This window comes from Vibrio mediterranei (genome assembly GCF_900088415.1).
Classification (GTDB): Bacteria; Pseudomonadota; Gammaproteobacteria; order Enterobacterales; family Vibrionaceae; genus Vibrio; species Vibrio mediterranei.
In genome coordinates this window covers 346,029-807,401 of sequence record NZ_FLLQ01000001.1, presented here as the reverse complement: position 1 = coordinate 807,401, position 461,373 = coordinate 346,029, and the positions used below count along the sequence as shown (strand labels likewise).

The following is a 461,373-nucleotide window of genomic DNA, read 5'->3' as shown; positions in this document are numbered from 1 at the left end:
TTGAAGACTCGGCTTTTGATTTACTCTTAGGAAGGTGACGCAGAGGTTTAACAGACTCAACTTGATAATAAAACTGGTCTGTTTTACGGATACGATCAAGTGTCAGTGAGCCAATAACAGACTCAATAGGATCACCCGGTTTAAGCTGATTAGCTAGTACACTGGAGGCAATAGCATTTTGAGCCAGCACTTGCCCATTTTTATCGGTGACAACGATTCCTTGCCAACCACTATTAAGAACAGAACTATCATGACCAAGGCGTATTTTTAATGCTGCATCGGGAATAAAGTTGAGTAGTTCGCTCTCTATGTTTTGGACCATGTTCTGAATAAGTACCCTAGTGGCATCGTTATGGGTTTGATATTCACTGGTCACGTCCAATATAGCAATGAGTTCTCCGGCGGGTGAAAAGATCGGGCTGGCAGTACAACTAATGAAATGATGATGCCTAATAAAGTGTTCTCCACCTATGATGGAGACTGGACGTTTTTCTACCAAGGCTGTTCCTATCGCGTTTGTACCTTTCAGTCCCTCATCCCAAAGCACTCCTTGATCGAGTGCTATTTCCGTGAGTTTCTCGCGAAATCGCTTTTGTCCCCACGTCTTTACTATTGCACCGTTGGTATCCGCTAAGATAAGTCGGCTATCTGTACGAGAAAATATCTGACAAAAAAGTGGGTATGCATGTTTTTCAATGACATTTATTAACGTTTGATGCTTATCGATTCGTTCAGTAACTTCGACGTTACTAAGTCGATGATCTTCGGGCAGATGGCGGCTACTCAAACCAGCTTGAATACTGCGTTTCCAAGAGTCCTTGATCCACGCCTTTTCGTTAGTTGTATGGCTAATTAACATGAGTGTTCCATTTTGTAGCAGTTCACTGTGACATCATGCTACATAACGGAACAACGGCCATTTGAGCATCAACAATAGAAGGACAAATACAAATTACGTTTAAATTATATTAATCATAAATTTACAAAATTATAACATCTCTTTTGTTAGATTGGCGTAATTGTTGCGTTTATCACGATGTCGTATGACACATAAGGCATGACTTTTTTGCATACGACGCTGCTAACATTCGATTAAATAACAAAAGGATAAGCTATGATTTACGCTCAGCCAGGAACGGAAAACGCAGTAGTTAACTACAAGCAACGATATGAAAACTATATTGGTGGAGAGTGGGTAGCACCAGTAAACGGTAAGTATTTCGAAAATACATCTCCAGTTAATGGCAAAGCGTTTTGCGAAGTCCCTCGCTCAGATGCCGATGATATTAGTTTGGCCCTCGATGCTGCCCATGCTGCACGCGAAGCTTGGGGCAAAACTAGTGTGACTGAGCGAGCAAACGTCCTGCTCAAAATCGCTGACACGATAGAGCAACACCTTGAGGAACTGGCTGTCGCAGAGACGTGGGAAAATGGCAAACCTGTGCGTGAAACATTAGCAGCAGACCTTCCTTTAGCCGTGGATCACTTCCGTTATTTCGCTGGTTGTATTCGTGCGCAGGAGGGATCTGCGGCGGATATTGATGCCAACACAGCAAGCTATCATTTCCCAGAACCTGTGGGTGTTGTTGGTCAAATCATTCCATGGAACTTTCCAATGCTGATGGCAGCATGGAAACTGGCGCCAGCATTAGCAGCAGGGTGCTGTGTGGTACTCAAGCCTGCGGAGCAAACGCCAGCATCTATCTTAATGCTTATGGAAAAAATCGGTCACTTGATTCCTGCTGGAGTGGTCAATATTGTCAACGGCTATGGGGCAGAGGCCGGTCAAGCGTTAGCAACTAGCGAGCGTATTAATAAACTAGCGTTTACTGGTTCGACGGAAATTGGCCACCATATATTGAAATGCGCAGCGGAAAGTTTAATACCTTCGACGGTTGAACTTGGAGGTAAGTCTCCGAATGTGTATTTCGAAGATATCTTTGATAAGGATGATGACTTCTTAGATAAGTGCATTGAGGGGACACTATTAGCTTTCTTTAACCAAGGTGAAGTATGTACTTGCCCATCCCGAGTATTGGTTCAAGAGTCTATTTATGACAAATTTATCGCCAAGCTTGAGGAGCGCTCAGCAACCATAAAGCAAGGAAATCCACTGGATGTGACCACGCAAGTCGGTGCTCAAGCGTCACAAGAGCAGTTTGATAAGATCATGAGCTATCTGGAAATAGGCCGTCAAGAAGGTGCAAAAGTGATCATTGGCGGCGACATGAACAAGCAAGAAGGTGACTTACAAGACGGCTATTACATTCAGCCAACCATGCTTGCAGGTAACAACAAAATGCGTGTATTCCAAGAAGAGATTTTTGGCCCTGTTATCGCGATTACCACCTTTAAAGACGAAGCCGATGCCCTGCGAATTGCTAACGATACTGAGTATGGTCTAGGCGCAGGGGTTTGGACTCGTAATGGCAACTTAGCGTATCGCATGGGACGTGAAATTCAAGCAGGACGAGTGTGGGTTAACTGCTACCATGCATATCCAGCACACGCTGCATTTGGTGGTTACAAGAAGTCGGGCATTGGACGAGAAACTCATAAACTGGCTCTCGACCATTATCAAAACACCAAGAATTTGTTGGTGAGTTATTCGACTAGTCCGTTAGGTTTCTTCTAAGGTCTCTAGTTTTTGCTAAGCCGGAGTTTTTTGCTCCGGCTTTTTTCGTCATATCTCTGTAAATTTACCAGAATACACGTCTGGTTAACGGTTATTTACTGCGTTTTTTGTCAGTATCTTTCGAAACAACGAAAACCAACAAAAAAATGATCACGAAACAGAGATTAATTAGCGATTTTCAAGATATCGGCATCAATCCAAATGGAACGTTGCTCGTACATTCCTCCATGAAAGCCATAGGAGACGTTGAGGGTGGGGCTGACACAGTACTGGATGCTTTGAGTGAGTTTATGTCGGAAGGGCTGTTATTGCTACCCACGCACAGTTGGGATAAGCACAATCTTGCTAATGGTATTTACGACCCTAAAACAGAACCCTCTTGCGTCGGTATCCTTGGTGAGATGTTTAGGCAAAGAGAGGGCGTGCTTCGTTCGCTCCATCCTACTCACTCTATGGCCGCGTTGGGGAAAAATGCCGAGCAGTTTATTGCTGGCGAAGAAACATTGACGTCTCCATGCCCTCGACATGGCGCTTGGGGAAAACTCTATGACGTTGATGCGCAGATTCTCTTTCTAGGGTGTCCTTTAACTCGTAACACATACATACATGGTGTGGAGGAGTGGAGTGCGACTCCTAACCGTATCGATTCTGAGTCAGAAGCCATCACGATCATTAAAGGTGATGAGGCTATTGAGACGATTCTGCGTCGCCATAAAAGTCCGTTTGGTAGCATTCATGAAAACTATGACAAGCTTGAGCGTCCATTTGTTAAACAAGGTATCGGCCATTGGGGGACTATTGGCGAGGCAAGATCGTTTTTAGCCAGCGCGAAAGGAATGGCAGATATAGTGCAAGCGTTCTTAAAGCGAAACCAAGATGTCTTTTTGTACGATGACCCGATCCCAGAGTCGTGGTATGAATAAAGTAAAAAGAGCCTACATCTAGGCTCTTATATATTGCTTATCCGTGACTTTCACCGACGATAACGACTTCCCCGGTTTCTTCATCGAGATACGCACCAATCGGTTGAATATCCACAATGTCGAACTCATAACAGGTTCTAGAATCCCAAACGCCAGAACGGTTTAGTTCGTCGCCAGCGAGCTTTCCCGGCTTATTTTTGCTTAGCCATTCATTGGCCACTTCTCGTAACTCCCCAGAATCGGAGGCACTGAAGATACCGCTTTGGTTATAACAAACCAGCATTTTGTTCCTGCTTTCATTATGAGGCACAGGAATACTGTATTGGCTACCATTATCAGAATTATAAATGGCGCTATTTCTTAAGATTAGGTCGTAGTCCGCTTGCAGTTGTCCTGCTTCCACCGCGTTGTAGACGGAACAGCCTGATAATAGTGAAGCGCCAATGACTAGCATTGTTAATTTCAGTGTTTTCATATGTCTTGTTTCGAATGATGACATTACTGTGAGCTTCTAGTTACAAGGTTTTAGAAACGGTATCCGACTAAGAAGCTGATGTTGGCTTTATCCTCGATAGACAGTTCGCCTGCACTGCCAACATCTAGTTTGTCATTTTTGCCGATAGTACCGTGCAGGTTAAGATTGAGGCCGTTTTTGAATTCATATCCAGCACCTAAAAATGGCAGCACTTTACGGTTGCTAAAAGAACCGATCTCACTTGCAACATGGTCGAACTTAAGACTATTAAAGGTGACACCTGCTTTAAGGCTAAGCCCCATGTCAAAGCGATAACCTGAATAGAATGAGAAATTATTGCGTTCTACGGTGCCTAGAGCTATTGCGTTTTTTGATGTTAAATCGGCTACGTTTGAGTTTTGCTCAGCGTGTAGCTGAGTACCCAGTAGAATGTTTGCATAATCAACTTCAAACGCTACCGTAGGTGCATTGCGGTCGTAACCTGCCAAAATGTTAAAATTAACGTCGTCCATACCTGCTGCGATAGTAGAGGAAGAAGCCACGATTAGTGCAGATGCGAGTAGTTTTTTCATTGTCTTTACGATTCCAAAAATGTCAAAAATACAGCTAGAAAATACCAACTGACGAAATCGCATCCCTGCGTGGAAATCCATAAGATTGGATGACTGACTCTCCTGATTTAGAGCCTCGGAGAGACAGCCTATGTCACGGTGAGTGACAGGAGATATCGTAAAGATGATGAGTTTAGTAGCCTAATGTAGCAGTGTTAGAAAAGCGTTGGAAAAGAGAGGTGGGTAGTTATGTTTGCAGATACAAAAAAGGCTTCGATTACTCGAAGCCTTTTAGAAATTCTTTAACTGTCGTTATTATTGAGGAATAACGTTAACAGCTTGAGGACCTTTTTGGCCTTGCTCAACACCAAAAGAAACCGCTTGGCCTTCTTTTAGAGTTTTGAAACCTTCGCCAGAGATAGCGCGGAAGTGAACGAATACGTCTGGACCGTTCTCTTGAGCGATGAAGCCGTAGCCTTTCTCTTCGTTAAACCATTTTACTGTGCCAGTATTTGTGTTAGACATGTTATGTCCCTTACTTTTAAGATTAAAATTTGCCTTTCGGCGATCTCGCTTTGTGTTTCCGTTTATTTAATCAAGCCGTAAATGGGAAAAACGAATGACAAATACCCGCAAGGGAAATTATCTGACAATACTTCTCGTACTCTTTTACTCTTACTTTAAATAACTCTGAACACCAGAGCGCAAGCAGTGTAACACACCTAGCAAAGGATTAAATGAATTTCTTATGAATTAGTTACAAAAAGAGCAAGCCATTCGTGACTTGCTCTTTTGAGATGATGATTAGCGTTTAAACGTAACGTTTTCAGAGGACTCGAGGTGGATTTGAGTCTCGGCTGGCTTCGTTTGAGCGATAATAGAACCGTTACGAATAGAGTAGCTGACGGGTACTTGGCGACGGACAGCGTCAAAGCCATTTTCCGCTGGCAGCAATAGCAAGCTACCTGCTTTGCCCACTTCCAAACCGTGCTTGTTTTGGATATTCAGTGCTTTAGCTGAATTAGTACTGATCAAGTCAAGTGACTGATTGATTTGATCGTAGCCCATCACCTGACATACATGTAGCCCCATGTGCAAGACTTGAAGCATGTTGGCAGTACCCAATGGGTACCAAGGATCAAAAACATCATCATGCCCAAAACAGACGTTGATGTTTGCAGCCAACATTTCTTTTACTCGTGTTACACCGCGACGCTTAGGGTAATCGTCGAAACGACCTTGTAAATGAATGTTAACCAGTGGGTTTGCGACAAAGCTAATGCCTGACATCTTCAGCAGACGGAACAAGCGAGATGCGTACGCGCCGTTATAAGAACCCATTGCGGTGGTGTGACTTGCTGTCACTTTGTCGCCCATTTCATATTTATGAGCGAGCGCCGCAAGAGTTTCCACAAAGCGAGATTGTTCATCATCAATTTCATCGCAGTGAACGTCAATCAAGCGGTCGTATTTACGCGCCAATTCAAAGACGTAATGAAGTGATTCAACGCCGTACTCGCGAGTAAATTCGAAATGTGGAATCGCACCGATAACATCCGCACCAAGCTGTACCGCTTCTTCAAGGAGCTCTTTGCCATTCGGGTAAGACAAAATACCTTCCTGCGGAAAAGCAACGATCTGGATATCAACCCACTGCTTCATTTCTTCACGAACTTCCACCATCGCTTTAAGCGCGGTTAGTGTTGGGTCAGACACATCAACGTGAGTACGAACGTGCTGAATACCGTTGGCAATCTGCCACTTTAAAGTTTGTTTGGCACGCTGCTTAACGTCTTCAATAGACAGGAGTGCTTTGCGTTCTGCCCAACGTTCAATCCCTTCAAACAAGGTTCCCGAGATGTTCCAACTAGGCTCTCCGGCAGTTTGAGTCGTATCTAAATGAATGTGAGGTTCACAAAATGGCGCTGTCGCCAGATGACCGGTCGCGTCAATGTGTTTGTCCGCAGTCAGCGTTTTTGAGCCAGCAGGTTCAATCGCCTTGAAAACGCCGTCTTCAATCAAAAGGTCATAAAGACCTTCTTTCATATTGATTGAAGCATTTTGAATGAGCAAAGATGACATAACACAAAATTCCTAATTATTAAGCGTCTGCTTGTTTAAGTTGCGCCGCTTTCTTGTTGATAAGGCGGTCTAATATGACGTAGCTGATGGCACCGCCAAGTACAGCATTAACTGGTACTACACCTGGTAGAAAATTACCTGCTGCTACGCCAAGACCTACTGCAATGATACCTGCCCAGTTCACAGTTTGGAATTTCGCAGTTTCAAAATTTGCGTAACGTTTTCTGTTTGTAATGAAATCCGCGATGATTACGCCGCCGATAGGTGGGATAGCAAGCGATAGGAAGGTTAACCAACCAACAAAATTGTTATAGAGCCAAAGGGCACATAGTGTGCCAACCAGACCATTCGCCATAGACAGATACTTACTTGGCAAGCCTGTCACGTTCGAGAAGCCAAGACCTGATGCGTAAAGTGCGTTGTCATTAGTCGTCCAAATGTTCAGACCTAGTACGATGATGGCTGGAAGCAATAGACCTTGAGCAATCATCACTTCAGAGATATCGGATTGTCCCGTCACCGATGCGCCTGCTGCACCAAAGATGAACATCAGTGAGTTACCGATAAAGAAAGCCACCATTGTAATGAATACAGCACCTTTTGGATTACGACCGAAACGAACAAAGTCCGCCGTTAGTGTACCAGCGCTTACGAATGAGCCAACGACCATTGCTAGTGCAATTGAGAAATCAAGAGGTTCTGCAGGTTGAATCTTTTGAAGTTCACCAATACCGCCCACGCTGTCGACCGCAGTCAAAACAGAATAACCACCAAGGAGGGCAATAGCAGGAACGGCGATAGCAGACAGTACCATTAACGCAGAAATACCGAAGTAGACCGTTGCCGTCATCAACAAGCCGCTAACAATGATTAGCGTATTGGTATCGATACCTGTCGCTTTCTGTACGGGGATGGCAAACATAGCCACACCGACTCCAAACCAACCTACTTGAGTGCCGCCAAGAAGGACAGAAGGAAGCCAAGAGCCTTTAGAGCCAAAAGAGAAACGAGCTAGGAGGTGAGTAGAGAGGCCAGTGGAAGAGCCGATGTAACCAAGAAAAGAAGTGTAAATACCGAGGATGAGGTTACCAATGAGAACAGCGAGGAAGAAATCATTAAAGGAGAGACCAGTACCGAGTGAACCACCTGTCCACATACTTGCGGAGAAGAAAGTCAGTCCTAACATCACCATGGTTAATGAAGCGACTCCCTTTCTAGCCGATTGTGGAACCGGACCTAGACTGTAGTTGTTATCCGCAGACATCTCTTACCTCACAATTATCTAAATTTAAATACACCATTTACCAGATTTTAGGCAAACGGCGCGTATTATGGTGATGTAAATGTGAGAGTCAAGAGGCGAATTGTCGTATTTTTACAGCTAGCCAAGTGATATTGATATTTAGCATAATAAAATCATTTAGTTAGGTGTTTTGTTATGACGGTGATTATTTTGTAGTTATTTTGTATTGGCAGGTGGCAACCGTTTGCTGAGGCTCTTTAGTGTGCGTTTTTATAAACTTTGTTATCAAATTGGTTCATAACGTCGATAAGTGCAACTTTATGGCTATTGCCCAATGTTCTCAGAAACGCCAAGGTTTTAGAAATGGCGCTAGGCAACGTTTTGCTACTCGCATCAGATTCTCAATTAAGTATATAATGCCCGCGCTTTCATCTGGGGTATGACTATGATTTCCAAAAACCAATTAAAACTTCTTCGTGCATTAAGTCAAAAGAAACAGCGTAAAGCACATGGCTTATTTCTCGTAGAAGGTGAGAAGAACGTGTTAGAGCTATTGGAGACATCCATGGTGATAAAACATGTCTTTGCCACCAGTGAATTTTTAGCAAGCAATCGAGAAGCGTTGCAACGTGTTGAATGTATCGAAGCATCACTTGAGGAACTGACTAAAGCCAGTTCTCTTGTGAGTAACAATGCGGCAGTGGCCGTCGTAGTGATCCCTCAAATGGAAATACCAGCGGCTAAGGGGATGATGATCGCCCTAGATGGGGTCTCTGATCCGGGTAATTTGGGCACCATTATTCGAATCGCCGATTGGTATGGTATCAAACATATCGTGGCCAGTACCGATTGTGCAGATCCGTATAATCCTAAGACCATCCGAGCTACGATGGGTAGCTTTGGGCGTGTTCAAGTAACGCTTTTGGATCTTCCTAGCTACCTAGAGCAAGCGTCACTACCGGTATATGGCGCGTTCTTAGAAGGCGAAAATGTGCATAAGATGACCTTTTCTCCAGAGGGTATCTTGCTAATGGGTAGTGAGTCTCACGGTGTCCGCCCTGACGCTGCACAGTATGTGACAGATAAAATTACCATTCCAGCATTTGGTGGTGCCGAATCACTGAATGTAGCTATGGCAACGGGGATTATTCTCGATAACTTTCGTCGTCAACATAGTGAAGTTTAACTGCCTTTGCAGAATACGACTAGAACTAAAAAGGGCGCAATATCTTATTGATATTGCGCCCTTTTGGGGTGTTTATGGTGCTATTTTTCAAGCATACCTAACTTGTTTGGCACGCCATTCCATTTCTCTGCTTCATCCATAGCAGGTTTGACTTCGGTGATATTGGGCCAGACTTCTGCTAATTCAGCGTTCAACTCAATAAATACTTGCTGGTCTTCCGTCAGCTCGTCTTCTTGGAAAATCGCTTGAGCGTCACACTCAGGCACACAAAGTCCACAGTCAATGCAGTCGATAGGGCTAATGACCATAAAGTTTGGGCCTTCGTAGAATGCGTCAGCAGGGCACACCGCGACACAATCGGTATATTTGCATTGGATACAGTTATCAGTGACGACAAAAGCCATGGTTATCAACTCTTAATTTGCCAAATTTGTGGAGGGGCGATAATACTCATTCGCCAACAAAATTCAATATTAGAAGCAGGTTATTCGTGTATCTAACTCCTGCCTAAAGTGAATTAAGTATGACAGACAAAACAAGTTAACGTAAAATGCGCGCCATTGTGAGCTTATCGGTCCCCAAGTTGACCGATTAGGCTAAGACACCGACTAGGCGAGACCCCTCCATGATACGTTTAACTGAAATTAAACTTCCTCTTGACCACGAAGAAGGCGCAATCTCTGCTGCCATTCTTAAAAAACTCGGCATTTCTGCTGAGCAGATGATGTCATTCAATGTGTTCAAGCGTGGCTATGATGCGCGTAAGAAGACCAAGATTCTCCTTATCTACACTCTAGATGTAGAAGTGCAGAATGAAGCATTACTGCTAGAGAAATTTACCGATGATCCGCACGTCAAAGTCACTCCGGATATGGAGTACAAATTCGTTGCTAAAGCTCCAGCTGATAACACTGAGCGTCCTGTCGTTATTGGATTTGGCCCTTGCGGTCTATTTGCTGGCCTTGTGTTGGCACAAATGGGCTTTAATCCGATCATCGTTGAACGTGGTAAGGAAGTTCGTGAACGTACCAAGGATACTTTTGGTTTTTGGCGTAAGCGTACACTGAACCCAGAGTCGAATGTACAGTTTGGTGAAGGTGGTGCGGGGACGTTCTCAGATGGCAAACTCTATAGCCAAGTCAAAGATCCAAAGCACTATGGTCGTAAAGTCATCGAAGAGTTTGTAGCTGCTGGTGCACCAGAAGAAATTCTTTACGTGAGTAAGCCACATATTGGTACGTTTAAACTTGTGACCATGATTGAGAAAATGCGTGCGAAAATCATCGAACTAGGTGGTGAAATTCGTTTTAGTACTCGCGTTGATGATATTCACATGGAAGACGGGCAAATCACTGGCTTGACACTGTCAAATGGCGAAGAAATCAAATCACGCCACGTGGTACTAGCGGTAGGTCACAGTGCTCGTGATACGTTTGAAATGCTGCATGAACGTGGTGTATATATGGAAGCTAAACCTTTCTCTGTGGGTTTCCGTGTTGAACACAGACAATCAGTGATTGATGAAGCGCGTTTTGGTCCTAATGCTGGTAACCCAATCCTTGGCGCGGCTGATTATAAACTGGTGCATCACTGCAAAAATGGTCGCACAGTATATAGTTTCTGTATGTGCCCAGGCGGAACCGTTGTTGCGGCGACTTCTGAAGAAGGTCGCGTAGTGACTAACGGAATGAGCCAATACTCTCGTGCTGAGCGCAACGCTAACAGTGCAATTGTAGTCGGTATTTCACCTGATCAAGACTACCCAGGTGATCCATTAGCAGGTATTCGATTCCAACGTGAATTAGAGAGTAATGCTTATCTGCTAGGTGGTGAGAATTACGATGCACCAGCTCAGAAAATTGGTGACTTCTTAAAAGGTAATGACCCAAGTGCTTTAGGTGAGGTAGAACCGTCATTCACACCGGGCATCAAGCTAACCGATCTCTCTAAAGCACTACCTGATTTTGCTATTGAAGCAATCAGAGAAGCGATTCCTGCGTTTGATAAAAAGATCAAAGGCTTCGCTGGTGCAGATGGCCTGTTAACTGGTGTTGAAACTCGTACTTCATCGCCTGTTTGCATCAAACGCGGTAAAGACTATCAAAGTGTTAATCTTAAAGGCTTCTTCCCCGCAGGTGAAGGTGCAGGTTACGCTGGTGGTATTCTGTCGGCAGGTATAGATGGTATCAAAGTGGCAGAAGCGCTTGCTCTGTCTATGGTTGGTGAACAGCAAAACTAAATGCTGGACCGATGAATTATAAAGCCCATTAACTAGAGGTTAATGGGTTTTTTTATTGGCCACTCAAAAGAGTGAAAACAAGAAAGGCAACACCCATAGGGGAAGGTGCTACCTTAGAGGTAAGATTAATTCAGTTTGTTCCAAGCCGATGTCCAGTGGCTACCGACGCCAGGTTCAAACTGGGTTGCTGTTGGTGACCATTGAACACAGTAACCGGAGTTCGGGAATGGTTTGCACTGATAAATGTGACCATCTTTAGCGAGGACTTTAGTGCCTTCTGTGTACTGTGACAGACCATCAGGGAAAACGAAGTCATAGTCGCCGGGGACGGTTTGTTCTACCAACATAAAGTCCTGCGTCGTTTGGTCGACAAGATTGCCTTTATCGTCTCTTACGCGTGTCACTAACATATGGTGGCCAGCTTCAGATTTAGAGAGCGTTAGGGTTACATTCTGGTTTTCACCATCCGCTAAGCTAAGTTCCTGACTCGCTAGAGATTCTTGTGCGTGGTTGTAAACATTCATGCTTACGTCCACGCTACCTGTAGCTGCGACGTTCAGTGCAAGTTCAATTGGTGTTTCACCGATTTGATACTCTGGATCCAGTCCCGTTACGTCTGCACCGATTGAAGGTGGAGGTGTCACAATATCATAGCCAATTTCAACGCGATCTAAGCCGCTATTATCTGCCACATACACGGTGTTGCTACCATAAACTGGTGAGATATTGCCGTTACTATCTTGCTGTCCAGCTTTGATATCAGTGTGTTCATGATTGATTTGTGTCGCGAGAGCGTGAGACCACTGATTTGCCTGTCCTTGTTGCTCTGAAGTAATGGTAATACTGGTAGAAAGGTTTGGTAGCTCACCGTTAGAATCAAAGACGCGAGTGAAAACGGAGTCGCCAACCTTCAAATCCATCGTTGGATTGATTGTACCTGCTTGAGACCAGCCTGGGATGCCAGGATTATCACCATTAAACTGTACGTCAATAACATTATAGAAAGCAGCGGCAGTATCACCCACATCCCACACCGCTAGTACGATTTGATAGCCTTCCCGTTCAGGGACATTACACTGGTGGCTCATTAATTTTGGTGGCTTCTGCATATTGCCTTCTACCACACAAAATGGATTCAGATCGAACGAATCTCTCGTTAAGGCTTGGTTCGGATTCCAGGTCGGCTTGGTAATGTAATACTTCCAATCTTTAGTGACGTGATTGGCTGTAAATGTCCACTCAAAAGTCTGCATACCTGATTGAATAGGGCGCTTTACCCAACGGTCAGACGTCTGCTCGTTAAGAGGAGAAAACTGCGTTAGGCCTGCACTTGCGATTTGGCCGTCAGGAGGACCAGCTTGAGGAAAGCCCTCAGGACCTTCAACACTTTGGGGTTCCCACTGGACGGAGCCACAATTTACGTTCTTTTCTCCAGTGTCGGCTGGATACTTACATAACGTTGCACGAGCTTCTGCAACACCGCTTTCAACCGCTGAAACGTATCCGTGGCTGTATGCTAACGGGCTAGCAACTAAACCAAGTGCCGCCATTGAAAGCAAGACTCTTGTCTGTTTCATACCAATACCTTCTCTTAATCAGTTTCTAATGCGTATTAACACGCAAGTGGAAGTCTTTATTCTTATGGTCACTCGCATCCGGCAAGTGATAGAAAGTAATTTAGAGTGGAAAAATAAGTGTGGCGAATGGTTTGCCTTATTTATGGAATCAAACTCAATAAATCGGCGAGGTTGGCATTAAAATGACATATTCTAGATGATTATTCTAAAATACTGGTCTAGCGTTGGTTTTAATGTTGATTTTATCAATGAGTGAGAATGTTAATTCTGCCTGATTAGAGACTCAATCAGGCAGAACTCGTTATGGTATGTTGTGGTCTTTTACGGCCTACAGCAGCGATTCAATACCGAAGTCTTGCCCATAATGCTCAACAACAAAATCGATATCTTTGTCGCCTCTACCAGATAGGTTGAGAAGAATAGACCCCTTTTCCCCCTCTTTTGCCAATTTCAGTGCGTACGCAACGGCGTGGGCCGATTCAATGGCTGGAATAATGCCTTCCAAACGGGATAGCTCAAAAAAAGCATCAATGGCTTCTTTGTCATTAATATAGCCGTAACTCACGCGACCAGTATCTTTGAGGTAGGCGTGTTGAGGCCCCACCGATGGATAGTCGAGACCACTTGCTACTGAGTATACTTCTTGAGGCTCGCCTTCTCCGTCTTTTAGCATGTATGATTTGAACCCGTGCATAACGCCAGGCTCACCAAGTGTTAGCGTCGCAGCATGTTCACCTTCGGTATGCAAATCGCGCCCTGATGGTTCGACCCCGTGGATTTTAACCTCTTCATCATTCAAAAACGCGCTAAACAGACCCATTGCATTAGAGCCTCCACCAACACATGCTACGAGATTATTGGGCAGTTCACCTGTCATTTCTTGGAACTGAACGCGGGCTTCGTTACCGATAATCGATTGGAAGTCTCGTACCATTGCAGGGAATGGATGGGGACCGACAACCGAGCCAATGGCGTATAACTGAGTATGCGGGTCCGCTAAGTAGGCTTCAAATGCAGCATCTACCGCTTCCTTCAACGTTTTTCTACCGTGAGTTGCAGGAATAACATTAGCACCTAGAATTCGCATTCTCACCACATTTGGGTGCTCTTTTGCGATATCGACTTCGCCCATATAGATATCACACTCTAGACCCACTAAAGCCGCCGCTGTGGCAAGGGCGACGCCGTGCTGTCCAGCCCCAGTTTCCGCGATGAGCTTTTTCTTACCAAGCTTTTTTGCAAGCAGTGCTTCGCCCAAACAGTGATTAATTTTGTGTGCACCAGTGTGGTTTAAATCTTCCCGTTTGAGATAAATAGGTGCGCCGTATTTTTCAGAAAGATTTTGAGCGTGGAAGATTGGACTAGGGCGACCTACAAAGTGTTTATATAGGCGTGCAAGCTCGGCTCTGAAATCTGGATCTTGGCGGCATGAGTCGTAAGCTGCGCTGATTTCATCCATGATTTCTTGTAGCTGAGGAGGGATAAAACTACCGCCGTATTCGCCAAAATAGCCCTCATCGTTGGGCATAGGGTGGTTAAACGTATTTTCCATGTCTTTTGTGCCTCGTTGTTCTTTTATTAAGCACATTTGTTATAACGCAATTTGATGCATGTACACATAGGCTCATTTTAAACTTGTGACTGCCAACATGTCGTCCGGTTATTTTATTGGTAAATATTTGCGTCCAACAAAAAAGAGCCAGCAGTATGCTGGCTCTTTTTTAAATCCATAAAATCAGAGGCTTGGAAGTATATTCTCAGGCATCAGTGCGTTATGAAGTGCGAGCTTGATAATCTCATTTGCCTTAGCGATATCCGGGGCGAAGTAGCGGTCCTTATCGTAGAACGGCACCGCCTCACGCAAGATTTGTTTACCTTGCTCTACTCGTGGTGAGGACTTCAGTGGTGCCCTGAAGTCCAACCCTTGTGCCGCCGCTAAGTATTCCACTGCCAAGATACCACGCGTATTTTCTGACATATCTTTTAAGCGACGAGCTGCAAAGGTTGCCATAGAAACGTGGTCTTCTTGGTTAGCCGAAGTTGGCAAGCTATCAACTGAGGCTGGGTGAGCAAGGGTTTTATTTTCACTTGCTAATGCTGCTGAAGTTACTTGCGCAATCATAAAGCCTGAGTTGACGCCGCCGTTGTCGACGAGGAAAGGAGGTAACTTACTCAGGGCACTATCAATGAGCAATGCCATTCGGCGCTCTGAAAGACTGCCAATTTCTGCGATCGCTAGCGCTAAGCCATCTGCCGCCATTGCGACAGGTTCAGCATGGAAGTTACCACCGGAAATAATATCGCCGTCATCAGCAAACACTAATGGGTTGTCAGAAACAGAGTTGGCTTCCACTTGAAGTGATTCTGCGGCGTTACGAATTTGTTGTAGACATGCCCCCATCACCTGAGGCTGACAACGCAGCGAATACGGATCTTGTACCTTCTCGCATGCTTGGTGAGAATCACCCACTTCACTACTGCCTTCCAATAGGTGGCGATAGGCTAGAGCTGCATCCATTTGTGCACGATGTCCCCTTACTCGATGGATGCGCGGGTCAAATGGACGACGACTACCCAGTGCGGCTTCTACTGACATTGCGCCGCATAGTGTTGCTGATGCGAACAGGTCTTCCGCTAAGAACAGACCTTCTAAAGCAAACGCCGTCGAGGCTTGCGTGCCGTTTAGTAGTGCTAGCCCTTCTTTTGGTGCTAGCGTGATTGGTTCAAGCCCAGCAATTTGCAAAGCCTCTAGACCACTAATGATTTTCCCGTTATGTCTCGCTTCACCTTCACCGAGTAAGATTGTGCTCATGTGAGCGAGTGGGGCTAAGTCACCTGATGCACCAACAGAACCTTTTTGAGGAACGCATGGGTAAACTTGCGAATTAACCAGTTCAATCAAGGCTTGAATCACTTTAAGTCGAATGCCTGAATAGCCGCGTGCAAGACTGTTGATCTTTAGCACCATCATCAGACGAACAGTTTCGTCACTCATTAGCTCACCAATACCGGCGGAGTGTGACAACACGATACTCTTTTGCAGGATCTCGAGATCTTCTGGCTCGATGCGTGTATTGGCTAACAATCCAAAGCCAGTATTGATGCCATAGACCGTACGATCTTCGGCGATAACTTGCTCTACAATTCGAGTGCTGGCATCAATGTCTTCAACCGCTGAAGGATGCAAAGATAAGCTCACAGGAGAACGGCTGAGTTGGCGTAGTTGCCCTAACGTTAGCTGACCTGGCTCAAGAACTAATTTCAACATGGTGTACTCCTTAAGCTCGGTTATCATCATTTTGATTCAGCATTGGCAGATCTAGGCCCTGTTCTTTGGCACATTGTTTAGCGATGTCGTACCCAGCATCGGCATGGCGCATTACGCCAGTTGCAGGGTCATTGTGTAAAACGCGTGCAATACGTCGAGCAGCATCATCGCTACCATCACAGCAAATGACCATTCCACTGTGTTGTGAGAAGCCCATTCCTACACCGCCGCCGTGGTGCAGAGAGACCCAAGTAGCACCACCTGAGGTGTTGAGTAAGGCGTTCAATAATGGCCAATCGGACACCGCATCTGAGCCGTCCATCATACCTTCGGTTTCGCGGTTCGGGCTGGCTACTGAACCTGAATCAAGATGATCACGACCAATAACCACAGGTGCTTTTAGTTCGCCATTCTTAACCATTTCATTGAAAGCCTGACCCAAACGCTCACGATCTTTCAGGCCTACCCAGCAGATACGAGCAGGTAAACCTTGGAACTGAATACGCTCACGCGCCATATCGAGCCAGTTATGCAGATGTGGATTATCAGGAATCAGCTCTTTGACTTTTTGGTCTGTTTTATAGATGTCTTCCGGATCACCAGAGAGTGCAGCCCACCGGAAAGGTCCGATACCTTCACAGAAAAGTGGACGGATATACGCAGGAACAAAACCTGGGAAATCAAACGCGTTTTCTACCCCTTCTTCCAACGCCATTTGACGAATGTTATTCCCGTAGTCAGTTGCTACCGAGCCGCGTTGTTGCATAGTTAGAATGGCTTCAACTTGCACTGCCATCGAGGCTTTGGCCGCTTTCACCACGCCCGTTGGATCGCTTTCACGTTGCTGTTTAGCATGTTCCATGGTCCAGCCTTGCGGTAAGTAACCGTTAAGAGGATCGTGTGCTGAGGTTTGATCGGTGACAACATCTGGCGTGATGTTTTTCTCTACCAATTCTGCATAGATATCAGCGGCATTTCCTAGTAGACCCACTGAGATTGGTTTGTCGCTATTCTTAATAATGGACAATGCTTCATCGAGGCTATGCGCTTTGGTATCGACATAACGAGTATTTAGGCGATAATCGATACGAGATTCGTCACACTCTACAGCAATCATTGAAAAGCCAGCCATAGTCGCCGCGAGAGGTTGAGCGCCGCCCATACCGCCAAGGCCACCTGTTAGAATCCACTTGCCATTGGCATCGCCATTAAAATGTTGCTTGGCAATCGCCACAAAGGTTTCATACGTGCCTTGAACGATGCCTTGAGAACCAATGTAAATCCACGAACCTGCCGTCATTTGGCCGTACATCATTAGGCCCTGCTTATCCAGCTCGTTGAAGTGCTCCCAATTGGCCCAATGTGGGACTAAGTTGGAATTGGCAATTAATACGCGTGGAGCGTCTTTATGTGTCGGGAAAACGCCGACGGGTTTGCCTGATTGGACTAAAAGTGTTTGGTCGTCATCAAGACGTTTCAGGACTTCGACGATCTTGTCATAACACTCCCAATTGCGCGCCGCTCGGCCGATACCGCCGTAAACCACTAATGATTGAGGATGCTCAGCAACTTCGTCATCAAGATTGTTCATCAGCATGCGCAGTGGTGCTTCTGTCAGCCATGATTTGGCATTTAGCTCAGTACCATGTGGTGCCTTGATTTTGCGAGTTGCATCTAGACGAGCATTATTACTATCAGTCATCTTGTTTTCCTTTTGAATGGTGGACGCCAAGTTGGTTCGTTATGCGGCGTCGCACTGTGTTTCACGTAATTGGTTGTTAATTGTTATCTATTGTCTATTTTTGCTGCTTGGACATTGCCGTCAGCATTTGCCAACAGAGCCTAGCGGCGAGTTTGGCGGTGCGATTGTCAATGTCATAAGTCGGGTTATATTCAGCGATATCCGCCATCAGCAACTTATTGTTGTGCTGTAATATCGTGTCAAAAAATGGATAGAAGTGTTCAATGGATAAACCAATCGCAGCGGGAGCACTGACTCCCGGAGCAAGCGCTGCATTGAACACATCTAGATCGATTGTGAGATAGAGGTAGTCGACGCTGGCAATAAACTGTTCAAGTTCCTCAAGCATTGGTGTGTGAGGGGTAAGCAGTAGCTCTGTGTCTTCGATATAGCGAACATTCAAGCGCTGCGCTTTATCAAATAAGGCTTGTGTATTGGAAGTTGAACTGATGCCGATACAAAGGTACTCGAAAGCGAGTTGCTCTGATTGGCAGTGGTCAGCAATTTGCGAGAATGGTGTTCCAGAGCTCGGCTTTAAGGGCATGGTTTCAGATTGATACTCTCGAAGATCGAAATGAGCGTCGAAATTGATGATACCGATTCTGGGATTGGGTTCGCTTTGGCGTAGGTAGTTTGATAGCCCTAAGAAAGATGGCCAAGCGATTTCATGTCCACCGCCGAGCACGACTACAGGTCCATGCGAGAGGGCATTGGTAATGATTTCGGCTGTTGTACTTTGATTTTGTTCCAACGATGTGTTGTGTGAGCCGGAATTGCCTAGGTCTAAAATCTTAGCTTCAGAGTGCCAAGCCAAATTACTTAAGGCACCTCGGATCGCATCAGGTGCCGTTTTAGCGCCAACTCTGCCTTTGTTTCTGGACACGCCCTCATCGGTTTCAAAACCTAGAAGTTGAGCACCACAAGTGTCTGACATTAGCTCATGAATCTGTGTAATGACGTGATGAACTCTGAGACGCGTCTCGCCATCTTCTAAGTCGTCACGGCCAGACCAAGTAAAACTGTGCTGAGTATTGATTGCTTTAGGCGACATGTTCGATACTCCCAGCAAACATACGTTGTTTAAGTCCTTTCAATCCATACTGATAGCTAAGCTCGCTCGGATGGTCGATATCCCAAATGGCTAAATTGGCTTTAAATCCTTTGCGGATTTGTCCTATGGTGTCTTTCTGACCAATTGCTGCCGCAGCATGGCATGTCACACCACGAAGCGCTTCTTCTGGCGTTAGACGGAATAAGGTACAAGCCATATTCATCATTAACTGTAAGTCTGCAAATGGAGAGGTTCCGGGGTTAATGTCGCTACCGATTGCCATTGGCACGTTAAACTCACGCAGCCATTCAATGGGTGGCAGCTGTGTTTCTCTTAAGAAGTAAAATGCCCCGGGCAAAAGTGTTGCTACGGTCCCTGAAGCGGCAAGAGCTTTTACGCCCGCTTGGTCCAGATACTCGATATGATCGACCGACTGTGCTTTGTATTGAGCGGCAAGTACACTGCCGCCAAGATTACTGAGCTGCTCGGTGTGCCCTTTGACAGCAAGACCATGCGCTTTAGCTGCGTCAAAAACACGTTCAGTTTGCTCTAGAGTAAATCCTATGGATTCACAAAACACGTCTACAGAATCTGCCAAGTTGTGTTTTGCGACGTGAGGGATGATGTCGTTTACCACGTAGTTTATGTAGTCGTCCGCTCTATCCTGATATTCAGGGGGGACAGTATGTGCTGCGAGTAACGTCGTGGTAATACTGACGCGTCTATGGTTTTCTAACGACTTGGCGGCCACCAACATCTTCGCTTCATCTTCTAGCGTCAATCCGTAACCTGATTTCACTTCGATAGTTGTACAGCCACTTTTAATCAAACTGTCCAATCTTGGTAGGGCAAGTTCAATTAGCTCGTCCACAGAGGCGGCACGAGTCGATGCAACCGTACTGTTAATACCGCCACCGCGCTGAGCGATAGCTTGGTACGATTCGCCGTTTAAACGTGCTTCGAATTCTTGTGCTCGACTCCCGGCAAAAACCAAGTGTGTATGGGGGTCAATCAATCCGGGCGTCACAATACTGCCAGCGCAATCGAGTACTGGACAATCTGACCACTCTTTTGGCGTATTGCCATAGAGTGTGGTTAGGTCTTCACCTATAGCGACGATTAACCCACTACGAATAAGCAGGTAACAAGGCTCCGTAGGAGTGTATCCAGTTGAGCCTTCTTCCATAGTAACAAGTCGGGCATTTTTAAGAATTAAGTGCATGTTTAATCCAGAGCTTTATTGTATATACAAATATTTAGTCGAATATATACAATTGATCAATAGTGCATCGTACAAAATGTGATCTAAGCGTCTAAGATTTGAGGTTTTAGTAGATGATTAAATAGAGGGATCAGGTTAGGTGATTTTAGATCTTAACAGCGGTAACTCTGTGGCTTAACTGACTGATATACATGATCTTAAACAGAAGTAGGCCACTATACGGTGACCTACTGACGTGAGTACAATTTGCCAGATATAGGTAAGATTAGAAGTTAAACTTAACTCCAAGGTTGGCAGACTTGGTATTGTAGATGGCGATGTTGTGAATTTCGTAGCTAGCTTGAATCGCAAAGTGTTCCGTGATGTCGTAGCCAAGACCGAGTCCGTATACGGATGCAGTGTCGGAGACTGATGAACCGTTGACCGAAACGTTAGTTTCAACTTCTGAATTAATTTTGTGGAAACCTAGCTTTGCTAGCGCGTAAAAACGATGGCCCATATAAATTTTTGGGATAACATTGATTCCGTATGAGGTCATCGACAAGGTGTAATAATCGTTGAGGAAAGACTCTTTGGTTGAACCAAGATTCTTATATTCTAGCTCTGTACCAAGTACAAAAAAGCTACCCAAAGCAAAATCATAGCCGCTATTCGCTGAGTAGCCATTTGTCACTTCGTTACTGCTTACAAACGCCGCGTCGTAGCTCATTTTTGAATAAGAAGCACCAACGTAGAAGCCTTCGTTGGCCAAAGATGGCGTAGAAAAAGTGGCGATGGCTAAAGAAAGTGCTAGGACTGTTTTTTTCATTCTGATTTCTCACTGGTTTATGTGGTTATTATGCGAGAAATCCTAGCATTGAAGCTTAGGTCTTGGGGTAAGCCAACGTAAGCTAACTCGTTGTATTATCGTTAGTTAGCTTACAAATTAATGGGTTGTTTAGTTTGTTTAAATAGAGAGTATTACACGTGACTAAAGGGTGACTTTCGAGCTCAGCTGATAGCGGCTTCCGGGATGGTAGAGCAAGGCTGTACTGATAAGGCGGTCGTCACTCCATGTTCTTCTGTGGAGCAATAAACATGGCTCTTTTGTCGTCATTTCGAGCCTCTGACCAATTTCATCATTACAAATAATGGCTTCGACGGTATGTTCAACGGCAGTCATTGGGCAGTTTAGCGTTAAGTACTCGTTTGGAGTGACTTTCGAGAAATCTTGTTTGTAATAGTCAGGTGCAAACTTTGCGTTCACCCAACGACACTCCAACTGAATAGGAAGATCGTTTTCTTTGTGTAAGATCTCACTGTAGTAGACCGAGCTCCCCAACATAACGCCTAGCTTGGTGGCGATATTCTGATCGGCTTTGGTTGCCAGGTGTTTAATGACATCGCACGAATAAGTTTTACCTCGAGAAGCGACTTCTTTGGCGATGTTTCGTGTATCAAGTAGAGGACTTTCAGCCTTTTCATTCTGCTTTTTTACGAACGTGCCAAGCCTTGGCCGTCGCTCTAATTTTCCTTCACCCACCAGATCCCTAATGGCTTTATTAACGGTCATTCGACTGACAGAAAACTGTTCGGTGAGCTCCATTTCGGTTGAGATACGCTGTCCAACAGGCCAGTGCCCTTGGTCTATCTTCTGTTCGATGTATTGTTTGATTTGAATATACAGGGGCTCAGCGGACATTAACGACTCGTCACTTGATAAATTGAATATACAAATGGTTGTCGAAATTGAATTAAAATGCAAGGAGTGAGATGAAATCCTATCAAATCTGTGGGCTGGGTGCGCAACTGTGATAACAACTCAAATCTCGATCCTTGCCTCAACTTTGAAAAATACTCTTCTAAATCATAAGTCTGTCACTATAAATCCGCTAAAATGCACAGTTCTTAGTGTTGAATTTACCTGTCAGTCAAGGAAGGGCAATGAAAGCGGTATTTGTTGGAGATGATTCTTTTTTCCCATCGAAGATCTTGTGCGTAGGCCGTAACTACGTCGAACACATCAATGAATTAGGGAATGAGATTCCTGAAGATATGGTGGTGTTCAATAAACCAAACGCTAGTATCGCATCAGAGCTCTATTCTTACCTTGATGAGCCTCTCCATTACGAGGCCGAAATTTGCTTCCTTATCCGCAACCAACAACTCTACGCAGTGGGTTTTGGATTAGATCTTACCAAACGAAGTCTACAGTCTAAGTTAAAGCAGAAGGGGCTGCCTTGGGAAAGAGCTAAAGCGTTTGATAACTCAGCCAAATTTAGCCGCTTCATTCCATTATCAGATATGGATGTCTGTGAGCTTGAGGTGGAGTTGTTTATCAATAGTATGCGAATGCAATTAGGTGGCACCAAACAGATGTTGTATAAACCAGACGTGATTTTGCAAGAACTGGCTTCTTACACCGAATTGCAGGATGGAGATATTGTGATGACGGGGACGCCCCAAGGGGTTGGTGAGATAGTCGCTGGAGATAGGTTTCTCGGTCGTATTAAATACGCGGGAAAAGCCATTGTTGAAGTTGAATGGTTGGCGATATAACCCTTAATAAAAAAGAGCCTTCAACGCTGAAATGCGGTGAAGGCTTTATCTTTTAAAGTCGTTGAACCACTATAAATCTATGGTCACTGTTTCACCATCTACAACAAGTGTTAGTTCATTATCGCGGACGCTATGCGACACCTGAACTTGTTCCCCGCTATTCTTGTTAGGGACAAGTAACGTAAGAATGTCGTGTTGTTTTGATGCAGAAAATTCTACTTCTACATGACGGTGGCTCTCAAGATCTTGGAACTCGTAAGGGTCCACATCGCCAAAGCCTTCGACGTTGGTCACTGACGTAATTTGGTCCGCGCTTTGATTGATAAAGCTCACATCTAGATGTGCTTTGTCACCGTGGATAGCAAATGACTTTTGAGCTGTCTCGGTATTAAACGTGGTATGCATTAGCCAAGTGAGATCTTTCTCTTCGCCAAAGCTCGCTTTGTCTTGGATGACAAAGAGCTTGCCTTTCACGAACCAAATCTTACGTTTGTAGGATTCGATATCTGGTGTAAAGAACTTGTAGGATTCGGTTGCATCGCCCTCTACAAATTTGACGTCAGAGTCTGTGTCATAGTCTGTGATTTGACCGCCTGCTTCGATACAGAAGCGGTCTTGGTGACCTTCAAATTTAGTGTTTTTGTTCTCTCCGTACTGCCCTTTGCCATTAAACAGGGGCAAGTTCTTAGAAAAAGTATGACGACGCCACTTCGTATGCATATCGACGCCAAAGCCACCATAGTAGCCGGTGATAGACGCTAATGTTTCACCAAAGGCATGCAGAGTAAACGCATTTTGGTCGCCGTGTGAATGGCTGATTGAACCAAATGGTGAACATTTAAAGACCATATGGATATGGTTATCACGCTCTGTCATCTTGTTGTGGAAAGCTGCCCAGCCTGTGATAGGGAACACTTTCAACAACGGATCGTTTGACGGCGCTTTTTCTTCAGGCGCATCCCAAAGAATATTAAAACGGAGATCGTCATAGCCAAAGTCCCACCAACCAAAGTTATAGAACTTGGTATGTGCTTCAGTATCACGGCCTTTCAGCTGGTTGTAATACCAAACGTATTCAGGCTTTTGATTTACTCCAGCATAATGCTTGATGTTATAGGCAAGTTTTAACCCAGGGAAGTCACCGATAGAAGATTGGTCGCAGAAGCTGGCTCGTTTCGAGTGAACTGGCATGCAATAAAGTGGGAAGTCTCCTGTGTTTTCGTAGAATGTTTTATTGAACATATCTACACCACAGTATGCTTTTAACAGATCGAAGGCTTCACCTAGGAAGGCTGTTTGAGTATTCCAATAATCTGGACCTTCTGCCCAGCCACCATCTTCACCACCCCATGGCGGATAATGGACGGCATAGTATTCCAACGCATACGCAATATATTCACCAGCTTTAGGATGGTCGTGATAGAGAGCAATACACGTCGGGATAATAGCGGAAGAAATAGATCGAACGCCGTGACTGTTCAATGGGTTATTTAATAGGTCAACGGTGACCTTTAAGTGATGCATAATTTCGTCTAAACGAGTCACTAATGCCTCACGCACTATTGTACGTTCTTCTTCAGTAAAGTGACCATGTAACCAGTCATAGCCCCAAGCCATTGCTGCGATGACGCGGAAGGCTGCTTCGTCGTTGTAGCCGCGAGATGTTACACCGTCTGGATCATAGGACGCGAGTTGAAGCGTCCAAGCTTTAGCTTTGCCAATAAGCTCTTTATCGTCTTTGACAATGCCTGCGATCGCAAGATTACGTGTCGCATTAAGCGCCATCTGGCAATCAACGTACATTTGACGCCAATAAGGTCGCCAGAGAGAGGCTTTGCCAACTGTTTCTTCTGGGTAAGGCTGAGGTTCTGGATAAGGTTCAGTATTGAAAAATTTGGCCGTCGAGTTATTCATGAAGTCATCGAACATGCAGTGAGATTCATCTTTTTTAACTCTTGATTTAAATTCGGCTAGTTCATTGGCTTGGATGAGTAGGCGAGGACGAGCCTCAGCAAGGTTATCTAGGAAGGACAGGTCAAAGTCTCGCTTCTGAACTTCAATAGGTAGTAGGTCAACCAAGTTACCAGCAGAAGTGTCGTTTTCAAGCTTCATGGCCTTGATTGCATCGAATGATTTGTCGTTACTCATACCAACTCTCTTGTATATACGAAGTATGTCTAAAGGGAATAGAAATAATATGCCATATTGTCATACAATAATAAAATACTTCTACGAGTGATTCATGGTTTTTTACGTATTTTGTGACCAATGACAGAATCCACGTCTTCCGTTGTTCTAGAGATATCAGTTTTCCAGTTTGTCAAAATTTAAACGGTAATCGATAAGCCACCATCACAAAAAGTGACCTTTTATTTTTATCCTTGCGAATCTCTAATTCTCTAACTAGCATTTAGTTAACAAAAATATAACAAATTGTTTTGTGTTGTATTTTATTGATACCGGACTCAATAAGTAAGTGGTTATCTTGTGTATGACTGTTTACTTGTGCAGTTTGGCTTTATTTTTGAAACTCATTTTCGAGTTGATAAAACCTAGTTGGTCTTCGTTAGACGTCGTCGAATCACAGTTAGTTGGGTTTTGATTGCGGGCTTTACCATCCTGAATTGTTTGATCACTCTTCAGACGTGCTTGGTATAAGTCATAGGGGAACCACGTTAGGACAAACGTGGCTAGGCAAAGGAGAAATCTTTTGAAGAGATTGCTGACCATTCGCTTATGGATTGGTGTGGCTGCTGCGCTAATCAGCCAACCTCTCATCGCCGAGTCGAGCGGCTATAACTTGACTAAAGGCGTTACTAATATCAGTAACCAAGTTTATGACTTGCATATGCTGATTTTCTACATCTGTTGTGCCATTGCGTTTGTTGTATTCGGAGTGATGTTCTACTCCATTTTCAAACACAGAAAATCTCGCGGCGCCGTTGCCGCTAACTTCCACGAAAGCACTAAAGTCGAAATTGTTTGGACGGTTATTCCGATTATCATATTGATTGCGATGGCGATTCCCGCAACCAAAACTTTGGTGGCAATGGAAGATACATCTCAATCGGATATCACTATCAAAATTACGGGCTCGCAGTGGAAATGGCACTACGAGTACTTTGGTGAAGATGTTAATTTCTTCTCCTTGTTGGCTACATCGCAAAAGCAAATAGACGGTATTGAAGAAAAAGGTGCTCATTACTTGCTTGAAGTAGACAATCCACTCGTTGTACCTATCAATCAAAAAATCCGCTTCTTAATGACATCCGATGACGTAATTCATTCTTGGTGGGTGCCGGATTTTGCCGTCAAGAAAGACACAATCCCAGGGTTTATTAATGAGGCATGGACAAGGATTGACGAGCCAGGTGTTTATCGAGGTCAATGTGCCGAGCTGTGTGGCAAAGCTCATGGTTTTATGCCGATCGTTGTTCAAGCCATGGAACAGAGTGATTACGATGCATGGTTAGCAAGGAAGAAACAAGAAATGGCCTTGGCAGCTGCGGAAGCAGCAAAGTCTCTTGACGCGACACTTCCACTTGATGAACTGATGACAATTGGTGAAGAAGTGTATGCGGGCCGTTGTGCTGTCTGCCATCAAGCAAACGGTGAAGGTATCACGGGGGCTTTTCCTGCCATTGCGGGGAGTGCAGTTGCGACGACCGGAGAGGTGTCGACTCACATCAGCAAAATTGTTGATGGGGTAAATGGAACAGCCATGCAGTCGTTTGCTAACCAATTGACAGACAAAGAAATAGCAGCAGTAGTGACGTACCAGCGAAACGCTTGGGGTAATGATACGGGAGATGCAGTACAAGCCTCTGATATCAATGCGTTCAAAACGCAAGATGGGGAGCAAACCAGCTCCAAGGAGTTATGATGAAAACGGATCCTATGGAAACAGTTAAATCGTCAACGGCGACGGATGCAGAGATGAGTCGTGCAGAAAGCACGGCCATCATTGAAGACGATCATCATCATGATCACGCCCCTTCTGGCTGGGCAAGATGGGTATATTCCACTAACCATAAAGATATCGGGACACTATATCTGTGGTTTAGTTTTGCTATGTTTCTTACTGGCGGTGCGATGGCGATGGTCATTCGTGCAGAGCTATTCCAACCGGGCTTACAGCTTGTAGAGCCAAATTTCTTTAACCAGATGACCACAGTTCACGGCTTAGTGATGGTATTTGGTGCAGTAATGCCCGCATTTACTGGGTTAGCTAACTGGATGATCCCCATGATGATCGGCGCGCCAGATATGGCATTACCGCGCATGAATAACTTAAGCTTTTGGATTCTGCCGTTTGCCTTCTTGATTCTATTGTCATCCCTCTTCATGCCCGGTGGCGGACCTGATTTTGGTTGGACATTCTATGCACCACTTTCTACAACCTATGGTCCCGATAGTACGGCATTGTTTGTTTTCTCGGTACATATCATGGGGATTAGCTCCATCATGGGGGCAATAAATGTCATTGTTACCATTTTCAATATGCGCGCCCCTGGGATGACGTTGATGAAAATGCCACTCTTTGTTTGGACTTGGTTGATTACAGCCTTCCTGCTTATTGCGGTGATGCCAGTGTTAGCGGGTGCTGTGACAATGGTGTTAACAGACAAGTATTTTGGAACCAGTTTCTTTGATGCAGCGGGTGGCGGCGACCCTGTGATGTTCCAACATATCTTCTGGTTCTTTGGCCACCCAGAAGTGTACATCATGATTTTGCCTTCTTTCGGCATCGTCTCTGCAATCGTACCAGCGTTTAGTGGTAAGAAGCTGTTTGGCTACCATTCTATGGTTTATGCGACGTGCAGTATCGCACTGTTGTCTTTCTTGGTTTGGGCGCACCATATGTTTACCACAGGGATGCCAGTGTTCGCAGAGCTGTTCTTCATGTACTGCACTATGCTGATTGCTGTGCCAACGGGTGTGAAAGTATTTAATTGGGTAGCAACTATGTGGCGCGGTGCGTTAACGTTCGAAACGCCCATGCTGTTTGCCATCGCCTTCATTGTCTTGTTTACCATCGGTGGTTTTTCTGGGTTGATGTTAGCTATCGTGCCGGCGGACTTCCAGTATCACGATACCTATTTTGTCGTGGCTCACTTCCACTATGTATTGGTCTCCGGTGCTGTGTTCTCAATTATGGCAGCCGCTTATTACTGGCTGCCCAAGTGGACAGGACATATGTACGACCACAAACTTAGCCTGTGGCATTTTTGGTGCTCGGTTATTTCGGTCAATGTGCTGTTTTTCCCGATGCACTTCTTAGGGTTAGCGGGTATGCCAAGGCGTATTCCTGACTATGCAATTCAATTTGCGGATGTAAACCAGATTGTCTCAATCGGCGGTTTTGCCTTTGGACTGTCGCAGTTGATTTTCTTATGGCTAGTAATCAAGTGTATTAAAGGTGGAGAAAAGGCCGAAGCCAAACCTTGGGACAGAGCGGAAGGGCTAGAATGGACAGTCCCAAGTCCAGCACCGCATCACACCTTTAGTACTCCACCCAAAGTGGATTAGAGAGGTGACTTATGAGCGAGCAAAACCGTAAGTCAAATAAAAAGTTAGTAACGTGGCTTAGTGTTGCTGTTATCGGCATGTTTGGGTTCGGTTTTGCTTTGGTTCCGTTGTACGACATTATGTGTGAAGCATTGGGTATCAATGGTAAAACCAATACGGTGTCCGCGGTGCAACCCGTCGGAATGAGGGCGGACATCTCGCGTACGATTCGTGTTGAGTTTATGGCACACATCAATCCTGATATGCCGTGGACCTTTAAGCCTGAAACCATCTACCTTGATGTTCATCCCGGTGAGGTGATTCAAACCGCTTATTTGGCAAAGAACAATGCGTCGCAATCTATAGTCGGGCAAGCAGTGCCATCTGTATCTCCGGGTACTGGCGCTGCTTATTTTAATAAAATTGAGTGCTTTTGCTTCAACCATCAACCTCTTGATGCTAATGGCGAAGCGGAGATGCCTCTAATTTTCTATATCGAACCTGATATCCCCGAATCAATTCACACACTGACTTTGTCGTACACACTCTACAACATCACAAGCAATGCAAGCGTGCAGGATGCCGTTGAACGCAGTAAGGGTAGCAAAAGCGCACTTAACAGGGAGTTAAGCTATGAGTAAACCTCAATCTTATTACGTTCCAGCTCAGAGTAGTTGGCCAATCGTGGGGGCAATCGCGCTGTTTTTAGTGGCGGTTGGGGCTGGGCTCACGGTTCAACATTTAGAAACAGGTGGAGCGGGTAGTGTCATTGGTAACGTTACTCTAGCGCTTGGCTTTGCCGTGTTGTTGTACATGCTGTCAGGTTGGTTTAGCAATGTTGTCAGTGAGTCATTGGCAGGCTTGTATTCAGATCAGATTACGCGTTCATTTCGTCAAGGGATGAGCTGGTTCATTTTTTCTGAAGTGATGTTCTTCGGTGCTTTTTTTGGGGCGTTGTTTTACGCACGAATGATCTCTGTCCCTTGGCTTGGCGGGGCAGATAACAATGTGATGACTCACGAAGTACTGTGGCCTGGATTTGAAGCGATGTGGCCTTTGACGACAACGCCAGCAGGTGACACGACTCAGGCGATGCCATGGCAAGGGTTACCGTTGAAGAACACGATCATATTGCTGCTCTCTTCGATTACGCTACATATGGCACATGTCAGTTTAGAGAAAAACAAACGAACAGCACTCATCGTCTGGCTTGAGATTACTATCGTATTAGCGGTGTTTTTCCTTTATTACCAAGCGGTCGAATATGCGCATGCATACCAAGATATGGGGTTGACCTTACAATCTGGGATATACGGCAATACCTTCTTCATGTTGACTGGATTCCATGGCCTACATGTGTGTTTAGGGACGATCTTCTTGATTGTACTCTTGTTTCGAATCGCTAAAGACCATTTTACTCCCAAAGACCATTTCGCATTTCAGGCAGGCAGTTGGTACTGGCACTTTGTTGATGTGGTTTGGCTGTGCCTCTTTGTTTTTGTTTATGTACTTTAACTCAGATTTTAGAAAACTGACTTAATAAGGACGAGGGTTAGGAGCAAGTAATCCGCTTTGAAGGGCGATGATCAAAAGAATAATAACGATCGCAGAAAACAAGACACGGCGACCCAGATAGTGACTCATTGGTTTATCAGAATCAGGGTCGTCTCGCACCATTCGAATTAGGGCAAGCGCTAAGTTAAAGATGATGAAAAGTAACAGCAGTACTAAAACAATCTTAAACAATAGTGTCGGTGACATTGAAGTTCCTCACGTGGCCTGGTTCAAATCAGTGAAATTCTGGGTCGGCTTTGTATTAACTGTGGTTGTGTTTTCTACTTTGGTCAAATTAGGTTTGTGGCAGCTACAGCGAGGTAACGACAAATCGCATATGGAGTCGATGTTGGCTCAGCGAAGTAAGCAGTCTCCGATCTCGTTGAGCGCTGTCCATTTTTCAAACACGTCCCAGTCAAACAGTGATTATCTTGATTGGATAGGCGTCCCCGTGTTTGCTGAGGTCACACCTATTCCAGAGCTTTTCTATTTGGATAACCAGACCTTTGAAGGCCAAGTTGGCTATTTGGTGTATCAGCTTATTATCGATGGCCAATCACGTTTTTTACTTCTTGAACTAGGATTCGTTAAAGGAATGGAGCAAAGACAGTCATTGCCAGTTGTTGAGCAGTTAACCCACCCTCTGATGATAACCGGGCGTTTATATCAAAAGATGGACAGCCCTTTAGGTAATGAACTCTATCCTGAAGATTTTACCTCTTCGACTTCTACCAGATTTCGAATTCAGAACTTAAATATAGGTTCATTGGCAGAGCTTACTGGTAAGCCCCTGCAAGCATGGGCGTTGCAACCTATCGATTCAACAACGCCTTATGCTCACCCATGGAAACCATTGTCTATGAACTCGAGCAAACACTATGGATACGCTTTTCAGTGGTTCTCCATGGCGTTGGTATTTGCTTTCGTAGTAGGTATTGCCGTGTATCGATGGGGCAGAAAAACTCATTCAGCAAGACATTAGGAGCGTTTATGAGCACAGGGATGACGACACATTCGCTAAAGCCCAAAGCCGTGTTAAGAGGACGACTTACGCTACTGGCGTTGATTCTGTTTTTTGCGTTGCCGTTTATCGTCGCGAAGGCAATTCTGAGTAACCATTGGTATCAATCTGGCGTAACCAATCATGGTCAGCTGTTGGAGCCTCGTGTGACGTTTGAGTCACTAGGAATGGTGAACCCTCTTCAAGGAGAGAGTTGGCAGCTTGGTTTTATGCTTCCTGCTACATGTGATGATGCATGCTTAAATCGCTTATACGTCATGGGGCAAACGTACTTAGCGCTAGGAAAGTATAAAGAGCGCGTGACACCTGTTGTTTATGTACAGACCGGACAAGTAGTGCCTGAACTACCGACTTCGGTGACAGTGTTGACCGTTAACGATGCTTTCTCTGCTTTAGTGCCATCACAAGGGTATGTCATTACCGACACGTTAGGTCAAGTCGTGATGTTTTTTGAACCCACAACCAAGGAGCAACAAATCGCCCATAGCAAGGGGTTGTTATCCGACCTAAGAAAGTTACTTAAGTTATCTCGAGTAGGGTAGACGCGAAAGGTTAAGTACACCAGTGTTGAAGGCATAAGGAGTTGCAATGAGACTGATAGATTTGGTGAAAGGGGCGTTAATACTGACCGTTATTGTTATCGCAATGGGGGCTTATACACGCCTTGCTGATGCGGGTTTAGGTTGTCCGGACTGGCCAGGTTGTTATGGTCATCTTACGGTTCCGAGCAATAACGTTGATGTTGTGGTTGCTAATACTCTTTTTCCCGAACGAGCGGTGGAGCCTCACAAAGCTTGGCTCGAAATGATACACCGCTACTTGGCGGGAACTCTGGGTCTGGTGGTGTTCGCCATAACCTATCTTGCGTTAAGAAATGAGCGTGCACGACTAGGGGTGACTTTGTCGGTGTCGTTATCTTTAGTGATCGTGTTTCAAGCTGCGCTGGGGATGTGGACGGTAACGCTTAAGCTGATGCCCATTGTAGTCATGGGCCACCTGATAGGTGGTTTTACAATGTTTTGTTTACTGTTTTTCACATATTTAAGATTACGTCCGAATGCGATAGCGACGCGACAGGATAATAAAGCGAAATCTAAATCTGAGGTAAGTGTGACCTTTCAGCCAACAGTGGTTGAGGCTAATACCGTGACTAGTGAGCCAAAGATAATTGGTCGTCGACTCAAAATATTGGCTGGCTTGGCTCTTGTCGCAACCATCTTACAAATAATACTCGGCGGTTGGGTATCTTCAAATTATGCCGCTGTGGTGTGTACCGCTTTGCCTATTTGTGAAGGCGAATGGGTGCGCTATCTCGACTTCAAAACCGCTTTCACTCCGGTTCATTTTGGCTTTGACAATTACGAGTTTGGCGTGCTTGATTATGCTGCAAGAATGACCATCCATGTGAGTCATCGTTTTGGTGCTATTGCGGTGACTTTACTCGTTGGGATATTAGGGCTGTGCTTGTTACAACATAAGCAGCGCGTGGTACGCAACGTCGCAGTACTTTTATTGGGACTGCTAGCGATTCAACTTGCACTAGGCGTCAGTAATGTGGTGTTCCATTTACCTTTACCAATAGCTGTTATGCATAATCTGGGCGCTGCGCTACTTCTATTAAGCCTAATTCAAGCTAACTATATTATGTGGAATATACGGTACGCTCAATCAGAAAAGCCGACACTGAAAGTCATTGAGTCGGAGAATAAAGTTGAGAGACTGAAAGCATCTGGAGACAAGGAGAGTTCTCTATGAATAAACTGACAATGGCGGCAACAAGTCGTGTGGATTCCGTCGTTAAACCAAGACTCAACTGGCGTGTCTATTTAACCTTGACCAAACCAAAAGTGGTCGCATTAATGATCTTAACAGCTTTGGTTGGGATGTGTTTGGCGATACCGGGCGCTTTGCCTGTTCAGGCGACCGTGCTGGCTTTATTGGGTATTGCGTTAATGGCGGGCTCTGCAGCAGCTTTCAACCATCTAATTGACCGTCGAATTGATGCTGTCATGGCAAGGACCCATAAACGTCCGTTGCCATCAGGAGACTTGAGTGTTGGTAAAGTCTTTACTTTTGCACTGAGTATTGGCGTACTAGGTTTTGCAATATTAGCTGTGGGGGTTAACTGGTTAACCGCTTGGCTTACATTTGCTAGTTTGCTTGGCTACGCTGTTGTGTACACCTTATATTTGAAGCGAGCGACGCCACAGAATATTGTTATCGCGGGTATTGCTGGTGCGATGCCGCCGTTGTTAGGTTGGACCGCGGTAACAGGGGAACTGCACGCTAATGCTTGGTTACTGGTAATGATTATCTTCATATGGACACCACCTCATTTTTGGGCATTGGCGATTCATAGAAAAGACGACTATGCGAAAGCCGATATTCCTATGCTTCCGGTGACTCACGGGGTGGAATACACCAAGACTTCTATTTTGCTTTATACCATTTTATTGGCACTGGTGTGCTTATTACCCGCTTTAGTTGGAATGACAGGATTGGTGTATTTGGCCGGTTCCACCTTCTTGAGTGCGGGTTTTATCTATTACGCTTGGAAGTTAAAGTATGCGGCAACAGAAAAGACAGCAATGGATACTTTTAAATTCTCCATTATGCATTTGATGATTTTATTTGTAGTGTTGCTGGTGGATCACTACCTACCAATTTAAATCTTCAATAATAAAAAACAGCCATCACAATGTGATGGCTGATAGGGCGTTTGGATTTAAACTAGCTGCCAGGAAAGATCTTCGGTCATGTTAATCCATCCCATCTAACAAAAGTGCAGTTTAGAATTAGAACGTGACGATAGCGCCAACACGTCCTGCCGTATCTTTGTCGCCTTTAAGGTCTTTTGAGATACCTGCGTAAGTCGTGAAGTAATTAGTAAATTTGTAGTGTACGCTTGCCGCGATGTTTTGGTCTGTTTCGTCAGCGATATCAAACTTAACTTGTTGGAATGCAGCTGCAAGACGAATACGGTCTGTTAGGTCGTATTTAGATGCTACTTCAAAACCTTTATAGTCTTGGTCTAGCAATTTCCCTTGGGTATATAAACCACCAAGATATAGGTCATTTAGCTGATAACCCGCACCAACTAGAACGTTTTGGCTTGTTGCATCTGGTGAAATTTTTAAATTACCAGTTTTCACTTTGACGTTTTCGTCTTTTTGGTAAGCGTAACCTGCACCAAAGCTCAAATCTCCTAACTGGTACTGTGCCGCGATACCATAACCTTGGTCTACTGTACCTGATAGTTCATTGCCGTATTTCTTGAATGAATCAGCGGCGCCGCCGCCATTAGCGTTAGCTTTAACTTTTAGGTCACCGAATGTACCGATATACAACAGTTGGTTGGTTGTACGGTCAGCAGTTGCTGTTTTGTTACCCGCTTCGCCACCGAATGCGTCAAGAATATCAGTGTAGTCAGTAATAATGCCTAAAGAACCATCCGTTTTACCGTATTGGAGTTCATTGTTTTCACCTGCAATACCAACATATAGATAACGGTTATCATATCCAGCACCGTTATTGTCGCCAGAACGGTTGATTTCTTCTTCAAAGAAACCTTTAGCATTAACGCCGTCAGCAATTTCAGTAGTAGCAAGGACGTTTACACGAGCACGACTATTGTCTGCAACGGTTCTATCATTACTGCTCTTGTCAAAATCAGCACGCGCTTCAGCTCGACCGCCCACTGCTAGGTTCAGATTATCACCTTTATATACGTCAGCTGCATTTGCTGCCGTAGCTGATAAACCTGCAATAATAGCCGCTGTTAAAAGAGAAACTTTCTTCATGTTAAATCCCTATTTAGTCTCTAATAAGTTTTATTATTAATACGCTCTTGGCTCGTCGTATCTATAAATAGGCTAAATGATTATTAACAAAGCTATAAGTGCAGACAAATGGAATTATAGTTTCAGGAAATAGCTAATAGAATATATTTTCCGTGATGATCTTTACGGATAAATTAAATTATATTCAAAAATACGCTCTAAGTTACGTTCTATCGGTACTTGCGAGAGTATTATGTAATCTTGGGTAATATTATGTATTAAATGTAATATTATGTCGTACTATAAAGGTACGATGTTTATATAAAACTGAATGGTTAGATAATAACGTTTATACTTAAAAGTATGACGTAGTTAAAATAATTGGCAGTTACTAACAATATAGGACTGGATAAGAAATGACCATAACATACTATTACGGCCATAATTTGAATGTTCTGTCAGAAAGTAGTGCTTAGGTTTGCGCAGTGTTAGCGCTGGGTTACTTCTAGCTTTCTAAACAATAGCGATAGTGAAAAGCAGAGTAAAAAGTAGCATAGGCCCACGATTAGCCAGATCTCAAATATCAATCCAGACGAATTAGCGATTTCAGTGCCAACAAATGTCATCTCTTGTATCGAAATCAGTGAAACAATCGAGGTGTCTTTGACTAAGGATATGGCTTGACCGGCTAAAGCGGGGCTTATAGCAGTAAGCACTTGAGGGGCTATAACGTCACGATATTGATGCCATGTAGACAAACCTAATGACTGGCCAGCTTCCCACTGACCTTTTGGTATAGCGTTAAGCCCTGCTCTGACAATTTCAGCAACATAGGCTGAGGAAAGCAGCCCTATGCATATTACGCCGGATAGTAAGTTCTCCCACAGTGATTGAGGGCCGAATAAGAAGGATTGCCAGCCACTAATTTCACTACTACTACCACGAAGTAATTCAGATAACCCCAGTAATGGAATTAGCTGATTGGAAATGAAGAAATAAAAAATAAATATGAATACGAGTGGTGGAATATTCCTCACCAGCTGAATAAAGATATTTGCCGGAACCCGCAAAAACACCATATTTGAGTGCTTCGCTAGTCCAAGTAGGGTGCCTAGGGAAAGCGCCAACAGCATACCCCAAATACTAAGGCGTAATGTCGAGATGGCGCCTTGAACGAAGTAAGGCAGTCCACCATTGCTTGTGGGAGTAAACACCAACTCAAAAGCCTGAGACCATCGCCAATGGTAATTAATACCGATGGAAGAGCGATAGCCGAGCCACGCTAGTAGTACAACCAGCACGGTAATAAGTACAAGATCTAAAGTGGATAAGCGCCACTTCTTTTTCATTGCACCATTGGGATATTTACGGCCTGTTGAGTCGGTGTTCATCATAATATTTACTGTCCGCCGGCGATTTGATCTTGCCAATCAAGAGTAGAGAACCAGTACTCATAGCGATCTTTTAGCCAACCATCATCGGTACGAGCCTGAATCCACTGATCAAAGAATGCTTTTTTGTCCTCTTCACCCAAGCGCACTGCGAATGCCTCGTTACCTTTTGATAAACGCTCACTAAACGGAATAAACAGGGCATTGGCGTGTTTAATTGCTTCATGCTCTGGCTTAGGGCTAGATGCGATCACTGCATGCGCATTACCGTTGAGTACTTCTTGAAACGCTTGGGCATCATCGTCAAATTGTAAGACTTTAGCTTTAGGGAAGGTTTCACGAGCAACTTGAACCGTATAGGCGCCTCGTCTTGCCGCGATCTTAACTCGACGAGAATCGAAGTCTTCAATGGTCGAGAAGCCTTCCGCAAGTTTCTTACTGGCGGCAATTTGAACTCCTGAATGAGAGTAAGGTGTAGTAAAGAGAACACTCTTAGAACGCTCTGGTGTGATCGACATACCCCCGATGATTACATCAAATTTTTGCGCCAATAGAGCTGGAATAATGCCGTCCCACGCAGTTGGAACAAATTCTACTTTCCAGCCTGAGTCCTCTGCGAGGCGTTTAGCAACATCGATTTCAAAACCAATTAAATCACCTTGTTTGTCACGCATAGCCCATGGAACAAAGGTGGACATACCAACGCGTAGCGTGCCTCGTTCATTGATCTTGTCGAGGTTTGGAGTGTCACTGGCAGTGACACCTAGAGACACAGCCATACCAATAGCTGCGGTAGTGATGGCTCTAATTATATTTTTGAGTTTTCCTTGCATAGTCTGACTCCTTGATTGCGATTTAAGTTAAATCGATTGCGATTGGTTTAAGCGATGCTCCAACCAAGCGGATAAAGCTGATAACGTAAGTGTTAGTACTAAATAAATAGCGGCCACGGTAAACCAAATTTCAAAAGGCATGGCCGTTTCTGAAACGATGTTGCGACCCTCTGTGGTTAAATCGAAAATAGCCATAACGCTGACGATGGATGAGTTTTTTATTAGCGATACGATTTCATTGGTGAGTGGAGGGACAGTGCGTCTCACGACTTGAGGCAGTATCACATCGTAATAGGTGTAGAATCGCGACAAACCTACTGAGCGGCAGGCTTCAAACTGCCCTTTAGGGATACTGTTTAAGCCTGCTCGCAATATCTCAGCTGTATAAGCACCTTGAAATAAAGCCAGCGCGAACACGGCAGTAGAAAAACGATCAAGACCTATAATTGGACCAAACACAAAGTAAAGCAGGTAGATTTGAACAAGTAGTGGTGTATTTCGAATCCCTTCGACATAACAATGAGCTATGCCACGACCAACGACTGAGTTTGATGTTTTAAGTAAGGCAGTAATGAGTCCAAACAACAAGGTGAAAACGAGCGCTAGTCCACTGACTTTGAGTGTTACGACAAGTCCTTCAAGCAGCTCAGCGGGCCACCACTGTCCATCTTCATAAAAGGCGAGGTAATCGGGTACGCGTTCCCATTGCCAGCGATAGCCCATCGCTTCAGCTCCGCTATCGAGCAGCCAAACAAGCGCAACAGTGACTAATGCGATCTGTAACAATGCCGATAGAACTGGCTTAATAATCTTTAATATCATCAGTGATTTAAGATCTTATCTAAGAAGGCTTTTGTTCTAGGGTGTTGCGGATTATCAAAAATCTGGCTCGGCGGAGCAGATTCTAGAATTTGTCCTTCATCCATAAAGATTACCCGGTCTGCCACACGTTTGGCGAAACCCATTTCATGAGTAACACAGAGCATGGTCATCCCTTCTTCTGCCAGTTCAACCATCACATTGAGCACTTCACTGATCATTTCAGGATCGAGCGCAGAAGTCGGTTCATCGAACAGCAATATGTCAGGCTTCATACAAAGAGAGCGCGCTATTGCCACCCTTTGCTGCTGACCACCGGATAGTTGAGAAGGGTACTTGTTCGCTTGCTCGGCGATTTTCACGCGCTCAAGCATTTCGAGTGCACGAGATGTGGCCTCTTTTTTAGATAGCTTGAGTGTGCGAATAGGCGACAGAGTGAGGTTTTCTAACACAGTAAGGTGTGGAAATAAATTGAAGTGCTGGAATACCATACCAACTTGTCCGGGCTTTATTCCAGTAGAGTTGATAGCTTGCCCCAATACTTGTATGTCACCATTATTGTATTGCTCTAATCCGTTAATGCAGCGGATTAATGTGGACTTTCCTGAGCCTGAAGGGCCGCAGATTACGACAATTTCACCTTGGAGGACTTCGAGGTTAATTGCTGAGAGAGCTTGGAATTCTCCAAACCATTTATCGACGTTGTTAAAGCTGACAGCGTTCACTTGGAACCCATTGTTTTTGTTATATGCGTCTACATTAGCAATATCGTTAAGCTATAACAAGCGCTTGAGAAGTTAGTTGAATAATAAGTGTGTCAGAAGTGATTTCACACTTCTGACACCAGAAGATTTAATGGTCTACTTGTCGAGGGAGCTCAGATAAAAACGCTTGAAAGCTGCTTTCTCGTACTTTTTCCAGAACAAAGCGAAGCTCTTCGATAAGGTCCGCCTTTGCCCAATCTATGCGGATGTCGATCGGTGCGAGATGCGCAAATTCAATACGCAATGAAGCAGAAACTGTACCTCGTTTGTCTCCACCCGCTGATAAGGCCGCTTCTAAAGCGTTAATAAGCGCATCGGGCAAAGTTGCTTCATAGTCTGGTTTATATTGAGGGGCCTCAATGTGCTCCAATACCGCTTGGGAATTTATAGCCGTTTGTTCAATAAATACTCGACTGAATTGCTCTAAGACTTGATGTCCCTCTAACATATTGCCAGCCACGGCAATAGTTGGATAGTTAAGGTGACCAATGTAGGCAATATTGTCGCTGCCATCTAACGCAGCGGATGCTCCGTTTTGGTCCATAACAAGACATTGTCGCTGACTATGTCCTGAGTCTAACGCAGTCAGTTCGTTGATAATATCTCTGGCGGAAGTACCTTGCTGTAATTTGTTTTTGGCAAAGTCTGCATACCAAGGATTGGTAAATAACCCTTGGGTAGCACATGCACCAACGGAGCGCCAAGAATGATTGACATATCCGCCAACGCAAGGACCACCGGTCGCAGTAATGGACGCGGAGGTTCCGGTTAATGGATTAAAATGTAATAGAGATATTGTCATAGTCTTCTGGAAAATGGGAGGCGCAGTGCCTCCACTTATAATTGAAGTTAGTAGCCGATTAATTGGCCAATGAATAGTGCGACCCAGCTTAGTCCGTATACCATAAGCATGAATGGCATAATGGCTTTAAGCCATTGTTCGTAAGAAACTCGTCCCAATGCCAGCATAGCTAAAGTACCGCCCGACGTTGGAACAATTAGGTTGGTTAAACCATCGCCAACTTGGAAGGCAGTAATCATCAACTGACGACTCATTCCTACCAAATCAGCAACAGGAATTAGAATTGGCATAGTTACCATTGCTTGTCCTGAACCTGATGGTACAAACAAGTTGATAATACCTTGCACGACACTGGCTACGATCGCAGAGATGGCAATAGGCATATCTTGGATTAGAGAGCTCAGCGCATTAACGATGGTATCGATGATCTGTGCTTGATCTAGAATCACTTGAATGGATGCCGCGACACCGATTACCAAAGCACCTGCGGTTACACCTGATGCACCAACCATCATTTCTTTGACGATTTGGTTAGCATTCATTTTGTTGATGATACCGATAACGATCGCCATGAGCAGGAATAAACCTGCAATCTCATTGATGTACCAACCATTGGCGAAAACGCCGTAAAGCATCACGCCAAGGCCCGCAACAAAAGCAGCAAGCGTGAGCTTGTTCTCTCGATTCATCGAATATTCGCTAAGATCTTTCTTAAGACCGGTAGAGTCATCTTGCTCTACAAAGTCCATTTTGGTGACTTTCTTGCAGATAAAGAGTGAAAGAAGAGCCAGCGAGGCGATAACGAGAGCGGTACGCAGACCAGCGCCAGAGAAAGTAGGGAGCTCTGCAATACCTTGAGCAACACCTACGGTATATGGGTTAATAGGTGACAAAGCAAAACCGACACCGATACCACCTACTGCCATTACGGTGCCTACTAGACTTGAATAGCCGACTGCTGCGGAAATCAAAACAGCGACCGGGACCAACGCAATATTGTTTTCAAAACCAACCGCCACGCCGAAGAAACCATAAATAAACGTACCAATAGTGATTATTAGGTTACGGTTTTCTACTCCTACGCGATTTACTGCGACACCAATTGCATTTTCTAATGCACCGGAACGTTGCAGAATATGGAACAACCCACCAGCGATAAACACAATGAACAGGTAAGGTGCTGCACTAATCAAGCCTTTCGGAATGGCAACGAAAATATCGAAGAAATGTACCGATGGTGCATCTTGAAGGTACGTGAACGATTCCGGAACTACCGTTGTTCTTCCATCAACAACGGCTCTTTCAAATACGCCTGCTGGAACGATGAACGTGAGCAAGTAAGTTGCCACTAAAATGCCAAAAATTAAGACCATAGGGTCTGGCATTGACTTGTACCAGGGGCGTTTTGATGTTGTGTCAATCTGATTGGTCATTTCCATGTCCAATATTCTCCATAGTTTGATTCTAGGTTGATTCTTTACGTTTTTATATCGCTAGGCAGAATTCTTTTAGTACTTGTAAAGATGCTTGTAAGTCTTCCTGAGTAATCGCTTCGTCAGGATGATGACTTACGCCATCAGTGCATCGCATGAACAGCATTGCGATGTCGGTTAGAGAGCTGACCGCGAGGCCATCGTGACCAGCTCCACTGAATAAGGTTTTCGGTTTAATACCACAAGTTTCGATAGCTTGAGTTAGCTTATCTGACAGGGCCTTTGAACATTGAACGGCTTGTTGCTCATAGGTCTGCGTATGGTCGTAACTGAGATTGAGTGCGTTAAGTTGTTGCTGAATTGACGCTAAAAATGTCGCTCTTGCGTTACGGCGCTTCTCATCAATAGGAGAGCGAAGTTCAACGGTAATATGCGTTTTCTGTGGGATGACGTTCACGCCGTTAGGGTAGTTTTCTATTTTTCCTATCACGCCAACGAGATCTCTATCACTTTTACACAGGGCGTCAAAAGTGCTGATTACACTTGCAGCGCCGACAAGAGAGTCTTGGCGGTTGTGCATTGGAACAGTACCAGCATGTCCCGCTTTGCCATGAATGGTTATGGTATGTCTTTCTATCCCAGTGATAGCGGATACAACACCGACTGGCAGTTGTTCGGCTTCAAGCTGTGGACCTTGTTCTATGTGCAGCTCAACAAAACCAATGACTTCTTCTGCGTCGTAGGCATCATTCTCTATTTGCTGTGTCTCACAACCAAAGTCGTGAAGTGCGTCTTGCAGCGATACCCCTTGTGGATCCTTAGCGTCGAGCATTGCAGGGTCGAAAATACCGGAAATGGCTTTCGAGCCGAGTAGTGTTGATTGAAAGCGAGTGCCTTCTTCATCACTAAAGGCGATGACATCAATGTTGTACGGAAGTTGAATATCTTGCTGGTTCAGGTGGTGAACGAGAGCGAGTGGGGCAACGACTCCCAAAATTCCATCGTACTTACCACCATTAGGAACGGTGTCTTGATGTGAACCAAAGATGAGAGTCTTTGCGTTTGATTCCGCGCTGGCGTATCGGCCAATTAGGTTGGCGGCATTGTCCATTCTCACTGACATGCCTGACTCCATCATGTATTGCTTCAGTAGATTGATGGCCTCTTTATGTTCTTTTGTGGCACAAAGGCGGGTTACGCCTTCTACATCAGGGTTGGTTGTCTCAGAACATTTTGCTAGTTGCTCAAGCCAATCCCAAGCTAGTGATGAAGTGAATGCAATGGTCATATTTATTCTCGTTTTTGATGCTGCGTTTACTTATTTATCATGATAAATTGGCAAAATACACTATTTATCATGATAAATGCAATCGATGTCGTCGCTTTTGTGAGTATGATTTGTAACGATATTGAGAGCTAATAACCTTGTGTTTTAAGGTAACTGCTTCACCCGACAGGGCGTTTCAGTTACCGTAGACATTGAAATCGAGTAAAAATAGAGGTGTCTTTTGACCGTCAAAAAACGACGAACCGAAAACGTAGCGTCAGCGATTAAAAAATGGATTGTGGAACAGAAGCTTCAGCCAGGAGATAGACTTCCTAATGAAGTGGAAGTGATGGAAATGTTTGACGCCTCAAAAAGCACAGTGCGCGAATCGATGCGACTATTAGACGCTCAGGGGCTATTGCAGACAAAAACGGGCCCCAAAGGTGGTGTCTTCGTTTCCGAAGTCTCTGAAGAAAAAGCGCAAATGTTGCTGAGTAATTATCTATTCTTCAAGGAGACTTCAATTGAAGATTTGTATCAGCTACGTCTCGCATTAGAGCCCCAACTTGCCGCCAGTTTAGCGGGTAAACTAACGTCGAATCAGCTCAAAGAGCTAAAGGACCAAACCAAATTGTATGCTGAGCCTCCTCGTGATATTTATGAAGAGCGAGAGCATCACTTAGCGTCGATTGAATTCCATCGTATTTTGGCAAGTTTTTCCTCCAATGAGTTACTAAAACTGGTTATCCGCTTTACTGCTCAAATGTTGTCAGATATGACAATCTACAAGAAGCTATATGAGCCAGAAAATTACGATCTCTGGCGCACAGGTATAGATAGCCAACTTTCATTAATTGAGGCATTGAGAGTTGGTGATTCTGAAATGGCGTATAAAGTCATGCAGAAACATATGAAAACCGCGTTGAAACTAATGAAACTTCAAGAAGTTGAAATGGAGAATCGTTTTCTTGATGTAATTTAGGTCATAATGACTCAGATGTGTTTTAATGTTGTGATTGTGGTCTAGGTCTAAATGACTGTTTTAATTGTGATTTTTGTGTTAAAAGTCTTTAATTACAATAAGATAAAAATTGGCACACGTTATGCTATAGAGACTTCAGGAATAATCAGCTTTGGCAAAGTACCAAGGCACGAATTAAAATACTGGAGTCCTCATTATGTTCTGTATTCAATGCGAACAAACTATTCAAACCCCTGTTGCTAAAGGGTGTTCTTATACTCAAGGTATGTGTGGCAAAACGTCTGAAGTTTCTGACCTACAAGACGTATTAGTGTATACCCTTCAAGGGGTTTCATTCTGGGCCGATCAGGGTCGTAAATTCGGTATCGTAGACCAAGAAATCGACCAATGGGCGCCTAGAGCATTCTTTTCTACACTAACTAACGTTAACTTCGACCCTGAACGCATCATCGAGCTTGCCAATCTGGCTGCAACATATAAAGCGCGTCTTCAAGAACAAGTTCAAGCTGCCTCTCTAGTACAAGGTATCGCGATTGATGAACTTTCTTCTGCTGCTCAGTTTGACTTACCAACTACAAAACAAGCGCTATTAGAATTTGCTCCGACTGCAGCGGTAAACCGTGGTCACGATAGTCTACATGAAGACGTGATTGGCCTTCGTTTACTCTGTCTCTATGGTCTTAAAGGTGCAGCCGCCTACCTTGAGCATGCTCGTGTGCTCTCTCAAAAAGACGAAGCGGTCTATGGTGAGTATCACCAAATTATGGCTTGGTTAGGTACTGACCCTGTCGATTTAGAGCCATTACTGAATACCTCGATGCAAATTGGTCTTATGAATTACAAGATCATGGAAATGCTAGATAAAGGTGAAACGGAAACCTTCGGTCACCCTGAGCCGACTCAAGTTAACGTTAAAACGGTAAAAGGCCACTGTATTCTAGTGTCTGGCCATGACCTTCATGACTTAGAGAAAATCCTTCAGCAAACAGAAGGAAAAGGCATTAACGTCTACACCAATGGTGAGATGCTCCCAGCTCACGCTTACCCAGAGCTTAAGAAGTACCCTCATTTAGTTGGTAACTATGGCAGCGCATGGCAGAACCAGCAAAAAGAGTTTGCCAACTTCCCTGGTGCGATTGTCATGACGTCGAACTGCTTGCTTAACCCTAATGTCGGTCAATACGCGGACCGTCTGTTCACGCGCAGCATTGTAGGTTGGCCAGGTGTGGCGCACATTGAAGGGGACGATTTCAGTCAAGTGATTGAATGTGCACTTGCGCAAGACGGCTTCCAGCACGACGAAATTGAACACATGATCACGGTTGGGTTTGGTCGCAATGCGCTAATGCAAGCAGCACCAGCAGTTGTCGAACAAGTGAAAGCGGGTGCAATCAAGCATTTCTTCTTGGTTGGTGGTTGTGATGGAGACAAGGCAGAGCGTAGTTACTACAGCGATTTTACAGCTCAAGCTCCGGAGGATAGTGTTATTCTGACGCTGGCGTGTGGCAAGTTCCGCTTCAACAAAAACCAGTTTGGTGACATCAATGGTATTCCTCGCCTATTGGATGTGGGTCAGTGCAATGATGCTTACTCTGCTATCCAATTGGCGTTAGCGCTTGCTGATGAGTTTGATTGTGGCATTAACGAATTGCCACTGACTCTCGTCCTATCTTGGTTTGAGCAAAAAGCGATTGTCATCTTGTTGACACTCTTCGCTTTAGGCGTTAAAGGCATTTATACCGGTCCAACGGCTCCTGCATTCCTTACAGATAACCTGCTTAGCATCTTACAAGAGAAGTTTGATATGCGTGGTATTTCTACCGTAGAAAACGACTTAAAGACGATTTTGGCAGCGTAAAAAAAGGTACTAGAAATGGCGTTTAAGGCGCCATTTCTTATTCAGAGGAATGATGTAATGGCATGGTCCCAATCAGATACGATAGAACTGACATGTACTAAAAAGTGGTTTGAAACACCAGATTCGGTATCGTTTGAACTTGCTTCAAAGTCCGGCGAGACTGAATTTCAATTCAAACCGGGTCAATTCTCATCGCTTGGCTTTGATATTGACGGCAGTAAAGCGTATCGAGCTTATTCAATTAGTTCAGTACCGGGAAGTAAAACGCTCAAATTCACAGTGAAGCGCGTCGCAGGCGGTTTGGTGTCAAACCATATTGTTGAGCAGCTTGAAGTTGGTGCTCAGGTAGAAGCGTTAGCACCACTTGGTCATTTCAATAATATTGACTGTCAGCCCAAAAACAAAGTCCTAATGATCAGCGCGGGATGTGGTATCACACCTGTCATGTCCATGGTCGATCAGTGGCTAGTGGACGGTGCAGATGTCAATATCGAATTTCTCCATCTTGCGAAGAGCAAACAAGATGCAATTTACTTTGATAGGTTGGTTGAGCTTAACCAAACGGTCGATAACTTCGCACTAAAAATGTTGCTTGAAGACAATTCTGGCACAGATTTTCCGCAAGGTTTGATAAATCTTGAATGGCTAACGTCGTTAATTCCTGACTTTCATGAACGCACCGTTTATTTGTGTGGTCCAACGGGCTTTATGGAGGTAGTCAAATCTTCCCTAGAGCAAGCCAACTTTGATATGTCGGAGTTCCATCAAGAAAGTTTTACGCCGACTGATGTTACGGTAGACATGGAAGAGGGCGTTGTAAAAGTAGCGGTGCCTGACTTTGGTGTTGAGCTTGATGCTGATAAGGGAACCTTGTTAATTGATGCCTTGGAGAAGGGAGGCGTGCCGGTTATTGCAGCTTGCCGCAGTGGTATTTGTGGTTCATGCAAATGTAAGGTGAAAGTTGGCCAAGTAGGCTCTACCAGCTACGAAACGTTGACTGAAGAAGAGAAAGCTAATGGATTTGTGCTGGCTTGTTCCAGTACCATTAAATCGGATGTAGAAGTGAGCTTGTACTGACGGATTGTTGATAATTTGCACTGTTTTGGGAGGGCGTATCGACTAGTTCGAGCGCCCATTTTTTTAACGGGTTTTTATATCAACTCTAGGTATGACTTTTTGAGCAAGATGAACAAGACTGTGCTTGCTTGATCAACTGCTGGAAGTGAGCATCATCAAATGACTTTGAAGTGGGCTCCAAGTGAGATTGGGGACAAGGGTTGGTCACATAATGACTGGGACTCAATAAGGCATAGGCAGCGAGTAAGGCGATAGCAAGAGCGAAAAGACGTTTCATGGTAAATCAATATGAAATAAGTGATGAGTTACCATAACGAATGGCTTTTAGAAGGTCGTTTCTAAGAGTATTAATAATGATTAACTTAATCCTTAGTGTTACTCCATCATGTGCGGAAAGAAAACACGGGTTAGAATAACTATCACAGTGACTATCAGATACATAATATAGAGCGAATGCAGTCGGTTACTCGGATATCTGTGAACGTAAATCAGTCGAATATAGAAAATACAAACGGCTGCAATGAGCAGCAAGATAACCTCTATCAAGTTTCCTAAGCTTTGTGCACCTACGCCAAACACTGCCAGTACAGACCAAGCAGCGAAGACCATTAGAGGCAAAAACGCATCTCCCCAACTCAACGCCCCTTTGCGGTAGGCGTGAACACCCCCCGGAAAGGCGACTAAGTAGTACGCGCTTAGACAAAAGCAGAAAAAAACGACCAACACGGCTCCTCCAATTCATTGATAAATAAATTATTGCACAGGCGTATAGTTATATCTGTGGAGAAGTGTCATAGGTTTGTATGGAAGCAAGGAAAAGAATGCGAGAAACAAAAGTGGTGAGTACAATTCGCGTTATATTTGCTCTATTGACTCACCAAGAACAGTTAGACTAATGCGCTCAGAGATTCTAGTGCAGATGCACGGTTTTCTGCGGCAGGTTCATCACCCATGTTTAGCGCTTCGGCGTAAATGAATTCCACATCCGTCATACCAAGGAAGCCTAAAATCGTAGCAAGATAATCATTCATACTGTTGCGAGGTGTATCTTTGTGAATGCCACCACGAGTGGTTAATACCACTACTTCTTTCTCTTGGATAAGACCAACAGGGCCTGTTTCAGTGTAGGTGAACGTTACTCCAGCACGAGCGATAAGATCAAAATAGTTCTTAAGCTGGGTTGGAATCATGAAGTTGTACATCGGTGCTGCAATAATCACTTTATTTGCGCTTTTGAGTTCCTCAATGAGGTCGTCTGAAAGTTTGACAATCTCTTGTAGCTCTGGCGCTAAGTCTTCGCTATTGCCGCGAAGGGCTGTCGCCACTTCCATGTTCAATACTGGCACTGGATTAGTGGCTAGGTCACGAATGATCACATCGGATTTACCCTCAATAGCCTGATCAATGATCTGATTTGATTGAGAGTAATCACCTAGAATGCTCGACTTTAGAACAAGAGTTTTAGACATATCGTTATCCTTTTATGGGGAAGTCACTTTCGCTTCCTAAACAATGCGTCCAGTCTAATCAGACGGAGCGTGACTGAAAAGTCACTAAATTTGAGTGAGAAGTTCGAAATAACTGAACAAGAAAATGCCCGCAATAAAAGTGGAACTACTTATGCAAGACAATTAGGAGCAATTGAATTTTTCATTACTTATTGGAGTTTAATTATGCCTAAATGGATAACATTTCTGATGGTGTTCGGGTTTATTGCCTTGGTTTTCTTGAGCATTATTGCTTATTTCTTGGGGATGCAACTCATTGTTTATACGGCCTCTGAATGGAAAAACAGTTGGTTAGTTATTACTGGTCAGCTCGTTTGGTTCTTCTTCTGTTTGTCTTTGGCCATCAGCGTACTAGATAAAACCTTGAAAAAGTCAAAGATGCACTTTACTAGTGCATCCTGAGCCAAATTGGATCTGGCGTTCTTTTTATTGATAGAAAGTAGGGTAGTGCTGGCGATTTTTTCATTGCTTTACCCTTCTTCGTTCGACTGAGCCAAACGCATTTTGATATAGTCCAAAAATAGTTTGGTTCTCGTATGCTCATAATCCAGTTTAGGATAATAGGCGTAGACGGTAGAGTCCAAAGCTTGAATCTCGGGAAGGACTCTAACTAAAGCGCCAGACTTGACGTCTTCTTTGATCATAATGTCGTTACTGATTAATACCCCCATCCCATTTTTGGCGGCATAAAATAATGCTTCTGGGTTAGTGGTCGCAAAATTTCCGGACAACATGACGCGTTGTGTTTTCGAGATCTTGTATTCTCGTTGTGGACGCTCACCCCAAATAAGAATGTTATGTTGTTTGAGCTCGTCAATAGATTGGGGAGCACCAAACTCTCTAATGTAGGAAGGCGCAGCATAAAAGCCGATTCGTTGCTCAAATAACGAAGTTTGTCTCATGCTAAGACTGTTGAGAGTTTCTAGCTCACGACTAATAAATACATCTAGGTTGGTATCTGGAAGCTGACCAGGAATTGTGGTGGTCAGCTGAATTCGAATGTCAGGATATTGCGTTAGAAAGTCGTTTAGATACTGAACCAAAAATTTGGAGCCGACGGCGATGGTTGCGCCGATTTTTAACAATCCTGCCGGAGTTTCATTGACCGAGCGAGTCTCGTCAATGATGGACTGAAACCTATCAAGAGAATCTTTTGAGCGTTGATAGAAAAGCGCACCTGCTTCTGTTTGGGTGACAGAGCGAGTGGTTCTTTTTAGAAGTTGGACACCGATACGTTCTTCAAGCCAGTGGACGCGTTTGCTGATGGCTGAACTGGTAGTATTCAGTCTTCTGGCTGCACCATTGAAACTGCCTTCTTCGACGACACGAATGTAAGTATTGATACACGATATCCAATCCATGTGCACTCCTAGATTGTTTCCTATTAGGACGTATTCTGTTTCCTTTATAGTGTATTATCAATGATTCATACGCAATATAGAATGTGTGTATGAATAGAAAACACAATAAATCTTTTAATAAAACACCTATGTTGCTCGCGATGATGATCATCGCAACGGGTCAAGTGGGCGTGAGCATTTACTTACCTTCACTTCCACTTATTAGCGAAGCCCTATCAATTGGACATGCGGATGTTCAGATGCTCGTAACACTGTTTCTGGTTGGTTTCGGACTTTCTCAACTCTTTTATGGTCCTTTGTCCGATGCTATTGGCCGACGTCCGGTGTTTATCCTAGGTCAAGGAGTTTACCTAGTCGGAACACTGCTGTGTATTGCTTTGAATGAACACTTTACCGCGTTAGAAGTAGGTCGATTGCTTCAGGGACTCGGAGCTGGAAGTGCTTCCGTGTTGGGGCGAAGTGTACTTCGTGATAGCTATGACGGAAAACAGCTTACCAAGGCGCTGTCTTATATTTCGGTGACGGCTTCGGTTATGCCTATTATTGCCCCTGTCTTTGGTGGCTGGATTGCGTTTCACTTAAGCTGGGAAGCAGTGTTTGTTTTCGTCTTGGTATATTTGGTCGCTATCTTCACGCTTGGCTGGTTCATTTTGCCGGAAACCTTGCCTTATAAGCCTCGTAAATTCAAAGTGACAGAAGTGATCCATGGCTATTCAAAGTTAATTGTTAACCCTCAAGTGATTGGTAGCGCAAGTTATAACTGGATCAGTTACCTAGGTGCAGTTGTCTCTTTAAGTTTATTCCCATTCTTAATGCAGCATCAGCTTGGTTTAACTGCGGCAGAATATGGAACGATAATGATTATCCCATCAGCAGGTCTTATGATGGGAAGCGTATCGCTCAATATCCTCAACCGGTATTTTTCTAACAACTGGATTTTGTTCCTCGCCATTACCATTATGTCGTTATCGGGTTTGTGGTTGTTAATGACTGAGATGACGGTATTTAACCTTGTGTTCGCTTTTACTTGGCTCACTGTTGCTCAAGGGTTGTCGTTTCCGATTTCCATCGCTTTGTTACTTGGTCCTCATAAAGAAAACGCGGGCGCGGTGTCGGCGTTATCCGGCTCAATTCAAATGGTGATAGCTGGTGTATTTGGTGGGTATTTGGTTGAACGCTGGGTAACAAGCCAAATGACGCTAGGAAGTTTCTATATTGCATCAGCCTTGTTGATGGCAGCCGTTCTTCTAATGAGCCAGATCAGACGCTATGCTGGTGGAACGAAACAAATGGACACTATTGATAGTTAATTGAATTATATCCTAGGTTATTCATCTGACTTACTACCCAGAGTGTCCGCTTGTTAACGTAATCTGACATCGGTGTCGGCTTAATTCGATAAGGGTTAGGCAGCACTACTGCGAGTTGAGCTGCTTGGACTTTACTTAATCTGTTGGCACTGATGCCAAAGTAATATTGACTGGCTGCTTCTACACCATAAATACCGGGGCCAAACTCGATAACGTTCAAATAAACTTCCATAATGCGCTCTTTACCCCAAATGACTTCGAGCAGTAAGGCAATATAAAGTTCATAAGCTTTTCGAATGTAAGTTTGGCTTGGAAATAAGAACACGTTTTTTGCGGTTTGTTGAGTAATGGTACTCGCTCCGCGAGACGGGCTGCCACTCTCTGCCAAAACACCAAAAAGGGCTCCAAAATCCACACCAATATGATGAGGGAAATTCTGATCTTCTGACGCTATTACTGCGAGCGGCATGTTGGGGTTTATCTGAGATAGAGGAACCCATGTCTGGCGGGTTTGCGTTGGATACCCTTCCGGTGGAAATAGGGTACGAGCCACTTTCCATCCCCAAATTGGCGGATTCAGAAACTTAAGGAATACGACTAACAGAATCGGAACGCCGACTAATACCAAAATTAGATTGATGAGCAGCTTCTTTATCATAGGATTCATTAAGTTATTACTCGATTCGATATGGCAACAGTGTAGATTCTATTTGCTTTAGGTGCAAAACATGCTGTGAAGGAATTGATCTATTGATGAGTGCGTTATAGGGTGAACTAATGATGAAATCTGTCGTCAAAACACAAAATCTTACTCGAGAAAGGAAAGAGTATGTTAGTTAGAATTAGGCCTTATCTACTGGCTGCGTGTATTACCATCATCCCTCAAGCTTATGCTTCAGAAGTACCTCAGAAAGATAGTCAAAGTGTTGAAGAAGGAACTGAGGTAGCTAAAGAAAATGACCAAGCAGTTTCTGCTAACGAGAATAGTAGTAAATATGAAGCTACGTTAAACAAATTCAAGCAAGCCGACGCAACGCATCCATTTTTCAAAGATGCGTATGGTTATGCGGTATTTCCAACCGTTGGTAAGGGTGGTTTTGGAATTGGAGGGTCCTACGGTGAAGGGCAAGTGTATCGCCAAGGCATTCACGTTGGTGATTCAACGTTAGCGCAGCTCAGCATTGGACTTCAATTAGGCGCACAGGCCTATAGCGAAATCATTTTCTTCGAAAGCAAAGCCGACTATTACTCTTTTACAAGCGGCAGTTTTGAATTTGGTGCTCAGGCATCTGCTGTTGCTTTAACGGTGGGCGCAAGTGCACAAGCTGGGTCAACAGGTGTTGGGGCACAGGCTGGAGACAACCAAACTAAAGCGAATTACATTAACGGCATGGCAGTATTTACCATGACTAAGGGCGGATTAATGTATGAAGCCTCGATCGGTGGTCAAGGTTTCTCATTTGCACCAAACAATAACTACGACGGTAACTAAGTCCATTATCCCTTTCAGCTTAACTACTGGTTGAAGGGGAACCTCAATTCGCGGTTAGATTCTCCGCCCCTCTCAACATAGCTTCAATCAATTCACCTGCATTGAACTTAACTAGTGCTTCGTGGGCGCCAACTTGATGAGCGCGTTCCGTGCACATTTCGCTTGAAAGCGAGGTGTGTAAGATGCGGTAGGCGTGACTGAGCATTTGGTCATTTTGAACTTCGAAAGCCAGTTCATAACCATCGAGCCCCGGCATTTCAATGTCACTGACTAATATGTCGATGGCATCATTTTGCTTTGCTTTATTGCGCATAAACTCAAGGGCGCTATTGCCGTCTCGACAGATATCGAAAGGAATATTGATATTGTTAAGCGCATCACCTAGCTGTTTGCGTGCGATGGAAGAGTCGTCAACCAGTAGAATGTTAAGTGACTTGATTCTTTCGCGTTGGACGTCGGTTAACATTGGGATCTTGGTATCGGCATACTGTGGGTAGATTTTGGATAGTAGCAGCTCTACGTCTAACAGCTGAACTATATGATCTTCAAATCGAGTGACGCCAGTAACAAATACATTTCTACCTGCACTATCGGGAGCTGGCTCAATGGACTTCCAGTCGCACTCGATGATTTTATCAATATCTCGAACCATAAACGCCACAACGGTTCTCAGGCAATCAGTAACCACTAAATAGGTGTTGTTGTATTCCTCTGGTGCGATAGGTCTAAAACCAATTGCAGCTGCCATATCAATAACGGGGACGGTCAGGCCTCGAATGCTGACAGTGCCAACGACATGTTGATGAGAGTAGGGAATTTGCGTAGTGGGTAAGAAAGGAACGATTTCTCGCACTTTTAGCGTGCCAATGGCAAAACGTTGCTTTTGCAAGTTGAGGGTAAACAGTAACATGCCCTGTGATTGGTTCGCTTTACTGATGCTAGTATTCATTTGAGTTCTTACTCTATAAGCCAATAGATTGATTTTATAAACTTTATTATCAAAAGTTAGTGCGGCCGGGAAAGAAAAAAGTTTAGTCGCTTGAAAAGTAAACGTGATTTGTATCTCATTTTCTATTACACTCTGCGCATTCCATCATCCCATAGACGCTAAAAAGGGTAGACAACTAATGGCAAGAACTGCGGCAGCACTTCACATTTTAGTGAAACATAAAGAACAAGCTGAAGATATCATCAAACAGCTGAAAAAAGGCGCTAAGTTTCAGACTCTTGCTAAAAAGTACTCCACTTGCCCTTCAGGTAAAAAAGGCGGCGACTTAGGTGAATTTCGTAAGGGACAGATGGTGCCTCAATTTGACAAAGTTTGTTTTAGTGGTGAAACGCTTGTTCCCCATTTAGTGAAGACTAAGTTTGGTTGGCATGTCGTCAAGGTTTTGTACCGCACTTAGTTCGCAACACCGCTATTCACTAATAATTAACAGGAAACGTTCCGGCCATGAGCATGAAACAAGAACTACAAAAACTGAATAACCGCCTCGATAAGTGTAATCATAAATTGGCTGGTGCCAAATCGCGTGGCGACAACGAACTGATTTCTCGCTTTACTGATGAAATCGACAAACTGACAAAGAAGATTGCTCAGCTTAAGCACAAGCAGAGCTACGATATGAACAAAGAGCGCAAAAGCTTGCTTGATATGCCGTTTTCTCGTGAGATCACCAAAGCAGAACAGGCGGATATGGGTAAACTGAAAAAGTCGGTAAAAGGCTTGGTCGTAGTGCATCCAATGACGAAGATTGGTAAAGAGCTAAAGCTGAAAGTGATGACAGGTTTTGCTCCAAAAAAATTCTAAGTCTCGATCTAGAATTAACTAACACTAATGGAAAGCGCATCTTTTGATGCGCTTTTTTTTGGATTCTATTCAATGAACTTAATCGATTAAGAAGTTGGTCACACAAAAACTCGAATATCGAAAATTAACTTATTCTATAATTGGTTAAGTTCAGACTTAATCGATTAAGGTGAGGTAATGCAAGGAATCACGACAAGCCAGAGAGCACTTAAGCAGGTAATGGACTCCATCACCTTACCTAAATTGACTAAAAAAGATGAGAAAGAGCTTTATGGAAGATTAGAGCAGCACTTTCCGGCCTTATTTGAGCACTACTACGCTTTGTATGGCACTCGTTATGATTTTTTCCTTTATCTACAGAAACTGGTAGAAATGCTCTGCGCAGGATTCGCATCGCGTTCTCGTAAGCTAAAAAACAAAGATGCGATTCGACTTAAAACACCTAATTGGTTTCGAGATGAAAACGTCCTAGGTATGGCAGTTTATGTCGATTTGTTTGCGGGTGATTTTAAAAAGCTGAAAGAGAAGGTCCCGTATTTTGAGCAACTTGGCATTAATTATGTTCACTTGATGCCTTTGTATTTAGCTCCAGAGGGGAATAGCGACGGTGGTTATGCTGTATCGGATTACCGTAAAGTGGATCCTAAGCTAGGTACAGAGAAGGATCTGAAGTCCCTAGCCAATGCCTTTAACGAAGCTGGAATTGCCCTGGTTTTAGACTTTGTCTTTAACCACACCTCAGATGAACATGCATGGGCGAAGCATGCTCGGTCTGGTGATGAGCAATATCAAGAGTTTTACTATTTTTTCGACGACAAACGGGACGTTGATGAATACAACGCTACGTGTCGAGAGATCTTCCCTTCAGTTAGGCGCGGCAGTTTTACTTGGTTGGAAGATGTAGAAAAATGGGTATGGACGACCTTTAATAGCTTTCAATGGGATTTAAACTACAGTAACCCAGCAGTATTTAACGCAATCACTGATGAAATGCTATTTTTGGCCAACTTAGGTTGTGATGGCCTACGTCTCGATGCATTAGCGTTTATCTGGAAGGAGAAGGGGACTCAATGTGAAAGTTTGCCAAAAGCGCATACTTTGATTCAAGCATTCAACCTCTGCTTACAGATCACAGCTCCATCAGTTTTATTTAAGAGTGAAGCCATCGTTCATCCAGATGAAGTCGCTCAATACATAGATAAAAATGAATGCCAATTGTCCTATAACCCATTGATGATGGCTTTGATGTGGGAAAGTTTGGCAACTAGAGAAACCAAGTTACTCACAGCGTCTTTAAAGAAAAGTTTTGCTATCTCGCCGGACTGCAGTTGGGTGAACTATATACGTTGTCATGACGACATTGGCTGGACTTTCGATGATGCTGTAGCAGATCAGGTAGGTATCAAGGGGCATGACCATCGTCAGTTCCTTAATCAGTTCTATACAGGCAAGTTTGAGGGGGCGTTTGCCAATGGTGTCCCATTCCAAGAAAACCCAGAGACAGGGGATTGTCGAGTTTGTGGATCTTTAGCATCGCTATGCGGTTTGGAGGCAGCGATGCAATCTGGACATCAGCAAGAAATTGAGCTTGCTGTGAAACGAGTTAGATTGCTAAATAGCGTCAATTTGAGCATTGGCGGTGTGCCGTTGATTTATCAAGGTGATGAACTCGGGATGTTCAATGACTATCAATACCTTAACGACCCACACAAAGTTGACGATACTCGTTGGGTTAATCGTCCAGCTATTTCGGAAAAAGACATTGCAATCGCTCAAGACCAATGTGATCCGCGAGGTCGTATTCATCAACAGCTAATAGATATGATTCAGCTTCGTCAATCTCTGCCAGTGTTAGGTGTAGCGGAAACGGAAATTCTAGAGACGTATCGGCCTCATCTTTTTGCTTATATCAGAAAAGCAGCCAATGGTGACCGATTATTGGCTATATGTAACTTCAGTGAACATCGGCAAACCATTCCAACATCCATATGTGATGTTTTGGGTTCAAGAGAGGTGCAAGACGTGCTTAACCAAGAGCGAAAGCCCTATCATCAAAATATCATTTTTGATGCGTATGATATTAAATGGTTGAAAGTATTAGAAAACTAACTCGTACGGTGCTCATTAATCAAAATGACTACAAGCTGTGAGCAAGCTCACGGCTTTATAGTTGGCTTATACACACGCTATCATTTTGTTACAAATACCGACTCTAGCTTCTAAGAATGCGGACAAGTGAACCATTACGATTTTTATATTATAATTTTCAGTCAGTTATATGTTTTCTTTGTCGTGTGAGAGTATCGGCTTTTCCCAAGATTCCGTTGCCTTTTTTAGCTACGCCCAACCTCTCAACCAATAGAAAGTGCCTTGAGGATGAGTTGCTAACTGGTATGAACCTTATAATTTCGTTCATTAGTAGTGAACCCGGTTAAAGGGGATGGACCAATGTCAAAGACAACGAACAACCAAAGCAATGTGATTTTACATGCGTTTGATTGGCCTTATGCGCTGGTGGCTCAGCGAGCAAAAGAAATAAAGGAACTTGGGTATCAGACCGTATTAGTTTCACCGCCAATGAAGTCATTTCGTGACAGTAATGAAGTGAAGTGGTGGCAACTTTATCAACCTCAGGATTATCGAGTTATCGATAACAAGCTTGGAAATACCGAAGACTTCAAAGCAATGATGTTGGAATTGAATGATGTGGGTGTATGGGTCTATATCGATGTGGTTTTCAACCATATGGCCAACGAATCGGCGGCTAGACTGGACTTACAGTATCCAAGCAATAATGACATGCAAAGTTATACCGAGCATCGTGCCTATTTCGAACAGCAAAAGCTATTTGGCGATTTGGATGAAGCACTGTTTGATGAGCATGATTTTGTTGAGGCGTTTGGGATAGAGAATTGGAAAGACCGTTGGGAAGTGCAAAATGGTCGACTGACAGGAGGCCCTCAAGATCCCGGTTTACCTACTCTGCGAACCAGTTCTCATGTTATCAAGCAGCAACAGGCTTATCTTTTAGCAATGAAAAATCTCGGGGTTCGTGGCTTTCGTATAGATGCGGCTAAGCATTTGACCATCGAGCATATAAAGCAGGTATTTACTAAGGAGATAACTCAAGACATGCACGTCTTTGGTGAGATAATTACCGATGGCGGAGCGACGGAAGAAGAGTATGAACTTTTCTTGCAACCTTATTTGAAAGAAACTCGCTTAGCTGCTTATGATTTCCCTTTGTTCAAAACGGTGTATGAGGCGCTCGAATCTAAAAGCGGAAGTTTGACGGCATTAATTGACCCATACTGTTTCGGGCAAGCGCTCACTAACGAGCGCTCAATAACCTTTGCTGTGACACACGACATTCCTAACAATGAAGTATTTAGCAACCTTGTCATGAGTGAAACTAACGAATGGCTTGCGACAGTATACATCTTGACTCGTGATGGTGGGGTACCTCTTATCTATTCTGATCTCGACCCTAGTGGTATCAAAAATACCAACAAGGAGCCGAGATGGGTTGAAGGCTGGAGGGATCAGAAGTTGTCTCATGTGATACGTTTTTGCCACGCAGTTCATGGTGAACCGTTTGAGTTGCTGGAAGCGAATGACGATCTATTAGCGTTTAAGCGCGGTAGAAAGGGGATCGTGCTAATCAACAAATCGACGCGCGCGAAATCAATCAACGTCGACCTTGATGGACAGTATAACTCGATTCTAACTCGACAAGCGGTTGATGGAATAACAGGAAAAATCCACGTAGCGGCTGGATCGGCAGAGTTATTGATAAGCGGTGAATAAAACAAAGCCCTCTGTGCAGAGGGCTTTGGGGTGACTGTTTTATTTGGTGTATCGAGTCAGCAATTCGATGGCGTATTGCATTCTCTCTTGATCAATTTCTTGTTTAGGAAGTAGTCTATTTCTGCCATCTTTCACTTCGTAAAGACCATTACCTTTTAGTGAGAAGATCTTATCTTCGGAGACCACGGCATAGTCACCATAGTCTGCGATAATTGTGTATGGTCGATCAACAAACTGACCATAAAGATCTTCGCCCACAGTGTAATCTTCAAGATCATTGGTGACACCTAGGTAGTTCTTCATTAGCGTTGGAACAAGGTCGAAATGCGTAGTCAGTTTGCCCTTTGGCCACTGATTTGCTGCTTTGTCTACTCCGGCACCTAACATGATGAATGGTACTTTTACCTGAGCTTCAGTGAAGTTACCGTTGTGTCCCCAAAAGTTCTGGCCATTGTCGTTCAGCTCTTCACCGTGATCACCTGTAACGATAATTAGTGTGTCTTCATATGTGCCAGCTTGTTTGAGTTTTTCGACCACTTCTTTGATTTTGCTATCTACAAAGTGTGTGCTGGTTCTGTAGCGGTTAAAAATCGGTTCCGGATCAGAGTCGTTACTGCGAACAAACGGATTGTTTGGTCCCGACATTGGCTCAAATTTTGGCTCATAATCGTCAGGGAAAATGAAACCATGCGGCGCATCAAAGAACAGGAATGAGAAAGTTGGTTTATTACTGTTAACGTCATACCACTTCATCCAATCGTCGACCAGTTCGATGTCACGATCTGCCGCGGTACCTTTACTCTTGCCCCTAATTCGCAAATTTGGAATATGAGCAAATATGGTTCTGTTGAATTCTGGCGATTCAATGTGTGCCGAAGTAAACACACCAATCTCATAGTTGAGCTCTTGCAGTCGGTCCATCAGCACCGTTGGTCGTTGGTTGGCAAGCATCGGATGCCAATAAGGACCAGGCAAACCGTAAAACAGTCCAAACGTACCCATACGCGTCGCATTACCAGAAGAGTAGTGCTTGTCGAATGAAAGTCCCTCTTGAGACATACCATAGACAGTAGGCATATATTTCGGAGTAACAGTATCTGGACGCCAAGAATCAATCAGAATTAGCATGATGTTCTTTGGCTTTTCAGGTCTATCACCAGTGATTGAATGAAGAGGATAGTTTAATCCGCCTTGCATTTTGGGAGCCTTTGCTTGCTTCTTAGCAAGCTCTTCTCGATCAATATAACCATGCTTAATCAAAAATGAGTTGGCGATGGTTGGATAGAAAAGTGGCAAATATTGATTAACGAAAGAAACCGGCTGGTATGCAGTGGCTGCCGCCCAAATGTGAATGCCATGGCTCGCTAATGTGGTTACAAAAAACAGAGGAAGAAATAGCTTACGAAGCTTCTTTGTAAGGCTGAATTGACCAACTTCCATTTTGCCTAATGCCCACCATTGGAAGCAAAATAAAGCGGCAATTCCTGCAACAAGCATTGCCCACGCAGATAGTGGGAATTCAACTATTTGCCCCGACATGACTAATGACAGGACAGGGTAGTTCAAATGGAATCGATAAAACCCAAATACCATGGTGTCTACAAACAAAAATACCAAGGCAATGGTTGCAATAAGCGCTAGTAACGGGCGTTTAGCTTTTAACGGCAGGAAGCATAAAACGAGGCCAACCAGCCAAAACACAAGGGCGAGTAGGCTCATATGGCTGAACAAGCTTGTTACAGCGAATGAGAATTGAACCCCATCAAAAGGGACATCAGGAAAGTACAGGAAGTAGCGAGCGCCTATAAGGGTTGCCAGCAGTGCATTAAGAATCCAAAACTCATAGTAAGGACTTAACTTAGCTTTTAAGTAAGTAAACATGTTCAATAAACCAATAAAATCGATGGCATTTAAAATCGTGATAACGCTAATAAGTGCGTTGTCAAAGAAGCGCGTATTGTATTCGAGTGACTACAAATTTGAAATGAAAACGACATAATGATTGCACATCGTTACAAAGCCCCACGTATTTTGATGGGTGAGGCCCTGTTTGAGGTCGTTTAAGCTAGAGAAATCAGCTTATTAACCAGTTTTTCTATACCACTGTTGGCTTCTGAAATGGTTGTCGCCAGCATATAGGCTGGTGTAGAAATCACGTTGTGTTGTGCGTCGTAAATAATCTCATCTACAGCGCAGTCAACGTGTTGACCTCCTAGGGCTGCAAATCCAGCGGCAGCGTCGGAGTCGTTACCTATTGTTCCTTTGACAGCATTTGGATAAATCAATGGAATAATAGTTGGGGCAATACACAAATAACCTGCTGGCTTCCCAGCTTCGGCAAAGGCACGGCATGCACTTGCTACGTGTGTGTTAATGGAGCATTCTGCGCCCTTAATGGCAAAGTCAGTAAGATTTTTGGCAGCGCCAAAGCCCCCCGGAAGCAGCAGCGCATCAAAATCATTCACATTCAACTTTTCGACATCTTCAATGTTTCCTCTCGCAATACGGGCAGATTCAACAAGTACATTGCGACTCTCTTCCGTCACTTCCCCGGTTAGATGGTTAATGACGTGCAGTTGCTCAACGTTGGGGGCAAAACAGTGCCATGTTGCGTTCGCTTTCTCTATTGCGTGCAGGGCAAGCACAGACTCATGAATCTCGGCGCCATCAAATACGCCTGAGCCACTAAGAATGACGGCTATTTTTTTCATGCTGATCATTTCTCCTTATTATTAAGACACTATGACTTTAGGACAAAGTCAGGCTCTTTGTCTGCTTGCCGTGCCACAGAATGCTAGTTGCTTCAAACACAAAAAAGCCACCCGTTAAGGGTGGCAAAGGGAACCGATAACTAAAATTTGTTATCGTAAGTGGACCTGTTTAAATTGAGTAGAAGAAGTAGAGCTGTGACTTCATTCTCAATATGATGCCTCGAATGACGTCTAAGAAAGCAAGAAAACCTATTGGTTTTTCTCCGCTCACCCAAGCTAGTCCAACGGCACCGACCGGAATGTCATAACCTTCAGTCTCTTGGATTTTCAAGCGCACAAAGTGATGCTTGTTATTAAGATTCTTACCAGTAGTGGTACGTACTGACTGATCAATGGCAAGTAATGTACCTTGCGATTCACCCGTCGCTTCGACAATGCCTTCCACCTCTGCGGCGAAAACATGTCCCGGGTAAACGGATGTAGAGAATTCAGCGGGTTGTCCAGCTTTAATGTTTCGAATAGCTTGGTGATTAACGCGCATCAGTACGTACTTTTCGTTGGTGTACATTTGCAATCGTGGCACTCTCGATAATAATTGTCCTTCACGAAGAATGAAGTTGGTAACAAAGCCATCAGTCGGTGCATAAACTTTGGTGCTGTCGAGGTCCCACTGTGCGCGTTCGACAGATTCCGTAGCGTTTCGTAAATCATTCCTTCTGCTGTCTACAGCAAATTCATATTTACTGATAGAAAGTAGAGCCTTGTTTGCATCTACACGGCGTTTATCAAGTTGTGCCTCGGTAGTCTTTACTTTGTGTTTTGCCACTTCAACAATGCTAATCTGCTTATCTATATCACTTTCAGTGATTGTGTTACTAACCACGGCATTCTGCTCTTGGAAGCGTTTCAGCATTTTTCGTTGTAACGTGTAATCGACCTGAGCAGAACGAAGCTGACTTGCAGTTGTTTCAACACTCTTTTGTGCAGAAAGATAACTAGATTTCGATATTTCGACATCTTGAATTGCGCTATCTAACGCTACTTGTGCTGCATCGTGTTGTATTACCGCTTGGTCTAGTGCGATCTGATAAGGTTTCGGGTCAATCTCATAGATGAGTTGACCTTTCTCAATCTGTTGGTTGGGCTTGATGTGCAACTTAACGACTTTCCCCGTTACATTAGAGGAATCTGGACGAAGCTGAATATGCGGAGCCTGAACTAGAGAGCCACCGGAGAGATCCATCGGGGTATAGTTAATCAACCCCACCCAAACGAACATTAGCCAGCCAACGCCACCAATATACGCGAAGCCTTTAGAAAACTTGTTCCATGGCATACCTATTAACCGCAGTAGGTATATAAACAGAGCCCAAACTGCTAAACCCTCTAACATGTTGTGTTCTCCGTATTATCTTCTTTTCCGTGCCAAATATCTCTAAGTCGAACAATCGCTTTTTCCATGTCTACAAATGCAATGATGACGGCCAATACCCAAACCCAATGCCAGATAAAGCCTATCCATGTGAGAGCGGTGATTAGTCCTAGCTGATGGTGATCTTTGCTGTGTGCTTTATTAATAGGAAGCTCGTGAATACGCCAAAACCCATATACCGCGGCAACGACACTTGCGACTAATACGATTCCTGATACGACGTGTAATGCGGTGTCTGCGCTCGTTCCGACAAATGGGACACTCAGTAGGCTCATTGATTTACCTTATAAGATTTAGAAGAAACGAGAGTCTATTCAACATAGAAATAATCATTTACAAAATGATAGATTTCATCAAGAATCAACATGTTTTGAGGCAATTAGTATCATCTGGTGACGATATGTTTGAGAATGTACACTTTGTAAGAGCTATGGGTATTGCGGGGCTGGTCGGAAACCTGCACAAAACCTATGGTGTAAGACCAGAAGAGTTGGGGATCCCAGCTAAAGCCCTCGAGTTTCCAATGACACTGATCCCAGTTTCAGTTCTCAATCAGTTCTACGAGAACATTGAGTTGATAACAGGAGATCAGGATGCCGTACTTAATCTTGTCAGCCAAATGTCGATTGATAGACTAGGTTCTATGAGTCGCTGGTTTTTCTCGGGTCATGATCTTGCCTCGACCATTCGTCGAATTAATTTTGGTATTACTTGTATTCAATCTGGGGCTTTTCTCAGTGGCGAAGTAGTGGGTCCAATTGTTAAGTGGACGTATTACAACAGCTCAATTTCTGCAGCCGCGAAAGCCGATGATGGTGTCAGAGTTGCAAACTTCATGTGTAATGTATTGAAGCGCTATCTGGGGGAAGAGTTTGTTCCTGATCGTGTTTGTATATCAGGTACCAAGGCAAATCGGATTAAATACGAGGCCTATTTTGGTTGTCCAATCGAATGGGGGCATAATCAAACAGAGGTTTGGTTACCTAACAAGCTGCGATTACAAGGTAACAAGATACCGTCATTAGCCGCAGAAAAGCTTTCTATGAGTTTTGCAGATCTCGATAACTATTTGAACATGCCAGACTCTCAAGATCATATGAAAGTGTTGTATGAGGTGGTGAATTATTCGCGACATTTTGGGATTCCAACATTAGCAAAGGTGTCGGAATTGTTGGGCCTGTCGGAGCAGCAGTTACAAAGACGGTTACAAGCGTCGGGGTTAAACTTTACCTCAGTGGTCGGATTCGTTCTATCCGGGGAGGCGGTGAAGCAAATTGTGCTAGGCACACCTATGGAACAAATTGCTGAGAGCCTAGGTTATACCAACATGACCAGTTTTAGCCGTATGTTTAAGAAATACCGAGGTATTACTCCAAAACAGTACCTAAACAACTATCTTTCTGCTTACTAATCTGAGTTTTTAAGTTTCATCTAGTGAATACTCAGGCGAAAACGACTTTATTGCGTCCTTCAGATTTGGCTTGATAAAGGTGCTTATCAGCAATATCGAGCTTGTTACGCCAGTGCCTTTGGTAGTTTGCAGGACTTAACAAGGTTGCGCCAATAGATGCCGTCACCGTCAATCGACCTTCGTCAAAATATAGGTTGGTCGTTTCAACGGTGGTTCGAAGCCTAGTTAGACGCTCTTGCAGTTGAGCAAGAGTATCTGCACGGACAATGATAAGAAACTCTTCACCACCCCAACGTGCTAATAGGTCGTCATTTAACAAGACGCTGTTGAGCGTTTGAGCAACTTCTTGTAGGACAATATCCCCAGCCGCGTGGCCTAATTTGTCGTTGATATCTTTAAAATGGTCTATGTCAATTAAACCGATAGCAATATGCCCTTTGCCAGGTAGAGCTCTATCACCACTAAGATAATGCTCGGCAAACCGGCGGTTTGGTATGCGCGTTAGTGAGTCCAGCATGCTTTGCTCGCGCAACGAATGATTGGTCGACAACAAGGAAATGTTTTGTTGTTGAAGTGTATTCTTGCTTTTAAACAGCAGCAAAAAGCCAAACATACCTGCCACAAAAATGGCCGCCCACATTTTTTCCTTAGACTCTTGGTAATCGATGCGAGTTTGCTTGAGTTTGTTCTCCGTATGAAGTTGGGTGATTTTATGCTGCTGTTCGGAATCAGCATGCACTTGCTCTAGTTCAAATAGTGCTTTTTGCCGTCTATCGAAAAGTAGGGTCTCATTTTCTTCTTGATAAAGCCGAGCATACTTATACGCGGCATCAAAGTGCTGCTGACTAGCATAAAAGTTAGCAAGCTGGTTGTATGCTTTCACCGTATTAAGGGGATCTTTGAGAGCTATAAATTGATCTTTGGCACTAAGCAATAGCGACTCCGCTTTGCTACTGCTCCCAAGGAAACTCAGTGCCCGTCCAAGGTGTGTAATACAATGAGGAATTTGGGTTTTTATCTGATACTTTTCAGCTAGAGATAAGCACTCTTGAGCGAACCATTCAGCTTGTCGGTAGTGCCCTTTTTCAAGTGAGTTATATGCCTTATTGCTTTTAACATTGGCGATCAGCCTAACATCACCGAGCTGATCTGCCTTTAGTTCTGCTAAGTCAAGATACTCTGACCGTTCACTCAGGCTACCAATATTACCAGCGATGATAGATCGATTGAGGGCGAGTATCGCCTCTTGTTCTAATTGCGGTTGATGACTCTTCTGCAGCCAAAAATAGCCCTCTTGATTGTATTCAAGTGCTTTATCCCATTCTTCTAAGTCGGCATAGATTAAAGAGATGTTGGAAATAACTTTAACGACATACGCGGCGTCACCAATACTACGGAAAATCTCCAATGCTGCTGTATAGCTTTTTTTGGCTTGTAACTGTCTATTTTGACTGGAGTGGATGACAGCGATGAGATTGTGTGTCCTTGCTTCAAGGTGCAAGTAATGCAGCTTTTTGGCGGCCAGCAGTGCGCGGTTTGCTCGTTGTAAAGCGACATCATAGCGACCATCGGTAATATCAAAGGTCGCTAACCACATATCACTCTCTGCCACTATCCAAGGCACATTTCTTTCGATGCCGACTTGTTGCATGGCATCTAATGCTTTACGTGCTTCCAAGGGACGTTTGTGTGCCCGATGATGTTTGAATTTGCCAAGGTAATAGTAATAGCTTGCAATCGGATCGTGTCCAATCTTCGCGCTTCGTTGAAGCTGCGCTAAGAGCTCGACTCCATGACTAAAACTTGAGTAACGTACTGCATTCAAGGCAAGTACCGTTTCTTTGTAGGGTTTGTCTTCTATGAGCGCGAGGGGGGAAAATTGGGCATAAACGGCCCTAGAGCTTAACGCAAACAGAATAATGGTGAACAAGAAACACAGTCGGGTAGCTATTAGCACTGATAGGTTAACAAGAAATAATTGGTATGTCGTATTGTAAATGTTTAAATTATCATCGTCAAATTATCATTTTTGGAACTGATATCAACAAAAATGTCTATTCTGGAGAGCTATGTGATTATAAAAGAAACAGTTGATTTGTAGCTAGGAGTCAGGTTTCATTACTAAATCAATAGATTTCACAAGCTCTTGGAAATGAGGGTTGAAGGTTAACCGTGCATGGATTTTGTTTGGTTCTTGATAACCATAAGCGGAATACCATACCTGATGGCCTGACTGGCAGTTTGCATAGTCAATGTCACGTTGACCGTTATCACAAATGGTGATCGTACCACTCTGCCCATAATAAGGATTGTTAGGGCTGAATAGCATACCCATATGAGAGCCGTTGGAAACGCGATATTCAGGCAAAACCATCGTTTGACTCACAATTCTCTGACCGTGAGGAGAGTGTTCTCCTTGCCAAATAAGTCTGCTTTCAGCATGGATAAACTGGTTTTGGAATGCTTGGGAGGCCGCGGTGGTATCGACAACACTATCGGCTTCACTCAACACCATTAACGTTGGCTTGACGAAAGAATGAGTCGCGAGGTTATCTTGTACGACTTTTGCCGTTTGGTAGTAGACGGCTGCGCCATTCATAGGCAGCGAATTGTAGCGTAGTACATTGTTCTCTGGGTCTTGGTCAGCCCAGTCTATGAAGTAACTTGCAAAGCGCGCGTATTTGACTGCTTCCGATTTGGGTTGGAATGCTGGAGAGAAGAGCAACAGCCCAGAGACACGATCATCATTCAGTGCATAGGAAGTCACAAGATTAGCGCCGGTAGAGTATCCGCCTAGCCAAACGTTAGCGTATTCTTTAAGCAGTAGCTGAGTATGGTGCGAAACGATATTTTCCCAGTCAGAGTAGCTAGGCAGCAGCAAATCACCGGCCTTACTGCCATGCCCGGGAAGTAAAATTGCTCTAACTAAATAGCCTTGCTTAACTAAATGTTCCGCAATGTCGTGAAATGAGTAGGGTGAGTCACCAAGTCCGTGTACTAACAATATGGCTTGACCATTAGGGAAGTCAGGCACTAGCTCAAAGGGACTATTGAGCACGATCTCTTGTTGATGATCGTCAGATTTGAATGCACGGTTTTCAGCAAGCCATCGTTGAGTATCTTGGATGTATTGCTCAAACGAAGCTTGCTGATAGGCAGGGAGTGCCTTTGCTTTTTGGTATTCAGGGTTAGTGTTCTTGGCAGAACAACCAAATACACCTGCTGTGATGAATACAGAAATATAGAAGACAAGCGCGACCAGTTTTCTTTTATGTCGCGAACGTATTTCGCGAATAGCAGAACTACTTGGACGAGACTTCTTCATATTCACCTTCTATTGTATTGCCTTGCATATTTTGGCGCTGTTGAGCTAACTCTTTGTCGAGCTCTTTCTTAATACGATTACCTGTGACATATGCAGCAATGGTAAGTGGAATTGCCATGATCAAACTGAACATCATCGCAACAAAGCCAATAAATACGGCGCTAACGGTTAGGAGTGCTTTTTTCATAATGACCTCTCTTGATAAACAGCGTCGGAAAATGGATGAGTCTTTATGTGCATCGCTCCTTGATGGTTAGATAATAGAGCAATCAATATGAACCAAACATGAACGCTAGTTCACAATTGCGTTCATGTTTGAATACTTTTAATCACCTAAAGGTTGGCGATCACTGCCTGTGCGGTGAGTATCTAGAGCGAGTTTGAGGCGACGTAAGCGGTCACGAGAGCGACGCTTGTGATTGACGGCAAGCTCCATCGACAATACGTCAACCAGAGCTAACATAGCGTAGCGAGACGCCGACGGTTTGTAGATGAAGTCGGTTTCTTTGTGAATAATGGGAAGAACAATATCACTGAGCTTTGCTAAAGGTGAGTCAGCAGGGGTTATGGCTATCACTCTAATCCCGTATTGCTGAGCAATTTCTGCGGTTTCGACGATAACAGGGGTATGCCCCGTTGCGGAGATGACCACCATGACATCGTTAGCGTCTGCAGTAGCAGCTACCATTCTAGTAAGCAGACCATCGTTGTATGAGACTACAGGGTAACCTAGTCTAAATAAACGATGTTGAAGCTCTTGCGAGGTAATTGTCGAACCGCCACCCACACCCACTGCGATAATTTGTCTAGCTGAGTGTAGCATGGTAACAGCTTGGCTAATATCGGCTTCATTGATTAGGGCACGGTTGATATCCAACGCCTGTTTGATCGATTCGTAAATGCCTTGGTGGCTTGTTTGGTCGGGCGGTTCAATGATAAAGCGCTGCCCAACGGCGAGTGATTGCGCCAGTTTGATCTTAAGATCTCTAACATTAAGACAACCTACAGCCTTAGCAAATCGCGTAATAGTCGCTTCACTAACGCTTGCTTGCTGTGCAAGTTCAGTAATACTCGCGTTGGCGGCAGAATGTATGTCGTCGGTAATTAAATCTGCCACTTTCTTTTCAGCATCACGAAGCGCGCTGTAGCGCTCCGTGATCTGAGATATGATGTCTACTTCTACGGTCAAAACTTTCCCTCTAAAAAGCCGTTTCTACCCATTGCTCAATGTTATGTTCATCGTCGCTGATCGCGAGAAGACGCCATTTATCAAACGTAAGACATGGGTGTGACGTTGAGAACGCAATCATATCACCAACTTGAAGTGACGACTCCGGTGGAATGGCCAAAAATGTGTGTTGGTCCATAACATCAGTAGCGATGATCTTGCTTTCTTTGATTTGAGCACCTGCACGGTAGATACGTTCTGGGATCGGCAGTCCCGCATCGAAGGCGACGTCCCTCTTACCGAGTCCTACGATCGCTTTGGTCGGTTCTGGTCTAGAAATTACATATGCCCATACTTCGAGCGAAGAGGTTAGGTCACCACCCAACTCACAAGCATAACCGCCATTTTTAACGGCTCTGGCCATGACTTTATCTTGGGCGTCAAGATAGATCCCTGTGTCATGAATAACATAGCAACCTGGTCGAATAACAGCCTGAAAGTCATTCAAATGAGCGAAGGTTTCTGCCACAACGTCATACCATGCGGATCCGGCTCCGGTGATAATAGGCTTGTTAGGCAGTAACTCCTGACTGATGAGGTCGCGTCCAAGTTCAATAGTGTCTGTTAAGAAAGCCCTAACGAGAGACTCTTCATCTCCACCATGAATGACCCCCTCGTAGACCTCGATTCCGACCAAAGAGACATGAGGCAAAGTACTAATATGTTTAGCAAGTTCGACTACCTCTCGTCTTGTTCTGCAACCGCAGCGACCTCCAGCAACACCGTATTCAATTAACACTTCAATGTTTGCATCCATGCTTGAAAAGAAATGCTCCAATTGGTCAGCATTAATGGCTGAATCTACGCATACGATGACTCTAGCTTGAGTCTCTTTCTTAATACGAGCCACCATTGCCATATTGGCTTTACCAACCAGTTGGTTAGCTATCATGATATTTTTTAACCCTGCGCTAGCCGCTGTTTCTGCTTGTGGTGCTGTCGCTACTGTTATCCCCCATGCACCTTTTTGCTTTTGCATGGCGAAAAAGTCTGGTGTCATGGTGGTTTTTCCATGGGGACAAAGCAAAACACCATGGTAGTTAGCAAAAGCTTGCATCCAGTCCATGTTATTCAGCAATGCTTGTTTGTTAATAACTGCTACGGGTAGGCTAATTTCTTCATCAATAAGGCTGTATTTTGCCTTAAGTTCAGCCGTCACTGGTACTCCTTTCATTCCTCTGCCAAATGGTACCGTGGCATTTTTTTGTTTGTTTCTATCATTTTCTTTTAAATCTATCATTGATAAATCTCTTTCTAACATGACTTAAGTTATTGATATTTAATGTTTGATAATAACTATGATAATTAACATGTTAGAAACTATCAAACTTTATGAGTGAAAATGTGTAATTAGTCACTGTGTTTGTGTGGGTAAATATCTATGATTGTTTGTGTGAAATGCACGAACTGAGAGAGAAGGTCATGTTGTTCGACATAATTATTAGAAATGCAGAAATCGTCGATGGTACCAATACTCCAGCGTACAAAGCGGATGTGGGCTTAGTAAAAGATCGAATAGTTAAAATTGGTGAATTAACAAACGAGAAAGCGACATCTGTTATTGATGCTGAAGGCTTGATCGTCAGTCCTGGTTTTATTGATGTACATACTCATGACGACACCAATGTTATTCGCTATCCCGATTGCTTACCAAAAATCAGTCAGGGTGTTACCACGGTGATCGTCGGTAACTGTGGTATCAGTGCATCGCCTGCTGTATTGGAGTGCGCGCCGCCGGATCCAATGAACTTGTTAGGCAAACAGGAAGATTTTAAGTACCCGACGTTTGCTCAATACGCAGAGGCGGTGTCTTCAGCAGAACCAGCCGTGAACGTCGCTGCTCTAGTTGGCCACACCACGTTACGTAATAACGTGATGAATGATCTTTTCAGAGAGGCCAGCGAGCAAGAGTTAGCTTCGATGAGGACAACGCTTGATTTAGCGATGCAACAAGGTGCGTTAGGTCTAAGTTCAGGCTTGGCCTATGCCAGTGCGAAACAGGCGACAGCCAGTGAAGTTATGCGGTTAGCTGAGGTTCTTGCTGAGCATGATGGTATCTATACCACACACATGCGTACTGAGTTTGAAGAAATATTGCATGCGATGGAAGAGGCTTTTGAGACTGGAAAGCACGCAAAGGTGCCTGTTGTCATCTCACATCTAAAATGTGCAGGTGCTGGTAATTGGGGCCGTACAGTTGAAGTTCTTGATTTGATGGAGAAGACATCAGCTCATCAAGATGTCTCCTGCGACTGCTACCCATATTCTGCTAGCTCGTCGACATTAGATTTAAAACAAGTAACCGAAGATTTTGATATTTTCATTACATGGTCTGAAACCAAACCAGAGTGCGCAGGACAAATGCTCGCGGACATCGCAAAGCAGATGGAATTGCCTCTTATTGAAGCGGCAAAAGCCTTGCAACCTGCCGGCGCTGTTTATCACTGCATGGATGAAGCAGACGTTGAAAGAGTCTTGAAATATCGTTTGACGATGGTGGGTTCAGATGGTTTACCCAATGATCCTCATCCTCATCCACGTCTATGGGGAACATTCCCCAAAGTGTTGAGCCATTACTGTCAAGATCGCGAATTATTTCCTTTGGAAGAAGCAGTACACAAGATGACGGGTATGTCTGCGACACGATACAACCTATCGAATCGAGGTGTCATTAGCGAAGGTGCGTTCGCTGATATCGTGATATTCGACAAACAGAAAATAAAAGATACCGCAACATTTGAAAATCCCATTTCAGTCGCTGATGGAATTGAGTGTGTATTGGTTAACGGAAATATTAGTTACTCAAATAAAACCGTTGCTGAAAATAGATTTGGGCGATTTATATATCGTCAAGAGAAGTAATATTTAAATGAGCATTATTTGCTCTCAGAAATATAAAATTAGTTAAAAAATAGATAATTGGAGAATTAAAATGACGATTAAGCGCTATGGTGTTGAAGGTGGTGTAGGTACAGGTGGTCAACATTTACCGTTCGCTCGCGCAACTGAAGCGGGAGGCTTTCTTTACGTTTCAGGTCAAACGCCAATGACTGACGGCGAAGTCGTTGAAGGAGGGATTGTTGATCAATCTCGTCTTGCAATCCAGAACTGTGTAGACATTATGGAGGAAGCAGGTTACGGCCTTGAAGATGTAGTACATGTCAAAGTCGTTCTGACAGACTCACGCTACTTCCAGTCATTTAATAAAGTATTTAAAGAGTTTTTTGGTGCAAACCCACCTGCTCGTATTTGTATGGTATGCGATCTTGTTGTCGACGTAAAAGTTGAAGTTGATGTAACGTGCTATCGCGAAGACCGTCGTTAATTAAATACTTGTCATATATTACTTAAATTAATATTAAGGGCATTCTACTGAATGCTCTTCACAAAAATATAATTATTTACAATCTAAATGGACTTAATTCAGAAGTGCCTCTTACTTCTGAGTTTAAAATAACGTAAAACGGTAAGTGGCTTAAATGAGTCACTTATATCTCTGGAGGTGTTCAATGAACAGTACACTATTTTTATCCGGCTTCGGAATATATGTGTGTTTTCTTATTTGGCTAGGATGGTTTGTGTCACGAAACCAAAAGTCTGGTGAAGACTTTTTGTTAGGTGGACGTGGTTTACCTCTGTTTCTTGTGCTGGGTACGACAGTCGCAACCATGGTTGGTACTGGATCAAGTATGGGAGCGGTTGGCTTTGGCTACGCCAATGGATGGGCTGGAGCACTTTATGGTATCGGCGGTGCGCTAGGTATTCTGCTATTAGCCCTTTGGTTTGCACCAGTTCGAAAGCTTAATTTCATGACAATGAGTGAAGAACTCGCGTATTACGTCGGTGCCAACCGTGTCGTTAAAAATGTCGTTGGTGTGCTTATCTTTATTGCCTCTATTGGTTGGCTTGGTGCTCATATTCTTGGTGGCGGTATGTATTTGGCGTGGATTGCCGATATTGACCTCAACGTAGCAAAAGTCATCATCGCAGCAGCATTCACAATATATGTTGTCATTGGCGGATACACAGCGGTTGTTTGGACCGACACTATCCAAGCAATTATCCTATTTGTCGGCTTTATTTTGATGGCGGTTTTATCTGTGCAACACATCGGTGGTATGGACAATCTTTACGAAGCAATGGACCCGGCGGCAACAAGCTTCCTTGCGATTGAAAAACTTGGTCTTATTCCTGCTGTCTCTCTAGCCGTGGTCATTGGTGTTGGTGTGTTGGCGACGCCATCTTTCCGTCAAAGAATCTACTCCGGTAAGAATGTCTCAACTATTCGCCGTTCATTTGTATTGTCTGGTGTTTTGTATCTGTTCTTCTCGATTATCCCAGCAATTATCGGTATGGCTGCTCACGCCATTGAACCAGGCCTAGACAATGCTAATTTCGCATTCCCTTATATTGCAGCGACTGTGCTACCGGTAGGGGTTGGTATGATCGTTCTTATCGCGGGCTTGTCGGCAACAATGTCTAGTGCAAGCTCAGATGCTATAGCGGGCGTTTCAATTCTTCTTCGCGATGTGTATGTAATGTTCACAGGCCGAGTGCCAAATAAAGAGTCAATGCTGAACTACTCTCGTCTAGCATTGGTTGTTGTTATCGGCTTTGCACTGCTGTTCGCACTAACTTCGAATGACATCATTGGCTATATCACGAAGATGATCTCAACGGTCATGTCAGGCATGTTTGTATGCGGTATGTTGGGTCGTTTTTGGAAACGTTACACTTGGCAGGGGGCAATTGCGACACTTGTTGGTGCATCGGCAGCGTCATTCACAGTAATGTTCAGCGCAGACCTAACAGCTTTTTGGGGCAATCCAGTTATCCCATCAGTGACGGTAGCAACAATTGCAGGTGTTGTGGTTAGCCTAGTGACACCTGAAAATAAGGTCTCTCCTGAGCAAGCTCAAGCGATTCTTGATGCTGAACGCGCTCAAATGGAGTTGGGCTCAGCTCCTCAAGAAACTTCAGCAAAACCGACACCAGTTACTGAGTAATTATGGTCTTATCTAGGAGTGCGCGCGGCACTCCTTCTTCTAATTCTAATATTTTAAGAGGCTCTGATGAAAGTAGCTTTCTTCGGTGAATGTATGGTGGAACTGAGTGGGGAGCCACTTCGAAGAACATTCGGTGGCGACACTCTTAACACTGCGCTTTATCTAGCAAGGCTTGGACGCAATAGAGATATTGATGTTTTCTACGCGACGGGACTGGGTGAAGACAAACTGTCGGTTGAGATGAAGCGAGCTTGGAACGATGAATATATCGACACGAGCCTGGTTGAAACCGTGTCAGACAAACAGCCTGGTTTGTATTTAGTCGAAACTGATGCAAATGGAGAGCGAACCTTTCTGTATTGGCGCAATGACAGTGCCGCAAAATACTACTTTGACAATGTGGTCAGTAAACTAGAAGTCGCATTAGCCGCTAACCAACATGATGCGCTTTATCTCAGCGGAATCAGCTTAGCCATACTGAACAATAGTGCTAGGGAACGAATGCTGACCATGGCTAAACACCACCATGATAGTGGTAAAAAAGTCATATTTGATAATAACTTCCGTCCTCAGCTTTGGAGTAGCTCCGACGCTCGACAGTGGTATGAAAAGCTGTTGCCTTATGTGGATATAGCGTTACTCACAGAAGATGATGAGAAAGAAATATGGGGGACGCAAGAGTCTATTGAATCACGTTGTGAGCGATTTGAAATTCCAGAAGTGGTGATTAAGCGTGGTAGCGAGCCATGTAAGGTGATAACTCGAGAAAACGATAAGATTAATACCCACTTTGTCACAGCATCGAAGGTTGCGAATGTGATTGATACCTGTGCTGCCGGTGACTCCTTTGCTGCGGGATATTTGTCTGCGAGATTGAGTGGTCAGTCGTGCGAGTTATCTGCCGAGTTTGCTCATTCTGTTGCTGCTATCGTTATTCAACATCCTGGCGCTATTGTTCCGCTTGGCGCTATGGATCATTTATTGTGAGGAGGTCAACATGTCGTTAATTAATAAATTAAAACAATTCAAAGTTATTCCTGTCATTCAAATTAATAATGTGGACCATGCGATTCCTTTAGCTAAGGCTTTAGTCGAGAATGGCCTTCCAGTCGCTGAAGTCACATTCAGAACAGAGGCGGCAGCAGTTTCTATCAAGGCTATGAGAGATGCCTACCCTGAGTTGTGTATTGGTGCGGGTACCATTTTGAACTCACAACAGGTAGATCTTGCTATTGAAGCAGGGGCTGAGTTTATTGTTGCTCCTGGCCTTAATCCCAACACGGTTAAATACTGTCAAGAAAACAATATAACCATTGTCCCTGGAGTGAATAACCCAAGCCAAGTTGAGCAAGCCCTAGAATTAGGATTGTCTTTCCTTAAGTTTTTTCCTGCAGAAGCATCTGGCGGTGTAAACATGGTTAAGTCGCTATTGGCGCCTTACGGTGATGTTGCATTTATGCCGACAGGAGGTATCAGCAAAGTGAATGTCAATGACTACCTATCTCTCGACAGAGTTCACTGCTGCGGTGGTACGTGGATGGTTGCAACATCGTTGATCGAAAACGAGCAGTGGGAACACATTGGTGAGCTAGTACGAGAAGCTGTAGCTGCGACACGATAACTAGTTTTATGTTGTTATTCGGCCAGTAATTAAGCTGGTCGCTTTTCAGTCCAGTTATTTTCGTTTTCATGCCCATTGATTTGGGTAGCCCTTTGACAACTCTAAAATAGATAATTATTAATGAAAAAAATCATATCAATAAGTTTTTTAGCGCTGGTTTCATCCTGAATTTATCGCGCGTGAGCATACCGTTAGATTTCTCTGCAAGCACTCAGATTTTATGAGGCCATACGCAGAAATTGTCGATGCAGACAAAAACATTTATATCCCAGGACCAAATAAAGGCGAAACTGAGTGACGCTATCGTATTGGTCTGAACTTTGTATTCTAAGGAAGTAATAATGAAAAAAAGTATCTTATCGTTATTGATAGCCGGTTCACTAACAACAACGGCAGCATGGGCTATGGCACCAAATACTGATCTAAATTTAATGCCTTATCCACAATCGGTGGAATTAGGTCAAGGAAGCGTAACGTTAGATAAAGATTTTAGTATTTATATCAAAGGATTTAATTCCGACCGAGTCGAATATACGGCTAAGCGATTTGTAGAACGCTTAGAACGTCAAACAGGTCTACCGACGCTTAACTGGCGAGCTGATTCAGAGGATAAAGCTACGCTTATTATCGACATTCAGTCCCCAGCTAAGAGTGAGGTGCAAGATATTGATGCTGATGAGTCGTACAAGCTAACGAGCAATGACGGCAAAATTGTTTTAGAGTCGAGTCGCCCATATGGCGCTATTCGTGGTATTGAAACCATTCTTCAACTGGTCCAGACCGATGCTAATGGTTACTCTGTTCCGGCAATCAGTATTGTCGATGAACCGCGTTTTAGATGGCGTGGTGTTTCTTATGATACATCTCGTCACTTCATTGAAATGGAGGTGATTTTGCGCCAACTTGATGCGATGGCATCGGCGAAAATGAACGTGTTCCATTGGCATATTTGGGATGACCAAGGAATCCGAATTCAATTAGATAACTACACTAAGCTGTGGGAGAAAACCACGGACGGTGACTATTACACCAAAGATCAAATTCGTTATGTCGTAGAGTATGCACGTAAACTAGGTATTCGTGTGGTTCCTGAAATTTCGTTACCGGGCCATGCGTCAGCCGTTGCTCATGCTTATCCAGAACTGATGTCTGGGTTAGGGGAACAAAGTTATCCGCAGCAGAGAGAATGGGGGGTATTTGAGCCTCTGATGGACCCGACGAACCCTGAATTGTATGTCATGTTAGAAAGTGTATTCGACGAAGTGGTTGAATTGTTCCCGGATGAATACTTCCATATCGGTGGTGATGAGCCTAACTACAAACAATGGCAAGAAAATCCAGAAATTCAAGCTTTTATCAAAGATAAGGAGCTTGATGGTGAACGAGGTCTTCAGTCGTACCTCAACGCGAAAGTGGAAAAAATGCTTGAGGAGCGTGGTAAGAAGATGAGCGGCTGGGACGAAATCTGGCACAAAGATCTTCCCAAATCGATCGTGATTCAGAGCTGGCGAGGTCATGACAGTATTGGCCGTGCGGCACAAGAGGGTTACCAAGGGTTGCTATCAACAGGCTACTACTTAGACCAACCACAGCCTACAAGTTATCACTATAGAAATGATCCGATGCCGAGTGGCATCACCGTTGACGATAAGCTTCACGAAGGGGAACGCTTTGTTAGCTACCTGTGGGAAAAACCGCGTACTAAAGGTGGCCCACGCAAAGGCTTACTCACTATTATTCAAGCAAAAGACGGTAAAGTTCGTGCATTTACGGATTATAACGGTAAATCTCGAGCTGAAGTTGAGATCTTAGAATATGAACCTGGCAAGATATTCCGCGGCCACTTTGATAACTTCATGTCATATACAGAGTTCAACCTCAAGCTAGCGGGAGAGCAATTTGCCGAAGGGAGCTATCAGCTTATTGGCAATGTAAGGTGGCCAACGACGGGGAAACTGGTTGCCTCTTCAGCACAAGAGGGAGCGTCAATTCCTGAGCCAACTGGTGGTTATCCCGCTGAATTGAACGAACAAGAACAAAAACTGATATTGGGTGGAGAAATCACCGTTTGGGGTGAAAATATCAATTCGATGACGATGGAAAACAGAATTTGGCCTCGCAGTTATGCAATTGCGGAGCGATTCTGGTCAAGTGAAAACCTGACCGATGAAGCAAGCATGTATAAGCGTATGCGTGCTATCGATAATTGGTCGGAAATTTCTTTGGGTATGCGCCACCATGCTGACGCAAGAGTCATGATGCAAAGGTTAGCGAATGGCAGTGATATAACACCTTTATTGGTGCTGGCGAAGTACACTGAACCTGCACAATACTATGCGCGTAACTGGGAAAAATGGATTCAGACTGAGAATCCAGGAGATTTATACAATCAACACGAACGCCTGAATCGTTTCGCTGATGCGCTTCCGGTAGAGAGCTACACAGTGTACGAAATGCGTGATTTGGTGACACAATACGTTAATGGGGATAAGTCTGCTTTAACGTCGCTTAAAAATCACTACGAGCAATTACTCAATGCTTCTTCTGAGGCGGCTACAGTCTTTGCTAACAACGTAGCGTCAGTAGAGACGGTACCGTTAGCTAAGGCATCACAGAACATCGCTCAGTTAGGTTTGACACTGGTAACAAAAGCCGAAGCTGGCAAGAAAGTGTCTTCAGCCGACGCAAGGGAATATCAGTCTATGATTAATGACTCAGCTAAGATCATTGATGAAAGCATTGTCGCCACTGTGAAGCCGACGGAAATGTTGCTTTGGTCACTATCAAAGTAATCTTGCCAATCCACTCGGCATGGCATAACAATAAACGCCCCAATTAAACTGGGGCTTTTTATGTGATATTGACTGATAACCACTGCTTATCAGCTTAATAACAACAAGTGAATTCAGTAATAGGGCTCAAGGCGTTAGTCTATCCATAAGCAAACACATAACGTCGAGAGCATCCTATGACATTTTCGAAATCTCAACTTAAATCACTTTTCGCTATTTCTACCCTCGCGCTGCTAGCAGGATGCTCTTCGCCCGCGTTTGATTCAGAAAACGAAAACTCTGCGAGAAACCGCGGAGCTGCTGGAGGGGCGTTATTAGGCGCTACCATGGGGGTTTTAACTGGTGAGCCTGAACTCGCGGTTAAAGGTGCGGTCGCTGGTGGTGTTGCTGGTGGTGTTGCTGGTTCAATGAAAGACCTTGAGGATTCACGCGAAACTAATCGTACTGAAATTTTGGCCGATGGGATAAAACAGGATAATCGTAGTGAAGCGGAGATGCGTGCTGATGAGCTTGAAGCTCAAATTCGCATTAAAGAGCTAGAGCAGAAATTGGCAGAGATGGAAGCTCAGCAAGACGATCAAGTAATTGATGCTAGCTAGTTAAAAGCTGGACATTACTCCAGTTTTAAAACATCAGATAAAGAAAAGGCCGATTGATCACTCAATCGGCCGAAAACAGTGTGAACAAATCGGTTCACTAACAACGTCAGTTGGCTAGGTGACCTCAAATTTTGAAGTCATTTTCTATAATGCATTTCGCGTGCCAATATTTCTTTTGGTTAATGTTAAGGTTTAAGGCAATATCAATGCATAGTTAACGCGGAATTTCTCATTATGCAATTGCAATATGCATTAACTTTGCAATATGCAATTAACTGCTCTATCACTAATTCCTCTAGGTTCATATCATTTTGTACCGATTTAGTTACATAGATATGGCAGAACTCGCGTATTTTGTCTAATTTTATAGCTATCGATAGAGAATGGTTCAGAGACATATGCAACCAGCACCGATACCTAGAAATGACGATTACCGACTTAGTGTTCTTCAAACTTTGAAGCTATTGGCTACGCCTGAAGAGAGGTTCGATCGGGTGACACGTCTAGCTAAGCGTATGTTTAGCGTAGACATTTCTATGGTGAGCATTGTTGAACGAGATCGGCAATGGTTCAAATCGTGTGTAGGTCTTGATGCAACTGAAACGGCAAGGGATATCTCATTTTGTGGGCATGCCATTCTTGGTGATGAGCCGTTTATTATCTCGGACGCTCTGTCTGACGAACGCTTTAGTGACAACCCACTTGTTGTATCTAAACCTAATATTCGATTTTACGCAGGTGTGCCAATTAAGCTAGCTGACAATGTTAAGGTGGGGACGTTGTGTATCATTGATAGCAAACCTCGACATTTTAGTGACCAAGAAGTCCAAGACCTTATTGATTTGGCAAAACTCGCAGAAGATGAGTTAATAGCGTGCCTTGATAGCACGATTGATGAATTGACTCAAATTTCAAACCGCCGAGGCTTTAACATATTGGCTGACAAGGTCATCAACCGATGCCGTTTTGCTATGGAGCCATACACTATGGCTTCATTCGATCTCAACCAGTTTAAGCTGATCAACGATACATACGGGCATGGTCAGGGAGATGCAGCGTTAGTGGCCTTTGCTCGATTGCTCGTTGAGAACTTTAGAGATTCCGATGTGATAGCGAGAATTGGGGGGGATGAGTTTGTTGTACTCATGTCTGGAACCACAGGAGTGGATGCCAAATTTCCATTGATGCGTTTCAAAGATCAAATAGCGATGTTCAATGGTTCGAGTGACAGCGAATTTGAGTTGTCTTATAGCGTAGGTGTGGTTTGTTTCTCACCTTTAGAAGATCTCTCACACAATGATTTATTGGCTAAAGCTGATCTAGCGATGTATGCAAGTAAGCAGGCCAAATAACCAATATTCTATTTATAAGGTTTTCACTAAATAGTGGTGTAACTCACCAAGGGAAGCGAAAGTATATGTTGCTTCCGTCATGTTAGGTGGCGTCACGTTACCATTAGAAATAAAGCAGCTTAAGCAGCCTGCATTCTCTGCGGTTTTTATGTCGTATTCGTGGTCACCGACGTAAATAACTTGTTCCGATGCCAGTTGCCATTTTTCTATTAAAAAGAGTAACGAAGCAGGGTTGGGTTTGGCAGGAAAATCTTCTCGAGTAATAAGCTCATGAACCTTAATTTTGTTGGATTTTAGCTTCGTCTCTGCAGCCTGACGACAATTGCGAGTAATGACGCCTGAATAGAGGTGCTTTTCTTCCATCCACTTTAGCAACTCATGTGCTCCCTTCATAAGTGTACTTGATCGAGCATCTTCGATTTCATGGCGAAGAATAATGTCGTTTAGTGCCCTGCGTTTAGCGTCCTCGCTCGAGCTAGCAACATGTTCTAGCAGATCTTTGTCATCAGGACAGGCTAGTTCTTTACGAAGAAGCTTAAAGTCGAGGTTGCAAGATACCAACGTATTATCCAAATCAAACACTACCGCTTTGAGCATTAAATTCCATCTCTTTTTTCACAACATCCGGTAATGATAATGTATCCTGAACTTGTGTTAGTATCGATAGTTAATTTGGTGAAATTGTTGATATTGGCGGCCGCATCCCTTGCTGATGATCAAGTATGCGAATCGCTTCATGGATATTGACTTCGACTAGGTTAACCAGTGATTGCATCGCTTCAATATTCGGGACTGTATCGTTATCTAACTCACTTAGTAACACGTCTATTTTGTTGATAAGTCTATTCAACTCGGACTCTTGTGCTACCTTCCTCAGCGTTATAATGACGTTTTTGAGCCCGATAACGTCTTGTGAAGAATAGACTTTGACGAGTGTATTGAGCGTCTCTTCGCCGATGGATTTAAATTGCTCTATATTGTCTAACCGCACTTGTTTCGATTCGCTAGTTGAATCCAACAGCGTGAGTTCCGCTTCAGTATTGGTGCAGTCGAGTTGCATGATGTCGTGGCGCACTAACTGGATAACATTACTGTTTTCAGGTGGCGTTGGGTTCACCAATAGGTGTTGGTACCTTTGGAGAGCATCGATAAAACTCTCTTTTTGCAGGGGCTTAGTCAGAATATGGTTTGCACCAGCGTCAACAAAATTATCATGAGCTTCTTTAAATACATCAGCGGTACAGCCAAATATGACGGTTTTTGACCCTAGCTCTTGTCTAATGATACGAGTTGCTTCTATGCCATCCATTACGGGCATATGATTGTCCATAATGATAAGGTCGTACTGTTTTTTACCGACTTTCTCTATCGCTATTTTCCCATTTTCCGCTACTTCTACATTGTGACCTTGTTTCATACAAAATGTCTTCGCGACGAGAGCATTAACTTTGTTATCTTCGACGAGAAGGATAGCAAGAGACTGAGCAATTGCCTGTTCATCGAGTGAGACCTTGTCTTTAAGCTGAATTTCTTTGTTCTCAATTGGCGTTAGGTTGGCGGTGACAGTGAATTTACTTCCTTTGCCTAGTTCGCTGGACACATAAGCGTCACCTCCCATGAGGTTGGACAATTTTTTTACAATTGCCAGTCCAAGCCCAGTTCCCCCAAATTGTCTTGTTGTAGATGCTTCTGCTTGAGTAAAAGGATCGAAGATTGTAGCTAGTCTGTCACTTGGGATGCCAACACCAGTATCAATGACATCAATATTCAATTGCTCTTTACTTTTCGACATTGAACTCTGAGAATTCGAAAAAACTAGCTCAACAGATCCACGCTCTGTAAATTTGACGGCATTTCCGAGCAAATTAAAGATTAATTGTCTGATTCGCGATTTATCTCCTCGGAACGATTTTCCGGATGGTAATTGATTGTTCAGTTTGAACTGAATACCTTTTTCATTGCAAATGGCTGAATACGTACTGATTATTGGAGAACAAAGTTCGTCTATCGCAAAGTCGATATCTTCAAGTTCGAGTTTTCCTTCTTCTATTTTTGATATATCGAGGATGTCGTTTAACAAAGACAACAAGTGGTTTCCAGACTCAAGCAAAACACTGAGTTGCTCTTTATGTTGCGCCTGTGTTACTGAGGACTCGAGAATTTGAGCCATGCCCAAAATGCCATTTAGTGGCGTCCTCAGTTCATGGCTCATGGTAGCAAGAAATGTTGATTTAGCTCGGTTGGAGGCATCTGCTACTTGGACCGCTTGTTGGAGATTCTGCTCCAACTGCTTTCTATCACTGCTGTCTCGTTCTACTGCGATAAACTGTTCGATTTGATTATGAATATTCCTAATCGGTGTTATAACAATGTCGATCCAATATGGGCGCCCATCTTTGTGATAGTTCAAAAGCTCTGATTGAACAGTATGCCCTTGACCGAGTTCATCTGAAATTCGCTTTATTTCCTCCTTGGAAGTGTCAATTCCTTGTAGAAGGTCACCTGGCTTCTTGCCGATGGTCTCTGCAAGTTGGTAGCCTGAGAGTTTCTCGAATGCACTGTTAACCCATGTTGTTAGGCCATCTCTATTTGTAATCACAATGGCGTCGCTAGCGTGTTCTACTACCATTGCTAGCTGAGAGCGCTCTTTTTCGTTGTCGAGCAACTCCTTGTTCAATTTGGCTTCTACATGTTGCTGTAGCCATTGACGCCAGTATAGATATGCGCCTAAACACAAAAAAAGCGTTACTGATGACAAAGCGATTTGAACCTTGGTGTCTGAAGAGCGTTGTAACCAGAAATCGTTGGTTTGATTTAGTAAACGATGAACTTCACTGTCAATTAGGGCTTTCTTTTCATTGCTAATATCTTGCATCACACGCTTGTTTAGTCGGATATAGTTGTCTAGGGTTACGACGCTAGTATTGTCGCGGAGTGTGCTTGATAAATCGCTTAAGTTGCTTTTAGCATCAAGGTACCGATAGATGGAAAGCTTGTCAGCTTCATTTAGGGAGTCTCTCCAGAGCTTGTCTTTTAAAGCTTGGATTGTTTTACTGGAATATTCTAGAGATACTTTTGCGCTGAGTAGTCGTTCTAATCTTTGCGTAAATGACAACATTGCGTCTCGAACGGTTTTTGCGGAGGTGACTGCTGCTTCAGGTACCGGGTTCAGAATTGGAAAGTAGGCATTATGGTTTTGTCGAATATTCTCATACAGTTTGTCAGATAACAGTTCTATAGATACCAATTCATTTGAAAACTGGTCATAGGTACTGTTGTCACTATATTCAAAGACGTATATCTCTTCGAGGTTGTGAGTGACATTCTGAGATAGTGATAGGTACGCTTTCTGATAAGCTTCACTGACATAGCTATTTACGGCGCTTATCACAAGCCAACAGGCGGCTATCAAAGTACCAAGCATGTAGAGCAATTCTATCCGTGAACGGTTAAACAATCTCCTTTTCATTGCGCTAACTCCGTCAAGAGTGGGGGAGGCGGAGCCGACAGTGCATTTAGAAAGGCGCTAATTTCAAGAGTTGTAGTGGCATCTAACTCTCTTCCTAGCTGTACTTTAGCCATGGTAACAATCGCCTCTTCCAATGTCGCAGCACGACCATCATGAAAATAAGGTGCAGTCTTTGCGACATTTCTTAGGCTAGGGACACGAAACACTCCTTTATCAGAATTAATTCCAGTGACGTTGTAACGACCTAGGTCTCTTTCTTGACTAGTCGTAGTACTAACATTGCCAAATCTCTGAAAAAGGTTGCCCCCAATGTTGGTTCCTTGATGACATACTACGCAACCCAAAGATTGGAACTTCTCCCACCCCATTTGTGCAATTGGCTCCATTGCATCGGTTTGCCCTTTAAGAAATAAGTCGAAAGGCGAATCTGGTGTATTAAGGGCGGTCATAAACATGACTAAGGCATTTTTGACCGTTTCTTCTGTGATGACTCCGCCAAAGTACTCGTTGAATTGCACGCGGTAGTCTTGCACCGATTGCACGTATTCAACGATGTCTCTCCAATTAGTATTCATTTCGAGAGGGTTGTGGACGGGACCGTCCATTTGTTTCTCTAGGCTTGAAGCACGCCCATCCCAGAAGAAACGAGTGTTATAGGCTATGTTGAATACTGTCGGAGAATTCCTAACACCTGATCCATTTACGCCTCTTGAGACACGGACATTTTCCGCACCATTATCGAAAATATGATGGCAAGATTCACAGCTCACTTGCTGATTGGATGACAGCCTAGGGTCAAGAAAAAGTTGTAGTCCTAACTGCGCCTTATTTTTGTCGTTGCCCTCTAGGCTGGTGTGTTCAATTGGAGCAACAAGGTGAACAACACCATATTGCTGTTTGTGGGCGAGGGAGTGGTGCTCTTCGTGCTTAAGTTGTTGGAGTGTCAGGGGCGAGTCAAAATTCAGAAGCAGGTAGGCACCAAGTATCAAAATAGCGAATAGTGAGGATAGCCACCTAATGAGAATTTTGTTCATACAATGTACACATAATATTGATCATATGTATCAGTATGGGATACTTATTTGTCGTTTCAATTAAAGCTAAAAAAACCAAAAAAAGAATGAACTCGTAGTTAATTTAAGGTCTTAGATATTGCCCCGTCTAGGCTTAGCTAGTTGAGGTAACTAATAGGATTTTTCAAAGGTTGGGTTTTTGTTTGTGGTTTGTTGCTTTTTGCTACGCTTAATGTAACGTGTACCAATAACGTGTAATTGATTTCTTAGACCTATTATTGTCTTGGTTTTTATAAATTTTTTTGTTGGGTGGTTGTTATGAAAACTCATTTACGTGCGCTAACTTTAGCAACGGTAATCGGTGTTGCTCTATCAGGATGCAGTCCTGAACCAGAACAAAAGGCAGAAGCGCCAGTTGTTCGTCCTGTTAAAACTATGGTCATTGGTTTAGAGAACCAAAGTATGATTCGTGAATTCCCAGCGCGTGTTCTCGCGTCGAATCGTGCTGATATGGCTTTCCGTGTCTCGGGTAAGGTCAACAGCATCCCAGTAAAAGAGGGTGATAACGTTAAGAAAGGCACGGTACTTGCGACATTAGATGACACTAATTTTAAACTCGCTGTGCGTGATACACGTGCGACTTTGCAGCGAACTCAAGCTGACTTTAAACGCGCTCAAGAACTGATCAAAGATAATTTTATCTCCAAAAAAGATTTCGAGCAGTTGCGCGCTAATTTGACACGTGCAAAAGCAGCATACGATAAAGCAAATACAGAACTTGGCTATACCAAACTTTTAGCGCCTTTTGATGGTTTTGTGGCACAGCGAGACATTCAAAATTTCGAAAATGTTGAAGCTAAACAGGTGGTGTTTACTTTCCAAAACCTAAATACCCTTGAATTGAAATTTAACGTTCCTGAAAAATTGGTAAGGCAAATTCGTGATGAGCAAGCTGAAGATCCTGTAGAGATTCCGGTCTTCGCTTATTTTGATGCAGCTCGAGAGAAACCATACCCAGTCACGGTGACGGAAGTGTCCTCTAAAGCTGATGCTGATACACAAACCTTTGAGGTGACGGTGACACTTGAGGCACCATCGGATCAAAATATCCTTCCAGGCATGACGGGCTATGTCACTGCAGATTTTTCTAAACTCCAAGAAACGAAAGGCTCAATCCAAGTGCCTGCAACTGCGGTAATTAGCGACAATGCACACAATGCCACAGTGTGGGTTGTTGGAGACGACAACACGGTTTCTCCAAAGCAGATCGAAGTCTCCACGATGTCTGGTGACAGAATCACGGTACTCTCTGGACTTGAAATGGGTGAACGCATTGTCACTGTAGGTGTTCCATTTTTGATTAAAGGTATGGAAGTGAGCCTAATGCCTGAAATCGATCAGGCGCAATAACTGTAACTCAGCAAGAAGAGATGTTTTATGAATTTAGGTGAGTATTCAGTAAAGAATAAGGTTAATAGCTGGCTTTTAGTCCTGCTAATGACCATTGGCGGTGTTTTGGCTTACTTTGAAATGGGTAAACTTGAGGACCCAGCATTCACAATCAAAGAAGCAAAAATCATTACTGCTTATCCAGGAGCTTCTCCTCAGGAAGTCTACGACGAGGTTACGTATCACATCGAAGATGCGGTTCGTCTTCTTGGGCAAGTTAAACGGATCAAACGCTCAGTAACTCGTGAAGGTTTGTCGGATATTACGATTGAGTTTAAAGATGAATATACCTCAGCTGAAATGCCAGGTATATACGATGAACTTCGCCGTAAAATTGCTGACAATAAGCATAAATTGCCTCCTGGTGCAGGAGAGCCACAAATTATCGACGATTTTGCCGATGTTTATGGTGGGTTCCTAGCGCTTAATGGCGAAGGTTATACCTATCGTGAGTTAAAAGATGTTGCTGACAACCTTAAGAAGCAACTAGTACTTGTCCCCGGCGTACGTAAAGTTGCAATTGATGGTGACCAAAAAGAAGTCGTTTATGTTCAGATGTCTAGAGCCAAAATGGCGGAACTTGGCATTGATATGGCTACGATAGAGAACCTGTTAAGTTCTCAAAACTTGGTTTCCGATTCTGGTCGTTTCCGTGTTGGACCTGAGTTTATTCGAATTGAGCCGACAGGTAGCTTTAAACATGTAAGTGAAATTGAAGATCTACTTATCTCAAGTGACACCAAGAAGCTAATTCGTTTAGGCGATATTGCTGAAGTAACACGTGAATATGTCGAAGAGCCGTCGAAGCTCATCTACTTCAATGGAAAACCTTCGTTAACAGTTGGTATTTCAATGCTTCCTGGTAAAAACGTTGTGGAAGTAGGCGGATTAATCGCAGATAAGATCGAAAGTCTAGAGAACCAAATCCCGCTTGGGATGAACATAGATATCATCTACGATCAGCCATCTGAGGTTGATCAGTCAGTAGCTGGGTTTGTGACCAATACTGTCGAAGCGTTGATTATAGTAGTTGTTGTTCTGCTTGCCTTTATGGGGTTACGTGTCGGACTTATTATCGGCGCAGTATTGATGATCACAGTGGCAGGTACCTTGGCACTAATGCACATGTATGGTATCGAGCTACAACGTATCTCTCTAGGTGCGTTGATCATTGCTCTCGGGATGTTGGTAGATAATGCCATCGTTGTCGCCGAAGGAATGATGATACGGATCAAGCGCGGTGTTCCAGCGATGAAGGCCGCTGGAGAAGTTGTTGGCGCGAATGGCTGGGCGCTACTCGGTGGTACCGCTGTAGGTATTCTAGCGTTTGCAGCAATTGGTATGTCTCAGAGTAACACTGGTGAATTTACCCGTTCTCTGTTCTACGTAATCCTAATTTCTCTGTCTTTAAGCTGGGTTACGGCCGTATCGACTACACCACTGCTTTGTGCATTGTTGCTCAAAAAAGACGACAAGAAAGAAGGGGAAGAAGAGAAAGACCCATACGCAGGTGCTGGCTTTGTAATTTATAAGAGCGTTCTTCAGTTTGCGCTTAAGCAACGAGCACTGACCATTAGTGTGATTTTGGCAATGTTTGTTGCTTCGGTATGGGGGTTTGGATTCGTTAAGAATGCGTTCTTCCCAAATGCAAACACGCCAATGTTCTTCGTGGATGTTTGGGAAGTTGAGGGTACCGATATTCGTCAAACTCGCGATGATACCCTGAAAATTGCCGACTTTATTCGTGAACAAGAAGGGGTTGAATGGACAGCGAGCTTCATTGGTGGCGGTGCATCACGTTTCTCGTTGGTATATACACCACAAGACTCTACCAAAGCTTACGGTCAGATCATTGTTCGTACTGAAACACGTGAACAGATCGCACCGTTACAAAAGAAAATCGATACTTTCATGACAGAAAATATCGACAATATCGAGCCTAAGATCAAAGGGCTACGTATCGGCCCTGGACGTGACTCGAAAATCGAAGCTCGATTTGCTGGTCCGGATCCAGAAGTTTTGCGTGATTTAGCTTCTCAAGCTGAAGCGATCATGCATGCTGACCCTGAGACGAAGGAAGTTCGTAACGACTGGCGTCAACCGGTTAAGTTGATTAAACCAATCTTTAATGAACAGGTGGCTCGACAACTCGGGATCACTCGTACTGAGCTTACTGCTTCGTTAAAAGCAGCGAGTGAAGGTTCTCAAGTCGGTATTTATCGAGATGGCGTGAGGCTATTACCGATTTACTTCCGTTCCGATGCGAGCGAGCGACAAAACGTTGCTCAATTGATGGATGCGCAAGTATACAGCCCTGTTCTGCAAAGAACAGTGCCAATTGCACAAGTTGTCGTTGGCTTTGAAACGGTATGGGAAGATGCAATGATTCGTGGACGCGATCGTTTGACGACCATTATTGCTTCTGCGAACCCTACGGGTGAATTGGCTGCACCACTGTTTGAACGCCTAAAACCACAGATAGAGGCTATCGAACTACCACCAGGTTATTCGATGGACTGGGGTGGTGAGTACGAAGATTCAGCAGAAGCGCAAGGAGCCTTGTTTAGTGCTATTCCGGTTTCATTCATCATGATGATTATCGTGGTTGTGTTGCTGTTTGGTAAGGTACGTCAGCCACTGATTATCTGGATTACTGTACCGCTGGCAATCATTGGTATTACAGCTGGTCTTCTGCTGCTTGATGGTGCCTTTGACTTTATGGCGTTGCTGGGTGCATTGAGTTTAATCGGTCTATTGATTAAGAATGCGATAGTGTTATTGGAAGAAATCGATATGCAAGCGGAAGAAAAACCGCTTTATGATGCGATTATTGATTCTTCGATCTCTCGTATGCGACCAGTAATGCTTGCGGCATGTACAACGATATTAGGTATGATCCCACTGCTGGGAGACGTATTCTTCGTTAACATGTCTATTACGGTCATGTTCGGATTAGGATTTGCGACCATTTTAACCTTGGTCTTCATCCCAGTAATGTACGCGATTTTGTTCAAAGCTAAGAATCCAGCTTAAATCACATTGAAATGATCAAAAAGGTCAGACATATCGTCTGACCTTTTTTGTTTTCCGTTTATCTAATCTAAGCCAAACAGATGGTTTACTTACCTGTCTTAGCGACTAAAAACTCAGAGAAGGCTTTCCAAGACTTTTTGTCGGCGTCTTCACGGTAGTTTTTAGAACCAAACACAGTAAAGGCATGTGGTGCACCACTGTAGGTGATCATCTCGTGCTCTACACCGTTCTTTTCTAATTCCACCGCAAGTTGTGCAAATTGAGACATGGGTATTGCAGTATCAGCAGTGCCGTGAAGCACTAGTATCGGTGCTTTAGTTTGTGCGTAGTTTTGTCCATCGGGCGTTGTTAGGCCACCATGGAAGCTTACGAAGCCTCGCGCATTCATACCTGCTCGCGCGGATTCTAATACAGCAGCACCACCGAAGCAGTATCCCATGACCACTGTATCATCTAAGTTTCCACCAAGCTTGCCAGCTTCTTGTAATCCAGCATTCATCAGAGCTTGAAGCTTGGCTCTGTCTTTATAGAGCTCACCTGTGTGCTGCTTCTTGTCTTCAACTTTTGTTGGACGAACGTCTTGCCCGAATAAGTCCACTGCGAATACGTTATAGCCCATTTCATTGAGCATTTCTGCTCGGTCTTCTTCGTATTCAGTGAGACCGTCCCAGTCATGAACTAACAACACTAGTGGCGCTGTATTATTCACTTTGGCCCAGTAGCCTTCATAAGGCTGCCCATCTACCTCATAGATAACATGTTCACCCGCTACAGAGTAACTACTGACTAACGCTGTACCAAGAAGCATTCCAATGAGTCTCTTATTCATTATTGTTTCCTCTTTACTGGCTTTATTGTCCTCGCACTACAAAGCTTAGTACGTACATTCCAGATAGAGGTGTAACCAATTGAATTTTTTATTGCGTGAAAGGCGAGGTTTTGATTTGAACGTAAAAAAGGGAAGCAGTTGCTTCCCTTGGATATTCGATTATTGGACTATGCACTCATCGGTACTAATACCATGGTGCCTATGATTACGGTAATCAGGCCAGCAAGCACAGGAACCGAGGTACGCTTCACAACCTCAAATGGAGAAATATTACCCATACCCGATGTGGCGACGATAACACCAGAAACTGGTGAAATTGTACGACCTAGGTTTGAGGCTTGTAGCATTGGGATGATTAGGAATGCTGGATTTAATCCCATTTTTGCCGCTAGAGAAGGTGCCAGCTCAACGAATGCATAGAATGGCGCATTACCTGAACCTGTTGCAATCGCCGCGGCTACAGTCAGACCTGTGAGGATTAACATTAGTGCGACACCGCCCGCACCCGCTTTGTCTGCAAGGTGAAGAAGATTGTCGATAGCGCCAATCGACATTAAGCCTTGTGCAAATACACCAGCAGCAACCAAGAGCATAACAACGCCTTTGAAGGCATCGGCCATACCTTGATAACAAGATTCTAAGTCTTCCAATGTTTTTTGGCCGTTAAAGCGCTTAGTAATAAAGTCGATGACGGCACCTAGGAAGATAGAGCCTACAACGATAGTGTAGATATCAAGTGTAAGACCTGGAATCGTACGGCCATTGAAAAGGAAAACACCGATGATCGGTAAGAAAGGCAAAATGCAATAGAATGCCGGAGCGTCTACTTTCATTTCTGACACATCAACACGCTCCATTGGTGTATTTTCTTTCTTATCTAGATATTTATTCCAAAAAAACGCGGCAGCAGCCATAACAATAATGGCACAGATTGAAACGGGTAAGACGGTTTGTACCGCGAATACATCAAGCGCAAGACCAGACTTTTCTGCGGCAATCACAACATCACCGGAAGTTGGAGACAGAATGATGGCTGCTGGTGAGGCACACACTGCTACCGCAGCTGGGCGAGAGATACCCATGGCCGTCATCATAGGGAACAAGGTTGCCATTAGTAGCACACCAAGTCCCGTTGCCGAACTAACCGCTAGAGACATTAAACAAGCCACAATATAAGCAGCAACAAGTAGAATGTAAGGAGACTTAATGAAAGAGAGAGGTTTTGAAAATTGTTTTACTACTACGTTGTTTGCGCCAATGTGAGTCATGTAAGAGGCAAAACCACAAAGTAGCATGATTTGCATACCCAGACCGCCACCTCGATATTGTAGCATGTACTTCACGTATTCGAGTGAATCAGTAACGATGTTACCCGTAGAAGTGATTTTCGCCGGTAGTACGGTATGGCCTAAAATCCCTGTTAATAGCAGTAGTGCAATACCTGCGGTCAGTAGTACGCCAGCCGGTCGGTAGCCTTTGACAATGAAGTAGCCGACGGCGATCGTCACGACTAGACCAATTAATAGTTCTAACATAATTCTCCCTTGAAACTGTTAAATATCTAAAGTATCTATTTCAAAATATGTCAGAAACTGTACAAAATATTACACTGTGGCACGACAACTACATGCTGATGTAATGATCTAAGACAAACAATTAATTCAATTGAAAATAGTGGGTAATTTATCTGTATTTTATTTGTTTTCTAGCTGTTAATTTCAGATTAAATCGCTACCACAAAAGTATTACTTGGCTCACAGTGAAGAATAGCTATCCAATTGGGAAAGGAATTTGTTGTCTGAATGATTTTGCTAAACACATTAGGTGTTGTTGGTGTATCTCATAGTTTATAGTCAAATTGATATGACTAAGAATTGCTACTGCCAGTACTTAATGATGAGAGATTAATTCTTAGTTTCTATTGCATTTCTAGCCATGCAGGACAGAATAATGTCATCACTTGCTTGAGAACTTCATCATGTATCATTCATCTATTAATCTTCTTGATGTTCGCGCTTTTGTGCTGGTCGCTAACTTAGGTAACTTTACAAAGGCTGCTGAAGCACTCAACGTGTCGAGGTCCCATGTTTCGAGGCAGATTCAATCGCTAGAAAAGCAAATGGGAGTGAGTCTACTTATTCGAACCACTCGAACAATGAAGTTAACGGAAGCAGGTAAAGCATTTTTAAGCTCTTGTGATGGTGCATTGCAGTCGATTGATCAAGCGGTACATGCTGCAATTGACGATGTGGAAGAGGTCCGTGGAAGTATTAAGATCAATTGTGTAGGTGGTTATATAGGTGAGGAGCTTGTTGCAAACTACTTATCTCAGTTTCTATTGAAATATCCAGAGGTCAATATAGAGCTTGATTTCTCGAGCCATCGAGTTGACTTACTCGAAGAAGAGTTTGATTTAGCCATACGTATGGGGGTATTACCCGATTCTAATTATATCGCTAGACATCTCACAAACATTGAAATGCAAACGCTAGCCAGTCCTGACTACCTTGCTAGATACCCTAAACTAACTCACCCCAAAGAGCTAAAGCAGCATAAATGCATTACAGGCTCAGTAACCAAGTGGCGCTTTGTAAATAACATCAATCAAGAAGTCTTCGAAACTTCCATTAACGGCGACTTGAAATGCAAAAACGGGCGTGTGCTAATTAATGCGGCAAAGTCTGGGTTAGGGCTAATTCGAGTCCCAACTCTTTATTGCGAAGACGAATTGGCGGCAGGGGCTCTAAAACCTGTATTTGATGATTGGGGTATTGAGTTGGTACCACTTTCGCTAATTTATCATAGGGATAGGTATCAACCTCGAAAGATTAAGGAGTGTGTACGTCATTTAATGGCGTGCTTCAGTTCTTAATGTTTGTAATCTGGTTTTAGTCTCGTTATCTTGTTCAATAGAGTGCATAGTCTTATGGGCGTAGTTGGAGAAAAGGACTAATTGTGCAGTTAGTTGATAAAATAAACGCAACTTTGATCAGAGATATAGGATCAAACGATGAGTTTGACTTTGAAGACCTCAGTGGCAAACTTGCTGAGGTAACTGAAGTTATTGGCTTTGAACATTATCTCTTTGCTGTTTCGGTGCCGGTGACAGTAATGAGAGCTGAAAATGTCGTGTTGACTAACCAACCTTTAGCTTGGCGGCAATTCTATGAAGATAATGAAGTCATGTACTTCGATCAAGTCGTACTTCATTGTCGGAATAGCATGCTTCCTCTCCAATGGCGATCTCTTCTCGCCAATGATATTCCAGATGATAAAAATGTGATCAAATTGGCGTCTGACTTTGGTTTGGGAGATGGTATTACGATCCCGCTTCGCGCCAACCATGGGTGCTTGGGGCTTATCAGTTTTTCTAATCGGAAAGGAACTCGGAAGATAGACCACGAATCAACGATCCTATCAACTTACGTGGGGAGTCTGGTTGCTGATTACATTAACGATATCAGAAACCATGTATGTGAAAAGCAGTTCGGACAAGTTAAATCGAGCCTCACACTTAGAGAGCAAATATGTTTAGCTTGGGTAGCGGAAGGAAAAAGTTCGTGGGAAGTGGCCCAGATTATTGGTTGCTCTGAGCGCACTGTAAATTTTCATATTCAGAATGCGAGTGAAAAGCTCAATGCATTCTCTCGCACTCAAGCGGTCTCTAAGGCCTTGCTAACCGGCTCTATCGAGCCTATGTTGGTTTATGGAAGCGTTGGTAAACCAATTTCGTAACGCTTCATTAATAGGGACACGTAAAGCGACACTTTTCGTATGCTCTAACATTCTAATCTTTCCATCACCTATGCGTTGATTCGGGATACCGACGTGGCGCATTATCCTTTCTATTCCTGTGGTTGTTGGCGTAATAAATGTAGTGAAGCCCTGCTCAAAACCATATTGCACAACCAAATAGAAAAGTAGTTCAGTAAAGTTAATGTGAGATGCTTGTTTGGATACCTCGCGATCGACTGCAAACCTTGAAAGCTCGATAACATTATGGTCGTCAAATGATTCTCCCTGAAGTAGTTCTGGAAAAGTGTGCTTCAACATGTAAGGTGTATCGGCATGTATAAGCCTCCAACACGCGACGACCTTGTCCTGGTATTCAATAACAATGAATTTGGCATCCGGTCGATCATATTCATCAATGTCTAGTTGATTTTCAGTATTCAAAGACCAACGAAGTCTACGCACAAAAACATCATATCTTAGCGTGTGCATTTCGTATTTCTGCTTCTCGGTCAATTCATCATATTTTCGGATATAGACAATAGGTTCCATGGGGTTTCCTCCTATACAGTTTCATGCATAGGTTAGCGCCACGCTTTGGAGAGGATAACTGACAGTTTAGTCAGCTTGAATAATTGCAATTATGGAAAAGTCAACCTGTCAGTTTCTGCAGTATCTTATTTTCGATACAAGCGTATAACAGTCTTAAGACCCTGTGAACCTGACTAACAACGTCCGAACGATAGATTCAGAACAGAATATAGAATTACACCATGGCTAGGTGACTTTTGGGTTTACAGGGTCTTTCTTTTCTCGTCAGTATTCCCCCACGTCTATCTCTCAATTTGTCTTTGCTTTCCACGACTTGATCTATTTGTATTGATAATGCTTACTGCATCACTGATAATTGCATGCCATTCATATTCTAACGATGTGTTGCGAAATCTAGATGCAAAAGCTGACGAAGAAATACACTTTACTCTTGTTTAAATCAGCGCTTGTATCTTCTTTGATTTACGGCTTCGCTGTGTTCCAATCCCTTGATAAGTTGGTAAAAAACGAAGTAGCGCAGTTTCATTTAGTCACTAAATCCATTCAAGATTACAAATCCACCTTGTATATACTGGGTGTTCTTTTTGAGGCACAAATTGCGGCCAATAAAGATGAAGAAGTTGGCTACCCACTTTTCGACAAAGGGCGAGTCTACTTGCTCAATCCAGGTGAGCCACTAACTCATAATGAACGGGTTGTTAGCATGACGGCACAACGTATGTTTAATAGCATGCCCGAATTAGCATTAGGGCAAGAATACCTTTTGTATTATCGTTCCTATGAAGGGATGAAAATACTAGCTAGTCATGCTTTTGGTCTTACCAACACGAACGTGAACGAAGTCTTTTCTAAAAAAATATGTTTGGAGTCGTTTAAGTGTTCAAAGTATGCGTCTCAAGAAGATTTGGATAACCGAATTGTAGTTTCCGATATCTATAGAGATAACGTAACAAACAAAACCGTTATCACCATCTCAAGCCCTGTTTATGACGAATTTGGAATGGTTGGAGATGTTAACGCTGATGTTTATCTCGATAAGTTTCCATTTCTCTATAACAAACAGTATTTTAGTACGAGAAGTGAAATAGGGCGGGAAATCATTATTGAAGACACTCGTTACCCTTTCCATCAATCAGCGCACGCGGAACGAACTCAAGTCGACGATAGGCTTAGCATTGTCTATAAAATACCCTATAGCAAAATTGTCGTAGATTCTCTTTGGATCTACTTTTCTATGGTGGCACTGTTTTTCTATGTCGTCATTCGACTGGATGAGCTCAAGGTCAAAAGAGAAAAGTTAAAACTGGCAGAACTGGCAATAAAGTTAGATGAACTGACAGGGCTTTATAACCGTGCAATTCTTAGAGACAGTGGCATTAAGTATGCGATTGAAAAGAAGGGTTTGGCTGTCATTGTCATAGATGGCGATAAGTTAAAGCTAATTAACGATAACTACGGGCACCATGTTGGGGATGAGGCTATTGTGTATATTGCACAATGCATGCGTCAGTGTTTTCGTGAGAGTGACTATCTTATACGTAGTGGCGGTGATGAGTTTCTAGTCTTATTACCTGGGTGTGGACTGCAAACTGCCGAGCGTTTGGCCAATACATTGAGTCGAACTATACGCTCGAAAACGTTTGGGGCAAATAATTTGACGCTTGATATCAGTTTTGGTGTCACGGTGTTACAAGAAAAAGAGTCTCTCTCGTCAGCCATTAAGCGAGCAGATGCTTTACTGTATCAGGTCAAGCGAAACAAAGCTTAACCCTACATTACAAATAAATTAGGCAGAAGAATGCATAAAGAGCATGACTACAACTTATTGAAAGTATTAGTTTTAATATATCAATATCGCAGTTTGACCACTGTGGCTGCTGTGTTAGGTAAAACGGAAAGTGCGATCAGTAAGCATCTGTCTAAATTGAGAGAACAATTGGGTGATCCGCTGTTTGTAAGGTCGTCCAATGGGCTAGAACCTACACATTATTTAGAAAGAATAATCCCTGGTATCGAAACAGGTTTACGTTCGGTCGAACAGGCTTTGAAGCGAGGGGAAGCGTTTGACGAGAAAAACTATGAAAAACCAATCGTTGTTGCGTTAGACAATTTATCGATCGAGTGCTTTGGAACAGAGTTGCTCGTTGCACTTAAGTCTGTATTTTGTCGTTCGAGGGTTGAACTCAGAACTTGGCGTTCAGATACTTACCAATCTATTGTTGACGGGAAAACAGACATAGGTATTCAGTTCTTTAATGAAGATTGCTCCAAAGCCATCTATCAAGCCAGTCTAATTAATGTCGAAATAGGGGCAGTTGTAGCGAGTAATAGTCACGTAGAAAGTTGGGAGCAGGTATTCGAAAATCCCTGTGTTTTCTTTGAAATTCGCGGATGGAACGAAACCAACCACAGGTTGATCAAACAGATGGCAAAATACGACTTATCGTTTGATTATCAGGTTAAATTGGATAATCTGAGTGTCGCCCTATCCATGATTCAGAGAGACAATTATTCGGTGGTGTTATCCAAGCATTTGATGCCGAGTAACGGTTTTAGATTTGTGCCATTTCCGGATTACATGCAGACATTTACGCCAGTTGTGACGTGTATGAAGCAAAGTAATCGACAAAATCCATTGCACCGAAAACTGCATGACATTATTAAAAGTATCGTAAATAAGAAAGGAGAGGAGTAGACCTCTCCTGCTCAAAATTAGCTAACTTGCTAGGGCGGGTTTCTTACTCTCAAGAACATCGTGTGAGTTGATCAATTCCACGATTGAGTTCGCTTCATACTTATCTAGAATACGAGACTTATACGTACTGATTGTTTTCGCACTTAAGGACAAAAATTCTGAGATTTGTTTGTTGGTATAGCCTTTCTTAAGGTAGTTAAATACTACTGTTTCTCTTTGAGATAGCACAATGTTACGGCTTCGCTCCTTATAGTCAGTCTTAAAGAGGTTGTAACCACGCATCACACCACTAATCGCATCACGGATAAGCGGGCTGTCTTCTGATTTACTAATGTAACCGTTGACGCCCAGTTTATACGCAGTTTCTGAGTATACTGGGTAACCGTAACTGGATACGAAGATTGCTTTACCATTGTATCCACAAGCGTAGGCTCTGCGCATGAACTCAAAACCATCAGCTTCTGCGAGATTTACATCTAGGATGATAAGTTCGATATTACTGTTTTTTACTAGGTTTAGAGCCGTCTGAATATTACCGGTTTGGTGGACTAGATCTAAATCATCGATGCTAGACACGATCTGAGCTAGTGCTTCCCTAACTAGCGGGTAGTTATCAATGATGAGGCAGTCTTTCGTGTTTGGATAGAGCATTCACTTTACCTTGCTATACAAATGATTGGCGAAACAGGATTGGGAAAAGAGTGCGATCACTTGTCGGTTACGTCTAAAATCTTAAGAATTATTTTTAGTGTCGAATTAACGATGCTCGAAAGTATAGAAAACAATGCACTGAAAGTGTGGAATGATGGAAATTCCATATAGGAATAATGTCAGAATATTGGAGTTATTTATTTAAAACAGTTAGTTACGAATGATGGATAAATAGAATTTATCGTTACGGCGTATAATTTGAGTTGACCTTGACTGCTTATATCGAAGAGATAAGTTGTGAGAGAAGTATAGTAATTAGAAGGATTCCATATTTTATACCTATTTATCATAATGTTAGCTATCTCTCATTATGCGACATGACTGATGGTAATTTAATTACAATTAAATGTGATTTGCATCTTGTTTTTGCTTTGGCTAGGTATATAATTACGTCGAAAAGTAATTAAATTACAAAATGCCTATTGGAGAACGAACATGGGTTATGAACTAGGTGCTGCTTACATCGGTCAAATCGCTGCAAAGAAAATGATTGACGAGATGCTATATGGCAAGCCACAACCTAAAAAAGTATCTTTCATCAAGCGAATGATGAAAAAGCTAGCTAAGTAACGGAATTCTTGCAAAAAGCCCGCGATTTAATCGCGGGCTTTTTGTTATTTCACAGCTCTAATTTTTGGTCAAGATACGTTTTTCTCACCAAACTCTAGAACGTTATCAGGTTTGCTATCGAGATTACGCTTGCTAAGCCAACTTTCCAGATTGTCTGCACCGCCAATATATTCATCTTCTAGCCAGATTTGTGGCACAGTAACTGGTGTTTTTAATCCTATGTGTGCCTTTACTTCGGGGATCATTCTATAAAGGGCGGCACTATCTTTAACGACATCAGAATATGTGTAAGGAATGCCAGCATCATCAAGCATTTGCTTAGCTTTGACGCAATAAGGGCAGGTTGCTTTACCATAGACAATGTTACCAGAAAGCGTATCGCGCTTTGTCCACTCTTGAATAACAGATTGAACCAATACACCTCTGTTTAGGGCTTCACCTTGACTGATGACCTTGCCTTCAACCATTAAAATAGGGGCGTGCCAAGCTCCAGATTTTAAAGGCTCCCACCAGTGAGATAACCAATCTTTCACTTCTAACTCAATAGGGATACCGTCCAATTCGTTATTGAAAGTGTCATTGAGAATATCTTTAGTCAATGTGCATTCACCGCATGGAATGTTGACTTTAAATGGTCCCCAACTACCTGCCCAACGATAAAGAGTGATTTTGATTGGTTCCGCCATAGTGTTAGCCTCTTAAATGATCCGTTTAATAATTAGAACTGCTAACTCGGGGTTTTATTTCACAGTCGCTGCACTTTTTCGCTTTCTAGTTTCCCACTGAGTAATAAATGCCACCGACGCTATAATTATAGCCGCTCCTAACCATAGCCGGCCTGGGGGAGCCCAACCAAAAACAATCCAACCTGCAAGCACATTCATCGGTAGCTTTGCGTGGTCAAAAGGTTGGACAAATGACGCATCTGCCACCGAATACGCTTTCACAATAGCCCACTGTGCAAGCGCTGTTAGCGATCCTGCTACGATAAGGAAGCCCCATACGATACCGGAAGAAGGGAATGACCAATCTGGTAAAGCGAGGAAAAGGTTAAATGGCGTTATCAGTAGCAGCAGGTATACGACCATAGTTGATGGCGAGTCATCGGAAGAGAGCTTTTTCACCATAAGTGAATAACATGCCCAAAAAAACGCTGCGCCAACAGGAAGCAAGGATGCCCAACTGAAGTTATCGGACCAGGGTTCTAGGATTATCATGGCACCAACAAAACCACACAACGTCGCAAACCAACGCGCAGGACCGACATTTTCCTTTAATATTAAACCTGAACCTAAAGTGGCAAAAAGAGGCGACGTCATCAACAGTGCAATGCCTTGCCATATTGGGACAGGATAAGCCAGTGCCCACATCCATAGTTGTATACCTATAACAGAGAGAAAGACACGAAATAGGTGTGCTGGAAAATGTGAGGTTTGCAGCGACTGTCGAAAACCCAGTGTTCGCAGATAAGGGATGATAACTACAAAAGCGATGGCATATTGAATCAAAGCCACCATAGTAGAGGACATACCGTGGTTAATACTGACGATTTGGGCAATGTTGTTGACGAGAGCAAAGGAAGCGCCAGCTGCTAGCATCCATGCTGCGCCCTGAATAGGGTGGTGTTGTAAGCTCATAATTGACTTCTTTATTTTTTTTCAATGTTACTACGGATCTTATCAAGCACCAAATAGGTTAACGGCTGATTTATTTCTGCTACAGATCAATTATCTGTTCGAATGTTCAAATGTTATTCGATGCTATATTGATTTTTTATGCCGATTAATAGATATTTATGCCAAATTTTATGCTTGGCTAATACATAATTATGAACACTCATACTAAAGAGCATGCGCATGTTGCTGATGGCACAAAAACATGGCAGATGCCGGATACTCTTATCTTAATTTTCATTGTCGGCATTCTTGCGACAATTTTGACTTACTTTATCCCTGCGGGACACTTCGACAGTCAGCAAGTTACCTATATGGTAGATGGTGCAGAGAAGTCACGTACCGTTATTGATCCTCATTCATTCCAATATGCGACTGATGAAAATGGTGAATTAGTCTATCAGTCAGTCGGATTATTCGCATCGGGTGGCGGCATTGGATTAATGAATTTCGCGTTTGAAGGACTAGTTTCTGGTTCTAAGTGGGGTTCTGCGATCGGTGTAATCATGTTTATGCTCGTGATCGGGGGCGCATTTGGAATTGTGATGCGTACCGGTACGATCGATAACGGTATTCTACGTTTGATTGATAAAACCAAAGGAAGTGAAGCTCTTTTTATCCCTGTTCTTTTTGCTTTGTTCTCTTTAGGTGGCGCGGTATTCGGAATGGGAGAAGAAGCCGTTGCTTTCGCCATTATTATTGCTCCGCTTATGGTACGTCTTGGCTATGATGGTATTACTACTGTAATGGTGACGTACGTAGCTACGCAGATTGGTTTTGCTACCTCATGGATGAACCCGTTTTCAGTGGCCGTTGCTCAAGGTATTGCCGGAATTCCAGTTCTCTCTGGAATGTCGATGAGAATTGCTATGTGGGTTGCATTTACCCTCATAGGTATTGTGTTCACTATGGTGTACGCATCTCGAATCAAAGCAAACCCAGAATTATCATATAGTCACCGTACCGACATCTTCTTTAGAAAACAGACAGACACAGTGCAAGAATCACGCTGGAATCTTGGTGATACTCTCGTTCTGACCACTGTTGTAGCAACGACCATCTGGGTTGTCTGGGGGGTGGTAGCACATGCATGGTATATCCCAGAAATTGCTTCTCAGTTCTTCACCATGGGTTTTGTTGCAGGACTGATTGGTGTGGTATTCCGCTTGAATGGTATGACTCTTAACGATATGGCGGACGCTTTTAAAGAAGGCGCTAGTATTATGTTAGCACCTGCTTTGCTAGTAGGCTGTGCCAAGGGCGTTCTACTAATTCTTGGCGGCGGTACTACGGACGAATCTAGTGTATTGAATTCGATCCTTAATGGCGCTGGTGGAATGATTAGCGGCCTGCCTGATGTGGCTGCTGCTTGGTTAATGTATGTATTCCAATCCATCTTTAACTTCTTTGTGACCTCTGGTTCGGGTCAGGCAGCGTTGACTATGCCACTGTTAGCACCGTTGGCTGATATTGCAGGTGTCACTCGTCAAGTTGCCGTACTTGCTTTCCAATTGGGTGATGGTTTTACCAATGTTATTGTTCCTACCTCTGCATCTTTGATGGCAACCTTAGGGGTCTGCCGTATTGATTGGGGTGATTGGGCAAGGTTCTGCTGGCGCTTTATTTTGCTGCTATTTGTTTTAGCAAGCTTTGTGGTCGTTGGAGCACACTTAATGGGATTTGCTTAGGCTTAAGCATTGATTTAGTGTAGTGATTAAGCGGGCATTAGCCCGCTTTTTATTATCAGAAAGAGAAACGAAACACGTGATTGAGTCAGAAAATTTTCCTGCCATCAGCTCATTAGATGTTGAAACCCTATCCGCCGGCCTTCATCACTTTTGGTTTAAAGCTTCAACCAACGCCATGGGGATTGCGGTTCAACTCCCTGTGGTTGTTGCTAAAGCAGAGAAACCTGGGCCTAAAGTTGTTATCACTGCTGGTGTGCATGGTGATGAGTTAAACGGTGTTTTGACCGCTCAAGAACTTATTAGGCGTCTACCAGAAGTACTAAACGCTGGCTCGGTAACAATTGTCCCATCAATCAATCTATCAGGCATTTTAAACCACAGTCGAGATTTTCACTCATCTGACCCTGATTCATCTCCGGCCAATCTTAATCGTTTTTTTCCCGGTAATCCGAATGGTGATACAGCCAATCGCTATCTTGATACAATTTGGACACAGTTATTAAAACCAAATGGTGAAATCGCTATCGATTTGCATACGCAAACGCGTGGTGCTACGTATCCACTGTATGTGTTTGCAGATTTTAGGTTAGAGCAAGCATTGGAGATGGCTCGACTCATGGAGCCAGATGTTATTCTCAACGATCCAGGTGATCACGGTGTGTTGGAAACCGTCTGGAATAATTCGGGTGTTCCTTGCATAACAGTAGAAGTTGGAATGGGTAAAGTGACTCAACCTGAACTCATCGAGAGAGCGGTGTGCGGCATCAAGCAAATACTTGTTAGCCAAGGAGTGATTGAAGGAGAATCACCAAACGTTACCCCGTGTGACATCGAAGGGAAAGAAATCATCAGCGTTCGTGCTAATAAGGGTGGTTTTGTTTTACCACAAGTGACCCTTTTGGAAAGAGTGGAAAAGGGACAACTTCTGGCGGTGCAATATGATAGTTTTGGTCGTATGACCGACAGTTACTACGCACCTAATGATGGTACCGTCATTAGCTACAACGTTGATAGTTTGAGAGAGGCGGGGGCTCTTGTTGTTCGCTTAATCCGATAAAGTAAAAAAAAGCCTCCCTCTATTAGGGAGGCAAAAATAGTGACCACTTGTTCAGTCTCTTCTGCCTAGATAGCATAGCTAAGAATCACCTTCTCCCTCTTAGAAAAACAACTCCGCTATGCTGAGACTGACAAGTGCAAATGCTGCTAACATTTGTCTCTACTACCAAAGCAGTAGTTGTGCCAATTCTCCTAAATTTCTAATTGTTTGTTTTACTTATGGATTATATTTCTTGATGAAAGGAGGGTGTGGACATGATGGCAGGATATGGTGCAGTTGCACGAAAATAGGGAAGGCTAAGTCAAGATGACCTAGCCCTCTTATCTATTCTATACGCTATGCTAGAATTTAGAAGTCATAACGTAGGCCTAGACGTAGTGAATCATCCGCATCTTTCGATAGCGTGCTGCTATCCGCTTTCAGCATATTAAACTTGTAACTCAGATATGAGTGTATTGAGTTATTGAAATAGTACTTACCTGTTAACTCGACATAATCGTTTTTGTTTGTGGTTGTGCCGCTATTTTTTACTTCTTGCTTCGCATAAACTGCTTGAGCTAAAAAGCCTTGTTGGAATTTATATTGGCCAGCTATTTCCCAACCTTTAAAATCTGCATCTAGATTATCATTTATATCACCTTGAGTATAAGTACCAGCCACGTATAAAGGCCCTGTCGCAAAACTCAGACCACCAGTGAACTGATTGCTTTTTCCCTCACTGCCAGAAACACAATTGTCGCTGTCGGCCGGTACTCTTGTTCCACACACATCACCGCCAGCGTAACCCAAACCTATACCTAAGCCCATTGGCAGCGTATAGATACCTGAAATGCCGTAACTGTTATCTTGCTCTTTTGAGCTAGCTACCACGTTTGCTTTCAAAGAAAGTGCATCGTCAGCAAACATACCTGCGTATAAGATGTTGTTATTGATTTGCTCATTACCCGCGTTAATAAATTCTTTCTGCGCACCGGTGTAAGTTGCAATGTCAGACATCTGAGATAGCTGGACTAAAGCTGTATCTTGGCGACCAAATGACACAGCCCCAAAATTAGTAGAAAGACCAGCATACATATAACGTTGTTTAAATGATGTGTTAGAGTCGTTGCTACCTGATGAATTTACGGTTTGCTCAGCTTCATAAAAACCGAAACCAGATAGGTCATTGGTGATTTGAGTGTTACCACCTACGTTGACACGAAAACGAGAGTTATTATCCATAGAGCCTTTGAGTTCTTCGCCTGATGATTTACCAATAAAATCACCACGGAACTCCGCACGTCCACCAATATTCAGTGAAGTGCCGTCTGAACTGTAAACCTCTGCTGCAAGTGCTGAACCAGAGACGAGTGCTGTTGTAATCGCCGTAGCGATGGCTGCCATTTTCATAATTCTATCCTTTGATTATTATTAACCACTGCAATGTTTCCACTGCTAGACCATTTGATGCCTTATGACATAAGTGGCCTAATGGAAGGATAGAACGCCTTTTCTAGCTTTCCTTTCTAAACTCCAATTAGTTCCCCTCTATTTGTTATTTTGTGATCTATCGCTCATTAATGGCGTGCTTCATTGGCAGTTTTGTAACTCACAACAAAGTAATTCGGCTGACGTTACTCAAAAAATGGGAGATTGTTGACAAAAATGATGTGTTTTAAAGACTTAAATCGACTAATTAAACTGAAATAACGAAATGTAACTTGTTGAATTTTACGTGCTTCTCTGTCTGATAAATGAGCGGAAAGTGTTTAAAAATGTGAATTCAATCACTCAAAAATAACAAAAAAACTCAATCACTCTCATCTAAATAGAGGCTTTAGATCGTTTTATGTTTTTATTGTTTGTCTTAAATTGTTGTTTTTAAAGGTTAAACCAAAATAGAAAACACTGTTTTTAATCTTTTACGTCTTTTTATGAAGCCTTTGGGAACTTTAGGGTTAGAGTGGCTCTCGTCATGTTAATCCAGCGTTACATCAAGTCGGGTTACATGCATGGGTGTTATGTCTGTGTACGTAACAGCTTTATGTGCGTTATGTCATTCATTGAAATGACACATAAAACTTGAAATATGGAAATCCCAATGAACAAAAAAATTATTGCATTAGCAGTTTCTGCTGCAGCTTTCGGTACTACTGCTCAAGCAGTTGAGCTATACAACCAAGACGGTTCTACTTTCTCTGTAGGTGGTCACGTTTCTGTTGGCGTTCAAGATTCTGAGAAAGGCGCTGCTGGTGTAAACTCTGTATCTCCACGTATTAACTTTGAAGCAACTCAAGATCTAGGTAACGGCTTTACTGCTGATGCTAAAGGTGAGTGGGCTCTAAACATGCTTGACGGCGGTGACAACTCTTTCACTACTCGTCTAGGTTACATCGGTGTTAGCCACGCTGAACTAGGTCGTGTAGCAGTTGGTACTCAGTGGGCTCCATACTACACTGCGGGCGGCGTAGCTGACCTTCCAATCGCTTTCGCGAATGACTTCCTATACGACAACCACGGTGCTCTGGGTACTGGTCGTGCAGACGCTATGCTTGCTTACACTAACGCATTTGACTTCGGTAATGCTGGTGCATTCAACTTCGGTCTAGGTTGGCAGGGTGCTAACGACATCGATAACACAGTTAACGGTTCTGGTTCGACGTACAACTTGGGTCAACGTGCACAAGTTCAACTTGGTTACGATGTAGCTGGCTTCGGCATCAACTACGCTTACACTGGTGGTGATATCACTTCAGCAACTGGCGCTAGCTACCTAGATGATAAAGCAACATCTAACCTAGTATCTGCTAAATATGGTACTTACGGCAAAGGTCTATATGTAGCTGGTGTTTATGCAATGAATGATTACATGAACAGCGCTAAAGGCGTCCAATTAGATGACACTAAAGCATACGAAGCGATTCTTGCTTACGGTCTATCTAACAGCCTAAACCTATCTGTTAACTACGAATCAGTTAAGTATGATGGCGATAAAGCTCTATCTTCTGGCTACCAAGGCGAAACTATCTACGCAACTACAGCAATCCAAGCTGAGTACGACGTAACTTCTCGCATGCGTGCATACGCTGGTTATGAATTCGACCTACAAGGTACTGGCGAATTCAAAGAAGACCGCGACAACATGTGGATGGCTGGTGTTCGTTTCTTCCTATAATGGAAAGCTAGCTACCTAATTCTAAAAACCCGCTCCTAGAGCGGGTTTTTTTGTTAAATATAGACTCAGTTAATCTGAGTTTTGTTTGTTATTTAGTGCAAAAATGCTTTTTTGGTAAAAATATCTTACAAAATCTATTTGATTCTCTAAAGTCCTAACATATTTTTAGTTAATTCATTGTTTTTAAATAATAAATTGAGCAATTACTTTGTGCTCTAAAACTTCACTTCATTTCACATCACTTCTGGGAACTCTCTCTTTAAAGTATCTCCATATTACAAGTTTCAAGTTTTTAACGAATTGTTCATCAGTGTTACGCACAGCACCTATGAGCAATACGGCATTAACACCCAAGTACTTACGTTCTGTAACGCGAATAAAAGTACCTAACTGTCATATATGGAAATCATAATGAACAAAACACTACTTGCTCTTGCAGTGACCGCAGCAGCTATTGGCACTCAAGCTAACGCACTAGAAATCTACAACAAAGAAGGCACGCAAATGTCTATCGGTGGTCATGCGACTATCGGTTTAACTGGTGCATATAAAGGCCAAGATGCGCGCGTTGAGCAGAAGTCTCCTCGTATTAACCTAGAAGTTATTCAAGACATCGGCCACGGCTTTAAAGCAGACTTTAAAGCAGAATGGGCCATGAACATGCTTGAAGGTGGTAAGAACACGTTTACAACTCGTCTAGGTTATATTGGTCTTGGTCACGAGACTTATGGTCGTATTGCTGCGGGTACTCAGTGGTCTCCTTACTATATGGCTGCAGGTGTTGTTGATACACCAATCGGTTGGTCTAACGACTTCCTTTATGATAACCACGGCTTCTTCGGTACGGCGCGTGCTGATAAGCTAGCGGCATACTCTAATACTGTAGATTTTGGTGATGCTGGTGCGCTGACTTTCGGTGGTGGTTGGCAGGGTGCTAACACGGTTGAAGATAAAAACAGCACAGGGACTTGGTTAAGCTCTCAAAATCGTGCTCAGGTTGCGGCTGGTTATAACATTGCGGGCTTCAATGCGAACTACGCATTTAACTCTGGTAACTTAACAGAGCGTGGTGTTGCGCGTACTGCTGAATCTCATCTAGTTTCTGGTAAGTATGGTAACTTTGGTGCTGGTCTATACGTTGCTGCTACATATGCAAGTAATGAGTACATGAACTCGTACGACAATAAACTACTGAAAGATACGAAAGCGTTCGACTCGATTCTTGCGTATGGTCTAGATTTTGGACTAAACCTAATCCTTAAGCACGAAGAGATGAAAGATGACGAACTAGGTCTGCGCGTTAAGTCTGGCACTTCTGTACAAGCTGAATACACGATTTCACCTCGCTTACGTGCTTACACAGGTTATAACTTTGATAACCAGGGTGAGGGCAAATATAAGAAAGCGAAAGACAACCAATTCATCATCGGTACTCGTTTCTACCTTTAATGTTTTGAGAGCTTAATGAAGAAAGCGCCCCTTTTAAGTAAGGAGCGCTTTTTTAGACCTATTAGGCACCACACATTACAGTTGAGCGAGTGCTGCCCCGGCTTTGGACTCTTTAGCCTTCGCTTTCTCAATCAATTTCAATGCAGTCTTATCATCCCATATGACGTCTTTGTCGCTGCCAATTATCGCACTGTTCATCTTGGTTATTTCGTTCCTCAAAAGTACATCATCTTCTTCTGACAATGAGTTTGTTCCTTTCCATGACCGATATGCTGTTTGTGTTGCTATTGGATCTCGGTTTTTAATCGCAGCGATTAAGTTTTCTTTAATCGATGCATTGTTTATTGAACTCATTGGTGAGTTGTCACTAAGGTGGTTCTGATTGGCTTTACTAGTGCGGTACCACATGGCACTAGATAAAACCCAGAGTGCCGCGAATAATCCGGCGATATAAGGCCAACTACCTGAGTCTTTAACGATTGTTGTTGTGCCAGGTAAGCTTGATGTTGGACTTGAGACTGGCGATACAGCGTTAATCATTTCGTTCGCTGTCACTGAAACGTTTAACCCTTCCAGTTCAGTTTGGGCTGGCTTTTTATTCACTGAATCCCACCAATTAATCTTTACAGCAGGAAGAGTAAAGTTGCCGCCATGTTGAGCGATCAGAACCTGTTTAGTGATCATAGTGATGCTGCCATCATCATTACTTTTGAACGATGGTTTTTCTGAATAGACCCGAAACGCCTCGGGATTGCTGACCGATATATTAGGTAACTGAGCTGATGTGAGTCCTGCTGCCGTAAGAGTGATGGTTCGTGTTAGGGAATCGCCGCTAGCAATTGAAACTGACTTCGACGCTACGTTTTTGCCATCATCTAACTTCCAGGTTTGAGACAGAGAAAGTTTTGAAGTCGGTAACCAACTACCGTTATAGCCTTCCGGTATAGGGTCAACTTTTAAGTCAACCGTAGGTGAGCTGGTATCCAAAGTGAGGATTTTCGTAGTTCCGCTTCTATTGTTCCCGTAGAGAACACCACCCGTGAGTGTTGGTGCTTTAATGGCGAAATTGCCACTCTCGATAGCGGTGACTCTGTATGACTGATCAATAATCATAACTTCCATACCATCAAGCACAGCTTGATACTGTTTAGGCTCGCCCATTGCCTCAATATCTAACCCTGTCGCTTGTGGTGAGGTTAAGTTAGGGTTTTGCAGTAAACGGGGATCGACCTTAACAATGATTCTTGTATCTAGTAATGCACTTTCCTTGGGATAAAGTTCTGACTTACTTAATTGAGTACGAACTTCAACCATGTCTTTGGTCGTAGGTGTTTGCTCATCGATGGTAACGTTCAATGTAATAGGGGAGGTGGCAACACCATTAACATCAAAACTAGGGATGGTCAGTTTGCCAATTCTTTGGGGGGCGATCGCCACCGTCCAAATACTGCTGTCTGTGCGCGTGCCATTCAAGATATTGACTGAAGAGCTGAAATTCGGTCGGCCAAGATAGAAGTCTTTTGAAAGCGAACTAAAGTCCACCTTATTTCCGTCTAGTTTTTGGTCTGCGACGATTTTTAACTGAATAACCTCATCTTTGCTGACTTTGGTCTTGTTTACGCTTGCTGTTACGTTCAATGCCCACGATGAAAAGCTGACAGCAGAACTAATAATAGCGAGTAGCACTAAGGTGATAGATTTTATGTTCTTCATTGTGATTACCAATCTTTCCCTGTTGAGGTAGGGACTTCTTTATTCTTCGATTGCAACAACATTTGTGCACGCAGCAAATAACTTGGGTCGCGCACGCTTTCAATTTGCTCAAGTTTTCTAAGATCGGGGTCGACGTTTTGTTGTGTTGTCTCTTTGGCTAGCTGAGGTTGCTGTTGCTCTTCAGGATCTTGTGACTGTTGATCACGGGAATTCGCGCTAGCAGTTTTCTCGGTTGATGCCGGAGTTGTATTGTCTTTCTCTTGAGGCTGCTTTGCCTGCTGATTCCGAGATTCTTTATTATTATCGGAATACTCTGGTTGCGCTTTATTCTTTGTGCGCTCTGAGTCTGGTTTTGCGTTTTCACCAGATGAGTTCTCTTTATCGTTTGAATTAGCGTTAGACTGCGATTGTTGTTGACTTGTATTTGCCCCGTTGTCACCATTTTGTTGCTGTTGCTGTTGCTGTTGCTGTTGCTGTTGCTGTTGCTGTTGCTGTTGCTGTTGCTGTTGCTGTTGCTGTTGCTGTTGCTGTTGCTGTTGCTGTTGCTGTTGCTGTTGCTGTTGCTGTTGCTGTTGCTGTTGCTGTTGCTGTTGCTTCATAGTCTCTTTAACTAGATTAAGATTAAACTTTGCATCAGCATGGTCTGGCTGTTGATTGAGCACTTGTTGATACATGTCAGCTGCTTTTTCCAATTCTCCATGCTGGGCATAGGCGTTACCAAGGTTATATAAAGCGCTGATATCGCTCTCTCCCTGTAAGTTGTCGATAGCTTGTTGGTAATCGCCATTTTTATATTGCGCTGCTGCCAACCATTGCTTGTTGCTGAACAAGTTCTTGGCGGACTCGTAATCTTTATCTTGAAAGGCTTGGTAACCAAGTTGGTTCTGATTATTGAATGCGCTATCAATAATGGACGCCTCTGCGTTGTTACTATTAAAACCAAAAAGAATAGCGAGCAAAGGAGAGCAAAACACCACGCCTTTCCTAAATAATGGCAGCAAGAGTACTAATACAAGAGGAAGTAGCCAGTAGCCGTTATTTACCCTAATATCGACGCTTTGCTCTCCTTCTTTCTTAAGGTTTGCAGTTACATCTGAGGTTTGGATCAGGCTCGAAATGTCCTGATTGTCACTTCGATACGTTGTATAGTGCCCTTGCCCCACTTTTGCTGCTTGTTCTAAGTTTGCAAAGTGAGTCTTGGCAACGACGGTGTTTCCCGACTTGTCAGTCAGAAGAGAACCATCAGGCAGCGCAATAGGTGCGCCTCCAGCGGTTCCGAACGCTAAGACTGAAAGTTTCCAACTATGACCACTGAGCATCGTTTCAATTGCTTTCAGTTCACTTTGGCCCAGATCATCAGAAAACAAAATGATTTCACCGCTAGACAAGCCCGCTTGCTTCATCATATCAATAGCTTGCTTTACGGCTAAGTCTGCTCTTGCACCTTGGAATGGCATAATCTCAGGCGAAAGGTTTGTGATTAGGTTTTCCAGTGTGGCGGAATCCGTCGTTAGAGGGCTTAAAGTGTAAGCATCCCCTGCGTAGGCTACTAATCCGGTCTGTCCATCGGTAATCAATGGAAGTAGATCCTGTGCTTTGTACTTTATTTGAGCGAGGCGGCTAGGTTTGATGTCATTGGCATAGACCGAACGAGACATGTCTAGCACTAACACTTTGGCATTGGATGATTGAAATGCAGGCCGTGTTTGGGTTTCAAAGCTCGGTCCTGCAATCGCTGTTACCAGGACAAGACAAAGTAACGTTAACCAAAACCGATCTGACTTTTTGGAATCAGATTGCAACTTCAACGCTTTTTCTAAGTGAGAGGCGATAAGTGATGAGCTAGATTGACGGTAGTTCTTCACTACAAAAACTAGAGCAACAGGCAAAAGTAGCCAAAATGCTTGCGGATAGAGAAATTCAAAATTCATCTTTTTCTCTCCTTAGTATCACTAAGAGCATAATCAGCAACAGGCTGACCGTCGCGGGTAGTGCAAACCACTCGGTTTGAGGTCTCCAAGATTGAGTGGCTTGCTGAACAGGTTGTAGTGCATTGATGGTATCGTAAATGGTCGCTAGTTCATCGGCATTACGAGCTCTGAAATATTGTCCGCCAGTCATGTTAGCGATTTTTATCAATGTCTTTTCGTCCAAATCTTCTGCGGTGTTTACCGTGCGGGTCATAAAGAAATCTTTAACCTGCATCTCACCTGCGCCGACACCTATGGTGTAAATAGTGGTGCCGTACTTTTTGGAGATTTCTGCGGCTTGAACAGGGTCAAGAACACCGGCGTTATTGCTGCCATCACTGAGTAATATCATGACTCGTTGCGGAGCGTCACTATCGACAAAGGTTTTTGTCGCAAGTCCAATACCGTCTCCTATAGCGGTCTGAGTGCCAATCAGCTTTAAGACGGTTTGATTAAGCTGTGTTTTAACTGTCTCTCTGTCGAAGGTCAGTGGGGTCTGTAAATAAGCGTGGTCAGCAAAATAAACTAATCCAACTCGATCTCCCTTGCGACGGTCAACAAAATCTGACGCCACATGTTTGACGGCAGTGAGCCTATCAATGTAACCATCTTGATATGCCATATCTTGTTGGCTCATTGAATAGGAGAGGTCGATGACAAGCATCATGTCACGGTGCTTTGGCTGAATCTCAATAGGCTCGCCATACCAAACTGGTCGAGCAGCAGCACATACTAGGCTTACCCATGCCATTATTGCGATGGTTCGGACGAGTAGTATTTTCTTTCGGCTAGCTGCTGGCATGCCTGAAATGTGGGGTAAAACTATAGATGCGCTTGGTTGTTTAGGTTGAAAGAACTTATAGCCGAGGTATGGCAGGGGTAGCAAGGCGAATAGCCCCCACCATTCAAATGTTAATTCACTCATGATGCAGCATTCCAGTTTCGATATTTTCTTTTTGGAGGCAGCGCATTCTGTACCCAGTATTTACAATCGGAGATTAAGTCTGCACCCTCATCTTTTGAATCATAGGCGCTGGTGTATAGAGCGGAGTGCCACGAAGACTCATTAGCTAGGAACCTCGGCGAGGCAAGCTGTGAATCCAAAAAACTCAACCAGGATTGCCCAGTCAAATTAGCCACCTCTTTTCTAGGGAAGTAGCTAAGCGCCGCTTGGCGTAATATTTCATTGGCTTCAGCAGGTGACAATGTGGACACATCGCTTGTAAGCATTTTTAAAGCGGCTTTTTTTGCGCGCTCCTGCTTACGTTTTCTACGTATCAATAGAACAGTTAAAATGATAGAAAGCACAATGAGACCCAGTAAAGCCCAGTATCCCCAAGGTAGGGGCCAAACGCTAGGCTCGGTTGGTAGGTGCAATGGCTTTAAAGGTAAAGTTTGAGGCTGACTTAGCTGGCTCATGATTCACTACTTAAAATTGGACATTAATAACTGTTGTAAAAGCGGCTTTCCACTTGATACTTGAGATAAGGCAATACCATATCGATTTAGCTTGGAAGTAAGCTTGCTTTGTTGCTGCGTATATATGGATTCAACGGTTTCCCTTGTTCTATCATTAGAAAAGTCTATTGATAACCGTTCATTTTTACCCATTACGTTTTGTATCCCCTTAGCTTTAGTAATACCAAGCTCGATAGGGTCAAACACCTGAATAGCTCGTACACGGTTGTGTTTAGATAGCTTCGAAATAGCGCTTATATCCTTCTCAGAGGTCGCGGAGAAATCACTGATCACAATGACCTCACTTCCTTTATTGCAGAGATTGGCTAGTACTCGATAAGGGTCTTTGTCACTTTCCTTATCGTTAGAACTAGGAACACTCTTCGATTCCGTTACTACGTTATGAAAACCCTCATTATGAGCGTCGACGAGTTGCTGTAGTAATTGGTATAGCGAGGCTTTTGAGCTTGAAGGACGAAGTTCGAACAAGCGTCTATTGGTTCGAATAACCGCGCCGACGCGATCTTTATTGCCAATGGCAATCCAACTTAACAAACTAGCTAAGTGACAAAGCTGCACTGACTTTAACAGTAGTTGTGTTCCCGTATACATACTTGGTGTCAGGTCTAAGAATAGAACGACAGGGCGTTCTCGCTCTTCAGTAAAAAGTTTAGTGTGCACTTTGCCAGTGCGAGCGGTAACGCGCCAATCTATCTGTCTAACATCATCACCAGCTTGATACTGGCGAACTTCAGAAAACGTCATTCCACGTCCCTTACGAGGGCTGGCATGCTGTCCGTTAAGCTGTGACCAGAGACTTTTAGCTGGTGGCTGCCAACGTTTACCGTGTGTTTGATAGAAGCAGAGCTCCTGCAGAGAAATTGAGGCTCCATTACACTGTATAGGCAAGTCCCCGCGCACGATAGCAGTCTCGAGTATATGACCGCTATTGGTGTCTTTTCGAAAACCTCTAGCAAGGTTAAATTTTGCGAACATAAGGTAGTTTACCTACGCCGATGCAACGGTTTTTAACAACTCGTCAATGATTCTATTGCCATCAATTCCTTCGGCCTGCGCTTGATAAGTCAGTAACAGTCGATGGCGTAGAACTGGGTAAATGATTTCATGTATATCTTCTGGGCTTACAAAGTCGCGACCAGATAGCCAAGCGTGAGCTCGAGCTGCTCTATCTAACGCGATAGTTGCACGTGGACTCACTCCCATCTCAATCCAGTTGGTTAAATCGTTGCTATAAATATCTGGAGTTCGCGTTGCCATAACCAATCGAACGATATATTTTTCAATCGATTCTGCCATATGAATGGATAAAACTTGGCGTCGCGCCTCAAAAATCTCTTGTTGGGAAATAAGATTCTCAAAGTGGTGACTTTCTCCTAAAGCTTCACCGCGATTGAGCCTCAAGATCGCTAGTTCACTCTCTGCATCTGGGTAATTGACCTCTAAGTGAAGCAAAAAGCGGTCTAACTGAGCTTCTGGTAATGGATAGGTTCCTTCTTGCTCTATGGGGTTTTGTGTGGCCATAACGAGGAAAAGCTCTGGAAGAGGATAGGTGGTTTGACCAACACTGATTTGTTTCTCCGCCATTGCTTCTAGCATCGCCGCTTGTACTTTGGCTGGTGCGCGGTTTACTTCATCCGCCAATATAAGGGAATGAAATATCGGACCAGACTTAAATTGGAATTCACCCGTTTCCGGACGATAGATATCGGTACCTGTTAAATCAGATGGAAGAAGATCCGGTGTAAACTGAACACGGTGGAAGCTACCTTCAATGCAATCGGCTAAGGACTTTACCGCCCGTGTTTTTGCTAGACCTGGAGGACCTTCTACCAGTATATGTCCATCAGCAAGCAACGCTACGAGCAGCTGTTTCACCAAGTTATCCTGACCAATAACTTGGGATTCGAGATAGCGTTGAAGTTGTTGGAAAGACTGCGCTGGCATGATGATGTTTCCTTATGGCGAGCGATTGAGATAAATAGGTAGATGAAAAACTACCGCGAAAGTTCCCTTAGTTATGTCATTGTTTTGTAATTACAATCAGGGATGTTGCCACTTGACGCATCATAACTTGGTAATACGTGTTCAATGTTGAAGGTAGCAGATACGCTTATAAGTAGGCTAATTGTAGTTGGGATATGGCATGAGCAGGGCAAAACAAGTAAACTAACACCAGTTTAAGTGATTAAGTAAGGTAGTTTGTTATGAGTGATTTTGAGAAAGAATTGGAGTTGATGTCTTCTCAAGCAGAGTCCGAGCCAGAGGTAGCTCTTCCTTCAATTGAAGAGCAGCGTGAAATTGCTGCAGAGTTAAAGAAGCTTGAGGCTGAAGGTAAATTGACTCCAGAAGTGCTAGAAAAGTACTTTGGCAAATTTAATCAAAAGAGCCAGACGCCAATTCACTAAGTCATCTATCTAAGCCCCTGTTAAGAGCTACTTTAACTAGGGGCTTTTAAATAAGAGTACTACCACCTAATTAACCTCCCTCAATGTTTCACACTGAACTTTTGATTTAGTGTTTGAGACCTATATCTCATATCTATATTTAACTCTCACTGCTCAGTTACAACTGATATTTTTCTCAAAAATGAGACTGCATATGCAAGCCGTTGTTTTGAAGGCAAGTTAGCTGAATGCAATCGATTTCATCGCACTTCTAGGCTATTGACGGATGAGAATGCATCGAATTCAATATTAACTTTGGAACTACTTTTCAAAACAAAAATAATCACATGGAGTGAACTATGGCTACCTTGGTAGAGGGAAACCAACGTGCGGTTCTGTTGGCAGAGAATAATTTGCAATCGAGTCTGTTAAAAGAGTCGATTGAACAGCAACTTAATATGGAAATTCGGCTAATTTCACCTGAACGTATTGGTCAACTCAGGCGCAGCACCAAAGATTACAATGTCGATCTAATTATTATTGACTACCCGACGATGGACCATGCGGCGGTAAGACAATACCATGAAGTTAGGGATGTTTTCTCGCTAGAAGCTCAAGAAGTTTTGATAAATACCTCTCCAGGTATCCGTCATTCGGAGATGTTACGTTGGCAACGTTTAGTAGGTGTATTCTATGCGACCGATAACCTAGAGCGGCTTATTACAGGTTTTAAGTGCATACTAAACGGTGAGATGTGGATGAGCCGAAAGTTGGTTTACGAATACATTAAACTTTACCGAGGAAAACATTGCCATACGACAAACCCTTACTACACTAAATTGACTAGAAGAGAACAAGAAATTATTAAACTTTTGGGTAATGGGGCTTCTAACACGCAAATAGCAGAGACTCTTTTTGTGAGTGAAAATACAGTAAAAGCACACTTGCATAATACTTTTAAAAAAATAAAGGTGAATAATCGTCTGCAAGCCCTCATTTGGGCCAAAGATAACATAGCTCCCCATGAACTTGCGTAGTCTTCGCTATTCATATTAAATGCTAACCCGTCTTTTTTGGCGGGTTTTCTATATGAGTTAAATGAAAGTGAATATTTAGCTTGCTTGTTGTGGATGATGTTCTAATATTGTTTTTGATCATGATCACAAAACCAATTCCGAGGTCCATTATAGAGATCTAATGTGATAATTTTTCTAAAAGGCTGTTTGTTATGATGTTATTTATTTTTATCATACGATAGTTTAAGTTTCATAAATGTTTCGATTAGCTAATCTGCGTCATTCCTACTCTTTCTTGTTAACTATTCTCATCTACTTGCTACCAAATTAATAACCCTAGTTAGTTTATTGGTGTTCTGATGGATAAACTTTAAGCTTGATTCAAGGTTTAGGTTTATATGCAACGTCAGATTGCTGAGGCTAGGAAAGGGTATTCCCATGAAAATGGAACAATGGCTTACCGTTCTATTTAAAACTCAAGGTTTGTGTAAATGCAGCTCTTTATTTAGCTGGGCACTTATTTCCCTTTTTCTTTCTGAAAGCGCGGTTATTGCTGGTGAAGTGAACAGTTCTAAAGTAATTGTACATACTCTCCCATTTGAATCTGGGGAGTTTTTAACTGGTATTACTGACGCCACTCTATCGAGATATGGGTTTGAAGAAGCCAATAATTCAGATTTGAGCACTGAGTCGGATCTTGATAATTATTCAGATATCAATATAGCGAATGCTACATCGGCACAGGTAGTTATCTTGCAAAAAAGCTATGGGTCTGATGGGAAAAATAGAGCAAAAGTCAGTGTTTCAGGGGCAGGGAATCGTGTGTTGGCAGTGCAACTTGGAAGCAGGAATGAAGCCTATATAGCGCAAGAGGGCAATAATAATACAGCTGTTGTAGGTCAAGTCGGCTGGGATTTAAGTTCAGAAAGTGTCGCCGTTATTATCCAAGAGGGTGATGATAACGAAGCCTACATTGGTCAAAAGCGATACAGAAGTGCATCAAGTAATGTCAGTGTTAATCAAGTTGGTAATGGGAATATTGCAGCGGTAGTCGCCGGTTCAGGTGCAGACCTTGGAATTTCTCAAGTAGGAAATGGAAGTGAGTTAGTCATTAATGCTTCCGGTTCAATGGGAATTTACGTCAATCAAACTAATTAGCGGCGCGGTATGTTGGTGGGTTGATATAAATACGTGCTTCTTAAGAAGTATATGTCGACAAGGAATTATAAAGGATTAAGGTTGTTATTATGAATAAATTAGCATTAGCTGTAAGTATCTCTGTTATATCAGGTTCGGCGATGGCTACTGTAACTCAGACAGAAGTAGATTTTAATGGATATGATGTTGAAACGTTCGCTAGACCGGATAACCAATCAGTTATTCTACAATCTAATAACACTACAAGCTCTGTTGTGATTCAGCAAGGTTCTAAAGGCGATTATGACGCTAATATATCTGTTGTAGATATGAGGCTTCAAGGGTGGGGAAAACGAAATAAAGTCTATGTTAATCAGGAAGGAGGGAATGGTTTTTTCCCTAGCGCACAGGACTCATTGGTCAGAATAGCTGGGACTAGCGGAGGCGCCAAAATTACAGTTGATCAAAATGGGAAGTACAATGATTCACAAGTAGTGTTGTCCGGTGATGCTGATAATAATACGATTGATGTAACACAAACTAACGGTGATTTTTTTGAAGGAAACTGGTCCGATGTTGCAATCTCTGGTAGTAGTGACTTCAATAAGGTTGATATAGATCAGAATGGTAGTGGGAATATATCAGAAGTTAGTATTTCTGGTGGAAGTAGCGGTTCATCATCTGGCACGCAGAAAGTTAAAGTAAACCAAAAAGGAAGCGACAGCAAATCATATGTGAATTTGTATAACGCTAGTGTTGATAATGACGTAAATGTTGACCAAGATAATGATGGTCATTATTCTAATGTCAGTGTTAATGGTAGCTTGAACGATATTGACGTTAAGCAATCAGGTTCGGCGAGTGATACTTCAGACATTTATCTATATGGTGAAAGTGATAACAACATAGTTAACGTTACTCAGTCTGGCGACAACTTTAGTAACCGTTCTGAAATTACACTTTATGCTTCCTCTGGGAATGGTGTGGGGGCAGCTAACCATGTTAATTCCGTTGAAGGTATTCGAGTGATTCAAACTGGTGGTGATACCTCTACTATTGTTATGAATAACTCTACGAACAGCGCTATTTACGTCAATCAACAATAAGACTGATGGTTGATTTTGTTACTAATAGAGCCATAAATGTACTTTGTACAATTATGGCTCTAAACTCATTTCACGTGTTGTCTTCCTTGGTAAGCACAGACATCCAATGCCAACGTAACCATAATAGCAACCAAGTTACTATCACACAGCACACTGAAAGTGAAAGAATTACGTTAAGAACTCAGTCAGGCTCGTCTATATTTATTTCTCAGAATGGAGGTATTTCAGTATATGAACTACCGACTTCTCAATTTCCTCTGCTTTTAGAAAGCGTATCCAACGTACGCTGGGAAGTTCGTAGCGACTGCATGATAACTGAAGTAGGCGCATCTCAAGATCTCACTGAGTAACAGGCTTGTTGAAGATACGTTGTCAGGCATATATCTAAACTTTCTCACTACTGAGAATCTAACCCTAACTTACTGTAATTCCACAAATAAGACTTATTCTTCGGGCTTAGCGCCAGATCCGCTCAATAAATGCTCTGTTATACTTCACACAATACGGCATTCTAAGCATAGTTACAGGGAGTTGGATATGTCTGTTGAAAAGGATGGCAACAACGTACACGCACTATTGTTAGCAGAGAACAGTCTGCAATCCGGTTTGCTTAAAGATTCAATTGAGCAGAAGGTTCCGATTACCATCAAGTTAATGTCTGCAGAAAAACTTTACCGCTCACGAGATGATGTGGTTGAGGGGGATGTGCGCTTTATTATCATTGATTATGCTGCCATCGGTCATGGTACGGCCACTCACTATCATGAAATTATTGAGAGTATGGACAACAGCATCAAAGAGGTTTTATTAAATGCGCCTAGTGACCTAGAACACGCTGAAATGCTCAAATGGCAAAATCTTGTAGGTGTCTTTTATGCCTCAGACACTATTGAAACTTTGGTGTCGGGCTTTGAACGTATTTTGGCGGGGGAGTTGTGGATGAGCAGAAAGCTGGTCTACGAGTATGTGAACTTCTATCGTCGTCGTCAATGCTCAAAAACCAGTCCGTATTATACCAAGCTAACGAAACGAGAGCAGCAAATTATTAAGCTGCTTGGTGATGGTGCATCCAATACAGAGATCGCCGATGCGTTATTTGTTAGTGAGAATACAGTGAAAGCTCACCTTCATAATGCATTCAAGAAAATTAAGGTTAAAAATCGTTTGCAAGCTTTGTTGTGGGTGAAGAACAACATCGCATCTAGTGAATTCGTTCAGTAGAGTTGACTACCAACTAAGCCGAGTAAGACCTTCTTATAACAATACTAATGCAACCCTTCTCTAACAGTATCTGATTTCACTAGAAATAGATGCTGTTATATCGTGTGCGCATTTCCATATTTTGAGTGTGGCACGTGATGAAAAAATCTCTCCTATTTTGGGCGTTTAGCTTGTTGTCGGCCGTTGCATTTGCCGGTCAGTTTGAAAAGGGTAAGCACTATGTAACCTTGCCTCAACCTCAAACTATTGAATCTCAGGTCATGTTATTCCATTCACCTTATTGTGGTCCTTGCGCCATGGTTCACGGGCCATTGGTGGATATTGTTCAAAAACATGACTTAACCTTTAACGAAATTGTTGTAGGCATGGGGCCTGTCGGTCGCGACGTTCAAGAAGCCTTTCTGGTTGCGAAAGGGCAGGGCACAGAGCAAGCTTTTATTGAAGAGTTGATTCATAGAATCCACTTTCGAAGAGGTCAAACGCCAAAATTCCGTAGTGACATCGCCGATGTTCTAGAAATGTGCGGTGTTAACTCTCAACCTTTTGAGGATCGCTGTGAGCAAATACAAGATGAAGTCGATGACTTTAACAGTTTGATAAAGGAGTATAGAGTTCGAGCGACACCGACAATAATTGTAAATGGTAATCAACAAGTCATATTGCATCAATTGAGTAGCTTAGAAGAATTAGAACGTCTTATCGTGGAGTTAACAAGCTAGTGGTTCAACAAGATGCTCATATTGCTTTGCTAAGTGTCGTCATACTGATAGCACCCATGCTGCTTAGTTGGAACCGTTCAAACCGAATGATGGTTATTGGCTTCAATATGTTGGGTGTTATCTGTATTGCTGCGGCATACCACTATTGTTATCACCCCTTAGTGTATCTTCCATTCTTTATGTCAGGGCTCACTTGTTGGATGTTTGCAGTCGGATGTGCGGTTAACAATCGATAAAAAAAACAGGGCTACGGGTAAGTTCCATTTTCCGCATAGCCCTGTTTGCTGCTTACTCGGTTAGCTATAAAATTTCCGTTTTAGCTTGAGAGTATTTGGCGATAATCGGGTTAGACATTGCATCTGGGTCACCAGATGACCACATTCCTCTTTCCATCCCTTTGACAATTAGATGTATAACAGCGGCGTCAATAGCCGACATAATCGCGATATTGACGGGCTCATTGTTGCTGTAACCCAACTCAATTTCGAGTAGCTCTTTATAGTCAATGAATCGGAATGCGCCCAAACCAATTTCATGAGAAGAGATGGTTTTTGAAGTAGTTATACTTAGCAAGACTTGTCCACTACGCACGTCGACTGCTCTAAGGTTGACGGTAACTTGGTCAGTTCGATATTGACCTGAAGCACCTATGCCTAAGTATTTCGCACCTGCGCCACCAGTTCGTATATTGGAGTCATACGCGACAATACCTCCTTCAATCACCACATTAGCGGAGTTAAGTGACGATAGATCCGAACCATGATTTGAGATCACCTTGTCTTTTTTCTGAGCTGCTCGAATAATCTTACGCTCAGTTAATAGGTTTTGAAGGCCTTCTCGCTCAAGTGGAACAAACCATTGAGAGTCTAGTAGTGATGTTGTCAGCAATGACGTACCACCTTGGGGTACTGCAGTAGAGAAGTTACTATTAGGCTGAGGCTTATATTGGCCTGTCTGGTCGCGGAAATCATAGACAGAAACTAAGATTTTACCTGCTGGTTTAGGTAGCGCGATCAAGTCGGTGTAAGTAGCGCCTCGTGGCATTAATTTAGGCTCTGCAGAGGTATCCGGTATATCCAAAGAATGTGCGCAGCCACCAAGCATTAATGCTAGGCTCAAGTAAATTAGACCTTTCATAATACGTTCCTTGTAAATTAGAGGTCGGGATTAAGTCCAGAAACACTGATTTCAGTGGATTCTCCAGTAGCTTTGTCGACGATCTGAACCAATAAAGTGCCTGAATCATCAACGACATTGAGGAAGAAGTCGTCAGTTTCCAATTGGCCAGTATTACCATTACCGATATCGGCCAATAATTGGCTGATGAGTCGGGACTCTAAGCTTGAAGCAAGCCTATCTAGTGCTGATTCTTCTTCAAAATCAAACGAACTCGCGTTTGGATCTTGGTAGTCGTTAATTGCGTTCGCATGATTGATCAAAATCGTACTGTTTAATGGGTTTCCCCCGAAGGTAGGGTTAACCGGGGTGTAGACGAGTTCGCTCGCCAGTGTTAATGGAGATCCCAATACTCCAATTAACGCGAGTTTAGTTGATAAATTTGCCATCCTTGCCGCCTTAAAATTCATCGTGTTCCAAATCAAATGTATCCATGTAAAGACGCTCAGCCTGCCAACGGATAATGTAATTACCCACGACTTGCAAGGCATCGCTTGCCCGGTCTTTAGCTTGTCTTCGACCTGGTGACAACGCTGTTCTGTAGATAGCTTTTCGAGAATGGTATACCTCAATAATACTTCCGGAAAGCGCTGTCGGGATTTCTTTGATAGTGAGATTTTCTTTAAGGTCAGGGTATCTATCATTAAGTTGTTGAGAGAAGAAAAAGTAAAAGTCTTCCCCTAAACGAGTGATAGTTCTATCGACGATAACACCACTAACTTCGCTAAAGTCGTTAAAAGGAACCTTAAGTTTGTCTCCTTGCCCTTCTATCTTTTTACCGTTTTCCAAGGGAGCCCCATTTTCAATACCATTGCTGTTCCCCGCCCCAAAAGCAGAAGAGGCAAAAAAACAGACAATACTTGTAAGCAGCAATAACTTCATGTTGGCTCCCATTCAAAAATCCGTTTAAAAAATGAGAAGAGCGAGTTCAAATGAACTTAGTTAAATATTAACTCAAAGTGTTTTTTCACTGCATAAACTTTAGCACTAGTTATTATGACTTTTTTTTCATACTTCGGTTCTTTTAATTACCTAAAAGCTACGTCAAATATCCAAGGTTTATTATTTACAAATCAATTTAAGTTTAGTGTGAATAAAAGTAGTTGTATTTAGAATTTTAAAAGTCAACGGTTCTATTTTTTTTGGCGGAAAGACATTACTGTATTGAACGCACCATAACAACTCTTTAAGAACCTTGGCGTTTAAATATGAAATTTGTGCTCAGGTAACTCTGAAGCAGGGTGAAAGTCGATACATTTAGCAATTCAGGGAAGGTCGCAATGAATGCTTCGATAAAAACGAAACTTCAATCGGTGTTAAGCGCAGCGTGTTTAGTCGCTAGTGCTAGTGCTGCGGGTTCAACTCTGGTTTTTGCTCCCAATGGAGGAGTCGATTCTCAAGGTGTTTTCTTGCACGGAGTGAACGATGATATCCAAAGTGATTTCAATGATTTACTCAATACTGTAGATGACATCGATAATTATTCAGAGGTCCAAATAACTAACGCTACTGATGCGCTTGCGGTTGTAGTTCAGGAAAGTCCGGGAAACTCAGCAGCTAACAAGGCGAAAATAGTACAAAGTGGTAGTAGCAATACTGCCCTAATCGGACAGAAAGGGGCAGCGAATACCGCCTATATCAATCAACAGGGTGATAACAACGCAGCAGCTATTGGTCAGATTGGAAGAAATGGTCAAGCTCTTGTTGCCCAAAAAGGAGACAATAACCTAGCGGTAATAGGTCAAGCAAATATATTTCATCCTTCGAGCAAACTCAGTATTAATCAAGAAAACGATAACAATATTGCGTTTGTCGCTGGGGCAGGTGGTGCTAATTTAGGTGTTTCTCAGAATGGTGGGGATAACATATTAATTAATGCATCAAGTGCAATGAGAATTTACATAGACCAATCTAACTAGCGCGCGGTACTAACGTTATTTTGGTTTAGTAAATGACTTCTTTTTATAGAAGTTATAGTCGACATGGAAACTTAAAAGGAAATAAGGGTTTTATTATGAAAATGTTAGCATTAGCTTTAGGTGTTGCAGTTGCTTCTTCGACAGCGATGGCCGCAGGCCCCGGTACAGGGAAAGAAATATCATTCAATAATTATGCAGCATATCAGAGCATGGATGTTCAGGGTGATAAAGACAACAAAAGTGTGGTCTTGCAATCAAACGATGTAGGTACTAGCGTAACAGTGATGCAAGGGGAGTTGGGCGTGTTTGATGGTAACCGTTCGGTTGTTGATATCAGATTGAATAGCCCAGGTAATAATAATGATGTGATGATTGACCAATCTGGTGGTTACAGTTTCAATGACTCCAAAGTTAAAATCAGTGGAACCACAGGCGGAGCAGATATCGACGTAACTCAAGATGGCCATGCGAATGACTCTGTCGTCAATTTCAGACATGATGAAGATAACTCGACAGCAACGGTTGCGCAAACTGGTGTAGATAACTGGTCGCGAGTTCGCTCTAGAGGTGCGAGTAAATCGAACACAATTGCAGTAACTCAGAATGGGGAAAACCAAGACTCGGAAATTCGTTTATCTGATAGCTCTTCGAACAACATGATTACTGTTATGCAAGGTAAAAATACTAGTAAGAAAAACAATGTGTCTATTGTTGAGCTGAGTGCATCTAGTTCAAATAATGACTTGATGATTAACCAGAAAGGCAATAATAACCTCTCAGAAGCGTATCTAGTGGCCTCTAGTGGCGGTGATATTGATGTTATCCAAAGTGCAGCAGACAGTTCATATGTTTCACAAATGAACTCTTTGAATAGCACAGTCTACGTACATCAAAACTAAAATGCGTTTATTTGATATAGAAAAGACGGTGTTTAACACCGTCTTTTTTTGGGTCATAGCTTTTGATGGGTCTTCTTCGTTATTGAAAGAGCAAGTTAAGTGTGAACTCAAGCATCAGCAGATAGAGATAATATTAGAGGTTGATAAAGGTAATCCAATCATCGATGTAACGACATCTATGGACGACCGCTTCCGTTGGCAGGCCTCTGGTGGTACAGCTCTTTTTAGCTTAAATAAAGAGGTTTTCCCTATAGTAGTCGAAGATAGCAAAAGCACGAGTAAATTAATTATCGATAAGCGTTGCTTGATTGAAGACATAAAAAAGTCCTCACACTCTCATAAAGAGAAGGAGGACTTTTCAGTAAGTCTCAACGCGTGAAGCGATTAACTAGAAAAGATTATACACCTGCCTCTTTATACAAACGACGACACGCCTTACCATCACTATGGAACAAGTGGCAACGATGTGCTGGGATACCAATCTTAATACGGTCACCAACTTCTACCTCAAGAGTGTCTGGTTGACGGTAAATAACATCAGCATCAGCGCTTTCTAGGTTTAGATAGACTTGAGTTTCGTTGCCTAGTTTCTCGACGATCATAACTTCGCCTTCAACCTTAGCATCACCTTCTTCTTCGGAAACAAGGTGCTCTGGACGCACACCTAGAGACATACGGTCGCCTTTGTTGACGGTTGTTCCGTCTACTGGAATCCAGAATGAGTCGCCGTCAGAAAGCTGAACTTTTACGCGCTCTGCTTCTACTTCGTCGATGAATACACTCATGAAATTCATTTTTGGAGAGCCAATAAAACCAGCTACAAAGCGATTGTCAGGATAATGATAAAGCTCTAGTGGTTTACCGACCTGTGCCACGTAGCCAGCATCTAGGACAACAATTTTGTCTGCCATAGTCATCGCTTCTACCTGATCATGCGTTACATAGATCATTGTGCAGCCAAGTTGACGTTGCAGCTTAGTGATTTGCGAACGCATGTTGACACGCAGCGCTGCATCAAGGTTAGACAGGGGTTCATCTAGCAAAAATACATTAGGCTGAGATACCAAAGTACGACCAATCGCTACACGCTGGCGTTGACCACCAGAAAGTGCTTTAGGCTGACGCTCTAATAGATGGCCTAATTGTAGAATTTCAGCAGCATGTTCAACACGGCGGTCGATTTCTGCTTTATCTGCTTTAGCGAGTTTAAGGCCAAACGACATATTGTCGTAAAGATTAAGGTGAGGGTAGAGTGCATAAGATTGGAATACCATACCTACGCCGCGCTTTGATGGTTCTACATCATTCATGCGCTCATCACCAATATACAAATCACCGGACGTGATGTCTTCTAAACCTGCGATACAACGTAGTAGAGTTGATTTACCACAACCTGATGGACCGACAAAGACAACAAACTCGCCTTCGTTGATTTCTAGGTCGACATTCTTGGAGATCAGTACGTCGCCGTACGCTTTACTAACATTTTTTAACGTGACACTCGCCATGTAGCTCGTCCTCGATTCATTTTTATATCTTTCTGTCGGTCATTATAGAGATAAGTCGACAGGTAATAATAGTAGGAAATTGGTAAGTGATTAGGGTATTGCTCGATTTTGTTAAAAGGCCTTGTCCTTTGATTGTCTATCTAGCCCCTGATGGAAAGAAAAAAGGGCGGCGCTGTACGATATGGCGCCACCCTCAAAGCCAAGACTTCGCTAGTATCCCCCGACATAAATTGAAGTTCTCCCCCGTAAAATAAATTACCACTAGTACTTCAATTTATGACTACTTGGCGAGTCCGGCGATGCAAACCCAGCATGTGTTTCGTATGAAACTCAAGGAGCACATGGCTCTTACTGGTAAAGGGTTCTTACCATCCACTCTTGGATGACTGCAGTTTCCTTGATTCGTGTAAGTCGTACATCCTCCTGATAAAAATAATTGTGGGGGGAGTAGGAAAGGAGGAGGGGTTAGGGGAGTAGAAAAGCCATATGAGATCCAGTTCAAATAATTACTCCTCATAATGGTGAAACATGTCACAACAGAAGATTGTTTTGTGATGTTGATCTATAGTTCTTGCCGACAGAGATCACGGAAATCATTGCTACTCCAAAGGGCGTAGAGAGTAGGAGGATGAGACCTTGCTGTATTTTTTAGATGATACTCATCGAAATTTAGGAAAATCCTCTGGATGACCCTGCGATCAAAACTATAAAAAGGATATGAACATGAAAAAAGCCCTAAGCACTGTAGCTCTAGGTACACTAGTTGCTCTTGGTTCTTTTGGTGCAAATGCTGCTATCGAAGAAGGACAACTCACTATTTGGATCAATGGTGATAAAGGTTATAACGGTCTTGCAGAAGTAGGTAAGAAGTTCGAAGAAGACACAGGTATTAAAGTGACAGTTGCTCACCCTGATGGTCTAGAGAGCCGCTTCCCTCAAGTTGCAGCGACTGGTGACGGTCCTGATATCGTGTTTTGGGCTCATGACCGTTTCGGTGAGTATGCTCAAGCAGGTTTGCTAGCTGAAATCAAACCTTCTAAAGAAGTTAAAGAAGGCATCATTGATTTTGCATGGGATGCAGTTAAGTACGATGGCAAGATTATCGGTTACCCAGTAGCGGTTGAATCCCTATCTCTAATTTACAACAAAGACTTGGTTTCTAACCCACCGAAGACTTGGGAAGAAGTAGAAGCATTGAATGCGAAACTTGCAAAAGATGGCAAGTCGGCAATTATGTGGAACCTAAAAGAACCGTACTTCACGTGGCCATTAATGGCGGCTGATGGCGGTTATGCATTCAAATACAATGGTGGTACTTATGACGTTAAAGACGCAGGTATTGCTAAAGAAGGCGTGAAAGACGCACTTTCATTTGTGAAAGGTCTTGTCGACAAAGGTGTTATCTCGGCAGATATGGATTACTCAGTATCTGAGTCTGCGTTTAACCAAGGTAAGACTGCGATGACGATCAACGGTCCATGGTCTTGGGCGAATATCGAAAAGTCTGGCATCAACTATGGTGTTGCTACTCTTCCTAAGTTCAACGGTCAAGCATCTAAGCCTTTCGTTGGCGTACTAACTGCCGGTATCAGCACTGCATCACCTAACCGTGACCTAGCGGTTGAATTCCTAGAGAACTATCTACTGACTAATGATGGCCTACGTCAAGTCAACAACGACAAGCCACTAGGCGCTGTTGCACTAACGTCTTTCCAAGAAGAACTAGGTGCTGATGAGCGTATCGCGGCGACAATGGACAACGCGATGAACGGTGAAATCATGCCAAACGTTCCACAAATGAGCGCGTTCTGGGCATCGGCTAAAAACGCTATCGTAAACGTAGTTGATGGACGTCAGACTGTTGATGCTGCTGTAGCAGATGCAGAAAAGCAAATGACTAAGTAACAATTGATATTAGAACTACCCTTTTAAGGAGGGGGCAACCCCTCCTTCTTTTCTATTTTTGTATTATCGCTAGCAGGTCCTTTTATGCAGTCAGTTCAAGGTACAGATGCCATGTCAGCAACAACCGCTACAGTTCCGAGCAGCAAGAAAGTATTCATTAAGTGGGGACTTCTTGGCTCAGTTGGTCTAGTTAACGGTTACGCGACCATTCTTATGTATTCACGCGGTGAGCTTGCTTTTGCAATGCTCACTGTGATCTTAACCGCTCTGGCACTCTATATTTTCGGCAGTAAGAAAACTTACGCTCACCGCTATATCTATCCAGGTATTGCGGGCATGATTCTCTTTATTCTTTTCCCATTAGCGTATACCGTCGGACTCGCTTTCACTAACTACAGTGCGAAAAACCAACTCTCTTTGGATAGGGCACAAAGTGTCTTAATGCAGCGCACATTCCAAAGCGGTGAAAGCTTCTCTTTTGATTTGTATAAAACGGATAATGGCCATCGTATTTACGTTAAAGACGGTGACCAACTGCTTGTCACGCCTGAGTTTGATATCTCAAGTCCTAAAGCAGAATATGACCTTTCTGAAGCTCAGTCTCAGTCGGGTGAAAAAGAGAAAATTAAGGCGATCATTCAAAATCGTTCTACGCTAAATACTATCGATCTTCACATGCCAGATGGCGCTGATATTCGAATGAGTGGCCTACGTAAGTTCGCGTCGGTACAACCGTTATTTAGCAAAATTGAGGGTACTGACGATCTTCTGAACAACAAGACGGGTGAGACATTCCGTCCGAATATGGAAGTTGGTTTCTATCAGCCTATTGATACAAATGGAGAGTTTACTGGTAATACGGTTTCTCCGGGTTTCATCGTTGATATCGGTACGCACAACTTTGAGCGTGTTTGGAAAGACGATGGTATTAAAGAGCCGTTTATTAGCATCTTTATCTGGACGGTTGTGTTCTCAGTATTGACTGTGATCTTTACTCTGGTCATCGGTATGGTGTTGGCTAGTGTGGTTCAGTGGGAGGAACTGAAAGGACGTGCGGTGTATCGCGTACTGCTTATTCTTCCATATGCGGTCCCAGCGTTTATCTCAATCCTTATCTTTAAAGGTCTATTCAACCAAAGCTTTGGTGAAATCAATATGGTGTTACAGAGCCTATTTGGTATCAGTCCAAGCTGGTTCTCTGACCCAATTCTAGCGAAAACCATGGTGTTAATTGTTAACACTTGGCTTGGTTTCCCTTACATGATGATCCTATGTATGGGTCTACTAAAAGCGATTCCAGATGATTTGTATGAAGCATCGGCGATTGATGGAGCAAACTTCATCCATAACTTTACACGCGTTACTTTGCCATTGATGATCAAACCATTAACGCCGCTTTTGATTGCAAGTTTTGCTTTCAACTTCAACAACTTTGTAATGATTCAGCTATTGACTCAAGGTGGTCCAAACATGATTGGCACCTCTGAGCCAGCGGGTTATACCGACCTACTAGTAAGCTATACCTACCGTATCGCGTTTGAAGGTTCGGGTGGTCAAGACTTCGGTCTAGCAAGTGCGATTGCAACGCTTATCTTCCTATTGGTTGGCGCGTTAGCTCTACTCAACTTACGTTTCACTAAACTTGAGCAAGATTAAGGAATATCACGATGCCAATGGTACAAGGTAAATCATTAAAATACCGAGTGTGGGCAACCCATATTGCACTTTGGGTGTTCCTATCACTTATTATCTTCCCACTGTTGATGGTAATCGCAATCTCTTTCCGCGAAGGTAACTTTGCGACAGGTAGTCTGATTCCGGATAACCCATCGCTAGAGCACTGGAAACTGGCGCTAGGGTTCTCTGTGACCAATGCAGATGGTTCGGTAACACCGCCGCCATTCCCAGTATTAACTTGGCTGTGGAACTCGGTGAAAGTAGCAGGCATCTCATCGATTTTGATTGTGGCTCTGTCAACAACGTCAGCTTATGCTTTTGCACGTATGCGTTTCCCAGGAAAGAGCACGATTCTTAAAGCGATGATGATCTTCCAAATGTTCCCGGCAGTACTAGCGTTGGTTGCGTTATATGCACTATTCGACAAGCTCGGTCAGTACATTCCTTTCTTAGGATTGAACACGCATGGTGGTCTTATCTTCTCCTACTTAGGCGGTATTGCACTGCACGTATGGACGATTAAAGGCTACTTTGAAACGATTGATAACTCGTTAGAAGAAGCCGCAGCACTAGATGGTGCGACTCCTTGGCAGGCGTTCCGCTTAGTACTATTGCCACTGTCTGTGCCAATTCTAGCGGTAGTCTTTATCCTGTCGTTTATTGGGGTTGTGGGTGAAGTACCAGTAGCATCATTACTGCTTTCTGATGTAAACTCATACACATTAGCGGTTGGTATGCAGCAATATCTGTACCCTCAGAACTATTTATGGGGCGACTTCGCGGCAGCGGCGGTATTGTCAGCATTACCTATCACAATCGTATTCTTACTTGCGCAGCGCTGGTTAGTGGGTGGCCTCACAGCTGGTGGTGTTAAAGGATAATAACGATAAGGGTGATCGCAAGGTCACCCGTTTTTTTGTCTTGTTTGACACTCAATTGGTTTGGCCGCCGACAAGTCAGATAAGATCACTGGTGTTACGTATAGCTGGCTGTTACCAGGATTCCTTACTATCACGAATAACAGTTTCTTGTAACCGATGCCTGAGCTTAGTCTCGGGCGTTTTCTTTTCTAGCCATCAATTCTTTTCGTCCATTAAATTGTGACCTAATAGGAATAGCCGTACGTCCGTTCATTACCTATTGTTATTATTGACAATTAATGCTGTTAAAAGCAGCAGTTGGCTTGTGTTGTCGTAGGCAGTCTGTGCTTGGTGTGTTATAAGTTTTAACAGACCTGAAATAGGTAGCCAGTTTGTCTGAAAAAGGGAGAATCAGATGACAAGAATCACGGAATCGAAAGCCTTAATTTATTCAGCCGTTGGGGCAGGCCTGTTAGCGCTGTGGGGCGGTTTAATGGCAATGATTTCTGGCTCAAGCGCCATCTTGCTTGACGCCTCGTTTAACCTATTATCAGCGGTGGTGTCTTTCGCCTCTCTGCGCATTGCAAAGTTAACTGAATCTGGTACATCACGAAACTACCCGATGGGTTTCTTTGCCTTTGAGCCACTTATTGTTGTCATCAAAGGCATTACTATATTAATACTTATTGCGTTCGCAGTCGGTAGTAATATTCCGGTTATTCTTGCAGGAGGCCGTGAGCCGGCACTGAGTTTAATGGCAATTTACGTCTTTCCTGCCGTGGCGTTGTGTGCTTTTCTCTATTGGATTTGTCACCTAGGACACAAACAGTCAAACTCCGACATTCTTAAGGCAGAAAAGAACGCTTGGTTTATCAATGGAATCATTTCGGGAGCTATTGGGGTAGCACTGATCTTGGTGATGTTGATTCAAGGAACATCGTTCGGATGGGTAGCACGCTATATCGACCAAATTCTTGTTGTGCTATTTAGTTTGGCCTTCATTAGTGACCCAATCAAACTTATCAAAAATGGTATGCGTGAACTCACCTTAGCCATGCCTCCGATAGAGCACACTAAGCCGATTTATCGCGGTCTGAAAGGTTTAGCTCAGGAGTATGAGATTGAGATTGTCGATATCTTTATTGCTAAACTTGGTCGAAAAACTTGGGTGTCTGTGTATGTGGATCCTAAGCGTGAATCGATGACATTCAAGAGCTATGAACGATTTGTTGATGATTTGAGGGCTAAAGTAGATAAGCCTTACACCATGACCGAGGTAGACGTCATCCTTAAACGCTCACCAACAGCAGCAAGTGAGACTAACTTAGTTCACGACTAGAGGGTGCGCATCCCACGTACTGGAGCAGAACGTAAAGACTTTCTTGCTCCAGTGCGACTCGCTGTAACAAATCAGCAAAGACATCGTCGCCACCAAAGCACGCTTTGATGTAGTGATTGATCTCGTCTCTTTGATAACCTTCCACATACATCGTTCTGATCCATTGGTACTCGACAGATTTTAAGTTAGTAAGTGTTGTTTCACTTAACGTGATGTCGTTGAGGGTCAAGCCGAGCTCCTATCTCTTTTGGCATTAAAGTTTGGCGATTACATCAAACTTTAATGAAAGAAAAATGACAGTTGCGTGACTTGACAGTGAATTGACAAACTAGACTATTGATTCAACATTCTGTTTCAAAAGGTAAATTAGCTCGTTCACGCTGTTTTTATGTTCACCAAGCTTGGTATAAATCCCGATATTACCTACTTTTTGCCTATCAATATGGCAGGCTTTCAAACCTAAGCTCGCTAACCACTGTTCCGCTCTGTGACTGTATGGCATAACTGCTTGAGTCATATGAAGCATGTCTATACTGGCTAATACAGAGTCTACATCGTAGACAACACGTTTTTCTAGAGAGCCATCATGAGGTAGGCCATTAGACAGCACGGATTGGTGTCGGGGGTGGTTCGGTGTCACTCGAAGCAATGGAAACTGATCTATCTCGTTTGGCTCTGCATTCGATTTCGCTAACGGGTGTTGTTGTGATACGTAGGTTGCTTCGTAATCTTGGAAAAGAGGTTGGAAGGCTACACGGCAGTCGTCAGAGAGTTCCAATACCTCATGACCTATAAATAAATCTATATCACCTCTTGTGAGGTGGCTCAGTAGGGAGAGGTTATTACCAAACTCGAGATGAAACGAATTTGCTGGGTTTAATGACTGATAATCCTTTACCGATTGACGTACAAATCGTTCCCACCATACTTCTCCAGTACCGATTTTAATCTTGCCGAACTGGCGTTGTTGCATGTCATTAAACTGATGTTTGAGAGAGAAGTATTGTTCCTGCTGTTCCTGCGCAAACGCCCGAAATTTCTGGCCATATGGTGTGAGTTCAACACCTTTCGATAATCGATTAAATAGAGGTGCGCCCATTTCGGATTCCAATTTTTTTATCGCGGATGTCAAAGACGGTTGGCTGATAAACAGTTCATCAGAGGCTCGTTTGATGTTGCCATGCTTTGCGACTGCTAAGAAGTACTTTAGCGATTTGTTGATAGCCATGTTGCGCACCAAGGTGTTATATAAAAATTCTATATGATTATACGTATATTCTATTTTCTTTCCTACTGAGCAATGCGTAGAGTGATGGAATAAATTAAGCCTATTAAAGGAATTGAACATGGAAAAAAGATGGTGGCATAACTCCGTTGTCTATCAGATTTACCCGCGCAGCTTCTGTGACTCCAACGGTGATGGAATTGGAGATCTAAACGGTATTCGTTCCAAACTAGACTATTTAACTGAACTAGGTGTGGATGTGATTTGGTTATCGCCTGTCTATCAATCTCCAATGGACGATAATGGTTATGATATTTCAGACTATCAAGCAATCGCACCCGAGTTCGGCACAATGGAAGATATGGATGCCTTGCTAGCGGAAGCCAAAGAAAGGGGCATCAAAATCGTCATGGATTTGGTAGTCAATCATACCTCTGACGAGCACGAATGGTTTAAACGCGCTTGCGAGTCGAAAACCTCGCCTTATCGAGACTATTATGTTTGGCGAGATGCGAAGCCGGACGGCAGTGCACCGAGTGATATGGGCTCAATCTTTGGCGGGAGTGCTTGGGAGTGGCACGAGCCCACACAGCAGTATTACTTACATTTGTTCTCGAAAAAACAGCCGGATTTAAACTGGGAAAACCCTAAAGTACATGATGAAGTTCATAAAATGATGAACTGGTGGATCGATAGGGGGATTGGTGGTTTCCGATTAGATGTCATTGATTTGATTGGCAAAGAAATTGATAACGGTATTACGGGTAACGGACCACGCCTACACCCTCTACTTAAGCAGATGAACAATGCCACATTTGGCGACAAAGATCTGCTAACAGTAGGAGAAACTTGGGACGCAACGCCTGAAATCGCCAAGCTTTACAGCGCGGAAGACCGCGAAGAGCTATCGATGGTGTTCCAGTTTGAACATATTACCTTGACCTGGACGAATGGTGACAAGTGGAAGCCTGCGCCGTTAGATCTAAAGGCATTCAAACAGGTTCTGACTAAGTGGCAATTGGAGCTTAAAGAGACCGGCTGGAATTCGCTGTTTTGGAATAATCATGATTTACCACGAGCGGTGTCTAAGTATGGAAACGACGGCCAGTATCGAGTGAAATCGGCCAAAATGTTAGCGACAGTATTACATTGCTTAAAGGGCACGCCTTACATCTATCAAGGCGAAGAGATTGGTATGACGAATGTGAAGTTCGACAATCTTGAGCAATATAAAGATATTGAAACGCTCAACTTTTACAAGGTAAGAACCGAAGCAGGTGTGAGTCATGAAGAGATGATGGCGGCGTTGGCTGAAAACAGTCGTGACAATGCTCGTACACCAATGCAATGGTCAAATGAAGCCAATGCAGGATTCTCTACTGCCGAACCTTGGATCGAGGTCAATCCGAACTACACAGCCGTGAATGCTGAGCTTGATAGAGCCTCGAACGAATCAATCTATGAGTATTACAAAGCACTTATTGGTCTTCGTCGTGAGTTTGAGGCGGTGATTTACGGCGACTTTATTCCTTTACTCGAAGAACATGACAAGGTATTCGCTTACCTACGTCAACATGGAGAGCAAACCTTACTTGTGGTTGCAAACTTTAGTGATGAGAGTGTTGATGTCGATTTAGGCATTGAGGCTCCAACGCAATGTACAGAGTTATTGTCAAACGCAAGCATTGATTTCTCAGATTTTAGTTGCCTTAATTTAGAACCTTATGATGCAGCAGTACTGCGTCTATAGAGCCGGGGTTTAAAATGGAACCAAAAAGGCGAGAACTCAAGTTCTCGCCTTTTTTGGTTTTCAATTGGCTAATCCATATAGTAAGGCTGATTGTTTTCGCTGTCGCGCTCTCTATCCACGTCTAATTCGTAAGAGTATGGGTCATAGGCGCAATCGCCGATATCATTCCTAGGACACACATGTTCTGTGTTTCTCTCTACCATTGGGGTGTTACACATAGGGCAAGTACGATCCATTTTCTATCTCCTATATTCACCTGACGTGAGGTTGTGAAGCCTATACCGTTGCCCAAAAAAGACAAACGGCTTCCATTTTTACGTCGAGTGATCTGGAAAGATCTTTTCTCGACCTCTAATGATATAGACAGCTATCTAGATGAATTCAATGGCACTTTTATGAATGACCTGGAGAGTGTGATCCTGCGTTAACAATTACAAAAACGTACAGAGCTCTGTTACATCGATATTAGTTTGAATTTAAGAGGCTTTTTCCCAAATTGCGATGAAAAAGCCCGAATCAGTCGAAAATCAGTTGAAATATTTGCTAACAGTAATCTACTGGCAGAGCGGAGTTACTCATCTGGTTGATTGGTTTTGTCGTCCACGTAAGGCCAATAATGATGACCGACCCTGATAAGTATTGTCGCCGCTGCCAAAACAAACGCAGCAAGAGACAGCCAAACGATAGGGACAGCGTCCAACTCTTTCATTCCCAGCGTGATATAACGAGCGATGGCCATCATAGCAATGTAGATGGGGTAACGTACTGGGATTTTACCGTTCATCACAAATTGTTGGACCATCGCTAATACTTCCAAATAGATGAACATCAGCAGAATATCAGTCAGCAGAACGCGACGTTCGGTGAAGACGTGCATGAATTCTTCAATCATCGCAAACAGCGTAGCGAGCGTGATTGCAACCAACAAGACAGCTTCAAGAATATGGAAGACCTTTAAGAAAGGTTTACTGAATGATTTTGGTAAATGGGAAGGCATGAAATTTCTTCGATAATAACTGGTTAACCTCTACCTTAGCATAGATGCGGTAAACTCGCGTAGTTCTATAAACGGTAACAGTCAGATATAAAAGCGATTATTGTACAACCTACTGAGTTGGCGAGCACTGAAATATATCAGTGGGAAAGGCAAGGCGATCAAAAAAGCCCGCTTTTTTACGACGGGCTTGACCTACGATCAAAACAGTTATAACTATCTTAAAATTTGCTTCTCTGCGGTTGTGAGCGCATCTTCAACCGTTTGGCGTCCGTTAAGTGCATTCTCAATAGCAGCACCCTCTGAAATCCAATATGTCATCATTTGAGGGATGGCTGGCATAATCTCACCGTTTTCGGCATTGAGCATTGTGGACTTAATGCGAGCATCGGATTCTAGAGAATTCTGGAATGTCTTAAGTGTCACAGCACCAAGCGGTTTGTCGTTGTTTATCGTTTTAAGAGCCTCGTCGGTAAACAGGTAATTTTCGATAAACTCAACCGCTAAATCCTCATTTGGACTAGCTGAGCTGATACCGGCACTCAAAATGCCAACAAATGGATTGGATTTATTACCATCTAGGGTAGGGAATGTCGCCACACCGTAATTTAAGCCTGCTTTATCTAAGTTGCCCCATGACCACGGTCCATTGATGGTCATTGCCACATCGCCTTTCGCGAATGCAGATTCGGCATTCGCATAGTCCATACCAGGGTCGACAATGCCTTTCTTTTTCATATCAAGCAGGAAGGTTAGGTTTTTGCGAGCTTGTTCGCTGTTAATACCAACGTCTGCTGCGTCGTGACCATTTTCAGTTTTCTTAAATGAGTAGCTTCCTGCAGAGACGATAGGCCAAGTGAAATACGCATTTTTTACATCCCACATGATGGTTTGTTTTCCTTGCGCCTTCATGTTCGCTTGGATAGCTGGGAGCTCTTCCCATGTTTTTGGCGGTTCTGGTAACAAGTCTTTGTTATAAATAAGAGATATCGCTTCGATGGCAAGAGGGTAGCCAATTAACTTACCGTTGTAATTAACGGCATCCCAACTGAAATCGACCAGTTTTTCTTGAAATTCTTTGCTTGGTTTTACTTCACGTAGTAAGCCTGCTTCTGCATAGCCGCCAAAGCGGTCGTGAGCCCAGAAAATAATGTCAGGACCATCGCCAGTTGCCGCAACTTGTTGAAAGCGAGACTCTAAAGACTCTGGAAATTGAACGCTAACTTTAACGCCAGTGTCTTCTTCGAACTGACGACCAACTTCTGCTAAGCCTTCATAGCCTTTGTCACTGTTGATCCAAATTAGTAATTCACCCTCAGTTACTGCGAATGCTGGTGCTGCCATTAACGTCGCTAGTGCGATAGCGGACAAGGATGTTTTTAGATTTTTCATTGTTACGATCCTGACTATTTGTAATGGCATTAGAATAAACCTAATTTCGTTAGCACAAAAATAGGCTTTTTAATGTATGGTATAGTTTTTATCTATTTCATGGCGGCTAAGTGTGATTTGAGTGGTTGCCAATAAAAAAGCTCCAACGCGAAGGTTGGAGCTTATACACTTTTGTGTTTGGGGCTCAAAATTACCTAATGTCTGCGAGCTGCAAAATATGTGATGTGAGTGGTTTTAATGGTTGTGAGATATGTCCTTCACCATTTTTAATTTCAACCTCAAACTGAACATTGGAGTTTAATAAATCCTGATAGACATAATGTCCATCAGCCAGCGTCAATGTAGTAACGACCTCAGTAGGTAGCGTGATTGGCTGTGTAGTGCTGTGCGTTGAATCGAAGTTTAATAGGATAAGAGCATGTTCTTTTTGAGTGTATCGAGCATAACCGTAAAGTTTGCTAGCTAAACTGCCGTGCGTTTTATCCTCATCTATTTTTAATGGTTGCATGGCCCCCGTTAAGGCTGGGCAGGTCAGCGCAATGTTCATTAGTTTTTGATAAAACTGACGCAACGCCAATTCATCCGAAGATGATTGCCCTCCATCAAATTCGCCGCCATTCATCCAACGCTGATGGGTTGGAACACCGATATAGTCGAAGATAGAGGTTCGAGTTGGTTGTCCAAAACCGGCATACTCTGCACCAGCTTCTCCAACTTCTTGACCAAAATAGATCATTGTTGGAGCATTGCTAATCGTCGCGGAGAGCACCATGGCAGGCAGAGCAGCCTGGGCATTGGAAGCAAACTCGCTGCAAGGTATACGCTGCTCGTCGTGATTGTCTAAGAAGTGAAGCATGTGGGGTTCTATATCGTTCAGTTCTTCTTGAATTCGAGTGATATTTTGAGTATTGCCACGCCCCTGAATGATATCTTTCAAAGCGTCGTAAAGGTCCACTTTGTCGTAGAGGGCATCCATCTTGCCCAGCTGAATATAATCTCGATATAAATGCGGTTGATACACTTCTGCAACTAAAAAGGCTTCTGGATTAACCTTTTTGATTGATGAATTCATATAGCTCCAGAATTCTACGGGCACCATTTCGGCCATATCATATCTAAATCCATCGATACCCTGTGATAGCCAGTAAAGTGCGATGTCACGGAACTTTATCCATGAGTTTGGTACGCGCTTATCTTGCCAAAACTCAAAATGTGCTTGGCATGACTTGTGGCGATAAGTTTGTGGTAGTTCTGGAAAGTCTTTGCTGCCATCGGGACGAACACCATAGTTTACTTTTATGGTTTCGTACCAATCGTCTGCATTTGGTTTGGCGAGTCGAGAGCCATTTCCGGTCCACTTAGCAGGAAGCTCTTGATATGGCTCACTTAGCAAACGATGTTCTTCACCACCAAGTGGTTGCAGGTGTTGTGGAATATCGGGAAGTTGGAAGGCTTTACCAGGAATATAGTAGAAGTTGTTATCTACCGCGTATTCTACGCTCACATCATCGTCAGCACCAAAATCACGGATTCCAACTGGGTTATTTAAACCTTGGTAGTGTCTCGCCACGTGATTGGGCACAATATCGATAATAACCTTCAAGCCTGCCTCATGTGTCCTTTGGATCAAAGACTGAAACTCTTGATTACGTTTGCTAGGGTCATCGGCTAGATCAGGATTAACCGAGTAATAGTCCTTTACTGCGTAGGGAGAGCCAGCTCTACCTTTTACAACAGCAGGGTGATCGTTTGAGATGCCAAACTCAGTGTAGTCTGCGACCAATGCATGATGAGGTATGCCTGTATACCAAACATGGGTCATGCCGAGATCTCGAATTGAGTTTAGCGCGATTGGGGTGATATCGCTGAATTTACCCACGCCGTTTTCTTCGATAGTACCCCAAGGTTTGTTGTTTGAGTTTCTATTGCCATAGAGTCTTGTGAAAATTTGATAAAGATGGATTTTAGTTTTGTGGTTCATACTCATCTCACAGTCAAAGTAGAGGTCTGGATATAGAAAAAATCTATTATATGATGAGAGTGTAGAGTAAGGCTGAGATAAAAAACTCATCCTTTTAGGTTTAAAATAGGGGCGTAGATGTGAGTTGTGTGACAAAAGCAGATAATGGTTAACACATTATCTGCATCCGTTGGGGCGATGTGTTGGGCTGTCGGCTTTTATAAACGCTATTTAAGGTACTTAACGTGCGCTTCCATCTCCTCGCCAATCTCTTTGCGCATATTCATCAGTCTGATTGCTGACTCACGTAGTTTGATGTCTTCGTCGGTTTCAGGAATCCATTCAGGAACTGAAGTTGGTTTTCCATCTTCATCGACGGCGACCATGATGACGATGCAGTGTGTGGTGAGACGATTTTTAAGTTCTTTGGGATCGCTTGCTTGCACATCAATGGCGATGTGCATTGAAGAGCGTCCTGTGTAAATGACTTTAGCGCTGACTTCCACAAGGTTACCGACGTGAATCGGTTGAACAAATCGAATTCCGCCAGCATAAGCGGTAATACAGTATTTACCACTCCAAGCTGCCGAACAGGCATAAGCGGCCAAGTCGATCCATTTCATTACCGCACCACCGTGCACTTTCCCGCCAAAGTTTACATCACCAGGTTCAGCAAGAAAACGAAGGGTGATATCTCTTTTGCCACGACTCATTTGAACATGTCCTTATTGTTATTTGGGCTTCGCTGAGTATGACAAAATTGTTAACTGTAGGCTACAGAGATTGTGCACCCGCTGGAGTTTATTGCTTATCTATGGTCAGGTTTTGCTCCACGGTATCAGTTGCGGATTTACGACGTCTCACTTTCACTTGAGATAGAATTACCCCAGATATCACCATTAACCCACCAATGACGTGGAATTGAGTGATAGTTTCGCCTAATAGGGCTGCAGCGAGTGCAACCGCAATGACAGGTAGCAAATTCATAAACATTGCGCTGTTGTCTGCTCCAATTAAGTCAATCGCTTTAACCCAGCATAGTGGTGCAATCAGCGAGGCCAATAAACCTGCGTAGGCGATTAGTGGCAGAGATGCTGACGTTGGCATAATTGTCTCGCTAGTAAGCAAGAGAGGAAATAGCATTATGACGGCAAACACACCTTGTGTATAAATTAACATCCAGCTAGACAACTGCATTTTCCATCGTTTCAACAGTACGCAGTATGTAGCGTAAACAAAAGCGGCGAGAACCATCAACAAGTCGCCCTGAGCTACGGTTTGATGCATGAAGAAAGCGACGTCGCCTTGACCTAACATGAAGGCAAGCCCTGCTAAAGAAATCACGCCGCCAGCAATACTGAGCATGGAGATTTTTTTACCAAGTAAAGGGACTGACATGAACACACTGATAAGCGGCACTAAAGAGGTGATAAGCGCCATGTTGGAAGCAGAGGTTGTCAACGCTGCGTAGTAGCCTAACGATTGGTTAAGCACCATTCCAAGTAGCGCAAGAAAAGCAAGCTTGCCACTGTTGCGACGAATTTCAGGCCAATAGCGTTTTAACTTTGGTAAGCAAAACGGTGTCATGACTAACATAGCGAGAGCCCAGCGATAAAAACTCATTGCGCTTGGTTCGATAGTCGATGCGGCGATCTTATTAACAATGGCATTCCCACCCCAGATGAGTACGGTTAGGAAAGGTAGTAAGTAAACCATTGTGAGCCTCGTCGCGTTTTGTGAATTGATGTATAGTGTGACAGGTCGTTATAATTATAAATATCTCCATTCAGACATTAGGCGCGATAGGAAGACAAGTTGAAAAAAAAGTCACGTAACCTCCATCCCTCTCTTTCTATTGATAAAATGCCGTCGGACGTTTTCATGAACTTCGACGCGTTTCTTTCCAATACTGAGACGAGAGTACATTGCCACCCTTGGGGGCAGATTCAGTTGATTAGCGGTGGCATATTGGAAATGGAAGCGCAAGATACGCGCTTTCTCGCGCCGCCCCATCTTGCCATTTGGGTACCAGCGGGAGTGATGCATTGCAGTTACAACCGCAAACCATTGGAGTACTGCTCTCTCAATATTGCTCATGAGCTGACGTCGACCTTCCCGGAAAAGACCAGCTTAATTAAAGTGACGCCAATTGTTTCGTCTATTATTGAGGATTTTCGCCATCGAAGTATAAATGTGGCTGAGTCCGAAAAAGACAAACGATTAGTACAGGTGCTTTTAGATCAGCTAAGTGACCAACAAGAACAACATCACTTTTTGCCCTCTAGTAATAACAAATATTTAGCACCGATATTGGCGGCGATTGAGGAAGAGCCTACTAACGATATTAGCTTGAATGAATGGGCGAGTAGGGTACATACAACTGAGAGAACGCTCGCTCGTTATTGTCAAAGCGAACTCGGAATGAGTTTTACAGAATGGCGTTTGCGAGTTCGTTATTTGTATTCAATGGATTTACTACGAGGCGGGCACTCTGTTAAGGAGGTGGCTTTCACACTCGGTTACAACCAAGCAAGCCCTTTTATTGCGATGTTCAAGAAATACTCAGGTCAAACACCAGAACAATACAAAAACAAGTTATTGCAAAGTTGATTGAACATTGTGGTGAAGTAGAACTAAAAAAGGAGTATGTAACACACTCCTTTTTCTAAATTACTTGTACTAGCTGCGATTAGTGACGGAATCTCGCGTGACAAGGCGGCCAGTGATAAGCGGTTTTGGATTCATTGGTTTGTCTTCTAAAATGGCGTCCAATTGCTCCATGGCAAAATCAACGATCTGCTGTGATGGGTAGCTAATGCAGGTCAGAGGCGGATTTAGTTGACTCGCCAGTTGAGAATCTTCTAACGAGACGATGGATACCTCTTGAGGCGTTGCCAAGTTAAAATCTCTAAAGAGGTTCATTGCTACCGCAGCTTGGCTATCGCGCATTACAACCAATGCAGTAAATGGATGATAGCTATTAAGTAATGACATGATAGCTTGCTCGCTGTTGCCATTAGCGGTCACAATCAGTTGACGATTAACTGGCATTGCAGAGTTTTGCAATGACGTCTTATAGCCCTCTATGACCTGATTTGAAGCGTAACTTTCATCGTCTACGACAATGGCGATGCTTGAATGGCCTTTACTAGATAGGAAACGACAAGCGCTTTCTGAAGCAAATTTATAATCATAGCCAATAGAGTGAGACGGATCAGCCAAACTGTCTATGGCAATAATGTTGTCGTTCTTTAACTCTTCGACCGTTCCCCCCAGAGAGATAATTGCATCACAATGCCTTTGGTTTAGATCTTCGACGATACGCACTTGTTCAGCAGGCGTTTCGGCAAACTGTACAAGCATGTGTTTACCTTTGGCTTTCAGCGATTTCGCCAATAACGGGAGGTAGGTAGACACTTGGCCAGCATCCGTTGAAGAAAGAATAACACCGATGTAATCAGAGCGCTGATTGGCCAGTGTTTGCGCCGCAGCATTTGGGCGGTAGTTCAGCTCTTCTGCGGCACGCAGAACGGCTTCACGACTCTCGGGCTTAACACCGCGACTACCACTCATCACGCGCGAAACCGTGGCTTTCGACACGTTTGCTAGCAAAGATACGTCTGTGATAGTAGCCATGAAAACAACCTTATTTCATTTGCAGGGTTTCTGAAGTTGGGAAACCGTTTCCCAAAATTTCCAATATTGTACTCTTTTACTGGTACGTAGCTCAAGCTTGATGAAGGTAGAAGTGTATTATAAAACCGAGGAAAACAAGTAAAAGCAGTAAGTTGTTGAAAAAAGCAGCTCCCAAAAGGGTAGGAGCACATGAGAGCTGCTTCGACCAATTTTAAAAGATGCTCCTATACAACACCTTCCCTCTGACTCGTTCCCTGCATGGTCGACAACTATGAAAAAAGTAAAATGGGTTTACTTGCTTATTTCGCGGTGCGCTTGTGTAGTTCGATCATTTCAGCGACGAGTTCTTTTGCTAGCATAGATGTCATTAAGTGGTCTTGTGCATGAACCATCACCAAAGTCATCTTCATTTTTCCCGTACCTTCATCCGCTTCGATAAGCTGTGTTTGAACAAGGTGCGCTTGGTTGGCAAATTCTTGAGCTTCTTTCATCAGGCCTTCTGCTTCTTCAAACTCGCCGTTTTTAGCATGACGAAGTGCTTCGTAACATAGGCTGCGCGATTGACCAGCGTTGATGATGATGCCCATTACTTGTTCTTCTAAATCCATTGGTTCCATTTTGTACCTCTTAATTCTTAATGGTTCTATCTCAAAGATAGGTGTCGCCCCATACTTATCCCCAACTAAGACTAAGGGGCGACATTTAATTTATGTAATTTGGGGTTTAAGCCGTTACAGGTTGACCTGCAGCTTCTTGTTGTTTCTTCTCTTCCGCAGCTTCTTGCTCAAGAAGTTGCTTTTCGTATGCTTTCAGGAATGGCAGGTACATCATTGCTGACATAGCCATACAGATGAAGCACATGATGACAGGACTGAATGCCCAGTTAGCTGCCCATGAAGCACCGATAGGACCTGGAGTTGTCCAAGGTGTTAGAGAAACAACGCGCTCAACTAATCCCCAATCAAGAGCGAACCAACCTAATGTTGCGTTAACCATAGGAACCAAAATGAATGGTAGGAAGAACACTGGGTTCATGATGATCGGTGCACCGAATAGGATAGGTTCGTTAATGTTGAACATACCTGGAACTGCACCCATTTTACCGATAGTACGAAGGTGAACGGCTTTACTACGTAGTAGTAGGAAAGCAAGTGGAAGGGTAGAGCCTACACCGCCAATTAGTAGGTAGTGATCCCAGAAACCTTGAACAAAGATATGTGGGATAGCTTCACCAGCTGCCATTGCTGCTTGGTTTACTGAAAGGTTAGCCATCCAGAATGGGTTCATAATACCAGTAACGATTAGCGCGCCGTGGATGCCTGCAAACCAAAGGATTTGACACACTAGTACTGCAAGAAGTACGGCTGGTAGCGTATCTGAAGCTGATACTAGAGGCTGTACTAATGCCATGATTGCTTCAGGAATGATCATGCCGGTTTGTGCTTCAATGAAAAGATTCAATGGGTGCAGGGTCATGATGATTGCTAACACTGGGATTAGGATTTCGAATGAACGAGCAACACCTGTAGGTACTTCTGGTGGAAGTTTAATAGTGATGTTGTTGCGTTTTAGGTAAGCATATACTTCCGTTGAGTACAGTGCTGTGATAATCGCGGTAAAGATACCTTGGCCTGAGAAGTACTGCATAGAAAGCATGCCGTCTTGCACTGGCGCAGCCACTAAAAGGAAGCTCATCAATGAAAGTAGGCCCGTTGTAACAGGATCTAAATCGTGATGACGTGCCAAGCTTGAAGCGATGCCCACAGATATGAATATCGTCATGATGCCCATACTTAGGTTGAATGGCAGCATGAGTTGTTCACGGTAAGTATCAGAAAAATCTAGCCATGCCCGTGCGAATCCCCAAGTTGTTTCCGCTGAAAACGGAGGGAATATAAACACCAACATGAATGAACCAACAATCATAAAAGGTAGTGCCGCGATAAAACCGTCGCGGATAGAAGTGATGTATTTTTGTTGGCCAATTTTACCAGCAATAGGAGTCACCTTTTGCTCGATAACGTTGACCATTTTGTCGTACATAGCGCCCATGTCGTAGATCTCGTTTGGATATTAAAGAATAAGAAAGCTCGGTGTCGAAATGTGACTACAGGGGGGACACCGAGCCAGAAAACTAGCCGATTAGTTCTAGAGCAAAATCAAGAACTTTGTCGCCTTTCTGCATGCCGTAATCCATCATGTTGATTGGCTCAACTTTGATGCCGTGCGCATCCGCTTTCTTTTGGAAATCTGCTTGCATGTATTTAACTTGAGGGCCAAGTAGAACTACTTCGTAGTTGCCAACTTGCACATCAAATTCACTTGCGCCGAACGCCTTAATTTCAGCAGCGATACCACGTTCTTGAGCTGAGGCTTCCATCTTTTTAACTAGAAGAGAAGTAGACATACCGGCAGAGCAGCAAAGCATAATTTTTTTCATTTTTCGTTCTCCAGAATCTTGAATTCCTTTTTACTATGCCGTTCTGGAAATCATTTGGAAACCGGTTTCCAAATGATTTCCAGTTAAGTGTGAAAACGATCACTAGAAAATCTCTGTAAGGTGGATTTTTCGTGACTCAGTTAACGAACTGTCGGTGGTCTGGAAACAACATGTGAAACAAAACTATGCTGACCTTAAAACGTTATGAACATCTGAAGTAGCGGGGAGGGTTAGAGCTGGTTTTCAATGTATTTACGGCGACCACGAGTCGAAAAGTGTGCTGAAGTCATCAGATTTGGATGCGAAGTTTCCGCACTATTGAGTATTAGGTTATTCTTGCCCGGATCTCGACACTCGGTAACTAAGATGAACCACTCTGTAATGAGACTGTTTGCCAATCAGGTAGAGCAGTTCATGAACCCCATTGCTAAATTGCTTATGCGTAGTCAGCATTTGATGGCAATGCGTGATGGTTTCCAGTTGGCGATGCCGTTTATTTTTGTCGGATGCATGTTTGTCCCGATTATTTTCCCTCCGTTTGCCAACCCAGAGTCATGGATGTCAGTCGCTTGGCTGAACATGTCTTACACCTTAAGACCTATTCTATTGCCTACCTATCAATTAACTCTTGGAGTTGTTGGGCTCATTGTGTCGTTTGGTGTCTCAGCAAGTTTGGCAAAAAGTTATCAACTACCTGAACGACTCTCGGGATTGACGGGTTGTATGGCCTTTCTGATGTTGGCTGGTTTCTATCTGAATGGACAGGAGGACGTCAGATATCTCGGCGGGTCTGGATTATTTACTGCGCTAATCGCCAGTATTTACTCTATTGAAGTGGTTAGGTTGTTTATTCGAAAAGGGTGGTATATCAAGATGCCTGAAGATGTGCCTATCCTTACGATTCAAAGCTTCAAACTGATGATCCCAATATTCGTGGTGCTCAGTACCATTTCAACCTTTAACGTTGCGTTGGAAGCTCAGTTTGGTGTGCATTTTCCTCAGTTGATTGAAGAGCTTTTTAGGCCCTTGGTGCTTGCATCAGACAGTTTAGTTGCTGTACTGGTATCAATTTTAATTTGTCAGTTGCTGTGGTTTATGGGTATCCATGGAGCATTAATCATAACCGGGATTATGAATCCATTTTGGATGTCGAACCTCCTCGAAAACCAAACGGCATTAGAAGCTGGTGAGGCGGTGCTACCGCATATCTATCTGCCTGCTTTTTGGGACTTTTTCTTGTTGGTGGGCGGCGTTGGTTCAACGTTGCCATTGGTTTATTTGGCGATTAAGAGTCGGTCAAATCAATTGAAGTCGGTTGGTAAGGTGGGCGCTATTCCAGCGATATTTAATATCAACGAACCGATTCTTTTTGGCTTCCCAATCATTATGAATCCCTTGTTCCTAGTGCCGTTTGTAATGGTGCCTATGATCAATGCCACCTTGGCGTGGTTTCTCACCTCAGCAGAGATATTGGACCGAGTGGTATTGATGATTCCTTGGTCAGTACCAGCGCCAATAGGAGCAGCGTGGGCAGCAAATGGTAGCGTGGTGAATGCTCTTATGGTCGGCTTCGCTATGCTTAACTCGTATTTTATCTATCTACCATTTTTCAAGGCACATGAAAAAATCTTGGTAGAGCAAGAAGCGGAGCGCGCTGAAAGAATGCAGCGCCGCAGAGAAGTACAATAGTTCTAATGTTAAGTTCTTTCAGCGACTAGATTGACCCGTTTACTGGTATAGGGTTTAGGCTTCGTGCTCTTATTAGTAAGAGGGCGCTCATGTCTATAAATCTTCCCACTCAATCATGCTGGCACAATGTTACAACTCAATGGTCTCCGACGACGAAGGGCATCACATTAGCGTTGGTGTCTACGGCACTTTTTACCGCTGTTGGCGTTATCGTTCGTCTACTCAGTGACTCGATAGGTGTGTTTCAAATTCTATTGTTTCGCCAGTTAGTGTTTTTGGTATTGCTCATGCCAGCTATTGTTATTAACTTTGCCAGTTTAAGGCAACCAACCCATTTGAAACTGCATACGTTTCGAATTCTAGGAGCATTTACTGCTCTCTCTATTGGCTTTGTCGTGGTGAGCGCAATCCCGCTAGCGAATGCGACCGCACTTGGTTTCACACAAGTATTGTTTGTTGCCTTACTCGCGAGGCTATTTCTACGTGAAACGCTTTCTATGAGCCGCATATTGACGCTGATATTAGGATTTGCCGGAGTCATGTTGATCGTACAACCTAGTTTTGATGATACGTCGCTGGGTTATATAGTTTTAGGTATAGTGGCGTCGATGGGAGCGGCGATTGCTGCGATATGTGTCCGACGGATTGCGCAACTTGAATCTAAACTCGCTCTTTTGGCATACCAAGCGTTGTTCGTGGGTCTTTTGGCGTTGGTTCCGTCCACGTTAGATTGGGTATGGCCAAGTTGGAATGAGTTACTGCTTTTGGTTAGTGTCGGTGTTATTTCATCAATCGCTCAATGGTTTGGCGTGAGCGCTTATAAATATAGCGCGGCGAATGTGGTTTCCAATGTCGAATACGTGAAAATTATTTACGCTATGGGTATTGGTTATCTACTATTTGCAGAAACACCAAACCAACTAGCAATGATCGGTGTGGTTCTGCTCTTTCTGAGCATATGTGTTCCAAAATTGTTCACGAATAGGAATAAGTAAAAATGTTAACCGTTACTCAGCTAGCGCGAGAATGTAACATATCTAGAACTACTATCCTCTACTACGAACGCGCAGGTCTTTTATTTCCTGCTTATCGTTCAGGCAATGGGTACCGCTGGTATGGAGAGAAACAGGTCTCAAGGCTTAAGAGTATCCTCGCATATCGCTCTTTCGGGCTACCAATTCAAGAAATAAGTTCTTTGCTCGATAGGCAAGGAGATCAAATACAAGAGCAGACCTTGAGAGACCAGTTCAATGCACTAGAAAGAGAAATAGAGGCATTGCGAAGCCAACAGAAAGCGATTCTCACTGCGCTAGAAGAGCCTAATTTGTTGGAGACCAATTCCATGAATAAAGCACAGTGGGTTGAGATTATGAAACACTCCGGTTTTAACGAAGAAGATATGGCGAATTGGCATCGACAGTTTGAAAGAATGCAGCCAGATGCGCACCAAGAATTTCTCGAATCTTTGAATATTAGTTGTGATGAGATAGCAGAAATTCGCATAAATTCTCGGTAGCTGAGAAACCTGAAGACACAATATTGAGTTGAGATAAAGAAACTGACATTTAGCGGGTGTTATGATTTCTTGTCTTAATATACTCCCTGTTGATACTTATGGTAACCAGACGGACTTGGCAAAACCTTTCTCTGATTTTTCTTTACACCTTGCTCATCGGTTGCGTCTATCAAATGATGACCTTTCGAGAGGAGCTGAGTTGTGATGCTGAACAAGTTGTTGGTCGAATCGACGAACATCTATCGAAGATAGAGTCTGAGTTACGTGCTATCCCCATTGCTGAAACTTGTACTTCTGACGTTCAAACTGCGTTGGCTCACCACGTATTTAATAGTACCGGGATACGGGGAGTTGTGATTGCTAATACAGTAAACGATGATCCTAATTACTGCAGTAATTTTGGTGCCCACGAACGGCTTATTGATGAAGCATTTTGGGATGCAAGACAAGAAGGGGACGTGATCTTTGCTCGTCTTCATGTGACAGAGTTTCGCCGTGATCTTTCGTTCGCTCTGGCCGTTTATCGTGGTGAGCAAATTGTGATTGGCACCATTAACCCCAGGGTTATCCTAGGATGGTGGATTGAACCGTACAATAATGACGCACGCATTACTATGTCTTTCCCTGAGTCATCCAATGTCTTGTTAGACCGCAACCAAAGTGCTTTTTCCGGAAAAGAGTTGTCTACCTCACTAGCTTCTGAACGTTACCCGTTTATAATCAAAGTGACTAAGACGATGGGGTTGTTGACTAACAGAATTAAAACTTTCTTTATACGTTTATCAGTACTCGGCTTTATCGTCTTTGGTGCTGTTTTTGCCGTTGATATCTATTCAAGACTACGTAGTGATCAAGATGCCTATGAACACCTATAACTTCCCATGGGCAAAGACAGTTTCCGTGTTGGTTCTTGCCTTATTTCTAAGTGGTGGTTTAGCTTATTTACATATCTCAAATGAGATAAAAGCAAGCGCTCAGACCTCGGTACTCAGTGTCGATAAACGTATCGATGAAGTCGTCTCGGTCATCAGACAAGTACCCTACGATGAATCATGTCCAGACTCACTGATGCACGACTATGCCAACCTAGCTTACGAAAATGAACGAATTCGAGCAGTAGGGTATATCCGTGAGTCTGACGATGGTGCTTTTGTATGCAGTATGTTTGGCAAGACTTCGTTGCATCAAAAGTATTGGCGTGGCAAGTCAAATACCGATGTATTTATTGGTTGGTCGTTGTTAACCAGTTATTTTCCGGAAACATCGTTGGTTGTTGATATTGATGATGGTGATAAACGGTTCTTCGCTTACGTGAATCCACGACGCCTAGTGGGGTATTGGTTGGAACCAACACTGCCTTACGCTAACTACGCCTTTAAGTTGGATGGCGACCTTAACTCCACTTACTCTAGGAACCCGGTTGAGCCAGATGTCAATGAGATGGAGTCTGAGGTTAGTTCTTCACGTTATCCATATTCAATAACCGTTTATTCGGCTTATCATACCTTGATAAAACGTATGTTGATCTATTGGTTACGTTCAATTATCGCAGTCGCCATTCTATGGTCTTCGGTTTGGTTGCTAAACCAGTCGTTTCGGGATAACCGAAGCCAAGCCTAGCAACCTTAATTCTAGCGAGAGCGTAAGAAAGGCAATCGCAGATTTTTCCCAAAGACATTGATTAGCGCACCTAAAACAATGAGTGCACCGCCTAAGTAAGTCCATATCGATGGCAGCTCATTAAACAGAACAAGACCTAGCAATATCGAGAACACTATTTGAATGTAGGAATAAGCGGATGCTTTACCTGCTGCTTGTGTCTGCATTGCCTTAGTCAACCCAAGTTGTCCTATTTGGGTGAAGATCCCTACGAGTATGAGCATCACCGTAAGGTGCATATCGGGTATCACAAAGTTGTCACCGATCAGTAATAGCGATAAAGGGAGTGCAACGAGAGGGAAGTAGAAAATAATAACTGAACTATCTTCAGTTTGGCTTAATTTTCTCACAATAACATAAGCGATAGAGCTCCCTAATGCACCAAGTAAGGCAACACCAACACTGAACAAGGGTAAATGCTCGGTACTGTTAGTGGCCAATGTAGGGCTGACCATGGTGTATAGACCTAACAAACTCAGCAAAATACATATAAAGGTCGAAAATTGCACACGCTCTTTCAAGAATAAGAAGGCAAGTAGCGCAGTAAAAACAGGGTGAATGTACTGTAATATTGTTGCTTCAGCTAATGGAAGGGTCGTCACGGCATAGTAGACACAAATTAAGGCAAGCGACCCCATGACACCTCGAGCAAACAACAGCTTTTTATTGTTGCCCCAGATCGAGATACCTTTCCTTTTCACATCAACATAGCTGAGTATCAATGAGACAAGGGCACGAGCTGCCACAATCTCAAAGACAGGTATTCCATAAGTACTGACGTATTTTACTGACGCCGACATCAAGGCAAAGCCAAGTGCGGAGAGCACCATATAACGAACACCAACGGGTACTAATTGGTCAAAACTTGAATTCATTTGAGACTCTGGCTAAGAAAAATGACACTAACGTTATACATAACATAGTGAGGAGCATTTCACACTACGATTTGATTTTTATATAGAAAATGACCTATGTCTAAACAATTACACTGCTTGTTTTGTTAAGAACTGAGCTATCGATGCTTTCGGTTGTTTGGACAGTCTTTGCATTAAAGCAAAACTAGGATCATTGATCTTGAATCTCTCAGTCAATGAATCAACGAGGAGCAACCATAGTGATGCTGTCACTTCTGCATCGGCTAAAGCACGGTGAAAGACGCCATCATTCGCAATATTATGATAAGCCACTAAGTCGCCAAGTTTGTGGGAGTGAGCTTCCTGATTTAAACGTCTTGAGACTAGAAGAGAACAGGCAAATTCTCCAGTGTAACTTTCGTTGATAAGCTCTAACTCTGCATCCAGAAATCGCTTATCGAACGAAGCATTGTGAGCAACGAGATTACTGTTTTGTATGAAAGTTGAAAACTCACCCATCACGTCTTTACAGCTTGGCGCGTTAGCCAGCATTGCATTACTGATGCCAGTGTAATTTTCGATAAATCCACTGACACGAAATCCCGGATTCATGAGGGATTGAAACCTATCGACTACGGTGCCGTTTTCTAGCTTAACTGCACCAATCTCAATAGCTCTGTCGCCTTGATTTGGTGAAAGACCGGTAGTCTCAAAGTCAAGTACTACGACAGATTTGGCAGATGAAAGCATCATTATAATCTCGTTATTTGGGTAGGGCGCAAAGTCTAACGTGAAGTGGCAGGAAGGGGAACATCAAACAAGGAGAGTTAAACAAAAAAAGAGGAATCCTAGGATTCCTCTTTTTCAATAAGGTTTAAGTCTTACAGTTTCTTCGAAAGAATACCTGTCAGAGCAATGATACCGATACCCATCAACATGATTGGACCTTTACCACTGTCGAAGCCGCTTGAGATTCCCGCAAACGCAACGATTGCTACTGCTACAGGAATTACGAACTTAACTAGGTTGTACCAAAGACCGAATAGTGGGAATTTCACTTCACCGTCGTTAGTGATTTCTTTCTCAAGTTCTTCGCGGCTTAGTCTCCAACCTGCGAAGATACACACCAACATACCGCCAACAGCTAGGAAGATCTTATCTGTCATTAGGTCGAAGATGTCGAATGCACCAGTGTCAAACAATGTTGGACCAACGCCACCTAGAGATAGAGAAGCAAAGATACATAGTACCGCCATTACTGCAGCTGCAGAGAGTACCGCTGTAGTACGCTTGAAGCCTTTCTCATCGATTAGGTAAGACACAACTACTTCTAGTAGAGATACCGAAGACGTTAGTGCTGCGACAGTTAGACCTACGAAGAATAGTAGTGCGAAGATTAGACCAACACCGCCCATTTCTGCGAATAGCTGAGGTACAACAACGAATACTAGACCAGGACCAGCTGCTGGCTCCATACCTAGAGCGAACATTGCAGGGAACATTGCGATACCCGCTAGGATTGCAACACCAGTGTCCATTGCCGTAACCATACCTGTAGTTTGAACAAGGTTCTCTTTCTTCTTCAGGTAGCTACCGTATGTAATCATACAGCCCATACCTAAACTTAGAGAGAAGAATGCTTGGCCAAGTGCTGCAAGTACAACACCACTGTCTACTTTAGAGAAGTCAGGGCTAAACAGGAACTCAATACCCGCCATTGCACCTGGTAGAGACAAACCTTTCACTGAAACAATGATGAGAATCAGGAATAGGATTGGCATTAGGATCTTACCTGCTTTTTCGATACCGCCAGAAATACCGCGGCTAACGATGATTACGTTCATTAGCAAGTAGATACCCATCCACATCAATGGTTGAATTGGGTTAGTGATGAAACCACCGAAACTATCGCCGATAGCTTCAGGGTTACTTAGAAGACCAGTAGATACTTTTTGAACGTACGCTAGAGCCCAACCACCTACAACAGGGTAGAAACCCATAATAAGTAGACCACTTAGTACGCCGATGACACCTACGAAAGTCCAACGACCGTCTGTCGACTTAAACGCACCTACTGCACTACGACCAGTCTTACGACCAACCGCGAACTCAGTTAACATTACGCTAAAGCCAATGAAAATTACGAATGCAAGGTAGATAACGATGAATGCACCACCGCCATTTTCACCTGCTGTGTAAGGGAATTTCCAAATATTACCAAGACCAACTGCAGAACCTGCAGCAGCCATTACGAAGCCTAGCTTCGAACCCCAATTGTCGCGGGGTGCTGTGTTTGTATTACTCGTTGCCACGATAACTCCGATAATCTGTTGTGTTTGTCCGTAACTTTGGCGCCGAAAAGTTTGTGTATTTATTTTTATACACTTTCTAAAATTTGTTGAGGCGCTTTATCAGTGACAAGTAAACCAGTTTATGATTGGAGTTGGAAGTCTAAAAAGTGTTTTTTTCTAACTTTTGTCATCAAATTGTTGTCAATTGCTGATTTTTTAAACGTTCGTCATTTTATTTTCTAATTTTTCTTGACTCGATAGCGCTATTTATTGAATTAGAATAATCACTCCATTGCATAAAGTAGGGATTTGTTCTGACGCTAACCATATTTCTAGCACCACTTTAGTAGATCGTAGGATATTATATTGCAGAATGACCTATTAACAATTCGGCAAAAAATCAGGTTGTTTTGACTAAAAATGCAAAACAAGTGGCTTACATAACGCATAATTAAGCAAAGTTTTCATGTGGAAATCGTCTTGTCAATAGCAGGGCTTTATAAAAGTTATTGTGGTTAATGTAAATTATAGTTTGCAGTTAATTTGTTGTTTGAACTGGCTAAGTGGAAATTTTATAGATAATTATTTTTAGTTTAGTTTAAAAAATAGGTTATTGCTTCGATTGATGTTGCTGGGCGGTATATAACTAAGTACTCATTAGGGCGTTGTGGTTGCTGTTGAGCTAATTTTCATCAGGGATAAAAAAGCTCCGCCAAATTGGCAGAGCTTGGTTGACGTCAAAAGACGTTATACTTTGAATCGATTGAGTATGTTCTCTTGTTGGTGAACATTACTAAACTGCTCGGTCATTGCTGTGTTCGCATTGTTAGCCGAATCGGAAACCTGTTCACTAAGATCTTTAATCTTGATGGTGTTGGCATTGATCTCCTCTGCAACTAAGCTTTGCTCTTCAGCTGCCGCAGCAATTTGCATATTCATGTCAGAAATCTGCGCGATAGATTGGCGGATACGTTCCAACGCATCATTTGCGCTTTGTGCTCTTTCAACTGCAAGGCTAGCGCTCTCTTTACTCTGAGTCATAGCGCTAGAGACAGAATGCGCCCCACTTTGTAGTTGCTCTATCATACTGCGAATCTCTGTGGTTGATTCTTGAGTACGTTGTGCAAGCGTGCGAACTTCATCGGCGACAACAGCAAATCCACGACCAGATTCACCAGCACGAGCAGCTTCAATAGCCGCATTGAGTGCTAGTAGATTAGTCTGGTCGGCAATGTCGTTGATAACTTTAAGTATGGTTTCAATGTTATCTGTTGCCCTCTCAAGGCCTTGGACTTCAACTACCGCATCTTCAATACTGTGTGAAAGGTTGGTGATCGCCGATGTTGTGTCTAATACAACAGCCGAGCCTTCCTGTGTTGCATTGTCTGCTGCTTGAGCGGCACTGGCTGCTCCTTGAGCATTGTTTGCAACTTCAGCGGAGGTACTTGCCATTTCATTCATCGCCGTAGCAAGTTGTTCCAATTCTTGCAACTGGGTATTCATTGCTATTGCCGAGTGCTTTGAGCCTTCAGTTGTTTGTTGAGTCAGGGCAAGAATCTTGGTGGAGATCTCTTTAGATTGAATGATCTGTTGCTGAAGATTTGCAGTAAAGGTGTTAAATCCCCTTGCTAGTTCGGCAAACTCCTCATCGGTATCTGTATCCAAACGATGGGTTAAATCGCCGTCTCCGTTCGCCACATCTTGAATCGCTGTATTGAGGTCGTTCAATGGGCGCATAAGGAAACGAATGAGTAATGTTAGTGCAATGACACTAACAATTAGACCCGTCAAAATGAAGAAAATTGACTGATTTCGTAGTTCGCCAATTGCAGAGAAAGCGATGTCTTTATCGATAATCGCACCAACATACCAGTGCTCCTCCGGTACTTGAACCAGATTAACCTGATAGTCTTTGCCATCAAGCTTTAATTCCTGAACACCCTCGGAGAGTGTAATACCTGGCAAAAACTTGCTAATTGGCTCTCCGTTTAAACTACTGTTTGGGTGCGCGATAGTCATGCCTTTATTTGTCACTACGAATAAATAGCCAGCGTTGAATAAATTGGTTTGGTTTACCAGATCTGCGAGTGTTGTTAGGGTTACATCGAATACTACGCTACCAATGAAACGCCCAGTTTTATCATTAAGCGGTGAACCCAGAGAAATAATGACGTTCTTTGTCGAGGAGTCTACGTAAGGATCGGTAATGATAGTGTTTCCCGACGACTTAGCTTCTTGATACCAAGGACGTGACCTTGAATCATAAGAAGCATCTGGCACCCATCCATCATTACTTACTAGGGAACCGTCGTTTTCGTAGCCAACACCAACTGCTTGGAAACTGGATTTAAGTGTCGGTGTTGTTATGACGTTGTTGACATAGTCATTCTCAGTGGGCGCAATTTCTAGTGATTCAGTGACGGCACTCGCTAAATCGCGCTTGGAGTTTAGATCATAATTAATGGTGTTTTTAACACCGGTAATAAGCTCATGAATACTGCCGTCAATATGACTTTGCAACTCAGAGCGAACAGTAACAAGTTGGGTAATTCCGAGAGTGGAAACGGTCACGAGCAGCAAGGCTGCTGAGGCCGAAACGATTTTGTGACTAAATTTCATACTACGTCCTAGATTGGCTTAAACCTATAGCCGATTGGCTAGCCAGTACTGCTTTGATAATTATCATTATTTTTAGGGTTAATAAGAACAGTGTCTTGTATAACTCTAAATGTTATCGGTGGCAAGCAGCATTACTTTAGGAGTTATGTCATTAAAAATGACTGGTCGGTGTTCTGATATAGAGAGGCTTAGTAGATTGTTCTGTAATGGCTTGGGACAGTTATGATACAACATAGACACAGTAGTGAGAGAACGACGAGTTCTTAGCAGATTTGATAGAAAGTGTCGTATTAATAGGATGGTAATATGAAAACAATAGGTTTGTTAGGCGGAATGAGTTGGGAGTCTACGGCTAACTACTACAAGGCCATCAATGAAGGTGTTAAGCGAGAGCTAGGTGGCTTCCACTCTGCTAAAGTTGCACTATATAGTGTCGATTTTGCGGAAATAGAGAGCTTACAACGTCAGGGGGATTGGGACGCTGCCGCCAGTTGTTTAAGTGAATCTGCCAAGTGTATCGAAGCGGCAGGTGCCGACTGTTTATTGATATGCACCAACACCATGCATAAAGTTTCGTCAGAAATTGAAAGTATCATATCAATTCCTTTACTGCATATTGCTGATGCTACCGCAGAGCGTCTGAAGTATGACGGGGTTACTAAAGTTGGCCTATTGGGTACCGCGTTCACAATGGAACAGAGCTTTTACAAAGGGCGTCTTGAGCAGAAGTACGATATTGAAGTCGTCGTGCCTAACCCAGAGCAACGAGCACTCGTCCATGAAGTTATCTATAGTGAGCTAGTAAAAGGAAAGGTGAGTGATACCTCGCGTCAAAGCTACTTAACGATCATTGAGAGTCTAAGAAATAGCGGTGCACAAGCGATTATTCTAGGGTGTACCGAAATAGCGATGCTAATAGAGCAAAAACACACAAATGTTCCTTTATACGACACAACTCAGATTCACAGTGAAGCCGCTGTTGAGTTTGCATTAAACCAGTAGGCAGAAAATATCTAGAGCACGACAGGAGCTAATAAAAGTGAAAGGCGTTCCACATTTATTATGAGATTTTGATCGTGCTTTATAATATTTGAGAGGAAAGTCACGAATTTTGCGACTATAAATAACATTCTTGTTGGCTGTTTATCATAGAGGCAATGGTGTTCTTTCCCAAAGTAGTGTTTGTTCTGATTGCGTTGATACTGTTTACGAACAGCACTTTGGCCATTGAGCGTAGCCCCGATACTCTTATAATCTCGAATTCGAAAGCATGGAAACCATACTCGTATCTTGATGAAAACAATCAACCAGCAGGTATCCTCATCGATTACTGGCGCGCTTACGGGGTTGCAAACGATGTTGAAGTTCAGTTTAAGTTGGTTGATTGGCAATCGTCGCTAGACTTAGTCAAAAACAATCAAGCCGATGTTCATGCGGGGTTATTGTGGTCTAAAACGCGTGCTAATTATCTTGAGTTTGGTAGTGAAATATTCGAAATCGATACCCAACTTTATTTTCATAGTGGTTTGCAGTCTTTTAATGTTAATTCGTTCTTGATGGGAGGACATAACTATAAGGTAGGCGTAGTTTCTGGAAGCTATGAAGTTGAGTTTCTACAGACGAACTACCCGAATGTTGAATTAACCTTGTACGATAATAATTCGAAGTTATTGCAAGCGGCTTTTTCCCACCAGATTCGTGCTTTTGTAGCGGATCTTCAGGTTGCGAATTACTATTTATATACGTCGTCGAACACAAGTGAATTTATTGGTGTAAAACATCTTTATTCCGGTGCATTGTATTTTGCTGTGGCCAAGAGCAAAGCGGCAACGCTTGATGTTTTGATCCCTAACTTCCGTAAAATCAGTGCTGATGAACGCCAGCGTATACTCAGTCGATGGATGCACATTGAGACCGTGTATCCTGAACATCTATTACCGATCATTGGCATTATGATCATGCTCGGTGTGTTCGTTTATATACTTTTACTGCGCTATACGGTAAACACTAGAACCAATGAACTAGCTAACGCAAATAGAGAATTAAAGGTCCTGTCTGAAACCGATGCATTAACAGGGTTAAGTAATCGCCGCTATTTTTTAGAAAAACTAGAGAAGTATCGACATACTGATGGTTATCTTGCGATTATCGTTATCGATATTGATGATTTTAAGACAATCAACGATACATTTGGTCATGTTCAAGGCGACAAAGTGATCAAGTCTGTTGCGAGCTCTATTCGGTCGTTACTCAGAAGTAATTGTGTCATCGCGCGTATTGGTGGCGAGGAATTTGCACTGGTCTATGTGTATCAAGGATTTGAATATTCTTATCAACTGTCACAAAATATCTGCCGCTCTATCAGAGAGTTAGAAGTTAAGGACATCGGCTCACAATCAGTTACAGTGAGTGTCGGTTGTGCGGTGTACGAAGATGCGTCGGAGTGTGAGACACTATATGAAGCCGATAGACTTATGTATGTTGCTAAAAAGCAGGGGAAAAACCGTGCTGTGGTAGAGCTAATATCCTCACAGGCTAAGAGAATGTCCACGATAGACAAGTGATGACACCTCTTTTACGAATAGATGTCGAAGTAGATGAATCAAAAAACAAACCTCAATCTTCTCTATACCCTAGAAGTGCTGTTAGCTGAGAAGCACGTGAGTCGCGCGGCTGAAAGGCTGAACTTAACTCAATCCGCGGTAAGCCGGCAGCTTAGTCAATTGCGTGATATCTATCATGATCCTTTGCTGGTAAGAAACGGCAACCATTACGTTTTGACTCCGCGTGCTGAGAGATTAGGAGCGGAGCTTGAAGGTTTGTTCCAAAACATTACCAAGGTGTTAGGTCAAGCGGACTTTGATCCACTGCTGTTCGATCAAACGTTCACCTTTTCTTCTTCTGACTATGTGGCTCAATATATACTTCCGGAGCTCGTTGAACAGCTATCGTCTTTGGCTCCGGCGATGCAATTTGCCTACCGGCTATGGGAACCGGACAACCTAGCTAAACTTAGTGAAATCGATGTCCAGTTAGCATCCACTATGTTGCCAGAAGCGCCTCAAGGTTTGAGTTCTCAGCAAATAGGGGAGGATATCCCTGTCATTGTGACTCGCAAGAATCACCCCCTATCTGGATCTAAAACAATTGCAGAGCGGGAATTGGGCGAATATCCGCACATTCGAATCTCTGGTGGTGGAGATAAGGACAGTTTCCTTGATAGAGAAATGAAGGCGCGGAGCTTAAAGCGAAGAATTCTAGTTTCTACGCCTTTTTTCTCTTCAGCCTTTGCGTTGTTGCAGCAAACCGACGCATTGTTGACTGTTCCACTACATATCGCGGTGAATCTCCAAAAGACCCAAAAATTACATGTTATCGATATCCCGTTTACTGTACCTATTCATAAGTATTGGCTGTTATGGCACCCTAAGTATGACCATGAACCCGCGCACAGTTGGACTCGTGAACATGTGTTGTCCATCATGCGTAGTTCAATGTATTCGGTTCGGTAACCTAGTAGTAGGAGAGAACTGACGTGGTGGTTATGACTCAATTTCATCACGATGATGATAAATGGTGATTTCAAATCATAATGTTGCGGTGATAAAGTGGCTCCAGTTATTTGAGGAGCTGTTATGACTTTTACTGTTTGGTTATCTTTAGTTGCAATCTGTCTTCTTGGGGCAATGTCCCCAGGTCCTAGTCTCGCTATTGTCGCAAAACACAGTTTAGCTGGGGGAAGGAATCATGGACTGGCAACAGCATGGGCACATGCATGCGGAATTGGAGTTTATGCACTGGTAACGGTTCTTGGTTTGTCGGTGTTGCTACATCAATTCCCGATTGTTTTTAAAACAATATCATTGCTAGGTGCACTCTATCTTGCGTGGCTAGGATTCAATGCTATTCGTTCAAAAGGTGGAATTGTCGAGCGCCTTGAGTCGGGCAAACAGGTATCGGTAGCATCAGCGGCAAAGGAAGGGCTGTTTATCTCACTTCTGAGTCCGAAAATCGCGTTATTCTTTACCGCACTATTTAGCCAATTTGTTGCGATAGGAAGTGAAGTCTCAGATAAAGCCATTATTGTCGCGACACCTCTGATTATCGATGGGCTGTGGTACACACTCATTACCTTTATGCTGTCATCGCCAAGATTGTTAGATTCATTGAAGTCGAAAGCGAAAATTATTGACCAGTTGTCGGGTGTTGTCTTAATACTCCTAGCTGTTCGTGTCGTTTATACTTTGTGATTCTATTACTAGAGCAATACTAAGATAGTTGAATCAATAGCTTGAGAGATGCCATTTAACTTCTTACACTTAGGAAATAACGGACTATCTTGAGACTGTAATTTGAAATTGAAAAAGCCATTGATTCTCTGCTCTTTAGTGATTGGCCTTACTGGTTGTCTTCATAGTGCTTCAGAGGAACCTAGACCAAGTGTGTTTACATTGGAGAATGTTGACCGCTTAGTGAATGAAGACATTCTTCAGCCAGAGCAACTCGATCCTGATGAGAAAGACTATAAATACGTAGCTGGAGCTACTGATCTAAATAACGATGGCAATGATGAATTGCTTGTTCTTATGCAGGATCCTTATTTTTGTGGTTCTGGGGGCTGTACTGCCTACCTATTCTCCTCATCGGGTGACGTAATTACCAGAATGACGGTGACACGAAAGCCTATCCTTGTTTCAGATCGAACAACGAATGGTTGGAAAGACTTTTACGTTTGGAGTAATGGTTCTCTGAGAACGATGAGCTTTGATGGAAAAGCCTATCCGACAAATCCATCTGTCGCACCTGAGTATAGTCGAGAGCGTGAAAAACAAACTGCAGAACAAACTCTAGAGGTTCAAGAGATTGTGGTTCAAGACGGCTATGGTATCGCCATGGTTGAAGAGCTTCCCATTTTCTATCCTGCTCATAGTTACCAATTTACTTTTAGACACTATGGTGACCCGGAAAACTTATACCTGTTTAAAATCAACATGGTGACGGGTGAATCTGAGCTAGAAACTCTACCAATCCCAAAAGAGAAAGATAGTGCTCAAAAGTAACCATTCTCAGTAATGAGATAGGGTTTGCATCGCAATCGTCGACACTATGTCCTAGTCTGATTATGTTAGTAAAAGCTAAAGGACTAGCAGATGCAACGACAAGTTCTACCAAAAGTGGTCGTGATTAAACAAGTAGTACTTTCTGCTCTTGTTATGATTGCGCCTGCTTTTGCGGGACATAGCAGTGATACTGTCCACCTTTACAACTGGGAAGCCTACCTCTCTCCAACGGTCAAAAATGACCTTAAATCAAAACATAATATTGCCATTGAAGAGTTCTTCTTTTCTGACGAAACGGTGCGTGATGAACTGCTCCTTAGTGAAAGAGGCCGCACCATTGATTTGGTCGTCGTAGAAAGTGTGCGATTACAGATGTTAGCGAAACAGGGAGCTATACAAAATATAAGCTCTATTCAAAATCGAATAGTCGATAGATTTGAAAAACGCTGGTTGGAGGCGTGTGGCGAGTATGGCATCCCATACTCATGGGGAACCAGTGGTATTTTGTACCGTAGTGACAAGATACAAAAACCAGTGACATCTTGGGCATCATTGCTGAAGCCTGACAAAGTTCTTCAAAATAAGATCTCTATGTACTATCACCCAATCGATCTTATTAGTGCGGCGATGTTGTTTCTAAAGTATGACCCTTTTTCAGATGACGAAGAAAAACTTCACGATGCCTACCAACTGCTGGCGGAGCAGCGACCTTTTTTAAATTCCACACAGTATATTTTGGAGGCAATCCAAGAGCCGAAAAAACTTGATAATGTTTATATGGCATTTGGCTTTTCTGGCGATGACTATGTGTTAAACCAATTGAGTGATTCTGACGAAGTTCAATGGAAATATGTGGCTCCTGAAGAAGGTACTGTGGTATGGCTTGAATGCCTTGCTGTGCCTACGGGTAAACCTGTTAGCAAAGCAACGAGCAAAGCTATCGATTTCTTATCTTCTCCTGAGGTCGCAGCCTTGAATGCCGAAGAATCTTGGTTTTCGTCGCCTAACCTCAACGTAACTCCCTACCTGAGTCAAGAGTACCTAAACGACCCTATCATCAATCCAGCACCTGATTTAATCGAGCGTAGTTATATCTATCGGCCAGTCAGCGATACTGGTCTGCGGTTAAGACAGCGGATAGTAGAAGATTTGAGGTGACGATGAAGTTATTGCAGAGGTTGCACCTGGCATTGATACCAACAATTGGCGTGATTACTCTCGGCGCTGGAGCTTTACTCTATCAGTGGCAACTCGATGAATATAAGAAACTTGAACGTTCCAAGTGGATTGCAAATGTAGAAGCGGCTCTAAAAGCGACCAGATTTGAAATAAAAGGTATCGAGGCGTTAGGTTATGAGATATCAGGCAGTACGCAATTTTTGCGTCACATTCAAGACACAGGCGAGCTCAGTAGCCGAAACTTCCTTGAGTCACACATCAATTATGTACTAAGTCGAGATCATAGTCGGCAAGAGAGCAACACTGCAATCTATGTACTAGATGAAATGTTTACCATGACAGCCGCCTCTTCTAAGTCGAATCCATTTAGTGCTCGTTCTTTGCCTGACGACCTTTACCAGCATGTCTTTGACTCTCACGTTAAAGTTTCTCTTGGGGAACCTTTTGATCAGTCGGGAAATATCTATCAATCTTTAACAGGAGAGGTCAGGTACAGCTCTACAGGAGCTTATGACCCTACATTACCTCCTGATGACAAATATGTGGTAACTAGATCAGATCGTAGTTTATTAATTGTTGATGGCAGTCTTTTAGAAATTAACGCTTTGTTTAGCGAAGCATCTCAGTATCCTTACATTAGCTTGGAGTTTAGCAAGGGTGCCATAGAAGACAATAGTAGTTCCAACATTGTGGTTACAGAGTTGGGTAGTGAATTTATCGATGGCAACGTTATACGTATTGCTGGGTCTGCGTTAGTCGTCGATTTGAATATCCTTGACTCTCATTACGCGTCGATCAAAACGGAACTTGTAATAGAAGTATTCGGGTATTTGGTTCTGGTAATGCTCGTACTATTAGTTGTAATTCATTTCAATATACGCCGTCGAATACTCTATCCAATTGATGCTTTGCTGTCAGAAATTCATAAAGGTGGCTTGGAACTGAGGTATTTCAAAAGAGCTAAAGGAACCGATGAAGTATCAGTGTTAAAAAACGCTTATATAGATAGTTTGAGTAAGGTGAAATTTGAAGCGGAGTTTGATGGTCTTACTCGTCTTGCTAATCGTAGGTCATTTATTCACTTTGTAGAGCAGCGTATCGCTAGTTATTCGACTAGAACGACTTATATTGTTGCATGGGACATCATAGACTTCAGGCGAATCAATGATCTTCATGGGGCAAAAATAGCAGACCAAGTGTTGAAGAATCTTGCAAGAGAAATAGAGGTGTTTGTTGGACATTGTCAAGAAGATAGGGGAACAGCGACCAGTGATTATTCAGTTTGCCGCTATGGTAGTAACACATTCTGTGTACTTATAGATGCAAATGATGAAAACGAGGTGAAGTCACAAATTGTTAATAGTGAGAAGACGCTCAAGCGGGCGGGACTACTTGATGCTCTACCCATTAATTTAGACCTCGCAATGGCTATTTTCCCGTTGTGTCGTAAAGACCAAGCAAACTTATGGCAAAAAGGGCTAGAAGTGGCCTTGAATAAAGCTAAGCAAATCAAAAACCAACGCTCTCTAGTACTATTTGACGACCAACTTTTGGAGGATTTATCCCGTATTGATGATATAGAAAGAGTACTGCTGAAATGCACCCAAACGCATGGTTTTGAGCTACGTTACATGCCTCTTATAGACTCAAAAACAATGGAGATCGCCAGTCTTGAAGTGTTAGTCCGATGTCCAGTGCTACAAGCAAAAGGTATTGGACCAGATGAGTTTATCCCTGTGGCAGAAAAGGCGAATATCATAGGCCTTATTGATAGTTGGGTCATTGAAAACTCGCTGAAAGATTTACAGAAAATGGAAACGGATTGCGGCTATACCGGAAGTCTCTCGATTAACATTTCCGCATTGGAGCTCTACAATAATGAGTTTATTGAGCATATATGTAGCCTCTGTAGTCGTTACGGTGTCAAGCATCATAAAGTTACTCTAGAAGTAACAGAGACCAGTTATGTCCGAAGTACACAGGATACGGTCGCTATTATTTCAGGACTTAGAGAGTTAGGCTTTAAAGTGTCACTGGATGACTTTGGAACAGGGTATGCTTCAATCAACCAATTGCTGCATTACCCTGTTGATGAACTGAAAATTGATAAGAGCTTCGTTGACCGAATTAGTGGCGAAGTGAATCAGGAGCGCATGCTTAACTCAATTATAGCGCTAGGTCACAACTGTCACGCTAAAGTAGTTGGGGAAGGCGTCGAAAATGCCAATCAATACCGCTATCTGACTGAAATTGGCTGTGATTACTTACAAGGCTACTTCTTTAGTAAACCGCTTGGTTATTCCAAGTTCTGTGAATTCTATAAGATCGGCCGACATGAAACGCTTTCTACCAAGGTGACCAGCATCAAAGTAGCTGACCACAAATTTTAAACGTTAAGTGGATAGCGCTTTGCGTGATAGCTGCGTCAGTGTCTCGGTTAGGCTGCTTCGTTTAAGGTTAACCTCTTGCGATAGGGAAACATCGAGTACCAACTCCATATCACTCAATTCGATAGTTTTTGACAGCTCTTCTTTAATTCTCTGAACTAGCTTATCGGAAATTAATGAACCTTCTGCCTTGCCGAGAATAATGAATTGGGCACCACTATAGCGATAAAGCAGTAAATCATCGGTTAGAAAAGCAGTCACCCTTTGCGCCGCGGTTTTGATGATGACATCGCCGTAGTCGATGCCGTATTTTTGATTCACTTCAGCAACGTTTTGCACTCTGATTGATAGCAAATTGTAGTGAGGTGCAGTGAGGTTTGCTTTAATGTCAGTTGTAAGAGCAACTCGATTCAACAAGCGTGTGAGTGGATCTCTTCGTTGAATGGTCTGCCGCATTTTGGTTTCAATCCAGAAAATCACCGAAATAACGATGAATAATACGATTAACGCCACTGTACTTACCTTCTGAAGTACTAATAAGCGTTCTATTAAAGTGCGACTTTTCTCGCTCAGAGGGCTCTCTATTTGGAATTTATTATTAATAAAATGAATGACTTCATTAAAGTTAAGTTTAATGCGTTGGTTGAGTGCAGTTTGAAGTTCCGGCTTTTCCTGTAACAGTTTTAAGGATCGCTCAAGAGCTTTGAATTTGTCGAATTGAGCGATGAAGAAGTCATGATAGTTAGCCTGCTTGATGAAGTTAGCGGATTCTTTGCTGTTCAAGATAATGTCAAAACGACTCCAAGTGAGGTCATAAGAGAGCCAAATCTTCTCTGTATCGAGTGGTGTAATATGGGTTTGAGTGATGAAGTTTGAATATTCTTTGACGAGTTGCAGTATGAACCAGGTTGCCTCATTTTTGCGTTCAGATAGGTCCTCGTTAATATGGTTAATACGATCGATGGTAATCACGTTCACTGCCAAAACGCAGGAAGTGATAATGATCAGAATGAGCTTCGCCAGATTGATAGGAAACTGACGAATAGCGCGAGTATTTAACATCTCAGTAGCTGACTTCTTTTAATTGCCAAATCATCATAGCGTGATAGTCGGTTGTATTAATCTCTGGAAATTGAGAAATAGGAAATATCACCCAAAAAGGCCCTTTATCTCTGACAGACATTTTTCCCCCATTTTTACGATTGGCAACAATAGGGTTGTATGCTTGAATATCTTTGAGACTAATCGTGACTTTATAATCATTCAGTGCGACAAAGGTAACCATGTCAGGCACTTGCGCGTTTGCTTGCGAAAAAAGCTCAATAAGCGAAACACCGGTAAAATGATTTTCTCCTTCTAACCAAGGTAATTCAGTCTTGATACTGGTTTGTGGCATATTCGCCAAATCTTCGTCTGTGTATGTCTTGAAAGTGACACCTTCGCTCTTGATGGTTAGATCAGAGGCGAAAGTTAGGGAAGAGAAGAGCGCACATAATACAATCGTACTCTTGAGCATAATGAAGTTCCTTTTCGTTGCCACATTCATAGTTTAGGAAGCGTGTTTGCGTAATCAACGTAGGAGGTGTTTCATATATGAGACAGGGACAAAATGAAATCGAGGAACTATTTGATAATAAAGCGAACCATTCTTGAAGCGTTTTGTTGAAAGTAGATAGATAACTAGAACAAAAAAGCCGAGCATTTATGCTCGGCTTAGTCGTCTAGGTTTTGGAACTGAGTTTTAAGCGAGAAGATCGTTAGCAGTAGTTACGACATTCTCAGTCGTAAAGCCAAACATCTTAAATAGCTCGCCTGCAGGTGCAGATTCACCGAATGTTGTCATACCGATGATCTTGCCACCAAAACCAACATACTTGTACCAGAAGTCAGCAATACCCGCTTCAATAGCGATTCTTGCTGTCACATCTGAAGGAAGTACAGACTCGCGATACGCTTCGTCTTGTTTATCAAATACGTCTGTTGCTGGCATTGAAACAACACGTACTTGCTTTCCTGCTTCAGTCAATTGTTGAGCGGCACTGACGGCTAACTCAACTTCAGACCCTGTTGCAATCATGATTAACTCAGGCTTGCCTTCGCAATCTTTGAGCACGTAAGCTCCTTTTGCGATATCAGCAACTTGCTGAGTGCTACGTTCTTGTTGAGCTAGGTTTTGACGAGAGAAAATTAGTGACGTTGGACCGTCTTTACGCTCGATGGCGAATTTCCAAGCAACCGCTGACTCAACTTGGTCACATGGACGCCACGTACTCATGTTTGGTGTTAAGCGTAATGATGCCATCTGTTCAACTGGTTGGTGTGTTGGGCCATCTTCACCCAGACCAATAGAATCGTGAGTATAAACTTGGATGTTTTGCACTTTCATCAGTGCCGCCATACGCATTGCGTTACGAGCGTATTCCATGAACATCAAGAACGTTGCCCCGTAAGGAACAAAGCCGCCATGTAGTGCGATACCGTTCATGATCGCAGTCATACCAAACTCACGCACACCATAGTGGATGTAATTCCCAGAGGCGTCATCAGCTGTTAGCGACTTAGAACCTGACCACATAGTTAGGTTTGACGGTGCTAGGTCAGCAGAACCACCTAGGAATTCTGGTAGCATTGCACCAAAAGCTTCAAGTGCATTTTGAGATGCTTTACGTGATGCAATATTTGCTGGATTAGCTTGAAGATCGGCGATGATTTGACTTGCTTTTTCCTCCCATTGAGCAGGAAGTTCACCGTTTACACGACGTTTGAATTCTGCGGCTAACTCAGGGTAAGCTGCTTCATACGCTGCAAGTTTTTCGTTCCACGCTGCTTCCTTAGCCGCGCCCGCTTCCTTCGCATCCCACTCTGCGTAAACTTCTGTCGGAATTTCAAAAGGACCGTACTCCCAGCCTAGTTGCTTACGTGTTGCCGCGATCTCTTCTGCGCCTAGTGGTGCACCGTGGCAGTCATGAGAGCCAGATTTGTTTGGAGAGCCAAAACCGATGATGGTCTTAGTACAAATAAGAGTAGGGCGAGGGTCTGCTTTCGCTGCGATAATTGCCGCGTTGATCGCATCTGAATCGTGACCGTCTACTGCAGGGATAACGTGCCAGCCATACGCTTCAAAACGTTTTGGAGTATCGTCAGAGAACCAACCTTCCACTTCACCATCAATAGAGATGCCGTTGTCATCCCAGAAAGCGATTAGCTTACCAAGGCCTAGTGTACCCGCGAGAGAACACGCTTCATGAGAAATGCCTTCCATCAAGCAGCCATCACCCATAAACGCATAGGTAAAGTGGTCAACGATGTCATGACCTTCTTTGTTGAATTGTGCTGCAAGTGTCTTTTCAGCTAGCGCCATGCCCACAGCGTTAGTGATACCTTGGCCTAGAGGACCAGTGGTTGTCTCAATGCCTGGTGCATAGCCATACTCTGGATGCCCTGGTGTTTTTGAGTGCAGTTGACGGAAGTTTTTAAGGTCGTCAATAGAAAGCTCGTAACCTGCGAGGTGAAGTAGAGAGTAAATCAGCATTGAACCGTGACCGTTAGACAGTACGAAACGGTCGCGGTCCGCCCACTCAGGGTTTGACGGGTTGTGGTTTAAGTGAGAGCGCCAAAGAACTTCAGCGATGTCAGCCATGCCCATAGGAGCACCTGGGTGGCCAGAGTTAGCTTGTTGAACGCCGTCCATGCTTAATGCACGGATAGCGTTTGCTAGGTTTTTACGATCCATAATAAACACCGAATAAATTTGATATTGGAGAGGGGAAATTAAAAGGGGAACGCAAACGTTCCCCTTTTATTAATCGTGTGGATTAAAGCTTAGCTTCAATCATTGCTTCTAGTTTGCCTTGGTCTACGGCGAAGTTGCGAATGCCTTCAGCCAGTTTCTCTACTGCCATTGGGTCTTGGTTATGATCCCATAGGAACTCGGCATGAGTCATCGCTGCTGGGCGTTCTTTAGAACCTTTTGAGTCAACAAGCTTCTCTACCACTTCACCTTCAGCTGCCTCTAGTTCAGCCAGAAGTTGTGGAGCGATAGTCAGACGATCACAGCCTGCTAGCTCAAGAATCTCACCGATATTACGGAAGCTTGCACCCATGACAACGGTGTTGTAACCGTGGTCTTTGTAGTAGTTGTAGATGCTTGATACTGAGATAACGCCTGGGTCTTCTGATGCTTCGAAGTCACGGCCTTCTTTCGCCTTGTACCAGTCCATAATACGACCTACGAAAGGTGAAATTAGATAAACACCAGCTTCCGCACATGCGCGAGCTTGAGCGAATGAGAATAGTAGCGTTAGGTTACAGTTGATGCCTTCTTTTTCTAGAATCTCAGCCGCACGAATACCTTCCCATGTAGAAGCCAGTTTGATTAGGATACGGTCATTGGCGATGCCTGCATCATTGTACATTTTGATAAGTTGACGCGCTTTAGCAACACTACCTTCAGTATCGTAAGAAAGACGAGCGTCTACTTCAGTAGAGATGCGACCTGGGATAGTTTTAAGAATTTCTTTACCGATGTTAACCGCTAGCATGTCACAAGTGTCTTGAACTTGTTGTGCTTTATCGTCGCTTTGAGTTTTAGCGTATTCAATCGCTTGGTCGATAAGCGGCGCGTAATCAGCGATTTGTGCTGCTTTCAAAATCAGAGATGGGTTAGTTGTTGCGTCTTCTGGTTGGTACTTACGAATTGCTTCGATATCACCAGTGTCCGCTACTACAGTAGTCAATTTGCGAAGTTGCTCTAATTTGTTGCTCATCGGTACGTTCCTATTCTTGAGGGCATAAATTTGTGAGGAATGGCCTCATACTACAAATGCTATGTTACGAGCCAAAGTTTCAACTTTACGTTGGATTAGCTCATAAACCTTTTCCGTGTTAGTGAACAAATATGCGTGAACATATGTATCACTTCTGAGTAAATGTTGAACCCATATTTACCCTATGCAGAAATAATGTCAATGAAATACTGGTCTGAAAAGTAGTATTCATAAGGTTATTTTTGTTTTTTGATAACGCAAGCGTACTTCAATGTCGATTCTATGTTTTATAAGGTCTGTGGGCTGCTTTTTCTGCTGAAATCTTGACCTGAGAAAATGTAATGGTATTGAGCGAATGCTTAGTTCTGTTTATCATTGAGCATATGTATAAGGTGTGAACCAATGAGCGCCACTATTTCCCTATTAGGTGAGTGATAATGAAAAATGAAATTAGCGAAACGGGCAATGACTTGCTGACAGAAATTGCCGTTGCCTATTACCAAGATGGTGCAACACAAGAGGAGATCTCTAAGAAGTTTGGTGTGTCACGAGCCAAAATTGGTCGCCTTCTAAAGCAAGCAAGAGATGAAGGTATTGTCGAGATCACGGTTAAATACCACCCGGTATATAGTGCTAAGATCGAACAGCGTCTGATTGAACGTTTTGGTGTTAAGCGAGCGCTCATTGCGTTGGACCAAGCTGATGAAGAAGCACAGCGTATGCAAGTAGGAGGGCTAGTTTCAAACTATCTAGCGCAGACACTAAAAGGCGGAACTGTGGTGACAGTAGGGCAAGGCAGAAATGTTTCAGCTGTAGCTCACCATATGGGGGTGATTACTCCTAGAGATTGCAAGTTTGTTTGTGGGATTGGAGGAATTCATCCGCGTGGGGGGCGCTTTAATGCCGACCATATTTGTCGTCAATTGGCGAAAAAATACGGTGGTAGCTCTGAAACCTTATATGCACCGGCATACGCTGAAAATAAAGATCAAAAGTTAGCGTTTATGCAAAATGCTACGGTCAAGCAGACTCTAGATTTAGCGCGTAAAGCAGATATGGCTATCGTAGGTGTCGGTGATATGAGTGAGAACAGTTACATGGTTGATTTAGGATGGTTTACCGCTGATGAAGTTGTTCAATCGAGATTGAATCAGGGAGTAGTTGGTGATTTTGCTGGTTATGATTTCTTCGATATCCAGGGGCAAGCCGCCAATACGGTGATGAGTGATCGAGTGATTGGCTTGGGGCTGGAAGAGTTTCGTATGATATCAGAGGTGATTGCGATCGCTTCTGAAAATAGCAAACCAATGGCGCTGCTCGGAGCGTTGCGTACCGGCGTAATCGATGTGGTGGCAACCAGTGTAAGTAATGCTTTAACAGTGTTGAACCTTGATGAGCAAATGAAGAATTTACCGAACTAAACACCGCAGATTATGCAAACTCTGTGGCTTTGATTAATTCCAACAAAAATGAGTACCGAGCGGCAAGTTGCTTTCGTTTTTTCTTTACAAAATAAAGTGGTTCACTGACCAAATGTTCAGTGGGCCAAACATTAACTTTATCTTTATAGCCTGAATACTCTATCGCAACTTTAGGTAATACAGTGACACCAATGCCCATAGAGACAGGCTGTAATATCTGACTATGCTGGTTAATGTAGGTGACTTTATTAAAATCTTTCCACTCTGCCTGCTTGAGCTCTTCGAGTCGGCTGTCTTCGATGTATTTCTGTAAGTAATATTGCGCATCAGGATGATCGACTACGCCAAGCTGATTAATCGCTTCTGATGCCGAAAATTTAGCTACTGCATCTCTACTACCAATCAGACATAGCTCTAGTTGTCCTATGTACTCTGCTGACAGTTCAGGGTTCTGAATCGAAGCCGTGACCATGCCAGAATCAATAGTGCCATTACTAATACTCTCTATGATCCGACGGTTTGGCGCTGCTTCAACATTGACCTTCAAACTCGGATATCGTTGCTGCAGATCCAGCAAACTTGGGTAGAGTGCGGTAATGATAGCGCCCGACGCTGAAAAGCTAAGGTTACCTGATTCAGGGTCATCGTATCGTAGACGTTCAAGTAACATGTTCTCCCTATTGGCTAGTTCAAGGGCATATTCATACACTAAACGCCCTTGCTCCGTGAGCTCAAAACTCTTTCCTTCTCGAGTAAGCAACTCAACATTAAGGCTAGCCTCGAGCTTTTTAATATGTTGGCTGACGCCGGGTTGTGTCATGAAGAGCTTTTCTGCGGTTTGGGTAAAGTGCCCGATCTCTACTAGAGTTTTAAAAGTATTTAGCCAAGTCGTATTTGTCATGACAGTTTCGTAGATAACAATTGATTATAGTTTTTAGGTTATATGATAACTATTGGCTAATCCACAACGAAATACTCAAGTTTTATCACCTAAAGGACATCTACTAATGACTTCAGCCAATACAAACCATACCTACCCACGTTGTTTTAGCCACATTGGAATATCTGTGCCTGATCTGGAAGCGGCCGTTAAGTTTTATACCGAGGTATTAGGTTGGTATCTCATCATGCCGCCGACCGATGTAACTGAAGACGACTCCGCTATTGGTGTTATGTGCACAGACGTTTTTGGGGAAGGCTGGGACCACTTTCGAATTGCTCATCTGTCCACCGGTGACAGGATTGGCGTAGAGCTATTTCAGTTCAAAGATCAGCAAAACCCAGAAGATAACTTTGAATATTGGAAGACCGGCATTTTTCATTTTTGCGTACAAGACCCAGATGTTGAAGGATTAGCTGACAAAATCGTCGCGGCAGGTGGTAAACGACGAATGAAAGAGCCACGTTACTATTACCCGGGAGAGAAACCGTACAGAATGATCTATATGGAAGACCCGTTTGGTAATATTCTAGAGATCTATTCACATAGCTATGAGCTTCATTACTCAAGTGGTGCTTATAACGGGTAGCGAAAGGAAGCAGGTCCCATAGACCTGCTTGTCTTCTTTTACTTTTCTACAGGTAGGTCAATACGTTGACCCCATTCAGTCCATGAGCCGTCATAGACAGATAAATTATGATAACCGCAGACATAAGCGCCAAGAGCAAGAATACAAGCCGTTACGCCGGAACCACAGCTGAACACCATATGCTCACGTTTACTTGCTGAGATAGCAGAATACAAAGGAGCAAGATCTTCTAACGGTTTGAGGATACCGTTGTTGATGAGTTCAGCAAAAGGCAGGCAAACAGAATTTGGAATATGACCGCTTCTGACACCTTCTCTTGGTTCTTTCACTTCGCCTTTAAAGCGTGCTAAAGAGCGAGCATCGACAATATGAGCGTTTTGCTTTTCGGAATACGTAAGAACTTGTTCTGCTGATAGGAAGTAATGCTGATCTAGTGACAGAGAAGGGGAGGTGGGCGCTCCAATCGAATAATCTTCATCGCAATCGTAACCAGCTGTTTTCCAAGCAGGTAAGCCTCCGGAGAGCACATAAACCTCACTTAATCCCATTGCTTTAAGCATCCACCACGCACGAGGTGAAGCATAAGTACCGGAATTATCATAAACAACTATCGTACTGTTTTCAGTAAGGCTCAGTTTCGAAGCTAGTTCATTGAAGCGTGCTTCAGTTGGCATCATATGAGGAAGAGAACTGTCTGGGTCGCAAAAGACGTTGTCATAATCAAAGCGCTGAGCGCCAGGAATTACTCCACTTTTGTCCTTTTCAGGCTCTAGCGGAATTTGAAATTCGATACTGGCATCAAGAACAATAATGTCGTTGTTAGCATCTAGCTGTTGCTTTAGCCATTGAGGAGAAACAATAGGTTGTGTCATCAATGATTTCCTTATCTGTTGAGGCAATGCTGAAGGCGATAGGTCTTGGTATTAGAAACTGAGCTCTGTTGTGAGCTTAGTGTGACTTCTGAACCTACGGGGCATAATGTTGCTTTATCTGTAGCGACACGGCTGTTACTACCGTCTCTATGTTCCACGATGAGGTAGTAACGATTGCCGTCTAAAGATTGTGTGAGAACATGGCTTATTACTTTGGCTTGTTCTGTTTTTTCTGTATTTGAATCTGAAGATAGGAGAAGCAACAAGAATCCAACACCCACAGCGAGAATAGCAAATGCGATGGTTAGTTGTTTCATTAGTACTTCTCCATAGACTACTCTCTATACACCACAAACTTTGCAGGCCTTGGATTTAGGCAACCCCATGTCTCGCCAGCTTAATGATAAACCATCAAATATTAATAGCTTACCTATTTTAGGCTGCCCATAGTTAGCGAGGACTTTTATCGCCTCTAGTGCCTGCGTAGCACCAATGATGCCAACGACAGGTGACATGACGCCAGCTTCAACACAGCTTAGCGTTGTATCTCCAAACAGTGCGCTTAAACAAGCATAGCAAGGTAGGTTATCGTCTTGATATGTAAAGACTGATACTTGCCCTTCCATCCTAATCGCAGCCCCACAGACTAGAGGCTTTTTGTGTTTAAAGCAAAGGCGATTGAGTTGGTTACGAGTATCTACATTATCAGTGGCATCAAGAACAAGGTCGTGTTCTTTAATTTGTGCTTCGAGAGCAGCATCGTCCAAGCGATGATTAATGGTTTTAATCATCACATTAGGGTTTATCTTGCTTAACGCAGTTCGGGCTGACTCAACTTTATCTACACCAATAGAGTCATCGTTGTGTAATACCTGTCGTTGCAGGTTTGATAGCTCCACCTTATCGTCATCGACTAAGGTGAGCGAACCAATACCCGCCGCGGCAAGATACTGACTAGAGGCACAACCTAAACCACCGGCTCCAATAATCAAAATTGAAGATTGTTTGAGTGCTTCTTGTCCATCAAAATCGAAGTTCTTCAATATAATTTGACGGTTATAGCGAAGCATCTCTTCATCAGACAGTATGTCCACAATAGCCTCGTTAGAATAAAGTTGGATTAAACAACTGGATTTGAACCGTTTCTCCCACATCAATTGACGTACGGTCGCGCTCTAGCACAACAAAGCAGTTTGCTAAGCTCATCGATCTAAAGGCTCCTGAGCTTTGGTTTCCGGTCGTTTCGACTACAAACTGGCCATCTTCAATTGCATAGATACCGCGTTGATAATCGGTTCTTCCAGGAGCTTTTTTGAAAGCGCTGCGTGTGATGGCAGGAATAGACTCCGGCTCTTTCCATTCTGAGTGACCGGAAAGCTTAGCGATGAGAGGTTGTACTAGGACATACATAGTTAATACTGCAGAAACAGGGTTTCCTGGTAATCCGCAGAACCAAGCGTTGTCCAGCTCACCAAAAGCGAAAGGCTTACCGGGCTTGATAGCAAGTTTCCAGAAGCCAATTTGACCTAATTCTTCAAGAATATCTTTAGTATAGTCAGCTTCACCAACGCTTACGCCACCCGAGGTAATAACAACGTCGGCTTGTTGTTGCGCTTGCTCGAATGTGGCCTTCAGTGTTTCTGGGCAATCAGGAATGATACCTAAATCAATAGCCTCACAACCGAAGTTCTCAATAAGCGGTTTGATTCCGTAACGGTTGCTATCGTAAATCTGTCCATCTTCTAGCTCAGTACCAAGCGGGCGCAATTCATCTCCTGTAGAAAAGAAAGCAACAACTGGTTTACGGAAGACGCTGATGTGGCTAATTCCTAACGTAGCGATCATAGGAATATCGCGTGCGGTCAAACGAGCCCCTTTTTTTAATACGACGTCATTTACTCGAATATCATCACCGGTAGGACGAATGTTCATGTTCGTTTTCGGAGAACATTGGTTGAACGTAATGTTATCACCGTCTACCGTGGTGTTTTCTTGCATAATGACGGCATCACAACCCTCTGGAATTTTCGCACCGGTCATGATTCTGACCGTTGTCATTGAAGGCCAATCACCCTCATAAGGTGCGCCGGCAAATGACTTACCAACCATTGATAGGGTAGTACTTTGCTCTAAGTCACGGAGGCGAATGGCGTAGCCATCCATTGCGGAGTTATCAAAGGGAGGCACGTTAATAGGGGAAAGAATGTCTTCTGCTAACACATACCCAAGCGCGTCAGGTAACGGCAGTGTGAGAGTGTCAGTAACAGGGGTAATTGGTGTGAGCATTTTATCCAATGCTTCTTCTATAGGCATTAAGCCTGGTGCGTCGCAGCAACCCATAAGATAAGCCGTCCTAATTGATTCAGTGGAACTATTTAATTCAATAAAGTCTCCGGAATGTAACACATTTTGTCTGAAGAGACGCTTACTCCTATGGATAAAATAGCCAAAAACATGCTTCAAATCATAATGCATACAAAGCAATACAGAATTTGTGGGTGTAATTGATGAAAATTCCGAGTATCCTTGTGCCCCCTTACGGGTGTTAGTGCGAGGAAGTAAGATGTCAGGATTAAGTGAATCAGCAAAATTGGTGAAAGCCGCGTTATCAGAGCGAGGGCTAGAAACACCGATGCTGCCAAATGAAGTCAGTCGTGAAGAAAAGAAAGAGCGTATTGAACATCATATGCGCGAAATTCTTACATTGTTGCAGCTTGATCTACAAGACGATAGTTTGATGGAGACGCCGCATCGCATTGCTAAGATGTATGTGGACGAAATTTTCTCAGGCCTAGACTACGAGAACTTCCCTAAAATCACCGTCATCGAGAACAAGATGGACGTTAGTGAGATGGTTCGTGTTAAAGACATCACGGTAACGAGCACTTGTGAACACCACCTTGTTACCATTGACGGTAAAGCGGCAGTCGCCTATATCCCTCGCGGTAAAATCATCGGTTTGTCTAAAATTAACCGTATCGTCAGGTTCTTCGCACAGCGTCCACAAGTTCAAGAACGCATGACGCAACAAATTCTGGTTGCTCTGCAAGCATTGCTTGAAACCGACGATGTCGCAGTAACAATTGATGCAGTACATTACTGTGTGAAGTCTCGCGGTGTCATGGATGCTACCAGCGAAACGACGACTACAGCATTGGGTGGCATCTTTAAATCCAAACCAGCGACTCGACATGAGTTTTTGCATGGACTGCGATAGTTCTTTCTGGAAGACGCATCACATATTCGTTTGCAACGCCCTCTGATTACGAGGGCGTTGTTGTTTTACAAAGCTTTCTTACCGATCAAGCCAATGTTATGCTTAACCAATAGTAATAAGTTTTAAATCTGGATTGATTGCACAGATGGAAAGGATAAAGAGAACCTACGAGTATGCTGCGCCAAATATTACACTTGTCGCATGGATGGGGATTTTGGGCTTTCCACTCTATTACGTTATTTGGAAATATGTATTTCCGCAGCCTTATGAAAGTGAGCTTTTAAGAACCATTGGTTCAATCATGCTAATAGGGTTTATCTTACTGCGCACATTTTCAGAGAAAACTAAACGAATCCTTCCGTACTATTATTTAGTAGTAATTGGCTTTACTTTGCCTTTTTTCTTTTGTTACATGATGCTGATGAATAACTGGACTACCGTCTGGGTTATGTCGTTTATGTCATCCATATTTTTTCATATATTGCTTATTTATGATACAAGAATCATGGTTGCTCAGGCTGTAATATCTGTTCTATCCGCTGTTTTACTCGCTTACATTATGGGTGGACAAGGAATCTACATGGAGCAGAGTCTTACGTATTTACCTATATTCGCGTTTACTTATATTTTTGGTAGTTTATTCTTCTTCCGTAACCAAAATGAGCATGAATCCAAATTTGCAATCGCTAAGTCGTTTGGTGCTGGTATTGCTCATGAAATGAGAAATCCTCTCAGTGCTATGTATTCTTCATTAGAGGTAATGCGAGCAATTATTCCGAATAAGAGCGCTATTTTTCGTAACTCACACCAATTGAATACCGAAGAGCTTCAACGCTTGAACGAAATCATAGACGATTCGATGAAAACGATCATGAACGGCAATGAGACAATTGACTTGTTGCTGACGTCTATCGATCAAAGCCGAGTATCTACATCGACCTTCTGCCGTAATAATGGCAAAGAAGTAATTGAAAATGCAATAAGAACATTTGCATATAAAACAGCGCTAGACACTAAAGCTGTCTCAGTTAACATTCCAAACAGTTTTGACTACTTTGGCAGTGATACTTTATTGAAGTATGTCTTGTTTAACTTACTGAAAAACTCATTTCGCCATAGGGGAGCAGGAAAGTTCACCATAACGATTGACTCTCAAAACCAAGACGATTGCAATATCATTACTTTTAGAGATACCGGCAAGGGGATAGAAGAGCAACTACTCCCTTATATTTTTGAGGATTTTTATACCACCGGTAAATCTGGATCATATGGTTTAGGCTTGGCATTCTGTAAAAAGGTCATGAGGTCGTTTGGCGGTAAGATTGTATGCCAATCCGAGTTTGGTGCATGGACAGAGTTTAAATTGATATTTCCTAAGTATGAGTCGACTGAAGTGGCACAGATTAAGAGTGAACTGATTAAAGATAGGTCAGTGTTGTTTATTGGTGAGTCATCTAGCATGTTGGACTTGGTTAAGAGTGCTCAATATCACCGAGAATTCAAGCTGACAGTTGAAGATATAAAAGCGGCAAGTTACCGCGAAGAATATAGTTTCGAGTATAGCCTTATCATTATCGATGGTAATCTATCGAGAGAAGGGTGGATCTACCTTTCGAGTCTAGAGGCTAAACTTGAGTTTACTGAGGCAAGAATTGTTCTCGTTCACTCCGCAAATGACCAGAGAAACCTATACTTCAAGCGTTATCTTAATGTCGAGCTAATGGATTATGACGAGTTTACCTCTGATATTAGAGATACATTAGATAAATTGTTTTTTAGAGAAGTGGAAGAGCTTGCGACGGTTCGTCCTTACAACACCATATCTTCTACAAAAACAGTTCTCTTAGTCGATGACAATCACTCATTGCGAACAATTACTAGCATAATGTTGGAAAAAGAGGGTTTGGTCGTGCTCCAGGCTAGCAATGGTGCTGACGCACTAGTCATGCTTGATGAAGAAAACGTTGATTTAGTTATTATGGATATAGAGATGCCGATTCTAGATGGCATTTCTACTGCGGATAAGATAAGAAAATCTACTGCAAAGTATAATACAGTGCCTATCATTGCCTTTACTGGTGATGCGAATCCAACAACTCGTGAAAAAATCAAGCAATCTGGTATGGATGACTTACTCATTAAGCCGACACCGAAAGACGAGCTAGTTGATAAAGTGGCGTCTTGGATATAGATGAGGGAGCTCAGATCTAAAGGTTGAGCTCCACATCCGACTTACTACCTATAAGAAATAGAATTCTTTGTTTTCCGTTGCTTCTTTACATGCTTGTACTACTCGATCTAAATCCTCGAGAGTATGCTCTGAAGTGACTGAAAATCTGATGATATTTTTTCCTTTTGGCGTTGCCGGAGTACAAAATATAGAACCATAAACGCCTTTGCTCTCTAAGAAATCCCGAACAATTTCAGTGTTTTCAGCGTCACCTGTCTCTAAAGCGATGATCTGAGATTCACTACGAATAGATAGTCCCAAGTTTCTTAGTTGATTTCTTAAATAGTCACTATTTGAGAACAGCGAGCGTCTTGCACTGTCGGCGCTCTTGATAACGTCGACAGTGGCACTTAACCGTTCAGTTTCATACGGTAGTAGCATGGAACTGAATATTGCAGGGAATGCCACAAATGGAAGACAATGTGCGGTCTTTTTGTTGGATAAAATTGCGCCTGCACGATATGCAAATGTTTTTGCTAAGCTCACAGTAATATAATCGACATGCTCAGTTAAACCCAATTCAGCAACCAAACCAGCACCTTTAGGACCGTGAGTTCCAAGTGAATGAGATTCATCCACGACCAAAGCGCAGTCATACTCATAAGCCATTGATACCAGGTCTACAAGCGGTGCTATAGTTCCCAACGTACTATAGATAGAATCAACTAGAATTATGCCTGGGCCATTCTTTTGAATCTGTCGCTTTAAGTGCCTGATATTGTTGTGCATAAATGGATGAACCATAGCGCCAGCAATTCTTGCACCCTCCCATAATGAAGCATGAGCGAAGAAATCAACATACACGTTAGTGTCTTTCGTGCAGATAGCCTGTAGTAAGCTCAGGTTTGCGGTATAACCTGATTGTGATACCACACACTCTTCAAATCCTGTTAGTTTAGCGAGTTTTTTTTCAAAAGCAGAACTGTCTTCCGCCTCAGCAGTATAAACACCAGACATCAACATACTTTCCGTATTGGCTCGTATCGCGTCTATGTGCTTCTCCTTAATATAGGCGTTGTTATTCAGACATAGATAGTCATTTGTTTGGTAACTAGTATCACTTGCCGTAGGTCTTTTCCCAGAGACTAGATGCTTTTTACTTTTGGTTGAATGGATATTTTCAGCGATATAAATATCGTGTTGCTGTTCAATAAATTTAGGCAACGTTTTTGTTATTTTCTCTAAGTGCATAGCTAGGTTCTCTCGACATTTAAAATGGGTTGTCGGCCGACAGAACGAAATATTGCCCAATATGCAAAAATAGTCACTAGTGACTATTTTATTTTTTGGAGTTACTAGCAATCTTCACTATACTACATAGCGATATATTCATCTTGCTTATACCCATTGGGGATCTGTGCGAGGTTTTTTATACTCTTTTTAGTTGTTATTGATATATGTATCACATTTTTCATTGTCGTGACATTAACTCTGGCCAATACATTTTGATAAAACCAAAACTCACCCAGATAACCGCCAAAGTTGCTACAGATAACTCCAAAAAACCGAAGTTGTGAAGCCAATGCCAATGCGGGTACTCGCCCTCGAAGAAATCCGTTAACCTGTACATCGCTATCGAACTGATGACTGAAGGAAAGGTAATCGCAGCGATAGATGGTTGAAATTTCAGTCTTAATAATCTGAAGTAACACAAGTAGATAAGTAACGTCATCGTGATGGCGATACCAGCTAGCGCACCCGTCAGTATAGGATCAGGTTCAGGGAAATTGACTAAGTATGCTGATAATGTGAGGTTGATCGGCGCTGCCATGATAGCGATAGTAGGCCTGGCTCTCTTGCGAAGCATACCTTCAAACACCAATCGATATAGAACCAGTGGTAGCATAAAGAAATATATTGCTATACATACACTAGCAATGGTTTCAGAATATACCGTATGGCCAAATTGAGTTCCTGCTAATGAACTACTAATAAGTCCAACAGGATAAAGAAACCAACTTGGAACTATATTGGCAATTTTAAAATTCTTAATTTGATAGAAAAAGAATAATATCGCCATGAGTATATGCAACATCAACGCGGCAAACCAAAGAGGGTAGGCGATGAGTGGCCTTATAACGGCTAAGTAATCACACAGGATTAATAACGCCATACTCATTGGAGCCATTAAGCTGCCTGTTAATGGGTGCTTTATATCAGCAGAAAATATATGGCGATTGAGCAGATATTTTAACAGTACGGGAATTAACAGTAAGGCGCCGATAGTGGCTAAGACTGGTTGAATAGTCTTACCAAGTTCTGGTACATACATCGCCCAAGCGTGGCCGAGGCCGATCATTCCTAAAGCCAACGAGGCTTGAGAGGTGGGGACACTGTGAAACTGTGTCAGTCGTTTTAGGGCAGCAAGACTTGTTGTCACGAGGAGAGCTCTCTTTAATATCCTTATTATTATCTGCTAGCTCTTCGGGGAGAACTAGCAGTCTAGCCGTCTAATTATACACGGTTTGGATAGAAAGTGCGCTCAGTTTTCCTTGCGTGGTAGATCTTCTTGTCGCAGTTTTTCGTTTTTGATGGTTCGGTGTAGTAGTTGACTATAGATAGGTTGACCACCCATTGCTTGAGCAATCACTGTCGCACCTAACGCTGTGATGATAAGGGGTAAGATCAAGTGGTAGTTATTAGTCATTTCAATGACTAATAAAATCCCAGTAATCGGTGCTCGTACCGTTGCAGAGAAGAGTGCGCCCATCCCTGCGATTGCAAAGACCCCCGGTTCTATTGGCAATTCAGGAAATAGCGCTTTTGCTGTTAATCCAAAGGCATAGCCGAAGGACGTTCCCAATGCCAACATAGGTGCAAAAATACCGCCTGGTGCACCAGAACCAAAACAAATAAGGGTAGTAAGCACTCTACCGATAAACAGCAATACCAAGACGGAAGCGCTAAAACTGCCATTTGTAATATCCGGAATAATACCGATACCGCCGCCAGTTAATTCCGGTACATAAAGGAGGAGCAGTCCGAAACATCCGCCAATAATAGAACCCGTAAACAGGAAGCGTTTAAGGTCGTTTTTATGAATGCGTACAAACAGGTCCTGAAACACGGTAACTAGCTTATTGAACGCAACACCAAATACACCGAAAAGTGCACCCAAAACCAGAAACAACCACAACACATTAAGTTCTGGTGAACCATATTGTGGAATGGAGATAACGGCGCTTTGGCCATTAATATAGCGAAAAACCAACGTCGCGGTTACTGCTGAGATCAGTACGGCTTTAATAGAAATAAGAGAGTAGCGAAAATGCGGACGCATCTCTTCGACAACAAACATGATACCGGCAAGAGGGGCGTTAAACGCAGCCGCGAGGCCGCCTGCAGCACCGGACGCAAGTAAGGTATGGCGACTGTCATCGTTTTTTACTCGGAAGAGATCTGTCACCATCCGAGCTAAGTTGCCGCCCATTTGTACCGTTGGGCCTTCTCGACCTAGTACCATACCTGAACCGAGAGCTCCTAAGCCACCAAAGAACTTAACGGGTAACACGCGCCACCAACGAACTGGTCGCATATTATCCATCGCACCCTCAATTTCAGGAATACCTGATCCAGCGGCCTCTGGTGCAAATTTATGGACCAAAAAATATCCAATGAAGGCGAGTAATGCACTAATTAGAAAAGCTGATAACCACAGAGGAAGGACTGAACCGATTTCGTCGCGAAGCCACTCTGTGCGGGTCTCAGTTACGAAGTGAACACCAAGCTCAAACAATGTGCCTACTAAACCTGCAAGTACACCCACAACACAAGACAGCAGAAGCACTGAGATAGGGGTCGTGTCTCTCGAGAGAAATTGATTAATCGTTCCGCGTGGCACATGGGCAAGTAACGACTGTTTGATTCTTTCTCTCTTTGTCATTGTATTTAAAGACCTTGGTTCTTCGGATTGGCGGGAATGTATAAGTAAAATTATACGACTTAGAACAATTGGCAACAGTGGTAAAGATGAAAAGTAGTATTCCAAATTTAATGTTGCCTAGTGTTGCAGCATTTTGTGATTCACCTCAATATTCTCTACTTGCAATAATCCAGATATGTACCATATTTAAAGCGTAGGGATTGTATTCGACGAGCATGGAGGATTTGAAAACCCTACGTACAATTTGGATGTGCAACAAACACATACTACTGCCCCGTAAATTATCTCAGCCGCGTTAACAAGGTTCAGAGATTCGCAAACTCACGATTGAGTAACGGGGGATCAAGGCGCGCGCAAAGTGCGCCTTTTGTCTTTTGGTCTTTTTTACTCATTCCTAAACCTATTCAATATAGAACCTACGAGTCACTTAGGTATATACTCATACCAAAGCAGCATTCAGAGAGTTCATCATGTCAAATCAAGTACCTACCAATATCATCACTGGTTTTCTTGGTGTGGGTAAAACCACCACAATACTTAATCTACTTAAATCAAAACCCGAGAATGAAAACTGGGCGGTACTCGTTAATGAGTTTGGCGAAGTCGGTATTGACGGCGCAATGATGGCTGAAGGTGGTGCACTCATAAAAGAAGTCCCGGGTGGCTGTATGTGCTGCACTGCAGGTGTTCCGATGTCGGTAGGCATCAACGTTCTGTTAAGACAAAAGCCAGATCGTTTGATAATCGAACCAACGGGGCTGGGGCATCCCAAACAGGTCATTAAGACGTTAACATCAGAGCAGTACATTGATTATATTGATTTAAAAGCGACGATTGCGTTGGTGGACCCGCGTAATTTATCCGATGATAGGCATTTATCTAATGCCAACTTTAATGACCAACTTAGTGTCGCAGAGGTTGTGATCGGTAATAAAGTGGATCAATGCACCGCTGAAGATGTCGATGTATTCAATGATTGGGTTACGGATCAAACGCCTGCCAAGATTTTCCACAAACTGGTAAAAAACGGCGTGCTTCCGATAGAGGTATTGGATATAGAGCGACGAGTTCAAGAAACGGAATCTTCTGCTCACTCTCACGACTTTCACGACCATAGCGATCTTGAACCGGTGTTCGAGTTATCTCCTGAAAAACCATTTATCCGCCGCGAGAATCAGGGACAAGGTTACTTTAGTTGTGGTTGGATTGTTGGTGCGGAACATACATTCGATTTTGACCAGTTGTTCTCAATGTTCAGTGATTTGAATGCAGAGCGCATTAAGGCAGTAGTAAACACAGATAAAGGATGTTATGCCTTTAACGTCGCTAATCGTGTTGTTTCCGTCAATCAAATGTCGTTAAAAGGCTATGAATCGCGAATTGAAGTCATCGATAGTGAGCTCCTGCCATGGGAGCAATTGGAGACAGTACTCCTTCGCTTATGTGGCTTACGTTAAGGTATGGACTCAAATGAACTTCTAAAGACGGCTTCTACCAGACAGATCATTGATGTGCAGTGGCTTCGGTCTCTTGACGAGGCCGCTAAGCGCTACGGTCTCGATATTGCAACGTATCGCGGCGGCATTAAGGATTGGCACGAACAAATGGAGAGGCCAAAAGTCTCCCTCGATTCGCTGGAAGAAGCGATCGCGCTGGTGGAAGCGCACCCTGCCGCGTTTGATATTGTGATAGATGCTGGTACCAGTATTACGGCAAATCATCTTGGTGTACTTGGTGCATTTTTATATAGCGCTCCCAGTGTTGATGTGATGTTGAAGTTCTTTGAAGCATTTTCATTAGTGTTTTGTCCAGCTGTAAAGTTGGTGTTTATTCATCGCCTTAATGAGAAGTCTGAACTTTGGATGCTCAGACACGATAACGACAAAGGTATGCCGACCTTTTCCAACCTAGGCTTCAGTTATTACTGTATTGCCTTAATTACTTTTATTCGGTCGACACAAAAGGAAGCGTGCACTGTAGAGTTTTTCTTTGAACGAGATCCTCTAGATGACGACGTCATAGAGTCATTAGAACAGAGATTTAATTGCCGGATTTTTTATGGGCATAAAATCCGACGCATTACCTTACCAAGCTGGTTTGTCAACAAGCCATGCACCTACGCAAACTCTGAGCTTAACTCGACATTAGTGGCACCGATGCATTACAGTGCCGAAAGCACCATGGATTCGAGTTTAGCTGAGCAGGTGTTTGCCGTTTTTAAGCAGTATGAGGTCACAGATATAACGATTGACTCTGTGTCTCGGCATTTTCATATGAGTAGTAGAACACTAACGCGAAAACTCAGTGCGCAGTCTTTGTCGTTTCGAACTTTGCTAGACCGTTACAAATTAGAACGAGCGATTTCGTTGTCCGCCAACCCAAGCACAAACCTCACTCAAATTGCCTTAGAAGTTGGTTTTAAAGATCTCAGCTCCTTCTCCAGAGCTTTCAAACGTTGGACTGGGGAATCACCGAAATCGCTGTTCAATAGTCGATAAATCACCTCTTTACTAACTCGCTCAACCAATTGGCTTTTATCTTTTAAGAACACCTTGCACCTATGACTGGGTAGTCTATTGTTATTATTGAAATAACAATAACTTGCACGTGTTAGAAGGGAAGCTAAATGGGTGTGATGGTAAGAGTTTTATTAGCACTAGTTAGTGTCGGTTTCACATCGTCGTCAGTTAGCTCTGAACTTGAAGGGGCTTCCTTTGTTGGCAGTGATGCTTGTATTGAATGTCATGCTAAGGAAGTCGAGTCATGGACAGGCTCTGACCATGAGCGAGCCATGGATCACGCGACGTCGGAGAGTGTTCTAGCCGATTTCAATAATGTTCAGTTCAAGTATCAAGGGAACACGAATCGCTTCTATAAGAAAGACGACGAATTCTGGGTCAATATTCAGGGACCTGACGGTGACTTCCACGACTATCAAATTCTTTACACTTTCGGTCATTATCCACTTCAACAATATATGGTCCAGTTTGATGACGGTCGTGTACAACTGATACCTTTTACATGGGATTCGAGAGCCAAGGAGTCTGGCGGGCAAAGGTGGTACCACCTCTACCCTGATACGACGCCAAACGATGAGTTTTATTGGACCAACTCTGGTCAAAATTGGAACTTCATGTGTGCAGATTGCCACTCTACAAATTTACACAAAGGCTACGATAAAGCCACCAATCAATATGAAACCACTTGGTCTGAGATTAATGTCGGTTGTGAAGGCTGTCATGGCCCTGCTAGCGTTCATATAGAGCTTGCAAAGCGAGGCAGCGAGGGTGGCTTTAAGACTGTTGACCACTACGGTTTCAATCGTGATTTATCTCAAGCGGTGACAAGCTGGGTATTCAAACAAGGGAAATCGACGTTACAACCTAGTGATATTAAATCGACCCAACAGGTAAAGGTATGTGCTCAGTGTCATAGTCGACGTGTTCAGCTCACTGAAGACTACGATCATGTACAAGGCGAGATTTTGGATCGTTACTTGGTTTCAAACCTTACTCAAGAACTTTATCACGCTGATGGTCAAATCTACGATGAAGTGTATGTGCTTGGTTCATTTGAACAATCGAAAATGGCTCAAATGGGCGTCACGTGTACCAATTGTCATGATCCACATACGGCTAAGCTTAAAATCCCGGAAGAAAGTGTTTGCTTACAATGTCACATCGCGTCTGAATATAGCTCGGAAAATCATACATTCCATCAAAAAGGTAGTGAAGCAGACAAGTGTACGACTTGTCACATGCCAGAAACTACTTATATGGAAGTCGACCCTAGAAGAGACCACAGTTGGCACGTTCCTCGTCCAGACCTCACACAACATATCAAAACGCCCAATGTCTGTACGACTTGCCATGAAAGTGAGTCACCTGAGTGGGCTAGTAAAACGCTTGCGGTATGGTTCCCTGAATCTGAATACCAAAACAGCCAGCATTATGGAATTGCTTTCTATGCAAGTGCCATAGGGCACCGCGCTGCCGCGGATGCCTTATCGTACATTGGGCAAGATAACTCTGAAGCTTCAATCGTAAGAGCATCAGCGTTGCAACGTCTAGCCGATTATCCTGGCCAAAATAGTTTGATAGCGCTCGGGCGTGCTGTAAAAAACAGCGATGCAATGGTTCGGGTAGGGGCTATCCAAGGCAGTGAGCCTTATCCTTCACACCAACGCTGGCAAATTACCTCGCCGTTATTGACTGATCCAGTACTAGCTGTTCGAACTGAAGCCGCTGGCGCGTTAGCGCGTTATTGGCAGGAGCTAAATCCTCTTCAAAAAGATCAACTAAAGCCTGCGTTAAAAGAATATATAGCAGTACAAGAATTTAACTCTGACAGAGGTTTTGGTCGCACCAATCTAGGTAACGTTTATGCCGCTCAAGGTAAGACAAAGCTGGCCATTGCAGAGTACGAAGGTGCCATTTTGGTTGAGCCATACTTTGCCAATAGTTATATCAATCTAGCGGACCTTTATCGTGCTCAGGGTCAAGAGGCATTAACCGAGCAGACTCTACAGATAGGCATCAAAAATCAGCCAAACTCAGCGGCAATTCGTTACAGCGCCGCGCTTTCCAAGCTAAGACAGGGTGAAAAACTGGCAGCATCTGACTTATTAAAACAAGCGGTAGACCTAGAAAAAGACAATGCTCAGTACTGGTACGTTTATGGTTTGTCTATGGAGTCTATTAATCTAGAAAAGGCGATTTCTGCTCTAAACCAAGCGTTCAAGATCAGTCGAAATCCAGAACAGTTATACGCGCAATGTGACATGTTGTTGAAATACCAAAAGCCTGAAGCGAAGGCGTGCTTGCAGCAGTTGTCGCAATTCGCACCTAAGGAAGTGATAGAGCAACTACAATCACGTTATTAAAGTGGATGAGCATTATTAATATAACTAAAAGTTATGACTACTAAAGATAGTATGAAGGGTATGTGTTATCGCCTAAATTAAGTGTAGCTGGAAGGGTAAACGAATGAATCAAGCACAAACAGATCTTAATCGCCTAATATCTGACGTTGGTGAGTCAGTGATCGGACAACAGCATGTGGTCACTGCACTGGTGGTTGGGCTTATTACTAATGGTCATATTCTTCTAGAAGGTTTACCTGGTACAGCCAAAACGCGCTCTATTAAAGCGTTAGCGGATCGTCTACACACAAGTTTTGGTCGTATTCAGTTTACCCCGGATTTGTTGCCTTCCGACGTGACAGGTACCGAAATCTATCAAGATGTGGATGGGAAACCTCAACTACATTTCCAATCCGGACCTATCTTCAACAGCATCGTGTTGGCGGATGAGATCAATCGAGCTCCTGCTAAGGTTCAGGCCGCCCTATTGGAAGCAATGGCAGAAGGCACGGTCACCGTGGGTGGCGAAAGTCACTCTCTCCCTGAGCTCTTTATGGTGCTAGCGACACAAAACCCTATTGAGCAAGAAGGGACTTATCCATTGCCTGAAGCGCAAATGGATCGCTTTATCATGAAAGTGACGGTGGATTATCCAGAAGACGAAGCCGAGAAAGACATCATTCGCTTAGTTCGTGATGAAGAGCTGGGAGCGCGTTCGAACTCAACAAACAGCAATAGCTCTGAATCGTCCATCTCGCCGGAGTCGGTGTTTGTTGCTCGTGAAGAAATGGCAAAGATAGAAGTCTCTGACATCGTTGAAAACTACATAGTCGGATTAGTGATGGCGACGAGGCAGCCGCACCGTTACCCAGATTCCTCATTACAAGATTGGATTTTAGTGGGCGCTTCGCCTCGAGCGTCTATCGCTCTGGATAAATGCAGTCGAGCCTACGCGTGGTTACAAGGCCGCTCTCACGTAGAGCCAGATGATGTGCGCGCCGTGGCTCATATGGTTCTGGGTCATCGGGTAGCCCTGTCATACAACGCGCTCGCAGAGCAAATCACTCAGAAGGATGTCGTCGACCGTCTATTGGATGTTGTGGCTATCGGTTAACCGCAGAGGTAGATAATATGGCTCACAATACCGATGCGTCGCTCGATACTCGCATTTATACTCCATACTCTCGATTGGTGAAGCTGCAATCGCAAGTTCAAGCGTTCTCACTATTGCCACACTTGATGGCGCAGTCGGCAATGTCTGGCAGACACAGTTCTCCGTTTCGCGGTCGTGGTCTTAACTTCGAAGAATTGCGCCATTACCAGCTTGGTGATGACATTCGTAATCTCGATTGGAAGGTCACGATGCGTACTGGTAAACCGCATGTCAGAACCTATACCGAAGAGAAAGATCGTAACTTTATTCTGTGTATTGACCAGCGAAGCGGGATGTATTTTTCGTCAGTCGATACGATGAAATCAGTCGTTGCAGCTGAAGTTGGCGCACTGGCTGCTTGGCGAATCATAAAAGACAACGACCGTGTAGGTTTTATCATTAATCATAGTGACCACATCGAGTACATAAAACCACAGCGCTCGCAAAATCATCTGCTACACGGACTTAAGCGCTTGTGTCACGCAAATCAATCCCTTGGCTTATACAGTGAAGACAGTGACAACGTGGGCTTTGCAGCGACCATATCTATGCTTGGTAATCTTGGGTTAAAAAGCGCTACCGTAGTTTTCATATCGGATTGGTCAGATGCTACAGAGCATGATATTGACCGACTGAAATACCTGCAACAGCACAATGACATCCTCAGCGTAATCATCTCGGACCCACTAGAACGTCGACTACCTGACGAGATTCTTGATGCGTCAACGTTAGTATTTGGCGATGGTAAGTATCAGCTAAGTGTGACAGAGAAACATAAACTCAATGCCGCCAATGCTGGTTTGGCAGCGCAATCTCAAAGCAAACTGGAAAGCTTACGCCAGCTTATGTCGATAAAAAAATTACCTGTGATTGAACTGACGACTGATGGTGACCACATTGCCAGGTTTAAACGAGCTGTAGGAGGGTTTAGCTCATGACTCAACCCGCACCTAGCTCTTACATTTTGCGTAATATGCTCGAAGTGCCTAATCCTGATCCTGTTAGTTGGTTGCCACAAACCATTGGATGGCAACTTATCGGATTACTCATTGTTCTATTCATTGGCGTTAAACTTTTTCGCGGCTATTGTCGCCATTCTATGCTTCGTTACCGAAGAGAAGCACTCGACATACTGCAAAGCAACAAAACATCAAAACAGCGCGACCAGATGTGTTACGACGTACTAAAAAGTGTCACGCAGTACCTTAAAATCTCTCAATCTCAGCAATATGGAACAGCATGGATAGAGCAGTTGAACCGCTATGTCAGTCCTGATGCTCAATTTAATGTTGAGTTGGGTGGAAAATGGTTACGCACTTTACTGAGTTCAAAAGTGACACTAGACGCTTCGGAATCAGAACATATTTATCAACAAGTACATAGGTGGATTGAACATCACCCCGTACCTAGTTGGCTTAAACAGTATTGGCAGGCAAAACAAGTGATTGCTCGCAGTCTCAGTAGAATTGGTATTCAAGGAGGTCAGCGATGAGTTGGTCTACCTTAACATTGACGTATCCGCTGTGGCTTTTGCTTCTGCCGCTGCCAGTGGTTGTCTATCGATTTGTACCTGCATACAAGACCAAACAAAGTGCCATCAAAGTCCCCTTCTTTAATAAGTTGCTGGATATTTTGGGTGAGCAGCCAGAACTTGGTGCCAGCCAATTGCAACCGTCTTGGTGGCAACGTGGAATACTGATCGTTTCATGGTGCTTATTGGTTATTGCAATGACTAAACCTACGGTATTGGGCGAGCCACAAACGAGAGAGAAGCTTGGTCGAGATGTGATGGTCGCGGTTGATTTATCGGGCTCTATGTCTGAGATGGACTTCTCTTCTTCAGATGGTCGGGCGGTCTCAAGGCTTGATGCTGTCAAAAGTGTCCTGCATGAGTTCGTTGCAACGCGAGAAGGTGATCGACTTGGTCTGATACTGTTTGGTGATGCGGCTTATCTTCAAACGCCTTTCACCGCGGATCACGATGTCTGGCTTGCGTTACTTGATCAGACTGAAGTGGCGATGGCAGGGCAGAGCACGCATCTAGGGGATGCGATAGGTCTGGCGATTAAGGTATTTGAACAATCTGAATCGTCAAAAGACAAAGAGAAAGTAGTCGTGGTACTGACCGATGGTAATGACACTGGCAGTTTTGTAGAACCTAAAGATGCAGCTATTGTCGCGGCGGCAAAAGGTGTGCGTATTCACGTGATTGCGATGGGCGATCCCGCCACCATCGGTGAACAGGCTCTGGATATGGCAACGATCGATAATATTGCTAGCCAATCAGGTGGTCAGGCATTTCAGGCACTAGACCAAGAAGCACTTCAACAAGCGTACCAAACGATTGGTGAGTTAGAGCCGAAGTTGTACGAAAGTACTCAATATCGACCTAAACAAACCGTGCACCAGTATTTATTGATGGTAGTAGTCATCTTGTATTTGATTGCCTTTTCAACCGCAACGCTACGCCGTCGGTATGGTCAACCTCGCGAACTTAACGAGACCAATCAAACAGGGAGAAACATCTAATGAACTCCCTAGTCGTCGAGCAAATTATTTCTCAGTTCCATTTTATGCGTCCTTATTGGTTGCTTGCTTTTGTGCCATTAGCCTTGCTGTTGCTACTTCGTTGGCGCAGAGAATCATCGACTGCTTGGAAAACCATCATTCCTGAGCATCTGCAAAAGGCATTGGTTATTGGCGAGCAAGGGTGGAAAAGCCAGCTGCCACTTAAACTCCTTAGTGCGATTCTTGGCTTAGCTATTATTGTTTGTGCAGGGCCGACTTGGCAGCGTGAGGCCTCACCATTTGGTGAGGATCAAGGCGAGTTAGTGATAGTACTCGATACCAGCCAATCGATGATGCAAAGTGATTTACCGCCTTCTCGACTCGAGCGTGCCAAGTACAAAATTCGTGACTTACTGCAAGCTCGTCAAGGTGGAAAAACATCGCTTATTGTCTTTGCTGGCAGCGCTCACACCGCGATGCCAATGACAGAAGATAATCAGGTGTTCTTGCCGTTCTTAAACGCTATTTCACCAGAAGTGATTCCTGTTCAGGGTAAGAGTGCCCAAGCCGCTATCCCTCAAATACAGTCGCAGCTTAAAGGCAGTTCATCGGGTTCAGTGCTCATTATCTCAGATGGCGTAGCATCAGAGGCGATTGACCAGTATAAGACGGCGTTTGAAGACTCAAACGTGCTCGTCATGGTGATGGCGGTAGGCAGTGAACGCAACCAATCAAGCGCAGCAACAGACTGGGAAAGCCTGAAGCAGCTTGCCAATGACACTGGTGGAAGGTACTACGCGTTGAGTATCGACAACACTGATGTTGAACAAATTGCTACTGATGTTGAAAGGCACATGCAAATCTCGGGAGAGTCAGCTATGCCTTGGCGTGATATGGGCTACTATCTGGTCTTTCCGATTATGCTGCTGGCCTTGCTTTGGTTCAGAAAGGGTTGGTTGGTGCAATGGATGTTCATCGCAACCTTATTAAGTCCAAATATTTTGGTTTCAGAAGCACAAGCGGAAACGGTGTCGTCGGTAGCGAAAACCGAGACGACCGCACAACCAGTCTCACAACTGGGTCAACTCTGGGTAACAACGAAACAAGCGTGGATGAATCTTTGGCTGACACCAGAGCAACAAGGTCAGTGGTATTTTGAGCGTGGAGAGTTTCTAAAAGCGGCAGAGCACTATCAAGAGCCTTTGAACAAAGGTATCGCTTATTACTACGGCCGCGATTTTAAGTCAGCACAAGCGCAGTTTTTGCAAGTTCAAAATAACGATCTCGGTACCCTTTACTTGGGCAATGCATTAGCACGACAACGAGAATATTTGGCAGCAAGAAATCTCTATCGTGCACTCGCCAAAGACGCACAATCTGCTGATACTGCAGAAAAGGCGACGCATAACTATCAGGTGATGCAATCGCTTGTTGACGAAATAAACCGTTTCAGTGAAAGCCAGCAAGGGACCACAGATGGGCCTGAAGAATCTACAGAGCTGGGTGATAATCCTCAAACGGCAGATGGCGCTGATGAAACGACGACATCGGAAATGATGCTAAAAGAGACGCTCAATGCACGGGAAATCCTAGGAAGTGAAGAACTGGCTGATAAATGGCTAAGCCGAGTGGAAGCCGACCCTAACAACTTCTTACGCAATAAATTCCAGATTCAACTGCGTGACACTCAGAGAGGTCAAACTCAATGATTTTTCGACTTTGCTATGTAAAACGATTGAGCTTATTGCTTGTTAGCATTTTCTTGCTGACGTTCTCTGTACAATCGAATGCAGCTATGACCATCAACGAACTTGAACGTGTAGGAGGCGTAGAAATCAAATCTTGGCTCAGTAAAGGAGCTACCGCGTCTGAACCGGCTGCCATTAGAGAACAGGTGATATTGTACATTGAGGTATCGACACCTCGTTGGTTTACAGGTGGTACTCGCATTTCGGCTTTTGGTATGCCCGATCTTATTGTCAAACAGCGAAATCAGCTCGCGACCAATTATACTGAGAGAAAAAACGGCCAAACATGGTCACGTCAGCGTTGGGAGATTACGCTTTACCCCCAGCAAAGTGGTGAATATCGTTTACCTAAAGTTCCCGTTAGAGTTCAAGTGTCAGCACCTGATGGAACTAACGTGCAAGGTACACTCTATACCAAGCCGATGTCGCTTTTTACTCAACTTCCAGATGCGTCCTTTACTCCAAATAAGCCTTGGTTTGTTGCCAGTAACGTCAAGGTTTCGGAATATTGGCAGCAGTCATCTGAGAAATTGGAAGCAGGAGATAGCCTGACAAGAAAAGTAACCATTACGGCTGATGACACGTTATCAATACTATTGCCTCCACTAGATAGTGAACAATCCATCGTGGGCACTAAGTCTTACCCTAAACCAAGTGTGCTGACTGATAGTCAGACTCGTGGAAACTATCAATCGACCCGAACCGATGAGACCGTTTATATACTGACAACAGGCGGTGAGGTCACGTTTCCTAAGCAGACGATTCGTTGGTGGGATAGCGAGTCACAGTCTGTCAAAGAAGTCACACTAGCGGCTAAAAAAATAACCGTTGCTCACACTTGGCGATCTTTATTGAATACCTATTGGTCGCAGATAGCTATACTGATAAGTGCCTCTATTGTATTGATAGGATTGATGATCTTTGTAAATCGCTATTATAAGTTTCACCCTAAACCGCCTTGGTGGCTGTTCCAACAAGCTGTAAGACGACAAGACTGGGCTAAGGTAAGAACGTTACTTTATCTAAAAGGTCGAAAGCGTACTGGCAATCTAGAGCTAAAGCGAATGCATGATGATAATAAGTGGCGAGAGGCAAGTGAGCATGTTCAGAGGCAGACGCCAACCAAAGAAAACAGCTATTGGCTTTGGCGTCATTTGAAAAGTAGCAAACAACAACAGCGCGTAAGTGACTTAAAAGGCCTTGATAAATGGCGCTGAGCACCGTGCGTTAAGTTAAGGTAATAATGAAAAATACTGAGCTAAACCTAATTCCTGTATTCGTTGCAATCTACGAAGAGCAAAGCCTTTCTAGTGCCGCTTCAAGGTTGGGAATTAGTCAGCCTGCCGTCAGCAAGGCGTTAAAGCGACTAAGAGAAATCTATGATGACTCGCTATTTCATCGCAACGCTAGCGGCGTAGAGCCAACTACGTTTGCCAATGATATCTATCCGGCGTTAGCCACCTCTTTAAAGAACTTTACTTCGACGCTAGAAGCTTCTAGAGACTTTAACCCAAAGACATCGACCAAGACATTCTCGATAGCCTCTGTGTCCGCTGCCAATTATGCGATATTGCCAGAGCTGTTGGTTCGTATCTCCAAAATTGCACCCAAAGTATCTCTAGAAGTTCATCCTTTGTTTACTGAGGACCATGAGTCTGATTTGCGCCTGCAGCGATACGATTTGGTCATTGATAGAACTCGAAGTGAAACTCCAACGTTGAAAGTTAGAGAGATTTTCCGGGAAAAGCTGTACGTGGTAGTCGCCAATAATCACCCACGTATAACCGGAGACACGATTACTACCGAGCAATATTTAGCAGAGCAGCATGTGGTGATGTCTCAATGGCAGACACGTAAAAGCTTCTTTAATGAAAAGGACTTCCCCGAATTCGGTAAACGTAAAATTATGTACCGAGCGGCGGGTGAGGTAGATATGTTGCCAGCGATTAGCCAAACTGACGCAATAGGTATTATTACCCACTCAACATTCAACAAGTTTGCTGTTGGTCTAGATGTTAAGGCATTGATGATGCCATTTGGCGCATCAGATTATGGACTAAGCATGGTTTGGCATCCGAGTCGCAACTCGGATGCGGCGCATCAATGGTTAAGGCAACAGATTATTAAGATTGCCTCTCAAGTTAATTAATCTAAGGTCATTGTTTGTACATATGCTGATAGTCAGGAATATGGGCTTCCCAGCGAGCTGGCTCTCCAATGTAGCTCTTCAACTGATTAATGAACTCGGAAACCAGTAAGGTTTGTTTGCGATGTGGATAAATAGCGTAAATACCTGTGTCCTGAGTAGATAGGGTATAGTCGGTGAGTAATGGTACTAACCCTAATTCATCAATGGGTTTTTCCAAATTAAATAGGTCAATAACGCAGTAACCAATTCCATTCTGCGTTGCAGACATCATGGTTCGAACGTCATTGACCTTATAGTTCCCCTGCATTTTATAGCTAGTCATTTCTTGGCAACTCGGTGTTCTACTCATTTTAAAACTATCAAGACATACATCGCCGTTATTATAGATGACGGCGGGCAGGGTAATGAGCTCTTCCGGTGTTTGTGGTGTCCCATGTTGCTTAAGGAACTCTTTAGAGGCAACGATGGCAAAGTTAGTCTTAGCCAGCTTTTTAGCAATTAAATTCGAGTCCGTTAGCTTGCCCATTCGAATAGCTAGATCAAAGTGATCGGCGATGATATCGGTTTTTCTGTCGTCTAAATGCAACGTTACTTGAACGTTTGGATACTTTCTCATAAAGCAGCTAATAACGGGTTGAACATATTGCTGTCCCAAGAACACTGCAGAGACAATCCGTATTATACCTTTCGGCTCAGAATGGTAAGAATCAGCAATTCCCTTTATGTTATCCAACGATTCTAACAGCACATGAGTTTCAGCAAGAATGTCCTCCCCAGCCGAGGTAAGAAAAAACGAACGAGTAGATCGGTTGAGCAACTGCACGCCCAATGTCTCCTCGAGCTTTTTTATCTGCTTTGAGAGCGAGGAGTTATCCATATTATTGAGCGCCGCAGCTTTGGCGAATGAACCTTGCTGGACGACATCCACGAAGAGCCGAAGCTGATGAGTAATAGACATTTTGACCAAATTATTTTCGGGGAAACGTCTTCATACTAGTGGACTAGCTTCCTGATTGGAAGGTGTGTCATAAGGTTTGATGTCAAGGTCATCACTCCAAAACTGAAAGTACGCAGTTTCGACCTTGCTCTTTGGCTTTGTATAGCTGTTGGTCTGCTCGCTCCATAAAGTACATAAAATCTTCGTGTTCTTCGGGGATGTGTGTGAATACCCCGATGGATGTTGTGATAGTGCTGGAATTTGACGTATCAATCAGACATTGTTGTTCGAGCGTACTTCTCACTTGTTCCGCTATTTCAATGACCTGTTGATGTTCAGCGCAGCACACAACTACCAGGAATTCATCGCCGCCCATCCTAAAGATAAAGTCGTTTTTACGGCAGAAATTTGATGCTAATACGTGACTAAAGTGAGTGATGGCTTCGTCCCCTCGAGCATGCCCGAGTGTGTCGTTTAGATGCTTGAAATTGTCGAGATCGAGAGATATAAAGCTTAAGTAACTATTCTCTACTTTCGCTCTTAACAAGGCTTCTTGTGCCATCATCATAAAGTATCGGCGATTGAATAAACCAGATAACTCGTCGGTGACTGCCAGTTGTTGGAGCTTGTCATTGAGCGCTTTTAGTTCTTTCTCCGCAACGATGCGACGATTCTTCTCTCTAATAAGCTCAATCGCATGAGAGGAGAGCTCAAAGTACATATTTAAAATGGTGTCGGTCAGTGTTCCATGTTCACCAACGAGGGCGGTTTCGGCTTCGATTTTTGCTTGGTTTAAGTCAAGAGCACCTTTTGAAAGAGCGTTTATCACCAAGCCCATTTTTTTGTCTTCATTGAGAATGTGCAGTAGCAGCCAGCGAATAAGAAAATGCAAAATTTGCTCGGTCGCTTCATGCCAGCCTACGCTCTTCGTTCGATGTTGTAGTCTAATAATCTCTGGCACAAAGGATTCGTGGTTGCCTTTATGAAGTTCACTCCAAGAATCTTGCTCAAAGTATTGTTGCCAAACGAGCTCTTCTTCCGTGAAATGGTAGCGAGCATAGTTAGCCAGTTCATCAAAAATGGTAGAAACTTGAAGCTGGTTATCGTACACCAAGGCATTAGCGAGTTTGTTGATTAACGAAAATAGGTTTTTGTGTTGCTCGTCAATACTGGCTATTCCAGTTTCGAAATTGGAGTTCCAAGGAAAAAGCTCGATTTGGTTGCTAGACATCAATGGGCTATCTGTGATGACAAGTGATGCACGATGGTATCGAAAATGCTGAAGCCAAAAAAGCCGAAGAGCGCACTTATGGGGTAATTGGTCTTAAAATCAATTGGTTAGAGCTGGATTGCTGAATGGGGTGACGGTGTTTTGTACACTAAACATGGCAAAAACTTCATGTTTTCCTACACGATTTTTAGTGTGCTCAAGGAGAAAATTATGATCAAGAGAGCGTAACGCTCTCTTGGAGGTTAGGATAAGTTAATCTTGAAATACTTCTTCTAACATCACGCCTGTAGCGCCACTTGGAGCACTAACGTCTAAATATCCAGATAGTGTAGGGGCGATGTCATAAGGTGTGACAGGGCGCGTAACCGTTTGGGGCTTGAGGTTGTGACCAGCAAAGATGACGGGAACGTGCGTATCGTAGCGCCATGGTGAACCATGCGTTGATGCAATAGTGAGTCCATCCATATCATTAATATAGGTACGAGGACCAAATACCATATAGACGTCGCCGGAGCGAAGAGGGTGATAGTTGTTGCGAATCAGCTCATTAACTCGTGAATCTGGGACTCGATTGCTTGCGATATCCTCACTCGTTACTGCAGTAGCCACCCCTTTTACTTTCATTACTTCTTCAGCAATAACTTTTTGCACATCGCTGAGTGATACATTTTTAGCAGCAATAAGTTCGTGATCGAGGTAAATATACGGCTGTGCGTAGAGCTTAATCACGTCTTTTTCCAGACCAAATTCGTTTTTAAGTCGTGTCATAAGAGCGTCAGTCAGCAACGCATCCTTATTGAAGTAAAATGGTTGTCTAAAACCAAGCGTATTGACAGTTGGAGATGCTTCAGGGACTCCGTGGTCCGCAGAGAGCACGATAAGGGTATTCTCTAGGCCAATCGAGTCGTCAACATATTTGAATAAATCACCGAGTGTTTTGTCCAATCGGATGAGGTTATCTTCGGTTTCTAAGCTCGATGCGCCATAAAGGTGAACGACGTAATCATTGGAAGAAAAGCTGATAGCCAGATAATCCGTTGCGTTTCCGCTTCCTAACTTTTCTTGTGCCAGCAGTGTCTTGGCAAAGTCAGCCGTGATTTCATCGCCAGCTGGACTTACTGTCAACATCGTCGAGTAGTACTTATAAGATGCAGGCCCGTAAGGGTGAGGGAAGGTACGTGCAAATCCGCCTAAATCCACTTTATGCTCTTTGTTGTTTTCTTGCAGAGAGTACTGATCTTTGGGTAGTGAAAGCTCCCATCGCTTTCCTGAGTATTTGGCAGGAATGGCTTTCTCATTCCATCGATCAACCCAAAATGGGTTGGTGTCGTAATAATAATCACTGGTGACAAACTGAGACTGTGCTTTTGAGAACCAAAAGGCTTTACCACCATGTCCAGCCAGGGAAATTGCACCTCTATCTTTCACTGAAACAGAGAAAACGCGTGATTGTCCATTATTGCTGATAACGAGCTCGTCACTAAATGTGGTCGAAAGAATAGGTTCAGGTGAACGACCATCGCCTGCCGCTGCTTTCTGTGTTGGGTCTATTTCAGTGGATTTATCAACACCTGCACCAGATGTTAACATTGAATAGTTGGGATCTTCGACGTTGTAGACAAGCCTATCTAATCCTCGGTCAAACCAAACGTTACCGACCATGCCATGTACGGCTGGTGGTGCACCGGTTGCTAGGGAAACATGGCCTACGATGGTTTCGGTATTAGCATGTTCATAATTGGCGTTTTTATAATAAACGCCTTGGTCCATAAGGTATTTAAAACCATTGTCTGAGAAATTGTGTTTGTAACGCTCAATCAGATCTGCACGTAACCCATCAACGGTTATCTGCAGCACGAGATTGGGTTTAGACTCTGTTGCTAGCGCCGCGCTAGCGTTGAAACACAAAGTCACCAAAAGTGATGCTGTCACTATTGGTTTTATGAGTTTATTCTTATGCATAGTCTGTCCTTGCCGTGACGATGAAAGCTTATTTGTCTTTCGCGAGTCTAAGGCCCATATCCGACATGATGATTGATTGACTCGCAAAGTCGCGTCGGAAGTTTTCAGATTCGTTCGCGTCGTAAGAGAAACTGCCACCTCTTACGGATTTATGTGAAAGCCCTGAGTCTGAATGTTTGGCGTTATTTGGGTTGTTAACAGGAGAAAAACGGTAGAAGCCGTCATCGAAAGCATCTTGAACAAACTCACCTACGTTTCCTGTCATATCATACAAACCTAGCTCATTAGGTTGTTTCATTCCAACTGGGTGAGCGCGATTATTGGCGTTTTCTGAGTACCAGGCGACGTCATCAATGTTGTTGGAACCGGCGTAGATATATCCTTTAGAGTGGATACCGCCTTTCGCTGCAAACTCCCACTCGGCTTCTGTCGGTAAACGATAGTTTTCGCCGGTCATTTCATTAAGTTTCTCAACGAAGTAGTTGGCTTGTTGCCAACTTAAATTGTTCACGGGTACATCAGGCGCTGCGAAGTAACTCATCGATGAACCCATAACGGACTCGAACAGCTCTTGGGTGACTTCAAATTTGGATAGGTAAAAACTATCGACTCGAACAGAGTGGGCTGGACGCTCTGACTTTGCTGCGGTGTCGGAGTCGGAGCCCATAGTAAACTCACCACCTTCAACGAGAACCATATCTTGGTTGATACTCATAGCGATAGGATGGTTGGACGTACTCGCGCAGCCAGAAAGTAGTATAGGTAGCGCAATGATGGCTAAAACAACAAGTAGTTTTGTTGTATTCCATGCCCTTTTTTCCTCTGAGTAATCAGTCATAGTTTGGCTCTGTAGTGTTAAGAAACATCTCCTCAATTTTAACGACTGCCCACTTTCTTTTTGGTTATAAGCACTATAACGCCCGCGTGTTTCGCCCTGATATAAAATGCGATGAGTCTCAACATAAAAGGTGCATGAGTTATGGTATTAAGTGTGAATTCAGCTCAGTCGATAGGCGATTCCCGAAAGACAGAGTCCTCACAGTCAATCCACTTATCGCAAGGTCCCCAGTTCCAAGGGAAAGCTTCCAAAAGAATGCATGTGATGGCGAAGCCCATTGGCGCTGTGTGCAACATTGATTGCAATTATTGCTATTACCTAAGTAAACAAGACCTGTTGGAATACAAAAAAGGCTGTTCTCCAGAGATGGACGAAGCGCTTCTAGAGCAGTACATCAAAAACTACATTGAAGGGCAGAATACGCCGGAAATCATCTTCTCGTGGCAGGGTGGGGAGCCAACTATGCTTGGCCTCAGTTATTTCGAAAAAGTGGTTGAACTACAAAAGAAATATCAGCCTGTAGGTATTAAGATTTCAAATGACCTGCAAACGAACGGTACACTGCTTGATGATAAATGGTGTGAGTTTCTTGCTAAGAACCAATTCCTTGTTGGACTGAGTATTGATGGCCCACAGATGCTACACGATGCTTACCGAACCAACCGAGCAGGGCGTGGTACACATAAGCAAGTCATGAAGGCAGTTGAACTGCTGCACAAACACAAGGTGAGCTTTGCCACTTTGACCTGCGTTAATAACCTCACGAGCAAGAATCCTTTAGAAGTGTATCGTTTTTTGCGTGATGAAGTGCGTTCACCACAAATGCAGTTTATTCCAATTGTTGAGCAGAAGTCGTTCCGAACCACTGCACCGCAAACATGGAAATCAAATGAGCAGCTCAAGCAAGGAGACAAAAGACTAATTCCCGGTAACGCCAACTCGATTATGGAATCATGGTGCGTTTCTGATGAGGCTTGGGGTAATTTCCTTATTGCTATCTTCGATGAGTGGATTCAACGAGATATCGGCCGTGTGTTTGTTCAGTACTTTGAAGCGAGTGTGGAAACTTGGATGGGACGAAAAAATCCGTTATGTACGCTTGGTCAATTGTGTGGCAAAGGCTTAGCAATGGAGCCTAATGGCGATGTTTATAGTTGTGACCATTATGTATACCCCGAGTACAAAATTGGCAATATTAACGAAACTAAATTGGAAACAATGGCTTATAGCCAAGCACAACAAAATTTCGGATTCGCTAAATCTAAGACGCTAACGGCGCAGTGTCAGCAGTGTGACTATCAGTTTGCATGCTATGGCGAATGTCCCAAAAACCGATTTATTAAGACCCGTACAGGTGAGCCTGGGCTCAACTACCTTTGTGCAGGGTGGAAAAAGTTTTTCTCGCACGCAGATAAAGCGATTGCCTATATCTTACGTGCCACCGGCAATCCGGTAGCTCATGGAAAGTACAGCGACCAAGCGATTCGCAATGTTGGATTTGCAACCAAGTTCTAGGAGCCTACCAATGAAAAATAGACATCTGATCGCTTTAGGTGCGATGGCAACGATCTTTAGTCTTTCGGCAGTCAGTGCCGAACCACAGAAAGATCAAGTTACCAAAACCAAACCACAAAGCGTCGCTGCTTCAGCTCAAGAAAGTACGGCGCAACAAATTCAGCGCCTGTCTTATACGGCGCAGAATCAGTCAGAGAACGTACAACGTCGCGTTGATGCTTTGCATCAGCTTAGTCAGTTTCCAAACCAGAATGCACTGGTTGCAGTTTCAAGAGCTCTTAAAGACTCAAACTCTGATATTCGACAAGCAGCCATCGTAGGTGCCAAACCTTATCAGTTTGAATATCGATGGAAGTTGGTTGCTCCATTATTAAACGATGAAAGCAGTGACGTGCAGTTGGCAGCTTTGGTAAATTTGATCCCTGATTACACCAATATGCATGAGCAGCAGCAACAAGAGCTTGATAAGATTTATCCAAGCGCTATTAAGCAGTTGAAGCAGCATTCTGGCAGTGAAAAGCAGTTACTTCTAGCGGATGTTTACCGTTGGCATCAAGACTTCAGCAGCGCTGAATTAATCTACCAACAGTTGATAACGAACCCTGCAATGGCGACGCAGGTCTCTCTGAGTCTATCGGATAATTATCGAGCGCAACAACAAGATGAGAATGCGCTAGAAGTGTTAAATCGTGCCATAGAAAACGACAGCACTTCAGCTCAATTATACTATTCAAAAGCGTTAACGTTAGTCAGGATAGGCAACAAGAACGAAGCGGCTAATGCTATCGAACAGGCGACGAAGTACTCGCCTGACAACAGTTATTATTGGTACTTGAACGGTGTACTTCAAGAACCGATTGATGTAGCGAAAGCGACGGATTCGTTTGAAAAAGCGTACTTGATTTCTGGTGCGCCAGAACAACTCTACGCAGTTTGCGACATTTATGTGCGAACTGGGCACGAGAAAGCTGACGCCTGTCTGACGGAGCTAGAAAAAGTCGCACCGCCTTACGTCATTGAAGAACTGAAGAATAAAGGTAAGTAAGGGTACGGAAAGAACAAGTAAGTATTGGTTATCAAGGTTAAAATCTTTTTAAAAAGAGTTGGATAGCGCGCAAAATAAAGGCATTCTATTCTGTATCGTTTTCTAACAGGATGTGGAATACATGATTATTGAAGATGGCGCTGTCCATATTGATTCTTTTTTTGCGGTTACTCTGGGTATTATTGTTCTCTTTGTTGGTCGTAGACTGAATCAGGTTGTTGGGTTCCTAAAAGAATTCAGCATTCCTGAACCGGTCTCTGGAGGAATCGTCTTCTCGGTTCTTTTTGCTCTGTTCTATATGGCGACATCAATTGAGGTCAGTTTCGATCTGATGGCGCGCGATGTATTGCTTGTTTACTTCTTCACTACCATTGGCATTAACGCTAGCTTGAGTGACCTCAAAAAAGGTGGAAAACCACTCGTCATATTGTTGGCAGTGACAATAGCCTACATGATAGTCCAGAATTTAACTGGTATTACCGTTGCTACGGCCTTTGGTTTGGAACCAGTAGCAGGGCTACTTAGTGGCACTGTTTCTCTTATTGGTGGACATGGCACTGCCATCGCTTGGGCTCCAAAAATCCAGGAGCAGTTTGGGTTAAATTCAGCAATGGAACTGGGAATTGCAAGTGCAACCTTTGGTCTTATTCTTGCGAGTATCATGGGGGGACCAATTGCTAAGTTCCTTATCAAGCGATACGACCTTAAACCACAAGAGCAACAGTCGTTAGATGTAGGTGTCTCCGAAAATCAGCCGGAGCCTAAAATTACCTCCTATGATTTTCTTGATGCCATGTTGGCCATTCATACTTGTATCATTGTTGGTGTTTTCTTAAATGAAGGTATTGAGCATTTAGGGTTACAGCTTCCTCTTTTTGTTACCTGCTTATTTGCTGGCATCATTCTTTCTAATCTCGTACCGCATAATTATCCGCGAATTACCGGAACCTCATGGCCTGCGAACAAACCTGCTGTTGCTCTGATTGCGGATATGTCTTTAGGAGCTTTCCTTGCGATGTCACTAATGAGTATGCAGCTATGGACATTAGTGGATCTAGCCGGACCAATTTTCGCGATTTTAGCAGCGCAATTTATTGTGGCGATATTAGTTAATCTTTTCGTTATTTTTCCAGCAATGGGTAAAAACTATGATGCAGCGGTTATTTGTTCAGGCTTTGGTGGGATTTCGTTAGGCTCTACGCCAACGGCAATGGCAAACATGTCCGCGGTTGCGCAAAAGTATGGCAATTCTCATCAAGCATTTATCGTTGTGCCGTTGGTCTGCGCATTTTTCATTGACCTTGCCAACGCATTTATCATCCCGTATTTCATGGGTGTTCTTATGTAAGTTTTATTGAACGTTATCTGATTAGAACTTAAATCTTACACTGTATACCCTAGGTGCTATGACCTAGGGGAACAGCCATGATGAACAGACAACTAAACACTCACCATCATCCACTCGACAGTACTTTAGCACAGCAGCTTGCAGACAAACTCTATCAAGGTTCGAACAAGCATCAGCTTTGTAAAGAGCACGACATTTCACTGCAACAACTCAAGTCAGCGGTAAACCAAATACGCTTAAATGAATATCAAGAAATGCCTTGTAGAGATACTCACTATCTTGAAGCCCTTTATAAAAGCTCACTTAGGACACAATGACATTCAGCTAATCAAGGTTAGACGTTATTTGATTGCACCAATTAACATTTTGGTTGCGATATCAATGTTGTTGTAACGTTTTGCTTTTCCTAATACTCGGATACCTTGCATATGGCAGATAATGAACTGCGTAAGCGTACTTACATCGGTGTCCGATTCCAGTTCCTGGCGCTGTTTAGCGTTATTGAGTACATCTGCGATTGCCTTTTCTAATGTGTCAAATAAGGAATCACTGCGTTTGAGTACCATGGAGTTTGTAGCGGCATGTTCAACAACAGCATTTTGTATAAAGCAGCCACAGGTGTTTTCTTTTTGTTTATCGGCAAAAAGGATTAAGAAGTCACGGAGCGCCTCCAACCCGGAATCGGGTTCTCGAAGTGTAGCAAGCTTGGGAAACGAAATTTGTTCTAGGTAATTGTCGAGCGCGAGATAATAAAGCGATTCTTTGTCACCAAACGTGTTGTACAGGCTAAACCGATTGATTCCGAGAGTCTCGATAAGATCATTGATAGAGGTATTCGCATACCCTTTGCTCCAGAACAACGTCATTGCCTGCTGCAGTTTCTCTTGTTTACAGAAGTTTGCCTTTCTCGCCATTTCAATACTCTTAAACACGGTTCTAATCGTTCAATATTACAGAAAATTATTCTTGACCGATCGTTTAGTTATTTCGTAGATTATATCTGAACGATCGGTTAGATAAAAGGGATAGTAATGAAACTGTACGAACAAGCGGCAACAGTAAGCTGTAAGCGACTCAATTTATTTTTACGTGAAATTGATGCAACAGGGTTTGAGCGAGTTGAAATCAACGTTCGAGAAGGGGACAACTTAAGCGACGCCTATAAGGCAAAAAGTGCCAATGGTAAGGTGCCATTGCTAGAGCTTGATGATGGTAGTTTCTTAAGTGAAACCGTTGCTATTAGTCGGTATTTTGATGAATTGCAACCGAACGACTTGGATTTGTTTGGAGATAGCGTAGCGGCTCGTGCCAAGGTTGAAATGTGGAATCGCATCGTTGAAATCGATGGAATTCAAAATGCATTTCAAGCGTTTCGAAATACGACTGGGCTGTACAAAGACCGAGAGAATTGTATAGAGGCTTGGGGTGTAGAAGCGAAGCATCGGGTGGAGATTTTTTTACCGAAACTTGATAAGCAGCTCTCTCAATCCGATTATGTAGCGACAGAGCTCTATACTATCGCTGATATTAGTGCATATATATTTGTTGTTGTGGCTATCAATGCACTGAAAATTGAAGTGTTAGAGCCTTACCCAAATATCAAGCGTTGGTTTGAGGTTGTGTCATCTCGTCCTGCCGTGCAAGGCTAACGTAAGTGCGAGGTTAAGGTTGTTTAGGTTGGTTTCCATCACTCTAGGCTGGATGCCAACCTTTAGTCATCTCGTGTTTGGATTTGAAAATTCTCATAAACTCACTAGGTTTAAAAGAAAGCTCTAGTAGGAGAACTCTTAGTGAGTCAAAAGAAAATACTAATGGTCATCACATCCCATGACCGTCTTGGCGATGTAAATGAGAAGACGGGCTTTTGGCTTGAAGAATTCGCATCTCCTTACTATGTCTTTAAGGCCGCTGGCTTACATATTACTCTTTGTTCTCCTAAGGGGGGACAGCCTCCAATTGACCCCAAGAGCACACTTCCAGAGTTTCAAACTGAGTCCACCACCAAATTCGAGCAAGATCCAGTCGCGCAAACCCACCTAGCTCAAACTCTAAGACTAGTAGAAGTTCAAGCCTCAGATTATGATGCTGTTTTTTATCCTGGTGGGCATGGTCCCCTCTGGGATCTAACCTGTGACCCAGATTCTGTTTCTCTTATCGATGATTTTTTCAGTCAAGGCAAGCCCGTAGCGACTGTCTGTCATGCCTCCGGCGTCCTTATCAATGTTGTTGGAGATGACGAAGAGCCGATAGTAAAGGGCAAAAGAGTGACTGGTTTTAGTAATAGTGAAGAACAAGCCGTTGGTTTGAGTGAAGTTGTGCCATACCTTGTGGAAGAAGAACTCACCAATTGCGGAGGGCTCTATTTTAAGGGTGATGACTGGAGTTGTTACGTTGAAATAGACGGGCAATTAATCACGGGTCAAAACCCCGCAAGCTCTGCAGCTACCGCAGAAGCTGTCGTGGATCATCTTAATTCAGGACGTTAGATATGAAACACAATTTAGTTACTTTTACTGTTGAAAGGCTCACTACAAAGTGTGATGACAGCGAAATTGTTTGCTTTCGTTGATCTATATCTGACGTTTTGTTGACATAGTAAATAGTGTATTAGATTCAATTAGAGCAATATATTTTAGTTAATTACTCTACTGGTTCTAGCAATGACTATAAAAACTGAACGTGAAAAGATGTTAGCGGGTGAAGCTTATCAAGCTTGGGATGAAGAGCTGCTTCAAGCGCGTGTAAACTGCCGAAAAATTCTAAAAAAACTCAATGATAGTATCCCTAACACAGAGGAATGGAAACAAGCTCAAGAGGCGTTAATTCCTAATCGCTCTGGTAATCTATATCTGGAGCCACCATTTCGATGTGATTATGGTGAAAATATTCATGTTGGAAAAAACTTTTACGCTAACTTCAATTGCGTCATCTTAGACGTCAATGTGGTTGAGATAGGTGACAATGTTCTTTTTGCACCTAATGTGCAAATATATACCGCAGGCCATCCATTGGATGTTAAAGGTCGAGTTGAGGATGAAGTGGAGTTTGGTCTACCTATTAAAATTGGGCACAATGTTTGGTTAGGTGGCGGCGTTATTGTTTGTCCAGGCGTTACTATTGGTGACAATGCTGTTATTGGTGCAGGAAGCGTGGTAACAAAGGACATTCCGGCTAATAGTTTGGCGGTAGGCAATCCTTGTAAGGTTATTAAGGAAATCGATAATGGCCAACGGTCCAGTCAATAAATGCCTATTTTGCGTCTTAACGCAAGAATAAAATAAAGCAAAAACAGTAATTTAACTTTGCGTCAAAAAATTGTTGATTGGATAACGATTTTTTGACGTTTTGTTTGATGTCCATTCCATAAAAATTTATCATAACGACGTTAGTTCTATAAGTTTCTATTTGTAGTGGATTTGGCGTTGCAGTATTCGGATTTTGAATTGTCATTAGGTTTGATGGAAAAAGCGTTGGAAAGTGCTTCTGCTGCTGTCCTAATTACTGACGTCAACGCACATATCAAATACGCTAATAAACAATTCTATAATCTTACTGGATACTGTGAGCAAGAAGTGATCGGGAAAAATCCTAATTTTCTTCGCTCTGGAAAAACAACCGAAAAAACCTACCGTGATATGTGGTCGAAACTTCTTTCCGGCAAGGATTGGTACGGTGAGCTGATAAATAGAAAGAAGAATGGTACGTTGTTTGTTGAAAAAGCGCACATTAGCCCATTCGAGTATCAAGGCCAAAAATTCTATATTGCGGTCAAACGAGATGTAACCTCCGAAAAAAACTTAACTGAAAAACTAAGTGACTTAGCGTATTTTGACGCACTCACTCGTTTGCCTAATAGAACATCTTTTTTCGATCATCTTCAGAATTTCTTAGTAGAGCACCAAGACTCAACTGAACCATATTCGTTGCTGTTAATTGATTTAAATGAATTTAAATCAATTAACGACAGTAAAGGACATGATTATGGTGATCTCTTTCTACAAAATGTCGCCAGACGTTTTAAGAATGTGGTGGGGGAAGGTGGAGTTGTTGCCCGTCTAGGGGGCGATGAGTTCGTCGTGTTATTGCCCAAGTCTGGTGTAGACGTTGCAGAGCGCGTCGCCCAAAATCTACTAGATGCCATAGCTTACATCGAAATCGGTAATAAATCCGAGCGCGGCTCGGCTGCGGTTGGTATTACAACGAACGAAAGTAAACGCATTCCAACAAGTTTGCTTCTTAAGCAGGCTGACCTTGCCATGTATCGTGCCAAACAGTGCCAAACGATGTGGGTAAGTTATAACGAAGAGATGGGAACCCAGTGGGGACGTAAAAAAGCCCTAGCTCAGAGGCTTGCTGAAGCGATAGAACTTCATAAGCTAGAAGTAAGCTTTATGCCAGTCATCGATCTTCATAAGAATGAGGTGGTTGCTTATAAGAGCCGCTTAGAGTGGGTGGATAAAGTTCTTGGTAACGTCGATCGCTTTGAGTTTATTCCTATTGCGGAAGAATCGCAGTTGGTTCGCAAACTTAATCTATTTACTATCGAGCAGGCTTGTAAATACGCAACCGTAGGTGAGCTAAAAACGGTTGCCGTTAAAGTGTCTTCGAAGAACTTTGGTCACGGTTTGTTTGTTCAAGAAGTTATTGAAATTCTTGAGCGCTTTAAATTACCTCCTCAGTGTCTAGTATTAGAAGTGTTTGAAGATATGCTTTCTAAAAAGCGCTGCGTTGATGAGCTATACCAATTAGTTGATTTCGGCTGTCAAATTACCGTCGCAGATTTTGGTATGGGTCATATCTCCATCTCCGAATTGCGTGCTTTGCCTATCCAAAAACTAAAAGTAGGTGCTCAACTGACAGAAGAAATTGCGCAAGATACGTCAGTAGAGCAGGTGGCTAAGGCGATTGTTGGGTTGGCTAACGTGCTTAATATCGAAACTATTGCGGAAGGGGTTACGACTGAACAGCAACTGCAGTCGTTAAAAACGATTGGCTGCCATTTTGCCTCAGGTCCTTACATTTCATTTCGTATGCAACAAGGTAGCTAAGCTGCCTATTTCCTTCTTTTAATTCCAATTGTCACAATTTGAAACCATTCACGGAAAACTCATCGAAACGTTTCGATAGTCCGATCTGGCTCACACTTGCCCATTCCCTCTCTCGATCTTTTGATTAACTACGCTAGGATTATCATCGAAACGTTTCGATGACAGAATTATCAAAAAATATTTATCCAGAATACAGTCTCGATAAAGCCGCATGAAGCAGGTATAAGACATGAAAAAAAGTGCTCTAATTAACTCTGAACTTTCCTATTTAGTGTCCACATTAGGTCACACAGATGAAGTGACTATTTGTGATGCAGGGTTACCTATAGCAGACCACGTGCAGCGCATCGATCTTGCGTTAACTCACGGAGTTCCCGCCTTCCTGGATACGGTTAAAGTTTATCTTGGAGAAGCGCAAATCGAAGGTGTGATAATTGCAGAGGAATTTAAACAAGTAAGCCCTGAACTCCATGACGCACTGATTACGACGATAGAAGAAGAGAAGCAAGCAACGGGTAAAGCGATTTCAGTTGCATATGTTTCACATGAAGAGTTCAAAGTAAGAACACACGATTCAAAAGCGGTAGTGAGAACAGGTGAATGTACACCTTATGCTAACGTGATTTTTCAAGCGGGCGTCGTCTTTTAGTCCGGCAAGCACAGACAGTACAGGACAACTAACATGCTGCAACCAATATTACAATTAAGCGATATTGAAAAAGCTTTCCCAGGGGTCAAAGCCTTGGATAAAGCCAGTTTGAATGTGTATCCGGGCAAAGTCATGGCTTTGCTAGGTGAAAATGGCGCTGGTAAATCGACGTTAATGAAAGTGTTGACAGGTATTTATTCTAAAGACTCTGGAGATCTGCGCTATCAAGGTACTGAAGCTGCATTCCAAGGTCCAAGAGACTCTCAGCAAGCTGGCATCAGTATTATCCACCAAGAGTTAAATCTAATTCCCGAGCTTACTATTGCGGAAAACATCTTTCTAGGTCGAGAAAAAACGAACGCGTTTGGTCGCATTCTGTGGACTGAGATGTATGCCGAAGCCGATCGTTTGTTGGCTCGTTTGAATGTAAAGCACAGCTCCAAAACACCATTGGGTGAGTTGAGTCTGGGTGAGCAACAGATGGTGGAAATTGCCAAGGCACTATCGTTCGAATCAAAAGTCATCATTATGGATGAACCAACCGACGCATTAACTGACACCGAGACTGAGTCGCTATTTAGCGTCATTAATGAGCTGCGCGATCAGGGTTGCGGCATAGTTTACATTTCACACCGTTTGAAAGAAATCTTTGAGATTTGTGACGACATCACGGTATTGCGTGATGGCAAGTTCATCGGTCAACGCACTGTAGCGGAAACCGATGAAGACCTACTTATTGAAATGATGGTTGGTCGTAAGTTAGACGAACAATATCCTCGCATTGATGCGGTTCACGGTAAAACAAGCTTAGAAGTGCAAAACCTGTCAGGTCCAGGCGTGAATGATGTCAGCTTCACCTTAGACCAAGGAGAAATTCTGGGAATCTCCGGGCTTATGGGGGCAGGGCGCACCGAGCTTATGAAGATTATTTATGGTGCTCGCAAGCGAGAGTCTGGCTCTGTGATACTCAACGGTAAAACCATTAACCCAAGCAGCCCTCAGGATGGCTTGGCAAATGGTATCGCTTATATCTCCGAAGACCGTAAGGGTGACGGTTTGGTACTCGGTTTATCCGTTAAAGAGAACATGTCGCTTTGTGCCCTCGAACAGTTGTCTAAAGGTGCCCAGATTCAACATGGTGAGGAAGTGATTGCAGTAGAGGACTTCATTAAGCTCTTTAACATCAAAACACCGTCTCGTGATCAGATCATCGGTAACTTATCGGGTGGTAACCAGCAAAAGGTAGCTATTGCCAAAGGGTTGATGACCAAACCAAAAGTTCTGATTCTGGACGAACCCACTCGTGGCGTTGATGTCGGTGCGAAAAAAGAAATCTATCAGCTTATCAACAAATTTAAAGCAGATGGTATGAGCATCATTCTCGTATCATCAGAAATGCCTGAAGTATTGGGTATGAGTGATCGCATTTTGGTTATGCATGAAGGGCATATAAGCGGAGAGTTTATGGCACACGAAGCAGACCAAGAAAAACTATTAGCATGCGCTGTCGGCAAAAATGTAAGTGAGGAAGCAGCATGAGCAACAAAACAATGAGCGTTGACACGGAAAAAAAGAAGCCTCTTTTTAACAAAGAGTGGTTAATTGAGCAGAAGTCGCTGATCGCTTTGATCTTCTTGATTGTCGTAGTGTCATTCCTTAACCCTAACTTTTTCACCGTAGACAATATTCTGAATATTCTACGCCAAACCTCTGTTAACGCTATTATCGCGGTGGGTATGACCTTGGTCATTTTGACGGCGGGTATCGACTTGAGTGTTGGCTCGGTATTAGCTCTTTGCGGTGCGTTTGCAGCAAGTTTGATTGCCATGGAAGTGCCAGTATTAATTGCCGTTCCTACTGCTTTACTTGCAGGTGCTGCATTGGGTGCGATCAGTGGCATCATTATCGCGAAAGGTAAGGTGCAAGCCTTTATAGCAACATTGGTAACGATGACCTTGTTACGCGGTGTCACTATGGTTTACACCGATGGTCGTCCGATTTCAACTGGCTTCACTGATACCGCTGATGCGTTCGCATGGTTTGGTACAGGCTACGCTATGGGCATTCCGGTACCAGTCTGGATTATGGTGATTGTTTTTGCTGCAGCATGGTACCTACTTAACCATACACGATTTGGTCGTTATGTTTACGCACTAGGCGGCAATGAATCAGCGACACGTTTGTCTGGTATTAACGTCGACAAAGTAAAAATCGGTGTGTACGCCATCTGTGGTTTGTTAGCAGCACTAGCAGGCATCATAGTCACTTCCCGTTTATCATCAGCACAACCTACGGCAGGTATGGGCTATGAGTTAGATGCTATCGCTGCCGTTGTTCTTGGTGGTACTAGCTTGATGGGCGGTAAAGGACGAATCATGGGAACCTTAATCGGTGCTCTTATTATTGGCTTCCTAAACAATGCTCTGAACCTATTAGATGTTTCCTCTTACTACCAAATGATTGCTAAAGCAGTGGTAATTCTGCTGGCAGTACTGGTAGACAACAAAAACAAGTAATAACTCGTAAACACAATTTAACAATAACTGGCTCGACATTAAGTTGAGCCGCCCCCTACACAAAGGACTAAAACGATGAAAAAACTAGCAACTCTTATCTCTGCTGCGGTACTTTCTGCTTCGATGTCTGCAACGGCATCGGCACAGGACACGATGGCAATTGTTGTATCTACTCTTAACAACCCATTCTTCGTAACCATGAAAGAAGGCGCAGAGGCAAAAGCAAAAGATTTGGGTTATAACCTGATCGTTTTGGACTCTCAGAATGACCCAAGCAAAGAGCTGTCAAACATTGAAGATTTAACCGTTCGTGGCGTCAAAGCGATTCTGATCAACCCAACAGATTCTGACGCAGTGTCTAACGCAATTCGTATGGCTAACCGTTCTAATATCCCAGTACTCACTCTTGACCGTGGTGCAAGCCGTGGCGACGTAGTTAGTCATATCGCGTCTGATAACGTAGTCGGTGGTGAAATGGCTGGTCACTACATTATGGAAAAAGTAGGTGAGAAAGCGAAAGTTATCCAACTTGAAGGTATTGCTGGCACGTCGGCAGCTCGCGAACGTGGTGAAGGCTTCATGAACGCAGTAAAAGGTTCTCAAATGGAGCTCCTTGCTAGCCAACCTGCAGACTTTGATCGTACTAAAGGTTTGAACGTAATGGAAAACCTTCTAGCAGCTAACCCTGATGTTCAAGCGGTATTCGCACAGAACGATGAAATGGCACTGGGCGCACTTCGTGCGGTTGAAGCAGCTGGTAAAGACGTGATGATTGTTGGCTTTGATGGCACTGAAGACGGTATGGCAGCGGTTAAACGTGGCAAACTTGCTGCAACTATCGCTCAGCAACCTGACATGATCGGTGCATTAGGTGTTGAAACAGCAGATAAAGTACTGAAAGGCGAAAAAGTCGAAGAGTACATTCCTGTACCACTTAAAGTAGTGACTGAATAATCACCAGACTCCCTCTCTTGAGGATAGTAAAGCTCTCCTTTAACAAAAGGAGAGCTTTGAATGAAGCAAGCCTGTCTCGTCCAAGTTAATTTCGGCCTGTCATATCAAGGCAACCCCAAGTTAATTTATTTGAGTAAAAAGGAACAATGTATGAATAAACTCATCGTATTGGGTAGTGTGAATGCAGATCATGTGCTGCAAGTTCCTTCTTTCCCTAGACCGGGTGAAACCTTGCACGGTACGAATTACCAAGTGATTCCAGGTGGTAAAGGTGCAAACCAAGCTGTAGCCGCGGCGCGCCTTGGTGGAGATACTGGTTTTATTGCCTGTGTAGGCGATGATGCGTTTGGCATTAACATTCGCGAAGCATTCAAAGCTGATGGTATCAATATCGCGGGTGTGCAATTGGAGCCAGGAACCCCAACAGGTATCGCGATGATACAAGTGGCAGAAAGCGGTGAGAATAGTATTTGTATTTCTGCAGAAGCGAACGCAAAGTTAACTACTGCTCGCGTTGAACCACATAGGGCGATGATTGAAAACGCAAAATATTTGCTGACACAGCTTGAGACTCCTATTGAAGGTATAGAGTATGCGGCAAAACTGGCAAAACAATCGAAAACTAACGTAGTCCTAAATCCCGCACCAGCGATGGCGTTACCAGACTCTCTGCTTGAGTGTGTTGATGTGATCACGCCAAACGAAACAGAAGCGGAAGTACTTACTGGTATTACAGTCACTGACGATGAGTCAGCACAAGAAGCAGCGAATGAACTTCACCGTAAAGGCATTGAAATTGTCATGATTACGCTAGGTTCAAAAGGTGTATGGTTAAGTCAAAATGGTCGTGGAGAACGTATCCCTGGCTTTAAAGTAGATGCTACGGACACCACGGCTGCGGGTGATACATTTAATGGCGCGTTGGTTACTGGTTTAATTGAAGGAAAATCGATTGAAGAGGCGATCGTTTTTGCTCATGCTGCTGCCGCTATTTCGGTGACTCGATTTGGTGCTCAGACTTCCATTCCTTCGCTAGATGAAGTAAAAGAGTTTTTAGAGCAAAAAGCTTAAAATAAGGCGCTGATATTAGGCGACTACAATGGATAAGCAGTAGCGGAGAGCATTGCCCAATGGCAACGATGAAGGACATAGCAAGACTGGCTGGCGTATCCACATCGACAGTGAGTCATGTCATCAATAAAACTCGGTTTGTGAGTGAAGAGATTTCGGAGCGTGTGAATAGCGCAGCGAAAGAGCTGAACTATGCCCCCTCAGCACTAGCTCGTAGCTTAAAAATGAACCGTACACGAACAATTGGAATGTTAGTGACAACCTCAACCAACCCGTTTTTTGGTGAGGTGGTAAAAGGGGTAGAACGTAGCTGTTATCATCAAAACTACAACCTTATTCTGTGCAATACAGAAGGGGATACTGAGCGCATGAGAGCATCTATCGATACGCTTCTGCAAAAGCGTGTTGATGGGCTGATTCTTATGTGTTCGACACTAGAAGGTGAGAAACTGGATATCTTCGACCAGTATCCAACGATACCGGTGGTAGTGATGGATTGGGGGCCTATCCATTTTGAAAGTGACAAAATTCAAGATAACTCTTATCTAGGAGGTTATCTAGCGACTAAGCACTTGATCGAATGTGGGCATAGGGAAATCGGTTGTATCACTGGACCATTGAATCGCCATCAGGCTTTGATGCGTTACGAGGGCTACAAAAAAGCCCTAAAAGAACATTTGCTGCTACTAAATCCCGACTGGATTATTGAGTCAGATTTTGAATGTGATGGTGGAGCTAAGTCTCTAGAGATATTAATGTCTCGTGGTGCATTACCGAGTTCGATATTTGTGTGCAATGACATGATGGCGATGGGCGCCATAAATATCGCTCATGACAAAGGCGTAAAGGTGCCCGAAGAGCTGTCTATAATCGGCTATGATGATATTCACATAGCAAAATACATGACGCCTGCTTTAACAACGATTCACCAGCCTAAATATCGGTTGGGTAAAGCTGCAGTTGAAACCTTGTTAGCCAAAATAGATAAAACGACAGAGGTTCCTGACGTAGTACAGTTAGAGCCAACCCTAGTGGTGAGAAACAGTGTAAAGTCAGTATTGTAGGCTGTTCACGACAAAATAAAAAAAGCACCTCGCATTTGGCAGGTGCTTTTTTGATCTTATTGGTATGTGTTTCAATTACAGCGTTCTACTGAGAATTTACAGCGCGTTAGTGAGAATTTCTCGGCTGACGTCTAGGGTAATTGCTTGATTCTCACCTAACTTAACATAGCCATTTTGCTCAAGCTTCGCTAAGACTGCCTCTACTGCATCAGACTTGTCACCGCTTACTTCGGATAGTTGAGCATCAACATTTAGGCTGGCATAGAAAGCTTCAATTGCACTGATGGTGCGCTCCGCTAGATCATCGCTATCTTCTAATTGGAAGACGTTGCGTCCCATCTGCTCAATCTTTCCACGCTTGAAAGTCATCTGACTGCGTAGCAGTGATGGTTGAATAATCGCCAGTGAGCGAGCGTGGTCGACATTCCAAAGAGCGGTCAGTTCGTGGCCGATCATATGAGTAGCCCAGTCTTGAGGCATCCCTGTACCAATTAACCCGTTGAGTGCTTGGTTAGCTGTCCACATTAAGTTTTCACGCCACGAATCGTCACGTTGCTCAAACTTAGCCCCAAGTTGAAGCAGGTTACGTAGCAGCACTTCGGCATACCCTTCTTGAACCATATTGCCTGTCTGAGTAGTGATGTATTGCTCACAAACGTGAACCCATGCATCAACAAGCCCATTAATAAGTTGACGCTCTGGCAGTGTCTTCATTGCATCCGGATCAAGTACTGCGAACTGAGGACGAACTAGTGGTGTCATGAAGCCCAGCTTTTCATGAGTCGACTTCTTGGTGACAACCGCCCCCATGTTTGACTCGGAACCTGTTGCTGGTAACGTCAGTATTACTCCGATAGGCACAGCAGTTTCGGGTTTATATTGGCCTGTAATTAAGTCCCAGCTGTCGCCATCGTGTAATGACGCTGCGGCGATGTACTTAGTTCCATCAATAACAGAACCACCACCCACTGCGAGCAAATAATCAACGCCTTCAGATTTAACCAGTTCGATAGCCTTGTCTAAGGTCTCTTTAGTAGGGTTGGCTTCTACGCCTGAGAACTCTAACCATGTGTGATTTTGCAAAGCTTCAACGACTTGATCGTAAACTCCGTTGCTTTTAATGGAGCCGCCGCCATAGACAACGAGTACTTTGGAGGACGTTGGTATGCTAGAAGAGATCTGTGCAATTTGGCCTTGGCCGAAATGAATTACTGTAGGATTTACGTAGCTAAATTTCATGGTATTGCCTCACATTCCAATGTAGTAAATGCACCTTAATTATGGAGAGGGTGCATTGCATTTATGCTACTTATGTTTGGGGCAAATAGATCAGGCTTCAAGTGTTAAACCTGATCTATCTGTAATGATGGACGAATTAATGCGCAGTTAAGAGCAATTAGGAGATAGGCCAGCAATCTCTCGTTCTTGCTGTAGTTCTTTATGGAATGCTTCTAACTGGGTTTGTGCGACGGCAGGATCGTTGATGGATGAACTCATCTTAACGAATTTGCTCACCGCTCGATCAACGCCCTCAGTGTTATCACGGTCAAAGTCGATCAGAGCCTGCATAGCGACTCCTGCTTCCTTATAAGATTCTTGAGATGCATTCTCGGCAGCAAGTGCTGAGCGGTATGCCTTATCGTGTTGACAGGAAATTAATGCGTTCACCGAAGCATCGATATCGGGACCAAAATCTAACGAGGGCTTAGCGGGTGCAGGTGCTTTCTGCTGTTGTGCTTCTTGTTGTTGGTCTTTAGCATATCCATCTACGGCTCCGGCAGTACCGCCAGCTAGAGCCCCTGCCGTAACATTTCGACTCAATCGGTAGGTGTCTACTTCGCCATCAACGATTAGATCGGTAAGTGCCCCCAACATACCAGCAGAGACCGCACCAACTGCCGCGCCTTCTGCAGCCCCTTGTGTAGTATTGGCGCCACAGCCCAATAGTAAGACAGAAGAAATGGCGACAGCTAATAACGAACGTACTTTCATGATCAATTCCTTGTCATTGATAGTTATTGAGCCAGTATAGGATGGATCTGCAAATTTTTCTCCATTTAATTAGTATGTTAGCGAAGTATTTAACATATTAAACTGACGCAAGATCGATTCATTATTTAATTAACTTCGGTGGTATTGGGAAGAAATATAAAACTCTGTTATTTAACCTATCGAATCATTATTAATCTGTATTCTTGACGCAAAATAAGTGTCCCGTCATTTCAGTGTAACAGCAATTAATTGCGAGACATTTCTTAAAAACCATCAATAGAATTCTCAATAACGGCTCAAAAGTTACACTTTATTTTTGTCGTATCTAAAGTGTGTTTCTGAGATGTAATTGAATTGTAAATTCACAAAAAAGTCGTAGTCCTTATGATTCATTGCATCATTGTGAAATTTTCTACTAGTTAAGAAAGGATTCGTAATGGAACATACTAGAAAGCTCACACCTACATTGAAGGTAGGTTCTCTAAGCTTATTAGCACTGGTTTGTGCTGCTTCACTATATGGTAATAATGCCCAAGCGAACACATCACAAACGGACTGTCGTCCAGATGGCTTATATCAGACACCAGGCATAACGGTACCTTATTGCACTATTTATGATGCAGAGGGGAGAGAGTTGATGGGGGCAGACCACCCACGTCGAGTAATTGGTTACTTTACGAGTTGGCGTTCAGGGAGTGATCCTCAGGCTGCCTACTTAGTTAAAGATATTCCTTGGGACCAATTAACTCATATCAACTACGCGTTCGTCAGTATAGGCTCAGATGGCAAAGTTAATATTGGCGACGTTAATGATCCGAATAATGTAGCTGTAGGTCAGGAATGGCCTGGTGTGGAAGTTGACCCTGCGCTTGGCTTTAAAGGCCATTTTGGGGCGTTAGCGACAGCGAAAAAGAAACATGGTGTAAAAACCCTGATCTCTATAGGAGGTTGGGCTGAGACCGGTGGTCATTTCGCTACCGACGGTACACGAGTTGCTGACGGTGGTTTCTATACTATGACTACTAATGCTGATGGCTCGATTAATCATCAAGGAATTGAAACCTTTGCTACTTCAGCCGTTGAAATGATGAGAACGTATCAGTTTGATGGTTTGGATATTGACTATGAATATCCTACCTCAATGGCAGGCGCGGGTAACCCAGATGACAAAGCGTTTGCAGAAAGCCGAAGAGCGCATCTTTGGAAGTCTTATGAAGTGTTGATGAAAGTACTGCGTGAGAAACTGGACGCGGTCAGTGCTCAAGATGGTGTGCATTATATGTTGACGATTGCGGCACCTTCCTCAGGCTACTTACTGCGTGGTATGGAAACCATGTCAGTGACCCAATATCTTGATTATGTGAATATTATGTCCTACGACCTCCACGGAGCCTGGAATGACCATGTAGGCCATAACGCAGCCCTTTATGACACAGGTGAAGACTCTGAACTGGCACAATGGAATGTCTATGGAACAGCAGCTTATGGTGGCATCGGGTACTTAAACACTGATTGGGCTTATCATTATTTCCGTGGTTCCATGCCTGCTGGTCGAATCAACATTGGTGTTCCGTACTATACCCGAGGATGGCAAAACGTTTCTGGTGGCAACAACGGCCTATGGGGACGTGCACCACTTCCGAATCAATCTGAATGCCCAGCGGGAACGGGAGAAGGAGAGAAAAACAACTGTGGATACGGTGCTTTAGGTATCGACAATATGTGGCATGATAAGGACGTTAACGGCAATGAAATGGGCGCAGGTTCTAACCCTATGTGGCATGCGAAGAACTTAGAAAAGGGTATCTGGGGCTCCTATGCACAAGCCTATGGTTTAGATCCTGTAAACGACCCAAGCGATAAGTTTGTAGGAACCTACACTCGTAACTATGACAGCGTTGCCGTCGCACCTTGGTTGTGGAATGCAGAAAAGAACGTTTTCCTTTCTACTGAAGATGTAGAATCTATTGATGTAAAAGCGCAATACGTTATTGATAAAGAAATTGGTGGCATCATGTTTTGGGAACTTGCGGGTGACTACAACTGTTATGTACTAGACGCTAATGGTAATCGTGGAGCGGTTGATCTTACGGAACAAGCATGTGCAACTGGTAATGGTGAATATCATATGGGTAATAGCATGACCAAAGCCATGTACGACAAATTCTTGAGTGCTAGCCCGTATGGCAATAAAGTTGCTACGGGAGCGATACCAACTGAGGCTGTTGATATTGCTGTTTCTATCGATGGTTTCAAAGTAGGTGACCAAAATTACCCAATCAATCCTAAAATCACTTTCACCAACAATACAGGCACCGACATTCCAGGTGGCACTGAGTTTCAATTTGATATTCCAGTATCGGCACCGGACAACGCTAAAGACCAGTCTGGCGGTGGACTAAAAGTTATCGCTTCTGGTCATACTAGAGCGAATAATATCGGTGGTCTAGACGGACCAATGCATCGCGTCGCCTTTACGCTACCAAGCTGGAAGAGTTTAGCTGCTGGGGCGATCTATGAACTGGATATGGTGTACTACCTACCTATCTCAGGTCCTGCTAATTATGCGGTCAATGTTAATGGTGTCGACTATGCATTTAAGTTCGAACAGCCTGATCTTCCTCTTGCTGACTTGAACGCTGGTGGTGGGAATAATGGCGGTGGCGATGGAGATGGAGATGGTAACTCTGGAACGTGTAATACCACCGGAGTAAATACTTATCCAAATTTCCCTCAAACGGACTGGAAAGGTGACCCTAGCCACGCGAGTGGTGGTGATAAAATGAGTCACAACGGAGTGGTTTACAAAGCGAAATGGTGGACGAACTCGGTGCCAGGAAGTGACGGTAGTTGGGAACAAGTCTGCGTTATCTAATAGATAGCAACTAAACAACAAAGCCGCCAAGTTATATTGGCGGCTTTTGTAATTTCTGTCATAGAGTTTTAGTCTACAAATACATAGCCTTCCGGTACAACAACAATACCTTTCTCTGAGATATGAAAACGCTCCGCGTCTTGTGATGGGTTTAGGCCAATCACTGTACCGGCAGGAATGACAACGTGCTTGTCGACAATACAGTTTGCTAATTGACAGTTTTCACCGACGGTAACCTCTCCAAACAAAATACTGTCAGCAATGGTCGCACCATCATTGATTCTTACGTTGGATGACAGAATGGAGTGGTGGACTGAACCACCAGAATTGACCACACCGTTGGCGATAATCGAGTTAATAAATATGCCTTCGTTCCCAGTCGCAGAAGGGACAGTGCGTGCTGGAGGCAACTGAGGTTCATATGTCCGTATTCCCCAGTTTTCTTGATATAAATTCATTGGTGGAACAGGCTCTAGTAAGTCCATATTCGCCTCATAGAACGAATCAATAGTGCCGACATCTCGCCAGTAGCAATCTCGTGCCACGCGGCCTTTATCTTGGCCGAAGTTGTAAGCATAAACACCTTGTGAGTCTATCAACTTAGGAATGATATCCTTTCCGAAATCGTGACTTGAACTATCCAGTTCAGCGTCATCTTCTAGAGCTTGCTGAAGTGTTTCCATATCAAATACATAGATGCCCATAGAGACAAGGGAACGACGAGGGTCTGTCGGCATGGCCGCTGGATCTGCTGGCTTTTCAGCAAATGCTGTTACTTGCAACTCAGCATTGGTCGCCATTACTCCAAACGCACTGGCTTCATCTCGCGGAACGTCCATACAAGCAACCGTAAGTTTAGCGCCAGTTTGTTTGTGCTCTTCAACCATAGCAGCGTAATCCATACGATAGATATGGTCGCCTGACAACACAACTACGTGCTTAGCGTCACTTCGTGAGAGGAGCCACATGTTGTGATAAATAGCATCGGCAGTGCCTTCATTCCATTTGCCGCCTTTTCTCATTTGCGGTGGTACGACGGTAATAAATTCTTTTAGTTCAGGATTGAAGATCGACCAACCGTCTCGGATATGTTTATGTAAGGAGTGAGACTTGTATTGGGTGAGAACCAGAATTTGCCGTAGTCCAGAATGCAAACAGTTGGTTAGCGTAAAGTCGATAATTCGGTATTTGCCACCGAAGGGTACGGCAGGTTTAGCGCGGTCATCGGTTAGAGGGCTTAACCGTGACCCCATGCCTCCTGCGAGAACAATCGTAAGGACATCTTGCATCGTCTTCTCCCTGAATGTGTGCAATTTTTATGGGGGTCTATTAATCCTTACAAGATCTACGCCATACCGTAACTTACTGATTATTCAAAGCTATGGAGTTCCTTAAATAGAGTTTTGCACCATTTTAGTGATGTCTATTCGAAAATTGCACCCGAATAGCAGCAGTGATATCGCATTGACTCAATATGGTGCAAATTGCAGAATATTAACTTCGATAGTTATGGAAATGTCATGTGTCACAAATATATATTTAAAGAATTGATATAGTCTTCCAAACCGATAAGAACAGGTGTTCTCAATGAGATTTATATTGCGCGCTATTGCTGCCTTACTACTACTGTTTTCCCTACCGAGCCTGGCATTAAGCCCATCGGATGTCGTCATCAAATCTGACCAATCTATGAGAGGCGACTCAAGCTATACCGAACTGACCATGCGTATTATCAGGCCTGATTGGACGAGAACAATGAGTATGAAGAGTTGGACCAAAGGGCAAGATCTTTCCCTTGTTTTGGTTACAGCACCTGCAAAAGATAAAGGCTCTGCCTCGCTAAAACGTCAACGGGAAATGTGGAACTGGTTACCGAATATTGAGAGGGTGGTAAAGATTGCGCCATCTATGTTGGGACAGTCATGGATGGGATCGGACTTTACCAATGATGACCTCATAAACCAGTCTTCTATTGTGGTTGATTACACACATGAGTTAGTGAAAGAAGAGAGTTTCGATGGTGAGCAAACTTGGGTCATTGACGCGTATGCTAAGCCGGATGCGCCAGTAGTTTGGAGTAAGGTAAGACTGTGGATTTCAAAAGAGACCTTCTTACAACGTAAAGCGGAGTTCTATGATGAGTTTGATGAGAAGGTAAATACAATGCAAACCTTTGACATCAAGGAATTAGGTGGACGTAAAGTGGCAACACGTATGGAGATGATTCCAGCTGATAAACCCGGACAGAAGACAGAAATGATCACTCATCAAGCACAGTTTAATTTTGCTATTGAAGACAGCTTCTTCTCTCAAAGCCAAATGAAAGCGTTACGCGACTAGCGCCTACATGAAAACAAGGAGTGAGCGTTCATCATGTTATTAAAACTGGCTTGGCGAAATCTGTGGCGACAAAAACGCCGAACCTTGCTAACTGCATCGGCACTGGCATTAGCCCTTTTTTTGTCTCTGTTAACTCGTAGCTTTCAAGAAGGAAGCTACAACGCCAACATAGATAACGCGGCACGCTTTTATACCGGTCTCATTCAATTACAGCACCCAGAATATGCCGAAAGCAATAGTATCGATGATGTGATATCGGGTGACCTGGAGCAGTTTCCTTATCTAAAGAACATGAACAGTGTTAGCTATATTTTGCCGAGACTTGAGTCTGTAGCATTGGCTGCGGCCGATGACCGCTCTAAGGGTGTGTTGGTTTTGGGCGTGGATCCAGAAGCAGAAGATCGCTATTCACATATTAGTAGTAAAGTCAGTTCTGGGAATTTTATCGATTCTGACAGTAACGGTGTTTTATTGGGTGAAGGACTAGCCTCGTACTTAAAACTGAACGTAGGTGATGAAATAATACTCTACGGGCAAGGTTACAGAGGACACACTGCTGCGGGGCTTTACACTGTAAATGGATTGCTTCATTTCCCAGTGAAAGCACTGGATAACCAAATGGTTTATATGCCGATCAAGCTTACACAAGAGCTATACAGTACTGGTGATCAAGTCACTTCTTGGGTATTGCACACCGACTCCCTTGATGACGTTGCAACTGTCGAAACAAAGCTTAAAGATCATTATCAGGATCAATTGAAAGTTAGGGATTGGCAAGACCTATCCCCTGAAATGGCGCAACAAATTGCCTTGGATCGTGCAGGTGGAATTTTCTTAATTTACATCTTATATGGCATTGTTGGTTTTGGTTTGTTTGCGACTGTCATGATGATGACATTGGAACGGCAGCGAGAGTTTGGCGTCATGCTTGCAACGGGTATGGTGCGACGTCAACTACTGGGATTGTTATTCATTGAATCGGCGTTCATTTGTCTTTTAGGTATTGTTATCGGTACGCTATTGACCATGCCAGTTCTGGGTTATTTCTTCTTAAATCCTATCGAGATAACAGGTGATGCCGCTCAAATGATGCTTGAAGCCGGCTTTGAGCCGATTCTTCCGGTTCACCTCGATCCTTCGTTATTTATGACCCAAGCCGTGGCTGTCACGTTCATCTTATTATTGTGTCTAGTCTACCCAAGTTGGCGTCTCTATCGTCTCAATCTGGTTTCTGCGCTAAAAGGGGGATCACATGCTCATTAAATTGGCGTGGCGTAATCTATGGCGCAACAAAATTCGCACCGGGATCATGGCGGGCGCTATGGTATTCGGACTGGTGGGGGTGGTTGCCATGATGGGATTCATGAATGGTATGACTGACAACATGGTCCATAATGCTATTGCTTGGCAAACCAGTCATTTACAGATCCATAATCAAAGGTTCGATGAGAATCCTGATATTAAAGACACAGTAATTGGTGATAAGCAAATTGAAGCTGCACTTGAGGCAAACTCGAATATCAATCAGTGGGTATCTAGGTTCGTTGTGGATGGCATGATGGCATCAGCTCGCAGCACCCGTGGTGTAACGGTATTGGGCATAGACTCGGCCAATGAACTTGACTTTGCACCAATTGCGGAACGTCTCGTTGATGGGGAGTGGCTTGATGAAAAAGGTCGCAATCCGATATTAGTGTCGGCCAAAAATGCGCAGCGTCTAAAGCTTCGCGTGGGCTCTAAGGTGGTGATTACGTTTACCGACCCTGAAGGAGAGGTAACGGGAGCCGCATTCCGAGTTCGCGGTATCTTTAAAACGCCATCATCTGCTTACGATGATGGTCACGTCTTAGTCCGAAAGTCTGACATCCAATCTCTGGCAAAACTTAATGGAGTTCATGAGTATGCCGTCCAAGTAACCGCAAAGGCCAACGCTAACAGTGAGGAGCAAGTACGACATGTTGTCTCAGACCTGCAGTCGCTTATTCCAAGTGGTAACGTGGTACAAGGTTGGTATCAATTGCAACCGCTATTGGCAACCATGATTAATACGATGAAAATCAGTAATCAAGTGATGTTGACGGTTTTTGTTGTGGCGATGGCGTTTGGTATCGTCAATATCATGTTGATGTCGGTTTTTGAACGTACTCAAGAATTTGGCGTTTTAATGGCCGTGGGAATGCAAAAGCACAAAATTTTTATGTTGGTGATGCTAGAAACTGTGTTACTAGGTAGCTTAGGTGCCATTCTAGGTATTGTATTTAGCAAAGCACTTATTGCTATTTTAGGTCACACGGGGTTGTCACTTGGCTCTATGGCGCAAGGGTTAGGTGCTTATGGTGTAGATACGTTACTGTTCCCAACGGTCTCCAATGAACAATACCTGATGGTATTTGTTACCGTGTTTATCGCCTCTATAGTGGCTGCGCTCTATCCTGCACGACAAATCCTTAAACAGAAGCCCGTTGAAGCCATGTCTGATAAGAAATAATCAAAAGGTAAGTGAATTGAGATGACCATAGAGATTAAGCAGCTTAATAAAATCTATAACCCAAAAAGTGAATTTCCGGTGCATGCGGTTCAAGACTTATCTTTGACGATTGAGCAGGGAGAGTTTGTTGCCATTATGGGACCTTCGGGATCAGGAAAAACTACTATCCTCAATATGTTAGGGGGCATTGATACCCCTACATCTGGAGAAGTATGGATTGAGGAAAGCAACATTTGTGAGCTATCTGAGAAACAACTCATTGCATTTCGCCGTGACAACATCGGGTTTATCTTCCAGGACTATAGTTTATTACCTGTCTTGACTGCTCAAGAGAATGTCGAGTTTGTCATGCAACTACAAGGCGTAGCAGAGAAGCAGTGCCAGCAGCGTGCGAGTGAGTTATTGGTCCAAGTGGGGCTTGAAAATCAGAAAGATAAACGGCCACCAAAAATGTCTGGGGGACAACAGCAACGTGTAGCCGTCGCACGTGCTCTAGCGCCAAGACCACGATTTGTGATGGCGGACGAACCGACAGCAAACCTAGACGCCAAAAGTACCGCAGAACTTTTAGATATAATGCAACATCTGAACGAAGTGGAAGGAACGACATTTATATTTTCCACCCATGATCCTCGAGTGATAAAAAGGGCAAAGCGCGTCATTGTGTTTGAAGATGGCAAACTGGCGTCCGACAAATTGCATACTGAGCTTACCACGGAGCTCGAACACTAGTTATGTGGAAAAAGTTAGTCACCACCATTTTTATCGTTGGCGCAGCTGTCTATATGGTAGAAGTGAAAGCGGAGATACCGGGGTTACAGCCAGAGAAGAACTGGGACCTAACTGGTTATGTGAAATACATGGCGACAGGAGGCATTCCAGATCACGGAGAGAATACTTTAGATCACCTTATACATCAGCGATTTAACTACGAGTATCGCTTCTCTTCCTCATTTCGTTTTAATGCAGGCATGCGCAATAGAGTACTCGCTGGCGATAGCTTGAATGCGCCGTTCTATTCAGAGATTATTGCGGCGGACAACGGATATTTTGACCTATCAAGAAACCTGGTCGATAACGACAACATGATCATCAACAGTCAGTTTGACCGTTTGTATTTTGATTGGAAAGGGGATGACTGGAGCTCAAGAATAGGACGTTATCGAGTCAATTGGGCGATGAACACCATTTGGAATCCTAACGATCTGTATAACTCGTACTCGATATACGACTTTGACTATGAAGAAAGACCAGGAACCGATGCGATATCGCTCAGCCGCAAACTTGGATTTGCGAGCAGTATAGACTTTGTCTACAGTCCCAACAAAGACAGCAATTTACAGAGATATTCTGCTCGCTATCTATTTAATCACAACGGTTGGGACATGCAGGTTCTAGCTGGACGATCAGGTTTGGATTACGTTCTAGGTGGTGGTTTTGCCGGTGATATTAGTGGTGCTGGGTTTCGAGGGGAGTTGACATGGTTTGACCCATGGAAATCCGAGTATCAAGGTCAATCTTATGAAAAGACCATCGTATCAAGTATTGAGACTGACTATAGTTTTGGTGGAAGACGCAATTGGATAGGGCGAGCATCGGTACTTTATATTAGTGAACCACAACAAGCGATTGATGCGGCGGTATATTTAACTTTACCTCTCACCGCGAGAACTCTGAGCTTTACTAAATTCACGGGCTACGCCGATTTAGGTTTCGACATTACACCATTGTCGCGAATTACCATGTCTGGTAGTTACTATCAAGATGGTTCTTTTTTCGTTGGTTTGTCGAACAGCTACTCATTATCTGATGACTGGCAATTACTTACCGTATTACAGCGTTTTGATGGCAGTTCTGGAAGTTTGTTTGGAGCAACACCCTCAACACTGCTGTTTGCCAACATCAAATGGTCGTTCTAATTACTTAGATGATGAGTCGTTTTTTCTAGAACTAACCGAAACCATGCACTGAAGGTTGCTGGCTCCGCCTTCATCGCTTGCTCGATATCAGACTGCGGCCACCATTCACACTGTTCTGCTTCGTCTGCATTAAGGTTGAACTCGACCTTGTTCGATTCAGCAATAACCACGTGATCAAGTTCATTCTCAGTTAAACCATTGCTGAATTTAGCACAATAACTAACGGTACCAATATCGATGAGTTCGAGTGGGGTCGTTATGCCAAGCTCTTCGACAAGACGACGTTGTGAAGCCGAGATAATCTCTTCATCTGGACGTGGATGTGAACAGCAGGTATTACTCCATAATCCACCACTGTGATATTTATTGATCGCGCGTTTCTGAAGTAAGAACTCAAGTTGGCCAGCGTTATAACGATAAATAAGCACTGAAAAAGCCAGATGTTTAAGGCCTAAACGGTGGGCTTCCAGCTTCTCTTCGGTACCGATTGGTTTCCCAAATTTATCGACGACGACAACCAGTTCACAACTCATATTCTATCTCACGCTTGCTTAATGACCGCTTTGAACACTGCGGTTTTTCTTTTATTTCACTGCGCCAACCAGCGAGGGCGCGCATCATAGCACAAAAGATCCAGTGATGGAGAGTGAAGGGGAAGATTAATTCACAACATTGATACTAAAGATGAAGAGAGATGGATCATTGATGTATTGATTGGACTCATTCTTTCAGATGTGGATGAGAGTAGCGTTGGTACTTCGGTAACTGATTTCTTAGATTATTGAACGTCGCTCTAGCACTTTGGGTTGAGAGTTTATTCATCAACCAGTCGGGTAAAATTCCGCCAGGGTCAGCATAGGCTTTGTATTCGATAAGTGTCGTACCATTAGTCAATTTTTGTAGATTCCAACTCGCATCGACAGAGGTAATTCGAATATAACCTTCTTGTATCGGTAATGAAGATTCAGGAGCATCGTTAATTTCGATAGTGAAACCATAATCGTCGACCCAATACTTCGAGTAGGTAACCATATCGCGGTCTCTCGCTGGCCACGGTGCTTTAAACTGGGTATAAACAATGTTTTCGTTGATTGATATTTGCCTTAACACTCGGCTATGGCTGGCGTTATCTATCCAGTTGGGGACGTTTTCACTATCTTCTAATAAGGTTAAGAAGGCGCTATAAGTTGTTGGTGTAAACATTTGCGCTCGGATTTCGACTAAGCCATCGGTGTGTTCTCGAGTGTAGATAGTGATTCCGTCATTATCACTGTCAAATTGCCAATAGCTATTTTCTTCAGCACTTAATGAGCCTGTCAGCAGTATTGTCGAGAACAGTATAATGATGCGTAAAACGTCCATGTTTCACCTGTTGGATGTCGATTTCTTGCATTAAGCATATACAATTTTATTCGAAAAATCAGGGTAGTAGACATTTGAAGTAAAAGAATGGAAGTAGAAGTAGATAGCTAGAAGTAGGGAAAGGCTTCCCAAAAAGTAAGAGCCAACAGGGCTAGGCGCACTTGTTGGCTCTTTAGGTTGTTATGAATATTAGCTTTCGTTACGCTTTCGGCTTACCAAGTGATTTGACGCCGCCGCTGCTAATAACGCACCGCCAATCACCAAGGTTTGATAATAAGCAGGCACGAGAGTGAGCATCCCAACCGTTAAGGTCATGATAATCAGCGCACCAACAAATGAACGCAATACTTTACCTTCACCGCCACTAAACGCCGTACCACCAATTAACACCACAAGAATCGCGGTCAACTCCATACCGTCACCCGACAGTGGGTCACCAAGCGACATAAAGCTTGAGCGCGCAATGCCTGCGAGCGCAGCTGTTGCACCGACAATAGCGTAGAGCGTGAAGACGACTAGCCCAGTCTTAATTCCCGATAATTTAGCCGCGGTAGGGTTACCACCCGTCGCTGCGGCGTACTTACCTAGTAAAGAGCGGTTCTGTAGGATGATGAGCAGAGCCGTAACCCCCACCGCTACCCAAAACGCCATTGGCAAACCAAGTAAAACCGCATCGCGACCATAGTCGTTAAACCATGCTGGCATTTTTAGATCGCCCATGGACTTGATGGCTGACACGCCATCTTCTACTAGAAGCAGTGCGATGCCTTTATATAAACTCAGGGTAATCAAGGTGGCAATAACGGGCGTAATATTAAACTTCACCACTAACAAGCCGTTGAAAGCGCCCAGCAATACACCACAAAACACGGTAATGGAGAAAGCCGCCCACATTGGAACACCATTGATGGCGAGGAGGGCATATATGACCGCCGTGAGTCCCATGGTGCTCCCAACGGATAAGTCGATGTAGCCAGAAACCATTAGCAAGGTAAAGGCGCCGGCTAGCACCAACAGTGGGGCGGAGACTCGTAAAATGTTGATGACGTTTTTCTTATACAGAAAGTTTCCGCGCTCAAACAGTGCGTATTGATCTAAGTTAACGCTACTTAGAAAAATAACAATCGCTGCTAATACAAAGTAGATGTAATAGTTACGGAAAAACTCGGCCACTTGTCCGCCTAATGCTGGGGCTGGTGATGAATTAAGTGATTTGGTTGAATCGGACATAACGTTTCCCCTCCTTATTTGTTTCTAAGGGACAGTGCCCAAGTTTGAGCAGTAATTGCTAAGAAAACGGCGACCGCTTTGAGTATGAATTGCCAATCTGGTGAGAGGGTTAACCCAGTTGCAGCCGAGGTTACCACCGCCAAGATAATGGCACCAAAGAACATGCCAATGACAGAACCGAAGCCGCCAGCAATAGCAATACCGCCAAGTAGCGCAATAACCAATGCGTCAAACTCCATCAGTAAACCACGATTAGAAAAGCCTGACTTAAACTCTGAGGAGAGCAGGATGCCAACAATGCCGGCTACTAGTGCACTAAATAGATAGAGGTAAGTAATGTGTTTTGAATTGTCGATACCTGACAGCTTGGCGGCTTCAGGGTTGGCGCCAATCCAATAGGTGATGCGGCCAAACACGGTTTTACGCTCAATAAAAATGGCGACAAAAAATAGAATGAGCATAAACAGCACGGGGAATTGCATTGAGGTGCCAAACACCTTCAAATTGCCTAGCAAGCCAAACTCCTCCGGCAAATTGGTGTTGCGTTGCGAACCTTGAGTAATCACCTGAGCGATACCTCTCGCCACCATCATAGTACCCAGCGTGACGATGATTGATGGGATGCGAAACTTCACGACGAACAGAGCGTTTAGACCACCGATAGCCAGTGCACCCATTAAAGCGCCGACCACGGCTAACCAATAAGGTAATCCTAAACCTGTGGACAGAGCAGAACCGCCACCTATGGCTTGAGCAAACCAAACCGATAGCACGCCTGAAAGCGCAACAATACCGCCAACGGATAGGTCAAAGTTGCCTGAAATCAACAAGAAAGAGACGCCAACACCGAGAGAAATTACTGCCCAGTTATTGGTAATCAGGTTAAGCATGTTTTGAACTTGGAAAAAGTTCGGGACAAACGCTGACGCAACAAGAAAGAGTCCGATAGCGACAAATGCCACTAACAAGGTGATGTACATTTGGTCGCTCACCCTTCGATACTCGACTGGCGAGTGATTAGGCTTTACTGACGTGTTCATTATACTGCCTCCTCAAGGCCACCCGTAGCGGCATTTAAAATAAAGTTAGTGTCGACGTTCGGTCCATTCTTGATTTCAGACACCAGTGAACCGTCATAAAGTAAGAAGATTCGGTCACAAACACCCAAGATCTCTTCGAGTTCTGTAGAAAACACCGCGACTGAGTTGCCTTCGTTGGCGAGGCTTTTCACCAAGTCATATATCTCTTTTTTCGCTCCCACATCGACGCCGCGAGTGGGTTCATCGAGTAGAAGAAGTTTTGCCTGTGAGAACAGACATTTAGCGATAACCACTTTTTGCTGATTACCACCGGAGAGTTTCTCTGTGTGCTTTTCTATTGAGCTGGTGGCAATAGAGAGCTTATCGACGTAATCGATCGCCGCATTCAGCTCATCATTTTCTCTGAATACCCCGAAGTCAGACATTCTTGGTAGATTCATCACTGGGATATTTTCTCGAATGGTTAAATTGGTAAATAAGCCTTGAGTACGACGCTCTTCAGGGACGAGGGCAATACCTGCTGCAATGGCTTCACGTGGCGAATTACCCACATCTTTGCCATTGAGGCGAATTGTGCCAGAGACTTTGTCGGCGCCGAATATCGCTCGTGCGATTTCTGTTTTTCCCGCGCCAACCAAACCATAAAACCCAACGATTTCGCCTTTTTTGATATCAAACGAGACATCTTTGAGGCGGTGGTTATTAAGGCGCTGCGCCGCCAGGAACACTTCATCGGTAATGGCGTCGCGCGGGGAATAATCGTGCATGATGCTGCGACCAATCATCATATCGATAAGCTCTGCGCGGCCATCGACTTCAGACATGGGTTTAGTTGCGATGTGTTTGCCATCGCGCATGACGGTGACGCGGTCGCCTAGGGTTAAAATCTCATCCAGTTTGTGAGAGATATAAATAACCGTCACGCTTTGTTCTTGTAGCCTACGAATAACGGTAAAAAGTCTTTCGACTTCTCTTTCCGACAACGCAGCTGTTGGCTCATCCATAATGATGACGTTCGCGCCAGATGATGCGGCACGGGCAATTTCAATAATCTGCTTTTGAGCGACACCTAAGGTCGAGACGCGAGCATATGGGTCGATAGACGGCTCGATGGTCGCTAAGGTCTCGATTACGCGATCCTCTAGATCTGATTTAATTAAAAAGCCAAATCGGCTCTGTTCCATACCCAGCGTTAAGTTTTCAAGTACAGTCAATTCATCAACGACGTGTAGCTCTTGGAATAAAGTGGCGATGCCCGATTCACGTGCTGACTGAGTGCCAGTAGGTCGGTAATCCTTACCGTTCACTTTCATAGCGCCTTGAGTAGGCTGAATAGCACCGGTGATCATTTTTACCAATGTGGATTTTCCTGCGCCGTTCTCGCCAATCAAGCAGTGAACGGTACTTCGTTCAATTGCAAAGCTCACATCGTTAACTGCCCGAACACCGGGGTAGTCTTTAATCAGCCCTTCAATTGATAATACAGGTGTTGAATTGTGACTATTCAAGATGATCTCTCCTTCAGTGGTTGCACCTTCGATACTGCTAGGTCACAGATGACATGACAGATGAAGCGAGTTTTTCCTTAACACTGAGATTTTGAATAAATGAGTAACATATAAGGTCGGCGGTCTAGCCGCCGACCTTAAGCCTAGGTTAGTTGCTGAACTGAGCGTCTAGCCATTGCTCTGCATCAGGTTTCGGCATTGACCAGTAAGAGATGGTGTAAGCCTTGTAGAAGAACTCTTCTGCTTGATCTTTTGTCGGTGCGACTTTCTTATTGATCACGTCCATAACCAAGTCGATACGACCACGTGCGGTTTCAATTGGTGGAAGACCCATAGAGACTTTTAGGCTTGATTCAGGGTCATAAATTTGACCAAATTCGACCGAGTCAAAGTCAACACTGGCGACGATCTCTGTCACCGGTTTGCCATCTTTGAACTTGCCGCGACCTAGCTGGTTAAGACCTGCCATTGTGCCGACGGTTAAGTTAGAGGCTTCGGAATAAATTAAGTTAACTTCTGGTTGCTGAGTAAGAAGGTCAACGATGATCTGTTTCGCGGCTTCTTGACCGCCGCTAGCATCAAGAGCGCCTAGGTTTTTCGCTGTTGGATCAACCGAAAGCACACCTTCTGCAAATGGGTTAGTTCGACCAGAACTTACCTCGGTATGGTTTGGCCAACCGAGTTGAACCATGACGATTGGCTTGTCAGGATTCGCTTCTTTCCATGCTTTTGCCATTTGTGCGCCCATATCGAAAGAAACTGTCGCTTCATCACTTCGAGCCGTTGGAATGCCGGTATCAGTGATTGGGCTAAAGAAAGACGTCATAGCGATGTTCTCTTCTAATGCTTCTTCAACACCCGGTGTCGCCGCTTCGCCATCCCAAATATGAAGTGAAGCACCATCAAATGCACCTGCTGCTACTTGGTCAACGTTTTGCGTCATTACCGCTGAATCGGCTTTACCATCGAAGATAACCACTTCAGCACCGTACTTCTCTTTTGCGTAGCGCTTTGCTTCCGTCGCTTGAGATTGGTGGAATACATTAGACAAATCAGAAACGAAAAACGCGATTCGTTCGTTTGCATGTGTTGTGGCAGCTAGGCTTGAAGCGACAATAATACTCGTAGCGATAAGTCCTTTATTAAATATCTTTTTCAAAGTCACTGACTTCATAATTTTCTCCATTTGTATTTGCTATTCACTCGTCGTCTTTGGAGCAACATCTGCTTCGTCTCTATAAACCAGCTTGGTTCTTATTAAGCCAAAAGCAGCACAACACGTTGTTCTAGATGATGTGAATTATCTTTCAGACAGGTGAAATATATTTCACGTGTTAAAAGGTAGTGAACAAAATGTAGCCGGTCAATGCTATATCGATACAATACGTATCACTTTGGTCATTATTTGTGATCTAACGCACTTAAATGGTCAAAACGATACGATTGGTATCATTTTAACTTGTAAAAGTCTTTTTCTATGATTACTTTTTACTCAGATGAAATAAATTTCACACCTTGTTAACCAAGATTGCCAAGATAAAAAGCTATTAAGTGTTAACGAAATGTGAAGCCTATATAAAGGCAGAAAGCAGTAATAAAGGTAGAGATATGACGATGAACGAACGTGACGACATATTGAGACAGACAGCAAAGATCTTAACGTTGCGATACATGGAAAATCGCAGCCAGTCGGATATTGCTAAGCAACTTGGGTTGTCCACAGCGAAAGTGAATCGTGTCATTAAGCAAGCGCATGATGATGGTCTAGTTGAGATTACCTTAAAGCTTCCACAAGAAAGAACGCATACATTAGAACAACGCTTGTTGGAAAAATTTGGCTTGAAAACTGCGGTGATTCAGCCAAGTCTCAGCCAGGATTACGAAGTCGTTACTCGCCAAGTGGCACAGGCAGCAGGTGAACTACTTATAGAAACCATCAAGCCAGACAGCATTATTTGCATCAGTGCGGGCAAAACCATGGCGCAGATTGTTGAGCAGCTAAAACCCATGCACTTTCCGAATGTGAGAGTGGTTCCGGCTACAGGGGGTATCCAGGGGCACCACTTCACAGACGTGAACTACCTAGCAAGCAAATTGGCAGAAAAGCTGGGTGGAACAAGTACCCAACTCCACGCACCGCTTTTTGTAGATACCGACGAACAGCGCAACATCTTGATGGAGATGCGTAGCATTAAAGACGTTCTCGACTTGGCTCGAAACGCAGATATTGCCTTGGTGGGTATTGGTTCCGTCGCCAGTGAAAGTGACAGCTACTATGACCTGCGCTCGTTAAGTGGCCATGAAACTGAAACGCTGATCAGCGCCCAATGTAAAGGGGAAGTACTGGCCCATCTTTATGATGCACAAGGCGATAAATGCGCAGAACACATCAACCAAAAACTTATCGGCCTCAATCTTCAAGAACTCGATAGCATCGAACACAGTTTCGGTGTAGCCGCAACTCGCTCTAAAGTGTCTGCCATGTTAGCGGCATTGAGAGGCGGATTGATCAACGGGTTAGTCTCGGACGAAGACACCGTCGCCAGCGTATTAGAACAAGCAGAATAGGGAATCAACATGCAAACTAGAGAAATTGGAAATTCAGGAATTGAAGCATCAGTCATCGGCCTTGGCACGTGGGCAATGGGTGGTTGGATGTGGGGTGGAACAGATGAGAAAGCCTCCATTGATGCCATTCATGCTTCTTTAGATCACGGCGTGTCTTTAATTGATACCGCTCCAGCGTATGGACTTGGTGTGTCTGAAGAAATAGTGGGTAAGGCAATCAAAGGACGCCGCGACAAGGTAGTACTGGCAACCAAATGTGGTTTGGTTTGGCATACGAATAAAGGTAATCACTTTTTTGATGAGAATGGCAAGCCAGTGCATCGTTACCTTGGTGCTGATGCTATCCAACATGAAGTGGATCAAAGCCTAAAACGTCTGCAAACGGATTATCTCGATCTCTACATTACCCACTGGCAAGACCCAACTACGCCGATTGCTGAAACCATGGAAGCATTATTAGCGCTAAAGAAAGCCGGTAAGATCCGCGCAATCGGGATCAGCAACGCTAATCAAGCGGAGTTGGAACAGTATCAACAAACAGGCGTTGTGGACGCGGTGCAAGAGAAATATAACCTCATCGAGCGTCAGTTAGAGCAAACTTTGTTGCCATCAACCATCAAAACTAATGTCGCGTGTCTTAGTTACTCATCACTTGCCATGGGGCTGCTGAGTGGAAAAATCACCCCTGAACGTATTTTCACTGGCGATGACCAGCGCATCACGGATCCTATGTTTACTATCGAAAACCGCCGTTGGGTACAAAAGTTTTGTCAGTCCATTGAGCCAATTGCGCGCCAAAAAAACGTGAGTGTTGCGCAGCTTGTGATTGCAGCGACACTGCAGCAACCCGGTATCACGTATGCCCTCTGTGGTGCACGCAATTCCGCGCAAGCAATTGAGAACGCCGCAGCAGGAACTGTGGTGCTAACTCAGGAAGAGGTGAAGTTTATTGATGCAAAATCCCATGAGTTTTTTGGCGAGTTGGAATTGGCGTAACGACGCATCGTAAGGAAAGCGGAAAACAGTGGCAGGGAGCAACAATGAATAACAACTCAACCGCCTTTAGGCGATTAAAAGAGAATAGTAACTTTGACGTCGTGGTCATTGGCGGAGGAATCAATGGTATTAGCGTTTTTCGAGAACTGGCATTGCAAGGTGTGAAGGTCTTGTTAGTCGAGAAAGATGACTTTTGTTCTAAGGCCAGTGCTGCGCCATCTCGCATGATACATGGCGGACTTCGCTATCTAGAAAATGGTGAGTTTCAATTGGTGAAAGAAGCACTCTATGAGCGAAATCGCCTACTTGATAACGCGCCTCATTTTGTTGCTCCTTTAGAAACCACCATTCCTATTTTCTCTACTTGGTCGGGTATGTTTGACGGCCTGTTTAAGTTCTTAGGATTGAAAGACAAGCCTTCACAGCGTGGCTCTGTGGTCATCAAAATTGGGCTGAGTCTTTACGATTGGTTCACCAAGCGTGATCAATTGATGCCAAATCACCAGATGCACTCATCTCGCTCAACACAAAAACGCTGGCCGATGATGGGGGGGGACGTAAAGAGCAGTGCCACATACTTTGATGCGTGGATTAGCTCACCCGAGCGCCTCGCCTTGGAATTGATTCAAGAAGGGGTAGAAGCGGGTGGCGTTGCACTCAATTACACTATGGTCTCTGGGTTAGAGCAGGGGCAGTTGACGATTTCTAATCACGACGCTGCGGAGTCTATTCAAGTTAAAACGCACCATGTGGTCAACGCGACAGGTGCTTGGGTCGATACGACCAATGGATTACTGACTGCACCTAGCCAGTATATGCAGGGGACAAAAGGGTCACATATCATCGTCGATAACGCAGATCTGCTGGCTGAGCTGGATGGCAATATGCTGTTTTATGAAAACAGCGAAGGACGAGTTTGTATCTTGTTCCCGTATTTCGGAAAAGTACTGATTGGCTCGACGGATATCCCCGTGAGTGACCCTGAATCGGTGCGTTGTACTGACGAAGAAATTGATTACATTATCGAATCACTTAGAGGCGTGCTACCAAAGCTGGCTATCAGTCGTGAGCAGATCGTCTATCAGTTCTGTGGCGTGAGACCACTTCCGTCAGTCAATACCTCGACCACAGGGCAAATCCCCCGCAGTCATTCATTGAAACAAGACAAGATTGGCGACACTCTTATCTATTCGCTTATCGGAGGCAAGTGGACAACGTTCCGTGCCTTTGGTGAGGAAGTGGCAGATGAACTTTTAGCATCGTTAGGTAAAACGCGAGTTTGCGATACCAAACAAAGAGCAATAGGTGGTGGTAATAGTTACCCTGTCACTGATTCGTCAAAAGCGACTTACTTAGCCTCATTAAGTGAGCGTCATCCGCAATATTCACAACGCCAAATGGAAACTTGGTTTCAGCGCTACGGCACGGCCTGTGAATCACTGCTTGGTGCACTTCAAGGAACACAAGATAAAGCGCTGTCGTCACTCGATGACTACACCCAAGGCGAGCTCAAGTTCATTCTGGAACGTGAGTATGTATCGACAACGTTGGATGTGCTGCTTCGCCGTACCTCGATAGCGATTGAAGGCAAGTTAACTGAGGAAAGCTTCGAGGAGATTTCCAATTTGGTCGCTGACCACTTTTCTTGGAGTCAAAGCGAGCGCGATAAAGATAGAGCTCAATCAAAGCAAGTGTTGCTGGATTTCCATGGCGTTGAATTGGACGCCTTACCAAAAGTTTCAAAACCCACATTACAACCTACCGTTACGGAAAATGAACAACTATTAGATGGAGAAGAGTATGTATTTAACCAGTAAAGTCAGGATGAATCGCCTATTTAAGCAAGGGCGTTGTTTGGATGTGGCTATCGACCACGGCGTGTGCAACGAGCCTTCATTTTTAGATGGGCTAGAAAACATGTCTTCAGTGGTAAAACAACTAGTGGATGCCAAGCCAGATGCGATTCAGATGAATGCGGGTCAAGCTGACTTACTGCAAACTGTCGATGGCAAAGACAAACCTGCACTGGTCATGCGAATCGATTTGGGTAACCCATATAACGCAGAGCGTCACCGCCACATGTGGGCATTACTACAAAATGCGGAGCAGCCTCTTATTCAAGCCCTTCAAATGGATGCGGCATGCGTCGTGGTGAACCTATTCATGTTGCCTGATGAACCTGACTTGTTTAAGCAATGTGTTGCTAACATCAGTAAGGTCAAAGCTGAGTGTGAGAAATACGGTATGCCACTGATGATCGAACCGTTGGTGATGCAGCCTAACAGCCAAGGACAGGCTTATATGGTCGACGGTGACTGCGAAAAGATTGTCACCTTGGTGCGTATGGCACGTGAGCTAGGCGCTGACATTATCAAGGCCGATCCAACCAGCCAAGCGGAAGACTTCCATAAAGTCGTTGAGGCGGCAAGGTGCCCGGTACTGGTTCGCGGCGGTGGACGTGAAGACATTGAATCTGTGTTTAGCAAAGCACGAGCACTGCTCGATCAGGGTGCGCTTGGCATGGTGTATGGACGCAATATTTATCAACACCCAAATCCAAGCCGCGTTGTCGATGCTTTGATGGCTATGATTCACAATGGTGCGTCTACCTCAGAAGCAATGAACATCTACATTGGCGATAAATAGCAGATACAGAACTAAAGCAAGGAGGGGATATGAAGTCATATGCGATAGGAATTGATTGTGGTAACACGGCGATAAAAGCGGCATTGTTCGATGAGCATGGCTGCGAGATAGGTGCTGTAGCCAATAATTATCCGACTCATATCCCTCAACCAGACCACACCGAAGCGGACTTAAACCAATGTTGGTCGCTATGCGCAGAGGTGATCGCTAAGTTGATTGAGCAAACCGGTGTGGACAGCAGTCAAATTATCGCGCTAGGAACCAGCGGTCATGGGAATGGGTTATATCTGCTTGATACTGAACTAAAGCCATTACTTGGTGTTAAGTCTCTGGATAATCGCGCTGCCAGCGAAGTCACCTTGCTACAGGCATCTAAGGGATTCACAGACCTCAAAAAGCGCAATCGGCAAGGCGTGTGGCCATCTCAAACAGCAGTGTTACTTACATGGCTACAGAAGCACCAACCAAAAACGTTTCAAAAAATCGGTCAGGTGCTGTTTTGCAAAGACTATGTGAACTACTGCCTTACAGGGCAGTGCGCGACAGAATGGGGAGATATCACTGCATCGGGTTTGTTCGATTTTGAAACTGACTCAGTGTCTCTTGCGCTTCTAAATCACTACCAGTTGGCAGACATTAGCACCAAGTTGCCGCCGATTTATGAAAGTAATCAAGTGATAGGAACAGTCACTGAAGACGCTGCACGTATAACAAAGCTTAAAGCGGGGACGCCTGTCATTGCGGGTCTGTTCGATGTAGTGGCATGCGCCTATGGTTCACAAGCCAGTGCGTTAGCTGATACCTCGGTCGTCGCTGGCACATGGAATATCAATCAGGTAGTGACTGATGAGCTGCCGCCTGAAGAGGTATTTATGGCGTGCAAATTTGCTGAGAATCGATACTTAGCCATAGAGTCCAGCACCTGCTCAGCATCCAATCTAGAGTGGCTGGTGGAGCGATTCTTCTCTGAGCGAAGAGAGCGTGAAGCAAGCGTTGGCAATAATATTTTCGAACAGTTTAATCGTCAATTGGAAGATGTCGAATTAATGCCAACGTTACCCATGTTCCATCCGTACCTCTACGGACCGACCGGGCAAGATAGCCAATCGGCCAATCTGTTTGGTTTGAAGGGTTGGCATCAGGACATTCACGTGGTCTACGCCTTTTATGAGGGTATTGTATTTGCCCACCTTGAGCATATCCAAAGACTGCGATCGGCAGGGTATGACGTGGATCGAATTGCCATTAGCGGTGGCGCTTCTCGAAGTGAATATTGGTGTCAGTTGTTTGCAGATATATTGGGCGTCACGGTGACGTCGACAAATTGTAACGAGGTCGGGGCAAAAGGCGTGGCGCAACTGGCGATGAGTTCCGTTACTGAAAGTCAGACTGAGCGACTAAGCCCTCAGCCGCAGCCCGATAAGCGTTATGTGCCTAATACTAAGCGCTCGGAGTTCTTTGCGACTCGATATAGTAAGTACTGTCTTCTGAGAGATGCATTACGTTCATTGGGTTGATTGAACCTTGATTATCTCAAGCGACAGGTCTAGCTAGTTAGCGACTAACAAGGATTTGCCACAGCAAAGTTGTGGGGGCTTGTTACGTCCTGAATAAATTAATTTAAATAATGATACGAATTGTATCGATATAAATTGTGGGGTGAATTATGAGTCAATCTATTGTTTTGCCAAAGCTTTTAGAGGTAGGCGAAGGCGCAACAGCGCGAGCGGGAGAGATAGCTATCCAACTGGGTTGTCGCCGAGTCATGATTGTATCTGACCCAGTGATGAAAACCTTAGGCCAGGTCGACCAGCTAAAGTCCTTCGTGAATCAAGCTGGTGTTGAGGCGGATGTTTTCACGGATACCGTTCCAGAACCAACAGAGGCGTCGATACTTCCAGCGGTCAATAAGGTGATTGATGGGCATTATGATGGCGTCATCGCGCTAGGCGGTGGCAGTGTGATTGATAGTGCTAAAGCGATTGCTTTGCTTGCGGAGCACCAAGGTCGAATTCGAGATTACAGTGTACCTAATATCGTGACTTCGCCAATTATGCCGTTGATTGCGATTCCAACGACGGCGGGAACGGGCTCGGAGGTCACCAAAGTGACCATTATTACCGACGAAACCAACGACGAAAAGCTGCTTTGTATGGGACCAGGTCTTATTCCATCAGCCGCCATCATTGATTTTACTTTAACAATGACGGCTCCGGAGCGCATCACAGCGGATACCGGAATTGATGCGTTAACTCACGCCATTGAAGCCTATGTCAGTGGAAAGTCGGGTCTATTTACTGATCAGCAAGCGCTATTGGCGATGAAACTTATCGCGCCAAATCTGCGTGAAGCCGTCAATAATCCCGACAATAAAGATGCCAAAGAGCAAATGATGCTCGGCGCGACGCTCGCAGGCATTGCGTTTTCTAACGCATCTGTTGCCTTGGTACATGGCATGAGCCGCCCAATTGGCGCGCACTTTCATGTGCCTCACGGTATGAGCAACGCCATGTTATTGCCGACGGTAACGGAATATTCGATTCCAGCGGCTAAAACTCGTTATGCCGAGTGTGCAAGAGCAATGGGAGTGGTTGATGTGAGTACTAATGACGACGATGCAGTCGCTGCACTACTGCTGGAACTTAAGCAGATCAATCAGGATTTAAGCGTGCCTTCCATGAGCGATTTTGGCATTGATAAACAGGCGTTTTGGTCAAATCTCGACATCATGTCTGAGCAAGCTCTGGCTTCTGGATCGCCTAACAACAATCCTCGAATTCCGAACAAAGAAGAAGTGATCGAGCTGTATAAAGCCGCTTGGTAGCGCCTGAATTTCCTCAATTAAGCCTCAGAATACTAAACAAGGATGAAAACATGATAAGTAGTTTTATTAATAATCAATATGTTGAAAGTCAGTCGGAACGACATTTGCCTGTCTATGACCCTGCTACAGGTGAAGTGCAGAACCAAGTTGGACTGTGCTCAAAACAGGAAGTAGAGCAGGCAATTACCATTGCACAGGCAGCGTTTGACTCTTGGGCTAAAACCACACCGCTTAATCGCGCCAGAGTGATGTTCAAGTTCAAAACTCTGTTAGAACAGAATCGTGATGAACTGGCGAATATCATCAGCCGTGAACATGGCAAGGTGTTTAGTGATGCATTAGGTGAGATAACTCGAGGGCTAGAGGTGGTCGAGTTTGCCTGCGGCATCCCACACCTGCAAAAAGGAGAGCATAGTCTAAATGTTGGGACTGGTGTCGATTCGCACTCGCAAATGATGCCACTTGGTGTGGTGGCCGGGATTTCACCATTTAACTTCCCAGTGATGGTTCCTATGTGGATGTTTCCCATTGCCATCGCAACGGGCAACACCTTTATCTTAAAACCGTCAGAGAAAAATCCCTCTGCGCCTCTGTTTATTGCTGACCTTCTGAAACAAGCGGGATTACCAGATGGTGTGTTTAATGTGGTTCAAGGGGATAAAGAAGCGGTAGATACGTTACTGCAAGACCCAAGAATTCAAGCTGTTAGCTTTGTCGGTTCAACGCCGATTGCGGAATACATCTATTCTGAGGGCGCAAAATACGGCAAGCGCGTTCAAGCCCTTGGTGGTGCGAAAAACCATATGGTGGTCATGCCGGATGCCGATATTGACGGTGCAGTGAATGCGCTGATGGGGGCAGCTTATGGTGCAGCTGGAGAGCGCTGCATGGCGATTTCGGTTGCCGTCGCTGTGGGTGATGAGACGGGCGATGCATTGGCTCGTCACCTTCAAGATAAGTTAGCCACGTTAAAAGTAGGACCCGGTTACGGTCAAGCGATTGAAAACGATATGGGACCTTTGATTACCAAAGAGCATAAGCAAAAAGTTTGCGGATACATTCAAAAGGGTCAGGAAGAGGGCGCGGCTTTACTTGTTGATGGTCGAGATCTAGAACTGGCTAAGTCCTGCGATGGCTTTTTCGTTGGTGGTACCTTGTTCGACCATGTGACCACCGACATGACTGTGTATCAAGAAGAAATATTCGGTCCAGTGCTTTGCATTGTTCGAGTCAAAACCTATCAAGAAGCCCTGCAAATCATAAACGACCATGAATATGGCAACGGCACGGCTATCTTTACTGCAGACGGTGATACTGCAAGAGATTTCTCTGCCAATGTTCAGATCGGTATGGTCGGAGTAAATGTGCCTATTCCAGTACCAATGGCATTCCACAGTTTTGGCGGTTGGAAGCGTTCACTGTTTGGCCCTTTGCATATGCACGGTCCTGACGGCGTTCGATTCTTTACTCGAATGAAAACCATCACCACACGTTGGCCCGAATCGGATGTGAAAGTCGGTTCAAAGGACAGCACACAGACTCAAGCCGAATTCGTCATGCCAACTATGAAATAACGCATTGACGTGAGGAGGTGTGCGGTAGGTTTGCTTAAATTTGGGCAGCGAGTCAACAAGATAAACTGTCTATTTTTTGGATTGATTGGGTAGGCGAGCCTGTCCTCTTCATGTTTTTTAAGTGCTCACTTTTCTATGAGAAGTGAGCTTTGTTTAGTGACCATAAAAAACAAGGAGAAGGCGATGAAAGCCAATCGCTTGATAAAGTCTCTTGAGACTTGGCGTCGCCCTGTTGTGAGCAGTGTATTAGCGGGACTATGCAGTACCTCGTTTATTGCCGCAGCAAATGCTGCACAAGGCCCTGGATTGGGTAACCTTACCTACGGATCATCAGAGGCGTATACTCATGTATCGAGTCCACTCGTTGACGATACCACTAATTTTCTTCCCCCCGACTATCCCGGCAGAAAACACTATGGCGTAAACGTCATGACCATGCTCAACGGCTATATGGTTGGCGTCTTTGCCCCTGATAGTGGCGGTGGGCCGGGAGGTTGGATCGCACTGGATGTCTCTAACCCCAAAGCCATGCAACTCGTTAAAACAGTATATGAACCGGATCTTGCCAATCTAAACCGTACTGGTGATGGGTTAAGAACAGCGGAGTTCAGAGAGCCGCACTCGTTTGGCTTGGGGGAGAATAACACCATTGCCATCCAAACGGGAAAGGGGATAGAAATCTGGGATTGGTCGGATGTGACTAATCCTGTGCGCTTGTCGAAATTGGCGATCTCTGGCGTGAACTTCGGTGATTACAACAACGTCTCTTGGCAGCTTTTTTGGCAAGCTCCTTATCTTTATATTGCTCGTGGCAATGCAGGGTTAACCATTGTTGATACCAGTGACATGAGTAACCCAACACTAGTGAAAACGGTGCCGAACTCGGAACTGGGCGGATTCAACATAGGACCACTCTTTGCGCTGGGTAACCGAATGTTCATTTCCAGCATGGAAGGGACGGCAGGTTTTTCCATGCTCAACATAGATGATCCGGTTAACCCAACTTTAGTTAAGACGGTTAATCGCCTACCAGAGAAGTACTATGCTTCATGTTGGGATGGCAAATATGCGTATTTCGGAGCGCGAAGCACCAATGACTATTTGCGTGTCTATGACACGACTACTAACCCGATGACGTTAGTTAATGAAAAACTGACTGGATTCGAAAATCTTTATTGTAACGTTCAAGACAACAAGTTGTTTCTGGGCAACCAAGACGATATTGCGGTATTAGATGTCAGTGATATCAACAATATACGTGAACTTGGGCGCAGCTCATTGAATGCCACAAGCAGCAACACTGACCATGGTCAGGTGTTCCCATTTGGTAACCTAGTTTGGGTTGGAAACGACCATGGTTCTGGCAGTGGTTTGATTGCACATCAAAGTATGCCGGACAATGTTCCTCCTTATATATCCGCCGCTAACCCAGCGATCGACGCGACACTGCAACCTTTATCGACCCGTATTGGTGTGGCGTTATCAGATAGCGTGTTGATGGAATCGGTCAATAGTAGCTCGTTTACTGTCACCAAAATCGGTAGTTCAACCCCGCTTCAAGGGGAGTACAGCACCAACCTCGGATTCATCCACTTTACTCCTTCCCAAGCACTAGAAGCGGACAGTATTTACGAAGTCGTACTGGAAGGAATTGAGGACTTTGCTGGTAACCCGATGGCTCGTACTGAATATCGCTTTGCGACGGGATCGCAAGTCGGCCACGATGTGAGCTTGTCAGCCAATGATAAAGTGACACTAGGTAGTAGTGTTAATGTGTCTGCTTCTACGACACCTTTGTTAGGGGGCAGTCTCGAGTATTCTTGGAACTTTGGCGATGGTAGTGGTTCGACACCGTTTTCGACCAGCGGAAACGCGAGTTATACCTACAATCAGCCTAACCATTGGTCTGCGGTGGTGACGATTAAAGAAACCACGGCTGATGGCGTATTTGAGAGTAGTAAGTCGGTACCCATCACAGTATATCGTCAACCAACAACGGTCTCGCCAACGGCGTCATCAACCATAGTGGAAGCCAATGGCCAGGTTGTTGTGGTTAACGAAGACAACGATACCGTCAGTGCTATCGAAAACACAGCTCCGTACGGCAAATTATGGGAAGCTGCGGTGGGTGAACAGCCGAGAACTCTAGCGGTAGCGCCTAATGGCAATTTATGGGTAGTTAATCAGGCAGATGCTAGTATCACTGTGCTGACAAATACTGGCCAGTTTGTGGATACGATTGTGCTGCCAAGAGCGTCTCAGCCATACGGCATCTCTTTCTCCCCAGATAGCACTAACGCTTTTGTGTCGCTGCAGGCAAGTGGTAAGTTGCTCAAGATCGACCCAAGCACCAAAGCTATCGTGGCAACAGTGGATGTTGGTCATAGCGCAAGAGGCATTGCGGTTGACAGTTCATCATCACAGGTTCTGGTGACACGCTTTGTTTCGCCTCAAACTAATGCGGAAGTTGTCGCGGTTGATGCATCCAGTATGACCATCGACCAGAGTTATCTTATCGCTAAAGATACGACAACAATAGATGGCCCAGATAGAAGCCGAGGCATTGCTAACTACCTTGGTTCCGTCGCAATTTCGCCGGATGGATATAGTGCTTGGCTGCCATCTAATAAAGCAAACGTTGATCGTGGTCCCTATTTAGAAGGTGATGAAACCAAAACGCTGACGTTTGAAACGACGATTCGAGCTGTGGTTAACCGACTCGATCTCAATTCGAAAACAGTGATGGATAATGCCTTAGATATTGATGATCGTGCACAGCCCAAAGCGGCCGTATTCAGCGATATAGGCGACCTAATTTTTATTGCGGTAGAAGGTCAAAATAGCATTGAGATTCGCAATACCTACAACTTAAACAGAGCTGGGGAGATTTTTGATACTGGCCTAGCACCAAGAGGGCTCGTACTATCAGGGTCGACATTATTTGTTCACAACTTTATGTCAAGAACGGTGTCTGTGCATGACGTCAATGCGTTTTTGACCGATCGAGGTGACATTCCAACCTTGGCACAAGTCTCTGTGGTGGCGAATGAAACACTGCATCCACGAGTGCTACGCGGCAAACAGATCTTCTACAACGCAGCCGATGCGAGAATGACCCAAGATGGCTACATATCTTGTGCCAGCTGCCACGCAGATGGCGATAGCGACCATAGGGTGTGGGACTTTACCGACCGTGGTGAAGGGTTAAGAAACACAATCTCGTTATTGGGTAAGACAGGCACAGGCAATGGTCGAGTGCATTGGACCGCGAATTTTGACGAGATACAGGATTTCGAAAACGATATTCGCTACGCGTTCGGTGGTCGTGGGTTTATGGTAGACGCCTTATTTAGCCTGTCAGAAAACCCATTAGGAACATCGAAATCAGGTAAAAGTGAAGACTTAGATAACCTCGCGTTTTACGTCAGTAGCTTAAATCAATTCCCTAAAAGTCCACACCGAGATTCTTCTGGCGCGTTAACAGCTGAAGCCTTAACGGGGCAGGCGCTGTTCACCTCGAAAGGGTGTGACACTTGTCATGCGGGAGTGTATTACACCGACATGCAAAGACACGATGTCGGTACCATTGATGCCTCTTCAGGGCAAGGCATCGGAGCTCCATTAGTAGGTACGGGTTTTGATACACCGAGTTTGATTGGTCTTTGGGGTAGCGCGCCATATTTCCATAACGGTCAAGCGGCAACGTTGGATGATGTGTTACAAATTGGCTCGCAGCATAGCGTGGCGGATAACTCAGAACGCGCTGCATTGGTGGCTTATCTAGAACAGATTGAATACGAAGGCCCCGATATAGTGGTGCCCGAGCCACCGCAAGCAACATCCTATACCTACCTAAGTGATCTTTCGGAAACCAGCGCAACCAATGGGTGGGGACCGATTGAAAAAGACACCAGTGTCGGTGAAAACGCTGCGGGTGATGGTCAAACGATATCCATTGGTGGCAGTGAATTTACCAAAGGACTCGGTGTTCATGCTCATTCAGAGGTGACGTACAGCCTGACGGGTGGCACTTACGATCAGTTTACTGCTTTCATCGGTGTTGATGATGAGACGGGCAGTTCAGGTTCCGTCGTGTTCGAGGTTTGGTTGGATGGCGTGATGGCTTATCAAAGTAGCGTATTACGAGGAAGTGATGTTGCCGAGTACGTGCAAGTGAACATTCCAAGTAGCGCGCAGGAGCTCAAGCTAGTAGTGAGTGATGCGGGCGACGGAGTCGGTAGTGACCATGGTTCTTGGGGAGACGCTAAGCTTCGCACACCAAGCGAAGGGGGCGGTGCCGCTGTTCCTGGGCTGTTTTATGGCACCGTTTCGGGCAATATTAATGAAACCGATGCTAACCCGAAAACATCCATAACAACCTCATTAAGCGAAACGGAAGATGCGATTGCTGGTAATACGACCGAGGTGTTTACCGGTTATATCTACGATGCCGACGGTCAGATTTCTTTCAGTGAAAACAATGATGACAAAACGCGTCTATGGATTGATGGACAGTTGGTGCTAAGTAGTGACCTCTGGAGTGATCGGGTCTCGACTGGCAACTTAAACTTATCTCCTGGTTGGCATCAGTTTGAGTTGAGGCTAAGTAATGGCAATGGTGGCAGCGGACCTCATACTGGATTGGCTTTTGCCTATGACCCAGACGGTGGCAGCAATTGGATTCATCCAGCCGATAACGGTTCGGGTAATCTATTTATGACTGAGGATCCAGGAAGCTCGTCCACACCGCCAGCGAGCGTTTATCTTAGTGACTTACAGGAAGACAGCTCGACCAATGGCTGGGGCCCTATCGAAAAAGATATGAGTAATGGCGAGCGAGAAGCGCAAGATGGCACCACCATTTCAATAGGCGGGCAAACCTTCGCCAAAGGATTGGGGGTACATGCGAACTCAACCATCACTTATACCATCTCTGCAGGTCAATACAGTCGCTTTACTGCGAGTGTTGGTGTTGATGACGAAGTGGGTAACTCTGGCTCGGTAGTATTCCAAGTAGAACTAGATGGCGTGTTGTACTATCAAAGTGCGACGTTGACCGGTTCAGATAACGCAGAATCCGTTTCTGTTGATATTCCAGTAGACGCTACGACCATCACACTTAAGGCGAATGATGCCGGAAATGGCAATGGTTATGACCACGCGAGTTGGGGGGATGCGAAACTATTGCAAAACTAGCTTGAACAGGGCTTGCTTCGGCAAGCCCTTTTAATATCTGTCACTTAGGCTTTGTACACGGTTGCACTTAATCAGTAAAAGCAATAGGCTATTCAAAGCATATCGAATACCGTATCAAGGATGAATGTAGCTCTATGACAAGCTCTAGTTCGGCAAATACTACTAAAGGTTCAACCCTAGACCGAGTACTACAAGTGCTCGCCATCGTGGCTCACAGCCGTGGCCAACTCAATAGAGAGTCTATTGCCGAACAACTGTCTATGCCAATTGCGTCTGCGAACAAACTGATCAACCAGCTTATCGTTTTAGGCCATCTCCAAGAAAATATCATTGGTCGCGTTATTGCGGGGCCGAACCTGCAGTCTTTATCTCATGATATTTTGAAGAACCAACGCTTTTCTGAACAAAGAACATCGGTGTTGCAACGCCTTGCTGACACGATTGGTGAAACGTGCGGAATTTCAGTGCCTAATGGTATTGAAATGATTTACTTTGAGCGTGTGAACTGCAACTGGCCACTGCAAATCAATTTGGCAGAGGGGAGTCCGGTCCCTATTGCAGCTTCCGCATCGGGTAAGCTTTATCTCGCTTCATTGGACACTTCAATTCGTGAAAACGTCGTACAACACATGGGGTTAACCGAATACACACCAAAGACCATAACTAATGATGGTCTGTTTCTTGAAGAGCTGAGCCGGATTGCTGAACAAGGATTTGGTGAAGACAATGAAGAATTTGTCGACGGTATGGTGGCGATATCGGTGCCTATTGGCTCCGATGCATTAAGTTTTGGCTATCTATTTTGCCATGCACCGAGCTTTCGTACCTCGTTGGATAAGCTGAAAACACATCTCCCAGAATTACGCTCAGCTGCGCAAGAAATTTTAGAGTTTACACTTGGCGAGCTAAAGACCGAGTAGTTTGATCTTTGCCAAAAATTACCGTACGGCATTAATCGTTAGTGAGAATTTGTGATTGGTTGAGATATTAATTTTCATCCGTCTCGAGTATGTTAATACTTCCAATCCAAGGGAGCATTAGGCTTTGAAAACCAGCAACGCAATGTACCAACCTCATATTCAGCAGCATTTAAAAGACACCACAAAGTTCATTAATGGGTATCTAAAATCAGGCAAAGGAGACTTGACAGCATCCTTGGATAGTCAGAACCAAATCAAGATTCGCAACTCTGAGGGAGCGGTCGTCAAAACCTATGACGGTGAGAAAATTGCGGAGAAAAAAGCGGGCGTTGATACCTACGTATAAGGAATAGGTCTAGCTTGAAAGCTAGACCTATTTGAGTGCTCTTGAAGTTCGAAGGCCTACTTTATACCTGTTCGCTTGGGTGTCCCCACATGCGCGGCTCAGCGTAAGGGCCTGTTATCGATGATGTGGACTCCCCAATACCTTGCAAAGCGTTCGGTGTCAGTTCACGTGCAAACCAGCATTCCAATGGCGCCTGTGTTCTCACCGGCGGTAGAACATTATGCGGTGTATTGTAGCGATTACCATAATGGAAGGGTTCTCCCATAACAAAGATAACGTCTGCATCCAATTCACTTTCGGCTTGTTCCATCAATCGTGTCGCATAGCCTTTCCCTTGATATTCCGGCAGTACAGCTAATGGTGCGAGCACATAACATTTGAGATGTGGTGCAGCATCAATGGTAATTGGCGTATAACATGCGTGAGCGACACCCTGATAAACGATAGAGTAACTTCCATCGAGAATTAAGTTATCGGCAAACTCAGCATAGAGCTTGGCATGTCTTTCATCATATAGTCCTCCTGCAGCAGCGAAGGCTTCATATTGAATTTGGTACGGCGTTTTCATTCGATTTACCTTATAAATTTCATGGTTGTCAGAGCACAAACCCAAGCGTTCACGGTTCACCTCATTGCTTGTCTGACGAGTTCTTTTCTACTTAAAGACGTTTTGATCAATTTGCTCATATCTTTGTCATATCGACGTTCTACATTCGAGTTTTTGTCATTTTTTCGTCTTTCTAAGAAAGCATGTTCCTGTTTTAAATTTAGGTAACTGTCATAACGTTCAGGGGTTATGTTACCTGCTTCAAGCTCTTTCTGAACTGCACAACCAGGTTCCCCCTCATGCTGGCAGTTTCTATATTTGCAATCTTGGGCAACAAGAGATATTTCCTCGAAAACTGAGTCTATATCGTTACCGTTTGCCCACGCTTGTACTTCCTTGAGACCAGATGTATCGACAATGAAACCGCCATTTTCTAACTCAAATAGGTAAGAGCTTGACGTGGTATGCCTGCCTCGCATGTCTTGCAAGCGAAGTCCATTAGTCTTCTGCGCTTGATATTGCAATAACGTATTGGTTAAGGTCGACTTACCCACACCAGATGGTCCAATGAAGACACCGACTTTACCGTTAGCTAGATATGTCATAACGTCGTTAATACCTGTGCCGTCTAGAGCACTGCAGGTAATTATGTCGATACCTAGCGCGATCGTTTCGGCTTGCATTTGCACTAGTTCAGCGTCTTCATTTAAATCCGACTTATTAAGTATGACTACAGGCGTTGCACCACTGTTCCAAGCAACGGTCAGAAGTCTTTCTAATAGACGGTCTGAGTAGTTTCGACCACCATCTAAGCCCATCACGATGAATGTGTAATCTACGTTTGCAGCGATAGTTTGTTGGACTGTCGCTTCACCTGAGGCTTTTCTGCTTACCAAACTTTTCCGTTTCTTGATGCTTTCGATCAATATAATATTGTTGTCATCTCTGGCTTCTATCCAATCGCCAACACAAGGATAGCCTTGCTTGTCTTGTATTAAATGGATAAAGCTACCCTTCAATTGGGCGGTTCTAATGCCGTCAGGGGTTTGTACTTTGTATCTATTGGCGTTTCTTTCAATTACTCGGTATGTCTGTAGGTTATTCGAGTACATATTCACTACCTTTGTTTATGCTCATTTGTTTCAGTTCAGACAAAATAGTTTTTGATGGGAATGGTAGAGACATCATCGGTTCTGCTGCCATTGTTACTAACAAAAATTCATTGTCGTCTGCTGCGATTCGGTTTGTTCTAATCGTGCTGCACTTACTACATTTGTGGACCAGAGACCATTCTCGATTCTTTTGAACATAAATACTGATCGGTTCCATAATGCCACGACAACTCGAACGTCTATCTCCCGCTTTAATATCCATGTGCACGCTGCTTAGGCAGTGAGGGCAGTGGTTACGATGTTGTCCACCGTATTGAATAGGTGTCACGCCTAAACCACATGATGCACAAAGGAATGATTCGTTAGGGTTAGCTCTTAAAGTTTTCGTTCTAGTCATAATGAATACCTCACACTAGTTAGTTTATTGGTGATACTGCTCCTTAAAAAGGAACTGACTGACCGTGCAGTCGGTTGTTGTGTTTAAAAAAATCACGCCATTAACTGTGCGTGATATTGAGTGAATCTATTAACAATATTTGTTGATGAATTCTTGTTTGATTTCTTCTATAGGGAAGTCAACATTCAACAAATAGTTCATTGCGATGCCGTCGATTTCAGCGATAAACATTCTTGTCACAACCGATGGATTTGGGTGCGACAGGGAACGAAACACCTCTTCGGTTGATGCCTGCAGACCTTGATATCTTTCTTCAATTAGATCTAAGACGATCTTACGCGTGGTCGGATGTACCATAACACTGAAGTTTAATTGATACATCTTTCGGTGCTGTTCGATCATCATTCCTTCAAATATCGAATCAATCATCGCCTCAAGTCTCCCTTCTGATGAAGCTAAATGCTCATCTTGTTGGTCAACTCCGTTGATGATGTCAGTCATATGGGTGAACACTGCTCTTAGTAGTTCGTTCTTATTTTTAAAGTGATGGAAAACTAAGCCTTTTGAGATTTCTGCATGCTCACAGATAGTTGAAATAGGCGTTTTTTCAAACCCATGCTCCGCAAATAGCTGCATGGCAACTTCAATGATCTTGTCTTTCTTGTCCATCACATTACTCACTTTGTTAACTGACCAGTCAGTCAGTCAGTGGGTGCGAATGTTAATTTCACTTTGAGTATGTGTCAAATATTATTTGGGATAATTTTTAGGTAGTAGATGGTAAGTTGGTATAGAAATATCTTAGCAACTCTACGTAAGCCTACTTAAAACAATGAGATACGGTAGGAGTTATGGAAGGAGGGGCTCCCTTGCAAGTGAGATTAAGTTTGCAAGGGAGCATCAGGACTTATCGAAAAGGCAGTTTCCTTATAAGTCTTGATTCTTTTTGTTTAGAAGTTGTACTGAAGACGTACACGAGCGCCGTATTCAGAGACATCGCCGCTTACTTTGTCAGCCTTTGCGGAGGTGTAATAAGCACCTGTAGACGCCGTCAATGAGTCAACTAAAAAGTCTTTGTGCTCATAACCAGCGTAGGTAGTGAATAGATTCACATCGCCAACGCTGCCATTTTTTACTTCGTTGTTGGCTGTTGTATAGAAAGCACCTAAGCCGAAACCATACGCTGCAATGTTAGTACCGAACGTGTGTAGTTTTGTGTCTACACGGGTACTGGTACCTTTCAAGAGAGGTTTAGATGTCTTGTATGCGTAACTCAGGTTTAAGCTTGCTAGGCCAAATTTAACATTAGCAGTTGTAGCTAAACCAAGTTCATCTTTGTCTTTAGACGCGTCGTCAAAACCTTTCTCAAGACCTGCTGAGATTGAGAACGATTTGCTTGGAGTCACTGTTAATACTGGACGTAACGCAACATTGCTGTTTTTATCTTTTTGATCAACGAAAACAACGTTGGTTTCAAATTTAATTAAATCATTACCAGCGTAAAGTAACGCTGCGCCATCAAAACGTCCGCGGTATTTGTTACCACGATAGTGACCTGCGAATAGTTCACCATCGACTAGACTGGCTGTATCAGCATCATCTACGAAAATATCAATTTGAAGAGGGGAGAGATCCAGAGCTTCGAAACGACCTAACTGAGCGCCCAGATAAGTGTTGCCAGTTTTCTTAAGGTCTAAGTAAGCGTCATCCATAGTGACGGTGCCGTCCGTTTTCAGTAACGGATTAACACGAGCTTTCATTTTATACCCGTTTTGCTCAACAATATAATCGGCAGTAAATGATAGACGCCCATTTGTATTAAGCGTTGTTTTGTCCGATTTTAGTTTTGTTGTCGAAGTCTTTAAGTCAACAGACTGTTTCGTAGCGTTCATATCAATACGCATATTGCCGCCAAGAGTTAATGTACCAGGGCCGGCTTTAATGTCTGCTGCCATTGTTCCAAATGACATAGTCGCACATGCAATACTCACTGCTAATATATTGAATTTCATAATTTACCTTTTTGTCCTTTCTTGTGTTTTTATTCAACGATGATTATTTTTATGTGAGAGATGTTTATTGACAAGTTGATAGTATTAATATTTAGACTTGAACAGTTAAATAGGGTTTTTAAGTTGGGAGGTTGTATTTGAATATAACTTCTTTGTCAGATGGGTTATTTGTAATGTCATTTTCTATGTTGATAATGTATTGGAATGTAATAAAAAATAGATAATATGATTAACGAGGGTGCTATATCGCGAGATGGTGAGAATCGAGGTATTTAATGAAAAGAGGTTGAGAATCTTATTAATAGAGATTTAATAATGAATTGACGACAATACTAAGCGTGATAGGAAACGATAGTAAGGCGATCATCTAAAAGGTGATCACCTTAAGCGTTAAAGCAAAACACAGGTTATTTGTTTTCTTGCCGATTTTCCAATACTTCGCTCAATGTGGCTTCAATCGACAAGCCGTCCTGTTTAACTTGCCATGCTTCATATTTTGCTTGTGCCTCAAGTATGCTGTCTATGTCCAGTGCGAAGAAGCAGCACAGTCTCATAGCTAGTTTAGGAGAGAGTCTCGTATTTCCGCATAAGACCATTGCAAGTCCACCATGACTTACACCGATGGACCGAGCCAACTCTCTTGTACTGAGGTTATGTTTTTCCTTTAATAAAGCAAAAACATCGACAGCAGATTTTGGTGGAAAGCTCATAAAGTAACCTTGGATTTATCTATATTTACTTGTTGGTTTAGCATTAAATAAACCAACATTGTTTCATTCTTTCTGATAGGTTTTAATGTAAAGCAATATTGGCTTACTTAGTTGTTTACCGCAGGTGTTGTATTTCAATTGACATTTTTATATGCAAGTACAAACCTAGGATAACAGTTATTGCATAGTGAAGAACCCAATCTTTTAGTACGCAGTATCGACTTTTGTTGCATATTAATTGGTCTGTCTTCAAGTTTCTATTGATTGCCTCATTTGTCAATGTTCTCTAATGAAAGAGTGCATTTATTTTTTGTGATATATAGCATATCAAGATGATAAATATATTATTTAGACTTGAACGCCACTTTTGATATTCATTGTGACAAGGTTGGTAAGATAATTGTGGGTTTAGTCTATCTAAGTAACTTGTATGTAATTTCTTGTTCACCTAATGTATGTGATTGTAATTGCGTTGGTATTATTATCTAATTCATAATGTCTGAGAGCATCGTCTACTCGTCAGTTGAGAATTAATGACGAGTCGGAGAGCTAATATATTCTACGAGTGTCAACGGATTGGTCTGCAAAACGTATTGTACTGACTGACCGTAGCGTATTATTACCATCTCGTCCTAAAAGAGAGTCTCTAACAATCACAGCATCATCCTGATAGTTGATGTTGTAATCATTCTTTTCTCCTGAGAACGTAACGGTGGTATTGGAATTATTGCCTGTAATGTTATTGTCAAGTTTATTGACGATTACTTCGACGGGATGGCCTCCTGTCAAAGTTATGTCTTTGAGGTAGCGAGAGTGGTTGGTATAAAGCAAGTCTTCACGATATTGGAGACTAAACGTTCCTTTAAAATTAGGGTCTAGATGGGCGTTATAGGTTAAGTAGGGATGGAAGAATTCTGTCATTAACTGATAGCCCTTTGGATCACGAAGTTCAACTTCGTGTCTAGTTCCAGCAATGTAAAATCCCCACATTCCCCATCCGCCGGTAAACTTGTCCATCATCCTAAAAGATTGCTTCGGATAAGCACCCCACAAGCCGTAATATGAGTCTAGAACAGATGCTAGATACTCTTGAGTTAGACTGTTCTCTGCCGTTAGCTCGTCGATCCAATCTTGTACTTCTGGAGTCATAGCCCAAATTTGTTTGGCATAAGCATTGATTTGAGCATTGCGTATTTCAGTCTGGTACTCAGGGAGAACCCCTATGAATTTGTCGTACCCATCTACGCCGATTCCATAATCATGAACGAGGTGCAATATTTCTTCAAAAGTCGCGTCTCGGTGCTGGTAGTTTTGCGCCATGTACCAAGGTCCGCCCTCAACTTGAATTTCCTCTTCATATAAAGGCTGCCCCTCAAGTTCGGCAGCGTTATTAGTGCCATCATCTCGTCCGTTTAAAAGGAGTAAAGTAGCACCATTCTCAGCCATTCTATTCGCAACAGCACCCTTATTGCTTCCATACTTGGATCCGGAAAAGTCGGTAAGATAATGAACAAGCACCGATTTGGCTCGAATTATCTGTCCGTCAGATAGCTGGTCTTGAGCAATAATGTGAATCGACTTTCCATTGGGTGCAACAACCGAAGTGTAACGATTAAAGCGTAACTCTGACGAAAACTGTTTTTTCAGTTGTAATGGAACTTCAGTAATACCGAGTGCTTCTTGTTGTGTTGAAATAGAAAAATCAACACTGGATGAACCCGCGTTGACTACGTTGATATTGAGACAAGCTACGGTCATTGCTACAGGAAGGGCTTTGGGATATTGCAAAGTCATAAAAAATGGCTCCATAAGAAGTCGCTTGATGCAGCGAGAGGCGGTAAATGCGAGCAGAGTTCTAGGCTAAGAAACAAAAACTATTCTGAAGGAACTATCTTTAGCCTATAAATCTGACATACCGTCCATTCTATCGGAAGGGAGGTGAAATAGAGGTGAAATGGTGGCACCCTCGTTTTTGGAACATTCGGTTCGGCCTGTTGCGAGTACATGACATTATGTTGGCAAGTGAAGAATAGCAACGAAGCCTGTCTCGGTCTTTTTAGTTTCCATAAACCAACCGAGCTTATCGCAAATTCTGAATATTAGATCTTGTCCCAAACCAAATCCGTCAGTTACCTGCAGCTCATGGTTCGCCGTGGTGGTATTTTCAATGATGACGGCGTTGTCTTTGCAATAAATGCGTATAAGCCCTGCGTGGGTGTATTTGAATGCGTTAACCAATAGATTACTTATAACAATTCGTATCGGGGTTTCCGGTAAGTCTAGTACTGGAGCGTTACTATAATCAGTCTCTAACGACACATCAGAACCGTTAATGAAGTGATAGTACTCGTCGACCAGTTCATTCAATAAAGCGGCTACTGAAATTTCCTTTTGTGGTGGGGCGGTGTTGTGTTTGCGAGAAAGCCAAAGCATTGTCTCAACGACTTGTTGCATGTTTTTACTTGCTCGGTCTATGCGCACAATCGCGTTTTTTGATGCTTCTGGTAGCGCTATTCTTTCCAATATCTCCATATTAGCTCTGATGATGGCCAGAGGGGTGCGAAGTTCGTGACTGGTATGAGATAAAAAGTCCTTTTCCCGAGCGAGCAAGCGGGCATTTTTCGATAGTGCTCGTTGCAAATATGAAGCGACGCGATTGTATTCCTGAAAAGTAAAATCGGGAGTGGGGTTTGATTCTAAGTTCTCTGATACCAGTTCAGACCAATGAACCAGTTGCTCAGTTCTTTTTCCAATTCGATAGCTATAAAACCAGAGTGCCAATAGCACTATAGAGATATAACCACCGACGATTAGCAAGATAAAATTGAATCGGCTATCAAACCATATATCGATTGTGTCATTGATTAGGTGGTAGTCATATTTCGCGATGACGTATACCGTTTTTTCGTCGTCGCGAAGAAACCTAAATATCCCTAAAGTGATTTCCTTCTCTGGGTCATCGGAAAAAGTTTCATCCACTGAAACCACAGTGAATTGATTGTTGGAAAGTTGAACATTTTCCAAAATATTCGTTCCTTCCACACGAATAACGGGGAGGTCGTCTAGGTAGAATCGAATCACATAAGAACTTGGCAACTCGATATTAGGGTCTAACTGGTAAGCTTCTGAGTAGGCTCGCCACTCCGTTAACATTCTCATCTTCACGGAATCTTCAATGCCGTACTCAAAGTAGCGAACAAGCAGCTCGAAAAGCATGAAGGCAGTGATAATCGCGATTCCAAGGAAAAACGAGGTGAGATGGTTTTTTAATGGAAAGCTCTTATTAAGCATTGCTGGCAACCTGAATTCTTACACCTTGGCCCACAACGGTTTCGATGAGTTTAATATTATGATTCTTATCAACTTTCTGTCGAAGTTGATAAAGCTGAACCTTTAGGTTGTTGGTTTCAGGTATTTCATTAGGCCATAGCGTCTGTTCGATTTCTTCTCTCGAGACCAACTGAGGAGATTTACGCATTAGCAGCTCTAACAACCTAAGATTAAGTCGAGTGAGTTCAATAGGTTGATTTGAACGCGTTACTCGTTTTTGTTTAAGATCATAGGTCAGATCTCCAGCAACGAGTTTAGTTATTTGACCACTTCGTCTTCTCGATAGAGATTTTATCCGTAAAGCCAGTTCTTTCATCATAAATGGCTTTACAAGGTAATCGTCGGTACCTGAGTTGAACCCAGCCTCTTTGTCTTCAATGGTATCTTTGGCCGTCAACATGAGAATAGGTGTGTCAATACCTGCTTTTCGAAGGTTTTGGCAAACCGTAAAGCCGTTTACCTTGGGTAGCATTAAATCAAGAAGGATGACGTCGTAGTAATTCTCGCTGGCTAAATTGTAACCACTCTGTCCATCGTAGGCGTGATCGCATTTTATGTTTTCGTATTCCAAGTAATCTGCAACCGAGGCTGCTAAGTCTCGGTCATCTTCAATGAGCAATACATGGATAGATAAATCGGAATTCATGTGTTCAATAGTCCTTTATCTTGCCGCATTGATGATTTGAATCGAAAAGCAGCTACGGGGTGTTAAGTACACCGTTTTGAGGAAATATCCTTAAATTGATAGAGATTATACCCAGATATACTTGATAAAACATTAGTTAAGGCTATGGCTTTGGTGTGTGGTATTTATTCTGTTGATGTCCCATTTGGAGAGCAGGGCCACGTCGAACAGTCGTTTTATTAAGGAGGATCTTGAACGGTGAGGGCAAAGGGGAATGTGAGTAAAGAGCTAAAAAAGGCTTACCGTAACGCGGTTACGATAAGCCTAAAGTTATCTATTGGGCAGACTTGTCGCTAGCTACTTGAGGTTGTTCAACCTCAGTAAGTAAGCCTTTAATCAAACTCACACAACCTAAAATTAGAATCAGCGTAAATGGCAGCGCTGCAATGATGGTAATCGATTGAAGTGCTTGAATCGATTGAGTACCACCGATCCACAACATGACCACGGCGATGACAGCTGAGATCACAGCCCAGACCACTTTCTGCTTGATAGGAAGCTCGAGTTTGCCACCTGCAGTCATACTGTCTACTACGATTGAACCTGAGTCCAAAGTGGTCACAAAGAAAACAATGATCAGCGCAACGGCAATCAGCGATAAGATGTTACCAATAGGGTACGCATCAAGCATATAGAACAAGCTAAGTGAAACGTCTCCGATACCCTGAGCGGCACCAAGTATACCCACATGATCAACGATCTGTTGAATCGCGACACCGCCAAAGAAAGACATCCATGCAGTGGTGACAAGAGTAGGGATAACTAGTACACAAAATAGGAATTCGCGAATTGTTCTGCCTTTTGAAATTCGTGCAACGAACATACCGAAGAATGGCGCATATGCAACCCACCAGGCCCAATAGAACACAGTCCAGCCATGAAGCCATGTGGTGTCTTCACGGCCAGCGCTTTGGCTTAGTGGAAGAATATTTTTCACATAACCAACTACTGCGGTCGAAACTGAATCCAATACCGTTGTGAAGTTCAAAATACCGATAAAACCAAGGAAAACGAATGCGATAATCATATTGAGATTACTCAATACCTTAACGCCGCCGTCCATTCCACGAACAACAGAAACAATAGCCAAACCCATAATGGTCAGGATAATGGCAATCTGAAGCAGAAGACTGTTTTCTAGTCCGAATACGTGACTGATTCCACTTGCAGCTTGTGAGCCGCCCAGACCAAGTGATGTTGCAAGGCCAAATAGGATTACCAGAACAGCCATTACATCGATAACGTCACCGACTCTTCCCCAAACTCTGTCACCAAGTAGAGGGTAGAATACCGATCGCATTGAGAGCGGAAGACCTTTGTTATAGACAAAGTATGCTAGCGATAATGCGGCCATCCCATAGATAGCCCAAGCGTGAAGTCCCCAGTGGAATACGGCAGCACCTAAGGCTAGTTCTCGTCCTTCTGGTGTAAACGGTTCAACACCTAGCGGTGTACCAAACCAATTGGTATAAAAGGCGGTCGGCTCTGCTACGCCCCAAAAAATCAAACCAATACCCATACCCGCTGCAAATAACATGGCGATCCAGGAAATGGTTGAATAATCTGTTGTGGCATTGTCGCCACCTAAACGAATTTTACCGAGCGGAGATAAAGCAATCAGCAAGGCAAAAATCAGAAGAATGTTTGCGCCCCACATAAAGACAAAATCAAACTTTGATAGTGCAGCGGATTTAACGGCATCGATGGCTGCTTTTGCGTCTTCTGGGGAAAGTACTAAGAGAGTGACGATGAAGAGGATGGATAAGCCCGCGGAAGCGGTAAACACTGTATTGTGAACATCCATGCCCCATTTAGTGATGTTGTCTTGACCGACTTGATAATCTGTAGAATCTATACTGTATTTTTGAGATTTAAAACCCATAATTATGAGGTTTACATATTCGTGTGAACGAATATAAAGACCAACTCCATGTTTAATTAATAACTGATTAGAATTCGAAATTCTTCCAATTAACATTATGTTAATCAGTAGTTTATGATGAAAGTGTCCGTTTTACATCTAATCCTGAAGGACGGATTTTAACACAAATAGGACACCTTTTGGGCGCTATATTGAAAGAAGTCATAACAAAGGGTATTTCTCTTATAGATACTTCTCTGTTTAGTGCTAAATGGTCGAAACGAATTTCACAGCACTACCTGCTTTAGCGTTTCGGTTGACAATTAATCGTCAAACAAAAGGTTAATAGCAATGCCTAACAGCACTAATCCGAAAATTGGACCAAGTACGCCAAGCGGTGCTCGTTCAATATACGGTAGGTTTTCTGCAATCATCAGCCCCCATTCGGGTGAGGGTGGCTTGGCGCCAAGACCGATAAAACTCAGCGACGTTAAGCTTAGCGTAATCACTGGCATTCTAAGTAGTGCATGTCTCAATAATGGCGGAAGCACATAAGGAAGGAGATAGTACCTAAGTATCTTGAATTTGCTCGTTCCCCATATCGGCGCAAGATGCGTGTAGGGCTGCGCTTTAGCCTCAACGATAAGACTTGAGCAGTGAGCCGCAAGAGGGGCCCAAGACACCAAAACAATGGCAATCATGGAACTGTTTGGATTCATCCCCGTCATTCCAGCAACCAATAAGCCAGCGATAATATAAGGAATACCCTTGGTTATTTCGATTAAACCTTGGCTGTATCGAGTGTTGAACCCAAGAACCATACCCACAACCAAACTTAGCACTGTCGCGACAAACCCTGCCCAAAACGTCGATAACATACCAGACCCAATGCGGGCTAGAAGGTCACGTCCAATGCCGTCGCCACCTAAAGGTGCCTGCAAGCTCGGAGCAGCAAGTCTGATGAACTGACTGCTAAACGGGTCGCGAAACAATGACCAGATAACAACAGCCAGCAACAGTGAAAAGATTAAACCCGCCGTCAATCGTTTGTTATTACTCGAGGTAAACGCAAAAGATGAATGACTACTGATAAGCTTACCGTTTCTGAGACTGTGGCCTAACAACAACTGTTGAACAAGCAAGCTCAAGCTACTGATGAAAATCGAAATAAATAGCAGTACTAACAAACCACCTTGGAGCACTGGTAGATCTTGTGCTTTCGCTGCACCTAAAATTAGTCGTCCTATTCCTGGGATGGAAAAAATCTGCTCGACAGCAACCGCTCCACCGGTCAGGCCGATCATTATCATCGCGACTTGCGGGATCAAACTGCTGACTGCACGTTTTAATGCGAAGCGCATGATCTGGAAGGAACTGATGTTCGCACTGAGCCAAGTGATCACCCATGGTTCATTGAGGACGCGCTGCAAACTGTCCCTTAACAGGCGACTCAAAAGACCGCTAGCGGGAAGTGCAAGTGCCAGACTAGGCAGCCAAATATGGTGCCAGCTTTGCCACCCGTAGGGGGGGAACCAACCCAACCAAATAGATAGAATAAGGATGAGAACGGACGCTACTACGTATTCAGGTAACGAGATGAGCACAGTACTCAGGCTATTATGGGTTTGCTTTAGCTTTCTTTGTTTCCAGCTAAACAAGGTATGAACTAAGCTAAACCCACACAGTACAAAGGTTAAACCTAGTGCCATCGACATCAGTAACAGAGAGGTCGACATTGTCTGTTGAATACCATCTATGACCGGTGAACCATCGATCCATGAGTAGCCTAGATCACCATGCAGAGCGTCACTAAGCCAGTCTGTTAATCGTTCCATTGCACTACGGTCAAGCTGTAAATCGGCTCTTACCGCGGCAAGTGCTTCCGGCGTTAACATGTGTTGTTGTCCGGCGCGGGCACGCAAAATCGATTGGCTTGGGTCAATACCAGCAATATCTGGCATCAAACCCACTAAAATGACGACGACGATCAATGAGATAAGTCTTGATAACCAAGGTGTTAGCACATCGAATATTCGTCGAGAAGTATCAACAGACAACATTAAGTTAGTTCACCTTAGTGTTCGCATTGATAAGGCGACGTTCGCTTGGGTCACGAACAGCATCAGAAACACGAAGGCTTTCACCCTGAATGACACGTTCGTGTAGCAGTGGAATGGCAGCGAAATCGTTCAAAATGATCTGTTCTGCAGCAATGATGGCTTGTTGACGTTTTGGTCCTAAAGGCTGTAGATCGGCGTAAGTCAGAGCGTTGTCGACTTCCTCAGAACAGAATTGACCTAAGTTGAACGATCCCTTACAGCCAAAATCACTCATCATATATGCGATAGGATCGCCTGAATCCAAAACTGTCGCTCTAGAAAGAATAAAGGCATCAAAATTACCCGCTAATGCATCGTTTTCAATTTGAGCGTACTCACGGATATCAAGTTCTACTTGGAAGCCTGCGCTTTCAAGCTGCTGTTTGAGCAAAGCGGCGACTTCAGGAAGTTCAGCACGGTCAGTGAAAGTACCTATGACGATTTTCTCACCATTTGCCTTTGTTTTAGCTTCAATCGGTGATGCTTCGGGACGAAGTGGTGCAGCCCAAGCAAGTGCCGGACCTAACAAACCCTTCGCAATATCGGCATGGTTTTCATACACAGTCTTAATGATTTGCTCTCTATCTACCGCGGCGGCGGCAACTTGGCGCAACTCCAATTGGCTAAAAACATCCGACTTATTGTTTAAGTAGAGCGTGTTAGTACGCGGCATAGCCACTTCGTATAAAAGGTTGCTATCAATCGTTGCTATTTGAGATACAGGCACAGCTTCGACAACATCAGCGGAACCTGTGCGCAGTGCTGCTGCACGTGCAAAGCCATTTGGAACATACTCAGCGATGACCGTGTCTATGTGAGCTTTCTCACCCCAGTAGTCATCGAATCGTTTTAGTTTGGCACTGGTTGTGCCGTTAATTTCGATTAATTCAAATGGACCAGTGCCTGCACCAGTAGGTACGACTCGACCATTCTCTTTATATGCATTTGCCGCCAAAATGGCGAGTTGAGGACTTGATAAGCGGCTAGGTAGTAAAGGGTCATTAAATGTTGTCTTGATTTCTACGTGCGATGAATCAAGGGCTCTCACAGTGAGGTCAACACCATCAAGTATACGAGGCTTAGGTGCAGCACTCAAAGCCTGTTGCAGTGAGCTAACCACTGATTCTGCGGTTAGCATGGAACCATCGTGGAATTTCACACCCTGGCGAATAGTGAAGTGCCATGTGAGTGGGTCAATCTGCTTCCAATCGGTAGCCAGCATTGGTTCAACCTCAGAAGCCGGGGAAAGATTGATTAACGTTTCCGCTGTGCTCCAACGTGATAATTTGAAAGCGTCGTCAGATAATGGTGATAGTCCAGTGCGAGGTGGCTGCATCATTGCCACACGAATCTCGGATTTGACGCTTGATTCACTGTTTTCAGTTTGTGAATCAAAACAGCCAGTTAACGGTAGAGCGAACGCAAGCGCGCATGCCAATTTAATTGAGTGAAAACGCATGATTATGTCTCGGTGATGTTGTGTTAAGTATTCGTTTTTGAATGAATTTGGGCACGAATCAGTGCCTGTGTTGTTGGGTGAACAGGTTGTTCCATGATTTGTTTAACAAAGCCGTATTCGACGATCTCTCCTTGATCTAAGACCACTATCTCTTCACATAGCGCGATTGCTGCCTTGAGGTCGTGACTGACAAGAAGTAGTTGCAGGTCATATTTTTGCTTTAGCGAGTTGAGCAGTTCGATTATTCGTTGGCGATTTACTGGGTCTAAGCTACTGGTAGGTTCGTCTGCAACAAGTAACTTGGGTTTTACAATGAGCGCACGAGCGATGGCGATTCGCTGTGCCTGACCTGCTGAAAGCTGTTGTGGGTAGAGTGACAACAAGTCCGTGGTCAAGCCAACCTCGTTCAGTGCAATTTGTGCGAGCTGTGGGTGGTTCCCCCCAATTTTGAGGTTTTCTAGTGGTTCAATCAGGATTTGTTTGACTGTGTAATACGGATTTAAACTTGTGTGTGGCTCTTGGGGAACCATTTGTACTTCACTGCAGACCCTCAAACGCTCGCTTGCGTTGTGGAGAGGAAGTGTCCTTCCCGCGATTTGAACGTTTCCTAGTGAAGGTGTTCGTAAGCCAAAGAGCAATTCAATAAGCGTAGACTTTCCGGCACCCGATGGACCGACAATGGCAATGTTTTGATTCTCGATCTGAAGAGAAACATTACTGAGTGCTTTAAATGGTTTTCCACCCAACCATTTAGGAGTGGAGTAGTGGTGCACACTGACATTGCTAAAGCTCACTAAAGTTGAACTTACTTTACTGCAGTTCATGATAGTTTCTTCGATAATGGCAGTCATTGAAGGAGTCCTTTCAGTGAACGACAAAAATGATGAGAACTGGACTCAAGAGCGACACGCGGTTCGCCATAAGCAACGACTTTTCCTTCGTCAATAACCAGTAATTTGTCGCAAGCTAACGCACTATTTAGGTCGTGTGTAATCAAAATACCAGCCATATTGGACTGCTTTACGCTTTGGCGAATGAGAGTCAATATTTCCTGTTCAGTGACAGGATCGAGAGCACTTGTCGGTTCGTCTGCAATTAATACTTGAGCTTGGCTCAATAAACCAATAGCGATGCAAATGCGTTGTCTCTGCCCACCAGAGAGTTGGCTAGGATAATTGGTTAATACTATGGCCGGATCGGGAAACCCAAGACGAGCAAGTAGATTAACTATGGTGTTCCGATTTCTAGCGCTTGGCTTTGTTTGGTCTCCGGTGAGAGCGAGACAGAGCTGCTTCTCTACAGAAACTAAAGGATTAAGCGCTTGAAGGGCATCCTGAAAAATGAAGGCTGGCCGTTGTTGTGCAGAACGATTAAGCAATGGAATCTTACAGACTTCACTGCCCGCAATTGTTATCGTACCCGATACGGATATGGTGTCTGGAGTAAAGCCCGCAATGGCTTTAGATAGCATGGACTTACCAATACCTGAAGGACCCATTACGGCCAGCATTTCCCCCGCAGATACGTCAAACTGAATACCTTGAAATAGGATTCGGTCTTTACTGCTTATGGATAGTTGATTTATGGCGAGGAGAGGAGGTGTCACGAAAAAACTCTTAAATAATACGTTATAACATAACAATGTTATCATCACGAGTTAGGTAAGAGAAGAGCAATGCACAGATTACGGTGTAGATTTTCTAGCTGGTGTATCACCAGATTAAATCAAAAAAGCACTCAAAAGAGTGCTTCTTGAATAGTATGGTTTTGTGGTTGGGGCTAAGAAATGGTTTGATGACCACACTTTTGCTTAACTTGACCGATGAATGGATAGAGAAAGACGATTCGGCCACAATAAAAAATAGTAAAAGCAAGCCATAAACCGTGGTTACCCCAAAGTGGAACAACCAATAATTGCGCCAATAAAAACACCATCAGTGTAGCAATACTGGAGTCTCTGACCGGTCGGGTTGTTCCGGTTCCGGTAAAGATCCCGTAGACCGTTAAGCCGTACCCGGCAACCAAGGGGAATACAATTAGCCAAGCTGCCACTTGGTGATACAAGCTGACGAGTTCTGTTTGTGTCGTGAACAGTAAAACTAAATGCGATTGGAACATCAGCACCAACAGAGTGAGAATTACGATGAAGCCCGATGTCCACTGGAAATTGAGTGTTAGTACTCGATCTAGCATCTTTGGATTGTTTTGTCCGACGGCTTTACCTGCGAAAACACTAGAGGCATTGGCGATACCGTCAAACATGTAGCTGACGATAAAAGTAATTTGCATAAGAATGGCGTTAACCGCAAGTACGTCAGCCCCTAGTTGAGAGCCAACTCTTGCCATCATGTTGAAGAAAACTAAAATGCAGACCGTTCTCAACATCAAATCAGTGTTCGATGAGACGATCGTTGAGAAGTCGCGCCTACTCATTTTGGCGGAGGAAATAAGGCGAGTTAGAGACATTCCTTGTGTATTGAATACTAACGTCATTCCAATCGCAAATGTCGTGATCTGTGCAATCAAGCTTGCATAAGCCACACCCGCTACACCAAGGTCAAAGTACAGTACAAACAGGGCATCAAGGACAATATTCAAGACATTGCCAAAGACCTGGGTGTATAAAGTTTCTTTCGCTTTCGCTTGCCCCATCAACCAACCAATAATGGTGTAGTTGAGAAGCACAAACGGAGCACCGAAGATCAAAATACCAAAATAGATATGGGCTTGTTCAGCTACGGCATTTTCGGGCTCTATTATCCAGAGTGCTCCTTGCCAAATGACGGACTGTAGTAGGATAAAGCTTGCACCGACAACAGCAGCAAGAACAAATGGGCGCATCAAACTATTTGTCATCAATGCGTCATCACCTTTACCTAATGCCATTGCACTTTGGCCCGTTGTACTAACTCGGAAAAAACCGAACAACCAATATAGGGTGTTCATAATGACCGTCCCGATAGCAACGCCACCAATCAGCTCTGTGATACCTAAGTGGCCAATCACAGCAGTATCGACGGCACCCAGCAGAGGCTGAGTGACTGTGGAGATAATAAAGGGCAGAGCAATTTTGAAGTAATCTGAATGAGAAATAGTCATAGCAAAATAGCGGCGCACCGGCAAACAAGAATGTTAGCCGCCAATGAGAATTATTTACATTGCGTGAATGGTAGCGAGATTTATTGTGAATGTCATGGATTGATTCATGTGCAGTTACCAAATGCTCAGGAAACAAGCACCTTAAGATTTCAACCTGCCTGAAGCAGACTCAGGCAGGTTTTACAGCGGGGCTATCGATTACTTAAAGCAAGGTAATACATCCTGCTCAAAATAGGGTTCTTGGTTTACCCAAAACATATAGTTAACATGAAGAAACGACTGAGCGAATGAGTGGAGGGCAGGAACAAGACTTTGTCGGTTATCCACGACGTCAGTATTGTTGGTTTGGCCAATGTAGTTACCATCTTGTATCGCGATACCAAGTGGCACGGTATAGTTATTCTCATGCATCATTGCTAGGGCGTGATTTAATTGTCCGCGTTTTCGCATCATAAGGTCAGGTGCGCCAAGGCCAACGCCTATTTCTTGTCCATATTGATAAATACTCTTTAAGTAACCTTTATCTTCCCATGGTAGCCATTCACCAACCATAAAGTTAGCGTATTGCATCGTGGTGGAGGTTGGGAACGCGTGTTTCATGGCTCGCATATTATCCTTGAGTCCTTCGACATAACTCGCTTCAGTGAAGCTTGGATCTTTCTCAACGCCAATAGCGGTTTCTTGAAGGTTGATGCCTTCAACTTTTCCATCAAACTGTTTTCCTAATGCGTTGAGGAGTTTCGCGAAACGCGCTCTTACTTTGCTGTCCCACCGTTTTGCCACCCAACCCTCTGGCTCACCGTCGTCTGTGTATTGGTAAACCGCACCACCATCGTATTCATCAGACAATAGGTAGCTAGGTACACCTTTGTAGCGAGGATCAAACGTCGCGTCCTGAAGCTGAATAAAGAGCTTTTTGCCATGTGCTTTTAGATAGTCATAATCGGCTTGAATCATAGAAAAGTCGTACTGATCTTTCTCTGGTTCTAACATTGCCCAAGAGTACATGATTTGCGCACCCGAAAAGCGAGTGTTGTTTAGCAATGGGTGATTGTGTATGGCTTCTCGATCACGTGCAAAGTACACAAAATGCTGAATATTATCTTTTGGAATCGGGCATTTAGCAGAGATATGGTTTTTATATTCGTTGGCATAACGGTCGACAGGGTTGTCCCATTGTGCCTGTGCATGACCAGTGATGAGTAATGCAGCTAAAAAGCAGAGCTTTTTCATAATCTGATGAGTTCCTTAAAATGGCGAGATAGCGAACGTGAACAGCTAACGAACTTAGTGAAAAAGAGCTAAGTTTGGTAATTGCTATGCCCCCAGTTTAAGGAAGCTTTAGCTATGTGACTGTATGATTAGGTAAAGATGAGTCACACCTTGCTATTTACTTTCCGCCAGCTCTTTCATTTCCTGATATACGGCTTCTAGGCTCTGTTGGGCGACACGAAGAATAGGGAGGTAATTTTCGAGATCGGCAACGGTTTTACGGCTCTTTGGACAATGACAAAATAACGCTGCCATAAAGTTGCCAAATTGGTCATAAAGGGGAAGTGCGATCGCCACCATACCATCAATGAACTCTTCATCATCCACGCTGTACCCTCTGCGTTGAATAACGCTTAGCTCCTTTTTTAGGCTCTGCTTGTCGATAATGGTGTTTTTCGCACACTGGCTCAGTTCAATTTTACTCAATACTCGACGTAATTGAGGTGGCGTCAAAGTACTTAAATAAAGCTTGCCGCTGGCGGATGCCCAAAGTGGAGTGGGAAATCCAACCGGAATGACAATTTGCAGCGGCCAATTGGTTTGAATTCGGTCGTAGTAGACCATATGCGGGCTAGGGTCATCATTCGCCAAGGCCAAACCGCAGGTTTCCTCTAGCTTACGAGAAAGGCCGTGTAGAATAGCTTGTCGTTGCAGTTTATGCTGATTGGTCCATCTTACATCCAACGCGATAGATAGCATTTGTGAGCCTGGATAGAAATGACCGCGTTCATCAGACTGGATGTAGTTTGCGTCATCGAGTTGCTGCAACAATCGGTGGCAAGTAGGCTTGGGAATCCCTGACTCGAAGATAATATCAGAAGCTGAGATAGGACTCTTTGCTTCGCCAATCCGTTCAATAACGTTGATAAGACGATCGACTGAATTTACTTTTTCCGACACCATAGATTCCTTTTAAAAGCTCACCCTAAAATAATATCCAATCTCACTGCGTTAACGCAGTCATTTGGGCAGCAAGGCTTTATATTCCCAAAGTATTTTACGAGTTTCAACTGGTTAAAGAGACATTGACTTGATTTGAGTGGGGCAAAATGTCGGTATTGACCCGATACTCTTCTCGTCCTTGAGTTGGCGCATCGAGAATAAAGAGTTCTCCTGAACTGGGATATAACACCGACTCTTGAGTGGTGAGCTCATAATCTGCTGTTGTGACGAATAAGGTATTGAAATCTTCGCCGCCAAAAGTACAGCGCGTAGCGTGCTTAACTGCAAGATTGATTTCACCAAGTTGTGTGGCATGACCTATTTTGTTCTGTGATGGAGTGTAATAGGAAATGATGCCGCAGTCCCAGTGACAGATATACAGGTTTCCGTGGCGATCAACGGACAGCCCATCAGGATAGCCCTTGCACTCATCGAGCTCAACAAACACCGCCTTTTCAATTATTTGGGTCATCGAATCATCGAGTTGATATTCATATACTTTTCTTTGGAACATATTTGAACAGTAGGCGCGTTTGAGTGCTGGGTTAAACGCTATGCCGTTGGCGACGCTGAATCCAGAATCCATTTCAAGCGCGGTGTTCGCCGTTAGTCGGTAAAGCTTGCCATCAGGAGCTTCAAGTTGCTTGTGGTTCATCGAACCAAACCATAAATGACCATTCGGCGCCGTAACCGCATCATTTAAATGAAGCTTAGTTGAACCAAAGCAAGGATCAGCGATAGGAGTAAAATCGTCAAAACTCGAAGTACAATAAAACAGTCCCTGTTTGCTAGCACATATCCAACCATTGCCCTCACATCGTGCAATCGCCGTGATATCAAAAGGTACGTGAAAGACTTGGGTACTCTGGCTGTGAATCGAATACTCAAAAATCTCACTACCTGCAGCTTCGACCCAGATGAGACTATTGGTGTCGGGTTTCCAAATAGGCGACTCGCCAATGGTTGTTCTAATTCCTTTTACTGAATGCATTTTAATCATCCATATTGATACATTTTGTATCAATATAGTTTAATTTATGGTTCAAAGAACGATTTCTTTCAGGAATATGTGAAATGACGCAGCGGATTAACGAAAACACAATGACTTAGCTAACGAGTGGGCGCAATGCACAAGAAATATCCGTTATAATTTCGATAATTAGCTCGCTCAACAAGGTAAGCATCCGTTACCTTAACGAGTACGTATAAAGTATCCAACCCAAATAAGGAATCTGGATGGAAAGCTCGATAGTGCCAAGAGCGATGGTTTTACCAAGGCCGGTAGTTGTACTTAAAGATGCGGTCAAAACGTTTATTGACGGCAAAGAATCTCATCACGTATTGGACAGAGTGAACTTGTCGCTGGCGGAAGGAGAGAGCATGGCACTCACTGGCGCAAGTGGTAGTGGCAAGAGCACGCTATTGAATATTTTGGGTGGTTTCGAGCCAATGACCAGTGGGACCTTAGAGTTGGCTGGTGAATTGGTGCAAACGTGGAACGATAAGCAATGGGGCTATTTTCGTCACCACAAACTTGGCGTAGTGTTTCAGCAATTTAACTTGCTAACGCCGTTAAATGTCCGACAGAATATTGAGTTTCCTTTAAGTTTAAACAAGCGGAAGTGGAACGCTTGGTGCGACTATTTAGTCGCTAAATTGGATATTCAACCACTGCTTGAACGCCATGTTTCTGCGTTATCAGGTGGTCAACAACAACGAGTGGCGATTGCAAGAGCGTTGGCGCATCAACCCGCATTGCTTTTGGCAGATGAACCCACCGGAAACCTTGACCAGAAAGCGGGCTTGGAAGTGATGCGACTGTTAGAAGATATTACCCGCGAAGGAAATACATCTGTTTTGCTTGTCACTCACAGCGAAGAATGTGCGGCGTTTATGCGGCGACGTTGCCGTCTAGAAAACGGATTGCTTTATGAAACACCGTAAAGGAGCCCATCTACGCGTTGCTCTCTCCATTTCTGCGGCTCACTATCGTCAAGCGCCTTTACAGGCACTCGCTATTCTTATCGGCATTATCTTGGCAGTGACGTTGTTTGTGGCCGTGCAAGCGATCAATTTAAACGCCAAACGCAGTTACGCGGAATCAGCAGAATCGCTTAGCGTCAAGGCGAGTTATCTAGTCATTCCAATGCCTGGACGGCGCTATCTTGCGGAATCGGTGTACTTTTCATTGCGTCAATCTGGATTGAGTCAATCGTTGCCAATACTTGAGGGTCGAGTGAGAGATGATACTGGGCGACGTTATTCTATCCAAGGAAGTGATATTGTAGCGGCCGTCACTTCACGCTCTCGATTACAGTCAGAGAGTGATGATGTGTCTTTATCTAATTCAGCGTTGCCTCTGGCGAATTTGATGAATGGCGAACCTTTTGTCATTGTAAGCGAAACTCAGTATCAAAGGATGGGCGGCGCTAAGACCGCGGTTTTGGACGACATTGCTATCCAGTTTGTTGTAGTACCTGACGAATGGCAGTTGGGAAGTCGTCTGCTGGTAGATATCAGCTTTGCCCAGCGTTTGCTGAACAAGCAGGGGCAGCTGAGCTACATTGCCATACTAGATAACAAGGTGGCGGACGATACTAAGTGGCAAGCGTTGATATCAGGCAAAGCACAATGGGTTGCCAATACAAAAAGCTCAGACCTTGGGTCACTGACAGAAAGCTTTCACCTCAACCTTACCGCAATGAGTATGTTGGCATTTCTGGTTGGGCTATTCATTGCCTATAACGGTGTGAAATACAGCTTACTGAAACGCAATCGGCTATTGGTGCAAGTGCAGCAAGCGGGGCTCACACCTAACACGGTTTTCTTGGCGCTGATTTTAGAACTGGTGCTCTTGGTTACTGTGGGCACCAGTTTTGGGTTTGTCTTTGGTATCCAATTAAGTCATTGGTTACATCCCACGGTAGCACTCACCTTAGAGCAGCTTTACGGCGCAACGTTACTGCCTGGCACATGGCAATGGCAATGGTGGGCTCAGGCATTGCTACTTACGCTAGCTGCGGCATTGTTCGCTTGTTGGCATCATTTTAAGCAAAGGGTACAACAACCCTTATCCTCCCACGGTGGATTCTATCAATCTCCTGAACAGAGCAATGAAAACCGCTTGATGATCGTTGGGCTGATACTTGTAGCAGTAGCACTCATTGGCCTTTGGTTGAGCAGTTATTTTCGCTTAACGATGTTTTGGCTGGGTGTGTTTATTGTTGCGATTCCAATGTTGCTGCCCAAGTCTCTTAGCCTGCTAGCTCGAATAGCAGAACGCAAAACCTCTACTGGGTTGGTCCAGTATTTGTTTGCAGAATTGCGGGAACTGATTGCACCTTTGTCTTTGGCTATGATGGCGCTGTTGTTGGCTATTACCGCTAACATAGGAATGAACACCTTGGTGGGCAGTTTCGAGTCGACATTGAAACATTGGCTAGAGCAGCGCCTGCATGCGGATATTTACGTCAGTCCTGCACAAAGTGACATGACTAAAGTCGAGCAGACGTTAGCTCAGTTCGACGGTGTTGAAGAGGTCTATAAGCAATATTATGTGCAATCTAACGTCAGTGGACTGCCTACGCGATTAGGTACCAAAGATCGTATAACCTTAGAACAAACCATGGTGTTTCAATCACAAGTCAATGATTTTTGGTCCCGTTTCTATGCTGGGGATGTCGTGGCTATTAGTGAGCCGATGGCGGTGAAACTGGGATTAGTACTGGGAAGTGAGCTGCCGAGAGACTTTATGTCTGGGATGACACTGACGGTCGGTGCCATTTTTTATGATTATGGTTCGCCCGATGGCGAAGTGCTTATCTCGCCTGAGTTATGGCAGTTACAAGGGTTCTCGATGGTGCCAAGCAGTTTAGGTGTGAAGGTGAGTGGTAACCGAGAAGATATGCAGCAGGCATTAAAAGCCAAACTGAATTTACACTCCAGTCAATTGTTTGATCAGGCAGAAATTAAGGCGATTGCGCTCAATATATTTGCTCAAACCTTTGCTATTACCAGCGCTCTCAATGGTGTGACGTTACTCGTCGCTGTTATCGGCTTATTTACTTCCTGTTTTATGCTACTGGACGCTCGTAAAGCAGCTATCGCTCGGCTTTATGCACTGGGCGTCAACAAATCGCAATTGTTTGTTATGGTGGTAGGGCAAATGGTTACCCTGGTGCTGTTCACATTGTTAGTTGCCTTGCCACTGGGCGCATTAGTCGGTTATGTGCTGACTGATATTGTGACACTGAGAGCATTTGGTTGGAGTTTAAACTTTGTTTGGAGTTGGATGGATGTGGCTCGCCTTGCGACTATAACCGTAGTCGTGACCATCGTCGCGACCATTATTCCTTTGTGGCGTTTGGTGACACGTCCTGTGGTCGCAAGTTTGCAAAGCGAGGTACTGTAATGTTCAAACAGATGATGGCGATATTGTCGGCTCTAATCCTTATTGGTTGCGGTGAACCTGACGCTCCAAGTTTTGGTCAAATGCTAGGATCCGATGATGGTCAATTTGAAGAGGTTAAAGGTGGTCGCATCCTTTCTTTTCCAGAAGATCATCAAGCCCACAACGACTTTCGCCAAGAGTGGTGGTATCTGACGGCAAACTTGCAGGATGCCGAAGGCCGAGAATATGGCATTCAATGGACACAGTTTCGCTTGGCGGTGAGTTCTGAGGCACCAGCGAATGAAAATGGATGGCAAAGCCAGCAGATCTTTATGGCGCACAGTGCGATTACAACCCCTGATATTCATCTTGCAGATGAGAAGTGGTCTCGCCAGCACCCAGAAATAGCGGACGTATCAAGCGAACCGTTTCAAGTCTTTATTGATGATTGGCAATGGACTTCCACAACCAACGATCTTTTCCCTGCCAATCTTGATGTCGCATCAAACCAGTTCGGCTATCAATTGTCATTGACTCGAACCGCTCCCTATCAAAAACAAGGTGATGAGGGTTATAGCGAGAAAAGCGCTGACGGAAAGGTTGCATCGTATTATTACAGCCAGCCCTTTATCGAAGTTCACGGTACTGTATCGATTAATGGAGAAAGCCATCAGGTATCTGGACAAGGCTGGATAGACCGAGAGTGGAGCTCTCAATTTTTGCTCGATTCTCAACAAGGATGGGATTGGTTCGCAATACGGTTAGACGAAGCAACGAGTTTGGTGGTCTTTCAATTGCGTGATGCTGCGACCGGACAAGCGAGTTATTCCTATGGGCGATTAATGTATAAAGATGGTCGAGGCATTACTTTGACTCAAAACGATCTAGAACTGTCAGCCGTTCAACAAACGATAATTGAAGGCCAATCATACCCAACGCAGTGGATACTAAAAGTCGTGTCTCAGGGCATTAACGTAAAGCTTTCAGCACTTAATTCTAACGCCAAAATGCCACTATCCATCCCATATTGGGAAGGTCCAATTATCGTTGAAGGATCTCATCAGGGTAGAGGATATATGGAGCTCACTGGTTATTAATCAAAGCGTTAGAATATCTATAGCCTGCGGAATGGGCGGCTTAATGCTTGCACTTCGAAAGTGGCGACTTGTATCGAATCACTCCAAAAATCTAGAGACCACCCGGCTTTTTGTTTTAGGTGTCCTAAGAATTGAGCCGGATTAGGGAGTTGTTCCCAAACTTGGGGTAAGAATAACGCGCCTTTTTTTCCGTCCTTTAACGTCACACCGCACTGGTGCAAGGAAAGGTGCTGTAGTAAGTCTTGTTCCGAATCAACGTACAGGAGTTCGGGTTGTGTCAGTACGGAAACCTCAATGTTAAGCGCTTCGGCTTGATGTTTTTGAAGAGGGGTAAATCGTCTATCTTGGCAAGCCGCTGCCCAAGCTTTTCTCTCTACTTCTAGTACTAAGGGAATCTGTGCCACTGTTGTGCCAATGCAGCCTTGCAGCTGATTGTTTACGGTTAGCGTGACAAAGCAAGCCCCGGGTAAAGCCAAACTTTCTGGGTAATCTTGTACCAGTACTTTCGGTAGCGGTAGTTCATTCAAATAGCAATAAATGGTGTGTTCAACCACGTCGAGCAACATAGAAAGCTCGCTATGGGTTAGCGTACTTTTCGATGGATTAGCGGCAGATTGTGTAACTGACATAACCAACGACCCTTTGTTTATCACCATATTCAGTGTCTCCGGAATTAATCAAAGTGAGACGCTGTAGCTGGTATTGTTTGGTTGAAATAAGATGGATTACGGCATTAACACCGGTTGAACCGCACGCTTCGTGTGGGGTAATCGTCGTCATGCCTGACTCAATTTTGTTGCAGGTCTGCCGGTCAAGGCGTTGGCACTCAGAATAGCGATGAAAGTGACTAAGATCAGTGCTGATCACCAATAAGGTCTTGCTGTCCCATATTGGCTCAATAAGTTTGGCAATCTCTAAGGCACTAACTTGTCCTGTGACGATGGGCAGCAGTTGAAAGTCATCCAATACCGTTTGAAGAAAGGGAAGTTGTACTTCCAAGCTATGTTCTTGAGCATGTGCTTGATCGTTAATCGATACCATGGAATTGTCGGCAAGTAACTTGACACAATCTCGGTCAATGCTCACGCGGCCTAGAGGTGTTTCAAAGGCACCCACAGAAGGTAATGCACATCCGTGAAACGCGACTCGATGACTAGGACCAACTAAAATCACTCGTGAAAACTGCTGAGCGACAGATTGCAACTGATGGTACGCTAATCCTGCTGTTTCTCCTGAAAATACATAGCCTGCGTGTGGAACAATAAGTCCTCGCAGATTATTCTGAACGTTACATGTCTCTGCGTCTCTGACGCTAGGTTCAGCCAATAACTGGTTTACTTGTCTAGTGAGTTGCTTAGTATCTTTGTTATAAAAACGGCCCGCGACAGCAGGAGGTCTAATCGTCATTTTTCCACTCATATAACATCAAATGTATATACTCATTAGTATAGTTTTTGTACTGAATGAAGGTGTGAGATGGAACCAGTTAACGCCAATCACCGTACACAATTTTGGCATTTGCAGGACGATGGAAGAGTCACTTGCACGGTTTGTCCTCGTTTTTGCACCCTTAGAGAGGGCAAGCGCGGCGCATGCTTTGTTCGTCAAGCCATTGATGGTGAGATAGTGTTAACCACCTATGGGCGTTCGAGTGGTTTTTGCATTGACCCTATAGAGAAAAAGCCTCTCAACCATTTTTATCCGGGTAGTTCAGTACTCTCTTTTGGGACTGCTGGGTGTAATTTAGGGTGCAAGTTTTGCCAGAATTGGAATATCAGTAAGTCTCGTCAAATTGACACGTTAGGCAGTCAGGCAAGTCCTGAGCAAATTGCCTTAACAGCGACGAAACACCAAAGTGATAGCATCGCTTTTACCTACAACGATCCAGTGATTTTTCTTGAATATGCTGTCGATACGGCGCTCGCATGTAAGGAGGCAGGAGTAAATACCGTTGCAGTTTCGGCAGGCTACATGTGTGATAAGCCACGAGAAACCTTCTACTCAGTGATGGACGCCGCCAACATTGATCTCAAAGCTTTTACTGAGCGTTTCTATCATAAAGTGTGCAGTGGGCAACTTGCTCCGGTACTAGAGACACTGAGGTATCTTAAGCATGAAACCGATGTTTGGCTTGAAATTACCACTCTGCTTATCCCCGACGAAAACGACAGCTCGGCTGAAATCGATGCCATGACCCAGTGGGTCATGGACAATTTGGGACCTGAAGTGCCACTTCATTTCACCGCATTTCATCCAGACTTCAAAATGCTCGATAAAACCAGAACACCAGCGGACAGTTTAGTCAGAGCGCGAAACATAGCGCTTAACAACGGTCTTCACTATGTCTATGTGGGCAATGTACACGATGAAGCTTGCAGCAGTACCTATTGCCCAAGCTGTCATAATAAAGTGCTCTCACGTAACTGGCACCAACTCGGCGATTGCGCACTAACTAGCTCTGGCGTTTGCCACCACTGTGGCCACCAAATTGCAGGACGTTTCGCGAAATGCGACAAGCCGTGGGGAAGAAAGCGGATACCAGTTCAAATGAGATAAGATACGTTGCTATGCGGTCACGATGGACAGTCCTCGCTTTTTGGCGATGAAGGCGAACGAAGCAATGAAGGCATAACAGAGGACAGGAATGAGGTAACTAGTAGGGATATCAAACCTTGTAATTAGCGTTGCTTGCATCATAGGGATAATTCCGCCACCAATACCGCACATGATGAGAATCGCTGATGCTGCACCACTTGCATCACCGAGTCCTGAAACCGCTCGAGAAAATATGATTGGATACATAAATGAATTGCACAGACCAATCATTATTAGAGCGACTCCGCCAAAAAGCGACGGCGATAAGATAGCAACTGAAAGTAATATCATCGCAATACACGCACCAGAGAACAACGTGTTCATCGCAGAAAGACGTTGGGCAAAAATGCTGTATCCAAAACGACCAAGCAGGGAGCCAGCCCAGTATAAGCTCATTAATGTAGCGGCAACTGGAGCACTGAATCCTCCAATGTTGGGATCAGAAAGGTAACTTATCGTGACGGTACCAATCGACACCTCGACCCCTACGTAAACAAAGATAGTTGCAGCACCAAAAATAAACTGAGGCTGGTGACGTAAGGTAGCCAGATGACTTAGAATTTTCACGCTCTCTGCGCTTCGATAATCGGTTATCGATGAGGAGTACAAAGTACAGGCAAGCAAAACAAGCAATGCGGATAAAACTAAGTAAATGTTGGATAGTCCGATGGAAATCATAGCGACTCCAAGAACAATAGGACCGATAGTTGTACCTAACGAATTGAACGTTGAAGCGATCGTTAACCTCTTAGTTTCGTTCTGGTCGTTACTGGTTCTGATGATGTACGGGTTAGCAACAACTTGCAAAGCAGCTACTCCCATAGCGGTTATAAAAACGGCACTTAACGCGAAGACAAAACTGTCAGCATAAAGACTGATACACAAAAAGAGCGAGCCCAAAAATGTGAGTATAAGCGCTACTGCCAGGCTTAATTTATACCCTTTACGTGCCATTAAAGCAGAAGTAGGAATGCTTATGGCAAACGGAGCAAAATAAAAGGCCAGTTGAACAAGCATCGATTGTTCGTAGCTTAGTGAAAATGTCGATTGAAAATAGGGGACTAATATACTGTTTGCAGAAGTTAGTAGACCCCAACTGAAAAACACAGCAGATAACAAAATTAAAGATTGAGATGATTTGGAAGCCACTGAAACATAGGCCCACATTTCTGTGGACCTCCTCCGACGAATACTGATGGTTAATTGCTTATCAGCAATCAGATAAGAACAAGCTTTAGGCGTTGATTGCGTTATTCAAAATGTCGATGACTTGCTTCCGTTCATGAGCTTGCTGCAAAGAGGTACGGAAGTCTTCATGCATGAGTTTGCGTGCGATTTTAGAGAAAATCTTCATATGTGAATCCTTACCCTCTTCAGTGACAGTAAGCATGATAATAATATCAACATCGACATCCTCGCCCCAAGAGATAGGGTTGTCTAAGGTGAGAACGGAGACGCTGTTATGAGAGACACTGGAAGATTTACAATGAGGAATCGCTACTGAAAAACCTAGTGCGGTTGAAAACACGGCTTCTCTGTCCCAAATCGCTTTTTCAACCTCATTTGCACAACCTGTGCGTTCGTTAATCTCTAAGTTATCGCAAAGTAGCTTTATGGCTTCTTCTTTCGAACTAATAGATTGTTGAGTAAATACGAGCGCTTCATCGAGAGTTTCTTTGCCGTCACTGCTGTTGTAAAACGCTGCGACACGCGCTTTCACTTGCTTGCTATTCGTTAAGGTAAGTACTTCATTAACTAAAGCTTCACACTCGTTTACGTTAAGTCGAGTTAAGGCACGTTTGCTTGTGGCAATTTTCGAGGCTGCCATAGAAAACTGTGTGAGCCCACAACCCAATAACAAGGGTTGCGCGATAGGGTCAGCAGCGAACTCGCCACACAGACTAACCTCTAACTTGGCCACTTTTGCCGAACCAATCAGCTGCTTTAGAAATGCTATAAAGGCTGGGTTGAAGTGGTCGTATAGGTCAACGATGGTTTTGTTTCCTCGGTCACACGCAAAGAAGTATTGTGCTAGGTCGTTACTACCAATAGAAATGAAATCGATGAACTCAGATGCTTGGTTGAAGATGTAGGCAATGGATGGAACTTCAGCCATTGCACCAAGACGGATATTGCCTAACTCATGCCCTTCATTGGCAAGTTCGATAGCCAGTTCGTCAATGAGTTCTCTGCACCAAATGATTTCGTTAAGGTTAGAAATCATAGGCACCATGATAGACACTTCACCAAAACAACTGGCTCTAAGTAATGCACGAAGCTGAGAGCGTATAATGGCGTCATATTGAGGGTACATTCTGACAGCACGATAACCTAAGAAAGGGTTGTCTTCTGCTGGAAAACCCATATAAGCACAAGGTTTGTCACCGCCTATATCTAGAGTTCGAATAACCACCTTGTTACCTTGGCTATGTTTCACAACATTTGAATAATGTTGGAATTGCTCCTCCTCTGAAGGTGGAGTGGTACGCTCGCAGAACAGCATCTCAGTTCGATATAGCCCAATACCATCTGCACCAGACGAATAGATACCCTCAGCTTCTTCGCTTGAGACGATATTGGCGAGAACGTTAACCTTTTCTTTATCGAGTGTCGTTACTTTAAGATCCTTAAACTCTGCGGTTTGAGCCGAAAGTGCGTTGAGTTTTTTGCGCTCTAGTTGATAGAACGCATCACAAGCCACGTTACTCTCTAAAATCAATGCGCCATTAATGGCATCAACAACGAGCCGTTGGCCTTGGATAATCTGCTGAGTGGGGTTTTCTATTCCGACCAAAACAGGAATATTAAAAGAGCGTGCCAAGATTATAGTGTGAGAAGTGCTGCCTCCTTCACCCATCACAATACCTTGAATTAGTGCTTTTGGAAGAGCAAGAATCTGACTTGGGGTGAGTAGCGTGTCTGAGACCAAAATAGTTGGTGCTGTGATCGTCGGCATTTGACTCAGATCTTCATCGCGCACGATATTAGCAAGTTGAAGAGCGATATCTTTGATATCGAGCGCTCGTTCTTTCAAATAGTCACTAGCGCTATTTTCTAGTGGCGCACATAACTTGTCGCATGCATTTGCGATCGCATCAAGAGTGTTTAACGCATTATTTTGCATCATTAGAGCACGACCTAGCTCTTCATCTTGGGCAATTTTCAAATGTGCTTCGAGTATCTCTTTACATTCGCCTTCAGAGCTAGCTTGCTTCTTCAAAAGGTTTAGTTGTAACGCTTTCAAAGCACTCTGTAATTCACTCTCGATACAAGATGACGTCTGGCTTGGTAATGCAGCGGCCATTTTTCTAAGGTCAGTTTGTTGCCAGAGAGTAGCACTAGCCTCACCCAAACCGACTGAAGCAACGGTACCTCGTACATAACGAGGTGCTGCACGCATTAAACCCACAGGAAGTGGTTGTTCGCTTAATTGGACATTCTGTGTGTCTATCGCATTGTCGATATGGCTGAGTTCAGTATCAACAAATGCTTGAAAAAAGATAAGTGCCTCGTTGGCGTCTGAGCCAGTGAAAATAAACTGGCAATGATCGCCTTCCAAGATATCGGCACTAATCATAGACAAGACACTTTTCGCATTAGCAGTTTTATCTTTTGAGCTGTTGACTAAGAGAATGTCACAGTTGAATCGATTTGCTCGTAGCTCAATTTCTTTGGCAGGTCGCGCATGTAAACCATTTGGTAGTGGGCAGATAAAATTAAGATTAGTCATTGTCGTTTCTCATAGTGCTTTGGTTGCAAGGCTTATTGTTACTGGTCGGCATGGTGGTATGTCTGCCGTTTGTTCTACTGGGCTACGTTCGTCTAGTTGAACATTTTGGTATGAGTAAAGAGTTTGAATATCGCCAAATTCGCACGAAGATAAAGTAGGGTTGAAAGCCCGTAAAATAATCTGTTCGGAGTGCTCAGATTTCTTTAATGTGCTGAAGTGCAGAGAGTTGTTCCATTCGACTAGGCTTTGTGATTCTGGGACGACAAGCGTTGTAGGGTTGAGTCTGAATCTTGCCCAGTCAGTGCCGACATGGCTGATGACGGGTGTATTGATACACTCAACGGTTTGCCAGTACTCAGTTTCCTTTTCACTACAGAAAGGAACCAGAGAAAGAGAGAACTGATGACGGCCTTGAATTTGAGAGTCAGGAGCAGGAAGGACCATACCAGAGGCACGACCTGGTCGATAAGTGAGATTTGCTTGTCCAAGCCAACCAACGCTACGTAGTAGGGTAATAGCAATAGAGTTAGGTGTGTCTTGATGAAACTCGTACTCGCGTAAGCCTTTCGTGACAACACCTAACCCTCGCGACGCATTACGATGTAGCACCATTGATTGCATCGGATAGTTAGCAACAGGTGCTTCGGTCCACGATTCTTGTTGCCAGATATCAAGCTCACCCGGTACGTTCTCTCGAGTGACCAAGCCAAATGGTTGGTCTGCCACATGTTGTGAGCACTCTATACCAGTAGGGAAGTTGATTTGTAAGCGGTGGTCCAAAACGCAGTTATCTAAATCAACGTCTACATCAATGGCAGGACGGTCATTACGTAGAGTGATTTTGAGAGAAATAGGAAGTCGAGTTGAAGCAACGTGTTGCTTTCTCTCATCAAGGTTTTTAGGAAGCACCATGGAGAAACTTAATGTCATGGTTGACGTTAATACGCCTGTTTCTACAAACACGGTGTGTTCGGCGCTCTTACTGCTAATTATCCAATCATTGAGGAGTGGAGAAAAATTGTAGTTGTCACCTTCGTCAGAACCATCACAGATTTCGAACAGGTTCGAGTATCGAGCGCCATTCCTATGGTCGACAAGATGCAGTGTACCGTTAGTTTGGTATTCAAGCGTGAACCATTGGTTACTGATTACTGATTCTTTGCGGCGGATTGTGTCAGAGTTAGTTGCACTTAGCTTATCTTCTTGAAGGTAAATCGTTGTATAACCACATGCAGGGATATCTTTAACACTCACCATCATGGAGATCTTTCTATACCAAGTTGTTGTTGTGTTATTCGAGAGTTCCTGAATGATCGTCGACATATCTTGTTGTGATTCGTCAATGATTTGATATTGCAGTTCGTTACCTTGCTGATCGACGATGTTAAATTGGTCAGACGGGGTGTAGATGGTAACATCAACTAAACTGTCACGTTTTTTCGGAATACTATTGAAGACTACGATTTTTGTGCCATCGACAGAGGCTTGAATACCTTGCGTTAACTTTCTGAAGTTGAGTTCTAACAATTGCTCAGCGGTTTCGATGCCTGACAAAAGACGATTAAGAACCATTGCATTTACACGGTCTGAGTTGCAACCACCGATACTATCGTGTGCATGACTTTTCATGGCTTCACGCCAGATCTGATTAACGGCATTTTGTGGGTAAGGCAGTCCATTTGTGTAGTTTAATGCCAGCAAAGGCTCCAAATAACGACTGACTAGGGTTTCTAACTTTTCGTTCGCGAGCTTAATATCCATTCGTGTCGAGAAAATGCCACGATGAATTCTCATATACTTAGGATCGAGCATTTCACCTTTGAAGCAATTTAGAGTGGGAGCCGATGTAGCAAGTGCATCGAAATAGTCATCGAAAGAACTGTTCACAAAGTGAAATTCATCTTGAGTTTGGTTGGCATGATCAAGAAGGCTAACTACCTGAAACTCAAAAGGTGATTGGTCATTGCCATTCGGAAGCATGACGTGCTCACTCGCTGCAAACTGGCATTGCTTTCGTGCATTGGAAGTAATAGCTTCGGTAAAACTCATAGGGTCAGTAGGTAACCATTTTGAACACCCATAACCCCATGGAAAGACTGCTGTTGTTATCTTACTCCCGTCTTGGCTCTGCCATTGAAATTCTGTATTGGCGACGAGTCGTTCAGACCAACCACGCCATAAAACTGCTCTATCAATATTGAATTGATTTAACAGCATTGGTAGTTGTTCTGTTTGCCCAAAGGAATCAGGAACATAGCCGATTTTCATCGCTTGACCATATTTCTCACAGTCGCTCATCCCAAGCAGTAGGTTACGAGTAATTGACTCAGCACTGACGGTGAGAAAGTCCGTTTGAGTATACCAGGGGCCAATCAATATTCTCTGGTTTTTGATAAGAATTTCTAATCGTACTTTGTGTTCTGGTGCAACTTGTAAATAGTCGTCTAATACAACAGTTTGAGCATCTAATACAAAAGGTCCTATATTATTATCTCGTTCCAGATTAGACATTAAATCGTCCATAAAATAATAAAGTAGTGCTTTTGAATCGTTCTCAGTAAAATACCATTCGCGATCCCAGTGGGTATGCTGAATTAAATGAATAGTTTTCATAAGGCGTGATTAACCCCAGAGCATGGGCTCTAATAGTTTTATAATGAAGGTATATCTCAGGGCTAGGTGACTAGCCCTGAACTAAGAAGAATTTGCTTAACGGGAAACGGTAAATTTAGGTGCGTTTTCCGTTTTGTCCTGCTTTGTCATTTGTTCTCCGTTGAAAACTAACAGGGAGCCTACGGCAATGATGGCTGAACCCGTTGCAATTGCTAAGACGTAAACAAACCAGCTTTCAACAGCAAGCCAGCCGTAGAATCCTGAGATTGGCGCTTTGTTTACGGCGCCTAAGCCTACAGCCATAGCGGCACCAACGGCAGAGCCCAAAACGTTTACTGCGATGATCTTTGGATTAGCCAGTGCAAAGGGAATAGCGCCCTCTGACACACCGATTAGCCCCATCAGTGTTGAGGCTTTGCCTGCTTCTTGAAGTGATGCGGGAAAGCGAGATTTCCAGATTAACGTCGCAACACCAATGCCAATTGGCGGAATAATAATAGCGACTTGGGCTGCTGTATTTGGATCATAAATGCCAGACGCTAATAGAGCCATAGCAGTAGTTACTGCCGCTTTATTGATCGGACCGCCAAGGTCAAAGCCAACCATGCCACCGACTACCGCCGCAAGAACGATTTTGTTGCCGTCAGACATAGAGAGTAGCCATGTTTCTAGACCTCTATTCAATGCCGCCATTGGGTCGCCGATTACGTAAGACATTAGTGCGCATACGAGCAGAGTACCGCCAACAGGAATAATAAAGATTGGTCCGGCGGAGGCTAGTGACTTTGGTAGCTTAATTTTGGTTGCTAGATACTTGACGATATAACCTGCGAGAAGGCCTGCTGCAAGCGCCCCCAGGAAACCAGTACCAATTTTACCGGCAAGCAAACCACCAATCATGCCTGGGGCTATCGCCGGCTTGTTAGCGATAGCAAACGCGATGTATCCCGCAACAACAGGTAACATTAGCGATAATGCCATACCACCGAAGCCGTCAAAATCGTGGAACAGTCTGACTAGTTGATGTACCGACTCGGCGTGACTGCCATCCCAAATGTTATCGACACCATAAAACGAGGCACCGATACGAGCAATTCCCATCAGTACCGCGCCGGCAATGATGAAAGGGAGCATATATGACACACCGGTCATGATGGCATTCTTAATTTCAGTACCTACTGATTTTTGTCCTGCATTGAACTGGCTCATAATTACACCTCCGCTGTTAGCGCCTCAAACAAAGCAGAGCCGTGCTTAATTGGATCTGCTACTTTGCATTCAATTTTAGGAAGTGAAGCGAAACGCTCAACACCATTTATTGCCACATCAGCTGCGATAATAGCAGCGTCAGCTCGCGCAATATCTTCAGGAGTAATTTCGTTTTCAGCTCCCATACTACCTTGAGTCTCGACTTTTATTTCGAGTCCCAATTCCTTGGCTTTAACTTCAAGCGCTTCAGCGGCCATATAGGTATGAGCTACGCCAGTAGGGCAAGCGGCAACGCACACGATGAACATAATGTAATCCTCTTTTTATTGTAAAAAAAAACACACAACTGCGATAACGCTAGTTGTGTGTTTTTTGATGTTTCTATCAACTAATGTAAGAAAAGCGTAGGCTTTCTCAAGTACAGAGTACTGACATGCTTTTAAAATCTCTGTAAATCCTACAATGGCAATAAAGCTCAATACAAGACGTAGTAAGCGAGCGTGTTGCACCGCGTACTTGTATTCATGGTTGAATCGAGTCGTTGCCATTGGAAGAGAAATCGCTCTAAATGGAGGAATGAGTTCGGCGCTCTTAGTCCATAAGTTAGAGTATTGCTCAGCAAGATTGAGCTCGTCTGTTGCGAGTTCTGATTGAGATGCGTTCGTCAGTTTATCTACGGAATCAATAGATTGTGGTATGAAAAACAAACAAAAAGAACGAAGTGCAAGCAATAACAGCTTGATGCACTCCGTAACTTTTAGTTTAAATTTCATTGTTGGTTTCATTTTATCTATCCAATTCCATATTGATGTTTATATTATATTTGAATTCCAAGTATATCCGTGATTGAGATCTCAAATACAATTTAGCTTTAAATAATTATTCCATTCTCAATTAAAAATAAATTTTCAACGATTTATGGATTAGTTTAAGTAATGAATTTCGTTTGAGAGGATGATAGCGTTGAGCCCATTAGTCGATAAGACTTTAGTCTTGTTTCCTTGAAGAGTTGGGGTATAGCGACTAATTTTGAACATATCTAGATACTGCATAAGGAAATGCATATGGATATTGTCGTGATGCTTACCAGTGGTCAGTTTGGCGTGTTAGAGGACTGCGAAAGCCTTGAGTTAGAAGGTGAGATGGTGGAGTGTTGGGTCGAGGCTGAGGAGAGCTTCGAGTATCGGTCTGGACAAGTAGAAAGAGTACTCTAGATGAAAAAGTGGATACTACCCGTGATTTTGGGGTTGCTGGTGGCTTACGATTGGTCTTTTTCAAGGGATGCGTTGGACAGCGAAGACTTTGTCGCCTCTTTTGATAAGCAATCCCCCGATGAAAATGACGTGAAATATCATTTGGATACTTTAACGGCTAACAAGAGCCAGTTAAATGCGGCATTAACCTACTACTATCTAGCCATTTTAGTTACTGAAAAAGATACTGAAATGAAAAAAGACCGTATTGCGTTAGCTAAACAGCTGGATGAAAAGCGACAGGACGTTATTGATAGTTATCGCTTTTCAGAAAAAAATGTCGCTACGTATGATCAGGTTCTTAAGTACGTTGCCGATAGTATTACTTCCGACGAAAAGCGATATAACCGTTGGTACCAGATTCAATTGGCGGGGCAGGGCGATGTAAATCAACGTCTTGTTAAAGTCAATGACATGCACGCTAGCTACTCTCATTGCCAACTTGGTACCTATTGTTAAGTACGAATAAGGCCGTCATTGACGGCCTTATATGGTTTTGTGTGTCAAAACATGGTTACTTGAGCTATTTCTTAACGACTAAATTGAGGACAAACAACAGCGCGATAGGAAATAGTGAGGCAATCAACATCCACGCCCAGCCTTGAGTATAGAGGACGAATCCCGCTCCTAATGAACCTGCCGCTTGAAATCCAGTGATAGAGAAATCGTTTACGGCTTGCACTTTGAATCGCTCACTTGGCTTGTATGTTTGAGGTAATAATGTTGTTCCTCCGATAAATAAGAAGTTCCAACCCACACCAAGCGCTACTAACGCCCACCAGTAATGGTGTACGGAATGCCCTAGTAGAGCTATGGCAATGCAAGCAAGGAATATAATGCAACCTAAGGATATCAACTTGTAGAGACCGATGCGTTTAATGATCAGCGGAGTGATTAATGACGGTAAGTACATTGCCATTACATGACTCTGAATGACCCATTTAGCGCTTTGGATATCATGTCCATGGCCTGACATTGCAAGCGGTGTTGCGGTCATTAAGAAAGCCATAACCGCATAAGCGGTAAGTCCAGAACCGATAGCGAGCCAAAGTAGAGGCTGTTTAAATAGAAGCGAAAGGGTGCGCGCCTCACCAACATCTTTACTGCTATCGTGAATCTCTAGCGGTTTCATTGCGATAGCCAGAATGAGAGCACCAACGATCTCTAAAGTCCCTAGCGCAGCATATGCCCGAGCGTAATCAGACTCAAACATTGGGATAAACTGGCCCAAATTGAGCAGTTCAGGACCAACCCATGCTGCTGCAATGCCACCGACCAAAACCAAACTGATAACACTGGCGTGCTGGGAAGGGTTTGCACAACTCTCTATTGCTGCGAATCGATATTGACCGACGTAGGCTAATTGAGTTCCAAGAATAAAAGTGCTCAGAGAGAATCCCCAGAAACTGCCATTATCGATGTTCCAAGCTGCAAAGAAGGCTGCGACGCTGCTTACTAGCGCAGCGATGACGAAAGCGTGTTTTCGACCAATTTTTCTCTGGATACGAGCTGCGGGAAAGATATTAAGCGATACACCTAAAATTAAAGCAGTGACCGGAAAAGTAGCGAGGGTCGGGTCACTATGAAGACTGGTACCGACAATGCCTCCCAAAAATACGTTTAAAGCGCCTACAGAGAGGACAAAAGGTTGGACTGTGGCAAGTAACCAAGCATTCCATGGCAGAGATCTCATGACATTTCTTACTAGTAGCACATTAGTTTAGCCTCTATGGTGCAGGAACTAGCTAGAAAAGCAATCTGTAATTTGTTTAAAAATCGGCTATTTGCTCACCTTATAAAATTCTTCGATGAAAATTGGAATATTTAATCTAAATTATCGACGATTGACAATCGCCTAAAAAATACTTTTGTTTTTCATGAGTTATTCTGATCTATTTGTTATTAAAGTAATTGTTCTTATTTTAATGTTCTCTATTATGTTATTTAAAGCCTAATTATTGTGGTTAATATAATCTATCGATAAGTGTTTGTATTGATTTTTATATATGTAATTTTGCTTCAGTGGAATTATTTTAAATCTGTTTTTTGTGTTTGAAATATATTTTGTTGGTACTAGTTTTATAAATGCGGGCTAGGGAATAATATAAGGAATAACTATGGATGGTTTATCGTATAAACAGGCATCTAAATTTCTTGATGCAGCGACAATGGGAATTAAGAAAGGCGATGTTGAAGCGTTATTAGTTAATGATGATAGAAACGGTTGGATCGATCAACAGATTAACCTCAGTTACACAAACCATGTTTCACAAACGTTAGTGCAGCAGCAACAGCGTGGTCAAACAACCCTTACTCAGGAAATGAGAGTCTGTGCTTGGTTTGATCTTGCTTTGCAAGATGACGCTCAGTTACGCCAACGAGTTGCCTTCGCACTAAGTCAAATTCTGGTCGTGGGCGACCGCGATGCGCAGTTGGCACCGTATCCATTAGAGTTAGCCAATTACTATGACATTCTGACAACATACGCTTTCAGCGACTACAAAACGCTGCTTTATCATGTCACACGCTCACCTATCATGGGACATTACTTGACGATGGTGGGTAATCTTCCCAAGTCTCAAACTGGTGTAAATCCAGATCAAAACTATGCACGAGAAATCATGCAGTTGTTTACGATAGGTCTAAATAAACTTAATCCAGACGGAACACTTTACTTAGACCAGGAAGGTAACCCCAAAGCTAATTATGACGATGCCGATGTAGAGGATATGGCAAGAATATTTACTGGTTGGTTTATGTCTAATAGCAGCATGAATGCTCCAATGGAGGCGAACGATGTATACCACGATATGGAATCAAAAGAGGTTTTAGGAGAAAGTTTTCCGGCTGGTGTTGGAGCGGAACAAGAACTCGAGCACGTGTTGGATGTGTTGGTCAAACACCCTAATACCGCCCCGAATATTTCTACCTTGTTGATTAAGCGATTTGTCACCTCTAACCCGACTCCTGCCTATGTGGAGCGAGTCTCATCCGTGTTTAAACAAACGGATGGAGACCTAGCTGCAGTGATTAAAGCAGTGTTACTTGATGACGAAGTAAATGCAGAAGGAAGTCTATTTCGCGCGAAACTTCGTGAGCCCATATTAGCCATGACCTACCTGTATCGTGCTCTGGATAGCAAACCGGGGGCAGGCGCAACTATCACACCAAACGCCATGCTATATCAAGACACTTTTGGTCAATATCCATTGGGTTCACCTTCGGTATTTAATTTCTACGCTCCGGATTACCTACCAATGGGCGGTCTTGGCGAGCAAGGGCTAACTGCTCCTGAGCTTGAGATCATTGATTGGAACCAAACCGTAAAAATGAGCAATATTGCTTGGAAACTGGTTACCGATAATGGTTATAAAACTAGCTCAAATAGTTCTGGAGAACTCTATCCGGATGTGTCGGATTTTGTATCGGCATCTGGAGACTACTCACAGCTTATAAACTTAATTGCAAATCGATTCTTTGGAGGAGAAGTTCCTGTAGATTTAGCGCCTCGATTTGAAGGTTTATGGAATGCGAAAAGCAATAATAATAAACCTTACTCGGTATCAGCCATGCTTTATTTTGCATTTATCTCTCCCAACTTTATGGTTCAGGAGTAAAGTACTATGAAATTAACAAGACGTAATTTTATTAAAAGCACTCTTTATAGTTCTGCAGCAACTTCTATTCCATTGACGTTATCATTGCCGTCGAGCGCTTTAGCAAATGAAGGAGGTGATTATAAAGCCCTAGTTTGTTTATTTCTATATGGTGGCAATGATTCTTTTAATATGCTTGTTCCAAAAGATGGAGCAAATTTAAATAATTATAGAGATTCCCGGCCAGATATTCAGTTATGGGATCATGAGGTGTCGCAAATTGGTCATATTTTGGACGATAATCAGCAATCCTTAGCCCTCAATGCTGCTATGCCCAAAATATCCAGTTTGTTCGAGGCCAAAGTGGCGACAAGTATCGTTAATGTTGGTTCATTAATTGAACCAACAACCAAGGAAAACTATAACAGTGTCAAACGTTCTCCCAATTTGGGGGCGCATAATAAGCAGCAACTGGCATGGCAGCGAAGCTGGGAGACAAGTCAATATCATCCTTACGGTTGGGCTGGCATGATGATGGACCTACTAGCGACAGGGGCTGAATCTATTTCACCTAATCTGTCTTTTAGTGGTAACGAGCTAATGAATGGTTCAGGAGTGCAAGATCTTAGAGTGAGTTCATCGGGAATTCGTGCAATGTCCTCTTTGTCGGTAAACTCAGTAAACAATAACATTACCAAACTACTTGCTGACAACAATGCATCGGAATTTGGTAAAGCATACTTGCAGAGCTTCCAAGACATCTTAGATTTTCAGGATACATTGGGAGATTTGCTCGACCAATACCCAGAAGATCCAAACATTCCTTCCAGCTACCTTGGAACTCAGTTGAAAATGGTTAAAAGACTTATCCAATCGAGTGGCGGCCTTAATCAAGCACGTCAGGTATTTTTTGTTTCGCTGGGTGGGTTCGATAATCACAGCAACCAGCGTAGCAAGCATGATGGTTTGCTGACCACGATTGACGATGCTGTTTCCGCATTTTATGCCTCCCTTGAGGCTGATGGATTGCAAGATAGCGTAGTAACTTTCACTATGTCTGACTTCGGTAGAACTATTCAAAATAACAGCAACCGAGGCACAGATCATGGGTGGGGAAGTAACCAATTGGTCATAGGCGGCAATGTAAAAGGCGGCAAAGCTTATGGTCGCTATCCAGAGTTTGTTAAGGATGGTCCAGACGCAATAGGTAACAAGTTCATACCTACCACAGCGTCGGAACAGTATGCTGCGACATTATGTCGATGGTTTGGCTTATCGGAGTCAGGAGTTGACTATATATTCCCAACTTTGTCGCCAGACAAGGAAAATCACTTTCCAAGTCGTTACTTAGGTTTCTTAGGACAGGATTTAACGGAAAGCGAAAATCTAGCAATCGCCGGTGTCGCAGCCTCTGTGACACGAGTGGATCATACGCCAGAGATGGCTATTGATGGTGACCCTACGACAAAATGGACAGCTAAAGGCGAAGGAATTCATTTTGATATTACGTTGTCAGAGACATCTAGCCTTGATGTGCTACGTTTTTCACAAGCTAAGGGCGATGTAAGGCAGTACTTTATGGATATATCGGTAAGTAGCGATGGAGTGCAGTTCACTAAACTCATGAGTTATCAAACTCCGGGAGATACAACTGGTTATGTGGACGTTGAGCTTGGTGGTCAACAGGCTCGTATCCTAAGAATTACTTGTAGCGGCAATAATGACCCTGTGAATAGCAAGCTACTCAAATGGAACAACTTCCAAGAAATTGAAGTATGGGGTAAGCCTGTTTAGATTATTACAAATAACTGAGGGCCCGAATCAGGGCCCTCAGTGAATTCATTGATGAGGTCGAGATCAGTGACCTACGGTTTTCGAAAGTAAGTTGACGACAAGAACACCAGATAGAATAAGCCCGATTCCGACAATTGCCGCTAGGTCCAATTTTTGTCCGTATGCAAAATATCCTACCGTTGCCACTAGGACGATGCCTGCACCGCTCCAGATCGCATAAACCACACCAACCGGCATACTTTTAACGGTGACAGATAGCAAAAAGAAAGCCACGGCATAGCCGATACCAACTACTAGGCTAGGAGCCAGCTTGGTAAATTGTTCTGTCTTAGGAATAAACGAAGTTGCGATCACTTCAGTCACAATGGCTATTGAAAGTGCAATAGCTGGAGGCAGAGAAACAAGAGTTTGAAACATACTGCATTACCACCAAACAAGTGAATACGAAACCGCTCGTATTCTGATGGGCGAGAGTATAAATAATTTCAAAAACTTTGGTAGTGTTGGTTGGGTAAATGATTATTACACCAAAGAGATAATAGATAAGTGAGCGCGGCCATGACAGACCGCGCCCACGTAGTGTTATGCTTGCTGAGCTACAAGTGCCTTTCTCTCAAGTAATTTAGCAATCGCAGTAACACCAGCAATGTACATAGCGCCACCAAGAAGAGCCACTGCCATCCAAGAGAAGCCATGCTCAACAACATGGTCTTTGTGAAGAATACACATTACAACATAAGCGAACGTAATATAGCTAAATGCAAAGTGAGCAATTGGCCCCATGCCAATAGTAATCAGAACAACACCAGCAACGTAAATGTAAAACGCATTCTCACCTCCAACGATAGGCGCTAGTGCTCCCAAGGTTGCAGGTATAAGCATTCCCATAGCGATACCTACAATACCAGCTGCGAAAATGTTCTTAAGTTTGCTTAGGTCAAATTTTGCTTCAAAGAAAAAGATAAGCGCAAGAAATGCAGGCCACTTATCGTGAATGCCTAACTTCTGAAGAATAACCGTACCGGCTACGATCCAGATTGTTAGCATTAGCGTTTTTGTCATATGTGCTGAATTGAATACTTGATTCATTATTGGATTCTCTAAATAGGGTGTTCTAGGAGGTTGGGCGCGGATTCTATCTAGAGTGAAGGACAGCGTCACTAGGTGGAAAAAAGGTTCTATGCGAACAGGTTAGGAGTGGATGACCAACCTATTAATTGAACACATTGATGTGCAATTATTAGGCAGGGGCTATATTTTGTTCTAATACTGATGTCTTTAATAATAAAATTTGAGAATGGCAATGTGAGTTATGCTGGCGTAGGAAGAAGGAATACCGAACCTAGCGACATGTCACGAAGGCTCGATATTTCCGAGATGAGTCGACTTTAGTTAAAGAATATCTATGGTTATTTCATCAAACTTATAAACCTTGCCACCAAACTGTTCACTAAAGAAATCTGCATCACTCTGCTTGCTAAAGCTAGCAAGTGTTTTACCCATTGCACCCTTTTGGGTCGACCCTATAACGTACCACGCTTGTTTGCCATCGATGAAGTAATCGTCCTCTGGCTTTTGCCATGGTGTTTTACTCATATCGTGCACAAATATCTGCTCAATCTGTCGTTGGTTCTCTGGCTGTAATAAGTAGCTGAACATATCTCGTGTTGAACAGAATCGTACTGTATTTTCTTCACCTTTTTGGTAGGCCTGGCCTTTAGGCCCAGGATAATTCTTAATTACCATTCCACAGACATGACATTCATCAGCGGCTTCGATAGCTTGAGCTTGTTTGACCATCTGTTGTTGCTCTGACTCACCACATCCAAACAGAATCAGTGCCATCAGAGTAACAAACATACATTTTACGACGTTCATAATACGGAATCCTTGTGTAGGGGCTTTATAGGTGTTTTTGTCGGAAGATAAAAAGAGAAATGGTCAATGGAACCGCTATCCAAGCAAACATGACCATCAGCAAATTCAAAGTGGATAAGCTGCTGTTTATGGCGACAGCTAATACGCCATTGATATCGCTATTGTTTAGTGCGGAGAGGTTAATAAGACGGAAAAGATCGGCGGGGTTTAGCAACATAATTTGAACTAATACCTGCTGATCAAGGACTTCATATCCACCTACCAGAATGCCTAGTAATATGAGGTCAAATATCAATACAAAGAATAACCAAACTAACAACGCGGCTCCCGCAGCTTTCGACTTCTCCGATACCAGCAAGCTAATTAAATAAGCCAATGTGATGAAACAAAGACCTAACAGGCTTGATGTGACGATAAACAATGTAAACGCACTGGCGATAGACTGATGCGCTGTCGTGGCGCTAAGCAATACTCCGGCTGATCCGAAACCCAAAATGGTTGATAGCGTGATGATACTCCCTTGACCTATAAACTTACCGAGTAACAATTGAGCATGGCTGATAGGGTAGGTCATAAGAAGTAGCAAGGTTCCTGATTCCTGCTCTCCAACAAAACTGTCATAGCACAATAACAGTGCAATCAGTGGAATGATAAACACAGATAGACTAGATAGGCTTGCAATCGTGGTTGAGAGTGAAGGGGTAGTGAGTTGACCTGACGCTACGCTTCCATAATAGCTTATGCCGATAGACAAGAACGCAAAGATCAATGTAATCGAGATGAACCAGCGGTTTCGTAAGCCATCTTGAAACTCTTTAAGAGCAACAGCAAAAATAGGGTTCATGACTTGTACTCCTTAGGCTGGTTCGCTTCTGAAGGTAAGTGAAGAAAATGCTGGTATATTTGTTCTAGGTTAGCGGGCTCCATTTGAACATCGCTTAGTGACTCATAGGTAAGTAGCTCCCGTAATACCTGAATTTTATCTTTGTTGGGTACTGAAAGCTGATTGTTTGATGTAGCAAAGGACGACAAGAGTTTGTTGGAGTGAATAGCACCGTTTAGACCAGTTGCTCTTATCGTTGTTGGCAACTTCGCTTGTGTTCTTAGCTCATCAAGTGTTCCGATGGTGATAGCTTTGCCTTTAGACAAAATCAAAGCTCGGTCAATGTGTTGTTCTACTCCAGGAAGCACATGAGAGCAGAGAAGGACACTTGCACCACCTTTCTTTAATCTATCTACGCTTTGGTAGAACTCTTGGGTAGCAATAGGATCAAGCCCTACCGTTGGCTCGTCAAGTAATAGCAACTTGGGTTCACCTAAGAACGCCTGAGCTAAGCCTAATCGTTGCCTCATTCCTTTGGAGTAAGTTTTGACTGGTCGCTTCGAGGCGTCAGCTAATCCAACTTGGGTCAGTAATTCCTTTACCTGACCTAGTGGTGCAGATTTCAAACGAGCGAAATAGGTGAGTACTTCCAACCCAGTAAGCTGCTCATAAAAGCTCACATTTTCAGGCAGATAGCCAATCTGTTTTCGGCTCTGCCACGCTTGTTTCGTCGAGGGGTCTGTACCAAATACGTTAACTTCTCCTGCTGATGCCTCAATAACGCCAAGAATGAGTTTCATCGTAGTCGTCTTACCCGCGCCATTGTGACCAAATAGTCCGAGGACTTCGCCCGGTTGAATGGAAAAACTGAGATTATCTACCGCGTGGAGAGACTCATATTGTTTGCTAACGTTATGGAGCTGAACGATGGCTTTACTCATAAATGGCTCTCTTGTGTTGGTAATAAAGCAGGGTAGGAAAGCTGTTCTAGTTCTGTGGAAATATCCAGAGGAGACATTAATGGGAAAGAATCTTTAACACCCGATGGCTTTAGTACAGGAAACTGTTTTTGAATCCAACGGAGCAAAATGATTGCAGGGCTATCAAGAAGAACTTTAGACTCGGGATACTTCCAAACGACCTTATCAATACCGTCATTTGGTTCAAAAGGTGTGTCTCCTCTTGAGTTGTTATCTAAATCCCAACCAAGGTAGTTGCTCCAATAATTTCCTTTTCCTTCAATGCTCCATTCTTGTTCTTGAGTGGATACATATTTCACTTGTACAGGATTGTTGATAAAGCTGTTGCCACTGACCTGGACGTTTTCAGAACCAGCGGTTAGGTGGATACCTATTTCGGTCGTATCAATAGTGTTGTAGCTGATTTCATTGTAACCAGAGTTATAAACAAACAGTCCTTTGCCTTCTCGCCCGATAACCTTGTTTTCAGGCTTGGTCCAAATGTTTTTGATTTGGTTGTAGCTAATGGTGGAATGAGTGATGAAATTCATTAACATGCCATAATCTTCGTTATCACGGCTGGTGTTACCTAAAACAGAAAGCTGTTTAGAACTCATTAAGGCATAACCCGCTCGGGTATTGTAAGCAAGATTACCAATAACCCGATTACTATGAGAATACATGTAATGAATACCGTATCTCAGATCATGCATGGTGTTGTTACGAAGCTCAGAATGTTGGCTCGAAATAACGTAAAGTCCGTCGCGAGTTTGCGAGATGGTGTTGTTGCTGACATAGGCGTGTTTTACAGTAGACAATTGAATGCCGTTACCTCTGTCTGCCGAGCGAAGTGAAGGATTACCGACAACCACATTGTTGCTAACAGTGATGTTTTGAGCTCGTTGAATCCACATCCCAAAGCCATCACCTTTAAGTTTATTATTGACAATAATGAGGTCCTTTACCGTTTTATCTGAATAAATGCCGGCATTTTGGTCTGTAAGATTACGCCCCCAGTTGACGATGTTTAAGTTAGAAATTTCGATGTCTGAGCTTGTGAGTGTTAGAGCGTTGCCTTTTTCACCCGCGTCAATAATTGCACCCTGCTTGCTGGTAAGGGTGAGTGGTTTAGATACGGTAAAGTTTCCTTCATACCGTCCTTTTTTCAAAACAATAGTGTCGCCTTTCTCAGCTCGATTCAGAATTGCCTGTAAATCATCATTTGGATGTACTGCTGTTACGGCGGAGAATGCAAAACCGTGATAGGTGAGCGTAACTATGAGTAACCAAGAAGTATGCTTCAATGAATCCATCCTAACGTTGTGAAAATTCTAGGTAGCTCCCTCTGTTTTGAGGGAGCTTAATGACGTGTCGGTTATGCCTCCACTAACATTCGACCTCGCATTTCCATATGGAGCGCGTGGCAGAACCAGTTGCAGTAGTACCATTGAACTCCAGGTTTATCTGCGACGAAGGTAATAGACGCAGTTTGTTGAGGGCTGATTTCCATTTGAACGCCATGATTTGTCATACAGAATCCATGGGTGACATCTTCGATAGTATCGAGGTTTGTTACTACAACAGTTACCGTATCACCCACCTTGACCTTGAATTCGTTCATACCAAAGGTCGGTGCTACTGATGTCATATAAACGCGAACCTTATTGCCATCTCGAATAACTTTATTATCTGTCATAACGTTGACACCATCTCGTTTGGCCATCTCTACTGTTTCGGCAAAGATAGGGTCGTCACGAGACCACAGTTTGCTTGGTTTGACTTTACTGCGGTGGATAATAGTTCCATCATGAGGTTCTGCGAAAGTTGGTCCATCATGTACCAACTTCATTTCATCACCTGAAATATCGATAAGTTGGTCGTTCTCAGCTCTCAACGGGCCAACAGGCAAGAAACGGTCTTTAGAGAACTTACATAGAGACACAAGCCATTTACCATCCGCATCACGAGTCTCACCACTAGATGTACTGTTGTGTCCTGGCTGATAGTGGACATCGATCTTCTGTTTGATGTAGTTAACTTTTTCACCGTTGTAGGCTTTGATAGCTTCTTCTAAGTTCCATTTTGCAATTTGACTATCTAGGAAAAGGGTGGTGTAGGCAAAACCACGATTATCAAACGCAGTATGCAGTGGACCAAGTCCAAGTTCAGGCTCAGCGACAATGGTATCTCTTGGTTGAATCTTATCGTTAAACAAGTCGTCAAGTTTCGCGGTGGCAATGACAGAAACGGTTGGTGAGAGCTTGCCGTTAGCAATAAAGTACTTACCGTCTGGTGAGGTATTCATACCATGCGGTGATTTAGGAACAGGAATGTAGCGAGTTAGGGCAGAACCTTTGCGTCCATCAAGTACGGGAACATCGTTACCGTTATAGGTTTTGAACTTGCCAGCTTTTAACGCTTCTTCACAACGGGCAAGACTGAAAACTACCACATGATCGCGCTCGGCTGTTATCATTTCGCCTAAGTTCATTCCCATTTCTGAGTTATAACAGGTTGAAGCAAAGTACTTACCGTCATAATCGGCATCCGTGTTATCGAGGTTGCCATCGACCATGACCTGAAATGCCACTTCCATTTTTTCCGCATCAATCACATTGAACAGAGAACGGTAGGTGCTGACATCTTCCAATGTCGCTTTACCGTCGTTATTCATTGGGATCTCAAATTCACTGTTGCAGATAACGTATTTGGTTTCGGGTACTTTCTGTACACGAAGGCCATGAATCGCTTGAACATTAGGAATGGTGATCATTTTGTCGACTTTCATGACGTCGCAGCGAATACGAGCAACACGAGAATTGGCTTTGTCATTAATGAAGACATATTTACCGTTATAACGACCATCGGTCATACTCATGTGAGGGTGATGGGAGTCCCCTGACATGATGTGTGCGCTGTCACCTTTAATTCGTTTACTTTCGTCAGTAAAACCCCAGCCAGTCGCACTATCGGTATTAAAAACGGGGATACGCATAAGCTCGCGCATAGAAGGGATACCGAGAATACGAACCTCACCGGAGTGACCGCCACTCCAAAATCCATAGTATTCGTCCATTTCACCTGGCTCAACATATGGGCTGTTTCCAGCTTCTGCTGCTTGAGCTTTAGCCATAGAAGCAAACATGGCGGCAGACATAGGGGCGGCGGCAACACCTAATCCTATTGCGGCACTGGTTCCAAAGAATTTTCGTCGGTCAACATTCACCGGCAAATTGTCTTTATTGAGGTTTTTGTTGTCATCGCTCATGTGGGTCTCCATTCATTATGTGTAGGGCTGATACATGTAGCTGCTTGCAACGAGTACTGAGATACCTCGCCACTTAAGGGATTTCGGTTACTGGGATATCAGCATTTCTCTGTTTCCGTTGTTTATATGCCTGTTTTTTCAATGGTGGACATTTACCATCGTTGGAATAGGTAATTTGGCAATCTAGGCAGTAGTGGCATTCGCGCATATTAATTTCACCATTGGGGTGAATTGCCTGAATCTCGCATTCTTTCGCGCAAATTTTGCAAGGTGAGCCGCATTCAGGGCGACGTTTGAGCCAGTCAAATAGACGAATACTGTTCGACACTGACAGTGCAGCCCCTAATGGGCAAAGGTAGCGGCAGAAGGTTTTGCGATTGAAAATGTTGACTGAGAGCAACAGGACTGCCCACAAGACGAAAGGCCATTCACGGTCGAACTTTAGAAGGAACGTTGTTTTAAAAGGCTCTATCTCCGCAAATTGTTCGGCAAGTGCGAGAGAATCCAAAGAGAGTGCAAACAGACCAAGCAATATTAGATACTTAATTGCCCAAAGTCGTTCATGAATGGCCCAAGGAAGTTCAAACTGAGAGACTTTTAAGTATCGAGCACATTGGTTGATAAGTTCTTGAAGCGCACCAAATGGGCATAGCCAACCACAATAAACTGCACGCCCCCACATTAATATGGTAACGGCCGCAGCACACCAAAGAATGAAGATAACGGGGTCGAGCAAAAAGAGATCCCATGAGAATTGTGTCATCAGCGCATTTAGGAAGGTGAATACGTTTACCACAGAGAGTTGACCACCCCAAACCCAGCCAATAAACACGACGGTGATGACCAAGAAACCATGGCGAAGACGATGCATAAAGGTCGGGTGCTGAACCAAAATATCTTGGAAGAAAAGGATGAGTATTAATGTGCTAATAAGTGCAAAAAGTACGATGACTTTTACTTTATTCTCGAGCCAAACTTGTTGCGTCAAAGAAAGTTCTGGTTTGATAACAATGGGTTCAGGTGTATCAACGTATTCAGATAGCGGCGCATATTCACCTTTAAAGCTGGTAAACACACTGTCGATGGCACCTAATTGGCGACGTACAAGTAGCTCAATTTGCCAGCTCGCACCGGGGTCGAACTCATGATGCGCTTGTACCCTAAAAATAGACATTTCATGAAACTTTGGTGCACCGGGAATGTACAGATCCAAAATTCGACTGTGGTCTAAATCACGAAAAGAAATTTCGTTGTCATTTTGATGAACTTGAAGTCGGTCAAAAATCCCACCTCGGACATAACCTGAACCTTTATATGAGTAACCATTACCAAAAATCGCAATTAGATGTTCATCTGGCTTTAGATCTTTGATTAGCCATTGGTATTCCTGTTCGCCAAATAGGTTTTTACCGATTGTTGGGATGTCAGCTAATGTGTAATACAGCTCAGCAAAAGTTTGCTCAGTTTCATCATCTTTAACGCGTTCAACATTTTCTGCCTCGGTATCATTAAATGCCTCTTGAACGGCTCCTTTACGAATTAATAGCTTTCGAATTGAACCGTCTCCAGTCAACTCAAGCCAGTCTTTCACAGAGAAGAGGTCGCGTTTTATGGTGGATTTTGGCTGAATAATATTGCTAGCGGGTTTCACAATTCCGAGTGACTCGGCAACTTTTGTGGCAGCTTTAGTTATAGCGACATTCATTACCATTACTGTGACTGTAGCGCCGGATAGACCATCGATAGGAACATAGTTTGCGTTTTCTTTACCACCTACTTTAATGCGGTCTTTAACCGATAACCCGACGTATTGATCGCTAAACTCCCATAATTTGCTTTCAGGAATACCAGCTAAAATGATGGGCTCATGATGCTCTAGTACTTTTGATGCCAAGTACTCACCGTGAGGGTCGATGATAACAAGCATATTCACGGGTTCGCCAGAATAGGCAGGAATACTCGCAATATCATTGGTCTCGAAAGCATACCCGATAATATTGTCATCCTTGCTAATCGTTCTGACTAAAGGCTCGCCTTGTTTTTCAGAGATAGATGTAAGGTCGGGGAACACTTGCTGTATGAGAGGGATTGGGTCTTTTGGTGGACTGACAAATAATGCAAAGCTGTCGAAGCTTACGAAAAGAAGTGCGAGTAACTGGCACACTAGAACTCGGGTAAATTTCCTCTGCATAAGCGCTCCCTAGCCATCCGTCCTAGTGGTTACCAACAATTAACAACACAATATTTTGTGCGTTAGTGTTAGTAGAGATGCGGTTAGACTAGAGGCTGGTTAACACTCTGTTTTTGATTTAAATCAATGTTGAATAAAATGAAAGCTATCAATAGATGAAATGTTGCATGTGTTCACATAAATGTAAGAAATATTTAATGGCATAATCGGTAGAATCAGATGAAGTCTACCGATTATGGATATAAATGCAGACTAAGGTGCTACAAAGTACATATCTTTAGCGTAAATATTGCCCTTCGGGTTATTAATAGGGAAGCCCTTCAGAGTATTTCGAACCAGTCGAGTATGCTTGTAATAGTAAAGCGGAATAATCGGTGAGGCCTCGGCTAATATGGTTTCTGCTTGGTTGAACAGTTGGTAGCGCTTGGCTTTATCTGCGGTTACGCTAGCACGTTGCATTAGCTCATCAAATTTCGCATCACAGAAGCCACTTTCATTTTCAACGTGGTTGCAAGTGTATGAAGCTAACACCGAGGAGGGCTCAGCGTAATCTCCAAATGACCATGAACGCGCTATCTCAAAATCTCCTAAAGATTTAGCTGAGACATACGCTTTCCATTCCATGTTCTGTAGGTGAACTTTGACGCCAAGCGGCTTCCACATAGAGGCGAGGGCCAAGGCTATCTTTTTATGGTTTTCACTGGTGTTATAAGTCACCGTAAATTCGAGCGGCTTGTCTTTGTTATATCCAGCTTCTGCTAACAACTGTTTTGCCATTTCCAAACGCTGCTGCATGCTCTTATCGCTGTATGCCATATGTGGAGCATCGTAATTTGGAATGATAGATGGAACGGGCGTATAAGCAGCGACTTCTCCTTGACCAGTTATCTTCTCAACCAGTATGTTGCGGTCGATAGAAACGGTAAGGGCTTGTCGAACTTTGGCGTTATCGAACGGCGCTTTTTGGGTGTTGAAGGAGTAGATGTACGAACCAAGTAGTGGCAACCCTTGGATTTGAGATGGATCTTCTTTAATCAAACGTTGATATTGCTCCAACTGAATTCGGTTGGTCATATCAATCTCACCTGATTGATAACGAACCAGTTCAGCATTTTGAGAAGCAAGACCAAGATAGGTCACGCCATTAATGACAGTGTGTTGGTCGTCCCAATATTGTGGGTTACGTTCCACTTCAACATACTCATTAGGTACCCACTTGACCAACTTATAGGCACCATTGGTGACCATGTTTTCTGGACGAGTCCACTGGTTACCGAATTTAGTTACTACCACTTTAGGAAGAGGGAAGAAGGTCTTCACACTCATTAAGCTCAAGAAATACGGTGTTGGTTTGGTCAATTTTACTTCAAGTGCAGTGTCCGTCAGCGCTTTTACACCCAACTCAGAGGCTTTAACGTCTCCCGATAAGATAGCGCCAGCATTAGCGATGTTGGCGGTCTTGAAGTAGTGTCCAGTGTTGTTACCCGTACTAGGATCTACCGCGCGTTGCCAAGCAAAGACAAAGTCTTCTGCTGTTAGCGGTGAACCGTCAGACCATTTAAGATCTTCTTTTAGTTGGAAAGTCACTGTTAAACCGTCGTCGGAGACACTCCAAGACTTGGCTTGGCCTGGAATCATTCGCCCATTTTGGTCCTCGATAATTAATCCTTCGAACATATCGTTGGCAATAATGTCGCCCGGCATGCCCGAATTAACGAAGGTTGGGTCGATAGTGCTAGGCTCGGCTCCATTTCCTCTAACAAGATATTGCTCATTTGCTAATACCGTCCCATCCGGAACATTGGCAGAGAGTGCATGAAAAGACGTCGCGATAAGTAAAGAGGCAATGGTGAGGGGGAGCGTTTTTTTGTTCATTGAGTACATCCTATACGTAAAACTTTGTCCGTAATAACTCCCATTTATAACTAAAATTGTCTCCTATTTAAACAACTTAACTACAATTAACCGCAATAAATTTAATGATTTAATTTACAAATTAGTACAGTGGAGTGTGATTTGGGTCGGGTAGCCTACATATGACGGGGCTTGATCTACATTTCGAAACAATTGGTCATCTATTGAAGTGGGTTTGCAATCACTTGATAAGGTTATTCGCTATCGAACCACTGAAGCACGTGGTTTAATAACGGCATGTGCTTAGTTGTCCTGTCCACTTTCAATTAACACATGCATCCAACATAGACATTGTATTAATATTTTGCCCTGCAGCATTTGGCCGCAGGGCGTTTTTTTAGTGAGTAAGATAGTCAGAGCTGGCTTGGCGAGAAAGCGTCTCACGCAATGTCTCAGGGAGGATGCTCCAATGTATGCCTTCCAACGCACCAGCGATATAAAACAGTAAGTTGATCCCCGGTTGTTTATCGTGGCTACCACACACCGCTTTATACGCATTCACAGGACCTTGCTCTCTTAATTCATCAATCGAGTGGATACCCGCCTTACGTAACATTCGTTCCGTTTTATATTGCATATTAGGAAGGTCTTTGATTCGCGTGGGCGTTTCTTTACGCTTTTTTTCTTCCAAACCTACACTCCAAACTTCCTCGCAGAGCTGTGCTATTTGTTTATCGCAATGCTTTACCGCTTCAGGAATGGAATAGTAACTAGAAAGGCTAGGGTAGTTGCGAGACGATGAGCGCCAGTGAAACTCGTATGGCGTACACCCTAATTGCGAAAACTCGTCCTTAAACTTACTATTCGGTGCTCTAAGGTAGAGCTTGTTGCCCTTTATTAGTGCAAACATTACACCATTAGACAGAACGCCTTTCCCGCCAAATACAGAACGGATGCTTATCTCTTTAAGCTCAGTGTACGCCTGTATTGAGTCTACAAAGTTATCTAACATCATCTCTCTCCTTGAATGTGTTACGAATAGGACAATTTGCGCTTTCGATAAGAAACTGTGATTACAACTGCATTAATTGTTCCAGATTCTTAGTCGTTACAAATTTTGTGAGAGTGAGGTTGGAGTTATGGTGCGGTTAGAAGCGATTTTGACGTAAAGGTTTTTCACTGTTCATAAAACTGAAGCGCGACTTTGTTAAAACATGAAGTGGCAAACCGTGAGTAGCGAATAGGTTAAGTTCTAGATTTGATCCAAGTTTGAGACAGATTAGTTTTCAGTCGGTTTACTACTTACTTGAATAATGAATCGCGACTACATTCAGTAGACTACGTGTTCAGAACGTTTGTTGGTAAGGCTTTACTGAGATGGCTTGAGTTTGGAGTATAGGTAACTGTTTTGGGTTGTCGAATGCTGCAATGCAATTTCTGAATATCGTGAGGAGTGGAAATGCTAGAGCCTTGTACCGTTCTAACATGGACTGATAATCAATTGATAACGTCCGATACTTCGTGGGTTTTGACCCATCATCAGTACTACCCTCGTTGCGAACAACCCGTAACAACTAGGGCTCTTTGTGAGTTAGATATCTATCTTAAACGATACCAATACTTCACCGAACCTCGTGGTGTCGTTGACCCTAGATTTCCCATTTTGGCCTTTTCATATGGAGAAGGCAGAGAGGTTAATCAACTCATTGCAGAGCAAGTCATTACTATTATGCTCCGTCAGCCAAGGATTCAAGCTATCCTGCAATGGGAAATCTGCGACATTGTTCTAGACTCTCAGCCAAATTTTAAGTCGCGCGTTACTTCCATTCAGTTCGGGCATAATGAGACTTATATGACAACAAAAGAAGTCGCTTTGAAGGCTATTCAGTATACCCAAGTTCGCAAGGTGAATATTGTTGCTCAACTTTGGCATGCAAGCCGCTGTATTCGTCAGGCAGAAGAATGTGGTTGGCACTGTATTTCCTTGCGGGGTGTCGATGCTTTTGCTCCAACTGACCCACAGCCATGGGTTCGCCATCCGCTGTATTGGTTGTTAAAAGAGAGTCGCTATCGTTATACCGAGTCTCGGGAGGGCAATTTCGTCATTCAACCAAGGACGACGGTATAGCTGACGTTATACCATTCGCTTCTTCTCAGTCTTAGTTCTCAAAATTCACTGAGCTGTATATGTATACAGTTATTTCTGCGTTAGATTATCACCAGTAACAACGTGGAAGGTAGATTTATGGAAAACGTTAAACAGATAGTTGAAGCGTATTGGCGTGCAATGGAAGGGAATGATTTCTATTATGCGAGTGAGTGTTTAGCAGAAAGTATTGAAGTTCATTGGCCTCAGTCGAATGAAAAAATCGTGGGAAGAGAGAACTTTGCTGCGGTAAACACTGAGTATCCCGCTAATGGGTTGTGGCAGTTTGATATTATTTCTATTGTTGCAGAGGGTAATACGGTCGTTACCGATGTTAATGTCACTGATGGAAAGATCAAAGCAAAAGCCATTACGTTTCATACCGTTGAAAATGGAGAAATCGTCAAGCAAGTAGAATACTGGCCGGACGATTATCCGGCGGCAGAATGGCGCAAACGCTGGGTTTGCGCCATTAGTTAGGTTAGGCTGCGCCCTTTTTTGGCTCGGACGTTTCCTCTTCCGAGATTTCGTTTTCGCTGGTGTTATCACTTAGTACATCAGCAAGCGTTGACTTAGATAGGTGGCCTTGAAGGTCGCCGTTGTCATCCACAACCGGAAGAGGGTGATCGTTATCCAGCGTTTCTGGAATCACTTCCTCCAACAAAGCATCGCTTTTCACCGCAGGAACATCATCCAACATCTCATCAGGAATTTCCTTATGGTAATCAGAGCGCTCAACTTGCTCTAACGCTTCTTGAGTAATGACTCCTTGATATCCTTCGTCAGTGACAACGTAACCATAATCGTGTTTTGAACGACGCATTTGTGTCAACGCTTCACCAAGAGTTTCGGCAGTAATGCGCGAAATAGGAGGCTGCATCACTGTCTCTACGGTTAACGCACGCGCACGATTAACGTCTTTAACAAAGGCTTCAACATAGTCGTCCGCTGGGTTTAGCAGTATGTCGACAGGTTTGTCTTGTTGAACAACCACGCCATCGCGAAGAATTGCGATGCGATCACCTAAGCGCAGTGCTTCATCCAAATCGTGAGTGATAAAGATAATGGTTTTGTGCAGTTTTTCCTGAAGTTCGATCAGCTGGTCTTGCATTTCGCTACGGATTAACGGATCGAGTGCTGAGAATGCTTCATCCATTAAAAGGATATCGGCATCGGTACAAAGGGCGCGAGCAAGGCCAACACGTTGTTGTTGTCCTCCTGAAAGTTGGCTAGGGTATTGTTCTTCATAGCCTTCTAAGCCCACGGTCTTAATCCATTCTTTTGCCTTGGCTAAGCGATCTGTTTTGCTTAAGCCTTGAATCTGTAACCCATACGCTACGTTGTCGATGACCGATTTATGTGGAAGTAATCCAAAACGTTGAAATACCATCGACATCTTATGACGGCGAAAATCTCGCAAGTCCTTATCGGATAGTTTCATCACGTCAGATCCATCAACGATAATCTCACCTTCAGAAGGGTCGATAAGGCGGTTAAAGTGACGAATCAATGTGGATTTACCCGAGCCGGAAAGCCCCATGACGACGAAAATTTCGCCAGGGTAGACATCAAGGTTGATATCTTGAAGTCCGAGAGTATGGCCAGTACGGGCTAGTAGCTCATCTTTGGTCTCACCGTCCTTGACGGCTTGCAAGTATGACTTATCTTTAGGACCAAAGATCTTATAGAGGTTTTTAATTTGAATAATTGGCTGAGGTTGAGTCATTATTCTCTTCCTCCTAAGTGAGCTTGGGTACGCTTAGCGTAGCTTTGAGAAACGCGGTCGAAGATGATAGCAAGTGCCACGATCGCTAGACCATTTAAAAGACCTAAAGTGAAGTATTGGTTGGTAATGGACTTAAGCACCGGTTGGCCCAATCCCTTCACCCCAATCATAGAGGCAATGACCACCATGGCGAGCGCCATCATAATGGTTTGGTTGATACCTGCCATAATATTTGGCATTGCCAATGGAACTTGCACGCCAAACAGACGCTGCATCGGACTTGCGCCGTACGCAGTAGCAGCTTCAAGAACTTCTTTGTCTACTAAGCGAATGCCGAGATCTGTCAGTCGAATCACTGGCGGAATGGCATAAATGACGACGGCAATAACGCCCGGAATTTTACCAATGCCAAGTAGCATGACCACGGGTATCAAATAAACAAAAGCTGGCATGGTTTGCATAATATCGAGTATCGGAGTGATCACGGCTCGTGCTTTCTTAGACTGAGCCATAATTATACCGGTAGGTATTCCGAGCGCGATGGCGACAAAGGTGGAGACGAGAATAATACTCATGGTTCGCATGGTATTGTCCCACATTCCGAAGAAGCCGATTAGAAAGAATGCAATACCAACAGAAGCACTAAGCTTCCATGAGCGGCTGGCTAAGTAGGCTAGGCCGACCAAAATACCGAGGATGAGCCACCAAGGGCTAGAAAGAAGCAGCTTTTCAAACCAGATTAAAAAACTTAAGAGAGGGTCAAAGATGGATTCTATGGCGTCGCCATATTCGCGAGAGAAGTCGCGATAAGCACCGTCGAGGGTTTTACGAATATCGAGTAGTTGTTTTCTATCGAGCTGAGGTATTTCACTCAACCAACTGGCATTAGACATCTGTTACTCCTTGATTACTTCTGCCATTTAAGAAGATCCCTAACTTAGGGATCTTCTTTTAGTGTGATTGACGCCAACGAGTGCCATCATGGCGAGTGTTGGGTCAATCTCTGACTCTAATTTGCCTCTAAATCCGAAGAGGCAATCCTTCTAGAGCTTTATTTCTTTTACAGTGCATCAACCGCTTTTTGTACTTTTGCGGCTACGTCTGGTGACAGCCATGCTGCCCATGTATCTTTGTATTCCTTCATAAAGTGCTCAACGGCATATTCACCATCCGCTTGCTCGTCTTCCATCCAAGCAAGTAGGCCATTCATTTGAGCATTGGTAAATTCACGCTGTTTGAAATACGCCATCGCTTCTGGTGACTTCTTCGCAAAGCTATCGGTAACAACCGTCTCAACAGCTGAAGGTGGGTACATGGTTGGTTTAGGATCTAGACATTCCTCTTGGGTAATACAGTCTTTAAACATGGTCTCGTCGACACCGCTGCCAAAGTCTACTTTGACCATTTTGTATTTACCAAGAACCGCAGTCGGTGCCCAGTAATAACCAAACCACGCTTCTTCGCGTTCATAAGCTTTCGCAATCGAGCCTGAAAGACCTGCACCTGAACCTGGGTCGACCAGTTCAAATCCCGCTTGTTCCATGCCTAGCGCGTTGAAGAGATTACCGGCTGAAATTTGGCAATTCCAACCTGCTGGGCATGTATAAAATGCTGATTTACTTGGATCTTCCGGGTGTGTGAACTTCTTCGCGTTGGCGAGTACACCTTCGATCGTTGCGAGAGAAGGATCTTGTTTGACCATATACTCAGGAACCCAGAACCCTTCTTCACCGCCATCGGTAAGTGTGGTTCCTGCGTATTGAATCTGACCTTCCTTAACACCGAGATCTAAGGCTTCACGCATTGAGTTACTCCAGAACTCAGGTGCGATATCAGGTTGTCCTTTTGAAATCATGGATGCGCCTGTTGGCATGGTATCGCCGGGAACAAGTTCTGCATCACAGTCAAAACCGTGTTCCAGAATAAATTTATCGATGTTGGCGATGAGTGTGGCTGAATTCCAGTTCATGTCAGCGATAGTGACAGTACCACACTCGTTTGCGGAGGCTGTTTGAAGACTTGATGTAGCTAAAAGAGATGAGAACAATAACGTCCTAGTTAAGCGTTTCATAGTGATTTTCCATTTCAGAGTTCGCTATTAAGTATATGAAATGGAAAAAATATTACAAATTACATTCACAAACTGTTCACATTGCTGTGACCTAGCTTTCAACAATCGCGGTCTCTTTATGCATTCGTTTGCGTTTCTTCTCATGTTTGGTTAACCAGACAATAGGAACGACAATCATCAAGGTACCAATTGCCATAAAGATATCGGGGACTTCACCAAACCACAGCAAACCCACTGCCACTGCGCCAATCAAACCGCTGTATTCTGCACTGGCGATTTTGTTGCTATCCACAGAACGATAGGTCAACACGCAGGTCGCCGCATAAATCAAAATAAAAGTGCTTGAAGCGGCGGCCACAGGAAACGAGCTCCAATCCCAAGGTTGACCTTCCATGTATGCCAAACATAACGAGACTGGCATTCCAACAAGGTTAGTGACGAGTAACGTGTGTACGACGGATTGCTGTTTAGGTAGCTTGCGAATTAATAGGTTGTTTACCGCAATAGTAAGCGCAACCACTAAGGCCGATAAGGCGGCAAAGTCGACTTGGTCAGGCCTTATAATGACTAACACACCGGCAAAGCCCATAACCGCTGCCGAGATCGTTTGGCGCGAGAGTCTCTCACCGAAAAACAGACCAGCTAAAGGTAGCATCATCAGCGGCGCTGCATAGAAAATAGCATTAGCTGTTGCCAACGGCATCGATGAAATCGCGTAAACCATAAATATGGCCCCAAACAACCACACGTGCGCGCGCAGTGCATGCCACTTCAAACCTTCAGTGATGTTTTTTGGTTTACTAAATAGGAAAAAAGGCAACAAGATCAGAACCGCTGACAACTGACGGAAAAAGACAAACTGAAATACAGCGACGTCATTACCCACACTTTTAATTAGTGCGTCTGACAAAATAGCAATTTGATTACCAAATACGAGCAAAAGCATCGCTACGCCGACGGTCATTGGTTTCATGTTTATCCTCCTCTTCCTCTTTACGAGAGCATACGAGATGACCTAGGATGAAGTGAAATGATAAATATTCACTTAGTATGAGATATTTAGATAATGAAACTTCCTCCGTTACGTGCCGTCCATTGTTTCGAATCTGTAGCAAGAAACCTCAGCTTTTCACTTGCCGCTGAAGAGCTCAATGTGACCCAAAGTGCCATCAGTCATCAGATTCGTTTATTGGAAGAGTATTTAGGCGAAGTGCTGTTTATTAGACAAGGGAGAAAGCTGTCACTTTCTCAAATTGGTGAAAGCTATTTGGAAGAGATTAGCCCTGCCGTTGCGTCTATTGCGAAGGCCAGCCAGAGAATTAGAGAAGGGGAGCGTGGCACGATCCGTTTGGCGCTATACAGTTCGTTAGCCGTAAAGTGGTTGATTCCAAGGTTGTCTGATTTTAAGCGCCTATATCCTGAAATCGAGCTGACACTAAACATGGTAGCGGAAGATCCTGAGTTATCAGATAACATAGGTGACTGCTTTATTACTGTAGAGAAACCTAGAAGGAATTTTGTTGCCGAGCCTTTATACAACGAAGTTCTCTACCCAGTTTGTAGCCATAAAATCTGGAAAGAGATAGATGGAAAAAACCTTCCTGAGGCGTTGTGGAACTATCCCATCTTGTCGACGGATTCTGTATTCAGAGAAAGAGGTAAAGACTGGCTAAAATGGTGTCAAGCAGGTGGTATTACCATGCCAAAAGACCTTGATATGCAGCACTTCAGCCATATGCTGTTGGCCGTAGAAGCGGCGAAGTATGACCAAGGAATTACGTTCGCTAATGGTTACATGATGACTGAGCGAGACTTACAAGATTTGGTCGTGATCCCTTCACATGGATTAGAAACGGGCGACAATTTTTATTTCGTTTACAAGAAGAGTCGTGCCCGACAGCCGGAAATCAAGAAACTGGCTAGTTGGCTACAACAGCAGTGTGGTTAGCGTTCTCCCTAGTTCGATTAGGAAGAACGCCTGGCGTATTTAACGTATTAGGCCGGCTCTTTCACTTGCTTAGTGGCAAGAAGTAGCTCATTGACTTTATTGATAGAGAAGGTTTTGTCGACCGCCAAGGTGAACTCGCATAATCCTACTTTAATAATGAGCGAGTTTAGCTCAGGGAAGTGAGGATGAGGTTCTAGCGATACATTTTCAATCAAGCCTATTCGAATAAAGGTGTGACCGAATTTATAGTTGGCATCTTTAACATCGATAATGTGTTTACCTTGGTTAGCGATAATCAAATCAACGCCATCGGTCATAATCATTGAACGTAACAGTTTGTACTGCACGAAATTATGGTAAAGATCCATGATGCTCGTGCGTTTTCTCTCTGTGAGCATCATTTCGCTTTGGTAAGCCAGGATGTGCAGTGGCTCTAATAGCTTTTCGGTGCCGCAATAGAAACTGTAGGTTACTTTGTCCAACAAACTCGCGTCATTTAGTTCTGTAGAAATAGGGTAACTGGTTCTAGGAGAGACAATTTCACGCAATAGTTTAATCACATGGCTGGCAACATCTTGAGATACGAGATTGTATTTGATGATCATCTCGCCTTGAATCGATTGAAGGCCAATGTAGTTGTCGAGCAAGTCACCACCATGAGTGAGGAACAACACATCGGTGTACCACATTTTCTCCGCTTGAATCCGTTCACCATCAATCTTCAAATGCATGATGAAATCTTGTTGAATGATGACAACTTCGGGATAAAGCAACATGCCTGGCTTCATATTTCTACGCTCTTGATGCACAGGAATCTTAAAACTGTATACCGCGTCTTCAAAGAAATGCTGCTGTTCTGAGAATTGGGGTGGAATGTCTTCTTGCGATTTTATTTCGATCAACCAGGGGCCAAACTGGTCATACTCTTTCTTTAGATCGTACATACCTACCTTCCTTGTTGTCTATTATTTGCTCAATATAACTCTATGTAAAATAATAGCAGGTTGTTGTGATCTTACTCGAAAGACCATCAATAAATGATGATGGTTTGAATGGTGTTATGTTGTGGAGCAGAAGCTAAGCTGCTCCACTTCGTTTGTCCCTCGTATTAAAACAACACTGCCGCGCCTAAGAAGAAATGATTGGATGAACCGCGATAGTCGGTTGGTTGATTCGTATTCCAATTTAACGTGTCGTTGAGGGTGACATCGTCTCTGTAACCCTCAACATAGATTTCTCCCCACGGGACAGGAGCCCAAGCTGCACCTAAATTAATCATCGCCACTTTAGTATTGGTCTTGTTAGCCAAGTCATCTTTATCTAACGCCCATTCATAGCTGCCATAGAGACGGATATTTTCGGTGACATATAGGTTTGCACCTAGACCAACATTATCCGTGGTACCTTTGAACGCCGGATTGGTTGCACCATCTTCGGACATAAATCGTTCGTAGCGTCCGGAGACAGAGAGTAATCCCTCAGCAAAATGATGTTCAAAAGCAATGGCATACTGCTTAATGGTTGCATCCGTTGCGGTCAGGCTGGCACTTGGGTCTGGTATGCCAAGCAAGTCGATAAACTCGCCATTAATATGATTGGCTTGGTTATATCCAGCCGCTATGTAAGTACCGAAATCAAAAGTATAGGTTGCAGCGACACCAAAACCATTATCTATGGTGATAGTAGGGCGCGTCTCAACAGGCGCATATACGGAGCCAAAGTTAAGGCCATTACCAAACGAGATTTGGTCCTCATTACGACTGGCTTGATACTGCAGTCCAACATAGTAATTCTCTGACTCTTTTGACCACACAACAGTATTCTTTGTTCGTCTGCTACCCAGCTCATCAGACTGCATCATATTTAGGCCACCAGCCCAGTATGCGTAATAGCCCTTGTCTGTTTTCATGTAAGGGCTTTCTTGGCGACCAATAGTTACTTGTCCGTAAATATCATGGCCGAAGCCAACATAGGTTTGGCGCTGCTGTAATGCAATGTCCGATGTATCTGATTGAGTACCAAAGTTAACATCCCATTCCAGTTTCACGAGGCCTTTAAAGTGCCCATGGGTATGGGAGATATCGAAGCCCAAATATGAGCCAGGATCTTCTACGTGGATAACATCGCTATTGTAGTTGTAACCATTGGCGTTACCCATAGCAGTAGCTGAGTTGTAATCATAACGGCTAAGCTGCGCGGCTATTGCCCCGTAAATTGATAGCTCGGTACCTTCATCGTTGTAAAGCTCTATTGCATTGGAAGAAAAAGTTGCCAAAAGTGCTAGGAAAATAGGGTTCAGTTTAGTCATGTTTCTTAAGCTTATAATTAGGTTGCAAAAGTCTCTGCCTACGTTTTAAACGCTAGCATTTCATAGTATTTAATTATCTTTTCTAAATTTTGTTATGTTTGAATTTGTTATGTTTTTGTTTAGGTTATTATGTCCCTCTTAATTGATTTGTTGGCTGACCGGAGTTTAATTAAATGGCGTGGAATTATTCATGGTACAAATCACAACTTATAGTTTTATGAGTTTTTATGTAATTAATTAGACTATGGTAATGACTGTTACTTATAGAATTAATGAATGGATTAGGGTTGAGGGGAGTAAAGAAATCTGTCGCTGATTTAGGTATGTTGAAATATCAGGAGTGAAATGTGGTTGGAATGTAAACATGCCTCCAGAAAAGGAGGCATTGAATAGGTCACGTTTTAGTCACTGTTTAGAAGAAAACGGCTGCGCCTAGGAAGAAGTGAGCGCCTTTGGATTCAGTGTCTGCTGGAGCAGCGCCAGTCTCATAGTTAATGCTGTCGTTAAGCTGTACGTCATCGTAGTAACTTTCTAGATACACTTCACCCCAGGCGACTGGCGCCCAGCCAAAGCCGATATTGTATATATTTGCTTCAGATTGCGTTTTACCTGTCAGGTTGTTGTTTTCTTTAGCATATTCATAACTTCCGTAGATTCGCATTGATTCCGTAAAGTAGAAGTTAGCACCTAATCCGAAGTTGTCAGTTTTACTGTCGAAGATTGGGCTGTTACTACCATCTTTTGCTTCGAAGTGCTCATATCGTCCGGATACAGAAATCGCCCCATCCATAAAGTGATGCTCAGCAGCCAACGCATATTGTTTCACTTCAGCGTTGTCGGCTGTACCAGTGGCGCTGCCTAAGATATCAATGAAATCACCATTGATATCATTCGCTTGGTTGTATGCAGCAGATAAATAGGTACCGAAGTCAAACGTATACGCTAAAGCGCCGCCGAATCCATCTTTTATTTTTATCTTTGAACGAGTTAAGCCATTCGCGTCGATCGAGCCACCGACGATAAAGGAACCAAAGTTTAACCCGTTACCGAATGCAATTTGCTCCACATCACGTCGCGCTTGATATTGCAATCCTACGTACAAATTATCGAAATCATTTTGCCAAACGACAGTATTCGGAGAACGACGACTACCCAGCTCGTCAGACTGCATCATATTGAGACCGCCAGCCCAGTAAGAGTAATAGCCTTTGTCTGTTTTCATATATGGACTTTCTTGGCGACCAATCGTCACGGTACCAAAGTCCTCGTGGCCGAAGCCAGCGTAAATCTGTCTTGCGGTAAGTGCCTCTAAACTATCTCCATATCCATTAACGTCTGTTTGAGTCCCGAAATTAACATCAAACGCTATTTTGGCTATACCTTTAAACTTTCCTTGTGTATGACTGATATCAAATCCAACATATGACCCTGGATCTTCGATAAATGTAGAGTCACCGTTAAGGCCATAGGCATCATCTGACCCCATTGGTGTTGATTTATCATAATCATACTTACTCACTTGTGCAGCAATCGCACCATACATAGTAAGTTCAGTGCCTTCGTTATTATATAATTCGATAGCGCTAACTTGAGAGGCAGCAAATACACTTACAGCTAATGTAGAAAGTTTGAATAGACTTTTCATAGTTATTCCTTTTTATAATTTCCGTTTTTTTGGATAAAAGAATCCCCATTCAAAAATAAATCTATTTTTGAATACCACTATTAGGGGACATAATTTGGAGCAGATTAATTAATCTTTGTTGATGGTTTCCTACTTTATTAATAAATGCGTTATTTATATTTAGTGTAAGATATTTTTTTCAAACATGTGTTTAACCTCGGTCACATTTATAGGACCGATGATTACTCATGTATGAGCTAGGCACATAGAAGGAGGGGTGTACTTTTTATAAAACGAATAGTTGTTAATGAAATGTTACTCTTAGTGGTGTTTAGGTAATAAGGTTGATGGATTTTTGAGTGGATTCATAACTCAGCAAGCGAAGTCAGTAGTCGTTTCATGCCTGATTGGTCCAAATATCCATCTGGCTTTTTGGTCGCGCGTAAATATTGATAAGCAGTGATGAGCTTACGATGCTCGAAAATGTCCTTTTCAGCCAGCCGAGTGCCGATAACGGCATCGTAGGCCAGTTGGTAGGCTTCCATATCAACAACTTCGGCCTGGCGGTACAGATATCCGCATCCTGTCGCTAACCATTCGAGTGAACAGTTGGCTTTCATGGCGATTTGGTTTGCTTTTGCTAAGCTTGGTTCACTACCTTTTAAGTATTTGCGAATGAGTGCTTCTGATAGCTCGACACGCCGAGCAAATCCGCTAACACTCTCTTGTCCAATCAATTCTTGTAGTCTGTCTGCAAAGCTCACAACTTCGTACTCTAGTTCGTTTTTTCGAAGTTTACCCGTTGAGAGCTAGGTAAAACAAGCATAGGATGTTGGCAGACTTAAATAAGGAGATAACCAATGGTTTCGAATGTTACAGCTGTTTCGAAAGTGACAATGGCGCCAAATGGACCAGAGTTTTCAGAACTGGTTCAGGGGTATTGGCGATTAGCCGATTGGGGAATGACACCGCAACAACGTCTGACCTTCCTTAAACAGCATATTGAACTCGGTGTTACTACTGTTGATCATGCTGATATCTACGGTAACTATGAGTGTGAACGTTTGTTTGGTGAGGCGCTAGCACTAGATAGTTCAGTCCGTGAACAGATTCAAATCGTCTCTAAATGCGACATCAAACTGTGCTCAGATAAATATCCAGGTCGTAAGATCAACCATTACGATACCAGTGCAAAACATATTTATGAATCAGTAGATAACTCGTTACAACGCTTGGGCGTAAACGAGCTAGATGTGCTGTTAATTCACCGTCCAGACGTTTTAATGGATGCTGATGAAGTTGCTGATGCGTTCAATGAACTATACAAGATTGGTAAGGTCAAACACTTCGGCGTTTCAAACTTCTCGCCACGCCAGTTTGAATTACTACAATCGCGTTTGAGCAAGCCACTAGTGACTAACCAAGTAGAAATTAATCCGCTTAATTTTGAAGTGGCTCATGATGGTACGCTAGATCAATTGCAACAACTTCGTGTGTTGCCAATGGCGTGGTCAACACTTGCTGGTGGAGAAATCTTCAACGGCAAATCGGAACAAGCAAAGCGAGTCCGAGAAGAACTTGAGGCAATTCGCACTGAGGTAGGAGCGGCCAGCATCGATCAAGTGATTTATGCCTGGGTTAAGCGTCTTCCTTCGAATCCTTTACCTATCATTGGTTCAGGTAAAATTGAACGAGTTAAGGCAGCCGTTGCTTCACTAGAGATAGAGCTTACTCGTGAACAGTGGTTTAGAGTTTGGGTTGCAGCAAAAGGTCACGGTGTGCCATAGACCCCTTAATTTGCCCTCATTAAATGACGAAAACCTTGCTGTGATTCATGGCGAGGTTTTTTTCTAACAATCGCTGACTTGGCGAATAATGCTTACTGTGATACATATTCTGACACAAACGGTATTTATTATCAGCCAAGGTGATGTTATAACATAACAATTGTGTTTTAGTTATTGTTATCTTATGAAGTCTCCACGATACGTCTTGTTTGCTATCGCTGCTGTCTCTTTTTCCCTCGCAGCATATCTCTCAATAGAACAAGAACAGCCTCAGCCCGAACCTGTAACCATTAAAATTACACCATACAAATCTACGCTCAATAGCCCTGAAACTAGCGCTCCAACCCAAACGACATCGCTGCAAGCAGAAAAGCCTGACCTTGCTAAAGTGCATTACATCGTTAAAGTTGGTGACTCGCTAAGCACCATTTTCAATGCCTGGGATTTGTCGTATAACACCCTGCAAAGTCTACTAGAGGCCGATTTAAACTCGCTGAAACTCGATACTATTAAGCCCGGCGATCACCTAGAAATGGTGATAGATCGAACGACTAACCAGCTCAAGCAATTGACCTATCATGAGAGTTTGGTGGAAAGGGCAGTATATAAACGCTTGGAAGATGGCAGCTACAGCTATGAATTTATTGAAGAGCAAGGTGAGTGGAAAACACATCTCTTCTCTGGAGAAGTGGTTGGCAGCTTTTCGAGCTCGGCGCATAAAGCAGGATTAACGATCACACAGATCGCCAATATTACCCGAGTCTTGAGAGACAAAATAAACTTCGCCAAAGATTTTAGAGCGGGTGATACCTTTAACATTCTGGTCAATGAGCAATACTTGCGTAACCATTTAACTGGGAACACCGAAATACAGGGAATCTCGATTACGATTAGAGGAAAGGAAGTTGCCGCGTTTCTGGCTGAAGACGGTCGTTTCTATGATCGTGAGGGTAACAGTTTAGAGCAAGCTTTTGACCGCTATCCCATTGCTAAACCATATAGAAGAATCACCTCACCATTCAACCCACGACGCGTTCACCCTGTCACTGGACGTATTTCACCACATAACGGAACTGACTTTGCAACGCCTGTCGGCACGCCTGTTCATTCCACCGGTGATGGTAAGGTAATTGCGGTGCGCAACCACCCTTATGCGGGCAAGTATTTAGTTATTGAACATAACAGTGTCTACAAAACACGATATTTACACTTGCAGCGTATTCTCGTGAAACGAGGCGATCATGTTAAACGGGGTCAGAAAGTAGCGTTATCCGGAGCAACTGGGCGCTTAACGGGACCGCATTTACATTTTGAAGTGCTAGTGCGAAATCGTGCTGTTGATCCAATAACAGCAAACTTGCCGATGGCAACGTCGATCCCAGCAAAAGATAAGCCCGCATTTATTGCGCGAATCTCGGAATTCGACCAACTTGTAGGCAACAAAGACCACAGTCGTATTGCTCAAGAAAAACGCCATGTTTAATCGGTTCGTATTGAAGTCTTCCTATTGGCGCAGAGTATTGGTTGTCGCTTTGGTGACGCTGTCGATTAACGCCAACGCACACCCGCATTCATGGATAGGCAACCAGTTAACGGTCAATGGCAAAGGGACATTGGTGGATAGCATCAGCATGGAGTGGGTGTTTGATCCTTTCACCAGTGCCTACGCGCTAGATGGTGACTTTTCAGTGTTTGATAGCGAAGAAACAGCGCATAAAGAAGCGGTAAGGTTGATGTCTAATTTATTGAATACGCATTACTTTACTTATTTGTATATTGATGGTGAACCGCTTAAGTTTCGTTTGCCAGAGGTCTATACATTAACTAAGCAAGGACGACGTATGGTACTGAATTTTACATTGCCGTTGTCGCGCGCTATTGACGTATCGACTCAGGAGCTGGATGTTCAGGTCTACGACAATACGTACTTCATCGATATTTCTTGGAAAGACCCGTCGACCGTTACGCTTAGTCCAGACGTGAGTGGCAAGTGTAGAACAACCCTTGAGACCCCAAGTCCGTCTCAAGAAATCCTTGATTACGCGAACTCATTAGGCATTGATGAACAAGGGGATGACGACCTTGGTGCTCATTTTAGTCAAAAAGTGAGCATACATTGTGAATAGCTTTAACCGCTGGATTCAAGCCTTAACGCTGGTGCTAATAGTGGTTGTTTTTGTCACAGTGATGGTGGGCGTGATAGAGAACATTGACTCCCTTCGATGGGCGTTTGTATCGATACAGCGTTCACTGCTAGAGCAGCTATCTGACTACTTGGATCTAGTGGATTCTGGCGACTGGAAGGCACTCATTATTACTGCGTTGTGCACCTTTGCTTATGGTTTTACTCATTCATTAGGACCGGGGCATGGCAAAAGTGCAGTGATGTTGCTCGCGACAAGCTCAACCCTAAGCCGATGGAAACTAGTTTGGTTAAGCCTACTTATCAATATGTTGCAAGCAGCAGTGACGATCTCCATTGTTTTACTTGCCAATCAGTTTCTATCTATTGGGTATCGGGCTTCCATAGGCTGGGTTGCATCCATCAATCAATTTGTAGGTGCTGGTATGGTGGTACTCGGCGTCGTCTATTTGATTAAAGGTTGTATCAAACAAAAACGGCCACACGAACCTGAAGTCAGTACCGTGGCGACATGGAATTTCTCAAACGTTGCATTATATGGATTGCGACCTTGTAGTAGCACGGCGTTGATAGGGCTTTTCAGTATGCTTTGGTTTGGTTGGCAACTGTCGTTAGGTTTGATGCTGGCGAGCTTTTTCGGCAGCTTTTTATCGTTAAGCTTAGTGGTAGTGTTCGGTCAAAGCGCTTGGTTTAAGCTGGAATCTTTACTTCATCGTCGACACAAAAACCAATGGATGTGGGGGTATGTCGCGGTTTTCGCTATTGCAAGCTTCTATATTATGGTTGGCTGGTTGTTTTGGGAGACAAGTGCAGTACAAATGTCTCCCATCTTGTGACTATTAACGTTCTATTTTAATTTGTGGTTGCTGACTATTGGCTGGCTGAGTCAGTGACCCAATTCTTGTTGCCGTAACACCACAACTTCTGCAGAAGTTCAGCATATCGTTTACGCCGCTCTTTTCTACCGCCAGAAGCAGGCCACCAGAAGTTTGTGGATCGCATAAGATGGCTTTGTCAAAGTCGCTTATTTCACCCAGCATGTGTTTGACTGAGTCATAGTTTCTATGGGTGCCCCCGGGAATGGTTCCTAAGTCAATATATTCCTCAACGCCAGGTAACAAAGGGATTGCAGGTAAATCGATATGGGCATCTAGATTGGAGCCATTACAGACTTCAGTAAGGTGACCAAGCAAGCCAAAACCCGTCACATCTGTAATAGCTTTTACTTGTGAAAACTCGGCGAGCTGTTGACCAATCACGTTGGACTCACACATCCATTTAACTGCTAGCCCTTTATGCTCTGGCTTAAGCTGCTTTTTCTTTTCAGCGCTGGTTAATAAACCGATACCTAGAGGCTTGGTTAAAAATAGATCACAGTCAGCGGTGGCTTTTGAATTTTGTTTGATTTGGTCTAATTTGCCAGTTCCGGTTACGGCTAAGCCAAATATCGGTTCTGGAGAATCAATAGAATGGCCGCCCGCAAGCTCAATACCTGCTTTTTGGCAGACGCTGCGTGCTCCCTCTATAACTTTTCCTGCAATCTCTGGAGCCAATTTGTCGATAGGCCAGCCTAAAATCGCCAGCGCCATAATTGGTTTCCCACCCATCGCATAGATGTCGCTAATAGCGTTAGTGGCAGCGATACGGCCAAAATCAAACGGGTCGTCAACGATTGGCATGAAAAAGTCGGTGGTACTGATAACGCAGTGTCCATCGCCAATATGATAAACCGCGGCATCATCACGGCTAAGGTTGCCAACGATTAATTGATCACTGCTTGGCGTAGGTGTGTAGGAGGCGAGAATTTGGTTAAGGACTTTAGGTGACAGTTTACAGCCACAACCGGCACCATGACTGTATTGGGTAAGCGCGATATTTTCCATAGCAACAACTCCGTACGTAAGTGAATTAGGGAGAGAAGCATCAATGGGGCAATAACCAAGTGCAGACTTGGTTATTACAGCGCCCCTTTTAGCTATTGAGAGCGTTCAACAAGAGATCGTTGAAAATAGTTAGCTATAGCACTTCTCGTTCAGACCATATTTTTTGAGTTTTCGATAGAGAGTAGCAATTCCTATGCCTAGTTCTTCCGCGACTAATTTACGGTTGCCTAATCGGCCAATTGCTTCTTCGATTCGGACTCGTTCCATGTCTTCTAAGCTCATTCCTGAATCCTGAATAGGGCTAGGTTTGGGTTCAGGCTGATGTGCTTCAAAGTGAGGGGGGAGAAGGTCAACATCAATCTGTTCGCCTTCCGGTACGATATTAATCAGATACTCTACTAAGTTACTCAATTCACGAACGTTGCCCGGCCAGTGGTAACTGGTTAAACAGCTCATAGCTTCTTCAGACATACCCGGGTAATTGGTACCCAGTTTTTGGGTATGTATGTCCATAAAGTGATTAACCAACAAAGGTACGTCACCTTCGCGCTCACGCAATGCAGGTAGTTGCAAAGGAATAACGTTAAGTCGGTAGTAAAGGTCTTCACGGAACTTGTTGGTAGCAATCATCTCGGCGAAGTTTCGGTTGGTCGCAGAAATAATTCGAATGTCTACTGGAGTAGCTGTGTTAGAGCCAATCGGCATGACTTCCCGCGCTTCTAGTACACGAAGCAGTTTCGCTTGCAACTGCATCGACATATCGCCGATTTCGTCCAGGAACAGTGTGCCGTTATTTGCGGCTTGGATTAAACCAACCCGGCCTTTGCTGGACGCACCGGTAAAGGCACCCTTGGTATAACCAAATAGTTCACTTTCCAGAAGCTGATCCGGAATCGCCGCACAGTTAATCGCAATAAATGGGTTTTGTGCTCGTCCACTAAGCTTATGTACTGCGTTGGCGATGACTTCTTTACCTGTACCACTTTCACCATTAATAAGAACACTCGATGGGCTCTTCGAAATGCGTGACATGAGTCCTTTCAGCTTTTGCATTTTTGCACTTTCACCGATGACTTCGGCAAATATGGCATTGGTCTCGTAAGGCAGGACAGGGTTATGTGGTTGGTAGAATGACATTAAGAATAATTTGTGACTTCGGCAATTGTAAAACTGACCGACTAATAATTCTTCTCGACGACCAATAGAAACAATATGTTGCTGTTGGTGATCATTACTACCGCGACATTGTGATAGAGGTCTAATATTTATTTTCTTTTCTGGTAGTTCCTGAATAGTAATATTTAGGTTAGCTAGGGCTGGTTGATTGCCATATTTAACGTAGTTATTTTCATCAAGAACTAAAACTCCTTGGTCCATATTGTCAATTAAGTTAATAAAGACATCTTCGAGGCCTTTATTTGGTGTTTGGTTTTCTGTGACTTTTGCCACAACAAGTTGCGCGGTATGTTTTATGTAGTCGGAAAAAAGCTTCGCATTGTCTTTAATAGTCTGTTGAGATTCTTCTGTAAAAGCGACAAGGCTCATTACGCCAATACAACGATCTTCAAGAAGAATAGGAACACCTAGGAAGGCAGTTTCTCGGCACGCATCCTTAGTTGTGCACTCGGCACAGAGCGGATCGGCTTGAGACTTGATGAGTGTTTTTTCTTCTTTTGTTTCAATGATGTATCTAAAAAGTCGTGAGCTGGCGTTGAGTTTTTTTCCAAAAAATTGGCTATAGGGGCCTGTTCCCGCGATACGGACCAAATCCGCGTCAACCACTTCAGCATCCACCTTGAGAACGGTAGACAGCATCTGGGTGAATCGGATGATGGTTGGCTGTATAGCCATGAGTTCGGAAGCGTTCTTAGTTTCAGGCATAATGTTTTAATCGTTATTAAGAGAATGACATTCTATTTTTAATTACTCCTTATGAGTTTGATTTAGGTCAGAGACAAATGTACACGCCTGTCAATTTTCAGAGCTTTGGTATCTGGGTCACATATTTATCAATACACACTTTTGAATAAATAAGCATTATTCCCATTTGATGTCAGAAAATGAGAATTTCTCGAAATGAGTCTATCAACCCGCGAGGCTATCAAATTGACAGTCTCACAATGATAATCTGCAATTTTCAGGTTTATAAATAAATTAACTTAGATTCGAGTATTTTATAGCTAAGATATATATCGCCTTTATATCAACCGATAAATAAAATCTCCATCACAGTTTTTTAGGTAGTTCATTTTTAACAAGAATATTTATGCTGACGATTGACTTTATGAAATTAATGGCTTGATAAATGCTTTGATCTAGCTTTCCGGCACGCCTGCTTTACTGCTCTATTTCGTGGTCGTGCCGCGAATCGTGATGCACACCTCATTCAACCAAGAGGGAGTTATTATGAATGAAGCTGGCTTAGGCAGCAGAATGCCTCGAGTAGATGGACGAGCCAAAGTAGAAGGTACGGCAGTTTACGGCGACGATGTTCACATATCGGGTTCTCTTCACGGAGTTTGCCGTTACACAGATATACCTGCGGGTAGAATTCTTTCTTTAGATACCTCGGACGCAATGAAAGTCCCTGGAGTCGAACGAATCATTACTTATGACGATATTCCAGGAGATCCCAAAGTAGGGGTGATCATTCGAGACTTTTACCCTATATGTCAGGAATGGGTACGTTTTAGTGGTGATGTTATTGCACTCGTTATCGCAGACAGTTATGAGACTGCTTGTGAAGCAAGTGAAAAGATCCGAGTCGAATATGAACCATTTCAGCCCGTTACTGATCCAGAGTCAGCGTTAGAAAGTGATGCAAGACTGATTCATCCGGATAAAGATTCTAATGTCGTTAACACTCACCACACCGTTAAAGGTGATGCAGATAAGGCCATTGCGAAGGCCGATGTGGTTATCGAACACACCTATCAAACGCACTATCAAGAACATGGCTATATTGAGCCAGAATCAATAACCACTTATCTAGACCCCAATAATAACGAGCTGACTATCGTTGGTTCGATTCAAAACCCTCATAGAGTAAGAAGCTTTGTCGCCGGTTTCCTTGGTATTCCGCAAGCAACAATCAACGTGAAGCGTTCTGTGCTTGGTGGTTCGTTTGGTGGTAAAGATGACACCATTGATCATCTTGCTTGTCGTGCGGCGCTATCCACTTACCTTACTAAACGCGCAGTCAAGTTCTCCTATAACAGAGAGCAGTCACTTATCGAAAGTACCAAGCGTCATCCATACACTATGCGCTACAAAGTAGGCGTATCGCGTGAGGGTAAAATTGAAGGGATTAAAATCAACATTATCGCGGATGCTGGTGCCTACGCGACTTGTACGCCGTTTGTAACTTGGCGCTCTTCAGTTCAAGCCGCGGGTCCGTACGATATTGACCATGTTCGAGTAGACGTAACAGGGGTTTACACCAACAACAGCGTATCGGGTGCAATGCGTGGTTTTGGTTCTCCTCAGATTATCTTCGCTCACGAATCCTTGATGGATGAGATAGCACTAACATGCGATATCGACCCAATTACGGTGCGTGAACGCAATGTTCTGAAACAAGGCTCTTTGAGCATGACAGGACAGTGTTTTGATCAGCATACGGTTTCGGCATCAGAAGTGTTGAAAACCGCAGCAGAAAAATCTCAGTTCTATGAGCGTATGGCGGAAATGAACGCTAAGAACAACGTCAATTCACCCATCAAATACGGTATTGGTTTAGCACTTAGTTATCGTGGCTGCTCTTTAGGCGCGGAAGGTGCGGATAACTCCACCGCGTTGTTATCGTTAAATGCAGACAGCAGTCTAAATATCTCAACCGGTGTGTGCGAAAACGGACAAGGCCTGCAAACTACCATGGCGATGATAGCGGGCGAAGTGTTAGGTGTGCCTTTGGATATGGTGCGTTTCTCAGAATCGCCAACCAGCCTAATCGCTGACGGCGGACCAACCGTTGCATCTCGCGCCACAATGACAGGCGGTAATGCGGTGAAACTCGGCGCAGAAACCATCCGAGCTCGTTTGTTTGATACCATAAAATCCGACCTCAAAGTCACGCGAATTGAAGATACCACATGGCGAAACGGTCAGATTAAATCGAACTTACAGTCTGATATTCAAGTGCCACTGCAAGAGGCGATTTCACGTTGTCGTCAGCAAGGGATTAACCTTGCGGCCTATGGTTGGTTCGATCCACCGCCGATTCACTGGGATGAAGAGAAGGGCACAGGCTCACCATACTTTACGTGGGTTTACGGCTGCCAAGTTGCAGAAGTAAAAGTAGACACCTCAACCGGTAAAGTAGATGTACTTGGGGTAACCGCAGTACACGATGTAGGTAAGGTTATTAACCCTGTCGGTTTTGAAGGCCAAGTAGCGGGCGGTATCGCTCAAGGTATCGGATTCGGTATTTTAGAAGACTACAATATCGAACAGAGCGAAGTGAAATCCGATAACTTCGACACCTACTTAATGCCTACCATCAAAGATATTCCCAACCTCAATATCCACGCGATAGAAAACCCCGACCCAGCAGGCCCTTACGGCGCGAAAAGTATTGGTGAACCTGCCGCAGAGCTCGCAGCTGCTGCCATCGTTAATGCTGTCGCGTTTGCCACTAAAAAACGTCACAGAACGTTACCACTGACACTGGAGCAAGTGTACTTAGGCTACAACCTTAAAAAGCCAGTGCGTCAAAGCGAACTCTTATGCAGCGGTGACAACCATCATCAAGTGAACCGCTTGTGCGATCTCAATGTGACCCGACCTGAAACCTTGGGTGAGGCGTTGTCGTTAATGCAACAAGGTTCAATGACTATCTTAGCGGGTGGTACCGACGTGCTTGTTCAGCATCGTTTGCAAGAAACCGCAGCACCGCTACTCGATATCACGGGCCTCAAAGAGCTAAAAGCCATCACTCACGAAGGTAACAGCATAGTGATTGGTGGTGGTGCATGCATCACTGATGTAGTGGAGCACGAAGAAGTCCGTCACCACTTCCCATTATTAGCAACCGCATGCAAAACCATAGGTTCAACACAAATCAGAAACCGTGCAACGTTAGGTGGCAACATTGCCAATGCAGCACCATGTGCCGACTCAATTCCGCCGTTGATCGCTTACAAGGCAGAAATTGAGCTAGCGTCTGAAAAACAAGTGAGACGTTTACCTATAGCTGAGCTTCTTAAAGGCGGTTATCGCACGGACATTCAACCAGATGAGCTACTGAGCAAGATCATTCTAACGATTCCAGATAAACCATTTGAGCTAACCGAATACGTTCAACTAGGACGTCGTAATGCACTGAACATCACGCGTTTGAGCTTGAGCTGTTTGATGAATGTCGAACAGGGCATAGTCAAAGAATGTCGCCTCGTTGATGGCGCACTATTTAGCTACCCACGACGCTTGTATCAAGTAGAAGAAGTATTGTGTGAAACCACGTTAGACGAGCAGGTTATTGGCCGTGCTATCAGCGTGCTATCAGACATTATCGAAACAGAAATTGGTGGACGTTGGTCAGCGGCGTACAAACAGCCTGTTTATCTGAACATGTTCCGAGAGCTTATGTCGGAAATCCAAACCAAACTGTCAGATGGCCAGTCGTTAGCATAGGAGTGCATTTCAATGGTTAAAGAAACAAAACAAATATCGCTAACGGTGAATGGCGGCGTGTATAACCTCGAAGTCACGGGTAATACACGGCTACTCGACATGTTAAGAGAGCAATTGTCACTTACTGGCACGAAAGAAGGGTGTGCGGTAGGTGAGTGCGGTGCATGCACCGTGATTAAAGATGGCAAGCCGGTTTGTTCTTGTCTGGCACTAGCTGTTCAGTGCGAAGGCAGTGAAATCGTCACCATTGAAGGGTTAAGAAAGGATCCACTGGGAGTGGTTCTTATGGATGAGTTTTTGACCACCGGAGGAACACAGTGTGGTTTTTGTACACCGGGCATGATCATCAGTGCTTGGGCGTTGCTAAAACGCTATCCAAACCCGACTGAAGAAGAAATTCGTGATGCTCTGGAAGGCAACCTGTGCCGATGCACTGGTTATCAGCCGATTGTAGAAGCAATTAGGCGCGCCACAGAGTTTTGCAACATTCCTCAATCTCAAGTAGAGCACAGCCTATAAAAGGAAGCAGTATGGAACTCCTCTATGAATTAGACGAAAAACCCCCGTATGGCGTTACCTTATTTCTCGCAATACAGCACATGTTGGCATCAATAGGAGGTATTGTCGCAGTGCCGCTTATTGCGGGTAGTGCAATTGGCTTGCCGCCACAAGACATTGTCACGCTAATCAGCGCGTCATTGCTAGTGTCTGGTTTGGTCACTATTGTGCAATGTATTGGTTTTAAGCAAATCGGAATCCGGCTCCCCGTCGTTATGGGGTCGAGTTTCGCCTTTATTGGCAGCATTATCGCCATTGGCAAAACTGAAGGGTTGGATGCAGTGCTTGGAGCCGCATTTGTAGGGTCATTTCTAGTGGTAGGTTCAAGCTTTTATATGAGCCATATTCGCAAGCTATTCCCTAACATTGTTAGTGGTGTGGTTGTAACCTTGATTGGTTTGACTATTTTACCTGTAGCAATGAACTGGATTGGTGATGCCCCTCAAGGTCACCCAGAGTTCGCGACGTTGCCGAAAATATTCTTGGCAGCCGCATCGTTAGCCGTGGTGATAGGCGTATCAGTGTTCTGTAAAGGCGTTGTCGCCGCATCGAGTATCATCATTGGGTTAGCCGCAGGTTATATGATGGCTATTCCACTTGGTATGGTCGATGTCACTCAAATTGGCGAAGCGAATTGGGTGGCAGCTCCTATGCCTCTGCACTTTGGGATGAGCTTTTCCATCCCAGCTATTATTACCATGAGTTTGGTCTATTTGGTGGTAGTTGCAGAAGCAACAGGAGACTTTATGGCACTGGCGAGCAACTGTCGTGTTGAGCTGAAAGGGAATGACTTGAAAAAAGGACTGTTGGCCGATGGTTTAGGCAGTACCTTTGGCTCGTTCTTCTCAGCCATGCCAGTGGCTAGTTTCAGTCAGAACGTTGGTATCGTCGGTATTAGTGGAGTCGCTAGCCGCTTTGTTGTCGCAGTGACAGGCTGTTTGTTGGTACTTGGTGGTCTGTTCCCTAAATTTGCAGCATTAGCGGTGACGGTGCCAAAACCTGTGCTTGGTGGTGTTGGTTTCGTTATGTTCGGTATGATTGCTTACGCGGGTATTCGAATGCTAATGAAAGCCACTGATTCTCGACGCAATGCGATCGTGGTTTGTGTGGCGTTAGCATCAGGTTTAGCGGTTACCTACGAGCCTAATCTGCTGCGTCATTTCCCAGAGAGTTTAAAACTTGTTTTCCACTCTGGCATCACCACGGGCACCCTAGCTGCCGTTACGCTAAACCTTATCCTTCCTAAGTCAAAAGCCATCAAAGAATAATCCTTCTAAGACACTCTTCTCGCCCTGAGAAGAGTGTCTATCACCCAATATCAATATGATACTCACCCTTTTACTATCGCTATCAATTTGGTTTCGGTGCTCTAATCAGACTGATAGTTGAGGCTGTCATCGTTTTCATCCCTTCCATTGTCAAACGACGAACCCTTATAAGACGGGGCTTTCAAAGAAATTTCATTCTTTTTTATTTGATACGAATTATTGGCACAGAACTTGGAATATAAGAACCAGTGACAGAAATCTGAAGGCCAGACGATCGGCCAGTTAGGAGTAAATACAAATACAAACAAGAGGGCAAATACGCTTTGTTAGCCTGTTAAATATAAATAGCATGCGAATATTATCTTGAGTTGTATTTTTTATAGTTAATCTAGATGGATAATGGGATAGCAAATGAAAAATATGAATGAACTGATTAAAGAAATTTCTCAACTAGAATCAAAACTTCACGATAAAGACTTTCTATTAACGTGGGAGCAAAGCCCAGAAGAATTAGAAAGAGTATTAAAAACTGCACAAGTACTAAAAACCATGCGTGGTGAAAATATCGCCACTAATGTATTTAAAAACGGCCTAGGCATTTCCTTATTTAGAGACAACTCGACTCGTACTCGCTTTTCTTATGCTTCCGCTATCAACATGTTAGGCCTAGCGCAACAAGATCTTGATGAAGGTAAATCTCAAATCGCTCACGGTGAGACAGTTCGTGAAACTGCGAACATGATTTCTTTCTGTGCTGATGCGATTGGTATTCGTGATGACATGTACTTAGGTGCTGGTAATGCTTACATGCGTGAAGTAGGTGAAGCGTTAGATGATGGTGTTAAAGAAGGCGTACTTCCTCATCGTCCAGCATTGGTTAACCTACAGTGTGATATCGACCACCCAACACAGTCTATGGCTGACCTAGCATGGTTGGAAGAGCACTTCGGTGGCTTAGACCAACTTAAAGGCAAGAAGATTGCGATGACTTGGGCGTACTCGCCAAGTTACGGTAAGCCTCTATCTGTGCCACAAGGCATCATCGGCCTTATGAGCCGTTTCGGTATGGATGTCGTGCTAGCACACCCTGAAGGTTATGACCTAATTCCTGAAGTTGTTGAAGAAGCGAAGAAAAACGCACAAGAGTCTGGCGGTAGCTTCACTCAAGTAACTTCTATGGAAGAAGCATTCAAAGATGCAGACATCGTTTATCCAAAATCTTGGGCACCTTACAAAGTTATGGGCGAGCGTACTGACCTGCTACGCGCTAATGACCATGATGGACTAAAAGAGCTTGAGAAAGCGTGCTTGGCACAAAACGCACAGCACAAAGACTGGCACTGTACTGAAGAGATGATGAAGCTAACTAAAGGCGGTGAAGCGTTGTACATGCACTGTCTACCTGCAGATATCACAGGCGTGTCTTGTGAAGAAGGTGAAGTAGAAGAGTCTGTATTCGAGAAGTACCGCATTGCAACTTATAAAGAAGCAAGTTGGAAGCCGTATATTATCGCGGCAATGATTCTGAACAGAAAATATCAAGATGTCGCAGGCGTTCTTGATGAGCTACTAAATGAATCAGAAAAAAGAGTTAAATAAAGTACTCCCGTAATATTACACCTCGCCTTTATTCCTTCGAAGGCGAGCGTGTAAATGGATTAAATAAGGTATCGCTATGTCAAAGTTGAATTTTAATATTCATATTGCCGATAACCAGCATTTTAATGGACGCCTCTCCGATCAGTTTTCCATCAGTGAAGCCGAAAAAGCGCGCCGATTTCATTTGCAATTAGATGGCTATCAACCAACACCTCTTCACAATCTAACCCACCTTGCAAAAGAGTTTGGTGTGAAGAACATTCTTGTTAAAGACGAAGCGTATCGCTTTGACCTAAACGCATTCAAAATGTTAGGCGGCGTTTACGCTATCGCACGACTCTTGTGTGATGAATACAAGATGGACATCGACGGTTTCAATTTCGAAACTTTCAAAACTCAAATCAAAACCAAAATGACCTTCGCAACGGCTACTGATGGTAACCACGGTCGTGGTGTCGCTTGGGCGGCGAATCAACTGGGTCAAAACGCAGTTGTCTACATGCCAAAAGGCGCAGCTGATGAGCGCGTTAACAACATTCGTGCCCTTGGCGCAGAGTGCATTGTTACTGACATGAATTACGACGATACCGTAAGACTAGCCATCAAAACCGCTAACGAGCATGGCTGGAAAGTGGTTCAAGACACGGCGTGGGAAGGCTATACCGAGATCCCAACGTGGATCATGCAAGGTTATAGCACCTTGGCAGTGGAAGCCGTTGAACAAATGGTTGAGCTAGGTCTGGATAAACCGACGCACGTGTTCTTACAAGCGGGTGTAGGCGCAATGGCTGGTGGCGTATTGGGCTATCTGGCTGAATATTGTGGCCCAGGTCAGCTTCGCTCAGTCGTTGTTGAACCAAACCAAGCAGACTGTATTTATCGTTCAGGTATTGCTGAGACTGGCGACATGGTCAACGTAGATGGCGATCTCGCCACCATCATGGTTGGTCTAGCTTGTGGCGAACCAAACCCATTGGGATGGGAAGTGCTTAAAAACTGTGCCACTCAGTTTGTTTCCTGCGAAGACCGTGTAGCAGCGTTTGGTATGCGCGTATTGGGTAACCCGCTAAGTGGTGACCCAGCGGTTATCTCTGGTGAGTCCGGTGCGGTTGGTTTAGGTCTATTGGCAGCGGTGGAATACAGCCGTGAAAAAGAGAGCCTAAAAGAGCATTTAGCGCTCAATAAAGATTCTGTTGTTTTGGTTATTAACACCGAAGGCGACACAGATCCTGTGCACTATCGCGAAGTCGTTTGGCAAGGTAAGCACGCGACAATCTAAAACAACGCAGAAAAAGTGACAAAGAAAGATTAGTAATTTCAAGCATTAACATTCCCGGTGGGGCAAGGCTCCATTGGGAACAGAATTTGGAGTAGTAACAATGACTGTAAGTATCCCTTTTGCAACCGTATTGGAAAAAGCGCAAGAATACAAAGCTGATATGTCTCGTTTCCTTCGCGATATGATTGCGATTCCAAGCGAAAGTTGCGACGAAGAAAAAGTCGTTCTTCGCATCAAAGAAGAAATGGAAAAAGTAGGTTTTGACCGCGTCGACATCGACCCAATGGGTAACGTATTAGGTTGGATTGGTAACGGTCCTACACTGATCGCAATGGACGCACACATCGATACAGTAGGTGTGGGTAACCTAGACAACTGGAACTTCGACCCATACGAAGGTATGGAAGACGATGAAGTTATCGGTGGTCGTGGTGCATCAGACCAAGAAGGCGGCATGGCGTCTATGGTTTATGCAGGTAAGATCATCAAAGACTTGGGCCTAGAAGACGAGTACACATTGCTTGTGACTGGTACGGTTCAAGAAGAAGATTGTGACGGCCTATGCTGGCAGTACATCATTGAAGAAAGCGATATTCGCCCTGAATTCGTTGTGTCTACTGAGCCTACTGATTGCCAAATTTACCGTGGTCAACGTGGCCGTATGGAAATCCGCGTAGACGTGTCTGGTATCAGCTGCCACGGCTCTGCACCTGAGCGTGGTGATAACGCTATCTTCAAAATGGGCCACATTCTTAACGATATCGAGAAATTGGCTGGCAACCTTGGCGACGACCCATTCTTGGGTAAAGGTACGCTAACTGTGTCTGAAGTGTTCTTTACTTCTCCAAGCCGCTGTGCGGTAGCAGATAGCTGTGCAGTATCTATCGATAGACGTATCACTTGGGGTGAAACTTGGGAAGGCGCAATCGAAGAGATTCAAAACCTACCTGCAGTTCAGAAGTATGGCGCGAAAGTATCTATGTACAACTATGACCGTCCTGCATACACCGGTTTGGTCTACCCAACAGAGTGCTACTTCCCAGCATGGAAGATCGACGAAGACCACATTGCAACTAAGACTCTAGAAGCATCTTACGAGCTACTATTCGACAAAAAACCACTTGTCGACAAATGGACGTTCTCTACTAACGGCGTATCTATCATGGGTCGTTACGGCATTCCAGTTATCGGCTTTGGCCCAGGTAAAGAGCCAGAAGCTCATGCGCCAAACGAAAAGACTTGGAAAGAGCATTTGGTGACTTGTGCAGCAATGTACGCGGTTATCCCTCAAATGTATCTAGAGAAAAAACGCAGCCAATAAGGTAGTACCACGCGCTAACACATTGAGTTGTAGCAGTTAGCGCGTGACGACTCACGTCGTTCTCCATCCTAGAGTGCCAACTTGTGTCTGCCTGAAGTTGGCGGAGTCCGCTCTAGGATGGGATTTTCCGTCACAGCTTATCGCGACTCCTTTATCTTGATGCGACATGTAACTTTCCGGTGATCTTATGACTTTTGAACAATTCAACAATATCGAATCCCTTCTCGATAATTCATCGTCGCCATTGCTGATTCAAAATGGCACTGTGGTTGACCATGCTGAAATTCGTAAAGCCGATGTTTTGGTCATTGATGGAAAGATTGAGCAAGTCGCTGAAAACCTAAAACCCGTGAGTGAAGATACTCGCGTGGTGGATGCAACAGGGTTGTACGTCATGCCTGGCGGTATTGACGTACATACCCACTTCAACATTGATGCAGGAATCACTCGAAGCTGTGATGACTTTTTTACTGGCACCAGAGCGGCTGCTTGTGGCGGCACGACGATGATCATCGATCATATGGGCTTTGGTCCAAAAGGGTGTGATTTGTTCCATCAATTGGATGTTTACCATGGTTACGCGGCTGATAAAGCGGTCATTGACTACAGTTTCCATGGGGTTATTCAGCACATTGATGACCAGATTTTGGAACAGATGCATGCCATGGTGCATGAGCGCGGCATTCCGAGCTTCAAACTATACCTCACGTACTCTTACAAGCTGGATGATTGTTCGGTCCTTAAAGCGTTAACGCAATTGAAAAAAGTTGGTGCACTGACAACGGTTCACCCAGAGAACGATGCAGCACTGTCACTGAAACGCAAACAGTTTATAGAGCAGGGCAAAGTAGAAGCGAAATATCATGCGCTAAGTCGTCCGCTAGAATGCGAAGCAGAAGCGATAGCAAGAGTGATCAACCTTGCCAAACTTGCTGATTCTGCGCCGCTCTACATCGTCCATCTCTCTAACGGTCTAGGACTGGATTACACCCGCCTCGCAAGAGAGAACAACCAACCAGTGTGGGTTGAAACTTGCCCACAATACTTGGTGTTGAACAATGACCGTTACGAACGTGAAGACGCGCTGAAATACGTGCTTAGTCCACCATTAAGAGACAAAGCGGAAAGCGAAAAGCTTTGGAAAGGTTTAGCGGATGGTTCTATTGATACCGTTGCGACTGATCACTGCTCATTCACGTACGCAGAGCAAAAACAGCTAGGCGCAAAAGATTTTACCAAAACACCAAACGGCATTCCTGGCGTCGAAACTCGTATGCCTCTGATGTTCTCAGAAGGTGTCATAGCCGGACGAATTACCCCCAATCAGTTCGTGTCTCTAACCAGTTATGAGCCTGCCAAATTGTTTGGTCTCTACCCACAAAAAGGCCATCTAGGCTGTGGCGCGGATGCCGATTTGGTGTTGTTTGACCCGAACAAGAAACAAACCATAAGACACGATAGCTTACATGATAATGCAGACTACACGCCTTACGAGTCCATTGCCTGTCAAGGTTGGCCACTCATGACGTTCAGTCGAGGTAAGTTAGTTGCGTACGACGGTGAATTTACCGGAGAAGCGGGGGACGGGCAGTTTATTCACCGTCTGCCTTTCTCAGCAGAATAACGACAGAAACAACTCAAATAACACACGATTTATTACTTATACAGAATGTGGAGGCCGAGCACAGCGAATGATCGGCGTCTTTCAAGGAGTCCCTATGAACGCAAGCAAAACAAACAAAAGCACTGTAGTGGTTGCCCTCGGTGGTAACGCACTATTAAGACGTGGCGATGAGCCAAGTTTCGCTAATCAACTCGACAACATCAAAATTGCCGCCAAAGCAATCGCTGAAATTGCCAAAGAATACCGCGTGGTGATTGTTCACGGTAACGGTCCTCAAGTCGGTCTGTTAGCATTGCAAAACCTAGCGTACGACAAAGTATCACCTTATCCATTGGATGTACTGGGCGCAGAAAGTGAAGGCATGATCGGTTACATGCTAGCTCAAGAGCTACAAAACAAATTGCCTGAAAGAGACGTGACTACGCTACTAACTCGTATCGAAGTCGACTGTGATGACCCAAGTATTTCTGATCCAACTAAGTTTGTGGGTCCAGTTTACGATGAAGCAGAAGGCCGCGCGTTAGCCGAGAAGAACGCATGGACGATGAAGCGTGATGGCGAATACTGGCGTCGAGTGGTGCCTTCACCACTTCCGAAAAACATCATCGACAAACACTCTATTGATACTTTGCTAGAAGCTGGACAAGTTGTCATCGCTTGTGGCGGCGGTGGTATCCCAGTATGTAAATGCGAATCTGGCTTCAAAGGTGTTGAAGGCGTGATTGATAAAGACTTAGCCGCAACCTTGTTAGCGAAACAGCTAGGGGCAGAGAAGCTACTTATCCTAACTGACGCACCAGCTGTGTTCCTAAACTGGGGTAAAGAGAACCAACAAGCACTACGCAGTGTGGGCCCAAGTGAGTTGAAACAATACCAATTCCCGGCAGGTAGCATGGGACCAAAAGTGGATGCGGTTGTCGACTTCGCAGAGTTTGGTGGCAGAGCGTATATCGGTGCACTTGATGAGAGCTTAGATGTACTGGCTGAAAATTGCGGAACTTGTGTATCGCTAGACTTTGAAGCGGTTCCGGCCTAAACGATTTGACTTAACCCACTCAGGCCGTGTTTGTTTTACGGCCTGTTTTTTTTCCTTACTTTTATTCGATACCTTCTTTTTATTCAATACATTAGTTTACTTCGTGACGACCTTGTTAACGTGTGAACACTTTTCCTGATTTAAAATGGCTAACTCGATTAGCCAGCTTTTCCGTTTGTTTGGCTGAGTGAGACACCATGATAATGGTGTAACGCTTGGCTAACTCTACAATCAACGTCTCTATTTGCTGCGCCGTGTGTTTATCTAATGACGCGGTAGGCTCATCAAGTAATAAAATTTCTGGCTCCAAAGCCAACGTTCTCGCCAAACAAAGCCGTTGCTGCTGTCCTCCGGATAGCGAAGCAGCATGATCACTCAAGCGATCACTGACTTCCTCCCAAAGAGCCGCTTGTTTGAGTGCGGCTTGGGCGATTTGATGTGCCTTTTGTCCAGTGACTGAGTTGACTACTCTCAATGGCAGCAACAGGTTATCAATAATCGAGCCCGGCAACAGTTGAGGATGTTGAAATACCATCCCGACTTTTTGCCTAAGTTGGGGAAGTTGGTGTTCAGGCATTTGCTGAACACAGTGCTGAGTATCATTGAGCGTAAGTTTGATATCACCTGTAGTTTTACACTCGGCAAAACAGTCATTGAGGCGATTCAGAGCGCGTAAAAAAGTGGTTTTTCCAGAGCCAGAAGCACCAGTAAGTACATGGATCTGGTGTCGATAAAAATCCATATTGGCGTTGCTGACAACTTGATTGGAGCCAAAGGCGATGGTCAAATTTGAGACTGAACCAGCAAGCTGTGAAGAAGGTTGAAAGCTCATGTTAGGCTCTCCTTATCGATTTACGCTGAGTGAGTCCTGCTAACGAAAACAAGCTGGCAGTTAGACAAAGTAAGGTAAACGCTGCACCGAACGCCATATGTAGTTCAGTCTCACTTTGATATTGCGCACTGTAGTAAAAAATGGTGAAAGGTAGTGCTTCGTAGCGTTCAAAAATACCACCGGGCAATCCAGCGTTGGCAACTGCCCCAGTTAACATAATGACTGCTGTGTCTTCGGCGGCTCTGCCTATGGCGAGCATAATGCCTCCGATAATGCCGCTTTTCGCTTGTGGTAACAAAACGGTTCGTAACGCCTGCCATTGCGACATCCCCAAAGAAAGAGCTGTGACGTTAAGTGATGACGGAAGAGCTTGTAAAGCCGTTCGTGTAGCAACGGCCAAGTAAGGGATGATTAACATAGCGAGGCATAGTGCGGATAACAGCAAACAAGCATTGGCAGAGGGTAAAAACCAATGCCTTAAAGAGAGAATCAGAGTAAAACCAAATAGCCCCATCAAAATAGACGGAATGCCTGCAAGAATATCGATGCCAATCGCAAGGCAACGTTTTAACAACGAAGGTTTACTCGTCGCGAGCCAAACTCCGGTAGCGAGTCCAGGCAAGAGGGCTAGTGTTAGCGCCAATAAGATGACCGACAGTGTGCCAACGCACGCGGGCCATATACCATCCCAGATAGGTTCTCGACCTAACATGGCGTCAATGGGTGATGCATCACCAAAAAATAGCTCAGTACTTATCGTTGGTGCACCGCGATAAATAATAAAGCCGATAAAAACACTCAAAGCTGCGAGTAACAGCAACGTGCACAGCACACTCCAGAGATGGAATAAGCGAGCTTTCATCCGTTTATTCCTCCATCAGTTGAGTGAGTCAGTTTGCGAATCAGTACAGTAACGCAAACGCTAAGGGTGAGTAGAAGTAGGCCCGCAGCAAACAACGAATTGTACATAGCGCTGCTATTTTCGGTGGCGAGAACCAAGCCAATATGAGCGGTGAGGGTGCGAACAGAATCTAAAATACTTCCTGTGATTTGTGGTGCATTGCCTGCCAACATCAGTGGTAACAGAGTGTCTCCAATCGCTCGGTTAAACCCTAACAAGGCGGCGCTTGCGATGGCGTGCATTGAGTTTGGTACGATGACGTGGGCAATCATTTGACTGTCGGTCATGCCAATTGAACAAGAGGTTAATCGCAACTGCTGCGTCAAGGCTTGAAACCGAGAGTCCAACATCATGATCATGACGGGTAAGATCAGCAGCACCATCATCAACATAACAGCAAGCAAGGAAAAGCCGGAACCACTACGAAAGGTCTCTCTTAATAGTGGCACCAATAAGAAAACCGCGGCTAAACCGTAGACCACAGTCGGAATACCAGCCATTAGCCTAACCAAGCGACGAATCCAAATAGCGATAGGTTGGTAACGGCTATATTGGCAGAAGCTGGCAATGCCAAGAGCAAAAGGGAAGGCAACTAAACTGGCGGTAATGGCAAGGACACCGGAGCCGAATACCATGGGTAAAATGCCATAGTGTCCTTGATCCGGTTGCCATTGAAGAGAAAAGACGGCGACGCTTGGGTCAGTAACAACAGGTAATGCAAACCAAAACAGAAAGCCAAACAATAATGACATCAAAACGAGCACTACCATCACTAGTGAAAGTAGTACCCGCTCAGGTGCAACCAAATGGCGCATAGTTAAAGCTTGCTTAATGGGATATAACCAGATGCGCTGATGTACTCTGCGCCTTGAGGACTATAAATAAAGTCAACAAACTCGCTGACTAAACCTTGAGGTTCACCTTTGGTGTTCATATACAATTTGCGAACGATTTTGTATTCGCCAGATGCACAAGCTTCGTTGGTTGGATGGACACCATCGAGCGCAGGGGCTTTCACTGTGTCATCGATGTAACCAACGCTGCTATAGCCAATGGCGCCAGGGTCACGAGCAATGGCGGTTTTCATGGCACCATTTGATGGGATAACGTTGGCGTTGGTTACGATAGCAGTACTGTTGAGCATTTTCTTAAAGAATACCGCACGTGTGCCACTGGCTTCATCGCGGGTAAATAGATTAATAGAACGGTCTTCACCACCCAGCGCATTCCAGTTGGTGATTTTTCCAGAATAAATGTCGATAACTTGCTGTTGGGTTAGATCTTTAACGGGGTTCTCTGGATTAACGATGATAGCCACACCATCTATCGCAAAAGGAAATGTGACCAAACCCTGCTCAGCTTCACTAGGTTTTAATGCGCGACCGGTGTTGCCGATATCAACCAAACCTTTGGCAACTTGCTGTGCCCCAACACCAGAACCACCTCCAGCAATGGTGATACGAATATCAGGGTTGGATTTCATAATCGCGCGCGATGCGAGTTTCATTACGGGAATATGTGCGGTGCCGCCCGCAATATTAATGGTGCCTGATTGGCCAGCAAATGTATCGGTATCTGCGGCCTGACTAATGACTGGAATAAAGCACAGACTACAGGCTAAAAGTCTGATGAAACCAGTTTTAAAACGCATAACTACTCCTTTGTCTTAATCGAAAACATAAGGGACGAATCACGGAATGTATTCGGTGTAAATCATGTCAAATTAACCAATCTAGATTACGCCTAATCATTTTCGGAAACTATGTGAGTGCTAGACAGAAATGACGATTAGTGTTTGATTTAAATCATAAATGTTTATGATTTCAGGTTGGTTTGGACTCTCTTCGAGAAATGTTTTGATAAGGAGGGATAGCTTTCAATAACAACACCTTCTATCTTAACGTTACAAGACCGAAAGACAGTATGAGAGACCAATGACTGAATACCCATTAGAGATTTATCAAGCGCCGTTAGACGCTATACGTTCTGGTGTTAAGAAAGTTGAGATTCGAACCAATAATAGCTATGAAGCGATTGAATACGACAAACTAATACCGGGAGACAGAATCGCATTTCAGGTGATTTCTGGTCCTCCTTTTGTCGGTTTGGATGTCATTAAACCGAATGCATTAACCGTAGAAGTGGTGGAAGTGCGCCAGTATCCCGACCCTAAAGCACTGCTAATGAATGAAGGTATGCAGGTCCTCTCTAAGCTATGCGATACCATTGAAGAAGGGGTCGATATGCTCTATAGCTTCCATGAGTATAAAGAGATGATTCCAAAACATGGCATCTTTGCTATTGAGATTCGCATTGTAGAAGGTGAATAAAATCAATCTCTGAGAACAAGGAAACTGAGTTGTGAGGCTCAGTTTTTTTATTTTTAATTCATACTATTAGTCGCTAATTCGGCGTCGATTTTCTAACATTCTGAATTTCCTATCCTAGACTACAAATAATTGCCTCAATAGTGATAGGTCGATTATGTCCAGACTCAATCGATGGTTCGATAATATTTCAGTAGCCAAGAAGCTGTTATTGAGCTTCTCTGTGCCTGTCTTATTGATGTTTGTTGTTTCTGTCGCTGTGTTTCAAAACACTCAATCTATGGTGGAAGACGCACGTTGGGTAGAGCACACTCATAAAGCAATTGGTCGTGCTCAAGAACTACTGAGCCTGACCGTTGATATGGAAACAGGTAAACGTGGTTTTCTGCTAACTGGGGATGAGATCTTTTTAGAGCCATTTCATTTGTCTCTAGAGGTATGGGATGAAAAAATCACCACGTTATCGAGGCAAGTGAGTGATAATCCCAGCCAGGTTGAACGACTGACACGAATCGACAATATTCACAACACTTGGCTAAGAGAAGTTGCCGATAAGGTGATTATTCAACGACGTTTGGTGGAAAGCAGCCTTGCTTCAATGGAGACTATTCATGATATTGCCCTGCAGAAAGAGGGCAAGCGGCTGATCGATGAGATGCGTGCAGAATTTGCAACGTTTATTCGGGTAGAAGAAGAGCTCATCACCATACGCAGTATGGCGTCGTCCAAGTCAGCGAATCAAACATCACTGGTGCTGTTTTTTGGAACCTTGTTCGCAGCCATCATCTCACTCACTGTCGCGGTTTGGAGTGCCAAACGAGTAAAACAACGCATGGATACGCTAATCAGTGCCACTCGACAGGTAACTGAAGGCCAGCTTCAGAATGGGTTAGAGACATTGAATCGAAGTCGTCACTTGAAAGGCATTGATGAGTTTGCCATGTTAACGGCGAGCTTTAGGGATATGACCTTTAATCTGCTTAAAAACGACCAGCAGATGAAAGAGTATACCCAGCAGTTGCGTTCCGAGAGTGAGCGAGCAGAGGCGGCAGCCAAAGCGAAGAGCGAGTTCTTATCAACCATGAGTCATGAAATTAGAACGCCAATGAATGGTGTGATAGGCATGACAAACTTACTACTCGATACCAAACTTGATGAGCAACAAGTAAGAATGACTGAAACCACCAAAAATAGTGCCGAGTCATTACTTTCCATTATTAACGACATACTCGATTTCTCAAAAATAGAAGCAGGTAAGATTGACTTAGAGTTGATTGATTTTGACTTGGGTGAAGTGGTCGAGGATGTTGGAGCTATGCTCTATTTTGCGGCTGAACAGAAAGGGATTCAGCTTGTTTGCCCGGCTACACCTGTGATGGATCTCTGTTATCGCGGTGACCCTGGTCGTATTCGCCAAGTGCTCAACAACTTGGTCAGTAATGCGATCAAGTTTACCGAAGACGGAGAGGTGGCGGTGTACGTGACCGTGGATGAAAAACGACTCACCGACAGTGTACTGAGATTCGAAATACGCGATACCGGTATTGGCATTAGTGAAGAGCAGCAACGAAAGCTGTTCTCGCGTTTCTCGCAAGCAGACAGTTCTACTACTCGAAAATATGGTGGGACAGGTTTAGGGCTGTCCATCAGTAAACGTTTAACAGAAATCATGGGCGGTGAAATTGGTGTCACCAGTGTGGCAGGTAAAGGCTCTACTTTCTGGTTTACGGTTTGTCTTGAAAACTCGTCCAAACAGTCGGTAGTCTACCTACCAACCGGTGATCTTAAAAAGCAACGTATTCTTATTGTCGATGACAATACAACCAACTGTAGTCTGCTAGAGAAGATCTTTACTCGTTGGGAAATACCGTATCAAGTCGCCAATAGCGGCAGTGAAGCGTTGGAGGTGCTAGCTCAGAATCATAAACAGAATCAATCTTTTACTATTGCGATTCTGGACTATCAAATGCCAAATATGGATGGAGTGGAGTTAGCCAAACGTATCCAAGAAATTAAAGATTATGACGATACTCGTCTTGTAATGTTTTCATCAGTAGTGCAACGAGGCGATGCGAAGAAAATGCAGAAGGCAGGCTTTAGTGGCTACCTCACCAAGCCTATGCAACAAGCTGATCTAATGAGTGTTTTGGAAAAAGTCTCGGGCTTGAGCCGTGCTGATTCGAACGAGACTTTCGTTACACGCCACACGCCAGCCAAGAAAAAACAGTACAACGCTAAAATACTCATTGTTGACGACGTCACTACAAATCAGGTGGTATTACAGTCTCTGTTGTCGAAATTTGGTATTAAAGTGGATAAAGCGAAAAACGGCCTCGAGGCTCTGGCCGCACTAAGATCCGCTGTTAACTATGATCTTGTGTATATGGACTGCCAAATGCCAGAAATGGACGGCTATGAGGCGACGAGGGAGATAAGAAACACCAACAATATCAATATCAACCATTCAATTCCCGTTGTCGCGATGACAGCTAACGCACTACAAGGCGACCGAGAAAAATGCTTAGAAGCAGGGATGGATGACTATATTTCTAAACCCATTAACGCAAAAGCACTTGGTGAGTCGCTGGAACGATGGATATCTCATTGTCAGATAGGCGACGATGATTCCAAATCAGAAAATCGCACTAGTGCTTAGCGTGACAATGTCACAAAAAAGAGTCAGTCAGGCCGTTGTTTATGGCTGGCTGACTTTTTAGTTTCTATTCCAATGAAGTAATCAAACATTCCATTGATTGCACGCCAATATATTAATCTAGATTAAGTTTTACCTCGTCCATTCTCTGTATTATCGCGCCTCGCTTTAGATACCAATAATAAGCATAACAATACCTTGAGGAGATTGGAGTTGAGCCACTTGTTCACAGAGAGTCGTATCGGCAATTTAGTGCTGAAAAACCGCTTCATGCGAAGTGCAACTTGGGAAAATATGGCGACAGAAGACGGTCATATGACTGACAAGCTTTACGCCATCTATGAAGAACTTGCCCAAGGTGAGGTTGGTCTAATTGTGACTGGCTATGCCAACATCGTAAAAGAAGAAAAACCCAATGCAGGCATGATGGGGATGTACGATGACTCTTTTATCGACGAGTACCAGAAGCTGACCGATTTGGTTCATCAGCATGATTCGAAGATTGTAATGCAGTTGGCTTACGGCGGCACGAAAACCGCGTTTAACGTTGGTGAAAGGGTGATCTTTGCGCCGAGTGATATCCCTGAAATGGGTACGCAAACACAAGGCAAAGCCATGACCAAAGCAGAGATTGACTACATTATTGATGCCTTTGCTAAAGCAACGTTAAGAGCGCAACAGTCAGGTTTTGATGGGGTAGAACTGCATGCCGCGCATACCTATCTGATTAACCAGTTCCTGAGCCCGTACTATAACCGTCGCGATGATGAATATGGCGGTAGCTTAGAAAACCGCATGCGATTCTTAGTTGAAATCTATCAAGCATGCCGCGAGCAAGTTGGGGATGACTTCCCGATTTTGGTGAAACTAACAGCCACTGAGTTTTTTGAAGGCGGTTTAACGTTCGACGAAACGCGAGTGGTATGTAAAACGCTTGAAGCGATGGGCGTTGATGCGCTGGTTATCTCGGGCAATATCCACGGTAAAGCTAACACTATGGTTGGCGAAACTCACGATGGTTATACCATTCAAGAGGAAGGCTACTTTCACGAATACGGTCATGCGATCAGCCAAGAAGTGAACGTACCTGTGATTACGGTTGGTGGTTTGACGGATATTGCTGCGATTGAATCCATTGCAGAAAGTACTGGTATTGAGTACTTTGCACTTTCACGCCCATTGTTGTCAGAGCCTAAGTTGATAAAGCGTTGGAAACAGGGTGATCGAGCGCCAGTAGAGTGTGAGCGCTGCTCAAAATGTCGTACTAAGCGCGGTAACTTCTGTGTGGTGAATAAGGAAAGAAAAGTTGCGCTTGCCGCTATGTAATCTTACCGCTACGTAACGTCGCTATTTGCTAACCAAGTCGCTGTGTAAACTTAGCCCCAAACAGAATTAGCGTATAGGAGCCAGAATGCCACTGGCTCTTGTCGATATACCAATCTTCATGATCTAGCACGAAAAATTCCATTTTATGCCTACAACCTTTGAATAGTGACTACACTAAGTATTAACTCAATACGATCATCGCAATGATCGGTTCAGGATGAACATTGAGTGAGTAGTCGAGTATTCAAATAGAGGTAAGCTATGGCATTAATTACGCAAGTACTTAATAACTTCCCCGGATTCGCTGTTCAGTACGATCCAAGCAAAAATCCCTTTTTTCGACCAATCATGGAAGAGAACCTCAGAAAACTTAAACAAGTATCAGCGGGCAAATCACTGCTCTCTGAAATTCAAGCGGCTAAGCCTGCGGCGCGAGGCTCATTCCCTAACAACATCAACGTTATTTGTGTGCCAACACACCTTAACTTCACTCAAAGTGGCTTTAAGCGTGATGTGCTCTATGACAGCGATGGTCAAGCAAACGTAACGGGCATGACTGCGAGTAATCAAGCAAGGTTTGCTCCTCAAGGTTGCCCGTTCTGGATGGCTGGTGGTAGTCATAACTCCGCTGTTAATCAAACCGCAGCCACCAACGCCACTGGCTCAGTGTGTTATATGCATTTCACTAACGTGCAGGTGATGACGCGCAAAGGTGAAAAAGCGGAACCTTATGTCGTGCTTGCTCACGAGCTCATTCACTCGCTCCATTGCCTTCAAGGTACAAAGATGGATGGGAAAGATGAAGAACTCTGGACAACTGGGTTAGGAAAATATTCCAACAATCCAATGAGTGAAAACTGCTTCCGCCGTCAATTTGGCTTAGCGGAGCGTACTCAGTACTTCTAATTCTTTATTGCTAGTCAGTGAGATAAGAGCCGCGGTGTTTACACTGCGGCTTTACTTTTGCGCGCTGGCTCATCATACCCCTTTACAAAATCAACGCTAAACCAAGGCAGTTATCGCTTGCTTGGATGATAACCAGGGTTACTATATCCATAGATAAAATAAGGATTAACGGGTTTGGAGAGTCAACCATGTTACTAAGCAACTACCATATGCATTGTCATTATTGTGATGGGAAAGGAACGCCAAAAGAGATGGTGGATAAAGCCGTATCCCTTGGTTTTAAAACGGTGGGCTTTAGCTCTCACGCCCCTTTGCCTTTCGACAACGATTTCTGCATGTTAGCGGAAAACCTAGAGGCCTACGTTGCCGACATTAAACAGCAAAAAGATCGTTCTTACATTGACGTGTATTTAGGATTAGAAATCGACTTTATAGTCGGTTTGACTGCGCCAAGCGATACGAAGTGGGACGCGTATCCCCTCGACTATAAGATTGGCTCGGTTCATACATTAGACGCCCCAAACGAGCGTTATTCTATGCTAAGCGTGGACGGGCCACACGATGAATTTAAAGTGTTGTTGGATGAAGTGCACAACGGCAGTGCGCGCTCGATGATTGAAGTCTATTACCAGCGCGTTCGAGAGTTATGCGAAGCTGGTGGGTTTGATATTTTAGGCCACTACGATTTGGTCAAAAAGCACAATAAAGCGCTCGCTTTCTTTGATGAACAAGATAGCTGGTACCAAGAGATCGCCATTGCCACACTAGACGCAGTTGCAAAGGCTGGCGTGATATTGGAGGTTAATTATGGTGGTATGCTGCGCGGCGCAACCGACGATGTTTATCCATCTCCTTGGCTACTTAAGCATGCTAAAGCAAAGAATATCCCAGTACAGATTAACGCTGACGCTCACGCGCCTCATCACTTAGGTGTGTATCACGAAAAGTGTCGAGAAATCCTATTAGAAGCGGGGTATCAACAGCAGCGTATCTTACTTGATGGCAAATGGCAGGATGTGTCCATTCTCTAATAGCAGCGCCGCTTTTAAACCTAATTTTAAAGCCTCGATTGTAAAGTATGTTGTAAAGCGGCTTAGCTCACAGTTATTCCTATTCCGTACTCTGTATTTCGGCTTCGTGAACTCACCCCAATTATGTGCAACGCATTGGCGTTAGGATGAACTCAGACGAAAAGTAGAGTGGTGGTTGTATGACACTGTCTAGTAAAAACAAAGCCATAACGGCATTGGTTGTCGTTATGATTTCCGCTGCGCTATTGTGGTTTGAACAATTTGGCGTAGCTCCTTTTCTGACTCTGATTATCGGCTTCTTCACTTTTATCATACAAGTCACGCTACACATTATGGGCTACCACAACGGCGACGTTTTCGAAGCCTATCAAGACGCAGAGCGCACCGAAGCCACCGCACTCACTAATCTCATCAAAAACAAGAAAGACTGTGAAAAGCGTTAGCTAAAATCAGTCCCATCTCACCTATGTACGAATAATCGACATTGGTTGCATATCAATTATGCAACCAAGTTAACAGTATCCTTCGCCACAATTTCATAAAGTAACGCTCATTAACAGACTTTAACAAAATCAACAGCTTGCTCTTGCTAAAAAGAGTGCGGTAGCCGTGATGGAAAAAAGAGAAAACCGTTATTGCAGTGTTTGCGGGAAAAACACTGACCACGTCGTCGTATTGGTACGCAAAGAAAGCCCATTCAAAGAAGACAAAAAGCGTAAACGCAAAGAGTTTTTGACTGGCTTTTTAAAAGGCTGGGCATTTGGCGCATTTCTGGCCTCGATGGACGATTTCTCACGTCATTGTATTTGCGAACAGTGCGGGACTAAGACAATCGAAGACTGACGATAACCATTCACGCGTACTTCGCAGGACTAGAAATCCGTATTTACCTACATTAGGCGGAATAATTCCGCTTTTTCTGTTTAATATGCAACTGTATTTGCATTTTTTGTTGTAGGTGATTGAAAGTTAGGGGTAAGTTTTGCCTTGTGTGGGGAAGTTAGGTGGATTAATTCCGTCTATAAAGCGTTAAGTGTCTGGACGTAAGTTGTAATTGAGGAACACAATTTGAAAGAAATTGATATCGTAGAGCTTCTTATCAAGCAGTTATTGGATTTGGGGTACCCAGCTGAAGCTATACGTAGAGAGGTTCGGATCGAATCAGGACAGAACCTTAATATGATTATTGACCTTGCAGTAGTAGACCTTACGACAAATGAAATACAGGCAATCGTAGAGGTCAAAAGAGGTCGTAAAGCCTTAACATCAGCGGCGAATCAAGTCATTCGATATGCTAAAGCTATATCGTCAAACGTTTTATGCTATGTCTATGTAGGAGATGAAGGCGGCATAGAAATGGCTCAGGTAAACGCAAGTGATGGTTTTGTAACTCCAATTAGCTCTTTCCCAAGCTATGATACACTACTGGCGACATATCATGCGGTATACAATGCAACGAGGAAGCTGAAGAAAACGGCTAAAAATGTTAACTATGCTAAAAATCTATCTAGTGTTATCGCAGGTCTTACTTCAACAGTAACTATAGGCATTATCGCTTCCATGCTTTTTAGCTGGAGTACTGATTCTCCTAAAGTTCTAAACCAGTCAGATCTCACAGAAAGTGTTGTTTTACTCGTAAAAGACTTAGAGGTTCATAAAACAAAGGTAATACAAATATCTAAATCTCTAGATCAAATGAACCAGAAGCTTGATCTAATCTCAGAAGTACCAGAATCGCATGGTTGGAAAATTCAAGCATCTGACCTGACCAATCAGACACAAGAAATAAAAGCAAGCTTGCAAGCATTAGAGAATGCTTTGACCGTAAACCCTGAAAAGGCACTAGCTGTTCCAATTTTGCGTAAAGATCTTGATAACGTAGAGAAAAGCTTAAGATCTGAGCTTCAACAAACTCGAAACGAAATAAATCGAATGTACGACTTAAATAAGTGGTTTATTGGTTTGATGTTTACAATGGCGGTGAGTGTTTTAGGTATAGCTATTAGTAGCTTCTTTAACAGAAACGACACTTAACAAATGCTTCAAGACGGACTGCCAATCTTCGGCGACTCAGGTTTAAGTTGAGTTTAGTGATTACGGTGGTCTGTTGAAATTGGCGTATTGGCAGCCGCTTAAGCAGGCGTTATAAAGCAAATGGAGTTCATACATTGGAAATGGATATTTTCGTAGTTGATGCTTTTACAGATCAACAGTTTAAAGGTAACTCAGCAGCAGTCGTTCCAATCGAGGATTGGCTTCCTGACGAGCTAATGCAAAATATAGCAGTGGAAAACAACTTGTCTGAAACAGCCTACATAAAAAATGTCGGTACTAATCAGTATGAAATTCGTTGGTTTTCCCCGCTGACTGAAATTGATTTCTGCGGCCATGCAACTTTAGCATCTGCGTATGTATTGTTTAATGAGTTCGGTGTTGAAAATCAAATTGAGTTCATCACAAAAAAAGTCGGTAACTTAAATGTCATCCTCAATGCGCAGAATGAAATCGAAATGACTTTCCCCAACCAGAAACCAGAGGTGGTTTCCACAGTACCGGCAGAGTTACTGAATGGACTATCTGACGAACCAATGGAGGTTCTCAAAAACAGACAAGCCTACTTTGCTGTCTTTTCGAGTGAGCAAGAAGTTTTAGATGTCACTTATGTCTCAGAACACTTGAAACAGCTTGCACCTTTAGATGTAGTGGTAACGGCTAAATCTGATAAGTATGATTTCGTATCTCGTTACTTTTGGCCAGCAAACGGTGGTGATGAAGACCCTGTTACAGGTTCTATTCACTCTGGTTTGGCTCCATATTGGGCTGATAAATTGGATAAAGTCGATTTAGTTGCCTACCAAGCGTCGAGAAGAGGTGGTGTACTCAAGTGCCGAGTTTCAGGCGGGACTGTTGTTCTTTCAGGAAAAGGCGTTCTTTATCTAAAGGGTAAAATTAACGTTTAGTGGGAACCTACTTTATAACAAACGCTTCAAGCGGACTCGTAACGCGTGGCAATTTTGGTTTCAATTTAGGCTTTAGTGTTTACGGTGGTAATTTCAGCTTCGGTGGAGCGTCACTCACCACTTAAGCGGGCGTTAGCTTTCTCGGTTAAGTTCATTGGAGTAGGGGTTCATCGTCCCAACTTTACACCTGCTCGTCAGTGCCAAATCGCAAAACCGCGCGTGCTGTTTCTTTTGCTTGGAAAGAGCGTCAATCAACTGCAAGTATGGTGCACTTGGCAGTCAACTTCAGCGCAAGAGCCGTGAGTTGCCTTTAAGTATCGCCATCTTTGGCTGCAAGTTAATGGAAGGTTCAATGCTTCTGCATTGGGTTCATCGGCGGCGTCGGCTTTGGAGCGTTTCTTTAAAATCTTGGTGCCAAACATTGGCTTCATCGCACGCAAAAAGCTAACAAATTGCTCAAGCAGACAGCTAACAGTTGGCGATTTTGGTTTGGTTGAGTTCAGTGATTACGTGGCTTTGCTTGAGTGTAGTGGCTGTTAGCTGCAACTTAGCAAGGCGTTATAAATTCTAATTCACATTTTGTGTTAGAAAATAGTTTAGATAAAGGTAGTTTTTTATGATTATTGGTATTCTCCTAAGGAATATAAAAACATATCAGGGTATCAATTATATACCATTAACTGATGAGGATAGATTTTGTGGATTAGTAGGTAATAATGGTATCGGAAAGAGCACAATACTCGAATCTTTAGATTGTTTTTTTAATGGTAAACAGTGGAATTATAATGTCGTAACAAAGAGAAGTGGAAAAAATGCAACTAAGCCACAAATAGTACCGATATTTGCAATAAAAAGAAGTGATTTATCTGAAGATATATTGGAAAAAGCAGAAATACTTAACCGAGTTTCTAGAAGTATATCGGAAGAGGATGTTTCTCCTTCTGTAAGGAATCATGTAAGAAGTTTTGTTGAACATAGAAGTAAGTTATTAGAAAAGAATGATTACTCTGATACTTTATTAATCCCTATTGGCGTTGACTACAAAGGTGATGTGTCAGTTTCAGTTTTTAATTGTAGGGTTTTGGTTGAGCAGTTATTAGGTGATGATTATGATTCAGCAAAGACTAATCTTGATGATAATGAATTGAAAGGATTCTACGATCTTTACTGTGAAATAAAAACATTAATCGAATATATTTATATACCAAGAGAAATTGACCCAGAAGTATTTACCAAGCTCGAAACTGATGAGATTCAAATATTGATGGGAGAAACATTAACACAAATCCTTAGTGATAGAGTTACAAGTCGTCAGATTTCTGAAATAAACGCTAGTTTAAATTCATTCTTAGATACTCTTTCATCTGAGTTACAGATTTATTCATATAGAACACCAACTGACAGGCAGCAAAATTTAAAAAGGATAGACGTATACAACCTAATAATCCAAGCCTTTTTTAATATAAGAAAGCTGCATAAAAAGCAAGGTGATGACTCTTGGCTTGAAATAAGTGCTTTAAGCTCAGGGGAAAAACAAAAAGCAATAATAGATGTTGCCCATAGCTTGTTAAGTAAGCATAGACACAGTGGATCAAACCTAATTATAGGCGTTGATGAACCTGAGTCATCTTTACATATGTCTGCTTGCTTTGAGCAATTTGACTCATTGTATGATATTAGTCGTGACTGTATGCAGGTTATTTTTTCTTCTCACTGGTATGGATTTCTTCCAACTATAGAGTCGGGAAGTGCTACGATTATTAATAAAGTCTCTAATCATCATGTATTTGATCTAATCAACCTAGCTAGTTATAGGGAACAAGTAAGACAGATGACATCAGGGTCACGTGGTCGATTACCATATGATATAAGGCTGAAGAGTGTTAATGATTTTGTGCAATCTGTAATAACAAGTACAATTGGTGATGACCCATATAATTGGGTTATATGTGAAGGTTCTTCAGAGAAAATATATCTTAATAAATATTTCGAAGATCTAATTGAAAGTAACAAATTAAGAATCGTACCAGTTGGTGGTGCGAAGGAAATAAAAAGAATTTATAATCATCTATCTACATCATACGATGATTTTAAAGATGAAATATCTGGTAAGATAATATTGATATCAGATACAGATTCACAACTTATAAACTATGAAGTTAACAATTATGATAAATTAATATGCAAAAGAATGGTAAACTGCGAATCTCAAAGAACGACTAAGTTAGTAAATATACACTCAAACCCTGTATCCCCAAAAACTGAAATAGAAGATGCTTTGAATGGGAAATTGTTTGTAGAAACTTTATCGTCATTTAAGGATGAATATCCGGAGTTATTAGGGTTTATCAATGAAGATATTGAAGTTACTCATGAGAGTACGTATTTTTCTTTAGATCTTCGAACAAGTGAGTGGCGTAATATTAATACTTTCTTTGATGCTGATAATAATAAATTTAGATTTGCTAAAAAATATTCTGAAAATATCACGGATGAATATGTTGAGCCATCTTGGATTACCGAAATTAGAAATATGATTCTACCATTAGAGTAAGCGAATTTATAACAAAGCAATCAAGGTGATGCGTTACACTCGGCGGTTTTGGTACAGAGTTCAGTGTGCTTGGCTAGTTCAGTGGGGCACACCTTATTGCAGGCGTTATGTTTATTGTCAGATCTACTTCAATCATCGAATACGAAACAATATGCAACTAAATGGGTGAGTGTTAGAATCCGGTTAGTTTGTATGGATCAGGCAGCTATATAAGTATAAAAAAGGAAAATATAAATGAGCGATATCGTGCAGATTTTATCGTTTGATAAATATATAGCTCCTCTGGAGCATACGTCTGATGGTCGAATGGCAGCAACACACCTGGCTAGTGTTAAGTGGATAGATAACAAAGCTGGTCGCTTCTATGTGAAAGTTTATCCCAAATGTCATCCTCGTGGCTTAATCAACGAAATTACTGGTTACCTTGTGGCGCATGCCTCTGGTATACCGCAACCTAAGAAAGTCGCCGTCATACAAATCCCTAAAGAAGTGATAGAAAATAATTTCAAAGGTGACTTTGAATGTTCTGGTGACTACTATTGGGGATGGGCTAGCGAAGAGTCTGGGACGACTCCCAACACATACCTGAAAATGGAAAATATGGTGGCATTTAATCAATGCATAGAGCTGTTAAAAAAGTGGAAGTCATTCCCTAATATGCTTGCGTTTGATGATTGGGTTGCAAATCAAGATAGGAACACAGGAAATATAACAGTCAAAGGATACAATGACTTTTACGTCATTGATCATGGTAATGTGCCTGTATCGGAGAAGTGGACTAAAGAGCATTTAGTGGTGGAAAGTGTGTATGAAAATAAGCTACTCGACGGGCTGTACCAAGATAACAACTACCCACTGCCTTTATCTGCGTCCTTAATTGAGTCGAGTAAAGAGCACCCAGAGGCTTTTAGAAAAGCTCACCGAGAATTAATTAAATGGTGTGACGCACTACTCGATGAAGATTGCTCATCACACCTTCAGCATTTCCTTGAAGCTCGTGCACATCTTAGCGTATCGAGAATTAAGGATAAAACGGGGCTACTGGTGGCTTAAATGAACAATCTTGAAAAGCTATTAGGACAAAATACTGAGAAAAGCCTAGTAAAAGGTGAGTGGTTTAATATCAGGTGGACACCTGACTTAGCTACTGGCGAGAAACTTAACATTGGTGTGGGTTTTGTCGAAAATGGGCGAGTTCATAGCAGGTTGTTGAGCTATTTCGAAAGAGTAAAGTGCCTGTATGGTGAACGTGGTATTTATCATGCGGAGTTGGTGACTTCAATAGTCGGTGAAAGTTTACGCCAAAATAAAAAGTCATCACCGATCCCACAAATTGCATACGATAACTCTGGTTATGCTCAAGGTTTCTCTGTTGATGAGGTTTTAACTAGTCTGTTTGAACAGACTGTTCCTTTGCAGAAAAAAATCCGAGTTCCAGGTAATACAAAGCGTTTTAACTCCGTTAACACAGATAAACTGTATACCTGCTTAGTTGATGAATTAAAAATAAAAGCTGCGTTACAATTTGAAGAGTTTGTTCCTGCTGATAGTTCAATTTTCATCGAAGATGACTTGGGATCACATGAACTTTTCGTACCGTTTCGAGACAACAAAAACCTTGTTGGAGGGCTCGCGTCGACAGTCTATTCTAACGTTCAAAGAATTGAACTTAATCTACTGAAAGCGGCTAGAGATGTTGAATCGGCGGTTAAGTTAGGTAAGGGAAATAAAGCATCCGTCTTTATATTAATGCCTGGCGATGAAGTCGAAAAGCTAAACAAAGAACAAATAATTTCAATCGAAAATACGCTTGATAAATTTGATTGGCATATGAATAAGCAAGGTATTTCCGTTGGTGGACACACCTCTGTTAGTGGCTTAGCGGACGAAATATGTTCTTGGGCTAACGTAGCATAAACATAACAAAGCATTTAACAGTGATTCGCAACGCTTGGCAGTTTCGCTTCGCTCAAGTATAGCCAAGCGCCGCTCACACCTTAATTTGGCGTTGTATACCTGGAAAACAAAATGGAAAGTACCTTAGATTTAGCGATAGAGGAAGTCATTGAGTTATATGCTCCTCATACAGTCATCCTTTATGGTTCTCACGCAAGAAATGAGGCGACTGAGACGAGCGATATAGACATCGCTTGTTTTTGGGATCGTTCAGAGGAGTATAAAGATGCTCGACTGTTTCACGGAACATTTCTTGATGTATGGGTTTATCCAACATCATTTCTTGATTCGGTTCCAGAAGAAGCTCTGCGATTTGCTGATGGAAAAGTAGTGTATGAGACCCGCGGTATAGGAGCAGATTACATAGCGCGAGTGAAGCAGAAACTTGCCAATGGTAAAGAACCAATGTCTGAAGTAGATAGGCTACATATACAGGAATGGGTTGTGAAAATGCTCGAAAGAGCGCGCGATGGAGATCTAGATGGTAACTATCGTCGAACTTGGCTCCAACATGATCTTCTGAAGATGTATTTTGACATTCGTGGCAAGTGGTATTTGGGGTCAAAGAAAAGCTTTCAATACATAAAACAAAACGACAGTGCTATTTATAGTCTTTTTGAGCAAGTTTACGAAAATCCGTTAGATATAGATCTTCTGGACAAGTTAGCTAGTAAAGTGGTTCGCATATAGCAAACAATTCATATGGAGTTATCACGCTCGTCATCTTCCACATTAATATCATCTCAGGCATCCACCAAACAAAGGAAACCTCAACATGAGAGTCGTCCCAGAACTCTATTGTCAAAGCATCAAGGACAACATCACGTTCTTTGTCGACATCCTTGGCTTTGCTATCAAGTACCAACGAGAAGAAGAGGAGTTCGTTTATTTAACGCGTGAGGGTGTTGACTTGATGCTTGAGGGAGTAGGTGGCGACTCCCGAAAATGGTTAACTGGCAACTTAGAGCATCCATTTGGACGAGGTGTTAACTTCCAATGGGATGTAAGTGACATCAACGCGTTATATTCAACAGTGCAGTCAAAAGCACCCAGTTCGATCTTTCTTCCCATGGAAAGCAAATCTTATTCAGTTGACGGTAAAACGGTCACACAAGCTCAGTTTATTGTCGAAAGTCCTGATGGCTACCTATTCCGATTCTGCGAAGATGAAAGTCAATGACAAATGCTGAGTACATTATTTAGATACTTGCCCTCAAAGCCACTTTTCAGTTAGCAAACATCCATTTAAGTGAGCCAGTCACTCGAAAAAATCACAGTCTATTTCATTAAATTAGGAGTAGTTCAATGTCTTATACAGAAGCAAGTTGCCTTTGCGGCGCGGTGACAATCAAAGCCGAAAATGTTAATCCTAACTTTACTGTGTGCCATTGCCAATCCTGCAGGAAGTGGGGCGGTGCTCCATATTTTGCGGTGAAGTGTGGCACTCAAGTGAAGATTGAAGGTGGTGATAAAGTTAAAATGTATCAGTCATCGTCTTGGGCTTCTCGTGGTTTTTGCACAGAATGTGGAACTCATCTTTTCTACAAATTTAAAGCAACCGGTGATTACAATATGTCATTAGGTCTGTTTCCTAGCGTAGAAGGGTTGGAAATGGATATGCAGTATTTTAGTGATATGCGCCCTGGGTATTATTGCTTTGCGAATGAGACCAAGGAAATGACCACTGAGGAGATCATGGCGTATTTTGCTGACGAGGTTTAGAGCACTATTGAGCGAACGCTACAATCGCGTGTCTCACTTGTTATCGTTAATGCTTATGGCATAGGTGTATAGGAACAACAATGGTTAGATGGCCGTGTATTTTCAAACTAGAGGGCGACCCAGAGCTTATGTATTTAGGCTCTGAGTCAGCGTTAGCGAGTGAATTAGAGCCTTTGATTTGGAGTAGTTCTGATCGCTTGATCGATAGTGATGGGCACAACTTCATAATTTGCCAAGCGAGCGGACGTTATACATTCGAACTGAGCGACTCTGTTTTGTCGTTATCTGAAATTACTCAACTTATTCAAGAGCACGAGTTTTCAAAGGCTAAAGTGTGTTTGACAAAAATACAGTTTGCGTCGGTGGAGCAGGCTATTCAATCGCTGTCGTTTGAGAAGTAAATGGAGTGGGGGATTCAAGCTGATAGCGACATGGGAGTTTTTAACGTTGCTACGGTCTAGAGATTCAGATTGAAAGGAGGTTAACGGTGAAAGTTGCATTGGTTACTGGTGGTTCAAAAGGAATTGGTTTGCACGTGGTTTTGAGACTTGTAAACCAAGGATATAAAGTTGTTACCTGTTCTCGCTCAAAAGAGGCTTGGAGTAGCGTGCTTGCTAAGTATCCAGAGTTAAGTAGTGTAGATTATCACTCGGTAGATATTTCTGACGAACAACAATTAAATCAACTGTTCAATTATATCTCTAACAAGTACGGTAAGCTTGACGTTGCGGTAAATAACGCTTCTCCAGCACTGGTCTCGCGCGGGCAGTTGTCTGAGGTTGATACACCGCTACTTAAAGAAACGCTTCAGGTGGACTTTTTCAGTCAAGCCCTATGCCTACGTGCTGAACTGCAACTAATGAATACTGGCGCTTCCATTGTAAACGTCAGCTCCATCAACGGTCTTAGACCTACTCCGAATGCATCTATGTACAGTGCTTCAAAGCATGCTTTAGAAGGGTTAACCCGATCCGTAGCACTGGAGAATATTGGTGCTGGTATTCGAATTAACGCTGTTGCGCCTGGTGTTACGTGGACGCCTCGCTGGGAAGAGAGACAAATAGAGTCTCCTAATGTGCGTGCTGATGTTTCTGAGGTAGTGCCTATCAAACGATTTGGGAACATTGACGAGATAGTGAATGCGATAGAGTTTTTACTGTCAGATAAAGCCAGTTATGTTGTTGGCCATACGCTGGTGGTCGATGGTGGGCTTTCGTTGACCTAGGAAGTGGATGAGTTTTAGCTGGATCTGTTGTGGTTGCCGTTGATTTAACCAGACATGGCTTTAACCACCAAAATTAGCCAACTGTTTATTTATACAGTATTGTTGTGTATTCTCCGTTTAATATGAAAGGAGTAGTACACAATGACATTACAATACGAGCAGACAGTCCCAAGTCCGAAAGAGTTTTGTGAAATGCGCGTGACCGCAGGGTTATCACCTAAATCATTAGAAGCGGCAACGATAGCACTGCCAAACAGTTTGTATGGTATTTCTGTAAGAGATGGGGCAAAACTGATTGCAATGGGTCGCGTGGTAGGCGATGGAGCATGTAACTTTGAAGTGGTAGACGTGGCGGTGGACCCTAGTTATCAGGGGCAAGGTTTAGGACGAAAAGTGATGGAATACATTGATGACTACCTAGCCAACGTTGCTATGGATGGCTCGTATGTTTCCATGATTGCTGACGAGCCTGCATTCTATGAAAAGTTAGGGTATAGGTTGGTTTCACCATCTAGCCAAGGCATGACCAAGAAATTTAAGCCAAGAGCATAGCCGTAAAACATGTGGGTAGCTTCTATTCGTTGATGTATAAGCGTTGATGCTTGTCATCATGACTCGACTCAAGATGCTCTGGTTTGCACTTCAATGGCGAAATTGCTGATATTAACAATTAGATATGTCGAGAGTGAGTGGTTATATGGAAGCACCGAAAGAAGAACTTCTAGCCTTATTAGTTAAAGAGTGTGAGCTATACACGTCTATACCTGCCAGTGAGCATCAGCAAAAGCGCGATAAAAAGTGTTTTATCGATGGAATCATGACGGCCTGCCGTGTGGTAGGTATCAGTTATCAGGAATTGAGTTCGATTATTGAGTCAATGCCAAAGCAACCGAAGTTCAAGGATTTAGACGAGGAGTTGTCGACTCCTACTTATGTTCGAAATAACGTAGATATTAAGTTGTAGAGGTTGCTGTCAGTTCCTTTTGAACTCAGCCTTTTAGAGCAGGAAAACTTATGGAAAGTACAGGGAAGTTAGTCTTCTTTTGCGGAAAAATGGGCGCGGGCAAGACAACACAATCCAAGCTAATTGCGGCTAAGCAAAGGGCGGTACTCATTTCTGAGGATGAGTGGTTAGCCGCACACTATCCCAATCAAATCCAATCGTTTGAGGACTACATCAAGTTCTCTACTCTTATTAAACCTTTTATTAAGTCACATGTTCAGAGCTTATTAACGGTGGGCGTTGATGTGGTCATGGACTTTCCTGCCAATACAGTTAGGCAGCGTTCGTGGTTTTCATCTCTATGTTCTGAAGTGCAATGTGCTCATGAGCTTTGCTATCTCGATGTGTCGGATGAGGTTTGTTTGGTTCAAATCGGCAAGCGTCGGGTTGAGCAGCCAGAAAGGGCACATTTTGACACAGAGGATGTGTTTCATCATGTGACGCAGTACTTTGAAGAACCGACGGACGATGAAGGTTTGAACATAGTGAAGGTATAAGCTGGAGCATCATTTAGCTCTGATTACTCGGCTTTATGACCGCTTAACGCTCTCTTGTTTTGGATGGAGGAAAGTATGACCCCAGTCGCGGTGTTAGTTCATGTTGAGGACGTAGATAAAGGATTAGAGTGGTACAAAAAAGCCTTTCCGAAAGCGGTGCCCATCTATCATTCGGAGTTTGATTTTACGGTGTTGGATTTAGGAGGCGTGTCATTAGAAATAGTGCAGGCTGATGAAAAAGTGGGGGCGGGCAAAAATGGCACGGTTGTATACTGGTCTGTGGGCAATCTAGCGGAATCGTTGAGTCACTTCGAAGCGTTGGGTGCTACGTTATATCGTGGTCCCATGAAAATTGAGCATGGGCTTTCAATGTGTCAACTGGAAGACCCGTTTGGTAACTTGATTGGCTTGCGTGGACCAAGCCGTTAACCCTTCTAAATCCGACCCATCCGTTTAACACCTATCTATCTTTTAAAACCAAATATTCTGGAGTACTAATGGCGAACCCAAGACTATTAAAGTCTCAAATCACCGACATTGTTTGTGGTGAAAACGTCACGATTATCGAACCTGCGAATGTCTATGGTTGTGAATTAAAAGATGAAGTATTTGTTGGCCCATTTGTTGAGATACAAAAGAACTCAGTTATCGGTGCTCGAACTAAAATCCAATCGCACAGCTTTATTTGTGAATATGTGACTATCGGTGAGGATTGCTTTGTAGGTCACGGGGTTATGTTTGCCAATGACCTTTTTAAGAGCGGTCAACCCGATCCAAACCCAGAGAGTTGGGGACGTACTGTTATTGCCGACAACGTGACGATAGGGTCAAACGCTACCGTTCTGTCGGTCAATATCTGTGAAGGGGTTGTTATCGGTGCCGGAAGTGTCGTGACAAAGGACATTACCGAGAAAGGTATTTACGCAGGGAATCCGGCTAAAAAACTACGAAGCTTGCCTTAAGTTAGAAAAGTAATTATAAACAAGGTGTTAGTGCCATTCTTCATAGTATTTTGTTTGACTGAGTAAGTTGGTGAACGACATAGCATAGAGTGGCAAGTGGTATTGAAAACGCCACACCAACCATACAGTAAAACAAAGGAATGACCATGGACGTTACTATTGGCAAGAGTCTTGAACTGATTTCAATGGGTCAAGCTATACGCTATCAAGTATTTACGCTTGAACAAAATATCCCAACAGAGTTGGACTTGGATGGGTTGGATAATGACTCATTTCACGCTCTAGTCTGGGATGGCGGTAAGCCTGTCGCGACCGCTCGTTTAACGGTGAATCAAGACGGTTCATCGACCATGGCGCGAGTGGCGGTTTCCGAGGAATATCGTGGTGATGGCGTTGCATCAAAAATAGTCCGGGCCCTAATAAAACATGCCAGCAATATCGGAGTGAGATGTATCGATATCCACGCCCACGCTTATTTAAGAAAGTACTACGAGAACTTTGGATTTGAATATATCAGAGAAGTTGAGATTGTTGGTGAGCATCAGCTTATTGAAATGAAGTACCAAATGGAACCTACCGTTTAATTACGTGGGTCGTGCAGTACAGCTTGGATAAAAAGATGAATAAAAGTGTGTTGGTAGTGGGTTCGATTGTTGTCGTCGCATCGCTATTTTACTTTGGTAAGCGAAGTGGAGAAGAATTGTCTTTGCCGGAATGTGAGCTAACTAAGGTTGCTGAAACGCCAGTGTTTTTCTTTACCGATGACTCTATTGACGAACATCGGTTACAGGAATATATCGACTATTCAAACTTAGTATTAAGCAACTCATGTGTTCCCCTTAAGCGTACCTTGGCGGGCGTCTCCAACATCGATACCGGCAAATTTAAAGGGAATGAAGTTGGGAAATTGCATCAACAGCTGTTAAAGCAAATGACACCGAATGACCATGAAAAGCTCAAACAAACCGATAGTTACTATGTGTTGGTGCTCCCGAGCAGCCACGAGTTCACAGAAGATGGGACGTTAGGGATAGCCCATGTGAACTTTAGTCGTCGATTCTTGATCTTAAGTTCAGATAGTGACGTGCATGTTTTAGAGCATGAACTTGGGCATTTGGCTTGGGCATGGCATAACGATACGCCAGATTACTGGTTGAAAGGGGGACTGCTGCCTGAGTTTCATAAACATATCAGGTCATACGCCAGAGGGGCATTGTGCGGCGATGCTGGTACCGTTATGACTTATTCTGAGAATCAACTGCCAATTTACTCATCACCAGATATTAAGTACTACGGCAAAGCATGTGGTAATGAAAATAGCGCTGACAATGCGCGTCTTATGCGCGAGTTCGCGGCCTCTTTGTTAAGCGCCGAAGCCAATTTCAAGGAGTAGACACTGTGAAGTTTGCATTATTACAGTTCCCAATTAGTGCTCAATCATCTGAAAACCATGAACAAATCAAGCGTGCTATCTTCGAAGCCAAGCGCGATGGTGCAGATGTGTTAGTCACTCAAGAATGCGCCTTGTCTGGTTATCCACCAATTGAAATTGGTGCTGTTGCCGATATTGATTTTGAACTTCAAGACGCTGCGTTTAATCAGATTGTAGATTTGGTTAAACACACGCAGATAACTGTTTTCTTGGGGCTTATTCGCAAGTTTGGAGATAAAGCGGCGAACTCGGTTGCGATCATCCAACCCTCAGGTGAGGTGTTTTACTACGACAAAAGAGCCCTGTGGGGTTGGGATGCGGAGAATTTTGAAGTAGGGAATGACTTCAATGGTGTTGTCGATATTCAGGGTATTAAGGTTGGTGTTCGAATCTGTTATGAAATTCGATTCCCTGAGTACTTTAGAGAACTCTATAGAGAACAGGTCGATGTCGCTATCGTGAGCTTATGTGATGTCCAACAAGAGTTTGATGCCAATCGTTATTCAATTATTAAATCGCATCTTGTGACTCGGGCGATTGAAAATGCGTTTACAGTGATATCGGTTAACTCGACAACCTTTGAGCAAACCGCTCCGACGGCAGTTATCGATAAACAGGGTAATCTTGTTGTTGAAGCAGAGCGAAACAAGAAATCTATCACCTATTTCGACTATGAAAAGACGGAACATGGCTTTGGTGCCAAAGGCTGTGTCACATACTCAAATAAGCTATTAGGTTTATAGCTAAAAATACAACAATAACTATTGTCAGGGTGAATAAATGAGTGAGATTGCTCGTTTTATATCTGGAGAAAGTCCAGATAAATTTGGTCGCTATATTGATGAGCTATTGGCTTATAACCATTTTTGGTTGGAGCATGACCATAAGTATATTCAGGTGTTCTTCCCAATCGACGAGGGCACCAAGTTTAATCAGCATGCTCCTTTAGTAACACAGAAAGATAGAGACTTGTTTGCCAATTCAGAAGCACTTCGAGTTGCTCATTTGAAGATACTTGATGTCATGTTGGATTTTTGGGGAATGCAGAGAAATGGATTTGAAATCACCTCTGTCTTGCCGCTGAGTGGGAAGAATCACGTTTGGTTAAAAAGCCACGATCATAATCAATTGAGACTAACACGAGCGATTCGCAGTCTGTATTTACTGGGCAATGAACAGGTTGCAATAAACCTATCTGAGTTTCTCGTTACTGCAGCTAATGAAGACGGCACTGTGTCGGATAAAACGATCCAATATTGGCGTAATGCCTTGGAGGGCTAGAACAACTAATGAGCCAGTACAGTACGGAGAAGATGAAGGCGTTCTGTTGTAATTGCAAGGCGTTAACACAACATAAATACACCTCTTTTGGAACAGAGGGTAAACACCCAAAGAACGAAGCTACGGGCTTTTTCTCTGGGTTATTTGCAGCGATATTAACGTCGTTGATGGATGGAGAGGCGACAGGGGATTATAAATGCCAGGTCTGTGGAACCTACCTTCATACCCCTGACCATTTAGATTAATTGGCGCTATTGCGTGATGAAGTTAAGGAGTAATGCCTATGGAATCAGACAGAATAAAACTCGTTCCTCCTTCATTGGAGTACCAGCCTCAAATGTTGGCGGCAATCCAAGCGAGTAAAGCGGAGCTTGGAGAATATCTTCCTTGGGTACCATACGCTTTGACCCAAGAAGAATCGGTGGAGACTACCAAACAAGCGATGGCAGATTTTGAAAACTTCGAAAATGAACTGCGCTTTTCAATCATTGATAAAGAGACCGATACGTTGGTAGGCGCCGTGGGGCTGATCATTCGTGATAAGGCGGTGCCATTTTTCGAAATTGGTTATTGGCTGAATACATCAAGCGTAGGCTGCGGTTATGTAACTGAGGCGGTAGAGCTTGTGGAGCAGTATGCCTTTGAATCATTAGAGGCGAACCGGGTGATTATCAGAGCTGCTGAAACGAACGCAAAAAGTCGTTCAGTTGCTGAGCGTTGCGGCTATCACTTAGAGGGTATTGCGCTCAATGAACGTCGATTGCCAAACGGTGAGCTATGTAACACCGTGATTTACTCAAAAATCAGTTTATAGAAAGCGGTGGTTGTTTAGGAGCAGGGTTATATGGATATAGCAATACTAACGTTTGATGGATTTAACGAACTGGACTCTTTTATTGCCTCGGCAATTTTGAATCGAATGAAACCGCACGGATGGAATGTTCAGATAACGTGTCCGACGGATGTGGTGACATCAATGAATGGTGTAGAGGTGGTAGCGCAGCAGCCGTTAGAGTTTGCAAATCAAGCCGATGCCGTGTTGTTTGGCAGCGGTATGTTGACGCGACAAATTGCGACGGACCAAACCATTCTGTCACGGCTTTCTCTTGACCCTAACAGGCAAATCATTGGTGCACAGTGTTCCGGTACGCTGCTTCTGGCAGCGTTAGATTTACTGAATGGAGTATCCGCTTGTACCGACCTCACCACGAAACCTTGGGTCCAAGACCTAGGAATCGAGGTGTTGGAACAACCTCTACATGCACACGGTAATGTGGCTACATCCGGTGGTTGTATGTCTTCGCAGTACTTAGCGGCTTGGGTGATCGCTAAGTTAGCCGATAGAGAACAAGCGGAGTCCGCGATTCATTACGTCGCCCCTGTAGGTGAGAAAGAAAAATCGGTCGAGCATTGCTTATCAGTGGTTGGGGCATATTTATAGCAAAACGACTTTACAACCAACGTCATTCATTGTTAGTTCCTACGTAGACACAAGACGACCTTTCCATACATATCACGCTCTTTATGGGTGTTATTCTTAATGGATAAAAATATTATCGGCCAGCACCGATAAAGCATATTCATGTAGGCAGTGTTTGATGGGCAAATCTAAACGAACCATTCCTTTATCTCTGACATTCTCATTGATTGTTGTGTTTCTTACTATATTCGCGGGAGCGAGTTTGATGGGAGAGAATCATAGAATCAATGAAGTACTCAGTGAGCGCTTTAAGAGGTTTAAGGCCGAAGATTTTTCTGCGCCTTGTTTTCCTATTTCCGTTGATTCGCATTTGGTGAGTATCGACGGAAATAGGACTTGTAACAACCAAAACTTTTTACTCTACATTAGTTTGTTGAAGCGTTTTGATTTAATGGATGGCAGCGCGTATACGCTCAAGATTAAGCGTAATAGCTTTTGGGTACCGTTTCTGTTTTCGGATGAAGTTGGCGTGAGCATTCGGCTGCAAAAAGAAGATGAGAATAACTGGTTCTCTTTTGATTGGTTGCCATTTGTCGAAAAGCCAGAAGAACACTACATCGATGGCTTGTTTGTGATGGGGCGTGATCATTGGAAATGGACAATCAACGACGTAGTGATAAACGATGCGAAACTGCAACAGATATTCACGGAGTACGAGCAAACGGTCGACTTTAATAAATACATCGAAAAAGTTGGCTCTCGCTATGAATTCAAAAATGGTGTGGTGGATAGCGAAAGTGCCAGCGATTTTGATAAGCGGTTACTGAGATTCAATCTTCAAAAAGTCACGGAGTTTTTGAAGTAATCGACTCAGCTGTCTAGAAGCGAAGGTATTATGTTTGCTATGGTTGTTGGCATAAAGATCTAACCGCTTGCAAAGATAAAGGAATCAATAACATGGAACTGGTTACGCCTTCGTTAGAACGGATGCAAGCCTTTGCGGTTTTCTACCAAGATTTTGAGCTCAACGATACGGACAATGCGGAGTATTACCGCGAAGGCGTCAGTGATTTTCCGAAATATGTTCAGCGTTTAATCGATGAAGAAAAGGGTGTCAATTTACGCCAAGGCTATGTGCCTTGCAGTCATTTTTGGTTGCTAGATTCTGAACAGAGAATTCTAGGTGCGATTCGTGTCCGTCATCATATTAATAATGAATTTCTGTCATCAGAAGGTGGTCATATTGGTTACGACATTGCCCCTTCATATCGAGGGGTAGGCTATGGAAAGCATATGCTCAAACTTATTTTACCTAAAGCGAATGCCTTAGGCATAGAACGAGCCTTGGTGACCGCAGATGAAGATAACGTCGCTTCAAGACGCGTTATTGAATCCAATGGCGGTGAGTTAGAAAATATCGTCATGGGGGAGGTGTTTCCTAACCCAATTGCGAGATATTGGGTTGAATGCATTCAAGGTTAGTTTAATTATCGCCATTGCTATCAGGAGGGTGAAATGTCAGAGCATTACGCACAGGTAAGTTGGAAGCGAAAACAAGACGAAGTATTTAGCGATAATAACTACAGCCGTGGTCATGTATGGAACTTTGATGGTGGTTTGACGGTGCCTGCATCACCTTCACCTCATGTGGTGCCATTGCCTCTCTCCATAGAAGAAAACATTGATCCAGAGGAAGCCTATATTGCTGCTTTATCGAGTTGCCATATGCTGGTTTTCTTATCGATTGCTGCAAAACGAAAATATGTTATCGACAGTTACATCGATAAAGCTGTTGGAATACTTGCAGAGAATGAAGTAGGAAGAATGGCAGTCACCAAAGTCATTTTGCGCCCGGATGTGGTGTTCTCTGGAGAGCGCGTACCTACCCGAGAACAGCTTGAAAAAATGCACCATTTGTCGCATGAAAACTGCTTTATCGCCAATTCGGTAAAGACTGAAATTGTGACCGAAATTAGTTAAGGATTAGTGTCGTCCGATTGAGTCCTGACAATACCCGACAAAACCACTATACAATTCATTGAATAGCTATCGTATGTTAGATCAAGTTTAACAAGGACAAGGCTATTCAGTGATGAAGATCTCTATTGTTCAAACCGATGTGGTCTATAAAGACAAACATCAGAATCTACTTCAAGTCGCTCAACTTCTCTCAGAAACTCAAGAGGTTGGGGATGTCATCTTGCTGCCAGAATTGTTCTCTACTGGCTATATTTTCGACTCGCCTCAGGATATCCATGAGCTGTGTGAGGAGTATCAACACAGTCCCACCATTGAAACGTTACAGCAACTGGCTGCGACTTATCAATCAGTCATCGTTGCTGGCATTGCAGAGCATCATGAGGGGTGTTTCTACAATAGCGTTGCAGTTATAGATAGCGCTGGCCTACAGCACCGCTATAGAAAAATCAGCCAAACCAATATCGACAAACAGTACTTCTCTCGCGGTGATTCATTGCTGACGTTTGAATACCAAGGTTATGTTTTCGGAGTCGCCATTTGCTTTGACTTGTGGTTTCCGGAAATTACTCGTGAATACGCGATATCCAATGTCGATGTTTTGTTGCATCCAGCTAACTTTGGTGGCGAGCAGAGCCTACTTCTCTCTCGCACCAAAGCGATTGAAAACCACTGTTATGTAGCGACATGTAATCGAGTCGGTACAGATAAAACCCAGAATATCGTTGGCGAATATTGTGGTAATAGTCAAGTGATATCGCCCAGTGGTGAAATTTTGGCGCAGCTGAAATCTGTAGCTGCTGTTGAAACTATCGAACTGAGTAAGATCGAGACCAAGAAAGTGATTGGTGTGGATCTGATAAGTGAGATTGGGCAGATAGAAAAGCAGCTTAAGTAAAGTCTGTTCTTTAATGAGATAACAAACAAAAGGTAAGTGGTCTATGAATTGGTTTCTAAGTGTTTTAAAACGGCCTGTTGATTTTAAAGGTCGCGCCAGGCGGAAAGAGTATTGGTACTTCTTTTTATACAGTCTGATATTAACGATCATTCTGTCAGTGATAGATAATGCACTTGGCTGGTACAACTCTGCGGAAGAAATCGGGATTTTGAGTGGGGTGTTCACGCTGTTGATTTTGTTGCCGAGCTTAGCTGTCACCGCACGTCGTTTGCACGATACCGGTCGCTCTGGCTGGTGGATGTTGCTGTATATCATTCCAATAATCGGTTTTTTAATACTACTGTACTTCTTGGTGTTGGATAGCAAACCAGAGTCCAATCAGTATGGTAGTAACCCGAAGGCATACGAGATTAACGGATAATCGTTTTTGCTCAGGTCTGGAGTTCAGATCTGAGCTGGTCTTGTTTAATTAGCGCCACATTACAATGAAGCTGAAGTATGAATACTAAGACGCAACAGGTTTTAGAGCGATTGGAGCGGTTAGGCAATGACAACGATCGTCTGCAGTCAGAGCGAGCGAAAAAGTATCTCAACATCACAAAAGATACCGGTGAGTTTCTCTCTGTGCTGGTTAAAGCCACGAACGCACAGCGTATCTTAGAAATTGGCACCTCAAATGGATACTCAACGATTTGGTTAGCCTTATCAATCCCGAACACTGCAATGGTGCACACCATTGAAGTCAACCCTCTCAAGATAGAAGAGGCCCGTGACAACTTCGAACAAGCTCAAGTTTTGCAGAATATTACCCAATGGTCGGGCGATGTTTGTGAGGTTCTAAAGCAAACACCCGAACAGGTTGACTTTATTTTTCTCGATGCAGACAGAAGCGATTATTTGTCTATTGCTGAGCCTCTGTTCTCACGCCTAAAATCTGGTGGATTGCTTGTGTGTGACAATGCCATATCTCATGCTTCGGAGCTAGAAGCGTTTGTCGCCTGGGTAAAGAGCCAGAGTAACTTAACTACGTCATTGGTTCCTGTTGGGAAGGGGGAGTTGCTGGTTTATAAAGATAAATAACCCTCCCAACTAGTGCCGCGCTAAAGCTCAAAATTCGTCATTAACTTATTGAAAAAACGACCCAAATTAACGAGTATATTCACTGTTTTCTATTCAGTCGGATATTTATCAATGAACATAGAGCTGAGAACCATCACGCGTGACAACTTCTATGCTATTTGTCAGCTTGAAGTCGCCCCTCATCAAACTTCACATATCGATAGCAATGCTATCTCTCTAGCGGAAGCGAATTTTATGACGTTTCCGTGGTATAGAGCTATCTATGTCAAAGAACAACCCATTGGCTTTATTCTGGTTAACGTAGACTCTCAATCCAATAGTCTCTCGCTGTGGCGATTTATGCTAGATAAAAACTATCAAAAGCAAGGCTTCGGTAGGCAAGCTATCGCTTTGCTTTATCAGGAGTTGAGACAAGAGTTTGGAACAATAGATTTGTTTACGAGTGTCGTTCGTGATGAAAAAGGGCCTAAGCGCTTTTACCTAAGCTGTGGTTTTGTTGAGACTGGCAACTTAGTGGAAGGGCGAGAGATCGAGTTGGTGTTTTCTTTAGATTCGGACTGAAACAATACTGATTAGTGAAGTGTGTTTTCACTGAGGAAGTGATTATCAACCAAGAGTTGCTATGGTTGATGGTGAAGGCAATTATCAAAGCAATTGAAGAGCTTAAACCTAAAGCGATACACATAGGCTACTGTGATGAGAATAAGGTAGCCCAACAATTCTATCAAAAACTTGGTTTTAAAGAATACGGACGATTTGATTGGGGAGATATAGCTGCAAGCATCGTTTACTGATCGTGATGGTTAAAGTCGCATCTGTTTTTTTTGATAGGTAATATATATTGATTGTTGGTAATTGAGTGGTGAAAACTTAGTTGTCATTTTTATGCACAAAGATGCGATTGATTATCATTTGCGTGCGAGTATCATTTCTCTCATAGACGAAAGAGGAATGATACTTATGAACGGCGCATCCATATACGCAGATGCTAATGCGGCACAAAAAGCATCATCATTTGCCAAAATAAAACGTAAGTTACTGATGTTAGGCCCAGCGTTTATTGCAGCGATTGGCTACATCGACCCAGGTAACTTCGCGACAAATATTGAATCAGGATCTTCATTTGGTTACCAACTACTTTGGGTAGTGCTTTGGGCGAACTTAATGGCGATGTTGATTCAGTACTTGTCTGCCAAGCTAGGTATTGTTACAGGTAAAAACTTAGCCGAACATTTACGTGATCATCTACCTAATAAGTGGGCGATTGGATTTTACTGGATTCAAGCAGAGATCATTGCCATTGCCACTGATCTAGCCGAGTTTATCGGCGCCGCAGTCGGTTTCCAATTAGTATTTGGCATAAGCTTAATGGAAGGGGCTCTGATAACCGCCGTTGTGACAGTTATGATCCTAATGCTGCATCAAAAAGGACAAAAGCCTTTAGAAGTAGTGATAGGGTCTTTACTCATGCTCGTTGCGGTTATTTATATTGCCGAACTCTTCTTCGCTCACCCGGCAGGTGGTGAGATGATGACAGGCTTGCTTACACCTAGCTTTACTGATTCTCGTCAAATCTATCTTGCAGCAGGGATTCTGGGGGCGACGGTGATGCCTCATGTTATCTACCTTCATTCTGCTTTGTTTAAAAACAGCTATGGGGAAAGTACTAAGACTCGCCTTCGCAGTACTCGATTTGATGTATTGATCGCGATGGTTATTGCAGGATTCGTCAATATCGCCATTGTGGCGATGGCAGCAGCAGTCTTTCATTACTCTGGCAACCAACACGTCGCTGAAATTGAAACGGCTTATATGACACTAACGCCTTTAGTCGGTAAAGCAGCGTCGGTTTTATTTGGTGTTTCACTAATTGCTTCGGGTTTATCTTCTACTGTCGTTGGTACTATGGCGGGTCAAGTTGTGATGCAAGGGTTTGTTCGCTTTTCTATTCCGATGTGGTTACGTCGCTTTATTACTATGGCGCCATCGTTTGTCGTCATAGGCATGGGGATGAACACTACTGATATCCTAGTGATGAGCCAAGTTGTATTGAGCTTTGGGATCGCTCTCGCCATTATCCCATTGCTTATTTTTACCAACAGTAAACGTTTAATGGGAGAGTTCAGAAATAACAAATGGGTTTCTTATGCGGGTATGGTGATTGTAAGTTTAGTGCTCGCTTTGAACGCCTACTTGATGTTCACATTAATCGTCTAAGTGTGATTATTTCTCAATATAACGGAAGCCGAGCGGCTTCCGTTTTTGCTTTTAGATTATGCTCTTTTCAAAGCGTCTTTTCTTTATCGTATAAAAACTTGAAACCCTTAAACACACAATTGTTAGAAGTTCGACAAGATCTTGATTTACTGATTGAATATCTAACTCCAATTATTGATTATGCTTAGTACACGTCATTCAATTGATTATCACCTTGCTTTAAAGCCTATCAAGGAGAAAACGTTGGAAAAAGTCCTGATTAGTTCATGCTTGCTAGGGAACAAGGTTCGCTACAATGCGAGTGGGTTATCTATTTCTGAGCAAGATTTAGTCTGGCTCAAGTTGAATGTCGAGTTAATAGTTATGTGTCCTGAAGTCTCTGCGGGTCTTCCTACGCCGAGACCGCCAGCAGAAATTATTTTAGGACAAGGTGCCGATGTTATTGATCACAAAGCGTCTGTTGTTGGGGATGACGGTCATGAGGTGACAGCTGAATTTTTGCATGGTGCAGAGCTTGCACTTAAGAAGTGTCGTGAACAGGGTATTCGTTACGCCATACTAGCAGAGGGTAGTCCGTCATGTGGCAGCGTACAGATTTATGATGGCACATTCACAGGCGTGAAAATTCCAGGGCAAGGAGTGACTACCGCCATGTTAATTAGGGAAGGCATTAAGGTGTATAGTCAACATACTCTCGCCAATCTCAAACATGAGTTGGAAGCGTTGGAGTTGCATGAGCGGATGGAAGTTCATGGATAAAGACATCATAAGTACAGCCCTAGATAATATACGAGCTAAATCGAAGGGTAAGCCATCCTCGAATACTAGCCGCGTTACGATCAACTTCCATCCTGATAGATACACGCTTGAAGGGCAGCCTCTTTTGCTCGCCATCGCCAAAGATGGTGAGCTGAAATCCCAGTTTGAAACCAATACGAGTAACGGCGGCTTGACGGCTTTTGAAGGTGGCGACCGTTGGTTATGGGAGCAACGGGTATTTGATGGTGCTTATGACCGTGCACCTATGAATTTAAGGCCGAAGTACGGCGCGGTTAACTTCCGAAACTATGCAAACGGAGCGTCACCTAGGTTTGGGTCAGCGTTTTTTGAGTTAAAACCGCATGTGCTCGAACGAGCGACGTATTGTTACCCAGACAGTTTTTTTGAACCAGAAGATTTTGCTGTTTCAGAAACGCTGAATAACCTGATCAATATCGCAACGTCTTCTACTGCAGACTTACTTGATGACTACATTGAAGCACACATTCATGGGACACTATCGTTAAAAGATGACGTAGAGTGTTTAGTCTTAGATCCTGTTTTCCAAGCCACTATGATTGAACAATATGCGCTTGAATTGGGTATTCCCATCCAGTGGCATAACGGCTATCAACTGTCTATTGAAACAATGAATCAATACCCCGATTATCGAGGTGTGCAGTTTATCGAATTAGCGAGAGAACTAGCGCGAGATGGAATGATCGATGCAAAGTTACTTGGTTTGGCGGTAACGGAGCAGCACTTTGACGAGCAAGATATTAAGAAAATCTGGCACTACTTAGCGAGGTTTGGATATCGAGCTTAAGCCATAAAGGCGATCAAAATGTGATTGGCTATTGTTGAGAGCACGCTATGAAGATTGTAAAAGTTGATAGCTCAAATATGCAGATATACGCAAATTTATATCAGGGTTATGCGGCCGAATTTTCAAGAATCATTGATGACAAACCAGATGCTAGTGGACTGTTCGAAATCTATCCAAGAATCGAGGGCAAGGTATCAGGCTATTTACTTTATTTGGATGGAGTACTCGCGGCATTAGCTGCGATTGAAGAAAAAACACCAAAATGTTATGAAATCTGTGATTTCTATGTACTTCCTTGTTTTCGTAAGAATAAAGTCGGTAAGCAGTTTATTACTCAATTATTTATGCAACTCCAAGGTACGTGGGAAATCAAACAAGTCGCCGGAGCTGATCACGCAGTGAGTTTCTGGCGTGATGTCGTTGGTGAGTACACTTCACAAAACTATGTGGAAGATAAGTATCAAGACCACAAGTGGGGTTTGGTTACAAGGCAGTGTTTTGGCCACGTGTAAATTAACCGGGGAATAACAGGGTGATTCGATGACGCGATTAAAGTTTAATGTGTTTGGTCAAATCATGTCAGTGACACGAGAGCACGATACTTGGGTTTTGTATCGAGAATCACAAGTGGGTATTAGGGCAAAGATCTATGATGTCGTGATACCTTCTGACTTAAAGGAAGAGGATTTAGTCACCTATTTAGATGATATTTACCATGAGATGGCCAGCGTTAAATTTCCAAGGGTGTTGAAGCTGTGAACAATAAAAAGTGGGTGATGGAGTATGACTACAAACAGAGCGTTGATTCTAACATTTTGAGAATCAACGCTTATTTTTTATGAATTTAAGATTGAATCGGCAAGGTTAACGGCATTGTCGAGACGTTCTTTGTCGTCAAGTCGTCCTAGGCTAGCAGGAGCAAGTACGTTGGTATAGAGAGCAATCTGTTTGCTAAAGGGCAGTTCTAGTTGCTCATACAAATCTTGGCGGATTTGTGCATGTTGTTCCGGGGCATGATCAGCGAGACGAATTAAAGTGTCGTAAATAAGAGTTTTAGTAGTATCCATGGTTCATTATTTTGTGTGTAGCTTCGGGGGACCCCAAGTTTATCCTTTTTTGTAGCAGAATCTCTGTGATGTAGATCGATGTTGTAATTGAAATGTAAAAATATGTGCTTGGTTGCGCACCAGAGTAGGGGGAGCTTTTCCTTCCATTAAGTTGCATAGTTCGAAGAGCCATAGATTAGTGTTGCTGGTTTGCGCATTATTAGAGCAGTCGAGATTCGCTATGCCATGACTTTTCTTGAGCGCTGGCACGGTATTGACTACAATAAGCCACTTCTTAAATACACTAGGTCATAATCATGAGCGACAACAACGCAAAGCCAGCTTTACCAGATCACCTTTCAGGTAACCCACGCAGCCCACACCACGTAGCTGAGTGTTTTGAGCACCAGATTGGTATTCGCCTAAACGGTAAAGAGCGTACTGATGTTGAAGAATACTGCATCAGCGAAGGTTGGGTAAAAATCCCTTCACCAAAGGCACTGGATCGTCGCGGTCAACCTATACTAATCAAATTAAAAGGCACTGTGGAAGCGTACTACGTTTAATTCGTTAACCACGGTTGCTTGTTCAACACATAGAGGTATCGCCCGATGTCTTTATGTGTTGATATTCCACTTTCCACTTTCCACTTTCCACTCCAGATCAACTTCTGCGCTATTCCTTGTCTACCTTGACAGTTCCTTACGATCACTCAGATTAAGATATGTTAATTTATCTTATCTACATTACGTTAAATTGAAATGTTCTAATGAGATCTCAAGGAAGGTTAGGTCATGGAGCTCTATAGCGACTATCAGACGTGCCCATTTCTCTGCCGCCATTGTAATCAACAAACGCCACATTTGTTGATCTATAGCCCCAACTCAGAATTAAAACGTCAGCGAAAAGCTGCCAATGATTCGACACCTAACACGTTGTTTGGATTACTTATCAGTCTGTTTTCGAGTCGCGAAATCGAAATAGTCGACTATCCTGATGATGAACAACTGTATCGATGCGACAGATGCGGTAAGGCTGAAGTACATAAAAGATAAGGACTCGTTATTCCCCTATGAACACCGTCATTTCAGAAGCCATAGCGCTTCGCAAAGCCGGAAAGCATCAAGACTCTCGTCAACTCCTCGAAACATTACTTGTTGACCCACTGTACGCTGCATCTGCGCATTTACAGATTGCATGGTCATACGACAATGAAGGCAAAGAAAAATCCGCGATTCCACACTATAAATCGGCATTACTTGGCAAGTTAGCGGATCAAGAGCGTTTTGACACACTGTTTGGCTTAGCTTGCACCTACAGAAGCTTAGGGGAATATGTTGAGGCGTTGCATTACTTTGAACAAACTATGTCTGAATACCCAAAAGCAGAAGAAGTCCAGCCATTTTATGCAATGTGCTTGTACAACTTAGGACGGCACAAAGAGGCTGTTCAGTTGCTATTGAATCTCTTGTTATCGACAACCAACAGTGAAGCTATAAAGGAATATAAACGAGCAATCTCTTTATATTCAGATGATCTTGATAGAACTTGGTAAAAAACAAGCGTAATTGATTGAAAGTTTCTATCGAAGCTGTGAAAGGGAATATGATATTTATTCCAAATTTAACGATTATTACTTACCATTCTGTTATTAGTGAATGGCGCATATTTAGTATATTTGTTGGCCTGAAAATATAAATTATCATATTGTTCGTAAATAGCTTAATATTATTTCGGTATTTATATAAATATTGGTTTGTTTCATATTCATTTGGCAAATAATACTATTTAAATTGTCAAGTAATGTAGTGCAACGAAAGTAATCTTTCCCCATAACCACAAATTTTCCTTCGACATTTATTGAGTGAATAACGCTAGTGCGTACTATTCATCCCACATCCCCTGCGTAGAGATTTGTTCTGCAAATCTCAATTAATAATAGTGATAAATATCACAATATATGGATTGAAAGATGAAAAAGACTATCTTGGCTATTCTTGTAGGTTCGGTTATCTCCCTCTCTGGTTGCAACAGTTCGAGTTCAGATTCGACAGAAACACTACCTTCAACAGACGTAAGCAATTTTGTTAACGTATTAGATAGAGTAGGTAATCCGGATCGAATGAAAGACCGTGATGCGCAAAGTAACTTAACTTATAACGCATTTACAGACTTAGGCGCGTGGCATGGTCATTTATTACCAAGCGATGATTCTGCGATAGGTTCTGCTGGTGGTATTATGATTGTTGACCAGGAGTACTCTAGTTATATAGCTAATGAAAACTTTGACAAACTTACTCTAATTGACGCAGATAACAATCAAGAAATAAATTTACTATCTGCGGAGGTTAAGGCTTTTTCTACACCAGACGCGTTACATCAAGTTATCGAAAATAATGAATTTAAGATTGAGATGACGACACGTTTTGGTACTAATCGTTCATCTATTATTGAAACCAAAATCAGCAACAAGTCAGAGCAAGTGCGTAATCTTAAGCTTGTTTGGACGGGGGGTTTCCTAAGAGACTTTAGTACCGTAGGGGATGATGTCGCCGCTAATACGGTTTATAAGGCGCTTACTGGCGAAAACGGTGGTGTTGCACTGACGTTTAATAAGGCAGCGTCTTGGTCGGGCTTAAAGAGTGAAGAAGGGGCTGAGTTTTTTGTGACTCGCTCAATCGATAATGCGACAACTACAGTGACCGACTATGACTATCGCTCTGAAGGCTCGGTTACTATTAACGCGAATGGCAATACTACTTTTTATAATGCGTACTCTTATGTACACAACCCGACAGAAGCTATTAGCGAAGCGAGTGCGGTGAGCACGTTGTTGCAGCAAGGTGCAACAGCAATGAGCACAGCTAAGGCTCGCTGGAATGAATATTTAAAACATGGTTTGGCCAACGACTCCGCGACTAAAGCAGAAAGTAATGTTGCAGTGAAAGCCATGATGACACTCAACGGGAACTGGCGCTCACCGGCGGGTATTGTTCAGCACGGGACCGTCACGCCATCGGTAACGGCTATCTGGTTCTCTGGTAACAACACTTGGCCTTGGGATACATGGAAACACGCGTATGCGATGGCTCACTTTAATCCAGATGTGGCAATGGAGAACATTCGTACTGTGTTCCAGTTCCAAGTGAAAGATGATGACCCAATCAGACCGCAAGACGCGGGCTATTTGTTGGATGTTGTAAACTACTCGCTACCACAAGATCGAATTGACTCTGGTTACTACGACGACAAATACGACATTCCTTCTGCGGCACAAAACGATGCGTCAATGAACTGGAATGAGCGCAATACTAAGCCTTCGCTAGCGGCTTGGGCTGTAATGGAAATCTACCACTCTCTTATCAAAGAATTTGACCGTGCTAATGATGCTCAAGCGTGGATTGATGAAATGTATCCAAAGTTGGTGGCGTATCATGATTGGTGGTTATCAAACCGTGACCACAACTCGAACGGAGTTCCAGAGTATGGTGCGGCTGTTGATCCTTCGCACAACACCGATGATGGACATATGTACATTGAAGTGTGGACAGAGCTAGGTGATGATCTAAAAGCTCTCGTAGGTGCTGAGAACGTGAAAGAGATTGATAGCAACGGCACATCGAAGGAGTATCAAGTCATCGGTGTGGACTCGTATAACTTGGTTCTGGATAACTACGAAGAGCTGGCTATCACTGGATACAAAAATGGTTCACAAACAGCAACGTCATGGGAATCCGGTATGGATGATGCCGCTCGTTTTGGCTTTATCTATGATTTAGCGAAAACCAACTCTCGTGATTGGATCACAACAGTATCTGCAGCAACGGAATACGATCAGTTAGGTCGTTATGCTCAGCAGCACTATAACTTCGACAACACGATTACTGGTTCGTCAGAAAACTGGGCCTACAGTGACGTTTCTGATGAAAACATGGCGAAATTGCGTGATGCACGTAAAGACTGGCAGGTACGTTTTGGTGAGAACCACGATAGCAACACCAATCTAGTTGGCTTCTCTATGTTGCAAGAGTCGGTAGACCAAGCGTCTTACATGTACAGTGACAATAAGTATTTATCTGAAATGGCTGGCTTAGTCTCTGACGGCGTTGAAGGGAAAGGCCGTGGACAAGAGTTTGTGGAGCATGCAGAGTTTATTAAAGATTACATCAACACTTGTATGTTTGATTCTGCTACCTCGTTCTACTACGACATTCGACTTGTTGACAAAGATGGTAAGAGTTTCTTAGATTCATCAGGAAATCCAGTACCTGGGGCTGATTTGAAGCGAGTGGATACGCCTTATCAAGGCAAAAATGTTTACTGTGCGGGTGTCGTACTAACTGAGCGCGGTCAGGCTCCAGACGGTTGGTCGCCATTGTTTAACGGAGCGGCGACTCAAGCGAACGCGGACAAGGTCATGGATGTCATGCTTGATGCGAGTAAGTTTGATAGTTCTACAGAATATCAAGGTGAAGGGGTGTCATTAGGGACGGCAAGTCGTGATAACCCAGCTTACGGAGCTGATATCTATTGGCGTGGGCGAGTATGGTTGGATCAATTCTATTTCGGCCTTCAAGCTCTTGAGAAGTATGGACGCCATAATGATGCGGTACGTATCGCTGAAGACCTGTTCCAAAACGGTGAAGGCTTTGGTAGCGACGGCGCAATTCGTGAAAACTACAACCCAGAAACAGGTGCGGTTCAAGGTGCCAGCAACTTCAGTTGGTCAGCAGCCCATACTTACATGATGTACCGTAACTTCTACGGAAAGTAGGTGAGTTAGCTCTGTAAGTTCTAATAAAAGAAAACGCCTGATGAGACCATCAGGCGTTGTTTGTTGAAATGTAGTGATATCAAAAACCTTCGTCATTTCCTTGAAAAAGGAAATCTCCGCTAGCGCATCGTAAACTCAATTTACTTAACGTGCTCACCACGTTTGGTTTTCTACGCGTTGTAGAAGGTCCTCATTTTCATGAGGATGACGGACGTAAGCCATTAAGGCGTCGTTATGTGGGTGATGGGTTATTAATACCCACTACCGACCACTTAAACACAACATTGCCTCAAGAACACCGCCTGCAACCGCACGAGCTTTATCAGAAATCGTGCAGTGATCAACGCTTTCACCACGCGGATCAACATCGCCCACCTTAAAGCCTTGATGAACACTCAATCCGTTGTTTAGTAAGCCTCTCACTTTACCGCTCAATGGCGCGTAGACGACCATGTCATCGACTTTCGCGATAGGTTGTCCTTCTTCAACCAAATCGCCAAGTTTTACTTCCGCAGTAAAGATACCTACGCCAGGCGCTCTAATCACCCGTTGCTCTGTATAACCTAGAATGCTACCTGGTATACCTGAATTAGGCTGACATGGACCCTCGTAAATTACTCGACCGAGTTGATGTCCACGATTGGTTTCTATCGCTGCGTGACAGTCTTCACCAGCGGTAAAGCCAGGGCCTAAAGCAATGGTGACTGGTGCCATTCCTTTGTGTGTGCCAAGGTTCTTTTTCGCTAGAATGGCATCAACGACAAAATCAGGCTTGATGGCCTCGGCGAGTTTTCCTGTTTCGTCTACAAACACAGGAATCTTGCCTTTCTCTAACAATCGGCAGGCTTTATCAAAAGACTGAACTTTTTCTGCCGTAATGCCTTCTACCGTGACAGGTTTGCCGTAAAGGCATTGGCCGAATGAAACCGTGCAGCGAATCATTGTTGGCTTTTCAATATCACTCATGACTACTTTAAAGCCTGAATTGTGCAATCTCGCAGCGACTCCAGTTGCGATATCACCCGCACCGCGTACTAGCACCAGTTTTTGATTAAAGCTACCAACGCTTTCTTTCAATTTGGCCCCTGAAGCGCCATTTTTCGCATTAAGTACTTCAGCCAAAATACTGATGGCGATTTCTTCAGGCGTTTCAGCGCCAATATCAAAGCCGATAGGAGAGTGGATATGATCAATTTCTTCTTGGCTGGTGCCTAATTCGCGTAAGCCTTGGAATAGTGTTTGTACTTTTCTGCGGCTGGCCATTAAACCCGTATACGTGGTCTTTTTCTGGGCGATTGCGTTGATAGCGTCTTGATCTTGGTGGTTGGTGGCGATAATCACGTAGCTATCTGGTGTGATATCAAGAGAGTCAATGGCACTGAGCATAGTGTCGCCTAGTACTCGATGAGTGCCTTTGGGGAAATGCTCCTCCGCTAAGCTGCCCTCATAAGCATCGACAACAGTAATATCGAATCCTAATGGAGCGGCGGCTTGGGCAACGGCTCTGTTTACATGACCAGCCCCAATTAAGTAAAGGCGGGGGCGAGAGCCATAGACATCAATTGAAAGCGTCATTGCACCGCCACAATCCATTCCCATAGCTTCAGGGCCGGTACGCGTCATTCGTCCAGTAACGACTCGAGGTTTGTTTTCATTTATTGCTTCAATAGCTTGCTCGATCACGTAGCGCTCGATCATGCCACCACCAATCGTGCCATGAATTTGTCCGCTTTGTTCTACGAGCATGGTTCCAGTATGACGAGGAGAAGAGCCTTTTGTTTCAATGATATTGGCAAACGCAAATGGTGTATTGGTTTGCTCTAACTGTGCTGCCTTGGCGAAAATGTTCATCCAAACTACCTCTGTGTAAATGCTATAGAGTCCGATTGAAAATGTGGTGGATTGGGTTATCTGCCGTCATTTGTGTTATTGCAAGTTGAGCGAGCTGGGGTTCTTCATCAAATATCTGCTTGGCCAATTCAGTCAGTTGTACTTTATCGCTGGCTAAATCGAACCTATTGATGACCCATATTTTTTGTTGTTGCTCACTGCATCCTTTAAACAGACCTTGGTCGCTATTCACCAATGCTTGAATTTGATTTTTCCCGACGACTGACCCTTCGTTGCATTTCGTTAACATACTGAATTCATTCCAACGATGAATGGCTTCAGGATTAGCCGGGTTAAGTATCGGATCTGCACCAGTGACACCAATTACCACATCACTATGGTTAGGAATGCAAGGCTCGTGCCTAGCAGGTGCCTTAAGAGGAAGTCGGTGTGAACCATCTGCTTCGATGATAAAAACAGAGTAAAGTTGCTGACGTTTTAGGGATTCAATCTGTTCGTTAGATAGGCCACGAACTTTCACTTTTTCATCGTTGTCGCTTGGAGATAAACGTTCACTATAAACAAAAGCAATACCCGTTGATGGTAATGGTGAATGGGAGGCAAAGTCCGTGACTTGATTTAGCTCTGGCGCATTAGGAAAGTACATCTTGGTGGTTGTCGTGACACATACTTTGTGGCCAAGTTGCTGGTATTCATTAGCAAGCCGATACAAGAGTTGTGTCTTTCCTCCGCCACCCACTAAGGAAATAGTTATTGGTTCACGGGCACTGATGGTTGCTGAAATTAATGAATGTGCAAACTCGGAAAAAGAATTATTTGACGACATTGGCATATTTACCCAATCCAATAGATTAAAATACAAAAAACTCAATTCGAATTTCGTATGATAAAAAATAAAAATAACATTGACTGTGTCATTCCAGCAGCCGGATTATCATCTCGAATGGGATGCTGGAAATTAACTCTACCTTATAAAGACAATACGATCTTAGAGCAAAGTATCACAAATGCGTTGTCATTCTGTACTCGTGTAATTTTAGTGGTTGGGCATAGAGAAGACGAGTTGATTGAGCGGTTTCAAGACAACACAAAGGTCACCATTGTACGAAACCAACATTACCGCTCAGGCATGTATTCTTCACTTCAATTAGGCATTAATGAGGTCGACACAGAGTTCTTCTATATCAGCCATGGTGATATGCCTTGTATCGAAAAAGAAATTTATAAAACTCTTTGGGAACATAAGGTTACTGGCACGTTGTTCCCGGGTGAACCACACGCAACAGGCCACCCTGTGTTGATACATACGGCAAGCTTTAAGGCTCAACGAGACCAAGGAAACTTTGATTCGATGAAGTCGATTCTCAAGCTAGGAGAGATGGCATACCTTAGACTTTGCGACCCAACTATTCATTTAGATGTAGATACTCCCGAAGCCTACCAAAAACTGCTTAAGTTAACGCAATCAAAGTATTAACTATCAACTTGATAAAATAGTATCGAAAGTATCAATTTGATATTCATCTATCACCTAATAATGAATAATTAATTTGTTAATTGATGGTTAAAATCAATGACAATAAATAACACTTGGCTAGTCTGTACAGTTTAATTTGATATTGAAAATCACGATCTATATCGCAAATTCTTTCAATATTAGACCGAGCTCACGAATACTAAATAACAAAGTAAGCATTGGCTCAAATGTTGCCTTTTACCTAGTAACAGTTTTTCTGTAATTCAATCTAATCAATGCTAAAAGGCGAAGAATATGAATATTAAATACCTCACGCCGGACACAGTGAGTGCAGCGTTGGAGCTTAAAGCTAACCATGGAAGTCAAGCGGTGTGGTTTGCCGGAGGATCTAAGTTAAACGCAGCACCGACTCGCAGTGATGCAGGTGTTTTTGTCGCAATCGACAAACTGGGTTTGGACTATATCAAACTAGATGGTAACACCCTCACTTTGGGCGCTATGAGCCGAATTCAAGATCTTGTCGATAGTGAGTTAGTCCCAAGCAACATTAAACAAGCTGCGGGCTTCATCTATTCAAGACATCTAAGAAATCAATCAACGATTGGTGGTGAAATAGCTGCGAATCAATGTGAAGCTCCGCTAGTTCCTGTCCTGATGGCTCTCAATGCTTTAGTTCGCTTCGCGGATGACAAGCAGGTTGAATTGGAAGCTTACATTCAGCAACCAAGTGATGAGCTTATTAAAGAGATCGTCATTCCTGACATCACGCTTGCTGCACTAAGCAAACGAGTAGCAAGAAGCGCTGATGGCCTACGCGTTATTAATGCGTCGGTGTCTGTAGATAAGCAAGGCAAACAGATTGTTGCTATGGAAGGGGTCGCGACTCGTTTTGACGAAATCGCTAAGCCAGTAAGACTGCGCGATGTTGAAGGTCTGACATTTAGTGGTGATGAGCTAGAGCAAGCCATTAAGAATTCAATTCACGCCGTGGAGGATATTTGTGGTAGCGCTGAGTACAAAACTTACCTAAGTGCCATCGTGATCTCTGACCTACTAATTGAATGCCGTGAAATGGCGAAGGGGGTAGCGTAATGTCTATTCAATTTAATCTTAATGGCCGACCTGAAACGGCTCATTGCGCACCAGAAACCAACGTTCAAACACTATTGCATTCTATGGGACTGCATTCGGTCCGAAATAGTGATGATGGTTGGGGGTTCGCGGGCTCAGATGTTGTGTTGTTCAACGGTAAACTTGTCAACGCATCACTGCTTATTGCAGCTCAATTGGAAGGTGGTGAAGTCAAAACGGCCGAAGCACTGTCTTCTTGGAATCAACTCAGTTTAGTTCAACAAGCGATGATCGATGTTGGTGTTGTTCAATCGGGATATAACGACCCAGCATTGGCATTGCTGTTGACTGATTTACTAGAGCGTATTCAACAACCTACACGCGAAGAAATAGACGATGCACTATCGGGTTTGTTTAGCCGTGATGCTGGTTATCAGCAATTCTATGAAGTTGTTGAGTTGGCGGTGAAACGCCAAGCTGATCCTCAATACACCGAGATGTTTGCGCCAGAGTTTAGAGATGACTTGGATGTAGTTGGTAAGAACTGTCCAAAACTCGACTCTGCGAAAATGGTTCAGGCTAAGCCTTGTTATGTAGAAGATCGCATTCCTGCTAATGCTTGTGTCATCAAAATGCTGCGCAGCCCACATGCTCATGCTTGGATCACGCATCTAGACGTATCTAAAGCAGAAGCCTTACCGGGTGTAGTGAGTGTCATCACTCACCTTAACTGCCCTGATATTCCTTATACGCCGGGTGGTCAAAGTGCGCCAGAGCCTTCACCGCTTGATAGACGTATGTTCGGTCAAAAAATGCGTCACGTTGGTGACCGTGTTGCTGCTGTTGTTGCCGAGTCTGTAGACATAGCTAACGAAGCGCTGAAACTGATCGATGTTGAGTACGAAGTACTCAAGCCTGTCATGAGTATCGACGAAGCGCGCGCTCCAGATGCACCAATTGTTCATAACGAGCCAATTGAATATGGAGTAGGGGCACCAGACGATCTAGAGCTACAAAATGCCAACGCTGATCCTCGCGAAGGCAAACTGATTGTGAATTTCCCAATTGGCTGTGAGCCAAGAAAGAACATCGCAGCGGGCGTTCGTGGACACATTGGTGATCTAGACAAAGGTTTTGCGGAAGCGGATGTTATTTTAGAGCGTACTTATGAGTCGAAGCAGGTACAGCAACTACCAGTCGAAACGCATATCTGTTACAGCTACATGGATGGCGATCGCGTCATCATGCACGACTCTACACAAGTGCCTTGGCACGTACGTCGCCAAGTCGCCAAAATCCTTAATGTGAAACAGAACAAAGTTCACATCGTCAAAGAGCGTGTTGGTGGTGGCTACGGCTCAAAACAAGACATCCTTCTTGAAGACGTTTGTGCTTGGGCAACCTATACCACGGGTCGTCCAGTGTATTTCCACCATACTCGCGAAGAAGAGTTTATTTGTAACTCCACTCGCCACGTAGCGAAAGTGACCGTGAAACTTGGGGCAACCAAAGACGGTAAGCTCACCGCTATTGATATGGAATTCCTCGCGAACACTGGCCCTTATGGTAACCACGCATTAACGGTACCATCAAATGGTCCTGCCTTGTCACTACCGCTTTACCCTTGTGACAACGTCGATTTCCGAGTCACTACGTACTATTCAAATATCTGTCCAACAGGTGCTTATCAAGGTTATGGTGCGCCGAAAGGTAACTACGCATTGACGATGGCGATGGCGGAACTTGCGGAAGAGCTAGGTATTGACCATCTCGATATGATTGAGAAAAACCGAGTCGTTGAAGGCCAAGAGCTTAAGATTCTTGGTGCTATCGGCGAAGGTAAAATGCCTACCACCACTCCTAAGGTACACAGTTGTGCGTTAGAAGCAATTCTTCGTGAAGGTCGTAAGCTCATCGAATGGGATTCACCAAAAGATCATCAAGGTGATTGGAAAGTGGGTCGAGGTGTAGCGATCATTCAACAGAAATCAGGAATTCCTGATATCGACCAAGCGAACTGCAGCATCAAGATGGCCTCCGATGGTACTTTCATCGTTCATTCAGGTGGCGCAGACATCGGTACAGGTCTTGATACAGTGATCGCTAAATTAACTGCTGAAGTTCTTAAGTGTCCACTGGAAGATATTACGATTCATTCTGGTGACACTGACCATGCACCTTTCGATAAAGGCGCGTATGCCTCTTCTGGCACTTGCTTCTCAGGTAATGCAGCAAAACGCGCTGCAGAAGCGATGCGTGAGAAAATCTTGAAGTACGGTGCGGAAATGCTTGAAGAGTCGGTTGAAAATGTACAAATCGTCGCACCTGGCTTGGTAAAAGGGCCTGCTGGTGAAGTAACTTTCTTCGACATCGCGCATAAAGCAGAAAGCGGAACGGGTTGGGGACAACTGTTGGCTTCAGGATGCTTCACTACTGCTGAGTTCGCTTTCCCTTACGGGGCAAACTTTGCAGAAGTTGCCGTCAATACTAGAACCGGTGAAATCCGACTTGATAAGTTCCATGCATTGCTCGATTGCGGTACTCCAGTGAATCCAGATTTGGCACTTGGTCAAATCTACGGTGCGAGTATGCGCGCTATCGGTCACAGCTTGTTTGAAGAGCTTATTTACGACGACAACGGTGTGCCAGTCAACACCGATCTTAAGAGCTATGGTGCGCCGAAGATTGGTGACATTCCAAAAGATTTCAAAGCGGTGTTGGTGCCAAGTGATGATCCTGTTGGACCATACGGTGCGAAATCTATCTCTGAAATTGGTGTAAACGGTGCAGCGCCTGCCATTGCAACAGCAATTCATGACGCTTGTGGCGTATGGCTACGTGAGTGGCACTTTACACCAGAGAAAATCCTCAAAGGTCTCAATAAATTATAACAAACAGTGCGGCAGCGGAGACCAAAAAACGCTGCCGCACATTTATTCCAAATAACGGGAAGCAATGCCTCTGTTAGTGAGCAAAGTAGTGAATAGGGGCGTTAAGGTCGAGGTAATTATGCAATATACCCAATCAATTAAGGCTATTAGGGCTTCAATACTTGATATCACAAAAGTAGTTGATAAGCCTGAAGATATCGAACAGCACGTACGTTTTATTGAAGATGGACTTCTTCTTGTTGACCAAGGTCGTATCGAGTGGGTCGGCGAGTGGGAAGAAGGCAAAGATAAGGTCCCAGATTCAGTACGTATTCGTTTTTATCCAGGCAAAATTGTCATGCCAGGATTTATTGATACCCATATTCATTACCCACAAGCAGAAATGGTTGGCGCGTATGGTGAACAGCTACTTGAATGGCTGAACAACTATACGTTCCCAACAGAAGCGCGCTATAAAGACAGAGACTACTCCAAGGAGATGTCTAAGTTCTTTATTAAGCAGTTGCTTCGAAATGGTACGACAACAGGCATGGTATTCGGAACGGTTCATCCAGAGTCCGTAGATGCACTGTTCTCTGAAGCAAACAAACTCAATATGAGAATCGTCGCGGGTAAGGTCATGATGGACCGCAACGCGCCAGATTACTTACTAGACACACCGGAGACAAGTTACAACCAAACAAAAACACTGATTGAGAAATGGCATAAAAAGGACCGTCTGCTTTACGCGATTACCCCAAGATTTGCACCCACTTCCACACCGGAACAGTTGGAAATGGCGCATAAGTTAAGAGAGGAATACCCAGATACGTATATTCATACGCATTTGTCAGAAAACACGAACGAAATTGCTTGGGTTAAAGAACTTTTCCCTGAACAAGACGGTTATTTAGATGTTTATCACCACTATGGCCTGACTGGATCAAAGAGTGTATTCGCACATTGTGTTCATCTAGAGGATCAAGAGTGGGACTGCATACAAGAAACGGATTCAGCTATCGCGTTTTGTCCAACTTCCAACCTGTATTTAGGCAGCGGCCTATTCAAAATGCAGGAGGCGTGGAAACGAAACGTGAAAGTAGGTATCGGGACGGATATCGGCGCAGGAACCACTTTTAATATGATGCAAACGTTAAACGAGGCATACAAAGTTGCTCAATTGCAGCAGCAGAAGCTCTCGGCGTTTGAGGCATTATATTTGGCGACATTAGGTGGAGCGAAAGCACTCTCTCTAGACCACCTATTGGGCAACTTTGAGGTTGGCAAAGAAGCTGACTTTGTTGTGATTGATCCTTGTGCGACACCGCTCCAGCAACTTCGATACGACAACTCTTCTGAACTTATTGAAAAACTGTTTGTGCTCATGACCCTCGGCGACGATAGAAGTATTTATCGTACCTACGTTGACGGGTGTTTGGTTTATGAGCGCAGCTGATTTTATGGCAAATATAGCAAATACAGCAGATGCATTGGTCTCAATACAAGGGATGACCAAGACTTAATGAAAAGGAATATAACATGTCCGAAAATATCTCAAATCAGCAAAGTACGATGGAGATTGCTGAAGATAAACCCACGTCAACCAACAATAGTTGGGTCGACAATTACTTCTTAATCTCACAACGTGGTAGTAATTTTAGGCAAGAGTTAATTGCCGGACTTACTACCTTCTTAGCCATGGTTTACTCAGTGATCGTAGTACCAAGTATGCTTGGTGTTGCTGGGTTCGACCAAGGCTCCGTCTTTATCGCCACCTGTTTGGTTGCGGCATTTGGTTCACTGCTCATGGGCTTTTGGGCTAACTTGCCGATGGCTATTGGTTGTGCGATATCCCTAACCGCCTTTACCGCTTTCAGCTTGGTGCTCGGGCAAGGAATATCTATACCTGTTGCGCTGGGAGCGGTCTTTTTAATGGGTGTGGTCTTTACTGCGATTACCGTTACAGGGGTAAGGCAGTGGATCCTAACAAACCTACCTTTTGGTATTGCGCACGGCACGGGTATTGGTATCGGTTTGTTCTTGCTACTTATCGCAGCGAATGGTGTTGGACTTGTGGTGAAAAACCCAGTGGAAGGTCTACCTGTTAGCTTGGGTGAGTTTACGTCGTTCCCAGTTATCATGTCAGTACTTGGCTTAGCCGCGATTTTCGGCTTAGAGAAGCGTCGTGTTCCTGGCGGTATTTTACTGGTTATTGTTGCGATTTCTGTGCTAGGTCTGATGTTTGACCCAAGCGTTAAATTCCAAGGTGTATTCGCCATGCCATCGTTTGGTTCAGGTGAAAGCTCACTTCTTGGTTCAATGGACATTATGGGGGCATTAAGTCCACTTGTTCTACCAAGTGTATTAGCCTTGGTTATGACGGCAATTTTCGATGCGACTGGTACGATTCGTGCGGTAGCGGGACAAGCTAACCTACTCGATAAAGATGGCAATATTATCAACGGTGGTAAAGCACTGACGTCTGACTCAGTCAGTAGTATTTTCTCTGGTTTTGTTGGTGGTGCGCCAGCAGCGGTTTATATCGAATCTGCGGCAGGTACTGCAGCGGGTGGTAAAACAGGTCTGACTGCCGTTGTGGTAGGTGGTTTGTTCCTATTGCTACTGTTCCTTGCTCCACTTAGCTACCTTGTTCCAGCTTACGCGACAGCGCCTGCACTGATGTATGTGGGTCTATTGATGATGAGCAATGTTAGCAAGCTAAAACTTGATGACTCTGTTGATGCGTTATCTGGTCTTGTTTGTGCGGTATTCATCGTACTAACCGGTAACATCGTGACAGGTATCATGCTTGGTTTCCTAACGCTAGTATGTGGCCGCGTGGTATCAGGCGAGTGGAAAAAACTTAATGTTGGTACTGTGTTGATTACTATCGTATTGGTGGTGTTCTACGCGGGCGGTTGGGCGATTTAAGACGCATGTCGATAAGCTCGATGAACGTGATTATAAGTAGATAAAAGCAAGGGCACCTCGAATTACTTTCTTGGTGCCCTTATTGTTGGTTGGAAGGGGATTAATATGGACCTGATGGATTGTATTGCTGAACTGTGGAAACACGAGCGACCGGAGCTAGATACAGAGCCAATGGTTCTTATTGGGCGATTAATGCGAGTGAGTAAATGTGTGGAACAAGAACTCGCGAGTCTATGCCGTCAATACAGTTTGAAAACCGGAGAGTTTGATGTACTGGCTTCACTGCTGCGCTCTTCTGCACCTTATCGTTTAACTCCCAGTGAACTTACGCAGTCTTTAATGCTGACATCAGGCGCAATGACTCATCGCCTTGACCGTTTGGAGAGTAAAAAGCTGATTGCCAGATACCATTCGAACTGTGATAGACGTTGTGTTGTGGTTCAACTTACGCAAACAGGATATGACATCGCTAACGCTCTGATTGATGCTCACGTTGATAAACAAAAGCAGTTGGTGTCCGGTCTTTCTTTGGAACAACGACAACAAACCACAGCTCAATTGAAAGTGTGGTTGGAGCATGTAGAGAAGGGCGGTTATACGGAACCTCAACAGGACGAGAATGTACTTCAACGGCAGCGCAAAGCGAAAGCTATCGATATACCTAACCAGTCAGAAGTCGTATTAGAAAGCTAAACATTTAGCAGACAATTATTGTGAGAATAATAAGCTATCAATATGATAGCTTTTTTATTGTTATGATAGATGTAATTAACAAAACACTCGAGCTGACTATCATAAAAAACTGTATTAAATAAGATTACACTTTAATCAAATTAATAACTATTCTCAATAACCTTTATTATCAGACCTCTGTCACGAAATAGCAGTTAAAATGTCTTCATGTTAAGTAATTAGACAACCTTGGCTTAGTGATTGCTCTTATCTCATTAATTCATTTACACAGAAGTACAAGCGAATTAATAAAGGAGTGTTACCATGGGAGATATCATGCGCCCAATTCCATTCACCGAGCTGCTTGAACGCATGTTTGGTGAGTATCATCAAAGCAAATCGATTTTCGGCATCCCAGAAAAGCAGTTCTATAAAAAACAGACAAACCAACACCTTGCGGTATGGGGTGAAAACTGCGAAACCCCTGTAGGGCCTGCCGCTGGACCTCATACTCAATTAGCTCAGAACATAGTTACGTCTTGGCTTGCTGGTGGTCGCTTCATGGAGCTTAAGACTGTTCAGAAGTTAGACCGTCTTGAAATTGCTAAACCATGTATTGATGCAGAAGATGAGTGTTTTAATACGGAATGGTCAACCGAGTTTACGTTACACAAAGCGTATGACGAATATTTGAAAGCATGGTTTGCGCTGCATCTACTAGAATCAGTATTTGATAGTAAAGCGGCGAAGCAAGCGAAATCATTTATTTTTAACATGAGTGTTGGCTATGATTTAGATGGTATTTTGACCGAGCCAATGCAAGAGTATATTGATAATATGCTCGATTCTTCAAAGCATCCAAAATTTGCACAATATTCAACAGAGTTAAAAGACTTTATTGCCAATAATAAACTGTTGAATAGCAAAACATCAGAAACTGAACTGCAACAATTATTCGAAATGGTAGATGATATCCCAGTTAGTTTGACTGAAGGGGTAACACTATCAACCATGCACGGTTGCCCACCAAACGAAATCGAAGCGATTTGTCGTTATATGTTGGAAGACAAGGGTATCAATACCTTCGTTAAATTAAACCCTACGCTGCTAGGTTATGACCGTGTTCGCAGCATTCTTGATCAAACGGGTTTTGACTATATCTCCCTTAGCAAAGAAGCGTTCTCTCACGACTTGCAACTGCAAGATGCCAAGGCCATGCTTCATCGTCTAGTTAAGCTTGGTAAAGATAAGAACATCGGCTTTGGTGTCAAACTGACCAACACTCTTGGTACATTGAACAATAAAGGCCGTCTTCCTGACAAAGAAATGTACATGTCTGGCCGCGCATTGTTCCCGCTATCTATCAATGTGGCGTTGGAATTGTCTCGCGAATTTAATGGCACGTTACCAATCTCTTATTCTGGTGGTGCAAGCAAGTTTAACATCAGAGAGATCTTTGAAACTGGTATTCGCCCAATCACTATGGCGACAGACCTGCTCAAACCAGGTGGCTACTTGCGCCTTGCTGACTGTGCCAAAGAACTTGAAGTGAGCACTGATTGGGCAATGCGTGGTGTTAACCTAGAGCGTTTGGAAAAACTGGCCGAGAAGTCTTTGTGCGCTGAATACACGCAAAAAGAGTGGCGTGGTCCAGAAGAAATTACTGTCGAACAACCAGTGCCACTAACGGATTGTTATGTCGCACCTTGTGTAACAGCGTGTCCTATCAGCCAAGATATCCCTGAATACCTACGCCTAATGGGTCAGCACAAGTATACCGAAGCGTTGGAAGTCATTTACGCTCGAAACGCTCTGCCTTCCATCACAGGTCATATTTGTGATCACCAATGCCAATACAACTGTACTCGTCGCGATTACGAAGGTGCATTGAACATTCGTGAAATGAAAAAAATTGCGCTGGATAAAGGTTGGGATGGCTACCAGTCTAAATGGCATCATCCAAATCTGGATACAACCAAACAGCCAGTCGCGGTTATTGGAGCAGGTCCTGCGGGTCTATCAGCGGCGTACTTCATTGCTCGAGCTGGCCACCCTGTGAAAATCTTCGAGAAAGAAGAGAGCGCAGGTGGTGTGGTGAAACACATTATTCCTCAATTTCGAATTCCTGAGAAAGCCATTAGACATGACATTGAGTTTGTTGAAGCTCATGGTGTGGAATTTGAGTATGGCGCGAATCCAGATATCACTATCGACCAACTGAAAGAGCAGGGCTATCAGTACATCTGTCTGGGTATCGGTGCAGATAAAGGTAACCCTATCAAGTTAGCGGGTGACAATAACAACATTTACAAGTCTCTAGACTTCTTACGTCGCTACAACGATGGCGAAGCGTTAGCGCTTGGTGACCATGTGGTAGTAGTTGGGGCAGGTAATACCGCGATGGATAGTGCGCGCGCCGCGCTTAAAGTCAAAGGTGTTGAGAAAGTAACAGTACTTTATCGCCGTACTGAAGCTGAAATGCCAGCATACAAAGAAGAGTATGACGAAGCGGTCGAAGATGGCGTGAACTTCAAGTTCTTAACCAATCCAGAAGAGTTCCATCAAGATGGCACTATCGTAGCGCGTGTCATGACATTGGGTGAGCCTGATGAGAAAGGCCGTAGACGTCCAGTAGCAACCGATGAAACTATTTCACTCAAGGCCAGCGCAGTCATTACAGCGGTAGGTGAGCAAGCGAACCGTGATGTGTTAACGCGTATCGGTGTACCAATGGGTGACGACGGTTGGCCAGCAGTCAACAATGACACTTGTGAGACTCAGGTCGAAAACGTGTTCTTGTTAGGTGATGCGCAAACTGGTCCATCATCGATTGTTTCGGCAATTTCTGGTGGTCGTAAAGCGGCGTCGGCAATTATCGAACGTGAACTTCAATCTGAAACGTTAGCTCAAGTTGAGTCTTCAGTGACGGCAGCGGAAGTGTATCGTAAGAAGGGCGAAATCAAAGTTGCACTGCTTGAAGCGAACAAGCTTGAAGAAAATGACCGCAATGAGTTTGTTAAGCAAGAAGCAGAGCGTTGCTTAGAGTGTTCTTATGTGTGTAGTAAGTGTGTGGATGTTTGTCCGAACCGAGCCAACATGTCACTGCCGATTCCTGGCTTCAAAGACCAGTATCAAACGCTCCACCTTGATGCTTACTGTAACGAGTGTGGCAACTGTGCTCAGTTCTGCCCTTGGGACAGCAAACCATACAAAGACAAATTTACGTTGTTCAGTCTGAAAGAAGACTTTGATTCAAGCACTAACCCAGGTTTCTTGGTTCAAGGCGATGAACTGTTGCTAAGAGCTAAAGGGGAAGTCGCAACGTATCCAATTAATCAAAATGGTCAAATCGAGTTGCCAGAAACGTTAGCTGATGAAGCCACTATTATTCAGTACGTTCTATCGAACCACAAATACTTGCTTGGCGCTGTAGAAGTGTAAAAGGAGAATAGAATTATGTTGATAATTAAGAACGCAACAGCAGTACAGATGGAACCTGCCTTTATTAAGGAAGGGATTGATATTGCGATTGAAAACGACCTTATCATAGAAGTCGGTGAGTCTCTTAGTGCCAAGTATCCAAACGCTGAAGTGAAGGACTTTACTGGTAAGTTAGTAATGCCGGGCATTGTCTGTTCTCACAACCACTTCTATTCTGGATTGGCTCGCGGCATCATGGCGGACATTAAACCAAGTCCAGATTTTATCTCCATCCTGAAGAACCTATGGTGGCGAATGGACCGTGCGTTGGATGAAGAAGCTTTGTACTACAGCGGTTTGATTTGTTCATTAGAAGCCATTCGTCATGGCTGTACATCGGTTATCGACCATCACGCCTCACCGAACTACATTGAAGGGTCACTGGCGACGCTTCGTAAAGGCTTCTTAAAAGCTGGCCTTCGCGGTATGACCTGTTTTGAGACGACTGACCGTAACGGCGGCGTTGAAGAAATGGCGGCAGGTGTAGAAGAGAATATTCGCTTCGCACAACTTGTGGATGCAGAAAAAGAGCGAGGTGTTGAGCCTTATCTGGTTGAAGCTCATATCGGCGCTCATGCTCCATTTACCGTGTCGAATGAAGGTATGGCAATGCTGTCGGAAGCGGTAAAAGCGACTGGGCGTGGCTTACATATTCACGTTGCAGAAGACCGTTACGATGTGACTCATAGTCATCATCATTACGACCAAGATATTGTTGAGCGTCTCGATAGCTTTGGCTTAATCGATAGCAAAACACTGCTTGCTCATGGTTTATTCTTGTCCGAGAAGGACATTAATATCTTGAACAAACACGATGGTTTCTTGGTTCATAATGCACGTTCGAATATGAACAACAATGTAGGTTATAACCATCAGTTACGTCAGTTCAAAAATGTCGCGATTGGTACCGATGGCATTGGTGCGGATATGTTCGAAGAGCTTAAATTTGCGTTCTTCAAGCATCGTGATGCTGGTGGTCAAATGTGGCCTGATAGCTTTATGCGCCATCTCTGGAACGGCAACGAGATTCTTGGTCGTAACTTTGGTGCTAAGTTTGGTCGTTTGGAAGCAGGATATAAAGCGGATCTAACGATTCTTGATTACACCTCACCAACACCTTTGGTTGCTGATAACTTGCCGGGTCACTTTGCATTCGCACTCAATGCGAGCAACGTAAACAGTGTGATGGTGGAGGGTAAGTTCTCTTATCTAAACCGTGAGTTCCCATTCGACGTTGAGCCTATCTATAAAGAGGCGAGGGAAGTCGCAGCTCGTTTATGGAAAGACATGGACAATCTTGATTAACCCTTTCATTTGATTGACCAATAATAAAAAGACCAGCATAAGCTGGTCTTTTTTATGAAGAGAATCTGAGGTGATTACTTCATTTGTTGTACTTGTTTTTGAAGCTGGTCAAGTTGCTTCATTTTGCCTTGAAGACCTAGAGACTGGTAGTCAATCGAAGCAGGGTTCATCATCTGGCCTTGCTGCATTGGGTAGTTAGGCAGAGTTTGGAAGAATTCGCCAAGTACGTCTTGAATTGGAACGAATAGCCACATGTTGTCTGCCATCCAACGTAGGTACATGCCAGATTCGTGTGGTGCTTTCTCAAATGGGTCAGCACGTAGGTGAATGATCTTCGGCCAGTTAGGAGAGAAACGTACCGCGTCAGTGATGTTACCTTCTAACGTTGCGAAGTGTAGTTTCCAATCATTCCAACGAACCGCATTCAATTCGCCGTTTGCTGTGAAGTAAAGTAGAGACTCACGAGGTGCTTTGTCAGTTTTACCTTCAAAGAATGGCTTGAAGTTGTAGCCATCAATATGTACGCGCCAGTCTTTACCGTTTGCTTTGTAGCCTTTAGCTAACTTTTCTTTCACATCAGGAACACCTGCTGCAGCAAGAAGCGTTGGTAGCCAGTCTTGGTGAGCCATCATTTCGTTGATCTTAGTACCTGGTTCAATTACGCCAGGCCAACGGACAAGTTGAGGAACGCGCATACCGCCTTCCCAAGTTGTGCCTTTTTCACCGTGGAATGGTGTCGCACCGCCATCAGGCCAGCTTACTGTTTCAGCACCGTTATCAGTAGAGTAGATAACAATCGTGTTGTCAGCGATGTTTAGTTCGTCAAGTTTGTCTAGCAGAATACCAACTTGGTCATCGTGCTCTAACATGCCATCCGCATAGATAGAGATACCAGATTTACCTTGATACTTCTCTTGTAGACGAGTCCAAACGTGCATACGTGTGGTGTTGTGCCAGATGAAGAATGGTTTATCAGCTTTCACTGCCTTTTCCATAAACGCCAGAGACGTTTCTAGGAACTCTTCATCAGCATGCTCCATACGCTTACGTGTCATAGGACCAGTATCTTCGATTTTGCCATCAGCAAAAGACTTGATTACACCACGAGGGCCATAGTTCTTGCGGAACTCTGGATCTTTAGGGTAGTAGTAAGTTTCTGGTTCTTCTTCAGCGTTAAGGTGATAAAGGTTACCAAAAAACTCATCGAAACCGTGGTTAGTTGGCAAGTGTTGGTCTTGGTCACCTAAATGGTTTTTACCAAACTGAGCCGTCATGTAGCCTTGCTCTTTGAGTAGATCAGCTGTGGTTGGAGCCCAGTCTGGTATACCGTGTGTTGAACCAGGCATACCGATCGTTAGTAGACCAGTACGGAAAGGTTCTTGACCGGTAATGAAGGCAGCGCGACCCGCTGTACAAGATTGCTGACCGTAATGGTCAGTGAAAAGTGCACCTTCGTTAGCAATACGGTCGATATTTGGAGTTTGGTACCCCATCATGCCTTGGTTATATGCGCTGATGTTCCAATAACCAACATCGTCACCGAAAATCGCAAGGATATTCGGTTTATCTGCCGCAACTGCAACTGAAGATGTAGCAATAAGCCCAACGCCCATTGCAATCTTACTTAAGTGGTTTGCCATTCTAGACTCCATCGTCTTTTACTCATTGATTTTGCAGTAACACCCAGTGAGGTGTTTATTTGCCTCGCACTCTATTTGAGGTCAGAGATGGTGTCGTCTTATAAACACTATAAAAAAAAGTTATAACTGGTAAATATTCTTATCTAAATCATAAGGTTGAGTTCTAATAGAGTAGTCACTTACAACTTTAGTGCTATGTGAGATTAATCAAAAATCTGGCGAATGTTTATTGATCTATTAATAGTGAAAATTGCCTTAGATTTTTGGCGCTTATGAGTGTTTGCGACTATACGTTAATGGGCAGGATGCGACCAACTAACGTAGAGGTTTACATGACAACACACAGAAGGTTTAAGCGGAGCTTAGCAGTTTTGGCTACCGCGTTATTTGGTATATCAGCCAGTGCATATGCAGAAGATAAACCCAACATCTTGGTGATATGGGGAGATGATATCGGTCAGTCCAACGTCAGTGCATATACATTTGGCCTTATGGGATATAAAACGCCTAATATCGATTCTATCGCCAAAGATGGCATGATGTTCACTGACTACTATGGTGAGCAATCGTGTACTGCTGGCCGTTCTACATTCATTACCGGTCAAAGTGTATTGCGCACAGGTTTAAGTAAAGTGGGGCTACCTGGGGCTGACCTTGGGTTGCAAGCGGAAGATGCAACCATTGCGGAGCTACTAAAGCCTCATGGTTATATGACAGGGCAATTTGGTAAAAACCATCTTGGTGACAAAGATGAGTTTTTGCCTACCAATCACGGCTTTGACGAATTCTTCGGTAACCTTTACCACCTAAATGCTGAAGAAGAACCTGAGAATATCGACTATCCGAAAGATCCCGAATTCCGCAAACAATTTGGACCTCGAGGGGTTATCAAATCTTATGCAGACGGCAAAATTGAAGATACTGGACCTTTAACTCGTAAACGTATGGAAACCGTGGATGAGGAGACTCTTTCTGCGGCTCTAGACTTTATGGATCGCGCGGTAGCGGCCAAGAAACCTTTCTTTGTTTGGTGGAACGCGACACGTATGCACTTCCGTACTCACGTGAAAGATGAAAACCTCGGTAAATCAGGTATTAGCTTTTATGCTGATGGGATGATTGAACACGATAACCACGTTGGCGAACTCCTTAAAAAGGTCGATGAATTGGGAATCGAAGACAACACTATTGTCTTTTACTCAACGGATAACGGTCCGCACATGAATACGTGGCCAGATGCCGGTCTTACTCCCTTCCGAGGTGAGAAAAACACTAACTGGGAAGGGGCGTATCGTGTCCCTGCGATGGTGAAATGGCCGGGTAAAATCGAAGCGGGCTCGGTGTCCAACAATATTATGCATCACATGGATTGGTTACCTACGCTGTTAGCAGCGGCTGGTGAGCCTGATGTAAAAGAGAAACTTCTTAAAGGGCACAAAGCTGGTGACAAGACCTTTAAAGTTCACCTTGATGGTTACAACTTCCTCCCTTACTTAACGGGTGAAAGTGAAGAGTCACCGCGTGCGGAGATTTTCTACTTCTCAGACGATGGCGATTTAACCGCACTGCGTTATAACAACTGGAAAGTCGTATTTATGGAGCAGAGGGTAGAGGGGACGTTGCAAATATGGGCAGAACCTTTCGTGACACTTCGCGTGCCAAAAATCTTTAACTTGAGAATGGACCCTTATGAGGTCGCTGATGTTACCTCCAATACATACTATGACTGGATGTTGGACCGTGTTTACTTGTTAGTTCCGGCTCAAGTCTATGTAGGGAAGTTCTTAGAGACCTTTAAAGAGTTCCCGCCAAGGCAAAAAGCAGCAAGCTTTAACTTGGATGAGGTGATGGACAAACTTCAGACCCCGACGAATAAGTAGCTAATTTATGTCTGGAAAGCGCCCTAAGTATTGGGCGCTTTTGTGTGTGTGCTCGTAACGAGAAGTTCTCTGACTGCTAGAGGACGACAGGCAATCGTCATTCGAGTTTGGATTCCTTTTCGCAGATTTTACATAAAGTTATCTGGAAATCATTGGCTGATACAGTAGACTAGTGAGAGATTTGCTGATTAGAACCTTTAGAACAACATGCTGCTAACTGCCTCCCCAACCGCTGAGTTATTTACTCAACACGAATTTCGCTCTCTTGAACTTAATGGCGATAGCCTTGTACTGCACTCGGTGCGCGCCGAGGTTCGAATTCCGTTTAGTGAATGGTCGGGAAAATTAAGTGTTAAGCGAGGTTTAGTGTGGTCATCAGTGTCGGTGTTTGCGCACGAAGAGAATGACAAACAAGTGTGTTGGGTTGTTCAGGGGGTGCCTTGGAGAGAAGCGCAGGACTTTGCCAAATATGCAGTGAATTGTTATCAGCAATGGCACCATAAACAATGCGGTTTGCTGAATACCTATCTACCGAAATGGGAAGATGAGTTACGACGCTTGCGTTCTCTGCCACAATTTTTGCCTCAATCACAAATGGTGTCATGGGCGGATGCTGTAAACTCTGAGTTCCTTGAAATCAACATGTCATTGTCTGAAGCGATGCGCACGATGCCAAAGCGTATCAACAACCTTATCCCATGGTTGGATGATACGGCGACAGTATTAGCAGAACGAAACCAAACATGGTTGGAAAATGAGCGTGAGAATTGGCAGGTATTATTCTCGCAATCTGAGTCATCTCCACTTAATTACTCACAGCAAATGGCGGTTCTACATAACAACGATCAAAACTTGATCCTTGCCGGAGCAGGTTCAGGTAAAACGAGTGTGCTGATGGCGCGTGTGTCGTATTTGCTGCAAAGTCATCTTGCACAGGCTGACCAGATACTGTTGGTGGCGTTTGGTCGTGACGCTGCTAATGAAATGAAGCAACGTCTTGAGAAAAAGCTGGGGCAAACGGCTGACGCTATTTCGGTGCTGACCTTCCATCAATTAGGACTGAAGATACTCAAAGAAACTGAGAATCAACCACCTCAATTAACGCCATTAGCGACTGAGCAAACACAAAAAACTGCTTGGTGCATTGACTGGCTGAAGAAGCATTGGATGACACCAACCAACTTCAAACGTTGGCAAAAGCACTTATCTAAATGGCCCATTGCCTACTTAAAAGGAGATGAGGAGCTTGGCAGTCAAAGTGAAAACCCTAAGCTCATCGCATGGCTAGAGCAGCAACTAGACCAGTTGATTTCTGCTGGATTATCGAAGAAAGCGATTCAAGAGAAGATCATAGACGAAGAAGAGTATGCGCGGTTTAATAGTGAGCTGGCGCTTTGTTGGCCTTGTTATCAAGCATGGCAAAAGATGCTCAAAGAGAATGAGCAAATTGACTTTACCTCGATGATTACTAAAGCGACTAAACATGTTTCTGCTTCGCGCTTCAAATCGAACTGGAAATTTGTCATGGTCGACGAGTATCAGGATATCTCCCCTGATCGTTTAGAGTTGGTTCAAGCACTTTGTGAACAAAAGCTTCAAGATGATACCAATGCAACACTCTATGCTGTGGGTGATGACTGGCAGTCCATCTATCAGTTTACTGGATCTGATGTGGATTTGACGACAGGCTTTGAGCAACGATTCCCTAACGCCTCTATCCACTTGTTAGATACGACATATCGTTTTAATGACAAGTTATTGGAAGTGGCATCTGATTTCATTCAAGCCAATCCGACTCAGCTGACTAAAGATATTAAGAGCCACAAATCTGCTAAGCAAAAGGCAGTGATTGTGGAGCAGGGCAGCCGTGTAGAGAAAATTCTCGAGGAACTTAATAGCAAGTCCAAACAAGGCAAATCAGTGTTGCTGTTAGGACGTAACCACTATCATAAACCGGAATTGTTTGGTGATTGGTGTAAGCAGTTTGCAAACTTGTCGTTGGAGTTTATGACCTGTCACTCTAGTAAAGGCAAAGAAGCGGATTACGTTATTGTGGTAGGTGCTGATGAGGGACAATTTCCAGCGAAAAGGAAGTTCGTTCACCTAAATAATGCATTGACCATAGGTACTGATACTTATGAACACGCTGAAGAACGGCGCTTGTTCTATGTTGCATTAACAAGAGCAAAAACCAAAGTGTGGGTGACGTATCAATCCTCACCATCGATATTTGTACGCAAACTTATGGAGCACGAACAAGTGCTTGTTAAAAAGTAATGGAATACAAAAAGGCCACATTTTGATGTGGCCTTTGTCTTAGTTAGCGTTCCCTAAATCTTAAAGATTGAAATCGCACTGTCCATTTTGGTGGTTTGACTAGACACGTTTTTCACTTCATCTAAGCAGTTACGTGCATTCGACATGTTGTCATTAGAGATCTCATTGAGCTCTGTGATGGATTCGCCTACCTGACCCATTACTATGCCTTGCTCTTCAATCGCCGCAGCAATTTGATCGGAGTTGGTCTGAATTTCGGCCATGTCCTCAGAGATTTGCTGTAGTGCATTATCAAGCTTCGCAGAGGCAGACAATGTTTCTGCTCCTTGAGCGTTGCATTGCTCTATGTCGGTAACCACCGTCGTCATTTGAGCCTGAATTGCACTGACGAGGTTGGTGATTTCTTCCGTTGACTGATGGGTTCGGCTAGCCAAGGCGCGAACTTCATCCGCAACCACAGCGAATCCACGCCCTTGTTCGCCAGCTCGAGCAGCTTCAATAGCGGCGTTTAGTGCCAATAAGTTGGTTTGCTCCGCGATGTCTTGGATAATATGAACTGCTCCGCCAATTTTGCCAACATGCTCGTTCAAGGAACGGATTTCATTGTTACTTTCCGCTAGTACGGAAGAAAGAGACTCGATATTGCCGACAGTGTTTTCAACAAATGCGCGGCTGTTCTGAGAGTTGTCCGCTGCTTTGTTGACCACATCAGCGGCGTTGTGAGTAGTTTGTGCAATTTCGTCAATGGTGGTTACCATTTGCTGAACCGCCGTTGCCATTGAGTTAGTGTGGTCACTTTGACTATGGAATTGATGAATCACATTCTCCAATTCATCTTCCATATTAGTACTGCTACTTCTAAGCTCTGAAGACTGTCTCTGTGTGTTACCAACTAATGAAGCAAAGTTATCCAGTAATGAGTTGACGGCTTTACCAATCGAGGCTATCTCATCGTTGCCTTTAACTGACACTCTTTTGGTTAGGTCATTGTGTTCAGCAATATCCGAGATAGTAGATTGCAAGCGGTTTACATTAAGGTTGATTGCTCTAACGATGTAAGTGATGAGAGCGGCAATGACAACAAGTAGTAGAACAGAAATGGTCCATTTTGCGGTCATGATGGTTTGGATTTTGTCATCAAGTACACGGTTTAATTGAGCATTAAAATCCTCAAAATCTGTTTCAATCTTATGAGAGTTGCTGCGAGTTAGCCCAAGCAAACCTTGGTCGTAGGCAAAGCCAATGACTTCACGTTGCTTAAGGACATTTTGACCAACAGTATTAAGAGATGGGTTGTTGGTTGGTTTCACGGTCGCAACATTGCCAAACATAACGTCATCGTGGTACTGCAATAATTCACGAGTGACGTTTCGCTCAAGCTCTTGATGGAATACTTCAAGAAATTGCTTAGACAGACCCTGTGAAAGGTTTAGACCAAGTACAACATAACCATTTACCAGTTTTGTGAAGGCTTGTTCGTAAGCTGCAAGCTCCGCTGATAGTTGATTTGGAAGAGAGACACCTGCGTTGGCAAGGGTGAGTTGAAGTTCATTCTGTTGATTACGGAAATGTTCAGCGTTGACTCTAAACTTTGCTAGGTACTTTTCGTCTTTACGTAATAAAAAATCTTTTTCATTTCTACGCAGATTCAACAAAGTGACTTCAAGTTGACTAAGTTTAGTGAGAGCATTGGTAAGGTTATCCGTAGTCTTCGCAAAGTAGCTACTAGACATTAACATTGAGGCGATAGCCAATACGGATATTGACCCTAAAAGTAGAAGTTGGTGCTTGATCTTCATTATCAACCTTTTCATATTCGCGAGAAAGATATTGCCAGCAATTGGATTGGCAATATGAATATGTGTGCTTAAATATTTCTGAGCGCGGAATGTATCAACTTGTTGATTTCTAGTCACTAATAAAAATTTTTCTAAACTCAAAAATGGAAAGACTACACAAAACTAAGCCGTTTTTTTATTATTTACTATTGTATCGGTAAGCGTACGCCGTTCTTTAGTAATAAATATGTAATGTTACTGCCCTTAATGAACCACAAGAGGTTAACCAGTTGTTAGATTTAGAGTTGTATGATGGAATTATCTTCGATATGGATGGCACGCTGTTGGATACCATGCCAAACCATGTCTTAGCGTGGGAAATGACGGCAACGAAATTCGATTTTCCATTTGATCGCCATTGGCTGCATTCTTTGGGAGGTATGCCAAGTGTCAAGATCGCGGGTGAGGTGTCAAAGCGTTATGGTATCGAATTGGATCCGAAACAAGTGTCTATATTTAAGATGAATGCTTTTGCACAATTGCCACTAACAGGTAAGCCAATAGCACACACTTATGAAGTGTTTCAGCAATATAAAGGCACCAAACCCATGTCGATAGGTACAGGGAGCCAACGTGACTCTGCTTTGAAGCTATTGACGCACGCTGGAGTTTTGAATGACTTAGACTGTGTAGTGTCGGCAACCGATGTTGAGAGTCACAAACCTAATCCAGAAACGTTCTTGTTAGCGGCTAAGAATATGGGTGTAGACGCTAAGAAGTGTGTAGTGTTTGAAGACACTCAATTGGGCCTTCAAGCTGCGCATGCTGGTGGAATGGACTGCTATTTGGTTACTGAGTCAGGCTTTGAATTTCATCCGGTACAGTGACCTTTACGATAGAGAGCGAAACAAAAAGAGCACCTTATAGGTGCTCTTTTTGTTTATAGTTTTGATTATTGAATTTCAATCAATTCAACATCAAAAATCAGTACCGCTGACGGAGGGATAGGACCTGTGCCTTTCTTGCCGTAACCCAATGTACTTGGGATGTACAAGCGATATTTGTCACCTTCAGACATGTGTTGAAGGCCTTCTTGCCATCCTTTGATAACTTGGTTCAGCCCGAAGCTAATTGGTGTACCACGGTCGACTGAACTATCAAACACAGTACCGTCGATAAGCGTGCCGTGATAATGCACTTTAACTTTGCTTTTAGGGCCTGGTTTTTCAGTATTGCCACTAGTTTCAAGTACTTCATATTGTAGGCCGCTCTCAGTAGTAATAATGCCTTCTTTCTTAGCGTTTTCTAGAAGGAATGCTTGGCCTTGCTGAAAGTTCTCCTCACCAGCTTTGCTGTTGGTCCAAGTTCGATAGATCATGAAAGCCGCTAATAGCAGGACAATGAGAGGGATTAAGACTTTAGACACAGTAATTCCTTATTGTTATTTTGTTTTTAGATAGTTGATGGTTTCAGCGATTTCATTAATGTCTTGGTGACCCGCTAGCATCACTTCGTATTTACCATTGACGATAAACGTTGGAACTGCATTAATTTGCGCTTTAGTCGATACGGTTTCTGCAGTTTGAATGTAATTAAACAGCTCTTTTTGTTGCGCTTCGCTTAGGTTGTATGGGCTAACCATGCCACGAGACTCAAAGATTCGATCCAGTTCATCTTTCTTTGCGCTGCCATCCATGTCTGGGTTTTGAACGAGTGCAAATAGCTCGTCTTTCATATCAGCAGGAACGACGTTGTTTTCAGACTGCATAACTGCAGAATAGAACAACATACCAGCGATTTGTGCGCTTTCATTAAACATCACATGGACTTTACCAAGTTTACTGTCAGTCAATGACTCTAACTCAGGAAGCATTGGTTCAAGGTTACGACAGTGACCACAGCCTAGAGAGAATACTTCGGTAACTTGAGGTAAGCGCAGTGTGCTCAGGTTGGTATCAAGTGTGCGGTATTGCTTACCCTCAACGGGTGTTGTATCAGAGTCACTACAAGCAGCAACAACAAGAGCCAAGGCCATCACAGATAAAGTTTTAGTAAGAGTTTTAAACATGTTTAAGCTTCTATATGAAAATAACTCACAGAGTTTAACGTTTATTTAAGTCTGCTTACAAGCAATTCAGCTCGTCAAATCGTTACAAAGCGAAACCTAAATTCCGTTAGTTTTTTTCTGTTTCACTATAAAGTTTCTGTATTAATCGCCGATAGTTAACAGCGTATAAAGGAATAATTGGAGATTGACATGTTTACGTTGAAACAAGCAGGGATGGTATTGGCTGCCTCCTTACTGGTGGGCTGTAGTTCGGTCTCATCGACAACAAGTAAACTGTTTCCAGAAATGCTTCAAACGGCTCCGAAGTCGGAGTTTGATGTGATGCACCCTGAATGGGCGGATGCGCCAAAGATTGCCTCAACCAGCGTTCAAGGACCCTATGGGCAAATGCGCACAGAGTCTTGGAATGTTCTTGAGCGCTATTTGGTCAACAATGGTCTCGACTATGAGCTAGTTCCCGGTGACTATGTCATGATCCGCCTAAAGCAAAAAATCCACTTTAATACTGGCTCGGCACATGTAGCCAGCACCTCTGCACAGTGGCTGCAACAACTGGCGAGCTTCTTATCAGGCCAGCAAGGGATTGACGTTGTGATTGGTGGGCATACAGATAATACCGGAACTGTGGCAATCAACGATAAGCTATCTGACAAACGTGCTGAGTCCGTTCGTCAAACTTTGATCAGCCAACAAGTGCCTAGGCAGATGATCTATACGCGTGGTTATGGCGAGAATATTCCAGAATGCACTAACCAAACACAATATGGTAAGGCCTGTAATAGGCGCGTCGAGTTGACCTTGATAGTAGCGCAGTAGATAGTTTAGATATTAAAAAGCGACGTTGTAACGTCGCTTTTTTTATAGCTAAATCAGATAAATAGATTAACTTAGTCCAATGATGTTGCCTTCGTCATCAAGATCAAGAGACATAAAGGCTGGTTTGTCTGGTAAGCCTGGCATCGTCATTACATTGCCGCAAAGAGCATAGATAAAACCAGCACCAGCACACAAACGTAATTCACGTATTACAACATCAAAGTCTGTTGGTGCGCCCTTGATACTGCCATCGGTGGTGATAGACAGAGGGGTTTTCGCAAGACATACGGCGAGGTGATTGAAGCCATGTTTTTCATAGAGCTCAAGCTGCTTTTGCGCTTGATAAGACAGAGTGACTCGAGCGGCACCGTAACCACCTTCGCATACTGCCATTAGCTTAGATTCAATGGATTGATCGAGTGTGTAAAGTGGTTTGAAGTTCGCTTCGTTCTCACAGGCCGCTATAACCTGCTGTGCGAGTTCTTTAGTGCCTTCGCCACCTTTTGCGAAACCTTCACTAATTGCTACTCGGCAATCTTGTTCGAGCGCTTCAATCCAAGATTTTAGAAGGTTAAGCTCTTCATCGCTATCTTGAGGGAAGCGGTTGATAGCAACGACTGCTGGTACACCATATTTAGCGACGTTGTTAATATGCCATTTCAAGTTCTCGAACCCAGCTTGGAGGGCATTCGAATCCTTGCCATAGATAGAGTCTGGAATCGGCGTACCTGGTTTGAGATCATAGAGTCCAGAGTTCGCTTTTAAGCCACGAAGTGTCGCCACGATCACCGCACAGTCAGGTTTTTTATCTGTTGCAGAGGCTTTGATATTGCACGCTTTTTCAAAACCCATATCAGAACCAAAACCACCTTCAGTGATCGTATAGCGGCTCAACTTTGTCGCTATGCTATCGGCAATAATCGATGAGTTACCATGAGCGATATTGGCAAAAGGGCCCGCATGGATAAGTGTTGGAACCCCTTCAAGAGTCTGCATTAAGGTTGGCTCAATGGCTTCTTTCATACTAACAGCCATAGCACCTGCAACCTGAAGATCTTCGGTGGTAATTGGCTCACCATCCAAAGAGTAAGCCACGACAATGCGGCCGATACGTGAACGCAGATCTTTTAAGTCTTTCGATAGTGCTAAAATCGCCATCAGCTCTGAGGCTGCGGAGATATCAAATCCGTCTTCACGCTCATAACCATTAATGGTTTTGTTCACCTCATTTTGGCCAACTGTCACCATGCGAAGTGCTCGGTCATTGTGGTCAACTACGCGTTTCCAGACGACATTCTTGATATCAACTTTTAATGCTTTAAGCCCAGTACGAGATTCGAACGCTTCATAACCTTGGCGTTGTTCGTGGTAAATACGAGCGTCAATTGCGGCAGCAGCAAGGTTGTGAGCGGCGGTAACCGCGTGAATGTCGCCCGTCAGGTGAAGGTTCAATTCTTCCATCGGTGCAACTTGAGAGTAGCCACCACCTGCAGCGCCACCTTTAACACCGAAAATCGGACCCATCGACGGTTGACGAATACACGCCATGACCGATTGACCAAGCTTTTTCAGACCTTGTGATAAACCAATTGTGGTTACGGTTTTGCCTTCACCTAGTGGTGTGGGAGTGATGGCAGTGACGACAACAAGCTTGCCATCAATATTGTCTTTGAGTCGGTTTACCGCGTTTAAGGATACTTTTGCCTTGTGAAAACCTTGAGGATGAAACTCAGAGTCGAGTAGTCCAGATTGCTTAGCAATCTCAGAAATAGGGGAAAGAGACGTCGTACGACAGATATCAATATCAGATAGCATTAACGGTCCTTAAAAGCCACAAAATTATTGAGGAAAACGTTTGCGTCAGGATAATACTGGTTAAAAATCCTTTGTAAAGTTAAATATTCAGCAACCTGTTCTATTTTTAATCACTCTTTGTTTAGTTGATTGTTTTGAAAACAAAAAGAGGCCGAAGCCTCTTTTTTATCGATCCCAGTATGCTTCTTCCAAGCTGTCTTCTCGCTCTGGTAACGAGCGGGTGAGTCGTGGCGAGTGCTGTGTTAGGACTTCGTAACTCACTCGGTTCGCATACTTACAAATTTGTGAAAGAGAAGAGTAGGTTAAGCAAGGTGCAACATGTTTATCTGACTCTGGAACATTCTGGCAATGAAAGTCATTGGCTGTCATGTCGTGAAGTAGAGCCGACAGAGCACCATCACCGGCGCCATTGGTGTTCTTAATCTCCAGTGGACCACCTAAATATGGGCCAATATGAGAGTAGACTTTCTGCGGGTCTGCACAATCCGCTTTACGCATTGCTCGGCTAAATTCAAATTTGTTGAACTCATCGATTTCGCCTTCAAGAATATCGTGCGTCGTTTCACGGAGTGCAACATTGTCGCAATAACCGGCCATATATAGGCCATCAGGGCCAGCTGTACACAATACCAAATCTACCCAGTCCAACGCTTTGTCGGCGGCGAGTAGTGGGTCAGAAAATCCAGTGAGTGCTTCACCTTCTTCTTCATTCATAGCAACGATAGTGACATTGTCTTTAATGTAATCCTGCCAGAACTTTTCGTTGCCTTCGATAACCCACTTAGTTCCTAACGTTAGCACCACGGGTACTGATTTCGCTTTTGCGATCTCGATTGCACGTGCAACCGCTTTAGGCATCGGATCTTCTGGCTTACCACGCATTAGATAAGAAGAAACAACCAAAGCTGAAGCTTTGTTAAACACAGACTCTGGAATACTCTCTGGCTTAAGTTGGTTCATTTCACCTTCGTTGATCGCGAATGTTCGCTCTCCATCGTCGGTGATTAGCGTGTAGCAACGGCCAATTGGTCCATCAACGGTTTGTAAATGGTTCAGGTTCATGCGTGAAGAAGTTCGGCATAGATAACGGTAACCGTACGAACCTACTTCAATGTTCTTTGACATAACACCCAGCAAAACAGATTTGCTATCTGCCAAAACTGAATAGTTGTGTAGCGTGTTACCAATAGTGTCACCTGGGAATTGGTGAGTAATTAGTCCTTCAGCAACCAGTTCTTCATAAAGCGCGTCTGCTTTACTTTCTTCAAGTACCAGAGAGTGGCCTTTACTTAGGTCGTATTTAGCAAGAAAAGTATCGTCAACTCGTGCTTCTATATCAACGATAGTTTGACCAACACCAATAATAGTCGGTCGAAATAGCTTTGGAGCTGACTGCGCTTGGCTAACAGACAGATCTTTCTTGCTAGTTGGGAAATAGTGTTTTGACTTACGTTGTCCAGGGAATCTCATAGTAAACGCTGATGGAACGAAATTTGGCGGCATGATATCACAACGGCTTCAATAATGTTTCATAAAATTGCAGCATTTGTGTGATTTAAGCCGTGGATGAGAAAGGGTGAAATCCAATCTTTAATCAGACTGTTAACCAATGCATAACCCTAATCTTGACAGGGTTTATCAGCCTACTAACCTAAGACTAGTTATAATGATATGGATTGCATATTGAATATTTCGAGCCTAAGCCCAGAGAAAATTCAAGAAGTGCTTGATCGCATGGATTGTTACTTCTTTATCAAAGACAAAAACGGATGTTACACCTACGTCAATGAAGCGGTATGCCAATTGTTCGCTCGTTCTAGAGAAGAGATCATCGGTGCTGATGACAGTCAGTTTTTCTCGATAGAGCAGGCAAGTGACCTAATCAAAAATGACGTGTCGGTTCTGAATGGCAAAACAGTTTCAAACGTTGAAGTGAACACGTTGAAATCGGGTGAGGTTAAGCACTACCAAAATATGAAGTCGCCTCTTTTCAACAGCCAAAATGAGGTGGTAGGCATCTTTGGGTTAGCGATTGATATTTCAAAGACCGTAGCGCGCCACAATGAGCTTGAGTTTCTCGCTATTCGGGATGTGCTAACCGGCCTGTATAATCGTCGATTTCTTGAACTCCAATTAAAGCATGAGATCGCATCATTTAAACGACATGAGCATGACATGTCTTGTTTAATGTTGGATGTGGATGGATTTAAATCCATTAACGACCGATTTGGGCATAGCATTGGAGATTACGTTCTTCAGTCGATAGGTAAGACCCTGCTAGGGGCGGTGCGAGAAGAGGATTTCTGTTTTCGGTTTGGTGGAGATGAGTTCACTATTTTACTTCCAAAAACCTCGCTGCCCGATGCTTATAGATTGGCTGAAAGAGTACGTGAATCAGTAGCAAGTAAAACCCTCTATTCGAGTACTGGTCATCCGTTCAAGATCAAGATAAGTCTTGGTATAGCGTCACTACAAAAAGGGTTGGAAGATCAACTGTTGGCGTTGGCAGATAAAGCCTTGATGGAAGTAAAGCTAAACGCTACAGGGAAGAATACCAGTTACGTATTCTGTGACCATTTAGAGTCCGTCACAAGCTGTAATGGTTGTATACAAGCAGGTCAATGTAAATAATGACTATTGGCGGAAGCGGGTACTTCTAGTTATGAAAGTACCCGCTTAAGTTTTATTGGGCTACTTCAGTAGCCGGCTCAACATAGGCGGCAGTATTCCATAGCGGAACAGTTGAGAGACTGTGCTTAAAGCTGCCCGATGTCTCTTTGGTAGAATATGAAAGATACATAAGCGTTTGGTTATCTTTGTCATAGATTCGACGTACTTTCATGCTCTTAAAGAAAATACTCTTCGATTTCTTGAAGACCACTTCACCTGACTTCGACTTATCAATTTGCGCAATCATCTCTGGTGTTATCTCACCAGTTTGTCGACATGAGATAGAGCTGTCACTTGGGTCGGAAAGGCTTAAGTCAGCTTCAATGCTGGCAATATGGCAAGTGACACCAGTAACAATAGGATCAGTTAGAGTATTGAGTTTGATATCTTTTAATGTGAACATACCCAGCGATACATCACCTACCTCTTTATCACCACAACCGTACAAGGCCAGTGTCAGAGCAGGGACCAGCAAGAGCTTTTTAAACATAGAGAGCATTCCTTTTTATTAACGCTTTTGTATACCATAACCAAGGTTACTCTAAAAATCGAACAGGATTATTATGAAAGATGTCGCAGAACGACTTTATACCAACAAAAATCAATGGCTAGCGAGCCAGATAGACGTTGATTTCCCAACACCTGAAAGCGTACAGGGAAGGGAATTGTATCAGGAGTCGTTGTCGAGCAACTACTTAGAGTCGCTTAACGTGGACTCTGAAAGCGATTTGAACATCGAGTGGCACAAGGTTGATTTTCATAGATTAACAGTCATGTTTGCTTTACTGCAGGCGAAAAGATGGGCGGTTGAACATCATCAGAACGCGATTGTGGAGTTTTTTGCACAGATTATTTTGGACCAGTCGCATGACCTACATCTGGGCTTTGAGGGTGGTGAAGCTTGTGCCGCGGTGTTAGTGACTAAAGAAGACAGCGTTGTTCTTTTCTCGGACTTAGTTACCTGTCATAGCGCACAGGATTTAAGTCCGGAGCAAATTATAGCGTCTCTAATACAAACCTTAGATATTGCAAAAGAATCTGACCTTTGGATTGAAAAACGGTGATCTGCTTGGAAGTTTCGATCATCAAGTAAAACAATATATAAAAACTCACGCCTAGCCCCACATATTAATCAGGGAAGTATATTAATATTTTACGAAAAATAAGTGTTGTAAGGCTTGGTGTTTGATGTCAAAAGTAAAATGTGTGTTGTTTGATTGTGATGGAACACTGGTCGATAGTGAAAGATTGTGTTGTGAGGCGATAGTTGCCACGTTTGAGCAGGTAGGGGTAACGCTAAGCATAGAAGCGGTATCGGATAACTTTTCAGGCGGCAAAATAGCGGACGTTCTATCTTCCGCTCAATCGTTGGCACAAAGCCATGTTTCTCTGGATTTACTAGAACCGATTTATCGTAATGAAACCCAACGTTTGTTTGAGCAAAGGCTGAGACCTATGGATGGGGCATTGGAGTTGCTCTCTTACTTGGAGCAACAAGACATTGAATATTGTGTTGTGACCAACAGTCCACTTTCAAAAGCTCAGAAGATGCTCTCTATTGTTGGTTTGAGTGAGAAATTCAGAGGTAAAGTCATCTCTGCTTTTGATGCCAACAGTTGGAAGCCCGAGCCCGATTTACTTCAATACTCAGTGACCATGATGGGTTTTCTACCGGATGAGTGCGTTTATATTGATGACACATCGAAAGGCGTCAAAATGGGCATAGCGGCAGGTATTAGAACCATACACTTCGCCACTAGTTGTGACTATGAACAGAAAAATGCAACCTGTTTGACGTCAATGAAACAGGTCATTGAGCACATTAGTGAACAGAACAGTTTAGCGTAAAAGGTTTGATTGACGTGGCATTGAACTTTTGTTGGTAGCTACGAGTTGTTTGCTTCGTCAATTCTGTGGTGTAGTAGCCACATTCTGCGCACAAGAACGTTTCGTTATCTTCAGACAACAGGCCTTCATCAGCTCCGCATTCGGGACATAGTCCTGTATATGGTTCTTGTGATTTGCTATGTGACATATCTCTCCTAACTACTCGAAGTTACCTTGACCCTATTAATAGTAATACGAGCTCAAATATCTAGTGTGGAAAACTGCTCGATTTCACGTACTAATGCGACTTATGTCACTAATAGTCATTGTTGGTCGCTATTTGTACAGATGGGATATTGGTTCAATGAATCAATATGCGTGTTGATGGGTAATTTAATATGCATCTGGGTTTGTATTCGGCGTTTCTTTGTCTCTTGAAAATAAACCAACAAAAAAGCCAGCAATGCTGGCTTTTTAATTTGAAATACTGCGTTATGATCAGAGCATACTAAGTGCGATAACGAGTCAGTACTTCTCCCAGTGTAATCGTCGCTTTAGTAAGGTTTGATACGCCCACCTCGCTTTGTTCTGCTACTTCGCGAATGGTACCGGACTGAACTCGAATATCACTGAGCTCTGCTGCGATTTCAGCAGCCACCGAACTTTGTTCCGCCGCTGATGTAGAAATTTGAGTACTCATGTCCATTACTGCGCGAGATGAGTCGGCGATAGAATTGACGTCATGTCCAATTTCCGAAATCAGTGCGCTACTGGATTCGGCTTGCTCTACGGTTTGTTGAGTAATGGCGGCAATATTCTGGCTTTCAGATTGAAGCTTTTCAATCATAGCTTGAATCTCGACCGTAGCTGTCTGAGTTCGACCTGCTAACGTGCGAACCTCATCTGCGACGACTGCGAAGCCTCGGCCTTGTTCACCCGCTCTTGCAGCTTCAATAGCTGCGTTTAATGCTAGTAGGTTAGTCTGTTCAGAGATTGCATTGATGGTAGTAATAACCTCATTGATTTGGGTCGTATTATCCGTCAAAGCCGCTACAGAGTGTGAAGCTTCTTCGATAAACGCAGACAATTGATTGATATCACCGATAGCTTGTTGGACGCGTTGATAGCTAAGCTCAACTTGCTTGGTATCTTCTTCTGCCTGTTCATTTGACTGGCGAGAAATGTTCGACACTTCTTGAGCGGAAGCAGTCATCTGTTCCATGGCTGTGGCAACAGAGTCAAGTGACGCATATTGATTGTTGATTTGGTTGTTACTTTTCGCCATTTCCTCTTGGAAAGAAGACGCTGTTTCTTCCAGGCTGGTTGCAGACGACTTAACGGTGGTGACTAGCTCAGTTAAAGTGTCCATAGCACGGTCTAATGCCACACCTATGGTTCCAAACTCATCGCGGCCAGCGACAAAATTAAGACGAGAGGTTAGGTCGCCATCGGCAATTTTCTGAGTGGTGGAGTAAAGAGTAAATAATGCACCACCGAGGAAAGTGGCTAGCCAATAGCTAAAGATTGAAAATGGCAGTAGCCAGAGATAAGTGAGAGCGAGAGAAGTGAGTGCTTGAGACTTAGCGTTGTCAATTTGTATAGAAGCTGAAGTGGTTAGGCTGTAATTTTTGCCATCTAATCCGCGAGCTGTTGCTGTAACTAGACCGTTATTGATCGAGGATGCTTGGCCTGTGGATTCCATAACGTTGAAGTTCTTCAAAATGCTTAAGTTACCTGCTGCTGAACTTGCTTCTAAATAACTAGATAGCTTGGCTTCAGCATTAGCGATTGCTTGTTGCTCGGCATTTGAGACGCTGTCTTGGTAACGACCGACCGCAGAAAAGGTAAGTGCGGCGAAAAATAGGGCAAACAGTACCCACATCTTGTCATTAATCGACATCTTGATGAACAAGGCGTCGATCTTTCTAAATTTCACTTCTCTCATGATAACTCCGGGAGTGATATTGTTATTTGAATAGACTGATAAAATTAAAGGCCCTCATTGAGGACCTTCAATCTTGGTATGATATCGACATTTTATGAAATACATTTAGCTGCATTCATTTTAAATGTGATAACGATCACTTAACTAGCCGAGTGCAGGGAGGATCTTAAATGTTACAAGTAACTGAGAACCAACAATAATCACACCGATCAACATCGAGGAATAAAGTGCAATGTGTCCGCCAGCGACTTGATAGCCAGTTTCACTTGTAAACTGTTTACGTGTTTTGGCCACCATGATGGTTGGTAGGAAGATAGCCAGTACAGCAAGTGCTATCGCTGCGTAGCCTAGTGCCATGATGAAGCCTTGTGGATAGAACAAAGCAAAACATAGCGGTGGAAGGAATGTCACTAGCGCAGCAATTGCGCGTTGAGAGAATGACAGACCCGCTGTTTGCTTGGTACCATTTTGTTTTGAAGTGAACTTGCTGCCCAAATCTCTCAAGTATTCAAAAAGACCTAAGCTCACACCCAAGAATGATGTTACTAGGGCTAGATCAGCGAATACACCAATAATAGTCGCGAGCTTCTCGACATGGACTGCTTCTGCTAATAAGCCAATTAGGTTAGACAAACCAGAGTTTTCAATCAACGTACTTTGTTGTACCACGCCTAAGGTAACGATTTGCCAAAAAATATAAATAACAAGGGGTAAGCTAGAGCCAATAACAATTGCTTTTTTCAGCGCTTTTGTGTCGCCTTCAAGGTAGTTCACAATCGCAGGAATGCTGCCGTGGAAACCAAAAGAAGTAAAAATGACTGGGATAGAAGCGACAATGAGACCTTGCTGGACGGGCATACTCATCAGGTAGCCTTGGGTGACATTAGGAGCTAGCAGAAATAAAACACTGCTCATTGCGATGAGTTTCAGCGTGAAGAGTACTCGATTGAGTTTATCTACCGCATGAGTACCAATGGTAACTGTTAGCGCGACTAAAACGGTAAAAAGCAGAGTGGCCACGGTTCCTGGCAAACGAATACCAAAAAGCATATCTAAACGGTCAGCGAACTGGCCGCCGCCACCCGCAATATAGGCCGCACAAAGTGCATAGAACAAAAATAGCATGGCGAAACTCGCGATGTATTTGCCTTTTTTACCCAGTACTTGTTTAGCTAATGTGTGTAATGTCGCGGAATGATCTGCGTACTGGTGAAGTTCTACCATCAACAGAGCGGTATAAGCCATTAAGGCCCATAAGGCGAACATGAGTACTAAAGAAGTACCAAAACCAATACCAGCAGAGGCTATTGGAAGGGCGAGCATACCAGCACCAATGGTTGTACCGGCAATAATAAGTGTGCTTCCGAGAACTTTTGATTTCATTGTACAGTCTACTTTACAGCTTGTAGGTTACTTTGCATTATCGTTTTAACGAACACTCAAATTTGAGTCATTAATGCTGAATTTTCGAAGAGTATGCAGTGTAATAATCCAAATAACAAGCATAATGTAAACATAAATTTATCTAGTGTAAATTTTGGTTTACATTAAGTGTTGGAGTAGGAGATTTATTGGCTCCGCAATCGTTTAACAATGAGTTGTATCAAAATAAATGTCGATTTCTCTTGGGTTTCTTACTGTTGTCATATACGTTAGATAAAACTCTATGACGAGTGTTCAAGCGATTTGTAGTTAGCGGTCTGGTGTTTAGGGCTATGAATACAAAGGCGCTTGTTCTAAAACAGGATGACATTATGGAAACACAAACAAACGAAGAAGCACTCGAATGGCTTGATGCTATGGAGATCGGCTTCGAATTACCTGACTGCGAAGAATTGTCGCAAACGGAAGACTAATCAACATTACTACATGCAAACCAGCTCGTACCAATTAACTGTGTGAGCACATAGACTTAAAGCCGCTACACTGAATATATGAATTCGGTTGGAGATGAGATGGTTTGCAACGATTACTACTATTCTGCATTATTTTATTCCCCATACTTTCGGGGTGTTATCTCTACTATTTTAACCTGAACTGGCAGCTGGAAAATCTGGCCGCGTTTATTGTCTTCATTCCCGCGTGTTATCTTATCTTCACGATTGTTCTGATTATCATTAAACAGACCTCAGCAGCGATGATTGCTGCGGTGTTGTCGGTCGCCTCATTGGTTCTATTCGGAACGACGCCACAGTTTATTACTTCTGATGGTTGTGATGAAAATTACGTTAGTGTGATGCAATACAATACCTATTATGACAATCAGCAGCTTGGGAACTTTATTGATTTTGTTCGTGAGCGACGCCCAGATATTTTGGTATTACAAGAAGTGTCCCCGCAACATGGGGAACAGCTTAAACTGTTGAAAGATCTTTATCCTTATCAATATGGTGGGCAGAGGCGAGTCGGTTATCCAAGTGGTCAAATGATACTTAGCCGTGCGCCGTTGTATGGTATGAATACCACCACCTCGATATCGGGGCACAACATTATTCAAGTGGTTTGGCGAGCATCCAACGAACGAGATTTGTTTTTGATAGCTGCCCATCCGCCATCACCGCGATCAGAAGTACTCTGGCGTGAAAGGAATGAAGTGATTGAAGATGTTGTTGATATGGCACAAGCGTCGCCGTTAGATGTGACTATTGTGGTCGGGGACTTTAATTTAGCGAGTACGACAAAGCGATTCAATCAAATACTACCAAGCTTTGACAAGCAACCCGTTGCCAGTTGGCCTAGGTTCATTAAACGTTGGTCGATACCTTTTGTGCCTGTTGTTGCAATAGATCATTTTTGGATAAGGCGCGTCGGTGGCTCACAAAATACTATTTGCTCTCGAGATAGCTTGAAACAGATTCATGGGTCGGACCATGTTCCTGTCGAAACACGTTTTAAGTTATAGGGGAGCAACAAAAAAGCGACCCTAAGGTCGCTCTTTTTTCGTTCATTATAAATTGAACATCATTATTTCTTGCGGCAGTATTCTGCAATCACATACATGGCTTGGCCATTTGCTTTGCCTTGAACGTGTTTAGGGTCATCTGCGTTAACGCTGATGCCACGAATCACAGTACCTTGTTTGATAACTTGAGAAGAACCTTTGATTGGCAGGTCTTTGATGACCGTTACATCGTCACCTTTTTTAAGTTCTACGCCGTTTACATCACGTGGCTTTTCAATGTTTTCATCTAGACCTAGCTCAGCCCATTTTGCTACTTCTTCTTCTAGATACATCATATCAACAAGATCTTGAGCCCAGCCTTCAGCAGAAAGACGTTTAAGTTGACGCCAAGCCATAACTTGAACAGGAGCAACTTGACTCCACATGCTGTCGTTTAGGCAACGCCAGTGATTAACATCCATTGTTTCCGGGTTTTCAATTTGCCCTGTACAAGTGTCACAAAGCATAATCGCGTGATCAACCGTGATTTGGGTATGAGGCGCCACCGCGAAAGGCTTAAGTGCTGTTTCAGCACCACATAGTTCACATTTGTTTTCGCAGCGTTCAAGCATAGTTGCTTCGATAGACATACTTATACCTTTTATTTGGTGAGACGGGCCTAAGCCTCCGTCCGAATAGTTATGTGGTACTTACTTTGAGTATCACCGGTTTGATAGCCGCGCATTATACATGGTTTTAGCCAAAAGTGTGATCGGGAGCGACTAAAACCACGCGATAGACTTTTAGGGCTGTAAGAATATTCTCACTGAGTGAGATTAAACTATGCACCAAGGCAAGGTTTGGGTATGAGTTCAAACTTTTGTTACTCAACAAATAAACAGTTCACATAACCCATTTGTTTCACTAGATAACTATATAGTTTAAGAGTAAATATAAAACTATATAGTTTTATAGGTCTAAGGCATGTTAGGGAAAGTGTATGACGAGAATAAATCTGAACGGTGATTGGCTGTTAACTAGTGAACAAAAACCGGAAGTTGAAGTAACAATGCAAGTACCAGGCGACAATTACTCTGCTCTACTCAAAGCCGGTGTGATTAACGACCCATACTGGGGTTGTAATGAGCAAGAGGTTCAGTGGGTTCGGGAATGTGAGTGGCAAATTAGTCGCGCCTTTGAATTGAGTCAGCAGCAGTTATCCTCTGAGCAGTTACTATTGTGCTTGTCTCGCCTAGATACGGTAGCGAAGCTAGTCATCAACGGAACAGAAGTCGACACTTTTTCCAATATGTTTGTCGCGCGCAGGGTAGACATCAAGCCTTATGTTCAGATTGGTGTTAACACTATTTGCATCACCTTTACGCCAGCTCACCTTGAAGCTAAAAACAGAACTGTGCCATTACCTTTCCCAATACCGTCTTCGATGGGAAGCAATAACCAAATTCCTCATATGAACTTGCTACGTAAAACCCAGTGCCATTCGGGTTGGGATTGGGGAATTTGCCTAGTTGTTTCCGGCATCTATGACGATGTCTTCATCAGCGTGGTTAACGAAGTTAGCCTAGATCGCGTATCAACGGAGCAAATCTGGAAACAGGACGGCTCAGTTGAAGTTGTGGTACAGGTTTACCACCAAGCTGTTTCTGGCGTAGAGATATCTATTGTCTTTGACGAAGTTGAAACGCGAGTTAAAAGCTCAGACGGCGAGGTGACGTCAGTTAGTTTTACCGTTGAGAATCCCAAACTCTGGTGGCCAGCGGGGTATGGTGAGCAGCCGCTGTATGATTTAAACGTCACAATGGACGGTCAAACAATAAATAAACGCCTTGGTTTGCGTAAGCTAGAGCTTAACAATGCAGAGGATGACATTGGCTCGGCTATGGAGTTTCGTATTAACGATTTTCCTATTACTGCGCGTGGTGCTAACTGGATTCCTATGGACGCCATGCCAGCGCGAGAAAGCAAAACTCGTTACGAATGCTTGTTGGGTGATGCTGTGGCTGCCAACATGAATATGATTCGAGTTTGGGGTGGCGGCCAGTATGAAGCCGATATCTTCTATCAAACATGTGATGAGCTAGGTTTGCTGGTCTGGCAAGACCTCATGTTTGCCTGTTCGCTTTATCCATCCACTCAGACATTCATTGACGATGTAGAACCCGAAGTACGCTATCAAGTGCAACGTTTGAAAGATTACGCCTGTATTGCCTTGTGGTGTGGTGATAATGAAGTAATAGGCGCGTTGAATTGGTATGAAGAATCGAGAAACAGCAGAGATCGCTATGTCGTAAATTATGACCGATTAAATCGTAAACTCGCCGATTTTGTCACTCAAGAAGATCCATCACGAAAGTTTTGGTCTTCGTCTCCTTGTAACGGAGAACTCGATTATGGTGATTCATGGCACGATGACGCTCGAGGTGATATGCACTTTTGGGAAGTGTGGCATTCTGGTGCGTCGTTTAATGCATACCATAATATTAACCCCCGATTTTGTTCGGAGTTTGGCTTTCAGTCGTGGCCTTCATTATCAGAAGTAAAAACCTTTGTACCGCAAGAAGATTGGAACGTTACCTCACCTACATTTGAAGGACACCAAAAGAATGCCTCTGGTAATAGCATTATTACCGAGATGTTTACCAGATATTTTCGCTTTCCGGCTAGCTTTGAGCAGATGCTGTATTTAAGCCAAGTTCAACAATCCATTGCGATTAAAACCGGTTGTGAGTACTGGCGCTCTATATCTCCGATTTGTCGAGGAATGTTGTACTGGCAATTAAATGACAACTGGCCGGTAAGTTCTTGGTCAAGTATTGAATACAGCGGTCGCTGGAAACAACTTCATTATCATGCCAAACGTGTATTTGCTCCTACCTATGTACCATTTGTTGAGACTGGTGATGCCCTGACCTTGAGGCTGGTTAATAACCGTAGAACTCCAGAGAAGGTCACAGGTGAAGTGGTGTGGATGAGTTGGAATGGTGAACCACTTGGCAACTGGAATTTGAACCTTGATATCGCACCTGATGAAAACAAAGAAGTTTGGTCGTTGAACAAGTCACAATGGCAGACGCGAGCTGAACATGGTTTCTTCTTTGTCCGCTTCGAATCTCAAGGTGAGTGGAGTCAGAATACATGGTTTGCTAAACCGGAAGTGAAACAGTTGGCCATTAGCAAAGCGCAAATTCAAGTGGAAATCGACGGAAGTGCGATAGTACTAACCTCTGATAAACCAGCGTTTTTCGTTCATTTGGAGCACGATGGTTCTGGGCGATTTAGTGATTCCAGTTTTACTTTGTTGCCTAATGAACCTTATCAGGTTAACTATATTGGTGAGGAGTTAGAGACATTGCTTTCGACGCTACGTGTTTATGACTTAAGCAATAGCTACTAATTAACGTTGACCTTGCTTTGCCCTTAGAGCCAGTGACACTTTTGATGCTGGCTCTTTGTTCAGTGCGTTACAGATCGCCCAACCAGCTTGGGCGACAGAGTCAAGGTCCACGCCTGTTGCGATTCCCAGCTCATGGCAGAGATAGAGCACGTCCTCAGTTGCCACATTTCCAGACGCTCCATCGGCGTAAGGGCACCCCCCAAGTCCGGCGACGCTGCTGTCTATGGTTTGAATACCCATTAGTAGCGCTTGATAAAGATTGGCAAGCGACTGCCCGTACGTATCGTGAAAATGAACGGCCAATTGCGATGTGGAGACATTCTCCAAGACCGCTTCTAACACCCTAGCTATTCTCAGTGGTGTTCCTGTACCGATGGTGTCGCCTAGTGACACCTGATAACAACCCAACTCTATTAGGGTGTCACTGATCGCTGCCACTTGTTCAGGCTTGGTCTTACCTTCATAGGGGCAATCAACGATACACGAGAGGTAGCCACGAACTCTTACGTTGTGTTGATGAGCAGCTTCAATGACGGGAATGAAACGTTGAATGCTTTCTTCAATCGAGCAGTGGATGTTTCGCTGAGTAAAAGACTCAGAACAGGAAGTAAACACGGCCACTTCGTTAGCACCTGCCGAGAGAGCCGCTTCGAAGCCTTGTAAATTAGGCGTTAGGGCAGAGTAGGTGACTTTCTTTTGCTTAGTTATTTGTTGAAAAACATTAGATGAATCTGCCATTTGAGGAATACGTTTTGCCGCCACAAACGCTCCTGACTCAATATGTGTTAGTCCAGCGGCTGTCAGTTGATTGATTAGGTTCACTTTGTGTGACGTGTCTACGTTGTTTTCGTTCTGTAATCCATCTCGCGGACCCACTTCAACAATATTAACGTGACTAGGAAGGACAGGATTAGTAAGGGTAGCCATTAGAATTTACTCCTCTTCTTTCCAAATAGGCGGCACTTTGTCGAAGAAGGCTTGGAGACCTTTCTGACCTTGAGAAGAGGTACGGGCCTCGGCAATAACTTGGCTTGTGAAATCAATCAATTGAGGATCGATTGGATGATTGTGGCAGTGCTGAATCAAAGCCTTAGTGTTTGCTATTGCGTTTGGACTATTGGCAACGAATTTGTCTACCAGTGCATCCACGAAGGGATCTATCTTACTACCTAGTAGCACCTCGTGAACAATTCCAAGCTCCAGAGCTTGAGGGGCGCCCATGACTTCAGCACTCAGCATATAACGTCGAGCATAACGGGCGCCTATGGTACGAATGACGTAAGGTCCAATGGTCGCAGGAACAAGTCCAAGTTTCACTTCGCTAAGACAGAAACGACAGTCGGCATGAGCAACTACAACATCGCAGCAGCACAGTAGACCTAAAGCCCCGCCAAATGCCGAACCTTGAACGACGGCTACGGTTGGAATCGTTAGCGTGTCTAGACGCTTCATTAGTTCGGCAAGTTTTTGGGCATCTTCCAAGTTTTCGTTTTGACTTTTGTTAGCCATGGATTTCATCCAGGCTAAATCAGCCCCTGCGGAGAAGTGCTTTCCGTTACCACGTAACACTAAGCAGCGGATATTCTTGTCGTTCCCAACGCGATGCAGTGCATCGAGCAGATCGGCAACCATCGCGTCATCAAAGGCATTGCTTTTATGTTGACGATCTAACGTCAGATGAGCGACTCCCTTGGTGTCGACGGTAAATTGAATAGCATTAAGTTCAGTCATAGCCGCCGCCCGTTACATTCGAAAGATGCCAAATTCACTATCGAGGATAGGAGCGTTATCAGTAGCATGCAATGCAAGTGTCAAAATACGGCGTGTGTCTTTGGGATCGATAATGCCATCGTCCCAAAGCCTAGCACTGGCGTAATAGGGATGGCCTTCATTGTTATATCGGTCGACGATATTTTGTTTGTAGCTTAGCTCTTCCTGTTCAGGCCATTGTTGATCCTGACGTTTCTTCACCTCACGTTTTACTTGAGTGAGTACGTTGGCCGCTTGTAATCCCCCCATCACTGAGATACGCGCATTTGGCCACATCCACATCATTGTTGGGTCGTAGGCTCGGCCACACATGCCGTAATTGCCTGCGCCATAAGAACCCCCAATGATGATAGTGAATTTGGGCACATCGGCACAGGAGACCGCCATGACCAGTTTGGCACCATGTTTTGCTATACCGCCTTCTTCATATTGCTTGCCGACCATAAAACCGGTGATATTTTGTAGAAAAAGCAGAGGGACTTTACGTTTGGCGCACAGTTCAACAAAATGCGCGCCTTTTTGGGCTGACTCGGAAAATAAGATGCCGTTGTTGGCAACAATTCCAATGAGTCGTCCAGCAATTCGAGCAAAACCACAGACTAAGGTTGCTCCGTAAAGTGCTTTGAACTCGTCAAACTCAGAGTCATCGACGATTCGAGCTATCACTTCACGGACATCGAAAGATAATCTTAAGTCACTGTTTACGATGCCATATATCTCACTTGGGTCATAACTAGGTGACCCTGTTTTTGTAGCGGTGTGGCTAGCTGGTAACGTATTGCTTACGTTAGTGCTTGTAACGGCTTGTCGGGCTAACTCCAAAGCATGTTGTTCGTTGTGGGCGTAATAGTCAGCGACACCGGACTTTTTACAGTGTACGTCCGCGCCACCAAGTTCTTCATCAGTCACTTCTTCTCCGGTCGCTGCTTTTACAAGAGGTGGGCCAGCGAGAAAAATCGTACTTTGATTTTTGACCATAATGGATACGTCAGCCATAGCGGGAACATACGCGCCTCCAGCGGTACATAGACCGAGTACCACAGCGATTTGCGGTATGCCTTTAGCTGACATTCGAGCTTGATTAAAGAAAATGCGCCCGAAATGATCCTTGTCTGGAAACACTTCGGCTTGGTGAGGCAAATTTGCTCCCCCAGAGTCTACAAGATAGATACAGGGAAGGTGGCAGCGCGCCGCTATTTCTTGGGCTCGAAGGTGCTTTTTGACGGTCAGCGGGTAGTAGGTTCCGCCTTTAACAGCGGGATCGTTAGCAATGATCATACATTGAGTGTTGCAAACCGTACCAATTCCAGCGACGACTCCTGCACAAGGCACTTTGTCCTCGTATACCTCCCATGCTGCAAATTGACCAATTTCAAGGAAATCAGAATGCTGATCGAGCAGGGCATCAATACGTTCGCGAACCGGGAGTTTTCCTTTTGCACGTTGACGTTGAATGGCTTTTTCGCCACCGCCTTCCGCGATGGTTGAAAGGTCGGTTTCAAGCTGTGCCACGAGCGCATTCATCGCTTTTTGGTTTTTTAGATAAAGCTCTGAGTTGGGTTTCACTTTACTGACAATTTTAGTCATAAATCCCTCCGCTATTGCGACTCTTGGAACAGCTCTCGGCCGATAAGCATGCGGCGGATTTCTGATGTGCCGGCACCGATTTCATATAGTTTGGCGTCACGCAACAAACGCCCTGCTGCATATTCATTGATATAGCCATTCCCGCCTAACAATTGGATTGCATCTAATGCCATTTGTGTCGCAAGTTCCGCATTGTAGAGAATGACACCAGCAGAATCTTTTCGAGTAATTTCACCTCTATCGCAGGCGTTGGCGACCGCATACAAATAGGCACGTGCTGCATTGCAGCGTGTATACATATCAGCGAGTTTTGCTTGGACCAATTGAAACTCACCAATAGGGCGGCCGAACTGTTTTCGTTCGTGAACGTAGGGGACAACCAAATCAAGGCAGGCCTGCATGATACCCAACGGACCCGCTGCTAGTACGACACGCTCGTAGTCAAGCCCGCTCATCAGTACTTCAACACCGTGATTGACTTCCCCTAGAACATTTTCTAGGGGTACTTTGCAGTTTTGAAACACAAGTTCGCAGGTGTTGGAGCCTCTCATACCAAGTTTGTCGAGTTTTTGTGCGTGGCTGAATCCTTCTAATTGCTTTTCGATAATGAAAGCAGTAATACCGTGTTGAGCCGCCGAAGGGTCAGTCTTGGCGTAGACCACTACCACATCCGCATCTGGACCATTGGTAATCCACATCTTGCAGCCATTAAGCACAAAATGGTCACCATGCCGTTCTGCGCGAAGCTGCATGCTTATAACATCTGAGCCTGCATTCGCTTCACTCATGGCTAATGCACCAATGTGAGTACCATCAACGAGTTTTGGGAGGTATTTTGCTCGCTGGGCATCATTACCATTTCGAAAGATTTGATTAACGCAAAGGTTGGAGTGAGCACCATAACTGAGGGCAATGGAAGCAGAAGCCCGGCTGATTTCTTCTAGGGCGATGACATGAGCAAGATACCCCATGGCGGCACCACCATATTGCTCGTCAACGGTTACGCCGAGTAGACCCATCTCACCAAGCTCTGGCCAGAGGTGGTTTGGGAATGCGTTATCCGCATCTACTTGTGCAGCGATAGGGGCGATGCGTTCGCGAGCAAAAGCACTGACATGCTCGCGCAGTAAGTTGATGGATTCATCAAGCCCAAAGTTCAGTGGGCTGTACTGATTAATCATAGAACCTCCCTTTATCTGGAAGAGACTCTACATCCTGTTACTTTGGCAATGAATCACAGCGTCAGAAGCAATTAGCTTGTTTTCTGCTTTCCTAAGGCTTCGATACAACGTTTCTTTGCCACAGATAAGTCTTCCAGTAGTGCATTAATGTCTTCAAGTTGGCGTTTTAAAACCGCTTCTTTTTCATCAATGATGATGAGCATTTGCGTGAGCTGATGCTCTCCCTGATGTGTGTCATAAAGCTCAAATAACTCGCGTATCTCCGCAAGAGAGAACCCAAGTCTTTTACCGCGCAGTATTAACTTCAAGCGAATCTTGTCTCTTCGTTGATAGATTCGCATCGTGCCTTTACGGTCAGGTTGTATTAATCCTTCATCTTCGTAAAAACGAATGCTGCGAGTTGTTACATCAAATTCTTTTGCGAGCTCGCTGATCTTATAAGTTTCCATCGGTTACTGCTCTCCGAACTATGTTTTGGTCAGGCTTCGCGACCACTGCATTAATTTTAAAAGTCATTACCCAGTCGTTTGATGTAGTGATGTCCGACATTGGCGTAATGAAAAAATGATACGTTATTAAGTTGTTTCTTTACGTTTACGTAAATGTTAGTGCTATGCTTACTCATACGTCAAGGAAATAGTCGAGAATGCAGTTTAAAGACCAACGTCGTCACAAGGGCACAAGGAGAGAGTAATGCATCAACGAGAAGTCTGGATTGTCGCTGCAAAACGAACACCGATGGGACGGTTTCAAGGTGAACTGTCGTCATTCACTGCTCCACAGTTGGGAAGTGCTGCGATAAAGGCGGTGTTGAATGATGTTACTTTAGACCGATCTTCCGTTGATGAACTCTTGATGGGATGTGTGTTGCCTGCTGGGTGTGGTCAAGCGCCAGCAAGACAGGCTGCTCTAGGTGCTGGAATAGCGGAGTCGGTTCCTTGTACCACGATTAATAAGGTATGCGGCTCTGGCATGAAAACGGTAATGCTTGCCCATTCGATGATTCAATTTGGCGAGGCAAACTGTGTGATCGCTGGTGGTATGGAAAGCATGACCAACGCGCCTTACTTGTTGCCCAATGCAAGACAAGGGATGCGAATCGGACACAAGTCTGCGTACGACCATATGTTTACCGATGGTTTAGAGGATGCCTATGAAGGCAAGCTAATGGGCATGTACGGTCAAGCCGTCGCGGATGAGCTTGGTTTCTCTCGCGAGCAAATGGACAGCTGGGCGACCATGTCTGCAGAGCGTGCGCTCAATGCGCAGCAACAAGGTTTATTTAGCAACGAAATAGCGCCACTCGATAGCCAGCACCATGAGCCCATTAATGAAGATGAATTACCAAAAACCATCAATCTCGACAAAATTCCAAAGCTGAAACCCGCCTTTAGTCAACATGGCACTATTACCGCAGCGAACTCAAGTGCTATCTCTGACGGAGCGGCTGCGCTCCTACTGATGGAAAAAGAGCAGGCTATAGCTCTGCAGCTCAAGCCTTTAGCCATTATTAAAGGACATGCATCGTTTGCCAGAAAGTCTAGTGAATTCACCCTGGCCCCCGTTGGAGCTATCAAACAGTTACTTACTAGACTCGAATGGCGCGTGGATGACGTGGATGGATGGGAGATCAATGAGGCGTTTGCTGTCGTCACGCAAATAGCGGTGAATCATTTTAAATTGGATAGCGACAATGTGAATGTGAATGGAGGAGCCTGTGCGTTAGGTCATCCTCTTGGTGCAAGTGGCGCACGAATACTGGTTACTCTAATTCATAGTTTGAAAGCAAAATTAGCGAGTTCAGAGTGCGAGAAAAGCTCGCTCAAAGGTGTAGCTGCATTGTGTATTGGTGGTGGGGAAGCGACCGCAATAGCTGTGGAAATTCCACGTTAATACGGAGAGGGAGATCATGAGTGAGAAAGTGCCTTTGTTTATCGACGGTGAATGCCGTCAATCATTAGCATCTGAATGGCTAGACGTCACCAATCCAGCGACCAATGAAATCATTGGCTCGGTACCAGTCACGCTAGACATTGAGATGCAGCGTGCTATTGAAAGTGCCTTACAAGCGCAAAAGGATTGGAAAGACGTACCTGTTTCTGAACGCGCGCGAGTGATGCTTCGTTATCAGCATTTACTCAAGGAACATCATGATGATATCGCTGAATTGCTTTCAAAAGAGACAGGCAAAACATTGGCGGATGCCAAGGGAGATGTTTGGCGTGGCATTGAGGTCGTCGAGCAAGCCGCCAATATTGCCAGCAATATGATGGGAGAGACCGTCGAGAATGTAGCGACAGACATAGATGGCTTTTCTATTGTTCAGCCTCTTGGCGTTTGCTGTGGCATTACGCCTTTTAACTTTCCAGCCATGATTCCGCTTTGGATGTTTCCTATTGCGATTGCGGCCGGAAACAGCTTTATCCTCAAACCCTCTGAACAGGTGCCGCTAACATCCATAATGCTCGCCGAGTTATTTCAGCAGGCGGGTGCACCTAGCGGAGTTCTTCAAGTGATTCACGGTACTAAGCCTCAAGTGGATTATTTGCTGAAACATCCAGATATCAAAGCCATATCATTTGTAGGCTCGGTACCGACCGCTCAATACATCTATCAAGTAGGCACTCAACACCATAAACGGGTTCAAGCATTTGCAGGGGCTAAAAATCATATGGTGGTTATGCCGGATGCAAATAAAGCTCAGGTAATAAATAACCTTGTAGGAGCATCCGTCGGAGCGGCGGGGCAGCGATGTATGGCGATTTCAGTCGCTGTATTTGTTGGTTCCTCTAAGCAATGGATAGCTGAACTGAAAGTTGAAATGGCGAAGATTAAACCTGGATCCAAAGAGGATCCTGAAGCTGCTTACGGTCCATTAATCAGCCAACAGGCTAAGCAGCGAGTTTTGTCTTTTATTGAGGAAGGTAAGCAATCTGGAGCGATATGCGAACTCGATGGTAGTCACTGTAGAGTAGATGGCTATCCCAATGGCAATTGGGTTGGCCCCACCTTGTTTAGCGGTGTTACGACTGACATGTCTATCTACCAACAAGAAATTTTTGGTCCGGTTTTAGTGTGCGTTGAAGTGGATACGCTCGAACAGGCGCTTGAGCTAGTAAATCGAAATCCCTACGGTAACGGTACTTCAATTTTCACTGCTAGTGGCGCTGCTGCAAGGAAATATCAACACGAAGTGCTTGTCGGTCAGGTAGGGATCAATGTTCCTATTCCCGTGCCATTACCATTTTTCTCTTTCACCGGATGGCGTGGGAGTTTTTATGGTGATCTGCATGCTTACGGTAAGCAAGCTGTGCGCTTCTATACGGAAACCAAAACAGTCACGTCGCGTTGGTTTGAAGATGATATTCCTGATGGACCTAATTTGACGATTCAACTTAAGTAGTTTCACTGCGGAAAATCGCAGAGCGCTTAAATCATGAAAGTGGATGGTGAGGTAATGCTATGGATTTTGAACTGAATGAAGACCAACGAGCGTTTTCGGAGACGGCTTTTCAGTTTGCCAATGAGCACTTAATGCCTAATGCAGCACAATGGGACGAAGAATGTATCTTCCCTAAAGAGGTGTTAAAGCAAGCTGGTGAATTGGGCTTTTTGGCACTGTATACACCAGAGCAAGAAGGCGGTTTAGGATTAAGTCGTCTTGACTCGTCTATTGTGTTTGAAAAGCTAAGCATGGGTTGTACCTCCACCACGGCCTTTATGACCATCCACAATATGGTGACATGGATGGTAGCCAGTTTTGGCACGGAAGAGGCTAAGCAGGTGTTTTGTCCTAGTTTAATTAGTGGAGATTGGCTGGGGTCTTACTGTTTAACGGAGGCGACTGCGGGATCAGATGCGGCTTCATTGCTGACAACTGCTGAGAGACAAGACGACAGTTACATCATTAACGGTTCAAAAGCCTTTATCTCAGGAGGTGGAGAGACCGATGTACTAGTGGTAATGGCAAGAACGGGTGGCACTGGTGCTAAAGGTATTTCGGCATTTGTTGTACCCGCAGATTGTGATGGAGTCAGTTATGGACGCAAAGAGCCTAAGATGGGCTGGAATAGCCAACCAACGCGAGCCATCACATTCGATAACGTTGTTGTCCCTGCGAAATATCGCTTAGGTGAAGAGGGACAAGGTTTTACCTTTGCTATGAAAGGGCTGGATGGCGGGCGAATCAATATCGCGACTTGTTCCGTAGGAACAGCACAGCATGCGTTAAATCAAGCTGCTCAGTATCTTCATGAACGAAAGCAATTTGGAAGTAGTTTAAGCCAGTTTCAAGCTTTACAGTTTAAGTTGGCAGACTTAGCAACGGAGCTGGTCGCGGCGAGACAGATGGTACGTTTAGCGGCATTTAAACTAGACAATCAGCATCCAGATGCGACGACCTATTGCGCGATGGCGAAACGATTCGCAACCGACGTTGGATTTAAAGTGTGCGATGGTGTGTTGCAACTCTTTGGTGGTTACGGCTACATCAAAGAATATTCGCTTGAGCGTCATTTCAGAGACGTAAGAGTGCATCAAATCTTAGAAGGGACCAACGAGATTATGCGCTTGATCATTGCAAGACGAGTTCTAAGCGACGCATTCGCTATTGAGTAACGCATTCAACACGGAGGAAACAAGATGTCAGAGGTTAGTTCGATTCCTTATACCATTGATAACCATGTGGCTGTGTTAACTATGCACAATCCACCCGCCAATACATGGACTTGTGAAAGCTTAGTGCGCCTTAAACAATTAATATTTGAGCTAAATGATAACAAAGATGTCTATGCGTTGGTTATCACTGGCAACGGAGAGAAATTCTTTTCCGCCGGTGCTGATTTGAAGGTGTTTGCTCAAGGGGACAAAGAAAGTGCTTGCACCATGTCAAGAGTGTTTGGTGAAGCGTTTGAGGCGTTGTCAGGTTTTCGTGGCGTGTCAATTGCCGCCATTAACGGCTATGCAATGGGCGGCGGTTTAGAGGTAGCGCTCGCTTGTGATATTCGAATCGCAGAGCAACAGGCCGTTTTAGCACTTCCGGAAGCCAAAGTCGGCTTACTACCATGTGCGGGGGGAACGCAAAACCTTACGGCTCTGGTAGGTGAAGGCTGGGCAAAACGAATCATTTTGTGTGGAGAGCAAGTATCGGCACAAAAAGCACTGGATATAAGATTGGTTGAAGAGGTTGTTGAAAGGGGTAAGGCGCTGTCTGTCGCAGTAGCGTTGGCAGAGCAAGTTGCTCATCAATCACCTAGCTCGGTAACGGTATGCAAGACATTGATTCAGTCAAATCGACACGATTTTATTTCTCATGGTTTAGTCAAAGAACGAGAGCTGTTCATCCGATTGTTTGATACCGAGGATCAGCGAGAAGGGGTGAATGCTTTTCTAGAAAAAAGACCACCCGAATGGAAGAACAGCTAGGAGAGCAAAATGTCAGATACGGTGAATTTTCAAGAACTTCCCTGTGGTGAAGACGGCTATGTAGTTGCTATAGCCACGTTAGATAACAGTACCTCATTAAATGCACTCACTCACAATATGATTGTGCTACTGAAACAACAACTCGAAAAGTGGCATCAGGACGAGCGAGTGGTGTGTGTGGTTTTGGACGGTGCGGGTGAAAAGGCGTTCTGTGCGGGTGGCGATGTACGAGCCATGCACACCATGATGAAAACGGAACCAGCAGATGTGGCCAAAGCGTACTGCGAGCAGTTTTTTAGGGTGGAATATGAGTGCGACTACCTCATTCATAGCTACTGTAAGCCTATCATTGGTTGGGGAGACGGTATTGTGATGGGCGGAGGAATGGGGCTGTTTATGGGAACCAGCCATAAGGTTGTCACGCCTGCATCACGTTTAGCGATGCCGGAAATTAGCATCGGCCTCTTTCCCGATGTGGGGGCAACTTACTTCCTTAATCAACTTGAAGATCGCTTGGGCCTGTTTTTAGGACTGACTGGCGTCATGTTTAATGCCACGGATGCGATGGACATTCATATGGCGGACCATTTAGTTGTCCCTGATGCTAAAGAGAAGTTCATTAATCAGTTGCAAGAAACCGATTGGAACTGTGTCGAAGATAGTTACGAATTTATCTCCGAATGTTTAGATAAATTGGCCGCCAAAGATAAGTCCAACTTGCCAGCACCTCAGTTGAAACCGCGCTTGAATGAAATTTGCGCGGCATGCAACGCAACCGACATTGGGACGGTATTCACTAATATTATGGCGTTACCGGGTAACGAAAAGTGGTTGGCAGCAGCGAAACATAACCTAACTGGGGGCAGTCCTATTACTGCTCATATCTGTTTTCGACAAATTAATGACTATAGCCATTTATCGCTTGCGGATTGTTTTCGACTCGAACTGATTCTCGGTGTTAGGAGCGCTACATTAGGGGAATTTGAAGAAGGGGTGCGTTCACGTCTAGTTGACAAAGACGGCGCACCACATTGGAAGTATCCAAACATTAACTCAGTTGATAAAGCCGTAATTGACGAGTTGTTCACCTCATTGTGGCGAGAGCAAGAACATCCTCTATTTCAGCTTGGTCGGGTTTAAGGAGAAGCGCTATGAATCAGTCAGAGTGTAATACCATTGCGTTTGTTGGGCTTGGTAACATGGGCGGTCCTATGGTGGAAAACCTGTTAAAAGCCGGTTTATCCGTCAATGTCTTTGATCTTGTCCCTGAGCTTGCTAAGAAGCTTGAATCTGTCGGTGCGAAGGCATTTAACAGCCTAGAAGCGGCGGTTGAAAATGTTGATGCGGTAATAACCATGCTTCCAGCGGGAGAGCATGTGCGAGCGGTGTATTTAGGTGACCATCATGGAGGTGAAGGGCTACTCAAACTGGTAAAACCGGGTACATTCCTTATAGATTCTTCGACAATTGATCCGGATTCCGCAAAGTTAGTTGCTAAAGAGGCAACCAAAAATGGATTGAGTTTTGTTGATGCGCCTGTCTCTGGTGGCGTAGCAGGTGCCAAAGCTGGAACGCTTACATTTATTGTCGGTGGTACTGAGCAAGCGTTTGAAACCTCACAACAAATCTTAGCTCATATGGGGAAGAACATCTTCCATGCAGGGCAAGCCGGTGACGGCCAAATGGCTAAAATTTGTAATAACTTGTTATTGGGCATCGTCATGTCTGGAACTTGTGAAGCCTTGAGCCTTGGGGTCGATAACGGTCTCAACCCTGAGGTACTATCAAATATTATGCAACAGAGCTCTGGAAGAAACTGGGTTTTAGAACTATATAACCCTTGTCCGGGAGTAATGGAATCTGCTCCAGCGAGCAATCAGTACGCTCCGGGCTTTATGAGTAAGTTGATGTCAAAAGACTTGGGATTAGGGATGCAGGCTGCGGCTAATAGCCAATCTGCTGTTCCTATGGGCGCATTAGCGCGTAATCTCTACGCATTTCATAACAATAATGGCAATGCAGAGTTAGATTTCTCCAGTCTGTTTGAGTATTTTCGTAGTGAAAGGGAGAAGTAGATGGAACTGAAACAGAGCGTTATCGCCATTACCGGTGCTGGCCAAGGATTAGGTCAAACAATGGCGACAAGTCTCGCACAACAAGGAGCGCATCTCGCATTGATGGACGTGAACCTTGAAGCGTTGGCACAGACCAAACAGTTGTGTGAGGATTTAGGGGTTAAAGCACAAATCTATCAAGTAGATGTGACCAATGAAGAGCAGGTGGAATCTGTATTTAGTGACATTGTCACTGATTTTGGGGCGCTAAATGGTTTGATTAATAATGCCGGTATTCTTCGCGATGGCATGTTAGTTAAAGCGAGAGATGGTGAGATATCTAAGATGTCTTTAGACCAGTTCAACTCGGTCATTAACGTCAATCTCACCGGTACGTTTTTGTGTGGCCGTGAAGCCGCAGTAAAAATGATCGAAACGGACTCGAGAGGCGTTATTATCAACATCTCAAGTGTGTCGAGAGCAGGTAATATGGGGCAAACTAACTACGCCGCTTCTAAAGCGGCGGTGGCGACCATGGCTTCCGTTTGGGGGAAAGAACTTGCGCGCTATGGCATTCGCGCTGCTGCCATTGCTCCGGGTGTCGTTGAGACATCAATGACCGCGCAAATGAAGCCAGAAGCTCGTGAAAGACTTGAGCATATGGTTCCAGTAAGACGAATGGCCGATCCGTCAGAGATCGCTCATACGGTGCGTTTTATACTGGAAAATGAATACGTGAATGGTCGCGTCATCGAAGTGGATGGCGGTCTAGTGATTTAACCACCTTTGTTCTCATTGACGATTACATAGCTTGATAATTTGGACCGCCACCGCCTTCTGGTGGGGTCCATTTTATATTGGCTGATGGGTCTTTAATATCGCAAGTCTTGCAGTGTAGACAGTTACTGGCGTTGATTTGCAGCTGTTTGCGACCTTCCACTTCAATAATCTCATACACACCAGCAGGACAATAGCGCTGACTAGGCTCGTCAAACTGTGGAATATGGCTATCGGTGACCACATTGACATCGAGAAGTTGCAGATGACACGGTTGATTCTCTTCATGTTGGGTACCAGACATATAAACCGAAGAGGGTTTGTCAAAACTCAATACGCCATCGGGCTTTGGGTAGGTGATGTTAGGCACTCTGCTTTTATGTGCTAACTGTGAGTGATCATCACTGGCGTCAGTCACTCTCCAAGGAATCGGGCGATTGAATAAACGTGTCCATACATTTTGTTCGAGCACGTTGAGCATGCCCCCTATAGGTTCGCCGAAACGATGCAAGTTAGCGCCAAAGTTTTGTGTGTCGCTGAGTTCTTGATGGAGCCAAGACGCTTCAAATAAGGTTTGATAATCCGCTTCATTATGCGCGCATCCCTTCGCGAGTTGCTGATAAACCGCCTCGGCAGATAACATGCCGGACTTCATTGCGGTATGGGTGCCTTTTATTTTGCCCATGTTCAGCGTGCCGGCATCGCAACCAATGAGCAGCCCTCCAGGGAACTGCTGTTTGGGGAGCGAACGAAGGCCACCTTTAGCGATGGCTCTTGCACCAAACGATAGACGTTCACCATCACGAAGGTATTTCGCAATGGCTGGGTGATGTTTGAAGCGTTGAAATTCGTCAAAAGGGCTTAGGTGAGGATTGGTATAATTGAGGTCGACAATTAGACCAACAGCGATCTGATGATTGTCCAGGTGGTAGACGAAGCTGCCTCCGGTGGCTTTAGAATCGTGCAAGGGCCAACCGACGCCATGAATGACTTTGCCTTTAGCGTAGTGGGGCTGCTCATCGGGTAGTTGCCAAACTTCTTTAAAACCTAAAGCGTAATGCTGTGGCTGCTTGTCCTGATCGAGCTTAAATCTCTGAATAAGTTCCTTACCTAAATGACCACGCGCACCTTCAGCGAAAATGGTGTACTTACCCCTTAATTCGATACCTGCTTCAAACGTGCTTTTTTGTTCTCCGTTCTTATCTAACCCCATATCTGAAGTACACACACCAACCACTGCGCCTGTATCGGAATAGATAACGTGTTGCGCTGCAAAACCAGGGAAGATTTCAACGCCAAGTCGTTCTGCCTGCTCTGCAAGCCATTGACACAACAAGCCAAGACTAATGATGTGATTCGATTCGTTGTTGTGCAGTGTAGTTGGCGTTAGAAATGAAGGTATGTTTAAGTGATTGTATTGGGTGGTCAGATAAATGAAGTCATCTTGCTGGACAGGATTGTTCACTGGCGCGTTTAGCGATTTCCAGTCAGGAATAAGCTCATCAAGCGCTCTGGTTTCAAACACTGCACCAGAGAGGATATGAGCCCCAATTTCGGCACCTTTCTCAATCACACATACCGATAGCTCTGACTCGTTTTGCGTCGCAAGCTGAATAAGATGGATGGCACTAGCAAGCCCCGCAGGACCGGCACCAACTATAACCACGTCAAATTCCATGCATTCTCTTTCCATGTTCACCACCTAATTTTGCAAAATGGATCCATTTTGGAACTCTACGTATAACTATAGTGCAGTTGACGTAAACGTAAACTTTACTAAGCTCAAATAGTAACCATTAGGCTTGTTCGTTTTATCCAAGGAGTCGGTATGAAGGTGTTAGTTGCTGTAAAGCGTGTCGTTGATCCCTATGTAAAAGTTCGTGTCCTTAAAGATGGTAGTGGCGTTGAAACCGCTAACGTCAAAATGTCGATGAATCCTTTCTGTGAGATTGCTGTGGAAGAAGCCATAAGACTTAAAGAGTCTGGCTCTGTAGACGAAGTAGTGGTCGTGAGTATTGGTGATAAGACAGTGCAAGAAACGTTGCGCAATGCCCTTGCTTTGGGAGCTGACAGAGCGATCCATATAGAAGCGGCAGCATCACCTGAGCCTTTAGCTGTAGCAAAAATCTTGAAAGCGATGGTTGAGAAAGAACAGCCAACATTGGTTCTACTAGGTAAACAATCGATCGATACGGACAACAATCAAGTTGCGCAAATGCTAGCGGCTTTGACGAGTAGACCTCAAGGAACGTTTGCCTCGCAAGTCATACTGTCGGGTGAGCATATTGAAGTCACTAGAGAGATAGACGGGGGACTGGAGACCTTGAAACTGACATTGCCAGCCATCATCAGCACTGATTTGAGGTTGAACGAACCTCGTTATGCGTCCTTACCTAACATCATGAAGGCCAAGCGCAAGCCACTTGATGTTATCGATGTTGACTCATTGGGCGTGAACGTGAGTCCGAAACATCAGGTTTTGGAAGTCTTAGCTCCCAAAGCGCGTCCAGCAGGCGTGAAAGTCGCAACTGTAGATGAGTTGATCGATAAGTTAACGAATGAAGCAAAAGTACTTTAAGCCGGTGAGTATCAAGGAGAAAGGATTATGAATACGCAAATTCTTGTTATTGCAGAGCACGATAACCACAGCGTAGCGCTTGATACCTTTAAAACGCTATCCGCAGCGGCGCAAATAGGTGGTGACATTTCGGTGCTTGTCATGGGGTATCAATGTCAGGAGGTAATAGAGCGTATTGGCCACTGCGATATCGTCAAGCAAGTGATCGTCGCCGACGATGAACAATTTAGTCATTTACTTGCTGAGAACGGAGCACCAATAGCGGTGCAGCTTGCCAAAGACTTTACACATATTTTGGCTCCAGCGACGACATTTGGGAAAAATCTGCTACCACGCATTGCTGCGCTGCTCGACGTCGGCCAGCTATCTGATGTCGTGGAAATTGTGACGGCAGATACGGTTATTCGTCCAATCTATGCCGGTAACGCGCTAGCGAAAGTGAAGTCGACAGAGGAAAAAATACTCATGACGATACGCGGTTCGGCGTTTGAAGCAGTGGGGCATGACCCCGCGAATCAAGCGACAGTGATAACGGTCGGCGGTCATGATGTTGGGAATGGTCTTTCTGCATTTGTCTCTCAGCAACAAAATGAAAGTGAGCGCCCTGAATTGGCGGCTGCTCGTGTTGTTATTTCAGGTGGGCGTGGTGTAGGCAGTAAAGACAACTTTACTTTGGTGGAACAGCTCGCTGATAAACTCGGTGGTGCTATTGGTGCGTCGCGAGCTGCGGTTGATGCAGGGTTTGTTTCAAATGACCTGCAAGTTGGTCAGACGGGCAAAATAGTCGCACCGGATTTGTACATTGCTATCGGTATTTCAGGCGCGATCCAACACATGGCAGGGATGAAAGACTCTAAAGTGATCGTCGCGATAAATAGTGATCCTGAAGCGCCCATTTTCCAAGTTGCGGACTACGGATTAGTAGGAGACCTGTTTGAGATTATGCCGGAGCTTATCGACAAAGTACCTTAAGAGCTTAGGTTAAACACCGAGTCGCTACTATGCTGTTAGGACAATTCCTACAGCGTGTTTGAGGCTGGTGATTACTCGATAATGTACTTCTAAGCTATTGAATAGCCGCTACTATTTATCCTTTAAGTGTGAATTGGTAGAGAAGTTGTTTTCGGGCGCTAACTTTTTGTTATGAATATCGTCGATTTCGTATAGGATGCGCCACCCGCAGTTTTTCGTCGGCAACGACTAGGCATACATGTCCGCCAATTCTCTCTATACTGATCTTTCTGGTTACTACGACCTAATGTGTGTCGATATTGATTACCAAGCGCAGAGTCATAACGTAAAACGATTGCATCAATTGTTTGGAAACCAAGGAAATACTCATCTTGATTTAGCATGTGGCACTGGCCCTCATGTTCGTCACTTTATTGATTATGGTTATCAAAGTAGTGGTTTGGATATCAATCAACCTATGTTGGATTTCGCGTCGGTTAGATGTCCGGAAGCTCAGTTTTCGCTGCAAAATATGAGCGAATTTACGGTTACACAGCCACTTGATTTGATTACCTGTTTTCTCTATTCGATTCACTACTGTGACGGGATAGAAAGGCTTAATCAGTGCATCAATAGTGTATTCAATGCTCTGTCCGTCGGTGGCGTATTTTGCTTCAATGCGGTTGATAGGCTAAAAATCAATAACCATTCTTTTGTTCAGCATTCCGCAGAGAGCGAAGGCAGTAAATTTACGTTTCGTTCAGGTTGGTATTATGAAGGCCAAGGTGAGCGTCAGGCACTTAAGCTTAACATTGAAAAAACCACAGGTGACGAAACGCAAAGTTGGTTTGATGAACACCCGATGGTGGCTTTCACTATCCAAGAACTAAAAGCACTATTAGAACCGCTATTCGACGTGCACCTGTTTGAACATGATTATGAAAAAATCACGCCTTGGGATCAGCAATCGGGCAATGTTCTAGCGGTTTGCATTAAGAAGTAGCAGCATTGTGCTAGGTTGCATCGAGAGTAAATAAATCAAAGTTCGTTAAATATGCAACCTAGCTATCATATTGAACACCCTTAACTTGAAGCGAGTGCACTTCGCTTGCAGGATAATGCACTCTGTTTTAAGTCACTAAGGAATGTTTGATGGCTGGTATTACCGAGCTAGAGCAGTTATTGAGCTCTATGAGTCCATGTCTTCTCGAAGACGAAGTCGTATTCTGTCATGTGAAAGGAACACTTAAGGAATATACAAAACTCGAGTTGATTGCTACCTTCATTGAAGCGGAAGGCCTCACACTTGTCCTACCTAAAGCCGAAGCTGTTAAAGCGAAATTGAGTTTTGAGTCAGTATTTCAACAAATTACGCTTAATGTTCATTCTAGTCTTGAAGCTGTAGGTCTAACCGCAGCCGTCGCATCAAAATTGGCGGAAAGAGGCATTAGTGCCAACGTCATCGCTGCCTACTACCACGACCATATTTTTGTGCCATCACTAGATGCTCAAAACGCTTTACTCGCTTTACAAGAGTTTAGCGACGACAAATCCAGTAATGATGGAGCATCTAATGACTGCTGCCATTAGAGCTAAAGCCGTTTGCCTTTTTCGACATAACGGAAAGGTGTTACTTGCAGAAGGTTACGACCCCACAAAAGACCAGCACTACCTGATCCCCGTTGGTGGTGGCATTGAGTTTGGTGAAACGTCGCGAGAGGCCGCTGAACGAGAAGTAAAAGAAGAAATCGGCGCAGATGTAACCTCCCTTGAACTTCTTGGCGTTAGTGAGAACCTCTTTACCTTCGATGGACGCTCTGGACATGAGATTGTGTTTGTCTATCAGGGGCGATTTGTTGATCAAGGTTTCTATCAAAAGACGCATGTCGACGGGATTGAAACTAATGGAGTGGAATTTGTCGTTAAATGGGTTGAAGAAAGCGAGTTATTAGCAGGAAAGATACCGCTGTATCCAGACGGTATCTTAGAAATGTTACGCTGAGGATAGCGAGAGAAAACGACTGGACAGATAAACAAATTAACAAGGAAATGAATATGAAACAAAGGACGTTTTCATCATGGCTGCATACTGAGCTGCCAATCATTCAAGCGCCTATGGCCGGAGTACAAGACAGTAAGCTTGCGATAGCAGTAAGCGAAGCTGGTGGTTTAGGCTCTATACCTTGTGGCATGCTTTCTAAAGAGCGTATTGTAAAAGAATTAGAGTCCATTACAGCAGCGACCGATAAACCCTACAATCTCAATTTTTTCTGTCACTCAATGCCTAACTTTGATCAAGAACGCCAAGCTCAGTGGCGTAATCGACTTGCACCCTATTTTGAAGAGTTGGAACTCGATATTGCCATTCAACCTAGCATGGCAACGCGCATGCCATTTAGCAAGGATATCGCTGATGCTATTGAAGCATTTAAACCTCCTTACATTAGTTTCCATTTTGGGCTGCCGAACAAGGCTCTTATAGAACGAGTAAAAAGCTGGGGGACATGTATTTTATCTTCGGCGACTACCGTCGAAGAGGCGATTTGGTTAGAGAATAACGGAGCGGATGCGATTATTGCTCAAGGAGTAGAAGCGGGCGGTCATAGGGGAATGTTCTTAACGGATGATCTTGCTACTCAATTACCAGTCGAAGATCTTATCAAGAAAATTGTTGAGAATGTCACAGTACCCGTTGTGGCGGCTGGAGGCATCAGTACTGCTGACAAGGTTGAACACGCGTTTAACATAGGTGCAGAGGTAGTTCAGGTGGGGACCGCATTTCTATTGTGTGACGAGGCCACGACATCGGCGTTACATCGTGATGCTATCAAAAGTACTCAGTCTCAGCATACTGCAATTACCAATGTATACTCGGGCCGACCGGCACGAGGAATAGTCAATCGTGCAATGAGGGAGCTAGGTTTCGTCACACAGGAAGCACCACAATTTCCCTATGCGTCTATCGATATCACAAAGCTCAGAGGACAGGCGGAGCAGCAAGGTAGTGCAGACTTCTCGCCGCTTTGGTGTGGAGAAAGCACTGAGGGTTGTAAGGAAGTATCGGCAGAGCAGATACTCAGAGATCTCGCTAGAATCTGATCAACCAGCGTAATATTGCGATAAACCTTATTTGTTCATAAATCATGGCTATTCATAAACTCGAATTACTATAGGGAACCCACAATGGATTACGACCAATTCAACGAATTTTGCGGCGCTTTCCCAGCGACCAGTCATGTTATTCAATGGGGCGATGCTCATGTTTGGAAGGTCGGAGGCAAGGTCTTCGCTATTGGGGGCTGGAACAAAGAGAGCGGGGCTGCGTTTACTTTCAAAACGTCGGATTTGAATTTTGATTTTCTTAGTGACAGTGAAGGCTATCGGCCTGCGCCGTACTTTGCGAGTCGTGGAATGAAGTGGATACAGCAGGTGGAGACATCAGGTCGACTTGACGAAGAATTACAATATTACCTTAAAGAATCATATCGGCTGGTGGCGTTAGGTCTAAGTAAGAAAAAACGTGGTGAGCTAGGTATCGTGATTGACGGCTAACTCACCCCGTTTAACGTTTAGTCAATGGTTGGCCGCTGCAAGTGCTCAACCAGTACTTTGACGAATCGTGCTGCTTCGCCACCAGTACAGGCTCGATGATCGAATGTGATCGACAAAGGTAGCGCTTTGATGACTGTTGGCTGACCGTTTTGTAAAACTAGTTTCTCGATAATTCGACCAGCTCCTACAATAGCGACTTGAGGCGGTGAGACGACAGGGGTCGCGAAAATTCCAGCAATGGCACCAAAGTTCGACAGTGTTATCGTCGCGTGTTGTAGTTGTTCTCTGCCTATTCGCCTAGCTCGAATTCCCTCTACAGTTTCATTTAACCAGTGGCGAATTCCTTGTTGGTCAAAACTGTCGGCGTTCCTGAGTACTGGCACATACAATCCATGGCTACTATCTACCGCGATTCCGATATTCACTTTGCTATGAACACAACGTGTCATTGTATCGGCATCAAACCATGCGTTTAAAGCCGGCTCTTTTTGGCAAGCAAAGACAACAGCTTTAATTAAACGGCCGGAAATATCCTCTTTTTGTGACCAATTGGACAACAACGCCTCTTCAGTGATCGTCACGGAAGCAACGTTGTGATGTGACTCTGCCATAGTGCCGACCATGGTGCGTCTTGCACCTTTAAGTACTTCCGTACCTGGTGTTTGTCGGTCGAGTTCGTTGTAAATATCTGTGTCAGTAATAACACCGTCGTGCCCGCTACCTTTCACCTTTAATAGGTCAACACCGAGCTTCTTAGCGAGAAGCCGAGCAGACGGCATCGCAGTGACCGTTTGTTCAGAGTTTGAATGGTGAGCAGGCCCAACCCAAAAGTCATCAACTTCAACGTGGTGTGTGTGGTTTGATACATTGCCAACAACGGTGGCTGCGTCGCTCGAGGCTGATGTAGAGTTAGTGGCAGACGCTTCCGTGACTACTTCTTCAATTTCAATCAGCAAACTGCCGATATTGATGACGTCACCTTCCTCCCCATGACGACTGACGATTTTCCCGCTGTAAGGTGCTGGCACTTCTACAACGGCTTTCGCGGTTTCGACGGTTAAGATCACCTGATCAACCTCTACATGTTCACCAATGTTAACGTGCCATTGAACAATTTCTGACTCAGCGAGTCCTTCCCCTAAATCTGGTAATAAAAATGACTTCATTTCCAGCCCTCCACAAGTTCGCGTGCGGCAAGTGTGATGTCTTGTTCTTGAATTAAGAAATAGTCTTCGTTTTTGTAATATGGCATAACGGTGTCGAGCCCAGTAACACGCTTAGGTGGGGCTTTGAGAAGACACATAGAATGTTCGGAAACTCGAGTAATGATCTCCGCTCCAACACCGCAGCTTTGGCTTGCTTCATGGACGATAAGTAAACGTCCGGTTTTTTCCAGTGATTTAATAATGGTGTCCATATCGAGAGGCTTTATACTCGCGAGATCGATAACTTCTGCTTCAATTCCTTGCTCCGAAAGAGATTGGGCGGCTTGCAGGGTTTCAACTACACAAGCTCCCCAAGTGACGACTGTGAGATCTCGTCCTTTTCTTAGGGTGTAGCAGGTATCAAGAGGCAGAGCTTGCCCATCATTTACTACGGGTGATTTGACTGTTCGATAGATTCGCTTTGGCTCGAAAAACATTACAGGGTCGTTACTACGAATTGCAGCTAGCAGAAGTCCGTATGCTCGTTGAGGAGAAGAGGGAACAACGACCTTTAATCCAGGAATATGAGCAAACAGGGCTTCGATGCTTTCAGAGTGATGCTCAGGGGCGTGTATACCGCCACCAAACGGTGCCCGAAATACCGCAGGGCAGGTTAACCGACCTCTAGTGCGGTTTCTCATTCTTGCAGCGTGGCAAATGAGGTGTTCCATCGCAGGAAAGACAAAGCCCTGAAATTGAAATTCGGCAATAGGTCTTAACCCTTGTGTTGCCATGCCAACCGCGACGCCTCCTATTAGGGCTTCGGCAAGGGGAGTATCAATCACTCTTCTTAATCCAAATTTCTCTTTTAAACCGACAGTAGCGCGAAACACACCGCCGTTGTCTCCAACGTCTTCGCCTAGTAGCACGACGTTGTTGTCGTGCTCCATTTCATAATGAAGTGCCAAGTTAACCGCTTCAATAAGCGTGATTTCGGGAGTTTGTTGATTAATCATGTTTGCCTCCCTGCATTCGCAACGTCTTATTAATCAGCGTATCTCTTTGCGGTGCTAGCTCGCTTGTTGGGGTTTCGTAGAGATAATCGAACGCCGACTCTGGTGGTTGAGGTGGGGTGGCTAAATAACGAGTAACAGCTTCTTCAACGATGGTTTTGGCTTCTTGAGCCAGTAATTGTTCCTGTTCATCAGACCAAAGGCTTCGCGCGATTAGATAGGATTTCAGACGTTTTATTGGTTCATAGTCCCAGGCTTGTTGTAGCTCTGAATCACTACGGTAGCGACTAGCATCATCAGCGGTAGTGTGGTCACTTAGTCGATAGCTGATAGCTTCAATCAAAGTGGCTCCTTTGCCCTTTCTCGCACGATCGACCGCTTGCAAAATGGTGTCATACATCGCTATAACATCATTGCCGTCCACTGTGAGACCGGGTAATCCAGCTCCAACCGCTTTGTCTGCCAAAAATTCTGCGCCACATTGTAGCGAGCGAGGAACCGAAATCGCCCATTGGTTATTGTTGACGACAAAAATCAAAGGAATGTTCCATGCACCAGCACAGTTGAGCGATTCCAAGAAGTCGCCTTTAGACGTGGCTCCATCTCCACAAGTTACCAAAGCGACATCGTGGTTTCCCTTAATTTTTAATGCGGACGCCACACCTACGGCATGAGTGCATTGTGTGGCAATCGGAACGCAGAAAGGAAGGTCGGTGCATGGTGAGCCATCGTTAAATTCGAAATCACTGCCTCGCTCATCGCCTCCCCAGTATTGGAGGTTTTTCTCTATAGCGATACCACGGACCCAGAGAGCAGGCATATCACGATAATAAGGAACGAAGACGTCTGATCTTGTGAGAGCGTGACCGACGGCGATACCTATGGCTTCTGCGCCAAGGTGGGAAGGGTAGGTACCAAGTTTGCCGGTTCGCTGAAGAGCAACGGCTTTTGCATCGTATGTTCTCGCAACTACCATGTCGCGATAGAACTGAAGTAAGGTGTTCTCATCTGCCCAGTGGGGCAACGGCTTAACGAGATTACCTTGGTAGTCGATAAAACGATGCATGGGTAATGCTTGTACGTTCATCTCGAACTCCTTTTCGCACGCTCCGATAAGAGCTAGTGCTAGAAAATCCCAGGGTACAACCTTGATTTTTGTTTTCAGACATGATGGTAATCGTCTGAAGACAAAAGAATCATTGATACTATAAGTGTAATCAAATTGTTAAAAAGTGCCGCATTTAGATGCCCTGATACTAGTAAAATTAACCTTACAGGGGTACTTATGTGAATTAATATATGGATTCGGAAATTAAATATGGTGATATCGACTGGGTTTGAACGGGTGCGATTGTTTGGTGTGATATATGTCACTGGTATTACCTGTTGTAATTTCGTGTAGAGGTTGCGCAACTACAACAGGTTTTCTGCCATATGTGGGTCTTGAGTTCTAGATCTCTTCACATAGTTCGAGTGGTAGACCGTCAGGATCTTGGAAAAACGTAAAACGCTTACCCGTGTATTCATCAATTCGTATTGGTTCTACGTCAATATCATTTGCTTCTAGATAATCGACGATTTGCTCGAGTTTGGTGACATTAAACGCTAAATGTCTTAAACCCTTAGCCTCTGGAAAGCTAGGACGATCAGGTGCACCAGGGAAAGTGAACAGCTCAAGTTGCGTGCCATCAGGTAAGGCGAGATCCAATTTGTAGGAGTCTCGATGTTCGCGGTAGTTCTCGTCGATGATTTCCAGCTTTAGTATGTTGACATAAAAGTGTTTCGATTTTTCGTAGTCGGAACAAATGATGGCGGTGTGATGGATCCCATTAAGCATTTTGTCTTCCGTCGTTGATTGGTTAATTGGTTAGCTTCGAAGGTAGTTCCTTGACGACATAGTCAATAAACACACGCAAGCGGGCCGGCATGTATTTGGTTTGTGCGTATTGGAGTGCAACAGCTCCATGGTAGTTACTCTTAATGGTCCAATCTGAGAGGACGGGCACAACACTGCCATCTTCTATGGCTTCAGAAATAACAAAATCATGGAATATTCCGATGCCGAGACCTTGCTTAACGCCATGGAGGCGCATCTGAGAGTGGTTAATGGCATAGCATCCCGCTACTTTCACAGTATGAAACTCATCGTCTTTGAGAAAATCCCAAATATTGTCGCGTTCCGTTTCAGCAAGGTAGAGGCAGTCATGTTGTTCAAGATCACTTGGTGTATGGGGCAGTCCGCGCTTAGCAATGTAATCGGGACTGGCACACAGTACGAGGTTGGTTGGTCCTAACTCTTTCATGACCAGGTTTTCGTCTGGTTTGTCAGTGAGCTTGAATGCAACGTCGATGCCCATGCGCAACAGGTCGATTTCGCCATCAACGGCGCGAACTTTCAATTGAATCTCCGGATATCGCACTAGGAAGGGAGTAATAAAAGGTTGTAATACTGAGTTAAGAAACGCTTCCGGTGCGGCGACTGTAATAGACCCGCTCGGCTCAGTATGGTCGGATTGAGAGACGTCAATGGCCTGTTGTGCCGCGTTCACCATTAACACACTTTGGTCGTAAACCTTTTGCCCAGCCTGAGTGATAACCAGTTTGCGTGTAGTACGCTCAAACAACTTTGCCGATAGTGCACTTTCGAGACGAGTAATGGTTTTAGATAGCGCGGATGGCGTGACCCCCAGCTTTTTTGAGGCGGCGGTAAAGCTGCCTTCGTTTACCACCAAAATAAAAGACGCGAGGTCAGGTAGTAAACTCAATAACTTATGGCTGAACATTATTGTTGCCTCAGATTCACTAATGGTTTTCCATCTTAAGGGATAATCGTTTGCACCACAATGAACTAAAATGATTCCAATCTAGATATAAGGCGAATCAATACGCTGTAAATATCACCTCCCTACATAACCTATTGATAAATAGGATAGAAAAAGGAATCCACTATGTCTTCTGCGTTTTACAAGCAAATCCAAGAGCAAATTGAAGAAGTAAAAGCTGAAGGACTTTACAAGTCTGAGCGCATCATCACTTCTCAACAACAAGCGGCTGTTGAAATCTCAACAGGTGAAGAAGTACTAAACTTCTGCGCGAACAACTATCTTGGCCTTGCAAACCATCCTGCACTTATCGACGCTGGTAAAGCGGGCATGGATAAAAACGGCTTTGGTATGGCTTCAGTTCGTTTTATCTGTGGTACTCAAGACATTCACAAAGAACTTGAGCAGAAACTGTCTACATTCCTAGGTAAAGAAGACACTATCCTTTACACATCATGCTTCGATGCAAACACAGGTTTGTTCGAAACTATCTTGGGTAAAGAAGATGCCATCATTTCTGATGCGCTAAACCACGCTTCTATCATTGACGGTGTCCGTTTGTGTAAAGCAATGCGTTACCGTTACTCTAATAACAATATGGAAGAGCTTGAGCAGCAACTGATCGCTGCTAACGAAGCAGGTGCTCGCCATAAGCTAATCGTAACTGACGGTGTATTCTCGATGGACGGTGTGGTTGCAAACCTTCCTGCAATCTGCGATTTGGCAGATAAGTACGATGCACTAGTGATGGTTGATGACTCTCACGCAGTTGGCTTCATGGGTAAGAACGGCGCGGGTACACATGAGTTCCACGACGTTGTAGACCGTATCGACATTATCACTGGTACGCTAGGTAAAGCGATGGGTGGTGCGTCAGGTGGCTATACTTCTGGTAAGAAAGAAGTGATTGACTGGCTGCGTCAGCGTTCACGTCCATACCTGTTCTCTAACTCTGTAGCACCAGCTATCGTAAATGCGTCTATCCGTGTTCTAGACCTGCTACAAGAGAGTGGTGACCTACGTGAGCGCCTATGGGAGAACGCAGCACATTTCCGTACTCGTATGGAAGGCGCAGGTTTCACTATGGGTGGAGCCGACCACGCAATCATTCCAATCATGCTAGGCGACGCAAAAGTAGCTGCAGAGTTTGCTGAGCGTGCGTTAGCGAAAGGTATCTACGTTATTGGTTTCTCTTTCCCAGTAGTACCAAAGGGCCAAGCTCGTATTCGTACTCAAATGTCTGCGGCTCATTCTCGTGAGCAACTTGACCGCGCTATCGATGCATTCATCGAAGTTGGCAAGGATATGGGTCTTATCTAAGGTTTTTAGGGTTTCAGGTTTAGAACCTGAAACCTGTCTTTAAGGTTACATTATGAAAATTAAAGCGCTATCTAAGCTAAAGCCTGAGCAAGGCATTTGGATGACCGAAGTGGACAAGCCTGAACTTGGTCACAACGACATTCTAATTCGTATTAAGAAAACGGCAATTTGTGGTACTGATGTACACATCTATAACTGGGATGAGTGGTCACAAAACACGATTCCTGTTCCTATGGTTGTCGGCCACGAATATGTAGGTGAAGTAGTTGGTATTGGCCAAGAAGTTCGTGGTTTCGAAATTGGCGACCGCGTATCTGGCGAGGGTCACATTACTTGCGGACACTGTCGTAACTGCCGTGGCGGTCGTACTCACCTATGCCGCAACACAGTTGGTGTTGGTGTAAACCGCACTGGTGCGTTCTCTGAATACTTGGTTATTCCAGCGTTCAATGCGTTTAAGATCCCTGAAGGTATCTCTGACGATCTAGCATCTATTTTTGACCCGTTCGGAAACGCTGTTCACACTGCGCTGTCGTTTGACCTAGTTGGTGAAGATGTACTGATCACGGGCGCTGGCCCTATCGGCATTATGGCCGCTGCGGTTGCCAAGCACGTAGGTGCGCGCCACGTAGTTATTACTGACGTTAACGAATACCGTCTAGATCTTGCAAGACAGATGGGTGTAACACGTGCCGTAAACGTTGCAAAAGAAAACCTAAAAGATGTGATGGCAGAACTAGGCATGACTGAAGGCTTCGATGTAGGTCTTGAAATGTCTGGTGTTCAAGCGGCATTTAGTTCAATGCTTGAAACCATGAACCACGGTGGTCGTATCGCACTACTAGGTATTCCACCATCAGACATGGGTATCGATTGGAACCAAGTGATCTTCAAAGGTCTGGTGATCAAAGGTATCTACGGCCGTGAAATGTTCGAAACATGGTATAAGATGGCAAGCTTGATTCAATCTGGCTTAGATCTGACGCCAATTATCACTCACCATTACAAGATTGATGATTTCCAAGAAGGCTTCGACGTCATGCGTAGCGGGCAGTCTGGGAAAGTTATTCTCGATTGGGAATAACTTCAGGGCATATAGTGAAATAAAAGAGCCAGAGAAGTATCTCTGGCTCTTTTATTTAATAAATAGCGACTAATTGTTTTGCTCTTTATCTCTATTTTCGTAGTAGTCCCAAACGGTGTAACGTTCGTCGTCAGAGATAACGCAGTAAGGTACACGTTTACCTTCTTCTGAGAATCTTTCTAATTTATGCCCTTGCTCAACGCAGTAAACATAAGCAGGGTCACTTTCAACCGTTATTTCGTCTACATCGTATTTATCTGGCTCGCTCGCACAACCAGCCATAACTCCCACCGCTAATGCGCCAATCACCCATTGTAACTTTTTCATTCTTTCTCCTAGTTGGAATTCACGCTTTGAGTTAAGTGTAGGAGATTTCAAAGGAAAAGTGTTTTGATTGAGTCAAATTATTCAATATTTTATGAGAATGACAGGTCAATTGTCGTTTCGTTCCCAAAATTCCTACAGACGTTGCTTCATTGATTAAATAAAAACAAAAACGGTGAGTATGAAACTCACCGTTTAGTCGCTTCAAAGTGCTAAATATACTTGTTACCTTCGCCAAAACGGTAGATAAGACGAGTTCCCCATAGTTGGTCTCGAGCACCAGAATTACGATGGTAAGCGTATTTCCAGTCAGCCTGTAGAGACCAATTGGCATTGAGGGAATAGTGAACGCCGGTACCAATGTTCCATTGTAGCTTTTTAGTATCGCGGTCTTTATCCAACATGGCTTCACCTACACCGGCATTTAAATAAGGTTTAAATGCGCTGCCAGGCATAAAGTAGTACTGAACATCTAGGCTATAGTTCTCATAGATGTGCTTTTCGTTGCTTACCGTCGATTCATAATTTCCTTGCATATAGCCTAAGCGAGTAGAGAACTGCTCTGTGAAGTACAAGCCCAATGTGAAGGCAGGTGCAAAGTCGTTTTTCAGGTTACGCTCTTTATCCAATTGCGGGTACGCAAAGCCGGCACTCACACCAACGATACCGTAGGTAACTGGGTCGTCTGTGTACTGGTGATAGTTCTTTTTCTGTCTACGTTTAAGGCTATCATCCGTTTCACCTGCACCAAAGGCATAGTTAACTTGCATTTGGTACTTAGTCTCTACTTCACCATTGCGCATGACATTGGAATGAACGCCGACGAAACCAGTACCAGCTTTAATTACTTCGCGCCCTGCAATGTTGTTTACGCCTCGCCCCAGACTATCGACAGGGTCGAGGAAGAACAAAGCTGTTGAACCTAGGGCATCAGAACCCCAAACAGTCCCTCCTCGTAAGCGAATTTCTTTTTCTTTATTGAATGCCCATTCACCATATACCCAGCCAAGGGTAGGGGTAACGACCAAATCTTGAATTGATGGGATTTCTGCAAAGGCTTCGATACCATATTCCCAATAGAAGGTGGACATAAGTGTGGAATACATAAACGCATCCCACTGTCTATAACCAGATTTTCGAGCAGCTTGGTAATAAACACCACCAAAATATGGGTGTCCGATGTAGTTGATAATGTGATCATCGCGATCCCATACAGGCCCCGAGCGCACGTTATCCCACCACTTATTCATTAATTGAATATCATCTTTTTCCCAGTTAGTAATAGATTCGGGCATCAGTGCTAAGACACCTGCTACACCAACGCCATACGCAAAGATAGATTTAGTTTGAGACCAAAGCCTTTCACTGTCTTCGCCATTTTGAGGGTTAAACAGAGAAACGCGATATGGAGAATCATAGAAGTTTGTTGGGTTGTCAGACTCATTTGCTATACGCAACTCTTCAAAGCTACTGTTAGTGGATATGGAACGGTATCCAAGGCTATTCAGTTGTGCAGACTGAGTTGAACTGAGACCTGAGTCAGATAGCTTGTGATCTTCTGCGATGGCTTGTTGAACAAAATCTTGCTGAGAAATAGCAGAACTATGATTATCAGAGGATAATGTGTCATCTTGAGCGAAAGTCGTTGGAACGGAGACTAAGATGGATAATGCGATTAACGATTTTTGAAGTTTCATATTGTAAGAGGAACTTGGCAAACGAATTTATAATATTAGTTGCTTAAGGTCCCTTTAAGCGAGGGAGCAATAATACAGCGTTCATTTATGTTAGTCGCTTATTTAGTCAGGACAAAACTGTGTCTAAGTGTAAATGAATGTTTTTGTGATAGACTTCTCGCAATATTTCATAGGTTAGCAGGTTACAAGTGAGACAAATTACCACGGCTATTCATCCTGATATTGAACATCTCGATGACAAAAAGATTATCAAACGTAATGCAACTCGCGCTATTGCGATTGATGGTGAAAATATTTTGCTGTTGTTTACTGAGCGTTATCATGATTACTCTCTTCCGGGCGGTGGATTAGATGAAGGCGAGGACGTTATTGCAGGTATGGTGAGAGAACTAGAAGAAGAAACGGGTGCCCAAAATATCCATTCCATAAAGCCTTTTGGAATTTATGAAGAATTTCGTCCATGGTATAAAGATGATGCTGATGTAATGCACATGATTTCTTACTGTTATTCATGCAAAGTCGACCGAGAGCTTGGTGCGACTGCTTACGAAGATTATGAAGTAAAGAACGGTATGAAAGCGGTTTGGATAAACATCCACGAGGCAATCGCCTTTAATGAAAAGACCATTGCAGAAAGCGATAAAAAAGGGATGAGCATTGAAAGGGAAACCTACTTGCTACACTTGATCGCAAAAGAAATGCTATAGAGCTAAGGGATTAAACAATGAAATTGATGACTAAAGACGACAATTTCTTTTTCTTGCTTGGTTCTCTGTTGGTATTGTTTTTCTTAAGTGCGGTCGTTCATCAATTTAAAGATGAAGCTCAAGACTATGTTCTCGCGTTACTCATCCTTTGTATGAGTACGTCGATCGTCGGCGTACACAGAAAACAGACATTTTATCGATCTTGGTATGCGGTGATGATAACTGTGGTCGTGATTTCAGGTAGTATCTCTATATTTGAAGACTATGACCTGTCCCTCATCACCATGTTTGCAATGCTGTTCTTCGTTTTAGCGCAAACCTTTTCCGCGCTGAAGCAGGTGATGACTCCTAAGAAAGTTACGCTAAATCAGATTGTGGGCTCTATTTGCGTTTACTTGCTTTTTGGTTTGTCATTTGCATTTATCTACCTGATTCAGCTTGAGCTGTTCGTTGCTCCCTTTAACGGTTTGGAGGCGAAGCCATGGCTGGATAACCTTTTCGAAGTCATCTATTTTAGTTTTATCACATTAACGACTGTTGGCTATGGAGACATCTCTCCAGCACTTGCGATTCCGAAGTTTTTTGTGTTTCTAGAATCAATTACGGGTAGCTTCTATCTAGCGATAATGGTTGCAAGTTTAGTGAGCAGCCATCTGTCCCAAAAGGAAGTCCATTAGTACTCAGATAGAGCAGCGACTGGCTGCTCTTTTCATTTCAGCTTGCCTCATTGGCATAGCATCAATGGTTTCCTTTACTAAGGCCCAATCTGTTTTTGCTCCCCAGCGAAGTTTTTCCGAGCCATCTTTACCGATTAGAACAGCTGCATGCTCGCCTTTGTTGATTCCATACATTTTGATCAGTGTGGAGTAGTCAAACGTCTCTTTAACCCATGCAGGGGAGGAGAAACCATCCTCGGTAATAACCAGAGTAACTACATCTCTTTCGTCTAACGAGCACTCATTAGTAAGAGTACCCAGCAAAAACTCCTTCACTTTGTCGTCATTGCTGGGTGCAAAGTACATAACGCTACGATGCGACATATCGTAATGAACCTCTCCAGAGCGCTTTGACCCATATTCTGGATAACCACAGGCGGTGCCGCTCAACAATGTCAACAGAGCGATTAGTCCAACATTTCTCATCGTTACCTCCTAAAGCTATCTCAGTGGTTATACGTTAAGTTTAGCAATTGAGTTTTCTATTGCTAAAACAATCAAACATGATTTCTGGTATCATGGACGGCAAAATGATAAAGATGTTCATTATGGAATCAATAGCGATATTTGTAGATGTACAAAATGTCTACTACACCACTCGTCAGGCGTTCGGTCGCCGCTTTGACTACAATGCGCTTTGGGCTAAGCTGAGCCAAAGTTATCGAATTGACATTGCGAGAGCCTACGCCATTTCGTCAACTGATCCTAAGCAAAGGCAGTTTCATCACATTTTAAGAGGCATTGGTTTTAATGTTCAGCTAAAGCCCTTTATTCAGCGTTTAGATGGCAGCGCAAAAGGAGATTGGGATGTAGGGTTGGCTTTGGATGTGTACGAAACCGCAAATAGTGTAGATAGAATCGTCCTGATATCTGGAGATGGCGACTTTCAAGTTTTGGTGGAACGTATTCAACAGAGATTCAACACCAAAGTTACGGTAGCTGGTGTGAGATCGTTGACGGCCAATAACCTAATCCAAGCAGCTGACGACTATATTGAAATTGATTCTGATTTGTTGATAGGTCAGTAGAATGAAAAGTAAGCTTCTCGTAGGCGCACTGGCCACAGAGTTCAAAACAGTTTCTGCAATGATGCGCATTTATTGCAAAAAGCATCATGGAAGTAATGATGAGTTGTGTGAAGATTGCAAATCATTGCTGGTCTATGCTGAGACGAAACTTGATCGTTGTCCATATGGTGAGTCAAAACCGACCTGTAATAAATGTCCAATACACTGCTATAAACCAGAACCTAAAGCTCAGATGAAAGAAGTCATGGTTTATTCTGGACCAAGAATGTTACTGCCACACCCGATCTTATCAATTCGACACCTTTTACACGAGAGAAGAGAGGTTCCTAAGAAGCCCGAGGCGGGGCAGTCTAATCGCGCGAAGCGTAAAGTTAAGTAAGCGCGTTGGATTGCTAATGGAATTATGAGCCTGCGAGCGCAATAACGTGTGAAACAAGGACACCCAATGTTAAATGATTGCGCAGAGTCGAGTAGGTTGAAGGGAAGGATGAACCTGCCGTAGATAACTTGGCTTTTTCTACGGCCCAAACACAGATATACCCCACCATTGATACTACTAATGCTAGCTGAAACTGTTGTGGAGCAATCAAAATAACCAGCCAAGCCATCAAACAAATCAGATTGCTGAGTAAAAGCATAGGCAGCGACAGTGGTTTGTTTTCGCCAGACAAGGCATGTGACCACAGAATGCCACACAAAAAGCTCAATATAATTCCACTGTACGCGATGAAGACTATTCTGGTATTTATGCCGAAAAGTTCTGCATTGGCATTAAAACTAGCGATACAAAGCGCAAAGGGGATTAATCCGAGATAGCCCAAACAGTTCATCATCTTTGCAAGTTGGAGTCGCTCCTTAGCAATCATAGTGGCTTCCTATTATTACTTGAATATCAACAAGTTTAAGACGAGAAATACTAAGATGCTAACTATTGTCGTTAATAAAACATTTTTGGTTACCCATGCCATAGCAACAGCAAACGTTGCGGCGAGCATATAAGGTAAGTTATCTGCAAGTGACAATTCTCCATGAGGTAGAAATACTATAGGTCCCCAAATAGCGGTTAGAACAGCAGGACTCGCGTAACTTAAAAATCGCTGAGCAGAACTACTCAACCGCAACGGTACTTTAGGTTCTAAGAACAAATAACGACTTATAAATACTACGGCGGTCAACACTAAAATAACTAAATACGTCATCGTTTGAGTCTCTCTTCACTCACATAACCCACTGTCATTCCAATTAGGCTTGCCAATACTAAACCCATACCAATATCAAGCGCGGCAAACGCGACAGATGCCAAAAGAGCTGACAATGCTGCTAGGAAAATTGGCGTCGTTTTTATGTTTGGCACTACAATAGCGATGAACGTTGCCGCTACCGCGAACTCTAAACCGTATTGCTGTAAATCTGGTATTTGGGATCCTATGACGATACCGACGAAGGTAGCGATATTCCATATCAAATAAAATGATAGCCCCGCTCCGAGTGCGTACCAACGATCAAACTTTTTAGGATCGTGGTGGCCGCAAAGAGCGAAAAGCTCATCAGTGAGCAAGAAACCGAGCACGACTCGCCAACGTAACGGTAAGACAGAAATATGGTTTCTCATTGAGAGGCCATATAAAAAATGTCGAGAGGTAATAAAGAAAATGGTGATGACCATAGCTAACAAGGTCGCGCCAGACTTGATCATCCCCATAGCAACAAGTTGAGCCGCTCCAGCAAACAGAATTGCGCTCATCGCTTGTCCTTCTAGTGGTGATAAACCAGAATCAATAGCAAATGAACCTGCTAGAAACCCCCATGGTACCACCGCTAGACTGAGCGGCATCATCGCTATGGTTCCTTGGATGAGCCTCTTGAATTTAGTTGTAGAACTTTCCATATAACACTCCTTTGTAAGCAAGAGATTGTATTTGGAATGTCAATTTTCAAGTGTGTAGATATATGAAATCAAAATTATTTTTGTATTTGATGACCTGATAATATCTTGCTCCCTTAATATCTCTAGAGCTCCATCTAATTTCATGCGCAACCTTGTTTTCTGTTTGACATTGATAAGCACCATGGCCCTAGCCAATGAATCAGCCGTTTCGTCTCATTTAAAAGTAAAGGACGAAGATTTTGGCCGTACTCTGCCTTTCTTTGGAGATCGAGTACGTAGCGTTGGAATTAGGCTGCCCAAACCGATCGGGATATCTTTGTTTACTCATCAGCAAGAAGACTTAATGAACTTGAGCGACTTTAAAGTTGACGGTGAATCGGTAGGGGACTTACTGCCCGACGGAGCAAGTCAAACGGTAAATACAACGAGTATTATTGCGGTGAGAGGTGATGTATGGTTGCTGCCGTTTTGGGGCTTTAACGCCATGATAGGCAAAGCGATAACCACATCGGACATATCTATTGGTGTTAATGACTTACTTAACGACAATATTGCAAAGCTGGAACTTAATGGGATGGCAACGACGTCGACCATTACATCGATAGGTACAACCTTAGCGTATGGGCATAAACAGTTTTTTACGACCATAGATGCACAATATGTCTCTACAGCTGTCTCCGGTGTGGGTGTCGATTTGGATGCTTTGGTGGTGACTCCGTTAGTAGGGTTTAATATTGGGGACAGCGGTTGGAAAGTCGTAGTCGGGGGACAGTACCAAGATTATCAAAGGCAACTTAAAGGACAGCTTGCAGATATCCGATTTAGTGCCAAACAAACATCAAGTAGATGGTCGACAATGGTTGGAATGCAAAAAGAGTTCAGTGATAACTGGGAGGCCTCGTTAATGGCGCAGAGCGGTAAGACGAGAGAGGGCGTGACGTTTATGTTAGGTAAACGGTTTTAAACCACTTGTTGCAATCGAGGAAGCAAAGCAGTTGGCATAGCCAGGTGATATCCTTGATAGAAATCTATCTTCAGCGCTTTCATTGCAACGAGCTGTTCAGCGGTCTCTACGCCCTCTATGACGGTCTTGGCCCCTGATTGTCTAGCAAGTTTTAAACCCGTGAGTAGGGGACGTTGATTTCCATCCATATACTCAATTAACAACTGACGGTCCAATTTTAGTATATTAGGTTTAACTTGTTTGACCCTTTCAGGACTTGATTCTTTACATCCAAAATCGTCGATAGCAATCAAAAAATCTTCATTACTTAGCTGGTGAGCAGCTGAAGCCAATGTTCTCGCACTAAAGGCCGTTAATTCCACAAGCTCGACAACGACTCTTTTATTATCGATTTGCAGTGCTTTAAGTCGAGACATTAACAACGATGATTTTAATCCTTCAGCCGCCAGCCTTTCACTGGATATCGGTAGAAAATTGAGGAATATAAGTCTGTTGTTGTACAAGGACATACTAAAGTTACGCAAATGAATGGCACGGCTCAATCTGTCCACGTTGAGCTGATCGGCTAATGAAATTTCATCATTCTGGAAAAATAGATTGGGTGGAATTGGTTCGTCATTTTGATCAAACAAGCGAACCAATGCTTCCATACCGATTATTTCATTTCTTATATTGAATATAGGCTGAAACACACTTTTTAAGGTCAAGTGTTTATAGGTTGCAATACAGCACCCGGAACGATCGAGTCTAATCCGTTGGGAAAATTGATGTTTATCGGTTAGTAGCATTTACAGCGTTTTATAAATGAAATTCAAACTATGATGGCACGCTGATCACGGATGTCAAATTCAGTAACTGAATGATATCTGTGATAAATATCACTATTATTGGCTAAGTCAGTGTGAACTATTAACGTTTTTTGAAAGTGAATCAGTGTCAGTGTTTATAATTTGATGAAATCGTGTATAAAAAGCAGACAAAACTCGGCTAATAACCTTAACTACATTGATCTGTCTCATATTTGCGATAGCAATAGTATTGATAAATGTAATCGATTAACTTTTTGGAGATTTGTCTGTTTTTTTTGAAATACATCTCATTTTAACGCTCATCAAAGAAATCCTTGTTCCTTATGTATTTACTCATTAAATGATAAGAAAAAGGCCGGACTAACCAGGATATTAATGAGCGCCCGAATCTCACTAATGAAGGTGTGTTTTCATAAATGCGCCCGTTGTAGAGCCATAACATTTTTCCCACGTGCCAGTATGCGAATGGAATGGGTGGTAAAAACGTGACTACGTCGAGGTCACAACATATTCTGTAGGTTTTATGGGCTAATTTAAAACGTCTTTTAAATCCATAACCCCCAATAGCAGGTTGGCCAAACGTAACAATGCGTTTTATCGACTTAGGGTATTTTTGTTCAAGTGCATCAGCAATAATACATCCGATCGCGCCACCAGAGGAATGACCTGTAATCGCGATACGTTTACCATTCTCAATCAACTCAGAAGCGATGCCCATCGTGCGTTCGAATACAGAAAGACCTAATTGGTCTTTTTTGTGTGTGGGTTGGCTTTCTTGGTTAAGAATAAAGTGAAAGCCTGCGTGGATGGAGTAGTTGAGCCCAAAGTGTCGACAGCTTCTTTGCCACATAGCGAAGTTTAATAACCAATCAGTAGGACTGTGAGAGCCTTTAATTACGATGACCGCTTCTTCTTTGTTTTGGCTCCACAGAATACGAACGACGGTTTTTCCAGATCTATTGGCGACAATTCGTTGTCCGTTAGGATCGAAACCGTAGCGTGTTTGTTTGAATACTCGAGGGTATGCCAAGTTACACAACACAGCGTATTTTTCATATTGGTATCGTTTGAGACTTTTCACTTCAACTCTGGTTTGGTTAGTAACGGAACCACTATGAGAAATTGTAGTTAAAGTTTGATGACAACTACCATGAAAAACAAAGGGGGTTATGGATAAATAATGGCGTAGAGCTGAACGTACTTTAATACTGGCTCTTGGTTGGCTGTCCGTTTTAAGGGATGAGTGAAGTTAATATAGTTAGGTGTCATCGCAAGTCGATTTCGAAGTGAACCACTAAGTGAACTATCTGCCTCAAGCAATTTAACTCCTTGGCGGACATAACTGTCGAGATCGTGTGGCAGTGTATTTTGCCACCAATGGATAATTCCTCTGCTTTGAGCACATCGATTGATCCAGTGGTCGGCGACAACTACCAAAATATCCTTAGATTGAATGGCGTAATGATTCTCTGCTTGCCATTGTTGAAGGTGAGTAAATAGGCGCTCTTTACTTGCAGAGTTGGCATTAATGAAATGATGAGTGATTATCCAAATAGTCCCCAAAGAAGAACTGACCCGATAATTACATGAGCTTGCTGAATCGTTTCTCGAATCTAACGGTGCTAGTGTTGCCTCATGTCCCAAGCTCATAAAGCTTGCGGAAACTCTTCTAGCGAATGCGAGTCCAAGGTGATGTTCGGTCATTCCACCATTATGAACCGCAGGGTAGTGCTGGTGGCAGAGCTTTTGGCAGTCTGCTTGAAAGTTGCGAATACTATGAACTACGATATCTTGCAACAATGAAAAATCCTTCTTCCTTGAAACGGAGTCTTTATTAGATTCGTTTTTCCCAAGTACCCCAACGCACGACACCTAACACGTCAATGTCATTATCACTAACTTGATGGATCGCATTCTTGGTTGTGTCATCGCCATACCAGACATGGATGATAGTACCCACTTTAACAAGCGTGAAAAAATCCGGATAGGGGTTACCTGGAAGTCTTGCTAACACGATGTCATCGTTAACCCAAGCCTTATTAGGATTTACAAGCGCGATACAATCCCATTTATAGGAGACTGACCCAGTAACTGGGTACATTACACCAAAACACTCTTTGTATTCAGGAGGAACAGGTATAGAGCCAACTGAAGGAGGCGTTTCGCCGCTTAATAATGCATTAACCTCTGTACGATTATACACCGCAACAGTGATCGCACTTTGGTTTGCTGCATGGGTAATATCTTCAGCATCTGTGTGTTTGTCGCCAACACCGAAGCAAAGCCAATGTGCTTGCACTTTAAAATAATCAGCGATTAATGAAAGATCTTCAATGGACGGATAAGTACGTGTTGGGCCTTTAGTGAGGTAACGTCCTATTGTGGCTTTACCTTTTCCGATCGCTTCTGCCAACTCGTTATTGGTAATATTTTTCTCTTTTAGCAGTGTAGAAATGCGTTCTTGATATCCGTCGGTCATGCTTCCTCCATAAAATTGTCTTTATCATAGTTTATGGGTTTCAAAAATGAAACTTATAAGGAAAATAATCAAAGATTATGAGACTTGCGTGGAAAATTGTGAAAGCGGGACTGGGATCCACTGCGGAATACTTGCCTTAACTCAAGCAGTGTTATAGTTAACCCTTTAATTGTAACAAATAATTAGGAATAACATGTTCGATAGCAAAAAAAGAGCAGAGCTCATTAGTGATTTACAAACCTATTTTAGTGATGAACTTGACCATGACTTAGGGCAGTTCGATGGTGAGTTTTTACTAGATTTCCTAATCAAAAAACTAGGTCCCGCCTTCTATAACAAGGGGTTAGATGATGCCAAACAGGTACTTGAACGGAAAATTATGGACATTAGTGATGAGTTATATGAGATAGAAATGCCAGAAGATAGCTAAGTGACTAATTGATAGATAAATATCTTGTTCGAAAAAACTGAAGAACATTATCAAAGAGTGATTATCGTTAAAGTGTCAATTTAGGTAAATACTGTATCTCAAAGGTTGTATGGTTGTTAAGATACTAAATGAGATGCAATATCAAATAACGGAATTGGTAATGACTGGAAACGAAGTAAAAAACTATAACCCTATTGCGAGAGCACTGCATTGGCTTTCTGCGATTGTGATTATAGGAATGTTTGCCGTTGGGTTATGGATGGTTGACTTAACCTACTACAGCGAGTGGTACAAAACAGCTCCTCATTGGCATAAGTCGATAGGTATTCTCTTAGCTGGTTTGACGGTTTTTCGTCTTCTTTGGAAAAGTGTCACTGCCACGCCAAAAATTGAAGGCCACGCTATTGAACAATTAGGTGCAAAAGTTGGCCACTTACTGATGTATCTAGCTCTGGTCGTTATATTCGTCAGTGGCTATTTAATCTCTACCTCAGATGGTAGGGGCATAGAAGTATTTGATTGGTTCACTGTACCTGGTGCAGGTGAGTTGTTTGCTAACCAATCTGACATAGCGGGCGAAGTTCACTTTTATGCTGCTTGGTTCGTTATTATTGCCGCCGCTGGACATGCACTAGCCGCGTTAAAACATCACTTTATTAACAAAGATAATACTCTTCGAAAAATGTTAGGAGTTTCGAAATGAAAAAGACACTAATCGCTACAGGAATGGCAGTGGCAATGATGTTGCCGCTAGGTGCAAATGCTGCAGACTATGTAATTGATACGAAGGGTGCACACGCCTCTATTAACTTTAAAGTGAGTCACCTTGGTTATAGTTTTATTAAAGGTAGATTCAACAACTTTTCAGGCGAGTTCAGCTATGATCCAGCAAACATTGACGCATCAGCAGTAGAAGTCGTTGTTGATACGACAAGCTTAGATTCAAACCATGCTGAGCGTGACAAGCACATCCGCAGTTCAGACTTCATCGATGCAAGCAAGTTCTCTGAAGCAACGTTTAAAAGTACTGGTGTAAAAGACAAGGGTGACGGCAAACTTGACGTGATGGGCGACCTAACACTTCACGGTGTAACACAACCAATCACGATTGAAGCAGAGTTTATCGGAGCAGGACAAGACCCTTGGGGTGGCGAGCGTGCAGGCTTTAATGGTACTACGCGTTTAGAATTGGCTGACTTCAAGATTCCAGTCATGGGCGATTCAAGCTATGTTGACATGGAACTTCACGTAGAAGGCGTGAAGAAATAACCATTTCTTATCAGCATACTAATTTGATTTTTCAAGCCCCTTTTTAAAGGGGCTTTTTTGTGAACCAAACTAAATCAAAAATACTGATAACTATCGTCAGATTTCCTTTTCTCTTAAGTTGCGAATCATTTATTAATATTTCGCTAACTGCTTTCTATAAATAACTAATTTTCTTCAACTACATTAGAAAAATCTTTGTATCTAACATTCGCCTCGTTCTCAGCAATGAGCACACCAGTTACCAACGGAACGGCTCGGTAATTGGCGAAATGATTGGTCTACGGTGAGTGGCTGATGTTTCGATAGGGCGAAGGGATAGTCGCCAAATAATAAATCCTATTTTCCTTATTGATACGAAGAAATTTAATTATGAAAAAGACACTTATAGCATTATCAGTAACAGCTTTACTATCAACTACGGCTTTTGCGGCAGTAGAAAATCACGGTATAGTTGGAGGTGGTAGTAAAGCAGAGATCGAAAGTGTAATGGCTGAGAACGGATACCAAGTGGTCGAGCGTAAAGGCGGTACATTTTTAATTAAAGATGGTAAGCATATTTCGACACTAGAAAACGGCCAATTCTATTTCGAATCGAAAGATGGAAGTGAGAAAACCAGATTACTACTAGATAAAAATGGTGATATTGAGGTTCGTACTGCAACACGTAGTAATGATGGAAAAACGAAAATAGATGTTGGAACAGTTGTAGTACAAGAAGATAATTGGAATCCAAATAATGGTGCCATTTCAGGTGGAGATAGCTTTAAAGAAATCAATGTTCACTCCAAAGAAGCACAGGCAATGGCTGAATCTCTAATCGCTCATAATAAACTTGAGCTAAAAGGTGATTCAATCGTTGGGATACAGAACGGGAAACCAGTCAAATTTGGAGAGAAACTGGAGGATGGCTCATATACTTTGACCGACCCGAGTACTGGAGAGTCAGTTCGAGTCGAAGTAGATGAAAATGGCAATGCGACCCACATAAATTTTAGTGATGGTCAAGGAGCCAACATAAATGCCAAAATTGTAGACAATGATATGAAACCTATGCCGAATCCGATTGACCCTACAGATCAAGATAGAGCTGATACTCGCAATGATATAGCCGACAACCAAAAAGCTATCGCCGATGGACGTGCTTGGGCTGCACAAGCAGAACAACGCTTCAACCAAGAAGTTAAGCGCCTAGACAGCAAAATCGATAAAGTAGAGGGGCGTGTATCTAACGGTGTCGCTATGGTAGGTGCAATGAGCCAAATGCAATTTGGTCAGGGTGGTTTTGGTATTGGTGCTGGTGCAGCGAACTTTAATGGTTCCAACGCAATTGCGATCGGTGCAGGATATAATTTTGGTCAAAAAGAAGAGTGGATTATTAAAGGTTCATTTGGTTACGCTGAAACGAATAAAGGCAATGCTGGTAAAATCAAAGATACCATGGTCGCAGGTGGCGTAACTTATACATTCAAATAATAATAACTAAGTCTTTACGAATAAGATTGCCCCGGTTTTTACACCGGGGCTTTTTTCGGCCAAACGACTTATTTCCTAGCCAAAAACTTTTGTGTCGAACTATGCAGTTTCAAGCTCACGTTCAACAATATTTAGGCGTTTACCATAGATTGGGCGAACTGCTTTCATAACTTCTGCTCTAGACAGCACTCCTACTAAGACACCATTTTCAAGAACCGGTAGTACATGTGGCTTACTGACCTTCATCGCTTTAGCACGTTCTTCTAGTGATAGAGTAGAGAAACTCGTAGCGATGCCCATAGAGCTCACCGGATATAGCTGCTCTTTGTCGATGCAAAGAAACTCAGCCACATCAACCAACTTTTCGGTAGCATTGATGGCGACGACATCACGGCTCATTAAGTCCACTACTTTCTGACCTTGCTCAGGAATGTAGTCTTGGCACCAAAGGTCGACCATTACGTCGTGGACAGAGAAGAAACCAACCAAACGTCCTTCAATATCGGTGACTGGTGCGCTTGTTAAGTTGTGGTCTAAAAGCGTATCAAGTGCAACAGCAGTAGGCATTTCAACACTAAGCGTTACCGGTTGAGTGTTCATGATGTCTTTTACGATGATGTTGTTGTTCATTTGCGTCTCCTTTACTGACGTTAGCGCAGTAGTTGTTGTGATTGCAGTGACATTTGCTGCTTTTAGTTGTGGTCTTCGGTAGATGCTCCAATTGGCAAGTCCTACCAAAACCGCGCCACCGATGATGTTACCTAGCGTGACTGGTATTAGGTTATTAGTGAGAAAGTGCATTGGGGTTAGATCGCTAAACTGTGCAGCGGTTGTACCCGTTGCCGCCCAAAACTCGCTGCCCGCAAAGTTCTGAATAACGATTCCAAGTGGCACCATAAACATGTTGGCTACGCAGTGTTCAAAACCGCTGCTAACGAACATAGCGACAGGTAAGACGGTCATTGCAGCTTTCGTCATAGCGTTCGCTGAACTAAAGGTTAGCCATATCGCCAAGCAAACAAGTAGGTTACAAAGCACACCTAATGCAAAAGCTTGTACCCACGTATGATGGAGCTTATGTTGAGCGATATTCAATGCGTTAAGGCCCCACTGACCGTTGTCCATTTGGTAAAGTCCGGCTGCTGACACAATCAACAGCAAGAACATTGCGCCGATAAAGTTGCCGACATAGACCTTTCCCCAAATTGACAGCATTTTTTTGAAACTGATTTGCTTATTTGCCCACGAGATGCTCGAGAGAACAGAGCTGGTGAATAACTCACCGCCGCAAATAACAATTAAAATCAGCCCCATACTGAATGCGAGTCCACCCGCTAATCGGCTTAGTCCCCATCCTGCATCTGCACTTCCAGTCGTAACTGTGATGTAGAAAAGGAATGCAAGCCCAATGAAGGCCCCGGCCATGATGGCCAGACTCATCGTCATCCCACTGGTTTTCTTCGCTTTACTTAAGGCAAACTTTTCAGCTTCTGCCATCATTTCAAGTGGCGAAAAGAGCAGATGATTGTCGGAGCTAGCTGATGCCATTAATGACTCCTTACTCTTGTCGTATTGGATGTTTCGCGCATTTCATAACTCCTTAATCAAAGTGCGAGAACAAGGCCCCTTGCCGTGTTCGAATCTAGATTAAGGGGTAGAGTACCTAGTGGTAAAATTGATAATTTTTAAAATCTAAATCAGAAATATTGATAACTTATCTGCACAAGGTAGAATAAGGGCTGTTGTCCATAACGTACTGTTTTTAAGTGAGAGATTGGCAGGTTAATAAGATTCTTGGTGGTGAAATAATAATCACAAAAATCCACCTGACGGGCAGCATAAGGGAAACTGATGATGTCCGGTCGACGCCTGAGAATTGATTGCGGCATTCAATTTAGATTTAGTAGTGGAAGGAAAGCAGATGCGATATTCATTAAAGCAGTTAGCAGTATTTGATGCAGTAGCCGATACAGGAAGTGTCAGTCAAGCTGCTGAAAAGCTGTCTTTAACCCAATCAGCCACTAGCATGTCGTTAGCGCAATTAGAGAAAATGCTTGGCCGCCCTTTATTTGAACGTCAGGGTAAGCAGATGGCGTTGTCCCATTGGGGAGTCTGGCTGCGTCCAAAAGCGAAACGCTTGTTACAAGACGCCCAGCAAATTGAGATGGGGTTTTACGAACAGCATCTATTGAGTGGCGAATTAAAGCTTGGTGCTAGTCAAACACCAGCAGAACACTTAGTCCCTGATCTTATTAGTGCAATCGACAACGACTTCCCAGAAATGAGAATTACGTTGGGAGTGCAGAGTACAGACTCAGTTATCGAAGGTGTTTTGGATTACAAATACGACCTTGGCATTATTGAAGGTCGTTGCGACGATAATCGAGTTCACCAAGAAGTTTGGTGTCGAGACCACTTGACTGTGGTGGCATCTGCCCATCACCCTTTTGCAAAAAGAGATAGAGTGAGTCTCGCTCAACTGGAGCAAGCGCGCTGGGTATTGCGCGAACATGGTTCCGGTACTCGTAAAATCTTTGATAGCTCCATTCACCATCTCATTGCAGACTTAGATGTCTGGCGCGAATACGAGCACGTACCCGTGCTTCGTAGCATGGTCGCAAATAGCCAGTACCTAACTTGCTTACCATATCTTGATGTAGAGCGCTTTATTGAAGCTGGTCAGTTGGTTGCGTTGAACGTTCCCGAACTAGAAATGGAACGCACACTGTCATTCATCTGGCGTGCTGATATGGCCGAAAACCCTTTAGCTGAATGTGCAAAGAGAGAGGGGCTACGAATGATGAAAGGTCGTCCTTCAGTTTTATAGTGATATGTATCACATAATTAATGTACGCAATGTAATGTAAATAATTTTAACGTGATCATAATCACGTCAATATTCAGTGTATTTGTTAATCTAGCATAATCAATCATTTTGCTAGGTTAACCCTTTATGAGTCCACTAATCGCTATTTCAATTACCACAGGTATTCTCTCTGGCATCTGGGGATGGACAGCGATGTCGTTAGGTTTGTTATCGTGGGCCGGGTTCCTAGGGTGTACAAGTTACTTTGCATCACCGAAAGATGGTGTAAAAGGTTTAGCACAAAGCTTACTAACCAATATGTCTGGTGTCGTTTGGGCTTTAGTGATCATTCATGGCTCTTCACTGGTCAACCTAGAGATCGTTGGCTATTTAATGACGGCTTTAGTTTCATTCTTTATGTGTTTTCAAGCAAAACGTGATTGGTTAGGTTACATTCCAGGTACGTTTATTGGTGCTTGCGCAACTTTTGCAGCCAATGGTGACTGGCAAATCGTTGTACCGTCTTTAGTGCTTGGTGGACTGTTTGGCTATTCAATGAAAGCCAGTGGACTTTGGTTACATCAACAGCTTTCCGTCAAAACGACTCAAGAGTTAGTAAAAGACTGAATTTCAAAGTTAAAGCCTGGTATCAAAACAATTGATATCAGGCTTTTCATTAAGTATTACCGTTCGCCATAGTCACAACTCGTTTCAAGATCCACCTTATCAATAGAGGGATGCTGTCTGGTCCTCTTTCTTCACATTCTGCGACAATCGCCAGTGCGAGGTCGGGTTTTGCAAACTTTTTGAGTACACGGGTGACCACCTTTTTTGGTGGTATTGGGTGGTCATGAGGAATTTTGATGAGATCCCTAAAGAAATCTTCAAAACCATGTGTATACAGATAGTGCTCAATATCTCTATCGGGTAATTCGGTTAAATGATGGCGCGGATGGTCGCCATGTAATTGATGGATAACAGTAGTTGCGTATTTCTTTCCGGCAGCATCACCGTCCGTAACAACATGCCAGTCAATACCAAATGCTTGAGCGACTTTGATCAAAGACTTAAGACCTGATTGTGCAAATTCAATGATTTGAACGCCTTCAGCGGATAGGTTATAGCCCGAAAGATTAGCGAGCTCATTGAACAGCCATACCTCAGTCTCGCCTTCAACCAGTAACCAACAACGTGCAAAAAGTGCGCGGGAACGATGAAATCGGATATGAAAACCAACCCGTCGCAAGTCATCTTTAGTTAGGTTGTTAGGAGAAATACTTGTCGTAACAGTCTTATCAGACTGTCTGACGAGTCGGCGGATAGATTCCAGTGGGACTGCGCCGAGTAAGTCACTACTGTTCGTTGTGAGGATCTTTTGCATAGGAAGCATTTGCAATAAGCTCCACGCGCGGGAGAGGTGAGTTGGGTGTAAACGACCTTCAGGATCTTCAATGATGAGTATTGGACGTGCGCAACGTCTGAGTTCAGTTGGACCTTTTGCCTGTAGATAAGCATTGAGCAACCCCAATAGCAGCAACCGCGTTTGATGGTTCTTCGTTTCATCGATCACTTGGGAGAGATTTTGCTCATTTGAAGGCCGCGAGAAGAATACCCCATCGCGATTGCCATTTTTGGAAAGTCCTCGTGAATGGCTTTTAAATGAAAAATAGTGCTCTACCAACACCTTCATCGAGTTGAGGCTACTTTTCATTTCTCCTTTATTCACATGGCCAGGTATCGCCATTAATCGACGCACTGTGTTATTAATTCGCTTTTCAGAGCGTGAGTTATGACCATTAGTAGCAATCTCATGGTGGTAGAATCTACGCGAGTCTCTAAGTCGTATGACAGGGTGAAGTGTCATCAACTCTTGCGCTAATTTCTCTGAGTGGTGTAACCGTAGCGGAGAACCATTTACATCAAGAAAGGCATAGTGCTGAGTGACATCATAGCCTTCTAATGTAGCGCTGATTCGATAATAGAAACGTTCTACTCCATTACTGTCTTGCTGCCAGATAGGTTTGAGCTTGCGATAACGGCCTGAGTGAGTTTCGTTTCTTTCAGTGGCTACAAAGGAGAGAATAATCTGTAGGTGCCTCGTTTGGGGATGTGAAGCGGCGTAATCGACGTGGAAATCTTTCATTTCGAACTGATACAGTTCGCCGTCAGCAGGAAGTACAACACACAAGGCATCAAGTAAAGAAGATTTACCCCATGTATTTTCACCAATCAACGTGGTTAGGTCATTGAGCGCGAGAGAGAGGCGCTTAATACCGCGAAAACCGGATATATCAATGCGTTCTAACTTCATCCAATTCTCCTTAAGTTGTAGTTAGTACGTAGAATCGAAAATACTAACTATCTCAATCAATTATAAGAGGGTTTTCGAGAATGAGCTGTAATCAAGCTCATATTAATTTCAAATATCCCTAGAGAATTTATGTGATGTATATCAAACACAGACCTGTATAATGTGCTCTGTATTTCAAGAACTTCATTGGAATGTCACATAAAGCGGTCTAACATCAGAGGGGAGATAACAGAGAAACGCTATGAAGAAAAACAATAAACCTCTCAAACTAACGATTGCTCATATCAATGATACTCACTCATACTTTGAACCAACGTCTCTTCCATTAACCATCGTCCATAACGAAACTGTATATCAACCATTTGTTAGCGCTGGCGGCTTTGCACGCATTGCAACTCGAGTCGAACAACTGAGAGCACAGGCGGATGATGAGGCATTCTTGCTGCTACATGCAGGTGATTGTTTTCAAGGGACGCTGTACTTCTCCTTATTTAAGGGCGAAGCAAACGCTGAATTACTCAATGAACTTAGACCAGATGCGATGGCACTGGGTAATCATGAACTTGATATGGGTAATGAACCTGTCGGGAAGTTCATTAGAGAAATAGAGTTTCCGTTATTGGCGGGTAACTGGAACCTCTCTAGAGAGGGGGACAAAGAGTTTCCGCTAAATGGGCATCCGAATCTATACCAATATGATGTGGAGCAAAAAACTGCACAATGGATAGTGAAGAGTGTTGGGAACGAACAAGTGGCCATCTTTGGTTTGTCTATCGACAAAATGGCTGACATCGCGAACCCGGACTGTGATACAAGCTTTGAGTCTTCGCTAGAGGTTGCGCGAGCGACTATCGCCGCCATTAAACAAAGTGGTATCAATAAAATCATTATCTTAAGCCATATGGGCTATGAGACCGACCTTGAAATAGCGGGCCAATTGGAAGGTGTTGGGCTTATTATCGGCGGACATAGCCATGTGTTACAGGGTGACTTTTCTCAGCTAGGATTGGCTTCCAAAGATCACTATGGCGTTAATGTGAATGGCACATATGTGGTTCAAGCGGGTTACCATGCGATGATGATGGGCCATTGTGAAATTGAGTTTGATAGTGATGGTTCAGTGGTGAGCTTTTACGGCAAAAACGAACTGTTAGTCGGACGCCGAGTGTTTATGGATGTAGACGGTGAGGTATCATCCATTCCTTATGAAGCGATTCGAGATAGAGTTCAATCGCATCCGAACGTCCAAGTTTGTCGCAAACATCCGTCAATCAAACAGATAATGAATGATAAGTACCGTCCTAGAGTAAAGGCATTACAAGAGCAAAAAGTGACGACTCTGAATCATACTCTTCGACACATTAGGCTTCCAGACGAACAGGGCGGTAGTGAGATAGCTCCTCTCGTCGCTGCGTCATTTTTACACACCATGAAAGCGCTTGGTCATCAGGTTGACTTTGCTATTCATAATGCCGGTGGCGTGCGCAATTCACTTAATCGCGGCGCTATTTCGGTTGCAGACATTGCCGGAAAATTATTGCCTTTTGCCGTGCCGATAGGCATCTACAAGATAAAAGGGAAGTACATTCCACGTATCATCGAAGGCGCAATCGACAACGCAATAGGTAATGGTGTTATAGGAACGGGTTCAGGCAGTTATCCATATACGTCGCAACTTGAGTTTCATTATGACAAAGACAAACCTAAAGGGGCTCGAGTTACAGATATTAAGATTGCTAACCAGTCCATCGAGTTGAACAAAATATATACTGGCAGTTCAAGCGCTTACACCATGAAAGGAAAAGAGGGCTACGATGCCATATTAAATATGGAAGGGACAGGTACCGTTACAAATTGGTCTATGGCTGATTGTTTTATAAAGCTTTTATCGGATAGACCGTATGTTGTGAATAGAGTAAACCGAGAAAACAAAGACTCGGTTCCAAAATAATGGAACGTAAATTGCTTTTATTGAACTGATCTTGACGGTTGCAGTCTATCGAAACAGATTGCGCCACATTCACTGGAGGAACCATGTGGAACAGAGATTGGATTGATACGCTTGTGGTACTGAGTTGGATAGGCGCATGGTCGCTACTAGTCTACTTTATACCAGGAGGGGCAATTTAGCCCACACTGCACTTTAGCCAGCTCAAACGAGCTGGCTTCTTTTTTTTTTTGATATTTTTTATCTTAGATGCTGATAAGAAAGGGGTTGGCCGAGAACTGCTTAATCTCGGCCGTTCCAGACGCGCAAGCAAAGGCGTTCCGTAAACAAAACTAAGAGCCAAGGCTTGCGTCGTCAAGAGAAATCGCACGTGATCCTCTATAATTATCAAAAAAAACTGGTTTAGTTTTACTATGTGCGGTCGACTTAACATTATCGATGATCCATTTAGCCAATTTGTATCACGTCAACTTGGCATTGCTTTTTATGCCGCTCCCAATCTAGACATTCGGCCGAGCGGAGGGCTTCAATGCATTGTTGCGTCTCCCGAACAAGAATTATTTCAGTGTCCACTTGGTTGGGGGCTCCGAACAAGCTGGAGTAGTAAGTTGATTATTAATGCTCAAGCT

418 protein-coding genes and 1 pseudogene (2 of these 419 running past the window's edge) are annotated in these 461,373 nt (G+C 43.7%); 230 read left to right on the top strand and 189 right to left on the bottom strand.

The features are described from left to right. Positions 1–859, bottom strand: partial view of a sigma-54-dependent Fis family transcriptional regulator gene (locus VME0621_RS03605; protein WP_062455759.1) — the start only. Its footprint begins 926 nt before the window's first position; 859 of the gene's 1,785 nt are visible here — the first part of the coding sequence; its start codon is at positions 857–859; its stop codon lies beyond the left edge, outside the window. Positions 860–1,114: 255 nt separating this feature from the next. On the opposite strand from VME0621_RS03605, the gene exaC reads away from it, so the two are divergent. Beyond that, positions 1,115–2,635, top strand: a complete 1,521-nt coding sequence (gene exaC / locus VME0621_RS03600) for an acetaldehyde dehydrogenase ExaC (protein WP_006069149.1) — start codon at positions 1,115–1,117, stop codon at positions 2,633–2,635. A gap of 146 nt (positions 2,636–2,781) precedes the next feature. Further along, positions 2,782–3,558, top strand: a complete 777-nt coding sequence (locus tag VME0621_RS03595; protein WP_065311647.1) for an AAC(3) family N-acetyltransferase — start codon at positions 2,782–2,784, stop codon at positions 3,556–3,558. Between the two features lie 37 nt (positions 3,559–3,595). On the opposite strand, the gene VME0621_RS03590 is transcribed toward VME0621_RS03595, so the two are convergent. The 5 genes from VME0621_RS03590 to codB form a co-directional block, all read right to left on the bottom strand. Beyond that, positions 3,596–4,033, bottom strand: a complete 438-nt coding sequence (locus VME0621_RS03590) for a hypothetical protein (RefSeq protein WP_106008751.1) — start codon at positions 4,031–4,033, stop codon at positions 3,596–3,598. A gap of 50 nt (positions 4,034–4,083) precedes the next feature. Continuing rightward, positions 4,084–4,605 carry a hypothetical protein gene (locus VME0621_RS03585; protein ID WP_156750257.1) on the bottom strand — a complete coding sequence of 174 codons (522 nt, stop codon included), beginning with the start codon at positions 4,603–4,605 and terminating at the stop codon, positions 4,084–4,086. A 294-nt stretch (positions 4,606–4,899) separates the two neighbouring features. Next, positions 4,900–5,109, bottom strand: a complete 210-nt coding sequence (locus VME0621_RS03580; RefSeq protein ID WP_006069145.1) for a cold-shock protein — start codon at positions 5,107–5,109, stop codon at positions 4,900–4,902. 279 nt (positions 5,110–5,388) lie between these two features. Next, a complete protein-coding gene (locus tag VME0621_RS03575; protein WP_062455746.1) occupies positions 5,389–6,666 on the bottom strand; it encodes a cytosine deaminase in 1,278 nt (425 codons plus the stop codon). Positions 6,667–6,685: 19 nt separating this feature from the next. Then, a complete protein-coding gene (gene codB / locus VME0621_RS03570) occupies positions 6,686–7,930 on the bottom strand; it encodes a cytosine permease (protein ID WP_038226363.1) in 1,245 nt (414 codons plus the stop codon). Positions 7,931–8,354: 424 nt separating this feature from the next. On the opposite strand from codB, the gene VME0621_RS03565 reads away from it, so the two are divergent. After that, entirely contained in the window at positions 8,355–9,095 is a 741-nt protein-coding gene (locus VME0621_RS03565) for an RNA methyltransferase (RefSeq protein ID WP_038226364.1), read from the top strand. Between the two features lie 80 nt (positions 9,096–9,175). Here VME0621_RS03565 and fdxA read toward each other — a convergent pair whose 3' ends face one another. Further along, on the bottom strand, positions 9,176–9,499 hold the full coding sequence (gene fdxA / locus VME0621_RS03560) for a ferredoxin FdxA (protein ID WP_006069141.1): 324 nt from the start codon (positions 9,497–9,499) through the stop codon (positions 9,176–9,178). 221 nt (positions 9,500–9,720) lie between these two features. On the opposite strand from fdxA, the gene VME0621_RS03555 reads away from it, so the two are divergent. Continuing rightward, a complete protein-coding gene (locus VME0621_RS03555; RefSeq protein ID WP_062455742.1) occupies positions 9,721–11,334 on the top strand; it encodes an NAD(P)/FAD-dependent oxidoreductase in 1,614 nt (537 codons plus the stop codon). A gap of 125 nt (positions 11,335–11,459) precedes the next feature. Here VME0621_RS03555 and gbpA read toward each other — a convergent pair whose 3' ends face one another. The 8 genes from gbpA to hutC all read right to left on the bottom strand — a co-directional run bounded on the left by gbpA (position 11,460) and on the right by hutC (position 21,874). After that, positions 11,460–12,911, bottom strand: a complete 1,452-nt coding sequence (gene gbpA, locus VME0621_RS03550; RefSeq protein ID WP_062455739.1) for an N-acetylglucosamine-binding protein GbpA — start codon at positions 12,909–12,911, stop codon at positions 11,460–11,462. Between the two features lie 328 nt (positions 12,912–13,239). Then, entirely contained in the window at positions 13,240–14,439 is a 1,200-nt protein-coding gene (gene trpB / locus VME0621_RS03545; RefSeq protein ID WP_216360457.1) for a tryptophan synthase subunit beta, read from the bottom strand. Positions 14,440–14,646: 207 nt separating this feature from the next. Beyond that, the gene (gene hutH, locus VME0621_RS03540; RefSeq protein ID WP_062455733.1) at positions 14,647–16,179 is read right to left on the bottom strand and encodes a histidine ammonia-lyase; all 1,533 of its coding nucleotides are present in this window, start codon (positions 16,177–16,179) and stop codon (positions 14,647–14,649) included. A 10-nt stretch (positions 16,180–16,189) separates the two neighbouring features. Then, positions 16,190–17,881, bottom strand: coding sequence for a urocanate hydratase (gene hutU / locus VME0621_RS03535; RefSeq protein WP_062455730.1), 1,692 nt, complete (start codon positions 17,879–17,881; stop codon positions 16,190–16,192). Positions 17,882–17,975: 94 nt separating this feature from the next. Further along, positions 17,976–18,971: a formimidoylglutamase gene (gene hutG / locus VME0621_RS03530; RefSeq protein ID WP_062455726.1), complete on the bottom strand. Its 996-nt coding sequence runs from the start codon at positions 18,969–18,971 to the stop codon at positions 17,976–17,978. Beyond that, a complete protein-coding gene (gene hutI, locus VME0621_RS03525) occupies positions 18,961–20,193 on the bottom strand; it encodes an imidazolonepropionase (protein WP_062455723.1) in 1,233 nt (410 codons plus the stop codon). The genes hutG and hutI overlap by 11 nt, the downstream gene beginning before the upstream one ends. Before the next feature lie 265 nt (positions 20,194–20,458). Next, positions 20,459–21,001, bottom strand: coding sequence for a porin family protein (locus VME0621_RS03520; RefSeq protein WP_062455720.1), 543 nt, complete (start codon positions 20,999–21,001; stop codon positions 20,459–20,461). A 162-nt stretch (positions 21,002–21,163) separates the two neighbouring features. After that, positions 21,164–21,874 carry a histidine utilization transcriptional repressor HutC gene (gene hutC / locus VME0621_RS03515; RefSeq protein ID WP_062455717.1) on the bottom strand — a complete coding sequence of 237 codons (711 nt, stop codon included), beginning with the start codon at positions 21,872–21,874 and terminating at the stop codon, positions 21,164–21,166. A gap of 242 nt (positions 21,875–22,116) precedes the next feature. Here hutC and VME0621_RS03510 point away from each other — a divergent pair, with 242 nt between their 5' ends. Beyond that, positions 22,117–22,731 (top strand): fumarylacetoacetate hydrolase family protein, encoded by a 615-nt coding sequence (locus VME0621_RS03510; RefSeq protein ID WP_062455714.1) that lies wholly within the window; start codon positions 22,117–22,119, stop codon positions 22,729–22,731. A 69-nt stretch (positions 22,732–22,800) separates the two neighbouring features. Here the strand turns inward: VME0621_RS03510 and VME0621_RS03505 are convergent, their stop codons facing one another. Beyond that, positions 22,801–24,879, bottom strand: coding sequence for a DUF4962 domain-containing protein (locus VME0621_RS03505; RefSeq protein ID WP_062455711.1), 2,079 nt, complete (start codon positions 24,877–24,879; stop codon positions 22,801–22,803). A 562-nt stretch (positions 24,880–25,441) separates the two neighbouring features. On the opposite strand from VME0621_RS03505, the gene coxB reads away from it, so the two are divergent. Genes coxB through VME0621_RS03485 form a run of 4 tightly spaced genes read left to right on the top strand, consistent with a single transcriptional unit; the run spans position 25,442 to position 29,754 of the window. Then, positions 25,442–26,614 (top strand): cytochrome c oxidase subunit II, encoded by a 1,173-nt coding sequence (gene coxB / locus VME0621_RS03500; RefSeq protein WP_062455708.1) that lies wholly within the window; start codon positions 25,442–25,444, stop codon positions 26,612–26,614. A 14-nt stretch (positions 26,615–26,628) separates the two neighbouring features. Beyond that, complete coding sequence (gene ctaD / locus VME0621_RS03495) at positions 26,629–28,260, top strand: cytochrome c oxidase subunit I (protein ID WP_370736759.1); 1,632 nt, start codon at positions 26,629–26,631, stop codon at positions 28,258–28,260. Between the two features lie 11 nt (positions 28,261–28,271). Then, on the top strand, positions 28,272–28,880 hold the full coding sequence (locus VME0621_RS03490) for a cytochrome c oxidase assembly protein (RefSeq protein ID WP_062455705.1): 609 nt from the start codon (positions 28,272–28,274) through the stop codon (positions 28,878–28,880). Continuing rightward, positions 28,873–29,754, top strand: a complete 882-nt coding sequence (locus tag VME0621_RS03485; RefSeq protein ID WP_062455702.1) for a cytochrome c oxidase subunit 3 — start codon at positions 28,873–28,875, stop codon at positions 29,752–29,754. Before VME0621_RS03490 ends, VME0621_RS03485 begins: the two co-directional genes overlap by 8 nt. A gap of 21 nt (positions 29,755–29,775) precedes the next feature. Here the strand turns inward: VME0621_RS03485 and VME0621_RS03480 are convergent, their stop codons facing one another. Then, complete coding sequence (locus tag VME0621_RS03480) at positions 29,776–30,000, bottom strand: DUF2909 family protein (RefSeq protein WP_062455699.1); 225 nt, start codon at positions 29,998–30,000, stop codon at positions 29,776–29,778. Between the two features lie 31 nt (positions 30,001–30,031). Here VME0621_RS03480 and VME0621_RS03475 point away from each other — a divergent pair, with 31 nt between their 5' ends. From VME0621_RS03475 to cyoE, 4 genes are read left to right on the top strand one after another with little or no spacing between them, the layout of a single operon-like run. Next, positions 30,032–30,775, top strand: coding sequence for an SURF1 family protein (locus VME0621_RS03475; protein ID WP_157769566.1), 744 nt, complete (start codon positions 30,032–30,034; stop codon positions 30,773–30,775). An 8-nt stretch (positions 30,776–30,783) separates the two neighbouring features. Beyond that, positions 30,784–31,356: a redox-active disulfide-containing membrane protein gene (locus VME0621_RS03470; protein WP_062455693.1), complete on the top strand. Its 573-nt coding sequence runs from the start codon at positions 30,784–30,786 to the stop codon at positions 31,354–31,356. Positions 31,357–31,402: 46 nt separating this feature from the next. Then, on the top strand, positions 31,403–32,569 hold the full coding sequence (locus VME0621_RS03465; protein WP_062455690.1) for a COX15/CtaA family protein: 1,167 nt from the start codon (positions 31,403–31,405) through the stop codon (positions 32,567–32,569). 11 nt (positions 32,570–32,580) lie between these two features. Continuing rightward, positions 32,581–33,483 carry a heme o synthase gene (gene cyoE, locus VME0621_RS03460; protein ID WP_096442298.1) on the top strand — a complete coding sequence of 301 codons (903 nt, stop codon included), beginning with the start codon at positions 32,581–32,583 and terminating at the stop codon, positions 33,481–33,483. 126 nt (positions 33,484–33,609) lie between these two features. Here the strand turns inward: cyoE and VME0621_RS03455 are convergent, their stop codons facing one another. The 8 genes from VME0621_RS03455 to VME0621_RS03420 all read right to left on the bottom strand — a co-directional run bounded on the left by VME0621_RS03455 (position 33,610) and on the right by VME0621_RS03420 (position 41,923). Then, the gene (locus VME0621_RS03455) at positions 33,610–34,614 is read right to left on the bottom strand and encodes a porin (RefSeq protein ID WP_038226399.1); all 1,005 of its coding nucleotides are present in this window, start codon (positions 34,612–34,614) and stop codon (positions 33,610–33,612) included. 467 nt (positions 34,615–35,081) lie between these two features. Beyond that, on the bottom strand, positions 35,082–35,987 hold the full coding sequence (locus VME0621_RS03450) for an amino acid ABC transporter permease (RefSeq protein WP_082795451.1): 906 nt from the start codon (positions 35,985–35,987) through the stop codon (positions 35,082–35,084). Positions 35,988–35,992: 5 nt separating this feature from the next. Continuing rightward, entirely contained in the window at positions 35,993–36,763 is a 771-nt protein-coding gene (locus VME0621_RS03445) for a transporter substrate-binding domain-containing protein (protein WP_370736758.1), read from the bottom strand. An 81-nt stretch (positions 36,764–36,844) separates the two neighbouring features. Then, on the bottom strand, positions 36,845–37,639 hold the full coding sequence (locus VME0621_RS03440) for an amino acid ABC transporter permease (RefSeq protein WP_038224955.1): 795 nt from the start codon (positions 37,637–37,639) through the stop codon (positions 36,845–36,847). Continuing rightward, positions 37,639–38,361, bottom strand: a complete 723-nt coding sequence (locus VME0621_RS03435) for an amino acid ABC transporter ATP-binding protein (RefSeq protein WP_062455681.1) — start codon at positions 38,359–38,361, stop codon at positions 37,639–37,641. The genes VME0621_RS03440 and VME0621_RS03435 overlap by 1 nt, the downstream gene beginning before the upstream one ends. Before the next feature lie 127 nt (positions 38,362–38,488). Then, complete coding sequence (locus VME0621_RS03430; RefSeq protein ID WP_062455677.1) at positions 38,489–39,202, bottom strand: DUF1028 domain-containing protein; 714 nt, start codon at positions 39,200–39,202, stop codon at positions 38,489–38,491. Positions 39,203–39,249: 47 nt separating this feature from the next. After that, positions 39,250–40,641 (bottom strand): YfcC family protein, encoded by a 1,392-nt coding sequence (locus VME0621_RS03425; protein WP_038224961.1) that lies wholly within the window; start codon positions 40,639–40,641, stop codon positions 39,250–39,252. Between the two features lie 46 nt (positions 40,642–40,687). Continuing rightward, entirely contained in the window at positions 40,688–41,923 is a 1,236-nt protein-coding gene (locus VME0621_RS03420; RefSeq protein WP_062455675.1) for a M20 family metallo-hydrolase, read from the bottom strand. 220 nt (positions 41,924–42,143) lie between these two features. Between VME0621_RS03420 and VME0621_RS03415 the strand changes: the two genes are divergently transcribed. The 3 genes from VME0621_RS03415 (at position 42,144) to VME0621_RS03405 (ending at position 45,819) form a co-directional block, all read left to right on the top strand. After that, entirely contained in the window at positions 42,144–42,884 is a 741-nt protein-coding gene (locus VME0621_RS03415; protein WP_006069108.1) for a FadR/GntR family transcriptional regulator, read from the top strand. A gap of 196 nt (positions 42,885–43,080) precedes the next feature. Then, entirely contained in the window at positions 43,081–44,742 is a 1,662-nt protein-coding gene (hcp, locus tag VME0621_RS03410; protein ID WP_062455674.1) for a hydroxylamine reductase, read from the top strand. A 57-nt stretch (positions 44,743–44,799) separates the two neighbouring features. Next, a complete protein-coding gene (locus VME0621_RS03405) occupies positions 44,800–45,819 on the top strand; it encodes an FAD-binding oxidoreductase (RefSeq protein ID WP_062456527.1) in 1,020 nt (339 codons plus the stop codon). A gap of 375 nt (positions 45,820–46,194) precedes the next feature. Here VME0621_RS03405 and VME0621_RS03400 read toward each other — a convergent pair whose 3' ends face one another. Together VME0621_RS03400 and VME0621_RS03395 are read right to left on the bottom strand one after the other, a co-directional pair. Continuing rightward, positions 46,195–46,545: a hypothetical protein gene (locus tag VME0621_RS03400; protein WP_062455671.1), complete on the bottom strand. Its 351-nt coding sequence runs from the start codon at positions 46,543–46,545 to the stop codon at positions 46,195–46,197. A 161-nt stretch (positions 46,546–46,706) separates the two neighbouring features. Continuing rightward, the gene (locus VME0621_RS03395) at positions 46,707–47,288 is read right to left on the bottom strand and encodes an FMN-dependent NADH-azoreductase (RefSeq protein WP_062455668.1); all 582 of its coding nucleotides are present in this window, start codon (positions 47,286–47,288) and stop codon (positions 46,707–46,709) included. A 204-nt stretch (positions 47,289–47,492) separates the two neighbouring features. Here VME0621_RS03395 and VME0621_RS26500 point away from each other — a divergent pair, with 204 nt between their 5' ends. Then, on the top strand, positions 47,493–47,729 hold the full coding sequence (locus VME0621_RS26500; protein WP_088878148.1) for a hypothetical protein: 237 nt from the start codon (positions 47,493–47,495) through the stop codon (positions 47,727–47,729). Between the two features lie 68 nt (positions 47,730–47,797). Here the strand turns inward: VME0621_RS26500 and VME0621_RS03385 are convergent, their stop codons facing one another. Then, complete coding sequence (locus tag VME0621_RS03385) at positions 47,798–48,688, bottom strand: LysR family transcriptional regulator (RefSeq protein WP_038224974.1); 891 nt, start codon at positions 48,686–48,688, stop codon at positions 47,798–47,800. A gap of 89 nt (positions 48,689–48,777) precedes the next feature. Here VME0621_RS03385 and VME0621_RS03380 point away from each other — a divergent pair, with 89 nt between their 5' ends. Beyond that, positions 48,778–49,998, top strand: coding sequence for a multidrug effflux MFS transporter (locus VME0621_RS03380; RefSeq protein ID WP_062455662.1), 1,221 nt, complete (start codon positions 48,778–48,780; stop codon positions 49,996–49,998). On the opposite strand, the gene mtgA is transcribed toward VME0621_RS03380, so the two are convergent. Further along, positions 49,985–50,665 carry a monofunctional biosynthetic peptidoglycan transglycosylase gene (mtgA, locus tag VME0621_RS03375; RefSeq protein WP_062455659.1) on the bottom strand — a complete coding sequence of 227 codons (681 nt, stop codon included), beginning with the start codon at positions 50,663–50,665 and terminating at the stop codon, positions 49,985–49,987. The genes VME0621_RS03380 and mtgA overlap by 14 nt on opposite strands. A 162-nt stretch (positions 50,666–50,827) precedes the next feature. On the opposite strand from mtgA, the gene VME0621_RS03370 reads away from it, so the two are divergent. Further along, positions 50,828–51,490, top strand: a complete 663-nt coding sequence (locus tag VME0621_RS03370; protein WP_062455656.1) for a lipid-binding SYLF domain-containing protein — start codon at positions 50,828–50,830, stop codon at positions 51,488–51,490. A gap of 43 nt (positions 51,491–51,533) precedes the next feature. On the opposite strand, the gene VME0621_RS03365 is transcribed toward VME0621_RS03370, so the two are convergent. Continuing rightward, the gene (locus VME0621_RS03365; RefSeq protein WP_038224982.1) at positions 51,534–52,439 is read right to left on the bottom strand and encodes a chemotaxis protein; all 906 of its coding nucleotides are present in this window, start codon (positions 52,437–52,439) and stop codon (positions 51,534–51,536) included. 178 nt (positions 52,440–52,617) lie between these two features. On the opposite strand from VME0621_RS03365, the gene ppiC reads away from it, so the two are divergent. The 4 genes from ppiC to VME0621_RS03345 all read left to right on the top strand — a co-directional run bounded on the left by ppiC (position 52,618) and on the right by VME0621_RS03345 (position 57,107). After that, positions 52,618–52,896: a peptidylprolyl isomerase PpiC gene (gene ppiC, locus VME0621_RS03360; RefSeq protein WP_004737764.1), complete on the top strand. Its 279-nt coding sequence runs from the start codon at positions 52,618–52,620 to the stop codon at positions 52,894–52,896. A gap of 47 nt (positions 52,897–52,943) precedes the next feature. After that, positions 52,944–53,300: a YibL family ribosome-associated protein gene (locus VME0621_RS03355; RefSeq protein WP_006069097.1), complete on the top strand. Its 357-nt coding sequence runs from the start codon at positions 52,944–52,946 to the stop codon at positions 53,298–53,300. Positions 53,301–53,477: 177 nt separating this feature from the next. Then, a complete protein-coding gene (locus VME0621_RS03350) occupies positions 53,478–55,409 on the top strand; it encodes an alpha-amylase family protein (protein WP_062455652.1) in 1,932 nt (643 codons plus the stop codon). Between the two features lie 339 nt (positions 55,410–55,748). Next, entirely contained in the window at positions 55,749–57,107 is a 1,359-nt protein-coding gene (locus tag VME0621_RS03345) for an alpha-amylase family protein (protein ID WP_038226413.1), read from the top strand. A 39-nt stretch (positions 57,108–57,146) separates the two neighbouring features. Here the strand turns inward: VME0621_RS03345 and VME0621_RS03340 are convergent, their stop codons facing one another. The 4 genes from VME0621_RS03340 to VME0621_RS03325 all read right to left on the bottom strand — a co-directional run bounded on the left by VME0621_RS03340 (position 57,147) and on the right by VME0621_RS03325 (position 61,525). Next, positions 57,147–58,988, bottom strand: a complete 1,842-nt coding sequence (locus tag VME0621_RS03340) for a DUF3413 domain-containing protein (RefSeq protein WP_062455649.1) — start codon at positions 58,986–58,988, stop codon at positions 57,147–57,149. Between the two features lie 179 nt (positions 58,989–59,167). Beyond that, entirely contained in the window at positions 59,168–59,818 is a 651-nt protein-coding gene (elbB, locus tag VME0621_RS03335) for an isoprenoid biosynthesis glyoxalase ElbB (RefSeq protein WP_038226415.1), read from the bottom strand. A 169-nt stretch (positions 59,819–59,987) separates the two neighbouring features. Next, positions 59,988–61,211 (bottom strand): HlyD family secretion protein, encoded by a 1,224-nt coding sequence (locus VME0621_RS03330; protein ID WP_062455646.1) that lies wholly within the window; start codon positions 61,209–61,211, stop codon positions 59,988–59,990. After that, the gene (locus VME0621_RS03325; RefSeq protein ID WP_031493189.1) at positions 61,205–61,525 is read right to left on the bottom strand and encodes a hypothetical protein; all 321 of its coding nucleotides are present in this window, start codon (positions 61,523–61,525) and stop codon (positions 61,205–61,207) included. The genes VME0621_RS03330 and VME0621_RS03325 overlap by 7 nt, the downstream gene beginning before the upstream one ends. Positions 61,526–61,650: 125 nt before the next feature. Between VME0621_RS03325 and VME0621_RS03320 the strand changes: the two genes are divergently transcribed. After that, on the top strand, positions 61,651–62,661 hold the full coding sequence (locus tag VME0621_RS03320; protein ID WP_062456523.1) for an AraC family transcriptional regulator: 1,011 nt from the start codon (positions 61,651–61,653) through the stop codon (positions 62,659–62,661). A gap of 31 nt (positions 62,662–62,692) precedes the next feature. Here the strand turns inward: VME0621_RS03320 and VME0621_RS03315 are convergent, their stop codons facing one another. The 5 genes from VME0621_RS03315 to VME0621_RS03295 form a co-directional block, all read right to left on the bottom strand. Beyond that, on the bottom strand, positions 62,693–64,591 hold the full coding sequence (locus VME0621_RS03315) for a tetratricopeptide repeat-containing diguanylate cyclase (RefSeq protein ID WP_146158999.1): 1,899 nt from the start codon (positions 64,589–64,591) through the stop codon (positions 62,693–62,695). A gap of 171 nt (positions 64,592–64,762) precedes the next feature. Further along, positions 64,763–65,986, bottom strand: a complete 1,224-nt coding sequence (locus VME0621_RS03310; protein WP_062455641.1) for an alpha/beta hydrolase — start codon at positions 65,984–65,986, stop codon at positions 64,763–64,765. Then, on the bottom strand, positions 65,964–66,173 hold the full coding sequence (locus tag VME0621_RS03305) for a hypothetical protein (RefSeq protein ID WP_006069087.1): 210 nt from the start codon (positions 66,171–66,173) through the stop codon (positions 65,964–65,966). Before VME0621_RS03305 ends, VME0621_RS03310 begins: the two co-directional genes overlap by 23 nt. A 138-nt stretch (positions 66,174–66,311) precedes the next feature. Continuing rightward, positions 66,312–67,175, bottom strand: coding sequence for a MurR/RpiR family transcriptional regulator (locus tag VME0621_RS03300; RefSeq protein WP_038226420.1), 864 nt, complete (start codon positions 67,173–67,175; stop codon positions 66,312–66,314). 10 nt (positions 67,176–67,185) lie between these two features. Next, positions 67,186–68,454 (bottom strand): amino acid deaminase, encoded by a 1,269-nt coding sequence (locus tag VME0621_RS03295; protein WP_062455638.1) that lies wholly within the window; start codon positions 68,452–68,454, stop codon positions 67,186–67,188. 182 nt (positions 68,455–68,636) lie between these two features. Here VME0621_RS03295 and VME0621_RS03290 point away from each other — a divergent pair, with 182 nt between their 5' ends. The 8 genes from VME0621_RS03290 to VME0621_RS03255 all read left to right on the top strand — a co-directional run bounded on the left by VME0621_RS03290 (position 68,637) and on the right by VME0621_RS03255 (position 78,584). Beyond that, a complete protein-coding gene (locus VME0621_RS03290; RefSeq protein WP_062455635.1) occupies positions 68,637–70,076 on the top strand; it encodes an N-acyl-D-amino-acid deacylase family protein in 1,440 nt (479 codons plus the stop codon). Positions 70,077–70,146: 70 nt separating this feature from the next. Next, positions 70,147–70,539, top strand: a complete 393-nt coding sequence (locus VME0621_RS03285) for a RidA family protein (protein ID WP_006069083.1) — start codon at positions 70,147–70,149, stop codon at positions 70,537–70,539. Positions 70,540–70,723: 184 nt separating this feature from the next. Then, a complete protein-coding gene (locus tag VME0621_RS03280) occupies positions 70,724–72,220 on the top strand; it encodes a sodium:solute symporter family protein (RefSeq protein WP_062455632.1) in 1,497 nt (498 codons plus the stop codon). 66 nt (positions 72,221–72,286) lie between these two features. Next, positions 72,287–73,207: a sugar kinase gene (locus VME0621_RS03275; RefSeq protein ID WP_062455629.1), complete on the top strand. Its 921-nt coding sequence runs from the start codon at positions 72,287–72,289 to the stop codon at positions 73,205–73,207. A 10-nt stretch (positions 73,208–73,217) separates the two neighbouring features. Next, complete coding sequence (locus VME0621_RS03270; protein ID WP_062455627.1) at positions 73,218–73,841, top strand: bifunctional 4-hydroxy-2-oxoglutarate aldolase/2-dehydro-3-deoxy-phosphogluconate aldolase; 624 nt, start codon at positions 73,218–73,220, stop codon at positions 73,839–73,841. 341 nt (positions 73,842–74,182) lie between these two features. Further along, positions 74,183–76,633, top strand: coding sequence for a family 20 glycosylhydrolase (locus VME0621_RS03265; protein WP_062455624.1), 2,451 nt, complete (start codon positions 74,183–74,185; stop codon positions 76,631–76,633). 176 nt (positions 76,634–76,809) lie between these two features. Then, entirely contained in the window at positions 76,810–77,232 is a 423-nt protein-coding gene (locus VME0621_RS03260) for a YMGG-like glycine zipper-containing protein (protein WP_038226438.1), read from the top strand. Positions 77,233–77,630: 398 nt separating this feature from the next. Continuing rightward, positions 77,631–78,584 (top strand): sensor domain-containing diguanylate cyclase, encoded by a 954-nt coding sequence (locus tag VME0621_RS03255; protein WP_062455621.1) that lies wholly within the window; start codon positions 77,631–77,633, stop codon positions 78,582–78,584. A 12-nt stretch (positions 78,585–78,596) separates the two neighbouring features. Here VME0621_RS03255 and VME0621_RS03250 read toward each other — a convergent pair whose 3' ends face one another. From VME0621_RS03250 to VME0621_RS03240, 3 genes are all read right to left on the bottom strand, one after another. Beyond that, positions 78,597–79,181: an HAD family hydrolase gene (locus VME0621_RS03250; protein WP_062455617.1), complete on the bottom strand. Its 585-nt coding sequence runs from the start codon at positions 79,179–79,181 to the stop codon at positions 78,597–78,599. 70 nt (positions 79,182–79,251) lie between these two features. Then, entirely contained in the window at positions 79,252–82,053 is a 2,802-nt protein-coding gene (locus VME0621_RS03245; protein ID WP_065311646.1) for an ATP-binding protein, read from the bottom strand. Next, positions 82,050–83,087: a cytochrome-c peroxidase gene (locus VME0621_RS03240; RefSeq protein WP_062455611.1), complete on the bottom strand. Its 1,038-nt coding sequence runs from the start codon at positions 83,085–83,087 to the stop codon at positions 82,050–82,052. The genes VME0621_RS03245 and VME0621_RS03240 overlap by 4 nt, the downstream gene beginning before the upstream one ends. Positions 83,088–83,384: 297 nt before the next feature. Here VME0621_RS03240 and VME0621_RS03235 point away from each other — a divergent pair, with 297 nt between their 5' ends. Further along, complete coding sequence (locus VME0621_RS03235; RefSeq protein ID WP_081875782.1) at positions 83,385–84,476, top strand: efflux RND transporter periplasmic adaptor subunit; 1,092 nt, start codon at positions 83,385–83,387, stop codon at positions 84,474–84,476. A gap of 27 nt (positions 84,477–84,503) precedes the next feature. Next, entirely contained in the window at positions 84,504–87,548 is a 3,045-nt protein-coding gene (locus tag VME0621_RS03230) for an efflux RND transporter permease subunit (RefSeq protein WP_062455608.1), read from the top strand. A gap of 85 nt (positions 87,549–87,633) precedes the next feature. On the opposite strand, the gene VME0621_RS03225 is transcribed toward VME0621_RS03230, so the two are convergent. Beyond that, positions 87,634–88,377: a dienelactone hydrolase family protein gene (locus VME0621_RS03225; protein WP_051867940.1), complete on the bottom strand. Its 744-nt coding sequence runs from the start codon at positions 88,375–88,377 to the stop codon at positions 87,634–87,636. Between the two features lie 167 nt (positions 88,378–88,544). Next, positions 88,545–89,912, bottom strand: a complete 1,368-nt coding sequence (gene dcuC, locus VME0621_RS03220) for an anaerobic C4-dicarboxylate transporter DcuC (protein WP_062455605.1) — start codon at positions 89,910–89,912, stop codon at positions 88,545–88,547. 443 nt (positions 89,913–90,355) lie between these two features. Between dcuC and VME0621_RS03215 the strand changes: the two genes are divergently transcribed. After that, a complete protein-coding gene (locus tag VME0621_RS03215) occupies positions 90,356–91,249 on the top strand; it encodes a LysR family transcriptional regulator (protein ID WP_062455602.1) in 894 nt (297 codons plus the stop codon). Between the two features lie 83 nt (positions 91,250–91,332). Then, positions 91,333–92,112, top strand: a complete 780-nt coding sequence (locus tag VME0621_RS03210; protein ID WP_006069068.1) for a helix-turn-helix transcriptional regulator — start codon at positions 91,333–91,335, stop codon at positions 92,110–92,112. Here the strand turns inward: VME0621_RS03210 and VME0621_RS03205 are convergent. Beyond that, positions 92,053–92,661 carry an acyl-homoserine-lactone synthase gene (locus VME0621_RS03205; RefSeq protein WP_062455600.1) on the bottom strand — a complete coding sequence of 203 codons (609 nt, stop codon included), beginning with the start codon at positions 92,659–92,661 and terminating at the stop codon, positions 92,053–92,055. The two genes, VME0621_RS03210 and VME0621_RS03205, sit on opposite strands and share 60 nt — an antisense overlap. Before the next feature lie 397 nt (positions 92,662–93,058). On the opposite strand from VME0621_RS03205, the gene VME0621_RS03200 reads away from it, so the two are divergent. Beyond that, positions 93,059–94,429, top strand: a complete 1,371-nt coding sequence (locus tag VME0621_RS03200) for a sensor domain-containing diguanylate cyclase (RefSeq protein ID WP_062455597.1) — start codon at positions 93,059–93,061, stop codon at positions 94,427–94,429. Positions 94,430–94,459: 30 nt separating this feature from the next. Then, the gene (locus tag VME0621_RS03195; RefSeq protein ID WP_062455594.1) at positions 94,460–95,356 is read left to right on the top strand and encodes a LysR family transcriptional regulator; all 897 of its coding nucleotides are present in this window, start codon (positions 94,460–94,462) and stop codon (positions 95,354–95,356) included. Between the two features lie 21 nt (positions 95,357–95,377). Here VME0621_RS03195 and VME0621_RS03190 read toward each other — a convergent pair whose 3' ends face one another. Continuing rightward, on the bottom strand, positions 95,378–96,007 hold the full coding sequence (locus VME0621_RS03190) for a response regulator transcription factor (RefSeq protein ID WP_006069064.1): 630 nt from the start codon (positions 96,005–96,007) through the stop codon (positions 95,378–95,380). Positions 96,008–96,502: 495 nt separating this feature from the next. On the opposite strand from VME0621_RS03190, the gene VME0621_RS26970 reads away from it, so the two are divergent. Continuing rightward, positions 96,503–96,637 carry a hypothetical protein gene (locus VME0621_RS26970; protein WP_006069063.1) on the top strand — a complete coding sequence of 45 codons (135 nt, stop codon included), beginning with the start codon at positions 96,503–96,505 and terminating at the stop codon, positions 96,635–96,637. Between the two features lie 68 nt (positions 96,638–96,705). On the opposite strand, the gene VME0621_RS03185 is transcribed toward VME0621_RS26970, so the two are convergent. Together VME0621_RS03185 and VME0621_RS03180 are read right to left on the bottom strand one after the other, a co-directional pair. Next, complete coding sequence (locus VME0621_RS03185; protein ID WP_006069062.1) at positions 96,706–97,323, bottom strand: glutaredoxin domain-containing protein; 618 nt, start codon at positions 97,321–97,323, stop codon at positions 96,706–96,708. 54 nt (positions 97,324–97,377) lie between these two features. Continuing rightward, positions 97,378–98,274: a DMT family transporter gene (locus VME0621_RS03180; RefSeq protein ID WP_062455591.1), complete on the bottom strand. Its 897-nt coding sequence runs from the start codon at positions 98,272–98,274 to the stop codon at positions 97,378–97,380. Between the two features lie 248 nt (positions 98,275–98,522). On the opposite strand from VME0621_RS03180, the gene yfcC reads away from it, so the two are divergent. Both yfcC and VME0621_RS03170 read left to right on the top strand, forming a co-directional pair. Continuing rightward, positions 98,523–99,998 carry a putative basic amino acid antiporter YfcC gene (yfcC, locus tag VME0621_RS03175; RefSeq protein ID WP_218186318.1) on the top strand — a complete coding sequence of 492 codons (1,476 nt, stop codon included), beginning with the start codon at positions 98,523–98,525 and terminating at the stop codon, positions 99,996–99,998. Positions 99,999–100,074: 76 nt separating this feature from the next. Then, positions 100,075–101,055, top strand: coding sequence for a succinylglutamate desuccinylase/aspartoacylase family protein (locus VME0621_RS03170; RefSeq protein WP_062455585.1), 981 nt, complete (start codon positions 100,075–100,077; stop codon positions 101,053–101,055). Between the two features lie 348 nt (positions 101,056–101,403). Here VME0621_RS03170 and VME0621_RS03165 read toward each other — a convergent pair whose 3' ends face one another. Further along, the gene (locus tag VME0621_RS03165; protein WP_062455582.1) at positions 101,404–102,444 is read right to left on the bottom strand and encodes a porin; all 1,041 of its coding nucleotides are present in this window, start codon (positions 102,442–102,444) and stop codon (positions 101,404–101,406) included. 691 nt (positions 102,445–103,135) lie between these two features. On the opposite strand from VME0621_RS03165, the gene VME0621_RS03160 reads away from it, so the two are divergent. Continuing rightward, positions 103,136–104,209, top strand: a complete 1,074-nt coding sequence (locus VME0621_RS03160) for a porin (protein WP_062455579.1) — start codon at positions 103,136–103,138, stop codon at positions 104,207–104,209. A gap of 411 nt (positions 104,210–104,620) precedes the next feature. Then, complete coding sequence (locus VME0621_RS03155) at positions 104,621–105,658, top strand: porin (protein WP_062455576.1); 1,038 nt, start codon at positions 104,621–104,623, stop codon at positions 105,656–105,658. Between the two features lie 75 nt (positions 105,659–105,733). Here VME0621_RS03155 and VME0621_RS03150 read toward each other — a convergent pair whose 3' ends face one another. Genes VME0621_RS03150 through VME0621_RS03125 form a run of 6 tightly spaced genes read right to left on the bottom strand, consistent with a single transcriptional unit; the run spans position 105,734 to position 112,764 of the window. After that, positions 105,734–107,371, bottom strand: a complete 1,638-nt coding sequence (locus tag VME0621_RS03150; protein WP_062455574.1) for a BatD family protein — start codon at positions 107,369–107,371, stop codon at positions 105,734–105,736. 5 nt (positions 107,372–107,376) lie between these two features. Beyond that, a complete protein-coding gene (locus VME0621_RS03145; protein ID WP_065311645.1) occupies positions 107,377–109,302 on the bottom strand; it encodes a vWA domain-containing protein in 1,926 nt (641 codons plus the stop codon). Beyond that, positions 109,292–110,266, bottom strand: coding sequence for a vWA domain-containing protein (locus VME0621_RS03140; protein WP_062455568.1), 975 nt, complete (start codon positions 110,264–110,266; stop codon positions 109,292–109,294). The genes VME0621_RS03145 and VME0621_RS03140 overlap by 11 nt, the downstream gene beginning before the upstream one ends. Continuing rightward, positions 110,263–110,760 carry a DUF4381 domain-containing protein gene (locus VME0621_RS03135; RefSeq protein WP_062455566.1) on the bottom strand — a complete coding sequence of 166 codons (498 nt, stop codon included), beginning with the start codon at positions 110,758–110,760 and terminating at the stop codon, positions 110,263–110,265. Before VME0621_RS03135 ends, VME0621_RS03140 begins: the two co-directional genes overlap by 4 nt. Positions 110,761–110,766: 6 nt before the next feature. Next, positions 110,767–111,795, bottom strand: coding sequence for a DUF58 domain-containing protein (locus VME0621_RS03130; RefSeq protein ID WP_062455563.1), 1,029 nt, complete (start codon positions 111,793–111,795; stop codon positions 110,767–110,769). A 12-nt stretch (positions 111,796–111,807) separates the two neighbouring features. After that, the gene (locus VME0621_RS03125) at positions 111,808–112,764 is read right to left on the bottom strand and encodes an AAA family ATPase (protein WP_062455561.1); all 957 of its coding nucleotides are present in this window, start codon (positions 112,762–112,764) and stop codon (positions 111,808–111,810) included. A gap of 260 nt (positions 112,765–113,024) precedes the next feature. On the opposite strand from VME0621_RS03125, the gene VME0621_RS03120 reads away from it, so the two are divergent. From VME0621_RS03120 to VME0621_RS03085, 8 genes are all read left to right on the top strand, one after another. Beyond that, complete coding sequence (locus tag VME0621_RS03120; RefSeq protein ID WP_006069048.1) at positions 113,025–113,225, top strand: hypothetical protein; 201 nt, start codon at positions 113,025–113,027, stop codon at positions 113,223–113,225. A gap of 338 nt (positions 113,226–113,563) precedes the next feature. Further along, positions 113,564–114,241: a LuxR C-terminal-related transcriptional regulator gene (locus tag VME0621_RS03115; RefSeq protein WP_006069047.1), complete on the top strand. Its 678-nt coding sequence runs from the start codon at positions 113,564–113,566 to the stop codon at positions 114,239–114,241. Between the two features lie 417 nt (positions 114,242–114,658). Further along, positions 114,659–115,378 carry a hypothetical protein gene (locus tag VME0621_RS03110; protein ID WP_062455559.1) on the top strand — a complete coding sequence of 240 codons (720 nt, stop codon included), beginning with the start codon at positions 114,659–114,661 and terminating at the stop codon, positions 115,376–115,378. An 89-nt stretch (positions 115,379–115,467) separates the two neighbouring features. Then, positions 115,468–116,463, top strand: a complete 996-nt coding sequence (locus VME0621_RS03105) for a hypothetical protein (RefSeq protein WP_062455556.1) — start codon at positions 115,468–115,470, stop codon at positions 116,461–116,463. A gap of 53 nt (positions 116,464–116,516) precedes the next feature. Then, positions 116,517–116,813: a hypothetical protein gene (locus VME0621_RS03100; RefSeq protein ID WP_062455552.1), complete on the top strand. Its 297-nt coding sequence runs from the start codon at positions 116,517–116,519 to the stop codon at positions 116,811–116,813. A 187-nt stretch (positions 116,814–117,000) separates the two neighbouring features. Next, complete coding sequence (locus tag VME0621_RS03095) at positions 117,001–117,684, top strand: LuxR C-terminal-related transcriptional regulator (RefSeq protein WP_062455549.1); 684 nt, start codon at positions 117,001–117,003, stop codon at positions 117,682–117,684. Between the two features lie 137 nt (positions 117,685–117,821). Then, positions 117,822–118,403 (top strand): DsbA family protein, encoded by a 582-nt coding sequence (locus tag VME0621_RS03090; RefSeq protein WP_062455546.1) that lies wholly within the window; start codon positions 117,822–117,824, stop codon positions 118,401–118,403. Continuing rightward, positions 118,403–118,639, top strand: coding sequence for a hypothetical protein (locus VME0621_RS03085; RefSeq protein WP_062455543.1), 237 nt, complete (start codon positions 118,403–118,405; stop codon positions 118,637–118,639). The genes VME0621_RS03090 and VME0621_RS03085 overlap by 1 nt, the downstream gene beginning before the upstream one ends. Positions 118,640–118,703: 64 nt before the next feature. Here the strand turns inward: VME0621_RS03085 and VME0621_RS03080 are convergent, their stop codons facing one another. The 3 genes from VME0621_RS03080 to VME0621_RS03070 are packed head-to-tail and all read right to left on the bottom strand — an operon-like array spanning position 118,704 to position 120,461. Beyond that, positions 118,704–119,540, bottom strand: coding sequence for a CsgG/HfaB family protein (locus VME0621_RS03080; protein WP_006069040.1), 837 nt, complete (start codon positions 119,538–119,540; stop codon positions 118,704–118,706). 17 nt (positions 119,541–119,557) lie between these two features. Next, entirely contained in the window at positions 119,558–119,968 is a 411-nt protein-coding gene (locus VME0621_RS03075; protein ID WP_062455540.1) for a curli assembly protein CsgF, read from the bottom strand. A gap of 10 nt (positions 119,969–119,978) precedes the next feature. After that, complete coding sequence (locus VME0621_RS03070) at positions 119,979–120,461, bottom strand: curli production assembly/transport protein CsgE (protein ID WP_231892899.1); 483 nt, start codon at positions 120,459–120,461, stop codon at positions 119,979–119,981. 398 nt (positions 120,462–120,859) lie between these two features. Here VME0621_RS03070 and VME0621_RS03065 point away from each other — a divergent pair, with 398 nt between their 5' ends. The 3 genes from VME0621_RS03065 (at position 120,860) to VME0621_RS03055 (ending at position 122,776) form a co-directional block, all read left to right on the top strand. Next, positions 120,860–121,498, top strand: a complete 639-nt coding sequence (locus tag VME0621_RS03065) for a curlin subunit CsgB (RefSeq protein WP_082795449.1) — start codon at positions 120,860–120,862, stop codon at positions 121,496–121,498. A gap of 95 nt (positions 121,499–121,593) precedes the next feature. Next, positions 121,594–122,397, top strand: coding sequence for a hypothetical protein (locus tag VME0621_RS03060; RefSeq protein ID WP_062455534.1), 804 nt, complete (start codon positions 121,594–121,596; stop codon positions 122,395–122,397). Between the two features lies 1 nt (position 122,398). After that, entirely contained in the window at positions 122,399–122,776 is a 378-nt protein-coding gene (locus tag VME0621_RS03055) for a hypothetical protein (RefSeq protein ID WP_062455532.1), read from the top strand. A gap of 19 nt (positions 122,777–122,795) precedes the next feature. Here the strand turns inward: VME0621_RS03055 and malK are convergent, their stop codons facing one another. Beyond that, positions 122,796–123,905: a maltose/maltodextrin ABC transporter ATP-binding protein MalK gene (gene malK, locus VME0621_RS03050; RefSeq protein WP_031493156.1), complete on the bottom strand. Its 1,110-nt coding sequence runs from the start codon at positions 123,903–123,905 to the stop codon at positions 122,796–122,798. Between the two features lie 723 nt (positions 123,906–124,628). On the opposite strand from malK, the gene malE (VME0621_RS03045) reads away from it, so the two are divergent. From malE (VME0621_RS03045) to VME0621_RS03030, 4 genes are all read left to right on the top strand, one after another. Then, positions 124,629–125,810, top strand: a complete 1,182-nt coding sequence (malE, locus tag VME0621_RS03045; protein ID WP_062455529.1) for a maltose/maltodextrin ABC transporter substrate-binding protein MalE — start codon at positions 124,629–124,631, stop codon at positions 125,808–125,810. A gap of 84 nt (positions 125,811–125,894) precedes the next feature. After that, positions 125,895–127,466, top strand: coding sequence for a maltose ABC transporter permease MalF (gene malF, locus VME0621_RS03040; RefSeq protein ID WP_062455526.1), 1,572 nt, complete (start codon positions 125,895–125,897; stop codon positions 127,464–127,466). An 11-nt stretch (positions 127,467–127,477) separates the two neighbouring features. Then, the gene (gene malG, locus VME0621_RS03035) at positions 127,478–128,368 is read left to right on the top strand and encodes a maltose ABC transporter permease MalG (protein ID WP_006069031.1); all 891 of its coding nucleotides are present in this window, start codon (positions 127,478–127,480) and stop codon (positions 128,366–128,368) included. Positions 128,369–128,762: 394 nt separating this feature from the next. Beyond that, entirely contained in the window at positions 128,763–129,686 is a 924-nt protein-coding gene (locus VME0621_RS03030) for a cation efflux transmembrane domain-containing protein (protein ID WP_062455524.1), read from the top strand. Here the strand turns inward: VME0621_RS03030 and VME0621_RS03025 are convergent. Together VME0621_RS03025 and VME0621_RS03020 are read right to left on the bottom strand one after the other, a co-directional pair. Then, the gene (locus VME0621_RS03025) at positions 129,667–129,915 is read right to left on the bottom strand and encodes a hypothetical protein (RefSeq protein WP_006069029.1); all 249 of its coding nucleotides are present in this window, start codon (positions 129,913–129,915) and stop codon (positions 129,667–129,669) included. The genes VME0621_RS03030 and VME0621_RS03025 overlap by 20 nt on opposite strands. Before the next feature lie 99 nt (positions 129,916–130,014). After that, positions 130,015–130,908 (bottom strand): LysR family transcriptional regulator, encoded by an 894-nt coding sequence (locus VME0621_RS03020; protein WP_062456518.1) that lies wholly within the window; start codon positions 130,906–130,908, stop codon positions 130,015–130,017. A gap of 124 nt (positions 130,909–131,032) precedes the next feature. Between VME0621_RS03020 and VME0621_RS03015 the strand changes: the two genes are divergently transcribed. Then, entirely contained in the window at positions 131,033–132,661 is a 1,629-nt protein-coding gene (locus VME0621_RS03015) for a glycoside hydrolase family 13 protein (protein ID WP_062455521.1), read from the top strand. A 68-nt stretch (positions 132,662–132,729) separates the two neighbouring features. Here the strand turns inward: VME0621_RS03015 and VME0621_RS26495 are convergent, their stop codons facing one another. From VME0621_RS26495 to VME0621_RS02990, 6 genes are all read right to left on the bottom strand, one after another. Further along, positions 132,730–132,897, bottom strand: coding sequence for a hypothetical protein (locus VME0621_RS26495; protein ID WP_156750256.1), 168 nt, complete (start codon positions 132,895–132,897; stop codon positions 132,730–132,732). 335 nt (positions 132,898–133,232) lie between these two features. After that, complete coding sequence (locus VME0621_RS03010; RefSeq protein ID WP_006069026.1) at positions 133,233–133,658, bottom strand: phosphate-starvation-inducible protein PsiE; 426 nt, start codon at positions 133,656–133,658, stop codon at positions 133,233–133,235. 213 nt (positions 133,659–133,871) lie between these two features. Further along, positions 133,872–135,047: a maltose/maltodextrin ABC transporter substrate-binding protein MalE gene (malE, locus tag VME0621_RS03005; protein ID WP_062455517.1), complete on the bottom strand. Its 1,176-nt coding sequence runs from the start codon at positions 135,045–135,047 to the stop codon at positions 133,872–133,874. A 190-nt stretch (positions 135,048–135,237) separates the two neighbouring features. Further along, positions 135,238–137,028 carry an alpha-amylase family protein gene (locus VME0621_RS03000; protein ID WP_082795447.1) on the bottom strand — a complete coding sequence of 597 codons (1,791 nt, stop codon included), beginning with the start codon at positions 137,026–137,028 and terminating at the stop codon, positions 135,238–135,240. 206 nt (positions 137,029–137,234) lie between these two features. Next, positions 137,235–137,720: an acyl-CoA thioesterase gene (locus VME0621_RS02995; protein WP_006069023.1), complete on the bottom strand. Its 486-nt coding sequence runs from the start codon at positions 137,718–137,720 to the stop codon at positions 137,235–137,237. 88 nt (positions 137,721–137,808) lie between these two features. Then, positions 137,809–138,723: a DMT family transporter gene (locus VME0621_RS02990; protein WP_038226491.1), complete on the bottom strand. Its 915-nt coding sequence runs from the start codon at positions 138,721–138,723 to the stop codon at positions 137,809–137,811. 99 nt (positions 138,724–138,822) lie between these two features. Here VME0621_RS02990 and VME0621_RS02985 point away from each other — a divergent pair, with 99 nt between their 5' ends. Next, positions 138,823–139,617, top strand: a complete 795-nt coding sequence (locus tag VME0621_RS02985) for an AraC family transcriptional regulator (RefSeq protein ID WP_006069021.1) — start codon at positions 138,823–138,825, stop codon at positions 139,615–139,617. A 69-nt stretch (positions 139,618–139,686) separates the two neighbouring features. On the opposite strand, the gene VME0621_RS02980 is transcribed toward VME0621_RS02985, so the two are convergent. From VME0621_RS02980 to VME0621_RS02965, 4 genes are all read right to left on the bottom strand, one after another. Beyond that, positions 139,687–140,643, bottom strand: coding sequence for a LacI family DNA-binding transcriptional regulator (locus VME0621_RS02980; RefSeq protein WP_031493477.1), 957 nt, complete (start codon positions 140,641–140,643; stop codon positions 139,687–139,689). Between the two features lie 299 nt (positions 140,644–140,942). Further along, complete coding sequence (chbA, locus tag VME0621_RS02975) at positions 140,943–141,260, bottom strand: PTS N,N'-diacetylchitobiose transporter subunit IIA (protein WP_006069019.1); 318 nt, start codon at positions 141,258–141,260, stop codon at positions 140,943–140,945. A 106-nt stretch (positions 141,261–141,366) separates the two neighbouring features. Further along, a complete protein-coding gene (locus VME0621_RS02970; RefSeq protein WP_006069018.1) occupies positions 141,367–142,695 on the bottom strand; it encodes a PTS sugar transporter subunit IIC in 1,329 nt (442 codons plus the stop codon). A gap of 82 nt (positions 142,696–142,777) precedes the next feature. Beyond that, on the bottom strand, positions 142,778–143,083 hold the full coding sequence (locus VME0621_RS02965; RefSeq protein WP_006069017.1) for a PTS sugar transporter subunit IIB: 306 nt from the start codon (positions 143,081–143,083) through the stop codon (positions 142,778–142,780). Between the two features lie 366 nt (positions 143,084–143,449). On the opposite strand from VME0621_RS02965, the gene VME0621_RS02960 reads away from it, so the two are divergent. The 5 genes from VME0621_RS02960 to VME0621_RS02940 all read left to right on the top strand — a co-directional run bounded on the left by VME0621_RS02960 (position 143,450) and on the right by VME0621_RS02940 (position 147,908). Next, positions 143,450–144,772, top strand: coding sequence for a PTS sugar transporter subunit IIC (locus VME0621_RS02960; RefSeq protein ID WP_038221529.1), 1,323 nt, complete (start codon positions 143,450–143,452; stop codon positions 144,770–144,772). Positions 144,773–144,861: 89 nt separating this feature from the next. After that, a complete protein-coding gene (locus tag VME0621_RS02955; RefSeq protein ID WP_062455511.1) occupies positions 144,862–145,767 on the top strand; it encodes a DMT family transporter in 906 nt (301 codons plus the stop codon). Between the two features lie 2 nt (positions 145,768–145,769). After that, on the top strand, positions 145,770–146,288 hold the full coding sequence (locus tag VME0621_RS02950) for a MerR family transcriptional regulator (protein WP_062455508.1): 519 nt from the start codon (positions 145,770–145,772) through the stop codon (positions 146,286–146,288). 173 nt (positions 146,289–146,461) lie between these two features. Next, complete coding sequence (locus tag VME0621_RS02945) at positions 146,462–147,163, top strand: CSS-motif domain-containing protein (RefSeq protein WP_197498242.1); 702 nt, start codon at positions 146,462–146,464, stop codon at positions 147,161–147,163. Then, positions 147,150–147,908 (top strand): CSS-motif domain-containing protein, encoded by a 759-nt coding sequence (locus VME0621_RS02940; RefSeq protein WP_062455503.1) that lies wholly within the window; start codon positions 147,150–147,152, stop codon positions 147,906–147,908. Before VME0621_RS02945 ends, VME0621_RS02940 begins: the two co-directional genes overlap by 14 nt. Positions 147,909–147,919: 11 nt before the next feature. On the opposite strand, the gene VME0621_RS02935 is transcribed toward VME0621_RS02940, so the two are convergent. The 4 genes from VME0621_RS02935 to VME0621_RS02920 all read right to left on the bottom strand — a co-directional run bounded on the left by VME0621_RS02935 (position 147,920) and on the right by VME0621_RS02920 (position 153,711). Then, entirely contained in the window at positions 147,920–148,822 is a 903-nt protein-coding gene (locus VME0621_RS02935) for a DMT family transporter (protein WP_062455501.1), read from the bottom strand. Positions 148,823–148,930: 108 nt separating this feature from the next. Continuing rightward, positions 148,931–149,554 carry a 3'-5' exonuclease gene (locus VME0621_RS02930; protein ID WP_062455500.1) on the bottom strand — a complete coding sequence of 208 codons (624 nt, stop codon included), beginning with the start codon at positions 149,552–149,554 and terminating at the stop codon, positions 148,931–148,933. Between the two features lie 128 nt (positions 149,555–149,682). Further along, entirely contained in the window at positions 149,683–151,113 is a 1,431-nt protein-coding gene (locus VME0621_RS02925; protein ID WP_038222077.1) for a sodium-dependent transporter, read from the bottom strand. Positions 151,114–151,839: 726 nt separating this feature from the next. After that, on the bottom strand, positions 151,840–153,711 hold the full coding sequence (locus VME0621_RS02920; RefSeq protein ID WP_062455498.1) for a methyl-accepting chemotaxis protein: 1,872 nt from the start codon (positions 153,709–153,711) through the stop codon (positions 151,840–151,842). 306 nt (positions 153,712–154,017) lie between these two features. Here VME0621_RS02920 and VME0621_RS02915 point away from each other — a divergent pair, with 306 nt between their 5' ends. From VME0621_RS02915 to VME0621_RS02885, 7 genes are all read left to right on the top strand, one after another. Beyond that, positions 154,018–154,713, top strand: a complete 696-nt coding sequence (locus VME0621_RS02915) for an aspartate/glutamate racemase family protein (protein WP_062455497.1) — start codon at positions 154,018–154,020, stop codon at positions 154,711–154,713. 155 nt (positions 154,714–154,868) lie between these two features. Beyond that, entirely contained in the window at positions 154,869–156,275 is a 1,407-nt protein-coding gene (locus tag VME0621_RS02910; RefSeq protein ID WP_062455495.1) for a sensor domain-containing diguanylate cyclase, read from the top strand. 33 nt (positions 156,276–156,308) lie between these two features. Then, positions 156,309–157,223: a LysR family transcriptional regulator gene (locus VME0621_RS02905; protein ID WP_062455493.1), complete on the top strand. Its 915-nt coding sequence runs from the start codon at positions 156,309–156,311 to the stop codon at positions 157,221–157,223. Between the two features lie 123 nt (positions 157,224–157,346). Next, positions 157,347–157,961 (top strand): LysE family translocator, encoded by a 615-nt coding sequence (locus VME0621_RS02900; RefSeq protein ID WP_006070556.1) that lies wholly within the window; start codon positions 157,347–157,349, stop codon positions 157,959–157,961. Positions 157,962–158,063: 102 nt separating this feature from the next. Beyond that, on the top strand, positions 158,064–158,771 hold the full coding sequence (locus VME0621_RS02895) for a COG3650 family protein (protein WP_231892898.1): 708 nt from the start codon (positions 158,064–158,066) through the stop codon (positions 158,769–158,771). Between the two features lie 90 nt (positions 158,772–158,861). Next, positions 158,862–159,929: an ABC transporter substrate-binding protein gene (locus VME0621_RS02890; RefSeq protein ID WP_062455490.1), complete on the top strand. Its 1,068-nt coding sequence runs from the start codon at positions 158,862–158,864 to the stop codon at positions 159,927–159,929. Between the two features lie 2 nt (positions 159,930–159,931). Beyond that, a complete protein-coding gene (locus VME0621_RS02885; protein WP_062455488.1) occupies positions 159,932–162,340 on the top strand; it encodes a bifunctional diguanylate cyclase/phosphodiesterase in 2,409 nt (802 codons plus the stop codon). A gap of 3 nt (positions 162,341–162,343) precedes the next feature. On the opposite strand, the gene VME0621_RS02880 is transcribed toward VME0621_RS02885, so the two are convergent. The 4 genes from VME0621_RS02880 to tal form a co-directional block, all read right to left on the bottom strand. Then, entirely contained in the window at positions 162,344–163,399 is a 1,056-nt protein-coding gene (locus VME0621_RS02880; protein ID WP_006070552.1) for a GGDEF domain-containing protein, read from the bottom strand. Position 163,400: 1 nt separating this feature from the next. Further along, positions 163,401–163,853 (bottom strand): putative pterin-binding protein, encoded by a 453-nt coding sequence (locus VME0621_RS02875; protein WP_006070551.1) that lies wholly within the window; start codon positions 163,851–163,853, stop codon positions 163,401–163,403. A 225-nt stretch (positions 163,854–164,078) separates the two neighbouring features. Beyond that, positions 164,079–166,070, bottom strand: a complete 1,992-nt coding sequence (tkt, locus tag VME0621_RS02870) for a transketolase (RefSeq protein ID WP_062455485.1) — start codon at positions 166,068–166,070, stop codon at positions 164,079–164,081. Positions 166,071–166,152: 82 nt separating this feature from the next. Continuing rightward, positions 166,153–167,103: a transaldolase gene (gene tal / locus VME0621_RS02865; protein WP_006070549.1), complete on the bottom strand. Its 951-nt coding sequence runs from the start codon at positions 167,101–167,103 to the stop codon at positions 166,153–166,155. 437 nt (positions 167,104–167,540) lie between these two features. Between tal and VME0621_RS02860 the strand changes: the two genes are divergently transcribed. Further along, positions 167,541–168,524, top strand: coding sequence for a sugar-binding transcriptional regulator (locus VME0621_RS02860; RefSeq protein ID WP_062455482.1), 984 nt, complete (start codon positions 167,541–167,543; stop codon positions 168,522–168,524). A gap of 10 nt (positions 168,525–168,534) precedes the next feature. On the opposite strand, the gene VME0621_RS02855 is transcribed toward VME0621_RS02860, so the two are convergent. Then, the gene (locus VME0621_RS02855) at positions 168,535–169,425 is read right to left on the bottom strand and encodes a LysR family transcriptional regulator (protein WP_062455480.1); all 891 of its coding nucleotides are present in this window, start codon (positions 169,423–169,425) and stop codon (positions 168,535–168,537) included. Between the two features lie 106 nt (positions 169,426–169,531). Between VME0621_RS02855 and VME0621_RS02850 the strand changes: the two genes are divergently transcribed. Next, entirely contained in the window at positions 169,532–170,053 is a 522-nt protein-coding gene (locus tag VME0621_RS02850; RefSeq protein WP_038226516.1) for a lactoylglutathione lyase family protein, read from the top strand. Positions 170,054–170,091: 38 nt separating this feature from the next. Here the strand turns inward: VME0621_RS02850 and VME0621_RS02845 are convergent, their stop codons facing one another. From VME0621_RS02845 to moeA, 4 genes are read right to left on the bottom strand one after another with little or no spacing between them, the layout of a single operon-like run. Then, complete coding sequence (locus VME0621_RS02845) at positions 170,092–170,925, bottom strand: sulfurtransferase (RefSeq protein WP_062455477.1); 834 nt, start codon at positions 170,923–170,925, stop codon at positions 170,092–170,094. Positions 170,926–170,936: 11 nt separating this feature from the next. Further along, positions 170,937–171,242 (bottom strand): hypothetical protein, encoded by a 306-nt coding sequence (locus tag VME0621_RS02840; RefSeq protein ID WP_006070544.1) that lies wholly within the window; start codon positions 171,240–171,242, stop codon positions 170,937–170,939. Between the two features lie 24 nt (positions 171,243–171,266). Continuing rightward, positions 171,267–172,019, bottom strand: a complete 753-nt coding sequence (gene moeB, locus VME0621_RS02835) for a molybdopterin-synthase adenylyltransferase MoeB (protein WP_062455474.1) — start codon at positions 172,017–172,019, stop codon at positions 171,267–171,269. 10 nt (positions 172,020–172,029) lie between these two features. Then, positions 172,030–173,265, bottom strand: a complete 1,236-nt coding sequence (gene moeA / locus VME0621_RS02830; RefSeq protein WP_062455471.1) for a molybdopterin molybdotransferase MoeA — start codon at positions 173,263–173,265, stop codon at positions 172,030–172,032. A 223-nt stretch (positions 173,266–173,488) separates the two neighbouring features. On the opposite strand from moeA, the gene folE reads away from it, so the two are divergent. Together folE and VME0621_RS02820 are read left to right on the top strand one after the other, a co-directional pair. Continuing rightward, positions 173,489–174,142 carry a GTP cyclohydrolase I FolE gene (gene folE, locus VME0621_RS02825; protein ID WP_038226529.1) on the top strand — a complete coding sequence of 218 codons (654 nt, stop codon included), beginning with the start codon at positions 173,489–173,491 and terminating at the stop codon, positions 174,140–174,142. Positions 174,143–174,287: 145 nt separating this feature from the next. Continuing rightward, positions 174,288–176,333: a hybrid sensor histidine kinase/response regulator gene (locus VME0621_RS02820; RefSeq protein WP_062455468.1), complete on the top strand. Its 2,046-nt coding sequence runs from the start codon at positions 174,288–174,290 to the stop codon at positions 176,331–176,333. A gap of 48 nt (positions 176,334–176,381) precedes the next feature. On the opposite strand, the gene cqsA is transcribed toward VME0621_RS02820, so the two are convergent. The 3 genes from cqsA to clcA all read right to left on the bottom strand — a co-directional run bounded on the left by cqsA (position 176,382) and on the right by clcA (position 180,255). Further along, positions 176,382–177,563 carry an alpha-hydroxyketone-type quorum-sensing autoinducer synthase gene (gene cqsA / locus VME0621_RS02815; RefSeq protein WP_062455464.1) on the bottom strand — a complete coding sequence of 394 codons (1,182 nt, stop codon included), beginning with the start codon at positions 177,561–177,563 and terminating at the stop codon, positions 176,382–176,384. Positions 177,564–177,783: 220 nt separating this feature from the next. Beyond that, positions 177,784–178,752, bottom strand: a complete 969-nt coding sequence (locus VME0621_RS02810) for a TDT family transporter (protein ID WP_082795446.1) — start codon at positions 178,750–178,752, stop codon at positions 177,784–177,786. 102 nt (positions 178,753–178,854) lie between these two features. Then, positions 178,855–180,255, bottom strand: coding sequence for a H(+)/Cl(-) exchange transporter ClcA (clcA, locus tag VME0621_RS02805; RefSeq protein ID WP_062455457.1), 1,401 nt, complete (start codon positions 180,253–180,255; stop codon positions 178,855–178,857). 470 nt (positions 180,256–180,725) lie between these two features. Here clcA and VME0621_RS02800 point away from each other — a divergent pair, with 470 nt between their 5' ends. From VME0621_RS02800 to VME0621_RS02755, 10 genes are all read left to right on the top strand, one after another. Continuing rightward, positions 180,726–181,712, top strand: a complete 987-nt coding sequence (locus tag VME0621_RS02800; RefSeq protein ID WP_062455453.1) for a CobW family GTP-binding protein — start codon at positions 180,726–180,728, stop codon at positions 181,710–181,712. Between the two features lie 3 nt (positions 181,713–181,715). After that, complete coding sequence (locus VME0621_RS02795) at positions 181,716–182,753, top strand: helix-turn-helix transcriptional regulator (RefSeq protein WP_062455451.1); 1,038 nt, start codon at positions 181,716–181,718, stop codon at positions 182,751–182,753. 128 nt (positions 182,754–182,881) lie between these two features. Continuing rightward, positions 182,882–185,137, top strand: coding sequence for a multiheme c-type cytochrome (locus tag VME0621_RS02790; protein WP_062455448.1), 2,256 nt, complete (start codon positions 182,882–182,884; stop codon positions 185,135–185,137). Positions 185,138–185,240: 103 nt separating this feature from the next. Further along, positions 185,241–186,230, top strand: coding sequence for an AAA family ATPase (locus VME0621_RS02785; RefSeq protein WP_062455446.1), 990 nt, complete (start codon positions 185,241–185,243; stop codon positions 186,228–186,230). 17 nt (positions 186,231–186,247) lie between these two features. Continuing rightward, positions 186,248–187,207, top strand: coding sequence for a DUF58 domain-containing protein (locus VME0621_RS02780; protein WP_062455443.1), 960 nt, complete (start codon positions 186,248–186,250; stop codon positions 187,205–187,207). After that, a complete protein-coding gene (locus VME0621_RS02775) occupies positions 187,204–187,761 on the top strand; it encodes a DUF4381 domain-containing protein (RefSeq protein ID WP_062455433.1) in 558 nt (185 codons plus the stop codon). Before VME0621_RS02780 ends, VME0621_RS02775 begins: the two co-directional genes overlap by 4 nt. Continuing rightward, complete coding sequence (locus VME0621_RS02770; RefSeq protein WP_062455429.1) at positions 187,758–188,798, top strand: vWA domain-containing protein; 1,041 nt, start codon at positions 187,758–187,760, stop codon at positions 188,796–188,798. The genes VME0621_RS02775 and VME0621_RS02770 overlap by 4 nt, the downstream gene beginning before the upstream one ends. After that, complete coding sequence (locus tag VME0621_RS02765; RefSeq protein WP_062455426.1) at positions 188,798–190,486, top strand: VWA domain-containing protein; 1,689 nt, start codon at positions 188,798–188,800, stop codon at positions 190,484–190,486. The genes VME0621_RS02770 and VME0621_RS02765 overlap by 1 nt, the downstream gene beginning before the upstream one ends. Further along, a complete protein-coding gene (locus tag VME0621_RS02760; protein ID WP_062455423.1) occupies positions 190,483–191,742 on the top strand; it encodes a BatD family protein in 1,260 nt (419 codons plus the stop codon). Before VME0621_RS02765 ends, VME0621_RS02760 begins: the two co-directional genes overlap by 4 nt. A 26-nt stretch (positions 191,743–191,768) precedes the next feature. Beyond that, positions 191,769–192,674: a LysR family transcriptional regulator gene (locus VME0621_RS02755; RefSeq protein ID WP_038222099.1), complete on the top strand. Its 906-nt coding sequence runs from the start codon at positions 191,769–191,771 to the stop codon at positions 192,672–192,674. Positions 192,675–192,681: 7 nt separating this feature from the next. Here VME0621_RS02755 and VME0621_RS02750 read toward each other — a convergent pair whose 3' ends face one another. The 4 genes from VME0621_RS02750 to VME0621_RS02735 form a co-directional block, all read right to left on the bottom strand. Next, entirely contained in the window at positions 192,682–193,632 is a 951-nt protein-coding gene (locus VME0621_RS02750) for a LysR family transcriptional regulator (protein ID WP_062455420.1), read from the bottom strand. 91 nt (positions 193,633–193,723) lie between these two features. Beyond that, positions 193,724–194,842 carry a bacteriohemerythrin gene (locus VME0621_RS02745; RefSeq protein WP_062455417.1) on the bottom strand — a complete coding sequence of 373 codons (1,119 nt, stop codon included), beginning with the start codon at positions 194,840–194,842 and terminating at the stop codon, positions 193,724–193,726. A 252-nt stretch (positions 194,843–195,094) separates the two neighbouring features. Continuing rightward, the gene (locus VME0621_RS02740; RefSeq protein ID WP_062455414.1) at positions 195,095–196,804 is read right to left on the bottom strand and encodes an alkaline phosphatase family protein; all 1,710 of its coding nucleotides are present in this window, start codon (positions 196,802–196,804) and stop codon (positions 195,095–195,097) included. A 28-nt stretch (positions 196,805–196,832) separates the two neighbouring features. After that, positions 196,833–197,519 (bottom strand): formylglycine-generating enzyme family protein, encoded by a 687-nt coding sequence (locus VME0621_RS02735; RefSeq protein ID WP_370736757.1) that lies wholly within the window; start codon positions 197,517–197,519, stop codon positions 196,833–196,835. 330 nt (positions 197,520–197,849) lie between these two features. Here VME0621_RS02735 and VME0621_RS02730 point away from each other — a divergent pair, with 330 nt between their 5' ends. The 4 genes from VME0621_RS02730 to VME0621_RS02715 all read left to right on the top strand — a co-directional run bounded on the left by VME0621_RS02730 (position 197,850) and on the right by VME0621_RS02715 (position 201,867). Then, complete coding sequence (locus tag VME0621_RS02730) at positions 197,850–199,157, top strand: anaerobic sulfatase maturase (RefSeq protein WP_062456511.1); 1,308 nt, start codon at positions 197,850–197,852, stop codon at positions 199,155–199,157. Positions 199,158–199,167: 10 nt separating this feature from the next. Next, entirely contained in the window at positions 199,168–200,202 is a 1,035-nt protein-coding gene (locus VME0621_RS02725; protein WP_062455409.1) for a tetratricopeptide repeat protein, read from the top strand. 121 nt (positions 200,203–200,323) lie between these two features. After that, positions 200,324–201,550 carry a sodium/glutamate symporter gene (gene gltS, locus VME0621_RS02720; protein WP_006070520.1) on the top strand — a complete coding sequence of 409 codons (1,227 nt, stop codon included), beginning with the start codon at positions 200,324–200,326 and terminating at the stop codon, positions 201,548–201,550. A gap of 77 nt (positions 201,551–201,627) precedes the next feature. Beyond that, positions 201,628–201,867: a hypothetical protein gene (locus tag VME0621_RS02715; protein WP_062455406.1), complete on the top strand. Its 240-nt coding sequence runs from the start codon at positions 201,628–201,630 to the stop codon at positions 201,865–201,867. Positions 201,868–201,891: 24 nt separating this feature from the next. Here VME0621_RS02715 and VME0621_RS02710 read toward each other — a convergent pair whose 3' ends face one another. Beyond that, complete coding sequence (locus tag VME0621_RS02710; protein ID WP_038226557.1) at positions 201,892–202,464, bottom strand: TetR/AcrR family transcriptional regulator; 573 nt, start codon at positions 202,462–202,464, stop codon at positions 201,892–201,894. 117 nt (positions 202,465–202,581) lie between these two features. On the opposite strand from VME0621_RS02710, the gene VME0621_RS02705 reads away from it, so the two are divergent. The 10 genes from VME0621_RS02705 (at position 202,582) to VME0621_RS02660 (ending at position 212,852) form a co-directional block, all read left to right on the top strand. Further along, entirely contained in the window at positions 202,582–203,199 is a 618-nt protein-coding gene (locus VME0621_RS02705; RefSeq protein WP_062455403.1) for a glutathione binding-like protein, read from the top strand. 162 nt (positions 203,200–203,361) lie between these two features. Continuing rightward, entirely contained in the window at positions 203,362–204,036 is a 675-nt protein-coding gene (locus tag VME0621_RS02700) for a type 1 glutamine amidotransferase domain-containing protein (protein WP_038226560.1), read from the top strand. A 180-nt stretch (positions 204,037–204,216) separates the two neighbouring features. Further along, positions 204,217–204,795 carry a sugar O-acetyltransferase gene (locus tag VME0621_RS02695; protein ID WP_038227712.1) on the top strand — a complete coding sequence of 193 codons (579 nt, stop codon included), beginning with the start codon at positions 204,217–204,219 and terminating at the stop codon, positions 204,793–204,795. A 177-nt stretch (positions 204,796–204,972) separates the two neighbouring features. Continuing rightward, positions 204,973–206,598, top strand: a complete 1,626-nt coding sequence (locus VME0621_RS02690; RefSeq protein ID WP_124941918.1) for a sensor domain-containing protein — start codon at positions 204,973–204,975, stop codon at positions 206,596–206,598. Between the two features lie 229 nt (positions 206,599–206,827). Next, on the top strand, positions 206,828–207,247 hold the full coding sequence (gene rbsD, locus VME0621_RS02685) for a D-ribose pyranase (RefSeq protein WP_062459320.1): 420 nt from the start codon (positions 206,828–206,830) through the stop codon (positions 207,245–207,247). 33 nt (positions 207,248–207,280) lie between these two features. Further along, positions 207,281–208,786 carry a ribose ABC transporter ATP-binding protein RbsA gene (gene rbsA / locus VME0621_RS02680; protein WP_062459318.1) on the top strand — a complete coding sequence of 502 codons (1,506 nt, stop codon included), beginning with the start codon at positions 207,281–207,283 and terminating at the stop codon, positions 208,784–208,786. Continuing rightward, positions 208,783–209,763: a ribose ABC transporter permease gene (rbsC, locus tag VME0621_RS02675; protein WP_006070511.1), complete on the top strand. Its 981-nt coding sequence runs from the start codon at positions 208,783–208,785 to the stop codon at positions 209,761–209,763. Before rbsA ends, rbsC begins: the two co-directional genes overlap by 4 nt. A gap of 75 nt (positions 209,764–209,838) precedes the next feature. Next, entirely contained in the window at positions 209,839–210,717 is an 879-nt protein-coding gene (gene rbsB, locus VME0621_RS02670) for a ribose ABC transporter substrate-binding protein RbsB (RefSeq protein ID WP_006070510.1), read from the top strand. Positions 210,718–210,867: 150 nt separating this feature from the next. After that, positions 210,868–211,788, top strand: coding sequence for a ribokinase (gene rbsK / locus VME0621_RS02665; protein WP_062459355.1), 921 nt, complete (start codon positions 210,868–210,870; stop codon positions 211,786–211,788). Positions 211,789–211,847: 59 nt separating this feature from the next. Next, on the top strand, positions 211,848–212,852 hold the full coding sequence (locus VME0621_RS02660) for a substrate-binding domain-containing protein (protein WP_062459316.1): 1,005 nt from the start codon (positions 211,848–211,850) through the stop codon (positions 212,850–212,852). 96 nt (positions 212,853–212,948) lie between these two features. Here the strand turns inward: VME0621_RS02660 and VME0621_RS02655 are convergent, their stop codons facing one another. After that, positions 212,949–214,091, bottom strand: coding sequence for an iron-containing alcohol dehydrogenase (locus VME0621_RS02655; protein WP_062459313.1), 1,143 nt, complete (start codon positions 214,089–214,091; stop codon positions 212,949–212,951). Positions 214,092–214,238: 147 nt separating this feature from the next. Then, positions 214,239–214,844, bottom strand: a complete 606-nt coding sequence (locus VME0621_RS02650) for a hypothetical protein (RefSeq protein ID WP_062459311.1) — start codon at positions 214,842–214,844, stop codon at positions 214,239–214,241. 436 nt (positions 214,845–215,280) lie between these two features. On the opposite strand from VME0621_RS02650, the gene VME0621_RS02645 reads away from it, so the two are divergent. Beyond that, on the top strand, positions 215,281–217,719 hold the full coding sequence (locus VME0621_RS02645) for a chitinase C-terminal domain-containing protein (RefSeq protein WP_062459308.1): 2,439 nt from the start codon (positions 215,281–215,283) through the stop codon (positions 217,717–217,719). Between the two features lie 68 nt (positions 217,720–217,787). Here the strand turns inward: VME0621_RS02645 and glgC are convergent, their stop codons facing one another. Further along, a complete protein-coding gene (glgC, locus tag VME0621_RS02640) occupies positions 217,788–219,032 on the bottom strand; it encodes a glucose-1-phosphate adenylyltransferase (protein WP_305820605.1) in 1,245 nt (414 codons plus the stop codon). Between the two features lie 274 nt (positions 219,033–219,306). Here glgC and VME0621_RS02635 point away from each other — a divergent pair, with 274 nt between their 5' ends. From VME0621_RS02635 to VME0621_RS02615, 5 genes are read left to right on the top strand one after another with little or no spacing between them, the layout of a single operon-like run. Further along, the gene (locus VME0621_RS02635) at positions 219,307–220,059 is read left to right on the top strand and encodes an outer membrane lipoprotein-sorting protein (protein WP_062459303.1); all 753 of its coding nucleotides are present in this window, start codon (positions 219,307–219,309) and stop codon (positions 220,057–220,059) included. A 33-nt stretch (positions 220,060–220,092) separates the two neighbouring features. Next, complete coding sequence (locus tag VME0621_RS02630) at positions 220,093–221,322, top strand: ABC transporter permease (protein WP_062459300.1); 1,230 nt, start codon at positions 220,093–220,095, stop codon at positions 221,320–221,322. After that, positions 221,312–222,547 (top strand): ABC transporter permease, encoded by a 1,236-nt coding sequence (locus VME0621_RS02625; protein ID WP_062459296.1) that lies wholly within the window; start codon positions 221,312–221,314, stop codon positions 222,545–222,547. The genes VME0621_RS02630 and VME0621_RS02625 overlap by 11 nt, the downstream gene beginning before the upstream one ends. A gap of 21 nt (positions 222,548–222,568) precedes the next feature. Beyond that, a complete protein-coding gene (locus VME0621_RS02620; protein WP_062459292.1) occupies positions 222,569–223,279 on the top strand; it encodes an ABC transporter ATP-binding protein in 711 nt (236 codons plus the stop codon). 2 nt (positions 223,280–223,281) lie between these two features. Next, positions 223,282–224,466 (top strand): hypothetical protein, encoded by a 1,185-nt coding sequence (locus tag VME0621_RS02615; RefSeq protein WP_062459289.1) that lies wholly within the window; start codon positions 223,282–223,284, stop codon positions 224,464–224,466. Here the strand turns inward: VME0621_RS02615 and idi are convergent. The 6 genes from idi to VME0621_RS02585 all read right to left on the bottom strand — a co-directional run bounded on the left by idi (position 224,463) and on the right by VME0621_RS02585 (position 230,780). Further along, positions 224,463–224,999: an isopentenyl-diphosphate Delta-isomerase gene (idi, locus tag VME0621_RS02610; RefSeq protein WP_062459287.1), complete on the bottom strand. Its 537-nt coding sequence runs from the start codon at positions 224,997–224,999 to the stop codon at positions 224,463–224,465. The two genes, VME0621_RS02615 and idi, sit on opposite strands and share 4 nt — an antisense overlap. A 187-nt stretch (positions 225,000–225,186) precedes the next feature. Continuing rightward, positions 225,187–225,828, bottom strand: a complete 642-nt coding sequence (locus VME0621_RS02605; RefSeq protein ID WP_062459284.1) for an START domain-containing protein — start codon at positions 225,826–225,828, stop codon at positions 225,187–225,189. Between the two features lie 189 nt (positions 225,829–226,017). Then, the gene (locus VME0621_RS02600; RefSeq protein ID WP_062459281.1) at positions 226,018–227,058 is read right to left on the bottom strand and encodes an ABC transporter permease; all 1,041 of its coding nucleotides are present in this window, start codon (positions 227,056–227,058) and stop codon (positions 226,018–226,020) included. 14 nt (positions 227,059–227,072) lie between these two features. Next, a complete protein-coding gene (locus tag VME0621_RS02595) occupies positions 227,073–228,098 on the bottom strand; it encodes an ABC transporter permease (protein WP_088878264.1) in 1,026 nt (341 codons plus the stop codon). Beyond that, positions 228,098–229,606, bottom strand: coding sequence for a sugar ABC transporter ATP-binding protein (locus tag VME0621_RS02590; RefSeq protein WP_062459278.1), 1,509 nt, complete (start codon positions 229,604–229,606; stop codon positions 228,098–228,100). The genes VME0621_RS02595 and VME0621_RS02590 overlap by 1 nt, the downstream gene beginning before the upstream one ends. Before the next feature lie 148 nt (positions 229,607–229,754). Next, positions 229,755–230,780 (bottom strand): sugar ABC transporter substrate-binding protein, encoded by a 1,026-nt coding sequence (locus VME0621_RS02585; protein WP_006070493.1) that lies wholly within the window; start codon positions 230,778–230,780, stop codon positions 229,755–229,757. A gap of 434 nt (positions 230,781–231,214) precedes the next feature. Here VME0621_RS02585 and VME0621_RS02580 point away from each other — a divergent pair, with 434 nt between their 5' ends. The 10 genes from VME0621_RS02580 to VME0621_RS02535 all read left to right on the top strand — a co-directional run bounded on the left by VME0621_RS02580 (position 231,215) and on the right by VME0621_RS02535 (position 246,676). Continuing rightward, on the top strand, positions 231,215–232,174 hold the full coding sequence (locus VME0621_RS02580) for a sugar-binding transcriptional regulator (RefSeq protein ID WP_062459276.1): 960 nt from the start codon (positions 231,215–231,217) through the stop codon (positions 232,172–232,174). A 9-nt stretch (positions 232,175–232,183) separates the two neighbouring features. Further along, entirely contained in the window at positions 232,184–233,170 is a 987-nt protein-coding gene (locus VME0621_RS02575) for an aldo/keto reductase (protein ID WP_062459272.1), read from the top strand. A 44-nt stretch (positions 233,171–233,214) separates the two neighbouring features. Then, positions 233,215–234,987, top strand: a complete 1,773-nt coding sequence (locus VME0621_RS02570; RefSeq protein ID WP_062459270.1) for a glycerol-3-phosphate dehydrogenase/oxidase — start codon at positions 233,215–233,217, stop codon at positions 234,985–234,987. After that, positions 234,971–235,816, top strand: coding sequence for a class I fructose-bisphosphate aldolase (locus tag VME0621_RS02565; RefSeq protein WP_038226596.1), 846 nt, complete (start codon positions 234,971–234,973; stop codon positions 235,814–235,816). Before VME0621_RS02570 ends, VME0621_RS02565 begins: the two co-directional genes overlap by 17 nt. Positions 235,817–235,845: 29 nt before the next feature. Next, positions 235,846–237,333 carry an FGGY-family carbohydrate kinase gene (locus tag VME0621_RS02560; RefSeq protein WP_062459266.1) on the top strand — a complete coding sequence of 496 codons (1,488 nt, stop codon included), beginning with the start codon at positions 235,846–235,848 and terminating at the stop codon, positions 237,331–237,333. A 149-nt stretch (positions 237,334–237,482) separates the two neighbouring features. Beyond that, complete coding sequence (locus tag VME0621_RS02555; RefSeq protein WP_006070487.1) at positions 237,483–238,640, top strand: iron-containing alcohol dehydrogenase; 1,158 nt, start codon at positions 237,483–237,485, stop codon at positions 238,638–238,640. Positions 238,641–238,690: 50 nt separating this feature from the next. Next, the gene (locus tag VME0621_RS02550) at positions 238,691–240,214 is read left to right on the top strand and encodes a CoA-acylating methylmalonate-semialdehyde dehydrogenase (protein WP_031494138.1); all 1,524 of its coding nucleotides are present in this window, start codon (positions 238,691–238,693) and stop codon (positions 240,212–240,214) included. Between the two features lie 183 nt (positions 240,215–240,397). Then, a complete protein-coding gene (locus VME0621_RS02545; RefSeq protein ID WP_062459264.1) occupies positions 240,398–245,410 on the top strand; it encodes an NPCBM/NEW2 domain-containing protein in 5,013 nt (1,670 codons plus the stop codon). Positions 245,411–245,544: 134 nt separating this feature from the next. Further along, positions 245,545–246,330 (top strand): IclR family transcriptional regulator, encoded by a 786-nt coding sequence (locus VME0621_RS02540; protein WP_031494139.1) that lies wholly within the window; start codon positions 245,545–245,547, stop codon positions 246,328–246,330. A gap of 124 nt (positions 246,331–246,454) precedes the next feature. Continuing rightward, positions 246,455–246,676 carry a hypothetical protein gene (locus VME0621_RS02535; protein ID WP_006070483.1) on the top strand — a complete coding sequence of 74 codons (222 nt, stop codon included), beginning with the start codon at positions 246,455–246,457 and terminating at the stop codon, positions 246,674–246,676. 61 nt (positions 246,677–246,737) lie between these two features. Here the strand turns inward: VME0621_RS02535 and VME0621_RS02530 are convergent, their stop codons facing one another. The 18 genes from VME0621_RS02530 to VME0621_RS02445 form a co-directional block, all read right to left on the bottom strand. Continuing rightward, positions 246,738–247,244, bottom strand: a complete 507-nt coding sequence (locus VME0621_RS02530; protein ID WP_031494140.1) for a GNAT family N-acetyltransferase — start codon at positions 247,242–247,244, stop codon at positions 246,738–246,740. A gap of 56 nt (positions 247,245–247,300) precedes the next feature. Next, on the bottom strand, positions 247,301–248,335 hold the full coding sequence (gene rsgA / locus VME0621_RS02525; protein ID WP_062459262.1) for a ribosome small subunit-dependent GTPase A: 1,035 nt from the start codon (positions 248,333–248,335) through the stop codon (positions 247,301–247,303). Continuing rightward, a complete protein-coding gene (locus VME0621_RS02520; protein ID WP_031495135.1) occupies positions 248,322–248,732 on the bottom strand; it encodes an RNHCP domain-containing protein in 411 nt (136 codons plus the stop codon). The genes rsgA and VME0621_RS02520 overlap by 14 nt, the downstream gene beginning before the upstream one ends. Positions 248,733–248,861: 129 nt before the next feature. Continuing rightward, on the bottom strand, positions 248,862–249,401 hold the full coding sequence (locus VME0621_RS02515) for a TetR/AcrR family transcriptional regulator (RefSeq protein ID WP_031495133.1): 540 nt from the start codon (positions 249,399–249,401) through the stop codon (positions 248,862–248,864). Positions 249,402–249,682: 281 nt separating this feature from the next. After that, positions 249,683–250,744 carry a carbohydrate porin gene (locus tag VME0621_RS02510; protein WP_006070478.1) on the bottom strand — a complete coding sequence of 354 codons (1,062 nt, stop codon included), beginning with the start codon at positions 250,742–250,744 and terminating at the stop codon, positions 249,683–249,685. A gap of 407 nt (positions 250,745–251,151) precedes the next feature. Beyond that, positions 251,152–251,454 (bottom strand): helix-turn-helix transcriptional regulator, encoded by a 303-nt coding sequence (locus tag VME0621_RS02505; RefSeq protein ID WP_062459259.1) that lies wholly within the window; start codon positions 251,452–251,454, stop codon positions 251,152–251,154. A gap of 549 nt (positions 251,455–252,003) precedes the next feature. Further along, positions 252,004–253,212: a hypothetical protein gene (locus VME0621_RS02500; protein WP_231892897.1), complete on the bottom strand. Its 1,209-nt coding sequence runs from the start codon at positions 253,210–253,212 to the stop codon at positions 252,004–252,006. Positions 253,213–253,464: 252 nt separating this feature from the next. Further along, positions 253,465–254,745: a sensor histidine kinase gene (locus tag VME0621_RS02495; RefSeq protein WP_062459254.1), complete on the bottom strand. Its 1,281-nt coding sequence runs from the start codon at positions 254,743–254,745 to the stop codon at positions 253,465–253,467. Then, entirely contained in the window at positions 254,738–255,430 is a 693-nt protein-coding gene (locus VME0621_RS02490) for a response regulator transcription factor (protein ID WP_062459250.1), read from the bottom strand. The genes VME0621_RS02495 and VME0621_RS02490 overlap by 8 nt, the downstream gene beginning before the upstream one ends. Positions 255,431–255,743: 313 nt before the next feature. Beyond that, a complete protein-coding gene (locus tag VME0621_RS02485) occupies positions 255,744–257,351 on the bottom strand; it encodes a BCCT family transporter (RefSeq protein ID WP_006070473.1) in 1,608 nt (535 codons plus the stop codon). Between the two features lie 302 nt (positions 257,352–257,653). Next, positions 257,654–259,390, bottom strand: coding sequence for an ABC transporter permease subunit (locus VME0621_RS02480; RefSeq protein WP_062459247.1), 1,737 nt, complete (start codon positions 259,388–259,390; stop codon positions 257,654–257,656). 4 nt (positions 259,391–259,394) lie between these two features. Beyond that, positions 259,395–260,888 carry an ABC transporter substrate-binding protein gene (locus tag VME0621_RS02475; RefSeq protein WP_062459244.1) on the bottom strand — a complete coding sequence of 498 codons (1,494 nt, stop codon included), beginning with the start codon at positions 260,886–260,888 and terminating at the stop codon, positions 259,395–259,397. Between the two features lie 23 nt (positions 260,889–260,911). After that, complete coding sequence (locus VME0621_RS02470; RefSeq protein ID WP_062459241.1) at positions 260,912–261,739, bottom strand: ABC transporter ATP-binding protein; 828 nt, start codon at positions 261,737–261,739, stop codon at positions 260,912–260,914. Next, complete coding sequence (locus VME0621_RS02465) at positions 261,736–262,494, bottom strand: ATP-binding cassette domain-containing protein (protein WP_096442738.1); 759 nt, start codon at positions 262,492–262,494, stop codon at positions 261,736–261,738. Before VME0621_RS02465 ends, VME0621_RS02470 begins: the two co-directional genes overlap by 4 nt. Positions 262,495–262,667: 173 nt before the next feature. Next, entirely contained in the window at positions 262,668–263,987 is a 1,320-nt protein-coding gene (locus tag VME0621_RS02460) for an MATE family efflux transporter (RefSeq protein WP_062459235.1), read from the bottom strand. Between the two features lie 198 nt (positions 263,988–264,185). Beyond that, positions 264,186–265,220, bottom strand: coding sequence for a hypothetical protein (locus VME0621_RS02455; protein WP_006070467.1), 1,035 nt, complete (start codon positions 265,218–265,220; stop codon positions 264,186–264,188). Between the two features lie 153 nt (positions 265,221–265,373). Next, the gene (locus VME0621_RS02450) at positions 265,374–266,162 is read right to left on the bottom strand and encodes an IclR family transcriptional regulator (protein ID WP_065311644.1); all 789 of its coding nucleotides are present in this window, start codon (positions 266,160–266,162) and stop codon (positions 265,374–265,376) included. A 103-nt stretch (positions 266,163–266,265) separates the two neighbouring features. Further along, complete coding sequence (locus VME0621_RS02445) at positions 266,266–267,192, bottom strand: SMP-30/gluconolactonase/LRE family protein (RefSeq protein WP_062459232.1); 927 nt, start codon at positions 267,190–267,192, stop codon at positions 266,266–266,268. Positions 267,193–267,437: 245 nt separating this feature from the next. Here VME0621_RS02445 and VME0621_RS02440 point away from each other — a divergent pair, with 245 nt between their 5' ends. Genes VME0621_RS02440 through VME0621_RS02430 form a run of 3 tightly spaced genes read left to right on the top strand, consistent with a single transcriptional unit; the run spans position 267,438 to position 271,688 of the window. Then, on the top strand, positions 267,438–268,145 hold the full coding sequence (locus VME0621_RS02440; RefSeq protein WP_099046316.1) for an ABC transporter ATP-binding protein: 708 nt from the start codon (positions 267,438–267,440) through the stop codon (positions 268,143–268,145). After that, positions 268,132–270,612, top strand: coding sequence for an ABC transporter permease (locus VME0621_RS02435; protein ID WP_062459229.1), 2,481 nt, complete (start codon positions 268,132–268,134; stop codon positions 270,610–270,612). Before VME0621_RS02440 ends, VME0621_RS02435 begins: the two co-directional genes overlap by 14 nt. Next, positions 270,612–271,688, top strand: a complete 1,077-nt coding sequence (locus VME0621_RS02430; protein ID WP_062459226.1) for a lipocalin-like domain-containing protein — start codon at positions 270,612–270,614, stop codon at positions 271,686–271,688. Before VME0621_RS02435 ends, VME0621_RS02430 begins: the two co-directional genes overlap by 1 nt. 17 nt (positions 271,689–271,705) lie before the next feature. Here the strand turns inward: VME0621_RS02430 and amrA are convergent, their stop codons facing one another. Further along, positions 271,706–272,317 carry an AmmeMemoRadiSam system protein A gene (gene amrA, locus VME0621_RS02425; protein ID WP_062459223.1) on the bottom strand — a complete coding sequence of 204 codons (612 nt, stop codon included), beginning with the start codon at positions 272,315–272,317 and terminating at the stop codon, positions 271,706–271,708. Further along, complete coding sequence (gene amrB / locus VME0621_RS02420; protein WP_062459220.1) at positions 272,292–273,095, bottom strand: AmmeMemoRadiSam system protein B; 804 nt, start codon at positions 273,093–273,095, stop codon at positions 272,292–272,294. The genes amrA and amrB overlap by 26 nt, the downstream gene beginning before the upstream one ends. Positions 273,096–273,164: 69 nt before the next feature. Between amrB and amrS the strand changes: the two genes are divergently transcribed. Next, positions 273,165–274,244, top strand: a complete 1,080-nt coding sequence (amrS, locus tag VME0621_RS02415) for an AmmeMemoRadiSam system radical SAM enzyme (protein WP_062459217.1) — start codon at positions 273,165–273,167, stop codon at positions 274,242–274,244. A gap of 9 nt (positions 274,245–274,253) precedes the next feature. Here the strand turns inward: amrS and VME0621_RS02410 are convergent, their stop codons facing one another. The 6 genes from VME0621_RS02410 to VME0621_RS02385 all read right to left on the bottom strand — a co-directional run bounded on the left by VME0621_RS02410 (position 274,254) and on the right by VME0621_RS02385 (position 282,608). Next, positions 274,254–275,450: an MFS transporter gene (locus VME0621_RS02410; protein WP_062459213.1), complete on the bottom strand. Its 1,197-nt coding sequence runs from the start codon at positions 275,448–275,450 to the stop codon at positions 274,254–274,256. A gap of 67 nt (positions 275,451–275,517) precedes the next feature. Continuing rightward, positions 275,518–278,013, bottom strand: coding sequence for a phosphoenolpyruvate--protein phosphotransferase (gene ptsP / locus VME0621_RS02405; RefSeq protein ID WP_062459210.1), 2,496 nt, complete (start codon positions 278,011–278,013; stop codon positions 275,518–275,520). 9 nt (positions 278,014–278,022) lie between these two features. Then, on the bottom strand, positions 278,023–280,626 hold the full coding sequence (locus VME0621_RS02400) for a glycoside hydrolase family 38 N-terminal domain-containing protein (RefSeq protein WP_062459208.1): 2,604 nt from the start codon (positions 280,624–280,626) through the stop codon (positions 278,023–278,025). A 96-nt stretch (positions 280,627–280,722) separates the two neighbouring features. Beyond that, the gene (locus VME0621_RS02395) at positions 280,723–281,835 is read right to left on the bottom strand and encodes a PTS fructose transporter subunit IIC (protein WP_031494347.1); all 1,113 of its coding nucleotides are present in this window, start codon (positions 281,833–281,835) and stop codon (positions 280,723–280,725) included. A gap of 2 nt (positions 281,836–281,837) precedes the next feature. Then, a complete protein-coding gene (locus VME0621_RS02390; RefSeq protein ID WP_031494346.1) occupies positions 281,838–282,143 on the bottom strand; it encodes a PTS fructose transporter subunit IIB in 306 nt (101 codons plus the stop codon). A gap of 15 nt (positions 282,144–282,158) precedes the next feature. Beyond that, complete coding sequence (locus tag VME0621_RS02385; RefSeq protein WP_124941959.1) at positions 282,159–282,608, bottom strand: hypothetical protein; 450 nt, start codon at positions 282,606–282,608, stop codon at positions 282,159–282,161. Positions 282,609–282,899: 291 nt separating this feature from the next. Between VME0621_RS02385 and VME0621_RS26765 the strand changes: the two genes are divergently transcribed. Both VME0621_RS26765 and VME0621_RS02380 read left to right on the top strand, forming a co-directional pair. Beyond that, on the top strand, positions 282,900–283,049 hold the full coding sequence (locus VME0621_RS26765; protein ID WP_006070452.1) for a hypothetical protein: 150 nt from the start codon (positions 282,900–282,902) through the stop codon (positions 283,047–283,049). Continuing rightward, positions 283,050–283,547, top strand: coding sequence for a hypothetical protein (locus tag VME0621_RS02380; RefSeq protein ID WP_062459202.1), 498 nt, complete (start codon positions 283,050–283,052; stop codon positions 283,545–283,547). It begins immediately after the preceding gene. Between the two features lie 64 nt (positions 283,548–283,611). On the opposite strand, the gene VME0621_RS02375 is transcribed toward VME0621_RS02380, so the two are convergent. Further along, entirely contained in the window at positions 283,612–284,781 is a 1,170-nt protein-coding gene (locus VME0621_RS02375) for an MFS transporter (RefSeq protein WP_062459199.1), read from the bottom strand. A gap of 424 nt (positions 284,782–285,205) precedes the next feature. Here VME0621_RS02375 and VME0621_RS02370 point away from each other — a divergent pair, with 424 nt between their 5' ends. Together VME0621_RS02370 and VME0621_RS02365 are read left to right on the top strand one after the other, a co-directional pair. Then, positions 285,206–286,705: a DUF1800 domain-containing protein gene (locus VME0621_RS02370; protein ID WP_062459196.1), complete on the top strand. Its 1,500-nt coding sequence runs from the start codon at positions 285,206–285,208 to the stop codon at positions 286,703–286,705. A 6-nt stretch (positions 286,706–286,711) separates the two neighbouring features. After that, a complete protein-coding gene (locus tag VME0621_RS02365) occupies positions 286,712–288,478 on the top strand; it encodes a DUF1501 domain-containing protein (RefSeq protein WP_062459194.1) in 1,767 nt (588 codons plus the stop codon). 63 nt (positions 288,479–288,541) lie between these two features. Here VME0621_RS02365 and VME0621_RS02360 read toward each other — a convergent pair whose 3' ends face one another. From VME0621_RS02360 to VME0621_RS02315, 10 genes are all read right to left on the bottom strand, one after another. Continuing rightward, positions 288,542–288,895: an SMR family transporter gene (locus VME0621_RS02360; RefSeq protein ID WP_006070447.1), complete on the bottom strand. Its 354-nt coding sequence runs from the start codon at positions 288,893–288,895 to the stop codon at positions 288,542–288,544. 165 nt (positions 288,896–289,060) lie between these two features. Next, positions 289,061–289,567 carry a hypothetical protein gene (locus VME0621_RS02355; RefSeq protein WP_062459191.1) on the bottom strand — a complete coding sequence of 169 codons (507 nt, stop codon included), beginning with the start codon at positions 289,565–289,567 and terminating at the stop codon, positions 289,061–289,063. A gap of 303 nt (positions 289,568–289,870) precedes the next feature. Next, complete coding sequence (locus tag VME0621_RS02350; protein WP_062459181.1) at positions 289,871–290,356, bottom strand: nitrous oxide reductase accessory protein NosL; 486 nt, start codon at positions 290,354–290,356, stop codon at positions 289,871–289,873. A gap of 25 nt (positions 290,357–290,381) precedes the next feature. Beyond that, the gene (locus VME0621_RS02345; protein ID WP_062459178.1) at positions 290,382–291,200 is read right to left on the bottom strand and encodes an ABC transporter permease; all 819 of its coding nucleotides are present in this window, start codon (positions 291,198–291,200) and stop codon (positions 290,382–290,384) included. After that, positions 291,197–292,120: an ABC transporter ATP-binding protein gene (locus tag VME0621_RS02340; RefSeq protein WP_062459176.1), complete on the bottom strand. Its 924-nt coding sequence runs from the start codon at positions 292,118–292,120 to the stop codon at positions 291,197–291,199. Before VME0621_RS02340 ends, VME0621_RS02345 begins: the two co-directional genes overlap by 4 nt. Next, positions 292,117–293,451 (bottom strand): nitrous oxide reductase family maturation protein NosD, encoded by a 1,335-nt coding sequence (locus VME0621_RS02335; RefSeq protein WP_062459173.1) that lies wholly within the window; start codon positions 293,449–293,451, stop codon positions 292,117–292,119. The genes VME0621_RS02340 and VME0621_RS02335 overlap by 4 nt, the downstream gene beginning before the upstream one ends. A gap of 62 nt (positions 293,452–293,513) precedes the next feature. Then, complete coding sequence (gene nosZ, locus VME0621_RS02330) at positions 293,514–295,406, bottom strand: TAT-dependent nitrous-oxide reductase (RefSeq protein ID WP_082795517.1); 1,893 nt, start codon at positions 295,404–295,406, stop codon at positions 293,514–293,516. A gap of 73 nt (positions 295,407–295,479) precedes the next feature. After that, the gene (gene nosR, locus VME0621_RS02325; RefSeq protein WP_062459168.1) at positions 295,480–297,597 is read right to left on the bottom strand and encodes a transcriptional regulator NosR; all 2,118 of its coding nucleotides are present in this window, start codon (positions 297,595–297,597) and stop codon (positions 295,480–295,482) included. Positions 297,598–297,849: 252 nt separating this feature from the next. Then, complete coding sequence (locus VME0621_RS02320; protein ID WP_062459165.1) at positions 297,850–299,472, bottom strand: peptide ABC transporter substrate-binding protein; 1,623 nt, start codon at positions 299,470–299,472, stop codon at positions 297,850–297,852. A 376-nt stretch (positions 299,473–299,848) separates the two neighbouring features. Then, positions 299,849–300,466 (bottom strand): TfoX/Sxy family DNA transformation protein, encoded by a 618-nt coding sequence (locus tag VME0621_RS02315; protein WP_082795516.1) that lies wholly within the window; start codon positions 300,464–300,466, stop codon positions 299,849–299,851. 444 nt (positions 300,467–300,910) lie between these two features. Between VME0621_RS02315 and VME0621_RS02310 the strand changes: the two genes are divergently transcribed. Together VME0621_RS02310 and VME0621_RS02305 are read left to right on the top strand one after the other, a co-directional pair. Then, positions 300,911–301,579, top strand: a complete 669-nt coding sequence (locus tag VME0621_RS02310) for a hypothetical protein (protein ID WP_062459160.1) — start codon at positions 300,911–300,913, stop codon at positions 301,577–301,579. Positions 301,580–301,696: 117 nt separating this feature from the next. Beyond that, on the top strand, positions 301,697–302,077 hold the full coding sequence (locus VME0621_RS02305; RefSeq protein ID WP_062459157.1) for a nuclear transport factor 2 family protein: 381 nt from the start codon (positions 301,697–301,699) through the stop codon (positions 302,075–302,077). A 1-nt stretch (position 302,078) separates the two neighbouring features. On the opposite strand, the gene VME0621_RS02300 is transcribed toward VME0621_RS02305, so the two are convergent. The 4 genes from VME0621_RS02300 to VME0621_RS02285 all read right to left on the bottom strand — a co-directional run bounded on the left by VME0621_RS02300 (position 302,079) and on the right by VME0621_RS02285 (position 306,367). Next, complete coding sequence (locus VME0621_RS02300) at positions 302,079–303,323, bottom strand: quaternary amine ABC transporter ATP-binding protein (protein WP_062459154.1); 1,245 nt, start codon at positions 303,321–303,323, stop codon at positions 302,079–302,081. Continuing rightward, positions 303,323–304,216, bottom strand: coding sequence for an ABC transporter permease (locus tag VME0621_RS02295; RefSeq protein ID WP_006070440.1), 894 nt, complete (start codon positions 304,214–304,216; stop codon positions 303,323–303,325). The genes VME0621_RS02300 and VME0621_RS02295 overlap by 1 nt, the downstream gene beginning before the upstream one ends. Positions 304,217–304,383: 167 nt before the next feature. Next, on the bottom strand, positions 304,384–305,394 hold the full coding sequence (locus VME0621_RS02290) for an ABC transporter substrate-binding protein (protein WP_062459151.1): 1,011 nt from the start codon (positions 305,392–305,394) through the stop codon (positions 304,384–304,386). Between the two features lie 91 nt (positions 305,395–305,485). Further along, positions 305,486–306,367, bottom strand: a complete 882-nt coding sequence (locus tag VME0621_RS02285; RefSeq protein ID WP_062459148.1) for a DMT family transporter — start codon at positions 306,365–306,367, stop codon at positions 305,486–305,488. Positions 306,368–306,460: 93 nt separating this feature from the next. On the opposite strand from VME0621_RS02285, the gene VME0621_RS02280 reads away from it, so the two are divergent. Further along, positions 306,461–307,342 (top strand): LysR substrate-binding domain-containing protein, encoded by an 882-nt coding sequence (locus VME0621_RS02280; RefSeq protein WP_062459146.1) that lies wholly within the window; start codon positions 306,461–306,463, stop codon positions 307,340–307,342. Between the two features lie 47 nt (positions 307,343–307,389). Here VME0621_RS02280 and VME0621_RS02275 read toward each other — a convergent pair whose 3' ends face one another. The 4 genes from VME0621_RS02275 to VME0621_RS02260 all read right to left on the bottom strand — a co-directional run bounded on the left by VME0621_RS02275 (position 307,390) and on the right by VME0621_RS02260 (position 312,038). Beyond that, positions 307,390–308,286 carry a hypothetical protein gene (locus VME0621_RS02275; protein WP_062459144.1) on the bottom strand — a complete coding sequence of 299 codons (897 nt, stop codon included), beginning with the start codon at positions 308,284–308,286 and terminating at the stop codon, positions 307,390–307,392. Positions 308,287–308,450: 164 nt separating this feature from the next. Next, the gene (locus tag VME0621_RS02270) at positions 308,451–309,650 is read right to left on the bottom strand and encodes a porin (protein ID WP_062459141.1); all 1,200 of its coding nucleotides are present in this window, start codon (positions 309,648–309,650) and stop codon (positions 308,451–308,453) included. A 412-nt stretch (positions 309,651–310,062) separates the two neighbouring features. After that, on the bottom strand, positions 310,063–311,295 hold the full coding sequence (locus VME0621_RS02265; protein WP_062459138.1) for a porin: 1,233 nt from the start codon (positions 311,293–311,295) through the stop codon (positions 310,063–310,065). 344 nt (positions 311,296–311,639) lie between these two features. Further along, on the bottom strand, positions 311,640–312,038 hold the full coding sequence (locus VME0621_RS02260; protein WP_062459135.1) for a hypothetical protein: 399 nt from the start codon (positions 312,036–312,038) through the stop codon (positions 311,640–311,642). 96 nt (positions 312,039–312,134) lie between these two features. Here VME0621_RS02260 and VME0621_RS02255 point away from each other — a divergent pair, with 96 nt between their 5' ends. The 4 genes from VME0621_RS02255 to VME0621_RS02240 all read left to right on the top strand — a co-directional run bounded on the left by VME0621_RS02255 (position 312,135) and on the right by VME0621_RS02240 (position 316,040). After that, complete coding sequence (locus VME0621_RS02255; RefSeq protein ID WP_062459133.1) at positions 312,135–313,061, top strand: aldo/keto reductase; 927 nt, start codon at positions 312,135–312,137, stop codon at positions 313,059–313,061. Positions 313,062–313,245: 184 nt separating this feature from the next. Then, the gene (locus VME0621_RS02250) at positions 313,246–314,544 is read left to right on the top strand and encodes a peptidoglycan DD-metalloendopeptidase family protein (protein ID WP_062459131.1); all 1,299 of its coding nucleotides are present in this window, start codon (positions 313,246–313,248) and stop codon (positions 314,542–314,544) included. Then, a complete protein-coding gene (locus VME0621_RS02245) occupies positions 314,537–315,187 on the top strand; it encodes a DUF1007 family protein (RefSeq protein WP_062459128.1) in 651 nt (216 codons plus the stop codon). Before VME0621_RS02250 ends, VME0621_RS02245 begins: the two co-directional genes overlap by 8 nt. Then, positions 315,180–316,040, top strand: a complete 861-nt coding sequence (locus VME0621_RS02240; RefSeq protein ID WP_062459125.1) for a hypothetical protein — start codon at positions 315,180–315,182, stop codon at positions 316,038–316,040. The genes VME0621_RS02245 and VME0621_RS02240 overlap by 8 nt, the downstream gene beginning before the upstream one ends. 3 nt (positions 316,041–316,043) lie before the next feature. On the opposite strand, the gene selD is transcribed toward VME0621_RS02240, so the two are convergent. Then, positions 316,044–317,087, bottom strand: coding sequence for a selenide, water dikinase SelD (gene selD / locus VME0621_RS02235; protein ID WP_062459122.1), 1,044 nt, complete (start codon positions 317,085–317,087; stop codon positions 316,044–316,046). A 129-nt stretch (positions 317,088–317,216) separates the two neighbouring features. Continuing rightward, positions 317,217–318,968, bottom strand: a complete 1,752-nt coding sequence (locus VME0621_RS02230) for a sigma 54-interacting transcriptional regulator (protein ID WP_062459120.1) — start codon at positions 318,966–318,968, stop codon at positions 317,217–317,219. A 525-nt stretch (positions 318,969–319,493) separates the two neighbouring features. Between VME0621_RS02230 and VME0621_RS02225 the strand changes: the two genes are divergently transcribed. The 8 genes from VME0621_RS02225 (at position 319,494) to arcC (ending at position 331,403) form a co-directional block, all read left to right on the top strand. Then, complete coding sequence (locus VME0621_RS02225; RefSeq protein WP_062459117.1) at positions 319,494–322,718, top strand: molybdopterin cofactor-binding domain-containing protein; 3,225 nt, start codon at positions 319,494–319,496, stop codon at positions 322,716–322,718. Positions 322,719–322,730: 12 nt separating this feature from the next. Beyond that, the gene (locus tag VME0621_RS02220) at positions 322,731–323,237 is read left to right on the top strand and encodes a (2Fe-2S)-binding protein (protein ID WP_062459114.1); all 507 of its coding nucleotides are present in this window, start codon (positions 322,731–322,733) and stop codon (positions 323,235–323,237) included. Between the two features lie 11 nt (positions 323,238–323,248). Then, positions 323,249–324,544 carry a nucleobase:cation symporter-2 family protein gene (locus VME0621_RS02215; RefSeq protein ID WP_062459111.1) on the top strand — a complete coding sequence of 432 codons (1,296 nt, stop codon included), beginning with the start codon at positions 323,249–323,251 and terminating at the stop codon, positions 324,542–324,544. Positions 324,545–324,955: 411 nt separating this feature from the next. Next, the gene (gene ygeW / locus VME0621_RS02210; RefSeq protein WP_006073548.1) at positions 324,956–326,143 is read left to right on the top strand and encodes a knotted carbamoyltransferase YgeW; all 1,188 of its coding nucleotides are present in this window, start codon (positions 324,956–324,958) and stop codon (positions 326,141–326,143) included. 76 nt (positions 326,144–326,219) lie between these two features. Further along, positions 326,220–327,422, top strand: a complete 1,203-nt coding sequence (dpaL, locus tag VME0621_RS02205; protein ID WP_006073546.1) for a diaminopropionate ammonia-lyase — start codon at positions 326,220–326,222, stop codon at positions 327,420–327,422. Between the two features lie 100 nt (positions 327,423–327,522). Next, a complete protein-coding gene (locus VME0621_RS02200) occupies positions 327,523–328,743 on the top strand; it encodes a YgeY family selenium metabolism-linked hydrolase (RefSeq protein WP_062459107.1) in 1,221 nt (406 codons plus the stop codon). A 187-nt stretch (positions 328,744–328,930) separates the two neighbouring features. After that, positions 328,931–330,367 carry a dihydropyrimidinase gene (hydA, locus tag VME0621_RS02195; RefSeq protein WP_062459105.1) on the top strand — a complete coding sequence of 479 codons (1,437 nt, stop codon included), beginning with the start codon at positions 328,931–328,933 and terminating at the stop codon, positions 330,365–330,367. A gap of 94 nt (positions 330,368–330,461) precedes the next feature. After that, on the top strand, positions 330,462–331,403 hold the full coding sequence (arcC, locus tag VME0621_RS02190; protein ID WP_006073540.1) for a carbamate kinase: 942 nt from the start codon (positions 330,462–330,464) through the stop codon (positions 331,401–331,403). A gap of 115 nt (positions 331,404–331,518) precedes the next feature. Here the strand turns inward: arcC and VME0621_RS02185 are convergent, their stop codons facing one another. From VME0621_RS02185 to VME0621_RS02170, 4 genes are read right to left on the bottom strand one after another with little or no spacing between them, the layout of a single operon-like run. After that, the gene (locus VME0621_RS02185) at positions 331,519–332,235 is read right to left on the bottom strand and encodes a phosphate ABC transporter ATP-binding protein (RefSeq protein WP_062459102.1); all 717 of its coding nucleotides are present in this window, start codon (positions 332,233–332,235) and stop codon (positions 331,519–331,521) included. 1 nt (position 332,236) lies between these two features. Then, positions 332,237–333,097, bottom strand: coding sequence for a PstA family ABC transporter permease (locus tag VME0621_RS02180; RefSeq protein ID WP_062459099.1), 861 nt, complete (start codon positions 333,095–333,097; stop codon positions 332,237–332,239). Beyond that, positions 333,094–333,951 (bottom strand): PstC family ABC transporter permease, encoded by an 858-nt coding sequence (locus VME0621_RS02175; RefSeq protein WP_062459097.1) that lies wholly within the window; start codon positions 333,949–333,951, stop codon positions 333,094–333,096. Before VME0621_RS02175 ends, VME0621_RS02180 begins: the two co-directional genes overlap by 4 nt. 2 nt (positions 333,952–333,953) lie before the next feature. After that, positions 333,954–334,787 (bottom strand): phosphate ABC transporter substrate-binding protein, encoded by an 834-nt coding sequence (locus tag VME0621_RS02170; RefSeq protein ID WP_062459094.1) that lies wholly within the window; start codon positions 334,785–334,787, stop codon positions 333,954–333,956. Positions 334,788–335,070: 283 nt separating this feature from the next. Here VME0621_RS02170 and VME0621_RS02165 point away from each other — a divergent pair, with 283 nt between their 5' ends. The 42 genes from VME0621_RS02165 to VME0621_RS01960 all read left to right on the top strand — a co-directional run bounded on the left by VME0621_RS02165 (position 335,071) and on the right by VME0621_RS01960 (position 366,907). Then, positions 335,071–335,466, top strand: coding sequence for an ASCH domain-containing protein (locus tag VME0621_RS02165; RefSeq protein WP_062459091.1), 396 nt, complete (start codon positions 335,071–335,073; stop codon positions 335,464–335,466). A gap of 154 nt (positions 335,467–335,620) precedes the next feature. Further along, the gene (locus tag VME0621_RS02160) at positions 335,621–338,119 is read left to right on the top strand and encodes a hybrid sensor histidine kinase/response regulator (RefSeq protein WP_062459088.1); all 2,499 of its coding nucleotides are present in this window, start codon (positions 335,621–335,623) and stop codon (positions 338,117–338,119) included. Between the two features lie 210 nt (positions 338,120–338,329). Continuing rightward, on the top strand, positions 338,330–339,442 hold the full coding sequence (locus VME0621_RS02155) for an NADH:flavin oxidoreductase (protein ID WP_062459085.1): 1,113 nt from the start codon (positions 338,330–338,332) through the stop codon (positions 339,440–339,442). 261 nt (positions 339,443–339,703) lie between these two features. Beyond that, positions 339,704–340,348 carry a M91 family zinc metallopeptidase gene (locus tag VME0621_RS02150; protein ID WP_006073522.1) on the top strand — a complete coding sequence of 215 codons (645 nt, stop codon included), beginning with the start codon at positions 339,704–339,706 and terminating at the stop codon, positions 340,346–340,348. Positions 340,349–340,536: 188 nt separating this feature from the next. Next, entirely contained in the window at positions 340,537–341,379 is an 843-nt protein-coding gene (locus tag VME0621_RS02145; protein WP_062459083.1) for a histidinol-phosphatase, read from the top strand. Between the two features lie 179 nt (positions 341,380–341,558). After that, positions 341,559–341,822, top strand: a complete 264-nt coding sequence (locus tag VME0621_RS02140; protein WP_062459082.1) for a hypothetical protein — start codon at positions 341,559–341,561, stop codon at positions 341,820–341,822. A gap of 169 nt (positions 341,823–341,991) precedes the next feature. Beyond that, positions 341,992–342,222 carry a hypothetical protein gene (locus tag VME0621_RS02135; protein WP_006073518.1) on the top strand — a complete coding sequence of 77 codons (231 nt, stop codon included), beginning with the start codon at positions 341,992–341,994 and terminating at the stop codon, positions 342,220–342,222. Between the two features lie 225 nt (positions 342,223–342,447). Then, complete coding sequence (locus VME0621_RS02130; protein ID WP_062459080.1) at positions 342,448–343,413, top strand: type I restriction enzyme HsdR N-terminal domain-containing protein; 966 nt, start codon at positions 342,448–342,450, stop codon at positions 343,411–343,413. A 134-nt stretch (positions 343,414–343,547) separates the two neighbouring features. Then, positions 343,548–344,339 (top strand): PhzF family phenazine biosynthesis protein, encoded by a 792-nt coding sequence (locus VME0621_RS02125; protein ID WP_174522829.1) that lies wholly within the window; start codon positions 343,548–343,550, stop codon positions 344,337–344,339. A gap of 616 nt (positions 344,340–344,955) precedes the next feature. Further along, entirely contained in the window at positions 344,956–346,893 is a 1,938-nt protein-coding gene (locus tag VME0621_RS02120) for an AAA family ATPase (protein ID WP_062459076.1), read from the top strand. 234 nt (positions 346,894–347,127) lie between these two features. Further along, entirely contained in the window at positions 347,128–347,946 is an 819-nt protein-coding gene (locus tag VME0621_RS02115) for a HipA family kinase (protein ID WP_062459072.1), read from the top strand. After that, positions 347,947–348,810 (top strand): hypothetical protein, encoded by an 864-nt coding sequence (locus VME0621_RS02110; RefSeq protein ID WP_062459069.1) that lies wholly within the window; start codon positions 347,947–347,949, stop codon positions 348,808–348,810. 111 nt (positions 348,811–348,921) lie between these two features. Beyond that, positions 348,922–349,539 (top strand): nucleotidyltransferase domain-containing protein, encoded by a 618-nt coding sequence (locus VME0621_RS02105; RefSeq protein ID WP_062459066.1) that lies wholly within the window; start codon positions 348,922–348,924, stop codon positions 349,537–349,539. Between the two features lie 85 nt (positions 349,540–349,624). Continuing rightward, entirely contained in the window at positions 349,625–350,029 is a 405-nt protein-coding gene (locus VME0621_RS02100; RefSeq protein ID WP_062459063.1) for a bleomycin resistance protein, read from the top strand. Between the two features lie 125 nt (positions 350,030–350,154). Next, positions 350,155–350,571 (top strand): GFA family protein, encoded by a 417-nt coding sequence (locus tag VME0621_RS02095; RefSeq protein ID WP_062459060.1) that lies wholly within the window; start codon positions 350,155–350,157, stop codon positions 350,569–350,571. 80 nt (positions 350,572–350,651) lie between these two features. Continuing rightward, complete coding sequence (locus VME0621_RS02090) at positions 350,652–350,972, top strand: DUF4144 family protein (protein WP_062459058.1); 321 nt, start codon at positions 350,652–350,654, stop codon at positions 350,970–350,972. Between the two features lie 86 nt (positions 350,973–351,058). Further along, on the top strand, positions 351,059–351,796 hold the full coding sequence (locus tag VME0621_RS02085) for an SDR family NAD(P)-dependent oxidoreductase (protein WP_062459056.1): 738 nt from the start codon (positions 351,059–351,061) through the stop codon (positions 351,794–351,796). A 141-nt stretch (positions 351,797–351,937) separates the two neighbouring features. Continuing rightward, complete coding sequence (locus tag VME0621_RS02080) at positions 351,938–352,348, top strand: GNAT family N-acetyltransferase (RefSeq protein WP_006073496.1); 411 nt, start codon at positions 351,938–351,940, stop codon at positions 352,346–352,348. Between the two features lie 145 nt (positions 352,349–352,493). After that, positions 352,494–352,760 (top strand): hypothetical protein, encoded by a 267-nt coding sequence (locus VME0621_RS02075; RefSeq protein WP_062459054.1) that lies wholly within the window; start codon positions 352,494–352,496, stop codon positions 352,758–352,760. Between the two features lie 50 nt (positions 352,761–352,810). Next, positions 352,811–353,296 (top strand): P-loop nucleotide/nucleoside kinase family protein, encoded by a 486-nt coding sequence (locus VME0621_RS02070; protein WP_082795514.1) that lies wholly within the window; start codon positions 352,811–352,813, stop codon positions 353,294–353,296. A gap of 75 nt (positions 353,297–353,371) precedes the next feature. After that, positions 353,372–353,725, top strand: coding sequence for a VOC family protein (locus tag VME0621_RS02065; RefSeq protein ID WP_062459051.1), 354 nt, complete (start codon positions 353,372–353,374; stop codon positions 353,723–353,725). Positions 353,726–353,793: 68 nt separating this feature from the next. Beyond that, positions 353,794–354,258 carry an acyltransferase gene (locus VME0621_RS02060; protein WP_062459048.1) on the top strand — a complete coding sequence of 155 codons (465 nt, stop codon included), beginning with the start codon at positions 353,794–353,796 and terminating at the stop codon, positions 354,256–354,258. A 146-nt stretch (positions 354,259–354,404) separates the two neighbouring features. Beyond that, positions 354,405–354,842, top strand: coding sequence for a GNAT family N-acetyltransferase (locus VME0621_RS02055; protein WP_062459045.1), 438 nt, complete (start codon positions 354,405–354,407; stop codon positions 354,840–354,842). A gap of 35 nt (positions 354,843–354,877) precedes the next feature. Then, a complete protein-coding gene (locus VME0621_RS02050; RefSeq protein WP_062459042.1) occupies positions 354,878–355,651 on the top strand; it encodes a hypothetical protein in 774 nt (257 codons plus the stop codon). 5 nt (positions 355,652–355,656) lie between these two features. Then, a complete protein-coding gene (locus VME0621_RS02045) occupies positions 355,657–356,433 on the top strand; it encodes a carbon-nitrogen hydrolase family protein (RefSeq protein ID WP_062459039.1) in 777 nt (258 codons plus the stop codon). Positions 356,434–356,470: 37 nt separating this feature from the next. After that, complete coding sequence (locus tag VME0621_RS02040) at positions 356,471–356,971, top strand: opioid growth factor receptor-related protein (RefSeq protein ID WP_062459036.1); 501 nt, start codon at positions 356,471–356,473, stop codon at positions 356,969–356,971. Between the two features lie 8 nt (positions 356,972–356,979). Further along, positions 356,980–357,216 carry a hypothetical protein gene (locus VME0621_RS02035; RefSeq protein ID WP_062459033.1) on the top strand — a complete coding sequence of 79 codons (237 nt, stop codon included), beginning with the start codon at positions 356,980–356,982 and terminating at the stop codon, positions 357,214–357,216. A 38-nt stretch (positions 357,217–357,254) separates the two neighbouring features. Further along, positions 357,255–357,785, top strand: a complete 531-nt coding sequence (locus VME0621_RS02030) for a GNAT family N-acetyltransferase (protein ID WP_062459030.1) — start codon at positions 357,255–357,257, stop codon at positions 357,783–357,785. A 30-nt stretch (positions 357,786–357,815) separates the two neighbouring features. Beyond that, positions 357,816–358,412: a DJ-1/PfpI family protein gene (locus VME0621_RS02025; RefSeq protein WP_062459028.1), complete on the top strand. Its 597-nt coding sequence runs from the start codon at positions 357,816–357,818 to the stop codon at positions 358,410–358,412. Between the two features lie 157 nt (positions 358,413–358,569). Further along, a complete protein-coding gene (locus VME0621_RS02020; RefSeq protein WP_062459025.1) occupies positions 358,570–359,256 on the top strand; it encodes a hypothetical protein in 687 nt (228 codons plus the stop codon). A gap of 92 nt (positions 359,257–359,348) precedes the next feature. Then, positions 359,349–359,873 (top strand): GNAT family N-acetyltransferase, encoded by a 525-nt coding sequence (locus VME0621_RS02015; RefSeq protein ID WP_062459022.1) that lies wholly within the window; start codon positions 359,349–359,351, stop codon positions 359,871–359,873. A gap of 33 nt (positions 359,874–359,906) precedes the next feature. Further along, positions 359,907–360,371: an OsmC family protein gene (locus VME0621_RS02010; RefSeq protein WP_062459019.1), complete on the top strand. Its 465-nt coding sequence runs from the start codon at positions 359,907–359,909 to the stop codon at positions 360,369–360,371. Positions 360,372–360,483: 112 nt separating this feature from the next. After that, positions 360,484–361,266, top strand: coding sequence for a carbon-nitrogen hydrolase family protein (locus tag VME0621_RS02005; protein WP_062459016.1), 783 nt, complete (start codon positions 360,484–360,486; stop codon positions 361,264–361,266). 43 nt (positions 361,267–361,309) lie between these two features. After that, entirely contained in the window at positions 361,310–361,687 is a 378-nt protein-coding gene (locus tag VME0621_RS02000) for a DUF805 domain-containing protein (protein WP_062459013.1), read from the top strand. 77 nt (positions 361,688–361,764) lie between these two features. Continuing rightward, the gene (locus tag VME0621_RS01995; RefSeq protein WP_062459010.1) at positions 361,765–362,346 is read left to right on the top strand and encodes an O-methyltransferase; all 582 of its coding nucleotides are present in this window, start codon (positions 361,765–361,767) and stop codon (positions 362,344–362,346) included. A gap of 111 nt (positions 362,347–362,457) precedes the next feature. Continuing rightward, positions 362,458–362,907, top strand: a complete 450-nt coding sequence (locus VME0621_RS01990; protein ID WP_062459007.1) for a GNAT family N-acetyltransferase — start codon at positions 362,458–362,460, stop codon at positions 362,905–362,907. Positions 362,908–362,921: 14 nt separating this feature from the next. Further along, on the top strand, positions 362,922–363,140 hold the full coding sequence (locus VME0621_RS26760; RefSeq protein ID WP_174522828.1) for an N-acetyltransferase: 219 nt from the start codon (positions 362,922–362,924) through the stop codon (positions 363,138–363,140). 166 nt (positions 363,141–363,306) lie between these two features. Further along, complete coding sequence (locus VME0621_RS01980; protein WP_062459336.1) at positions 363,307–364,563, top strand: Nramp family divalent metal transporter; 1,257 nt, start codon at positions 363,307–363,309, stop codon at positions 364,561–364,563. A gap of 243 nt (positions 364,564–364,806) precedes the next feature. After that, positions 364,807–365,322: a 2-thiouracil desulfurase family protein gene (locus VME0621_RS01975; protein ID WP_062459004.1), complete on the top strand. Its 516-nt coding sequence runs from the start codon at positions 364,807–364,809 to the stop codon at positions 365,320–365,322. Then, positions 365,315–366,148 carry a DUF3626 domain-containing protein gene (locus VME0621_RS01970; protein ID WP_062459001.1) on the top strand — a complete coding sequence of 278 codons (834 nt, stop codon included), beginning with the start codon at positions 365,315–365,317 and terminating at the stop codon, positions 366,146–366,148. Before VME0621_RS01975 ends, VME0621_RS01970 begins: the two co-directional genes overlap by 8 nt. A gap of 47 nt (positions 366,149–366,195) precedes the next feature. Beyond that, positions 366,196–366,660 (top strand): GNAT family N-acetyltransferase, encoded by a 465-nt coding sequence (locus VME0621_RS01965; protein ID WP_006073450.1) that lies wholly within the window; start codon positions 366,196–366,198, stop codon positions 366,658–366,660. Between the two features lie 28 nt (positions 366,661–366,688). After that, positions 366,689–366,907, top strand: coding sequence for a DUF7661 family protein (locus tag VME0621_RS01960; protein WP_062458998.1), 219 nt, complete (start codon positions 366,689–366,691; stop codon positions 366,905–366,907). 77 nt (positions 366,908–366,984) lie between these two features. On the opposite strand, the gene VME0621_RS01955 is transcribed toward VME0621_RS01960, so the two are convergent. After that, entirely contained in the window at positions 366,985–367,215 is a 231-nt protein-coding gene (locus VME0621_RS01955) for a PAS factor family protein (RefSeq protein WP_062458995.1), read from the bottom strand. Between the two features lie 296 nt (positions 367,216–367,511). Here VME0621_RS01955 and VME0621_RS01950 point away from each other — a divergent pair, with 296 nt between their 5' ends. The 3 genes from VME0621_RS01950 to ygjK all read left to right on the top strand — a co-directional run bounded on the left by VME0621_RS01950 (position 367,512) and on the right by ygjK (position 371,968). Next, a complete protein-coding gene (locus VME0621_RS01950) occupies positions 367,512–367,760 on the top strand; it encodes a DUF3297 family protein (protein ID WP_006074773.1) in 249 nt (82 codons plus the stop codon). A gap of 506 nt (positions 367,761–368,266) precedes the next feature. Further along, the gene (locus tag VME0621_RS01945; protein ID WP_062458992.1) at positions 368,267–368,749 is read left to right on the top strand and encodes a tetratricopeptide repeat protein; all 483 of its coding nucleotides are present in this window, start codon (positions 368,267–368,269) and stop codon (positions 368,747–368,749) included. A gap of 417 nt (positions 368,750–369,166) precedes the next feature. Next, positions 369,167–371,968, top strand: a complete 2,802-nt coding sequence (gene ygjK / locus VME0621_RS01940) for an alpha-glucosidase (protein ID WP_062458989.1) — start codon at positions 369,167–369,169, stop codon at positions 371,966–371,968. Between the two features lie 261 nt (positions 371,969–372,229). Here ygjK and yqeB read toward each other — a convergent pair whose 3' ends face one another. Further along, on the bottom strand, positions 372,230–373,819 hold the full coding sequence (gene yqeB, locus VME0621_RS01935) for a selenium-dependent molybdenum cofactor biosynthesis protein YqeB (RefSeq protein WP_062458986.1): 1,590 nt from the start codon (positions 373,817–373,819) through the stop codon (positions 372,230–372,232). Positions 373,820–373,841: 22 nt separating this feature from the next. Next, complete coding sequence (gene yqeC, locus VME0621_RS01930) at positions 373,842–374,645, bottom strand: selenium cofactor biosynthesis protein YqeC (protein ID WP_157769574.1); 804 nt, start codon at positions 374,643–374,645, stop codon at positions 373,842–373,844. A gap of 57 nt (positions 374,646–374,702) precedes the next feature. Between yqeC and VME0621_RS01925 the strand changes: the two genes are divergently transcribed. The 8 genes and pseudogenes from VME0621_RS01925 (at position 374,703) to ssnA (ending at position 387,625) form a co-directional block, all read left to right on the top strand. Further along, complete coding sequence (locus VME0621_RS01925) at positions 374,703–375,296, top strand: NTP transferase domain-containing protein (RefSeq protein WP_062458980.1); 594 nt, start codon at positions 374,703–374,705, stop codon at positions 375,294–375,296. 294 nt (positions 375,297–375,590) lie between these two features. Beyond that, positions 375,591–376,388 (top strand): molybdopterin-dependent oxidoreductase FAD-binding subunit, encoded by a 798-nt coding sequence (gene ygfM, locus VME0621_RS01920; RefSeq protein WP_062458978.1) that lies wholly within the window; start codon positions 375,591–375,593, stop codon positions 376,386–376,388. Continuing rightward, the gene (locus VME0621_RS01915) at positions 376,388–379,258 is read left to right on the top strand and encodes a molybdopterin-dependent oxidoreductase Mo/Fe-S-binding subunit (protein WP_062458975.1); all 2,871 of its coding nucleotides are present in this window, start codon (positions 376,388–376,390) and stop codon (positions 379,256–379,258) included. The genes ygfM and VME0621_RS01915 overlap by 1 nt, the downstream gene beginning before the upstream one ends. 118 nt (positions 379,259–379,376) lie before the next feature. Beyond that, positions 379,377–380,693: a guanine deaminase gene (gene guaD / locus VME0621_RS01910; protein WP_038223055.1), complete on the top strand. Its 1,317-nt coding sequence runs from the start codon at positions 379,377–379,379 to the stop codon at positions 380,691–380,693. A gap of 116 nt (positions 380,694–380,809) precedes the next feature. After that, positions 380,810–382,168 carry an NCS2 family permease gene (locus VME0621_RS01905; protein WP_062459333.1) on the top strand — a complete coding sequence of 453 codons (1,359 nt, stop codon included), beginning with the start codon at positions 380,810–380,812 and terminating at the stop codon, positions 382,166–382,168. Positions 382,169–382,273: 105 nt separating this feature from the next. Beyond that, positions 382,274–382,753 (top strand): annotated as a pseudogene (locus VME0621_RS01900) (MarR family winged helix-turn-helix transcriptional regulator); the annotation flags it as partial. A 411-nt stretch (positions 382,754–383,164) separates the two neighbouring features. Next, a complete protein-coding gene (gene ygfK / locus VME0621_RS01895) occupies positions 383,165–386,281 on the top strand; it encodes a putative selenate reductase subunit YgfK (protein ID WP_006074760.1) in 3,117 nt (1,038 codons plus the stop codon). A 15-nt stretch (positions 386,282–386,296) separates the two neighbouring features. Then, positions 386,297–387,625: a putative aminohydrolase SsnA gene (ssnA, locus tag VME0621_RS01890; RefSeq protein WP_006074759.1), complete on the top strand. Its 1,329-nt coding sequence runs from the start codon at positions 386,297–386,299 to the stop codon at positions 387,623–387,625. A 74-nt stretch (positions 387,626–387,699) separates the two neighbouring features. Here ssnA and VME0621_RS01885 read toward each other — a convergent pair whose 3' ends face one another. Continuing rightward, positions 387,700–389,265 (bottom strand): arylsulfatase, encoded by a 1,566-nt coding sequence (locus VME0621_RS01885; protein WP_062458969.1) that lies wholly within the window; start codon positions 389,263–389,265, stop codon positions 387,700–387,702. A gap of 305 nt (positions 389,266–389,570) precedes the next feature. On the opposite strand from VME0621_RS01885, the gene VME0621_RS01880 reads away from it, so the two are divergent. Together VME0621_RS01880 and helD are read left to right on the top strand one after the other, a co-directional pair. After that, a complete protein-coding gene (locus tag VME0621_RS01880) occupies positions 389,571–391,145 on the top strand; it encodes an arylsulfatase (RefSeq protein ID WP_370736756.1) in 1,575 nt (524 codons plus the stop codon). Positions 391,146–391,352: 207 nt separating this feature from the next. Next, positions 391,353–393,422, top strand: a complete 2,070-nt coding sequence (helD, locus tag VME0621_RS01875; protein WP_062458963.1) for a DNA helicase IV — start codon at positions 391,353–391,355, stop codon at positions 393,420–393,422. A gap of 53 nt (positions 393,423–393,475) precedes the next feature. Here the strand turns inward: helD and VME0621_RS01870 are convergent, their stop codons facing one another. Then, positions 393,476–395,221, bottom strand: a complete 1,746-nt coding sequence (locus VME0621_RS01870) for a methyl-accepting chemotaxis protein (protein ID WP_062458960.1) — start codon at positions 395,219–395,221, stop codon at positions 393,476–393,478. 269 nt (positions 395,222–395,490) lie between these two features. Between VME0621_RS01870 and VME0621_RS01865 the strand changes: the two genes are divergently transcribed. Continuing rightward, positions 395,491–396,087, top strand: a complete 597-nt coding sequence (locus VME0621_RS01865) for a beta-phosphoglucomutase family hydrolase (protein WP_256200716.1) — start codon at positions 395,491–395,493, stop codon at positions 396,085–396,087. Between the two features lie 65 nt (positions 396,088–396,152). On the opposite strand, the gene bamJ is transcribed toward VME0621_RS01865, so the two are convergent. Together bamJ and VME0621_RS01855 are read right to left on the bottom strand one after the other, a co-directional pair. Continuing rightward, positions 396,153–396,626, bottom strand: coding sequence for a BamJ family beta-barrel-assembly machinery protein (gene bamJ / locus VME0621_RS01860; protein ID WP_006074753.1), 474 nt, complete (start codon positions 396,624–396,626; stop codon positions 396,153–396,155). A 15-nt stretch (positions 396,627–396,641) separates the two neighbouring features. After that, positions 396,642–397,268 carry a thiol:disulfide interchange protein DsbA/DsbL gene (locus VME0621_RS01855; RefSeq protein ID WP_062458957.1) on the bottom strand — a complete coding sequence of 209 codons (627 nt, stop codon included), beginning with the start codon at positions 397,266–397,268 and terminating at the stop codon, positions 396,642–396,644. Between the two features lie 189 nt (positions 397,269–397,457). On the opposite strand from VME0621_RS01855, the gene VME0621_RS01850 reads away from it, so the two are divergent. Next, the gene (locus tag VME0621_RS01850; RefSeq protein ID WP_062458954.1) at positions 397,458–398,084 is read left to right on the top strand and encodes an OmpA family protein; all 627 of its coding nucleotides are present in this window, start codon (positions 397,458–397,460) and stop codon (positions 398,082–398,084) included. 66 nt (positions 398,085–398,150) lie between these two features. Here VME0621_RS01850 and VME0621_RS01845 read toward each other — a convergent pair whose 3' ends face one another. Next, positions 398,151–399,899, bottom strand: a complete 1,749-nt coding sequence (locus VME0621_RS01845; protein WP_062458951.1) for a formate--tetrahydrofolate ligase — start codon at positions 399,897–399,899, stop codon at positions 398,151–398,153. Positions 399,900–400,064: 165 nt separating this feature from the next. Next, positions 400,065–401,369, bottom strand: coding sequence for an inosine/guanosine kinase (locus VME0621_RS01840; RefSeq protein ID WP_062459330.1), 1,305 nt, complete (start codon positions 401,367–401,369; stop codon positions 400,065–400,067). A 201-nt stretch (positions 401,370–401,570) separates the two neighbouring features. Here VME0621_RS01840 and VME0621_RS01835 point away from each other — a divergent pair, with 201 nt between their 5' ends. Continuing rightward, on the top strand, positions 401,571–402,530 hold the full coding sequence (locus VME0621_RS01835; RefSeq protein ID WP_082795512.1) for a sensor domain-containing diguanylate cyclase: 960 nt from the start codon (positions 401,571–401,573) through the stop codon (positions 402,528–402,530). 52 nt (positions 402,531–402,582) lie between these two features. On the opposite strand, the gene VME0621_RS01830 is transcribed toward VME0621_RS01835, so the two are convergent. Then, the gene (locus VME0621_RS01830; RefSeq protein ID WP_006074376.1) at positions 402,583–403,059 is read right to left on the bottom strand and encodes a CreA family protein; all 477 of its coding nucleotides are present in this window, start codon (positions 403,057–403,059) and stop codon (positions 402,583–402,585) included. A 73-nt stretch (positions 403,060–403,132) separates the two neighbouring features. Between VME0621_RS01830 and VME0621_RS01825 the strand changes: the two genes are divergently transcribed. After that, positions 403,133–403,633 carry a hypothetical protein gene (locus VME0621_RS01825; protein WP_062458944.1) on the top strand — a complete coding sequence of 167 codons (501 nt, stop codon included), beginning with the start codon at positions 403,133–403,135 and terminating at the stop codon, positions 403,631–403,633. Positions 403,634–403,757: 124 nt separating this feature from the next. After that, complete coding sequence (locus tag VME0621_RS01820; RefSeq protein ID WP_062458941.1) at positions 403,758–404,417, top strand: HAD-IA family hydrolase; 660 nt, start codon at positions 403,758–403,760, stop codon at positions 404,415–404,417. Here the strand turns inward: VME0621_RS01820 and VME0621_RS01815 are convergent. From VME0621_RS01815 to VME0621_RS01805, 3 genes are all read right to left on the bottom strand, one after another. Continuing rightward, entirely contained in the window at positions 404,392–404,604 is a 213-nt protein-coding gene (locus VME0621_RS01815; protein WP_006074373.1) for a hypothetical protein, read from the bottom strand. The genes VME0621_RS01820 and VME0621_RS01815 overlap by 26 nt on opposite strands. A gap of 300 nt (positions 404,605–404,904) precedes the next feature. Beyond that, entirely contained in the window at positions 404,905–406,341 is a 1,437-nt protein-coding gene (locus tag VME0621_RS01810; RefSeq protein WP_062458938.1) for a methyl-accepting chemotaxis protein, read from the bottom strand. 144 nt (positions 406,342–406,485) lie between these two features. After that, on the bottom strand, positions 406,486–407,724 hold the full coding sequence (locus VME0621_RS01805) for an aromatic amino acid transport family protein (RefSeq protein WP_062458935.1): 1,239 nt from the start codon (positions 407,722–407,724) through the stop codon (positions 406,486–406,488). 577 nt (positions 407,725–408,301) lie between these two features. On the opposite strand from VME0621_RS01805, the gene VME0621_RS01800 reads away from it, so the two are divergent. After that, positions 408,302–409,243, top strand: coding sequence for an endonuclease/exonuclease/phosphatase family protein (locus VME0621_RS01800; RefSeq protein WP_062458932.1), 942 nt, complete (start codon positions 408,302–408,304; stop codon positions 409,241–409,243). A gap of 62 nt (positions 409,244–409,305) precedes the next feature. On the opposite strand, the gene VME0621_RS01795 is transcribed toward VME0621_RS01800, so the two are convergent. Beyond that, positions 409,306–409,872 (bottom strand): PhnA domain-containing protein, encoded by a 567-nt coding sequence (locus VME0621_RS01795; RefSeq protein ID WP_006074368.1) that lies wholly within the window; start codon positions 409,870–409,872, stop codon positions 409,306–409,308. Positions 409,873–410,222: 350 nt separating this feature from the next. Between VME0621_RS01795 and VME0621_RS01790 the strand changes: the two genes are divergently transcribed. Continuing rightward, complete coding sequence (locus VME0621_RS01790; protein ID WP_062458929.1) at positions 410,223–412,637, top strand: beta-mannosidase; 2,415 nt, start codon at positions 410,223–410,225, stop codon at positions 412,635–412,637. Here the strand turns inward: VME0621_RS01790 and VME0621_RS01785 are convergent, their stop codons facing one another. From VME0621_RS01785 to VME0621_RS01765, 5 genes are all read right to left on the bottom strand, one after another. Continuing rightward, positions 412,638–413,564 carry a hydroxymethylglutaryl-CoA lyase gene (locus VME0621_RS01785; protein WP_062458926.1) on the bottom strand — a complete coding sequence of 309 codons (927 nt, stop codon included), beginning with the start codon at positions 413,562–413,564 and terminating at the stop codon, positions 412,638–412,640. Positions 413,565–413,570: 6 nt separating this feature from the next. Beyond that, positions 413,571–414,368, bottom strand: coding sequence for an enoyl-CoA hydratase-related protein (locus VME0621_RS01780; RefSeq protein ID WP_031493625.1), 798 nt, complete (start codon positions 414,366–414,368; stop codon positions 413,571–413,573). Between the two features lie 12 nt (positions 414,369–414,380). After that, entirely contained in the window at positions 414,381–415,994 is a 1,614-nt protein-coding gene (locus VME0621_RS01775) for a carboxyl transferase domain-containing protein (RefSeq protein ID WP_062458923.1), read from the bottom strand. A gap of 11 nt (positions 415,995–416,005) precedes the next feature. Next, positions 416,006–417,175 (bottom strand): isovaleryl-CoA dehydrogenase, encoded by a 1,170-nt coding sequence (locus VME0621_RS01770; RefSeq protein WP_062458920.1) that lies wholly within the window; start codon positions 417,173–417,175, stop codon positions 416,006–416,008. 71 nt (positions 417,176–417,246) lie between these two features. Beyond that, a complete protein-coding gene (locus VME0621_RS01765; protein WP_062458916.1) occupies positions 417,247–417,624 on the bottom strand; it encodes a MerR family transcriptional regulator in 378 nt (125 codons plus the stop codon). A gap of 244 nt (positions 417,625–417,868) precedes the next feature. On the opposite strand from VME0621_RS01765, the gene VME0621_RS01760 reads away from it, so the two are divergent. The 7 genes from VME0621_RS01760 to VME0621_RS01730 are packed head-to-tail and all read left to right on the top strand — an operon-like array spanning position 417,869 to position 425,433. After that, a complete protein-coding gene (locus VME0621_RS01760) occupies positions 417,869–419,068 on the top strand; it encodes a thiolase family protein (protein ID WP_062458913.1) in 1,200 nt (399 codons plus the stop codon). A gap of 16 nt (positions 419,069–419,084) precedes the next feature. Continuing rightward, a complete protein-coding gene (locus VME0621_RS01755; protein WP_062458910.1) occupies positions 419,085–420,578 on the top strand; it encodes a CoA-acylating methylmalonate-semialdehyde dehydrogenase in 1,494 nt (497 codons plus the stop codon). A gap of 59 nt (positions 420,579–420,637) precedes the next feature. Further along, the gene (locus VME0621_RS01750; RefSeq protein WP_062458905.1) at positions 420,638–421,792 is read left to right on the top strand and encodes an acyl-CoA dehydrogenase family protein; all 1,155 of its coding nucleotides are present in this window, start codon (positions 420,638–420,640) and stop codon (positions 421,790–421,792) included. A gap of 24 nt (positions 421,793–421,816) precedes the next feature. Next, positions 421,817–422,599 (top strand): enoyl-CoA hydratase, encoded by a 783-nt coding sequence (locus VME0621_RS01745; protein WP_062458902.1) that lies wholly within the window; start codon positions 421,817–421,819, stop codon positions 422,597–422,599. A gap of 9 nt (positions 422,600–422,608) precedes the next feature. Then, on the top strand, positions 422,609–423,739 hold the full coding sequence (locus VME0621_RS01740) for an enoyl-CoA hydratase/isomerase family protein (protein ID WP_062458899.1): 1,131 nt from the start codon (positions 422,609–422,611) through the stop codon (positions 423,737–423,739). An 11-nt stretch (positions 423,740–423,750) separates the two neighbouring features. After that, positions 423,751–424,674 (top strand): 3-hydroxyisobutyrate dehydrogenase, encoded by a 924-nt coding sequence (gene mmsB, locus VME0621_RS01735; protein ID WP_062458896.1) that lies wholly within the window; start codon positions 423,751–423,753, stop codon positions 424,672–424,674. Then, positions 424,675–425,433 carry an SDR family oxidoreductase gene (locus tag VME0621_RS01730; protein ID WP_031493739.1) on the top strand — a complete coding sequence of 253 codons (759 nt, stop codon included), beginning with the start codon at positions 424,675–424,677 and terminating at the stop codon, positions 425,431–425,433. It abuts the gene before it with no gap. A 22-nt stretch (positions 425,434–425,455) separates the two neighbouring features. On the opposite strand, the gene VME0621_RS01725 is transcribed toward VME0621_RS01730, so the two are convergent. Beyond that, positions 425,456–427,123 (bottom strand): electron transfer flavoprotein-ubiquinone oxidoreductase, encoded by a 1,668-nt coding sequence (locus VME0621_RS01725; protein WP_062458894.1) that lies wholly within the window; start codon positions 427,121–427,123, stop codon positions 425,456–425,458. Positions 427,124–427,258: 135 nt separating this feature from the next. Here VME0621_RS01725 and VME0621_RS01720 point away from each other — a divergent pair, with 135 nt between their 5' ends. The 7 genes from VME0621_RS01720 (at position 427,259) to VME0621_RS01690 (ending at position 432,511) form a co-directional block, all read left to right on the top strand. Continuing rightward, positions 427,259–428,008, top strand: coding sequence for an electron transfer flavoprotein subunit beta/FixA family protein (locus VME0621_RS01720; RefSeq protein WP_062458892.1), 750 nt, complete (start codon positions 427,259–427,261; stop codon positions 428,006–428,008). Between the two features lie 27 nt (positions 428,009–428,035). After that, positions 428,036–428,980: an electron transfer flavoprotein subunit alpha/FixB family protein gene (locus VME0621_RS01715; protein WP_062458889.1), complete on the top strand. Its 945-nt coding sequence runs from the start codon at positions 428,036–428,038 to the stop codon at positions 428,978–428,980. Between the two features lie 238 nt (positions 428,981–429,218). After that, positions 429,219–429,962 (top strand): class I SAM-dependent DNA methyltransferase, encoded by a 744-nt coding sequence (locus VME0621_RS01710; protein ID WP_062458887.1) that lies wholly within the window; start codon positions 429,219–429,221, stop codon positions 429,960–429,962. Positions 429,963–430,111: 149 nt separating this feature from the next. Then, on the top strand, positions 430,112–430,549 hold the full coding sequence (locus VME0621_RS01705) for an ACT domain-containing protein (protein ID WP_062458884.1): 438 nt from the start codon (positions 430,112–430,114) through the stop codon (positions 430,547–430,549). After that, the gene (locus VME0621_RS01700) at positions 430,533–430,961 is read left to right on the top strand and encodes an NUDIX hydrolase (RefSeq protein WP_062458881.1); all 429 of its coding nucleotides are present in this window, start codon (positions 430,533–430,535) and stop codon (positions 430,959–430,961) included. Before VME0621_RS01705 ends, VME0621_RS01700 begins: the two co-directional genes overlap by 17 nt. Positions 430,962–431,014: 53 nt before the next feature. After that, entirely contained in the window at positions 431,015–432,058 is a 1,044-nt protein-coding gene (locus VME0621_RS01695; protein ID WP_062458878.1) for an NAD(P)H-dependent flavin oxidoreductase, read from the top strand. 84 nt (positions 432,059–432,142) lie between these two features. Then, positions 432,143–432,511 (top strand): MmcQ/YjbR family DNA-binding protein, encoded by a 369-nt coding sequence (locus tag VME0621_RS01690; protein ID WP_062458875.1) that lies wholly within the window; start codon positions 432,143–432,145, stop codon positions 432,509–432,511. Positions 432,512–432,528: 17 nt separating this feature from the next. Here the strand turns inward: VME0621_RS01690 and VME0621_RS01685 are convergent, their stop codons facing one another. The 5 genes from VME0621_RS01685 to VME0621_RS01665 all read right to left on the bottom strand — a co-directional run bounded on the left by VME0621_RS01685 (position 432,529) and on the right by VME0621_RS01665 (position 437,452). After that, positions 432,529–433,677: a dihydrolipoamide acetyltransferase family protein gene (locus VME0621_RS01685; protein WP_062458873.1), complete on the bottom strand. Its 1,149-nt coding sequence runs from the start codon at positions 433,675–433,677 to the stop codon at positions 432,529–432,531. Then, positions 433,674–434,672 (bottom strand): alpha-ketoacid dehydrogenase subunit beta, encoded by a 999-nt coding sequence (locus tag VME0621_RS01680; protein WP_038226748.1) that lies wholly within the window; start codon positions 434,670–434,672, stop codon positions 433,674–433,676. Before VME0621_RS01680 ends, VME0621_RS01685 begins: the two co-directional genes overlap by 4 nt. Beyond that, on the bottom strand, positions 434,665–435,756 hold the full coding sequence (gene pdhA / locus VME0621_RS01675) for a pyruvate dehydrogenase (acetyl-transferring) E1 component subunit alpha (RefSeq protein WP_062458870.1): 1,092 nt from the start codon (positions 435,754–435,756) through the stop codon (positions 434,665–434,667). The genes VME0621_RS01680 and pdhA overlap by 8 nt, the downstream gene beginning before the upstream one ends. Before the next feature lie 363 nt (positions 435,757–436,119). Then, positions 436,120–436,506, bottom strand: coding sequence for an SMU1112c/YaeR family gloxylase I-like metalloprotein (gene gloA2, locus VME0621_RS01670; RefSeq protein ID WP_062458867.1), 387 nt, complete (start codon positions 436,504–436,506; stop codon positions 436,120–436,122). A gap of 22 nt (positions 436,507–436,528) precedes the next feature. Further along, entirely contained in the window at positions 436,529–437,452 is a 924-nt protein-coding gene (locus VME0621_RS01665) for a LysR family transcriptional regulator (protein WP_062458864.1), read from the bottom strand. Between the two features lie 165 nt (positions 437,453–437,617). Between VME0621_RS01665 and VME0621_RS01660 the strand changes: the two genes are divergently transcribed. Next, positions 437,618–438,811 (top strand): glycine C-acetyltransferase, encoded by a 1,194-nt coding sequence (locus VME0621_RS01660; RefSeq protein ID WP_006072831.1) that lies wholly within the window; start codon positions 437,618–437,620, stop codon positions 438,809–438,811. 52 nt (positions 438,812–438,863) lie between these two features. Further along, positions 438,864–439,895: an L-threonine 3-dehydrogenase gene (tdh, locus tag VME0621_RS01655; RefSeq protein WP_006072830.1), complete on the top strand. Its 1,032-nt coding sequence runs from the start codon at positions 438,864–438,866 to the stop codon at positions 439,893–439,895. A 69-nt stretch (positions 439,896–439,964) separates the two neighbouring features. Here the strand turns inward: tdh and VME0621_RS01650 are convergent, their stop codons facing one another. Further along, positions 439,965–440,222: a putative hemolysin gene (locus VME0621_RS01650; protein WP_006072829.1), complete on the bottom strand. Its 258-nt coding sequence runs from the start codon at positions 440,220–440,222 to the stop codon at positions 439,965–439,967. A gap of 209 nt (positions 440,223–440,431) precedes the next feature. Further along, positions 440,432–441,916 carry a DUF3943 domain-containing protein gene (locus tag VME0621_RS01645; RefSeq protein WP_062458861.1) on the bottom strand — a complete coding sequence of 495 codons (1,485 nt, stop codon included), beginning with the start codon at positions 441,914–441,916 and terminating at the stop codon, positions 440,432–440,434. Positions 441,917–442,104: 188 nt separating this feature from the next. On the opposite strand from VME0621_RS01645, the gene VME0621_RS01640 reads away from it, so the two are divergent. After that, positions 442,105–442,623: an NUDIX hydrolase gene (locus VME0621_RS01640; protein ID WP_062458858.1), complete on the top strand. Its 519-nt coding sequence runs from the start codon at positions 442,105–442,107 to the stop codon at positions 442,621–442,623. Between the two features lie 17 nt (positions 442,624–442,640). Next, a complete protein-coding gene (locus VME0621_RS01635) occupies positions 442,641–443,300 on the top strand; it encodes a potassium channel family protein (RefSeq protein ID WP_038226760.1) in 660 nt (219 codons plus the stop codon). 3 nt (positions 443,301–443,303) lie between these two features. Here VME0621_RS01635 and VME0621_RS01630 read toward each other — a convergent pair whose 3' ends face one another. Further along, complete coding sequence (locus tag VME0621_RS01630) at positions 443,304–443,765, bottom strand: DUF4174 domain-containing protein (RefSeq protein ID WP_038226762.1); 462 nt, start codon at positions 443,763–443,765, stop codon at positions 443,304–443,306. A 122-nt stretch (positions 443,766–443,887) separates the two neighbouring features. Here VME0621_RS01630 and VME0621_RS01625 point away from each other — a divergent pair, with 122 nt between their 5' ends. After that, positions 443,888–444,367 carry a LabA-like NYN domain-containing protein gene (locus tag VME0621_RS01625; RefSeq protein ID WP_031496709.1) on the top strand — a complete coding sequence of 160 codons (480 nt, stop codon included), beginning with the start codon at positions 443,888–443,890 and terminating at the stop codon, positions 444,365–444,367. Between the two features lies 1 nt (position 444,368). Continuing rightward, positions 444,369–444,746, top strand: a complete 378-nt coding sequence (locus VME0621_RS01620) for a nitrous oxide-stimulated promoter family protein (RefSeq protein ID WP_038226764.1) — start codon at positions 444,369–444,371, stop codon at positions 444,744–444,746. Positions 444,747–444,768: 22 nt separating this feature from the next. Here the strand turns inward: VME0621_RS01620 and VME0621_RS01615 are convergent, their stop codons facing one another. The 3 genes from VME0621_RS01615 to VME0621_RS01605 are packed head-to-tail and all read right to left on the bottom strand — an operon-like array spanning position 444,769 to position 446,255. Next, a complete protein-coding gene (locus VME0621_RS01615) occupies positions 444,769–445,233 on the bottom strand; it encodes a DUF3429 domain-containing protein (RefSeq protein ID WP_062458855.1) in 465 nt (154 codons plus the stop codon). Between the two features lie 15 nt (positions 445,234–445,248). After that, positions 445,249–445,566, bottom strand: a complete 318-nt coding sequence (locus VME0621_RS01610; protein WP_006072821.1) for an AzlD domain-containing protein — start codon at positions 445,564–445,566, stop codon at positions 445,249–445,251. Then, on the bottom strand, positions 445,563–446,255 hold the full coding sequence (locus VME0621_RS01605; RefSeq protein WP_082795511.1) for an AzlC family ABC transporter permease: 693 nt from the start codon (positions 446,253–446,255) through the stop codon (positions 445,563–445,565). Before VME0621_RS01605 ends, VME0621_RS01610 begins: the two co-directional genes overlap by 4 nt. Positions 446,256–446,436: 181 nt before the next feature. On the opposite strand from VME0621_RS01605, the gene VME0621_RS01600 reads away from it, so the two are divergent. After that, complete coding sequence (locus VME0621_RS01600; RefSeq protein ID WP_062458849.1) at positions 446,437–447,219, top strand: hypothetical protein; 783 nt, start codon at positions 446,437–446,439, stop codon at positions 447,217–447,219. Here VME0621_RS01600 and VME0621_RS01595 read toward each other — a convergent pair. From VME0621_RS01595 to VME0621_RS01580, 4 genes are all read right to left on the bottom strand, one after another. Next, positions 447,216–448,007: an EAL domain-containing protein gene (locus VME0621_RS01595; protein WP_062458846.1), complete on the bottom strand. Its 792-nt coding sequence runs from the start codon at positions 448,005–448,007 to the stop codon at positions 447,216–447,218. The two genes, VME0621_RS01600 and VME0621_RS01595, sit on opposite strands and share 4 nt — an antisense overlap. Positions 448,008–448,320: 313 nt before the next feature. Further along, positions 448,321–449,109, bottom strand: a complete 789-nt coding sequence (locus tag VME0621_RS01590) for a lipase family protein (protein ID WP_062458845.1) — start codon at positions 449,107–449,109, stop codon at positions 448,321–448,323. A gap of 86 nt (positions 449,110–449,195) precedes the next feature. Further along, entirely contained in the window at positions 449,196–449,828 is a 633-nt protein-coding gene (locus VME0621_RS01585) for a hypothetical protein (RefSeq protein WP_062458842.1), read from the bottom strand. A 34-nt stretch (positions 449,829–449,862) separates the two neighbouring features. Further along, positions 449,863–450,507, bottom strand: coding sequence for a helix-turn-helix domain-containing protein (locus tag VME0621_RS01580; RefSeq protein ID WP_062458834.1), 645 nt, complete (start codon positions 450,505–450,507; stop codon positions 449,863–449,865). A gap of 193 nt (positions 450,508–450,700) precedes the next feature. Here VME0621_RS01580 and VME0621_RS01575 point away from each other — a divergent pair, with 193 nt between their 5' ends. From VME0621_RS01575 to VME0621_RS01560, 4 genes are all read left to right on the top strand, one after another. After that, positions 450,701–450,937, top strand: a complete 237-nt coding sequence (locus VME0621_RS01575; protein WP_062458831.1) for a DUF2164 domain-containing protein — start codon at positions 450,701–450,703, stop codon at positions 450,935–450,937. A 160-nt stretch (positions 450,938–451,097) separates the two neighbouring features. After that, positions 451,098–451,640: a cytochrome b gene (locus VME0621_RS01570; RefSeq protein ID WP_062458828.1), complete on the top strand. Its 543-nt coding sequence runs from the start codon at positions 451,098–451,100 to the stop codon at positions 451,638–451,640. Next, positions 451,637–452,206 carry a YceI family protein gene (locus VME0621_RS01565; RefSeq protein WP_006072812.1) on the top strand — a complete coding sequence of 190 codons (570 nt, stop codon included), beginning with the start codon at positions 451,637–451,639 and terminating at the stop codon, positions 452,204–452,206. Before VME0621_RS01570 ends, VME0621_RS01565 begins: the two co-directional genes overlap by 4 nt. Positions 452,207–452,575: 369 nt before the next feature. Then, on the top strand, positions 452,576–453,679 hold the full coding sequence (locus tag VME0621_RS01560) for a YadA-like family protein (RefSeq protein WP_062458825.1): 1,104 nt from the start codon (positions 452,576–452,578) through the stop codon (positions 453,677–453,679). Positions 453,680–453,778: 99 nt separating this feature from the next. Here the strand turns inward: VME0621_RS01560 and focA are convergent, their stop codons facing one another. After that, positions 453,779–455,227 (bottom strand): formate transporter FocA, encoded by a 1,449-nt coding sequence (focA, locus tag VME0621_RS01555; protein WP_062458824.1) that lies wholly within the window; start codon positions 455,225–455,227, stop codon positions 453,779–453,781. 373 nt (positions 455,228–455,600) lie between these two features. Here focA and VME0621_RS01550 point away from each other — a divergent pair, with 373 nt between their 5' ends. Further along, positions 455,601–456,506, top strand: a complete 906-nt coding sequence (locus tag VME0621_RS01550; protein WP_006072809.1) for a LysR substrate-binding domain-containing protein — start codon at positions 455,601–455,603, stop codon at positions 456,504–456,506. Between the two features lie 126 nt (positions 456,507–456,632). Beyond that, positions 456,633–457,112, top strand: a complete 480-nt coding sequence (locus tag VME0621_RS01545; protein WP_006072808.1) for a DUF1097 domain-containing protein — start codon at positions 456,633–456,635, stop codon at positions 457,110–457,112. A 49-nt stretch (positions 457,113–457,161) separates the two neighbouring features. Here VME0621_RS01545 and VME0621_RS01540 read toward each other — a convergent pair whose 3' ends face one another. After that, positions 457,162–458,796 (bottom strand): ATP-dependent endonuclease, encoded by a 1,635-nt coding sequence (locus tag VME0621_RS01540; protein WP_006072807.1) that lies wholly within the window; start codon positions 458,794–458,796, stop codon positions 457,162–457,164. 241 nt (positions 458,797–459,037) lie between these two features. On the opposite strand from VME0621_RS01540, the gene VME0621_RS01535 reads away from it, so the two are divergent. Beyond that, on the top strand, positions 459,038–460,747 hold the full coding sequence (locus tag VME0621_RS01535; protein ID WP_062458821.1) for a bifunctional metallophosphatase/5'-nucleotidase: 1,710 nt from the start codon (positions 459,038–459,040) through the stop codon (positions 460,745–460,747). 410 nt (positions 460,748–461,157) lie between these two features. Then, on the top strand, positions 461,158–461,373 hold the beginning of the coding sequence (locus VME0621_RS01530; protein ID WP_062458818.1) for an SOS response-associated peptidase. Its footprint extends 363 nt past the window's final position; the window shows 216 of its 579 coding nt (coding positions 1–216); the start codon lies at positions 461,158–461,160; its stop codon lies off the right edge, out of view.

Excerpts from the sequence above, each read along its gene's own strand:
- exaC (WP_006069149.1), top strand. The coding sequence starts at position 1,115 with ATGATTTACGCTCAGCCAGGAACGGAAAACGCAGTAGTTAACTACAAG.
- VME0621_RS03595 (WP_065311647.1), top strand. The coding sequence starts at position 2,782 with ATGATCACGAAACAGAGATTAATTAGCGATTTTCAAGATATCGGCATC.
- VME0621_RS03590 (WP_106008751.1), bottom strand. The coding sequence starts at position 4,033 with ATGAAAACACTGAAATTAACAATGCTAGTCATTGGCGCTTCACTATTA.
- VME0621_RS03585 (WP_156750257.1), bottom strand. The coding sequence starts at position 4,605 with ATGAAAAAACTACTCGCATCTGCACTAATCGTGGCTTCTTCCTCTACT.
- VME0621_RS03580 (WP_006069145.1), bottom strand. The coding sequence starts at position 5,109 with ATGTCTAACACAAATACTGGCACAGTAAAATGGTTTAACGAAGAGAAA.
- VME0621_RS03575 (WP_062455746.1), bottom strand. The coding sequence starts at position 6,666 with ATGTCATCTTTGCTCATTCAAAATGCTTCAATCAATATGAAAGAAGGT.
- codB (WP_038226363.1), bottom strand. The coding sequence starts at position 7,930 with ATGTCTGCGGATAACAACTACAGTCTAGGTCCGGTTCCACAATCGGCT.
- VME0621_RS03565 (WP_038226364.1), top strand. The coding sequence starts at position 8,355 with ATGATTTCCAAAAACCAATTAAAACTTCTTCGTGCATTAAGTCAAAAG.
- fdxA (WP_006069141.1), bottom strand. The coding sequence starts at position 9,499 with ATGGCTTTTGTCGTCACTGATAACTGTATCCAATGCAAATATACCGAT.
- VME0621_RS03555 (WP_062455742.1), top strand. The coding sequence starts at position 9,721 with ATGATACGTTTAACTGAAATTAAACTTCCTCTTGACCACGAAGAAGGC.
- gbpA (WP_062455739.1), bottom strand. The coding sequence starts at position 12,911 with ATGAAACAGACAAGAGTCTTGCTTTCAATGGCGGCACTTGGTTTAGTT.
- trpB (WP_216360457.1), bottom strand. The coding sequence starts at position 14,439 with ATGCCCAACGATGAGGGCTATTTTGGCGAATACGGCGGTAGTTTTATC.
- hutH (WP_062455733.1), bottom strand. The coding sequence starts at position 16,179 with ATGTTGAAATTAGTTCTTGAGCCAGGTCAGCTAACGTTAGGGCAACTA.
- hutU (WP_062455730.1), bottom strand. The coding sequence starts at position 17,881 with ATGACTGATAGTAATAATGCTCGTCTAGATGCAACTCGCAAAATCAAG.
- hutG (WP_062455726.1), bottom strand. The coding sequence starts at position 18,971 with ATGTCGCCTAAAGCAATCAATACTCAGCACAGTTTTACTTGGTCTGGC.
- hutI (WP_062455723.1), bottom strand. The coding sequence starts at position 20,193 with ATGCACTTAATTCTTAAAAATGCCCGACTTGTTACTATGGAAGAAGGC.
- VME0621_RS03520 (WP_062455720.1), bottom strand. The coding sequence starts at position 21,001 with ATGAAAAAAACAGTCCTAGCACTTTCTTTAGCCATCGCCACTTTTTCT.
- hutC (WP_062455717.1), bottom strand. The coding sequence starts at position 21,874 with ATGTCCGCTGAGCCCCTGTATATTCAAATCAAACAATACATCGAACAG.
- VME0621_RS03510 (WP_062455714.1), top strand. The coding sequence starts at position 22,117 with ATGAAAGCGGTATTTGTTGGAGATGATTCTTTTTTCCCATCGAAGATC.
- VME0621_RS03505 (WP_062455711.1), bottom strand. The coding sequence starts at position 24,879 with ATGAGTAACGACAAATCATTCGATGCAATCAAGGCCATGAAGCTTGAA.
- ctaD (WP_370736759.1), top strand. The coding sequence starts at position 26,629 with ATGGAAACAGTTAAATCGTCAACGGCGACGGATGCAGAGATGAGTCGT.
- VME0621_RS03490 (WP_062455705.1), top strand. The coding sequence starts at position 28,272 with ATGAGCGAGCAAAACCGTAAGTCAAATAAAAAGTTAGTAACGTGGCTT.
- VME0621_RS03485 (WP_062455702.1), top strand. The coding sequence starts at position 28,873 with ATGAGTAAACCTCAATCTTATTACGTTCCAGCTCAGAGTAGTTGGCCA.
- VME0621_RS03480 (WP_062455699.1), bottom strand. The coding sequence starts at position 30,000 with ATGTCACCGACACTATTGTTTAAGATTGTTTTAGTACTGCTGTTACTT.
- VME0621_RS03470 (WP_062455693.1), top strand. The coding sequence starts at position 30,784 with ATGAGCACAGGGATGACGACACATTCGCTAAAGCCCAAAGCCGTGTTA.
- VME0621_RS03465 (WP_062455690.1), top strand. The coding sequence starts at position 31,403 with ATGAGACTGATAGATTTGGTGAAAGGGGCGTTAATACTGACCGTTATT.
- cyoE (WP_096442298.1), top strand. The coding sequence starts at position 32,581 with ATGGCGGCAACAAGTCGTGTGGATTCCGTCGTTAAACCAAGACTCAAC.
- VME0621_RS03455 (WP_038226399.1), bottom strand. The coding sequence starts at position 34,614 with ATGAAGAAAGTTTCTCTTTTAACAGCGGCTATTATTGCAGGTTTATCA.
- VME0621_RS03450 (WP_082795451.1), bottom strand. The coding sequence starts at position 35,987 with ATGATGAACACCGACTCAACAGGCCGTAAATATCCCAATGGTGCAATG.
- VME0621_RS03445 (WP_370736758.1), bottom strand. The coding sequence starts at position 36,763 with ATGGCTGTGTCTCTAGGTGTCACTGCCAGTGACACTCCAAACCTCGAC.
- VME0621_RS03440 (WP_038224955.1), bottom strand. The coding sequence starts at position 37,639 with ATGATATTAAAGATTATTAAGCCAGTTCTATCGGCATTGTTACAGATC.
- VME0621_RS03430 (WP_062455677.1), bottom strand. The coding sequence starts at position 39,202 with ATGACAATATCTCTATTACATTTTAATCCATTAACCGGAACCTCCGCG.
- VME0621_RS03425 (WP_038224961.1), bottom strand. The coding sequence starts at position 40,641 with ATGGAAATGACCAATCAGATTGACACAACATCAAAACGCCCCTGGTAC.
- VME0621_RS03420 (WP_062455675.1), bottom strand. The coding sequence starts at position 41,923 with ATGACCATTGCATTCACTTCATCACTAGCTTGGGATTGGCTTGAGCAA.
- hcp (WP_062455674.1), top strand. The coding sequence starts at position 43,081 with ATGTTCTGTATTCAATGCGAACAAACTATTCAAACCCCTGTTGCTAAA.
- VME0621_RS03405 (WP_062456527.1), top strand. The coding sequence starts at position 44,800 with ATGGCATGGTCCCAATCAGATACGATAGAACTGACATGTACTAAAAAG.
- VME0621_RS03395 (WP_062455668.1), bottom strand. The coding sequence starts at position 47,288 with ATGTCTAAAACTCTTGTTCTAAAGTCGAGCATTCTAGGTGATTACTCT.
- VME0621_RS26500 (WP_088878148.1), top strand. The coding sequence starts at position 47,493 with ATGCCTAAATGGATAACATTTCTGATGGTGTTCGGGTTTATTGCCTTG.
- VME0621_RS03385 (WP_038224974.1), bottom strand. The coding sequence starts at position 48,688 with ATGGATTGGATATCGTGTATCAATACTTACATTCGTGTCGTCGAAGAA.
- VME0621_RS03380 (WP_062455662.1), top strand. The coding sequence starts at position 48,778 with ATGAATAGAAAACACAATAAATCTTTTAATAAAACACCTATGTTGCTC.
- mtgA (WP_062455659.1), bottom strand. The coding sequence starts at position 50,665 with ATGAATCCTATGATAAAGAAGCTGCTCATCAATCTAATTTTGGTATTA.
- VME0621_RS03370 (WP_062455656.1), top strand. The coding sequence starts at position 50,828 with ATGTTAGTTAGAATTAGGCCTTATCTACTGGCTGCGTGTATTACCATC.
- VME0621_RS03365 (WP_038224982.1), bottom strand. The coding sequence starts at position 52,439 with ATGAATACTAGCATCAGTAAAGCGAACCAATCACAGGGCATGTTACTG.
- ppiC (WP_004737764.1), top strand. The coding sequence starts at position 52,618 with ATGGCAAGAACTGCGGCAGCACTTCACATTTTAGTGAAACATAAAGAA.
- VME0621_RS03355 (WP_006069097.1), top strand. The coding sequence starts at position 52,944 with ATGAGCATGAAACAAGAACTACAAAAACTGAATAACCGCCTCGATAAG.
- VME0621_RS03350 (WP_062455652.1), top strand. The coding sequence starts at position 53,478 with ATGCAAGGAATCACGACAAGCCAGAGAGCACTTAAGCAGGTAATGGAC.
- VME0621_RS03345 (WP_038226413.1), top strand. The coding sequence starts at position 55,749 with ATGTCAAAGACAACGAACAACCAAAGCAATGTGATTTTACATGCGTTT.
- VME0621_RS03340 (WP_062455649.1), bottom strand. The coding sequence starts at position 58,988 with ATGTTTACTTACTTAAAAGCTAAGTTAAGTCCTTACTATGAGTTTTGG.
- elbB (WP_038226415.1), bottom strand. The coding sequence starts at position 59,818 with ATGAAAAAAATAGCCGTCATTCTTAGTGGCTCAGGCGTATTTGATGGC.
- VME0621_RS03330 (WP_062455646.1), bottom strand. The coding sequence starts at position 61,211 with ATGTTAGAGGGTTTAGCAGTTTGGGCTCTGTTTATATACCTACTGCGG.
- VME0621_RS03325 (WP_031493189.1), bottom strand. The coding sequence starts at position 61,525 with ATGAGCCTACTGAGTGTCCCATTTGTCGGAACGAGCGCAGACACCGCA.
- VME0621_RS03320 (WP_062456523.1), top strand. The coding sequence starts at position 61,651 with ATGTTTGAGAATGTACACTTTGTAAGAGCTATGGGTATTGCGGGGCTG.
- VME0621_RS03310 (WP_062455641.1), bottom strand. The coding sequence starts at position 65,986 with ATGAAGAAGTCTCGTCCAAGTAGTTCTGCTATTCGCGAAATACGTTCG.
- VME0621_RS03305 (WP_006069087.1), bottom strand. The coding sequence starts at position 66,173 with ATGAAAAAAGCACTCCTAACCGTTAGCGCCGTATTTATTGGCTTTGTT.
- VME0621_RS03295 (WP_062455638.1), bottom strand. The coding sequence starts at position 68,454 with ATGATAGATTTAAAAGAAAATGATAGAAACAAACAAAAAAATGCCACG.
- VME0621_RS03290 (WP_062455635.1), top strand. The coding sequence starts at position 68,637 with ATGTTGTTCGACATAATTATTAGAAATGCAGAAATCGTCGATGGTACC.
- VME0621_RS03285 (WP_006069083.1), top strand. The coding sequence starts at position 70,147 with ATGACGATTAAGCGCTATGGTGTTGAAGGTGGTGTAGGTACAGGTGGT.
- VME0621_RS03280 (WP_062455632.1), top strand. The coding sequence starts at position 70,724 with ATGAACAGTACACTATTTTTATCCGGCTTCGGAATATATGTGTGTTTT.
- VME0621_RS03275 (WP_062455629.1), top strand. The coding sequence starts at position 72,287 with ATGAAAGTAGCTTTCTTCGGTGAATGTATGGTGGAACTGAGTGGGGAG.
- VME0621_RS03270 (WP_062455627.1), top strand. The coding sequence starts at position 73,218 with ATGTCGTTAATTAATAAATTAAAACAATTCAAAGTTATTCCTGTCATT.
- VME0621_RS03265 (WP_062455624.1), top strand. The coding sequence starts at position 74,183 with ATGAAAAAAAGTATCTTATCGTTATTGATAGCCGGTTCACTAACAACA.
- VME0621_RS03260 (WP_038226438.1), top strand. The coding sequence starts at position 76,810 with ATGACATTTTCGAAATCTCAACTTAAATCACTTTTCGCTATTTCTACC.
- VME0621_RS03255 (WP_062455621.1), top strand. The coding sequence starts at position 77,631 with ATGCAACCAGCACCGATACCTAGAAATGACGATTACCGACTTAGTGTT.
- VME0621_RS03250 (WP_062455617.1), bottom strand. The coding sequence starts at position 79,181 with ATGCTCAAAGCGGTAGTGTTTGATTTGGATAATACGTTGGTATCTTGC.
- VME0621_RS03245 (WP_065311646.1), bottom strand. The coding sequence starts at position 82,053 with ATGAAAAGGAGATTGTTTAACCGTTCACGGATAGAATTGCTCTACATG.
- VME0621_RS03240 (WP_062455611.1), bottom strand. The coding sequence starts at position 83,087 with ATGAACAAAATTCTCATTAGGTGGCTATCCTCACTATTCGCTATTTTG.
- VME0621_RS03235 (WP_081875782.1), top strand. The coding sequence starts at position 83,385 with ATGAAAACTCATTTACGTGCGCTAACTTTAGCAACGGTAATCGGTGTT.
- VME0621_RS03230 (WP_062455608.1), top strand. The coding sequence starts at position 84,504 with ATGAATTTAGGTGAGTATTCAGTAAAGAATAAGGTTAATAGCTGGCTT.
- VME0621_RS03225 (WP_051867940.1), bottom strand. The coding sequence starts at position 88,377 with ATGAATAAGAGACTCATTGGAATGCTTCTTGGTACAGCGTTAGTCAGT.
- dcuC (WP_062455605.1), bottom strand. The coding sequence starts at position 89,912 with ATGTTAGAACTATTAATTGGTCTAGTCGTGACGATCGCCGTCGGCTAC.
- VME0621_RS03215 (WP_062455602.1), top strand. The coding sequence starts at position 90,356 with ATGTATCATTCATCTATTAATCTTCTTGATGTTCGCGCTTTTGTGCTG.
- VME0621_RS03205 (WP_062455600.1), bottom strand. The coding sequence starts at position 92,661 with ATGGAACCTATTGTCTATATCCGAAAATATGATGAATTGACCGAGAAG.
- VME0621_RS03200 (WP_062455597.1), top strand. The coding sequence starts at position 93,059 with ATGCAAAAGCTGACGAAGAAATACACTTTACTCTTGTTTAAATCAGCG.
- VME0621_RS03195 (WP_062455594.1), top strand. The coding sequence starts at position 94,460 with ATGCATAAAGAGCATGACTACAACTTATTGAAAGTATTAGTTTTAATA.
- VME0621_RS03190 (WP_006069064.1), bottom strand. The coding sequence starts at position 96,007 with ATGCTCTATCCAAACACGAAAGACTGCCTCATCATTGATAACTACCCG.
- VME0621_RS26970 (WP_006069063.1), top strand. The coding sequence starts at position 96,503 with ATGGGTTATGAACTAGGTGCTGCTTACATCGGTCAAATCGCTGCAAAG.
- VME0621_RS03185 (WP_006069062.1), bottom strand. The coding sequence starts at position 97,323 with ATGGCGGAACCAATCAAAATCACTCTTTATCGTTGGGCAGGTAGTTGG.
- VME0621_RS03180 (WP_062455591.1), bottom strand. The coding sequence starts at position 98,274 with ATGAGCTTACAACACCACCCTATTCAGGGCGCAGCATGGATGCTAGCA.
- yfcC (WP_218186318.1), top strand. The coding sequence starts at position 98,523 with ATGCCGGATACTCTTATCTTAATTTTCATTGTCGGCATTCTTGCGACA.
- VME0621_RS03165 (WP_062455582.1), bottom strand. The coding sequence starts at position 102,444 with ATGAAAATGGCAGCCATCGCTACGGCGATTACAACAGCACTCGTCTCT.
- VME0621_RS03160 (WP_062455579.1), top strand. The coding sequence starts at position 103,136 with ATGAACAAAAAAATTATTGCATTAGCAGTTTCTGCTGCAGCTTTCGGT.
- VME0621_RS03155 (WP_062455576.1), top strand. The coding sequence starts at position 104,621 with ATGAACAAAACACTACTTGCTCTTGCAGTGACCGCAGCAGCTATTGGC.
- VME0621_RS03150 (WP_062455574.1), bottom strand. The coding sequence starts at position 107,371 with ATGAAGAACATAAAATCTATCACCTTAGTGCTACTCGCTATTATTAGT.
- VME0621_RS03145 (WP_065311645.1), bottom strand. The coding sequence starts at position 109,302 with ATGAATTTTGAATTTCTCTATCCGCAAGCATTTTGGCTACTTTTGCCT.
- VME0621_RS03140 (WP_062455568.1), bottom strand. The coding sequence starts at position 110,266 with ATGAGTGAATTAACATTTGAATGGTGGGGGCTATTCGCCTTGCTACCC.
- VME0621_RS03135 (WP_062455566.1), bottom strand. The coding sequence starts at position 110,760 with ATGAGCCAGCTAAGTCAGCCTCAAACTTTACCTTTAAAGCCATTGCAC.
- VME0621_RS03130 (WP_062455563.1), bottom strand. The coding sequence starts at position 111,795 with ATGTTCGCAAAATTTAACCTTGCTAGAGGTTTTCGAAAAGACACCAAT.
- VME0621_RS03125 (WP_062455561.1), bottom strand. The coding sequence starts at position 112,764 with ATGCCAGCGCAGTCTTTCCAACAACTTCAACGCTATCTCGAATCCCAA.
- VME0621_RS03120 (WP_006069048.1), top strand. The coding sequence starts at position 113,025 with ATGAGTGATTTTGAGAAAGAATTGGAGTTGATGTCTTCTCAAGCAGAG.
- VME0621_RS03115 (WP_006069047.1), top strand. The coding sequence starts at position 113,564 with ATGGCTACCTTGGTAGAGGGAAACCAACGTGCGGTTCTGTTGGCAGAG.
- VME0621_RS03110 (WP_062455559.1), top strand. The coding sequence starts at position 114,659 with ATGAAAATGGAACAATGGCTTACCGTTCTATTTAAAACTCAAGGTTTG.
- VME0621_RS03105 (WP_062455556.1), top strand. The coding sequence starts at position 115,468 with ATGAATAAATTAGCATTAGCTGTAAGTATCTCTGTTATATCAGGTTCG.
- VME0621_RS03100 (WP_062455552.1), top strand. The coding sequence starts at position 116,517 with ATGGCTCTAAACTCATTTCACGTGTTGTCTTCCTTGGTAAGCACAGAC.
- VME0621_RS03095 (WP_062455549.1), top strand. The coding sequence starts at position 117,001 with ATGTCTGTTGAAAAGGATGGCAACAACGTACACGCACTATTGTTAGCA.
- VME0621_RS03090 (WP_062455546.1), top strand. The coding sequence starts at position 117,822 with ATGAAAAAATCTCTCCTATTTTGGGCGTTTAGCTTGTTGTCGGCCGTT.
- VME0621_RS03080 (WP_006069040.1), bottom strand. The coding sequence starts at position 119,540 with ATGAAAGGTCTAATTTACTTGAGCCTAGCATTAATGCTTGGTGGCTGC.
- VME0621_RS03075 (WP_062455540.1), bottom strand. The coding sequence starts at position 119,968 with ATGGCAAATTTATCAACTAAACTCGCGTTAATTGGAGTATTGGGATCT.
- VME0621_RS03070 (WP_231892899.1), bottom strand. The coding sequence starts at position 120,461 with ATGAAGTTATTGCTGCTTACAAGTATTGTCTGTTTTTTTGCCTCTTCT.
- VME0621_RS03065 (WP_082795449.1), top strand. The coding sequence starts at position 120,860 with ATGAATGCTTCGATAAAAACGAAACTTCAATCGGTGTTAAGCGCAGCG.
- VME0621_RS03060 (WP_062455534.1), top strand. The coding sequence starts at position 121,594 with ATGAAAATGTTAGCATTAGCTTTAGGTGTTGCAGTTGCTTCTTCGACA.
- VME0621_RS03055 (WP_062455532.1), top strand. The coding sequence starts at position 122,399 with ATGCGTTTATTTGATATAGAAAAGACGGTGTTTAACACCGTCTTTTTT.
- malK (WP_031493156.1), bottom strand. The coding sequence starts at position 123,905 with ATGGCGAGTGTCACGTTAAAAAATGTTAGTAAAGCGTACGGCGACGTA.
- malE (WP_062455529.1), top strand. The coding sequence starts at position 124,629 with ATGAAAAAAGCCCTAAGCACTGTAGCTCTAGGTACACTAGTTGCTCTT.
- malF (WP_062455526.1), top strand. The coding sequence starts at position 125,895 with ATGCAGTCAGTTCAAGGTACAGATGCCATGTCAGCAACAACCGCTACA.
- malG (WP_006069031.1), top strand. The coding sequence starts at position 127,478 with ATGCCAATGGTACAAGGTAAATCATTAAAATACCGAGTGTGGGCAACC.
- VME0621_RS03030 (WP_062455524.1), top strand. The coding sequence starts at position 128,763 with ATGACAAGAATCACGGAATCGAAAGCCTTAATTTATTCAGCCGTTGGG.
- VME0621_RS03015 (WP_062455521.1), top strand. The coding sequence starts at position 131,033 with ATGGAAAAAAGATGGTGGCATAACTCCGTTGTCTATCAGATTTACCCG.
- VME0621_RS26495 (WP_156750256.1), bottom strand. The coding sequence starts at position 132,897 with ATGGATCGTACTTGCCCTATGTGTAACACCCCAATGGTAGAGAGAAAC.
- VME0621_RS03010 (WP_006069026.1), bottom strand. The coding sequence starts at position 133,658 with ATGCCTTCCCATTTACCAAAATCATTCAGTAAACCTTTCTTAAAGGTC.
- malE (WP_062455517.1), bottom strand. The coding sequence starts at position 135,047 with ATGAAAAATCTAAAAACATCCTTGTCCGCTATCGCACTAGCGACGTTA.
- VME0621_RS03000 (WP_082795447.1), bottom strand. The coding sequence starts at position 137,028 with ATGAACCACAAAACTAAAATCCATCTTTATCAAATTTTCACAAGACTC.
- VME0621_RS02995 (WP_006069023.1), bottom strand. The coding sequence starts at position 137,720 with ATGAGTCGTGGCAAAAGAGATATCACCCTTCGTTTTCTTGCTGAACCT.
- VME0621_RS02990 (WP_038226491.1), bottom strand. The coding sequence starts at position 138,723 with ATGGTTTACTTACTACCTTTCCTAACCGTACTCATCTGGGGTGGGAAT.
- VME0621_RS02980 (WP_031493477.1), bottom strand. The coding sequence starts at position 140,643 with ATGGCTACTATCACAGACGTATCTTTGCTAGCAAACGTGTCGAAAGCC.
- chbA (WP_006069019.1), bottom strand. The coding sequence starts at position 141,260 with ATGGAACCAATGGATTTAGAAGAACAAGTAATGGGCATCATCATCAAC.
- VME0621_RS02970 (WP_006069018.1), bottom strand. The coding sequence starts at position 142,695 with ATGGGCGCTATGTACGACAAAATGGTCAACGTTATCGAGCAAAAGGTG.
- VME0621_RS02965 (WP_006069017.1), bottom strand. The coding sequence starts at position 143,083 with ATGAAAAAAATTATGCTTTGCTGCTCTGCCGGTATGTCTACTTCTCTT.
- VME0621_RS02960 (WP_038221529.1), top strand. The coding sequence starts at position 143,450 with ATGAACCACTCTGTAATGAGACTGTTTGCCAATCAGGTAGAGCAGTTC.
- VME0621_RS02955 (WP_062455511.1), top strand. The coding sequence starts at position 144,862 with ATGTCTATAAATCTTCCCACTCAATCATGCTGGCACAATGTTACAACT.
- VME0621_RS02950 (WP_062455508.1), top strand. The coding sequence starts at position 145,770 with ATGTTAACCGTTACTCAGCTAGCGCGAGAATGTAACATATCTAGAACT.
- VME0621_RS02945 (WP_197498242.1), top strand. The coding sequence starts at position 146,462 with ATGATGACCTTTCGAGAGGAGCTGAGTTGTGATGCTGAACAAGTTGTT.
- VME0621_RS02940 (WP_062455503.1), top strand. The coding sequence starts at position 147,150 with ATGAACACCTATAACTTCCCATGGGCAAAGACAGTTTCCGTGTTGGTT.
- VME0621_RS02935 (WP_062455501.1), bottom strand. The coding sequence starts at position 148,822 with ATGAATTCAAGTTTTGACCAATTAGTACCCGTTGGTGTTCGTTATATG.
- VME0621_RS02930 (WP_062455500.1), bottom strand. The coding sequence starts at position 149,554 with ATGATGCTTTCATCTGCCAAATCTGTCGTAGTACTTGACTTTGAGACT.
- VME0621_RS02920 (WP_062455498.1), bottom strand. The coding sequence starts at position 153,711 with ATGAAATTTAGTCACAAAATCGTTTCGGCCTCAGCAGCCTTGCTGCTC.
- VME0621_RS02915 (WP_062455497.1), top strand. The coding sequence starts at position 154,018 with ATGAAAACAATAGGTTTGTTAGGCGGAATGAGTTGGGAGTCTACGGCT.
- VME0621_RS02910 (WP_062455495.1), top strand. The coding sequence starts at position 154,869 with ATGGTGTTCTTTCCCAAAGTAGTGTTTGTTCTGATTGCGTTGATACTG.
- VME0621_RS02905 (WP_062455493.1), top strand. The coding sequence starts at position 156,309 with ATGAATCAAAAAACAAACCTCAATCTTCTCTATACCCTAGAAGTGCTG.
- VME0621_RS02900 (WP_006070556.1), top strand. The coding sequence starts at position 157,347 with ATGACTTTTACTGTTTGGTTATCTTTAGTTGCAATCTGTCTTCTTGGG.
- VME0621_RS02890 (WP_062455490.1), top strand. The coding sequence starts at position 158,862 with ATGCAACGACAAGTTCTACCAAAAGTGGTCGTGATTAAACAAGTAGTA.
- VME0621_RS02885 (WP_062455488.1), top strand. The coding sequence starts at position 159,932 with ATGAAGTTATTGCAGAGGTTGCACCTGGCATTGATACCAACAATTGGC.
- VME0621_RS02880 (WP_006070552.1), bottom strand. The coding sequence starts at position 163,399 with ATGTTAAATACTCGCGCTATTCGTCAGTTTCCTATCAATCTGGCGAAG.
- VME0621_RS02875 (WP_006070551.1), bottom strand. The coding sequence starts at position 163,853 with ATGCTCAAGAGTACGATTGTATTATGTGCGCTCTTCTCTTCCCTAACT.
- tkt (WP_062455485.1), bottom strand. The coding sequence starts at position 166,070 with ATGGATCGTAAAAACCTAGCAAACGCTATCCGTGCATTAAGCATGGAC.
- tal (WP_006070549.1), bottom strand. The coding sequence starts at position 167,103 with ATGAGCAACAAATTAGAGCAACTTCGCAAATTGACTACTGTAGTAGCG.
- VME0621_RS02860 (WP_062455482.1), top strand. The coding sequence starts at position 167,541 with ATGAAAAATGAAATTAGCGAAACGGGCAATGACTTGCTGACAGAAATT.
- VME0621_RS02855 (WP_062455480.1), bottom strand. The coding sequence starts at position 169,425 with ATGACAAATACGACTTGGCTAAATACTTTTAAAACTCTAGTAGAGATC.
- VME0621_RS02850 (WP_038226516.1), top strand. The coding sequence starts at position 169,532 with ATGACTTCAGCCAATACAAACCATACCTACCCACGTTGTTTTAGCCAC.
- VME0621_RS02845 (WP_062455477.1), bottom strand. The coding sequence starts at position 170,925 with ATGACACAACCTATTGTTTCTCCTCAATGGCTAAAGCAACAGCTAGAT.
- VME0621_RS02840 (WP_006070544.1), bottom strand. The coding sequence starts at position 171,242 with ATGAAACAACTAACCATCGCATTTGCTATTCTCGCTGTGGGTGTTGGA.
- moeA (WP_062455471.1), bottom strand. The coding sequence starts at position 173,265 with ATGGGTTGCTGCGACGCACCAGGCTTAATGCCTATAGAAGAAGCATTG.
- folE (WP_038226529.1), top strand. The coding sequence starts at position 173,489 with ATGTCAGGATTAAGTGAATCAGCAAAATTGGTGAAAGCCGCGTTATCA.
- VME0621_RS02820 (WP_062455468.1), top strand. The coding sequence starts at position 174,288 with ATGGAAAGGATAAAGAGAACCTACGAGTATGCTGCGCCAAATATTACA.
- cqsA (WP_062455464.1), bottom strand. The coding sequence starts at position 177,563 with ATGCACTTAGAGAAAATAACAAAAACGTTGCCTAAATTTATTGAACAG.
- clcA (WP_062455457.1), bottom strand. The coding sequence starts at position 180,255 with ATGACAAAGAGAGAAAGAATCAAACAGTCGTTACTTGCCCATGTGCCA.
- VME0621_RS02800 (WP_062455453.1), top strand. The coding sequence starts at position 180,726 with ATGTCAAATCAAGTACCTACCAATATCATCACTGGTTTTCTTGGTGTG.
- VME0621_RS02795 (WP_062455451.1), top strand. The coding sequence starts at position 181,716 with ATGGACTCAAATGAACTTCTAAAGACGGCTTCTACCAGACAGATCATT.
- VME0621_RS02790 (WP_062455448.1), top strand. The coding sequence starts at position 182,882 with ATGGGTGTGATGGTAAGAGTTTTATTAGCACTAGTTAGTGTCGGTTTC.
- VME0621_RS02785 (WP_062455446.1), top strand. The coding sequence starts at position 185,241 with ATGAATCAAGCACAAACAGATCTTAATCGCCTAATATCTGACGTTGGT.
- VME0621_RS02780 (WP_062455443.1), top strand. The coding sequence starts at position 186,248 with ATGGCTCACAATACCGATGCGTCGCTCGATACTCGCATTTATACTCCA.
- VME0621_RS02775 (WP_062455433.1), top strand. The coding sequence starts at position 187,204 with ATGACTCAACCCGCACCTAGCTCTTACATTTTGCGTAATATGCTCGAA.
- VME0621_RS02770 (WP_062455429.1), top strand. The coding sequence starts at position 187,758 with ATGAGTTGGTCTACCTTAACATTGACGTATCCGCTGTGGCTTTTGCTT.
- VME0621_RS02765 (WP_062455426.1), top strand. The coding sequence starts at position 188,798 with ATGAACTCCCTAGTCGTCGAGCAAATTATTTCTCAGTTCCATTTTATG.
- VME0621_RS02760 (WP_062455423.1), top strand. The coding sequence starts at position 190,483 with ATGATTTTTCGACTTTGCTATGTAAAACGATTGAGCTTATTGCTTGTT.
- VME0621_RS02755 (WP_038222099.1), top strand. The coding sequence starts at position 191,769 with ATGAAAAATACTGAGCTAAACCTAATTCCTGTATTCGTTGCAATCTAC.
- VME0621_RS02750 (WP_062455420.1), bottom strand. The coding sequence starts at position 193,632 with ATGTCTATTACTCATCAGCTTCGGCTCTTCGTGGATGTCGTCCAGCAA.
- VME0621_RS02745 (WP_062455417.1), bottom strand. The coding sequence starts at position 194,842 with ATGTCTAGCAACCAAATCGAGCTTTTTCCTTGGAACTCCAATTTCGAA.
- VME0621_RS02740 (WP_062455414.1), bottom strand. The coding sequence starts at position 196,804 with ATGCATAAGAATAAACTCATAAAACCAATAGTGACAGCATCACTTTTG.
- VME0621_RS02735 (WP_370736757.1), bottom strand. The coding sequence starts at position 197,519 with ATGAGTATCAACCAAGATATGGTTCTCGTTGAAGGTGGTGAGTTTACT.
- VME0621_RS02725 (WP_062455409.1), top strand. The coding sequence starts at position 199,168 with ATGAAAAATAGACATCTGATCGCTTTAGGTGCGATGGCAACGATCTTT.
- gltS (WP_006070520.1), top strand. The coding sequence starts at position 200,324 with ATGATTATTGAAGATGGCGCTGTCCATATTGATTCTTTTTTTGCGGTT.
- VME0621_RS02715 (WP_062455406.1), top strand. The coding sequence starts at position 201,628 with ATGATGAACAGACAACTAAACACTCACCATCATCCACTCGACAGTACT.
- VME0621_RS02710 (WP_038226557.1), bottom strand. The coding sequence starts at position 202,464 with ATGGCGAGAAAGGCAAACTTCTGTAAACAAGAGAAACTGCAGCAGGCA.
- VME0621_RS02705 (WP_062455403.1), top strand. The coding sequence starts at position 202,582 with ATGAAACTGTACGAACAAGCGGCAACAGTAAGCTGTAAGCGACTCAAT.
- VME0621_RS02700 (WP_038226560.1), top strand. The coding sequence starts at position 203,362 with ATGGTCATCACATCCCATGACCGTCTTGGCGATGTAAATGAGAAGACG.
- rbsD (WP_062459320.1), top strand. The coding sequence starts at position 206,828 with ATGAAAAAAAGTGCTCTAATTAACTCTGAACTTTCCTATTTAGTGTCC.
- rbsA (WP_062459318.1), top strand. The coding sequence starts at position 207,281 with ATGCTGCAACCAATATTACAATTAAGCGATATTGAAAAAGCTTTCCCA.
- rbsC (WP_006070511.1), top strand. The coding sequence starts at position 208,783 with ATGAGCAACAAAACAATGAGCGTTGACACGGAAAAAAAGAAGCCTCTT.
- rbsB (WP_006070510.1), top strand. The coding sequence starts at position 209,839 with ATGAAAAAACTAGCAACTCTTATCTCTGCTGCGGTACTTTCTGCTTCG.
- rbsK (WP_062459355.1), top strand. The coding sequence starts at position 210,868 with ATGAATAAACTCATCGTATTGGGTAGTGTGAATGCAGATCATGTGCTG.
- VME0621_RS02660 (WP_062459316.1), top strand. The coding sequence starts at position 211,848 with ATGGCAACGATGAAGGACATAGCAAGACTGGCTGGCGTATCCACATCG.
- VME0621_RS02655 (WP_062459313.1), bottom strand. The coding sequence starts at position 214,091 with ATGAAATTTAGCTACGTAAATCCTACAGTAATTCATTTCGGCCAAGGC.
- VME0621_RS02650 (WP_062459311.1), bottom strand. The coding sequence starts at position 214,844 with ATGAAAGTACGTTCGTTATTAGCTGTCGCCATTTCTTCTGTCTTACTA.
- VME0621_RS02645 (WP_062459308.1), top strand. The coding sequence starts at position 215,281 with ATGGAACATACTAGAAAGCTCACACCTACATTGAAGGTAGGTTCTCTA.
- VME0621_RS02635 (WP_062459303.1), top strand. The coding sequence starts at position 219,307 with ATGAGATTTATATTGCGCGCTATTGCTGCCTTACTACTACTGTTTTCC.
- VME0621_RS02630 (WP_062459300.1), top strand. The coding sequence starts at position 220,093 with ATGTTATTAAAACTGGCTTGGCGAAATCTGTGGCGACAAAAACGCCGA.
- VME0621_RS02625 (WP_062459296.1), top strand. The coding sequence starts at position 221,312 with ATGCTCATTAAATTGGCGTGGCGTAATCTATGGCGCAACAAAATTCGC.
- VME0621_RS02620 (WP_062459292.1), top strand. The coding sequence starts at position 222,569 with ATGACCATAGAGATTAAGCAGCTTAATAAAATCTATAACCCAAAAAGT.
- VME0621_RS02615 (WP_062459289.1), top strand. The coding sequence starts at position 223,282 with ATGTGGAAAAAGTTAGTCACCACCATTTTTATCGTTGGCGCAGCTGTC.
- idi (WP_062459287.1), bottom strand. The coding sequence starts at position 224,999 with ATGAGTTGTGAACTGGTTGTCGTCGTCGATAAATTTGGGAAACCAATC.
- VME0621_RS02605 (WP_062459284.1), bottom strand. The coding sequence starts at position 225,828 with ATGGACGTTTTACGCATCATTATACTGTTCTCGACAATACTGCTGACA.
- VME0621_RS02600 (WP_062459281.1), bottom strand. The coding sequence starts at position 227,058 with ATGTCCGATTCAACCAAATCACTTAATTCATCACCAGCCCCAGCATTA.
- VME0621_RS02595 (WP_088878264.1), bottom strand. The coding sequence starts at position 228,098 with ATGAACACGTCAGTAAAGCCTAATCACTCGCCAGTCGAGTATCGAAGG.
- VME0621_RS02585 (WP_006070493.1), bottom strand. The coding sequence starts at position 230,780 with ATGAAGTCAGTGACTTTGAAAAAGATATTTAATAAAGGACTTATCGCT.
- VME0621_RS02580 (WP_062459276.1), top strand. The coding sequence starts at position 231,215 with ATGACGATGAACGAACGTGACGACATATTGAGACAGACAGCAAAGATC.
- VME0621_RS02575 (WP_062459272.1), top strand. The coding sequence starts at position 232,184 with ATGCAAACTAGAGAAATTGGAAATTCAGGAATTGAAGCATCAGTCATC.
- VME0621_RS02570 (WP_062459270.1), top strand. The coding sequence starts at position 233,215 with ATGAATAACAACTCAACCGCCTTTAGGCGATTAAAAGAGAATAGTAAC.
- VME0621_RS02565 (WP_038226596.1), top strand. The coding sequence starts at position 234,971 with ATGTATTTAACCAGTAAAGTCAGGATGAATCGCCTATTTAAGCAAGGG.
- VME0621_RS02560 (WP_062459266.1), top strand. The coding sequence starts at position 235,846 with ATGAAGTCATATGCGATAGGAATTGATTGTGGTAACACGGCGATAAAA.
- VME0621_RS02555 (WP_006070487.1), top strand. The coding sequence starts at position 237,483 with ATGAGTCAATCTATTGTTTTGCCAAAGCTTTTAGAGGTAGGCGAAGGC.
- VME0621_RS02550 (WP_031494138.1), top strand. The coding sequence starts at position 238,691 with ATGATAAGTAGTTTTATTAATAATCAATATGTTGAAAGTCAGTCGGAA.
- VME0621_RS02545 (WP_062459264.1), top strand. The coding sequence starts at position 240,398 with ATGAAAGCCAATCGCTTGATAAAGTCTCTTGAGACTTGGCGTCGCCCT.
- VME0621_RS02540 (WP_031494139.1), top strand. The coding sequence starts at position 245,545 with ATGACAAGCTCTAGTTCGGCAAATACTACTAAAGGTTCAACCCTAGAC.
- VME0621_RS02530 (WP_031494140.1), bottom strand. The coding sequence starts at position 247,244 with ATGAAAACGCCGTACCAAATTCAATATGAAGCCTTCGCTGCTGCAGGA.
- rsgA (WP_062459262.1), bottom strand. The coding sequence starts at position 248,335 with ATGTACTCGAATAACCTACAGACATACCGAGTAATTGAAAGAAACGCC.
- VME0621_RS02520 (WP_031495135.1), bottom strand. The coding sequence starts at position 248,732 with ATGACTAGAACGAAAACTTTAAGAGCTAACCCTAACGAATCATTCCTT.
- VME0621_RS02515 (WP_031495133.1), bottom strand. The coding sequence starts at position 249,401 with ATGGACAAGAAAGACAAGATCATTGAAGTTGCCATGCAGCTATTTGCG.
- VME0621_RS02510 (WP_006070478.1), bottom strand. The coding sequence starts at position 250,744 with ATGAAATTCAATATATTAGCAGTGAGTATTGCATGTGCGACTATGTCA.
- VME0621_RS02505 (WP_062459259.1), bottom strand. The coding sequence starts at position 251,454 with ATGAGCTTTCCACCAAAATCTGCTGTCGATGTTTTTGCTTTATTAAAG.
- VME0621_RS02500 (WP_231892897.1), bottom strand. The coding sequence starts at position 253,212 with ATGACCGTAGCTTGTCTCAATATCAACGTAGTCAACGCGGGTTCATCC.
- VME0621_RS02495 (WP_062459254.1), bottom strand. The coding sequence starts at position 254,745 with ATGCTTAATAAGAGCTTTCCATTAAAAAACCATCTCACCTCGTTTTTC.
- VME0621_RS02490 (WP_062459250.1), bottom strand. The coding sequence starts at position 255,430 with ATGAATTCCGATTTATCTATCCATGTATTGCTCATTGAAGATGACCGA.
- VME0621_RS02485 (WP_006070473.1), bottom strand. The coding sequence starts at position 257,351 with ATGGGTTTTAAATCTCAAAAATACAGTATAGATTCTACAGATTATCAA.
- VME0621_RS02480 (WP_062459247.1), bottom strand. The coding sequence starts at position 259,390 with ATGTTGTCTGTTGATACTTCTCGACGAATATTCGATGTGCTAACACCT.
- VME0621_RS02475 (WP_062459244.1), bottom strand. The coding sequence starts at position 260,888 with ATGCGTTTTCACTCAATTAAATTGGCATGCGCGCTTGCGTTCGCTCTA.
- VME0621_RS02470 (WP_062459241.1), bottom strand. The coding sequence starts at position 261,739 with ATGACTGCCATTATCGAAGAAACTATCATGAACTGCAGTAAAGTAAGT.
- VME0621_RS02460 (WP_062459235.1), bottom strand. The coding sequence starts at position 263,987 with ATGACTATTTCTCATTCAGATTACTTCAAAATTGCTCTGCCCTTTATT.
- VME0621_RS02455 (WP_006070467.1), bottom strand. The coding sequence starts at position 265,220 with ATGAAAAAGCTCTGCTTTTTAGCTGCATTACTCATCACTGGTCATGCA.
- VME0621_RS02450 (WP_065311644.1), bottom strand. The coding sequence starts at position 266,162 with ATGGTGTCGGAAAAAGTAAATTCAGTCGATCGTCTTATCAACGTTATT.
- VME0621_RS02445 (WP_062459232.1), bottom strand. The coding sequence starts at position 267,192 with ATGCATTCAGTAAAAGGAATTAGAACAACCATTGGCGAGTCGCCTATT.
- VME0621_RS02440 (WP_099046316.1), top strand. The coding sequence starts at position 267,438 with ATGGAAAGCTCGATAGTGCCAAGAGCGATGGTTTTACCAAGGCCGGTA.
- VME0621_RS02435 (WP_062459229.1), top strand. The coding sequence starts at position 268,132 with ATGAAACACCGTAAAGGAGCCCATCTACGCGTTGCTCTCTCCATTTCT.
- VME0621_RS02430 (WP_062459226.1), top strand. The coding sequence starts at position 270,612 with ATGTTCAAACAGATGATGGCGATATTGTCGGCTCTAATCCTTATTGGT.
- amrA (WP_062459223.1), bottom strand. The coding sequence starts at position 272,317 with ATGTCAGTTACACAATCTGCCGCTAATCCATCGAAAAGTACGCTAACC.
- amrB (WP_062459220.1), bottom strand. The coding sequence starts at position 273,095 with ATGACGATTAGACCTCCTGCTGTCGCGGGCCGTTTTTATAACAAAGAT.
- amrS (WP_062459217.1), top strand. The coding sequence starts at position 273,165 with ATGGAACCAGTTAACGCCAATCACCGTACACAATTTTGGCATTTGCAG.
- VME0621_RS02410 (WP_062459213.1), bottom strand. The coding sequence starts at position 275,450 with ATGTGGGCCTATGTTTCAGTGGCTTCCAAATCATCTCAATCTTTAATT.
- ptsP (WP_062459210.1), bottom strand. The coding sequence starts at position 278,013 with ATGACTAATCTTAATTTTATCTGCCCACTACCAAATGGTTTACATGCG.
- VME0621_RS02400 (WP_062459208.1), bottom strand. The coding sequence starts at position 280,626 with ATGAAAACTATTCATTTAATTCAGCATACCCACTGGGATCGCGAATGG.
- VME0621_RS02395 (WP_031494347.1), bottom strand. The coding sequence starts at position 281,835 with ATGAGCCAGTTCAATGCAGGACAAAAATCAGTAGGTACTGAAATTAAG.
- VME0621_RS02390 (WP_031494346.1), bottom strand. The coding sequence starts at position 282,143 with ATGTTCATCGTGTGCGTTGCCGCTTGCCCTACTGGCGTAGCTCATACC.
- VME0621_RS02385 (WP_124941959.1), bottom strand. The coding sequence starts at position 282,608 with ATGAAATTTAAACTAAAAGTTACGGAGTGCATCAAGCTGTTATTGCTT.
- VME0621_RS26765 (WP_006070452.1), top strand. The coding sequence starts at position 282,900 with ATGGATATTGTCGTGATGCTTACCAGTGGTCAGTTTGGCGTGTTAGAG.
- VME0621_RS02380 (WP_062459202.1), top strand. The coding sequence starts at position 283,050 with ATGAAAAAGTGGATACTACCCGTGATTTTGGGGTTGCTGGTGGCTTAC.
- VME0621_RS02375 (WP_062459199.1), bottom strand. The coding sequence starts at position 284,781 with ATGAGATCTCTGCCATGGAATGCTTGGTTACTTGCCACAGTCCAACCT.
- VME0621_RS02370 (WP_062459196.1), top strand. The coding sequence starts at position 285,206 with ATGGATGGTTTATCGTATAAACAGGCATCTAAATTTCTTGATGCAGCG.
- VME0621_RS02365 (WP_062459194.1), top strand. The coding sequence starts at position 286,712 with ATGAAATTAACAAGACGTAATTTTATTAAAAGCACTCTTTATAGTTCT.
- VME0621_RS02360 (WP_006070447.1), bottom strand. The coding sequence starts at position 288,895 with ATGTTTCAAACTCTTGTTTCTCTGCCTCCAGCTATTGCACTTTCAATA.
- VME0621_RS02355 (WP_062459191.1), bottom strand. The coding sequence starts at position 289,567 with ATGAATCAAGTATTCAATTCAGCACATATGACAAAAACGCTAATGCTA.
- VME0621_RS02350 (WP_062459181.1), bottom strand. The coding sequence starts at position 290,356 with ATGAACGTCGTAAAATGTATGTTTGTTACTCTGATGGCACTGATTCTG.
- VME0621_RS02345 (WP_062459178.1), bottom strand. The coding sequence starts at position 291,200 with ATGAACCCTATTTTTGCTGTTGCTCTTAAAGAGTTTCAAGATGGCTTA.
- VME0621_RS02340 (WP_062459176.1), bottom strand. The coding sequence starts at position 292,120 with ATGAGTAAAGCCATCGTTCAGCTCCATAACGTTAGCAAACAATATGAG.
- VME0621_RS02335 (WP_062459173.1), bottom strand. The coding sequence starts at position 293,451 with ATGGATTCATTGAAGCATACTTCTTGGTTACTCATAGTTACGCTCACC.
- nosZ (WP_082795517.1), bottom strand. The coding sequence starts at position 295,406 with ATGAGCGATGACAACAAAAACCTCAATAAAGACAATTTGCCGGTGAAT.
- nosR (WP_062459168.1), bottom strand. The coding sequence starts at position 297,597 with ATGCAGAGGAAATTTACCCGAGTTCTAGTGTGCCAGTTACTCGCACTT.
- VME0621_RS02320 (WP_062459165.1), bottom strand. The coding sequence starts at position 299,472 with ATGAACAAAAAAACGCTCCCCCTCACCATTGCCTCTTTACTTATCGCG.
- VME0621_RS02315 (WP_082795516.1), bottom strand. The coding sequence starts at position 300,466 with ATGATGTTAGATAACTTTGTAGACTCAATACAGGCGTACACTGAGCTT.
- VME0621_RS02310 (WP_062459160.1), top strand. The coding sequence starts at position 300,911 with ATGCTAGAGCCTTGTACCGTTCTAACATGGACTGATAATCAATTGATA.
- VME0621_RS02305 (WP_062459157.1), top strand. The coding sequence starts at position 301,697 with ATGGAAAACGTTAAACAGATAGTTGAAGCGTATTGGCGTGCAATGGAA.
- VME0621_RS02300 (WP_062459154.1), bottom strand. The coding sequence starts at position 303,323 with ATGACTCAACCTCAGCCAATTATTCAAATTAAAAACCTCTATAAGATC.
- VME0621_RS02295 (WP_006070440.1), bottom strand. The coding sequence starts at position 304,216 with ATGTCTAATGCCAGTTGGTTGAGTGAAATACCTCAGCTCGATAGAAAA.
- VME0621_RS02290 (WP_062459151.1), bottom strand. The coding sequence starts at position 305,394 with ATGAAACGCTTAACTAGGACGTTATTGTTCTCATCTCTTTTAGCTACA.
- VME0621_RS02285 (WP_062459148.1), bottom strand. The coding sequence starts at position 306,367 with ATGAAACCAATGACCGTCGGCGTAGCGATGCTTTTGCTCGTATTTGGT.
- VME0621_RS02280 (WP_062459146.1), top strand. The coding sequence starts at position 306,461 with ATGAAACTTCCTCCGTTACGTGCCGTCCATTGTTTCGAATCTGTAGCA.
- VME0621_RS02275 (WP_062459144.1), bottom strand. The coding sequence starts at position 308,286 with ATGTACGATCTAAAGAAAGAGTATGACCAGTTTGGCCCCTGGTTGATC.
- VME0621_RS02270 (WP_062459141.1), bottom strand. The coding sequence starts at position 309,650 with ATGACTAAACTGAACCCTATTTTCCTAGCACTTTTGGCAACTTTTTCT.
- VME0621_RS02265 (WP_062459138.1), bottom strand. The coding sequence starts at position 311,295 with ATGAAAAGTCTATTCAAACTTTCTACATTAGCTGTAAGTGTATTTGCT.
- VME0621_RS02255 (WP_062459133.1), top strand. The coding sequence starts at position 312,135 with ATGGTTTCGAATGTTACAGCTGTTTCGAAAGTGACAATGGCGCCAAAT.
- VME0621_RS02250 (WP_062459131.1), top strand. The coding sequence starts at position 313,246 with ATGAAGTCTCCACGATACGTCTTGTTTGCTATCGCTGCTGTCTCTTTT.
- VME0621_RS02245 (WP_062459128.1), top strand. The coding sequence starts at position 314,537 with ATGTTTAATCGGTTCGTATTGAAGTCTTCCTATTGGCGCAGAGTATTG.
- selD (WP_062459122.1), bottom strand. The coding sequence starts at position 317,087 with ATGGAAAATATCGCGCTTACCCAATACAGTCATGGTGCCGGTTGTGGC.
- VME0621_RS02230 (WP_062459120.1), bottom strand. The coding sequence starts at position 318,968 with ATGCCTGAAACTAAGAACGCTTCCGAACTCATGGCTATACAGCCAACC.
- VME0621_RS02225 (WP_062459117.1), top strand. The coding sequence starts at position 319,494 with ATGAATGAAGCTGGCTTAGGCAGCAGAATGCCTCGAGTAGATGGACGA.
- VME0621_RS02220 (WP_062459114.1), top strand. The coding sequence starts at position 322,731 with ATGGTTAAAGAAACAAAACAAATATCGCTAACGGTGAATGGCGGCGTG.
- VME0621_RS02215 (WP_062459111.1), top strand. The coding sequence starts at position 323,249 with ATGGAACTCCTCTATGAATTAGACGAAAAACCCCCGTATGGCGTTACC.
- ygeW (WP_006073548.1), top strand. The coding sequence starts at position 324,956 with ATGAAAAATATGAATGAACTGATTAAAGAAATTTCTCAACTAGAATCA.
- dpaL (WP_006073546.1), top strand. The coding sequence starts at position 326,220 with ATGTCAAAGTTGAATTTTAATATTCATATTGCCGATAACCAGCATTTT.
- VME0621_RS02200 (WP_062459107.1), top strand. The coding sequence starts at position 327,523 with ATGACTGTAAGTATCCCTTTTGCAACCGTATTGGAAAAAGCGCAAGAA.
- hydA (WP_062459105.1), top strand. The coding sequence starts at position 328,931 with ATGACTTTTGAACAATTCAACAATATCGAATCCCTTCTCGATAATTCA.
- arcC (WP_006073540.1), top strand. The coding sequence starts at position 330,462 with ATGAACGCAAGCAAAACAAACAAAAGCACTGTAGTGGTTGCCCTCGGT.
- VME0621_RS02185 (WP_062459102.1), bottom strand. The coding sequence starts at position 332,235 with ATGAGCTTTCAACCTTCTTCACAGCTTGCTGGTTCAGTCTCAAATTTG.
- VME0621_RS02180 (WP_062459099.1), bottom strand. The coding sequence starts at position 333,097 with ATGAAAGCTCGCTTATTCCATCTCTGGAGTGTGCTGTGCACGTTGCTG.
- VME0621_RS02175 (WP_062459097.1), bottom strand. The coding sequence starts at position 333,951 with ATGCGCCATTTGGTTGCACCTGAGCGGGTACTACTTTCACTAGTGATG.
- VME0621_RS02170 (WP_062459094.1), bottom strand. The coding sequence starts at position 334,787 with ATGCGTTTTAAAACTGGTTTCATCAGACTTTTAGCCTGTAGTCTGTGC.
- VME0621_RS02165 (WP_062459091.1), top strand. The coding sequence starts at position 335,071 with ATGACTGAATACCCATTAGAGATTTATCAAGCGCCGTTAGACGCTATA.
- VME0621_RS02160 (WP_062459088.1), top strand. The coding sequence starts at position 335,621 with ATGTCCAGACTCAATCGATGGTTCGATAATATTTCAGTAGCCAAGAAG.
- VME0621_RS02150 (WP_006073522.1), top strand. The coding sequence starts at position 339,704 with ATGGCATTAATTACGCAAGTACTTAATAACTTCCCCGGATTCGCTGTT.
- VME0621_RS02145 (WP_062459083.1), top strand. The coding sequence starts at position 340,537 with ATGTTACTAAGCAACTACCATATGCATTGTCATTATTGTGATGGGAAA.
- VME0621_RS02140 (WP_062459082.1), top strand. The coding sequence starts at position 341,559 with ATGACACTGTCTAGTAAAAACAAAGCCATAACGGCATTGGTTGTCGTT.
- VME0621_RS02135 (WP_006073518.1), top strand. The coding sequence starts at position 341,992 with ATGGAAAAAAGAGAAAACCGTTATTGCAGTGTTTGCGGGAAAAACACT.
- VME0621_RS02120 (WP_062459076.1), top strand. The coding sequence starts at position 344,956 with ATGATTATTGGTATTCTCCTAAGGAATATAAAAACATATCAGGGTATC.
- VME0621_RS02115 (WP_062459072.1), top strand. The coding sequence starts at position 347,128 with ATGAGCGATATCGTGCAGATTTTATCGTTTGATAAATATATAGCTCCT.
- VME0621_RS02110 (WP_062459069.1), top strand. The coding sequence starts at position 347,947 with ATGAACAATCTTGAAAAGCTATTAGGACAAAATACTGAGAAAAGCCTA.
- VME0621_RS02105 (WP_062459066.1), top strand. The coding sequence starts at position 348,922 with ATGGAAAGTACCTTAGATTTAGCGATAGAGGAAGTCATTGAGTTATAT.
- VME0621_RS02100 (WP_062459063.1), top strand. The coding sequence starts at position 349,625 with ATGAGAGTCGTCCCAGAACTCTATTGTCAAAGCATCAAGGACAACATC.
- VME0621_RS02095 (WP_062459060.1), top strand. The coding sequence starts at position 350,155 with ATGTCTTATACAGAAGCAAGTTGCCTTTGCGGCGCGGTGACAATCAAA.
- VME0621_RS02090 (WP_062459058.1), top strand. The coding sequence starts at position 350,652 with ATGGTTAGATGGCCGTGTATTTTCAAACTAGAGGGCGACCCAGAGCTT.
- VME0621_RS02080 (WP_006073496.1), top strand. The coding sequence starts at position 351,938 with ATGACATTACAATACGAGCAGACAGTCCCAAGTCCGAAAGAGTTTTGT.
- VME0621_RS02075 (WP_062459054.1), top strand. The coding sequence starts at position 352,494 with ATGGAAGCACCGAAAGAAGAACTTCTAGCCTTATTAGTTAAAGAGTGT.
- VME0621_RS02070 (WP_082795514.1), top strand. The coding sequence starts at position 352,811 with ATGGAAAGTACAGGGAAGTTAGTCTTCTTTTGCGGAAAAATGGGCGCG.
- VME0621_RS02065 (WP_062459051.1), top strand. The coding sequence starts at position 353,372 with ATGACCCCAGTCGCGGTGTTAGTTCATGTTGAGGACGTAGATAAAGGA.
- VME0621_RS02060 (WP_062459048.1), top strand. The coding sequence starts at position 353,794 with ATGGCGAACCCAAGACTATTAAAGTCTCAAATCACCGACATTGTTTGT.
- VME0621_RS02055 (WP_062459045.1), top strand. The coding sequence starts at position 354,405 with ATGGACGTTACTATTGGCAAGAGTCTTGAACTGATTTCAATGGGTCAA.
- VME0621_RS02050 (WP_062459042.1), top strand. The coding sequence starts at position 354,878 with ATGAATAAAAGTGTGTTGGTAGTGGGTTCGATTGTTGTCGTCGCATCG.
- VME0621_RS02040 (WP_062459036.1), top strand. The coding sequence starts at position 356,471 with ATGAGTGAGATTGCTCGTTTTATATCTGGAGAAAGTCCAGATAAATTT.
- VME0621_RS02035 (WP_062459033.1), top strand. The coding sequence starts at position 356,980 with ATGAGCCAGTACAGTACGGAGAAGATGAAGGCGTTCTGTTGTAATTGC.
- VME0621_RS02030 (WP_062459030.1), top strand. The coding sequence starts at position 357,255 with ATGGAATCAGACAGAATAAAACTCGTTCCTCCTTCATTGGAGTACCAG.
- VME0621_RS02025 (WP_062459028.1), top strand. The coding sequence starts at position 357,816 with ATGGATATAGCAATACTAACGTTTGATGGATTTAACGAACTGGACTCT.
- VME0621_RS02020 (WP_062459025.1), top strand. The coding sequence starts at position 358,570 with ATGGGCAAATCTAAACGAACCATTCCTTTATCTCTGACATTCTCATTG.
- VME0621_RS02015 (WP_062459022.1), top strand. The coding sequence starts at position 359,349 with ATGGAACTGGTTACGCCTTCGTTAGAACGGATGCAAGCCTTTGCGGTT.
- VME0621_RS02010 (WP_062459019.1), top strand. The coding sequence starts at position 359,907 with ATGTCAGAGCATTACGCACAGGTAAGTTGGAAGCGAAAACAAGACGAA.
- VME0621_RS02005 (WP_062459016.1), top strand. The coding sequence starts at position 360,484 with ATGAAGATCTCTATTGTTCAAACCGATGTGGTCTATAAAGACAAACAT.
- VME0621_RS02000 (WP_062459013.1), top strand. The coding sequence starts at position 361,310 with ATGAATTGGTTTCTAAGTGTTTTAAAACGGCCTGTTGATTTTAAAGGT.
- VME0621_RS01995 (WP_062459010.1), top strand. The coding sequence starts at position 361,765 with ATGAATACTAAGACGCAACAGGTTTTAGAGCGATTGGAGCGGTTAGGC.
- VME0621_RS01990 (WP_062459007.1), top strand. The coding sequence starts at position 362,458 with ATGAACATAGAGCTGAGAACCATCACGCGTGACAACTTCTATGCTATT.
- VME0621_RS01980 (WP_062459336.1), top strand. The coding sequence starts at position 363,307 with ATGAACGGCGCATCCATATACGCAGATGCTAATGCGGCACAAAAAGCA.
- VME0621_RS01970 (WP_062459001.1), top strand. The coding sequence starts at position 365,315 with ATGGATAAAGACATCATAAGTACAGCCCTAGATAATATACGAGCTAAA.
- VME0621_RS01965 (WP_006073450.1), top strand. The coding sequence starts at position 366,196 with ATGAAGATTGTAAAAGTTGATAGCTCAAATATGCAGATATACGCAAAT.
- VME0621_RS01960 (WP_062458998.1), top strand. The coding sequence starts at position 366,689 with ATGACGCGATTAAAGTTTAATGTGTTTGGTCAAATCATGTCAGTGACA.
- VME0621_RS01955 (WP_062458995.1), bottom strand. The coding sequence starts at position 367,215 with ATGGATACTACTAAAACTCTTATTTACGACACTTTAATTCGTCTCGCT.
- VME0621_RS01950 (WP_006074773.1), top strand. The coding sequence starts at position 367,512 with ATGAGCGACAACAACGCAAAGCCAGCTTTACCAGATCACCTTTCAGGT.
- VME0621_RS01945 (WP_062458992.1), top strand. The coding sequence starts at position 368,267 with ATGAACACCGTCATTTCAGAAGCCATAGCGCTTCGCAAAGCCGGAAAG.
- ygjK (WP_062458989.1), top strand. The coding sequence starts at position 369,167 with ATGAAAAAGACTATCTTGGCTATTCTTGTAGGTTCGGTTATCTCCCTC.
- yqeB (WP_062458986.1), bottom strand. The coding sequence starts at position 373,819 with ATGAACATTTTCGCCAAGGCAGCACAGTTAGAGCAAACCAATACACCA.
- yqeC (WP_157769574.1), bottom strand. The coding sequence starts at position 374,645 with ATGTCGTCAAATAATTCTTTTTCCGAGTTTGCACATTCATTAATTTCA.
- VME0621_RS01925 (WP_062458980.1), top strand. The coding sequence starts at position 374,703 with ATGATAAAAAATAAAAATAACATTGACTGTGTCATTCCAGCAGCCGGA.
- ygfM (WP_062458978.1), top strand. The coding sequence starts at position 375,591 with ATGAATATTAAATACCTCACGCCGGACACAGTGAGTGCAGCGTTGGAG.
- VME0621_RS01915 (WP_062458975.1), top strand. The coding sequence starts at position 376,388 with ATGTCTATTCAATTTAATCTTAATGGCCGACCTGAAACGGCTCATTGC.
- guaD (WP_038223055.1), top strand. The coding sequence starts at position 379,377 with ATGCAATATACCCAATCAATTAAGGCTATTAGGGCTTCAATACTTGAT.
- VME0621_RS01905 (WP_062459333.1), top strand. The coding sequence starts at position 380,810 with ATGGAGATTGCTGAAGATAAACCCACGTCAACCAACAATAGTTGGGTC.
- ygfK (WP_006074760.1), top strand. The coding sequence starts at position 383,165 with ATGGGAGATATCATGCGCCCAATTCCATTCACCGAGCTGCTTGAACGC.
- ssnA (WP_006074759.1), top strand. The coding sequence starts at position 386,297 with ATGTTGATAATTAAGAACGCAACAGCAGTACAGATGGAACCTGCCTTT.
- VME0621_RS01885 (WP_062458969.1), bottom strand. The coding sequence starts at position 389,265 with ATGGCAAACCACTTAAGTAAGATTGCAATGGGCGTTGGGCTTATTGCT.
- VME0621_RS01880 (WP_370736756.1), top strand. The coding sequence starts at position 389,571 with ATGCGACCAACTAACGTAGAGGTTTACATGACAACACACAGAAGGTTT.
- helD (WP_062458963.1), top strand. The coding sequence starts at position 391,353 with ATGCTGCTAACTGCCTCCCCAACCGCTGAGTTATTTACTCAACACGAA.
- VME0621_RS01870 (WP_062458960.1), bottom strand. The coding sequence starts at position 395,221 with ATGAAGATCAAGCACCAACTTCTACTTTTAGGGTCAATATCCGTATTG.
- VME0621_RS01855 (WP_062458957.1), bottom strand. The coding sequence starts at position 397,268 with ATGTTTAAAACTCTTACTAAAACTTTATCTGTGATGGCCTTGGCTCTT.
- VME0621_RS01850 (WP_062458954.1), top strand. The coding sequence starts at position 397,458 with ATGTTTACGTTGAAACAAGCAGGGATGGTATTGGCTGCCTCCTTACTG.
- VME0621_RS01845 (WP_062458951.1), bottom strand. The coding sequence starts at position 399,899 with ATGCTATCTGATATTGATATCTGTCGTACGACGTCTCTTTCCCCTATT.
- VME0621_RS01840 (WP_062459330.1), bottom strand. The coding sequence starts at position 401,369 with ATGAGATTCCCTGGACAACGTAAGTCAAAACACTATTTCCCAACTAGC.
- VME0621_RS01835 (WP_082795512.1), top strand. The coding sequence starts at position 401,571 with ATGGATTGCATATTGAATATTTCGAGCCTAAGCCCAGAGAAAATTCAA.
- VME0621_RS01830 (WP_006074376.1), bottom strand. The coding sequence starts at position 403,059 with ATGTTTAAAAAGCTCTTGCTGGTCCCTGCTCTGACACTGGCCTTGTAC.
- VME0621_RS01825 (WP_062458944.1), top strand. The coding sequence starts at position 403,133 with ATGAAAGATGTCGCAGAACGACTTTATACCAACAAAAATCAATGGCTA.
- VME0621_RS01820 (WP_062458941.1), top strand. The coding sequence starts at position 403,758 with ATGTCAAAAGTAAAATGTGTGTTGTTTGATTGTGATGGAACACTGGTC.
- VME0621_RS01815 (WP_006074373.1), bottom strand. The coding sequence starts at position 404,604 with ATGTCACATAGCAAATCACAAGAACCATATACAGGACTATGTCCCGAA.
- VME0621_RS01810 (WP_062458938.1), bottom strand. The coding sequence starts at position 406,341 with ATGAGAGAAGTGAAATTTAGAAAGATCGACGCCTTGTTCATCAAGATG.
- VME0621_RS01805 (WP_062458935.1), bottom strand. The coding sequence starts at position 407,724 with ATGAAATCAAAAGTTCTCGGAAGCACACTTATTATTGCCGGTACAACC.
- VME0621_RS01795 (WP_006074368.1), bottom strand. The coding sequence starts at position 409,872 with ATGTCTATCGAAGCAACTATGCTTGAACGCTGCGAAAACAAATGTGAA.
- VME0621_RS01790 (WP_062458929.1), top strand. The coding sequence starts at position 410,223 with ATGACGAGAATAAATCTGAACGGTGATTGGCTGTTAACTAGTGAACAA.
- VME0621_RS01785 (WP_062458926.1), bottom strand. The coding sequence starts at position 413,564 with ATGGCTACCCTTACTAATCCTGTCCTTCCTAGTCACGTTAATATTGTT.
- VME0621_RS01780 (WP_031493625.1), bottom strand. The coding sequence starts at position 414,368 with ATGACTGAACTTAATGCTATTCAATTTACCGTCGACACCAAGGGAGTC.
- VME0621_RS01775 (WP_062458923.1), bottom strand. The coding sequence starts at position 415,994 with ATGACTAAAATTGTCAGTAAAGTGAAACCCAACTCAGAGCTTTATCTA.
- VME0621_RS01770 (WP_062458920.1), bottom strand. The coding sequence starts at position 417,175 with ATGATTAATCAGTACAGCCCACTGAACTTTGGGCTTGATGAATCCATC.
- VME0621_RS01765 (WP_062458916.1), bottom strand. The coding sequence starts at position 417,624 with ATGGAAACTTATAAGATCAGCGAGCTCGCAAAAGAATTTGATGTAACA.
- VME0621_RS01760 (WP_062458913.1), top strand. The coding sequence starts at position 417,869 with ATGCATCAACGAGAAGTCTGGATTGTCGCTGCAAAACGAACACCGATG.
- VME0621_RS01755 (WP_062458910.1), top strand. The coding sequence starts at position 419,085 with ATGAGTGAGAAAGTGCCTTTGTTTATCGACGGTGAATGCCGTCAATCA.
- VME0621_RS01750 (WP_062458905.1), top strand. The coding sequence starts at position 420,638 with ATGGATTTTGAACTGAATGAAGACCAACGAGCGTTTTCGGAGACGGCT.
- VME0621_RS01745 (WP_062458902.1), top strand. The coding sequence starts at position 421,817 with ATGTCAGAGGTTAGTTCGATTCCTTATACCATTGATAACCATGTGGCT.
- VME0621_RS01740 (WP_062458899.1), top strand. The coding sequence starts at position 422,609 with ATGTCAGATACGGTGAATTTTCAAGAACTTCCCTGTGGTGAAGACGGC.
- mmsB (WP_062458896.1), top strand. The coding sequence starts at position 423,751 with ATGAATCAGTCAGAGTGTAATACCATTGCGTTTGTTGGGCTTGGTAAC.
- VME0621_RS01730 (WP_031493739.1), top strand. The coding sequence starts at position 424,675 with ATGGAACTGAAACAGAGCGTTATCGCCATTACCGGTGCTGGCCAAGGA.
- VME0621_RS01725 (WP_062458894.1), bottom strand. The coding sequence starts at position 427,123 with ATGGAAAGAGAATGCATGGAATTTGACGTGGTTATAGTTGGTGCCGGT.
- VME0621_RS01720 (WP_062458892.1), top strand. The coding sequence starts at position 427,259 with ATGAAGGTGTTAGTTGCTGTAAAGCGTGTCGTTGATCCCTATGTAAAA.
- VME0621_RS01715 (WP_062458889.1), top strand. The coding sequence starts at position 428,036 with ATGAATACGCAAATTCTTGTTATTGCAGAGCACGATAACCACAGCGTA.
- VME0621_RS01710 (WP_062458887.1), top strand. The coding sequence starts at position 429,219 with ATGTCCGCCAATTCTCTCTATACTGATCTTTCTGGTTACTACGACCTA.
- VME0621_RS01705 (WP_062458884.1), top strand. The coding sequence starts at position 430,112 with ATGGCTGGTATTACCGAGCTAGAGCAGTTATTGAGCTCTATGAGTCCA.
- VME0621_RS01700 (WP_062458881.1), top strand. The coding sequence starts at position 430,533 with ATGACTGCTGCCATTAGAGCTAAAGCCGTTTGCCTTTTTCGACATAAC.
- VME0621_RS01695 (WP_062458878.1), top strand. The coding sequence starts at position 431,015 with ATGAAACAAAGGACGTTTTCATCATGGCTGCATACTGAGCTGCCAATC.
- VME0621_RS01690 (WP_062458875.1), top strand. The coding sequence starts at position 432,143 with ATGGATTACGACCAATTCAACGAATTTTGCGGCGCTTTCCCAGCGACC.
- VME0621_RS01685 (WP_062458873.1), bottom strand. The coding sequence starts at position 433,677 with ATGAAGTCATTTTTATTACCAGATTTAGGGGAAGGACTCGCTGAGTCA.
- VME0621_RS01680 (WP_038226748.1), bottom strand. The coding sequence starts at position 434,672 with ATGATTAATCAACAAACTCCCGAAATCACGCTTATTGAAGCGGTTAAC.
- pdhA (WP_062458870.1), bottom strand. The coding sequence starts at position 435,756 with ATGAACGTACAAGCATTACCCATGCATCGTTTTATCGACTACCAAGGT.
- gloA2 (WP_062458867.1), bottom strand. The coding sequence starts at position 436,506 with ATGCTTAATGGGATCCATCACACCGCCATCATTTGTTCCGACTACGAA.
- VME0621_RS01665 (WP_062458864.1), bottom strand. The coding sequence starts at position 437,452 with ATGTTCAGCCATAAGTTATTGAGTTTACTACCTGACCTCGCGTCTTTT.
- VME0621_RS01660 (WP_006072831.1), top strand. The coding sequence starts at position 437,618 with ATGTCTTCTGCGTTTTACAAGCAAATCCAAGAGCAAATTGAAGAAGTA.
- tdh (WP_006072830.1), top strand. The coding sequence starts at position 438,864 with ATGAAAATTAAAGCGCTATCTAAGCTAAAGCCTGAGCAAGGCATTTGG.
- VME0621_RS01650 (WP_006072829.1), bottom strand. The coding sequence starts at position 440,222 with ATGAAAAAGTTACAATGGGTGATTGGCGCATTAGCGGTGGGAGTTATG.
- VME0621_RS01645 (WP_062458861.1), bottom strand. The coding sequence starts at position 441,916 with ATGAAACTTCAAAAATCGTTAATCGCATTATCCATCTTAGTCTCCGTT.
- VME0621_RS01635 (WP_038226760.1), top strand. The coding sequence starts at position 442,641 with ATGAAATTGATGACTAAAGACGACAATTTCTTTTTCTTGCTTGGTTCT.
- VME0621_RS01630 (WP_038226762.1), bottom strand. The coding sequence starts at position 443,765 with ATGAGAAATGTTGGACTAATCGCTCTGTTGACATTGTTGAGCGGCACC.
- VME0621_RS01625 (WP_031496709.1), top strand. The coding sequence starts at position 443,888 with ATGGAATCAATAGCGATATTTGTAGATGTACAAAATGTCTACTACACC.
- VME0621_RS01620 (WP_038226764.1), top strand. The coding sequence starts at position 444,369 with ATGAAAAGTAAGCTTCTCGTAGGCGCACTGGCCACAGAGTTCAAAACA.
- VME0621_RS01615 (WP_062458855.1), bottom strand. The coding sequence starts at position 445,233 with ATGATTGCTAAGGAGCGACTCCAACTTGCAAAGATGATGAACTGTTTG.
- VME0621_RS01610 (WP_006072821.1), bottom strand. The coding sequence starts at position 445,566 with ATGACGTATTTAGTTATTTTAGTGTTGACCGCCGTAGTATTTATAAGT.
- VME0621_RS01605 (WP_082795511.1), bottom strand. The coding sequence starts at position 446,255 with ATGGAAAGTTCTACAACTAAATTCAAGAGGCTCATCCAAGGAACCATA.
- VME0621_RS01600 (WP_062458849.1), top strand. The coding sequence starts at position 446,437 with ATGGCCCTAGCCAATGAATCAGCCGTTTCGTCTCATTTAAAAGTAAAG.
- VME0621_RS01595 (WP_062458846.1), bottom strand. The coding sequence starts at position 448,007 with ATGCTACTAACCGATAAACATCAATTTTCCCAACGGATTAGACTCGAT.
- VME0621_RS01580 (WP_062458834.1), bottom strand. The coding sequence starts at position 450,507 with ATGACCGACGGATATCAAGAACGCATTTCTACACTGCTAAAAGAGAAA.
- VME0621_RS01575 (WP_062458831.1), top strand. The coding sequence starts at position 450,701 with ATGTTCGATAGCAAAAAAAGAGCAGAGCTCATTAGTGATTTACAAACC.
- VME0621_RS01570 (WP_062458828.1), top strand. The coding sequence starts at position 451,098 with ATGACTGGAAACGAAGTAAAAAACTATAACCCTATTGCGAGAGCACTG.
- VME0621_RS01565 (WP_006072812.1), top strand. The coding sequence starts at position 451,637 with ATGAAAAAGACACTAATCGCTACAGGAATGGCAGTGGCAATGATGTTG.
- VME0621_RS01560 (WP_062458825.1), top strand. The coding sequence starts at position 452,576 with ATGAAAAAGACACTTATAGCATTATCAGTAACAGCTTTACTATCAACT.
- focA (WP_062458824.1), bottom strand. The coding sequence starts at position 455,227 with ATGGCATCAGCTAGCTCCGACAATCATCTGCTCTTTTCGCCACTTGAA.
- VME0621_RS01550 (WP_006072809.1), top strand. The coding sequence starts at position 455,601 with ATGCGATATTCATTAAAGCAGTTAGCAGTATTTGATGCAGTAGCCGAT.
- VME0621_RS01545 (WP_006072808.1), top strand. The coding sequence starts at position 456,633 with ATGAGTCCACTAATCGCTATTTCAATTACCACAGGTATTCTCTCTGGC.
- VME0621_RS01540 (WP_006072807.1), bottom strand. The coding sequence starts at position 458,796 with ATGAAGTTAGAACGCATTGATATATCCGGTTTTCGCGGTATTAAGCGC.
- VME0621_RS01535 (WP_062458821.1), top strand. The coding sequence starts at position 459,038 with ATGAAGAAAAACAATAAACCTCTCAAACTAACGATTGCTCATATCAAT.